Raw genomic sequence first — 461,373 nt, forward strand, 5'->3', positions numbered from 1 at the left:
GTCCAACGCCTCGAAAAACCGCACCTTCAACCCAGCACATGCCACGATCCCCGCAACTCCCTCAAATCGAGGGTGTTGCGGGGATCGTTAGAACCCGCCAATCCGGTGAGCGGCCCTTCGTCATGCATGAGCCGGCCCCGACTCAGTGAGCTGCGGCATCCCAACTGCGGCCGGTACCGACCGACACCTCGAGGGGCACCGACAATTCGATGGCCGATGACATCTTGTTGCGCACCAACGCCTCGACTTCCTCGCGCTCGGAGTCGACGACCTCGAGTACCAGTTCGTCGTGCACCTGCAACAGCATGCGCGATTTCAAGGTCGACTCCGCCAGAGACTTGTGCACGTCGATCATCGCTACCTTGATGATGTCTGCGGCAGTGCCCTGGATCGGAGCGTTGAGTGCCGCACGCTCGGCGACCTCGCGACGCTGACGATTGTCGCTGTTGAGATCTGGCAGGTAACGACGACGGCCGTACAGCGTCGAGGTGTAGCCCACCTTTCGGGCTTCCTCGACCGCATTGCGCAGGTAGTCGCGCACGCCGCCGAAGCGAGCAAAGTACGCCTCCATCTGCTGCTTGGCTTCGTCGGTGGAGATCTTCAACTGCGCGGCGAGGCCGAACGCGCTGAGTCCGTAGGCGAGGCCGTACGACATGGCCTTGACTCGACGGCGTAGTTCCGGGGTGACCTCGTCGATCGGTACGCCGAACGCGCGCGAACCGACGAAGCTGTGCAGGTCCTCACCGGTGTTGAACGCTTCGATCAGCCCCTCGTCACCGGATACGTGCGCCATGATGCGCATCTCGATCTGGCTGTAATCGGCGGTGAGCAGAGTGTCGTAGCCGGCACCGACCACAAAGCCGTCGCGGATGTGGCGACCCGCCTCGTTCCGCACCGGGATGTTCTGCAGGTTCGGTTCCGTCGACGACAGTCGTCCGGTGGCCGCGACGGTCTGATTGAACGTGGTGTGAATGCGGCCGTCGTCGGCGACGGACTTGAGCAGGCCGTCCACCGTCACCTTCATTCGTGTGGCATCACGGTGGTCGAGCAGGAATTTGAGGAACGGATGCTCGGTCTTCTCGAACAGCCCCTGAAGTGCGTCGGCGTCGGTGGTGTACCCGGTCTTGGTTTTCTTGGTCTTGGGCATGTCGAGTTCCTCGAACAGCACCACCTGCAGCTGTTTGGGCGATCCGAGATTTATCTGCTTGTCGATCACGCCGTACGCAGAATTCGCGGCCTCGTCGACCTGCGCAGCAAAACCCGATTGCAGCGAGCGCAGGTGATCGCCGTCCACTGCGATGCCCGTGGCTTCGATATCGGCAAGCACTGTCAGCAGCGGCAGTTCCATCTCCGAGAGCAGAGTGGTCGACTCGATTGCTGCGAGTTCCGCGTCGAGAGCGTCGGCGAGATCGATGACCGCCCGCGCCTTGAGAATTTCGCCCTCGGCGAATGCCGCGTCAGCGGTGTCCTCGGCGTCGAGAAGTGACATCTGCCCCTCGCCCGCGTCTTCGACGCGTAGTTCGCGCTTGAGGTAGCGCAGCGACAAGTCGTCGAGGTTGAAAGACCGCTGACCGGGCCGGACGAGATACGCCGCGAGCGCGGTATCGGTCGTCAACCCACCGAGCGTCCATCCCCGACCACGAACCGCGTGCAGTGCCCACTTCGCCTCGTGTAGAGCTTTGGGTCGATCCGCATCGGCGAACCACGCGGCCAATGCGCGTTCGTCGGATTCGTCGAGAGCCGTCGTGGTGACGAAGGCGCCCTCGCCGTCTGCTGCCGCGATGGCCACCGATGTCGCATCGCTGTCGTACGGCCTGCGCGGTCCGAGGATGGATACCCCGCTACGCCGACCGTCGGACGCGTGCTCGTCCAGCCACGCCGCCAACTCCCCTGGCGCGACGATGCCGCCCCGAACGTCGAACCCTTCTTCTGCCTCGGGCTCGACCGAGGCGAGTGTCTCGAACAGTCGATCCCGCAGGATGCGAAACTCCAGATCGTCGAACAGGGCGTGGATCTTCTCGCGATCCCACGGGGCCAGCTCGAGTTGATCGGGCGTGAAGGGCAACGGCACGTCGCGCACCATCTCGGTGAGCTCGCGGTTGAGCACCACACTCGACAGGTTGGCCCGCAATGCGTCGCCCACCTTGCCCTTCACCTTGTCGACATTGTCGACGAGGGCGGTGAGCGACCCGTATTCGATGATCCACTTGGTCGCCGTCTTCTCCCCGACGCCGGGAATGCCGGGAAGGTTGTCGCTCGGATCTCCGCGCAGAGCTGCGAAGTCCGGGTACTGCGACGGCGTCAGACCGTATTTGGTGGCGACCTCGTCCGGGGTGAATCGCGTCAGGTCCGAGACACCCTTGCGGGGATAGAGCACCGTGACGTTGTCGGTGACCAGCTGCAGTGCGTCACGATCGCCGGTGACCACGAGGACGCGATAGCCCAGCGCCTCGGCTTGCGTGACCAGAGTGGCGATGATGTCGTCGGCTTCGAACCCTGCCTCGGCCATCACGGGAATGCCCATGGCACCGAGCACATCCTTGGTGATGTCCACCTGGCCCGCGAACTCGTCCGGCGTCTTGCTGCGGTTCGCCTTGTATTCGGGGAAGCGCTCGGCCCGGAACGTTTGCCGTGACACGTCGAAGGCGGCGGCGATGTGCGTCGGCTTCTCGTCCCGCAACAGGTTGATCAGCATCGAGGTGAACCCGTACACGGCATTGGTGGACTGACCGCTCGTGGTCTTGAAATTTTCCGCCGGCAACGCGAAGAAGGCACGGAAGGCCATCGAGTGACCGTCGATGAGGAGCAGCGTCGGACGCTCTTCGGCTGACTTCGCATCGGTCCGGGCTGCGGGTGCTGCACTTTTGTCGGTTACTGGGCTCACGGTTGACCAGTCTAGGTAGCGGGTCCGACATCACGTAGCCGGATGCGGGCACCGCGCCGCAATCGCCGCGGCACCGATCTCCCGCAGCGCGAAACACAACCGATACTTTCCGGAAATCTCAGTTGCCGATTTTGCGTCGTTTCAACGGATAGAGTCCGACAATTGCAGTAAATCCCCATCCCGTGACTCAACGACAACCGTCCGGAGGACGTGCGTGGCTCCAAATGTTCGATGGACCAGAAAGGTGCAACCACCGAGGTTGCGCGCAAGATCTGCAGTTCGCGTATTCCAGCGAACACTCCTACTCGCCATCCTGAGTTCCATTGCGGCGCTGCTGTTCAGTGCGCCTGCGTTGGCGCAGGAACCTACCCCCACTCCCCCGGCGGCGCCGGGAACCAGTGCCGAACAGGCACCGCCCGCAGACGCCGTCAGCGTCGCGGGATCGCTCAACAACGGTGGAGAACGCCTCGAAGGGGTCGATGTTGCGGCGCTCGACGCGTCGGGCAGCGAAGTGGCCCGCACCACCAGCGAGACCGGCGGACGCTGGGCTCTCGAATTGTCGCCTGGCACATACACATTCCAGGTGGTCCAGGAAACGCTCCCCGACGGGGTGAGCGTGCAGGGCGAGGTCGAGCGCGACGTGCAGGCCGGTCGCTCGAACACCGTCATCTTCTCCTTCGGTGAGGCCAGGACCGCGACCAGCACCCCGTTCTACGAGAAGTTCGTGCGCACCACGGTCGACGGCTTCCGCTTCGGTCTGGTCATCGCGCTCGCGGCGGTCGGTCTGAGCTTGATCTTCGGAACGACGGGCTTGACCAACTTCGCACACGGCGAACTCGTGACGCTCGGAGCCGTCGCGGCGTGGTTCTTCAATGTGAGCCTCGGGATACAACTGATCCCAGCCACCGTGCTGGCGATCATCGTCGGAGTCGCGATCGGCTGGCTCAACAACGCCCTGATCTGGCGGCCGTTGCGTAAACGTCGAACCGGCCTGATCGCTCAGCTGGTGGTCACGATCGGACTCGCCATTGCGCTGCGCTACCTCATCCTGATCTTCTTCTCCGACCGCTCGGAGCCATTCGACGACTACCAGGCTCAGACCGAGAACGACTGGGGCCCACTGTCGATCACCAACGTCAACCTCGCCTGCATCGTCATCAGCGTCGTCGTCCTCATCGGCGTCGCACTGATGCTGCAGCGCACCAAGATCGGTAAAGCCATGCGTGCGGTGGCCGACAACCGTGATCTGGCTGCCTCGTCGGGTATCAACGTCGAGCGCGTCGTGACGTTCGTCTGGTGCCTCGGTGGCGGCCTGGCTGCCCTCGGCGGCGTGCTGTTCGGGCTCTCCGAACTCGGCGGCCGCGTGCAATGGGAGATGGGCTTCAAACTCCTACTGCTCATGTTCGCCGGAATCACGCTCGGAGGACTCGGCACGGCCTACGGCGCATTCCTCGGTTGCGTCATCGTGGGTCTGCTCGTGCAGTGGTCGACGTTGGTCATCAATCCCGACCTCAAATACATCGGAGGGTTGCTCGTCTTGATTCTCATCCTCGTCGTCCGTCCTCAGGGCATCCTCGGCTCGCGACAAAGGATCGGGTGACCTGCACATGGATATCATCGGCGCACTTCAGATCTCTCTTGCTCAGCTGGTCGGCCCGTCGGCCATCTTCTACGCACTGCTCGCCATCGGCCTGAACCTGCACTTCGGCTACGCCGGCCTGCTCAACTTCGGCCAGATCGGCTTCGCCCTACTCGGCGGCTACGGCGTCGGCATCACCACGATCACCTATGAGCAGCCACTGTGGCTCGGCATTCTGGTCGGTCTCGCTGCGGCCGGCCTGCTGGCTCTGGTGCTCGGCATTCCGACCCTGCGATTGCGAGCGGATTATCTCGCCATCGTGACGATTGCCGCATCGGAAATCCTGCGACTGGTATTCCGCTCCACGGCAACCGATTCGGTGACCAAGTCCACCAACGGCATCACCGGATTCGCAGCTCCGTTCACCAACCTCAGCCCGTTCGAGGGTGGAAAGACGTACAGCTTCATCGGCGTTCGATTCCTGGGTAACGACCTGTGGGCCATGCTCGTCGGCTGGACGTTGGTACTGCTGCTGTGCGGGGTCGTCTACCTGCTGACACACAGCCCGTGGGGTCGCGTTCTCAAGGCGGTTCGTGAAGACGAGGACGCTGCCCGGTCGCTGGGTAAGAACGTGTTCGTCTACAAGATGCAGGCACTCGTTCTCGGCGGCGTGATCGGCGGTATGGGCGGGGTGTTCAACGCACTGCAGACGCAGTCGATCAACCCCGACTTCTATTCGACCGCGCAGACGTTCTTCGCGTTCGGCGCTCTCATTCTCGGCGGTGCCGCAACGGTGTTCGGCCCCGTGATCGGCGCAATGCTGTTCTGGTTCCTGCTGTCCATTCCCGACGCGATTCTGCGGCAACTGATCTCGGGCGACGATCCGGTGCTCAACCTCACCGGTGCCCAGGTCGGTGCCACCCGATTCGTACTCCTGGGAATTCTGATCGCCGTGCTGATGGTGTTCAGACCCCAGGGCATTCTCGGCAACAAGCGAGAGGTTCAACTCAATGCCTGACCCGAGCACCGGTGCCGCCGCAGATGCGACACCGAGCAAGAAAGCCAGCACACTCGAAGCACGTGCGGCCAAAGCACTGTCGAGCGATCAGCGTGCCAGTCTGTTCGCCGGCGTCGCCAACGAGCCCGGGGCAGCCAAGCCCGACGCGACATTGGTGGTCGACGGGGTCTCGCGTACCTTCGGCGGCCTCAAGGCCGTCGACGTGGCGCACCTCGAGATCCAGCGCGGATGCATCACCGGTCTGATCGGACCGAACGGCGCGGGTAAGACCACACTGTTCAACCTGCTCACCGGATTCGACCGACCCGACACCGGCACGTGGTCGATGGACGGTCAGGAACTCGGCCGGATGCACCCACATCAGGTGGCACGCAAAGGCGTCGTGCGCACCTTCCAGTTGACGAAGGCACTGTCGAAACTGACTGTGCTGGACAACGTTCGACTGGGGGCGACGGGCCAACGCGGCGAGCGCATGATCAACACGTTCATGCCGTGGACGTGGAAAGCACAGGAGCGTCAGATCACCGAACGCGCCTATGAACTGCTGGGGCGCTTCAAACTCGACGCCAAGGCCGACGATCTGGCCGGCTCGTTGTCGGGTGGCCAGCGCAAACTCCTGGAGATGGCGCGAGCGTTGATGACCGATCCGTCGGTCGTCATGCTCGACGAGCCGATGGCCGGAGTCAATCCCGCTCTCACGCAATCGCTTCTGGGCCACATCAAATCGCTGCGCGACGACGGCATGACAGTGGTGTTCGTCGAACACGACATGGATGTCATCCGCGACATCAGCGACTGGGTGGTGGTAATGGCTCAGGGCAGCATCATCGCCGAGTCCACCCCGGAAGAGCTCTCCAACAACGGTGCCGTCGTCGATGCCTATCTCGGTAGCCATCACGATCAAGCACTCGAATTCGACGCCGACGGCAATCCCGTCGGAGCCACCGCCGAACTGGCCGAGGCATTGAAGCAAGCCGAGGTGGAGGAACTGCAAGCAGGAGGCGATCTTTCGGAACCGGAGTTCGTCAGCCCCGCAGCCACCGACACTGCTGCGGGCGGCTCGCACCGAGCCAAGGAGGACAACTGATGAGCGAACAAACTCTGACGCCGGCCGAGTTCGCGGCCACGCCGGGCGAGCATGCGCGTCTGGCCGAAGGAGCGTTGCTGCGCGCCGACGGTCTGGTTGCCGGGTACATCCCCGGTGTGAACATCCTCAGTGAGTGCAACTTCTTTCTGAACGACGGTGAGATCGTCGGCATCATCGGACCCAACGGTGCCGGTAAGTCGACTCTGCTCAAGACGTTGTTCGGCCTCGTGGCGGTCCGCGAGGGCAGCGTGAAGCTGCGCGGTGACAACATCACCTCCGCCGAGGCGCACGTTCTGGTGACCAAGGGCGTCGGATACGTGCCCCAGACGCAGAACGTGTTCCCATCGCTCACGATCGAGGAAAACCTCGAGATGGGAATCTATCTGCGGCCCAAGAAGTTCGGTGAGCGGTTCGACTTCGTCAGCGAGTTGTTCCCACTGCTCGGCGAACGCAAGAAGGTCAAGGCAGGTGCACTGTCCGGCGGTGAGCGCCAGATGGTGGCGATGGGGCGGGCCCTGATGATGGAACCGTCGGTGCTGCTGCTCGACGAACCGTCGGCAGGCTTGTCGCCGATGTTCCAGGACGAGGTCTTCATCCGCTGCAAGAAGATCAACGCGGCGGGCGTCTCGATCATCATGGTCGAGCAGAATGCCCGCCGCTGCCTGCAGATCTGCGACCGCGGCTATGTTCTCGATCAAGGTCGCAACGCCTACACCGATACCGGGCCGGCGTTGATGAACGATCCCAAGGTGATCGAGCTCTACCTCGGCACTCTCGCGGGAAGCAAAGAAAAGAAGGCCTGACCTTCTCGGCAGGAAGCCCCGACTCGACATAGTTCGAGTCGGGGCTTTCTCGTACCTGCGCCATAGGTACCCAACGTGGTGTATTCGAACGACTCCGGGCCCGAGTCCTGATGTCAGGACTCGGGCCCGGAGGCTGTGCAGCAGCTACAGATCACTCACCGACGACGATGTATCCGTCCGTCGTCAGCTTGTTGTCCGGTCCGAAGACCAGGTTGCCGTAGGAACCGGTGGCGGGCTCGCCTGCGTCACTGAAGTTCAGCGCGCCGGTGACTCCGTCGTAGTCGATATCGGTGCCGGCCTTGACGAGTGGGAGGCACTCGGCGAAGGTCGTGCACTTCGTGCCGTCCTTGGTGATGCTGTTGATGTTGGCAGCGATGTCGGTGCCTGCCGTCGACTTCGCCTGCTCGGCTGCCAGCGCCGAGATGACGACCGCGTCGTAGGACTCACCGGCGTAGTTGAAGTCGACCAATGCCGGATCCACGCCCTTGAGTCGGTCCTGGAACGCGGTGCCGACGTCGGTCAGCGGGGTGGTGCCGCGCATCTTGTCGAGCAGGCCGGCAGCGACCGACTCACCGAGTGCGTTGCCCATGTTGCCGTCGACGCCGTAGACCAACGTGCCGTCGGACGGTCCGATGCCGATCTCGTGCATACGGGTGATGATCTTCGCGGACTCCTCGAAGCCGATGATGGCGACGGCATCCGGGTTGAAGTTCTTCACGCCGTCGACCTCGGCGTTGAACGACTGTGCGTTCGGGTCGTAGATCGTGGTCTGGATCTGGTCTGCCGCGATGCCGGCCTCTTCGAGGTTGTCGGCGGTGTTCTTGGCCAGGCCCGTTCCGTAGGGGTCGTTGAGAGCCAGGATGGCCACGCGCTGCGCGCCGTCCTCGGCGATCAGCTGCGAGAGTGCCTGTGCCTGCAGCACATCGGTGGGCGCGGTACGGAAGTACTGGCCCTTGTCCGGGTAGCAGACGAACTGGTCGGAGGTGTTGGCAGGCGAGAACTGCACGACACCCGCGCTGGCGATCTTGTCGATGACCTTGAGCGACACCGAGGACGACGCCGCACCGACGATGACGTTCGAGCCGCCGGCGAGCAGACGGTCGACCGTGGTGTTGGCGGTGTCGGTGGTGGTGTCGCCCGAGTCACCGGGGATGAGCGTGACGGGCTGGTCGAGGACGCCGCCCGCACCGTTGACATCGTTGACGGCCAGCTGGACACCGGCGACCTCGGGTGGTCCGAGGAAGGCCAGGGTGCCGGTCTCGGGAAGGAGGGTTCCTACCACCAGCGGCGACGTGTCGGGAGTGGATCCGGCGGTGGCCTGCTCAGGAGTGCAGTCGGTGGAGACGGTCGTTTCCGCGGCCGACGTGCCGCCGCTGGCACTGGTGGAGTCGGTCGAGCCCGAGTCGTCGCTCGACGAACAGCCGAACAGTGCGAGCGAGGTGACGCTCAGCACTGCAGCCGTGCGGACATAGGTCCGAATTGCCATCTAGGTTCTCCTTGAAATTGCTCGTCGTTGAAGCTCACCTGAGTTACATGTGGCTCACGTGTGAACCAGACGCTAATGCTCGAAACCGGTTCGCAAGGCCTAGAACGACGCTCGTGACCTGACTGTGACCTAAGAGGTCGAAGTTTTACGTGGCCGTAGCTTTCCGCGGGCCGATCAGCTCTCTGCCACAGGGTTGTTCGCCGGAGTACCGAGTGTTTCGATCACGACCTCGGCTACCGCCTTCATCGTCGTGCGTCGGTCCATCGCGGCACGCTGAATCCACTTGAACGCCTGCGGTTCCGTCAGCGATTGCGACTCCATCAGGACGCCCTTGGCCTTCTCGATCAACTTGCGGGTCTCGAGTCGATCCTGAAGATCGGCGATCTCCGATTCGAGCGCAGAGATCTCGCCGAACCGGCTCGCGGCCAACTCGACTGCAGGCATCAGATCGGCCTTGGTGAACGGTTTGACCAGATAAGCCATCGCACCCGCATCGCGCGCCTTCTCCACGAGCTCTCGCTGACTGAACGCTGTGAGAATCACCACCGGCGCGATCCGCTTCTCCGCGATCTCGGAGGCGGCGTCGATGCCGTCACGACGCGGCATCTTCACGTCCATGATCACCAGATCCGGTCGAAGTTCGACAGCCAGTTCCACAGCCTGCTGACCGTCCGCGGCCTCACCGACCACGTCGTACCCCTCTTCGCGGAGCATCTCCACCAGGTCGAGACGAATCAGGGATTCGTCTTCCGCGACCACCACCCGCAGCGCAGGCTTGCCAGTACCGTGCGTATCAGGAGCATTCATCTGTACCGGTCTCCTTCGACAGTCGTCGCCCCTCAGGGGCATCGAGCAACTGAAGGGTACCGGTGCACGGGGCCGAAAGCGCATCTTCTACACTCGTCAATCGTTGCTTGAAAGACGCCAGCCCTCGTATCCCAATTGGCAGAGGAAACGGATTCAAAACCCGTCCAGTGTGAGTTCGAGTCTCACCGAGGGCACCACAGCACGATCGACCGGCCGCGACAGCTGTCTGGTCCACTCCCGATCACGCCTACAGTGGGGTGATGTACATACCCAGCAGTCTTCGTTGCCATGACACCAGCGCGGGCAAATTGTGCGCGCAGAAGGTCGACCACCGTTTCGGAGATTCCGCGGACCAGTCCGCTCAGTGGGTCTACTACACCTGCAGCGCCGACTCCGCCCACGAAACCGGTTACGTCGACCGCCTGGTCACCGCCTGAATCATGTTCGTAGAGCGCGCCTTTGTCCACGCCGACGATGTGGGATCGGAGTGGCCCTTCACCGTTCCCGCTGTCGCCGACCTCGCGCGAGAGGGACTCGAGTTTCTCGCACCGGTCACAATTCTGGTGGGCGACAACGGTTCCGGTAAGTCGACTCTCGTAGAGGCAATCGCAGAGCGTTTCGGCATCGACGCCCGCGGGGGTCGGGCAGCGCAGAAGTCTCGTCGACTGGACGAGGTGACGAGCGTCCTCGGCGAGGTGCTCGAACTCGAGACCACGCCACGAGGCGCGCGTATGCTGCGGGGTCCGCGCGAGCAGAAGCGGGGATTCTTCCTGCGCGCCGAGACTGCATTCGAGATGGCCGAGAACCTCGGCGGCATGCCGGGCTTCTGGGACGAGAACACCGCCGAAATGAGCCACGGTGAGGGCTTTCTCACCATGTTCGGTGCGATGTTGGCCGAACCGGGCTTTTATGTGCTGGACGAACCGGAGTCGGCCCTGTCGTTCACCGCGTGCCTGAACCTGGTCGCGCTGATGTCCCACTTGGGCGAGGAGGGGGCGCAGCTCGTCTGTGCCACGCATTCACCGATCCTGGCTTCGACACCCGGTGCGGACATCGTCGAAGTGGGTGAACACGGTCTGCGCCGAAGCACCTGGGACGAACTCGAATTGGTCCAGCACTGGCGGCGATATCTCGACGATCCGAACGTGTATCTCCGTCATCTACTCGACTGAACCGGCACCAACGCCACGTCCCGACGACGACGCACACTCCCCGGAGAGACTCCCATCGCCCGTTTGAACGCTTTGCCGAATGCTGCCTCCGACAAATAGCCACTGCGCCTGGCCAATTCGGCCAGCACCACGTCCTCGGACCGCAATGTGTCGTACGCGACCTGCATCCGCCACGTCGCCAGGTAACTCATCACCGAATCGCCGACCAATGCGGTGAATCGAGCCGAGAACGCCGAACGTGACATGTGTGCACTCGACGCCAGTGCCGCAACGGTCCACCGCTCGTCGGGATTTCGATGAATGCGAGCCAGCGCGCCTCCGATCCGCTCGTCCTGCAACGCTCCCAGCCAACCGGACTGCGCGCTCGGAGTGTCCACAATCCATGACCGCAACGCCTGAATCACCAGAACGTCGGAAAGCCTGGTGATCACTGCCTCTCCCCCGGGCTCGAGCGATCGTGCCTCGTCGGCCACCATGGCGAGGATGTTCTGCATACGTGCGCGCCGTGGTTCGCTGTCTGCGTCGATCACGATCACCGCCGGTAGCAGCCGAAGAAGCTGCTGCGCCGCAGGATGATCCATCCGGACGGCCCCGCAGACCAACACGGTGTCGGGTCCGCTCGCATCGCACTGGTCGATCACCGCGTACCGGTCGCTGACGTAATCGTGTGGCACCTCGTACACGCTGGTCGCGTCGCCGACAGACTCGATGTCGGCCGCCAATACGTGCCCACGCCCGTGGGGAACCAACGCGAAGTCGCCGGGAACGAGCTCACGCGTCGACTCCCCGGGGACCGACAGCACACACGACCCGTCGACCACGGTGTGGAACCACACAGCGTCGTCCATCGCGGGCAGGGCCAGCCCCCACGAGCCACTCATCTCGGAACGCACGTAGAAGGACCCGGTCATTCGGAGGAAATGCAAAGCCTCACCGAGCGGATCGGGTGACTTCCAGGGGTCGGCTCCACGCACCGGACAATTGTCCCCCATGGCCGGGACGATCGGACATGAATTCGAGCCCTGCGCGCATTGTCCATCCACCCGTGACGCGGAAAGGTCGGAAGCGCACGACGAATCCCCGGGAAGGAAAACCGATGATCGACAAGATCTCCTCGATCGCCACCCTGGTCGCAGCAGTCGGATGCGGCCTCGTCGCGGGCGTCATGCTCGCGTTCTCGGTCAGTGTTCTTCCTGGCCTGGCGTCGTTACCGGTGCCCGACGCGATCGCCGCGATGCAGAGATCGAACGCCGCGATCCTCAACCCACTGTTTCTGACGCTGTTCGTCGGTACGGCGTTGACCTGTTCTCTCGCAACCGTTCTCGCGATCACCACGGAGGGTGGGCGATCGACCTGGGTCGGCGCGGGAGCAGGGCTCTACGTGGTGGGCTGCTTCGTGGTCACGGTGGCGTTCAACGTCCCACTCAACGATGCATTGGCAGCGGTGGATCCGGCGAGTCCGTCGGGAGCCGACATGTGGCAGTCGTTCACGTCGAACTGGACACGGTGGAACACCGTCCGGATCATCTCGTCGACGGCGGCGTGCGCCGTGCTGATCCTCGGTCAGGGCAGATCCGCGCTGGGCTGATCGGACTCACCGTCCTGGTGACGCCTGCGAATCTCGTCCTCGAAGCGGGCGATGAGATGATCGGTATCGGCAGTGGACACATCTCGCGCGCCTTCGTCCATCGCGGCGTCGCGTCCTCTGCGCAAGGCGGCGAGTTCGGCTTCGAGTTCGTTGTTGTCGAGTACGCGTGGATCCAACATCTCTCCATTGTGGTCCCACCCGAGTACCTGCGCGCGCTGTTTGCTGTAATCGCGACATGAACGTCGTGCACAGCTTCGAACCGATAGTCGACGAGCACGCTCACACGCTGATACTCGGTTCGATGCCCGGTGTCGCATCGCTTGCTGCTCAGCAGTATTACGCTCATCCCCGAAATGCGTTCTGGCCGATCATGGGCGCGCTGTTCGGTGCCGGTCCCGAACTTCCGTACGAGGCGCGAACAGAGCGACTGGCGCGCAGCGGGATTGCTGTGTGGGACGTACTGAAGCTGTGCACTAGGACCGGAAGCCTGGACTCGGCCATAGTCGAATCATCCATCGTGGCAAACGATGTCGCGAACCTCATCGCAGGTCATCCCGGCATCGACACCGTGCTGTTCAACGGAGCAAAAGCTGCCGACAGCTATCGCAGATACGTCGCGAACGCGGTGCAGCAGGACGTCGAGTGCATCCGTCTGCCGTCCACCAGTCCAGCGCACGCCTCACTCACCCTCGAAGCCAAGACTCGACTGTGGTCGGCAGCACTCAGGCGCGAACGCGTTTCGGGAAGTGGCGAATGAGGCCCTCCTGCACGACGGTTGCGAGCAACTGACCGTCCATCGAGAAGAATCGGCCGGTGGCGAGTCCCCGCGATCCGGCCGCGACCGGCGATTCGGTCGCATACAGAGCCCACTCGTCGAATCGGAACGGTCGGTGAAACCAGATGGAGTGGTTGACCGTCGCCGCCACGATGCGGTCGAGTCCCCAGGACAGTCCATGGGTGGTGATGATCGAATCGAGCACCGTGGTGTCCGACGCGTAGCCCATGGTCGCGGCGTGAAAGATCGACTCGTCCGGCAGATCGCCGTCCGCTTTCATCCACACCCGATTGTGGTTGAGTTTCTCACCGGTGCCGTGCATGATCCACGCCGGATCGTTCGCGTACCGCATGTCGATCGGTTTGAGTGCATCGACGAACATCTGCAGTCGGTCCTCGAACCCCACGAAGTGGTCGCCGAGAGGCGGCAGAGCATCGGGATACGGAACCTCGGGCACCTCGACGCTGTGCTCGAGGCCCTTACCGAAATCCTGGAAAGCAGCGAGCATGACGAACAGCTCGTTACCGTCCTGCAGCGCAGTGACCTGCCGGTTGGCGAACGCCCGGCCGTCGCGCTGACGACTCACCCGGTATTCGATGGGCTTCTTGACGTCACCACCGCGGATGAAGTGCGCATTGATCGCATGAACGTCCCGGGACGTTCCGGATACGGTCCGGCCGGCGGCGATGAGCGCCTGAGCGACGAGCTGCCCACCGAACGTCCGGCTCCCCACCTGCTCCGGATGCTGTCCGATGAACACATCCTCCTCGGTCTCCTCGAGGGCGAGGAGACCGAGAAGGGTTTCGAGATCGGTTCCGCGTACTGCTGTACTGCTCGGCGCGCTCTCGCTGACGCCGGTTCCCCCCGCTTCGACCACTTACCGGTCCTCTTCTCCGATTCGGTGCACATGGATCAAGTTGGTCGAGCCTACTGTGCCGGGAGGGGCACCGGCGACGATCACGACCTGATCGCCTCGGTTGTAACGACCGAGTTCAAGCAACGCCTTGTCGACCTCTTTGACCATCGCGTCCGTCGAGCCCACATCGGGAACCAGGAACGTCTCGGTGCCCCAGCTCAGGGACAGCTGACTGCGGACCTCGGAGATCGAGGTGAATGCGAGCAACGGCAGTTTGGTGTGGAGGCGAGCCAACCGTCGCACGGTGTCGCCCGACTGGGTGAAGGCCACGAGGGCCTTCGCGTCCAGACGCTCGCCGATATCGCGGGCGGCGTAGGAAATGACACCGCGCTTGGTGCGAGGAACGTGAGTCAGAGGAGGAACGCTGTCGCCTTCGGTTTCCACGGTCTCGACGATCCGAGCCATCGTCCGCACCGTCTCCATGACGTACTTGCCGACCGAGGTCTCGCCGGACAGCATGACCGCGTCGGTACCGTCGAGCACTGCGTTGGCGACGTCGGACGCCTCGGCGCGGGTGGGACGGGAGTTCTCGATCATCGATTCGAGCATCTGGGTCGCAACGATGACGGGCTTGGCGTTGGCGCGGGCGATCTGGATGGCGCGCTTCTGCACCAGGGGTACCTGCTCGAGCGGCAACTCGACACCGAGGTCACCGCGGGCGACCATGATCGCATCGAACGCGAGCACGATGGCTTCGAGGTTGTCGACGGCCTCGGGCTTCTCGAGCTTGGCAATGACCGGAACTCGGCGGCCGACGCGGTCCATGACGGCGTGGACGAGTTCGACATCGGCAGGAGAGCGCACGAACGAGAGCGCGATGAAATCGCATCCGAGCGCGAGGGCGAACTCGAGGTCCGCAATGTCCTTCTCGCTCATGGCAGGAACAGAGACGTCCATGCCGGGCAGGGAGACGCCCTTGTTGTTACTGACCGGACCACCCTCGGTGACCCGACACAGCACGTCGTTGCCTTCGACGCCGGTGACGACGAGGCCGACCTTGCCGTCGTCGACGAGCAGGCGGTCGCCTTCCTTGGCGTCCTGAGCCAGCTCCTTGTACGTGGTCGACACACGATCGTGGGTGCCCTCGCACTCCTCGACGGTGATGCGGATGAGTTCACCGGCGGCCCAGGTGGTGGAGCCCTCGGCGAATCGGCCGAGTCGAATCTTCGGTCCCTGCAGGTCGGCCAGGATGCCCACGGCTTTGCCGGTGGCGTCCGATGCGGCGCGAACTCTCTCGTAGTTGGCCTGGTGATCGGGGTGATCGCCATGGCTGAAGTTCAGTCGTGCGACATCCATTCCACTCTCGACGAGTTCGCGGATGCGCTCTGTGGTTGCGGTTGCGGGTCCAAGGGTGCAGACAATCTTCGTACGTCGGCTCACGGTTGCGAGCGTAGCCGCTGGACGCCTTGTTCTCTATCGCAGAGGAACCCGGCCGAATACTACCGACGGGTAGCCTCGCCGGGCCGCTGCTGAAAGCACCTGTACCGGTACAGAGACGAGTGTCACACCACCGCCAGAGGCAGTGCCGTGGGGTGTACCGGGGACGGCAATTCCGAGTGTCCGGTGAGGTAAGCGTCGACCCCGTTGGCAGCCGAACGCCCCTCGGCGATCGCCCACACGACCAACGACGCACCGCGGTGGGCATCCCCACAGACGAACACACCCGGGGCCGTCGTCTGCCAATCGGGACCACACGACAACGCGCCGCGCTTCGTCAGCGCCAGGCCGTAGTCGTCGAGCAGCGGTCCATGCTCGACACCCTCGAATCCGATGGCGAACAATGCCAGATCACAGGGCAATTCGACCTCTTCACCGATGGGCGTCACGATGCGTCGCCCGTCCGCGTCGCGCTGCACCTCGACCTCGGCGAGCACCATGGCGCGCACATGTCCGCGCTCGTCGCCGAGGAATCGCTGCACCGCGACCTGATGACGCACGACGCCACCCTCCGCATGAGCAGGCGACGTCCGGAGCACCAACGGCCACGACGGCCACGGCGAGAGGCCGTCGTCGCGGGCACCGGGAAGAGCAGGGTTGTAGTCGAGCTGAGTGACCGACGCGGCACCCTGACGGTGAGCCGTGCCCAGACAATCGGCCCCGGTGTCTCCGCCGCCGATGATCACCACATGCTTGCCCGCAGCGGATATCGACGTCGGCCCGTCGCCCTCGCATTCCTTGTTCGACGGCACCAGATGCTCCATCGCCAGGTGAATGCCGTCGAGTTCACGGCCGATCACCTCGGTGTTGTCGCGAGCCCGCAAAGCGCCGACGGCGAGCACGACCGCATCGAAGCTCTCGCGCAGTTGCTCGACCGTGAAGTCGATGCCGACCTCGCACTCCGTGACGAAATGCGTGCCCTCGGCCCGCATCTGCATCAGCCGCTGATCGAGCACCGACTTCTCCAACTTGAATTCGGGGATTCCGTATCGAAGCAATCCACCGAGCCGATCGTCGCGCTCGTACACGGTGACATCGTGCCCGGCCCTGGTGAGCTGTTGCGCCGCAGCCAGTCCCGCCGGACCCGAACCCACGACGGCCACTCGTTTACCGGTGGTGATCGTCGGCGGCTGGGGAACGACGCTGCCCTGTTCCCAGGCCAGGTCTGCGATGGTCTGCTCGACCCGCTTGATCGTCACACTTCCGCCGGTGGCGGCCTCGGAAATGGACAGCACACAAGCGGATTCACACGGGGCCGGACACACTCGGCCGGTGAACTCCGGGAAGTTGTTGGTGGCGTGCAACCGATCACTGGCCGCGTCCCACCGATCGCGGCGCACGAGATCGTTCCATTCCGGGATCAGGTTGCCCAACGGGCATCCGGCAGTTCCGGAGTGGCAGAACGGAATTCCGCAATCCATGCAGCGGCGCGCTTGTTCCGAGACCTCGGCTGCGCGTTCGCTGCTGGGCTGATCCGAGTACACCTCGTTCCAGTCCCTGACCCGTTCGTCGATAGGACGCTTGGCCGCCTCACGCTTGACGACCTTCAGAAATCCCTGTGGATCAGCCACGTGCAGCCTCCATGATCGCAGCGTCGACGTCGCGCCCCTCGGCGCGCGCCATTCGTGTCGCCTCCAGCACCCGCTGGTAGTCGACGGGCATGACTTTGGTGAACAGAGCGGACCGGCGGGGCCAGTCGGCGAGCAGCGATGCCGCGACGGTGGAGCCGGTCCAGCGCTCGTGGTTCTCGACCGTCTCGCGCAGCCACACCAGATCGTCCGGATCGGGAACCTGCAACTCGACCATTGCCGTGTTCACGTCCGCGGGGTCGAGACCCAGAACGAAGGCGATACCGCCCGACATGCCGGCCGCCATGTTGCGTCCGGTCGGCCCGAGCACGACAACCCGTCCGCCCGTCATGTACTCGAAGGCGTGATCTCCCACGCCCTCGTTGACCGCAACGGCTCCGGAGTTGCGCACGGCGAACCGCTCCCCCGCCTTACCGCGCAGGTACACCTCCCCCGACGTGGCTCCGTAGAGAATCGTGTTTCCGGCAATGACGTTGTCCTCGGCAACGAAGGGTGCGTCCTCGGCCGGTCGGACGACGATGCGTCCTCCCGACAGGCCCTTGCCCACGTAGTCGTTCGCGTCGCCGACGAGATCGATCGTGATTCCGGGCGGCAGGAATGCACCGAGCGATTGCCCGGCAGAGCCGGTGAACGACACGCGAATCGTGTCGTCGGGTAGCCCGGCCGCGCCGTAGCGTCGCGTGACCTCGGACCCCAGAAGTGTTCCGACCGTGCGGTTGACGTTGCGCACGGGCAGCTCCAGCGTGACCGGATGCGCGTCCTCCAGTGCGCCCTCAGCCAGCTGGATCAGCGTGCGATCCAGCGCGAAATCGAGGCCGTGGTCCTGATCGCGTAGGCGTCGACGCTGTGTCATGGGCGCGCCGTGTCGATCCACCGGCATCGCGAAGATGGGTGTGAGGTCGAGTCCCTTGCTCTTCCAATGTGCGACGCCGGCCGCGGTCTCGAGCACGTCGGCATGGCCGACGGCCTCGTCGATGCTGCGGAACCCGAGCTGCGCGAGGTACTTTCGCACATCCTCGGCGACGAACCTGAAGAAGTCCTCGAGGAACTCGGGCTTGCCGGTGAATCGCTTGCGCAGTTCGGGGTTCTGAGTCGCGACACCCACTGGGCAGGTGTCGAGATGGCAGACCCGCATCATGATGCATCCCGCGACGATCAGAGGTGCCGTCGAGAACCCGAATTCCTCGGCACCGAGCAGCGCCGCGACGATCACATCACGGCCGGTGCGCATGCCACCGTCGCACTGGACGGTGATGCGATCGCGAAGTCCGTTGAGCACCAACGTCTGTTGGGCGTCGGCCAGCCCGATTTCCCAGGGCGCACCGGCATGCTTGAGAGACGTCAACGGAGCCGCGCCCGTGCCACCGTCGTATCCCGAGATCAGTACGACGTCGGCGTGCGCCTTGCTCACTCCCGTCGCCACCGTGCCCACTCCTACCGAGCTGACGAGTTTGACGTGGACGCGCGCGTTCTCGTTGGCGTTCTTGAGATCGTGGATCAACTGCGCGAGATCCTCGATGGAATAGATGTCGTGGTGCGGAGGCGGGGAGATCAGGCCGACCCCGGGCGTCGAGTGCCGAGTCTTGGCCACCCACGGGTACACCTTGTAACCGGGCAGCTGCCCGCCCTCACCGGGTTTGGCACCCTGCGCCATCTTGATCTGAATGTCGGTGGCGTTGACCAGATAATCGCTGGTCACCCCGAACCGTCCACTCGCGACCTGCTTGACGGCACTGCGCCGGCTCGGATCGTAGAGGCGATCGACGTCCTCTCCGCCCTCACCGGAGTTGGAGCGCCCACCCAGATTGTTCATCGCAACGGCCATGGTCTCGTGCGCCTCGGCAGAGATGGATCCGTAGCTCATCGCGCCGGTGTTGAACCGAGTGACGATGGACTCGACCGGCTCCACCTCGTCGAGCGGAACAGGCGTGCGCACATGGTCTTTGAACTCGAACAGGCCCCGGAGTGCGCCCCCCTCACGGGCGAGCCGGTTCACTTCGTCGCTGTATTTCTGGAACACGTCGTAGCGACCGGTGCGTGTTGCGTGCTGCAACAGGAACACCGTCTCGGGAGTGAACAGGTGGAGTTCGCCCTCACGCCGGAACTGGTACTCGCCGCCGATCTCGAGGCGGCGGTGAACACGGTCGGTAGGATTCTCCGGGTATGCCTTCCGGTGACGGAGTTTGACCTCTTCGGCGAGGACGTCGAGACCGACTCCGCCGAGCTTGCTGACGGTGCCCTTGAAGTACTCGCGCACGACCTCGCGATCGAGACCGACCGCCTCGAAAACCTGTGCGCCGGTGTAGGACCCGACGGTCGAGATTCCCATCTTGGACATGACCTTGAGCACGCCCTTGCCGAGCCCGTACAGGTAGTTGCGCACCGCGACAGTGGGTTCGACCCCGGTGAGCTCACCTTCGCCGACCAGGTCCTCGATCGACTCCATGGCCAGGTACGGGTTGACCGCCGCCGCACCGAATCCGATCAGCAAGGCCAGGTGGTGCACTTCTCGTGCATCGCCGGACTCGACGACGAGAGCGACCTTGGTGCGTTCCTTGGTGCGCACCAAGTGGTGGTGCACAGCAGAGGTGGCCAGCAGGGACGGAATCGGTGCCCGAGTGTGGTCCGAATCGCGATCGGAGATGATCAGCGTGCGGTAGCCGGCAGCGATGGCTTCCGATGCCCGCATGCGCAGTTCTTCGATGGCCTCGGCCAGACCTTCCCCACCACGCTCGACCTCGTACAGTGCGCGCAGCACGATCGCCGACAGACCGGGATGATCACCGTCGTCGTCGATGTGGATGATCTTGTTGAGTTCGTCGTTGTCGAGCACCGGCCACGGCAACACGATCTGCCTGCACGACGCGGCGGTGGGCTCGAGCAGATTCTGCTCCGGTCCCATCACTCGCGACAACGACGTCACGATCTCTTCTCGGATGGAGTCGAGTGGCGGGTTCGTGACCTGCGCGAACAGTTCGATGAAGTAGTCGTACAGCTGACGAGATCGCTGGGACATCACCGCGGACGGGGTGTCGGTCCCCATCGATCCCAGTGGCTCGCCCCCGGAGGCGGCCATCGGGGTGAGCACGACGCGGAGATCTTCCTCGGTGTAGCCGAAGGCGATCTGTCTGCGAATCACGGACTCGTGGTTGTACTGAATGTGGGCGCGCTCGGGCAGGCTCTTGATTTCCAGCAATCCGGCGTGCAGCCATTCCTGGTACGGATGTTCCTGCGCCAGTTGCAGTTTGATCTCCTCGTCGGGAACGAGACGCCCGGCGACGGTGTCGACCAGAAACATCTTGCCCGGCTCGAGGCGACCCTTGGCGACGACCTGAGATTGCGGCACGTCCAGGACACCTGCCTCGCTGGCGAGGATCACCCGACCGTCGGCCGTCTGCCACCACCGACCGGGGCGCAGACCGTTGCGATCGAGAACGGCCCCGACGTAGCTACCGTCGGTGAACGTGACGCAGGCCGGACCGTCCCACGCTTCCATCATCGACGAGTGGAATTGATAGAACGCCCGTACCCGCGGATCCATCGTGCGATGGTTCTCCCACGGCTCCGGCACCATCATCATCACGACGTGGGGAACGCTCCGGCCGCCCAGATGCAGCAGTTCGAGCACCTCGTCGAGCGACACCGAATCGGAGGCGTCGGGATTGCAGATGGGGAAGAGCCGCGCCAGATCACCGGGGATGAGATCGCTGGACAGCATTGCTTCCCGAGCGCGCATCCGGTTCCTGTTGCCCTTCACCGTGTTGATCTCTCCGTTGTGCGCGACGTAGCGGTGCGGGTGCGCCAACGGCCACGACGGGAAGGTATTGGTGGAAAAGCGACTGTGCACGATGGCAATTGCACTCGTACACAACGGGTTACGCAGCTCCGGGAAGAACAGGGGCAGCTGCATGGTGGTGAGCATGCCCTTGTAGACGATGGTGCGTGAGGACAGCGAAGGGAAGAACAGGCCCGAGCCCTCTGCCTCGATCTCCGGGGTGACGCGCTCCGATCGCTTACGCAGCCCGTACACCAATCGGTCGAGTTCGAGACCGGCCGGACGTGAACCGTCGACCTCGGGGGCCGCGACGAAGAGATAGCTCATGTACGGCATGCATCCGAGCGCCGTCAGTCCGACGTCGGCGCGATCCGGATCGACCTCGACCGGAACCCAACCCAGCACCTCGAGACCCTCTTCGGCTGCAATGGATTCGACACGCTGCACGGCCGACCCGCGCTCACGGATGCCCTGCGGCAGAAAGCAGACACCCGCCGCGAAGGTGTTCTCGCCGTCGCCGTTGGCCGACGGTAACTCGAACGACGACAACGAATCGAGAAGTTCGACGGGCAGCTGGATCAGAATGCCCGCGCCGTCACCACTGTTGGGCTCGGCACCGGCAGCACCACGATGTTCCAGATTCTCCAGTGCCAGAACACCGTCGGACACGATCGAGTGCGAACGGCGTCCGGCGATGTCCGCGATCATCGCGACGCCGCAGGAGTCCTTCTCCGCGCTCGGGTCGTACAGTCCTTGCTCGGCAGGCATCCGAGAAAACAACACCACGATCACCTCCACGTAGACCGGTGGGTGCTTCGGATGGCGCAGTGTCGACACGCTGCACTGTGAGCCTCGGCTACCCCGCCGGCTGGTCGCCCGAACCGACATCGAGTGCCGGATCGATCGAATTCGATGCCTATCGGGAATTCACCGGGACAGCTCTGGCCCGCGAAAGAATCCGAGATCGCTCTCGGATGGCGGAATCGTATCAGTTGCCGATCGCAACGATGCAATCGCGAACGGCACTGGGCTCAGTCGCGCAGGGGGCGCCCGTGTTCATCGCGCACGCTGCCCGTGAGCATCATGATCCCGTCGATCAGCGGCCAGATACCGCCGATGCCGCACGTGAGCCACGTGACCGCGATCTGCGCCACCGCAATTCCCGGTTGATTCAAATAGAAGCGTCCTGCCCCGAAAACACCCAGCAGGATGTTCAGCAGCCCGGCAGTGAGCTTCTGCTTGTCCGAGAACGGTTCACCGGTGACGGGATGCCGTCCGTAAGGAGCGCTCGGATCCACCCAACCGGGAGCACCGGCGTACTGGGGGCCTGGGTAGTGGGGTCCTCCGTACTGGGGTCCTCCGTACTGGGGTCCTCCGTACTGGGGACCTCCGTACTGGGGACCGCCCGGAAACGGGGGCGGCGGGTAACCCGCACCGGGCGGTGGACCGTCCGGTGCACCGGAGCTACGGTCGTCACCTCCGGACGCGCCGTACGGATCACTGCCCCAATTCGGCGGACCGTAGCTGGGGTCGGGTGCGCCGTACACCGGACCCGGTGCCGCGTTCTTCTCGAACGAGATGGTGGGCTCCGAACCCGAGCCGTCTCCCGCCGATCCGCCCGGTGTCGATCCGTCCGATGACGATGTACCTGAATCACTCACAACGAACTCCCTCGACGACGCGCTACGGGTAGATCGATCAGTCTCGCAGCTTGAGCCCGCGACTGTCGGGAACATTGCCGACGAGAATCAGCACGGCGTCCACGACATGCCACACGAACAGTCCGAACAACAGAATCAAGCCGAGACCGAACACCACGGTCAGCAGCACGCCGAAGAAGAACAGCAGCAACTGCGCGACGCCGATTCCGGTGCTACCGATGTAGAAACGACCCACGCCGAGCCAGCCGAGGAACAGCTGAAGTAGTCCACCGACGATCTTCGATTTGTCCGACAACGGTTCACCGGTGACCGGATCCCGCCCGTACGGCGCGTCGGGTCCGACACCGAAACCGGGCCCGGCCGAAAAGCCCTGTGCTTGGCCATAGGCCTGCTGGCCATACCCCTGCTGGCCATACCCCTGCTGGCCGTAACCCTGCTGGCCGTACCCTTGCTGGCCGTAGCCCGACTGCTGGCCGTAGCCCGAGTGCTGGCCGTACCCCTGCTGGCCATACCCCTGTTGGCCGTATCCCCCGGTCTGGCCGTACCCCTGTGGTGGACCGTAGGGCGACTGTTGGCCGTATCCCGGCTGACCGTATCCCTGGTACTCGGATCCCGGTGTCGGGTAACCGGCGGACGGCGGAAGGCCACCGATCGAATTGTCGATACTTCCGTCCGGGCTGGGGGCCGGATAGCTAGGAGTACTGGACCAGCCGGGCCCGTTGCCGATACCCGAATAGGTGTCCCAGCCCGGTCCGGTAGAACCGGCGGGACCGTGCGAGGGTGCAGACTCGGATGTCGCGGGCGGCTCGGAGAGCGACGCCTCGGCCGTTGCGTCGTAGTCGAACGGTGTACCGAAAGAGCCGGCCGACTTGTCGGTGCCGCCGCCCGAATCAGCAGGGTCGGGGTGTGCCCTCTTCTCGAAATCAACCACGGGTACTGCCTTCTTCCTCGGCTTTCTTCTCGGACGATGTCTCGCCCGTGCCTTCCTGCGTATCGCCGTCGGCGGACTCGCCACCCGTCTTGTCTTCGCTGTCGCGACCGTCGTCGTCGTTCGACTTCAATGCCGCCGGGTCTTCGCGACCCTTGGTGGCGAGAACGAAATACGCGACCGCGAGCACGAAGATGATCGCCGAGGTGAACGAGTTCACGCGAATGCCGGCGATCTTCGTCGCGAAGTCGTCTCGCATGAGTTCCACCCAGAACCGACCGACGCAGTATCCGGCCACGTAGAGCGCGAACAGTCGACCGTGGCCGATCGTGTACTTCCGGTCGACGAGTACCAGGAGGACGACGATCAGGACGCTCCACAGCAGTTCGTAGAGAAACGTCGGGTGGACGACCTTCTCGACCATTCCGGTGGACACGCCGTTCAGCGGATCGAGCCGGCCGTTCGCATCGAGTCGCTCGTAGATCTCGAGACCCCACGGTTGCGTGGTTTCGCGACCGTAGAGCTCCTGGTTGAAGTAGTTGCCGATGCGGCCGATTGCCTGGGCCAGCAGGATCGGCGGGCCTACCGCGTCACCGAATGCCGGGAGTGGGATGCCGCGTCGACGACACGCGATCCAGGCGCCGACTCCGCCGAGGAACACCGCGCCCCAGATTCCGAGGCCGCCATTCCACACGTAGAGCGCCTCGATCGGCCGACCGCCGGCACCGAAGTACGTCTTCCAGTCGGTGGCCACGTGGTACAGCCGGCCACCGAGAAGCCCGAAAGGTACGGCCCACACGGCGACGTCGAGGACCGTGCCCTTGGTTCCGCCGCGAGCGACCCACCGGCGATCTCCCCACACCACGGCCACCACGATGCCGATGATGATGAACAGGGCGTAGGCACGGAGCGCGAGCGGTCCGACGTGCCACACCCCCTGCGCGGGACTGGGAATGTAGGCCAGGAAGGCGGTCGAAGTCACGACGCTACGTTAGCGGAGCGGACACCCTCGGCGAGTTCGGTCGTCAGGTCACGAACCGCGTCGAGACCGTTGTCGACAGCGGTCACCAAAGCCGAGCCGACGATGACCGCATCGGCATACTTCGCGATCTCGGCAGCCTGTGCGCCCGACCGAACGCCGAGACCGACGCCGATCGGAATGTCGGAATGCTCGCGGATACGCGCCGCCAACGCCGGTGCCATCGAGGACACCGCGTCGCGGGCACCGGTCACGCCCATCGTCGAGGCGGCGTAGACGAAGCCGCTGCTGGCTTCGACGGTGCTGACGAGTCGCTCCTCCGTCGTCGACGGTGCGACGAGGAAGATTCGGTCGAGTCCGTACCGATCCGAGACCTCGATCCATTCCTGAGCCTCGTCGGGGATCAGGTCGGGAGTGATGATTCCGAGTCCACCCGCATCGGCGAGGCTCCGGGCGAAATTCTCGATGCCGTATTTGAGCACCAGATTCCAGTAGGTCATGACGACCGCTTTGCCACCCGCGGCTGCGACCTGCTCGGTGACGGCGAAGACGTCCTTGACCCGGGCTCCGGCTCGCAGCGCCACGTCTGCAGCAGCTTGGATCGTGGGGCCGTCCATCACCGGATCGGAGTACGGGATGCCGACCTCGACGATGTCGCACCCGGCATCGACCATGGTCTTGAAGACCTCGATCGACCGGGGGACGGTCGGAAAGCCGGCGGGCAGGTATCCGACGAGTGCAGCGCGCCCTTCGGCACGGCACTGGGCGAACGTCCCGGAGAGGCGAGAGTCGTTGTTGCTCATGGCTTGATACCTGCTTCGTCGTCCACGTTCGCTTCGCCGTCTCCGTCGATCAGGCCGAACCACTCGGCTGCGGTGTCGACGTCCTTGTCGCCGCGACCGGACAGGTTGACCAGGATGATGGCACCTTCACCCAGTTCCTTGCCGAGGGTGAGTGCGCCGGCGATGGCGTGCGACGATTCGATGGCCGGGATGATGCCCTCGGTGCGGCACAGCAGCTTGAAGGCGTTCATCGCCTCGGTGTCCGTCACGCCGCGGTACTCGGCGCGCCCGATGTCGTGCAGGTACGAATGCTCGGGTCCGACCCCGGGATAGTCCAATCCTGCTGAGATGGAATGGGATTCGACGGTCTGGCCGTCCTCGTTCTGCAGCAGGTACGAGTAGGCACCGTGCAGGGCTCCAGGCGTACCACCGCTGATGGTCGCCGCGTGACGACCGGTCTCGACTCCGTCGCCGGCAGCCTCGAACCCGACGAGACGGACATCGGCGTCGTCGATGAACGCGTGGAAGATTCCGATGGCGTTGGACCCGCCGCCGACGCAGGCCGCGATGGCATCGGGCAGGCGGCCGGTGGACGCGAGGACCTGCTGCCGCGCTTCGAGGCCGATGATGCGCTGGAAATCGCGGACCATCACCGGGAACGGATGCGGCCCCGCGACGGTTCCGAAGCAGTAATAAGTGTTGTCGGCGTGGGTGACCCAGTCTCGCAGTGCCTCGTTGATCGCATCCTTGAGAGTGCGCGAACCGGACTTCACTGCGACGACTTCCGACCCGAGCAAACGCATCCGGGCGACGTTGAGGGCCTGGCGCTCGGTGTCGACCTCACCCATGTAGACGACGCAGTCGAGACCCATCAGGGCACAGGCTGTGGCGGTCGCGACGCCGTGCTGACCGGCACCGGTCTCTGCGATGACACGAGTCTTGCCCATTCGCTTCGCGAGCAGAACTTGCCCGAGCACGTTGTTGATCTTGTGAGAACCGGTGTGATTCAGGTCTTCTCGCTTGAGCAGGATCCGAGCGCCACCGGCGTGCTCGGACAACCGGGTCGCCTCGAACACCGGAGATGGGCGACCGGTGTAATCGCGCTGCAGCCGATCCAGCTCACCGAGGAACTCGTTGTCGCTGCGCACTTTCTCGTACTCGGCGGTGACTTCCTCGATCACACCCATCAACGCCTCGGGCACGAACCTGCCCCCGTACACGCCGAAGTGACCGCCCACATCGGGCTCGTGCGCGCTGCGATCGGTGAGGCCGATGCTGCTCTGCGGCAGATCAGCGCCCTTGAAGCGGACTACCTGAGGGGCGTCCGCGGCGGAAGAAGTTTGGCTGGTGCTCACCGCTCCAGTGTGCCCCAACGGCGGACCGTCGCCGCGTTCGGGTGGGGTGCCGGTTCAGCGTGCGGGTTTCGGGCACGACGGGTGCGTGCCCGCCGTCACCAGGTCCGAGACCGCAGTGCGCGGATCGCCCGCGGTGACCAGACCTTCTCCGACCAACACTGCGTCGGCGCCGGCTCCGGCGTACGCGAGAAGGTCGGCGGTGCCCCGCACTCCCGACTCGGCAACGCGAATGATCTCACTGGGCAGACCGGGCGCGATACGGCCGAAACTGTCGCGATCGATCTCGAGGGTCTTGAGGTTGCGGGCGTTGATACCGATGACGCTGGCACCCGCCTCGAGTGCGCGATCGGCCTCGGCCTCGGTGTGGACCTCGACGAGTGCCGTCATGCCGAGTGACTCCGTGCGATCGAGAAGAGACGTGAGTGCGTCCTGCTCCAGGGCCGCGACGATCAGCAGGATGACGTCCGCGCCGTGGGCTCGGGCCTCGTGGATCTGGTACGGACCGACGATGAAATCCTTGCGCAGCACAGGGATCGAGACTGCGGCTCGCACCGCGTCGAGATCGGCGAGCGATCCCCGGAATCGACGCTCTTCGGTCAACACGCTGATGACGCGGGCGCCACCCTGCTCGTAGGCACGCGCGAGCACCGCAGGATCACCGATGTCGGCCAACGCGCCCTTGGACGGGCTCGCACGCTTGACCTCGGCAATGACGCCGATGCCGTCCTCGCGGAGGGCAGCCGCCGCGTCGAGAGGTGCCGGGGCCAGCTTCGCTGCTGCCTTCACCGCAGCGAAATCGATCACCGATTCGCGCGCGGCGACGTCGGCTCGTACACCGTCGAGAATCGAGTCGAGAACAGTCATGGTGCCCCAGTCCTTTCTGAGCGTCGACATTCGATGTGAGGAATCTCATCGAGGTCGGAACCTAGCGTAGAGGGCCGAATCAATCCGACGAACGCCGGGTACCGGACTCGTCGGTAGGGTCTTCACCGGCATCGAGCGCGTCCCACATCATGCGCTCGGTCAGGTCTTCACCCTCGTCCTGTGCACCCACGGCGGACGTGGTTCCAGCGGCCCGGCGAGCCACTTCGTCGCGCCGCACAGCCGGAGCTGCGTACTTGGACGAGAGTACCTGTGGGCCAAAAGATTTCCGAATCGACAGGGCAGCCGCCGCGAACGCACACAGGGCCCCTGCGAGCGTGATCAGCGCGGGCAGTGTCGATGCCGTCGTCATCGTCACCTCGGCACGAGCCGGGAGCTCGGCGAGCGCAGCCGCCTCCGAGTCCGAAGCCCCCGCGGCGAGTAGCCGAACGGCCGGAATCGCCGCAGCGATCGCAACCACCGCGATGAGCAATGCCAGAACCCGAGATGCCCACCCGCGCACCGCGAACGAGGCCGCCACAGCAGCGACAAGCACCAAGGCGAGAGGAGTCGTCGCGGCGGCCCAGGTACTGCCGACGAGATCGTCGGTCCGGCTCTCGCCGAGACCGTCGGAGGACGTCACGCTCACCCACGTCATTCTGGACGCACCCCACAGGCATGCGGCCGCAACCACGAGCAGCACGACAGGTAGAACGGCCGATCCGCGGCCGCCGGAGCGTTCGGTCATCGGCCACCGACCTCACGCAGCGTTTCGGCTGCTGCGACGGCACTCAGCACGGCCATGGCCTTGTTCCTCGCTTCGTCGTCCTCGTACTCCGCTACCGAGTCGGCCACGACTCCGGCACCGGCCTGCACGTACGCCGTGCCGTCCTTGATGAGCGCGGTGCGAATCGAGATTGCGGTATCGGCGTCCCCGGCGAAGTCGAGATAGCCGACGATGCCGCCGTAGATGCCACGCCGCGTCGGCTCGAGCTCGTCGATCAGTTCCATCGCCCGCACCTTGGGTGCACCCGACAGCGTGCCCGCGGGGAAGCACGCCTTGACTGCGTCCAGAGCCCGCTTTCCCTCGGCGAGACGTCCCGTCACCGTCGACACCAGGTGCATGACGTGGCTGTAGCGCTCGATATGGCGGTAGTCGCCCACGCGCACCGTCCCGGGAGCACACACTCGGCCGAGATCGTTGCGACCGAGATCGACGAGCATCAGATGCTCCGCGTTCTCCTTCTCGTCGGCCAGCAGATCCTTCTCGAGCAGCACGTCGTCCTCCTCGGAGGCACCGCGCCAGCGCGTACCGGCGATCGGGTGCGTGGTCGCGAGACCGTCCTTCACCGTCACGAGAGCTTCGGGGCTGGATCCGACGATCGAGAACGCCGTCTCGTCGTTCTCCCCCGGCACGTGCATCAGATACATGTACGGGCTGGGATTCGAGGCCCGCAGCATGCGATAGACGTCGAGAGGAGACGCCTCGGTGTCCATCTCGAAGCGCTGCGAGAGCACCACCTGAAACGCTTCACCGGCCTCGATCTCCTCGACCAGCCGCTCGACATCGGCACCGAATCCCTCCGATGTCCGCTGCCTGCGGAAACGGGGCGCGGACTTGGAGAAGACCGACACCGTCGACGCAGCAGGCTCGGACAGATCCGCGCACATCCGGTCCAGGCGACTCACCGCGTCGTCGTAGGCCCGGTCGACGTGCTCGTCGGTGCCGTTCCAGTTGACCGCGTTCGCGATCAGGGTGATCGATCCTTCGTGATGGTCCACGGCCGCCAGATCGGTGGCCAGCAACATGACCATCTCGGGGATGCCGAGGTCGTCCTGCGCATGTTCGGGCAGCTTCTCGATGCGCCGCACCGAGTCGTATCCGAGATATCCGACCATTCCGCCGGTCAACGGCGGCAGGCCCGGCACGCGCTCGGAATGGAGTAGCTCCAAGGTTCGAGCCAACACGTCGAGGGGGTCACCGCCGCTCGGGACACCTGCGGGCACGTTGCCGCGCCACGCCGCCTCGCCGTCGACCACCGTCAGCGCCGCAGGCGCACCCGCACCGATGAACGACCATCTCGACCACGACCGCCCGTTCTCCGCGGATTCGAGCAAGAACGTTCCGGGTCGGTCGGCGGCAAGCTTGCGGTACGCCGACAACGGAGTTTCGGAGTCGGCGAGCACCTTTCGCGTCACCGGCACCACTCGATGCTCGGCGGCGAGCTGGCGGAACACCTCCCGGGACGTGGTCGAGTCCGCGGCATCGGTGGGTTGGGCGTCGATGGGTGCGGCGTCCATGGATGCGGTCTCGGTGGGGCTCGTGTGGGGAGTCGTCTCGCCGTGCATGACCCCATCCTCCCAGGTTCGGCGGCGACACCCTCGCGCGCGGTAACCTGCCGACCATGAAACCAGGCGAGCTCGTTCCCGATTTTTCCCTGCCGGACCAGACCGGAAAGCTGCGAACGCTGACCGAATTGCTTACCGACGGTCCGATAGTGCTGTTCTTCTACCCGGCTGCATTCACCCCCGGATGCACCGCCGAAGCCTGCCATTTCCGCGATCTCGCAGGCGAATTCGCCGAGGTGGGTGCCACCCGGGTCGGCATCAGCGCCGACGCGGTCGCCAAGCAGGCCGAGTTCGCCGCCGCCAAATCGTTCGACTATCCGTTGCTCTCCGACGAGGACGGTGCCGTCGCGACCGCATTCGGGGTCAAGCGCGGCCTGCTCGCCAAGCTCTCCCCGGTCAAGCGCGCGACGTTCGTCATCGGTACCGACCGCAAGGTCCTCGAGAGTTTCTCCAGTGAGCTGCGATTCGAGGCCCACGCGGACAAGGCGCTGGAATACCTGCGCGCGCACCGCAGCTAGGCCGATTGTTCGACGCGATGCCTCGGGCCCGGGGATGCTCGAGGCATCATGTGCAGAACACAACTGTCTCGATCGAGAGGTACCCGCGATGGACACGTCGGCGACACCGAATGATGCGGTGGATCCCCGCTGGCTCACCGAGAGCCAGCAAGAGGCGTGGCGCGCGCTCGTCGCCCTGGTCACCCGACTGCCCGCAGCATTGGACGCCCAGCTGCAACGCGATTCGCAGTTGACCCACTTCGATTACTTCGTCCTCGCGGTCGTCAGCGAGAACCCACAGCGACGAATTCAACTGCGCGATCTCGCGGAGTACGCCAACGCGTCGCTTTCACGTCTGTCGCACGTGGTCACCAAGCTCGAGAAGGCGGGATGGGTTCGCCGCGAAAGTATCCCGGGGAGCCGCGGTTCCTATGCGGTGCTGACCGACGCCGGCATGGAGAAGGTCGTGGCATCGGCGCCAGGACACGTCGAAACAGTGCAGGCTCTGATATTCGACGGACTGTCCGACGCGGAGGTGGGTCGACTGTCGACTCTGAGCACGACGCTACTCACTCAGCTGGACAAGGGAATTGCCGCAGGAACCGGTCACGCCTGAGCCGCGGGCCCCAACAGCACGTCGGAGTCGAAGCAGGTGTGGGTGCCGGTGTGGCATGCCGCGCCGATCTGGTCGACGACCAACAGCACTGTGTCCCCGTCACAATCGAGCCGGACCTCGTGCACGTACTGCGTGTGCCCCGAGGTCTCGCCTTTGACCCAGTACTGCTGCCTGGACCTGGAGTAGTAGGTGCCCTTGCGCGTCGCGAGCGTGCGCGACAACGCTTCGTCGTCCATCCAGGCAACCATCAGTACCTGGCCGGTCGAGCGCTCCTGCACCACAGCACTGAACAGTCCGGCTTCGTTTCGCTTGAGCCGGGCGGACAGCGTCGGGTCGAGAGTCATCGAAAACCTCTTCGCTAGCGGACGACGATGCGCTCGGCGCGCATCGATTCTTTGACCTGGCCGATGGTGAGGTCCCCGAAGTGGAACACGCTTGCGGCGAGGACGGCGTCGGCTCCGGCGTGGACGGCGGGCGCGAAATGTTCGACGCGCCCTGCTCCTCCGCTGGCGATGACGGGAACGTGCACGGCGGACCGGACCGCCGCGATCATCGGCAGGTCGAATCCGGCCTTCGTGCCGTCGGCATCCATCGAATTGAGAAGGATCTCACCGACTCCCAGTTCGGCACCGCGTACTGCCCATTCGACGGCGTCGATACCGGTTCCACGCTTGCCGCCGTGGGTGGTGACTTCCCAGCCCGACGGGGTGTCCTGCTGTCCCTGCGGGACGGTGCGTGCATCCACCGACAGGACGATGCACTGGGACCCGAATCGCTCACTGAGCTCGCGCAGCAACTCCGGCCGAGCGATGGCTGCGGTGTTGACGCTGACCTTGTCGGCACCGGCCCGCAGCAGTAGGTCGACGTCGGCGACAGTGCGTACTCCCCCACCGACGGTCAGGGGAATGAACACCTGCTCGGCGGTGCGGCTGACGACGTCGAGCATGGTTCCTCGATCGGATGTGGACGCCGTGACGTCGAGGAACGTCAGTTCGTCGGCTCCCTGTGCGTCGTACGCTGCCGCGAGCTCGACGGGATCACCTGCGTCGCGGAGGTTTTCGAAGTTGACGCCCTTGACGACACGTCCGGCATCGACGTCGAGGCACGGGATCACTCTGACCGCAACGCTCATCGCACCGGTCCTTCCAAATAGTCGCCGGGTGCACCGAGTTCGGTGATCACCTTCAGCAGTTCGCCGTGTACTCCGGGGCCGGCCGCGAGCACCGACTTCGAATCGATGGTCCACGGTCGGCCTGCGAGATCGGTGACGATTCCGCCCGCAGCACGAACCAGCAGGGCCCCGGCAGCGTTGTCCCAGGCGCGGTATCCGAAGACCACCGCGCCGCCCAGTACGCCGCTGGCGGTGTACGCCAGATCGACTCCGGTGGCACCGTGCATGCGCAGCCGCGAGGAGTGCATCGACAACTCTTCGAGAATGCGAAACCGGAAGCGGCCGGGGATGGATCCACGGCTGGCAACGTTGAACGCACCGAACCCGATCATCGACTCGCGCAACGACTTCGGTTGCAGTGCGGGTAGCGGGGCCCCGTTCAGAAGCAACGGGCCGTCCGCCACGGCAGAGAATCGCTGATTCACCAGTGGTAGCCACGTGAGCCCGAGGACCGGCACCCCGTCATCGAGCAACGCCAACAACGTTCCGGCAGAGGGCAATCCGGACGAGTAGTTGAATGTGCCGTCGATCGGGTCGAGTACCCATACGAGACCGGAGTTCAGATCGGGACCGCCGAACTCTTCACCGTGAACGGCGATTCCGGTGGCGTCGTACAGTTCCGCGCCCAGACGACGCTCGAGTTCGAGATCCACCGCGGTGGCGAAGTCGTCGGGGCCCTTCTGCACGGCACTCGGTGCGCCGACGCCCGCGAGGAACCGATCATGGATGCCGTCGAGCAACCCACCGGCGATCTCGAGCAGACGACTCGGTTCCTCGGGAAGGGTCATTCGTCGTTACCGAGACACTGCCGAGAGGGCATCGGGCAGTGTGAAACGCCCGGCGTACAAGGCTTTTCCGACGATGGATCCCTCCACGCCACGGTCGACCAGTCCGGCGATCGCTTCGAGGTCGGCGATCGTCGACACGCCGCCGGACGCGATGACCGGCTTGTCGGTCCTGTCGCACACGTCGGCGAGAAGTTCGAGGTTCGGGCCGGTCAGGGTGCCGTCCTTGGTGACGTCGGTGACGACGTACCGCGAGCAGCCGTCGCGTTCGAGCCGCTCGAGTACCTCCCACAGGCCACCGCCGTCGCTGACCCAACCGCGGCCACGCAGACGAGGCGCGCCGTCCACCATCAGCACGTCGAGGCCGACCGCGACACGATCGCCGAATTCGCCGATCGCGCGAGCGCACCACTCGGGGTCTTCCAGAGCCGCCGTACCCAGGTTGACGCGTGCGCATCCGGTTGCGAGGGCGGCGCGCAGGGAATCGTCGTCGCGAATTCCGCCCGAGAGCTCGACCTTCACATCGAGCTCACCGACCACCGAGGCCAACAGTTCACGGTTGGACCCGCGCCCGAACGCGGCATCGAGATCCACCAGATGGACCCACTCGGCACCGTCGTTCTGCCACGCCAGGGCGGCATCACGGGGCGAACCGTACTTCGTTTCGCTACCGGCTTCCCCTTGAACGAGACGGACAGCTTCGCCGCCTGCGACATCGACAGCAGGCAATAAGACCAGGCTCACGTGCGGTTATGCTACGGGCCGACTCGCGTCGAATTCAAAACGGGTCAGCACTGCCCGGATCCGCAGGCCGCCGGGACGGACCGTCAGCTGTCGGGACCGAGTTCCTTGCGCGTCATGCGCGTGGACACGACCCCCATGGCCGTGATCGCCCCGACAACTCCGGCCAACGCGATGAGCAGAGCAACGCCGGCGGTGGGCTGCCACACAGCAATCGACACGGTCGCGAGGGCAAGTACCGCAACTGCCGCCCCGAGCGCTCGAAACGCCAACCGGCCGAGCGAGAACTCGCGTTCGCTCACACCGATCGAACCCAGTTCTCGAGCAACGCGGCACCGGCGTCGCCGGACTTCTCCGGGTGGAACTGTGTGGCCGAGAGCGCGCCGTTCTCCACGGCAGCGAGGAAGCGGCCACCGTGATCGGCCCACGTGAGCAACGGCGCGGCGATGGTCTCGCTCGGTTCGAGCTCCCACTGCTGCGCGGCGTAGGAATGGACGAAATAGAACCGTGTCTCGCGGTCGATGCCGTCGAACAACACGCTGTTCTCCGGAGCCTCGACGGTGTTCCAACCCATGTGCGGGAGCACGTCCGCCTGCAGGCGTTCGACAGTGCCCGGCCATTCGCCGCACCCGTCCGCCTCGACGCCGAACTCGACACCGCGATCGAAGAGGATCTGCATGCCGACGCAGATTCCCAGTACCGGGCGGCCACCCGCGAGACGACGCCCGATGATGCGCTCACCTCGAACGGCCGTCAGACCCTCCATACAGGCGGCGAATGCACCGACCCCGGGAACCACCAGCGCTTCTGCATTCAGGGCTTCGTCGAAGTCGGAGGTCACCGTCACGTCGGCACCGACGCGGGCCAACGCCCTTTTCGCCGAGTGCAGATTGCCCGAGCCGTAGTCGAGCAACACCACAGAAGTCATGGAACGAGTCTATCGGGGACGTGGACGCGCGATCAGTGCCACCGCCGCGACAACGGCAACGGTGGTTGCACCTGCAGTGAACCCGGCGGTGTAGCCCACACTCGTCGCGACCACACCGAGGGCGAGCGCCCCTGCGCCGGTACCGGCATCGAAGCTGATGTTCCACACGGCGCTGGCGCTGCTGTAGCGAGCGGGCCCCGCCGCATCGAAGGCCATCACCAGACTGTCGTTCTGGCATGCGCCGTAACCGATTCCGAACAACACCGCGGCAACGAAGAACAGTGCGGCAGGCATGGCACCCGCGGCGGCAACGGCGAACAGGCCGACGCCCAGGGCCGCGGAGATGAGCGCAGGCACCACCGACCGGCCGATTCCGATGCGATCGGCAACCGAGCCGGCGGCATATCGACCGACCAACATCGCGGCACTGACCACGGCGAGGGCCACACCGATCATCGCGGCTCGCTCGGATTCGGCGATCGGCAGCAGACTGGTGATGCCGCCGTACGACGCCGACACCGACGCAACGACGAGGCACGGCACCAGGAATCGCCTGGCGTCGAGGCGGACCCGGTCGACCCGAGCCGGTTGCGGTGCAGGCCGGGTCGGCGGCAACAGAGCCACCCCGATCAAGCCCGCAGCGGGAACCAGAGCCCCCAGGACGAACACCGCCGTCGGACTGGCCGCGAAGATCACCAGGCCCAGCGGCAACGTCACCATCTGCGACAACGCGACCGCGATTCCCTGTGCTCCCGTCGCGCGGCCGAGCAAGTGGGTCGGTGCCAACTCGGCGACGATGGCGGCCCCGGCGACCGTCAACATTCCGAAACCCGTACCCCGTAGCGCCGACACGGCGAGTGCCGGTACGGCCTGCACCGACACGATGAACAGCAACGCGGGAACACCCAGAAGCAGGCAACCGGCCGCGAGCACGGGCCGATGGCCGACGCGAACCAGCATCGAGGGAACGAACAGTTGGGTGATGACCGTGGTGGCCATGAAGATCGCGGTGCTGGCTGCCGCCACCGCGTCGGACGAACCCGATTGCGACACCGCCAGCGGAACCACCGGGAGCAGCAGGCCCCAGCCGCCGAACGCGGCCGCACCCATGGCCATCGCGGCCGGGAGGCCACGAATCGAACTCAGACCACTCAACGCACGAGCACCGCTCGACCGATCACAGACTGCCCTTGGTGGAGAGAATTCCGGTGACCCGAGGGTCGTATTCGGTGGCCTGACGCAGCGCCCGAGCGACGGCCTTGAACTCCGCCTCGGTGATGTGGTGCTGGTCGCGGCCGTAGATGACGCGGACATGCAACGCGATCCGAGCGTTGGACGCCAAGGTCTCGAACACATGCTTGTTGATCACGGTGGAGTACGGAACACCCGGGTAGCCGCCGATCACCGAGTGCACCATGTAGTCCGGCTCGCCGGTGTGCACGCAGTAGGGACGGCCGGACACGTCGACCGCCGCATGCACGAGTGTCTCGTCCATCGGAATGAACGAGTCGCCGAAGCGGGTGATGCCGGACTTGTCGCCGAGGGCTTGTCCCAGCGCTTGCCCGAGCACGATCGCAGTGTCCTCGACCGTGTGATGCGCCTCGATCTCGATGTCGCCCTTGGCCCGCACGGTGAGATCGAAGCGGGCATGGGTGCCGAGGGCAGTGAGCATGTGGTCGTAGAACGGCACGCCGGTGGAGATGTCGACGATGCCGGTGCCGTCGAGGTTCAGCTCGACGGAGATGTCGGATTCCTTGGTGGTGCGCTCGATCTTGGCGATGCGGGGAGCGGGTGTGGTCACTGCAGTGCCTCTGCTCTTTCGGTCGATGCGAGTTCCGAGCTGACGGTAAGGAATCGGTCGTTCTCGTGAGCGAGTCCGATGGTGACACGCAGATACCCGGGAATTCCGACGTCCCGGATGAGCACGCCGTCGTCCAGGTACCGCTGCCAGGTGGCGGCCGCATCGGAGAACCGGCCGAAGAGCAGGAAGTTGGCGTCGGACGGCACCACGTCGTACCCCTGTGCGACGAGCGTTTCGGCAACGCGATCGCGTTCGGCCGACAATGCGGCCACGCTCGCCAGGGTGTCGTCGGCGTGCCGCAACGCGGCCCGAGCGGCAGCTTGCGTGACCACCGAGAGGTGATAGGGCAAGCGCACCAACAGCATTGCGTCGATCACGGCCGGGGCCGCAACGAGGTATCCCAGCCGTCCGCCGGCGAACGCGAACGCCTTGCTCATGGTCCGACTGACGACGATCTTGCTGGGGTAGCTCTCGATCAATCCGATTGCGCTTGCCGCCGAGGAGAATTCGGCGTACGCCTCGTCGACCACGACGATTCCCGGTGCGGCGTCGAGGATTCGACGTAGGTCTGCCTCGTCGATGCTGTGCCCGGTCGGATTGTTGGGGCTGGTCACGAACACGACGTCCGGCTTACGCTCCTCGATCGCCTGCACTGCGTAGTCGACGTCGAGAGAGAAATCCGCCCGACGCTGCGCCGGAATCCACTCGGTCTGAGTCCCCGACGAAATGATCGGGTGCATCGAGTACGACGGCACGAAACCCAGCGCGGTACGGTCCGGCCCACCGAAGGCCTGCAGGAGTTGCTGCAGAATCTCGTTGGAGCCGTTGGCCGCCCACACGTTGGCAGTGTCGACCGCAAAGCCGGTCTGCCCGGTGAGATACCGCGCCAGGTCAGCTCGCAAGTCGTCCGCGTCGCGATCCGGATACCGGTGCAACTGCGCCGCGGCGATACGCACCGATTCGGCGACGTCGTCGATCAGTGCCTGCGTCGGCGGGTGTGGATTCTCGTTGGTGTTCAACTGAACCGGCACGGTGAGCTGCGGCGCGCCGTACGGCGACTTGCCGATCAGCGCCTCGCGCAACGGCAGGTCGTCGAGCGAAATCGCTTGCCCCAGAGCATCACTCATGATTCACCACCGGTACGCAACCCCTCGAAACGCAGCCGAACGGCCTCACCGTGAGCCGGGAGATCTTCTGCGTTGGCCAGCGCGATGACGTGCGCAGCAACGTCTTTCAGCGCGGCCTCACTGTAGTCCACCACGTGGATCCCCCGCAGGAACGTTTGCACACTCAGGCCGGACGAATGCCGAGCGCACCCGGCCGTCGGCAGTACGTGATTCGACCCGGCGCAGTAATCACCCAAGCTGACCGGTGACCACGCCCCCACGAATACAGCGCCGGCGCTGCGCACGCGAGCGGCGACGTCGGACGCGTCCTTCGTCTGAATCTCCAGGTGTTCGGCCGCATAGGCGTTGACCACGGCCAGGCCCTGTGTGACGTCGTCGACCAGAACGATTCCGGACTGGCTACCGCTCAGCGCCGTGGTGACGCGTTCCGCGTGCCGGGTGGACGCCATCTGCGCATTGACAGCCTCGTCGACGGCATCGGCGAGTTCGAGGCTGTCGGTCACCAGCACACTGGCGGCCATCACGTCGTGCTCGGCTTGACTGATCAGGTCTGCTGCCACGTGGATCGGGTCTGCGGTGGCGTCGGCGAGAATCGCGATCTCGGTAGGGCCTGCCTCGGAGTCGATTCCGATAAGCGAACGACACAGTCGCTTGGCCGCCGTGACGTAGATGTTGCCCGGGCCGGTAATCAGATCGACCGGTGCCAGTTCTTCGCCGTCGGTGTCGACACCGCCGTACGTGAGCAGAGCGATGCCCTGACCGCCGCCGACGGCCCAGACCTCGTCGACTCCGAGGAGCTGCGCGGCCGCCAGGATCGTCGGGTGGGGTAATCCACCGAAGTTCTTCTGCGGCGGCGACGCCACCACCAGCGAACCGACGCCAGCGATCTGCGCAGGCACCACGTTCATCACGACCGACGACGGGTACACAGCGTTGCCACCGGGCACGTAGAGACCCACGCGATCGACCGGAATCCAGCGCTCGGTCACCGTGCCGCCGGGCACCACCTGGGTGGTGTGGTCGGTGCGGCGTTGATCCGAGTGCACCAGTCGGGTTCGCTCGATCGCGACCTCGAGGGCGGCCCGGACGGCCGGGTCCAGCTCGTCGAGAGCTCGAACCAATTCCTGCTGCGGAACCCGAACGCGGTCCGGTCGGACTCCGTCGAACTTCTCGCTGAACTCGAGGGCCGCGTCGGCCCCACGTTCCTTGACGGCGTCGACGACGGGCCGAACCTGGTGCAGCACCGAATCGACATCCACTCCGCCTCGGGGAAGAGCGCCGCGTAGTTCGGCAGTGGATGGAGTTCGTCCGCGTAGATCGACGCGGGCGAGCTCGATGCGGGCAGGCATAGTGGGCCCCTTCGTGGAGTCGGTTCGGTGCCGGGGTTCGGTCGAATCAGTGTTGTCCGAACCACCAGGATAGTTCCACCGAATTCGGCTCAGCCCCGCACGTCCCACAGATGGTGGATGGGATCGTGAATGTAGTAGGCCGCCAGAGTTTCGACGGTGAAGTGGGAACCGTCGCTGCGTCGCCCTCTGCGATCACGGTCTTCCGGCGGCACAGCCGAGAAGGCGTCGGCCAACGCATGTGCCGCTTCCCCGAGTTCCGACGCCACCGTCGCCGGATTCTGCGCGTTGTAGTTCTCGGCCACGGCCGTGGCGTCCTGGTCCCAGTTGTCGAACTCGGGATCGTCCTCGGTCAGCACCAGCGCCAACCGAGTGCGGAATATGCGGTGTGCATCCCGAACATGTGCGCTGTATTCGAGCGCCGACCATGTCGAATCGTCGGGACGCACTGCCGCGTCCTCGCGACGGAGCACTGCGATCCACCGATCCACGTCAGCGCGGATCAACGCGGGTACGGCGTCGTATTCGACGGAGCTCGAGTCGAACCCGCAGTCGGGGCAGGCACTGTCGAGGACCCACGTCCAGTTCTTGGTATCGGGTTCGATCGGCATGCGGGTCACTGTAGAGCAGGGCCCGTACCGCCACGGGCTGTCCGAGAGGTCAGGCGTAACGAGCAGCCAGATTGTGCAGTGTGCTCGTGATGCCCTGCGCATTCTTCTGCGGCATCTTGAACAACTCGAGCATTTTCGGAACCTTGGCGGTGCCGTAGACGAAGCTCTCGGTGACAGTGGTCAGGCCCGGCTGCTTCTCCTCGAATTCCCAGCGCCAGCTGTGGCCCATCGGGTGCTGCCACTCGATGATCTTGTGTCGATCCGCATCCACGAATTCGGTCACGGTGCTGGTGATCTTGTACGGCACGCCGTACTGCTTCATGCCGACGGAGAATTTCGCGCCGCTGCTCAGCCTCTCGGGTCCACGGACGGTGTCCTTGACTGTGCCGGATCCGTCCAGCTCGCCGTGCCGGGTGGGATCGGCCACGATGTCGAACAGTTCGGCTGCCGGTGCCCGAACCTCGGTCTGTCTCGTGACCTGCTGGGGACCGCTGTCGATGGTTCTGATGTCTGCCATCTGCAGCGTCTACCCCGCAATGACCGTATCGACACCCGGCCACCGCGCAGAATGCGAATTGACGGGCGTAGTTCAATGAACACATGTCCTGGTCAGTGTGGCTCGCCTTCCTCGGCGCGAGCATCGTCATCAGTCTGTCTCCCGGAGCCGGAGCCATCGCGTCGATGTCCACAGGTCTGCGCTACGGCCTGCGCCGCGGCTACTGGAACATCTTCGGGCTGCAGATCGGCCTGCTGGTCCAGATCGGCATCGTCGCAGTCGGACTCGGTGCTGTCCTGGCCAATTCGGCCCTGGCCTTCACCGCGATCAAGTGGTTCGGTGTCGCCTATCTGGTCTACCTCGGCATTCGCCAGTGGCGGTCGGCTCCGTCCGAAGTAGCGGACGCCCCCGCGGTGGCGGATCGAGGCACGACGATGCTCGCGCGAGGATTTCTCGTCAACGCGAGCAACCCGAAAGCCGTCGTGTTCATGGTCGCTGTGCTGCCCCAGTTTCTCGACCCAGCGCGGCCGCTGACCACCCAGTATCTCGCCATCGCGGCGACCATGGTCGTCGTCGACATGCTGGTGATGACCGGTTACACCTCTCTGGCATCGCGAGTCCTCCGCATGATGCGGTCCCACCGTCAGCAGAAGACCATGAACCGCACGTTCGCCGGCCTGTTCTTTGCCGCCGCAACATTTCTGGCCACGGTACGAAGGGTGACCCCATGAGGAAATACCGCGTGATCATGAAGAATGCGCTCGGCGGAGATCCGATTCCGTTGGGGCTGTTCGACACTCTGCTCGAAGCCAACACCTGGATTCAGGACGTGGGTAAGCGGGACGAGCACGAACTCGGCACGTACACAGTCGAAGTGGAGGTCGACGAGTGAGTACACGGTGTCCGTGTTCGAGCGGCGACACGTTCGATGCGTGTTGCGAGCCGTACCTGACGGGCCCCGTCGATGCACCGACGGCGGAGAAGCTGATGCGCTCGCGCTTCACCGCGTTTGCCGTCGGCGACGTCGCCTACCTGCGGACGTCCTGGCATCCCGACACCGCTCCGGCTGAGCTGGAGTTGGACCCCGACCAACGGTGGTATCGGCTCGACGTCCTCGCTGCCGACGCAGGCGGACTTTTCGACGAGACCGGCACCGTGCAGTTCGAGGCACGGTACAAGCATCCCGACGGTGCCGGCACGATGTCGGAGATCAGCCGTTTCGTCCGGGTCGACGGCCGGTGGCGCTACCTCGACGGAGTCGTCGCTCCCTAGAGGTTGCGTAGTTTCGTGGGCCGATTGCCCGCGGTGCGACGCGCTTCCTGCTTCTCCTTGATGCGCTCGGCATCCTTGCGAACCTGGATCTGAGTCCGACGCTCGCGTACCAGCCACTGCGGTGGGCTGGCGATCAGTTCCTCGATCTCCACACTGGTCAACGCTTCGGTGACTCCGCCGCGTGCCAATCCGGCGATGGACACGTCGAGCTTCTTCGCGATCACGTCGCGGGGGAAGGGTCCGTCGGTCTGCAAGTCGGTCAGCCACTGCGGCGGATCGCTGCGCAGGGCGTCCAGGTCGGATCTGCTGATCATCGAGTTCTGGAACTCTTCCGGCGCTGCGGGTAGATAGATGCCGAGCTTGTTCGCCGCGGTCAATGGCTTCATGGTCTGCTGTTTGTTCTCCGGGCTCACCGGACCAGCTTATCCGGCAATCGGCGGTCCCGACGCCACCGTCCCGCGCTTCGTGCACCGTCCCATAGGCTCGACTCCGTGAACATCGATGTGCAGACACTGCGCTGGTATGCGGCAGTGGCGCAACAACTGCATTTCGCCCGCGCTGCTCAGTCGCTCGGAATCTCCCGAATCCGCCTCAGCAAGACCGTGGTGGAACTCGAAGAGTTGCTCGGCGTCGACCTGTTCGTGCCGGGTGCCTCCCCCACCGAACTCACCGCCGACGGACGCGATCTGCTCGAACGCGCGTTGGTCGAGATCGCCGAGGACGATCGGCGTTCGGAGGTTGCACAGGTTGCTGCCGGCGAGCCGCGCAGTTTCACCATCGGATACGCCGAGGGCGTAACACTGACCAAGTGGACGCGAATCTGGGCCGATCGGTTTCCCGATGTCGCCTTGTCCGTCGTGGCCACGACTCCGGACACGCAGGTGTCTCATCTGCGTGATGGAACGGTCGACGTCGGCTTCGTCAGGCCGCCGATCGATCGTGAAGGTCTGAACGCCATCGGGCTGTACCAGGAAGTCCAGGTCGTGGTGGTGCCCAAAGACCATGCGGTCGCAGCATTCGACTCGGTCACAGCTCTCGACCTCGCCGACGAACACTTGCTCGCCGATCCGACCACGGTGCCCGAATGGGCTGCTGTTGCAACAGAACTGAGCACCGGCGATCGTCCCGCACTGCCACCGATGACCAGCACAGCGGAGACTTTCGAGTACGTGGCCGCTGGGCTGGGCGTGGCGATCGTCCCGCACTCGGTTGCGCGATTCAACGCTCGCAAAGATCTCGTGTACCGCCCGGTCACCGACGTCGAGCACACACAGATCGCACTGGCCTGGGTGGCGGAGCGGGAAGACGACCGCATCGAAGAATTCATCGGCATCGTGCGGGGCCGGTCCACGCGAAGTTCACGCGGATCGTCCGACGACGCGCCCGTCAAGAAGAAGAAGGCGCAGCCCTCCAAACCGGCTCGACCGGTCGTCAAGACCAAAACGAACGCACGCCGCAGCGGGAAGAGACGCTAGCCGGGCTTCGCCCTCGAGCGCGTTGTGCGCCCCCGGAGGTACGCACAACACTCACGAGGGGCGCAGCCGCAGCCGATCGATGTCACGTCGATCACGCTTGGTCGGACGGCCCGTTCCGCGGTCGCGTCGGGGAACCGACGCCAGAACCTCTTTCGGTGGCGGCGGCGGACTGCGATCGATCATGCACTCGGCTACCACCGACGCGCCGACGCGTTTGGTGATGGCACGTACGACGACGACGATCTTCTCCACGCCCTCCACGCGCAGCCGGATCTCGTCGTCCGGCCCGACCCGTTGGCCGGGCTTTGCGGGGGTGCCGTTGACGCGGACATGCCCACCGCGACAGGCTGCGGCAGCGGCAGACCGCGTCTTGAACAGTCGCACCGCCCAGATCCAGCTGTCCAGACGGGCACTCTGCAATTCCATCTTCGAACGTCTTTCTCGAATCGTGAGGCTCGGCTACATGTCCAGGCCGAGGTCGAGCACTGTCACCGAGTGTGTCAGACCGCCCACCGCCAGGAAGTCGACCCCCGTACGCGCGTAATCCCGAGCCACGTCGACGGTCAGTCCACCCGAGGATTCCAACTTGGTGTCCGGCGCGAACTTGTCGCGGCGCTGCACCGCCATCTGCGTCTGCCACAGCGCGAAGTTGTCCAGCAGAACGAGTTCGACGTTCTCGGCGAGCACCTCGTCGAGTTGTTCGAGACTGTCGACCTCTACCTCGCAGGCGATGTTCGGCGCAGCGGCCCGCACGGCTCGCAGGGCAGCGACGACGGAGCCGGCCGCCGCGACGTGGTTGTCCTTGATCAGCGCGGCGTCACCGAGACCCATCCGATGGTTGACCCCGCCGCCCGCCCGTACCGCGTACTTCTGTAGCGATCGCAGTCCGGGCAACGTCTTTCGACTGTCTCGAATGCGACACTCGGTCTCTGCGACCTCGGCGACCCAGCCGGCCGTGGCGGTTGCGATACCCGACAGGTGACAGACGATATTGAGCATGGTGCGCTCGGCGGTGAGCAATCCACGGGTGGGAGCTTCGACCGTCAGAACAGCCTGTCCGGGTTCGACATTCGATCCGTCGGCGGTCCTGTGGCGGATCGAGTACGCGCCCGAACCGATCACCTCGTCGAGAACCAGCAGTCCGACATCGAGGCCCGCGAGGGTGCCGAACTGTCGAGACACCACCGACGCCGTGGCCACGGCGTCCTCGGGAACCGTTGCCATGGTGGTGATATCCGGCCCGTACCGGAGATCCTCGTCGAGCGCGGTGCGGATGAGTGCGAGAACCTCGTCGCGGTCGACTCCCGGGTTCACTTCGTCGGCAGTACCGGTCATGTCAGCTTGCTCCCGTCATCACGTCATCGTTCACGATCGTCAGTCGTCCGTCGTCGTCGCGTTCGACATACAGGCTCCGTCGGTACTCGGGCATGCTGTCCGGGAAATCCCGTCGGGTGTGACACCCTCGGCTCTCTCGGCGGTGCGCCGCAGCCAGCACGATCACGTCTGCCGCTGCCGTCAGGGCGGCATCCTCGACCGCTACGCCGTCGACCGGCGGTTCCGACACCACGCCGTGTGCCAGCACGTCCTGTGCCGCCGCAAGACCGGACGCATCGCGGACGACACCGACGTCCGTGGTCATGGTTCGCTGCAGTACCGCGCGATCGATCCGCCGGTACACAGGCAGCGCGGTATCGGACACGGCGACCGTGGTTCCGACCCGCTCCGCGGCGACGAGCGCAGCGCGTTCGCCGACCACCAGACCCTCGAGCAGACTGTTCGACGCCAACCGGTTGGCACCGTGCAGCCCGGTGCGCGCCACCTCACCCGCAGCGAGCAATCCCGAGACGGACGTCCGTCCGAACGTGTCGGTCACGACTCCCCCGCACGAGTAGTGCGCGGCGGGTGCCACGGGGATGAGATCCGTTGCGGGATCGATTCCGGCGTCCAGGCACGATGCCGTCACGGTCGGGAAACGCTCACGCACGTGCTCCACGCGACGGGCGTCCAGCAACACGTGGTCGTCGCCGCTGCGGTACAGCAACTCGGCGATGGCACGCGAGACCACGTCGCGTGGTGCGAGGTCGCCCATGGGGTGAACACCGTCCATGAATGCGCGGCCGGTGGCATCGACCAAGCGGGCACCCTCTCCGCGCACCGCTTCGCTGATCAGCGGGCGACGGCCCGTCGACCCTGCGGCGAACAGCACGGTCGGGTGGAACTGAACGAACTCCAGATCCGCGATCCGTGCGCCCGCATCGAGTGCCAGTGCAATGCCGTCGGCCGTGGCACCGGCCGGGTTGGTACTGCACGAGAACAGTTGTCCCAGGCCGCCTGTCGCGAGCAACACCGTCGGAGTGCGAACGACGCCGACACCGCGAGGCCCGCGCACGAGGAGTCCGGCCACCGCGCCGTCGGTGGTCAGTACACGCAGCGCCGTGGTGTCGAATTCCACCGATGGCACTGCGGAGTCCAGTGTGCGTTGTACCTCCGCTCCGGTGGCATCGCCGCCGGAATGGATGATTCGGCGCACACTGTGGCCACCCTCTCGGGTGCGGGAAACCGAACCGTCGGGCGCACGATCGAAATGTGCGCCGGCGACTTCGAGCGACGCGATCGCCGCGCGGCCGCCGGAGACGATGGAACGCACCGCATCCTCGTCGCACAGGCCCGCGCCTGCTGCGCAGGTATCCGACACGTGCGCATCGATCGAGTCGCCGAGATCGGTGCCGACGACTGCGATTCCGCCCTGCGCATACTTGGTCGCGGTATCGACCGAACTGCCCTTGCTGACCGTCAGCACGCGCAGGCCGCGAGCGGCGGCCGTGCGAGCCGCGGTCAGTCCGGCGATTCCGCCGCCGACGACGACGAGGTCGGCCGCGGTTTCCCAGGCGACCGACGGGTTCACTCGCCGCCGCCGGGTGTGCCGATCTCGATCATGCGTTGCACCGACTTGCTGGCGATGTTCGCCGTTTCGAGGTCGACGTGGACCTCGTCGCGCCCTTCGACGAGGCAGCGCAACAGCGCGGCGGGCGTGATCATCTTCATGTATCCGCACGACGCGCGGTCGTTGACGGCCAAGAAGTCGACATCGGGTGCAGCCCTGCGGAGTTGATGCAGCATCCCGATCTCGGTGGCGACCAGAACCTGCTTGGATTCGGTGGCGCGGGCCGCGTCGAGCATGCCGCCGGTGGAAAGGATCTTGACCTTGTCGGCGGGCACGAATCCTTCGCCGGCGAGGTAGAGAGCCGAGGTGGCGCAACCGCATTCGGGATGCACGTACAGCTCCGCATCGGGGTGGGTCCGAGACTTCTCGGCGAGCTCGTCGCCGTTGATGCCTGCGTGGACGTGGCATTCACCGGCCCAGATGTGCAGATTCTCGCGCCCGGTCACGCGCTTGACATGAGCCCCGAGGAACTGGTCGGGCAGGAAGAGGATGTCGCGGCTCGGATCGATCGATTGCACGACCTCGACCGCGTTGGACGAGGTGCAGCAGATATCGGTGAGCGCCTTGATCTCAGCGGTCGTGTTGACGTAGGAGACGACGACGGCATCCGGGAAGTCTGCTTTCCACTCGCGCAACTGCTCGGCAGTGATCGAGTCGGCGAGCGAGCAACCCGCACGCTGGTCCGGGATCAGGATCGTCTTCTGCGGGCTCAGGATCTTGGCAGTCTCGGCCATGAAGTGCACGCCGCAGAACACGATGGTGTCCTCGGATACCTCGGCGGCCATACGCGAGAGCGCGAGCGAATCACCCACGTGATCGGCAACGTCCTGAATCGCAGGCAGCTGGTAGTTGTGCGCCAGCAGGGTCGCGCCTCGCAGATCGGCGAGCCGTCGCACTTCCGCGGCCCATTCAGCCGACGCGTCGACTCCCCCGTAACCACCGGCTCCATCGACGATGTCGCGGACTCCGGCGAAAGCCGAGTCCAGGAAGTTCACCTGGGTAGCGCTGCTGGTCATGACGGTTCTCCTTCACCGATCATCCGGTCGTCGGTGACCGAATTTCCTCCGAGGGAGTTTTCGACTTATGATCGAAAACATGATTCATCGTAGCACCGTCCACGAAGTACTCATTGCGGTGTTCCAAGTTCGGGTCTTTTCCGACCCCGACACCCCTGAACTGGCGGTCCTGTTGTGGCAGCGTGCACTCGACCCCGAGGCGGGCACCTGGTCACTCCCCGGGGGCACCCTGCGCGACGACGAGAACCTGGCCACGTCCGCGCGGAGACAGCTCGCCGAGAAGGTCGACGTACGCAAGGTGGCACACCTCGAGCAGCTGTCCATCTTCAGCGAGCCCGACAGAGTGCCGGGAGATCGCCGAATCGCGTCGACGTTTCTGGGCCTCGTACCGATCGCGGCCGAGCCGACCCTGCCCGCGGATACGACCTGGTACCCGGTGTCGGAGCTGCCCGCCATGTCGTTCGATCACGGAACGGTCGTCGAGCACGCACGGCATCGACTGGTCGCCAAACTGTCGTACACCAACATCGGATTCGCCCTCGCTCCTGCAGAATTCGCGATTTCGACGCTTCGCGAAATCTACGGCGCAGCCCTCGGCTATCAGGTCGACGCCACCAATCTGCAACGGGTACTGAGCCGCCGCGGCGTCATCGAACCCACCGGACGGCGTGCACCGTCGGGTCGAGCGGGTGGACGGCCTCCAGCATTGTTCCGGTTCGCCGACAACAGCATTCGCGTCACCGACGAGTTCGCGGCATTGCGGCCACCACAGGCATGAACGAGATCCGCCGTCAGTCGGGCACCCGCGAGTCGAACGACGGCGGCGGCGGAGCGACGTCGAATTCGATCTCGTCGAGCTCGGGATCGGAATCGGGGGGCTGCAGATCGTCGTTGGGATTCATCGCCGCGAGCAGCAGTATCACCAACGACGCCGTCAGCGCCTGCACGATCAGTGCCGTTGGCGTGTCGATACTCGGTGCAACCCGGACGATCGATCCGACGGCCGGCTCGTCCGCCCTCGGGAATCGCAGCGCCGCAACGCCGTTGCCCACCAGCACTGCTGCGATCGAGCCGACGAACGACCCGACGAACACGGCCACGAACAGCCGTGGACCCCGCTGGGAAATCCACAGCCACCACCCGATCGGCACGAGAATGCCGAGAGCGAACGAGACGAGGACGAACAGGGCGAGAGCGTCGAATCGATGCAGACTCTCCCCGGTCAGTGTTGCTCCTCTGTCCTGCGCGACGACGAGCAACTGCTGGCTCGGTGCCAGGAATCCCCACAGCAGACCGCCGACGGCGGACAGCGCGATCGTCACACCGCCGACCAGAGCCACAAAGCGAAGCGTTCGACGCCGCTCCGGAGTCTCGACGGCAGACGAGGTCGTCACCTAACGCCTGCCCGTCGCGGCGGAATCGATCAGGCCGTGCCGCGAGCACACCGACGTCCATCCGTCGGGCACGATCTGCACCACCATCCTGCGACCGCACCGGTCGCAGTACCTCGGCGGCTCCAGCCCGAGACCGACGGCAACCGAGAACGACGGTGCCCCCGCATCCGTACCGACCTCGACAGGCCGACCGGTGTGCGGGTCGTACCGGCTCTCGCTCGTCATTCGACCCACCTTAATACGCGCATCAGATCGTCGAGTTCAACGCTTTGATCGGCATCTGCAGTTCCCCGAGAAGATCGAGATCCTCCTCGGCGGGACGACCGAGCGTCGTCAAGTAGTTTCCGACGATGATCGCGTTGATGCCGCCCAGAATTCCCTGCTGAGCTCCGAGATCACCGAGAGTGATCTCGCGGCCGCCCGCGAATCGAAGAATCGTCCGCGGCAGGGCCAGCCGGAAGGCGGCAACGGCTCGCAACGCATCCGATGCAGGCAGCACGTCCAGATCTCCGAACGGCGTTCCGGGACGTGGGTTCAAGAAATTCAGGGGAACCTCGTCGGGTTCGAGAGCGCCGAGATCGGCTGCGAACTCAGCTCGCTGCTCCAGCGTCTCGCCCATACCGAGGATGCCTCCGCAACAGACCTCCATGCCGGCCTCGCGGACCATCCGCAGTGTGTTCCAGCGTTCCTCCCAGGTATGGGTGGTGACCACGTTCGGAAAGTAGGACCGCGAGGTCTCGAGGTTGTGGTTGTAGCGGTGCACACCCATTGCGGCGAGTTGGTCGACCTGATCCTGGTCGAGCATGCCCAGCGAACAAGCGATGTCGATGTCGACCTCGCCGCGAATGGCCTCGATTCCCGCGGCGACCTGCGCGAGCAGTCGAGCGTCCGGACCCCGCACTGCGGCCACGATGCAGAACTCCGTGGCTCCGGTCTTCGCGGTCTGTTTCGCCGCCTCGACCAACGACGGAATATCGAGCCAGGCCGCCCGCACCGGAGAGGCGAACAGGCCCGACTGCGAGCAGAAGTGGCAGTCCTCGGGGCAGCCTCCGGTCTTGAGGCTGACGATCCCCTCGACCTCCACTTCCGGTCCGCACCATCGCATCCGAACCTCGTGCGCCAGTTGCATCGTCTCTTCGAGACGATCCTCTCCGAGCTCGAGTACCTCGAGCACCTGGGATCGATCGAGCGCGATGCCGTTGTCGAGCACCTGCAGGCGCGCCGTACGCAATATGTCCATACCGGTCCCCTCGTCGTCGAACGGTCTCGGAATTGAACACCGTTCAAGTTGAACGGCGTTCACGTTAGGCACCGCACTCGGCTACTGTCAAAGCGAAACACCGCGTCGAACGGCAGGGGTAGGAAGTGCAGCTACGCAGGCAGGACGTCCTGGACGGTGCAATAGCCATTCTCGACGAGTACGGCCTCGCGGATCTGACCATGCGCCGCCTGGCGACCTCACTGCACGTCCAACCCGGAGCGCTGTACTGGCACTTCCCCAACAAGCAGACGCTGCTGGGAGCGATCGCAGATCACATACTGTCCGGTGCCGACGCACCGTCGACGGAAGAACTGTGGGACGCGCAGATCTCGCAGATCGCACATCGACTTCGCGACGCGCTGCTCTCCCGGCGCGACGGAGCCGAACTGGTCGCCTCGACCTACGCCTCGCGGCTCACCACCAACCGCATCCGTGAACGCATCGCCGCGGTCTGCATTCGTGCCGGGTTGCCCAGAGTCGACGCCGAACTGACCGCCGATACGCTGCTGTACTACGTGCTCGGCCATACCGTGGACGAACAGGCTCGGCTCCAGATGGACTCGGCCGGGGCGCTGACCGCCGACGCGTCCCCGATGTTCGAGCGCCCCGATCCCACCAGCAAATTCGACTTCGGTCTCCGACTCTTTCTGGACGGCGTGCGCCACGCCGCGTCCGAACCACGCTCCGTCACGATTCGGTGAACACGACTCGGTCGCGTCCGTTGTCCAGAGTCATCGTGTCGTCTTCTCTGGACCACTTCGGCTTCGAGGACAGAAACTCCGACAGCCACCGATCCTGCTCCATGAGCTCGGCCGGGCACCCCATACGCGTGGCACCCAGGGAATCGACGGTGAGCGTCCCCAGCGAAGTGTCGACGGTGCCGAACAACCTGTTGCATCCGGCTTCGGCCGAGATGCGGTCGTCGGCGAACTCGAGCCGGATCGTCGTACCCGAGACCGGGGTGTAGGAACCGTCGGCATCGACGGAGGTGTAATTCTTGTCTGCCGGGAATTCCCCGTACGAATCGGTGCAGCCCGAGGCCAACACGCTCACGCCACAGGCGAGAGCGAGCAGTGCCCGGCGCGCGTCAGCCACCGAAGATCGGCCCCAGACCGGCCGCACCGGCATTTCCGCGGGAGGCAAACGGGTTGTCGTGCACCATGTACGTCCACGTCGACGTCGGTCGGCGCATACCGGCATTGTCGAGATCGATTCCGTCGGAGGTGATCTCGGCCGACTCGAATGTCGCGTGGGACAGATCCATGGCCTTGGCGGAGACAGTCTTGAAGGCCTCGACCGCAATTCGGTGGTACTCGTCGAGTGGATTCTCGCGACCCAGCGCACGGAGGTGGATGCTCTCGCGCACGTCGGCCAGGTGCGCTAGGTAGTCCGACCACGCGCGGTCGAGGTGGTGAAGAACGATTCGGCGCGCGACCACCACGAGGGTCTCCTCCGACACGTTCTCGCGAAGTTCCTTCGATCGCGTCGGCGACTGCTCCTCGAGCAGAGCCAACGCCTCTCCGGTGTCCAGCAACGCTGCCCTACGACGGTCCAGAATCTCCCGATGCTGCGCCGTCAGTTGGTTGTAGCGCCAGGTACGCGAGTGTATTTCGAGCATCTGTCCTTCGGCGATGCGCTGGGCATGATCGACTCGATCGGCTGCGGCGGCAGAGGTGAACAGGCCGCTGTCGTCGATGCCTTTCGGTGCGTCCTTGTCACCGATGTTGTTCTTGACGACGTCGTCCTCCCAACTGCCGAAGAACACCGAACGGCCCGGGTCGCCCTGCCTGCCCGCACGTCCTCGCAATTGATTGTCGAGCCGCTCGGTGGTGTGGCGGCCGGTGCCGACGACGAACAGCCCACCCAACTCGGCGATGCGGTCGCGGTCGGTCCCCTCCGGTCCCCCGAGCTTGATGTCGGTTCCGCGCCCGGCGATCTGCGTCGAGACGGTGACCGCGCCGTGCACTCCGGCGGCAGCAATGACCGCGGCCTCCTCGGCGTCGTTCTTGGCGTTGAGTACGACGGCGTCCACACCGGATTCCGCGAGGATCGCCGCCAGCGTCTCCGACTCCGCGACATCGTGCGTGCCGACGAGTATCGGTTGCCCGGTCTCGTGAATTTCCTTGACCTGCTGCGCAATTGCGGCATTCTTGTGCTCGACCGTGTCGTACACCCGGTCGACCTCGTCGACCCGCACCGTCGGCACGTTCGGCTCGATGACCGAGACGCCGAGCCCGTAGAACGTACGCAGCTGCTCCCCCGCCGCCATTGCCGTGCCGGTCATTCCACATACGGTGGCATACCGGTTGATCAGCGCCTGCACCGTGATCGTGTCGAGAATTTCACCGGTCTCGGTGGGCTCGAGCCCCTCCTTGATCTCTACGGCCGCCTGTAACCCGTCCGGCCAACGCTGCAAGTCCGCCACTCGGCCACGGGAAGCGTTGATCAGCTGAACACGTCCGTCACGCACGATGTAGTCGACATCGCGTTGCACCAGCACCTGAGCGTGCAGCGCTACATTGACCGCAACGAGGGTCGATCCGACGTGCTGTTCGGAGTAGAGATCGATTCCGCCGAGTTCTTTCTCGAGCCGAAGCGCGCCCTCGTCCGTGAGGAACACATTGCGTCCTTCGGCATCGGTGTCGAAGTCGATCCCCTTGTCCAACAGGCGGACTGCGTCCATCACCGTCGAGGTCGACACGTCACCCGAGACCGAGCCGGCCAACACCAACGGCACCAACGCTTCGTCGACCAACACCGAGTCGGCCTCGTCGATCAGTGCGACATCCGGGATGGGCGACACCAGATCGGCACGATCGTCGACCAAATGGTCACGGAGAACATCGAATCCGACCTCGTTGACCGACGCGTAGGTGATATCGCACGCGTAGGCGTCACGACGTTCCTGCGCCGAGGACGACTCGGCGATGGAACCGACGGTGATACCCAGAGCCTCGAACAGTGGGGCCATCCACCGCGCATCACGTTGTGCGAGAAAGTCGTTGACCGAGATGACGTGAACCCTGCGACCGGACAGAACGTATCCCACCGCAGCCACGGCCCCGGACAACGTCTTTCCTTCGCCGGTCGCCATTTCCACCACGTCACCGGCGAGAAGTCGCTCGGCTCCCAGAAGTTGTACGTCGAACGGTCGCATGCCGAGCGTGCGGTCGCTCGCCTCACGCGTCAACGCCAGGTACCGCGGAACGTCGAGTTTCGATGCGCTCGGGGCCCGCAACGCAGCGGCCTCGGTGACCAATTCGGCGTCCGACAAGCCCGAAGCCCAGCTCGCATGGTCTCCGGCCTGCTCGACGCGCCGACGCGACGCGCTCTGCGCCTTCTGCGCAGAGCGGCCGAGTACACGCCAGAATCGGTCGGAGCCCACAGCCATCTGTCATCCCTACTCGAGAAAGTACGTGATCTTCTTTCCCACAGTACCGAGTGCCGATTGCCCACTACCCCGCGTCGAGCGGCGTTGTCACTGCGATGTCGAGCGGCACAGCCACTGCGATTCTGCGCGAGCGGTAGTAGGACTGGCCCCGGGCGAAGAAGTCTCGGGTCTGCTGCGGGTCGGAGATGGCGGCGCATCCCCCAGCCGTCACGGCCAACGCGGTGATCGCCACTCCGAATATCGAGATCCGAACAGAGCATGGACAAACCGAGGGGTACGTATTAACGTCTTCCACTAATCAACTAGTGAAAGGCTTCTGGTGATCGCCTACCGTATCGATCGTCAGTCCGGCATTCCCACCTATGTCCAACTGATACTGCAGACCAAACAGGCCCTGCGACTGGGAACACTCGCCGTCGGTGACCGACTGCCGACAGCAAAAGAAGTGGTCACGGCGCTGGCCATCAATCCCAACACCGTCCTCAAGGCGTACCGAGAACTCGAACGCGACGGGCTGGTCCAACCACGAACCGGTTCCGGGACGTTCGTCGTCGCCTCGCTCGCAAAACCTGGCATGGCCGAACGATCGGCGCTCGAGACCGAACTCGACCGCTGGATCCGACACTGCACGGCCGCAGGACTGGACAGACCTGACCTCGAAGCCATCGTCACCGCCGCACTCGACAAGCAATTCGACCGAACCGAAAGAGACGAAACATGACCGACGCGGTGCTCACCATGGACGAGGTGGCCAAATCGTTTCGCAGGAAGACCGTCCTCGACGGATGCTCGTTCGCAGTCGAAAGAGGAAGCGTCACAGCGTTGGTCGGCTCCAACGGTGCCGGAAAGTCGACGCTGCTGTCGCTGGCCGTCGGCCTGCTGACACCGGACGGCGGAACCATTCGGGTTCTGGGCGAAAGCGTGACCCAACGCGGAATCTCGCCTGGCCTGTCCTATCTGGCGCAGCACAAGCCCCTCTACCCACACTTCACCGTCGCCGAACTGCTGCGATTCGGCCGAAACACGAACTCGCACTGGGACGATGCGTACGCGAAGGAAATCGTCGACGCCGCCGGAATCGCCACCTCCGCTCGGGTCAAGTCCCTCTCCCCCGGCCACCGCACGCGGATTGCCCTCGCACTGGCACTCGGGCGTCGACCCGAAGTACTGCTGCTCGACGAGCCGCTTGCCGATCTCGATCCGGTCGCTCGCAGGGCGGTGGCACGCACCCTGATGCGCGATGCAGCCGAGAACGGTACGACGATCGTGCTGTCCTCACACGTGCTGTCCGAGCTCGTCGACGTCGCCGACCGGCTGTTGCTGCTACGCGGTGGGCGAATGCGACTCGACGGGGACCTCGACGCCATCACCGCCGACCACTACCTTCTCGCCGGCAGCTCCGACGCCGACCCGTCGGTCGAGGACGGCACCATCGTGTCCGTGGTGTTCGGTTCCGGGGCAACAACATTCGTCGTACAGGGCAAACAACCGACAACGACACCACCGGGGTGGACAGTCGAGAACGCCACCCTCGACGACGTCGTACTCGCCCACCTCGGAACGGAGACCACCTGATGATCTGGGTGACTTGGAGACAATTTCGCGCGACCATCCTGTTCGGGGTGTTGACGCCACTTCTGTTGGCTGCGATCACCATTGCCGTCACGGTGATCGGCGGTGGTGTGATTCCGTCACCGTATCTGCAGAGTTGCCGATCCTTCGATTCGTCCGACTGTGCCGTCGGAAACATGCAGACGATAGCAATACTTTCGGCGATCGTCTTGCCCGTCGTCCTGGGGGCATTCGTCGGGGTGACCGTCTTCTCCCGCGATCTCGAACGTCGCACCCATGTACTCGGTCTGACTCAATCCGTGAGCCGACGACGGTGGTACAGCGTGCGCATTCTCGTCGTGTTCGCACCGATCGTCGGGGCGATGACGGTGCTCGGATGCGTGCTGTTCGCAGCCAAGTACAACACTGCACCCGATACCTTCGCCATGTCCTTCGCGGGGTCGAGCGCATCGCGGTTGGACTTTCCCATCTTCGGAGCCACGGGATTCGTCGCAGGCGCGTACACGGCCGTCGGATTGATGGTCGGTTCGGCATGCGCACTCGCGATGCGGAACACGATCGCTGCGATGATCACGACCGTCATCGTGTCGACTGCATTCCTGGCGCTGCTGCCGACGCAGTTACGCGAGCACTATGCGACTCCACAGGTCGAACGAGTATCGGTGGAACAGAAGGTCGACGACATGTACGGCGGTACTCCGGACTACAGGCCAGGCGACTCGATCAGCTTGTTCCCGCGATGGGAATTCTCTGCGGACTACGTCGACAGCAACGGCAGCCCGGTGTCCGTCGACTTGATGGACTGCAATTGGACCCAGAACTACAGGGATCTGAGCGAATTCGAGACTGTCGCCGAGTACGAGGAGTACTCCGACCGCCAGAGCGTGGAACGTCGCAACATCGAGATCCAGTGCATTCGGGATCAGGGTGCCGAGGCCTACGAGACGCGCTATCACGAGGACAGATCGTTCTGGCGGTTCCAGGCGATCGAGTCGGCGTTGTCGTTGGTGGTTGCCGGGCTTCTCGGCGGCGTGTCACTCCTGCTGCTGCGCAGGCTGCGTCCCTAGGGCAGGTCTGCCGCAGCTACCTCTGCGCTGGAATCCCGAGCGGTTTCCGATTTTCTGATCACAGTGGCCACGAGGGCGGGGAGGCCGAGGACCAGAACCATGATTCCGACTACGAGTGCAGCAGTGGACCACGGCCTGGACACCCCCAGCTGATCGGCCAGGGTGACCGCGCCGACGATGCCGAAGATCCAGGCGAGAAATTCGATTCGGCGAACGCGTCGGGATGTCGGATCCGAGGTTGCCCACCACGCACCGACGGACGAACACGCGAGGGCGCACACGAGCAACCAGTACTCCGCCATCTCGGCCTCCTCGAAGTCGATGGTGTGATCAGGGTAGTTCGCGTGCCGCCCGTCCGTTCACAATTGTGCGACCAGCAGTGGCAGACCCACCGCGGCCGTTGTGCGCCATCGGTGGTCGGCCATGTCGGATACCTCGGTCTCGACCGGGTTGATCTCGACCACGGTTGCGCCCGCACTGCGTGCGACGGCGGGCAGTCCGGCGAACGGGTACACCACGCCCGACGTACCGACCACGAGCACCAGATCTGCAGCGCGCACAGAATTCTCGGCTGCTTCCCACGCCTGTTCGGGCAGCGATTCGCCGAACCACACGGCCCCAGGACGGATGAGTCCGCCGCACCGGGGACAGTCCGGCGGCGGAACACGCTGATCTGCGTCGATCGGAATGTCGTCGTCCAGAATGTCGTTACCCAGAACGTCGGGGTCGTCGAGTTCCGCGCGCACTCCACACTCGCTGCAGTACGGCTCGAAGAGGCTTCCGTGTACGTGTGCGAGCACTGTGGATCCGGCTCGTTCGTGCAGATCGTCGACGTTCTGCGTGGCGATGTCCACCTGCGCTTGCTGCTGCCATTGCGCGACGGCGCGGTGACCGGCGTTGGGTTCGGAACGACGAACCAATGCTGCACGCCACCGGTACCAACCCCACACGAGGTCGCTGTCGGCGAGCCAGCCCTCGGGACTGGCGAGGTCCTTCGGATCGAAGTCCTGCCACAGACCGGTCCGGGCGTCGCGAAACGTTGCAATTCCGGATTCGGCCGACATGCCGGCCCCGGTCAGAACGACGATGCGCGACGCCGATCGTGCGGCGTCCACGATGGGTTGTGGAACGGCGTCGACCGTCTGCTCGTGCGAATGGGTCACACAGCTATTGTGCCAACCGGTGTTCGCTCACGCGCTACCGTGTGGGCATGAGCATCGACACCGATACCCGCACGCGGCGACGCTGGCCCCTGTGGACCGCAGCGGTCACCGCTGTGGTCGTGGTGGTGGCCATCGGTGTTCTGTGGCTCGCCCCGAGTCGCTATCTACCGTGGGACACCGAATCGTTCCCCGAGGTGACCAGCGCCGAGTTGACCGTCGACCAGGCACGTGTGGTGGACCTGCTGCGAGTCGAGCACGAGAAGCAGCGTCCGGGAACCTTCTATGCAGAGGGCGTGGACGAGGCCTGGTGCGCCGACTTCGTCAGCTGGATCATGAAGGAAGCGGGCATGCCGTTGTCGAATCCCAACTCGGGTTCGTGGCGCATTCCCGGCGTCTACACGCTGCAGGAGTATTACCAGCAACAGGGACGGTTCGAGACCGTCGGCAACTACACGCCGTCGGTGGGTGATGTGGTGTTGTACGACAACTCCAGTTGGGTCGGCCAACACACCAACGTCATCGTGGCTGTCGACGGCAGCGAGGCCGTCACCGTGGGCGGGAACGAAGCCGGCAAGATCAGGATTCACACTCTGAATTACGAATCCGACTCGGGTGTAGTCGGATTCGGCCGATTGGCATCCTGAGGGCCGTCATTGCAACGGGGTGCTGGAACGGTCGCCGAGTGATCGCGCCCCTCCGTCTCTCTTCGCTCTGTACAGCAACAGGTCTGCTCGGTCGAAACAGTCGTAGAGGGATTCCCCCGGACGCAATGTCGTGTAACCGGCAGAGAATGTCTGCTCGTCCGGAACGACGGCTGCGAGTTCGGTCAGCACGGTTGCCATCGTCGTCGACCCGGTATCGGGCATCGCGATGGCGAATTCCTCCCCGCCCCACCTGGCGACATACGCTCGTCCTGCAAGCAACTGCATTGCGGCAGTGGAGAACTGGACCAACAGGCGATCGCCGCGGCCGTGTCCGTACTTGTCGTTGAACGACTTGAAGCGATCGAAATCGATCATCGCCATGGCCAGCGACACCTCGACTCCGCGCGGAGTCGTCAACTGAGACAACCGGTCTCGCCAACCGCGCCGATTGAGCAGCCCGGTCAAGGGATCGGTCAGCGCAGCCTCCCGTAGGTCGTCCTCCAACCGCCGCCGGTCGGTGACGTCGTGGACCACCGCCATGGTCCATCGTCGGCCGTCCGGGCCGGGGACCTCACTGGCCGACACCCAACCCCACCGCACTGTGCCGTCGGGATGCAGGTATCGCTTCTCGACGTGTACGGATTCACCACGGGCCTCGGCGTCGTCCATCATCTGTTCCATCGACGCGTGTTGGTCCAGATCGTCGGGGTGGGTGAATTCACGGGAGGATCGGCCCCACAGTAGGTCCCTGGGGCACCCCACGATGGCCGCATACGCCTCGTTCGCGAGTAGCAGCAGTCCGTGTTCGTCGGCAAGTGCCATTCCGACCGTGCTGGCCTCGAACATCTCCCGATACCAGCCATCGGCGTCGACCATGATTGTCCGGTTCACTTCCTCGAACGGTGCGAGCCACATCGATTCACACGACACACCGACGATACGCCGCCGTGGGGGCCCGAACGGTATCCAGCGATCGGTCTTGACCTTGACGCTACGTCAATGTTCACACTGGACGCATGAGAATCGGATCCCTCGCCGATGCCGCCGGAACGACCCCGCGGACGGTGCGCCACTACCACCGACTCGGCTTGCTCTCCGAGCCTCGGCGGCTGTCCAACGGCTACCGCGAGTACACGATCGACGACGTCATTCGGCTGATGCGAATCCGATGGTTGGCCGAGTGCGGAATGCCGCTGGGCGCGATAGCGGCAGTGCTCGACGGAAAAGCGACGGACGAGCCCGACGTGGTCGCGGACCTGCGAGCCTTGCTGGCCGGCATCGAGACCGAGCAGACGGCATTGGCACACAAGCACAGTCGCTTGTCGGCGTTGCTCGACGACGCTGTCGAACGGCGTCCTCTGACCGCGCTCCCACGAGATGTTGCCGCGACGTTCGGGTCCTTGCTCGATGCAGCGGACGAACGGGACCGGCCCGCGCTGATCCGCGAACGCGATCTACTCGAAGTGATGGCAATTTCGGGCCGCGTCCCGGCGGCATTCTTCGAGACGATGTCCGCCGCGCTCGGCGATCACGACCTACGTCGGAGATACCTGGTGTTGCTACGACGCTTCGGTGCCCTCGAGGGCCGAAGCGTCGCCGAATCCGAGGACGACATCGACGCGTTGGCCGACGAGTTGGTGTCCGTACTCGATGTCGAGTCCTTCGCTCAGGCGCCCGAGTCCGCTGCGCTCGGTAGCGACTCGACCGGGCTGCTCGACATCGAGGACATCGTTCCCGACGCGGCCCAACGCGCCGTCGTCCTCCGCACCACAGCTCGTCTGCTCGACGGTGAGCATCCGGCAGGAACATCACAGTGACCCCGGATCGGGGTGCCCGGGTCGGCAGATGGCACGCACTGCTGTTGTGGGCACGCGGCCGCCACGCACCGATCGCGGCCGACTCTGCCGAGTTCACCGCGGTGCGCGGAACGGGTTCGATGCCGTTGATGTTCGATGTTGCCTCTGTCGTCGAGATCGTCGTCGTGCATCTCCTCGTGCCGTGGCTGTGGCTCGATATCGTGCTCGGTGCGCTCTCGGTCGTATCGATCGTTCTGCTGGCGTCGGCCACAGCCGTCGGCCGGGTGCACCCCCATGTCCTCACACCCGAAGCACTCGTCCTGCGCACCTCCGGCGAGGTCGTCACCACGGTGGAGAGATCGACGATCGTTTCGGCCCGACTCCATCGCCGGTTCGGCGTGGTGGCTCCCACTGTCCGCGACGACCGAGCCGTGTTACCGAACCAGGACGGCACGAACGTCGACATCACGTTGTCGACCCGCACCACAGTCGTCGTACCCGCACCCCTACGTCGGTGGCGGGTCGAGGGCACCGCGACGTCCATCGGCGTGTACGTGGACGATCCCGTGGCCCTGGTCGCCGCGTTGTCCTCGGTTCCGGCCGACGGTGGGATGTGAACCCGAACTGCTGCGGGACCGGTGAGACCACGCTGTGAGAAACCGGCGACGAGCTGGGACCGGCACCGCAGTACGGACTCCGAGGAGTGCGTCACCGCGCGTACACGTATTGTTTGCTCAGAACGTCTTCTTGTTTGCGACGAACCTCGGCGTCTGCCGAGCAGCTTCCGAGACGAACACCACCGACCGTGACCGCCCGACCAGTGGTCGATCGACAGCCGGAGCCATTCCCCTTTCATGCAGGTACACCCGAGCGGCACCGATCACGAATCGGCAACCGATTCCGCGGCCCCGAGTTCGGTGTCGGCTCCCGTCGTGCCGCGACCGCCACAGCGCCAGGATCTGAACGGCCTGCGTGGTGTCGCCATCGCTCTGGTGGTCGTGTTCCACATCTGGATGGGTCGGGTGTCGGGCGGAGTCGATGTCTTCCTCACGCTGTCCGGCTTCTTCTTCACTGCGTCGTTGCTTCGATCGGCCGAGGCCGGTGCGAGCCTGAACCCGATCACCCGCATCGTTCGCGTGCTCCGCAGACTCGGACCGCCGCTCGCGCTCACCCTGTTGGCGGTAGCGGCCGCGTCGGTGTTCCTGCTACCGAGGACCCGCTGGGCCGACGTGGGCGACCAACTCGTCTCCGGTGTCTTCTTCTTCGTGAACTGGCAGTTGGCGACGACGGCCAACGACTACCTGGCGGCCGACCCCTCGGTGAGCCCGGTCCAGCACCTGTGGTCCGTCGCGGTGCAATTCCAGTTCTATCTGCTCGCGATTGCCGTCGTGTTCGGTCTGGCGTGGATTCTGCGCACGATGCGACCGGAGGGACCGCGAAGTCTGCGACCACAGACCTTCGCCGTGATCTTCGCCGTCATCGCGGTGTTGTCGTTCGTGTATGCAGCGGACGGTGCTCGACGCCATCAGGCGTGGAACTACTACGACACGGGCGCGCGACTCTGGGAGATCATGCTCGGTGCGGCGGTCGCGGCCACGTTCGCGGCATTCGCCGGCAGAAACACCGGGGCCGATGCCCGCGTGAGTCGGCTGGGATCGACCGCCCGGGGCGCGCTCGCCGCCGGTGCGATGTTCGTCATCGTTGTCTGTGGATTCGTGGTGGACGGCGTGACCGCGTTCCCCGGTCCCCTGGCGCTGATTCCGGTACTGGCCACTGTGGCGCTGATCATCGGAGGCTCGAACACCGTGGTCGCCGCGACGTTGTCCAACCGGTTCTTCGCCTGGGTCGGCTCGATCGCGTTTCCGTTGTACCTGTGGCACTGGCCGCTGTTGATCTTCTACCTGTCGGCCACCGGCAGGACCCACGCGGACATACCCGGCGGACTCGGCATCGTCGGTGCATCGGTCGCACTCGCGTGGCTCACCGTCCGCTTCGTGGAGCGTCCCACGCAGGCCACCACATTCACTCCCGGCCGCATCGCAGTCACGGCCGTCGCCCTCGTTGCTGCCGTGGCGGTGACAGCCGGTTCGGTCGGCTGGAACGCCTACATCGAACGATCGATCTCGGCCGTGCAGGCCGACGAATCGGTCGACGAAGCCACGCACCCGGGGGCGCTGGAATTGACCGACGGCATTCGCGTCGAACCGGCCGAGATGACGCCTCCCCTGTACTCCGCTCCCGAGGATCTTCCCGTCACCACCCTCGAGGGCTGCATCGCGGATTTCGAGACTCGCGACGCGCTGTCCTGTACCTACGGCGACGTCGATGCGGCCCGAACGATCGTGCTGGCGGGGAGCTCACACGCCGAGCACTGGGTGACCGCTCTCGACACTTTGGGGCGGCGGCACGGCTTCAAGGTGGTCACGTTCGTGAAGATGGGGTGCCCGCTCAGCCTGGACACGATGCCGATGCTCGGGCAGAACGAGTACCCGGATTGTCTGGATTGGACCCGGACCGTGCTCGACGACGTCGCATCGATGCAACCGGAATACGTGTTCACCACGGCCACCCGGCCCCGCGACGACTTCCCCGGCGACTTCACCCCGCCCTGGTACGTCTCGGTCTGGCAGCAGTTGATCGCCGACGGTGTCGGCGTCCTCGGTATCAGGGACACCCCGTGGCTCGCGTATCGAGCCATCGACTGCCTGGCCGACGGCGGCTCGGCCACCTCGTGCGGCATCCCGCGAGACGAGGCGCTCGACTCGGTCAACCCCGCTCTGGCGTCCTCGTTCCAGCTGAGCGGATTCTCCGCCCTCGACCTCTCGGACGCGGTGTGCGACGACACCGTCTGTCGCGTCGAGCAGGGGAACGTACTGATCTATCGCGACGAGCATCATCTGACCGCCACCTACGTGCGAACCCTGACCACCGAGCTCGGCCGGCAGCTCGGATCTGCGACCGGCTGGTGGGCCGGACCGTGAGCGGAACGGCTCGCGCTCGGTAAGCCTGGTCCCACCGGTCACAGTAGGGTTGATCCATGCTGCACGACGCCTCCGACGACACGCCCGCCATCGCCGTATGGCCGGGATCCCCTTATCCACTGGGAGCGACCTACGACGGAGCAGGAACCAACTTCGCCTTGTTCTCCGAGGTCGCCGAGGCCGTGGACCTGTGCCTGATCGCCGAGGACGGTACCGAAACTCGTATTCGTTTCGAGGAGTCCGACGGCTACGTGTGGCACGCGTACCTGCCCACGGTCGTGCCGGGACAACGCTACGGCTACCGCGTCCACGGGCCGTGGGATCCGGCTGCCGGACATCGTTGTGATCCCAGCAAGTTGCTGGTCGATCCTTACGGAAAAGCATTCGAGGGGTCGTTCGACGGAGACCGATCGCTCTTCTCCTACAACATCGACATCCCGGCCGCCGAACCCGAGCCCGTGGAGTCCACGGACTCCGCAGCCGCGGATCCACTCGACGCCGACGGCCGGTTCGAGGACGCGGCGGATCTTGCCGATCCGGACGGCGAAATCGTCGACGAGGCCCCGATCGCCCACGACGACGAGCCGAACAACGATTTCCCCCAGCACGATTCGCTGGGGCACACGATGACCACCGTGGTCATCAACCCCTTCTTCGACTGGCAGGCCGACCGCGCGCCGAAGAGGCCGTATCACGAGACGGTGATCTACGAGGCCCACGTCAAGGGCATGACGATCACCCATCCGGACATCCCCGAGGCCGAGCGCGGCACCTATGCCGGTCTGGCACATCCGGTGATCATCGAGCATCTGCAGCACCTGGGCGTCACCGCGATCGAGCTGATGCCGGTGCACCAGTTCATGCAGGACCAGGTACTTCTGGACAAGGGACTGCGAAACTACTGGGGCTACAACACCTTCGGATTCCTCGCGCCTCATGCGGAGTATTCCTCGCATCAGTCGCCCGGTGCCGCGGTGACCGAATTCAAGGCGATGGTCCGTTCGTTCCACGCCGCCGGCATCGAGGTGATCCTCGACGTGGTCTACAACCACACCGCCGAGGGAAACCACATGGGCCCCACCATCAGCTTCCGCGGCATCGACAACGCGGCCTACTACCGACTGGTCGACGGCGATCTCGAGCACTACATGGACTACACCGGGACGGGCAACAGTCTCAATGCTCGACACCCGCACACGCTGCAGCTCATCATGGACTCGCTGCGCTACTGGGTCACCGAGATGCACGTCGACGGATTCAGATTCGACCTCGCATCCACCCTGGCCCGTGAACTGCACGACGTGGATCGGTTGAGCGCGTTCTTCGATCTGGTGCAACAGGACCCGGTCGTGAGCCAGGTGAAGCTGATCGCCGAGCCGTGGGATGTCGGCGAGGGCGGATACCAGGTGGGCAACTTCCCCGGTCTGTGGACCGAGTGGAACGGCAAGTACCGCGACACCGTTCGCGACTACTGGCGCGGTGAGCCCGCGACGCTGGGCGAGTTCGCGTCGCGTCTGACCGGATCGTCGGATCTCTACGAGGCGACGGGCCGTCGCCCCGGTGCCAGCATCAACTTCGTCATCGCACACGACGGCTTCACCCTCAACGACCTGGTCTCGTACAACGACAAGCACAACGAGGCCAACGGCGAGGACAACAACGACGGCGAGAGCCACAACCGGTCGTGGAACTGCGGCGTCGAAGGTCCGACCGACGATCCCGAGATCCTCGATCTGCGTGCCCGCCAGATTCGCAACATCATGGCCACGCTGCTGCTCAGCCAAGGCACGCCGATGATCGCGCACGGCGACGAACTCGGCCGAACTCAGCAGGGCAACAACAACGTCTACTGCCAGGATTCGGAACTGGCGTGGATGGATTGGTCCCTGGCCGAGACCAACGCCGACCTGATCGAGTTCACCCGCAACGCAATTGCGCTGCGCAACGAGCACCCGGTGTTTCGCCGTCGCCGATTCTTCGAGGGCAGGCCCATCCGATCGGGCGAACAGGCACGTGACATCGCCTGGCTCACCCCCGCAGGCGAGGAGATGACTCCCGAGGACTGGGACAGCGGTTTCGGCAAATCGCTCACCGTGTTCCTCAACGGTGAGGGCATTCCCGAGCCGAATCAGCGCGGGGAGCGGGTGGTCGACGACTCGTTCCTGTTGTGCTTCAACGCACATCACGAGACGATCGAATTCGTCACTCCGGACGGAAACTACGCCAAGGAATGGACGGTCGCCCTCGATACGGCAGCGCGCACGGGAGCGGGTGAGAAATCGATCGAAGCGGGTACACCGGTGGAGGTCACCGCTCGATCCCTACTCGTTCTACGAAAGACTGCCTGACTCATGCCGCTGCCCACCAGCACATACCGGTTACAACTGCGGGGCGATGCCTTCACCCTGGCCGACGCCTCGGACGTGGTCGACTACCTGCACGACCTCGGAGTGAGCCATCTCTATCTCTCGCCGATACTGACCGCAACCGACGGTTCGACGCACGGGTACGACGTCACCGACACCTCGACCGTCTCCGCCGCCCTCGGCGGGCGAGATGCATTGACCCGCTTGCACTCTCGGGCTGCCGAGGTGGGCATGGGGATCATCGTCGACATCGTCCCCAACCACGTCGGGGTGGAGGATCCACGACAGAACGCGTGGTGGTGGGACGTTCTGCGGCGCGGTCGTGACTCGGAGTTCGCCACCTACTTCGACATCGACTTCGCAGCCGACAACGGAGTGGACGGCAAGATCGCCATCCCCGTGCTCGGCAGCGCGAGCGATGTCGCCGAGCTCACCGTCGACCGCTCCGAGGACGAGCCTCTACTGGCGTTCTACGAGCACCGCTTCCCCATCGCCGACGGTACCGACGGCGACGACGCCCAGGCCGTGCACGACCGTCAGGCCTACCGCCTCGTCAGTTGGTCCGCCGGGCTGATCGGCTACCGGCGCTTCTTCTCGGTGAACGGCCTGGCCGGTGTCCGGCAGGAAGACCTCGACGTCTTCACCGACTCGCATCGCCAGGTGGCGAGCTGGATCGAGGACGGGCTGATCGACGGTTTGCGCGTCGATCACCCCGACGGCTTGGCCGATCCTGCCGGATATCTGACCGAACTGCGCGGGCTGCTCGGTCCCGACCGCTGGCTGGTGATCGAGAAGATCTTGGCCGACGGCGAACCGTTGGACGAGTCGCTGCCCGTCGACGGCACGACAGGGTACGACGCGTTGGCGGCCGTGGGCGGGATATTCGTCGACCCGGAAGGGGCGCCGGCACTGACCGCGCTGTCCCAGGTGCGCTCCGGCATCGCCTACGACGACGAGACGTTGCACGAGACAGAGCTCGATCTCAAGACCGCTGTCGCGCGCGGCGACCTGTCCCCCGAGGTGCGACGCCTCGCCCGCGCCGTGGTTCGTGAATCGGGTACCTCCATCGAGCTCGAATCGGTGATCGACGCCATCGTCGCCGTTGTTGCCGCAGTTCCGGTGTACCGCACCGACTACGCGCCGCTGGCCGGTGTGCTTCCGGGTGTCGTCGCCGCCATCGGTGAAGAGCAGCCGGAACTGGCCGGCGGTCTCGACGCTCTGACAACCGCCCTGATCGCCGGTACCGAATCCCCCGTGCGTTTCGATCAGGTGTGCGGTGCCGTCACGGCCAAGGGCGTCGAGGACTGCCTGTTCTACCGCGCCAACCGGTTGATCTCGCTGCAGGAGGTCGGCGGCGATCCCGCTCGGTTCGGTTGCAGCCCAGCGTACTTCCATCTGAAGAACGCCGACCGCGCGAAGCGCTGGCCCGCCGCGATGACGACACTGTCCACACACGACACCAAACGCGGTGAGGACGTGCGGGCGCGTATCGGCGTGCTCTCGCAGACGCCGGAGCTGTGGGCCCGGTCGATCGCCGATTGGGAGGAGCTGGCCCCGAGCCCCGACGGCACCATGGGGATGTTCTTGTGGCAGAACGTCTTCGGTGTCTGGCCGGTCGACGGGGTGATCACCTCGACCCTGCGGGAACGGCTACACGCCTACGCCGAGAAGGCCATTCGCGAGGCCGCTCTCCGTACCACGTGGACCGATCCGGACGAGGAGTTCGAGACTGCCGTTCACAACTGGCTCGACGCAATTCTCGACGGTCCGGTGGCGCGTTCGATGACGATGCTCGTCGAAAAGCTTTCGCCCCATGGACACTCCGATGCACTCGGGCAGAAGTTGCTCACACTCGTCGGTCCCGGAATCCCGGATGTGTATCAGGGCACCGAGTTGTGGGAGGACTCGCTCGTCGACCCCGACAACCGCAGACCCGTCGACTACTCGGTACGCCGGTCCGTTCTGGCCGGACTGAACGGATCCGCGCCGTCGGTCGATACCGGTGCTGCGAAATTGGCCGTGGTTCGTTCCGCGCTGACGGTACGACGCGAACGGCCTGCGAGCTTCGTCGGCGGTAGTTACACGCCGATCGTCGCGGACGGGGCCGCGGCCGAGCATGTCGTCGGATTTGCCCGAGGTCCGTTGCCCGGCAACTCCGATGTGGTTGCGCTGGCCACGAGGCTGTCCCTCGGTGTGGCCGAGACAGGGTGGGGCGAGACGACCGTGACGCTGCCCAACGGTCGGTGGCGCGACCGCATCACCGACGTCGAACACAGCGGGACCGTTGCGGTCGCCGAGCTGTTCGCCTCCCTGCCGGTTGCACTTCTGGTGCGCAACAACGAAGGAGAGTCAGCACGATGACATCCTCGACCACTACATCCCCGGCCACGACATCTTCGGCCACCACCCGTGAATTCGCAGTATGGGCACCGACCCCGGAACGAGTACGGCTGCAACTGGACGACGCGGTCCACGACATGGAGCAATCCTCGGACGGCTGGTGGCGAGCAGAGGTGGCCGCCGCCGCGGACAGTCGCTACGGATTCCTCCTCGACGACGCCGAGAAGGCGCTGCCGGATCCACGCTCGCCTCGGCAACCCGACGGTGTGCACGAATTGTCCCAGGTGTTCGAGGTCGATCCGTCGTTGTGGACCGATTCCGCATGGACCGGTCGTCAACTCCCCGGATCGTCGATCTACGAACTCCACATCGGCACCTTCACTCGCGAGGGAACGTTCGACGCGGCGATCGACAAGCTCGATCACCTCGTCGACCTCGGCGTATCTTTCGTCGAGATCATGCCGGTCAACGGATTCAACGGCGTGCACAACTGGGGCTACGACGGCGTCCTCTGGTACACCGTGCACGAGGCCTACGGTGGCCCGGAAGGGTTGCAGCGCTTGGTCGATGCATGCCACGGCCGCGGGATCGGTGTCGTTCTCGACGTCGTCTACAACCATCTCGGCCCGTCCGGCAACTACCTGGAACGCTTCGGTCCCTACATGACCGAAGGGGCCAACAGCTGGGGCCAGGCGATCAACTATGCCGATGCAGACTCGGGCGAGGTGCGGCGCTACGCCCTGGACAACGCGTTGCGCTGGTTCTCCGAGTTCCACATCGACGCGTTGCGTCTCGACGCGGTGCACGCCATCGTCGACCACACCGCTGTGCATCTCCTCGAGCAGCTCTCGATCGAAACGCGCACCCTGTCAGCGCATCTCGGCCGTCCACTCACTCTGATCGCCGAGAGCGACCTGAACGATCCGTCGCTGATCACGGCGCGGTCGGGTGGCGGCTACGGACTCGACGCACAGTGGGACGACGACATTCACCACGCGATCCATGCTGCGGTCTCCGGCGAACGGCAGGGCTACTACGGCGACTTCGGGTCGTTGCAGGGCCTGGCGAACACGGTGCGGCAGGGCTTCTTTCATGCCGGAACGTACTCCAGCTTCCGCGGCCGAATCCACGGGCGACCATTGGACACCCGCCGCATTCCCGCCAGCTCTCTGGTGGCCTACACGACCACCCATGATCAAGTCGGTAACCGTGCGATCGGAGATCGCCCCGGCTTCTACCTCTCCCCCGGACAGCTCGCGATCAAGGCAGCTCTGGTACTCACCTCGCCCTACACTCCGATGCTGTTCATGGGCGAGGAATGGGGAGCGTCGACTCCGTTCCAGTTCTTCACCTCGCACCCCGAACCCGAGCTCGGCAAGGCCACGGCGGAAGGACGCAAAGCCGAGTTCGCCGAACACGGGTGGGACAAGAGCGACATCCCCGACCCACAGGATCCCGAGACGTTCACACGATCGAAATTGAATTGGTCGGAACTGGGCGACGGCGACCATGCCCGACTGTTGGCCGTCTATCGAGACCTACTGGCCCTGCGCCGCGAGCGGACCGAACTGACCGACCCGTGGCTCGACCACGTCAAGGTCGAGTACGACGAGGACGCCCAGTGGATCGCGATTCGCCGCGGCCGCGTCAGCGTGGTGTGCAATCTGTCCGAGTCCGCGGTGACGGTGCCGGTCGGCGGCTCCACACTGCTCGAGTGGGAGCCGACGACCTCGAACGACACCGGGTCTGCCACCACGGTTCCCGGTCACTCCTTCGCGGTACTCGAATCCTGACGAACCCGTAGGTTCACCAGCACGAACACGGCGGTGACCGCAAGGACCACCGCGGTGGCGACGGCCGCAACGTGCATGCCCGAGACGAACGCGGTGTGCGCGGAGTCCAGGAGGACCGTCGCCACCGAGTCCGGTAGTTCACGGGCCACCGCGTCGGCGCCGCCGAGCGTTTCGGCTGCTCTGGCACCGAGCTCGGGTGTGAGCTGCGAGGTATCGATGCCGCGTCGGAAGATGGCCATGACGACCGTGCCGAGGATCGCCACTCCCAGCGCGATGCCCAACTCGTACGCGGTTTCCGACACCGCGGACGCAGCCCCGGCTCGTTCGGGTTCGACGGCGCTGACCACCAGGTCGGACGTCAGAGTGAGCGCGAAGCCGACGCCGGCACCCACCAGGACGAATCCGGCGATGAACAACGCCGGGCTGGTGTCGGTACCGAGACCGACCAGGATGCCCGCGCCCGCAGCGGCAGCGATCATGCCTGCGCCGAGGACCGTGCCTGCGGTGAAGTACCGAACCAGAACCGCCGCGAGCAATGAGGTCACGATGCTGGCGGCCGTGCCCGGCAGCAACAGCAGTCCGGCTTCGAGCGGGCTGTTGCCCAGGACGAGCTGCAGGTACTGCGAACCGAAGAACAGCACGCCGGCGAGTGCGAACACGGACAGGAAGTTCGTCGCCACACCCGTCGAGAAGGCACGGTTGGCGAACAGCCGGATGTCGATCATCGGGGCGTCCAGAATTCGCTGCCGCCGCACGAACACCACACCGGCGATCATGCCGACGACGGCGGAGACCACGTAGGCCGGGTGAAGGCCGTGCGCTGCGATCTCCTTGACCGCGAACACGATCGGAACGATAGCGAGCATCGACAACGCCGAGCTGGGGAGGTCGAAACGGCCCGGGTTCGGATCCTTGGACTCGGGAATCACCAACGGCCCCAGCGCGATCAGCGCGATCATGACGGGAATGTTGATGAGAAACACCGAGCCCCACCAGAAATGCTCGAGCAACCACCCGCCCACGAGCGGACCGGCGGCCGCGCCGCCGCCCGCCATGGCGCCCCAGACGCCGATAGCCGTCACCCGTTGGCGCGGATCGAGGAAGATCGTGCGAATCAAGCCGAGAGTGGCGGGCATCAAGGTCGCGCCGGAGATACCCTGCAGAACTCGCGCCGCGATGAGCATCTCCGGGCTGGTCGAGACAGCCGCAACGAGAGAGGCGATTCCGAAGCCCGCGGCTCCGATCAGCAGTAGGCGACGCCGACCGATCCGGTCACCGAGCGTGCCCATCGTGATGAGCAAGCCGGCCAGTACGAACGAGTACACGTCGATGATCCACAGCAGCTGATTGCTCGACGGTGCCAGATCGGCGCTGATGAACGGCAGGGCGAGATCGAGCACGGTTCCATCGACCGCGATGAGAAGTACGGCAAACGCGAGCACCACCAACCCGAGCCAGTCGCGCGCGGTGGCCCTGGAGGCCGATCCGCCGTTGATCTCGTGCACCGCACCGGTCCGCACGTCGCTCACCATGACTCCATTTCGCCCGCCCGGTCCGCGACCGGGCACATTCTCGACACCAACCGTCCAGCCGGTACAGCTCTGAAGACTACCTCGAACCGTCCAGCCGGTAAAGTGAGTTCCATGTCATCTGACACACGCGACCGAATTCTGGATTCGCTCGAGACGTTGCTCCTCGAACACGGCATGACCAAAGTGACCCTGGACAGCGTCGCTGCCGCCGCCGGGGTATCGAAGGGCGGCTTGCTGTACCACTTCAAGACCAAGGACGCGCTGGTCGCTGCCATGGTCCGACGACTCGCCGTTCAGGCCGATCAGCAGAGAGCCGACGCCGGCGCAGGTGGCACCTCCGTAGCGGAGTGGTATCTGCAACCACCCGATTGCATCTCGGAGAAGGAAATCGCGCTCTACCGCTCCACGCTGGCGGCACTGCGCAGCGTCGACGGCAACTCCGGTGAGGTGCAAGACGCCGTCACGGACATGATGCAGCAGTGGGACGAGGGCTTACGTACCGAGATCGACGATCCGGTGCAGGCCGAGATCATCCGACTCGTCGGCGACGGGATATACCTCGGAGCCGTCCTCGACCTGCCCGCCGTCGACCCCGAACTGCACAAGCGGGTGGTCGACCGCCTGCTGGGTCGGTGACTCAGGTCAAGTAGCGGTAGACGGGCGAACCCGGCTCCAGCTGCTCCACCTGAAGGTGCGAGGACCGCATACGTTCGAGGAGGGCCGAAAGGCCGTGCGCCGCACCGAGTTGGATGCCGACGAGCGCGGCACCGGTCTCCCGGTTGTTTCGCTTGACGTACTCGAACAGGGTGATGTCGTCCTCGGGCCCGAGTACCTCGTCGAGAAACCGACGCAGTGCGCCGGGCTCCTGCGGAAAGTCCACGAGGAAGTAGTGCTTGAGGCCGAGGTGGACGAGCGATCGTTCGAGAATCTCGCCGTACCGTGAGACGTCGTTGTTTCCCCCGGACACCAGGCACACGACGGTACTTCCCGGTGCGATGTCGAGGTGCTCGAGCGCGGCGACCGCCAATGCGCCCGCGGGCTCGGCGATGACCCCTTCGTTCTGGTACAGCTCGAGCATTGCGGTACAGACCGCGCCCTCGTCGATCTGGGTGATCAGGAACGCACCGGGGCCGGAGCTTTCGAACACCGGAGCGGTGATCAGGGGCAACGATGCATGGGACACCACCGTCGCGCCCAACGACTGCAGCGCCGAGTACGGAACATCGCCGATACGCCGGACCGCCGCCCCGTCGACGAACGGATCGATATCCGACAGCGTCACCGGCCCACCGTCAATCAACGCAGCGGTCATCGACGCAGCACCGGATGGTTCGACGCCGACCAACGATGTCTGCGGAGCGCGCTCACGCAGATAACTGGAGATACCCGCGATGCAGCCGCCCCCGCCGACGGGCATCACCACCACATCGGGTGCGCCGCCGAGCTGATCGACGATTTCCTTGGCGATCGTCCCTTGGCCCGCCACCGTTCGTGGATCGTCGAACGGCGGGACCATGGTGGCACCGGTACGGGCCACGTCCGCGGCAGCCGCGGCAGCCGCGGCGTCGAACGTGTCGCCGATGACGATGAGCTCCACGAAGTCGCCTCCGTGCACCCTGATTCGGTCACGCTTCTGCTTGGGGGTGTTGGCCGGCACGTAGATCCGACCTCGCACCTGCATGGACCGACAGGCGAATGCCACCCCCTGCGCGTGGTTACCGGCACTCGCCGTGACCACGCCGACGCTGCGCTCGGCCTCGGTCAGCTGATCCATCAGGTTGTAGGCACCGCGGATCTTGTACGAGCGGACGATCTGCAGGTCTTCCCGTTTGAGGTAGACCGTCGCTCCGGTCTCTGCCGACAGGCGCTCGCACAACTGCAGGGGTGTCGCGGCGACCACCGAGGAAATTCGCATCGCAGCTGCATCGATGTCGGCCGCGGTGACGGCTACCGACGAGGGGTGCTGGGAGGCGAGCTCAGGTGATGAAGACACCAGCACATGCTGCCACCAGCGTGGAACGGTCACCCACTCGGGACCGTTCCACGGGCAGGCCGATCGCGCTCAGGCGCGAGCGAGGACGAACACCGGGATCTCCCGGTCTGTCTTCTTCTGGTAATCCGCGTAATCGGGGTAGACCGCGACCGAACGCTCCCACCACACGGCTTTCTCGTCGCCGGTTACCTCCCGAGCGACGTAATCATGCTTTTCGGGTCCGTCCTGCAGCTCCACCAGCGGCTCGGCTTTGACGTTGAAGTACCAGACGGGATGCTTCGGCGCACCGCCGAGGGAGGCCACGATGGCGTACTCCCCATCGTGTTCCACCCGCATCAACGGCGACTTGCGCAGCTTCCCGCTCTTGTTTCCCTTGGTGGTCAGCAGCACGACCGGCATCCCGTTCATCGTCGTGCCTTCGGTTCCGCCGGAGTTCTCGTACAGCTCGGCCTGCTTGCGGGCCCAGTCGGATGAACTCGGTTCGTATTCTCCTGTCAATGGCATGGTTTCAGTCAACACCCACGGCCGCCGGGACGCCACCGAATCTCGGTCGTCGCAGGTCGGAACCGTGAGTTCGGTGGACCGAATCTTTGCGTGGGTATAGTCTGAACTTCACCCGCCGGACACCCGAATCATCGAACCGGACGGGCGTACCCGAGGAGGACGCGATGACCTACACGAGCAACCAGGTGAGCCGTCGAACTGTCCCCGTCCTGCGCACGGTCGATGTCGCCGGCGTCGATTGGCCTCTGTACAAGCTCGAGTCATTGGCGATCGGGCTCGTCGTATTCGTCGCCACCCTCGCGCTGGTCGGATCACTGCAGGCAGCCGTCCTCGGCGGCGCGGCAGTCGCAGTCGCCGCGTGGTGGACTCTCCGATTGACCGAGGTCCACCCCGCCCGGACCGGCTCACCCCGTCAGGCAGCCGGGCCCCAGTAGCGCCTTCAGGTCTCCCATCAGCGCCGACGTCGGCGTCACCCGCAGACTGTCGTCGAGCTTCATCGTGGTGATCTTGTCGCCACTGACCAAACGTAGATGGACGTCCGAGGTCCCCGGGTGGCTGATCAACACCCGCTTGAGTGCGCCGACCTTGTCGGCCGTGCACAGTCGCGTCGGCAAACTCACCGCGAGCGGCTTGTCGATACCGATCGCCGAAAGATCCGGCACCGCAAGATCGTTCGCAATCAACGACACCCGGTCGTCACGCACCGACACGCGCCCCTTGACGAGCACCACCGAGTCCTCGGTGACGTCGGCACCGAACACCGAGTAGGCCTGTGGGAAGAACAGCACCTCGATGCCGCCGGCAAGGTCCTCGAGCTGAGCCGACGCCCACGTCAGACCGTTCTTGTTGATCCGCCGGTTCACCGAGGCCAGAATTCCGCCGACGGTGACCTGAGTGCCGTCCTTGATGTCCCCTTCGAGGATCGTCGGGATGTTGCAGTCGGACTTCGCGGCCAACATGTGCTCGACACCGAGCAGCGGGTGGCCGGACACGTAGAGACCGAGCATCTCGCGCTCGAGGGCCAGACGGTGCTTGGACTCCCACTCCTCGTCCGGCACGCGGACGTTGAACACCGAGGAAATGGACTCGTCGGCGTCCTCACCGCCGAACAGATCGAACTGTCCGATCGCCTCGGCCTTCTTGGTGCCCATCACCGCATCGATCGCGTCGGCATGGATCAACATCAGACCCTTGCGCGGATGATCGAGAGAGTCGAAAGCGCCTGCCTTGATGAGAGATTCGGTGACCTTCTTGCTGCACGCGATCGCGTCGATCTTGCCCAGGTAGTCCGAGAAATCCGTGTATTTGGACTTCTCCGACCGCGCTCTGATGATCGATGCGACCACGTTCGTGCCGACGTTGCGCACCGCGCCGAGACCGAACCGGATGTCCTTGCCCACCGATGCGAAGTTGAGCTCGGATTCGTTGACGTCCGGTGGCAGCACCGTGATGCCGAGCTTGCGGCAGTCGGCCAGGTAGATCGCGGCCTTGTCCTTGTCGTCACCGACACTGGTGAGCAGGCCGGCCATGTATTCGGCCGGGTAGTTGGCCTTGAGGTACGCCGTCCAGTACGAGACCAGGCCGTAGCCGGCCGAGTGCGATTTGTTGAACGCGTAGCCGGCGAACGGGAGCACGGTGTCCCACAGCGCCTTGATGGCGGCCTCGGAGAAGCCGTTGTCCAACATGCCCTGCCGGAATCCGGCGTAGGCCTTCTCGAGCTCGGAGAGCTTCTTCTTTCCCATGGCACGACGCAGCAGGTCGGCCTGACCCAGGGTGTACCCGGCGACCTTCTGCGCGAGCTGCATGATCTGCTCCTGGTAGACCACCAGGCCGTACGTCTCGCCGAGAATCACCTTGAGCGGCTCTTCGAGCTCGGGGTGAATCGGCTTGACCTCCTGCCGCCCGTTCTTGCGGTCGGCGTAGTCGTTGTGCGAGTTCATGCCCATCGGACCCGGGCGGTACAGCGCGAGCACGGCGACGATGTCCTCGAAACCGGTGGGCTGCATGCGGCGCAGCAGGTCTCGCATCGCGCTGCCGTCGAGCTGGAAAACACCGAGAGTGTCTCCGCGAGAAAGCAATTCGAAGGTCGCCGGATCGTCGAGCGGCAACGCGTCGAGATCGATGTCGATGCCGCGATTGGCCTTGATGTTGTCGATCGCGTCGCCGATGACCGTGAGGTTTCGCAGACCGAGGAAGTCCATCTTCAGCAGGCCGATGGCCTCGCACGACGGGTAGTCCCAGCCGGTGATGATCGCGCCGTCCTGGGCGCGCTTCCACACCGGGATGGCGTCGGTGAGCGGCTCCGAGGACATGATGACCGCGCAGGCGTGTACGCCCGCGTTGCGGATCAGGCCTTCGAGGCCCTTGGCCGTCTTGTAGATCGTGGCCACGTCGGGGTTGGAGTCGATGAGCGCTCGGACCTCGACGGCCTCCTTGTAGCGCTCGTGCGACGGATCGGTGATGCCGGCCACCGAGATGTCCTTGGCCATGATGGGCGGCGGCAGGGCCTTGGTGATCTGATCGGCGATGCCGAAACCGGGCTGGCCGAACTGCACACGTGCGGAGTCCTTGATGGCAGCCTTGGTCTTGATGGTGCCGAAGGTGATGACCTGCGCAACCCGGTCGCTACCCCACTTCTCCGTGGCGTAGCGCACCATCTCACCGCGACGACGATCGTCGAAGTCGATATCGATATCGGGCATCGACACACGCTCGGGGTTGAGGAATCGCTCGAAGAGCAATCCGTGCGGGAGCGGATCGATGTTGGTGATGCCCATGGCGTAGGCAACCAGGGATCCGGCGGCGGAACCACGGCCCGGTCCGACGCGGATGCCGACCGCTTTCGCGTGGTTGATGAGGTCGCCGACCACGAGGAAGTAGGCCGGGAAGCCCATCTCCAGGATCACCTTGATCTCGTACTCCGCTCGCGCGAGGTAATCCTCGGCCGGACCGTCGGGGAACCGACGTTCGAGTCCGGTCATGACCTCGTGCCGCAGCCACGTTCCCTGCGTGTATCCCTCGGGAACCGGGAAGATGGGCATCCGGTCGCGGTGCGCCCACACCTCGTCGTAGGGCTGGACTCGCTCGGCGATGAGGAGCGTGCTGTCGCAGGCACCGGGTACCTCGTCGTCCCAGAGGGCACGCATCTCGGCAGCGGACTTGAGGTAGTAGCCGTCGCCGTCGAACTTGAAGCGCGTGGGATCGCTGAGCGTCTTACCGGTCTGGATGCACAGCAGAGCCTCGTGGTTCTCGGCGGCGTCCTTCGTGACGTAATGGCAGTCGTTGGTGGCCAACGGCGGAATGGACAGCTTCTTGCCGATGTCGAGCAGGCCTTCGCGGACTCGTCGCTCGATGGACAGACCGTGGTCCATCAACTCGAGGAAGAAGTTGTCCGGTCCCCAGATCTCCTGCCACTTGGCCGCGGCCTCGAGTGCTTCGCGGTCCTGGCCCAGACGTAGGCGCGTCTGAACCTCACCGGACGGGCATCCGGTGGTGGCGATGATGCCCTCGGCGTGCTGAGCGATGATCTCCTCGTCCATGCGGGCCCACTTGCCGAGCTGACCCTCGATGGACGCCAGCGAAGACAGCTTGAACAGATTGCGCACGCCGGTCGCGTTCTCCGCCACCATCGTCATGTGCGTGTACGCACCGCTACCGGAGACGTCGTCGGACTTCTGGCTTCGGTCGCCCCACAGCACGCGCTTCTTGTTGAACCGGGATTCGGGAGCGATGTAGGCCTCGATGCCGATGATCGGCTTGATGCCGGCCTTCTTGGCCTCGTTGTAGAACTCGCTGGCTCCGTACATGTTGCCGTGGTCGGTCATGCCGACCGCCGTCATCTCCAACCGCGCCGCCTCGGCGAACATGGCCCCGATCTTGGCGGCACCGTCGAGCATCGAATATTCGGTGTGGTTGTGCAGATGAACGAACGAATCGGCCACGAAGGTTCTCTCCTGAAGGTCGTGCGTTTTCGAAAATACGAGCCGCGAATGCACCCACTCTAGGCGGTGGAACCGACAGATTTTTCAGGCCGACGGTGTGTCCTGGGAGGACGTGACGGGTGTGACGAACGAGACTGAAGTTGCCTCATTCGGCGGGAACCGGCCCGTCGTCCGGCAGCGGCCCGACGACGTCGATGTGCTCCGGAAGCAACGGCTCGACGGCGAACTTCCCGGACACCGCGTCGGGCGGAAGTGCCTCCACCGCCCGCACCCCGTCGCGGCCTGCCACCTCGCTCAACTCGGCCGCGGTGCCCCGCACGACCACCGTCACCACGCATGCGCATCCGCTCAGCAACCGGCGCTGCGACACAGCGTCTATCTGAGCCTGCCGGTCCTCCACGCCGAACGATTCCTGGATCTGGCCGGCAGCGCGCGCGGTCGCATTCAGTATCGACCGTTCACTGCCGGGAACACCGACCGTGAGGATCGGAGTTTGCACGCGATCGAGCGGTACTCGAAAGAGCACCATCGAGATGCGCACGCCGTTCGCGGCGGCGTAGGCCTGTTCGGCGGTGAGTTCGCGATCGAACGACACCGATCCCCAGCGAGGTTCGGCATCGTTGCCGAGCAGACTTGCCTCGGCGCGAGCCAGGTAGTCGGTCACCTGCTCGCCGCTCTCCGGGCCGAGCCGGTCGGTGCCCACGCGCAGCTGCCGTTGCGGGTTCAGATGGCCGACGACGGCCAGGCCACCGACCACCAGAGCGATCGTGACGACGACTCCGACCACACCCGAGACTCCGCGCATCACGCCTTCCGGAGCACCTCGAGAGCGTGTTCGAGGTCTGCCGGGTACTTGCTCTCGATCTCGACCCAGCGGCCGTCGGACGGGTGCGCGAAGCCGAGCGAACGCGCGTGCAGCCACTGACGTTCCAGGCCCAACCGTTCGGCCAACCGCGGGTCGGCCCCGTAGGTCAGGTCGCCGCAACACGGGTGCCGCAGCGCCGAGAAGTGCACGCGGATCTGGTGCGTGCGACCGGTTTCCAGGTGGACGTCCAGCAGGCTCGCGGCCTGGAAGGCCTCGACCGTGTCGTAGTGGGTGACGCTGGGCTTGCCGTCCGCGCGGACGGCGAACTTCCAGTCGTTGCTGCCGTGCCGTCCGATCGGAGCATCGATGGTTCCACTGCTCGGATCCGGATGTCCCTGCACCAGGGCGTGATAACGCTTGTCGATCGTACGAGCCTTGAACGCCCGCTTCAGCACGGTGTATGCCCGTTCGGACGTCGCGACCACCATCACCCCGGACGTTCCCACATCGAGTCGGTGCACGATGCCCTGACGCTCGTGCGCGCCGGACGTGGAGATTCGGAAACCGGCGGCCGCGAGGCCGCCGATGACGGTCGGCCCGGTCCAGCCCACACTGGCGTGCGCGGCGACGCCCACGGGCTTGTCCACGGCCACGACGTCGTCGTCGGCGTAGAGAATCTCCATCCCTTCCACCGGCTCGGCCTCGATCGTCAGCTCACGTGCAGGTTCGGGCAGAGTCACTTCGAGCCACGACCCACCCGAGAGGCGATCGGACTTCCCGACGGCACTGTGATCGACCAGCACCGAGCCCTCCTCGGCCAAGGCTGCGGCGACCGTGCGCGAGAGCCCGAGAAGTCGCGCCAGGCCGGCGTCGACGCGCATGCCGTCCAGGCCGTCGGGCACCGGCATGGAACGCGATTCCCTCACGAGTCGGCCTTCTGCGGGGCATCGGACGTGGACTTGGTCACCCGTTCGCCGTTGGGCTCGAAACCGAACAGGCTGAGCGCGACGAGCAGGATGGCCCCGCACACGATGGACGAGTCGGCGACGTTGAACACCGGCCACCAGCCCACCGATACGAAATCGACCACATGACCCTGGAACGGGCCCGGTGCGCGGAAGAACCGGTCTATCAGGTTGCCCAGAGCGCCGCCGAGAACCAGACCCAGCCCCAGCGCCCACCACGGCGAACGCAGCGTTCGACCGATCTTCACGACCCCGATCACCACGGCCACGGCGACCAGCGTCAGCAACCACGTCATTCCGGTGGCCATGGAGAACGCCGCACCGGGATTGCGCACCAGCCGCAGAGTCACGACGTCGCCGATGATCTCGATCGGGTTTCCAGGCTTCACGTAGTGCACCACCACGATCTTCGTGATCAGGTCGAACAGCAGAATCACTGCCGCGATCGCCACCAGGAGTCGGGTACGCAGAGGTGCGGCGGGCCGAACCGCAGCACTGTCGGCACCGGACACCTGCTCGTCTGCACCCTCGTGGGGGTCGGGGGTTGCACTGGTCTCGGTGGTCGGATCGTCGGGTCGGTCGTCACTCACCCGTCCATCATGGCGCATCGACAACCGTCGGTCCGCATCCGAGCCGCGTGGTAGCGGTCTGCGCACCCGGTGACATCAGTAGCCTGGTGCCCGTGAAGTCGACCGATCGCACCCGCACCGTCCGCTCCGGCTTCGTGGCCGCCTCCTGCGCAGTGGCTCTACTGGCCGGATGCTCGAGCGGTGATTCGGATCCCGCACCCGAACAGACCCCGGCTTCGAACGAGGTCACGATCGCGGTGACGCCCACGACCACCACCGTCGTCGATCCCGGTAGCGAGCCACGGCGCGCGCTCACCTTCGACAGCTCCGACGCGGACGCGGAGAACCAGAGCGTCGACCTCACCACCACCTCGACCGTGCAGCAACAGATCAATGCTGCTGCGCCGCAAGACTTCTCCAGTCCGGAACTGACCGTGCCGCTGACTGCCTCGGCGTCCGACACCGTCCCGGACGAGGACGCGTCGAGCGGGGCCACGACCTCCGTCGAGCTGACCATCGGGGCCGCGACATCACCGGACGCTGGACTGACCGACGCACTCTCCGCATCCGATGGATCGACTGCACGATTGGCCAGGACCGATTCCGGAGCGATCACCGCTCTGCACATCACGCCGGCCGACGATGCCCTAGATACCGCCCGCGCCGCGATCGAACGCTCCTTGAACGCGGCGGTGTACCGATCCATCGACTTTCCCGACGCGGAAGTGGGGGTCGGCGCGGTCTGGACCGTCGATCAGCAAGTGCTGAGCGGCATCACACTGAACCAGCGCACCACGGTCACCTTGCGTGCACTCGACGGCGAACGCGCGACCCTCGACGTGGCCATCACCCAGACGCCCGAATCGTCGGTGTGGAATCTGCCCGACAATGCGGGCACGCTCAACATCGCGTCCTACACCTTCACGGGCGCGGGAACACTCGACGTCGATCTCTCCCGACCACTTCCGGTCGGAGGTTCGATCACCGCAGGCGGCGAGCAGATGTACACCGACCCCGACAGCACCACGGTGCTCCGGCAAACCGTCGGCGATTCGATCACCTGGACCGCCCGATGACGCGCGCTGCCACCCGAGTACTGGCGACGTTGTCGATTCTCGGGATCGCTGCTGCCACCGGATGCAGCACGAACGAGCCTGCCGAAACGGCCACGCCTGCCGTCACCACCGTCGCGGCTCCCGACCCGCTGCGCGGTCCGCCCATCACCGACCCGGCGGCGCTGACTGCCGCGATGCTGGGGCTCGCAGACCTGCCGGACGGCTTCTCCTCGATTCCCGATCCGGTTCGAGATCTGGGATTGGATCCGGCGCCGGAGTACGACTCGCCTGATCGCTCGAGCACCGACCCGGCCGAGTGCGCCGCCGTCCTCGCAGCGGTATCGCAACAGCAGGCCGGAGCCGCGTCGAGCGCGGTGGTCCGCTTCTCCGGTCCGAATTTCTCGTCGATCGACGAGGACGCGGCGAGCTATCCCGTGCCGGGAGCCGCCGAGGCTTTCGCGAACATTCAGCGAGCGTGGGCCGAGTGCTCGACGTTCACCGGAACCGACGCGGACGGTATCGGCGTCGACTACTCGGTGGCGGGGCGTGACCAAGCGACCGTCGGCGACGCGTCCGCATCGATTCGACTGACCACCACGAGCGAGGGCTTCACGCTGGTCTCCGACGTCGTGGTGGCGGTGGTCGACTCGACCGTGGTTCAGATCGTCGTCTCCGACCAGAGCGGACTGGAACCGGAGACCGTCACCGCCGTCGCGGGGTCTGCAGCGGATCGCATTCGATCGGCCGTGCCCAGCGCCTGACCGCCGTCCCTACACAAGACGAACTGCCGGTGACGCCCTCTCGAAAAAGGGTGTCACCGGCAGTTCGCGGTTGGTCAGAGACGATCGGCAGGACTCAGGGTGCGGGGCACGCCGGGCTGGTCAGCTGCGCGAGAGAAACGATGCCGCAGGCGTTCTCCTTGGAGAGCTTCCACACACCGTCCTCGGGGACGAACTTGAACGTGCCGGGGTTGGCCTGGCCGTTGAGGGTGATGGTGATACCGGCGTTGAGCTCACCGGTGCCCAGATCGTCGATGCTGGTGATCTCGATCTGTGCGTTGTTGGCCACAGCAGCGGCGGCAACCTGGTTGATCAGACCCGGATCCTCGGACGCACCCTGGATCAGAGCAGCCTTCTCCTCGACCGGAACGTTGGGATCGAGTCCGCGGTTGAGCTCGGTGTTGAGCTGCTCGACGGTGGGCACCGGCGGGTAGTCCCCGCCCGCGGGTGCAGCACTCGCGGTGGTGGTGGCAACCGTCGTGGTCGTGGCCGTCGTGCCGCCCTCTTCCGAGCTGCAGGCAGACATGGTCAGTGCACCGGCGATGGCGATACCGGCAACCATGGCCCGTCGGGTGTTGCGAAGCTTCAAGTGCTTGTCCTTTTCACTCTGAGTCACGTATCGATCGTTCTGTGACTCGTCGGTCGTCTGTATGGGGGTCGTCTCGGACCGAGTCCACTATGTCAGCTCGACTCGCCCGAGTCACAACGCGAAGGGCATACCTGTGAAACCTCACAGAGTTTCCTCAGCCGCGCCACAACTCACGCCAAGCTGTCCAGAACATCGGCCACGACCAGGTCGGTGTCCGATTCTGCAAAGGTGCGGGCCGTTCCCGGGCCGGTGGTCCGTGTCTCGAAACGGACCGTCACCACCGAGTGTCCCGCGCCCTGCACCCACCCGTGACCGTACCGAACATGCCGAACGTCCATACCCGGTTGCCACCGCGGACCGTCCTCGACCACGGCGAGATTCGCGGCCTCCTCAGTCGCGGGTAACGGCTCGTCCGGGACCGGAGCAACCGGTTCGTACTCGAGTTCGGGGAACAACGATCCTTGCCGAACCGCGGACAGACCGGCGAGGCCTACACCGACGAGCCGGATCGGTCCGACATCCAGCGGATCGACCGCCAACCGCTGAGCAGTGGCCACGATCGTCTGCTTGTCCACCGTCGCGTAGGGCAATGTCGCCGATCTGGTGATGATGCTCATGTCGGACTTACGCAACTTGAGCACGACCGTGCGGGCCCCCCGGCCGTCCTTCAGCAACCGGCGATGAGTCGACTCGACGATGGACTCGATCGCCGGGCGTAGTTGAGCGAGAGTCGTCAGGTCGTTCGCGAACGTCGTCTCGGCACTGACCTGCTTGGCCTCGGCCCGCTCGGCCACCACCCGGTTGTCTATGCCGCGCGCCAGCTGATGCAGGCTCGGGCCCATGGTCGCACCGAGAATCGACGCCACTTCCGACTCGGGCGTAGCCACGAACTTGCCGATGGTGTCGATCCCCAACCGGTGCAACCGTTCTCCGGCAACAGGGCCAATCCCCCACAACTTGCGCACCGGCAGATCGGCCATCAACTCGGCCTGGATGCCGGGCGCTACCACCGTGATTCCATCGGGTTTGGCCAGACCCGACGCGATCTTGGCGATCTGTTTCCCGGACCCGGCACCGATGGAGGCGACGAGCCCGGTCTCTGCCAGTACCAGCGCCCGCAGATCGGCACAGAAGCGCTCGACCTCGGCCACCGTCGCGCCCGCCAGCTCGAGCGGCTCGCCGAAGGCCTCGTCGATCGAGAGCTGTTCCAGCACGGGCATGCGCACCCGAAGTGCCTCGAAGGCACGTCTGCTCAGCTCCGAGTACAGCGGGAACCGCGGCGGCAGGACCACTGCGCTCGCACCGACGAGTCGACGGGCCTGGTGCATCGGCATCGCCGAACGAGCCCCGAACGCCCGGGCCTGATAGCTGCACCCGGCCACCACGCCTCTGCCGCCTGCACCGCCGACCAGCACCGGCCGACCCCGCAGCGTCGGCCGCGTCAGCTGCTCGGCGGACGCAAAGAACGCGTCCATGTCCAGATGCAACACCCAACGCCGGCTCCGCAGAGTCCGATCGACACTGTCGGGCATGGTCAACGACGGCCGTCGGGCGGCTCGAACGGGGCGTCGGCACCGAAGCCGAGCACACGTGCGGCCCGCTCCGGTCCGGGATCGGACCACCGTGCGGAGTACTGCTCGGTCGTGGTCAGCGACCGTGTGTGTGCACGATCGATGTACAGCGTGCCGGCGAGGTGATCGCTCTCGTGGGCCACGATCCGTGCGGGCCAGCCACGCACCACCTCGTCGATCTCTCGGCCGGTCTCGTCGGTGCACAGAAGCCGGACTTCCGCGGCGCGGGTGACGACGGCCTGATACCCCGGCACACTGAGGCAGCCCTCGTAGAACGAGGCCGTGCGTCGTCCTACCGGGGTGTACCGAGGATTGATCAACGCTCGGAACGACAACGGGGTGCGCTCCCGGACGAGGGCGACGCCCTCCGCAACATCGAAGAGATCCTCGATCACCGCGATCTGCAACGGAATTCCGATCTGCGGTGCAGCAAGGCCGACACCGGGCGCGTCGTGCATCGTCGCGCGCATCACCTCGATCAACTCCGTCAACACATCACGCTCGAGCTGACCGGTGTAGCGCAGCGCCGGGGCACGCAGCACCGGATGGCCGGCGGCGACGATGGGAACGACGCCGGCGCGAGCCTCGGAGAGACGCTCGTGCACGGCATCGACCACCTCCTCCTCGGTCACGACGACCCGGTGCCCCTCGCTCATATGCCCTCGGTCACGACGACTTCGTGATCGCTGCCCGAACTCCCTCACCGAGATCGCTGCCGTCATCGCCGACCGAGCCGTCGACCAGCGACAACGCGAGTACTTCGCGCGCGATCAGATCCCGATGAGCGTCCAGCCACGCCCGTCGATGTTCGGGTACCTCGATGACGATGTCGATACGGTCGGACACATCGAGTCCGTGGCTACGACGCGCATCCTGCAGCTCACGGATGCGGTCCTTGGCCCAACCCTCGGCCTCCAGCTCTTCGGTGACCGCCGAATCGAGCACCACGAGTCCTGCGTTCCCGGGCAGCGGTGCCGTCGATTCCGGCTCCGCGGCAACGAGTCTGCGGGTGTACTCCTCGGGCAGCAACGCGATGCCTGCGGCGCTCACGACACCGTCGGCATCTTCCGACCAGTCACCGGCCTTGACTGCCTTGATGACCTTCTGGACATCCTTACCGATCCGCGGACCGGCAGCGCGTGCGTTCACGACGAGCTCGAATTTGCCGTGCACGGCAACGTCTTCGGTCAGATCCACCTTCTTGACGTTGACCTCGTCGGCGATGATGTCGAGGAACGGACGCAGCCGCTCGGCGTCGGCGGCCGCGACGGTCACCTCGGGCAGCGGCAGCCGCACGCGCAGATTCTGTGCCTTACGCAGACCGAGCACCGTGGAGCACACGGTACGAACCTCGTCCATGCTGTCGACCAGCTCCGGGTCGGACGGCAACTCGTCGGCCGTCGGCCAATCCGTCAGGTGCACCGATCGGCCACCGGTCAATCCGCGCCAGACCACCTCGCTGATCAACGGCAACAACGGAGCGGCGATGCGGGTGAGCACTTCGAGCACGGTGTGCAGGGTGTCGATCGCGTCGGCGTCCTCGCCCCAGAAGCGTGAACGCGACCGTCGCACATACCAATTGGTCAATGCGTCACAGAACGTACGCAGTTCGTCGCACGCCCCGGCGATGTCGTTCCCTTCGAGCGCATCGGTGATCGCATCCCGCGTGGCGGACAGTTTGGCAAGCACGTACCGATCGAGAACGTGCGGAGAATCGGTCCGCCACTGCCCCGGCGTCGACGCGTAGAGCTGCAGAAAACTCCACGCGTTCCAGATCGGCAACAGCGCCTGCCGGACTCCCTCGCGGATGCCCTGCTCGGTGACGATCAGGTTGCCACCGCGCAGGATCGGCGACGACATCAGGAACCACCGCATGGCATCCGAGCCGTCGCGGTCGAAGACCTCCTTGACGTCCGGGTAGTTCCCCTTCGACTTACTCATCTTCAGACCGTCGTCACCGAGCACGATGCCATGGGCAGCAACAGTTTTGAAGGCAGGCCGGTCGAACAAAGCAGTCGCGAGCACGTGCAGGGTGTAGAACCAGCCGCGCGTCTGACCGTTGTATTCGACGATAAAGTCGCCCGGGTTGTGCGTCTGGAACCACTCCTCGTTCTCGAACGGGAAGTGCACCTGTGCATACGGCATCGAGCCCGATTCGAACCAGCAGTCCAGCACCTCGGGAACGCGACGCATGGTCGACTTACCGGTCGGGTCGTCCGGGTTGGGACGCGTCAGGTCGTCGATGTACGGCCGATGCAGATCGGTCGGACGCACACCGAAGTCACGCTCGAGTTCGTCCAGGCTGCCGTACACGTCGAGACGAGGGTAGGCGGGGTCGTCGGACGTCCAGGCCGGGATCGGGCTGCCCCAGTACCGGTTTCGGCTGATGTTCCAGTCGCGGGCACCTTCGAGCCACTTGCCGAACTGACCGTCCTTGATGTGCTCGGGCACCCAGGTGATCTCCTGGTTGAGCTCGACCATCCGATCGCGGAACTTGGTGACCGCGACGAACCACGACGGAACCGCCATGTAGATCAGCGGCTGACCACTACGCCAACTGTGCGGGTACGAGTGCTCGATGGTCTCGTGCCGCAGCAAGCGGCCCGAGGCCTTGAGATCCTTGATGATCACCGGATTGGCGTCGAACACCATCAGGCCCTCGTAGGGCGGCACCAACGACGTGAATTTGCCGCCCGCATCGAGCGGTTGCACGACCTCGATACCGTTCGCGGTGGCGACGTCCATGTCCTCCTCACCGAATGCCGGTGCGAGATGGACGATTCCGGTGCCTGAGTCGGTGGTGACGTAATCGGCCTCCAGAACGCGATGCGCATTCTCGTGGCCGAGGAAGAAGTCGTAGGGCGGTGCGTAGGCGAGGCCGACCAACTCCGCGCCGGTGTGCTCCGAGAGCACCTCCGGCTCCTCCCCCAGTTCCTTCGCATAGTGCGCGAGTCGGGCAGAGGCGAGCACGTAACGCTCACCGTCGGCACCGCGGACCTGAACGTAGTGCACCTCCGGATGCACCGCGATCGCGAGGTTCGACGGCAGAGTCCACGGAGTGGTGGTCCAGATCAGTGCGTTCGCGCCGTCCAGGGGTGTGCCCGGTGCCGTCAGGGGCATGGTGACGGTGACCGCGGGGTCCTGACGCATCTTGTAGGCGTCGTCGAGCCGGGTCTCCTGGTTGGACAGCGGCGTCTGCTCGTACCAGCTGTACGGCAGCACTCGGTAGCCCTGGTAGATCAGGCCCTTGTCGTGGAGCGTCTTGAACGCCCACATGACGGACTCCATGAAGTCGACGTCGAGGGTCTTGTAGTCGTTGTCGAAGTCGACCCACCGCGCCTGCCGAGTGACGTAATCCCGCCACTCGTCGGTGTACTGCAACACCGATTGCTTGCAGTAGGCGTTGAACTTCGCCAGGCCCATCTCGTCGATCTCGGACTTGTCCTTGATGCCGAGTTGCTTCTCCGCTTCCAATTCGGCGGGAAGGCCGTGGCAGTCCCACCCGAAACGACGCTCGACCTTCTTGCCGCGCATGGTCTGGAACCGGGGCACGAGATCCTTGACGTACCCGGTGAGCAGATGGCCGTAGTGCGGCAAGCCGTTGGCGAACGGAGGTCCGTCGTAGAAAACGAATTCCTCGGCATCGGCGCGGTTGTCGATGCTGGCGCGGAACGTGCCGTCCTCGGCCCATTCGTGCAGCACGATGCGCTCGAGATCGGGAAACGGAACGCTTCCCGATCGACCTTCGGCCAGATCCACCAGCGGGTACGACGCGTTCTCGGTGCGTGCGCTCGAATCTGTCATATCTGTCTCCTCCGTGCCGGACGCGTACAGGACGCGACATCGATTGGCACGGGGACGACATTCGGCGATGGGGACGCCGAGTACCGCGGTACCACCCCGCTTGCTCGGACCGATGGAACCCGTCGGACCGAGCCTCTCCACACGAGCTGTGACGGGCTCACCCGTTCGGTTCTACTGAACAGCCCATTTCGGTCGTTGCAGACCGAATCGTCACTGTCGTTCTTCCGAAGGCTCCCCGGTGATGGCCGGATCGACGCCTGATTGTTCTTTCGTCTGACAACCGTCGAACTGATGTACTGCCCGCCTGATGCACTACCGCGTAGATGCTACTTGTCGATCTCGGGCGGTGGCCGTCGCCCGAGCAGGGCCCCGACCAGGAGCAGCACCGCCCCGACTATGCAGATCACGATGCAGGCCCAGGCCCAGACGACCGATCCGGTCATCAGGGCCAACACCAGGAACCCGAACCCGACAGCCGCCGCGCCGAGGGTCAGAATCAGCACAGGATTCCTCGCTCACCACTCGACGCTACAACCGAGCCCGACGCTGCCCCGAGAGGCAGCGTCGGAGAACGATCGCGTCAGTTGTTGCCCTTGGCGTACGACTGGCTGTAGCCGGACGTCTGGTTGTCCTGGTTGAAGTTGTCCTGGCCGTTGTCCACCGGCAGCGCCGAGGAACGGTTCTCGAGCTCTTCGAGCTGCGATTCGAGGTACGACTTGAGGCGCACCCGGTATTCGCGCTCGAACGTCTTGAGCTGCTCGATGCGACCTTCCAGCACGGACCGCTGCTGGTTGATCGTCGCCATGATCTCGGTGTGCTTGCGCTCGGCGTCGGCCTGCAATGCGTCGGCCTTCTCCTTGGCCTGGCGAAGCTGGGTCTCGGAGCGAGTCTGTGCATCGGTGAGCAGCGACTCGGACTTCTGCCGCGCTTCGGACATCATCGACTCCGAACGAGCCCGGGCATCCGACACCAGACGTTCGGCGTTGGTGCGCGCATTACCGAGCAGCTGCTCGGACTCCGTCTTCGCATCGCCGGTGAGGCGGTCCGCCATCTCCTGCGCGAGACCGAGAATCTTCGCGGCCTGCATGTTGGAGTCGCCGCTCTGCTGCGGTGCTGCGGCCACGGGAGCGACCGGCGCGGGCTGCTGAACCACCGGTGGCGGCTTGGGGGGATCGACCGGCCGCTGCGGCTCGGCTTTCGGTGCGGCGACCGGAGCCGACTGTGGGCTCTGGCGCGCAGAGTTCTTGGCGTCCGTAAGCTCCTGGTCGAGCTCACCGACGCGCTGGCGCAGGTCGGCGTTCTCTTCGATCAGTCGGGACAACTCTTGCTCGACGAGGTCGAGAAATGCGTCGACCTCGTCTTCGTTGTAACCGCGCTTACCGATGGGCGGCTTGCTGAACGCAACGTTGTGCACATCAGCTGGAGTCAGCGGCATGGAAGGATCCCTTCACGCGTCTTGGGGCGGTAGAGCAAGCATTCAGTTATATGCCATTCCGCGCGAGTGCAGAACAATCAAACTGTAACTGGCGTCCATTCTGTCACACGGGACACGCAGCTTGCGCTGGGTCCCGAGTTCTAACATTCCATCTTCGGCCTCAGGCCGCGAGGCTGCTGGTCACATTCCACAGAATGAACACGACGAACAGCAAGACCATGATCGACAGGTCCAGTCGCACACCACCGAGGTTGAGCGGCGGAATTATCCTGCGCAGGAACTTCACGGGCGGGTCGGTGACCGTGAAGATCGCCTCCAGAAGGATGACGACCAGCCCGGTCGGTTGCCAATCTCTCGCGAAAGTCCTGATGAACTCGACGATGATTCGACCGATGAGAAGGAGCCAAAAAAGAAACAATACGATGTTGATCACCGTGAACACGATCACGGCTATACTCTGCCTGACTTCGCCGGGCTGAGCAAAGTGCGCTGGTCACAGCTCCGACTTGCCGCCCCAAGGGGAGAAACGATCACTGCTGGCTGTAGAAGCCGGTTTCCGCGATTCGCCTGCGCTCCTGCGGGGATACATCGACATCGGCGGGCGAAAGCAGGAACACCTTCGTGGCCACCTTGTCGAACGATCCTCGGAGTGCGAAGGCCAATCCGGCAGCGAAGTCCACGAGTCGCTTGGCGTCGGCGTTGCTCATTTCGACGAGATCCATGATGACCGGAGTACCGTCACGGAAACGCTCACCGATGGTGCGCGCCTCGCTGTAGTCCCTCGGGCGCAGGGTGGTGATCTTCGAGAGTGGGCCCCCGTCGTCGACGATCGGGCTGCGTCGCGTCTCGGCCCGCACGTCCATGCGGGTGTCCATCGCCAGCGCGCCACGGGTGGCAGCGCCTCGGGTCGACGGTCCTGCTGTGCCGCGTGCGCGTCCACCGATCGGAGCGAGCGTCGCAGCGGGGCGAGGAGCCTCGTAATCGTCGTAATCGTCCTCGGCCTGCGCGTGCCGCGAGCCACCGAACGACGGCTTGACGAAGTCACGATCGTCGATGTCGTCGTAACCGTCACGGCCACCACGGGGACTGCGGCGGGTGTCCGGATCGTCGAGGTAGTCGTCCTCGTAGTCCGCGAGCGGAACCATGCCGAAGTACGCCTTGAACTTGTGCAGGGTGCTCATCGTTCTGCCTTCCGTGGCCGTGTCTACTGTCCATCTCCAGGTTCGCAAGTGTCTGTTGTGACTGATGTGATCCGTGGACTGTTATTGGGAGGCTATCGGCCGCGCACCGAGTATTGCGGTACCGACACGCACGCACGTCGATCCGTGTCGCACAGCAGCTTCCAGGTCCCCCGTCATGCCGGCCGACAACTCGCGGGCATCTTGATGATCACGCAGAAGTCGCTGATGCAGCACTTCGAGATCACCGAACGCAGCGTCCGCATCGGCGTCCAACGGAGGTACGGCCATGAGTCCGGCCAGACGCAAGCCGGGTGCGGTCGACACCGCGTCGGCCAACTCGTACAGGTCCCCGCGTTCGACGCCGCCGCGGTGGACATCGCCGTCGAGACTGACCTGAACGAGGACGTCGAGCGGCGTCGTCCGAGCGCCGTCGTCGAGTGCTGTCTCGGTGGCCTTGGACAACGCGGTGACCAACCGAGCGCTGTCCACCGAGTGAATGGAGTGCGCCCACGCAGCGATGGACTTCGCCTTGTTTCGCTGGAGATGCCCGATCATGTGCCATCGGGGCGGATCAACGCGGAACTCCTCTGCGGTCTCGGCCACTTTGGGCGACGCATCCTGCTCTCTGGACTCGCCGAACTCACGGCAGCCCAGCTCGTACAGGATCCGAACGTCGGACGCGGGGAAGAACTTCGTCACCGGCAGCAGAGTCACGGTCGAGTCTTCTCGACCTGCGTCCGCACATGCTCGCGCCAATCGTTCGCGTACCGACGCCAACGCGGCGGCGATCTCGGCAGCTCGGTCGGTGGGCTCGCTCACGACATCCTCTCCTGGCCGGAGTCGGGAACCTCGTCTGCGGATGCGGAATCCATCCATACGACGCTCGCGATACGGCCGGTCGAACCCTCCCGGCGATGGCTGAACAGGGTGCGATCCTCGATGGTGCACCGGGGATCCTGAGCCACTCCGTGCAGGCCGGCGGCAATCAGCTGCGCGCGCACACCGGCCGGGATATCGAGACCGGGGGTGTTCCGAACCGTCGTCGTCGCGCTTCCGGGAAGATGCTTGTCGACGTCGGCGCGCATGTGGGCGGGTACCTCGTACTGACGCCCACTGGCCGCCGGGCCGAGGAAGGCCCCGATCCTCTCCGGGACCGCGCCCAGCTCGACCATCGACGCGAGTACTCGAGGAATGATGCCGATGCGGGCACCGACACGGCCGGCGTGCACCGCGGCGATCACGCCCGCCTCTTCGTCGGACAGCAACACCGGAACACAGTCGGCCGTCAACACCACGAGCGCGAGATCGCGTTGCGTCGTCACCAACGCATCGGTCATGGGAACGGGCTCGGACACCGGCCCGTCCACCACCGTGACGGTGCGGCCGTGGACCTGCTCCATGAACACCATGCGTTCGATGCCCATACCCAAACGGTCACCGAGGCGTCGACGGTTGGCCTCGACAGCAGCCGGGTCGTCGCCTACGTGGTCACCGAGATTGAAGGTGTCGAACGGCGGGGCCGACACGCCGCCTGCTCGCGTCGTCGACACCCGCCTGACCCGAAAGGAGTCACTCACCGCCGCATGAAGGACGGTACGTCGACCTCGTCTTCGCCGTCGTCCTCGGCGACGGGAACGCGGCGTCCGGATCCGACCGACTCGCGGCCTTGACCGCCGGAATCCCGGCCGTGACCGGCTGCGGACTCGCGGCTGGACGATTCGCGGTTCGACGAACTGGACGAGTTCAGCGGGGGCAGGCTCGATCCGCTGGGTGCGCCGACCGGGTCGCGGAACACAGCGCCCTCGGAGCTGTCGTTCGAGCGTGAGGAGACCTCCCCCGAGCGCGCCGATCCGATCGGGCCGCGGGTGGATGCCGCTGCCTCGACCGGACGACGCGTGGGCGTTCCTCCGTCGAACCCGGCGGCGATGACGGTGACACGAACCTCGTCGCCGAGAGAGTCGTCGATGACGGTTCCGAAGATGATGTTGGCGTCGATGTGCGCAGCTTCCTGGACCAGCGAGGCGGCCTCGTTGATCTCGAACAGGCCGAGATCCGAGCCACCCGCGATGGAGAGCAGCACTCCGCGGGCACCTTCCATGGACGCTTCCAGCAGCGGCGAGTTGATCGCGGATTCCGCGGCCTTGATCGCGCGGCCTTCACCGCGGGAGGAACCGATGCCCATCAGCGCACTGCCTGCGCCGGACATGACGCCCTTGACGTCGGCGAAGTCGACGTTGATCAGTCCTGGCGTGGTGATCAGATCGGTGATGCCCTGAACGCCGTTGAGCAGGACCTCGTCGGCACTGCGGAACGCATCCATGAGGCTGACGGCTGCGTCGCCGAGCTGAAGCAGACGATCGTTGGGGATGACGATGAGCGTGTCGCAGGATTCACGCAGCTGCTGGATACCGGTGTCGGCCTGGCCACCACGGCGCTTGCCCTCGAAGGAGAACGGACGCGTCACGACGCCGACGGTCAGCGCGCCGAGCTTGCGCGCGATGTTGGCGACGACGGGAGCACCGCCGGTACCGGTTCCGCCACCCTCACCTGCGGTGACGAAGACCATGTCGGCACCCTTGAGGACCTCTTCGATCTCGTCCTTGTGGTCGTCCGCTGCGCGGCGACCCACCTCGGGGTCGGCACCGGCACCGAGTCCGCGAGTCAGCTCACGGCCGACGTCGAGCTTGACGTCGGCGTCACTCATCAGCAAGGCCTGAGCGTCGGTGTTGACGGCGATGAACTCGACTCCCTTGAGTCCCTGTTCGATCATCCGGTTGACCGCGTTCACGCCGCCGCCGCCGATGCCGACGACCTTGATTACGGCGAGGTAGTTGTGCGGGGGCGTCATGGGCTCTCGCCTTCCGTGGATTGTTGCTCGAAAAATGTGGAAAACCCTCAACCTAAACCACAGGCTTAGAGTTATGTCAAGTACTCGACTGATCGGAACGCTATTCACCGACGGCCACGATCGCCATTAGGCGCGCCGATGCCGCGCCGAAAATATGAGCCTCTCGGACCCGTTGCTATTTCGTGGTCGGAAGATCGGGACTGGACACGTCGAAAATCTGACCCGGTTGCGACAGCAGCGCGATGGCCACCGCCCCCTTGCGCTCGGAGTTGTCCTTGTTCCCCCACACGACGGTACGCCCGTCCAACAGCAGGATCGAGATGTCGGACAGCGTGCTCGCGCGCACTTCGCCGACCTGACCTCGAATCAGCGGCGGCAGCGAATCGAGCACAGCCAGTGCATCTTTCGTCACCGGATCGCCGAAGACAGGATTGTCGGTCACCAGTCGGACCACCCCGGGCGGAGGCGGTGCGACGGCGAAGTCCACGCCGGTCGCATCGAGCAAGTGAGTGCCGTCGGGAGAATCGACGAACGCCACCGGGACACGTTCTTCGACGGTGACCTGCACGGTGGACGGGTATTTCCGTTGCACCCGAACCGATGCCAGCTCCGGTATCGACGCAACACGCTGGGCCGCGGCCGCGGCGTCGACACGGACCAGCGGCAGGCCGGTCGGCACCTCGAGTCGGTCGAGGATCTCCTGTTCGGACACCGACGAGGCTCCCACGACCGAGATCGTCCGAACCGACAGCAGCGGCGTGAAGTAGACCAGTACTGCCGACCCGACGATCACTGCGACAACCGCCACGACGGCAAGCACCGCGCGACGGCGTGACCGTTTCACGCGAGCGCGCTCTTCTTCCCTGGCCTGCGCGCGAGCTTGCCTGTCTGTGACCGACGACGTCGAATCACCCTGCCCGGCAACGGGTTCCGATCTGGAAGCGCGGTCTCGATCGGACCGACGAGTCACGTCGACGGCCGATCCTTCGGTACCGCGCGGCCGGTCGTGGCACCGAAATCGGTTTTGGAACGAAGGGCGTCGAGAATGGGACCGCCGAGCATGGTCACGTCGCCCGCACCCATCGTGATCACCACGTCGCCGGGACGGCTGAGATTGGCCACCTGCTTGGCGACCAACGACAGATCCGGTTGGTAGTTCACCGGTTTGGTCACCGACGCTGCGACCAAGGCCCCGGTCACACCGGGCAGGGGTTCCTCGCGAGCGCCGTAGACGTCGAGCACCACGATCTCGTCGGCCAACGACAGTGCGGTACCGAATTCCTCGGCGAACGTCGCAGTACGTGAGTACAGATGCGGTTGGAACACCACCACGACCCGCCCCCGCTCGCCCGGAAGTGCTTGACCCGCGACCAACGCCTGCGCAGCGGTCAGCACGGCCCGCACCTCGGTGGGGTGATGGGCGTAGTCGTCGAACACTCGTACTCCGTGCTCGCGTCCGGTGAACTGGAACCGCCGGTGCACTCCCCCGAATCCGGTCAGCCCGGCCAGCAACTCCTCGACCCCCGCGCCCACCTGGCGGGCAGCCACGAACGCCGCCAGGGCGTTGAGGGCGGTGTGCCGTCCCGGTACTCCCAGCCGAACCGTGCGGGCAGAGTCCTCACCGGCGATCTGCAACTGCGCGACGCCGCCGATGTCCTCGGGCTCCCAGGCCAACAGGCGAACGGCCATCTCGACCGGTCCGGCGTCGACGTCGGACGACCCGTAGCCGAGCACCGTCACTCCGGGGAGATTCTTCTCGACCACGCGGCGGGCCAGAGCTGCCGAACCCGGATCGTCCATGCATGCCACCAGCACACCGCCCGGGTGCAGCAGCGCGGCGAAATCGTCGAACACCTTCACGTAGGCCTCGGTCGTACCGAAGAAATCGAGATGATCGGCCTCGATGTTCGTCACGATGATCACGTTCGCGGAGTACTGCAACAGCGAACCGTCACTCTCGTCCGCCTCGGCGACGAAGACGTCGCCACTGCCGTGATGCGCGTTGGTTCCGGCCTCGTTGAGCTCACCGCCGACGGCGAACGACGGGTCGAACCCACAGTGCTGCAGTGCGACGACCAACATCGATGTGGTCGACGTCTTGCCGTGCGTGCCCGACACCAGCAGGGTGCGGTACCCCTCCATCAACGACGCGAGGACGGCGGGCCGCAACACCACCGGAATCCCGCGATCGCGAGCCTCGACGAGTTCGGGGTTGGTCTTGGGTATGGCCGCGTGGGTCGTCACGACCACGGTGGGGCCGCCGTCGATCATGTCCAGCGCGCTTGCATCGTGCCCGATTCGCACCAGCGCACCGCGGGCTCGCAGCGCCAACACCCCGCGCGATTCCTTGGCATCCGATCCGGACACCTGACCACCGCGCGCCAGCAGAATGCGTGCGATCCCGGACATCCCGGCACCGCCGATTCCCACCATGTGCACCCGTTCGAGCTCTGCCGGCAACTCCGACATCGCCGCACCCTCAGTTGTCACGCGGACGTCTCCCTCGTTCTGTGGCATTCTCGCCGCCGCCCGGTTCAGCGCCGCGCCGCGTGCGCGGTATCGAGCACGATCTGCGCAACGGCAGCCGCAGCACCCTTGTGACCGGCTCCTGCCGCAGCACGGGACATCGCGGCGATGCGCTCGGTGTCGGCCACCAAAGCGACGACCGTGTCGGTCACGTACTGCGCGCTCAGCGTCGCGTCGGCTACCAGGATGCCACCTCCGGCGTCGACGACGGGACGGGCATTGAGCTCCTGCTCACCGTTGCCGTGCGGTAGAGGCACGTACACGGCAGGAAGCCCGGTCGCGGAGACTTCGGCGACCGTCATGGCACCGGACCGGCAGATCGCGAGATCGGCCGCCGCGTAGGCCAGGTCCATCCGGTCGATGTAGGGCACTGCGACGTACGGAGCATCCGGATTGCTCTGCTCCGCGTCCAGTGTGTTCTTGGGACCGTGTGCGTGCAGAACCGAGATGCCGGCGGCGGCAAGGGCGGCCGAGGCACCGGACACTGCGTCGTTGAGTGAACGCGCGCCCTGTGAACCGCCGAACACCAGCAGCACCGGCCCGTGTTCGGGCAGACCGAAATGAGCGCGAGCCTGCGACCGCATCGCTGCGCGATCGAGACCGGTGATGGTGGGCCGCACCGGAATTCCGATCACTTCTGCATCCTCGGACCCCGGTGCAGAGATACCAGATCCGGCGACGGCGGCAAGGACTCGTTCGGCGCTGCGTGCACCGACCTTGTTCGCGATGCCGGCGCGGGCATTGGCCTCGTGAATGATCACCGGAATACGGCCGCCGCGACCGAGAAGTCGACCGCGGGCAGCGAGATACGCAGGAAGCGCGACGTAACCGCCGAAGCCGACCAGTACATCGGCCTCGACCGCAGCGAAGATCTCCCGGGTTCGACGCACCGACCGTGCGACCCGAACCGGTAACTTCACCAGGTCGAGAGTGGGCTTGCGAGGCAGCGGCACGGGCGGTATCAGTTCCAGCGCGTAGCCGCGGGCGGGTACCAGTGTCGTTTCGAGCCCCCGGCTGCTGCCGAGGGCGGTGACGGTGACGGTGGGGTCGAGCTCGCGCAGGGCGTCGGCCACGGCGAGCGCGGGCTCGATGTGTCCGGCGGTTCCGCCTCCGGCCACCACCACGGATATCGGCCTCGATGTCTGCTTCACCGTCGATATCCTCGCTCACCCGAGCGGACCGGCGGACGACCGGGTTGCGGTTCCGGACGCGGCCGATACGGCGACCGTGGTCCGGCGGCGTACCCGCTGCCGGTGTCTCGGCGTTGGGGCTCGGCACGGCGGGCGTGGCCACGGGGTGCGTTCCTGGCCGACCCGTTGGGGCCGGCCGTGTCCACCCGTGAACTCGACACCCGGGTACGTCCGGGCTCGGGTGACCGTGCCCCGCGGCCGTCCTTGTTCTTGCGGGACTCGAGACGTGTGCGATCCTGCGCCGCCAACGTGGGACGGGTGGATTTGGAGCGTGCCATCGCGGCCCGCTTCGGTGAGAAGACAGCAGGCAGCGGCAATCTCAGAGCTCGGGCGATACGACCCTCTTGCCCGGCGTGCAGCGCGGCGATGGCTTCCGGTTCGTGTCGGGCCGCACTGGCGATGATCCCGAACATCAACAGCGTGATGGCCGTGGACGTACCGCCGTAGGACACCAGCGGCAGCTGCAGACCGGTCACCGGCAGCAGCCCGACCACATAGCCGATGTTGATCATGGCCTGACCGAACACCCAGCACGTTGCGCCTGCAGTCAACAGACGCAGGAACGGATCGACCGACCGCATTGCGATGCGTAGGCCGGTGTAGACGAAGAGACCGAACAATCCGATGACGGCGAGGCAGCCGATCATGCCGAGCTCCTCGCCGATGATCGCGAAGATGAAGTCGTTGTGCGCGTTGGGGAGGTAGCTCCATTTCGCGCGACTCTGTCCCAATCCGCGACCGAAGAGTCCGCCGTCGGCCAAGGAGTACTTGGCCTGGGTGGACTGATACGACAGACCCTGGGTGTCCTCCCCCGGGTTGAGCCAGGCCTTGACGCGGTTCGAGCGGTAGCCGGCGGTGAACGCGAGCACGGTCGCCAGAGCCAAACCGGTCACCAGGACTGCTCCGAACAGCCGGGCGTTGAGGCCGGCGAACCACAGTAGTGCGACGAGAATGATGCCCAGGGCGATCGCGGTACTGAGGTTGGGCTGGAGCACGACGAGCAGACACATGAGCAGGCCCGCAGGCAGCAACGGCACCAGCAGCGACTTGATGTTGCCGTGCTCGCTGCGACGGGAGGCCAGCAGGTGCGCTCCCCACAGAACCAACGCGACCTTCGCCAGCTCGGACGGCTGGAACGAGACGACACCGAAGTCGAACCAACGCCGTGCGCCCTGACGCTCGGCACCGATACCGGGGATCAACACCAGCATCAACATCGTGATCGAGACCAGGAAGAGCGGGAACGACAATTTGCGCAGGTATCGCACCGGCAGCCGAAGCGCCGCATAGAACGCGACCACACCCAGTGCGACACCGATCAGCTGTTGCGTGAACAGCGCGTAGCCGGACTCGTCGGCTGCGAACGATTCGGCCGACGACGCGGACAGCACCATGACCAGTCCCAGCACGGTGAGCAGCACCGCGATCGTGACGATGAGGTGGAACGACGCCAGCGGCCGACCGAACCACAGTCCGATTCGGGTGCGCGGCGTGGTGGTGCGACGAGGTGGACGCGCCGGTCGAGCTGCGGTGGTCACGATCGCGGCGATCCGAGGGCGGCGATGTCGAGGCGCTCGACGGACTCGGCGAAGCTTCGGCCGCGGTGGCCGTAATCGACGAACATGTCCAACGACGCAGCCGCGGGGGCCAGCAGGACGGTATCGCCGGAGGCGGCGAACCCCGCAGCGTGGTCGACGGCCGCTCGCATCACCGCATCTGCATCTTCAGCCTCATGAGTCACACCAGCATCGTCTCCCGAAGGGAGCCTGACGACCGGAACATCGGGGGCGTGTCGCGCCAAAGCCTCTGCGATCTGCATCCCATCGCGGCCCAACACCACAGCAGCCACGAGCCGATCGGCGATCTCGACGACCAGATCGTCGATCACCGCACCCTTCAACAACCCGCCCGCGATCCACACGACCCGATCGTGCGCGAGGATCGACGAGCGCGCGGCATGCGGATTCGTCGCCTTGGAATCGTCGACGAACGTCACCCCACCGAGCTCACGCACCACTGCGGCCCGATGCGGTCCCACCCGGTACGTCCGCAATCCGTTTCGGACGGCCTCGGCGTCGACACCGATCGATCGCGCCAACGCAGCCGCGGCCAACGCGTCGAGCACACCGGACGGGCCACTCGGTTCCACCTCGTCGGCCCGGAGCAACTCGACGTTGTCCCCGAACGCACGGTCGACGAGCATTCCCGCCCGCACTCCCAGCTCGCCCGCGGCGGGTTCGTTCAGGCGGAAACCGACGACCGTCGCTGCCGGTGCCCCCGCCCGCAGACCGGCCGCCACCGCGTCGTCGAGTCCGACGACCCCGACGTCCCCGCTCAACGCGCGCGCCTTGGCCTGGACGTACCCGTCCATGCCCCCGTGCCAGTCCAGATGGTCCTCGGCGATGTTGAGCACCACCCCCGCCGCGGGACGAACCGACGGTGCCCAGAACAACTGGAAGGACGACAGCTCGACCGCGAGTACGCGCGGATGCGGGGTACCGCGCAACGCGTCGGCGATGGGGAGGCCGATGTTTCCGCAGGCGACGGAGTCGATTCCGGCAGCGTCGAGGATCGACGCGAGCATCGAGGTGGTGGTCGTCTTACCGTTCGTACCGGTGACAACCAGCCAACGAGCGCGCGGGCCGTACACCTCGGCGCGGTCGAGATGCCACGAGAACTCCACGTCGCCCCACACCGGGACGGCGTGGTCGGCGGCCGCAGCCAGCACCGGAGAGTCCGGCCGGAACCCGGGACTGGTGACGACGAGCGCAAAGGCCGCGATCGCGTCCGGATCGGCGAGCAGATCGTCCTGAACCACCACGGCAGCACCGAGCGCCGACGCCTCGTCGAGCGCAGCTCGGTTCGAGTCGGTGACGGTCACGAGTGCGCCGAGGTCCAGCAGTGGGCGTACGACGGCCAGCCCGGAGATGCGCGCACCGGTGACCAGCACCGAACTATCGCGCAACCAGGACAGATGGGTCGAGGCTTCGGTCATTGCCTAACCGCCCACAGCCGCGAGGTATTCGCTGTAGAACAGTGCCAAGCCGACGGCCGACGCGATCGCGGCGAGCAACCAGAACCTGATGATGACCGTCGTCTCGGCCCAACCGGCCAACTCGAAGTGGTGATGGAACGGGGCCATTCGGAACACGCGTCGCCGACTCGACCGGAACACTGCGACCTGGATGACGACCGACGCTGCTTCGGCGACGAACAACGCGCCGATGACCACCATGATCAGTTCGGTCTTGGTGACCACGGACAGTCCTGCGATCAGGCCGCCCAGAGCGAGGGATCCGGTATCGCCCATGAAGATCTTGGCGGGCGCGGCGTTCCACCACAGGAAACCGATGCAGGCACCGGCCGCCGACGCGCACACCAGGGCCAGGTCGAGAGGGTCGCGTACGTCGTAGCAACCCGGTGCAGGACCGGCCGGTCCTGCACACGCCTGCCGGTACTGCCAGAAGGTGATGACGGTGTACGCCCCGAGGACCAATGTCATGGACCCGGCCGCCAGGCCGTCGAGGCCGTCGGTGAGATTGACCGAGTTGGACCACGCGATCACCAGCAGACAGACGAAGAACACGAAGACAGCAGCCGACATCGACCACGTTGCGATGTCGCGCACATACGACAGTTGAGTGCTGCCCGGAGTCAATCCGTCGTCACTGCGAAACTGCAGGACCAGGATGGCGAACAGCACCGCCGCGGTGATCTGGCCGACGTATTTGCCGGTGGCGTTCAGACCGAGGTTGCGCTGTTTACGAATCTTGATGAAGTCGTCGAGAAAGCCGACGAGGCCGAGCACGGTGGTCAGGCCGAGTACGAGTAGAGCCGAGGCCGACGGCCCCTCGGCGTCGTATCCGATGCCGATCAGGTGCGAGCCCAAGTAGCCGGCCCAGATCCCGACCAGGATCGCCACGCCGCCCATGGTGGGAGTACCGCGCTTGGACTGATGGCTCGCCGGGCCCTCGACCCGGATCTCCTGGCCGAAGCCCTGTTTCGAGAAGGTCTTGATGAGCACGGGAGTCAGCAGAATTGCGACTGCAAGTGCGATCCCTCCGGCGAACAGGATCTGTCTCACTGCTCGCCCTCCGACGGTTCGGCCAACAGGGCGTCGGCCGACGGTTCGGCCAACAGGGCGTCGGCAACGGTCCACATCGCGCCCGACTGCGAGGCCTTGACCAGAACGATGTCGCCGGCGCGAACCTCGTCCTCGAGCACGGCGATGGCGGTCTCGCGGTCGGGTACGAGCATCGATTCCTCGCCCCAGGACCCTTCCATGACGGCGCCCTGATGCAGCGCACGCGTGGGCCGACCCGAATCGACGATGATCAACCGATCGACGTCCAGGCGGACGGCGAGCCGACCGATCGCATCGTGCTCCACCACCGATTCGCCGCCGAGCTCGCCCATCTCCCCCAGCACCGCCCAACTGCGCCGCTTCGGCCCGTCATCACGCCGCGACATCGACACCAGCGCCTTGAGGGCGGCCCGCATCGAATCGGGATTCGCGTTGTACGAGTCGTTGATGACGGTGACGCCGTCCGCGCGGGTGCGTACATCCATCCGGCGGATCGAGGTGGGTACCGCGGTCGAGAGCGCTTCGGCAACCTGGGCCACGCCGGCCCCGCACTCGAGCGCGACGGCCGCGGCAGCCAGGGCGTTGCCCACCTGATGTTCACCGTGCACCGCCAGGGTGATGTGCGCCGAGCCTGCCGCACACACGAGCGTGAACGACGCCCGCGCATCGGTGTCGACCACGACGTCGACAGCCCGGACGTCGGCGTCCGCGTTGAGTCCGACGGTGACGACGGCCGCCTTCGTGCGTGTCGCCATCTCGGCGACCAGACGATCGTCGATGTTGAGGATCGCCACGCCGCCGTCCGCAGCAGCGGGCAATGCCTCGACCAGTTCGCCCTTGGCCAGCGCGATGGCGGCACGTGAACCGAACTCGCCGAGGTGCGCGGTTCCGACATTGAGAACCACCCCGATCCGGGGCGGCGCGAGCCTGGCGAGTTCGGCGATGTGGCCGATTCCCCGGGCGGACAGCTCGAGGGCGAGGAAGTCGGTATCGGAGTCGGCCCGCAGAGCAGTCCATGGATGCCCGAGTTCGTTGTTGAACGATCCGGGTGGGGCCACCACGGATCCGAGCGGACGCAGCACAGCCGAGATCAGATCTTTCGTCGACGTCTTGCCCGACGACCCCGTCACGCCCACCACGGTCAGATCGTGGCGCGCAGTCAGTTCGAGCACCGATTCCCGGGCCAACGCACCGAGCGCGGTCAGCACTGCAGCACCGGTCCCCTCCGGGTCGTGTTCGAGTGCCATCGCACGGCTCGAGTGCGGTGCCGGCCGAACGACGACTGCCGGGACACCCACCGGACGCGCCGCGAGAACGACAGCAGCGCCTGCGGCCACGGCGTCGGCCGCGTGCTCGTGGCCGTCCACCTTGGCACCGGGCAGGGCGAGAAAGACACTGCCGGGTGTGACCTTGCGTGAGTCGAACTCCACCGGCCCGGCGACCAGCACCGTCGGGTCCGCCACGTCGTGCAGTTCGCCGCCGACGATCTCGGCGATGCGAGCGATCGAGAGCGGTATCACCGTGCGCCTGCGCTCGTGGTGACCAGTCGTGCATCGATGGCCGATGCGAGTACCACTCGGTCGTCGAACGGATACTTCACCCCCGCCACCTCCTGGCCCGTCTCGTGTCCTTTACCTGCGATCAACACAACGTCCCCCTCACGTGCCCACGCCACGGCTTGTTCTATCGCCGCTGCGCGGCCTTCGACATTTCGTACTTCGCCACGAGCGTCGTCGGGCACCGACAGTGCACCGTCTTCGACGGCATGCCGTATCGCTGCCGGATCCTCACTGCGCGGATTGTCGTCGGTCACCACGAGCAGATCGGCACCGCGCGCTCCGGCCGCACCCATCAGAGGGCGCTTGGCGGTGTCTCGATCCCCGCCGGCACCCAACACGACGGCGATACGTCCACGGGACGACTCTCGCAGAGTCGCCAGCACCGCTTCGACCGCAGCGGGCTTGTGGGCGTAGTCGACCACCGCGAGGAAGTCCTGGCCACGATCGATTCGTTGCACTCGACCGGGCACGTCGACGGTCGCGATTCCGGGCGCCGCCGTCGCGGCATCCACGCCTGCCGCTTCGCAGGTCGCGAGCGCGAGCACGGCGTTGGCGACGTTGTAGCGACCCGGCAGACGTACCGACACCGGCAACGACGTTCCGTTCGGATCGGCAACGGTGAACGACTGCGTTCCGTCGTCGTGCTTGGCCCACTCGGAGACGGTCCACTGCGAGTCGGCACCGGTGGACACCGTGACGACCGTGGATCCTGCCGACCGGGCGATATCGGCCATCCGCACGCCCCAGGCATCGTCGACGCACACGACCGCTGTGTCTGCCCGTACCGGCGAATCGACCCCGAACAGCCGGCTCTTGGCCAGAAAGTAGTCCTCGAGCGAGTCGTGGAAGTCGAGATGATCCTGGGACAGATTGGTGAACGCGCCGACCGCGAAGTCGGTGCCGTCGACTCGGCCGAGGGACAACGCATGGGAAGACACTTCCATCACCACGGTGTCGACTCCGGCCTCGACCATGACGGCGAAGAGCGCATGCAACTGCGGAGCCTCGGGGGTGGTGAGAGCGCTCGGTACGTGCTGGCCCACTACGCGGGTCTCGATCGTGCCGATCAGTCCGCAGCGGCGGCCGGCGGTTGTCAGGCCGGCCTCCACGAGGTACGCGGTCGTCGTCTTGCCCGACGTGCCGGTGATTCCGACGACCGTCATCTTCGACGACGGATTGCCGTACACGAGGGCGGACACGGTTCCGAGCACCTGGCGTGGTCGGTCGTGCACGAGGACAGGAACATGGCGATCGGCGGTGGCGAGGACGCCGCGGACGATGTCGGCACCGGATGGGTCGGTGAAGACCGCCGCTGCACCCCGCTCGATCGCGTCGGCGGTGAACTCGGCTCCGTGCCGAGCGGATCCGGGTAGCGCGGCGAAGAGATCGCCGGGACGAACGGACTGCGCTCGCAGATCGATTCCGGTGACCTGCACTCCGTCGAGGTGTCCCCACTCGATCGTTGCACCGACAGCGGACGCCACGTCGGATACGTCGGTGTGCGGCGGATTCGCCGGCCGAGACCCCGGAGCGGGTTGTGAATCCGATGACACAGTCACTCCTGCTCCCTTCCTCTGTACTTCCACCGCACACTGCGTCAGCTCGAACACGCTGCGGTGGCTGATCGACGAACACGCCTCGAGCCGATGTGTCAGATTACCGGCGACCGTGATCGGCATGCTGCCGCCCCGATTCCCAGACTGGAAGATTCGGGCCTCAGTCGGCCTGAAGAACCAACTTGGGGCCCGGGTCTGCGGACATCGGAACACTGTCGCGCTGCAACAGCCAGCTGGCGATGTTGTGGAACAGCGGTGCGGCCGACTGCCCTCCCGAGCCGTCGGCGCTGCGGGACGGCGCGTCCAGCATGATCCCGATCACGTAGCGAGGATCGTCTGCCGGAGCGATACCCGCGAACGTGATCCAGTACTTCGAGTTCGAGTAGCACTTGCACTCGGGATCGACCTGCTGGGCCGTGCCGGTCTTACCACTGATCTGGTAGCCCTCGACACCTGCGGCGACTCCGGTACCGCGCTGATTTCCAGTGTCGTCCTGGGTGACCGACCGGAACATGTTGCGGACCGTCTTCGCCGTATCGGGACTGACCACGTACACCCCGTCGGGTCGCGGCGTCTCGGTTCGTTCGCCGTTGGCGTCCACCGTTGCCGCGACGATCCGCGGCGGGATGCGCACACCGTCGTTGGCGATCGCCTGGTACATCCCGGTCATCTGCAGGAGCGTCATCGACAGACCCTGCCCGATCGGCAGGTTGGCGAAGGTACCGCCCGACCACTGATCGCGGCTGGGCACGCTGCCTGCGCTCTCGTTGGGGAGGCCGACGTCGCTGCGCTGGCCCAGGCCGAACTTGTTCAGCATGTCGGCATACCGATCCTCGCCGACACGTTGAGCCAGCATCAGAGTCCCCACGTTGGAGGACTTACCGAACACTCCGGTGGAGGTGTACGGCGCAACTCCGTGTTCCCAGGCGTCCCGGACCGAGACACCGGACATGAAGATGTTGCCCGGTACCTGCAGCACCTCGTCGGGTGTGGTGAGCCCGTACTCGATAGCGGCTGCAGCAGTGATGATCTTGTTGACCGAACCGGGCTCGAACGGCGTCGTGACGGGCAGATTGCCCATCTCCTTGGTCCGTTCGTTGTTTCCGACGCCGATTCCGGGGTTGAAGGTGTTGTCGTTCGACATGGCCAGCACTTCGCCGGTGTGCGAATCCTGAACGTAGGCAGACGCATTCTTGGCCCCGGACAGATCTTTCGCCAGCTGCACCTGCTGCTGTACGTAGTACTGCAGGTCCGCGTCGATGGTCAGTTCCACGTTCGAGCCGTTGACCGCGGGCTGCTTGTCGCGCCAGCTGCCGGGAATGACGGCCCCGTCGGAACCGCGATCGTAGGTCTGCGATCCGTCGGTACCGGCGAGCGTGGCGTCGAGCGAATCCTCGAGCCCGAGCAGGCCGTGTCCGTCCCACCCGGTGGCCCCGACGATGTTCGCGGCGAGCGAGCCACCCGGGTACTCGCGGATGTCCTGACGTTCGAGCCCGACCTGCTTGAATTCCTTGCTGATGTTCGACGCCACGGTGGCGTCCACACCCCGTGCCAGATAGGTGAATTCGTCGTTGCTCTTCAGTTTCGCGAGCAGATCCTTCTTGCTGACGACGTCACCGAGATCGCTGTGGATCCGCTCGGCGATGTCGTCGAGGTACTTGTCGGTTTCCGGCTTCGTCGGATCCTTCGCGCGTGCCTCGTCGAGTTCTCTACGAACCCGGACCGGCTGGAACGTCAGCGCTTTCGCTTCCATGGTGAAAGCGATCGGGTTTCCGTTGCGATCGAGGATCGAGCCGCGCATCGCCGGATCGACGAGGGTGGTGGTGCGCTGCGAGGCGGACTCGGCCGACAGTGTCGGCGCATCGAATCCTTGAATCCAGAGCAACTGTGCCGCGACGACCGCCAAAGCCACGTACATCAAGATGCGGCCCGTACCGTGCCGAAAACGAAATGTGGACGAGTCCAAACGCTTTCGTCCCGGCCGCGCTCGATCTGCGGGCCGGGGACGTGACGCAGGCGACGGCCTGGTCACTGCTCGTCACCGGAGGATTCGCCGGGGGCGGGAGCCGAGGGGGTGCTCATGGGAACCAATTGTTCAGCAAGCGCGGCAGTTCCGGCACCATTGGGCGCACTCGGCGTGGCGGCACGGGTGTCACCTGCGCCCGTCGGCCTGGTGGGCTGCGACGCACTCCTCGGAGTCTGCGACTGCGCCGACTGTCGTGCGGGATTCTGTGTCGACGCACTCGGAACCGAGCCCTCCCCCGAGCCGGTGGCGGGAGGCGGATCGAGGGGTGCAACCGGCGCACCGTCGGCGGGAGCGGGCGTGCCGACGACCTGCACACCGCCCTCGGGGGCTACGACGAGGCGGGCGGGGTTCTTGGCGGGGACCATTCCGATCGCGGCGGCTTTGCGCGCGAGCTCGGGCGCAGATTCCGCGAGCTCGACGTCACGCTGCAAGGAGGCACGCTGTTGTGCGAGCTCGGCGTTGACGGCCTTGGCGGCACTGAGGTCGTAGGAGTCGCCCGCCGAGCGCGTCGTCAACAACAACGTCAAGCCGAGCCCGAGGGCAAGCAGACCGATGACCAAGGCTACGAACGGGATTCGAGCCGCAATGGCACTGCCGTTGAGCGTCGGACGAAGTGAGGCCGCTGAACCGCGAGCAGAATCCGACGTATGTATCGAGGCACGCTGCTGCCTGCGCTCGTAGGCGCGCAATGCGGCTCCGGACCGACCACCGCGGCCGGCCCGCTCGGGTCGAGTAGCCGGAACCCGATTGCGTTGTGTTCCAACAGTTGTGCCTGGAACCGTCATTCCGCTCTCCTTGCAATCCGTTCGGCGGCGCGCAACCTCACCGGGGCCGAGCGTGGGTTGACTTCGATTTCCTCGTCCGAGGCGCGTTCCGCACCTCTGGTCAACAGCCGAAATTCCGGACCCATCCCGGGAAGTTCGACCGGCAACCCCTCGGGACTTCGAGACTTGATCCGAGGGGCCAACTCCTGCTTGACAACTCGATCTTCGAGCGACTGATACGACATGAAGACGACGCGGCCGCCGACGGCCAAGGCGTCGAGTCCGGCCGGCACCGCGGCTTTGAGCGAATCGAGCTCCCCGTTGACCTCGATACGCAGCGCCTGGAAAGTTCGCTTTGCCGGATGCCCACCGGTGCGGCGAGTCGCGGCCGGTATTGCGGCATACAGCAATTCGACCAACGGGCCGCTCGTCGTGAACGGCGTGTGCTCACGTCGCCGCAGAATTGCGGACGCGATCTTGCCTGCGAACCGCTCTTCTCCGTAGGTGCTGAGCACGCGAGCGATATCGCCGTGCGAGTACGTATTGAGCACGTCGGCTGCCGTGATGCCCTGCGTCGGATTCATCCGCATGTCCAGCGGTGCATCGACGGAATACGCGAAGCCGCGGTCCGACTCGTCCAGCTGCATCGACGACACTCCGAGGTCGAACAGGATGGCGTGAACGGAATAGGTCGCGGGAAGTCCGGCCTCGTCGAGGGCGGCGGCAATGCCCTCGTATGTGGTGTGCACCAGAGTCGTTCGATCCGAGAACGGGGCCAGTCTGGCACCCGCCTTGTCGAGCGCGTCAGGATCGCGATCGAGTCCGATGAGGTGCAGACCGGGATACTTCCGTAGAAAGTGTTCGGCGTGACCGCCGAGTCCGAGCGTGGCGTCGATCATGACCCGAGTCGTGTCGGGGTCGTCCGCCGATTCCACTGCGGGCCCGAGAAGCTCGTCGGCACGCTCGAGTCGAACGGGGACGTGGATCGGGCCGCCGGAGCGACGGTGAGTGCGGTCGGCGGACGCGTCGTTCTCGTCCGGCCCGGCTCCCTCCGTCATGGTCCCTCCCGGTTGCGTATACGTACTTCTCGCCCGGGTCCGGGCCCTGCGGGTCGTCCATTGCGGCCGGTGCGAATGCTTCGAGGTCCCTGTCCGATAGGGAACCTGGCGTTGGGGAAGAACGTCAGGGTCCTGATCTGCGAAACCTGGCGTTGGGGAAGAACGTCAGGGTTCTGATCGGGCAGAGGCCTCGCTGCACTCGCAGCCGGCCTCGGTGGTCTACAAGATCCCTCCGAGGGATTCGTCGAACGCGTCGGAGAAATCCTGCTCGTTCTCGGCGGAGTAGCGGGCCCAGGCTTCGTCGTTCCAGATCTCGATGAAGTCCATCGATCCGATCACCACGCAGTTGCGTTCGAGTCCCGCATACCGACGGTGCTCGGGACTGATGGTGATACGGCCCTGTCCGTCCGGCCGCTGTTCGTCGGTTCCCGAAAAGAACTGGCGCACATAAGCACGGGCTTTGGGGTTGGCACGAGAGGCCGCCGTCAACTTTCGAGAACGCTCTGCGAAGTCTGCCGCGGTGTAGACAGCAAGGCTGAAATCCTGCCCCTTGCTCACCATGACACCTCCCGCAAGCGCGTCCCGAAACTTGGCCGGCAACGTGAGTCGACCCTTGTCGTCGAGCTTCGGCGTGTAGGTACCGAGAAACACTCGCCACCTCCAGCCTCGACTCTCCGCTGCGGACCACTTTACCCCACTCTCCCCCACTTCGAACCATTGACAGCCCGAAAGCTTTGTGGACAACCACATATCCGCAGCTCAGACGCAAGAAGATTGCCCGTTCAGGTTGCCGCGTTCGACGTCGGCCCTGATCTGGCCGACGCAATCCCCCGGGGCTCGCGGCGTCGCGAGCAGGCACTTTGTGCGACAACCCGCCTGACAAGCGCAGCTGGACCCTGAAAGTGGGGACTGGGTGGGGTGAAGTGGGGACAATGGCGGCTGTGGGGGGAAGTGGGGAGTTCGCCCCGGAACCACCACCCGGGAACCACCACCCCGGAACCACCGCACGGGAACGATCGCCCCGCGTCGTCGCTGGGGCGCACTTGATCGAGCACGCCGCGCGACAGGGGCTACGGAATGCTCGCCGTATCGAAGAGCCGTGGAACGACAGCAGCACCTCACCCGAGGGTGAGGTGCTGCTGTCGAATCGGTGAAGTTGTGGTGGGTGACCGTCAGGCCCAGGGAGATCCGGACGGCGGAGTCATATCACTCCTGATCGAACCGCTTACGAAAACGGTCTTCCATTCGAGAGGTGAAGCTGCCGCCCTTGCGGCCACCACTCGATTTCGGCTGAGCACTACGACCTTGCGTGCCGGCTCGGTCGCTTGCGCTACCTTCTTCGCCGGTCGCGGCAGCTCCCTTCTTGGAGCCGCCGAACAAGAACAGTGCCCCGGCACCGAACATGAAGAGAAAGCCGATGAGGCTGACGACGAGAAAACCCAGACTGTTCGTCGACAGTGCTACACCGGCGACGAGCAACACGAGTCCCACGACGAACAACGCGGCAGCCTGAAAACGCCTCTTGCTCGACGCCGCGCGAACGCGACCGCCCCTCACATGGGACGCGAATTTGGGATCCTCGGCGTAGAGAGCGCTCTCGATTTGATCGAGCATGCGCTGCTCGTGCTCGGAGAGTGGCACGGTACCTCCCCCTGCACAGATAATGAGAGTCGTTTCGGTTCAGAAGCGACGGGAAGCTGACCTTGGCGGCTACCTACTGACGATGATACGAGCTGAATCGGCCGCTTACCACCTACTCGCACTATGTGTTCCTGAGAAACGACCAAGTTTTCGAGACGGACGTCTCGGAAACACTTGTCGAACACCGTGTGACGTGGCCGTTCACGTCCGTTCGAACTCGAGGAATCGACGCGGCGGGCTATGCGGACAGCGGTGCCGCCATCGGATCGACGGGCTGGAACCTCGACTGACCGCCCAACCGGTCCTCGACCGCGTTCAGAAAACGACTGACGTGTCGATAGAAGTCGTCGGCGTCGACGTCTCCGACAGCGGACGAGGCACCCGCCTCGACTGCCGCGCGGGTTGCGGAGAAGGACGAGAAGTACTCGGACCAGATCGCCAGATCCGGCGCAGCCTTCGCCATCAGAACCCAGGCGTTGCGTGAACGTGGCCGCGAGCCGATCGAATTGGGCAGCGATGCCAGGACTGCGGCAGCACCCTTGAGTGCGGCGATGTAGCTTCCGAGGAAGCGGTCCCCCGCATCGCGCTCACCGATGGATTCGGACAGCAACGCATCGGCTCGACCGAGCAGGACCTGCGCCTGACGCGACACCGGCGACCGCACGCCGACATCGAATGTCTTCGTCATCGTCATACTCGAACACCTCCAGTTCGAATCTCCGGGCGCGCTACCGACACGCCTGGAACCGTGATGAAGCCTTACAGTCGAACTCCGGGAGAATCCGCCTCGTTCGTCGAGGTGATCCACCGGCGCGCTCGGCCCCGATCATCGAACACCCGTTCGACACATTCAATATAGCTGTGCCCACCGACAAGTTGCCGAAGAAAGGGTGAGAACCGTCGTCACCGATGCGCAGACAACCCCCTACGTGGTCGATCTGACGCCCCAGGAATTCCGTCGGCGCTTGTTCGAAGCTCTGGCGATCTACGTCGAGGCCATGGGATATCCCCGCGGAACCGAGCACAGCCGCGCACCGATGTGGACGGAGCATCTGCACCGGCCGGGCTGGCGAGCGGTGGGAGCCATGGTGCCCAATCCCGACAAGACGCAGCCGGACACGCTGGTCGCCGTTGCGTACGGGTATCACGGCGCGCACCATCAGTGGTGGCATCAGCAGGTCCGCGACGGATTGCGCCGCGCCGGACACTCGACACAGCACGTCGACGCCACCCTCGGCGACTACTTCGAACTGACCGAATTGCACGTACTACCGAGCGCGCAAGGACACGGACTCGGAGGGCGTCTCTGTCGCAGGCTGCTCGACGGTGTTCGAGCGCACTCTGTGATGTTGTCCACACCCGAGGTCGCGCAGGAGGACAACCGCGCCTGGCGGTTGTATCGACGGCTCGGCTTCGAGGACGTACTGCGGCACTTCACGTTCGCCGGCGACCGGCGCCCCTTCGCGGTGCTGGGCCGCCGGTTGCCGCTCGACGGGCCCGTAGCCTGAAGGTGTGATCGATGCTGTGGTGGTGGGCTCCGGCCACAATGCCCTGACTTCTGCCTGCTACCTGACCGATGCCGGAATGTCGGTGGAGATCGTCGAACGCGACACCGTCGCGGGCGGTGCGGTGTCGACGGTGGAGCGCTTCCCCGGCCATCGAGTCGACCGCGGCTCGTCCGCGCACATCATGATCAGGCACACCGGGATCGTCGAAGAGCTCGGACTCGAGGAGTTCGGGCTGCGCTACATCGACTGCGATCCGTGGGCATTCGCCCCGGGCGACGTCGACACCGCCGAACGCGCCATCGTCTTCCATCGCAGCCTCGATCGAACGTGCGAGTCCATCGCTGCCGCCTGCGGGCCCGCCGATGCGCGCGCCTACCGTTCCTTCGTCTCGGTGTGGGGTCCGCGCAGCGAACGCACCATGCGCGCATTCGGTGGGCCGCCCACCGGGTCCAAACTGCTCCGATCCTTCTGGGGACTCGGTGCGCCCGACGGCGGCAGCGCGCTCTCACGCGAGTTTCTTGCCACCGGCGATTCCCTGCTGGACGAAATGTTCACGAGCGAGCGACTCAAGGCTGCGCTGGCATGGTTCGGAGCGCAGTCCGGCCCGCCGATGTCCGAGCCCGGCACCGCCCCGATGGTCGGGTTCGCGGCTCTGATGCACACGCTCCCACCGGGCCGCGCCGTCGGCGGTAGCGGCGCACTGACCGAGGCGATGATCGCCCGGCTGCACCGGGACGGGGCAGCGCTGACGCTCGGCGATGCCGCCGTATCGCTGACGCGTCGCGCGCATGGCTGGACGACGAGGACCGCGTCGGGACGGGAGATCGACAGCACGATCGTCGTGGCCGGGTGTCACATCCTGACCACGCTCGACCTGCTGGCGGAGGGCGGACACGACGCGGCGCAGCTGGCCCGGTGGCGCTCCACCATTCGGGTGGGTCCGGGGATCGGTACCGCGGTTCGGTTGGCCACCGACGCGCTGCCGCAGTACCCGAGCGCCGACTGCATCGAGGACGGTACCCACGGTCTCGCGCTGCTCGTCCGCGACCGCGCGCAATTGCGGTTGGCTCACGGGCACGCTCTCGCCGGGGAGCTGCCGCCGAAACCCGCTGTTCTCGGCATGTCGTTCAGCGCCCTCGATCCGACGATCGCGCCGCCGGGTCAGCATCAGATCTCCCTGTGGTCGCAGTGGCATCCGCACACTCTCGCCGATGGCCGCCGGTGGCGCTCGAACGTACCGGGGCAACGTTCTTTGGCCGAGGTCGAGGGTGATCGAATCGTCGCCGAGCTCGATCGCTACGCCCCTGGATTCGCCGCGTCGGTCCTCGATCGGTACGTACAGTCGCCGCCGGACATCGAGCAGGAACTCGGACTGATCGGAGGCAACATCATGCACCTGGACATGTCACTGGACCAGATGATGATGTGGCGTCCTCATCCCCAACTGGCCGGCCACCGCGTTCCCGGAGCAGACGGTCTCTATCTCACCGGCGCGTCGACTCACCCGGGAGGCGGCGTCACAGCGGCCAGCGGCCGTTCGGCGGCGAGAATCGCACTCGCGGACGCACGCGCGGGGCGTCGTCGCGCATTCTTCAGCAGGAGACGAGCATGAAGATTGCCCCGACGGTCTTCGCGATCGGTGCCGTCGCAGCCCAGATCTGCTACCCGCTCGTATCGGGTTCGACGCGGGACGCGGTGACCATCGCGGTGGTCGCGCTACTCGCGCTGGCGTCGATCGCGCACGCCGTGCTGTACCGCGGAAAGCTGTGGGCGGCGGCTCTCGTGATCCTGACTGCAGGAACGGGATTCGTGTCCGAACTCGTCGGCACGGCCACCGGGTTTCCCTTCGGCGAGTACTTCTACGCGCAGAATCGACTCGGACCCAGCCTGTTCGAGGTCCCCGTGGTGGTTCCACTCGCCTGGACGGCGGGGTTCTATCCGATCTGGTGCGCGGTCACGTTCATCGTCGGCCATCTCGGTGCGACACGGCTCCGAGCGTCTGCATTCCGAATCGCCGCAGTCGCCGTCGGAATGGTGGGCTGGGACCTGTATCTCGATCCTCAGATGGTCACCGACGGCCAGTGGACCTGGACGTCCGGTGCCGTCGGACTGCCGGGTGTGTCGTCGATCCCGTTGACCAACTACGCGGGTTGGCTGTTGGTGGCGACATTGATGGCCGCAGTCATGGAAGCGGTGAACCGCGTGGTGGCCCCGCGCGCGTCCGACAACGTCGTTCCCATCGGGCTGTTCCTGTGGACGTGGCTGGGTTCGGCGCTCGCGCACGCGGTGTTCCTCGACGGCCCCGAACTACGATTCTCGGCCGTCTACGGATTCGTCGTCATGGGTAGTGTCGGAATCCCGTTGCTGTGGATCGCACGTCGTCGCGGATCTCTACGTAGCCGACACGCACCGATGGCAACCCCTGCCGACTGACACCGACGCGACGCCCTGGCACGATGTCGCTGTGCAGTCGACATCACGAACATCCGCTCGAACCCGCCGACGCCGAGTTCTCTCGGTGCTCGCCCTGACGCTGCTGGTCGCGCCGATGCTGGCCGGCTGCTTGCGGGTCCAGGTCACGATGGGTGTGTCGGCCAACGACCGGGTGGCGGGTCAGATCGTCGCGGCGACGGTCCCCACCTCCGACACCGACACCGGCCCCGAACTCGTGGTGCCCTCCTCGATCGAGGACAAGGTCCGCGTCGAGCCGTACAACCAGGACGGGTACGTCGGGTCGCAGGCCATCTTCGACGACCTCTCGTTCGGTGATGTTCAGACACTCGGTTCGATCTTCCAGAACGCGGCCGGATCGTTTCAGCTGACCCTGCAGCGTTCGGGCGACACCGTGACGCTCGCCGGTAATGCCGACCTGTCGTCGGTACCGGTCCAGGGGTCCGACGTGCAGTTCACTATTGCATTTCCCGCCCGTATCGGGACCACCAACGGCACTCGCGAGAGCGACAACTCGATCTCGTGGAAGCTGCCGGCAGGCGAAGTCACCTCGGTGCGTGCCGAGGTCAACTACCCGGACCCCAACACTCGTAGCTTCGCCGGCTGGGCGGGCATCGTGGGCGGCGTGACCGTCGGAGTGGCCGCCATCGTCGGTGCCATGGCCTGGGTGTCGCGGAACCCACCGTTGGGCAACCGTCGTAAGCGCGCTGCCGAGACGGGCGAGTCGAACGACCGAACGTCGGTGTGATCACCCCCATCTCGTCCCGCACGACAGATCTCGCCGAATGACGGTCCTGACCCGGGCGACTCGGGCGACTGCCGTTCTCGCCTCCACTTCCGCTGCCGTCGCGGTGTTCAATGCGCTGTTCGTGCCGGGTTTGCGTCGACCGAGCCGTGACGTCACCGAACGGGTCGCAGTGTGCATCCCGGCGCGCAACGAAGTCGACACGCTACCTGCGTTGATCGGCGATCTCACGCGTCAACGATTCTGCACCGACCTGCAGGTCGTCGTCCTCGACGACGATTCGACCGACGGAACGGCAGCCGCTGCCGTCACCGCGGCGAACGGCGATCCGCGATTCCGCGTCGTGACCTCCCACGCGTCGCCGCCGCCCGGGTGGACGGGTAAAGCCGCCGCGTGCGCCGAACTGGCCGACTCGGTCGACGTGGACACGACGATCGTCATGTTCGTCGACGCGGATGTCCGGCTCGAACCCGAGGCCGTCGCCGCCGCGGCGAGGAGGTTGCGCCGCCGCGGCGACGCTCTGATGTGCCCCTGGCCCGAGCAGGTGGCGGGTGGTCTCGCCGAACGCCTCGTCCAACCGCTGCTCGCGTGGTCGTGGATGTCGACGCTGCCCGTGCTGGTCGGCAATGCAACGCTGCTGCCGTCGATGGCCGTAGCCTGTGGGCAGTTCATGGCGTTCGATGCCGCCGCGTATCGCGTCGTCGGCGGCCACAGCTGCGTCGCGTCGAGTGCCACCGAGGATCTGGACATCGCGCGTGTCCTGCGTCGACGCGGGTTCTCGACGTCGGTTGCCTCCGGTGCCGGGTTCGTACGGTGCCGGATGTACCGCTCGGCCGCCGATGTTCGGGCGGGTTACAGCCGGTGGCTGTGGAACGAGTTCGGTGGGCCCGTCGGTTCGGCCACGGCTGCCCTTGCGCTGGGTACGGTCTACCTGTTGCCGCCGGTCGCGGCGGTCTTCGGTTCCGGTTCGACGCGGCGACTGGGTCTCGTCGGTTACCTCGCCGGGACCGTATCGCGCGTGGCATCTCGTCGGCGCGAGTCGGGACCCCGATTCGGCGCTCGCGACGTCGTCGACGCCGCGGTGCACCCGCTGTCGATTCTCGCCTTCGTGGGGCTCGTTGCGGCATCCCACGTGCGACGACGCCGCGGCGCGCTGAGTTGGAAGTCGCGTCCGATGCCGACGTCGTAACGCCGATCGCAAGTCAGACGCGCGCGGCTGCCAGCCCCAGGTTGCTCAGGACCTCACGTGTCGCGCGCGCGAAATTCAACGTGATGAAGTGCAGCCCGGGCGCACCTTCCGCGATGAGCCGCTCGCCGATGTTCGTGGCGAGCTCGATACCCACCTCTCGAACCGCGGCCTTGTCTTCCTCGGCTCCGGATCCTGCTGCGCGAGTGAACTTCTCGTCCAGATGCGACGGCAATGTCGTGCCCGAGAGCTCGAGCATCCGGCGCACCGAACGCAGCGAGGTGATGGGCATGATCTCGGGGATGATCGGCTTGGCACCCTGCTCGGGGTCGTATGCGCTGACGCGATCACGCAGCCGCAGGTAGTCGTCCACGTCGAAGAACATCTGCGTGATCGAATACTCCGCTCCCGCACGCAGCTTCCCGACGAGGCACCTGGTGTCCTGCTCGAGATCGTCGGCGCGGTGATGGCCTTCCGGGAACGACGCCACTCCGACGTGAAAGTCGCCCAGTTCGCGGACCATGCGAACCAGCTCTTCCGCGTACTCGACTCCCTCGGGATGCTTCTCCCACTCGCCGAGTGGATCGCCCGGGGGGTCACCGCGAAGAACGAGGATGTTGGTGATGCCGCGGTCGGCGTACGACCCGACCATCGAGCGCAACTCGGCGACACTGTGCGACACGGCAGTGAGATGCGCCACTGGCAGCAGAGTCGTCTCCTCGGCGATCTGACCGGTGACTCGCACCGTTCGATCGCGGGTGGAACCACCTGCGCCGTACGTCATCGACACGAACGCGGGCTGGAGTTGCTCGAACTCTCGCACTGCTCGCCACAACCTGGCCTCGGCAGCCTCGTCGCGCGGGGGCGAGAACTCCACCGAGAACGGGATCCTCGCTTCGGGTTCGGTCCGCAATCGGTCGACGATCGACGGCGTCCTCGTCACGAATCCTCGGCTCGACCGCCCCCTGACGGAATCTTCGCTCACCCGAAGATCATAGGTTGCGCTGCGCCGCCGGCCCGCTGGGCATCCCCCGACGGCGTAGTTCGCTGCTCGTCGGTGCCGGGTTCGGGTGCCTATTACTGTGGGACTGTAACGCGTCTTTCCCACGAAGACCTTGGAGGATCGTCCTGTCCGGAGACCTGTCCGCGCCCACCAACTCTGTGTCCGTGAATGCGACGTCGCTACGGGATTCCGTCGATGCGAAGCTCGCGGAGTTCTTCGCCTCGCGTCGTGCGGTCGTCGACAGCGTCGGCGGTGGCTACCCGGCCGCAGTGGCCGACCTCGAGGCGTTCGTACTACGCGGCGGCAAGCGCATGCGCCCAGCCTTCGCGTGGACCGCGTGGCTCGGCGCGGGCGGTGAGCCCACCGGGGACCGCGCCGACGCAGTACTGCGTGCGTGCTCGGCACTCGAGTTGATCCAGGCCTGCGCATTGATCCACGACGACATCATCGACTCGTCCCGCACCCGCCGAGGCTTTCCGACCGTGCATGTCGGCTTCGCTCAGCGACATCGCGATGCGGGGTGGTCGGGCTCGGCAGATCACTTCGGTGTCTCCGCTGCCGTTCTCGTCGGCGACCTGGCGCTGTGCTGGGCCGACGACATGCTGCGCGAGTCGGGTATCGACACGGACGCGGCGCGGCGGGCGCAGCCCGTGTGGTCCGCGATGCGTACCGAGGTGCTCGGCGGTCAACTCCTCGACATCGAGGCCGAAGCCGGGACCGACGAGAGCGTCGCGGCAGCCATGCGCGTCAACCGGTACAAGACCGCCGCCTACACAGTCGAACGCCCGCTGCACCTCGGGGCCGTTCTTGCCGGGGCCGGCGAACCGCTGACTGCGGCGTACCGCAGCTTCGGTGCCGACATCGGCATTGCCTTCCAGCTGCGCGACGACCTGCTCGGCGTGTTCGGCGACCCGGAGATCACCGGCAAACCGTCGGGTGACGACATCACCGAGGGCAAGCGCACGGTGCTCATCGCCGTCGCCTTGCAGCAAGCGGATGCGAGCCGTCCCGATCACGCGGCGAGGATTCGAGCCAGTCTCGGTACCGAGCTCAGCGAGAGCGAGGTCGCCGACATCCGATCGATACTCACCGAACTGGGCGCCGTCGACGCCGTCGAACGGCAGATCGACGAACTGGGCACCCGGGCCGTTGCCGCGCTGGACGACAGTTCCATCGATCCGATCGCCGCCGAACACCTTCGTGCCATGGCCACCGCCGCCATCCAACGGCAGTACTGAAAGAGAGCGTCATGTCTACGATCCGAACCGTTCCCGGCCGCACCGACTCGGTCGTCGTCGTGGGAGCTGGATTGGCCGGCCTGGCCGCGGGGCTCCACCTGCTGGGCGCAGGCAAGAAGGTCACGATCGTCGAGCGCGACGACACCGTGGGCGGCCGCGTGGGGGTGTATCCGGTGACCGACTCCGACGGAACGCATCTCTACGACATCGACAACGGTGCGAGCGTACTCACGATGCCGAACCTGGTGCTCGAAGCGTTGGCCGCCGTGGGTGCCGACTTCGAGTCCACGACGCCGCCGATTCGGCTGACGTCCCTGTCGCCGTCGTACCACACGCGGTACGCCGACGGCACGTCCATCGACGTCTACTCGGACCCGGAGGCAATGGCCGCCGAGGTCGAGCGGACCTGCGGTACGGCCGAGGCGCAGGGCTACCGCGATCTTCGGCGCTGGCTCGCCGACATCTTCGACGCCGAATTCGACCGCTTCATCGACTCGAACTTCGATTCGCCGCTGGACCTCGTGGGATCCAAGGCCGCGATCACCGATACCGCAACGCTGACGAAGCTGGGCGGCTTCGGTCGCCTCGGGCCACGGGTCGATCGTTTCCTGAAGGACACCCGTCTGCGCCGAGTGTTCACGTTCCAGGCCCTCTACGCCGGCATGGCACCGCAGAAGGCGCTGGCCGTCTACGGTGCGATCGCACACATGGACACCTCCCTCGGGGTGTTCTTCCCCGAGGGAGGCATGGCGGCTATCGGCCGGGCCATGGCCGACGCGTTCGTGACGGCGGGCGGCACGCTCGAACTGGGCACCGACATCGTCGACATCACCGTCGACCGCGGCCGTGCCGATGCCGTCCTCACTGCCGATGGACGTCGAATCGCTTGCGACGCATTGATTCTCACCGCCGACTTGCCCGTCGTCGATCGCCTGCTCGATCGCGCCGCGGTGTCGAAGAAAGGCAGGCGCAACGGGTACGGCGTCGTGTCGCCGTCCGCCGTCGTGGCCCACGGAACGGTTCCGGTCGAACTCACGGCGTCGTGGCCTGCGCGGGCGCACCACACCATCGACTTCGGCGACGAATGGGCCGAGACCTTCCGCCGGATCACCGCCCGCTCCGGCAAAGGATCTCTGATGGCCGATCCGTCTCTGCTGATCACGCGGCCGTCGGTGAGCGATTCGGGCCTCGAGGTCGTGCGCGACGGGGTCCGCAGCGAGCCGGTCTCGATCCTTGCCCCGTGCCCCAACCTCGACAGCGCTCCCCTCGCCTGGGCCGAACTGGCTCAGCCGTACCTCCGAGAGATTCTGGCGACGCTGGAGGGCCGCGGATACACCGGACTCGCCGACGCCTTCGTGCTCGATCACATCGACACACCGCAGACGTGGGCGGACAAAGGCATGTTGTCGGGCTCGCCGTTCTCGTCCGCGCACGTCTTCCGGCAGACCGGGCCGTTCCGGAGAAAGAACATGGTCGCCGGCCTCGACAACGTGGTTCTCGCCGGCTCCGGAACCACTCCGGGTGTGGGCGTGCCGACCGTCTTGGTCTCGGGCAAGCTGGCGGCAGAACGGGTGACAGGGCCGCGAGGGCGGTAGGTTCGTCCGATCGACTGCGTCGACCAACTAAGCTGAGCGCGATCGTTTGCCGGTCGCGATCTTTGCTGCGACCATGATCCTTCGGCCGACAGCGAGAACGCGTCGGCGCGGAGCCACATCTCGACACACACGACTCGCAGCAGAGGAGGAGCAGGCGGCAATGTCTTCGGTTTCGTCGCACTCCACCTCCGAAGGGCGCTCGTCGGACGGGTCTGCACCGGTGCCTGCGCGGCATCCGTCGAGACTGACGACCACCGGAAACTTCCTGCGAAGTCCCGAGGGCAAAGCAGCGATCCTCGGGGTTCTCGGTGCGGTCTGCATCATGTTCGGTGGATTCGGCGCGGGCAGCGTGCGCCGTCGTGACCCTCTACTCGAAGAGATGCATCTGTCGTGGCTGCGATTCGGCCACGGCTTCGTGCTGTCGACCGTCATCGTCTGGGCCGGTGTGCTGTTGATGATCACCGCCTGGGTCAGGCTCGGCCGAGCCACGCTGCACGGCCGCACCACGGTGGGCGAGCTCCGGTGGATCGTGCCCGCATGGACGGCACCGTTGCTGCTGTCGGTGCCGATGTTCAGCCGCGACGCTTACTCGTACCTCGCTCAAGGTGCGTTGCTACGGGACGGCTTCGACCCGTATGCCGTTGGGCCCGTTGCCAATCCGGGAATCCTGCTCGACAACGTCAGCAACGTGTGGACCACGACCACTGCCCCGTACGGGCCGCTGTTCCTGCTCCTCGGTCGCGGCATCACCAGCCTGACCGGCGACAATGTGATCGCCGGAACCATGCTGCTCCGCCTGACCATGCTTCCCGGGCTCGCTCTGATGATGTGGGCCGTCCCGCGACTGGCCACCCATCTGGGCGGGCGCGCCACGACGGCGGTGTGGCTCGCCGTGCTCAATCCCCTGGTGCTGATCCACCTCATCGGCGGAGTGCACAACGAGTTGCTCATGGTCGGCCTGATGACCGCGGGCATCGTGCTCGCGCTCGAGCGTCGCCACGTGGCCGGCATCGCGCTGGTGGCGATCGCCGTGGCCATCAAGGCAACTGCCGGTCTCGCTCTGCCGTTCCTGGTGTGGATCTGGATGCTGCACCTCCGAGACAAGGCGCGCGAAGAAGGCCGCACACCGCCTGCACCGATTCTGGCGTTCACGAAGACCGCGGGCATCGGAGCGTCCGTCTTCGTCGCGGTGTTCGCCGTCGCGTCTGTGATCGCCGGAGTCGGCATCGGCTGGCTCACGGCGTTGTCCGGCTCGGCGAAGATCATCAACTGGCTGTCACTGCCGACGATCCTCGCGCATCTGGTGACCGTCAGCACCTCGTGGTTCCTCGATCTGCGTCTCGGACCGGTTCTCGACGTCACCAGGTTGCTGTGCGCGATCGCCTTGGTGGTCATCCTGGCCGGGGCGTGGTGGTTGGGCCGCCGATCCGAGCGGGACGCGGTCAAGGGCATCCTGATCGCTCTCGTCGCCACTGTCGTTCTCTCCCCCGCCGCGCTGCCCTGGTACTACTCGTGGCCGTTGGCGATCGCGGCCGGCTTTGCGTTGTCCCGCCGAACGCTGATGGTTCTCACCGGCCTGTCGACCTGGCTGATGCTGGTGTTCCAACCCGACGGATCCATCGGCCTGTACACGTTCGTGCACGTGGCCCTCGCAGTTTTCGCTGCAGTCGTTGCCGCGCTGGCGCTGACCCGAGTCGACCCGTTGCGTTTGCGATCGGACCGCTCCCGGGAACACCGTGCCGTACCCAACGCCCCCAAGACCGCGCCCGTCTCCACCGAAGACGACGCCACACCGTGAGGTCCCGCGCCATGAGTGCCCGCGTATCGAGAGAACTGACCGACATCGATCCTGCTCTGCACGAGGCGTATCGCATCTGCCGCGAACTGAACGCCCAGCACGGCAAGACCTATTTTCTGGCAACCAGACTGTTGCCTGTCGACAAGCGCGCAGCCGTGCACGCTCTGTACGGTTTCGCTCGGATGGTCGACGACATCGTCGACCTCGAAGGCACCGACATCGCGGTCGGTTCGGACGAACTGAACGCCCGCAGAATCGTCGAACTCGACATCATCGAATCCCGGGTGCGCGACGCCTTGGCCGGAAAACCGCTGTCCGACAGCACATCCGATCGGGTGTTGAGCGCATTGTGCGACACGGTCGCTCGGTACGACATTCCCCACGATTACTTTTTCGCGTTCATGCATTCGATGCGCATGGACATCCCGGGCAGCGCGATGTTCGTCTCGCGGTACCGAACGATGGAGCAGTTGAACGAGTACATGTACGGATCGGCCGCAGTCATCGGACTGCAGATGTTGCCGATCCTTGGAACGGTGGTTCCGCGAGCCGAGGCGGAGCCGTCGGCTGCGGCGTTGGGCGAGGCGTTCCAGCTGACCAACTTCATCCGCGACATGGGTGAGGACCTCGACCGCGACCGCATCTATCTCCCGACCGACGAACTGGCGGCCTTCGGGGTCGACGAGGATCTGTTGCGGTGGTGCCGGACCACCGGCTCGGTCGATGCCAGAGTCACCCGCGCCCTCGCCCACTCGATCGCCGTCACCCGGTCGATCTACCGGACGTCGGACGCCGGGATCGACATGTTGGATCCGCGAGTGCGTCCGTCCATGCGAACGGCGTCCATTCTGTACGGCCGCATTCTCGACGAGGTCGAGGCGCAGGGCTACCGGGTGCTCTCCCAGCGCGCGACCGTGCCGCAGTGGACTCGCGCACGCGTCGCGCTGCCGCAGTTCGCCGTCACCGGCTGGAAGCGCGCCACGGTCCGCTGACGACCGCTGTTTCAGCTGCTAGAAGGCCATTGCCTGAGCGCGTCTGATCACTTCGCGCATCAGGTCACCGTGCAACGCTGCGACCGGGGTACCGGGCAGACTGTCGTCCTCGGCGAACAACCACCGCAGAATTTCTTCGTCCTCGTAGCCGCCGTCGTGCAGCACCGCCAGCAGGCCGGGCAGGCCCTTGACGATTTCGCCCTTGGTCGTGTCGAAGAACTGCTCGGGCACGCCGGGGACGCGGGAACGCTTGAGAGCCAACAGCTGACGATCCCGCACGAGCTGCTCGACGCGCGTCTTGGGGACGTCGAGGATCTTGGCGACATCGGCGAACTGCAGCAGAGAAACCGACGGATCGAGCACGTCGTCGGCGTAGGGAATGGCACTCACGCGGGTAACGTTAACGGGTCCGGCGTCCAGACTTCAAAAGTGACGCGGCCCGCCACGGAGACCGAAGACACGAACCACGATCGTCGGTGAGCACCCACGGCGCCGATACCATCGTCGTCAGGCGTCCGGATTTCGAGCGGACACATCGAGGACGACGAGGGGAGGTTCGGTGATACCGGGTTCGATGCTCGATCGTCGATATCGAATAGACGCACCGATCGCACGGGGCGGAATGTCGACGGTCTACCGCGGACTCGACACCAGACTCGACCGACCTGTCGCGGTGAAGATCATGGATCCGAAGTTCGCCGAGGACCCGCAGTTCGTTCAGCGATTCGAGTTCGAGGCACGCGCGGTGGCCAGGCTGAGCCATCCCGGCCTGGTGGCCGTGTACGACCACGGGCGGGACGGCGATCACGCATTCCTGGTCATGGAGCTCGTCGAGGGCGGAACGCTGCGCGAGCTGCTGCGGGAGCGCGGGCCCATGCCGCCGCACGCCGCAGTCGCCGTGGTTCGCCCCGTGCTCGAAGCTCTCGCCGTCGCACACCGCGCCGGTCTGGTGCACCGAGACATCAAACCGGAGAACATCCTGATCAGCGACGACGGAGACGTCAAGATCGCCGACTTCGGGCTGGTCCGAGCCGTCGCCGCATCCACCGTCACCTCGAGCAGTGTGATTCTGGGCACGGCCGCGTATCTGTCCCCCGAACAGGTCACCACCGGCTCCGCATCCGCGAGCAGCGACGTCTACGGCGTCGGAGTCGTACTGTTCGAGCTGCTCACCGGACGCACCCCGTTCACCGGCGACACATCCCTGTCCATCGCCTACCAGCGCATCGACAACGACGTTCCGCTCCCCTCGACCCTCATCGCAGGCGTGCCACCACAGTTCGACGACGTGGTTCAACACGCCACCGTCCGCGACCCCGAACACCGATACCGCAACGCCGACGACATGGCCCGCGCGCTGCGCACTGCCGCGTCGGCGCTGGCACTTCCCGCGTACCGGGTGCCCGCTCCCCAGCGTTCGGCACAGCACCTGAGCTCGGCGGCTGCGGGCGCACCGACGACAGTCGCCGGCGATCGACAGCCGCCCACCCGCACCCAGGTGGTGCAGAGCGCTCCCCCGGTACCGCCGCCCGACGGCGTGCACCACACCCGAGTGGTCACGTCACCGACATCCCGCGAAATCGAGTACGAACCGCAATCGGACGACCCGCAGCCGGCGGCACCCCTGGGCCGGCGACACTACGAATTTCCCGATTTCGCCGCCGATCGCCAACGGTCCCGGCGGGCCATCGTCGTCTGGTTGGTGGTCGTTGCACTGTTGGCCGTGTTGGTCGGTCTCGGCGGCTGGTGGATGGGCTCGGGCCGATACACCGCAGTTCCGATGGTCGACGGTCTCGACACCACCGGTGCCACGAGCGCAATCGAAGCGTCGGGCTTGGAAGCAACGGTTCGGGGAACGTACTCCGACACCGTCTCGACCGATCTGCTCATCGGCACCGACCCCGTCGGTGGTTCCCGAATCGCCAAGGGCGACACCGTGTTTCTGCTCGTCTCACTGGGCAGCCCAACCGTCCCCTCCATCGACTCCGACGCCTCCGTCGAACACATGCAGCAGCAATTGCGCGAGAGAACCTTCACCCCGGTCGACGGCGGCGAGGCATTCAGCAGCACTGCACCGATCGGCGGCGTCGCTGCGCTCGATCCCCCGCCGGGAACGGTGTTGAACACCGGTGCCGCGGTCACCGTGCTGCGCAGCAAAGGTGCACCGCCGGTGCAGGTTCCCGACGTCCGCGGACAGAGCGTCGATCAGGCACGGACGACTCTCGAATCGGTCGGCATCACCGTCGACGAGGTCCGCGAGACGTTCGACGAGGACACCGACGGCGGAAAAGCGATCGGCACGAACCCGAAGGCCGGCCAGACCGTCAAGTCCGGCACCACCGCCGTCCTCGACGTGTCGACGGCAGTCACCGTGCCGTCGCTCCTCGGCCGTTCGGTGGGATCCGCACGCACGACTCTGGACTCGCTCGGACTGACGATCGATGTTCGTCAGGTGGTCGACACGGACGGCTCGTTGGTCATCTCCCAGAGCCCCGGAGCCGGTTCACGGGTGGAACCGGACTCCGAGGTCATGGTCGTCTCACTGCCCTGACCCCCGGCGGCCCTGACCACCGGCTGCCCTGAGCCACCAGGGCGGTGCCGGCGATCAGCCGCGAAGCATCTCGGCGACGAGGAATGCCAGCTCGATGCTCTGCTGAGTGTTCAGTCTCGGGTCGCAGGCAGTTTCGTAGCGCCCGGCCAGGTCGAGATCAGAGATGTCCTGGGCTCCGCCGAGGCATTCGGTGACGTCGTCACCGGTCAGCTCGACGTGGATTCCGCCCGGGTGGGTGCCGAGGCCGTTGTGCACCTCGAAGAAGCCCTGCACCTCGTCGACGATGCGGTCGAAATGCCGGGTCTTGTATCCGGTGGACGCCTCGTGCGTGTTGCCGTGCATCGGGTCGCACTGCCAGATCACCTGGTGTCCGGTGGCCTGCACCTTCTCGATGATGGCAGGCAGGATGTCGCGAACCTTGCCGTTGCCCATGCGCGAAATCAGCGTCAGGCGGCCCGGCTTGTTGGTCGGGTCGAGGCGCTCGACGTATTCGACGGCCATCTCGGGGGTCGTGGTGGGTCCGATCTTGAGCCCGATCGGGTTCGAGATCAGTTCGGCGAGCGCGATGTGCGCGCCGTCGAGCTGGCGAGTGCGGTCGCCGATCCACAGGAAGTGAGCCGACAGATCGTAGAGCTTGGGGTGATCGTCGGTGTTGTCGAGCCGCAGCATCGCGCGCTCGTAGTCGAGTACGAGTGCTTCGTGGCTCGCGAAGATCTGGGCGGTGTGCAGATTGGGGTCGGAGACACCACAGGCATCCATGAACCGCAGGCCCCGGTCGATCTCCCCGGCCAGCGCCTCGTAGCGGGCTCCGGCGGGTGACTGCGCGACGAATTCACGGTTCCAGTCGTGCACCTTGTGCAGGTCGGCCATCCCGGCTCCGGTCAGTGCCCGAACCAGGTTCATGGCCGCACTCGCGTTGGCGTAAGCGCGCACCAGTCGTGACGGATCGTGGCCGCGCACGCTCTCGTCGGCCACCAGCGAGTTGATCATGTCGCCGCGGTAGGACTGCAGGCCGAGCGCATCGATGTTCGACGAGCGAGGCTTGGCGTACTGGCCGGCGATGCGCGCGACCTTGACCACCGGCATGCTCGCCCCGTACGTGAGTACGACGGCCATCTGCAGCAGCGTGCGAATGTTGCCCTTGATGTGCGGTTCGGTGTTGTCGACGAACGTCTCGGCGCAGTCGCCACCCTGAAGCAGGAACGCCTCGCCGCGGGCGACGGCAGCGAGCTTGTCCGACAGCGCCTCGACCTCACCTGCGACGGTGATCGGCGGAACGCTCTCGAGCACCTTGCGCATCTCGCCGGCCTGCTCGGGATCCCACTGCGGCTGCTGCGCAGCCGGCTTGGCCAACGCGTCGTCCAATCGAGTGCGCAGCGTCGGAGACAGCGGCGGCAGGTCGGGCAAGCGATCGATGGGTACGTCGACAGTCCAGTTCACCGCTACAGGATATTCGTACCGCCGTCACCGCAGGACAACGGGTGTTCAACCGCGGTACGAGTACTCCTCGATCGCCTGGAACTTGGCCAGATTGTGGCGCGCGTCGGCCAGGGCATCGTGGGCATCGTCGGGCACCGCGGGAAGCTCGGGACTGCCGCGATCCTCCCAGTGCTGACGGAGCTCACGGGTGAATCGAGGCAGGGAACGCGGCAACTCGGTCATCGATCCCCACAGCTGGCAGAGCGCCACGTGGTCGTACGCCGCCACCCATGCCCATAATTCGACCTCGGCACCGTAGTGCGGAACGAGAAATTCGAGCAGTTCGTCGCGAATTCGGGATCGGCTCATCCACAACGGCGACGAGTACGGTGGCAGCTTGGGTAAGACGTTGCGCCGGACCCACCGGCCCGCCCGCTCGGGGTCGAACTCGGAGGACACCGCATAGAACTCGCGGCCGTCCTCCGACACCACACCGATCGAGACCAACTCGATTGTGCGACCATCCTCGATGAACTCTGTGTCGTAGAAGTAGCGCACGCGGCTCACCCTAGCGCGTGCCCCGGCACGTCCCCCACACACCGCAGAACCGAGCCGAACAAGCCCTGAAAGGGAACGTTGTGACTTCGTCCGACACCAACCGTCCGGTCGCCGAAGCGTCGGAGCCTGCCGGCCCGACGCGACGCCGGTGGCCGCGTTGGGCGGTGGCGTCGAGCAGGGTCGTCGTTGTCGTCGCGGCGGCGGTCGGTGTGCTCTTCCATCTCAACGGGTTTCCCGGGCTGCGAACGTTGGGTGAGCATTATCGACTGGATCTCGACGTCTACCGGCTCGGCGGAGAGGTGTTCGCTCGGGGCGGGGATCTGTACGGCCAGCTTCCTCCCATCGCGACCGGTACCACGTTGCCGTTCACGTATCCCCCGATTGCTGCCGCTCTGTTCAGCCCGCTCTCGAAGGTCTCGCTCTACGCCGCGTCGATGACGGTGACGTCGTTGTCCATGCTCGCGTTGCTGGCGACCGTTGTGCTCACGCTGATCTCGTTGGGGGTTCGCCCTCGCACGCTCGTGTGGTGGAGTGCAGGCGCGGTGTTCGCGGTGTCCGTCCTCGTACTGGAGCCGGTCACGTCCACGTTGAACTACGGGCAGATCAACATCGTTCTGATGATGTTCGTCGCGCTCGACTGCTTGCCGAAGAAGACTCCGTGGCCTCGGGGTGTGCTGATCGGTCTGGTCGCCGCCGTCAAACTCACTCCCGCAGTTTTCGTCTTGTTCTTCTTGCTGCGCAAGGACTTTCGCGCTGCAGTGGTATCGGCATTGAGCTTCGCGGTGTTCACGGCGATCGGGTTCGCGCTCACGTGGTCGGACTCCGTGAAGTACTGGACCGAGACGATCATCGATTCCGATCGGATCGGCGGCCCGGCGTACCCGGCGAATCAGTCCATCACAGGTGTACTGGCCCGCCTCGGAATGGACGAGCTCCCCCGTTCCATTCTGTGGATCGCACTGTCGGTAGGGGTACTGCTCGTTGCGGGAATCGCGATGCGCAAAGCATTCGCCGCCGGTGAGATCGCCCTGGCGCTGACCGTGAACGCGATGTTCGGCCTGTTGGTCTCGCCGGTCTCCTGGTCACACCACTGGGTGTGGGCAATACCGTTCGCGATGGTGCTGGCCGCCGTCGGATACCGCCGTCGAAGCGCACTGCTACTCGCTCTGGTTGCCGTCGGACTGGCGATCATGGTGTACGCACCGCACTGGAAACTCGGTGAAGGTCGATGGAGTGGACTCGACTGGCCGTTGGTCGATCAGTTCGCCGCATCCGCCTACGTGTGGTGGGCGCTGGCCTCTGTGGTCGCCGTCGCGGCCGTGAAACTCTCGCCTCGGGTCACCCCGAAGGAAAGCGACACCGCGGTTCACTGACCGCCGTCGTCAGCTGGCCTTCGAGTCGGGGATACGGCGCGCGGACGGAGCCGAATCTTCGGATGTCGCAACCTTCTTCAGCGAGGCCGCGTACACGTCGACGTACTCCTGACCCGAGAGCAGCATCAGGTCGTACATCACCTCGTCGGTGACGGCGCGCTCGACGAATCGGTTGCCTGCCATTCCCTCGAACCGGGAGAAGTCGATGGGCTTGCCGACGCGAATGGTGACCTTTGCCGGACGCCAGACGCGCGAACCGATCGGGTTCATCTTCTCGGTGCCGATCATGGCGACCGGCACCACCTGAACGCCGGTCTGCAATGCCAGGCGCGCCATTCCGGTCTTGCCCTTGTAGAGCCGGCCGTCGGGCGACCGGGTGCCTTCGGGGTAGATACCGAGCACCTTGCCGGCTTCGATCACGCGGGCACCGGCGTTCAGTGCGTCCTGCGCCGCGTCGGCTCCGGTGCGGTCGATGGGCACCTGACCCACCGCGGTGAAGAACCACTTCTGGAACGCACCCTTGAGACCCGAGCCGGTGAAGTACTCACTCTTGGCGAGGAAGGTGATGCGCCGCGGGGTCTTGAGCGGAAGATAGAACGAATCGAGAACCGCTTTGTGGTTGCTGGCCAGGATCACCGGGCCGTGCGTCGGAATGTTCTCCGCACCCTCGATCGTGGGCCGACCCAGGGCAATGAGCAGGGGCCCCACGATGACGAATTTGAACAGCCAGTACCACATTGACGTGCTCCCTGATCATGGTCGGCAATCGATGGTGTGCCGGCTCGCGCGGAGCGAACCGACTGCGGCCGTGCGTTCTCGAACCGTGCCGCGTAGTGAACTGTACCCAGGGTTTATGACACCAGCCACATCGACGAGGAGTCGTCGTGCGACATCACACGGCGTCGGTCCGGACCGTCATCGTGCGGTGGTGACGAACTGTGCTCGCGCGAGCTCGGCCGCACCGATCATCCCCGCGGCCTCGCCCAGTTCGGTGCTGCGAATCCGTGCCAGCGGGCGATGCCCCGCGCCGGTGACGAGCTCGGCGTACTTGTCCGTGGCACGAGCGAGGAATTGGCTCGACGAAGTGGCCACACCGCCGGCCAACACGATCAGGTCGGGGTCGTACACATCGCTGACCATCGAGAGTCCGACGCCGAGCCAGTGTGCGAAATCCTCCATGGTGCGTCGGCCGATCGAGTCGCCGTCGTGCGCGGCGCTCGCGATCCGACGCCCGGTCAACGAGCCGGGATCGAGGAAGACCTCGCGCGCCAACCTCGTCGAGGACGACGGGTCTGCGGCCAACAACTCCACCGCCGTATCCACCAGTGCGGTACCGCTGCAATACCGTTCCCAGCACCCGCGTTTGCCGCAGGGACACGCTCGTCCGTCGGGCACCACCTGAATGTGACCGAGTTCGGGAGCCACCCCGTGACTCCCTCGATAGATTCGGCCGTCGATCAGCAGCGCCGCACCGATTCCCGTACCGATCGCCACCATCACCACGTTGCGGCCACCCGAAGCCGCTCCGAAACGGTATTCCGCCCACGCCGCGGAGTTGGCGTCGTGTTCGAGCAACACCGGTAGTCCGATGCGTTCGCTCATCTCGGTTGCGACCGGCGTGTCGACCCACGGCAGGTGCGGGGCGAACCGGACCGTCGTGCGGTCGGAATCGATGAAACCCGCCACGGCCAGACCGACGGCAGCGATGTCGTGTCGGCCGGCCAGCTCCTGCACGGCGCGGTCGAGACCACGCTCGAGTGCACGAGCAGTGTGGGGCGTGGGTGCTGCGGTCGAGTCGAGCACCTGACCGTCCGCGTCGACAACCGAGGCGCGCAGGCTCGTGCCGCCCACGTCGATCCCGACCGTCAATCGCTGATGATGACGCTTCATTCGTTCATGCCTTCCTCGGCCGTCCCCCCACGGCGATGGTCACTCCTTGACCCGAACGGTAATCGGTACGAACGCCGGTCGACGAACGGACGGCGCAGAGGTGTCCTCCGACACGTCCGCGGCGGCGTCGACCCGGTCGGCAGCGGACGCTGTCGACTCGGTGCTGGACTCGCTACTACCCCCAGCGGCGTGTTCGGTGCCCGGCGCGGTGTGGTCGATCAACAACTGACGCAGCAGTGCGACGACGACGGCCCCTTCCGAGGCAACGAGTTCGACGAGATCGTGCCGTTCACCGCGCACCAACGCCGCGAGCGCACACACCGGGCACCAGCTGCAGCCCTGCTGATCGCGGTCCTGCTGTGTCTCGGCAACTCGGCGCAGGATGGGCTCGAGACGTGTCAGGACGGTGTCGGCCAACGCCAGCAGGTCCGCGCCCAACTCCGAATGCCCGGCCGTCACAGCGTCTCTCCGCTCACAGCTCTTCCGGTCATTGCTCTTCCGGTCATTGCTCTTCCGGTCATGGCTCGGCCGCTCACAGCGGCCACACATCGGGGTCGGGTCGGAAACGCACCACCAGGAACGGGCCGTCGAGTTCAGCAGAATCGGCGATACACCGACGCAACACCGACGCCAACGTGACGCGTCGCCGCCTACCGTCGGCACTCACTATCAAGTCGTCCTCCACTCGCCCCAGACCCAAGGTGGTCGAATCGACTACCGGCAGAAGCATTCTCATCGCGTACACGGATTCGAGTCCGCTCCCCGACTCGAGTTCGACCGACGGTCGACCGGCCGGGCTCGACGCACGTCGTTCGAGGGAGTGCGGTGCCAGGTGCTCGGCCACATCCTGCAAGGGGCCCAACCCTACCGGTTCCACTTCACAGTGCTCCACCTCCACGATCGGAACCGAGCCTACGCGTCGTCGGAGTTCGGCCACGGCGTCGAGCTGCGCGGCCCGCCATCGCTCGAACCAGAACACCGCAGGATGAGCTCCGACCAGACCGATCGACGAGGAATTGAGGGCCGGGAGCATCCGGTTCACCAGCAGTCGGTCGACGCGAACGCCGAACAGAGCCGCTGCGGAGAGCGTGCGTTCGGCGTCGACGATGGACAGGTGCTCGGGGGTCAGGACCACGGTTGCCCCGGTCCGGTCGGGATCGGTGATCAGCGCCCGGACCGATTCGATCTGTCCGAGGATCCGCTCGATCATGGCCACCACGAGCGTGAGCCGCACGTCGGTTCCGGTGCCGGCGACCATGCGATCGTGGCGCGGCCACACGCGCTCGAAATAGGACGAGACGGTGCCGGGCAGCTGCAGTGTTCGCAGCGCATCCCCCGATGCCGGAAGATCGACTATCACTGTGTCCCAACGACCTTCGTCGACGAGCCGGGACACCTCGTGCAATCCCAACAGCTCCTCGATACCCGGGAACCCCATCAGCTCCTCCGGCTCGATCGCGCCGAAACTCACGCCGTGTTCGTGGCCTGCCGAGGCCACCGACAGCATCGATCCCAGACCGCGGTACCGCTCTTCGAGCAGCCGCGAGGTATCGATCTCGACGACGTCCAGGTTCGGAGCGACCGCTCCGATGCCCGAGTCCTCGTCGGTGTCACCGTCTGCGCCGAGGGCGTCGCGGATCGAGTGCGCCTGGTCGAGGGAGGCGATCAGCACCTCTTGGCCCGTGGCCGCGAGCGCAAGACCCGATGCAGACGCCAGGGTGGTCTTCCCCGCGCCACCTTTGCCGATGAACAGCGATACCGTGGTGCGGAGTTCGGGGCGAGCGTCGGTCAGCCTTCGACCCGCTTCTTCAATTCCTTGAGCGCAGTGTCGGTGATGACCTTCTCTGCTTTGCGCTTGAACAGGCCGATCATCGGAATGTTCAGATCGACAGTGAGCTCGTACGTCACGTCGGTGCCGTTACCGGTCTCACGCAGCGAGTACGACCCGTTCTGAGATTTCTGCATTTCGCCCGAGACGAGATTCCACGACACCGAATTGCCGTCCGCGGCCCAGTCGTACTCGAGTTCGTACGTGTCTTTCACCATTCCGGCGTCGAGCACGAACTTGACCCGCTTTCCCCGTCCGTCCGCACCGACTTCGAGGACCTCGACGGACTTCGCGGCGGACACCCACGTGGGATACGCGTCGAAATCGGCGATGACGTCCATGACCCGACTCGGTGGGGCTTCGACGACGATCGACCTCTGGGTTTTCTCCGCCATGACTACTGGTCCGCTTCCTCTCGGGTACTTCGATCCGCTTCGTTCGCTGCCTGCTGTGTAACCCGCGGCAGGCCTATCTCACACGATCGAACCGCCGACGCACAACGCGAACCGGCCGACCGTACCGCGCGGTTCATTCGGGAGCTGAACTCGACGCTACGTGGTGGGGTGCCTCGCCCGCTGACCTCCCGGCCTCGAGCTCCCGCTTCAGCTCGAAGGTCATGGCGCGGCCGGCCACCCGACGCGCATGCTGCTCGGTGGCCGACTCACTTGGTGAGGCCGGCTCGGCGTGCAGGAAGTAGTGGACGATCACGCCGTCGAGTACGGGCTCGAGCCACAGCTCCATCGTTCCGACGACGCCGCCGCGGACCGACCACCGAATGCCCTTCTCGCCGCGATCCTCGGTCACGGTCAGCGACAGGTCCGGCCACCACCGCCGCCACCGCTCCGGCGAGACGAACGCCTGCGCCACCGCCGCACCGGGCGCTGCCACGAATGTCTGATCCGCAACTTGAATACTGCTCATCGTCAGAGCTTCACATATCGGGTCCGAGACCAGGACCGCCGAGGCACATTCGGGACCGCGCGCCCCGGGTCTAGAGTATCTGTGAAGCCGAGCTATCGACTTTCTCCAACCCGTTCGATCCGGAGGTAATCCCGTGCGCGAGTTCACTGTTTCCGCCGAGTACGACATCGCGGACACCGACTCGGCTGTCGACAGCGTCTTCGCCCGCGCTCGGACGTCGCCGGATGCCGTGGTGTTCCGTCGGCTCGACGACGGCCGATGGACCGATGTCGGTGCCGCAGAATTCGAGCGACTGGTCGTCGACGTGGCCAGGGGCCTCGTCGCGGCAGGTATCGAGCAGTGCGATCGCGTCGCGCTCATGTCGTCCACGCGATTCGAGTGGTCGGTCATCGACTACGCGATCTGGGCCGCGGGCGGAGTGACCGTGCCGATCTACGAGACGTCGTCGGCGGGCCAGGTCGAGTGGATTCTCGAAGACGCCGAGCCGGTTCTGTTGGTCCTCGAGAACGACGCGCAAGTACGGGAGACAGAAGCCGTCGTAGCTGCGGCGCCGTCGGTACGTCGAACGTTCGTGATCGACAACGCTTCCGGCACGGGCGCAGTGCAGGCTCTGATCGACAACGGCGCGGACGTCTCCGAAGACGTTGTGCACGAACGAGTCTCGACACTTCGCTCGTCCGATCCGGCCACGTTGATCTACACCTCGGGCACTACCGGCCGCCCCAAAGGTGTGCAATTGACGCATGCGAACCTCCTTGCGGAATCTCGCGGCATTCGCCAGACGTCGTTGAAAGCTCTTCTGACACAGGGCCGCAGTACGTTGATGTTCCTTCCGATGGCGCACGTCCTCGCTCGCGCGGTGAGTATCGCGTCGTTCGATGCCGGAGTCACCCTCGGCCACACCAACGACATTCCCAACCTGGTCGCGACCTTCGGGACATTTCGACCGGACTTCATTCTGTCCGTGCCGCGCGTGTTCGAGAAGGTCTTCAACACTGCGAAGCAGAAGGCACACAGCGACGGCAAGGGCAAGATCTTCGATCTCGCGACCGAGTGCGCAGTGGCGTGGAGCCAGGCGCAGGATTCCGGTGGCCCGTCGATCGTGTTGCGCGCCAAGCATTTCGTGTTCGACAAGCTGGTCTACTCGAAGCTGCGGACCGCTCTCGGCGGCAAGTGCGAACTCGCCATCTCGGGCGGCGCACCACTGGGCGCGAGACTCGGCCACTTCTACCGCGGCATCGGCGTGACCATCTACGAGGGCTACGGCCTGACCGAAACCACTGCGGCGTTCGCGGTGAACACCATCGGATTCCAACGTGTGGGCAGCGTCGGACGCCCGCTACCCGGGAACACCGTCCGCATCGCCGGCGACGGTGAGATCCAACTACGCGGACCCGTTGTGTTCGACGGATATTGGCGAAACGAGAAGGCGACCGCGGAATCCCTCGACGACGGGTGGTTCCGCACCGGCGATCTCGGATCCGTCGACGAGGAGGGATACATCACGATCTCCGGCCGCAAGAAGGAACTGATCGTCACCGCCGGCGGCAAGAACGTCTCCCCCGCGGGCCTCGAAGATCACCTTCGTGCCGGAGCACTGATCAGTCAGGCCGTGGTGGTCGGTGACCAGAAGCCCTTCATCGGTGCCCTCATCACCCTCGATCCGGATGCGTTCGACAAGTGGAAGTCCGCACACGGCAAGGACTCCGACGCCACCGCAGCGGATCTGCAGGCCGACCCCGATCTCGTCGCCGAGATCGACGCCGCCGTCGCCGACGCCAACAAGTCGGTCTCGCACGCGGAATCCATCAAGAAGTACCGCCTGCTCCCCCACGACTTCTCGGAGGAGAGCGGCGAACTGACGCCGACGATGAAGCTCAAGCGCAATGTCATCACCAAGGCGTACGCCGATGAGATCGAGGCGATCTACGCGAGATGACACGCGTGGCTTGAGCCGTGGCGCGAGCGGACCGCCCGGTCAGATCAGCGACCGCAGTTTCTCCGTCAGCACGTCCCAGCGCCATTCCGCGTCGACCCATGCCCGACCGGCGTTGCCCATCTGCGTCGCCAGTGTTCGATCGGACAGGATCGTCACGATAGCGTCGGCGATGGAAGACACCGAAGTCCCGTCGACGACGAGCCCGGTCTTGTTGTGCTGCACAGCTTCCGGAGCGCCTCCCGACATCCCGGCAACCACCGGAACGCCACAGGCCGACGCCTCGAGGTAGACGATTCCGAGCCCCTCGACGTCGAGGCCCGCGCCTCGGGTGCGGCTCGGCATCGCGAACACGTCGGCAATCGTGTGATGGGCAGCCAGTTCCGCCGACGGTACTGTCCCGGTGAACACCACGTGCTGCTCCATCCCGGTGGAGCGAACCAGTTCGCGCAACGTGTTCTCGTACGGACCGCCGCCGACGATCACCAGAACCGCCCCGTCCACCGCGCGCCGGATCTCCGGTAGCGCCCGGATCAGGAAGTCCTGGCCCTTGCGCGGCACCAGTCGCGACAGACACAGAACCGTCGGTCGGTCACCGAGGCCGTACCGAGCACGTAACTCCGTCCTCGCGGCATCGTCGGGCACGAAACGATCGGTGTCGACCCCCGGCGGCAGATGCTCGAGTGCCGCCGACGCCCCGAACGCCGAGCTGAATCGGCTCCGCGTGTACTTGCTCACGTAGGTCACCACATCGGTGTTCTCCCCGATAGTGCGCAGCGTCGCGCGACCACCGGGCACCATCGACCACCCCACCTCGTGGCCGTGCGTGCTCGCCACGATGCGATCCGCCCCGGCTTTGCGCAGGTGTGACGACATCACCGCCAGCGGGGCCGCGGCACCGAACCACACCGAGTCGCACCCTCGGGTCTTCACGATGCGTGCTGCGCGGCGAGCCACCAACGGAGTAGGCAGCATCAACGTGGTCGGATGCCTGATGACCTCGAAGGGTTGTTTCGCATCGAACTTCACGTGCGAATCCCCACGCCACCGCGGCGCGTAGACCACGAGCTCGTCGGCGGGCAACTGCGAGGCGAAGCTGTGCAAATAGGACTGGATTCCGCCCGGCCGGGGCGGAAAGTCGTTCGTCACCAGAAGAGTCCGACGCATGACGACAACCGTAGCGCTCCCGATCGGACAGCTCGTGTCGACGACGCGCACGTCCGGGTCAGCGTGACCGAGCGGCCACCCAGTTGCCCCACTCCGCGACGAACCGGGTTCGGCTCGAACTAAGGACCGAGGTGATCGCTGCGTCGACGACTCCGTCCGACCCGGGTCCGGCCGCCAGCGCCTCGTAGAACCTGCGCAACGTGGACTCGCCGTACCGGTCGGCCACGAACGCGAAGACCGACCAGGCGGACTCGTAGGCCACGTTGGAGCGGGTGCCGCCTGCACCGAAATCCTCGTCTTTCGGCAACACGGTCGGCGGGCCACCGGCAGCCACGATCGATGCCAGAGTAGGTGCCAGCTGCCGGAAGTCGGCACCGGAACTGCGATACCCGGAGTAGTCGGCGAAACCCTCCGCCACCCACAACGCGGTGCCTTCCGCCGTCTTCGCCCGCGCCGCCACATGCGTCAACTCGTGCCGAAGCACCGAACGAAGAGTGAACGGAGTCAGCCGCGACGCGGCATCGGGACCGAACACCACGCGCTGACCCGTCGGACGCGACCCGCCGGCCACGGCGTCGGACACGGTCACTGCGGCCACGTCCGTCGAGGGCGAGGACCCCGTCGATTCGTCGAACTCCTCGGCCGTCGAACTGACGAACACCAGTCCGTCGCGGGCCCAGTCGGCTCCCCAGAAGTCGGTGACCACAGCGGTCGCCGCGGGCAGCTCGGCGGCCACATCTGCCACGAACTGCTCACGGTCGGGATGTCCCAACACCACCGACGTGCCGGATGCAGTGGCGACCGAGCGCACCGTCACGGGCCCGAAATCCCACGGCCCGCGCCAGGTGTGGCGACGGTAGGTCAGCAAGTCGGCGTCGTCGACCAGTCGCCACTGGCCGTCGCGTTCGGCGACCACCAGCGAAACCGGCCGGCGGGTCGGCGAGGCATCCGGGCCCTGCACGGCATACCGCAGGTACACCGGTGGAGCCCACACATCGGTGGCATCCAGCTGCTCGGCAATCGACGACGGCACGGGGGTCTCGGGTTCGTCACCGATCTCGTAGTCGAAGGCCGAGAAAGGAACCGTCGGAACGACAGTCGCCCGGCGAACCTGCGCATCCACGAACGTCGGATCCGCGAGGGGGTCGAGCAACCCACGCAGCGCCGATTCGTCGCCGGAACGGAGGGCAGCCGCCCAGCGCTCGAGCAGCTCGGTCACTTCGGCGCGGCGCTGCTCGTCGTACGTCGGCGGATTCTGCGAGGCCGACGGATCGGACGAAGTCGATGCGCTCGATGTCGCCGCTCCCGATTCAGGACCGTCGTGACGATGAACCAACAGCAGCGTCGACGCCACTGCCAGAACGACCAGGACTGCCGCCCATCGCGCCCGCCCCGAGGCGGTGAGAGCGTGGACAACGGACGGCCGTTCCGTACCGCTCATTCAGGCGTCAGTCGTCGTTCGCGGCACAGTCAGTATCGACGGGCCCCGTAGAACGGGAACGACGCCATCGACTGCACCTTCACCGGTACCCCGAAGGTGGAGGCATGCAGAACGTTGCCGTTACCGGCGTAGATACCGACGTGTGATGCGTCCGGGTAGAACAGAACGACGTCTCCCGGCTGCAGATCCTTCTGATCGACGGGAGTTCCGCCGGCAGCCTGAGCCTGACTCGACCGCGGCAACGTCTTTCCGACCTGCTTGTAGGCCCAGACGACCAACCCGGAGCAGTCGAAACCGTCGGGGCCGGTCGCTCCCCAGACGTACGGCTTGCCGATCTGTGTGAGACCGGCTTGCAACGCGCTGGAACCGGATCCCGGCGTCAAGTTCTTCAGAATCGTGGAGGGGTCGAAACCTTCCGGAAGCGCCGATCCCGCGAGGGCCAGCTGCTCGGACGAGGAAAGCGCGCTGTACGCGGCCATGACTTCGGCGATCTGGCCCTGAAGTTCACTCTGCTTCGCCTGCAGATCGTCGCTGACCGCTTTGGCCTGCTCGGCGGCGACTCTGGCCTGTTCTGCGGCGGTCGCGGCGGCCTGCTCTGCCGCGGATGCATCCGCGCTGGCCTGCTGGAACTGAGCTACCTGACCGGCTGTCTCGGCGGAGATGACATCGAGGGCCGACATTTGGTCGAGCAACTGTTGCGGGGAGTCGCTGACCATGACCGCGAACAACCGGTTGGTGCGAGCGCCCTGGTAGTTGACATTGGCCACCTTGTCCATGGCGGGTTTGAGCTGCGCCAGCTGCGACTGGGCGGCGTCGAGGGCCGCCCGACTGGCATCGACGGCAGTCTGCGCATCGAGCTGCTCGCGAGCCCGAGCGTCGAGATCGATCTGCGCGTTGTGCAGCGACTCGTTGGTCTGTTCCGACTCCCTGGACAGCTCCGCCAGCTTCGCCTGCGCGTCGGAAGCCGAGCCGAAGCCCGGATCGGCGGTCGCCGTCGTGATCGGCACCACCATGATGCACGCGGCCGCAACGGCTGTGGTCACCGAGCTACCTACTAGCCGTAGAACTCGGGTGGTTCTCGATATCGCCACGGAAAGCGACTCTCCGTCCTGACATATGCCACTCCAGCTGGAGTGGCGGTTGGAAAAAGTGACCGGAACCGAACGATACCCATGCTCAGCTGGGCGCGGACGTGAACACGGTCCGAAATCGACGCAGTCTGCACGTGACAGATCACAAACCAAACGTCGGAGAGGTCTCGATCAGATTACGAACTGGACGCTCTGCTGTCCACCGTACCGGCGTGTCGCCCGGAAACCGTCCCTGGAAACGACAACAGGGCCGAACCGTCGAAACGGATCGGCCCTGTCGGTCGGTACACAACTCCGGTCGGAGCGCTCGGCTCAGTAGCGTCGAGCGCCGTCGAACGGCATGGAGTCCACGGGAGCAACCTTGACCGGCACGCCGGACGTGGATGCGTGCACGACGTTGCCGTCGCCGATGTACATACCCGAGTGCGAGCCGCCGTAGAACGAGACGACGTCGCCGGGCATCAGGCTGTCACGCGAGACCGGGGTGCCCGCGGCTGCCTGGTCGTAGCTCGTACGGGGCAGGCTGACGCCGGCCTGCTTGTAGGCCCACTGGATCAGGCCCGAGCAGTCGAACGAATCCGGACCCGATGCGCCGTACACGTACGGAGCGCCGATCTTGGACTCCGCCGCCTGGACGGCCTTGGCAGCCGGGGTGACCTGCGGGGCAAGGGGCGCACCCGGAGCGGGCATGCCCGGAATGTTGAGGGGAGGGAGACCCGGGATGTCAGGAATCTCGAAGGTTCCGACGCCGGGGATGGTGACTGGGGCCGCCATTGCCGGTGCAGCGGGGAGAATCACCACGCCTGCCGTGAGCGCTCCGGCTACGAGAGCTCGCCGCAATGTTCGGTTGGAAAGTTGTGACGCCACGAAAGATGGTGCTCCGTTTCTTCCACTCGTCCGCCGACCGAGTTAGCTGACGGGTTCGGGCTGGGAAGAGCAGCCCTACCCACCGGCCACCATCGGTGACTCGGCGGGATTCACCCCAGTAAATATCGGGTTCCCGGTACGAACACTCTCGCGAGTGATCGATTAGGCGGTGACTTGCGACGCCACTCCGGTTTGGACTGGCAAGACTCCGCAAGGTCTCAGGAAGGTTACGAAATGGCATACCCCTGTGTCGACCCCAACGCGCCGAACGGACCGAATTCGCCCGTGTTCTCGCTACCCGGCGCGTTGATCGCCCGGTGTGTCACGAGTCGATAACAGGGGAACATCCGCGGTGCCGTCGTCGTTCACGACGAGCTTGAGCGCGGGCACCATACCGACCTCGGCGAGCACTCCCATGGCACCGAGTTCTTCCTGCTCGAGGGTGATACGAGACGGTGAACCGACCCATTGCCCATCCGATCTCGCGGGCATCCCGGGAGCCCCCAGAAGCACCGTCACAACGCAGTCGGCGCAGGCGATGTCACGAACCAGGCAGTCACTGCAGTCGATGATCATTGTGATCCTTGTCTCTTTGTCGCGTCGGACGGTGTAATCGGCCGATCGAACGAAAGGTAGCGCCAGCCACCGACAGGTTCCGCGACTCGACAATCGGCACCGACCGACACGATGCCCTCCGACGCCGTGTTCGGCGTTCTTGTCGGAGGTCGGCCCTAACGTCGTCGCAGTGAGCCTGCCGATCCAGCTGACGTTCGACGAACTCGACACCCCGCTTCACGCCACCACGTTCGTCGTCGTCGACCTCGAAACCACTGGTGGCAGCGCTGACACGGAGGCGATCACCGAAATCGGGGCAGTCAAGGTCAGAGGCGGCGAGATCATCGGCGAATTCGCTACCCTCGTCGACCCGGGCAGATCGATCCCGCCCTACATCGTCGAGTTGACCGGCATCACGACGGCGATGCTTATCGGGGCTCCCCGCATCGAACGCGTTCTCCCCGGCTTTCTCGAGTTCGCTCGCGGATCGGTACTGGTGGCACACAACGCCGGGTTCGACACGGGATTTCTCAAGGCCGCAGCGAGTCGACTCGACATCGCCTGGCCCCGCTTCCAGGTGCTCTGCACGGTCAAACTCGCCCGGCGAGTGCTCACGCGCGACGAGGCACCCTCGGTGAAACTGTCCGCCCTGTCGACGTTGTTCAGATCCAGCACTCGGCCGACTCACCGAGCATTGGACGACGCGCGTGCCACGGTGGACGTGTTGCACGGCCTGATCGAACGAGTGGGCAACCAGGGCGTACACAGTTACGCGGAACTGGTCGACTACCTCCCTGCGGTGTCGGCGGGGCAACGAGCCAAACGCGGCCTGGCCGCACACCTGCCCGATACACCCGGCGTCTACCTCTTCCGAGGACCGTCGGACGAGGTCCTGTACGTAGGCACCTCGAACAACCTCAAGCGTCGGGTGCGCAACTACTTCACCGGTTCCGAGACACGTGGGCGAATGAAGGAGATGGTCTCGCTCGCCACTCGCGTGGACCACGTCGAATGTGCGCACGCACTCGAGGCAGGAGTCCGCGAATTACGGCTGCTCTCGGCTCACGTCCCGCCTTACAACCGCCGATCGAAGTTTCCCCGCAAAGGGTGGTGGGTCACCCTCACCGACGAAGCGTTTCCGCGTCTGTCGATCGTGCGCACTCCCGCACCCAACAGCCTCGGACCGTTCGCTGTTCGGGCGGACGCGGCGGAGGCCTCCGCCCTCGCCGCAGAATTCTGTCGACTTCGTACATGCACCCGCAGGTTGGGCCGCGCGGTTCGACACGGTGACGAGTGCACCGCGACGGACGTCGGTGGCTGCCCAGCGGCGTTCTCCGGGCCCCTGACGGCCGAGGAATACTCGGGTGCCCCGGCGAAATTTCTGGCGTTCGTGTGTGGACACGACGACGAGCTGCTGTTCGCGATGCGACGCCGCGTCGCCGAACTCGCGGACCGTGAACTGTTCGAGACAGCCGCGCGTCTCCGCGATCGAATCGCGGTGACGGTGAACGTGCTTCGCAGGATGCACCGGGCGGCCGCCGTTGCGGCCATCGCCGAGCTCGTGGCGGCCAGGCGAACAGCCGACGGTGGTTGGGAGCTGATGGTGGTGCGCTTCGGCCGCTTGGCCGGGGCGGCCGTCGCGCCGCGAGGAGTGCACCCGATGCCCGTCGTCGATGCGATCACGGCGTCGGCCGAGACGGTGATGCCCGATGCGACGCCACTTCGCGGTGCGCCGCCGGAAGAGGTGAGCCTGATCGCGTCGTGGCTCCACACGGACGGAGTGCGCATCGTTCGCACCAGCAGTGGCTACTGCAGCCCTGCTCGGTCTGCGGGTTCGTGGGAGGAGTGGTGTCGAACGGCCCGAGAAGCAACGCGGCAGGAGTGGAGCCCGCGGAACGACAGATGAGGCAGGAGTGGAGTCCGCGGAACGACCGATGAAGCGAGAGTGGAGTCGGCCGAGCAACTAGTGTTGTCTCGGTTGGGTCGAGCTCGCGTCATGTGTGAGCCCGGAGATGCGTGAGGAGCACAGATGATCAATGCCATCGTCTTGATCGACGCCGAGGCCGATCTGATTCCGGAGGCGGCGCAGGCCGTTGCCGATGTGGACGGTGTGTCGGAGGTGTATTCGTGCGCCGGCGACGTCGATCTGATTGCCATCGTCAAGGTGCGTGATCATGCGTCGATAGCCGAGGTCATCACGAAGCACATCAATCGTGTTCGTGGTGTTCGCAGTACGACGACTCACATTGCGTTTCAGTCGTATTCGAGTGCCGACGTCGATGCGGGATTCTCGATCGGCGAGTAGTTCGGTGTGATTCAGTCGGCCAGCGCGGTGGTGCAGCGTGCCCAGTCGGCAAGCAGGCGGGCCGCGGAACCGTTGTCGACAACCGTTGCCGCAGTTGCCAATCCGGCTTCGATTTGCTCGTGCAGGTTTCCCGAGACTCCTCGATGCGCGGCCATGGCCGCGGCGGCGTTGAGTAGCACGGCGTCACGGACGGGTCCGTGTTCGCCTGCGAACACGCGATGTGCCACTGCTGCATTGAATTTCGCGTCCCCGCCTCGGAGGGCCTCGATGGGTGCCCGAGCGATTCCGTAATCGGCCGGGTCGATCGAGTCGACGGTGACGGTCCCGTCGGACACCACGTGCACGGTGGTCGTGGTGGACAGGGTGATTTCGTCGAGCCCGTCGTCACCACGGACGACGAGAACCGAACTACCGCGTCGAGCGAACACGCCGGCGACGACGGGCACCAGATTCTCGAATGCGCAGCCGATCAGTCCGGCGCGTGGGCGGCCCGGGTTGGTCAAGGGGCCCAGCACATTGAAGATCGTCGGAATGCCGATCTCCTTGCGCGCCGGACCGGAGAACCGAAGTGCGGGGTGGTGGATCGGCGCGAAGCAGAACCCGATCCCAACCTGCTCGACGCTCGACGCCACCCCGGCGGGACCCAGGGTGACCCGCACGCCCAGCGCCTCGAGCACATCGGTCGTACCACTCTTGGACGACGCTGCACGGTTACCGTGTTTGACGACGCGTATTCCGCTGGCAGCGACGACGATCGCGGCCATCGTGGAGATGTTCACCGTGTCCGCACCGTCGCCGCCGGTTCCGACGACGTCCACCGCGTCACGGTCGGTCTCGACCAGAAATGCGTGCGAGAGCATGGAGTCGGCGAGGCCCTCCAGTTCTGCGGGTGTGGGGCCCTTCATCTTCAGTGCCACCCCGAAGGCAGCGATCTGAGCGGCTGTGGCGTTGTCGGACATGATCTCGTCCATCACCCAGCCGGTATCGGCGCTCGACAGGTCGGCGTGCGTGGTCAACGCTCCGAGGATTCGACGCCACGTTCGCGGCTGCTCGTCACTGGTCCCTGCGGTCATGGTGGATGTGCCGTGCCCTTCTGCTGTCGATGCGCGCGGTGCGGTGGAAGCTTAGTCAGACGTGTCGGCGGGTGAGGCGGGCTGCAGCGCATCCCACCCCAGTACCGCTCCCCCACGCCGTTGCGCGAGACCCGCCATGCGAGACCTCTCCTGCGAACAGTGCAACGCGTCGAGCACCTGTACCCGCTGCAGGACCAGAGCGACACCGTCATCGACTTGCGGCCGATACCCGGTGTCGTCCGGTAGTTCGACCTGCGGACCGACCTCGTACGCATCCTGCGCCGCGACGGCTGCCGCATCGTCGACTTCGTGCGCGGGCAGCACGAGGTGATGCCGCAACAGCACCTCGGAGGACTCGATCCACGTGGGTTCTGTGTTCGCCGCCTCGTCGAGAACGGCGGAGCACGCCCGCGCGTCGTCGAAGCAGCTCGCCACTACCACCAGATCTTCGCGCGTGGGGTCCAGACGTTCCGCGGTCGACCGCGAGAACAACCGCCGAAACCACCCACCTGCACTGCTCTTTGCCATGAGGCCAGCCTTGCACGACTGGACCCTACCGGCCCGTACAGGACCCTCCACCAGCGCGGGAACAACGGCGCGCTCGGAATCGTTCCTCCGCGACGCGCCAAGACCGGACCCGGATATGCCTTCCGTACTACGACGGGTCATACTTCTTTCTGTGACGAGCGCTGTAGGGACTCAAGGATCGGCAATCACCCAACGCGTGCACTCGCTGAACCGTCCCAATATGGTCAGCGTCGGCACGATCGTGTGGCTGTCGAGTGAACTCATGTTCTTCGCCGGGCTGTTTGCGATGTACTTCGTCGCACGCGCGCAGGCGAATGGAAACTGGCCGCCGGAGCCGACCGAGCTGAACCTCGGGCTGGCTGTTCCGGTGACGGCCGTGCTGATCGCTTCTTCGTTCACCTGCCAGCTGGGCGTGTTCGCTGCCGAGCGTGGCGACGTGTTCGGGCTTCGTCGGTGGTACATCGTCACCCTGGCAATGGGCGCGTTCTTCGTCGCCGGTCAGGGATACGAGTACTACCACCTGGTCCACGAGGGCACGACGCTCTCGAGCAGCGTGTACGGCTCGGTCTTCTACATCACGACCGGCTTCCACGGTTTGCACGTGATCGGCGGACTCATCGCCTTCGTCTTCCTGATCACCAGAACCCTGGTCAGCAAGTTCACGCCCGCGCAGGCCACCGCCGCCATCGTCGTTTCGTATTACTGGCACTTCGTCGACATCGTCTGGATTGCCCTCTTCGCGACGATCTACTTCATCCGCTAGTGACAGTCAGCAAGCCACAGATATCGAGCGAACGGATTCAGCCCCCGACGTTCGGCCCGTCCCGACACGACAAGGGATAGAAGATGAGTACATCTCCCCCAGCAGCAACCGACGACACTTCGGCCTCGAAGGCGCGACGCAAGCGTAAGACGCGTCGACGCGTCACCGGTGCACTCGTTCTGATGATGGGCCTTCTGAGCGCGGGTTTCCTCGCGTCGGCCCTGACGCCTACACCCCAGGTTGCAACAGCCGATACCGATTCGGCGGCGCTGATCCGCGAAGGCAAGCAGCTCTACGACACGTCGTGCGTGACGTGCCACGGTGCCAATTTGCAGGGTGTTCAGGATCGCGGACCGAGTCTCATCGGTGTCGGTGAAGCTGCCGTCTACTTCCAGGTGTCGAGTGGCCGTATGCCGGCTGTTCGCAACGAGGCACAGGCACTGCGCAAGCCGCCGAAGTTCGACGACAAGCAGATCGACGCGCTCGGTGCTTACATCCAGGCCAACGGCGGCGGCCCGACGGTCATTCTCGACGAGAACGGTGAGGTGGCGCAGGAGTCGCTTCGCGGCGACGACATCGCCCGAGGCAGCGAGCTGTTCCGCTTGAACTGCGCGTCCTGCCACAACTTCACCGGCCAGGGCGGCGCACTGTCGTCGGGCAAGTTCGCGCCGGACCTCGGGCCTGCCAACGAGCAGGAGATCTACACCGCGATGGTCACCGGTCCGCAGAACATGCCCAAGTTCTCCGACCGTCAGCTGACGATCGAGGAGAAGTCGGACATCATCGCCTACGTCAAGTCGGCCCAGGAAACCAAGGCTGCAGGCGGCTGGGGTCTCGGTGGCTTCGGTCCCGGTACCGAGATGATCGCCCTGTGGGTTGTCGGAATCGCCGCTGTCGTCGGCGCAACATTGTGGATCGGAGCTAGATCATGAGCGACGGCGATTCCGGCCGTAAGGACGCCGACAACACCGACGGCACCAATGCCGAGGGTGTGAATCCCGACAAGAAGTACACCGACGAGGAGTTGGCAGCGCTCAGCCGGGACGAGTTGGTCGAACTCGGCACCAATCTCGACGGTGTGGATGTCGCATTCCGTCGCAATCGCTGGGCTGTGGAAGGTACTCGCGCCGAGAAGCGCGCAGAGCGCAGCGTGGCGATCTGGTTTGCCATCGCCGGCCTGTCGGCAGTCGCGTTCATCGGCGTCTACCTCTTCTGGCCTTGGCAGTACGCAGGCATCGGTGACGACAACTACAACCTGTACTCGCTGTACACGCCGCTGATCGGCGGAACGATGGGTCTTGCGATCCTCGCCGTCGGCGTCGGTGCCGTGCAGTTCACCAAGAAGTTCATCCCCGAAGAGGTCTCCATCCAGGACCGCCACGACGGAAGCTCGTCGGAAACGGACCGCAAAACGCTGGTCGCCGAGCTGGGCGATTCGCTCGACACGTCGACCATCGGACGACGCAAGGTCATCAAGCGTTCGCTTCTGTTCGGCGGCGGCGCTCTCGGCGTCATGGCACTGCTCCCCCTCGGCGGCCTCATCAAGAATCCGTGGGCCAAGGGCGAAGATTCTCCGTTGTGGGTATCCGGCTGGACGCCTCGCTACGATGGAGAGACGATCTACCTCCGACGAGACACCGGGCGACCGGAAGATGTTGTTCTCGTACGGCCCGAGGACTTGGACGCTGGTGCCATGGAAACTGTCTTCCCGTTCCGCGAGGCGGACCGCGAGAGCGAGCACGACCTGCTCATGTCACTCCGCGGTATCCGTAACGCGGTCATGCTCATCCGTTTGCGTCCCGACGACGCAAGCACGGTCATCAAGCGCAAGGGCCAGGAGAGCTACAACTACGGCGATTACTACGCCTACTCCAAGATCTGCACGCACCTGGGTTGCCCGACATCGTTGTTCGAGCAGCAGACCAACCGCATTCTCTGCCCTTGCCATCAGTCGCAGTTCAACGCGCTCGAGTACGGCAAGCCGATCTTCGGACCGGCTGCGCGCGCGCTGCCTCAGCTTCCCATCACAGTCAACGAGGAGGGTTACCTAGTGGCACAGCACGACTTCCACGAAGCACTGGGTCCCGCCTTCTGGGAACGTCGACCGGAGCGTGATTCATGAGTCCTTCACTGCAAACCCTCGCCGCCAAGCAGGCGGACGACGTAGACAGTCGTTACCACTTGGCACCAGGTTTGCGCCGCCAGATCAACAAGGTGTTCCCCACCCACTGGTCGTTCCTGCTCGGTGAGATCGCGCTGTACAGCTTCGTGATCCTGCTGATCTCCGGCGTCTTCCTCACCCTGTTCTTCGATCCTTCGCTCAGCGAGGTCGTCTACCAGGGCGCGTACACCCCGCTGAACGGCGTGACCATGTCACGTGCCTACGCGACAGCACTCGACATCTCGTTCGAGGTGCGCGGCGGTCTGTTCATGCGCCAGATCCACCACTGGGCAGCACTGATGTTCGCCGCGTCGATCATCGTGCACATGATGCGCATCTTCTTCACCGGTGCGTTCCGTCGTCCCCGTGAGGCCAACTGGGTCATCGGCTGCCTGCTGCTGATCCTGGCGATGTTCGAGGGCTTCTTCGGATACTCGCTCCCCGACGATCTGCTCTCGGGCACCGGCCTCCGCGCCGCGTTCTCCGGAATCACGATGAGCATCCCGATCGTCGGCACCTGGATGCACTGGTTGATCTTCGACGGGGACTTCCCCGGCACGATCATCATTCCTCGCCTGTACGTGGCGCACGTGCTGCTGCTACCGGCCATCATCCTGGCGCTGATCGCAGCTCACCTGGCTTTGGTCTGGTACCAGAAGCACACGCAGTTCCCCGGACCCGGTCGTACGGAAACCAACGTCGTCGGCGTTCGTATCCTCCCGGTCTTCGCCGTCAAGTCCGGCGCGTTCTTCGCCGTGACGTTCGGCGTGATCGCCGCCATGGGCGGACTGCTGCAGATCAACCCGATCTGGGCGCTCGGTCCGTACAACCCGTCTCAGGTGTCCGCAGGTTCGCAGCCCGACTTCTACATGATGTGGACCGACGGCCTGGCGCGTCTGTGGCCGGCATGGGACATCTACATCGCTGGTCGCTACACGATTCCTGCAGTCTTCTGGGTGGCCGTGATCATGGGCCTCGTCTTCACCGTGATGATTGCCTACCCGTGGATCGAGAAGCGTCTCACCGGAGACAACGCACACCACAACCTGCTGCAGCGTCCCCGCGACGTGCCGGTCCGTACTGCAATCGGCGCAATGTCCATCGCCTTCTACGTCGTTCTGACGCTCTCGTGCGTCAACGACCTGATCGCGTACAAGTTCGACATCTCGCTCAATGCGATGACGTGGATCGGTCGAATCGGAGTGCTCATTGCTCCGCCGATCGCATACTTCGTCGCGTACCGGTTCTGCATCGGCCTACAGCGCAGCGACCGGGCAGTTCTCGAGCACGGCATCGAAACCGGAATCATCAAGCGACTCCCGCACGGCCAGTACGTGGAAATCCACCAGCCGCTCGGACCGGTCGACGATCACGGTCACCCGATCCCGCTCGATTACCAGGGTGCAGCGGTCCCCAAGAAGATGAACAAGCTCGGTTCTGCCGGCAAGCCCGGCTCGGGTTCACTGTTCACCCCGGACCCCGTTGCGCAGAGCAAGGCCCTCGAGGATGCACTCCACAAGGGCGAGCACGAGCAGCTGGCAATGCTTCGCAACTACCAGGCGGGCATTCTGGGCAATGGCCACTCGAACGGCAACGGTCACGCCAACGGCAACGGTCATTCCAATGGCCACGCCAACGGCAACGGCCATGCCAACGGGCACGAAGACACCTCGATTTCTTCGGGTCGTCAGGACAGCGATCGCGATCACTGAGTCCTGACAACGCATTCCGCTGAAGGGCGGCACCGGCAACGGTGCCGCCCTTCTTCGTGTGGTGGCGGTGCTACCCGCTCGACACATGTCCGGAGACGATCCGGCTGGATCTCCATCGGTCCGCGGGAGTCCTGTGAACGGAGGCCGCAACTCTCACAGGCTCCACTCCCCTCCCCCGCCCGAGGACTGCCGATTCAGAGCGCGGTAATGCTCGAGTCGGAGTCGGCACTCACCTGCCGGTAGCCTGCAGACCCATCGGTGACGAGCATCGGCCCGGTCGGCCTCGACCGGTATTAGTATCGGTGTATGGTCCGTATCCCACTCAGTCCCGGTGAACTCGCGCGTGGTGCTCGCTTGGGCACAGCTTTGCGCCGTTTCCGGGGTAGCCGGACCATGACCGAGGTTTCCGACGCCGCCGGCATCTCCGTCGAAACGCTCAGAAAAATCGAGACCGGGCGTATCGCAACCCCGGCATTCTTTACCGTCGCCGCACTGTGCACTGCGTTGGAGATCTCACTCGATGCACTGCTCGAATCCACGGCGGATGCGTCGTCGACCCTGCGGGAGGCAGACGCGTCCTGACTGGTTCGGATCCGCGCCGTGGTCTTCCGGGACGTTCATGCGTTCCAGTCCATGACGAAAGACCGGGGTGCGGCCGGTCTCTCACCGACCCGCAGTAGGTAGGCGTGGTGCTTCTCAGTCGATCGGCGAGACCCTGATGAGGTTGCCGTCGGGGTCCGCGATCACGAAAGTGCGGCCGAAGACGGCGTCGTGTGGCTTCTGCACTACGGCAACTCCTTTCGCGACCCAATCGGTGAATATGTCGTCGACTGCTTCCGAGGGGCCGGGCACCATGAGTCCGATCTCGCTCATGCGGGGTGTGCTCGGTACAGAGTGCTCGGCGTAGCCCGTCCACAACGCGAGCAGTACACCGGGGGCAACGTCGAAAGCAACATAGTGGGGACTGGTGAAAGTCGGTTCGATCTCGAACAGGTCGCTGTAGAAGGCGGTGGCGGCCTGGGTCTCCCGGACGCCGATCAAGAACAGGTTCGGTGCAGGCATGGAGGGCTCCTCGAGTGGATGTCGTATCGATACCGAACCATCCAATCGCCTCATCGCGACAGAACCTGTCACCTTTGTCTGCCAACATCGGTCCGCATGAAGGCTTCGAGGCTGCTGCATATCTTGCTGCTCCTACAGACCCGTCAGCGCATGACAACTACCGAGCTCTCCGACCGTCTGGAAGTGTCTCGGCGCACTGTGCTGCGAGACGTCGAGGCGCTCTCGGCGGCTGGTGTGCCCGTCTATGCCGAACGCGGACGGAACGGCGGGATTGTCTTGCTCCCCAATGCACGACTCAACGCATCCCATCTGGATCCACCAGAACTCGAGGCCCTCTCCATAGCCGGTTTGGACAGCGCGCAGCTCGAACGTTCGGGGCTGTCTGCGGTATGGGAGTCGGCCGCGCGCAAGATCGCCGCCCGGCAGGCTGCGGCACCGGATATACCGGGCATGCTGGGTCTGGCGGACCTGGTACTGGTCGACAGCACCGCATGGTTCGCCGACTCGGAAACAGCGATCGACGTATCGGACCTGGCCTCGACACTTCGACGCCGACGACGACTGCAAATCCAGTACCGGCGTAGCGCCGAGAATCAGGCCTCGACGCGGGTGGTCGACCCGTACGGGATCGTAGCGAAATCAGGTCGCTGGTATCTCGTCGCCGACGACCAGGGAGACGGTCGACTGTTCGCGCTGGAACGGCTCTCGACCTACGAACAACTCGCCGCACCAGCTGCTGTTCAACCCGGGGAAACCCTCCGCACGAAATGGGCAGCGTTGAAAGGTCGCACCGAGAGACGAGGTCACGTGAGCGTCACCGTCCGCCTGCCGGAGAAAGGCCTCGACCTGGCTCGACGGGTACTCGCCGGTCGCATCCACGAGGTCTCCGCCGCGAAAGACGGCTGGTGCACCGTCGTCGTCCGCTATCCCGATATCGAGTCGGTACGTCAACTACTTCAATTCGGCGATCACATCGAAGTACTCACACCAGCCGCAGCTCGCGAACGCATCGGTCAGCTCGCCACAGTTCTGGCCGAAAAGCACTCGACCCCCGCCGGCTGACCCGGTCGGAATGCCCCTGCACTCGAGCGATGTCCCCGGTGTGCACGTTCCAGCACAGAAAAGGGCCCCGATCGCTCTCGTGAACGATCGGGGCCCTTTTCGGGTGTCTACAGGTCAGTGGCGTTCGGCACCGATGTGGTACTCGAAGACCAATCCAGCGGCCGAGGCGATGACGCACACGACGCCCAGAGCAATCAACCAGGGCTGGAAGAAGGCAAAGCCCAGAGCGGTGATCGACGCCGCTACGGCCAGCACGAACGGCCAGAAGCTGCCGGGGCTGAAGAAGCCCAGGTCGCCTGCGCCGTCACTTACCTCGGCGTCGTCGAAGTCTTCGGGCCGAGTGTCGAGCCGTCGAGCGACGAATCGGAAGTACGTTCCGACGATCAGCGTCAGGCCGACCGACAGGAAGATCGCCGTGACGCCTGCCCACTCGACGCCGGTTCGGCTCAATCCTGTGAACAGCGCATACACGATGCCGACCAGGAGGAAGAAGACCGTGAGGATCTCGAAGATCTTCGCTTCGATTTTCATATCAGCATGCTTCCTTGGTCAGTTGCCTTCGGCGACGGTGGCGGTACGGACGGTGCGATCGGTCTCGAACGGCGAGGTGCTGGTTGCGAGCGGGCTCTCGCCGATGGCTTCGAGTGCCTGCGCGTTGGTCAGCGCTTCGCCACCCTCGGACAACGGCTTGCGCAGCTCGATGTACTGCTCGAACTTGTCCGGGGACACGGCGCGAACCTCGAAGTTCATCATCGAGTGGAACGTGCCGCACATCTCCGTGCATCGACCGACGAACGAACCTTCGCGCTCGATTTCGCTGATCTGGAACACGTTGTCGGAATGGTTCTCCTCAGGGTTGGGGAGAACGTCGCGCTTGAACAAGAACTCCGGAACCCAGAAGCCGTGGATGACGTCCGAGGATGCCAGCACGAATTCGATGCGCTTTCCGGTGGGAAGGACGAGCACCGGAATCTCGGCGCTGGAACCGACCGTTTCGATCTTGTTGTAGTGCAGGTAGGACAGATCCTGGGGAATGGCACCGTGGATCGCGCCGGGCACGAACTCGCCGTCCTCGCTACCCTCGGCACCTTCACCGGGAGTTGCGGCGGCTTCTGCGGCGGCCTGCTCCTCTTCGTCGGTGCCCTCGTACTTGGCAGCACCGTCCTTGAGGTCGATGGTCCGGTATCCGAACTTCCAGTTCCACTGGTATGCGGTCACGTCGACCTGGACGTCGGGATCTGCCTGCTTCTCGTCGACGTAGTTCTGCACCACGACGGTGAAGTAGAAGAGCACGGCGATGATCACGAACGGAACCGCCGTGTAGAACAGCTCGAGCGGAACGTTGTACGCGGTCTGACGCGGGAACTCCGGGGAGCTCTTCTTCTTACGGTGGAAGAGCACCACCCAGAAGATCAAGACCCACACGACGATGCCCATGACCAGGGCGGCGATGACCGACCAGGTCCACAGGTCGCCGATGCGTCGTCCCTGCGGAGTGACGCCCGAGGCGAAACCGAAATTGAGTACGTTGTCACTGCTGATGGAACAGCCCGACAGCATCAACGCGGCTACACCGAGAAATGCTGTCAGCCCCGCTCGCCGAAGGATCCGACTATGCGCCACGTTCACGCCTTCCTGATTGCCCACCACTGAAGAATAAGGGCTTCCACATGGAGATGCCCGAGTACTACGCAGCGTAGACCAAAGCTGACGCGGAGCCACCCTTGGGTCGTTACCTAGGTTCGAGCGTGTCTGCGGCATACTCGGTTGCTGATCGACCGTCCCGCTGACGACACGCGGAGATCCGGCCCCCGGCATTGTCCCCAACTGCGAGAAGAGGTAGCAGACGCTGTGTGTGGACTGCTCGGAGTACTGACATCTCACGGAACGACCGCCGCCGGCGTCGAGCTGGTGAGCTCGGCGACTCACTGCATGCGCCATCGAGGCCCGGACGAGCCCGGTGGCACCTGGCACGACGACGACGTCGTATACGGCTTCAATCGACTCTCGTTCATCGACATCGAACACTCGCATCAGCCGATGCGGTGGGGACCTCCGGGTTCACCCGACCGGTACGCGTTGGTGTTCAACGGCGAGATCTACAACTACCTCGAGTTGCGTGCGGAGCTCGCGCGCGATCACGGTGCAGAATTCGCCACCGAAGGTGACAGCGAGTCGATCGTCGCGGCATTTCACTACTGGGGCGCTTCCGCCGTGCAACGTCTGCGAGGAATGTTCGCCTTCGCCATCTGGGACACCGAGACTCGCGAGATGTTCATCGCGCGCGATCCCTTCGGCATCAAGCCGTTGTTCTACGCCACGGGCCCGGGTGGAACCGCGTTCGGCAGTGAGAAGAAGAGCGTTCTCGAACTGATGGAGCTGCTGGGCGTCGATCTCGACCTCGACCCGCGGGCCATCGAGCACTACACCGTGCTTCAGTACGTCCCGGAACCGGAGACGCTGCACGCGGGGATCAGGCGGCTCGAGTCGGGTTGCTACGCCACCCTCTCCCCCGGTACGCCGCCGAAGATCACCCGATACTTCACACCGACGTTCCCGGTGAAGCCTTTCGCTCCCGGCAGCGAGAAGGCTCGCTACCAGGAGATTGCCGAGGCGCTCGAAGATTCGGTCGCCAAGCACATGCGAGCCGACGTGACCGTCGGTTCCTTCCTCTCGGGCGGCATCGATTCCACGGCCATCGCGGCACTGGCGATTCGACACAATCCGAACTTGATCACCTTCACGACCGGCTTCGAGCGCGAGGGTTACTCCGAGGTCGACGTTGCAGCGGAGTCGGCAGCCGCGATAGGTGCTCGGCACATCGTGAAAGTGGTCGGACCGGAAGAGTTCGCGGCGTCCATTCCCGAGATCGTCTGGTACCTGGACGACCCGGTGGCCGATCCGGCGCTCGTACCGCTCTACTTCGTCGCCAAAGAAGCTCGCAAACACGTCAAGGTCGTGCTGTCCGGAGAGGGTGCGGACGAACTGTTCGGCGGCTACACCATCTACCGCGAGCCGCTGTCGTTGAAGCCGTTCGAGTCTCTACCCGCATTTCTACGCCGCGCAGCCGGATCGTTGAGCGAGCGCATTCCCGAAGGCACGCGCGGCAAGAGCTTGCTGCACCGAGGATCGATGACCCTCGAGGAGCGCTACTACGGCAACGCACGCAGCTTCAACGACGCGCAGTTGCGATCGGTGCTGCGTGAGTTCCGTTCGGAGTGGACGCATCAGGACGTCACCGCGCCCATCTACGCGCAGTCGCAGGGGTGGGATCCCGTGGCTCGTATGCAGCATCTGGATCTGTTCACCTGGCTTCGCGGCGACATTCTGGTCAAGGCCGACAAGATCACCATGGCGAACTCGCTCGAGCTGCGCGTCCCGTTCCTCGATTCCGAGGTCTATCGCGTGGCAGAGAAGTTGCCGTTGGAGCAGAAGATCACCAAGAGCACTACCAAATACGCGCTGCGCCAGGCGCTGGAAGGCATCGTTCCCGGTCATGTGCTGCACCGCGCCAAGCTCGGTTTTCCGGTGCCACTGCGCCACTGGCTGCGCGGTACCGAACTCTTCGACTGGGCTCACCAGCAGATCGCCGAGTCACAGACCGATCACCTTCTGAACAAGGCAGCCATCGTCGCCATGCTCGACGACCATCGGGCAGGCAAATCGGATCACAGCCGTCGCCTGTGGACGCTGCTCATCTTCATGGTGTGGCACGGGATCTTCGTGGAGAAGCGCATCGTGCCGCAGATCGCCGAGCCGGAGTACCCGGTCAACATCTGACTGGTACACCCGTCTCCCCCGGGATCAATGTGGATTTCAGTCGCTCAGATTGCAACAAAGCCGCATTGATCCCGCTGAGAGAAGGCGAGCTCAGGCGGGCAGCAGCGCGCCGATCTCCTCGCCGGCTTCGGCACCGTACGCCGCGCTCAGGCGCTTGATCGCGTCGTCGCGGTTCAGGCTCCACTCCTGCGTTCCGGTGGTCTCGAGGACCAGCACGGCAACCAGAGAACCGAGTTGAGCAGCTCGTTCGATGCTCGCTCCGGCGAGGTGGCCGGTGAGGAACCCGGCACGGAACCCGTCGCCCACTCCGGTGGGATCGACCTTGCTCGTCTCGGGCACGACACCGATGTGGGTGTGCTTCCCACCCTTTTCGACGATGTCCACGCCCCGCTTGCCCAGCGTGGTGACCCGCAGGTCCACCTTGTCCGCGATATCGGCGTCGGACATCCCGGTCTTCTGCTTGAGCAGTGCCCATTCGTATTCGTTGGTGAACAGGTAGGCCGCCCCGTCGATCAGGTCGGTGGCCTGTGCGGCGTCGAGTCGCGCGAGTTGCTGGGACGGGTCGGCGGCAAAGGGAACACCTGCCGCGCGGCACTGGTCCGTGTGGGCGGTCATCGCATCCGGATCGTTGGCCCCGATCAGCACGAGATCGAGCTTGTGGTGCGCGGCCAGCGCATCGATGGAGATGTCGCGGGCTTCGCTCATGGCACCGGGATAGAACGACGCGATCTGCGCCATGTCCTCGTCGGTGGTGCAGACGAAGCGTGCTGTGTGCGCGGTGGCAGACACACTGACGCCACTGCAATCGACTCCGTGCTCTTCCAGCCAGGTCCGATACTCGGCGAAGTCCGGCCCCACGGCTCCGACGAGGAGCGGAGAGCCGCCGAGGACCCCGAGTGCGTAGGCGATGTTTCCGCCCACTCCCCCCTTACGGATGACCAGGTCGTCCACCAGGAAGCTCAGCGAAATGTTCGCGAGCTGATCGGCGACGATCTGCTCGGCGAACCGACCGGGGAATCGCATCAGATGGTCGGTTGCAATCGAGCCGGATACCGCGAGAGTCACGAAGAAGAGCCTTTCGGAGTGAAGTTCTGGATGACCGACGAGCAGACACGACTGTGACCGATACACGAATACGTGTATCGGTCACAGTCGAGAGCGAGTCAGCTCAGTTGAACGAGTCGCCGCACGCGCACGATCCGGTCGCGTTCGGGTTGTCGATCGTGAAGCCCTGCTTCTCGATCGTGTCCACGAAGTCGATGGATGCACCCTCCACGTAGGGAGCGCTCATCCGGTCGACTGCGAGGGTGACGCCGCCGAAGTCGACCGCGAGGTCGCCGTCGAGGCTTCGGTCGTCGAAGAAGAGCTGATAACGCAGTCCTGCACACCCACCGGGCTGTACAGCAATGCGCAGCGCGAGGTCGTCGCGGCCCTCTTGATCCAGCAACGCTTTGGCCTTGGCCGAAGCGGTCTCCGTCATGGTGACCTTGTGCGCCGTGGTTTCGGTCGTTGTGGTCTCATTCGAAACGGTCATGGGCTCTCCCTATCAGTCGTACCAAACCCGTGAACAAACCCAACCGTACTCCGGGTTGCTCTATTCCTTGCGCGCGCCGCCCCTGTTCGAGGGCCCGGCAACAGCACTGCTCGCCACGTGCGCGGCCAGCTTCTCGAGCTGATTGGCCGCATCGGTCATGGCCACCTCCACAGACCCGGCGAACTCGCTGATCGAGTGAGCGGCCGAGATACCGGCCGACGCCAAGTCGTCCTTGCTCAACGTCACCTGGCCGGCGAGCACCACGGTCTCGATTCCGGTGGCACCGCCTGCAGCGGCGATTCTGGTCACCAACTTGCCTCGCAGCGACTGCGAATCGAACTTTCCCTCGCCGGTCAGCACAAGGTCGACGGAGTCCAGGAGTTCCCGCTGACCGGTTCGTTCCGCCACGACGGCAGCACCCGGCACCTGCCTGCCACCGAGCGCGAACAGGGCCGCCCCCATCCCGCCCGCGGCACCCGCACCGTGACGGTCTGCCACATCGTGGCCCGCAGCCGACAGAACGGCAGCCCAGTCGGCGTTCAGTTCTTCGAGTCGCTCGACCGTCTCGGTGTCGGCGCCCTTCTGCGGCCCGAACACCCGAGCAGCACCGGCATCGCCGAGCAGGGGGTTCTCCACGTCCGACGCGGCGACGAGGTCGATTCCCGAGAACCGTTCGATTGCCGACCCCAGCCCGCCGAGTGCGCGGATCATCGCTCGTCCGCCGTCGGTGCAACTGCTCCCGCCGAGTCCGACGACGATCGACGTGGCGCCACTGTTCAACGCCTCGCTCAGCAGCTGTCCGACGCCGTAGCTGTTCGCCTTCAATGCCGACTGCGGAGTCAGTGGACCGTCGACGAGGTGCAGCCCGCAGGCCTGAGCAGATTCGATGTACGCCACCGTGCCGTCGAGCAGCCAGCGGGCCTGCACCGGCGTCCCGAGCGGTCCGTCCACGTCAGCGACGTGGATTGTGCCGATGCGCGAGGCCAGTACCTCGACGAACCCCGGTCCACCGTCGGATTGGGGTGCCAGTTCCAGCTCGTCACCGCTCCGGACGCCCGCCCATCCTCTGGCAATGGCGGCGGCTGCATCTGCGGCAGTCAGGGTGTCCCCGAAGGAGTCCGGCGCAATCATCACTCGCATTCTCGGAAGTGTAGGACCGCAGTGCCCGAACAGCATCCGGTGCTGCGCCGCTGACCTGGCCGGTGTTCGAGTGCCTCCGCTCATCCCATACTCTGGTTGCGTGAAGCTGCTACGCCGTGGAAACTCTGACAATTCGGACGGACAGGACTCGAACGAGCCCGAGTCGACTGTGTCCGCCGGCGAGGCGACCTCGCCGGTGTCTCTCGGCAAAGGCCGACCGACCCCCAAGCGCCGTGACGCCGAGGCCCGCCGCCGCGGACCGGTCGCTCCGGCTCCCCTGACGAGCAAAGAGGCACGAGAGCGCCGCAAGGCGAACAAGGGCAGCAAGGAAGACCGTAAGGCTGCCTCGAACGAACGGCGTGCGGCAGCTGCGGAGCGTCGGGCGCGCATGCTTGCGGGCGACGACAAGTATCTGCTGCCTCGCGACAAGGGCCCGGTGCGTGCCTACGTTCGCGACATCGTCGATGCGCGGCGCAATCTTGTCGGCTTGTTCATGCCGCTCGCTCTCATTCTCATCTTTGCGCTGTTTCTGCAGCCGCAGGTACAGCAGTACGTCACTCTCGGCATGTTCGTGATGATGCTGTTCATGGTCGGCGAGGGCATCTACCTCGGCAAGATGATCAACAACCGCATTCGCGTCCGGTTCCCCGACACTCCCGACGGCGGCTTCAAGATCGGCTGGTACGCCTTCGTACGGGCGTCGCAGATTCGGAAGATGCGTGCCCCCAAGCCGCGAGTGAGCGCCGGCGAGGCTGTCTGACGTCGGTGGCCGTGCCGTCTCGAACGCTCGTCCTCGGCGGAGCCAGATCCGGTAAGTCCGCGCACGCAGAATCGTTGGTCACGACCCGCCCGGTCCGTTACGTCGCGACCGGACAGCGCGATGCGTCCGACGAAGACTGGCAGCAGCGCATCGAACTCCATCGTGCGTCGCGTCCGCCCGAGTGGACCACGGTCGAAACCGTCACCGGGCTGGCGACGGTGATGGCTCAGCCCTGGGGCGGCACCACGATGGTCGACGATCTGGGCACCTGGCTGACGGGAATGCTCGACGACGCAGCGGCCTGGGACCTGCCTCGCGGGACGATTGCTCCGGCCGTGGACGACTTGGTCGCGGCGGTCTCGGACTGCAGGTCGACTCTCGTGATCGTCAGCCCCGAGGTCGGCATGTCCGTGGTTCCCGAGTCGCGTTCGGGTCGACTGTTCCGTGACGAGCTCGGTGTCCTCAATGCGCGTCTCGCGCACGTGTGTGACAGGGTTCTGCTGGTCGTCGCGGGCCTCGCGCTGACCCTCAAAGAACCACCGGCGGATTCCCTGACCGCGAAAGGCCCAGTGTGACAACTCCTGTGGACGAGAATCCGGCACCATCACCGTTTCGACCGGTGCCCTCGCCGTCCGATTCCGCGCGGTACCAAGCTGCCGAGCGGCAAGGTCGGTTGACCAAGCCGGCCGGGAGCCTCGGCCGTCTCGAGACGCTCGGCGAGTGGATCGCCGCCTGCCAAGATGTCAGTCCGCCGAAGTCCTTCGAGCGCGTCCGTGTCGTCGTCTTCGCCGGCGACCACGGCGTCGCCGCTCATGGAGTGTCCGCGTACCCGCCCGAGGTCACGGCGCAGATGGTCGAGAACATCCGCGCGGGCGGTGCTGCGGTCAACGTCCTCGCGACCATCGCCGGGGCCACTGTTCGAGTGGTCGACATCGCTGTCGACGCCGACACCGATTCGTCGGTGTCCGCCTTCAAGATTCGGCGCTCGAGTGGTTCGATCGACCGCGAGGACGCACTGAGCGAGGACGAGGTGCGCGCCGCCGTCGCCGCCGGCGCTGCCATCGCGGACGAGGAGGTCGACGCTGGTGCGGACCTTCTCGTCGCAGGCGACATGGGCATCGGAAACACCACGCCCGCAACCGTATTGATCGCCACCCTCACCGATACCGAACCGGTCGCTGCCGTCGGCCGCGGCACCGGAATCGACGACGCCGGGTGGATCAGGAAGACCGCTGCGATCCGGGACGCGATGCGGCGGGCTCGGCCGGTCGCCAAGAATCCCACCGACCTGCTGCGGGTGGCCGGTGGCGCCGACATCGCCGCCCTCGCCGGCTTCCTCGCGCAGGCGGCGCATCGGCGTACCCCGGTGATCCTGGACGGTCTCGTCGTCACAGCAGCAGCACTGGTGGCGGAGGACGGTGCGGCCGGTGCCAGCGCGTGGTGGGTCGCCGGGCATCGTTCGGCCGAGCCCGCCCATTCACTTGCTTTGCGGCACTTGCGACTCGAGCCGTTGGTGGAGCTGTCGATGCGACTCGGTGAAGGCTCCGGCGCGTTGGCGGCGTTGCCGCTCGTTCGTGCGGGAGTCGACACGTTGAATTCGATGGCGACGTTCGCCGACGCCGGCGTCAGCACCGGCGACCCCGAAGTCCGCTGACCGTGAGGCTGCGGGCCGAGGGTCTGGTGCTCGCGTTCTCGTGGTTGACGGTGCTGCCCGTGCGTGGCCCGTCGCAGGTCGACAGGGTCCGCGCCGGTCGCGCGATAGCGCACGCTCCCCTGGTCGGTCTCGTCCTCGGGTGCGTGTGTGCGGCACTGCTGTGGGCGACGACGGTTGCCGGGCTGTCGGCAATCCTGTGCGGCCTCATCGCCGTTGCCGCCGCCGCGCTGCTGACGCGCGGTATGCACATCGACGGGTTGGCCGACACCGCCGATGGGCTCGGCTGTTACGGCCCGCCCGAACGTGCGCGGGAGGTCATGAAGTCCGGTAGTGCCGGACCGTTCGGGGTGGCGGCCATCGCTCTGACGTCGGCGATTCAGGCCGCGAGCCTGGGTCAACTCGCGCAGGAGCGACTGTGGTGGGCTGTCGTCGTGGTCGCGGTGACTGCCCGGGTGGCGGCAGTCCTGGCCTGCCGCAAGGGAATCGACGCATCGACGTCAGGCGGCTTCGGTGCGCTCGTGGCCGGAACGCAGTCCAACGCCGTCCTGACGCTGTGGGTCATTGCGGCAGCAGCAGCGTCGGTCTTCGCGCAACCCGATCGACCCTGGCAAGGGCCGCTGGTCGTCGTCGCGGTCCTGACACTGTCGGTGTTTGCCGTTCGACACTGCGTCCGACGCTTCGGTGGCCTCTCGGGCGATGTTCTCGGTGCCGCAATCGAGACCACTACGGCGTCGGCCGCGGTGGGCCTGTTGATCGGCAGCTGATCAGCGGAGCTTGGTCATCCAGCCGTGGGTATCGGCGAAGGTGCCGCGCTGGATGCCGGTGAGGGTGTCTCGCAGTGCGAGCGTGATCTCACCGGGTTCTCCGCCTGCGATCTCGAAAGAACCGTCGGTGGATTTGACGCTGCCCACCGGGGTGATGACAGCTGCTGTGCCGCAAGCGAACACCTCGGTGATTTCGCCCGCTTCGGCACCCTTGCGCCACTCGTCGGTGGAGATCCGTCGTTCCTCGACGGGGATGCCGGAGTCCGTCGCCAAGGCCAACAGCGAGTCGCGCGTGATTCCGGGAAGCAGCGACCCGGACAGCGAGGGCGTCACCAACCGAGCGTCGGAACCCGAGCCGAAGACGAAGAACAGGTTCATGCCGCCCATCTCCTCGACGTAGCGGCGCTCGGTGGCGTCGAGCCACACCACCTGATCGCAGCCCTCGTCGCTGGCCTGCGCCTGCGCGAGGAGGGAGGCGGCGTAGTTGCCTGCGAACTTCGCGGCACCGGTGCCGCCCGGTGCTGCGCGGACGTATTCGGTGGACAACCACACGCTCACCGGTTTGACGCCACGTGGGAAGTACGCGCCTGCGGGTGAGGCGATCAGCATGTAGCGATATGCGTCGGCGGGGCGCACACCCAGACCGGCTTCGGTGGAGAACATGTAGGGACGCAGGTACAGCGCGTCCTCGCCGCCCGCTGCGGGGACCCACTCGTGATCGAGCTCGAGCAGCTTCTCGATCGAGCCGATGAACAATTCGTCCGGCATCTCGGGCATGGCGAGCCGCTTGGCCGAGGTACGGAATCGTTCGGCGTTGGACTGCACCCGGAAGGTGGACAGATCGCCGTTGGGCTGGCGGTAGACCTTCAGGCCCTCGAAGATCGCTTGGCCGTAGTGCAGGACCATCGCCGCGGGGTCGAGCTCGATCGGACCGTACGGGGTGATCCTCGCGTCGTGCCATCCGCCGTCGCGGGTGTAGTCGATGCTGACCATGTGGTCGGTGAAGTGCTTTCCGAATCCGGGCGCAGCAAGTACCGCGTCACGCGCCGCGGAGGTTGCGGGCGAAGGATGCTGCACGTACGTGAATTCGGAAACACCTGTCATGCCGGGAATCCTATCGTGGGGTTCGTGGCGGTCTCACGCGGTCACCTGGTCTTGGCGACGACGAACGGCGGTGCGACCACTTCGCAGCGCAGGGCGCGGCCTCGAACGTCGACCTCGACCTCCGAACCCACCGCGGGAGCGGCCTGCGCGTCGAGGAGTGCAAGGGCGATACCGACCTTGAGAGTGGGCGAGAAAGTGCCGGAAGTCGTCGTTCCGAGATCGCGTCCCGACGCGCGCACCGTGAGACCGGGGCGTAGAACGCCGCGATCGAGAGCTTTGAGCCCGCGCAGAATCCGTGCCGGACCGTCTGCCTTCTGGGCGGTCAATGCGTCCTTGCCCCAGAACGAGTCCTTGTTCCACCCGATCGCCCAGCCGCATCGTGCTTCGAGGGGCGAGATGTCCTGCGCCAGTTCGTGTCCGTGCAGCGGGTACCCCATTTCGGTGCGCAGCGTGTCGCGCGCTCCGAGTCCGCACACCTGACCGTCCCGAGACCGCACCGCAGCCAGCAGCGCCAGGAACAACGGTTTCACGTCGTCGGCAGACGGGATCAGCTCGTAGCCCTGTTCGCCGGTGTAACCCGTGCGGCAGACCCGGACAGGCAGCGAGTTCCAGGTGGCGTCCTCGAATGCCATGTAGTCCATATCGGTCGGTAGACCCAGTTCCTGCAGAACCTCGGACGCCTTGGGCCCCTGCACGGCCAGCACTCCGAACTCGCGGTGCCGGTTCACCACCGAGACCCCGGCGGGGGCAGCGGCAGCCATCGCGTCGACCACAGCTGCCGTGTTCGCAGCATTGGGTACCAGAAACACGTCCTCGTCGGAGACGAAGTAGGCGATCAGGTCGTCGACGACGCCACCGGACTCGGTGCAGCACAGCGTGTATTGCGCTTTGCCCGGTTCGATCCTGGCCAGGTCGTTGGTGAGGACGGAGTTCACGAATGCGGCGGCCCCGGGGCCGGTCACCGACGCCTTGCCGAGGTGGCCGACGTCGAACAGACCCACCGTTTCACGCACTGCCGTGTGCTCGACGACGACGCCGGCGTACGAGACCGGCATGGTCCATCCACCGAACGGTGCGAACGTCGCGCCGAGTTCGGTGTGCACGGCGTGGAGTGGTCCTTCGATCAACTCGGTGTCGGTCATGGCGGCCACGCTAGCTCACCTTGCGGAGCGTCTCAGGTCGGTCGCCCCGGTACGTCCCTCGATCGTCGACGCCGCCGACCGTCATTAGGATCGAGGGACATACACGTCAACCCCTACAGGAGCAGCCACGTGCCTTCCCCCTCGACGCTCACCCGCACTCTCGGACCCGACCTGGTTCTCGCGGGCAAGCTCGGTAAGAAAGTCGACGTACTCGTCGTCGCATTGAGCACGAGTGACGACGGCCTCGAACTCTCCATCACCGACGACATTTCCGACGATGCGATCGCCACCGAATTGCTCGACGCGTTCGAAGCCGTCGGTGCCACCGGCAAGGCCGACGAAGTAGTGCGTATTCCGGCTCCGGCCGGTCTGGCCGTGGCGAGTGTGTTGGCCGTGGGCCTCGGCAACGCCGCCGACATCGACAGTGAACGCATTCGTCACTCGGCCGGCACCGCGGCTCGCGCGCTGTCCGGTGTCGAGACGGCGGCCACGACGCTCTCGGCGCTCGATCTGGGTGCGGCTGCCGAGGGCTTCTTCCTCGGCGCGTACCAGTTCGCCGAGTTCAAGTCGGCTCTCTCGGCACCGAAGCCGTCTGCGCTTCCGGTGACTCGCATCGAGTTGTTGGTGCCCGACACTCGCTCCAAGGATGCCAAGCGCGAATTGGAGAGGTCGATCGCGATAGCCGAATCAGTGGCTGTCGCAAGGGATTTCGTCAACACTCCGCCCAGCCATCTCTACCCGGAGGAGTTCGCGGCTCAGGCCAAGGCGCTGGGCAAGGCGGCCGGCCTCGAGGTCGAGATTCTCGACGACAAAGCCCTCGAGAAGGGTGGCTACGGCGGCATTCACGGAGTGGGCAAGGGATCGTCCCGACTGCCTCGGCTCGTGCGCCTGACGCACTCGGGAGGCAAGCGCGGCGCGAAGAAGGTTGCCCTCGTCGGTAAGGGAATCACGTTCGACACCGGCGGCATCTCCATCAAGCCTGCTGCCGGCATGGAGAACATGACCTCGGACATGGGCGGTGCGGCAGCGGTCATCGCCACGGTGGTGCTCGCCGCCAAGGTCGGTCTGCCGCTCGACGTCATCGCCACCGTCCCGATGGCGGAGAACATGCCGTCGGGCACCGCCCAGCGCCCCGGCGATGTGCTCACCCAGTACGGCGGCATCACCGTCGAGGTGATCAACACCGACGCCGAGGGCCGCTTGGTACTCGCCGACGCGATCGTGCGGGCCTGCGAGGACGATCCGGACTACCTGATCGACACCGCGACGCTGACGGGCGCTCAGGTCGTCGCACTCGGCAACAGGACTCCCGGCGTGATGGGTACCGACGACTTCCGCGACCGCGTCGCAGCAATCTCGCAGGCGATCGGCGAGAACGGATGGGCCATGCCGTTGCCGAAGGAGATTCGCCGCGAACTCGACTCCAAGATCGCAGATCTCGCGAACGTCACCAACGGTCGAGCAGGTGGCATGCTCGCCGCTGCTCTGTTCTTGAAGGAATTCGTCGCCGACGGCGTGGAATGGGCTCACATCGACGTTGCCGGCCCGGCATACAACACCGGTGGTCCGTTCGGCTACACCGGCAAGGGCGGCACCGGGGTTCCGGTCCGAACCATGTTCGCGGTTCTCGAGGACATCGCCGACAACGGTTGATCGTCTCCCGTCCGTGCGCGAGGCCCACGCCCTCGCGCACGGACGGCGTCAGCTGTCGCGCTGCTGTTGTTCGCGCTGCCGAACGATCTTCTGCCGAGCGTCGTGATCACGCATCCGCTGCGGATAGCCCGTCTTGCGGACGTCGTACACCGGAATCTTCAGGTCCGATCCGATCTTTCGTACATATTTTTCATCGAGCGGTCGACGCGTCCACTCACCGTCGTTCGCGACCAGAACCACCGTCAGCGGCGTGACCGTCGTTTTCGGTTCCACGTAGGCCTCGACGCCGATTCGCGCCGAGGTCCAATCGGCCAGGTACTGGGCAACCGAGCCTTCGGGTGCCCGTTTCGCGCCCCCGCCGCTCGACTTGAATCGATCGAACAATCCCACGCGAACTCCTCTTTCGTACGGCCGGCGAAGTCCGAGTTTCGGTGCCGGATCTTTGTTACCCACCAGTTCGACAGGCGTGTTGCACGCCCTAGGGGAACGGCGAGGCGACATCAATGGAAGGATGACATTAGAGGGTTCAGCTCTCTTGATTGTGAACCAAGGCTCGTGAAGTGAGTAAGTGAGTTGCCGAGAGGGAGTGTCGACGTGGGCGCTGGATCGAGCCGAACGTGCTCGGTGAGTGTCGATCGCACCGGTGCCTCCGTCGAACCGAATCACCCAACTCTCGTCCATGAACCCTGTTCCGCCAGCACAATGGTCTGCGACCACAAGTCGTAAGAACTACATCACCCGCATACAACTGTCGAGGAGTCAACAGACATGGCCTTCTCCGTCCAGATGCCAGCTCTCGGTGAGAGTGTCACCGAGGGAACTGTCACGAGGTGGCTCAAACAAGAAGGCGACACCGTCGAAGTCGACGAGCCATTGCTCGAAGTCTCCACGGACAAGGTCGATACCGAGATCCCGTCGCCTGCTGCCGGTGTTCTCACCAAGATCGTCGCTCAGGAAGACGACACCGTCGAGATCGGTGGCGAGCTCGCTCAGATCGGTGACGCGGACGAGTCTTCCTCGTCCGACGCCCCGGCCGAGGACGCCGCTCCCGCCGAGGAGTCGGCACCGGAGGAGCCTGCCGAGGAGCCCACTCCCGCAGCCGAGCCCGAGCCGCAGGCCGAGCAGGAAGCTCCCGCAGCAAGTGCCTCTTCCAGCTCCTCCGACTCGTCCGGATCCGGCACCCCGGTGACGATGCCCGAGTTGGGTGAGTCCGTCACCGAGGGCACCGTGACCCGCTGGCTCAAGGCCGTCGGCGACGAGGTTGCAGTGGACGAGCCGCTTCTCGAGGTGTCCACGGACAAGGTCGACACCGAGATTCCGTCTCCGGTCGCAGGCACCCTGCTCGAGATCTCCGCCGAGGAAGACGACACCGTGGCCGTCGGCGGCCAGCTCGCAGTCATCGGCTCCGGCTCGCCCGCCGAGAAGGCCCCCGAGCCCGAGGCAACTCCGGAGCCCGAGGCCCCGAAGGCCGAAGAGCCCAAGGAAGAGCCGAAGCCCGAGCCGAAGCAGGAAGCCCCCAAGAAGGAAGCTCCCAAGGCCGAGCCGAAGCCCGAACCGAAGCAGGAGGCTCCCAAGGCCGCTCCCGCCAAGGAATCGGCACCGTCGGGCGATTCGAGCCCGTACGTCACTCCTCTGGTCCGCAAGTTGGCGTCGGACAACGACGTCGATCTGTCGTCCGTCAAGGGCACCGGCGTGGGTGGACGCATCCGCAAGCAGGACGTTCTCGCTGCAGCCGAGGCCAAGAAGGCTCCCGCTGCTCCGGCCGAGGCCGCGGCACCCGCCGCAGCGTCGAAGCCCGCAGCACCGGCGACAGCGGGAGTTCGTCCCGAGCTCGCACACCTGCGCGGCACCACGCAGAAGATCAACCGAATTCGTCAGATCACCGCGAAGAAGACGCGTGAGTCGCTGCAGACTTCTGCTCAGCTGACGCAGACCTTCGAGGTCGACGTGACGAAGATCGCCGGCCTGCGTACCAAGGCGAAGGCGAAGTTCGCCGAGAACGAGGGCGTCAACCTGACGTACCTGCCGTTCTTCGCGAAGGCGGTCGTAGAAGCACTCAAGGCTCACCCGAACGTCAACGCCAGCATCAACGAGGACGCCAAGGAGATCACGTACCACGCCGATGTCCACCTCGGCATCGCCGTGGACACCGAGCAGGGCCTGCTCTCCCCCGTCATCCACAACGCCGGCGACCTGTCGCTGGCCGGACTCGCGCGGGCGATCAACGACATCGCCACCCGCGCACGTTCGGGTGGACTCAAGCCCGACGAGCTGTCCGGTGGCACGTTCACGATCACCAACATCGGCAGCCAGGGCGCGCTGTTCGACACCCCGATCCTGGTTCCGCCGCAGGCGGCCATGCTGGGTACGGGTGCGATCGTCAAGCGTCCCGTCGTCGTCAAGGACGACTCGGGCAACGAGTCGATCGGTGTTCGCTCGATGTGCTACCTGCCGCTCACCTACGACCACCGGTTGGTGGACGGAGCCGACGCAGGACGCTTCCTGACGACCATCAAGCAGCGTCTCGAAGTGGCATCGTTCGAGGCCGATCTGGGTCTGTAGACAACCGGCGAGTGTCGCGCCACGTATTCTCGTAGTAGCGCGAAACATTCGCATCGGGGTCTCGTTCACCAGGGGCACGGACAGAGCATCCGGGGCATCATTCGTTCGCGAATGGTGCCCCGGAGTGCGTCAAGGAGGCTTTCGTTCACATGCGCGTAGTCATTGCAGGTTCATCAGGCTTGATCGGCACAGCTCTCGTTGCAGCTCTGCGCGGCCGCAGCCACGACGTCACCAGACTGGTCAGACGCTCACCGGCGGGACCGGACGAGTCGCAGTGGGACCCGTCGCACGGCAGTATCGACCCCGCTGTGCTGGCCGGTGCCGATGCGGTCGTCAATCTGTGTGGTGTCGGTATCGGCGACAAGAGATGGTCCGGTGCGTACAAGCAGCTGGTGCGCGACAGTCGCATAGCGCCCACCGAGGTGATCGCGTCGGCTGCGGCGGACGCGGGTGTCCCCACCCTGATCAATGCCAGCGGCGTCAATTTCTACGGTGACACCGGCGACCGCGTGGTCGACGAGACCGCTCCGGTCGGTGACGGATTCCTCGCCGAGGTGTGCCGCGATTGGGAGAACGCCACGTCTGCGGCGTCGGAGGCAGGTGTTCGCACGATTCTGTTGCGCAGCGGTGTGGTGCTGTCGCAGCGCGGCGGCATGCTGGGCAAGCTGCGCCCGCTGTACCTGTTCGCGCTCGGTGGTCGATTGGGCAGTGGCCGACAGTACTTCCCCTGGATTTCGTTGGAAGACGAAATCGGTGCCATCGTGCACGGTATCGAGAACGACTCGCTGCGCGGACCGGTCAACATGGTGGGTCCGACTCCGGTGACCAACGCCCAGTTCAACAGCGCGATGTCGCGAGCGGTGCATCGTCCGGCCCCGTGGGTGGTGCCCGGATTCGCCCTGAAAGCGGTCATCGGTGAATTTGCCGAGGAGGCGATCCTGACCGGGCCGCGAGCCATTCCCAAGGCACTCGAGGATGCCGGCTACACCTTCGAGCACAACACCGTGGGCGAGGCACTGCGGGTGGCTGTCGGCTCATGACCCGGCGTAGCGTCTCGGTTCATGAGTGACGTGAACGCCCCGTCGATTCCGGCCACCGGCACCGACTCGGCTCGGGCAAGCAGCGAACCGGTCGTCGTGCGAGAGCTGGGCACCGTCGAGTACACCCAGGCGTGGGCTCTCCAGCGGGAACTGGCCGACGCCCGCGCCGACAATCGGGGCCCGGATACGTTGCTGTTGCTCGAGCACCCTTCCGTGTACACCGCGGGGCGGCGCACCTCGAAAGAAGACATGCCGCGCGACGGTACTCCTGTGGTCGAAGTGGACCGCGGCGGCAAGATCACCTGGCACGGGCCGGGCCAACTGGTCGGCTACCCCATCGTCGCGCTGGCGCAGCCGATCGATGTCGTCAAGTACGTCCGCCGGATCGAGGAAGCGCTGATTTCCGTGGTGTCCGATCACGGCATCGCGTGCGGGCGGGTGGACGGCAGGTCCGGGGTGTGGCTCGCGTCCGAGGTTCGCGACGGCGTGCTTCTACCCGAACGCAAGATCGCGGCCATCGGCGTGCGAGTTCAGCGCGGCGTGACCCTGCACGGCTTCTCCCTCAACTGCAATTCGGCGATGACGGGTTTCGACGCGATCGTGCCGTGCGGAATCGCCGACGCCGGTGTGACGTCGCTGTCGCTCGAGCTGGGGCGAGACGTCCCGGTCGACGAGGTACTCGAGTCGGTCACGACGGCAGTTCTGGCCGCGTTGGACGGATCGATGCCGGTCAGAGAGCACGACCTCGAGCACCCGGAGATCACCACCGCGACGGTGAACCCGCAATTCACGACGGTTCGGTTCGGCGCGTAGCATTGCTGACGTGACTGTGGCCCCAGAAGGACGCAAGCTGCTCCGCCTCGAGATCCGAAACGCGGAGACCCCCATCGAACGCAAACCCAGCTGGATCAAGACCAAAGCCAAGATGGGCCCGGAATACACCGAGCTCAAGGGTCTTGTGAAGCGTGAGGGTCTGCACACGGTGTGCGAGGAAGCCGGCTGCCCGAATATCTACGAATGCTGGGAAGATCGCGAGGCGACCTTCCTCATCGGCGGCGAACAATGCACCCGTCGATGCGATTTCTGCCAGATCGATACCGGCAAACCCGAGGATCTCGATCGCGACGAGCCTCGCCGCGTGGCGGAGAGTGTGCAGGCCATGGGTCTTCGCTACTCCACGATCACCGGAGTCGCCCGCGACGACCTCGAAGACGGTGGTGCGTGGCTCTACGCAGAGACCGTCCGGTACATCAAGAAGCTCAACCCCAACACCGGCGTCGAGCTGCTGATCCCCGACTTCAACGCCAAGCCCGATCAGCTGGCCGAGGTGTTCTCCTCCCGCCCGGAGGTGTTGGCCCACAACGTCGAGACCGTGCCGCGCATCTTCAAGCGCATCCGTCCCGCATTCCGGTACCAGCGGTCGATGGACGTCATCACCGCCGCGCGTGACGACGGTCTGGTCACCAAGTCGAATCTCATTCTCGGCATGGGCGAGACTCCCGAGGAAGTCCAGGAAGCGATTCGCGACCTGCACGAGGCGGGCTGCGACATCCTGACGATCACCCAGTACCTGCGACCGTCACCGCGGCACCACCCCGTCGAGCGGTGGGTCAAGCCGGAGGAGTTCGTCGAGCACTCCGACTACGCCACCGAGGTCGGGTTCGCCGGCGTGCTGGCCGGCCCGTTGGTCCGCTCCTCGTACCGCGCCGGACGCCTCTACGCGCAGGCCATGGCACACCACGGTCGCGAACTGCCCGAGAGCATGAGCCACCTCACCGACGGCGGCGAAGCTTCTCAGGAGGCCAGCTCGTTGATGGCTCGGCTGGCTCCTCGCTGATCGCTCCACTCGACGTGGCGCGATGCACGTGAGCGTCGGCACAGGCCGTATCCTGTGAGGTATGGCGAACGGCAGTAAAGCTGGCAAAGCGGCAAAGCCCAGCAAGGAAGCAAAGGCGGCTGCCAAGGCAGCCCGCAAGCAGGCATCGAAGGAACGGCGCAGCCAGTTGTGGCAGGCGTTCCAGATGCAGCGTAAGGACGACAAGGCTCTCCTTCCGCTGATGATCGGAGCGGTGGTCGGTCTCGGGCTGATCGGCTTCCTGATCGGTCTGGCCTTCGGCTTCCAGTGGTTCCTTCTCCCCATCGGTCTCCTGTTGGGCGTGCTGGTCGCGTTCATCATCTTCGGCCGGCGGGTTCAGAAGTCCGTGTACAAGAAGGCCGACGGTCAGGCCGGTGCTGCGGCGTGGGCCCTGGACAATCTTCAGGGATCGTGGCGTGTCACCAATGCCATCGCAGGCACCACGCATCTCGACGCAGTGCACCGGGTGATCGGGAAGCCCGGAGTGATTCTCGTTGCCGAGGGTGCCCCGCAGCGTGTGAAGACCCTCCTGGCCCAGGAGAAGAAGAAGACCGCCCGGCTGGTGGGCGATACTCCGATCTACGACATCATCGTCGGCAACGGGGAGAACCAGATTCCACTGTCGGGTCTGCAGAAGTATCTGTCGAAGCTGCCGAAGAACATCGACGGCAAGCGGATGGACACCATCGAGTCCCGGCTGGCCGCGTTGGGCACCAAGGGTGGCCCGGCAATGCCCAAGGGACCGATTCCCGGTGGGGCCAAGATGAAGGGCGTTCAGCGGACCATGAAGCGTCGCTGACCCGTATTTCGACCGACAGCCCTGGTGCGTCGACCCCTCAGCGGGTCCGCAGCAGGGCTGTTCCCGTTGCGCGGTCGTGCATTCCCCGGCCGTCCATGTCGGTGATCACGGCCGGGACGACGAACAGCAGAATGAGCTGCCGCACCAATGCCCGGACGAAACCGACTCGCGCATGGGCGTCGATGCGTCCCACCTGCACTCCCACGATGAACTGCCCCGGGGTGAACGAGAACAGCGAGACGCTCGCGATTCCTACGACGAACCACACGGCCAGCACGATCGTCGAGATCAGTCCGCTGGTGGTGTAACCGCCGAGAATCAGCGACGCCACACCGGTGGCCATCGTCCAGTCCAGCAGCAACGCCAGGACTCTACGACCGGTTCCGGCGAGTGCGCCGACGCCCCGCGCGGGCAGACCGAGTTGTTCCCCACGGAAGTTCTGCGGCGGTCGTGGGTTCGCGGCCGCCGGTCCGGACAACCAGGACCCTGTCATTCGTGCCATGATTCCCAGGATAGGCGCGGTCGGGCGCGCGGAAAAACGGGTGGACGTACTGTTGTTCGTGCCAACCGTGAACCACGACGTGTAACACGGGCGAAACACGAGCTTGACGGGCGGGCAACACCGAGTCCATACCGTCAGTTCGACGGACTCTCAACTAAGGAGCAAAAGCGTGGCGTTTTCCACGGCCCAAGAGGTCATCAAGTTCATCGCAGATGAAGGAATCGAATACGTCGACATCCGATTCACGGATCTGCCGGGTGCACAGCAGCACTTCTCCATCGCTGCCAAGGCGTTCACGGCCGACACCCTGGAAGACGGCCTCGCGTTCGACGGCTCGTCCGTCCGCGGCTTCCAGTCGATCCACGAGTCCGACATGATCCTGCTGCCGGACTACGCCACCGCTCAGGTCGACCCGTTCCGCAACGCCAAGACGCTGAACATCGACTTCTTCGTCCACGACCCGTTCACGCGTGAGGCCTACAGCCGCGATCCGCGCAACGTTGCTCGTAAGGCCGAGGAGTACTTGGCCAGCACCGGCATTGCCGACACCGCGTACTTCGGTGCCGAGGCCGAGTTCTACATCTTCGATTCGGTTCGCTTCGATTCGCAGGCCAACGGCGCGTTCTACGAGGTCGACTCGTCCTCGGGTTGGTGGAACACCGGAGCCGAGACCGAAGCCGACGGCAGCCCCAACCTCGGCTACAAGGTTCGCTTCAAGGGCGGCTACTTCCCCGTCGCGCCGTACGACCACTACGTCGACCTGCGCGACCAGATCTCGACCAACCTGCAGAACGCAGGCTTCGAGCTCGAGCGTGCCCACCACGAGGTCGGCACCGGCGGTCAGCAGGAGATCAACTACAAGTTCAACACGCTGCTCCGCGCGGCGGACGATCTGCAGCTGTTCAAGTACATCGTCAAGAACACCGCCTGGCAGAACGGCAAGTCGGCAACCTTCATGCCGAAGCCACTGTTCGGCGACAACGGCTCGGGCATGCACGTGCACCAGTCGCTGTGGAAGGACGGTAAGCCCCTCTTCCACGACGAGGCCGGATACGCCGGACTGTCCGATCTGGCACGTCACTACATCGGCGGCATTCTGCACCACGCTCCGTCGCTGTTGGCCTTCACGAACCCGACGATCAACTCGTACCACCGCCTGGTGCCGGGCTACGAAGCCCCCATCAACCTGGTCTACAGCCAGCGCAACCGCTCTGCGGCAGTGCGTATCCCGATCACCGGTAACAACCCGAAGGCCAAGCGCCTCGAGTTCCGTGCGCCGGACTCCTCGGGCAACCCGTACCTGAACTTCGCCGCTCAGATGATGGCGGGCCTGGACGGAATCAAGAACAAGATCGAGCCGATGGCTCCGGTCGACAAGGACCTCTACGAGTTGCCGCCCGAGGAAGCCAAGAACATTCCTCAGGCACCCACCTCGCTCAACGCGGTCATCGACCGTCTCGAGGCCGACCACGACTACCTCACCGAGGGTGGCGTCTTCACCACCGACCTCATCGAGACGTGGATTTCGCTCAAGCGTGAGCAGGAGATCGCTCCGGTCAACCTGCGTCCGCACCCGTACGAGTTCTCGCTCTACTACGACGTGTGAGTTCTCGGGTCATTTTTCGCCGGTGACCCGTCGATAGTCCACGAACGCCCGACCGGGCTGACCCGGTCGGGCGTTCGCGGTTCGAATGGGCTTGTCGCCGAAGCCGTTTCGTCGTTTCGCTGCAAAAGGGTTCACCTGACGTTTGAATGGGTAACGACGGGGTACAGAAAAGCATCCGCGCTCAGCCGAACAGAGGACTACAACTGCATGGACGCTCTGTGGGACTTCATTGTCGGGCGGCGAAGGCAGTTGGCGATCGATTCGTATCTCCACGTGTCGGCCGTCATTCAATGTGTCGTCATTGCAACCGTCATCGGGGTGGCGATCGGTGTGCTCGTGTACCGAAGCCCTGCGGGCTCCGCAGTCGCGACGGCCCTGGCGAGTACGGTTCTCACCATCCCGTCGTTCGCACTGCTCGGAGTTCTCATTCCGGTGCTGGGTCTGGGCGTCAAACCCACTGTGACAGCACTTGTTCTGTACTCGCTTCTCCCCATCATCCGCAACACCGTGGTGGGCTTGGCAGCCGTCGATCCGGCCGTTGCCGACGCGGCTCGCGGAATTGGAATGAGCCGCGCTCTGGTGTTGCGCCGCATCGAGATCCCACTCGCGTGGCCGTCGATCCTCACCGGCATGCGCGTCAGTACGCAGATGGCCATGGGCATTCTCGCCATCGCCGCGTACGCCAAGGGTCCCGGACTCGGCAACCTCCTCTTCTCGGGCCTCGCGCGCGTGGGTAGCCCCACAGCTCTACCGCAGGCTCTGACCGGCACTGTCCTGATCGTCCTGCTGGCGTTGATCCTCGATGGGATCTACGTGTTGATCGGCAAACTGACCACCTCGAGGGGTATCCGTGAGTGACTCGACCCGTACATCGAATGTCTCCGGCGCGGAAATCGTGCTCGAGAACGTGACCAAGAGCTACCCGGGGCAGAAGCTCGCTGCCGTCGACAACGTGTCGATGACCATCCCCGCGGGCGAGGTCGTCGTACTCGTCGGGCCGTCCGGTTGCGGCAAGACGACGACGATGCGCATGATCAACCGTCTGATCGAGCCGACATCGGGCCGCATCACGATCGGTGGCAAGGACGCACTGTCGATCGATCCGAACGAATTGCGCCGCACCATCGGTTATTCCATTCAGCAGGCAGGCCTGTTCCCGCACATGACGATTGCGCAGAACGTCGGGATGGTGCCGGGTCTCATCGGGTGGAACAAGAAGCGAATCGACGACCGCACGGACGAGATGCTGGACCTCGTCGGCCTCGATCCGGCGGTCTATCGCCAGCGTTATCCGCGGCAGCTCTCCGGCGGTCAGCAGCAACGCGTCGGAGTCGCACGCGCTCTTGCCGCCGATCCCCCGGTGCTGTTGATGGACGAACCGTTCGGTGCCGTCGACCCCATCACCCGCGGGTTGCTGCAGGACGAATTGATGCGTCTGCAAGCAGAATTGGGCAAGACCATCGTTTTCGTCACGCACGATTTCGACGAGGCGGTCAAGCTCGGTGACCGCATCGCCGTGCTCGGTAACCAGTCCACGATCCTCCAGTACGACACCCCCGAGGCGGTGCTCGCCAACCCGGCCGACGACACCGTGGCCGGGTTCGTCGGAGCCGGAGCCGCGTTGAAGCAGCTGACGTTGATGCGAGTACGCGACATCGAGCTGTCCGACGTGCCGGTGTTCGGCGAGGACGACTCGGTGGAGTCGATGAACTCCGCGCTGGGATCGGATCCCGAAGCCTGGGGAATCATCGTCGATTCCCGTAGACGCCCGATTCGGTGGACGGATCGACGCCACCTCGCGGGTGTGGGGAGCCTCCGTGACGTCGGGGTGCCGATGGGAGAACTGGTGTCGACCCAGTCGACCCTGCAGGATGCTCTGGAAGCTCTACTGTCCGAGGGCAATGCGACGGCGACCGTCACCGGCAATCGCGGCGAGTACGTCGGCACCGTGACCATCGACGTGCTGATCGACACCATCAAGTCGTTGCGGTCGCAACACGCGAACGATCACGACGAGCCGCGCGAAGCTGCTGGGACTCCGTCGTGACGACACTCGCCGATACCGGCGACGAGACCAAGGACGCCGCGCGTACTGCCAAGCGCGCCGAGCGAATTCGTCTTCTCATCCAGCCGGCCCTGGTGCTGGTGATCGTGGCGATTCTGTTGGTCTACGCGTTGACCAGAGACCTCACCGCGACGCAGGCCGAGACGATCAACATCAGCACGATCTCCACCAGGGTTCTCGAGCATGTGCTGATCACGTTCGTCGTCACCGCGTTGGTGCTCGTCATCGCCGTGCCTCTGGGAATTCTGTTGACTCGCAACGGGTATCGCAAAGCTGCACCACTGTTCATCGGTATCGCAAACATCGGGCAGGCCGCACCGGCCGTCGGCTTGCTGGTGTTGTTGTTCCTGTGGACGGGCGCAACGGGTTTCTGGACCGGCGTTCTCCCGATCGCGTTCTATTCGTTGCTCCCCGTTCTGCGCAACACCATGTTGGGCTTTCAGACAGTCGAGCCGAACTACATCGATGCCGCTCGCGGACAGGGCATGTCGAACATGGGCATTCTGCGCCGCATCGAATTTCCGCTCGCGGTTCCGTTCATCCTGGCGGGTCTGCGCACCTCGCTCGTGCTCGCCGTCGGCACCGCAACTCTGAGCTTTCTGGTCGGGGCAGGCGGGCTCGGCGTGCTGATCGACACCGGCTACAAGCTCAACCAACCACTCATTCTCGTCGTGGGTGCCGTTCTCGCGGTAGCACTGGCGCTGCTGGTGGATTGGCTGGGCGCACTCGCCGAGGCCTACCTCGGACCGAAAGGACTCCGCTGATGCGGCGCACCACCCGACGACTCGCAGCGCTCTGCGCCACCACCGCTCTCGCGCTGACGGGGTGCGGATTGCAGTCCGGCGGCGCGATGCCGTTGTCGGTCGAGGCCGGCAGCATCACTCCGCTCGAGGGGCTCGAAGGTGCCGAGTTCACCGTCGGATCGAAGGACTTCACCGAGCAGATCATCCTCGGCTACATCCTCGAATTCGCGCTCAGCGCAGCCGGTGCCGACGTTCGAGACCTCACCAACATCGTGGGCTCGCAGAGCGTTCGACTCGCGATGCAGAACGGCCAGGTTGACCTCGCCTACGAGTACACCGGAACCGGGTGGATCAACTACCTGGGCAACGAGAAGCCCATTCCCGATGCCACGGAACAGTTCGAGGCAGTGCGCGACGCCGACAAGGCCAACGGCATCGACTGGGTCAATCCCGCGCCGATGGACAACACCTACGCGCTGGCCATGAATCAGCAGGTCGCGCAGGAAACCGGCGTGCGCACGCTGTCGGACTACGCCGCTCTGGTGAACCGAGATCCCGCCGCCGCGTCGCTGTGCGTCGAGACCGAGTTCAACAGTCGCCAGGACGGACTCCCCGGCCTCGCCGCCACGTACGGTTTCGACGCCAACGCGATCTCGGTGCAGATTCTGCAGACCGGCGTCATCTATCAGGCAACTGCGGACGGTTCGCAGTGCCGCTTCGGTGAGGTGTTCACCACCGACGGCCGAATCAAGGGCCTTAACCTGACCGTGGTCGAGGACGACAAGGCGTTCTTCCCGCGGTACAACGCGACTGTCGTCGTGCGGCAGGAGATCGCCGATCGCTATCCGGAGATAGCCGAGGTCACCGCGCCCATCTCCGCTGCGCTCACCAACGAAGCGATCTCGGAGTTGAACAAGCAGGTCGACATCGACGGCCGGGAACCCGCGGACGTCGCACGTGACTGGATGGTCGAGCAGGGCTTCGTCACCGCGGGCAGCGACTAGAGCCCTCCGAACGTCCTCTCCACGACCGCTTTGGCCCGACGCGTGACGCGCAGATAGTTGTCGAGGAATGCCCCGGCGTCGCCGTTCTCCCACCCCGCCACCTGTGCGACGGCGGACAGGACGGCACCCGGTCTCGGCAGTTGGTCGGTCGGCTTACCGCGAACCAGGACGAGCGCGTTGCGCGCTTTGGTCGCCAGGATCCACGCTTCGCGCAGCAACTCGATGTCGGTCTCACTCATCAGCTCGGCTGCGCCGATCGCGTCGAGAGTTTGCAGCGTCGAGGTGTTGTGCAGTGACTCGACCTTGTGTGCGTAGCGGAGCTGGATGAGCTGTACGGTCCACTCGATGTCCGCCAGTCCCCCGCGTCCGAGCTTGGTGTGGGTGGCCGGGTCGGCTCCCTTGGGGAGACGTTCGGAGTCGATCCGCGCCTTGATACGCCGAATTTCACGGACGGCGTCGGCGGACACTCCCCCCTCGGGGTAGCGAACCTTGTCGGCCATCAGCAGGAAGCGGATGCCCAGGTCCTGATCTCCCGCCACCTGATGCGCACGCAGCAGAGCCTGTACCTCCCAGGCCTGAGCCCACTGGGCGTAGTACGCGGCGTAGGACGACAGCGTGCGCACCACCGGGCCGTTGCGACCTTCCGGGCGGAGGCCGGTGTCGACTTCGAGAGGCGGGTCGGTGCTCGGCGCTCCGAGCAGTTTCCGGATGCGATCGGCAATGGTGTTGGCCCACTTGACCGCAACGGTCTCGTCGACGCCGTCCACCGGTTCACAGACGAACAGCACGTCGGCGTCGCTTCCGTAGCCGAGTTCGCCGCCGCCGAGGCGTCCCATGCCGATGACGGCCAGGGTCGCCGGTGCCGGCTCGCCGCGCTCCTTCTCACTCGCCCGCACGGCGGCCGCCAATGCCGCGTTGATCACTGCGGCCCACACCGAGGACAACGCCCGGCAGACCTGAGGGACGTCGAGCATGCCGAGTATGTCGGCCGAGGCCACCCGGGCCAGTTCGTGGCGGCGCAGAGCCCTGGCGGCATTGATCGCCCGAACCGGGTCCTCGTAGCGAGCCGAGGACGACAGGATCGCGCGGTAGGTCTCTTCGGGTTCGGCGTCCAGCAGGCGCGGGCCGGTCGGCCCGTCGGCGAACAACCTGATGACCTCGGGGGCCTTGATCAGCAGATCCGGCACGTACGCCGAGGATCCAAGGACGATCATCAGCCGCTGGGCCACCGCACCCTCGTCGCGCAGCACTCGCAGGAACCACGTCTGCTCGCCGGCCGATTCCGAGAGCCGTCGGTAGTTCAGCAGCCCGGCGTCGGGATCCGGTGTGTCGGCGAGCCATTCGAGCAACGTCGGCAGCAGCACGGCCTGAATCTGACCGCGGCGGGTACCGGAACCGACCAGCGCTCGCAGGTGGCCCAACGCATTCTGCGGCGTCGCGTACCCGAGCGCGGCAAGCTGACGCGTCGCCGCGTCGGGGGTCAAACGCACTGTCTCCGAGTCGAACTTGACCACCGAGTCGAGCAACGGTCGGTAGAAGAGCTTGGCGTGCAGCCGACGGATGCGCTGCGCGTTGCGCTTGATCTCGGCGTTCAGCACACCGAGCGCATCGCGGTTACCGTCGGGGCGCATGTGCGCGGAACGCGCGAGCCACCGCAGACCTTCCTCGTCGTCCGGTGGAGGCAGGGTGTGTGTGCGGCGCATCCGCTGCAATTGCAGTCGGTGCTCGATCAATCGCAAGAATTCGTAGGACGCGGTCAGATTCGCGGCGTCGTCACGGCCGACGTACCCGCCCTCGGTCAGAGCCGTCAGGGCATCGGTCGTGCCCAGTACGCGCAACGACTCGTCTGTTCGGCCGTGCACCAATTGCAGGAGCTGGACGGCAAATTCGACGTCGCGCAGACTGCCGCGTCCGAGTTTGATCTCCCGTTCGCGCAGCTCGGTCGGCACCATCTCCTCGACCCGTCGCCGCATCGCGCGGACCTCGGGCACGAAGTCCTCACGCTGACTGGCCAGCCACACCATCGGATTGACGGCATCGACGTAATCGTTGCCGAGGGCGATATCGCCGGTCATCGGCCGAGCCTTGAGCAGGGCCTGGAACTCCCAGGTCTTGGCCCAGCGCTTGTAGTAGGCCACGTGCGAGTCGAGCGTGCGAACCAGCTCGCCGCGCTTACCTTCGGGGCGAAGCGCAGCGTCGACCTCGAAGAACGCCGAGGACCCGATGCGCATCATCTCGCCGGCGATCCGACTCGCCTGTGAGTCCGCCGGCTCGGCGACGAACACGACATCGACGTCCGAGACGTAATTGAGTTCGCGCGCACCGCATTTGCCCATGGCGATGACGGCCAGCCGCGTCGGACACGGGGCATCGGGGCACACGGTCGCCACCGCCACCGACAGAGCCGCAGTGAGCGCCGCGTCTGCCATGTCGGACAGTTGAGCTCCCACCACCGTGTACGGCAGGACCGGTTCGTTCTCGACGGTCGCGGCGAGGTCGTAGGCGGCCAACACCATGATCTGGTCGCGGTACTTCTTGCGCAGGGCGATCACGGCGGGCGGGCCGGTGACGGACGCCCGGTACAGATCGGGTGCGGCATTGGGCCCGGTCTCCGGCTCGGCCCCGACGGCCTCGAGCAGTTCCGCGACCAGCGTTGCCTTGCTGGGCAACTGGATCTTCGCCGACACACCGCTGCTCTGACCTTCCGCGGTCAGTAACAACCGCCAGGTGGTGTCGTCGGCAACGAGGTGGTCGGCGAGTGCACTGGACGCGCCGACGAGTCCCAGGAGGCGGCCGCGGAATCCCTTGTCGTTACGCAGTGCGGTGTCGAATTCGGCCCAGCCACTGCCGAGCATCTCGTACATGCGCACCAGCGTGCGCAGTGCGAGATCGGCGTTGGGGGCACGCGAGAGCGACCACAGCAGCTCGAGACTCTCTTCGCCCGTCCAGCCCAGGGTGCGCAGATCGGACGGCGCAGTCTCCTCGACGAGACCGAGGCGGCCAGGTCCGGGTACGACCGACCTGGAAGTGGGAGGACGCACCATCAGAATCCACCTCGGGGTGCCACAGATATACCTCGTCGTCAGTAATGCGACGCGAGGGTGCCCACGCCGGCATCGAACCTACATTCGGGATCGACTAGAACGTAGCCCATGGCAGCGGTGGGTCGTTACAGACCCCGCTGCTCTACAAACCGAGGTATGCCCTCAGCTCGTACGGCGTGACGTGGCTGCGGTATTCCTCCCACTCGCGACGCTTGTTGCGCAAGAAGAAGTCGAACACGTGCTCGCCCAGTGCTTCTGCGACCAGCTCGGAACCCTCCATCGCGTTGAGCGCTTGGTCGAGGTTGCCCGGCAGTTCCTTGTAGCCCATGGCGCGACGCTCCGCGGAGGTCAATGCCCACACGTCTTCTTCGGCCTCGGGAGGAAGGGTGTATCCCTTCTCGATTCCGCGCAGGCCTGCCGCGAGCAGCACCGCGAACGCGAGATACGGGTTGCAGGCCGAATCGGGGCTACGAATCTCGACGCGTCGCGACGACGCCTTGTTCGGGGTGTACATGGGCACACGAATCAATGCCGACCGGTTGGCCGGTCCCCAGGATGCAGCGGTCGGGGCTTCGCCACCACGCACGAGACGCTTGTACGAGTTGACCCACTGGTTGGTCACGGCACTGATCTCGTTGGCGTGCTCGAGGATGCCGGCGATGAAGGACTTGCCGGTTTCGGACAGCTGCATCGGATCGTCCGGGTTGTGGAAGGCGTTGGCGTCGCCCTCGAACAAACTCATGTGTGTGTGCATCGCCGAGCCGGCCTGGTCGCTGAACGGTTTGGGCATGAACGTCGCGCGCACGCCCTCTTCGATGGCGACTTCCTTGACCACGTAGCGGAAGGTCATGATGTTGTCGGCCATGGACAGTGCGTCCGCGTACCGCAGATCGATCTCCTGCTGGCCCGGCGCTGCCTCGTGGTGGCTGAACTCGACCGAGATGCCCATCGACTCGAGCGCGTCGATGGCATGCCTGCGGAAGTTCGGAGCCGAGTCGTGCACGGCCTGGTCGAAGTAGCCGCCGTTGTCTGCCGGGGTCGGCGGTGAGCCGTCCTGGGGAGCGTCTTTGAGCAAGAAGAATTCGATCTCGGGGTGCACGTAGCAGCTGAATCCGAGGTCGGCAGCCTTGCTCAGCTGGCGACGCAGCACGTGGCGCGAATCGGCCCAGGACGGCGAGCCGTCGGGCATGGCGATGTCGCAGAACATGCGGGCAGAGTGCTGGTGACCCTTGCTGGTCGACCACGGCAGAATCTGGAACGTCGACGGATCCGGCTTGGCGACGGTGTCGGCCTCGGAGACGCGGGCGAATCCTTCGATGGCGCTGCCGTCGAAGCCGATTCCCTCGTCGAATGCACCTTCGAGTTCAGCGGGCGCGATGGCCACCGATTTGAGGTACCCGAGGACGTCGGTGAACCAGAGGCGGACGAAACGAATGTCGCGCTCTTCGAGAGTCCGGAGCACGAATTCCTTTTGACGATCCATGAACGCGAGAGTAAGCAAACGGAGTTAAATCTGTGTTACATCGTGAATTCAGTCTCACTTCGTGGAACTCTCCGCTCACCGCGCGCCCGGTGAGGTACGTGTCAGCAGACCAGCCCTTCGCCTGGTGGGACGAGGTCCACGAGGTAGTTCGTCAGCGGATCGTCGATGCACTCCACTCCCGAGAACGCCACCGTGTGTTGGGTGCCGTTGTAGGTGACCAGGTCGCCGCGCAGCTGGTCGGCCAGTTCCACGCCCGCTTGGTAGGGCGTCGCCGGATCGTTCGTCGTCGAGACCACCACCAGCGTGGGCAGCCCCTCCGCCTCCACGATGTGGGGCTCGCTTGTGTTCGGCACCGGCCAGAACGCACACAGATCCAGCGGCGCGTTCCCGGTGGAGCGGCCGTCGTCGAGGTACGGCGCTGCCGCTCGGAACCTGGCGTCGGCCTCGTCGGCCTCCCCCCGGTCGGTGGTCGGCGGGCCGTCGACGCATCGGACGGCGTTGAACGCGTCGTCGATGTTGGTGTAGCTACCGTCCTCGAGACGTCCGGAGTAGGTGTCGGCGAGGCGCAGCAGTGTGTCTCCCCTGCCCTCTCGCAGTTCGCTCAGTCCGGCTCGCAGCAAGCGCCAGAGCTGCGGTGAATACAGCGCCTGTTGCGCTCCGGTGATCGCGTCGTCGTAGCTCAGTCCGCGCGGATCGGTGGTGTCGGCGGGCGTGCCGACCAGCGGGTCGACCAATGTCCGGAACTGCGCCACGGCCTGGGACGGATCGGTGCCGAGCGGACAGGTATCCGTCTGCGTGCAGTCCGCAGCGAACTGGTCGAACGCGGTCTGGAACGCCGCACCCTGGGCGACGGCCTCGTCGACGGGCGACTGGTCGGGATCGAGTGCTCCGTCGAGCACCATGGCCCGGACGTTCGACGGGAACGCCTCGGCGTAGGCGGTACCGATGCGTGTCCCGTACGAATACCCGACGTAGGTGAGCTTCTCGTCGCCGAGCACTCCGCGGATGACATCCATGTCGCGGACGACTTCGCGGGTGCCGACGTGTTCGAGCACGTCGGCCCCGGTGCGTTCGACACATTGCGCCGCGTAGTCACGATGATCGGCTTCGGTGGCGGCGATCCCCTCTGGGCTGACGTCGACGTCCGGTTCCCGACGCTCTTCGTCGACTCCCTCGGACGTCAGGCAGCGCACTTCGGGTTCGGAGGCCCCGATCCCACGTGGGTCGAATCCGATTCGGTCGAACCTGTCGGCGATCGGGGTGCCGTCGGCTTGCTCGGCGAGGTAGAGCCCCGAAGACCCCGGACCGCCCGGGTTCATCAGGATCGACCCGATCTTCTCCCCCGTCGCCTGAGTGCGAGAGATCGCGATGTCGATGGTCTTGCCGCCCGGATCGGCGTAGTCGAGTGGCACGGTCACTCGGGCGCATTGGACTGCATCGCCGAGTTCGGACCCATCCGTGTTGTAGGACTCGCACGATTCCCACTGCAGATTCTGGGTGTAGAACGCCTCGAGCCCCGCAGGAACAGGACCGGCCGGAGCCGAGAACGTGGAGTCGGACGCGGTGGACGGATCGGGGTCGGCACCGGGCCCGGGCGCGGAGCAGCCGGCGAGGACGAGGGCGACTGCGGACAGTGCCACGACCGACGTCGTGGTGCGCGTTCTCATGAGTCGATCGTGCCAGGTCTTTCCGGCCACACTCCATTCTCGCTGCCCGGCAGGGACGGCCGTCGAGCACTAGCGTCTACACGGTGCAGGCCCTCAGACTCGCCCTCGCCCAGATCAATCCCGTCGTCGGCGATCTCGAAGCGAATGCGGCGGCGATCGTCGAATGGACCGTCCGTGCCGCCCATGACGGTGCCAACGTGGTCGTGTTTCCGGAGATGGCCCTGACCGGGTATCCGGTCGAGGATCTGGCGTTGAATCCGTCGTTCGCCGCGGCATCGGCGCGGGCACTGACGGGGCTGGCGGAGTCCCTGGACCGAGCGGGGTGCGGCGATCGCATCGTCGTGGTCGGGTATCTCGACCGCGATGTCGAGGGCTCGAGAAACAGCGCGGCGGTGATCGTCGACGGCCGGGTCGCAGCTCGGTACGACAAGCATTCATTGCCCACCTACCGGGTGTTCGACGAGGCACGTTATTTCGCGCCCGGCTCCCGTTTGAGCATCGTGACGGTCAACGGCGTGCGACTCGGACTCGTTGTGTGCGAGGACATCTGGCAACCCGGTGGATCCGTTGCCGCCTACGCCTCGGCCGGAGTCGATCTACTGCTGTGCCTCAACGCGAGCCCCTTCGAGCAGGGGAAGGACACGATTCGTCACTCTGTCGTCCAGCGCCGAGCCACCGAGATCGGGACCCCCATCGCGTACGTGAACGCGGTCGGCGGTCAGGACGAGCTGGTGTTCGACGGGGGAAGTCTCGTGCTCGGTCCCGACGGCTCGACGTGGGGCCGGGCTCCGCAATTCGTCGAGCACTTGCTGATCGTCGACGTGGATGCCCCCACGGATCCGGTCGCGGACTCCCCCGCGGTGGCGGGCTGGATTATTGATCGCGTCGCTCTGACCGACGTGGCGATCAGCGGCTGGCAGCGTACCGAGCCGTACCTGGCTCAGCCCCTCGGCGCCGAGGAACAGGTGTGGGGCGCGTTGGTGACCGGGCTACGAGATTACGTGCACAAGAACGGCTTTCGTGCGGTCACCCTCGGTCTGTCCGGTGGAATCGATTCGGCGGTCGTCGCCGCCATCGCCGTCGATGCCCTCGGCGCTGACGCGGTGTACGCAGTGTCGATGCCCTCGGAGTTCTCCTCGGAGCATTCACGCATCGATGCCGAGGATCTCGCCGCGCGCACCGGCATTCACTTCCGAACCGAACCGATTTCCCAGCTGGTCGCCGGCTTCGTGGACCAGCTGCACCTGACCGGCGTGGCCGAGGAGAACGTCCAGTCGAGATGCCGGGGAATCGTGTTGATGGCGCTGTCCAACACCTTCGGTCATCTGGTCCTTGCCACCGGGAACAAGTCCGAACTGGCGGTGGGTTATTCGACGATCTACGGCGACGCGGTCGGCGGCTTCGCACCGATCAAGGACGTGCCCAAGACGCTGGTCTGGGGATTGGCGCGATGGCGCAACGAGTCCGCGATAGACCGCGGAGACGTCCCGCCGATCCCCGAATCGAGCATCGACAAGCCGCCCTCGGCCGAGCTTCGGCCGGGTCAGCTCGATACCGATTCACTGCCCGACTACGACACCCTCGACGCCATCCTGTTTCGGTACGTCGACCACGATCAGGGCGTCGCAGACATCGTCGCGGCGGGTTTCGACGCGACCGTCGTGGCGGACATCGTGCGCAAGGTGGACACAGCGGAATACAAGCGGCGGCAGTATCCGATCGGCACCAAGGTCACCTCGCGGGCGTTCGGGCGCGATCGTCGGATGCCGATCACGGTCGGGACGGGCGCGTCCGAGCCCCCGATGTGACGATCGGCTGTTGCTTCGACTGTGACAAATTGCACTCCCTACCAGCATTCCTGCGACGGAAGGGCGGTGGCAGACTGGTCACGTCATCACACCCCATCCCGGGGACCCGCCGCGCGGGCCTCGAGGACCAGAAAGGGACAAAGATGTCCGAAAATGCTGTGTACGGCGGTTCGTCCACCGAATCCCAGGCGACCGCGCTGACCCGCAAGACCCGTACCCACCATCTGCTGCAGATGAAGGCAGAGGGTGAGCGCTGGGGAATGCTGACGGCGTACGACTACTCCAGCGCCCGCATCTTCGAGGAAGCCGGCGTGCCTGTGCTTCTCGTCGGTGACTCCGCGGCCAACGTCGTGTACGGCTACGACACCACCGTGCCGATCACCATGGACGAGTTGCTTCCTCTCGTACGTGGAGTGGTACGCGGCGCACCGCACGCGCTCGTCGTCGCAGATCTGCCCTTCGGTACCTACGAAGCCTCACCGCAGCAGGCCCTCGAAACCGCTGTTCGTTTCATGAAGGAAGGCCTCGCGGGCGCGGTGAAGCTCGAGGGCGGCGAGCGGGTCGCACCGCAGATCGCGGCCATCACCGCTGCCGGCATCCCCGTCATGGCCCATGTGGGATTCACCCCGCAGAGCGTCAACACCCTCGGCGGATTCCGCGTTCAGGGTCGCGGTGACGCGTCCGAACAACTCGTCGCCGACGCCATCGCCGTGCAGGAGGCAGGTGCGTTCGCCGTCGTCATGGAGATGGTCCCCGCCGACATCGCCGGCCAGGTCACCCGCAAGCTCACGATCCCGACGGTCGGCATCGGAGCGGGCAACGAATGCGACGCTCAGGTTCTCGTGTGGCAGGACATGGCCGGATACACCAACGGCAAGACCGCCAAGTTCGTCAAGAAGTTCGCCGACGTGGGTGATTCGCTGCGCACCGCAGCCACCACGTACATGTCCGAGGTGCGCTCGGGAGTCTTCCCCGGACCCGAACACAGCTACTGACCGTCGTCGTCTGATCCCGGTTCGGATGGCACACTCGGGCCATGACAATCAGACGGGGTACGACGTCCATTGCAGGACGAAGCGCAGTCGCACTGGTCGGTGCGGCTGCGCTTCTCGCCGTAGTGGGGGCATGCAGCACCGACACGACCAATACCGGTTCGTCGTCGACCACGACGACCGCTCCGAGCACGACGGTGGCGACGACGACTCCTGCGGGAGCGGCTGTCACCGATGCCCAGAAGCAGCAGCTGTGCACCGATCTCGAGGCGCAGCTGTCGAATTGGCGCGTGCAGGGCCCCACTCTCGGTCGCGGCGGTCTGAACATTCTGGTGCAGACCTGGGCTGCGCAGAGCGGCGTCATCAACCTCCAGGTGGTGCAGAATCGCGCGCTCGTCGACGACATCACGAAGGAAACGTGCTCGGACGTGCGGGACGAGGCCATCCGCTCCCTCGACATCCCGGATCTGGCCTCCGGTCTGGTCGGTTTCTAGGATGCGCACCTTGTACCCGGAGATCGAGCCCGTGGAGACCGGTCACCTCGACGTCGGCGAAGGGCAGCAGATCTACTGGGAGATCTCCGGCAACCCCGATGGCGAACCAGTGGTGTTCGTGCACGGCGGTCCCGGCGGTGCCACCAATCCGCTGCAGCGTCGCTACTTCGATCCGCAGGTCTACCGCATCGTGTTGTTCGATCAGCGAGGCTGCGGGCTGTCGACCCCACATATTGCCGACGGGGCAGATCTGTCGGTCAACACCACCGATCGCTTGATCTCCGACATGGAAAAACTCCGCGAGCACCTGAACATCGACACCTGGTTGGTGTTCGGCGGATCCTGGGGCTCCACGTTGTCGCTGGCCTACGCACAGACGCATCGCGAGAGGGTGCGAGGACTCGTGCTCCGAGGAATCTTCCTCGTCCGGCCGTCGGAGATCGACTGGTACTACCGCGGCGGTGCCGGACACATCTTCCCGGACCTGTGGGAGGAGTTTCTCGCCCCCATTCCGGAAGGCGAACGAGACGGGGATCTGGTCGAGGCATATCACCGACAGTTGATGTCCGAGGACGACGCTGCCGCGACCCGGGCCGCGGTGGCGTGGTCGTCGTGGGAGGCAGCGACGAGTTACCTGCTCCCGAAACCCGATGCTGTACAGCATAATTCGGATGCGCGTTTCGCTCGCGCCTTCGCCGGAATCGAGAATCACTACTTCCGCAACGGGTGCTTCCTCGAAGAGAACCAGTTGCTACGCGACGCGCACCTGCTCGACGGTATTCCTGGTGTGATCGTGCAGGGCCGCTACGACGTGGTGTGCCCGGCCACGAGCGCGTGGGCACTGCACAAGGCCTGGCCGAGTGCAGATCTGGTGATCGTCGACGATGCCGGCCATTCTGCGGCCGAGCCGGGCATCGTCCACCACCTGGTCGAGGCGACCGACCGCTTCAGGCCGTGACAGACGGATAGTCGAATCGGACTGTGCGCGAGTCGGTGTCGGCCCGAGTCAATCGGACCTTCACCGACTCCCCCGCAGGCGGCTCGCCGTCGCACTTGCCCATGACGATCGGTTCGGACACGAGCACCTCGGCGTCACGCTTGCCCTCGGCACCGCGCAGCACCACTGCGTCGAACGTATGACCTACGCGATCTTCGAGCACGTGCGCTTCGGTCAGATCGATGCAGGCTCGGTCCACTTTCGATGCTGCAGAATCCGATCCACGCATGATCGCCGGTAGCTCCGGCAGCGCCTGCGCCGCCCACTCGGGGACGGGCACACCGGCGACCACGGCCAGACACACCTCGGTGGCGAACCGATCCGACAGCCGTCGCAACGGGGCCGTCACATGGGCGTACGGCGCTCCGATACCCGAGTGTTCGACGGAATCGTCGGTGCCGGGTGCATCGATGGTCGAGTTCGGGGTCCGACTGTCGAACGCCGAATAGTCCGCTCCCCGAAGCAATCCCGTGGCCTGAGTCATCATCGCCAGGGTCGACGGTTCGTCGGTGGGCAGGCCGGCGAGTACCGCGCCGGCGGATGCTCCGGCGGGCCACTCGATTCCGAGTGCGTTCGCGGTCTTCTTCAGGGTCTCGACGGCCTCGGGCGGTGCGGGCGGAAGCGTGCGTACGATGCCGATTCCGGCGTCGAGCATGATTCTGGCTGCGCACATGCCCGTCAGCAAGGACACCTCGGCGTTCCAGCCGTCGACTGCTGTTCGCGGTTGCAGAACGATTCGCCAACCGCGGCCGTCCGGAACCACTTCCTGCTCGGGGAGCGTGATGTCGATGGCTCCTCGACGCCTCGCTGCCTCCGCCCGTAGGTGTCCGAATTCGGCAAGGGCAGCGATCGACGGGTGCGGTGTGCCGGCGTCGAAGTCGGCTTGCACTCCCGTGTAATCGAGACGCGCGGTCGATCGCACGAGCGCCCGGGTGACGGTCCACGCCGCGGCTTCACCGACGTCGTCGAGTTCGATGGTCCACAGCGCAGCGCAGCGAGTCTGTCCCTCCAACAGGCTTCCCGAGCCCTCCGACAACTCACGCGGGTGCAACGGAACAGATCCGTCGGGGAGATAGTACGTCTGGCCGCGTCGGCGGGTTTCCACGTCGAGCGCTCCCCCCGGCATCACCAGCGCACCCACGTCGGCGATCGCGTAGTGCACCACCAAGCCGTTGGCCGTCTTCTCGATGTGCACCGCTTGATCGAGATCCTTCGAGCCGAGTGGGTCGATGGTGACGAAAGGAATGTCGGTGCGGTCGATTCTGCTGTCGGCGTGCAGGTCTCGGGCTTCGATCGCTTCGCGCATCACGTCTGCGTCGAAGACATCGGACAGACCGAACTCGGATCTGATGGACTCGAAATCGAAGTTCGGAGCCCTCAGCCGGGTGAGCAGCACCGTCAGTTGTTCCAGTCGTCGTCGGAGTCGGCGGCCTTGTTGCGGGCGGCTGCGATCTTCAGCGCCTGCTCTGCGGTGGCCTTGTCCGGATACGGACCCATGCGGTCGAGGGCATTGGTCTCCTTGCCCTGCACAACCTGCTTGGTGCTGATGTCGTAGTACCAGGAGCTGTCGTCGTCGGTCATGACTTCCAGTGTGCCCCATACAGCCACGCCGCAGGTGTACCGCGCGAAAAATTGGAGTGCGAACGAGTCGGCCTGTAAGCCGGATCCTGTGCATCGACCCGCTCTCGCGAGATCGAATAGACGACCATCCATCTGGGCACACCGTTGCCGGGTACCTCGAGCAGTCCACCCGCAGGCTCGGGCGAGCAGCCCTCGAGCACCTGCGCAGCTGCACCCCTTGCGCGGTGCAGCCTTCGACCTTGCTCCGGGCGGGGTTTACCTAGCCATCCCAGTCACCTGGGATGCTGGTGCGCTCTTACCGCACCGTTTCACCCTGACCTGCGCTTCGATCCCGAAGAACCGAACCGCAGGCGGTCTGTTTTCTGTGGCACTGTCCCGCGAGTCACCTCGGGTTGCCGTTAACAACCGCCCTGCTCTGTGGAGTCCGGACTTTCCTCGGCCCGAAGCGGAACGGAACCTGTCCGTCGGTACTTCGAGCCGCAGCCGTCCAGCCAACTCGTTCGCGATTGCGTACTCTACCCGCCTCACGTCGGATGCCCGGCGATTGCCCGGCCATGAAGAACAGAGGCACTCACGATGGCCGCGGCAGCGGTGACGACCACCCCCACCCAGGCGGCGGCCGTGTAAGCATCCTCTCCGGGGAAGGTGGAGCCCGGACGCGTTCCGGCGGCGAGTACCAGACCACCGATCGCGCTTCCGAAAGAGAATCCGACACTGCGCACCACCTGGTTGATACTCATGACGCTCGAGGTCTCCGAGGAGGGCACCACCGGCAGCACGACGGCCGGCAGCACGGCCGAAAAGCTTCCGACTCCGAAACCCAGAATCGCCATCACCGCACAGAGTTCAACGACGCCGGCGCGGGTACCGGCGAACAAGGCGAGAGCCACCACAACGATCAGTGCGCTGACCGTCAGCGCGCTGCCTGCCCCCACCCGACGCAGCACTCTGGGCACCAGCTTGCCGGCGAGAAATCCGAACACCGAGAACGGAACCAGGACGAGGCCCGCCGCGAACACGTCGAGGCCGAAACCGTATCCGGCACCGGAAGGCGTCTGCGCGTAGCGCGTAACGAGGGTCAGCAGCAGATACATTCCGATGCCGCCGAGAAACATTGCGCCGTTCGCTCCGACCACGGCCCTGTGACGAAACAACCGAAGATCGACGAGCGGTGCCGAGCTTCTCAGTTCGACGAGCACCCACATGCCCGCAGCGACGACCGCGATTGCAGCCAGCACCCCCGCCGTCCAAGGGCGGCTCCTCCACAGCGCGGTCTCACTGATGAGAACGAGCGCCAAGGCGATAGGGAGCGCTAACAGCACCGCACCCGGAACGTCGATGCGGGTCGCGCGCTTGCGCGTCGAGGCAGGAACAACTCGCAGAGCAACGGCAAACGCCATGACCGTCATCGCAGCACCGAATCCGTATGCGAGCCGGAGACCGCCGTGCTCGGCCAGAAACCCCGACAAGGGATAGCCCACACCGACACCCGCAGTAGACGCGACCGACAACAAAGCGATGGTCGATCCGGACCGCTTGTCGGACAGATGATCTCGCACCACACCCATCAGCATCGAAGTCAGGGCCAGTCCCACTCCCTGGGCTGCGCGGCCGAGGAGCAGCCAGGAGAAGGACAGCGGCAGTGCGGTCAGAATGCCTCCGGCCGAGACGACGCCCAGCGTCCCGAGGATTGCTGCCCGTCGATGCGGACCCGATCCGAGGCGGCCCAGCACCGGTGTCGTGACGGCACCGGTCAACAAAGCAAACGTCAACGTCCATTGTGCACTGGAGAGGGAGACGTCGAAAGTGGTTGCGACGCTGGTGATCAGCGGGGCACCGAGGCTACCGACAGCGGCGACGACGACTCCGAGGAACAACAGAGAAGGCACGAGCATTCGTGATTCGTCGTGCTCGGAGCCGGAGATCAACGGTTCGTCTCGCTCGTGATGTGGTCGAACAATCCGGCGTGGATACGAGTGCCCACTCCGTTCGCCCAGGGTTGGTCGACGTCATGAATCTGCAGGGCCGCGCCACTGTTGAGCAGCATGCCGAACGCCAGAAACGCTTTGACGGTCACCGCATCGAGACCGGTGACCTCTACGACGGTGTTCCACATCCGGCCGAACGCCTCTCGAACGGCGTCGCGCACCTCTTCGTCGCCACACGCGGCGATCCCCTGCAGCTGCAGCAAGAGTGAGGTTCGATCCTCGAGCATGGCGTAATAGCACTCCCCCATCGAGGCCAACGCTTGCTGACCGGTGGCAGTACCTGCGGCCTCGCGCATCCCATCCGCCACACGGTCGAACGAGGCGACCACCAGCTCGGAGAAGAGTGCCTTCTTGGTTCCGAATATTCGAAAGATGTAGGCCTGGGTGATCCCTGCTTCGCGGGCGATCCTGTCGGTCGAACCGCCGTGCAGTCCGGACGATGCAAATTCGTCTGCCGCTATCCGCAGTATTTGCTGCCGTCGTTCCGGGCCTGTCATCCGTCCTCTCTGCGCCATACCGCCAAGTTACTGGTTACTAACTGCTGACTTCAATGGTTGTTCTCGTGCGCTTCACTACAGTTCCTTCCATGAGTGAATGGGTTGTGCTGCTGCGCGGCATCAACGTCGGCGGCATCAACATCAAGATGGTCGACCTCCGCGCAGCTCTGGCCTCGGCCGGCTTCACGAATGTCCGCACGATTCTGGCGACCGGCAACGTACTGCTGCAGTCGCCGCTGGCGGCCGCCGCCCTCAAAGCACAGGTGGAGAGAACGCTCGCCGAGGCGTTCGGCTACCGAGCCTGGGTTGTCGTACTCGACGTCCCGACACTGAGGGCGATAGTGGAGTCCTACCCGTTCGACGCCGAAAGGGAGGGCTGGCATCCTTATGTGGTGTTCGGTAACGACGATAGCCATTTGACTGAATTGTCCGCTCTTGCAGTGGAACTCGACCCCGATCTCGAGAGGATTGCCGAGGGGAACAGCGTGCTCTACTGGGAGGTGCGCAAGGGCAACACCACCGACAGTAGGTTCGGAAAAGCCACGGCGAAGGCGAAGTACAAGGCCACGACCACCACGCGGAACGTCCGCACTCTCGTGAAGATTCTCGCGTGACCGTTCTCGCTGCGGCATTGGTCGCCGCCGTTCTCGTCTTCGCCATCGTTCGCCCGCGCGGTCTTCCCGAGATCGTTGCTGCACTTCCAGCGGCCGCAGTTGTTCTTCTCGTCGGCCTCGTCAGCCTCGACGCCGCCCGTGAGCAGGTACTCGAACTCGCACCCACCGTCGTCTTTCTGGCGTTCATTCTGATCCTGGCGCATCTGTCGGATGCCCTCGGTGTGTTCACCTGGATCGCTGCGAAGCTACGCCGCGGATCCAAGGGCAGCCCCCGCAGACTGCTGACCCTCGTGTTCGCCGCTGCCGCGGCCACCACAGCCGTACTGAGCCTCGACGCGACCGTGGTTCTGCTGACACCGGCCATCATCGGTGCCGCTCGGATCCTGGGGATGTCGCCGCGTCCACACAGTTACGCCACTGCGCACCTGTCCAATTCGGCGTCGACCTTGCTGCCGGTGTCGAATCTGACCAACCTGCTGGCCTTCGCCGCGACGGGCCTGACCTTCCTGCACTTCACCGCGCTGATGGCACTGCCGTGGATTTTCGCGGTCGCCATCGAACTGGCGGTGTTCCTGATCTTCTTCCGCAAGGATCTGACCCGCACGGCGACCCCACCGAGCGGTCCCACCGAGCAGAACACCGACGACGTGCCAGCACCTCGCACCACGCTGGCGATTCTCGGCGCGACACTCATCGGTTTCGCCGTCGCGGGATTGTTCGATATCGAACCGTTCTGGGTCGCTGCGGTGGGATCGATCGCGCTCGCGATCCCGGCACTTCGAGCTCGTCACACCACATCTCGCGCCATTCTGCGCGGTGCCGACCTGCCGTTCTGTGGCTTCGTCTTTCTTCTCGGCATCGTCGTTCTCAGCGTGACAACCGGCCCGATCGGCGACTGGCTGGCACGAATTCTGCCGTCCGACACCACCTTCGCGTCTTTGCTCGCCGCGGCTGCCATTGCGGCGGTGGCGTCGAACATCGTCAACAACCTGCCCGCGACCCTGCTGCTACTGGCCGCGTTCGGTGCCGACGCCCCCCCGGCTTTGTTGTTGGCCATGGTGATCGGGGTGAACCTCGGGCCCAACCTCACCTACGTCGGATCGCTGGCGATCATGCTGTGGCGACGCGTCGCATCGGCCAATGACGAGCCGGCAGATCTGCGCACGTTCACCGTCTTGGGCGTGATCACGACACCGCTTACCATCGTCGGCGCAGTGGCCGGCCTGTGGCTTGCGCTGCAGATCTGAGCCTTCGGCGCGGCTGTGGAGGACGACGGGATGTCCACGGCGGAGTACTCGATTGCCTAGTTTTACATCCCGGCAACGGCTGGGGTGTCACGGCACTCGCTCAGATCAACAAGTTGGTCGTGAAGCCGTGAGATCATGGACACAACAGTCAATGAGCGCAACCGTAGGGGTGAACATGGGTAAAGCGATTGGTGAACTCGTCCTGGTGTTGGTCGGCATCGGCCTCACTACCGTTTCCTTAGTCGGGTCCGTCCCCTCCTGGTGGTTAATTGTGGGCATTGTTGTCACCCTGGTGGCGGTTGTTCTCATTGTGCGTGGCGTGATTCAGCGACGTCACGCTGATCGCGCTCCCTTGCCAACTTCAGATACTCCACCAAAGCAGTCGGTTACCAAAAGTAAGAATGTAATACAATCCGGCGGCGACGTGAACTTTCATGGGAAATTCGGAGACAATCGTAAGTGAGAAAACGCAACGAAGAGCTTAGCGGTGGACAGCAGTCTGTTTCCGGCAGTGAATCAGTAAATCAAGCAGCGCGTGATATCAACTATATAGTCAACAATAATACGATTGTTCAGTATGTAAGCAAAACAAGCGATGCAGAGATTGAAACAATTTCTCGCAGGGTTTTTGGTGAAAACTATCTGCAACTCACAGAACGAGCACACGCAGAGGCGGCTCGGCTGGCCGAGGAATTTATTCAGATTTTTCTAGACTTACTAAACGAAGAAGCGCCTGAAACGATATATGCATTCGACACACCGAGAATGCTGTCAGCAATGTACAGCTCTCAGAAGGCTTACGCGGAGTCGGGTGACAAGGAGATGGCAACCGCTTTAGCACGGATGCTGATGCGGTTGGCCGTAGAGGAGCCGCGCACGGCGACCGATGTTCTCTACCGCCAGGCTGTGGAATGTATTCCCAAGCTTGCTCAAGAGCATGTACACGCCTTGAGCGTTATTGTGGTTCTGACTCAACTCTGGGAATCCGATGTGGAAACGGTCGATCAAGTGATCGATTCCCTTGACACGGCTCTAGGTCCATTTTACGGAAAAGTGCCGAAATCGAACTTCGACTACCAGTATATGAGCGGTTGCGGAGCGGGCCAAACTTTGATCGGTCCCACACCGTACAGCCGAATTTCGGAAACATACATGTGGTTGCTACATCATACTACCGAGGATTCATCGCTACCAGAAGCGCTCGCTTCCGGTGACTACAAAGACGCAATGGAGTGTGTTCACGGTACTAACAATTTATACCGCGTCTCGAAGGCTGGCTATCGAAAGCACGGTTTCGAGGGCGGACACTTTCCTGCTTTCGGTCTCGGCAACCCTATTCAGGTTCATTTGCAGAATAAACGATTCTCGGATGAAGAGCTCCGAGCTGCTATTGCACCAAAGAACCCAGAATTAGTCGAACTGTTTGACACGCTCAGAGCAACGTCCGCTCTTGCATTCGAGCTATCGGCCATAGGCCATACGATTGGTCTTGAGAATTTCAAGTCCGTTGGTGGTGATACGACCGTGTCGGCAGAGGACAACTGGAAGAATCTTTAGCATTTGCCCTCTGTCGACGTGGTCACTCAGCCCCTGTTACTCGGTCTCGGTGCTGATCTTTCGCAGAGACAACCCTGTCCATCCCGAGCCGCCCTTGATCCCTCGGATCAGCCCGACCCAACCCCACATCTCGCACCGGTAGCCCGCAGAGGGCACGACGAACAGCATCTGAACCGTTCGAGTGTGTGCCGAGCTTTCCGTGGACTCGGAGATCCGCTGAGCGAACAACGTCCCGTCCGGTGCGTAGACGCGGATCTGGACGTTGACGTAATTGTTCTGGACGCCCTACGGAGGGACCGACCGGTTGATCGCACGGAATGAACAGGTCTTGGTTTCCGGTGTGCAGCCCACCGGATGAGTAGGAGTAGGCGTATCCGATGACACTTTCGAGACGTTGGGTGCGATCCTGGAGGTTCGCTAGATCCGCTGCGGTGTTGTACGTCCCGAGCTTGAAGTCGTCGAAGCCCTCTACGGCTGTTCCGAGATCCTGCCGGGTCTGCCCGGTGATCTCTTCGTAGACGGTGTCTTCGTCGTAGTCCTGGCCGAAGTTGGAGCTGATCGTGAATGCGCCCTGTGGGCGGCTGCTTCCTGGTGTGGTCATGCGGTTCTCCTGACGTTGCAATCTCTCTTCAGCAGCGCGCTTTGCGCTGTCGAGCCGGATGGGCTCGGGTCGTGCAGGACGATCGAGAACAATTCGGCTACAGGTATTCCGAGCTCGTTCATCACCTCGAAAGTCGGTGGTGCGCCAGCACCCCTCGACCTGGGCGCGCCGGCATCGGGCAGCGACAGCTCGTGTCGAACCCAGCTGTCGAGGTCTGCGAGGTAGCGCTGGAGCCCGGTCATCTGCCCGTCCTCGACCTTGGGTTCGGATGCGAGAACCTCTCGGGCACTCGAGTCAACAGCGACTCGATCGAGCCTGAGACGACGTGAGAGCCGCGTCTGCGGGTCATCGGACCACCTGGAACTTCGCCGCCTTCGAGGCGTCTCTGCGGACGGCTGAGACGGCTTCTCGCTTCGCTTCGATCTGCTCGTCGGTGTCGGGCAGGCCGAGCTTGCCGAGCAGCTGAGCGAGCAGGCCGCGTTGAAAGCGGACCTCCGCTATCAACGGGTGGATCGTCAACTGCCGAGCCGATGCGAGCACCGTCAGCGGTTCGCTCCGCTGCGACCGCTCGAGTTCTGCGATCTTGTCGGTGACTCGGCACGCATGGGTCAGGATCTCGACCTTCTGCGGTTCGGCCTCGAGCTCGAACTCGTCGAGCGTCGTCGTCCACAATCGCTTGCCCGCAGATCCGAGGCTTTGCGGCATCCTTGGGCGTCTCGAAGTAGGCACAAAAGCCCCAATCTTTCTGGGTGAGATCGCCCCTGACATAGGGCTCGCTTGAAAATTGAACTTTCCGTTTGCTCACGGAGGACGGCACCCGCATTACGTGGCGATCCTTAGTGCGTGGGCAGGGGTGCATCCCCCTGGGTGGCCGGCACGAGACCCGCGTTCCTGCTGCTCAGGCTAGGCAGAGGCCGGCGACAACCCAGACCCCGGAAGCGCACTCACCCGAGCAGGCACGCTGCACCCAGGGCAGCAGCGGCGTACTCGAGCGAGCAGTGCAGGTCGGTGGGTGTTGTACCGAATGTCCGAGTCTGAGACGTTGGAGTAGTGATCGAACAGAAAATTCCTGTCTGTTCATCGAGCATCGTTGTCGTGCAACACCTTCACTCGGTGTAGTTGGCGACCAAAGCGTCGGCGAGTTCTTCGACACCGACCGGCCTCGATCCGTCTACGAAGCGAACTCCTCGCGCTTCGAGGGCGCGGACGAAATCCATCGCCGCGCGTTGCTTTAGTCGATGCCGCTGATTGGCAGCTCGTCGGCAGAGTCGGCACCATCCATCGGAGTGCCGATCTTCTGACGATCAGATCGGATGCCCTTGCGGACAGCGTTCCTGTACCTCCAAATCTTTCTCCCTCCTTCCTGTTTGAACAGGGTTTACGGCGCACGAATAAGCCCCAGCGCGGCGCTGGAGCGTTTGAGTAATGCGGGGTGTGGTCGAGAGACCGACGACGAAGGGCACCGAAACCCTTCCGTACTACCTATGGGATTCAATTACTGCGAGCGGTTACGCGTACGGCTGCCTCGGCTTTTTTCTTGGCCCGGTATCGGCGTTGGTTCTCGTTCCTCTGCTCCCGCTTGCACGCGGGCGCTTTGCAGATCCTGGGCTACCCACCGCGCTTGCGATACAAGCCGTGGGCCTTCGAGTAGCAGACGTTGCACCTGCACTTCTCCCACGGTTTGTCCTCGAACTCGCACGGAGCGTCGAGGACGGGAAGCTTGAGCGGACCTTGGCAGTAACGGCAGGTGGTCGGCAGTTCAGCTGCCCGAGAATAAGACTCGACAACGAACTTATGACCGCCTTCGATCATGTCCCCGAGGTCTACCGCCGCCTCGGCTAATCGCAGTTCGTCCCTTCGAGGAGTCCGTCTCCGTCCGTAGTCCTTCTTCGAGACGGCAAGCTTCTCCTCTCTCTCGTTCTCGGTGAACGCGATCTGGGACAGCTCGTAGTTTACGGGTGGGATCTTCGAGCCAGTCGCTGGCGTCGGGTGAAGACATACTCCTCCTTACTGTTGCTCGAGCGACCCTTTGTCGCTCATGTCCTGAATGCCGTGTTCGCACTGTCAGCTACGGCAGGATGCTCGGCATGATTGATCCGATATGGGCAGGTGTCGTCGGCGGTGCTGTCGGTGGTGGGTTCACCACGTTGGCAACCATCTTGGGAGCACGGAACGAGCGCAAAGGCAGGCTTGACGAGCTGGACAAGACGCGAGACATTGCCGAGGACAAAGCTCGGCGTGAGTACAAACAGAAGCTTGTGACCGACTGGCGAATCGGTCTTGCACAGGCCGCACAAGAGGAGGCCGAGTGGGAGCGACTCATGGACCTGGACGCGGCAGCACCAATTCGGCCCAAAATCACCGGACAAGTGTGGTTCGAGAGCCTCCGCCCCCACCTCCCGGCATCGGAAGCCGGGTTACAGGCGCTCGTGTTCGGCGCGGAGGTGTCGTACGACCCGGTTCGGGGCTTGCGACTCGCCGATGAGATTGCACGTATCGAACGTGAGTGGGGTCTGATCTAGTTCGGCAAACGCAGCTCCAGCAAGCAAGCGGTCTCGCCTGCGGTCGGTAGCTCCACCACCGACTCAAGGTAGCCCAGCGCTTGTAGTTCCTCGATGCTGTCTGCGACTCGTTCCGGGTCGAGCCCCGGTACATCGTCGGCTTGCCCTGCGCCTCCCATCGCTATCGCCGTCGCGACGATCAGGTCGCTGTCGAGTGTTTCGGGGTCTTCGCTGACGGCTGCCAGCCAGTCGGCAACTCTCAATCGTTTGTCCTTTCGTTAGTGGGTAGGTGTCTCCTGCCCACCATCAGAGAACCACGAGCAATACGGTATGTCAAACCGTTTGGACACACCGAGTGGTACGGTGCTGGTCATGGCACGAAAGACCGAACCCGACTGGAGCGTCACGATCGACGTCGGCACCGATTGGGTAGTCGAGATGCAGTGGCCCGAGGGTGAGACCCAAGGTGGCCCCGCAGCTCTCGTGATCCGACCGTCGGACCCCGACTCGTACCCCGCAGGTGGTCTGTCGAGCACCGTCCTGCGAGAGATCGACTTCCGCTACGCAGCCGAGCGCCTACGCAAGCAGCTCGCGTTCCACGATCGCTGGAACAAGGCCGACAAGAACTACGAAGCCAAGCGGATGGACCGAGTCCGAGCCGCTTTTGCAGAGGGCATCACCGAGCAGTACCTCGCGCTGCTCGCCAGCGTGTACGTCCACCGAGTCAACATCGGCCAGGACAAGCCCGTACAGCAGCTCGCAGACGAGCTGGGTAAGTCCCTGACGACCGTGAAGGGGCATCTGTGGCAGGCGCGCAAGCGCGGCCTGCTCACCGGGTCCAGCGGACGCAAAGGCGGTCAGCTGACCCCCGAGGCGACAACGATCCTCGAACGAATCGTTCCGCATGACTGACCCCCCTTGCGCGAAGGCGATGACGCTGATAGTGGCTCAATACAAAGCCACGACGGCTTGCCACGACTAGTATCGGCGCATGGCAAATCTTGAAAACTTCCTACTTAAGCATGATTGGGAACTTTACGACCCTTCGGATTCAGAGCCGAACGTTATTTTGTCGATACACCTTCAGATAAAAGATCGAATGCAGCAGATTGTAGACCACCTTGCCGCTGCCCAATCGAACGAGTCCGACGCCGACGCGGAAATGGAATACGAGTGGATAGTCTTCTATCTATTCGTTCTGTACGGAGTCAATAATCTAATATTTCGCCCTAGCTATTCCGGTGAACCCGAAGAATACGTCTTTACGCGGAGAATGGAAGGCCGTCACCTGGAGGCATTCCCTTATTCCGTGCTAAACCTTCGAGATCCACTAACTTCCGATGCTGTTCGCAAGGAGTATATGGTTCTGATTATCGGATGGCTCGGAGGCGTCCAGACTGCAATCTCCAACCATCTTGCGGTTGAACAAAACGAGAAGCTGATCAGAGCGCTTCGCGATTGGGATAGGCAGGTTGATACTATTCGCCGAGCCTACGAAGATCAACAGCAGCGACACATTGATAGGTTAATCGCTGAGGCAGAATCTGCGGCAGCTTCTGCTACGTCGGCAGCCGCTGCCACACAGCTGGCTGCTGGAACGGTTGGTGCAGATTCCTTATCAATGCACTTCGACAGCCTATCGACATCCGAACAGAAGTCGTCTTTTCAGTGGACAATCACCGCAATGGTCGCGCTTGTTGCATCCGGGGTGGCGGCCGTAATTTTAGCTGTTAGCTACAAAGACGCGTCCCTAGGCACGCAAGCGCTGCATCTCGCTTGGTCGTTGCCTCTTTTTGCAGTAGCGGCATACAGTGCGAGACTCGCCAATCATCATAGGCTCGCCGCGCGATGGGCCCATACCTCGGCGGTGCAGGTAAAATCTGTTCCCGCGTTTCTTCAGCTACTCAACAATGCGGAGAGCCGTGAGAGCGTACTCCTTGTGTTAAGCACCCGGTTGTTTTCGACGCCCGAGGCCTCGGACGACGCGCACACCGGTCATATGTCTATCGTGCCAGCAGAGACGTTGGAAGCAATTCAAAAGATTGCCAGCAGTCTTCCGAGGGGAAGTGCGTAGAGCTGCCACCCGCAATGGCTAGCGGGTGGACGACCGACCGGAAGGTCTAGGCACCGATACTGCGCCGTTCTCGATCACCTCACCGGAGCCCGGTTCCATCTCCGAGAACAGTTTCTGCCACTGCTGGACGCTGCCTTCCGGTCGGAGCGGCTCGGTCAGCGTCTCGAGATCGCCGAGGTTCAGGTGCACGTTCGGGTCCTTCTCGTCGCCGTCGAACGTCCATGTCAGCTCGACACCCATCGTCCGCAGCCAGATGTTCCTCTGCTCCGTGGTCTGACGCTCCCACCACTGCGAGAACAGCTCACCGGTCGGTTGCCACGTCCACCCCGCCGCCTTCGTCTCGGCTTTTGCCAGCTCCTCCTGTCGAGCAGCAAGCTCGGCTATCCGCTGGTCCAGCTTCACTCGCTGCGGAGTGCCGGCCTTGAATGGCCCGGTGCCGAGCTGCCCGACGAGATCGGTCAGGGTCGAGTCCAGCTCGGCCAGCTCTGCCGAGTGATCCGATCCCGAGTCCCAGACTCGTTCTTTTCGCTCGGACTCACCGAGCATCGTCAGCAGCAGCGACTCCGCAACGTTGTCCGCGTAGTCCTCACGAACACTCCGGTTGCCACACGTCGTCTTGTACTGAGCCGACGCGCACCGGTACCGCACAGCCCGCCCGGTGCCGCCTATGAGTCGGTACGCTGGCCTTCCGCAGACCCCGCACTTGATGACTTGGAGTAGCAGCGACTGGGACCGCTTCGTCGGTTCCTTGCGGTTCTCTCGGTTGCCGAGTTTGGCTTGCACACGCTCGAACACGGGCACCGTCAGGATTGGTTCTGCACGGACAATCGGTGAACCGTCGTCGGCCCGCACGATGGTGTCGGGACCGAACTTCTTCTTTCCGTTCGAGTCGCGCTGAACGCACCCCTGAGCGTCTGTCAGCGGTTCTCGGGTTACCGCGTAACCGAGGAGAGTCGGAGACGACAGCGAGCGTTTCAGCGGTCCAAGGTGCCACTGGTAGCCGCTCACCTTGCGGCCTTGGTGTTCTGCGAACCCATCCTTCGCGGTCGGTACACCCCGCTCGGTCAGGTCGTGAGCGATCGCTCGGAGCGGTTCACCACCGAGCACCCGATCGACCACGGAGCGAATCACCACGGCGGCCTTCGTGTCCTGGACGTACCGTCACGGCCCGTCGTCCTGCTGCTCGGGCAGGTACCCCCACGGAGGTACACCGCCCCGCCACTATCCGGCTTTCACATTGTGCCGGAACGCATTCGAGTTTCGCTCGGAGATCGCTTCGAGTTCCATCTCACCGAACGATGCGACGAGCTGGGCCATGACCTTGCCGACCGGAGTCGACAGATCGAAGTGCGACTCGGTAGCCGAGACGAGGTTGACTCCGTAGTCCTCGGACCACCGGATCATGTCGGTGAGGTGGTGCATACGCCTGACGAGTCGGTCGACTCGGTAGAACACGATCACGTCGTACTCCTCGGGCGTTGCGAGCCAGCCTCGGAGTGACGGACGGTCGAACGGTGACGTCGACCCTGCCGAGACGTCCAGATCCTCGGCTACCCCGATCACGTTGTACCCTCGATCGGAGCGGAGTTCCTCGCACTTCCTTCGCTGACGCTCGGGGCTCGTGGACTCGTCTGTCATTCGGGATAACCGAACGACCACAAGGGCTTTCGGTGCAGTGGCAGTCGGATTCGGCAGTGTAATTCTACACAGTCCAGTAGGCGATCGGCACCATCGCCGCCGCGGCATTCGGGGCGTTGCAATGCACGGTGGATCTTGCGCGGATCCTCCGCGCTAAGGACACGTCCGGCCAATTAGTCGCCTATTTCGCTGGTCAGTACGCGGGCCAGAGCATCCAGTTCGATGGTCACATTGCTGCGATAAACAACCACAAAGGTTACGAAACTCGCTTCGACATTTTCATCGGTGCCAGGGATTGCGACGAAAGTGACGGCGGTGGGCCGAATTTGCAGTTTCGGGACGTCAACGTGGTGTCTGCCCTAGGGCTCACCGGCCCTGGCATCCCGGACACGGTTAGTGTCCCCGACTCTCGACGAGTCACCGCGGTCGTGGAGGAATTCGAGGAGAGGACTTGTCTTCTACTGCTCGATCCCGTCTCTACTGAGATCCGATAGTCAATCGCGAGGTCTCGGACTGTGAGACCGTGGCAGATCGCGGCTGCAACAAACAAACGTCTGTAGAACATTGTGCCTTCGCGTGACGCACTAGCGGAACGGGTCGAAGTTACACAAGCTCCACGTAGTCGTTGAACGTCGAGTCCCGTATACCAGCGGAGCGATCAGGCCAGTCCAGCCAAGTGCGAGGTGTCGTTCACCAATCGCACCGATGCCCCGCCGTCGGGGTAGAACTCGGCGATGCTCAGCGACGCCAGATCGAGGTGCAGTCGATACAGCAGCGACGGGCCTACGTCGAGAGCGAGTTGCAGCAGCATCTTGATCGGGGTGACGTGGGTGACCACGAGAAGGGTCTTTCCCGCGTATTCGGTGAGCAACTGGTCCCGGGTCGCTTCGATGCGTACGCGCACCGCGTCGAAACTTTCCCCGTTCGGCGGGGCCACCGAGGTGTCGCCCATCCACGCCTGATGCTGCTCTGGAAATCGCTCTTTCGCCTCACCGAACGTCAGAGCCTCCCAATCACCGAAATCGGTCTCGATGAGACCGTCCACGGTGGTCACGGGCAATCCCAGCTTGCCCGCAGTCGCTGCAGCGGTCTGCTGAGCCCGCGCCAATGGCGAGGCCACGATCGCATCGATATCGGTACGCGAACCGAGAACCGTTGCGGCAGAATCAGCTTGGCGTCGACCCAGTTCGGTCAAGTCCGGATTGCCGCGGCCGGAGTAACGTCGGTCGACCGACATGGGGGTCTGCCCGTGCCGCAGCAACAGCAGGCGAGTCGGCTCCCCCATCGCACCGGTCCACCCCGGAGACTCGGCCTTCTTCGCAACCGGCTCGGCGTCGGGCAATTCCGACAGGTCCACACCCTCGGCCGCTGCGTCCATCGCCTCGTTCGCCAGTGCGTCGGCGTGCGAGTTCTGCGAACGCGGAATCCACTCGTAGGTGACGAAATCGAAGCCGCCAGCCAGTTCGGCCGCTTTCCGCTGAAGCGGAATCATGTCCGGATGCTTCACTTTCCAGCGTCCGGACATCTGTTCGACGACGAGTTTGGAGTCCATGCGGATGGCAACCTCACGTGCCCCGACGACACGAGCCGCAGTGAGTGCGGCGATCAGGCCGTTGTATTCGGCGACATTGTTGGTCGCCACGCCCAGCGACGCTCGACGCTCGGCGAGCACCTGCGAGCGATCGGCGCTGAACACCACCGCACCGTATCCAGCCGGCCCGGGGTTCCCCCGCGATCCACCGTCCGCCTCGGCGACAACTCGCGATACTTGGCTCAAATTCCGGATTCCTTCGTGCGCACCAGGATTGCATTGCACTCGGAGCAGCGAATCAATGCATCGGCCGGCTTGTTGGCGATGCCGGCGATCTCGTTGCGATCGAGCTCGATTCGGCAGGCCCCGCAGCGGCGAGCCTGGAGCAACGCAGCACCGCGTCCGGTGAGAGCTCGTTGCTTCTCGTAGAGAGCAAGCAGATCCGCCGGCAACCCCGAAGCCAAGGACTCGCGTCGCTCGGCGCTGCGCTTCTCGGCGGTGTCGAGGTCTGCAACCGCGTCGTCACGGCGTCGACCGGCGTCGACGAGTTCGTCCTCGATCTGGGTCAGCTGCGCACCGGCGTGCTCGTAGTCCCGCTCACTGGCCTCACGCTGCTCCATGACCTCGAGCAGTTCCTCCTCCAGGATGCCCTGGCGACGCTCGAGGCTGCCCAGTTCGTGCTGCAACTCGGTCATCTGCTTCGGCGCGATGGTGCCGCTCTCGAGCATCTTCTTGTCGCGCGCCTCGCGCTGACGAACCGCGTCGACCTCACCCTCGAGTTTGCGAATGTCCCGATCGAGGTCGTCCATAGAGATCTGTACCGTCACGGCCGCATCCTTGCGAGTGGTGCGCTCGGTCTCGAGCTTGTCCACCTCCTGCTGCTCGGGGAGGCTTTTGCGGCGATGGGCGATCTGCGAGAGTTCGGTATCCACACCGGCCAATTCGAGCAGCGAGGCCTGGACTTTGGGATCGACGTTCACGCTTGATGACTCCTGCGACTATGGAAGTTGGTAAGAGATCACCCTACCGGCTGCTCGAAACCGAGAAAGCCGGATCGGCTCCGACCGCCTGTCGCGGGTCACCGATCACAGCGTCCAGGGGTCGGTGCGCACACCGGTGACACTGCTGCCCCAGCCGTCCGTGTCACCGAACGCGGCATCGACGATGCTGCGCGCCTGTTCGCACCACGGGAATTCCGACGCCCAGTGCGCGGTGTCGATCACCGCGGGGCCTCCCGCGCGCAGATGTTCGTCGACGGGGTGGTGCCGCAGATCCGAGGTGACGTACACGTCGGCGTCGGTGCGCGCGACTGCCGAGAGGAACGAGTCGCCTGCTCCCCCGCACATCGCGACCACGGAGATCGTGGCGGTGGGGTCACCGGCAGCTCGGACGCCCCAGCTGGTGGCCGGCAATGCGTCCCGAACAACGTCGGTGAACTCGGCGAGGGTCATCGGATTCGGCAGTCGACCGATGCGCCCCAAGCCGGTGCACGACGGTAGGGCCGCGGACTCGAATACATCGAACGCGGGCTCCTCGTACGGGTGCGCACGCCTGAGCGCGGACTGCATCCGCGCGCGGTCGGCCCGGGATGCAACCACCTCGATTCGGTCCTCGGTCTCGGTGTGGACTTCGCCGACGACGCCGAGCGTCGGATGAGCACCGGGCTGCGGCCGAAATTGGCCCAGCCCCTCGGTGTGCCAGCTCGCTTCGCTGTAGTCGCCGATCTCACCGGCTCCGGCGTCGAACAGCGCTTGGCGCACCGCCGCAGTGTCGGCGGACGGCACGAATACGACCCATTTGTCGTGCGCCGGAGCAGGAATGGGATCGAGTGGCCTGGTGTCGATCACACCGAGGGCCGACGCGAGCGCGTCGGAGACACCGGGATCGGCCGAGTCGGCGTTGGTATGGGCGGTGAACAGCGCGCAATCGGCCTTGATCAGGCGGTGGATCACCGAGCCTTTGGCGGTGTCGGCCGCAACCGAATCGACTCCTTTGAGCAGCAGAGGGTGATGGGCGACGATGAGGTCGGCGCCCCAGGAAATGGCCTCGTCCACGACGGCCGGGGTGACGTCGACGGCGTAGAGCACTTGTTGCACTTCGGATTTCGGATCTCCACACACCAATCCCACCGAGTCCCAGCTCTCGGCCAATCGAGGCGGGTATGCCTTGTCGAGAACCTCGATGACGTTCGCCAGAGTCACTGCCATGTCGATTGCTCTCCTCACAGAACGGTGTTCAACGCATGCACCAGTATGTCGACGTGTGCCGAGTCCCGTACGGCGACGCGTAGGTAGTTGCGATCCAGTCCGGGAAACGTGTCGCCGCGTCGAATCGCAATTCCCTTCGTGCGCAAGCGTTCTCGGATCCCGTCGGCGCCGTCGACCCGCGCCAGAAGAAACGGCGCTCGCGCCGGGCCGGCAACGTCGAGACCGAGTGCGGTCAGTCTCGTGATCATCTCGGCACGTTCGACGTCGATCCGCAGGGCTTCGGCTCGGGCCTGCTCGACCGCGAACGGCTCGGTACAGGCACGGATTGCTTCGAGTTGCAGTGTGCCGAGCGGCCAGTGCGCACGGCCCCGCTGCATTCGTTCGAGTACGTCGCGATGGGCCAGAGCGTAGCCGCACCGCAACCCCGCCAATGCCCACGTCTTCGTCAGGCTTCGGAGTACCAACACGTCCGCGACGCTGTCCGAGGAGACCGATTCTCCTGCTCCCGTCACTGCGTCGGCGAATGCTTCGTCGACCACGACCGTGCGGCCGGGCCTACGCAGACCGAGTACTTCTTGTCGGGGATGCAGCACCGACGTCGGATTGGTGGGATTGCCGACGATCACCATGTCGGCGGCCTCGGGCACCAGGCCCGGATCGAGCAGAAACGGCGGCGGGAGTAACACCCGATGCACGGGAATGCCGGCCTGCTCGAGCACCCAGTCGGGCTCGGTGAACGACGGGTGCACGGTTGCCACGAGGGCCGGCTCGAGCCGTGGCAGCATCGCGAATCCTTCTGCTCCGCCACCGAGCAGCAGTACCTCGTCCGGCGAGCGTCCGTGGTGTGCGGCGACCTGCTCCCGAGCCGCCCGCTCGGCTGCCCCCGATGGATACGAACCGAGCGAGTCCAGTGCTGCAGCGAGCCGATCACGAAGCCACGGGGGCGGGCCGTCACCGCGCACGTTGACGGCGAAGTCGACGAGGCCCGAGCCGACCTCGAGATCTCCGTGATGACGGAGAAGTGCATCGGGGCCGGACGCTGTATCGGACATCGCGACGAGCCTAGCCGTCACGTGCACCGATAGGCTCAAGCCATGTCTGCCGCTCTGCCCGCATCCGTTGTCCTGTTCGATCTCGACGGAACGTTGACCGATTCCGCACCGGGAATTCACGCAGGATTTCGCCACGCGCTGGCCTCGGTCGGCGCTCCCGAACCGACCGAACAGCAACTTTCTCTCGTCGTCGGTCCACCGCTGATCGACACGCTGCGCTCGATGGGACTGGACGAGGAGGCAGCTCAGCGCGCGCTCGCCGCCTATTTCGACCGCTACGACGAGCGAGGTTGGGCCGAGAACACCGCCTTCGACGGCATCGAGACAGTGCTGACGCGATTGCAGGATCGCGGTGTTCGGCTGGGCGTGGCGACGTCCAAGTCGGAGCGCTTCGCCGTCCGGATTCTCGACCACTTCGGCTTGTCCCGGTACTTCGACTTCATCGGCGGTGCCAGCAACGACGGGTCGCGGCGAGCGAAGTCCGACGTCATCGCGCACTCGCTGACCAATCTCGGCATCGATCCCGTGGAATCCTCGGACGGCGGCACCGCAGGGGTGATCATGATCGGCGACCGCGACCACGATGTGCACGGCGCGGCTCGGTTCGGAATTCCGGCGGTCTACGTGGAATGGGGCTACGGCATCGACGGTGAGAGCGACGACGCCGCGTTTACCGCGTCGGACATGGACGAACTGGCCGCCGTGCTCGAGCAGAACACGCAGGCGTCACGATGAGCGAGCCACTGCACGTGACGTTCGTGTGCACCGGAAACATCTGTCGATCACCGATGGCCGAGAAGGTGTTCGCCGCGCACCTGAGCGAGGCGGGTCTGGGTGACGCTGTCCGCGTATCGAGCGCGGGAATCGACGGGTGGCATGTCGGCGACGGCGCAGACCCGCGGACGGTCGCAGAACTCGATGCGCACGGCTACGAGAGCGAGCACGAAGCGAACCAGGTGGGACCGGACCACCTCGCTGCCGATCTGATCGTTGCTCTCGACACCGGCCACGCTCGATCTCTACTGCAGTTGGGTGCACCGGCCGATCGGGTGCAGCTGCTGCGTTCGTTCGATCCCGACGCCGACGATGCGTCGGTCGCAGATCCCTACTACTCGTCGGATTCTGCGTTCACCGAGGTGCGAGAACAGATCGAGGATGCCGTGCCCGGCTTGATCGATTGGGCGCGGTCTCGGCTGGCCGCCTGACCCGGCTACCGTGGTGGGGTGGAGAAGTTACGGTTCTTGCTACGTCCGAAGTGGTTGGTGCTGGCCGCCGTCGCGCTGGCGTTCGCCTTCTTGTGCTTCAGCGTGCTCGCTCCGTGGCAGCTGGGCAAGAACACCTCGACTTCTGCGCGCAACGACTTGATCACCCGATCGGTCGGGGCAGATCCGGTGCCGATCACCGACGTTCTCACCGGGAACGGATTCGCGGCCGACGACGAATGGCGGCGGGTGATCGCGCAGGGCAGTTACGTGGAGAATTCCGACGCCCTGGTGCGGCTGCGCAGCATTCGTGAGCAGCCCGCGTACGAGGTCATCACTCCGTTCGTCATCGACGGTGGCCCTACTGTTCTCGTCAACCGCGGATACGTGCTCCCGGTGGAGGGAACGCGACCGCCCGAGTTCGCAGCAGCCCCAACCGGCCCGGTCGCTCTCGATGCCCGCGTTCGTCAGGCCGAAGGAACATCACGTGAGCCGATCCAGGAGGACGGCCGCCTGCAGGTGTACAACATCAACCCAGAGCAGATCGGCGCAGCGGTCGGCGTCGACGCGATCGACGGGTACCTGCAGCTCGACGACGGTCAACCCGGTGGCCTCGGCCTCATCGAGCTCCCGCAGACCGACGCGGGCCCCTATCTGTCCTACGGGCTGCAGTGGCTGGCGTTCGGCATCATGGCACCGTTGGGTCTTGCGTATTTCGTCCGCGCCGAGCTGCGGGAGCGACGCATGTCTCGAACCGAGATGGCCGACGCGATGTCCGATCAGTCCGACCCCACGTCCGACGACGATTCCGCGCCGGACGACGAAGAAGAATTCACTCTTCCCACCCGACGCGAGAAGCGGGCCAGAGCCCGCGCTGCATCACAGGCGAGAACGCCGACGGACCCTCGCTTGGCCGATCGATACGGCAAGAACCGCTGACGCGGCCGTCGCGAACTCTTGCACCCGTGTCGACAGCACGACTGCTCGCCGAAGGTCCCGGGCCGTGGGCGCTCGCCCGTCGCCGAGTGTCGGCCTGATCTCCACGCCGTGCCGGTATTGAGTGCGCCCACCGAGCTGGAGTCCGAGCGCACCCGCCGACGCGGCTTCCGGCACCCCCGCATTGGGGCTGGGATGGCGGGATGCGTCGCGTCGCCACACCTGTAGCGCGTGGGCAGCAGAACCCTGCACCAGCGGTGCAGCGAGAACGGTCGCCGCACCCGTGACTCGTGCCGGCAACAGGTTCAGCGCGTCGTCGAGGCGTGCGGCGGCCCATCCGAACCGTAGGTATTTCGGAGACCGGTATCCCACCATTGCATCGAGTGTGTTGCTGGCTCGGTATGCCAGGATTCCCGGTACGCCGGCCAGGGCTCCCCACACCACGACACCGACTGTTGCGTCGGATGTGTTCTCGGCGATGGATTCGAGTGCCGCGCGTGCCAGCCCGTCGGAGTCGAGGAATGCCGGGTCACGTCCGCACAGTGACGGGAGCAATGCGCGTGCGCCGGGCAGGTCGTCTCGGTCGAGGTGATCGGCCATCGAGCGACCTACTACCGACAGCGATGATCCGCCCAGCGCGGCCCACGTCGCGGTAGCCACCAGAGCGGCCTCGGCCGGTGGGCCGAGACGCGACACTGCTCGCGTGGACGCGATTCCGAGTGCGGTGACGCCCCCGACCAGTGCGGCGGTATGGATGACACCCGCAATCCTGTTGTCGCGGTAGAGCCGAGCCTCGACGCGAAGGGCAGCCGTTCCGAATCCTGCTACCGGATGCCAGCGCTGTGGGTCTGTGAACACTCGATCCAGGCCGTATCCGACCAGCAAACCGATCGCTCGGGGGTGTGTCCACATCGCACGAATCTATCCACCGGCCATCCGGTGTGCGGAATCGGTACGGGTCAGGCCCAGCGCCGGTTGTACGCGCCGGAGAGCTGACGGCTCCTGAAGTCGATGTCGCTTCCGTCGTTGAGCAAGGCGATGGCCATACCGACGAAACCGATTGCTGCTACCACGAACATGGTCATGATTCCCCCAAGAATCGTTGTGGGCCTGCCGCGGCGGTGCCGTGGCCGACGTGTTCCGTAACAGATTGTTACCCGCCGGTAGGGCGATTCCCACTGCTTTGAGGTCGGCGTCACGTGTGTCTGTCGTCACGAGACGCCGGACACATAGAACGTCCAAAATTCAACGGCCACCGCCGATCTCGTGCATTTAGTGACCGCGACTATCGACCGACGGGCACCGCATGCATGTGCGGCTCCTCGGCCACGACCGAGCCGATGAAATCGTCCACCACCTTCACCCGCGCCAACCCCGTCAGCTCCCGCGGAATCACCGTCCAGTAGGTGCGTTCGACCGAGACGAGGCCCGGCAACACCGGAATCAACGTGTCGTCCGGTTCGCCGATATAGCTGGGCAACGGCGCAATTCCCACGCCGGACCGCGCCGCGATCCACTGGCCGGTGATGTTGTTGGTCTGAATCTGCGCCCGACCGTCGGGCAGAATCGAATCCAGGATGCGCAACGGCGCAACGTCGAGCAGCGCATCCACGTAGGAGATCAGGGCGTGCCCACGCAAACCGTCGACCGAGTCGATCGTCGGCTGCGCAGCCAAATATCGCTCGGCGGCATAGAGCGCCAGGGTGTAGGTCGCCAGTTGCCGGGCCACCACCAACCTGGGCGACGGCCGTTCCAACGTGATGGCAATGTCGAATTCCCTGGTGGCCAACGAGTTGTGCTCGGTGGCGGTGACGAGTTCGATATCCAGATCGGGGTGCTTGTCACGAAGCGCACCCAGCTTCGGCGTCAGAACGAAGGCACCGAATCCGTCCGGGGCAGCGATGCGTACCGTCCCTCGCAGCGATCCGGTATCGGATGTCTGATCTTCGAAGGCGGCGATCAGCGTGGACTCGACGGTTTCGGCGTACCCGACCAGCCTTCGCCCCGCCTCGGTCAATCGCCATCCCGTCGGGGTTCGGTCGAAAAGACGTTGCCCTGCGGACTTTTCGAGTGCCGTGATGCGTCGACCGACCGTGGTGTGGTCCACGCCGAGCGTTCGAGACGCATCGGTCAGACGTCCCGTTCTCGACACTTCGAGGAAATAGCGGAGGTGGTCTGGGTTGAACACTCGCCCAGCCTATCCCCCTGTGCATTTATGCACGGCAATCTGCGATTTTGGCCTTTGACATGTGCATCGATCCCAATGAGACTCGAGACACACCGATGGAAGGAACGAACGTTGACCGACGTCATCTCACACTGGCTCGATGGTAAGACTTTTTCCGGATCTTCCGATCGGACGTCGCCGGTCACCAACCCCGCCACCGGGGAGGTCACCGGCACGCTCACGCTCGCCGACCGGAGCGATGCCCGGGCCGTCATCGACGCCGCCGCAGCTGCCTTTCCCGCGTGGCGCGACACCTCCCTGGCCAAGCGCACCTCGATCCTCTTCTCCTTCCGAGAACTGCTCAACGCCAAGAAGAACGAGCTGGCCGAGATCATCACGGCCGAGCACGGCAAGGTGCTCTCGGACGCCCTCGGCGAGATTTCTCGCGGCCAGGAAGTGGTCGAATTCGCTTGTGGCATAGCCCATCTACTGAAGGGCAGCTACACCGAGAATGCGTCCACCGGAGTGGACGTCTATTCCATTCGTCAGCCGCTCGGGCCGGTGGCCATCATCTCCCCCTTCAATTTCCCTGCCATGGTGCCGATGTGGTTCTTCCCCATCGCCATCGCCGCCGGTAACACCGTCGTGCTCAAGCCGTCGGAGAAGGACCCGAGTGCCAGCATCTGGCTCGCGCGGCTCTGGGCCGAGGCAGGCCTGCCCGACGGCGTGTTCAACGTGCTGCAGGGAGACAAGGAGGCCGTCGACGAAGTGCTCGAGAACAAGAAGATCAAGTCGATCTCCTTCGTCGGATCGACGCCCATCGCTCAGTACGTCTACTCGACAGGCACCGCCAACGGCAAGCGCGTCCAGGCCCTCGGCGGTGCCAAGAACCATGCCGTCGTCCTCCCCGATGCAGATCTCGACCTGGCCGCGGACGCCATGGTCAACGCCGGCTTCGGCTCGGCGGGTGAGCGATGCATGGCCATCTCCGCTCTCGTGGCCGTCGGGAAGATCGCCGACGAGCTCGTCGCCAAGATCGCCGAACGCACCACACCACTGGTCACCGGCGACGGCACCCGCGGTGCCGACATGGGCCCGCTCGTCACCCGGGTACACCGCGACAAGGTTGCGTCCTATGTCGACGCAGGCGAGGCGTCCGGCGCCACGATCGTCGTCGACGGCCGCACCGTCCAACCCGACGGGGCTGCGGACGGATTCTGGCTGGGCCCCACGCTCATCGACCATGTGACACCGGACATGAATATCTACACCGACGAGATCTTCGGTCCTGTGCTCTCGGTCGTGCGTGTCGAGACCTACGACGAAGCCCTCACCCTGATCAACGACAATCCGTACGGCAACGGCACGGCGATCTTCACCAACGACGGCGGGGCGGCGCGGCGTTTCCAGAACGAGGTCGAGGTCGGCATGGTCGGTGTCAATGTGCCGATCCCCGTTCCCATGGCGTACTACAGTTTCGGTGGCTGGAAGAGCAGTTTGTTCGGCGACAGCCACGCTCATGGCACCGAAGGAGTGCACTTCTTCACGCGAGGCAAAGCCGTCACCAGTCGCTGGCTCGATCCCAGCCACGGCGGTATCGATCTCGGCTTTCCTGCAAACAACTGAGTTCTACAAAGCCCATGTGCGTGGAAACTCGTAGCCCACTACGAAGTTCCACGCACATGGAGATACCGCGAAGGAGCACTCCATGGTTGCCAATATCTCTTTCCCACGTTTTCTGAAACTCGGCGGCGGTGCTGTCGAGGAGCTGGGTACGGTACTGACCGACCTGGCCGTATCTCGTCCCCTACTCGTCACCGATGCGTTCATGGCAGGCAACGGTTCGGCCGATCGACTGATGACGATCATGACCGAGGCCGGTAAGTCGCCTGCTCTGTTCTCGGGCACCGTGCCCGATCCAACGACGGATTCTCTGGTCGCCGGTCTCGAAGCGGTGCAGCAGCATTCGGCCGATTCGATCATCGGGTTCGGCGGCGGCAGTCCGATGGACACGGCCAAGGCGTTGGCCATTCTCGCTGTTCAGGGCGGGACCATGCGGGACTTCAAGGCCCCGGTGCTCTCCACCGGTCCGGCGCTTCCGATCATCGCCATTCCGACGACCGCGGGAAGTGGTTCGGAGGCAACGCAGTTCACCATCATCACCGACGTGGCCTCGGACGAGAAGATGCTGTGCCCCGGCCTGTCCTTTCTGCCGATCGCGTCGATCATCGACTTCGAGCTGACGATGTCGATGCCGGCGCGTCTGACCGCCGATACCGGCGTCGACGCTCTGACACACGCCATCGAGGCATACGTCAGCAAGAAGGCCAACCCCATCTCCGACGGTTTGGCGCTCAGCGCTATTCGCACCATCGGAAGGTCGCTGCTGCGGGCGTATCGAGACGGAGAAGACCGGCAGGCACGCGAGGCCATGATGCATGCGTCCACCCAGGCGGGAATGGCGTTCTCCAACGCCAGCGTCTGTCTGGTCCACGGGATGAGTCGACCGATCGGCGCGCATTTCCATGTCGCACACGGATTGTCCAATGCGATGCTGTTGCCTGCCGTCACAGCCTTCTCCATCGGCGGAGCCCAGTCCCGCTACGCCGACTGCGCCCGCGCCCTCGGTGCGGCATCGGAAGCCGATTCGGACGCGGTTGCAGGTGGCAAATTGCAGGACGCCATCGTCACGCTGTGCCGTGAGGTCGAAGTTCCCACTCCTGAGACGTTCGGCATCGACAAGTCGACGTGGGACGACCTGTTGCCGTTGATGGCCGAGCAGGCCCTTGCCTCGGGCAGCCCCGGTAACAATCCGGTCGTCCCGACGGCAGAGCAGATCGTCGATCTGTACCGCCAGGTGTACGCCGGGATCTAGACCGAATCACCGGACACGCGGGCGGCAACACTGTCGCGCCGCGTGTTTCGGCGTTGAACGATGATTCCGCCGATCACCGTCACCGCTGCCAGTACGGCCGAGAGCAGAATGGACGATCGTTGCTCGGGCCGCACGACCATCATGACGAGGACGAACACGATGAACCCGATAGCCAGATAGGTCAGCCACGGGTAGAGCCACATCAGAACGGCCGGGCGTTCACCGTCGCGATCGAGTTGGCGACGCAGCACGAGTTGACTGCTGGCGATGGCCAGGTAGACGAACAGAGCTACGGCACCGGTGGTCGCGAGCAGGTAGGTGAAGAGCTTCTCGGGAAGAATGTAGTTTCCGACGACGGCAAGGAAGCCGAGAACCATCGAGGCGATGACGGCAACCCACGGCACCCCGTTGGCGGTGATCTTCTTGACTGCGCGCGGCGCATCGCCACGATCACCGAGCGAGTAGAGCATGCGGGAGGCGGTGTAGAGCGCCGAATTCAGGCACGACGCGACAGCAGTCAGAATGACGATGTCCATGATGGTCTCCGCGTGGGGAATTCCCATCTTGGACAACACATACTGGTAGGAGCCGGTGGCCGGGTCCAATTCGTTCCAGGGGACGAGCGCGACGATGACGAAGATCGATCCGAAGTAGAAGATCGAGATACGCCAGATCACCGAATTGGTCGCGCGGGTGATGCCCTTTGCAGGATCCTTGGATTCGGCTGCAGCGATGGTGACGATCTCGGATCCCATGAAGGAGAACATCGTCGTCAGCATGGCTGCGATCACCGCGCCGAAGCCGAGCGGCATGAAGCCGCCCGAGGCCCACAGTTGGTCCACGCCACTGACTTCGGAGTTCGGCAGCCAGCCCAGGATGGCGGCTATGCCGAGGCCGATGAACGCGACGATGGCCACTACCTTGACCAACGCGAACCAGAACTCGAACTCGCCGTAGTTGCCGACGCTGATCAAGTTGGTGGCGGTGAGCGCGACGACGATGATCAGAGCCCACATCCATTGGGCACCGCCCAGCCAGTTGGTGAGGATGGCGGCAGCGGCGGTCGCCTCGACGGGGATCACCAATACCCAGAACCACCAGTACAACCAACCGACGGAGAAGCCGGCCCAATGTCCCAGTGCCCGGGTCGCATACGTCGAGAACGAACCTGTGTCGGGGTTGGCGGTGGCCATTTCCCCGAGCATGCGCATCACCAAGATGACGAGGAGTCCGGCGAAGAAGTAGGCCAACAACACCGCAGGTCCCGCGGTGGCGATGGCGTTGGCAGAGCCGACGAACAGTCCGGCACCGATCACTCCGGCTATCGAGATCATCGTCACGTGTCGCGGTTTGAGACTGGTTCCCAGTCCGTGCTCTCCGGTATCTGGCTTATCCGTAATTGCCATTTCAACAGTTCAGCACAAGGTCGGGCCCTTCGCAGCAGGTGACCGAATTGTCCAGACAATCAGTAGTACAAATGGCGGGCTTACGCACGGCCCCTGCCGGGCATACTGACGACATGACTGTCGATGCTGGGCGCACCACGGACTCGATCACCATCGTCGGCGCGGGTATCGCGGGTGCCGCCTGTGCCCGAGTACTGCGCGCGGCGGGCGTCCCGTTCCGCATCGTCGATCGAGGACGTGCCCCGGGCGGACGGATGTCCTCCCCCCAGCTTCACGGGCGTCGTGTCGATCTGGGTGCCGGTTACTTCACCGTCCGCGATCAGGATTTCGCGACGGTTGTGTCGGACTGGGAGTCGAGGGGCCTTGCGCGCCAGTGGGCCAACACCTTCGGCATCCTCAAGCCCGAGACCGAACCGTGCACCACCACCGGGCCGGTCCGTTGGGCAACGCCACACGGGCTTCGTTCTCTGGTGCGAGACTTGCTGGGAGACTTCGATATCGAAGGATCCTCCGAGTTGAGCGGCCTACCCGACGGCCACGTCGTGGTTGCGATGCCCGATCCTCAAGCGACTCGACTGACCACAGTCCCCGACGCCGTCGATTACGAACCGGTCATCGCGGTGGCATGTGGATTCGACGGGTTGGATGTGCCGTTCCGCGACGCGGCCTTCGTCAACGATCATCCCGATATCGCGTTCGTCGTCGACGACGGTGCCCGGCGGGGTGACGGTGCGCCGGTGCTGGTGGTTCACACGACCCCCGAGCGGGCACAGCAGCACCTCGCCGATCCCGACGCAGTGATCGCCCCGGTCCTCGACGCGCTACGCGAACTGTCGGTAATCTCCACGGCACCCAACTGGACGCATGCCCATCGCTGGACGTTCGCGAAGCCTGCGGCGCAACATGATTCCACCTTTGCGCTCGAGCTGCGGGACGGACGGCTCGTCGGATTTGCAGGCGATCAATGGTGTGAATCCGGCGCGCCCAGGGTGGAAAGCGCTTGGCGATCGGGCACGGATCTGGGTACGGAACTGGTTGGTCGGCTCCAGAGCTGACGCCGTCACACCTCAGCAGAAAAATGTCACCGTCTCGCTCAACGGTGCACGGCTGGTGCGGAATCCGTTGATCGGGTGGCTCTCGTCGGGGTAGCCGAACGAGATGCCGGCTACCACCCGGCGGGTATCCGGGATATCGAACCATTCGTGGACGAACGGCGAGTACGCGGCGAGCGCGGCCTGAGCTATCGCGCCGAGCCCGAGACTCTGCGCCCCCAGCAGGAACGTCTGCAGATACAGCCCACAGTCGACGGCACCGTACACACCCAGGTCCGCATCGGTGGTGATGATTGCCGCGTGTGGGGCGTCGAACAGCTCGAAATTGCGAATGAACTGACGCGTCGTCGCCTCGGTGTCGGACTTGACCACGCCGATGCTCTCGTAGAGCGCACCGCCACACTCACGACGACGTGCCCGGTGCAAGGCGTTGTAGTTGGCCGGAAACGGAAAATCCGGTTGCGGCACACCGGACGCCACATGTTCCACCAGGGCCTCGGAGAACTTTCGCGTGGCGTCGCCCTCGGTCACGATTATTTGCCACGACTGGGTGTTCGACCACGATGGAGTGCGCTGGGCGGCCGCCAACAACTTTTCGAGCACGTCCCGTGATACCTGCTTCGGCAGGAACTGCCGGCATGAGTACCGCTCGTCGAGGAGTTCGGTCAATGCTTCGTACCGGGTCACGTCGTCCGCCTCGTGTCATCGCTGTCGGGTGCGGATCGAACGTAGCACCACCGCTGCGCCCGACGGTCCGCTGTCGGACCGTCGGGCGCGAGGCCGTTACTGAAGTGGCAGGAGGATGTCCTTCACCCGCGGGTCGGTGGCGAGGAACTCCTGGACCGCAGGGTCCTTGAACGCGGCGACGAGGTTCTTGATGTTGTCGCTGCCCGCCCACCGGCTACCGATCGTGAGCTGGCCGGCGAACTCGTCCGGTGCCGGTGGTGCGAAGATCTGCTTCTCGACGGGAATTCCGGCCGCAAGGTAGTACTCCGTATAGCCCACTGCTGCATCGAGATCCGGCAATGCGCGCGATTGCGCGGCGAAGTCCAGCAACGTGAACTTCAGGTTTTTCGGGTTACCGACGATGTCCTTCTGGGTGGCTGTCGACTTGTCCACCGCCGGGTCGAGGGTGATCAGACCGGCTCGCTCGAGTACCCACAGACCCTGCGCTTCGTTGGCGGGATCCGAGTAGAGCGAGACCGTTGCGCCGTCCGGCAGTTGAGCTGGGTCGGAGTACTTGTCGGACCACAATCCGAAGCCCCAACGGAACACCGGGGTTGCGGCCTCTTCCTGGAAGTCGGGGTTGGATTCGAGTACCTGTCCGAGCCACAGCTTGTGCTGGTACACCGTGGCGGCCACCTCGCCCTCACTCACCGCGCGGTTGATGGTGTTGCTGTCGGCGAGTCCGCGGAATGCAACCGTGATGCCATACTTGGGAGCTACCTGATCGGCGACGAATTCAACGAGTGCCTGCTCGGATGCGTTGCCTTCGGCAGTGGCGACGACGAGTGTTGCGCCCTCGGTTTCGTTGGCCGAGGCCGTGTCGCCGAAGAACGCGATGCGGACAACCACGGCGAGTGCGATCAGCAGCACGACGGCCCCAATGATCCAGGGCGCTTTCCGACGGTTCTTCAGCTCGAAGCCGTGCGCTTCGGTGGACGTTGTCATGATGGATGAGACCTTTCGAATGTGGTTCAAGCAGTGCGCAATGCGCGCTGATGAGGTGTGGTGAAGCGAACGAGCGCATCGCCGACGAGCTGCACGACGGCGACAGTGAGAATCAGGATGACGATCGTGGCGATCATGACGGTGTGATCGAATCTTTGGTACCCGTATGTGACTGCGACATAACCGATTCCGCCCGCTCCGATGGTGCCGGCGATGGCCGAGTATTCGATCATGGCGATGACGTTGATGGTCAGGCCCCCGATGATCGACGGCACGGCCTCGGACAATTGTGTGGTGGTCACCTGCAGCGTGGAACCGCCGGACGCCCGGGCGACGTCGACCACCGACGTCGGGACCGAGCGGAGAGAGTTCTCGACGATGCGGGTGAAGAATGCGATGCCCGCCAACGACATCGGTACCACCGCGGCTGCAATACCGATGTTGGTTCCGGTGATCCAACGAGTGACCGGAACCAACGCAGCCATCAAGATCAGGAACGGCAACGACCGCCCGATGCTGACGATCCAGCTGATCGGCGCATGGAACACCGGGTTTTCGAACAGTCCGCCGGGGCCGAGGTTGAACAGCACCGCTCCGAGCGGCACACCGACGAGCACCACGATGAACATCACGATGCCGACCATGGTCAGTGTGTCGCCGAGCGCAGGCAGGAGCAGAGCAGGCAGCTCGTCGACCGGAACCTTGTTGCTTGCGGCCACGATTGCGATCACGACGCAGCCTCGAGGATCGGCTGCGCGGTCTGTGCAGATCCGGACAACCCCAGGGCTTTCAGTGCACCGGGGACGCGTCCACTCAGGTGGGCACCGATGCCGAGCGACGCACTGCCGACAGCCACTCCGGCCACTACCTGAACGGAGGCTCCCAACAGCGCAACCGGTGCGCCCAGGTCCTGGCCCAGCCGCGAGATCCAGTCCTGCGGAACGTCGGGCGAGTCGTAGGTGACGTACCAGCGCACGTCGCCGGCTGCAGCCTGTGCGTCGTCACGCCTGGGGCGCAGCTCGTTGCCGAGCGCCGACGTGTGGTCGGTCAGTAGGTCGACCAGCCGACCCGATTCGACGATGCGTCCGTGATCGAGTCTGGCCACCGAATCAGCGGCTCGCAGAACGGTATCCATTTCGTGGGTGATGAACACGATGGCTAGGTCGAGGTCCTGGCGCAGTTCTCGCAGCAACTCGACCACCGATTCGGTGGTCTGCGGATCCAAGCCGGAGGTGGCCTCGTCGGAGAGCAGCACCGACGGTCGAAGCGCCAACGCACGCGCAATTCCCACTCGTTGCCGCTGTCCGCCCGAGAGTTGAAAGGGATAGCGAGCGGCTTTGTCGGACAAACCCACTCGGTCGAGAAGCTCACCCACCCTCCTGTCCGTCTCGGCTTTCGTGGCCCCGAGGAAGTCCAATGGCAAGGCGACGTTCTCCGCCACGGTTCGACGCGAGAGAAGACTCGAAGACTGAAACACCGTGCCGATGCGCCGCCGCGCAACCCGAAGTTGTTTGGTATTCAACGCCGTCAGGTCGTCCCCGTTGACGATCACCGAGCCCGAGGTGGGCCGGGTGAGCAGGTTGATGCACTGGGCCAGCGTGCTCTTGCCCGCACCGCTGGGGCCGACCACGGCGAGAATCTCGCCGGACCGAACCGAGAAATCCAGCCGGTCGAGTACGACGGTTGTGCTCTCCCCTGTCCCGTAGGTCTTGGTCAACTGCGCTATTTCGATCATGCTCCGACGCTCTTTTCAGTGATGTGACGGCGCAACACTGAGGTGTCGGCGGCTCGATGACCAGCTATCGACTCATCACGATCCGAACTGTTCCCACCGGCCTGGGTCGTCGGTAGCGTCGCATCGCTGTCGATATCCAAGACAGGTCGTCCTGCCGAAGGAGTTCCCCCGTGTCACGCGAGATTCGTTTCAATGCCTTCGACATGAATTGCGTCGCGCATCAGTCCCCCGGTCTGTGGCGTCATCCGCTCGATCAGTCGTGGCGGTACAAGGAACTTGGTTACTGGACCGATCTTGCGAAGCTGCTGGAGCGCGGGCTGTTCGATGGACTGTTCGTGGCCGACGTCCTCGGCACCTACGACGTGTACGGCGGCAATCACGACGCAGCCATCCGGCATGGAGCGCAGATTCCGGTGTCGGATCCACTCCTGCTCGTCAGCGCGCAGGCCGCCGTTACCGAGCATCTGGGCTTCGGCATCACCGCGGGAACCGGTTTCGAGCATCCGTATCCGTTCGCACGCAGACTCTCCACGCTCGATCATCTGACCAACGGCCGCATCGGGTGGAACGTCGTCACCGGGTATCTGCCGTCGGCGGCGCAGAACATGGGACACGACGATCAGCTGAAACACGACGATCGTTACGACCACGCCGACGAATACCTCGAGGTGCTCTACAAGCTGTGGGAGGCATCGTGGGACGACGACGCGGTGGTCCGTGATCGCGAAACGGGCGTGTTCACCGACCCCACCAAGGTGCATCGAATCGGCCACCGCGGCAAGCACTTCACAGTGCCGGGTATCCATCTGGCCGAGCCGTCGCCGCAGCGGACGCCGGTGATCTTCCAGGCCGGCGCGTCACCACGCGGCGTGCGGTTCGCGGCGCAGAATGCCGAGGCGATCTTCGTCGGCGCACCCACCAAGGAGATTCTGGCGCAAACGGTTTCGAATATTCGTCGAGCCTTGCGCGATGCCGGCCGCGATCCGTACTCGGCACGGATCTACCAGTTGCTTACCATCGTCACCGACGAGACATCAGAGCTCGCCCACGCCAAGCACGACGAGTATCGGTCGTATGCCAGTGCCGAGGGTGCGTTGGTGTTCATGTCGGGTTGGATGGGAGTCGACCTGTCGCGGTATGCGCTCGACGAGCCGCTCGGCAATGTCGAGAGCAATGCGATTCAGTCGTTCGTCGCGTCGTTCCAGTCGATCGGGGCCGACGGCAAGGAATGGACGGTCCGCGATATCGCCGAGTGGGGCGGAATCGGCGGTGCCGGTCCGCGCATCGTCGGCTCCCCCGGCGAAGTCGCAGACCAATTGCAGGAGTGGGTGGACGAGACCGACGTCGACGGATTCAACCTTGCGTACGCCATCACCCCGGGAACGTTCGAGGATGTCGTTCGGTTCGTCGTTCCAGAATTGCAGCGGCGGGGTGTCTATCGCACCCAATACACACCGGGCACATTGCGTCACAAGCTCTTCGGTAAGGGTCATCGACTGCCCGAAGAACACCGGGCGCAGCAGATCGTGCGGGAGGTTCGGGAAGCCGCGAGAATTTCGTGATGGTGGGCGCAGAGGGGTTCGAACCCCCGACCGCTGGTGTGTAAAACCAGAGCTCTACCGCTGAGCTATACGCCCGAGTACCGGCGGCCTGGGGATATCCCCGGGCCACCGGAACGCTTGGAGAAATTTATCGTGTCTGCTGTCTAACTACAATTCCGCAGGTCAGCTCACCTGTGCGAGTGCCTCAGCCCACGATGAACTGTCTCGGGCTTCCCCGGGACCGTTCATTTCGGCGAATCTGATGATTCCGGACTTGTCGACCACGAAGGTTCCACGATTGGCGAATCCTGCGCTGTCGTTGAACACGCCGTACGCCTGAGCCACTTCACCGTGTGGCCAGAAGTCGGACAGCAGCGGAAAGGTATAACCCTGCTCTGCTGCCCAAATCTTGTGGGTCGGAGGCGGACCTACCGAGATCGCCAGGATCGCGGTGTCGTCGTTCTCGAATGTCGGTAGCTCGTCGCGCACTCGGCACAGCTCGCCCTGACACGTGCCGGTGAAGGCCAGTGGATAGAACACGAGCAGAACGTTCTTCACGTCCCGGTACGACGACAAGGTGACCAATTGGTTGTTCTGGTCTTTGAGGGTGAAGTCGGGCGCAACAGCGCCAACCTCGATCGGCATCTAGAACCGTCTTCCTGTGTCGAGCATGGGCCTACCGCTTGCTGGCAGGGGTCTTGGGCTGAACCAATCGACTTCCGATCCAGTCACCGAGATTGGCCGCAGAGGTCTGCGTCAACCCGGCTGTCGGAGCGGACTCGGCAATCTCGCTGGGCTCCACATGACCGGACATGCCGGTCTTGGGGCTGAGGACCCACACGATGCCATCGTCCGAGAGCGGACCGATGGCATCCATGAGTGCATCGACCAGGTCACCGTCTCCGTCGCGCCACCACAGCAGTACGACATCGATCACCTCGTCGGAATCCTCGTCGAGGGTCTCGCCACCGATCGCATCTTCTACGTCGGCGCGCAGATCATCGTCGGTGTCCTCGTCCCAGCCCAGCTCTTGAACGACCATGTCGCGAGTGATGCCAAGTTTCTGAGCGTAGTTCTGAGCGTCCGCCGCGGCGACCACGGTGGTGACCTCCTTGAATTGTGGGTGCAGTAGACAAAGCGAACAGGGTCGAAGCCGTTCGCGCAAGCTGACCGCGCCGAAATTGCGTACATAAATTTCTACTGGTGGGTATCGGACCTCTGTACTACCAGAACCGACGAGATGCGGCAGGATTGGGGAGGAATCACGAGAACGAGGAATGTAGATCGCCGTCACAGGGGCGAGCTACCGGACCGGGCGCCACACCGAGCGTCCGCCACATTGAGGAGTGCACACGTTGTCCGAAGTGAACAGCGGCGAACGGCAGAACACATCGTCTGCAGGCAAGAAGGGCTCGGACGGCCGGGTCCGCGTCATCCGTGAGGGTGTCGCGTCGTACCTGCCCGATATCGACAACGACGAGACCAACGAATGGATCGAATCGTTCGACGGCTTGCTGGAGAGGTCCGGACCCAACCGCGCTCGCTACCTGATGCTCAGGTTGCTCGAGCGCGCCGGCGAGCGCCGCGTCGCGCTCCCGTCGCTGACATCGACGGATTACGTCAACACGATTCCCACCGAGAACGAGCCGTGGTTCCCCGGCGACGAGTCGATGGAACGCCGCTATCGCGCCTGGATCCGCTGGAATGCCGCGATCATGGTGCACCGCGCACAGCGTCCGGGCGTCGGCGTCGGTGGCCACATCTCGACCTACGCGTCGTCGGCTGCGTTGTACGAGGTCGGCTTCAACCACTTCTTCCGCGGCAAGGATCACCCGGGCGGCGGCGACCACATTTTCATTCAGGGCCACGCCTCCCCCGGCATCTACGCCCGCGCGTTCCTCGAAGGCCGCATCCCGGCCGAGCGCATGGACGGCTTCCGCCAGGAAGCGAGCCACGTGAACGAGGGCGGCGGACTGCCGTCGTACCCGCACCCACGGCTGATGCAGGACTTCTGGGAGTTCCCGACGGTGTCGATGGGCCTCGGTCCGATGAACGCCATCTACCAGGCGCGCTTCAACCACTACCTGAACGACCGCGGCATCAAGGACACCTCCGATCAGCACGTGTGGGCGTACCTCGGCGACGGCGAGATGGACGAGCCGGAATCGCGTGGACTCGCGCACGTGGCCGCCACCGAGGGCCTCGACAACCTCACCTTCGTCGTCAACTGCAACCTGCAGCGTCTCGACGGCCCGGTGCGCGGCAACGGCAAGATCATCCAGGAACTGGAGTCGTTCTTCCGCGGAGCCGGCTGGAACGTCATCAAGGTCGTCTGGGGCCGCGAGTGGGACTCGCTGCTGCACAAGGACCGCGACGGCGCACTGGTGAACCTCATGAACACCACGCCCGACGGCGACTTCCAGACCTACAAGGCCAACGACGGCAGCTACGTCCGCGATCACTTCTTCGGCCGCGACCCACGAACGAAGGAGCTCGTCAAGGATCTCTCGGACGACGAGATCTGGAACCTCAAGCGCGGCGGCCACGACTACCGCAAGGTGCACGCTGCCTACGCGGCTGCGATGTCGCACAAGGGCCAGCCGACGGTCATCCTGGCGCACACCATCAAGGGCTACACCCTGGGCAAGCACTTCGAGGGCCGTAATGCCACGCACCAGATGAAGAAGCTGACGCTCGACGATCTCAAGACGTTCCGCGATCTCCAGCACATCCCGATCTCCGACGAGGAGCTCGAGAAGGATCCGTACATGCCGCCGTACTACCACCCCGGTGCGGACGCTCCCGAGATCCAGTACATGCTCGATCGTCGCAGCAAGCTCGGCGGATTCGTCCCCGAGCGCCGCGTGGACGTCAAGCCACTGCCGCAGCCCGGCGACGACACCTACAAGACGCTCCGCAAGGGCTCGGGCAAGCAGGAAGTCGCCACCACGATGGCACTCGTGCGCGTCATGAAGGAGCTGTTGCGAGACAAGGAGATCGGCCACCGAATCGTGCCGATCATTCCCGACGAGGCTCGCACGTTCGGTATGGACTCGTGGTTCCCGTCGCTGAAGATCTACAACCGCAACGGCCAGCTCTACACCTCGGTCGACTCGGAACTGATGCTCGCCTACAAGGAGAGCTCGGTCGGTCAGATCCTGCACGAGGGCATCAACGAGGCAGGCTCCACGTCGTCGTTCACCGCGGTCGGTACCTCGTACGCGACGCACGGCGAGGTCATGATCCCGCTGTACATCTTCTACTCGATGTTCGGCTTCCAGCGCACCGGCGACGGTCTCTGGGCTGCAGCAGACCAGATGGCCCGCGGGTTCGTGCTCGGTGCCACGGCAGGTCGCACCACCCTGACCGGTGAGGGTCTCCAGCACGCCGACGGTCACTCACTGCTGCTGGCGTCGACCAACCCCGCGGCGGTGGCGTACGACCCGGCGTTCTCCTACGAGATCGCGCACATCGTCAAGGACGGTCTGCGTCGCATGTACGGCGGCACCAAGGGCCCAGACGGAGAGTTGCTGCCTGGTTTCGGCGGCGAGAACATCTTCTACTACATCACCCTGTACAACGAGCCGTACGTACAGCCGGCCGAGCCCGAGAACCTCGACGTCGAGGGGCTGCTCAAGGGCATCTACCGGTTCGCAGAACCCCAGGAGGGCGACGGACCCGAGGCACAGCTGCTCGCGTCCGGCGTCGGCATCGTCTCGGCCCGCAAGGCACGTGAATTGCTGTTCGAGGAGTGGGGCGTTCGTTCGGCCGTGTGGTCCGTCACCTCGTGGGGCGAACTGCGCCGCGACGGCGTCGAAGCCGAGAAGGAGTCGCTGCGCAACCCGGGTGCCGACAAGCGCGTTCCGTTCGTCACCTCGGCCCTGGCCGATGCCAACGGCCCGGTCATCGCGTCCTCCGACTGGATGCGCGCCGTGCCGGATCAGATCCGCCAGTGGGTTCCGGGCGATTACGTCACCCTCGGAACCGACGGCTTCGGCTTCTCCGACACCCGCCCGGCTGCACGACGGGTGTTCAACGTCGATGCCGAGTCCATCGTCGTCGCCACACTGTCCGCTCTCGCGGCATCGGGCGAGATCGACAAGTCCAAGGCCGTCGAGGCTGCCGAGAAGTACAAGATCGACGACGTCACCGCAGCTCCGACGTCGTACGCCGATACCGGCTCGGCGTAGGTCTTCGCCGTGATCGGCCGACCCCCGTTCCACCTCGCGACGAGAGTCCAGCGCGAGGTGGGCGGGGGTCGGGCGTAGGTTCTCCTTATGTCCGATGCGAAACCCGATTCACCGGACAGTTCGTCCGCGCGTGATGTCTCCCGGCGCGACGCTTACCGTGAAGCGTTGCGTGAGTCGTTGGCTCGTGACTCCCCGGCCCGTGACTCCCCCACCCGTGATTCGCTCACGACCGACAACGAGGTCCACCTTCCGGTCAACTCGTTGGCCCCTTCGCGCCAGAAGCGCGACCCTCTGCCCGACGCCCTGTTGCGACGCGTCAAACAGTTCTCCGGCCGCCTCTCGACCGAGGCAGTGACCACGATGCAGGGCCAGTTGCCGTTCTTCGGCGATCTCGACGCCGCCCAGCGGGCCAGCGTCCAGCTGCTGATCCAGACGGCCGTCGACAACTTTCTCGAATGGCTCAAGAACCCGAACAGCGACATTCGATTCAGCCTCGACGCCTTTCAGGTGATCCCGCAAGACCTTGCCCGACGCCTCACATTGCGTCAGACCGTCGACATGGTTCGGGTGGCGATGGAGTTCTTCGAGCAGTGGCTCCCTGCGCTCGCCCGCAACGACCAGCAGTTGGTCGCGCTGACCGAGGCCGTGCTGCGGTACGGCCGCGAGCTGGGGTTCGCAGCGGCGTCCGTGTACGCGAGTGCAGCCGAGTCACGAGGGGCGTGGGACACCCGCCTCGAAGCGCTCGTCGTCGACGCCGTCGTCCGCGGCGACACGGGATCGGACATGCTTTCCCGTGCTGCCACGTTGAACTGGGACGCCACTGCGCCCGCGACGGTATTGGTGGGCACTCCCCCGGAAGACCGCGGCGTATCCGTCGTGGGCACCGTGCACTCCGTCGCTCAGAAGCACGGTCGAGCTGCGTTGGCGGTTGTTCAGGGGACCCGATTGGTGATGGTGGTCAGTGGCCAGCTCGACGACACCGCGGCGCATCACGCGTTCATCGACGACATGTTGCAGAACTTCTCCGACGGCCCTGTCGTCATCGGTCCCACCACCCGCACCTTGGGCGCAGCGCACTCGAGCGCGGTGGAGGCCTTTGCCGGCATGCAGGCCGTGGCGGGCTGGCGGGGCGCACCGCGGCCGGTTCACGCCGGCGAGTTGCTGCCCGAACGAGCATTGCTGAACGACGGGGCAGCTATCTCGGCTCTCAACGATCATGTCGTCGTTCCGTTGGCCGCGGCAGGTTCGGGTTTGGCCGACACGCTCGATGCGTATCTCGACTGCGGCGGTGCCGTGGAAACCTGCGCTCGGCAGCTGTTTGTTCATCCAAATACCGTCCGGTATCGGCTCAAGCGCATTGCTGAGGTGACCGGTCGTGATCCCACTCACCCGCGCGACGCGTACGTCCTTCGGGTCGCGGCAACGGTAGGTAGGTTGGCTCGAACGCATCACGAACCGACATATCCAGCCCCATATGTCACACAGGTCACATTTGGTGAAGTGGTCACGTAACGCCGAACCGCCTTCCGGCGATAGCGGGTCTCCACGAGGCAATTTGTAGGGTTCCCACAAATTGCTTGTCGAGAGTTCATCGAGCGCGACATCACTGATCGAGGGCCCGACAGTGTTCTCTTAACCCTGTGATTGCGTTGCTTGCGCCCGGTCAGGGCTCCCAGACTCCCGGCATGCTGCTGCCTTGGCTCGAAATCCCGGGCGCGGCCGATCGACTGGCCTTGTGGTCCAAGGCCTCCGGCCTGGATCTCGTGCGACTCGGCACCACCGCCACCGCCGAGGAAATCACCGACACTGCGGTGACTCAGCCACTGGTCGTGGCGTCGGCCCTACTGGCCTTCGAGGAAATCGCCTCGCGTGGACTGTTCCCCGACGACGCCATCGTGGCCGGCCACTCGGTCGGCGAGCTGGCGGCTGCTGCCATTGCCGGCGTGATCTCCTCCGACGACGCGGTATCTCTGGCGGCGGTGCGCGGTGCTGCGATGGCCAAGGCCTGCGCCCTCGAACCGACCGGCATGTCCGCCGTACTCGGCGGCGACGAAGCCGCAGTTCTGGCCCGGCTCGAAGAACTCGATCTCGCCCCGGCCAACGTCAACGCTGCCGGTCAGATCGTTGCTGCAGGTCTGCTGACCAAGTTGGCGGAACTGGCCGAGAGCGCACCCGAGAAGGCGCGGGTCCGAGCACTCCCGGTCGCGGGTGCCTTCCACACCAAGTACATGGCATCAGCAGGCGACACCGTCGCCGCGGCCGCAGCCGCCATCACCCCGTCCGAGCCGACGCACACCCTGCTGTCCAACTCGGACGGTCAGCCGGTCGCATCGGGCACCGATGCGCTCACCAAACTTGCTGCCCAGGTCACCCGCCCCGTGCGGTGGGACCTGTGCAGCGCATACCTGCGTACCGCGCAGGTCACCGGACTTGCGGAGCTGCCCCCGGCAGGCGCACTGGTCGGCATCGCCAAGCGTGAACTGCGCGGCGTGCCCAACCTCGGCCTGAAGACACCGGCGGACATCTCCGCATTGGCCGAGCTCGGATAGCTCGGTCACCTTCACACCGCAGTCTCGGTACTGCGGATCGACTTCCACTCCCCGAGTGGCAGAAATGCACAACCGCGTCTCGAAGCACATGACTTCGGCGTTCGACACAGAAGAGAAGGGAGCCACAACAGTGGCCAGCCAGGAAGACCTCATCGCCGGACTTGCAGAGATCATCGAGGAGGTCACGGGCATCGAACCGTCCGAGGTGACCATCGAGAAGTCCTTCGTGGACGACCTCGATATCGACTCGCTCTCCATGGTCGAGATCGCAGTGCAGACCGAGGACAAGTACGGCGTGAAGATCCCCGACGAAGACCTCGCAGGTCTGCGCACCGTCGGCGACGCCGTCAACTACATCCAGAAGCTCGAAGCGGAGAACCCCGAAGCCGCAGAAGCTATCAAGGCCAAGCTCGACGACTCCGCGAGCGAGTGACACGACCCATGACCAACCCATCCACCGCCAACGGACGCTTCCCCAGTGTCGTCGTCACCAGCCTTGCTGCGACCACGTCACTCGCGGGTGACGTCGATGCCACGTGGAAGGGTCTGCTGAACGGCGAAAGCGGAATCGGCACTCTGGAAGACGATTTCGTCACCGAGTACGATCTGCCCGTGCGGATCGGCGGACACCTCGCGGTGAACCCGCAGAGTCTGCTCTCGCGGGTCGAGATCCGTCGCCTGAGCTACGTGGAGCAGTTGTCCACGGTGCTCGGTCGTGAGGTCTGGAAGAACGCCGGCTCGCCCGACGTCGATCCCCTCCGCCTCGGCGTGTCGATCGGTACCGGACTCGGTGGCGGCGATTCTCTCATCGACGCCAACGACAAGATGAAGGCCGGCGGCTACCGCAAGGTGTCCCCGCTCGCCGTTCAGATGGTCATGCCGAACGGCCCAGCAGCGGTCGTCGGGCTCGAGCTCAAAGCACAAGCCGGCGTCATCACGCCCGTCTCCGCCTGCTCCTCGGGATCGGAAGCCATTGCGCATGCATGGCGGATGATCGTGATGGGCGACGCGGACATGGTCGTCACCGGCGGCGTCGAGGGATACATCGACGCGGTTCCGATCGCCAGCTTCTCCATGATGCGGGCGATGAGCACCAACAACGACAACCCGAAGGGTGCGTCACGTCCGTTCGACAAGGATCGTGACGGCTTCGTCTTCGGTGAAGCGGGTGCGCTCATGGTCATCGAGACCGAGGAGCACGCCAAGGCACGCGGCGCAACGATCCACGCCCGCCTGCTCGGTGCCGGAATCACCTCGGACGGGTTCCACCTCGTGGCCCCCGACCCCGAGGGCAAGGGTGCCGCGCGTGCGATGCAGCGCGCCATCGAGACCGCAGGCCTGCAGAAGTCCGACATCACCCACGTGAACGCCCACGCAACGGCAACTCCCATCGGAGACACTGCCGAAGCGCTGGCGATCAACAAGGCAGTCGGAAATCACGCAGCGGTGTACGCACCGAAATCCGCTCTGGGCCACTCGATCGGCGCTGTCGGCGCCCTCGAGTCGGTACTGACGGTGCTGGCAGTGCGAGAGGGAATCATCCCTCCCACACTGAATTTGGAGAACCAGGATCCCGAAATCGATCTCGATGTCGTCAAGGGCGAGCCCCGCGTCGGACAGATCGACTACGCGATCAACAACTCGTTCGGATTCGGTGGGCACAACGTAGCGCTCGCCTTCGGTAAGGCGTGATCCACTGAGTCGACTTCTCGACTCAGCGAATCCCGCTCTCGCAGTGCATGATCCGAGCTGGGGCCGTTCTTTCGACGGACGGCCCCGGCTCGGGCCTCGCCCCCGCCAGGGGCCCTGAAGAAGGACAACGCGATGACCATTCTGGCCCCTGTCACACGATCCGGCACCTCCACCGATCCGCGCGACCCCCTCACCCGCCTCGAAAAGCTCTTCGACGCCGGAACCACTGTCCCCCTGCATGATCGGGACAAGTCGGGAATTCTGGCCGCATCGGGCGAAATCGACGGCGTCCACACCATCGCCTACTGCTCCGACGCCACCGTCATGGGCGGTGCCATGGGGGTGGACGGCTGCAAGCACATCGTTGCCGCGATCGACACCGCCATCGAACAGCGCGCCCCGATCGTCGGCGTCTGGCACTCGGGTGGTGCTCGCCTCGCCGAGGGCGTCGAGGCTCTCCATGCCGTCGGACTCGTCTTCGAGGCCATGGTGCGAGCGTCCGGCCTCGTCCCACAGATTTCCGTCGTCCTCGGTTTCGCAGCCGGTGGTGCAGCGTACGGTCCCGCTTTGACCGACGTCGTCATCATGGCTCCCGAGGGACGCGTATTCGTCACCGGACCCGACGTCGTTCGCAGCGTCACCGGCGAACAGGTCGATATGGAGTCGCTCGGGGGCCCCGACACGCACCACAAGAAGTCCGGGGTCTGCCACATCGTCGCCGACAGCGAGATGGACGCGTTCACCCGCGCCCGCCGTCTGGTGTCGATGTTCTGCGAGCAGGGCGTGTTCGACATCGCCGCCGCAGAACACGGCGACACCGATCTACGCGCACTGATGCCCGAATCCAACCGTCGTGCCTACGACGTGCACCCGATCATTCACGAACTGCTCGACAACGTCGAAGGCGAATCGACGTTCGAGGAGTTCCAGGGAGGCTGGGCTCGCAGCATCGTCATCGGTCTCGGCCGCATCAGTGGCCGCACCGTCGGCGTGATCGCCAACAACCCCATCCGACTCGGAGGTTGCCTGAACTCCGAAAGTGCCGAGAAGGCAGCGCGTTTCGTTCGCCTGTGCGACGCCTTCGGTATACCGCTCATTGTGGTCGTCGATGTGCCGGGCTACCTGCCGGGCGTCAGCATGGAATGGGAAGGCGTCGTTCGCCGCGGAGCGAAGTTGCTGCACGCGTTCGCCGAGGCCACCGTCCCCCGCGTCACGCTGGTCACACGCAAAATCTACGGCGGTGCCTACATCGCGATGAATGCCCGCGCACTCGGTGCCACCGCGGTCTACGCCTGGCCCGGCTCCGAGGTCGCCGTAATGGGCGCGAAGGCGGCCGTCGGCATCCTGCACAAGAAGGCGCTCGCCGCCGCACCGGAGGAAGAGCGAGAGGCACTGCACGACCGCCTCACCGTCGAGCACGAGAGCATCGCAGGCGGTGTCGATCGCGCAGTGGCCATCGGCGTGGTCGACGAGGTCATCGAGCCCAGCAAGACCCGAAGCACGGTTGCGAAGGCTCTCGCCGCAGCACCTGCGGCTCGCGGAAATCACAAGAACATCCCGCTCTGATCGACTCCGACCGCTACCTACTGCGGTCTGTCAGCCCTGCCCCTAAGACCCACCCCGGTTGGGAAACCCACCCCGGTTGGGATCAATGCGCCTTTCAGGCACTCCATGTGCAAGAAAGCCACATTGATTCACACCGGGGACGGGCGAACGAGGTCAAAGGACGGGCAAACGAGGTCGGTCAGCCCTGGATCCATCGGTGATCGTGTGCCAGTCGGACGACGGCCGATCGCACGTCGAGTATCTGCGCCGCCGTCAGCGTGCCGTTCGACGTCAGTAGTTGCTCGGTCAGCTCGGTGGTGAAGTCCGCCTCGGACAAGACATCCGCGCCTGCGTCGTCGTGGCGCTGGTGACCACTGACGGGTGCGGTGTTGTGGAATGGGACGTCGGGTTTGTGCCGGGTCACCAGAGCGGTCGACGTCGGCCCGTCGATGATCTGAACCTCGGTGGCCTTGAGACCCCGGTCACCGTCTACGGCAACGTATTCGACGCGTACTCCCGGTGCCAACAGTCGTTTGTCGAAGTCCAGATCGTTGACGTGGATGAACACGTCCTCGCCGCCCTCGTCCGGCGCTACGAATCCGTACCCCTTGAACTCGTCGAATCGAATCACTTTTCCGGTCGACAACATCGAACTCACCACTCCACGGTCGTTCCCACATGCCTACCCCAGGCACGAACGCGAAACTACCGCCGCGACGAATCCCCGGCAACCGCTGCTAGCCGACGTTGCGGCTGAGCCAGGTCACTTCTGCTCCTGCGCCTCCGGTGCGGAACGGCTCGAGTGCGGCATCCCAATCCGAGCCGAGCGCGTGCTCCACTGCGGCGGCGAGGTTGCCTTGGTTGTTCTCCATCAGGGCGCGCAGTCGCATCTCGCCGAGCACCACGTCCCCGTTGGCACTCGTCGATCCGCGCCAGAGACCCAATCCGGGTACGTGCGAGAACCGTTCGCCGTCGACGCCTTCGCTGGCGTCTTCGGTCACCTCGTAGCGCAGCATCTGCCAGGAGCGCAGGATGCCGGCGAGCTTCGCTCCGGTGCCTACGGGCCCGATCCAGTCCGTGGTGGCGCGCAGCTGACCGTCGGATGCCGGCTGCGCGGACCACTTCAAATTGGCACGGCAATCGAGGGCGTCGGACAACGCCCATTCGACATGCGGGCACAGCGCAGCGGGCGACGAGTGGATGTACACAACACCCGACGTCGCATCTGCGAATTGGTTCGATCCACGCATTGCACTACCTCCAGCTTCGACGAGGGACGTCTTCCCCAACGACCTCGACATGCTCGAACTGGTTGCAGCGATTCAACGCGTGTGTGTACTAGTGTGCCCCGAGTTGCCCCTGTTGCGCCAGTGCAATCTGTGAACGGTGGTGTTTCACCCGGCCAGGACGGCGTCGGAGAGCTCGGGCCAGAGCGGTTTGGCCCAATCTCCGAAGTTCCGATCGGTCAGCACCACACACGCGATCCTCACCGACGGGTCCACCCACAGGAACGTCCCGGCCTGTCCGAAGTGGCCGAACGTAGCCCTCGAGTTGTTACTCCCAGTCCAGTGCGGGGTCTTGTCGTCGCGCAGCTCGAACCCCAGACCCCAGTCGCAGGGCTTGTGCGATCCGTACCCGGGCACGATTCCGTTCAGGCCGGGAAACTGCACGTCGACGGCCGAAGACAGTGTCTGCGACGCGAGGAGAGTCGGTTCCAACAGCTCCGCGGCGAACTTGGTCAGGTCTGCAACGGACGAACGGGCACCGTGACCGGCCGACCCGGGCAGCGACGTGTCGACCATCCCGAGCGGACCGCAGACGGCCTCATCCAGGTAGTCGGGAAAGGTAATTCCCGACTCTGCTTCGATGAGCTCGGCCAAGACCTCGAATCCCGCGCTCGAGTAGATCCTCTTTGTGCCGGCAGGAGCCTGCACCTTCCGCTCGCCGAACGCCAGTCCCGAGGCATGCGCCAGCAGATGCCGCACAGTCGACCCCTCCGGCCCTGCGGGCTGATCGAGCTCGACGGCACCTTCCTCGACCGCAACGAGCACCGCGTAGGCGGCGAGCAATTTGGTGACCGACGCCAGCTCGAAGACGCGCGCGGTGTCCCCCACCTCCTCCCGCACTCCGGCGTCGGTGACGACGGCAGCACTGACATGGTCGACGGGCCACGAGGCAGTGAGATCGAGGGTAGTCACGACCCCAAAGCCTAATTGTCCGTCGATGCCGGTGGATCGGTCCCCCGCCGGGCTAGTCTCGGACGACAGGAATGGGAGAAATGCGATGTCGGTTGTGTATGGATCGTGCAATCTGTGCGAGGCGATCTGTGGTCTCGAATTCACGGTGGAGAACAACGCGGTGGTCTCGATCCGCGGCGACGAGAAGGACCCACTCTCCCGGGGCCACATCTGCCCGAAGGCTCTGTCGTTGATCGACCTTCATGCCGACACCGATCGGCTCACCACACCGGTCAAGCGGGTGGGTGAGAAGTGGGAGAAGATCGGCTGGGATGAGGCGTACGACCTCGTCGTCGACGGCCTCGTCTCGACGCGGAAGAAGTACGGATCCAACGCTGTCGGGCTCTATCAGGGCAATCCCAACGTGCACTCGATGGGTGCGATGACCCACGGCATTCCGTTCACGTCGCTGCTGCGCACCCGCAATCGGTACTCGGCGACGTCCTTGGATCAGTTGCCGCACCAGCTCGTCGACCATTTGCTGTACGGCCACCAGCTCCTGCTGCCCATTCCGGATATCGATCGAACCGATTTCTTCCTCGTCCTCGGCGGCAATCCGATGGCCTCCAACGGCAGCATGATGACGGTGCCCGACTTCGCCAAAAGAGCACGCGCACTCCGTAAGCGGGGTGGCCGACTGGTAGTGGTCGATCCACGTAAGACCGAAACGGCGGATATTGCCGACACCCACTTCTTCGTTCGTCCCGGCAGCGACGCGCTGCTGTTGCTGGCGATGATTCACACGATCGTCGCCGACGGCTCCGTCCGTGTCGCCGACTACGTCGATGGTGCCGATCGACTTGCCGATCTCGTCGCCGAATTCACGCCGACGGCGGTGGCACCGATCGTCGGCATGTCGGCAGACGACATCTCCTCTCTCGCAACGGAATTCGCTGCGGCGAAGTCTGCAGTGGCGTACGGCAGGATGGGGGTGTCGACGCAGCAGTTCGGCACGGTGTGCCAGTGGGCGATCCAGGTACTTAACATCATCACGGGCAATCTCGACCGACCGGGCGGTGCGATGGTGACCGATCCGGCGATCGATCTGATCTCGCAGGGCATCGTCGGTCGTGGCCATTTCGACAAGTGGCGCAGCCGCGTTCGCGATCTCCCCGAGTTCGCCGGCGAGTATCCCTGTTCGACGCTTGTCGACGAGATCACCACCGAGGGCAAGGACCAGATTCGTGCCATGGCCGTCCTGTCCGGCAATCCGGTGCTGTCGATGCCCGGCGGTACTACCCTGAACGACGCGTTCGCGGGACTCGATTTCATGGTGTCGTTCGACTTCTACATCAACGAGACCTCGCGGCACGCACACGTAATTCTGCCGCCGACGATGTCCCTCGAACGCGATCACTACGATCTGATCTTCAATTCTTTCGCGGTACACAACACTGCCAAGTACATGCCCGCAGTTCTACCCAAACAGACTGATGCCAAGCACGATTGGGAGATCTTCCGCGACTTGTCACTGCGCTACAAGAACCGCATGGCAGGCTCCACCGTCGATCGCCTGAAGGCACGATTGACGCCGAAGAGCGTCATCGGCGAGGCCCGTCTGCGCCTGTCCCCTGCTCGCACTCTCGACATCCTGCTCCGTAGCCGACGAAAAGGGTTGTCGCTGAAAAAGCTTCGAGCCAACCCACACGGCATCGATCTCGGTCCGCTGCGGCCGGGCTTTCCCCAGAAACTGAAGACCAAGGACAAGCGCGTTCAACTGATTCAGGACGTGGTGGTCGGCGAACTGCCTGCTCTGGTGGATCTGATGAACTCGAGCGTTGTCCCCAAGGACGACGAGCTCCTGCTGATCGGTCGACGGCATCTGCGCAGCAACAACTCGTGGATGCACAACACCGCTCGGCTCACCAAAGGCAAAGCGCGACATCAGCTTCTGGCCCACCCGAACGATCTCCTCCAGCGCGGGATCGAGGACGGTTCGATGGTGTCGGTCACCTCCGCGGCCGGTACCGTCGACATCGAGGTCGCGGCGTCCGAAAAGATGATGCCCGGGGTGGTGAGCATGCCGCACGGATTCGGACATCAGCGCCCCGGCGTGCAGCTCTCGGTCGCCACCACTGTCACCGGACCGAGCGTCAATGACATCACCGACCCCGCCCGAGTCGACGCGGTCTCGGCGAACGCGATTCTCAACGGCGTTCCGGTGCAGGTGAGGGCCAAGTAGCGCCCCCGATGGAACCACGAGACGGCGTGATTCTGTACGATTCTGCTGGCTCGTACCTGGTACGGGATTGGGGCGGTAGCTCAGTCGGTTAGAGCCGTGGACTCATAATCCATTGGTCGCGGGTTCGAGCCCCGCCCGCCCCACCACGAGCCGGCCGTCGAAATGTGCGAGCCATCGCGGACAGCGGATGTCCTCGATTGTGGGGACACTGAAGCCATGTGGAACCAGAGCGAGGCATTACCGGGTCGAGTCGATCGCGCGAGCGAATGACTGCGTCGGAATCGTCGCCGCCCGCGTCAGCCCATCCCCCGACGTGGAAGTTCGACTACCCGATCATCCATGCCGAGACACGGGCGCAGTGGCGATACTGGTTGTCGCACAATCACAGCTCGACCCGAGGCGTCTGGCTCTGTTCATGGCGGACCGGCACCGACCGACCCCGTTGCCCATATCCCGCGGCTGTCGAGGAAGCCATCTGTTTCGGTTGGATCGACTCCACCAGCAGCATTCTCGACGAGGACCGTGGCCTGCAGCTGTTCACACCGCGCAGACCCAAGAGCCCGTGGACCAGACTCAACCGAGAACGCGCAGCCGATATGGAAGAACGCGGCCTCATGACCGACGCAGGTCGCCACGCCATTGCTGCCGCGCAGTCGAACGGGTGGTGGACAATTTCCGATCCGGTCGAGAACCTCGAAGAACCGCTCGAGTTGAAGACGGCACTCGACCGTGACCCAGACGCTCGTAACAACTGGGACGACTTCCCTCCCAGCGCCCGTAAGCAGATGCTGTGGTGGATTGTCAGCGCCGTTCGAGACGACTCTCGTTCAGGTCGAATCGATCAGATCGTGGCCGAGGCCGCGATCGGTCGACGTGCCCGCGGCTGAGTAGAGCGATTTCGCGAGCGCCGATCAAGTCCCTACCACCTTGCGATACAGAGCCGACCAATACACCAGCAGTGCAGCAGCATTGGCCCCGAACCACAGCCACGTCAGGAATGCCGCTACCACGCCGGTGACGAAGAATCCCAGCACGAGGGCCACCACCCAGCCGAGTAGGTAGGCGAGGATCGTGATGACAGCCGCTGCGGTACAGCGCCACGGGGATTGCTTCACGGTGTGTAGTGCAGCGCGCAGAGGGTTTCGGCGACAGTCCACTGCCGCTGGAAGTATCAGCAGCGCAATGACTATGACGATAACAGGGAGCGGGGGGAAGAGAATTGCGAGCGCAACGGCCGCCCCGGTCAGCACCACGCACCACGCCAGTACCCGCGGTCGTCGCCACGTCCGGCTCAGTGCACCCGACACGTTGCCGTCCACCACATCGAGTGCCGTCGAGGCGGTGAACCATAGGGCGCACACCACCGTTGCGGCGGAAACGACGACCAACGCAGCGAATCCGAGGGACGACGCCGGAGCCGGATCCCCCACCACGGTCAGCGCCTGAATCAGAGCCGAGACGATAACCACCGATGCGAGCGGTGGCACCTCTCTCATGGCGCACCGACCGTCGAATTGCGGTCGAGTACGTCCTGCACCGAACCCGAGTAGAGAACGGTTGCGCCGACCTTCACTTCGACGGTACTGGCATCGTCGGACGTGGCCGTACCGTTAATCGTCTCGTTACCGGTTGTCGTCCCGGCACATTCGATGTCCGCCCCGGTGCCCGAGCACACGGGCGCAACGAGGATCTCGATTCCTTGATCGAACAGCACGTCGTTCACCGCGTAGCGGAGGTTACCGAGTTCCGCTCCCCCGACCGGGGCGAGCGCAGCGGTCTGCGAGCACCCCGCGCAGGCCAGCACCGCCGCCACCGAGATGAGATGTCTACGAACACCGTTCATCGTCCCTGCCTCGTCTCGTACGCAATCAGTCTGGCGTGCTCGTCGAGGTGTTGCTGTTCCAGAGCGGCGTCGGTGATGGCGCTCAGGTCGAACGGCGCGGGCAGGAGGAGTTCGGTGTTGCGGTCGAGGCTCGAACCTCGTCGCATCAGCGGATTCTCGGCCCAGTCGTTCGCAGCCAACTCACGACTACGCGAGGCGAGGTCCAGGTAGCTGCCGCTGTTCCCGGGCGTGATCGGCGACGCGTGATCGAGCACGGTCGTGAACAGCGACAATGTCCCGTCTCTGTTGTCGACGATCTCCACCACCTGCTGTTGCTGCGGAAAGTCGATGCACGACGCGGTGGTGATCTCCCAGAACCCTCGTCCGTCTCGCGAATGCGCCAGGATCTGATTCTGGTGGGTGTGACCGTTGAGCCAACCGATCACCACAGGATATTTCAGAAGCAGATCGATGAATTCGTCTGCGCCGTACAGCTTCACCGACTGTCCCGGCCGCTGTGCACGGTTCTCCAGGGTCAGGCTGTTGTGGTGGGTGTAGATCAGGACGAGCTTGCGTTCGGCCTGCGCCTTCTCCAATTGCTGGGTGAGCCAGTCGAACTGGTCCTCGGGCACCGCACCGTCGGGCCCGGCGACGGCGTTGCAGGTGTCGAGTCCGAACGTGCGAACGTTCGGAGTCGGGTCCGCCGCCCACCAGGTTTCACCCGAGTCGAGGTTGTGCTGGGTGAAACCGTGCCCGATCGGCCCTGGGGTGGGAGTCGTCTCGAAGTGCTCTTGCATGAACTCACGCTGCTCGAAGAGATACCGAGCCGGATCCGCCGACACTGCCCGAAACCCGGGCCGGGCGCCGGATCCGACCCCGAGCGCATCGACCATCCTCTGCAGCGGACTACCCGTCGACGCGTACCCGGCCAATGCCGAGGTGGCCGTCGCTTCGAGTGTGTACGCCTTGCGTCCGCCGACCGCGAGGGCATGCAGCTGAGAGGAGAGATCGAACGTGCCGAGCAACAACGTGTCGTGATTGCCGTAGACGGAATACCACGGGACGGGTAGCCCCACCGATTCGACGGTCCCCGACATCGCCTGCGTCAACAGATCGGGAAGCGTCGGAAATCCGTAGTCCCCGAACGACCCTCCCGACGGATCGCCCGGCCGATACGCCCACTGCGCCTCGGGCCACGCTTGCACGCCCTCGAAGACGTCGGATGCGCCACTCGTAGGCCGGACCGCGACGCCGTCGAGAACGTCTATGTACCAACGAAGTTCGAGATGAGAATGCATGTCGGCGCTGTCACCGGTGACAACCGCGGCCCCCATGGGAGCGCCGGTGACCGAACTGATTCGTGCATCCGCAAATGCCTTCACCATCGCTGCCGTGACGTGCACGGTCAGCGGGTCCTGCGGGTGGAAGGCCGAGCCCCACGCCGCATGGTCGGAGACGATCATGGGCTCGATCCGACCGGGCGATTGCGCATCGATGACATGCATGTCCGACAGGTGCCCCAGGTAGAGCAACGACCGCCTGGCCTGCACCCGAGACGCGCTGGGTGCCCGCCCGAGGATGTCGAGGCGAGGGACGTAGGGCTCACCCGGCCCCGCAGCAAGCACCCGGTACCGACCGGGGCCGGTCGACGATCTCAGGATGGTCTGCGCCAGCGTTCCGCCGACATCTGTCTCTCCTGAAGCCGGCTGCGCCCGAGCGACAAGGGCGTGGCCCAGAACCTGCGGTGCGACTCCCCATGCCGCGGCGAGGGTGCCCACCCGGGTGACGAATTAACGACGCGACAGACCAGCCATGGAACTCCCCGAATCCGAGAACCGCACCACATACGCCTCGCATTCGACGAGGTGACTGCCTATTTTTACAGGGAAAACCGCGGACTGGTTGGAATTCGAGCCTTCATGGCACCACTGTGACCGGCCAGCGGCCCGCCTTGACCAGTCGCACTGCCACAGATCCCGCCAATCGGTGCCCGGCGCGTTCGGAGGCCCCCACCACGACGGCGTCGGTGCGGAGTCCATCGGCAACCGCGACGAGTCCGTTGTAAGGATCACCCTGCGCAGTGCGGAATTCCCAGCGAACCTGCTCTCGCTCCCCGAAGCGGGCCACCGAGGTTCTGATGTAGTCGAGGAGTTCGTCGGCGATCTGTCGGCCCGTTTCCACCATCGAGATCCCCGCCTGGCCCCACGACGCGGTGGCGATGGGCTGCACGTAGACCAGCACCAGAAGCGATTGTTGCCTACGGGCCAGTCCTCCGGCGTATGCGGCGGCCCGCCAGGACGAATCCGAGCCGTCGACGCCCACCACGATGGACTTCGGGCCGTCGTGGCCGTACTCGAATCCCGTAGATTCCTGCGCATTGCTCACGACATGAGGCTACTGCCAGCCCGTTGGTGCAGGGACCCCGGCGCAGGGCGGTACGGTTGATGTGCTGCGCAACCGGTTTGCCCGGCATGCGCCACACGACGGGAGAAGCAATGACCGACGACGAACAGTTCGACGCTCCGTCGACCGACCCGGCAACTGTATTCGCCGCTCTGGCCGACATCGTGTATCGCGGCAGTAGCGCAGAAGAGGTCTACACCGCTATCTGCAACGCCGCGACGATGGTTGTCCCTCACTGCGATCACGCGAGTCTCATGTTGTTGCGCCACGGAAAGGCCGTCACCGTCGCGGCCTCGGATGACGTGGCACGCGTCGTCGACGACATCGAACGCGCCACAGGTCAGGGACCGTGCCTGGATGCGCTGACCACCGAGGCCGTCCAACTCGAGCCGGATTTCAGCAGCCCCACCCAGTGGCCCGCAATGGCTCGGGGTGTCCTGAACCGCACGCCGGTCCGGGGAGCGATGGGGTTCCGCCTCAAGGTCGACGAGCAGAAGGTGGGTGCTCTCAACCTGTTCACCGACACCGCAGGTGCCTTCGATGCCGACACCGCCGACAAAGCCGTCATCCTGACTGCATTCACTTCTGTGACGGTAGGGGCGATGCTGAACGGCCAAGAGGCATCGACCTTGCGCGACGGCCTCGAGAGTAACCGTGAGATCGGCAAGGCGATCGGCCTCATCATGGCGCTGCACAAAGTATCCGACGAAGAAGCGTTCGCACTGCTCCGCAAATCGTCGCAGGATCTGAACGTCAAGATCGCCGATCTCGCATCGACGGTCGTCCAGCGGCACGGCAAGGGCCTGTCGAGCTGAACGAGCCGAGATCAGTGACCGCTCTGCACCTTCTTCGGTAGAGCGAACACCAACGCCAACGCAACGACGCTGAACGCGGCACTGACGGCCATGGCCATTGCGGCACCGTGCAGGAAGCCGGATCCCACGGTATCGGGGCCGGTGATGGTGAGTGAGCCGAACAGCACACTACCGATGACTGCGATACCGATTGCGGAGCCGACGCGCTGCATCGTCGAGATGACGCCGCTCGCGGCCCCTGCGTCGTCGCGGTCGACGGTTGCGACGATGAACTGCGCGTTGGGAGCGATGAACGCGCCGTTGCCCAAGCCCGCGATGAACAGCGGGACCAGCAGAGTCCAATGGGAGATGGTGTCGGCGGAACTGGTCGCCAAGATGATCCACAGCCAGATCAAACCGATCGACACCAGCGATGCGCCGAGGATCAGTACGGTGCGGCCGAGTCGGATCGTGAGCTTGTTGCTCTGCGAGGACGCGATGATGCTGCCGATCGCGAACGGTATCGAGACCAACCCGGACGAGAGGGCCGTATTGCCGAGCCCGGTCTGCCACAACAACGAGATGGTGAAGAAGATGCTGGTGAACGCTGCGAAGTACACCAGCGCGAGAATCACACCGCCGGTGAATGCCGGTCGGGTGAACAGTCGCGGCGGCACGAGCGGATTGTGTCCGCGACCGCTGTGGATCACCTCCCACCAGCCGAACACTGCAATCAGGCCCACGCCTGCAGCAATGGTCACGTAGGTCCAGAACGGCCACCCGAGCTCCTGGCCTTCGATCAGCGGTACGAGTAGCGCGATGAGGCCGGCGGAGATCAGCACCAACCCGAGCCAGTCGATGCCAGGCCTTGCAGTCGGCTCGGATTCATCCTTTTTCGGCAGCAGAACCGCCGCCGCGATCAGACCGACGATGCCGATCGGCAGGTTGACCCAGAAGACCAACCGCCAGCCGTTCTCCTCACCGAAGGCCTGGATGATCAACCCGCCGACGATCGGCCCCAACGCAGTCGACACACCGATGACCGCACCCATGATCGCAAATGCCTTGCCGCGCACAGGACCTGGAAACAGCAGTTGAATGAACGCTGTGACAGCGGGCACGAACATCCCGCCTGCCAGACCCTGAACCACTCGGGCAACCACCAACTGCAGATCGTCCTGAGCGAGTCCGCAGGCGAAGCTGGCCACCGTGAACAGAGCGAGGCCGGTGAAGAACACCCACTTGTGCCCGATCCGATCCCCGACCTTGCCCGCCGGAATCAAAGCGAGACCGAACGCGAGCGCGTAGCCCGAGATGATCCACGACAGAACGGATTCCGATGCCTCCAGCGTCGTGCTGATCGTCGGCAATGCGACGTTGACGATGGTGGTGTCGAGCAGGGCCATGAACATGCCGAGCAACAGAACCACCAGGGCTTGCCAGGCGCGCTTGGGTACCTCGATCGCCGGTGGGGTCGCTGACGCAATACCGTCGGTCACTGCACTGCCCTTCCTAGTAGTCGCTGAGCAGTATCGACCGAACGGTCTGGTATTGCTAGCCGATCATTGCGGACGCGGCGAACATCCAGGACAGGCCGGTGGCCAGAGCCACGAACCCCGAGGCCACGATTCGACCTGCCCACTGACCTTCCAGCAGAGCCGTTTCCACGCGAGCCGTGTCGGCGTCGGTCGTCTCCATCGGTGTCATGTTCCACTTCCCACCCTGCATCCGCGGCCGTCGTTTCCGGCCGCCGGATACCCCCGGATTCGACGCCGAAACTAGCGCAACTCCACAAAGGCCTCCACCGCGTCGAGAAATGGGTGCTGCGCGGCCAGTAGCTTTGTCCTCGCCAGCGGCACCGAAAACCATTCGATGCGGTCTACCTCGGGAAACGATTGCATCTTTCCGGATTTCGGCGGCCATTCGATCTCGAATGTGTTGCTCATCGCAGTGGAGACATCGAGGTCGGACTCGATCCCGAACGCGGTGACGATCTTCCCGCCGCGCTGTGTGGCGGTGCCGAGCTCGATGGGGTTGCCCGCAGGCACCTCGATGCCGACTTCCTCTCGGAACTCGCGCTGAGCCGCGGTCCACGGGTCTTCGGCCTCGGTGAACTCCCCCTTCACTATCGACCACGCACCGTCGTCCTTCCGCGCCCAGAACGGGCCGCCGGGATGGGCGATCAGAACCTCCACCACGTCGGCGTTCACCCGAAACAGCAGAATGCCCGCGCTCTTGTTGACCATGTGATGAGCGTGCCATCAATTTGCACGCTCACCGTCATCCCCCATCACCATTCGAGCAGGCGCGCACGGTTCGCCCCTTGGGCATCGACACCGATTTTCGTTGAATTGCCGTCTTTTGACTCGGAGAGTGCCGCGAAAGCGGGTACCAGCTATTGTCTACCGATGCAAGAGCGCGCAGAATCGACCAGGCAGGCCGTACTCGTGGGAGCCGCATCGAGCTTCGACAAGTTCGGCTACGGCACAGCCAGTCTGAGCACCATCATCGCCAACGCCGGCGTCAGCAAGGGTGCGATGTACTTCCACTTCTCGTCGAAGGAAGATCTGGCGCAGGCCGTGATCGAGGCACAGATGGCTCTTGCCACCGCTGCCACCGTCACCATCATCGAAAGCACACCGAAGGCCATCGATGCCCTGATCCTGATCACCAAGGAGTTGGCGCGTCAGCTGCAGACCGACCCCATCGCACGTGGCGGCATGCGGTTGACGTTGGAATCGACGACGGCTCAGAATCCGAATGCGCAATCGTTCGACGACTGGATCGGAATGATCGCGAAGTTGACCGAGCGCGCCCGGACCGAAGGCGACATCGTCGACGACGTGGACACGGCCGCACTCGCCAGGATGATCGTTGCATCGTTCACGGGAGTTCAGACCGTCTCGGAGATGCTCACCGGACGCGCCGACCTCCAGCTTCGGATGACCGAGATGTGGCACCTGTTGCTACCGTCGATCGCCCCTCGCCGGCGACTGGCCCGGATACGAGCGGTAGCCGATGCACCGCTCATCGACTGGAACGATCGCTGAGCGGTAGCCACGGTTCGGGTGTCGCCGTGACGGACATCGCCGAGAGCACGACCCCGTCGTGCTCGAACTGAATGCGGTGAATGCCGTCGGTCGTGTCGCTGTCGACGATGACCGTGCACGGGTTGGCCCATTCGGCGAACCCCAAGAACCTGACCTCGAGGGACGTGAAGTCCAGTCCCACGCAACCGGTGGCCAAACGCAACGCCTGACGGGCGGCTTCGAGCATGGTGACGCCCGGTAGGTATTCCACCGAATGATCGAACATCGCCAGGTTCCGCGGATCCGGAGCCACCACGAGCGTCCCGTCCGAGGTATGACGAGCCAGTACGACATCTGAGGGGTCGAGACGGCCGACTCCGGCCGGTTCTACCACCTCGGTTCCGGCGGGAAGGTACCGAAAGTGTGGGTCGGCCATGGTCGGCTTGCGGACCTTGGAGTAGACGTCCGGTCCGATGGGACGCACGGACGCCGTTCCGGAGGCGACGACCTGACCGCGGTTGAGCAGTCGAGCCGACAGCTTCAGGTTGTCCAGCGACTCGTCCTCGAATGTGCGGTCGGTCGTGATCGACTCGGCGACAAGCGAATCGTCGATGTTGTCGACCGACAGCAGGTCGAGAATGTCGAACCGGAAGTGCTCGATGTAGACCACGTGGTCGAGCGGGACGTCGTGTTCGACGTGACAGAACAGGCTCACTGCCTGCCGCAGCGCCTCGGCGATCATCAACGAATCGTGGGTGCGACGTACCGGCACGAACATGCGATGCGACGTCGGCAGCTGTACCGCCGCACGATGCATACCGTCGACCGTCTCGTAGTCGGTCAACAGCACGTCCGCCGGAGAGCGCCGATGCACGAGCTGGCGTGGAACGGTGGATGCGTAACTCAAACTCACTTCAAAGCCCCTTAGAACCCGACCGATCCGTCTTTTTCCAGCACTTCCGAGCGTCCCGGATCGCACGAACAGTATGTCGCGAGACACCGACAAAACTGGCATCCGTCGACCTGATTCATTCGATCGATATACAGAAGATTCGGTCACGATCTGATAGCTGTCCGGGACTCTCGGTACCACATGTGCGGTACGTTCTCGCCGACCGACCCGGTCACGGGCGAGCGACCCCGGACAGCAAAAATCCCCGCCCGGACAAGCCGGACGGGGACTGCGCTCCCCCACCTGGACTCGAACCAGGAACCCTTCGATTAACAGTCGAATGCTCTGCCAATTGAGCTATGGGGGATTACCTTGCGGCGTCACACTCTCGTGCGAGCCGTTGGAAACAATAGCGCACACCCCCTTGTGAGTACCAAATCGGGCCCACGAGAGCGCCGGAACAGCTTCCGCTGTGTACCGAATCGCCCTGCTCGAGGTTCGTCGGGCAAGATGGAAGAACGGCCGCACGCTCTACGGAAGGACCCACTGATGATTCGTTTGGTACTGGCGGCTGGAGCTGCATATGTACTGGGAGCCAAGGCCGGACGGGGCCGCTACGAGCAGATTCGCAAGACGGCCAGCGCCGTCGCGTCGAGCCCGGCCACCAAGAAGGCCATCGAGGTCGGCCGTCAGAAGTTGTCCGACTCTCTGAACACGCAGCCGAGACTCGAGCCGATGAAGCCGGTCGACGACGAAGACCAGGTTTTCGTCCCGCGCGATCAGCTGCGGCGCTAACCGACCTCGGCGACGCTTCCCACGGCGAGTTCGAGCAGGCTGCGGCGGTACTGCTCGAGGGCGATGAGATCACCGAACAGGGCGTTGTAGTCGTCCGGCTTCTCCGCAGGCGACATGCGCTGCAGCTTGGACTTCAGTTCGGCGACCTGTTGGCCCACCCACACCTCTTGAAGCCGGGCGAGCACACCGGAGATGTAGCGCGTGAGAGCGTCGTCGGCCACGCGCATCGGATCGACGGCCAACTCCGTCACCAACGACACCACCACGGCGTCCTTGGCCTGCTTGGCCACTGCGTCGACCCACTCCCCACCGCCCAGGCCCGCGGCAGTGCCGCCGGCCGCGGCCACGGCATCACGCACCGCGGCGTACGCCGGATGATGAAAGCTTTCGGGTGGCAGCGAATCGAAGACGGTGCCGGCGACCGCGGGCATCTGCAGCACCGCTTTAAGGGCCTCTCGTTGCGGCCACAGCGTCGGATCGGTGGGGTTCGGACGCGGCGGCCCGGTGGGGGCTTCCGTCGGCGCTGCCTGACGCTTCTCGAAGGGCACGCGTTTACCGCTCGTGTCGCCTCGGGCACCCTTCTTCGCCTCGTCGCGCACGCGGGCGAGCACCATCGCAGTGTCGTCCCAGCCGGTCCACCCGGCGAGCTGCCTGGCGTACTCGTCCCGCAGTGAGGCGTCCTTGATTCGCGCGACCACCGGAACAGTGCGCTTGAGCGCTTCGACGCGCCCCTCGGGCGTGTCCAGATCATGCTCTCGGAGCAGCGATTTGACGACGAAGGCAAACATCGGGGTCCGCCGGGCCACGAGATCGCGAACAGCGTTGTCACCGGATTTCAGGCGCAGGTCGCACGGGTCCATTCCGTCGGGTGCGACGGCGACGAAGGTCTGCCCGGCGATCTTCTGATCCCCCTCGAACGCCTTCATGGCCGCGGCCTGGCCGGCGTCGTCACCGTCGAAGGTGTAGATCACCTCACCGCGAAAGTAGCTGTCGTCCATCATCAGTCGGCGCAGCATCGCGAGGTGGTCTTCGCCGAACGCGGTGCCACAGGACGCCACCGCGGTCTTGACGCCGGCGAGGTGCATCGCCATGACGTCGGTGTAGCCCTCGACGATGACGGCCTGATGCGACTTCGCGATCTCCTTGCGCGCGAGATCCAGCCCGAACAACACCTGAGACTTCTTGTACAGCATCGTTTCCGGAGTGTTGATGTACTTTCCGGGCATCGTGTCGTCGTCGAACAGTTTGCGTGCGCCGAATCCGATAACGTCGCCGCTCTGACTGCGAATGGGCCACACCAATCGGCGCCGGAATCGGTCGATGGGTGTGCCGCGCTTGCCCGGGGTTGCCAGGCCGGCGTCGACTATCTCCTTGGCTTCGAAGCCCTTGCCCAGCAGATGTTTGGTGAGGGTGTCCCAGCCGTCGGGTGCGTATCCACAGCCGTAGGCCAGCGCGGCGTGGCCGTCGAAGTTGCGTTCGGTCAGGTAGTCCCGGGCGGCCTGGGCATCGGGCCCGCTGAGCCGACCGGCGTAGAACTCCTGAGCCGCCGCGTTCGCGGCGATCAAGCGCGCTCGGGTCCCGCGGTCACGTTGGACCGATGGCCCTCCGCCCTCGTAGGAGATCGAGTAGTTCAGCCGATCGGCGAGTTGCTCGACGGCCTCGACGAACGAGATGTGCTCGATCTTCTGGAGGAAGGAGTAGGCATCACCACCTTCGCCGCAGCCGAAGCAGTGATAGTGGCCGTGATTGGGCCGAACATGGAACGACGGGGACTTCTCGTCGTGGAAGGGGCACAACCCCTTCATGGAGTCGCCGCCCGCGCGCTTGAGCGAGACGTAGTCGCCGACTATGTCTTCGATCCGTGTGCGTTCGCGAATGGCGGCAATGTCACGTTCAGGAATTCGGCCGGCCACGACTGGAGTCTAGCGTCGAACAAGACGCCCGACACCCGTCGATCAACCCCAGCTGGCCTGAGCCCCGAGCGACCGCTTGTCCACCAGTTCGAGTCGACTCTCGGTGTACGACGCGATCTGATCCACGACGACGCGAGTCCGTTCGGCGTCGCTGTTCGCGCGTTGCCACGCGGGCACCAGGATGGGATCGAGTTCGCCCGGCGCCGAGCGCATCAACCACTCGGCGACGCGATGGATCCGGTCACGTTGACGTTCCTGCCGAATCTTGTGCCCGGCGTCGGACATGACGTACCGCAGTGCCATCGTCTTGAGCAGAGCCACTTCGGACGCGACGATCGACGGCACCACGAGGTCGGCGTCGTATCGCGTCAACGCTGCCGTGCCGTACTTCTGGCGGGTTCCGTCGATGGCAGCCGTGGCGAATCGCCCGACCAGCTCGCTCGTCATGTGCTTGAGCGCCACGGATGCGGTGAGGGTGCCGTCGTATCTGCCGACCGCGACGACGACGTCCATCTTGGACAGCCGGCTCGCCGCCTCGATCAACTCGTCGACGTCGAGTCCGCGGAACTCCGAGACACCGAGTTCGGCCAGTGCCCGCTGCTCGATCGGATCGGATAGTGCACGCAGGTCGATTCTGGCGTCGATGACGCCGTCCTCGACGTCGTGCACCGAGTAGGCGACGTCGTCGGACCAATCCATGGTCTGCGCTTCGAGGCACTTGTGCTTGTCCGGTGCACCGTCGCGTACCCAGCCGAGAATGGCCGAGTCGTCGTCGTAGGCACCGAATTTCGCGCCCGGCGCGGGCCTGGTCCACGGATACTTCATCGCGGCGTCGAGGGCGGCGCGGGTGAGGTTGAGCCCCGCGCTGTTGCCGTCGGAGTCGAGGATCTTGGGCTCGAGGCCGGTCAGGATGCGCAGGTTCTGCGCGTTGCCCTCGAATCCGCCGCAGTCCTGGGCCACCTCGTCGAGGGCTCGCTCGCCGTTGTGTCCGTAGGGAGGATGACCGATGTCGTGTGCCAAGCCCGCCAAATCGACCAGATCGGGGTCGCTGCCGAGCCCCTCCGCGATGCTGCGCCCGATCTGCGCGACCTCGAGCGAATGCGTCAACCGGGTGCGCGGGGTGTCACCGTCGCGGGGCCCGGTCACCTGGGTCTTGTCCGCCAGACGACGCAGGGCAGCACAGTGCAAGACCCGCGCTCGATCTCGCGCGAACGCACTCCGATGCGAGGCGTTGTCCGCCCCGGATCGAAGCCCAGCGGTCTTGGGCGGTTCGGGAACGAATCGTTCGACGTCGTGCTCGGAGTATGTGCCGGTCATCTACTGGCCTGCCGTGTAGGAGAAATCAGCGGTGAAGTGCGTCAACTGGTACCACAGCAGCGCGCCTGTCTCCCTGGCTATTCCGTGCGCCTGCGACTCGCGGGTGTAGACGGCAGGCCCGGTGCGGGTGGGCGACGTCCACGCATCGAGATCGGCGTCGCGCGCCATGGTTCGGGTGCGCAGCGAGTGCCACGGATCGCTGACCAGCACCACCGATGTCTTGCCCTGATCTCGTAGCGTGGCACTGACGGCTTCGATGCTTTCGAGGGTGTCCGATCCGGTTTCGACGGCCACGATCGCGTCGGCAGGCACGCCCTGATCTATCAGGTAATTGCGACCCGACGCCGCCTCGGTGAACAGGTCACCTTCTTGCTTGCCGCCGACGGTGACGATCTCGGGAGCGATGCCCTGCTCGTACAACGACGCGGCCTGCGCCAAGCGTGCCTCGAACACCGTCGAGGGCGTACCGCTGTACTGCGCAGCACCGAGTACGACGATGGCGTCCGCCGCAGTATGGTCGTCGATTCGAGCCACCTGCCACACGCGCACAGCGGTGCCTGCCACCAGAACGAGGGCCATCAGTATCACTCCCGCGACCAACCGACCCGTCCAGCGTCCGAGCGTTCCGAAGAAGCCCAGCCGCTCGGGACCGGGGTCCGGGGCATACCGGTCGTCGTACGGGTCGCCGTACGAATCTCGGTCGAGAGTTGGATTCACCCCTCGAGTTTGCCAGGCCCGCGCATCTTCGGCGGTCACGGCGCGCCTCGGAAGGTCAGAGCCACCCGCGGTCCTCGGCGACTCGGACCGCTTCGGCCCGGGTGCTGGTGCCGGTTTTTCCGATCGCCGAAGAGAGATGGTTGCGCACTGTACCTTCCGACAGGTGCACCTGCGCCGCGATGGCACCGGCCGTTCCACCCTTCGACGCTGCGCGAAGAACTTCCTGCTCACGGGCGGTCAGCGGCGAGACGCCCTCGGTGAGCGTCTCGGTGGCGAGCGCGGGATCGACGACGCGCAGACCCATGTGGACCCGTCGCACGGCATCGGCCAACTGTTTGGCTGGAGTGTCCTTGACGACGAATCCGGAGGCTCCGGCATCGATCGCACGGCGTAGATATCCGGGCCGGCCGAACGTCGTGACGATCAGCACTCTCGACTCCGGTACCACCTGAGCCAGCTCGGCGGTGACGTCGATGCCGTTCTTGCCCGGCATTTCCACGTCGAGCAGCACGACGTCGGGTCGGTGTTCGAGAACCGCCGCCACCACTTCGTCGCCTCGTCCCACCTCGGCGACGATGTCGAGGTCGTGTTCGAGCCCCAACAATGCCGCGAGAGCACCACGCACCAGCGCTTGGTCGTCGGCCAGCAACAGCCTGATACTCATGGTGCCGAGACCTCCACCTTGAATCCGCCGGTCGGAACCCGGGCGACCGTCAGTGAACCACCGGCAGCGCTCACGCGTTCACCCAACCCGCGGAGCCCGTTTCCTCCACAGTGTTCCTCGGCCGGCCCGCATCCGTCGTCGACGATGGAAATGCTCGAGGGCGTCAGCATCACTCGGCAGTGGCGTGCGTGGGAGTGTCGCACCACGTTGGTCACCGCTTCGCGCAGGACCCAGCCGAACAATTCGCGGTGTCGCAGTGGAACGACATCGGCATCCGCGGGCAGCTCGACGTCGATGGCGGCGGCCACCAGAGCTGTTCGTGCGCTTGCCAGTTCGGTGCCGATGTCGATTTGACGCATGCCGCCGACAGTGCTGCGCACATCGGCGAGTGCTTGCCTTGCAAGGGTTTCCACCTCGGCGATCTCGACAGCTGCTCGGGCAGCATCGATCTCGAGCAATCTGCCGGCCAGTTCACTCTTGACAGTGATGACAGTCAAGGAATGCCCGAGAATGTCGTGCACGTCTCGGCTCATCCGCTCACGTTCGGCGACGATGGCCAGATCCGCCAATTGCTGCCGCGCCACGGCCAATTCGTGGTTGCGCTGGAAGACCTGGGTGATACCCCACGCGGCGGCCGAGCTGATCAGCAACTGAAACGCGAAAAAGTTGTCGGGCTCCCAGGACGGGATGACCCGCGGTGCCACTTCGATGGCCACCACCATCACCGCGACCAACGTCCACGCCTGCCGAACCGGCAGCGTCATCATCGCCAGCACCGCGATGTAGATCGTTGCGCCGAATCCGGTGGTTCCGATCAGCGCGCTCATCGCCGCGGTCAGGGCCAGCATTGCCGCGAGCGCAATCCAGGCCTGCCGTACCGGCAGCGGGTGTCCGCGGCGGTCACCGTTGCGAAAGCGCCAGAAGGTGGCCGTGAACACGACTCCGAACCCGACGATCGCGGCAATACCGAGGACCCGTGCCGCCACAAATTCCAACGACAGAATCTCGTTCAACGGATAGATCAGGTATATCAGCCAGATGGCTCCGAACATCCAGCCGTACCGCCAAACCCTGCCCTCGGGGAGGTCGGCGGTGAACGTGGTCATGTCGCCCACGGTATCTCCGTGGGCGACAGGATCGGTGGTTTCCGCGTCAGGCACGCTTGGTGTCTTTCCGGAACAGCAGCGCCGCTCCTGCGATGAACACCACCGCCCACACCACCAGGTTGACCACTGCGACGGCGAGGATGCCTGCGTCGGCCGAGGTGAACGGAGCCCGGGCCACAGTCGCCAGACCGTACAGCGGGGTGAACTTCGCCAGCATCGGGAACCAGCCGCTGTCACCGAGCGGGACGAACAATCCGCCGGCCAGAGCGAGGAAGGCCAGTACCGGTCCGAGGATCTGCATGACGTTCTCCGAGGGCAGCAGGTACCCCATGAACAACCCGAATGCGGCGAACACCGCAGATCCGAGCCACGCGATCACTCCGCACGCGAGCCACACCCAGATCGGCATGTCGGCTCCGAAGAATGCCGCGACGACGAACACCACGACGATCGCTGCAGCACCCATCGTCATGGCGACGAGCATCTTGGTGACGATGTAAGCGACAGGTTTGAGCGGAGTCAGTCGCAGCTGCCTGCTCCAGCCCTGAGCGCGTTCGACGGAGACCATCGCTCCCCCACTGGTGGTGGCCAGCATCGCTCCGTAGACGGCCATGCTGATGGCGATGTAGCCCGTGACGTTGCCGTGCGCGAAAGGGTAGTTGGTCCGGTAGTCCGACTGCGTCCCGAAAATGACGAAGAACACCGGGGGCATGACCAACGTGAAGACCAACGTGCGCTTGTTCCGGAACAGGCGACGGATTTCGAGTCCGAGGAACGTGGGCGAAAATCCGCCGTACGCAACGGCTCTGGCAGCGGTGGGGCGGGGCGAGGTCGTGGTCATCGGATACTCCCGGCGAGTTCGGTGTCGGCATCGGTGGTCAGGGCGAGGAAGGCGTCCTCGAGGTTGCGCGAGACGATTTCGAGATCGGTCGCGTGCGCGTCGTTGAGCAGGTAGCGGGCAACGCAGTCGGAGTCGCGTCCGTGCACGATCACCCGGTCGCCGCGCGTCTCGACCCGGTCGACTCCGGGAAGAGCGAGCAACATTGACCGGTCGACACCGGGCAGAGTGGCGGTGACCGTGCGTCCCGCCGCGAGGTTCTTGACCTCGGCGGCGCTGCCGTCGGCGACGATCTTGCCGTGCCGCACCAGGACAATTCTGTCGGCGTAGGCATCGGCCTCGTCGAGGTAGTGCGTTGCGAACAGCACTGTTCGGCCGGTACTCGCGTCCTGGCGAATGGCGTTCCAGAAGTCACGTCGACCCTCGACGTCCATGCCGGTGGTCGGCTCGTCCAACACCAGCAGATCCGGGTCGGGCAACAGTGCAAGTGCGAATCGCAGTCGCTGTTGCTGGCCGCCGGAGCACTTGGCCACTCGCCGGTCGCCAATGTCGGCGATGCCGGCCCGAGTCAGGACTTCCTTCACCGACCGAGTTCGGGCGAACAGCGCCGCGGTCAGTTCGACGGTTTCGCGGACGGTCAGGTCGCGAAGAAGTCCGCCGGTCTGCATCACCGCCGAGATGCGCCCCTGAGCGATGGCGTCGGCCGGAGTTCCGCCGAACACCGATACCGTCCCGGTGGTGGGTATGGCCAGGCCGAGCATCATGTCGATGGTCGTGGTCTTGCCGGCACCGTTCGGTCCGAGAAAAGCGACTACCTCGCCCGGCTCGATGGACAGGTCGATTCCGTCCACCGCACGGACCGATCCGTATGTCTTCGTGACGCCTCGCAGTTCGACTGCCTTCGTTGTGGTCATGACAGCTACTCTGCTGCGATCCGAGCCCGACCACCTCGACCGAGCGTCACGATTGCACGATGACAACTGTCATGGATCGACCTGCTCGATTCGGACACGACCCAGCCGGTAGATTTCAGCGCATGGCAGTCCAGCACCGGCGGCACTCCAGCGCCACAGTCCGTAGGTCGGTCCATCGATTCCGTCGCCTCACCGCAACAGGTGCTCTGACCTTGTTCGCTGCGGTTCTCCTCGCCCCCGGCGTCGCCTCCGCCGAGGCACCGTCGCGCCTCGCCACCCAGATCACCGACAACGTGCAGGCACTCGATCCGGACTCGCTGGCCGAGGTGCAGACGTCCATCGACGACCTGTACGGCGGCAGCCAGCTCAGGCTGTGGGTCACCTACGTTGCGGATTTCGACAACATGTCGGCGGCCGACTGGGCACGGCAGACGTACGAACGGAGCGATCTCGGTCAGCGAGACGTCCTGCTCGCAGTGGCGACCGTCGATCGGTCGTACTACCTCGGCGTCAACACCGGGCTCTCACAGATCACCACGGCGGAGCAGGACGACATTCGTGTCAACGACGTCGAACCTGCGCTGGGCGAAGAGGATTGGTCGGGAGCGGCCATAGCTGCGGCCGGCGCTCTCGGCGAGGCCTATGCGTCGAGCGGCGGAGGTGGGTCGTCGGCACCGCTGCTGATCGGTGTCGGGGTGTTGGCCGTCGCAGGCGGCGGAGCTGTTGTCTACTCCTCACGGCGCAAGAAGGCTCGAGTGGCCGCCGAGGTGGAAGCGGTGGCGAAGATCGACCCGAGTGACCCGGCAGCATTGGCCCAATTCCCGATCGACGTTCTCGACACCCGCGCCAAGGAAATTCTGATCGAGACCGACAACGCCGTGCGAGCCAGCGAGGAGGAATTGACCCTCGCCCGAGGCGAATTCGGCGATTCGGCAGCCGCTCCCTTCATCACGGCGTACGACAACGCAAAGAAAGCTCTGGCCTCTGCCTTCGAGATCCGTCAGCGGCTCGACGACGCCATTCCTGAAACCCCCGATCAGCGACGGGCGATGCTCGTCGAGATCATCTCCTCGTGCGGCCAGGCAGATCGCGAACTCGACTCTCGGGTCGAGGAATTCGACGGATTCCGCGACCTCGTCATGAACGCCGGTTCGCATCTCGACGAGCTCACCCAAGCCATCATCGGCTTGACGGTGCGCATTCCGCAGTCCGAAGCCGTACTCGCTCAACTGCATTCGGAATTCTCCGAGACCGCATTGAAATCGATTGCCGACAACGTCACGATGGCCAAAGATCGAGTTGCGCTGGCCGAGGAGAACATCGAAGCCGGCCGCAAGGCCGCAGCACTGCCGCCCGGTAAGCAGGGCCCGGCCGTCACAGCGATTCGGACCGCGGAACGAGCCGTCGATCAGGCGAAGTCATTGCTCGACGGAGTCGACCACGCCCGCGACGACATACGGCACGCAATAGCCACCCTGCCCGACGCCATCGCGGACGTCCGCCGGGACATCGAGCAGGCTCGCGGACTGGCCGAACACGGCGGTACCGAACTGCAGGCGGCGATGGCCGCGGCACAGACGGCATTGAAGAATGCGGAGACGGCACAGTCGAGCGATCCGCTCGGTAGTTACACCGCCCTTGCCGCAGCAGATTCCGAACTCGAGAAGATCGTCGACGAAGCGTCGGCGGAGAAGGCCGCCGAGGATCAGCTGCGTGCGCGTCTGGAACGCGATATTGCGGCTGCTCAGGCGCAGATCACTGCTGCTGCGGACTACATTTCGACGCGCCGCGGCGGCGTGGGTGCCGATGCTCGAACGCGTTTGTCCGAAGCCGAACGGCATCTCGGTGCAGCTCGTCAGCTCGAGCCGGACAATCCCGACGAGGCTCTCAAGCACGCGCATGCCGCCAGCCAATTGGCTTCGCGCGCGTCGCAGATCGCCCAGTCCGATGTGCAGAACTGGGAAGATCGGCACGGTCCACGCGGCGGCAGTAGCGGCGGCAACGTAGCAGGCGCCGTGCTCGGCGGAATCCTGATCAACAGCGTGCTGCGCGGAGGCGGAGGCGGATTCGGTGGTGGATTCGGCGGCGGGGGCTTCGGCGGCGGTGGAGGCGGCGGCTTCGGTGGCGGCGGCGGCCGCTTCTGATTCGACCCAGACATGCGACAGGGCCCGATCTCTCACCGAGAGATCGGGCCCTGTGTATTGCCTACAGCCCTACGCGCCGATCAGACGGGCGGCGATGTAGCCCTCGACCTGATCGAGAGCCACGCGCTCCTGTGCCATCGTGTCGCGCTCACGAATGGTGACGGCGTGGTCGTCGAGGGTGTCGAAGTCGACGGTGATGCAGAACGGGGTACCGATCTCGTCCTGGCGACGGTAGCGACGGCCGATGGCTCCGGCGTCGTCGAATTCGACATTCCAGTACTGACGCAATTGCTGCGCAAGATCTTTCGCCTTCGGCGTCAGGTCGGCGTTACGCGAGAGCGGGAGCACCGCGACCTTCACCGGGGCAAGACGACGATCGAGCTTGAGCACGACACGCTTGTCGACGCCGCCCTTGGCGTTGGGGGCCTCGTCCTCTGTGTACGCGTCGACGAGGAACGCCATCAGCGACCGAGTCAAGCCGGCGGCCGGCTCGATGACGTACGGGGTGTACCGGGTGTCGGTGGCCTGCTCGTAGTAGCTCAGGTCCTGGCCCGACGCCTTCGAGTGCACCGTCAGGTCGTAATCGGTGCGGTTCGCGACGCCCTCGAGCTCACCCCAGGCGCTGCCCTGGAAGCCGAAGCGGTACTCGATGTCGACGGTGCGCTTGGAGTAGTGCGACAGCTTTTCCTTGGCGTGCTCGTACAGCCGCAGGTTCTCCGGATCGATGCCGAGATCGGTGTACCACTTCATGCGGTAGTCGATCCAGTACTGATGCCACTCGTCGTCCTCGCCGGGCTTGACGAAGAACTCCATCTCCATTTGCTCGAACTCGCGAGTGCGGAAAATGAAGTTTCCCGGTGTGATCTCGTTGCGGAAGCTCTTGCCGATCTGGCCGATGCCGAACGGCGGCTTCTTGCGTGAGGTCGTCAGCACGTTGGCGAAGTTGACGAAGATGCCCTGGGCGGTCTCGGGGCGCAGGTAGTGCAGCCCCTCTTCGTTGTCGACCGGGCCGAGGAAGGTCTTGAGCAGGCCGGAGAATGCGCGCGGCTCGGTCCACGAACCGGGCTCACCGGTCTCCGGGTCGCGGATATCGGCGAGGCCGTTCTCGGGCGGGTGGCCGTGCTTCTCCTCGTAGGCCTCGATGAGGTGATCGGCACGGTAGCGCTTGTGGGTGTGCAGCGACTCGACGAGCGGATCGGAGAACGTCTCGACGTGTCCGGAGGCCTCCCAGACCTGGCGCGGCAGAATCACCGACGAGTCGAGCCCGACGGTGTCGTCGCGGCTGGTGACCATGTTGCGCCACCACTGCTTCTTGATGTTCTCCTTGAGCTCGACGCCGAGCGGACCGTAGTCCCAGGCCGACTTCGTACCGCCGTAGATTTCGCCGCACGGGTAGACGAGACCTCTGCGCTTGGCGAGGTTGGCGACGGTTTCGACCTTGGACTTGGGTGCCACTGGCGGAGCTCTCCATCTTCGGTTACATCGTGTAAGAGGTGACGTGGGCGGTTTTCGCCCTGATCAGACTATCTGGCTCGGTCATCGATTCCGAACAGCGGTCGGGCACCGAAATTGACATGCGCACCTGTGCATATCACAATGAATATGATTTGCAATAACGATGACTGCACTAGCCTGAGTTCATGACGTCGACCGTGCAGGGAGATTTCGACAACCGACCGGTGACCGAAGGAGCCGCAGCCATGTCCACGGTGCACACCCACAGAACCGACTCGTCCATGGAGACGGCGGCGCATCTGCAGGATCCGGAACGCCCGGTGCACGACGACCCGTTCGCCGCCGCTCCCCCGGCGTTGCTTCCGCCGAAGGAGACTTTGGCCGCGGCCGGCGACATCCTGCGTGCACTGGCCGCACCGGTTCGGATTGCGATCGTCCTGCAGCTCCGAGAATCCGAGCGCTGCGTTCACGAACTCGTCGTCGCCCTCGGTGTGACACAGCCGTTGATCAGCCAGCATCTGCGGGTTCTCAAGGCGGCCGGCGTGGTTCGCGGAGAACGTAACGGCCGCGAGGTCCTGTACCGACTGGTCGACGACCATCTCTCCCACATCGTCGTCGACGCCGTGGCTCACGCCGAGGAAGGCCGAAACCTGTGACCGAGAAGACGACCGATACCGCCACTCCGAGACGACCCGTCGTAGTCGGAGTACGAGCCACGAAGCAACGCAGTGCGATCTCGGATCTGCTCGACACCATCGAGGAGTTCAAGTCCGCGCAGGATCTGCACGACGAGCTTCGCAAGCGCGGCGAGGGTATCGGCCTGACGACCGTGTACCGCACACTGCAGACGCTTGCCGACGCAGGAACGGTCGACGTCCTGCGTACCGACAACGGCGAGTCGGTGTATCGGCGCTGTTCGTCCGGCCATCACCATCACCTGGTGTGCCGCTCGTGCGGCTTCACCGTCGAGGTCGAGGGTCCCACCGTCGAGAAGTGGTCGCAGAGTGTCGCCGAGTCCAACGGCTTCAGCGACGTGAGCCACACCATCGAGATATTCGGCACCTGCAGTCAGTGCAGCACGGCCGGTCACTGAACAGCTCTCACCCCACCGCACCCGCCAGGCGAGGCACCACCGAATCGATGGCGAACGGAATGGACAGCACCGAGTTGTACGTGATCGCCCCGCGCTGATCGGTGGACAACGGAACGATCGCGTCGTTGCGAGCAGCTGTCAGCGTTCCGAAGATCGGGTTCTCGGCCACGACGTCGATGTCGTCGCCGGTGCCGAGATAGAGCACCACATCGGCGTCGAGCTTCGAGATGTTCTCGGCCGAGACCGGAACGAAGAAGTTGGTTCCGTTGTCCTCGGCCAGGATCGGGTCCGGAATCCCGAAGCCCAATGACGTGACGAACGTCCCCCGCGCGTCCCCCGGCAGATATGCGCCGAACTGACCGTCGTACGGAAGTACCACGGCGGCAGTCTTACCCGCGAACTCCGGATGTGCGGCTCGAACCTGTTCGAGTGCAGCCGTGGTCTGGGCGTTCAGCTCCTTGCCACGATCGGATTCGCCCATCGCGCGGGCGATGGTGTCGGTTGCCACCTCGCGATCGACGGCGTATGCCGCCGATCCGGCCGGTCGAGCGACGGTCGGGGCGATGTCACTGAGTTGCGCGTAGGTGGCCTCGTCGAAGCCGGCGTTCAGCCCGGTGATCAGATCCGGTTGCAGAGAAGCGATCAGCTCGAAGTTCGGTTCGGACTCCGAACCCAGCAGCGTCAGTGGTGCGTCGCCCACCAACTCGTCGGTCCACGGACCGAGTCCGGTCTCGTAGAAGGTGTATCCGGTGTTTCCGACCGGGACGGTTCCGAGCGCGATGACGGCGTCGGCGTCGGACACTCCGAGTGTGACTATGCGGGTGGGCTTCTCCGGAACGGTCGTGCTGCCGTAGATGTGGTCGATGACCACCGGGAATACACCGTCCGCAGACTGGGCCGCGCTGTTGTCGGGTTCTGCTGTGGAGCAGGCAGTTGCGGACGCGCCGATGGCCATCACCGCCACCACTGCCGTCAGCATTCTGGACACTCGAACCGCCATTGCAACCGCCTTCACGTGAGTAAGTAAAGGCTTACCTTAGACGACCGTTCAGGGGAGCAAACCCTCACGGGCCTTCTCGACCCCGGCGAGCACCAGAATCAACATCGTCAACATCGCTTCGTCGTCCAACCCGTTGGCCGGAAAGGTGTAGCGCAACAACACATCTGCGAGCTTGTCGTGGGTGTTGACCGAAATCGCGCCGAACTGCGAATCGGCGTTGCGGTCGGCTACCTTCTTGTGCAGTGCGGGCTTGAGCGGTCGATCCCAGGCCAGTACCGCGGTGAGCGAAAGCACCTCGAGCTCCGGCGAGAGCTGCACCGCGCGTAGCGAGCACAGCGCACCTGCATAGTCGAACCCCAGAGAGCCTTCCTCCCCCACAGTGACAGTGGCGAACTGCGTCAGCGCCAACTGAGCCCGCGTCTGCAAGGTGAGGCCAGTTACATCGTCACTCATATTTCACTCCACCGAATCGTCGGTCCCGCGACGCGAATTCGATGCAGGCCTCCCACAGATCTCGACGATCGAAATCGGGGAACAGTTTCTTCTGGAACACGAACTCCGCGTAGGCCGACTGCCACAGCAGGAAATTGGAGGTTCTCTGCTCCCCCGAGGGACGCAGGAACAGGTCGACGTCGGGCATGTCCGCCTCGTCGAGGTACTTCGCAACGGTCGCCTCGGTGATCTTTTCCGGGTTGATCTTTCCGGCGGCAACCTGACGCGCGATTTCTCTTGTGGCATCGGCAATTTCGGCTCGCCCGCCGTAGTTGACACACATGGTCAGCGTCATCACCGTGTTGTGCTTCGTCAGCTCCTCGGCCACTTCGAGTTCTTTGATGACGCTGCCCCACAGTCGCGGTCGCCGACCTGCCCAGCGCACCCGCACACCCATCTCGTTCATCTCGTCTCGTCGACGCCGGATCACGTCGCGATTGAAGCCCATCAAGAACTTGACCTCGTCGGGACTGCGCTTCCAGTTCTCCGTCGAGAAAGCGTACGCAGACAACCACTGCACACCGATTTCGATGCAGCCACAGACGGCATCCATCAGTACTGCTTCGCCCTGCTCGTGCCCTGCGGTTCGCGGCAATCCACGATCCTGAGCCCACCGGCCGTTACCGTCCATGACCAGAGCGACGTGACGAGGAATCAGCTCCGGCTGCAAGATCGGCGGCCGCGCACCCGAGGGGTGCGGGTCCGGCGGGCGAACCGCCGGCCGTTCGTCAGGCCGGTGTTGCGGCTCGCGTCGTCGAATCACGGTCCCCATCCTGCCCGACGGTGTCGGCGAACACGGAGTCAGGTTGGGCCAGCGGCACCTGGTGTGGATGCGAGCGCTCGATGAGCGGAAGTGTGCGGAGCTGGCGTTCGAGATGCCACTGCAAATGAGCCGCCACCAGGCCACTGGCCTGCTTTCGGACCGCATCGGAGGTGGTGACGGTGTAGTCCCACTCCCCTCGTTCGAGGGCCACCATCAAATCCAGTACACCGGTCGATGGCGTCGCAGATCCCGGCGGTCGGCAATGCACGCACACAGCGCCACCTGCGGCAACGTGGAACGCACGGTGCGGCCCCACCGCAGCGCATCGAGCGCAGTCCGTCAGTGCGGGAGCCCATCCGGCGAAACCCATCGCACGCAGCAGATACGCGTCGAGTACCAACTCGGGCGGCCGCACGTGCTGCGCAAGGGCACGCAGCGCGCCGACGGTCAGCTGATGCAGGCGCTGCGCGGGGGCGTGTTCTTCGCCTGCCAGACGCTCGGCGGTTTCGAGGACAGCGCAGCCGGTCGTGTACCGGCCGTAATCGGCAACGATGTCCCCGCCGAACGCGTCCACCGTGTGCACCTGAGTGACGATGTCGAGGTTGCGTCCCGGATAGAGCAGCACGTCGATGTGCGCAAACGGCTCCAGCCGTGCGCCGAACTTGGACTTGGTGCGGCGCACCCCCTTGGCCACCGCACGAACGATACCGTTCTCCCTGGTCAGCAACGTGACGATGCGATCGGCCTCACCCAGCTTGTGCTGGCGCAGGACGACTGCGTTGTCACGGTATGGCCTCACGCTCTCCAGTGTCCCACGTGGGCGTCGACGAAGATCGTTCCCGCGCTGACGGTGAGTCGATACTGTGCACACGTGGATTTCCATCGGTCGACACTCGTTGCTCAGGCTGCCGAACTCGCGTCGAGACGCGTCACCTCGGTCGAGGTGGTCACCGCTGCGCTGGATCGCATAGAACGCAGTCAACCCACCCTCAACGCGTTCCGGATCGTGCGACGAGATGCCGCCCTCGCCGAAGCCGCCAAGGCCGATCGGCTGATCGCTGCGGGCTCGTCCGCTCCCCTGCTCGGCGTTCCTATCGCAGTCAAGGACGACGTCGACATCGTCGGCGAACCGACCGCCTTCGGCTGCGCGGGCCGGTTTCCTCCTGCCACCGAGGACTCCGAGGTGGTCCGCCGACTGCGTGCGGCAGGGGCGATCATCGTGGGAAAGACCAACAGTCCCGAACTCGGGCAATGGCCGTTCACGGGCGGCTCGTTCGGCCACACGAGAAATCCGTGGCATCGAGACCGGACTCCGGGGGGCTCCTCCGGTGGTAGTTCTGCCGCGGTAGCAGCCGAATTGGTTTCCGCCGCTTTGGGTTCCGACGGTGCCGGTTCGGTGCGCATCCCGGCGTCGTGGACCAACCTCGTCGGCATCAAGCCGCAGCGCGGCCGAATTTCCACCTGGCCCGATGCCGAGGCGTTCAACGGCATCACCGTCATCGGACCACTCGCCCGAACGGTGGCCGACGCAGCCCTGCTTCTCGACGTGGTCTCCGGTGGGCACGACGGCGATCTGCACCGGCCGACTCCGCTGACCGTCTCTGACGCCGTCGGCCGCGACCCCGGTTCGCTGCGCATCGCGTTGAGTCTGCGCAAGCCGTTCATTCCGACACCCGCGGCACTGGATCCCGAGATCACGGCTGCGGCGTACGAGATGGCTGCCGTGCTGCGGTTGCTCGGTCACCGCGTGGTCGTCGACGATCCTGCGTACGGAATGTTGTTGGGGCTCAACTTCTTACCGCGGTCGTTGGCCGGAGTCGCGGCCTGGCTCGACCGCCTGCCCGACCCGTCTCTGGCCGACCCCCGCACCCGAGCCAACGCCCGGAGCGGACGAGCCCTCGCCGGCGCACCGCTGCGGGCAGCCCGCGCGGCGGAGCCACGGATAGCCCGCCGCATCGGCCAGTTCTTCGACGACTACGACATCGTGCTCGCCCCGACGACGGCCACGCCGCCTCCGCGGGTCGACGCCATCGACGGCATCTCCAACGCCGACACCGACCGTGTGATCACCGAACACTGCCCGTACACGTGGCCGTGGAACGTCCTCGGTTGGCCCAGCGTCAACGTCCCCGCGGGACTGACGAAAGCCGGTCTACCGATCGGTCTGCAGCTGATGGGCCACGAATCCACAGAGCCTCTGCTGGTCTCGGTGGCCGCTCAACTCGAGAACGTACTGCAGTGGCATCGCCGACGCCCCGAGCCGTGGTGGAACCGGGTGAGCGACACCTCGTAGCCTGCTCGTCAGGGCACGTCAGAAGCCGAGCTTGCCCATCTGCTTGGGGTCGGTCTGCCAGTCCTTGGCGATCTTGACGTGCAGATCCAGGTAGATGCGGGTACCGAGCAATTTCTCGATCTGCAGTCGCGACGCGGTGCCGACCTCTTTGAGTCGCGAACCGCCCTTGCCGATGATGATGGCCTTCTGGCTGGACCGTTCGACGTACAGGATCGCGTGCACATCGAGCATGTTGTCGTGGCCCTCGCGCGGCACGACCTCCTCGATGACCACTGCCAGCGAGTGCGGGAGCTCGTCGCGGACACCTTCGAGCGCTGCCTCGCGGATCAGCTCGGCCATGAGGATTTCCTCCGGCTCGTCCGTCAGCTCCCCGTCGGGATAGAAGGCGGGCCCCGGCGGCAATTCGGAGGCCAGGAGGTCGACGAGCTTCTCGATCTGCTCACCGGACTCGGCCGATACCGGGATGACGTGCGAATTCTCGCCCAGCAACTTCGACAACGACATCAACTGCTGTACGACGCGTTCCTTCTTGACCTTGTCGATCTTGGTCACGATGCCGATCAGGGTGGTCTTCGGCGCGATGTGCCGCACCTGTTCGAGGATCCACCGGTCGCCCGGTCCGATCTTCTCGTCGGCGGGGATGCACAGTCCGATGACGTCGACCTCGGAGTAGGTGTCCTGCACGAGGTCGTTGAGGCGTTGTCCCAGCAGCGTTCTCGGTCGGTGCAGCCCCGGGGTGTCGACGAGGATCAGTTGCGCGTGGTCGCGGTGCACGATGCCGCGGATCGTGTGGCGCGTGGTTTGGGGCCGCGAGGACGTGATGGCGATCTTCGATCCCACCAGCGCATTGGTCAGGGTCGACTTGCCGGTGTTGGGCCGGCCTACGAAACAGACGAATCCGGATCGGAACTCTTCGGTGTGTTGCTCGGACATCGAGCACCTCCAGATTTCAGTGTTGGTGAGTGACGTCCGACGAGTCGTCGTCCTCGGTGGATTCTTCGTCGGGTTCGAGCTTTTCGACCAGCACGGTGGTGATGCGGACGCGGCCCTTGGGGTCGGCTCCACCCTCCCCGCGCAGCAACAGTCCGTGAGTGGTTACTTCGGAACCGGGCAGCGGCACTCGGCCGAGCTCGTAGCCGAGGAGTCCGCCGACGGTATCGACCTCCTCGGATTCGATGTCGATACCGAAGATTTCGCCCAGATCCTCCAGCGGTACCCGCGAGGACACCCGGAACCGTCCGTCTTCGAGTTGCTCGATGGGTGCTACCTCGTCCGAGTCGTATTCGTCGGCGATCTCCCCGACGATCTCCTCGATGACGTCCTCGATGGTCACCAGGCCCGCGATGCCGCCGTACTCGTCGACCAACAACGCCATGTGGTTTCGGTCTCGCTGCATCTCGGCGAGAAGACTGTCGAGCGGCTTGGAGTCCGGCACGAACACCGCCGGACGCATCAGTTCGGAGACCTGTACGCCTCGCCCACCGTCGGTGGAGTAATACGTCTGCTGCACAAGGTCTTTGAGGTACACCACGCCGACGATATCGTCCACGTTCTCGCCGATCACCGGGATGCGAGAGTGCCCACTGCGCACGGCCAGCGACGTCGCCTGCCCCGCCGACTTGTCGGATTCGATCCACACCATTTCGGGCCGCGGCACCATGACCTCGCGGGCCGAGGTATCGCCCAGCTCGAACACCGATTGAATCATTCGGCGTTCGTCGTCGGCCACGACTCCGCGCTCGCGCGCCATGTCGACCAGCTCACGAAGCTCGATCTCGGATGCGAACGGGCCGTTGCGAAATCCCTTACCCGGGGTGATCGCGTTACCGATGAGAATGAGCAGCCTGCTGATCGGCCCGAGGAGCCAGCCGAGGGCGCGCAACGGCAACGCTGCGGCGAGCGCGATCGAGTACGCGTTCTGCCTACCCAGCGTTCTCGGACCGACGCCGATCACGACGTAACTGACCAAAACCATTGCCACAGCGGTTATCACGAGCGCGGTGGTCGAGTCGATCAATTGGGTCAGGCCGCCTGCGAGCAGCACCGTGCCGCCGATTTCGCACAGAATACGAAGCAGCACCATGAGATTGACGTACCGCGGGCGGTCGGCAACCACGACGACGAGGCCAGTGGCACCCGGTCGCTCGTCCTTGACCATGTCTTCGATTCGCGCCCGCGAGACGGTGTTCAGGGCCGAATCGACTGCGGCGAACAAGCCGCCGAGAGGAACCAGCAGAACGGCGAAGACGATGAGTGCGGCAGCACTGCTCACGCGCTAGGACCCCGCACTCCCGCTGGTCCGAACACGCACATCATCGGTCGAGACCGTCGACGAAGCCGGCCTTGCCGAGCAGCCGAGCGTCTCGAACGGCCTGTTCGGCTGCCTGCTCCGCACGCCTGGCGTCCTCGTACCATTCGGCCAGCAGACGGTTCTGCAGCTCGAACATTTCCTTCTCTTCGTCCGGCTCGGCGTGGTCGTAGCCGAGCAGGTGCAGCACGCCGTGCACGGTGAGCAGCGCGAGCTCGTGTTCGAGCGAATGTCCTGCTGCCGCGGCCTGATCCGCCGCGAAGGACGGGCACAGCACGATGTCTCCGAGCATCGCCGGTCCGGGCTCGGGAGCATCGGGGCGACCGCCCGGTTCGAGCTCGTCCATCGGAAACGACATCACGTCGGTGGGTCCGGGCAGATCCATCCAGCGCATGTGCAGATCTGCCATGGTTGCCGAATCCACCAGCACCATGGACAGTTCCGCAGCGGGGTGCACGTCCATGCCGGCGATCGCGAACCGTGCGACCGAGACCAGTTCGGGCTCGGAGATGTCCATCCCCGACTCGTTGGACACTTCGATACTCATCTAGCCACTACCCACGCTCTCGTTGCCTGCATTACCGTTTCCGTACGCCTGAATCATCTTCTCGCCGAACGCGGCCCACCGGCACGGCGTTGCGCGCGGTTCGCGATGACGCCCTCCGATGCGGCCTCGAAGCGCTCGTAGGCGTCGACGATTTCCGAGACGAGCCGGTGACGCACCACGTCACTACTGGTCAGTTGCGCGAAATGGATGTCGTCCACATCGGTGAGAATCTCCGACGCCGCACGAAGGCCCGAGCGGGCACCTCCGGGTAGGTCGACCTGCGTCACGTCTCCGGTGACGACGATCTTCGATCCGAATCCGAGACGCGTGAGGAACATCTTCATCTGTTCGGCCGTGGTGTTCTGCGCCTCGTCGAGAATGATGAACGCGTCGTTGAGCGTACGGCCACGCATGTAGGCGAGCGGCGCGACCTCGATGACTCCGGCCTGCATCAGCTTGGGGATGGCCTCGTCGTCCATCATGTCGTGCAAGGCGTCGTGCAGTGGACGCAGATACGGGTCGATCTTCTCGTGCAAGGTTCCGGGCAGAAAGCCCAGACGCTCACCTGCCTCCACCGCAGGCCGCGTCAGGATGATGCGGCTGACCTGCTTGGTCTGCAATGCCTGCACTGCCTTGGCCATGGCCAGGTAGGTCTTGCCCGTTCCGGCAGGACCGATTCCGAACACGATCGTGTTGGCATCGATCGCGTCGACGTAGCGCTTCTGGTTCAACGTCTTGGGCCGAATGGTCTTGCCTCGACGCGACAGAATGTCCAGGCTCAGCACCTCGGCGGGAGAATCCGACACCCCCTCGGTGAGCATGGCGATCGACCGGCGCACTGCATCGGGAGTCAGTGGCTGAGCACGTTTGGCCAATGCCGCCAATTCGGTGATCACCCGCTCGGCCAACGCCACATCGGGCACCTTCCCGGTGAGCGTCACGGCGTTTCCTCGTACGTGGATGTCGGCCGTCAGCATCTGCTCGAGCGCCCGGAGGTTCTCGTCGGACTGTCCCAGCAGCGGCATCACTGCTTCGGGGGCGAGCTCCAAGGTGGACCGAACGTCGCGCTCGGCGGGAAATTCGCTGTGTTCACTCACGTGGTGGCTATGGCCTGCTCTCTTGTTTCGACCGGTGACGCTGATGTTTTCGAACGCGTCCGTCAGGTCGCGCTCGGACCAAGTTTAACGCCGCAGGATCGATGCGCATTCCTATTACCCACGGCGCTCGCCCAGGACGGCCTCGAGCGAGAGCGCCCAGCACCGCGAATCCGGGTTCAGGAAGGCGAAGTGGTCCTCGCCCGGCACGATCGCCGGCTCCGCGTCGTCGCCCGCGGCTCGTGCGGCCTCGACGTACCTCGAGCTCTGCGAAGCCGGGACCTGAAGGTCATCGGATCCGTGCAGACAGATCGTCGGGATGCCGATGGGTAGTCGGGCCAGAGGTGAGGCCGACCGGTACAGCTCGGGCTCGTCGTCGTAGCGGGCCTGCAGCAGGGCCTCGACCGCCGGATTGGTACGTCCCGACGCCCCGCGCGGCTCCAGATCGAGGACACCCGCCTGCGAGACGATGCGCGACGGCCGGACCGTCGTGTCGGTTTCGCCGCCGAGCCACACTGCCAGGTGGCCGCCCGCCGAGTGCCCGATGACGCGGACATCGTCGACACCGACCGGGGCGTGGTGCTGTACCACCCCGGCCACGGCGTCGAGTGCGGCGCGCACGTCGGCCTGCATCTCCGGCCAGTGCCCGCCCGCACCGACGCGTCTGTACTCGATGTTCCAGGCCACCGCACCGGCTCCGGCGACAGCTCGGGCGAACTGGGTGCCCAGATTCGACGCGTACTGCCCACTCCAGAATCCACCGTGCACGATCACGACCACCGGTGTCGCGGGCGTGACCGGCGCGGACGGCAGATAGAGGTGACCGAACTGTTCCGGATGCTCGCCGTACGCGATCTTGATGCGAACGCTCATGCGTTCGGGAAATCGGGCGGAAGTTGCGCCCACCGCGTCGTCAGAACGCCGAGAGCTCCCAACGCAACAGCTCCGGCCGTCGAGGTTCGCAGCACCGTCGGCCCCAGCACCACCGGGGTCGCGCCTGCCTCGGTCAGAGCCGCGATCTCTCTGTCGTCGAGGCCACCCTCGGGTCCGACGACGATCGCGACCTCGGGCACCGAATCGAACGGCAGGTCGCGAAATGCCGAGGTGGCCGCTTCGTGCAACACGGCGACGATGCCGCCGCCCGCCACGATCCGGTTCACGAGTGCGTACACCGAGCGTGAATCGTGCAACTCGGAGACCTCGGGGATGTATGCGCGACGCGATTGCTTGGCCGCCTCGGCGGCGGTGCTGCGCCAGCGCGCGACCCCCTTGGTCGCCTTGGGCCCTTCCCAGCGAGCGACGCATCGCGCCGACTGCCACGGCACCACGGCGTCGATCCCGGCCTCGGTGGCCAGCTCGATCGCCAGTTCGGAACGGTCCGCCTTCGGCAGCGCCTGAACCAGCGTCACCGTGGGAGTGGCTCGCGGCATATCCGTGCGCGACTGCACCGTCAGTTCGAGTCGGTTCTTCTCGGCACCGACGACGACCGTGTCGGCCAGACCGCCGGCACCGTCACTGAGCAGCAGCCGCTCGCCGACTCGGATCCGCCGCACGGTCGCGGCGTGATGACCTTCTTTGCCGTCGAGCACGGCGAGCTCTCCCACGGCCGGCAGCGGCGTGAGGTAGAAGACCGTGGGGGCCATGAATCAGCGCCCGCTGAAGGCTTCCCGCAACCGCGAGAACAGGCCACCGCTGTGTGCCGAACCGGTGGTGACGACCTCCGCCGAATCGCGGTCGCGCATGGTCTTGAGCTGTTCGAGCAGGTGGGTCTGCTTGCTGTCCAGCTTGGTCGGCACGATGACCTCGAGGTGGGCGTGCAGGTCACCGCGGATACCGGAACGAAGCTTGGGCATCCCGTGCCCGCGCAGCACCGTCGTCGAGTTCGGTTGTGTCCCTTGCTCGATCGAAATTTCGGTCGGGCCGTCGATGATGGCGTCGACCGTCACCGACGTCCCGAGTGCCGCGTCGACCATCGGGACGCGAACGGTGCAGTGCAGATCGTCGCCGTCACGGACGAACACCTCGTGCTGCTGCTCGACGATCTCCACGTAGAGATCGCCTGCGGGGCCGCCACCCGGCCCGACCTCGCCCTGCGAGGCCAACCTGATGCGCATGCCGTTGCTGACGCCGACCGGGACCTTCACCGAGATGTCCCGACGCGAACGCACCCGGCCGTCGCCGCCGCACTTTCGGCAGGGGTCCGGGATGGTCTCGCCTGCACCGCGGCAGGTGGGGCACGGACGGCTGGTCATGACCTGGCCGAGGAACGAGCGCTGCACCGACTGCACTTCGCCGGCACCGCCACAGGTCTCGCACCGAACGGGCTTGGAATCGCCGTTGGTGCCCGAGCCGGTGCACAGGTCGCACAGGATCGCCGTGTCGACGGTGATGTGCTTGGTGACGCCGGTGGCGCATTCGTCGAGGGTGAGTTTGGTTCGCAGCAGCGAATCGGCTCCGGGTTGTACGCGTCCCTTGGGTCCGCGCTGTCCACCGCCTGCGCCGCCGCCGAAGAACGCTTCGAAGACGTCGCCGAGGCCGCCGCCGAATCCGGCACCGCCGAATCCGCCGCCACCACCGCCGCCGCCCTGCTGCAGAGGATCGCCGCCGAGGTCGACGATTCGACGCTTCTCCGGATCGGAGAGCACCTCGTATGCGGTGGAAATGTCCTTGAACCGGGCCTGTGCGGCCTCGTCCGGGTTCACGTCCGGGTGCAACTCTCGCGCCAATTTGCGGTAAGCGCGTTTGATCTCCTGGTCCGTCGCCTGCTGGCCGACGCCCAAAGTCCCGTAATAATCCCGTGCCACGTCGTCTCTTTCGTCCTAGAAGATGAATCTCGTTCGTTGATGCTGTGTCGCGGCCGCTGTGCCCCCGCGGCCGACGATGGATCGTCGGCTCGCGTCAGCGCTCGGCCAGGACCTCGCCGATGTACCTGGCAACCGCCGCGACCGACGCGATTGTTCCTGGATAGTCCATTCGGGTGGGGCCGAGAACGCCCATCCCTCCCAGGACCATGCCAGCAGAGCCGTATCCGGTGGAAATCACCGATGTTCCGCGCATCTCCTCGACCTGCGTCTCCTCGCCGATACGCACGGTGACGGTGCGGGTGTCCTGCGTCACGGCGAGCAGCTTGAGTACCACCACTTGCTCTTCCAGCGCTTCGAGTACCGCTCGGAGCGATCCCGGAAACCCTGCGTCGCCCGCGAAGTCCGCCGCGTTGCGCGTCAGATTGGCCGTTCCGCCGAGAACCAGCCGCTCCTCGGGATGTTCGACGAGCGATTCCACCAGCACCGTGGCCGAACGAATCATCGCGTCACGCAGGGCGGGAGGTGCATTTTCGGCCAGCTCGGCCACGGCGGCGGACGCCGCTGCCAGCCGCTTGCCTTCCAGTGCGCCGCCGAGCAACCGCCGCAACTGGGCCAAGTTCTCGTCGTCGATGACGTCACCTAGTTCGACGATGCGCTGATCGACCCGGCCGGAGTCGGTGATGAGCACCAACAGCAGCCGAGCCGGTGTGAGAGCGACGACCTCCAGATGTCGAACCGAGGACGCCGACAGCGTCGGGTACTGAACCACGGCTACCTGCCGGGTCAGCTGAGCGAGCAGTCGAACCCCGCGGCGCAGCACATCGTCCAGGTCGACGCCGTTCTCGAGAAACTCCAGAATGGCGCGACGCTCGGCCGCTGACAACGGTTTGACGTCGGCGATCCGGTCCACGAACTGGCGGTAGCCCTTGTCGGTCGGCACCCGCCCGGAGCTGGTGTGCGGTTGGGCGATGTAGCCCTCTGCCTCGAGGACAGCCATGTCGTTGCGCACGGTCGCACTCGACACACCCAAGTTGTGACGCTCGACAAGAGCACGCGATCCGACGGGCTCCTGAGTGGACACGTAGTCCGCCACGATCGCTCGCAGAACCTCGAACCGCCTGTCGTCGGTGCTCGACATCGGTGCCCACCTCCGTTCTCGTTGCCAATCGTCGCTCGAGTCTAGTAGCCGAGGAACGCATGCTCGTGCAAGGCCTTACTGTGGTCCGAGTGGAAACTGTCTTTCGATTCGGTCCAGCGGTTCGAGGCTCGCGATGATCTTCAAGGGTGTACGAGACGGAAAGCCCTACCCGGAGCACGGCCTGTCCATCAGGGACTGGTCAAGAATTCCTCCACGCCAACTGCGTTTGGACGAGATCGTCACCACCACCAAGGTGCTCGAACTCGACCGGTTGTTGTCCGAGGACTCCACCTTCTACGGCGACCTGTTCCCCCATGCTGTGCAGTTCCGAGGCGTCATCTACCTCGAGGACGGTCTGCACCGCGCTGTCCGGGCGGCGCTGCGCAGTCGAACGGTGTTGCACGCCAGAGTGTTCGACTACGACGCCCTGGGAGCCTGAGGGTTCGAAAGCCTGAGAACACTGCAGCCTGAAACAGATCGTTCAGGCCGCGGCGATGGTGCGCACCACGGCGTCGGCGAGCAACCGGCCGCGGTCGGTCAGCACGAGGTGATCGCCTCGCTGCACCATCAACCCGTCCGCCACGGTCTGCTCGGCGGCTGCGAGCTCGGTCGGCCCCAGCAGGCTCATCGGCACTCCTGAGCGCAGACGCACGGTCAGCATCAGTTCTTCGAGATGACGATCCTGCGCGGTGAGCAGCTCACTGCCCTGCACCGGCAACTCGCCCGCGGCGAGTCGATCGGCGTAGGTGGCCGGGTGTTTGACGTTCCAGAATCGCGTGCCGCCGATGTGGCTGTGCGCTCCCGGCCCGGCACCCCACCAATCGCCGCCGTCCCAGTAGCCGATGTTGTGCCGGCAACGCGCATCGGCATCGGCGGCCCAGTTCGATACCTCGTACCAGGACAGGCCTGCCGCGTTCATGGCCGTGTCGATGCGCTCGTATCGGCTCGCCAACACGTCGTCGTCGGGTGCGGGCAACTCACCTCGACGCACCTTTCGCGCCATGGCGGTGCCGTCCTCGACGATCAGTGCGTACGCGGAGACATGGTCGACGCCCGCGTCGAGCACCGCCGCGAGTGATTGGTCGAGGTCACTGTCTCGCTCGCCCGGCGTTCCGTAGATGAGGTCGAGGTTCACGTGCTCGAAGCCGGCTGCGGACGCTTCCTTCGCCGCGGCCACCGCTCGTCCCGGAGTGTGGGTGCGATCCAGAACCGCCAGAACGTGCGGTGCCGCGGACTGCATGCCCAACGACACCCGCGTGAACCCGGCGTCGCGCAGCCGCTCGAAGAATGCAGGCGACGTCGATTCCGGGTTCGATTCCGTGGTCACTTCCGCACCGTCGGACAGCCCGAAGCTCGACCGGACCGCGCCCAATACGTCCGCGAGGCCGTCGCCTCCGAGCAACGACGGCGTCCCACCTCCGACGAAGACGGTGTCGGCTGTCGGTACTCGACCCGCGCCCGTTCCGATCAGGTTCGCCGCAGCGTCGAGTTCTCTGCGCAGACCCTCCAACCAAGACTGCGGCGACGCCGATGTGCCCAGCTCCCCGGCCGTATACGTATTGAAGTCGCAGTACCCGCATCGCGTGGCGCAGAAGGGCACATGCACGTAGATCCCGAACGCACGTTCCCCCACTCCGTCGAATGCGCCGGACGGCAGCTCGAAGACTGAGGAGGTATCGACGACGGTATTCACGGACTCCAGTGTCCCAGAGTTCACCGCCGGCCCGATCCACGCGCCGCCCAGGGCGTTGTGCACGCACGACTCGCACCCTGCCAGCCTATTTACCGGAATTTCGGGGTAAATAGGCCGCCGCGGTCGGCACCCGGTCGATGACGTGGCACAATGGCACCCGTGACCGACTCAGGAATTCGACTCGTGGCGCGCCGCCATGTCGATCTCGGCCGCGTCTGCAGCGCGTCGTGTCGACACACGACCGGCTGCTGACCCAGCCCTCCTTGGAGCACGTCCATTCGATCCACCGGTTCCGCACCATTTCGTGAGCGCTCTTCTGCGCAACGATCGGAGCCGGCCCGCACCGAAGATGCAGGAGCATTGCATGTCGTCGACCAGCGACGCGACCACCGACGCTGCCTCCGCCACACCGCGAGAGCGAGCGCCGCGGCCGACCAAGCGTCGCGCCGAAGGCCAGTGGGCTCTGGGCTATCGAGAGCCGCTCAACGCCAACGAGCAGTCCAAGAAGGACGACAACCCGCTCAACGTGCGCGCCCGCATCGAGAACATCTACTCGAAACAGGGTTTCGACAGCATCGACAAGGGCGATCTGCGCGGCCGGTTCCGCTGGTGGGGTCTCTACACCCAGCGTGAACAGGGCTACGACGGCACCTTCACCGGTGACGACAACATCGACCTGCTCGAGGCGAAGTACTTCATGATGCGCATCCGGTGCGATGCCGGTGCATTGAATCTGGAGCAGCTGCGCACTCTGGCTCAGATCTCGAAGGAGTTCGGGCGCGACACCGCAGACCTCTCCGATCGCGAGAACGTCCAGTTCCACTGGATCGAGGTCGAGAACGTCCCCGAGATCTGGCGTCGAATCGAGGCAGTCGGCCTGAAGACGACCGAGGCGTGCGGAGACTGCCCCCGTGTCGTGCTCGGCTCCCCACTGGCAGGTGAAGCGGTCGACGAGATTCTCGACCCGACGCCGGCCATCGACGAGATCGTCGAGCGCTACATCGGCAAGCCCGAGTACTCGAACCTGCCACGCAAGTTCAAGACCGCGATCTCGGGTCTGCAGGACGTGGTGCACGAGATCAACGACGTCGCCTTCATCGGTGTGAACCACCCCGAGCACGGACCAGGACTCGACCTGTGGGTCGGCGGCGGCCTGTCCACCAACCCGATGCTCGCGCAGCGCGTCGGTGTCTGGGTTCCGCTCGCGGACGTTCCCGATGTGTGGGAAGGCGTCGTCTCGATCTTCCGTGACTACGGCTACCGCCGGCTTCGCACCAAGGCGCGCCTGAAGTTTCTCATCAAGGACTGGGGCATCGAGAAGTTCCGCCAGGTCCTCGAGGACGAGTACCTGCACCGCAAGCTCATCGACGGCCCGGCTCCCGAGAAGCCCGCTCGGCCCCGTGATCATGTCGGGATCCAGAAGCTCAAGAACGGGCTCAACGCCGTCGGTGTCGCGCCCATCGCGGGTCGCGTGTCCGGCACCATCCTCGCGGCCGTCGCCGACGCCGCCGAGAAGGCCGGGTCGGATCGCGTCCGATTCACGCCGTATCAGAAGCTGATCGTGCTGGATGTTCCGGACGAGACGCTCGAGCAGCTGATCTCGGACCTCGATGCGCTGGGCCTGCCTGCCCGCCCCTCGCATTGGCGCAAGAATCTGATGGCGTGCAGTGGCATCGAGTTCTGCAAGCTCTCGTTCGCCGAAACCCGCAAGCGCTCACAGGTTCTCGTCCCCGAGCTCGAAGAGCGCTTGTCCGACATCAACAGTCGACTCGACGTTCCGATCACGATCAACATCAACGGTTGCCCCAACTCGTGCGCGCGGTCGCAGATCGCCGACATCGGCTTCAAGGGTCAGTTGGTCGACGACGGGGACGGGAATCAGATCGAGGGTTTCCAGGTTCACCTCGGAGGCAGCCTCGGCCTGGACAGTGCGTTCGGCCGAAAGTTGCGTCAGCACAAGGTCAACAGCTCCGAGCTGGGAGATTACATCGACAGAGTGGTGCGCAATTTCGACAAGCACCGCGAAGACGGCGAACGGTTCGCTCAATGGGCCGTGCGAGCAGACGAGGCGGATTTGCGATGAGTACCAGACTGAATTTGACGGTCGACCAACTGAAGGACATCGCAGAGCGCGGTGCCCGCGAACTCGACGGCGCAAGCCCGCTCGAGTTGTTGCAATGGACCGAGGACACCTTCGGTAGCGACTTCATCGTCGCCTCCAACATGCAGGACGGGGTTCTCGTTCACCTCGCTGCACAGGTTCATCCCGGAGTGGACGTGTTGTTCCTCGACACCGGTTACCACTTTGCCGAGACCATCGGAACGCGCGATGCCGTCGAGGCCGTCTACGGCGTGCACGTCGTCAACGCCCGCGCCGAGAAGACTGTGGCAGAACAGGATGCGATCGACGGCAAGGACCTGTTCGCCCGCGAACCGAACCGCTGCTGCGCGATGCGCAAAGTGGCGCCGCTGAAGAAGGAACTGGCGAACTACAGCGCGTGGGTCACCGGCATCCGGCGAGTCGAGGCCCCGACGCGCGCCAACGCTCCGTTGATCTCGTTCGACGACGCCTTCGGCCTGGTGAAGATCAACCCGATCGCACCGTGGTCGGACGAGGAGATGCAGGCCTACATCGACGAACATTCGATCCTGGTCAACCCTCTCGTCGACGAGGGATATCCGTCCATCGGGTGCGCACCGTGCACCGTCAAACCTGCCCCCGGAGCCGACCCGCGCAGCGGTCGTTGGGCCGGCAAGGCCAAGACCGAATGTGGGTTGCACGCCTCATGACACTCGACCTCACGACGGCGACCGTCGGACGCACCCATCTCGATGCAGATCGGTTCGACACCCTCGACGCACTCGAATCCGAAGCCATCCACATCTTCCGAGAGGTGGCCGGCGAATTCGAGCGCCCCGTCATCCTGTTCTCGGGCGGCAAGGACTCCACCGTTCTGCTGCACCTGGCCATCAAGGCGTTCTGGCCCGCTCCCCTGCCGTTCGCGCTGCTGCACGTCGACACCGGGCACAACCTGCAGGAGGTGCTGGATTTCCGCGACCACGTGGTTGCGAAGTACAACCTGCGCCTGCACGTGGCCAGCGTCGAGGAGTACCTCGCCGACGGACGTCTCACCGAGCGCCCCGACGGCATCCGCAACCCTCTGCAGACCGTTCCTCTCCTCGACGCGATCTCCGAGAACCGGTTCGACGCCGTGTTCGGCGGTGCCCGACGCGACGAGGAACGCGCCCGCGCCAAGGAGCGAATCTTCTCGCTGCGCAATGCATTCGGGCAGTGGGAGCCCAAGAAGCAGCGCCCGGAACTGTGGAACCTGTACAACGGCAAGCACTCCCCCGGCGAGCAGGTGCGCGTGTTCCCGCTCAGCAATTTCACCGAACTCGACATCTGGCGCTACATCGCTCGCGACGACGTGGAGTTGGCCAGCATCTACTACGCCCACAAGCGCCCGGTGTATCAGCGCGACGGCATGTGGATGACGCCGGGCGTCTGGGGCGGACCGGCCGAAGGTGAAGAGTTGCAGACACTGTCGGTGCGCTACCGCACCGTCGGCGACGGATCCACCACCGGCGCCGTCCTGTCCGAGGCTGCCGACAATCAGGCAATCCTGGCCGAGGTCGCCGCGTCCAGGCTGACCGAACGCGGAGCCACTCGCGGCGACGACCGCGTGTCCGAGGCTGCCATGGAAGATCGCAAACGAGAAGGATACTTCTGATGAGCAGCACGGGCATATCCAATGGTCATTCCGCAGGCTCCACTCGCGGCACTCAGCTTCTTCGCCTCGCCACCGCGGGCAGCGTCGACGACGGCAAGTCCACTCTCGTCGGACGGCTGTTGTACGACACCAAATCCGTTCTGGCAGACCAGATCGACGCCGTCACTCGGGCCTCGGTGGACAAAGGATTGTCCACTCCCGATCTGTCGCTGCTCGTCGACGGTCTACGGGCCGAGCGTGAACAGGGCATCACGATCGACGTTGCCTACCGGTACTTCGCGACGCCCAATCGCTCCTTCGTTTTGGCCGACACCCCCGGCCACGTGCAGTACACCCGCAACACCGTCTCGGGCGCGTCGACGGCGCAGTTGGTCATCCTGCTCGTCGACGCCCGCAAAGGCGTGATCACTCAGACCCGAAGGCATGCAGCGGTCCTGGCCCTCCTCGGCGTTCCGCGTCTGGTGCTCGCCGTCAACAAGATCGATCTGGTCGAGGACCCTGCGACCGTCTTCGCCGAGATCTCGGCAGAGTTCAATTCGCTGACTTCCTCGCTCGGCTGGTCCACCGAGGACGTCATCGAAATTCCGGTGTCCGCGCTGCACGGCGACAACGTCGCGGTCAAGTCCGACAAGACCCCGTACTACGACGGGCCCACCCTCATCGAGCACCTCGAGTCGGTCCCGGTGGACGCCGAACCGCACCGGGTCGGTCTGCGCTTCCCCGTGCAGTACGTGATCCGGCCGCGCACAGCGGAATTCCCGGACTATCGCGGATATGCCGGCCAGGTCGCAGCAGGCTCCGTCGACGTCGGCGACGAGGTCGTCATCCTGCCGTCGGGCACCCGAACGACAGTCGAGCGCATCGACACCGCGGACGGCGAGCTGCGTACCGCGCATGCCGGCCGTAGCGTCACCCTCGTTCTGGCCGACGATGTCGACGTCTCGCGCGGCGACACCATCGCCTCCCCGCAGGACGCACCGGAACCGATCGGCGACTTCGAGGCCACGGTGTGCTGGCTCGCCGAGAAGCCGCTTCGCCCGGGCGCTCGTCTGCTACTCAAGCACGGCACTCGTACCACCCAGGCCATCGTCGGGGCTCTCGTCGAGCGTTTCGACGAACAGGACCTCACTGCACACGAGGGCCCGGAATCGTTGGAGCTCAACGAAATCGGACGCATTTCTGTTCGCGTTGCCGAGCCGATCGTGGCCGACGACTACGCCGTCAACAGGCACACCGGCAGCTTCTTGCTGATCGATCCGGCCGGTGGCAACACACTGGCAGCCGGCCTGGTGGGCAACGCACTGGCTGCCGTCGAGCTGGGGTCGGCAGTTCCGGCGTGACGGCTCTGCTCGCGGTAGCGCACGGCAGCCGCGATCCCCGCTCGAGCGAGACGATCCACCGCGCCGTCGACGTCCTGCGTCGACGGCGTCCGGATCTCGATGTGCGCGTCGCGTTTCTCGACCTGAGTGAGCCCAGCGTCGAGCAGGTACTCGACAACTTGGCCGATGCAGGACATGCCCGCATCGTCGCGGTTCCACTGTTGTTGGGCAAAGCTTTTCACGCGAAGGTGGACCTGCCCGCGCTGTTGGCTGCAGCACGGGTCCGGCATCCGCGCGTATCGATCGGTCAGTCCGAGGTGCTGGGCGACGACCCACTTCTCGTCGACGCCGTTCGCGATCGTGTTGTCGACGCCGGCGCGGTGCTCGGCGATTCGACGGTAGGAGTCGCCTTGGCTGCCGTCGGATCGAGCGACTCCTCGGCGAACGACCGTAGCCGTCGAGTTGCGAACGAAGTGGTGTCCGGCACCGGCTGGGCGGGAGTTGTCACCTGTTTCGCCACGTCCGTCGATCCGTCTCCACTGGACGCGGTCGCGCAGTTGCACGCGCTGGGAGCCACCCGGATCGTGGTGGCTCCCTGGTTCCTGGCACCCGGGAGGCTCACCGACCGCATCTCACAGGTGCTGGACGGCGTCCCGAACGTGACGTACGCCGATGTTCTGGGCCCTCATCCGGCAGTCGCCGAGCTCGCCTCCAGGCGGTACGACGCAGCTCTCGCGCACGATCGCTCGATCGCATAGCACGAAAGGTACTGCTCGTCCGATCAGTGCACCGGAGCCGATTCGGTATCCGTGATCGTCGGAACCCGAGTCGCGCGGACGTAGACGGTTTCGCCCTCGTGCAGCCCCAGCGCCTCGCTGTCGCCGCGCGTGATCTGCGCCGCGAACAACTCGCCGGTGGCCGCGTTCTTGAGCTCGACCTTCACCTCGAAGCCGAGGCGTACGACCCGTTCGACGACGGCCCGCGTCACCCCGGCGGATTCTGCCGTGCCGCTTGCCTGCGCCTGCGCCAACGACGGGTCCCGTCCGACACGAATGTCGTGCGGGCGCACCAGAAGTCCGTTCAGCCTGGCCACCTGACCGAGGAACGACATCACGAAGTTGTTGGCAGGGCGATCGTAAAGATCCTCCGGGGTGCCGACCTGTTCGATTCTGCCCTTGTTCAGCACCGCGATTCGATCGGCGACGTCGAGCGCTTCTTCTTGGTCATGGGTCACCAACACGGTGGTGACGTGCACCTCGTCGTGCAATCGGCGCAGCCACGTCCGTAGATCTGCGCGCACCTTGGCATCGAGGGCCCCGAAGGGCTCGTCGAGGAGGAGAACCTGCGGGTCGACCGCGAGTGCACGTGCCAGCGCCATGCGTTGACGCTGTCCTCCGGAGAGCTGCGCCGGGTAGCGGCCTTGGAAACCGGCCAGACCGACGATCTCGAGCAGTTCGTCGACCTTCTTGGCAATTTCGGCCTTGGGACGTTTGCGGATCTGCAAGCCGAACGCCACGTTGTCGCGCACCGTCAGGTGTTTGAACGCGGCGTAGTGCTGAAACACGAACCCGATCTCGCGACGCTGCGGGCTCACCCAGGTGACATCCTGGCCGGCCAGCACCACTCGGCCCGTATCGAGCTGCTCGAGGCCTGCGATGGATCGAAGCAGCGTGGACTTGCCCGAGCCACTGGGTCCGAGCAGCGCCGTCAACGAGCCCTTCGGGATGTCGATGCTGACGTCGTCGAGGGCGGCGAAATCGCCGTAGCGCTTGTTCGCGCCGACCACGGAGATCTCGATCTCGGAAGATGTCTCGGTCATTACTTCGTCCTCTTCTTGTCGAGAACCGTCATCAGCAGCAGCACGATGACGGCGATCGCCATGAGCAACGTGGACGCCGCATATGCGCCCTGCTGATTGAAGTCCTCGTACCGTGAATTGACCAGCAGTGTGAGCGTCTGGGATATGCCGGGCAGGTTGGTGGAGACCATGATGACCGCGCCGAATTCTCCGAGCGAACGTGCGACAGTGAGCACCACGCCGTACGTCAGTCCCCATCGGATGGCAGGCAACGTGATTCGCCAGAACGTCTGCCAGGTACTCGCACCCAGAGTCGAGGCAGCCTCTTCCTGCTCTTCACCGATCTCGTACAGGACCGGTTCCACTTCGCGAACGACGAACGGCAAAGTGACGAATATCGTCGCGATGACCATGCCGGGTAGCGCGAAGATGACCTTGAAACCGAGGCTTTCGATGCCACCGAACCATCCGTTGGCACCCCACAGCAGGATGAGCGCGACGCCGGTGATGATCGGCGACACTGCGAACGGCAGGTCCACGATCGCTTCTAGTATCCCCTTGCCGCGGAACCGTCCGCGTACCAATGCCAACGCTGTGACGATTCCGAACACGACGTTGATGGGAACGACGATCGCCACGATCAACAGGGAGAGTTGGAGAGCGGATTGCGCGGCGGGAGTGGTGATCTGCTCCCAGAACGCCACCACCCCGTCCTCGAACGTGCGAAACAGGATGGCACCGAGGGGGAACAGCACGAGCACAGCGAGATAGATCAGTGCGACGGCACGCAGGGACAGTTTGATCGGGAGACCGATTTTCACGAGATCTGCTCTTCCCGTCTGGCCAACCTGTTGCCGATGATGCGGAGCACGAACAGCACAGCGAAGGCGATTGCCAACAGCACCACGGAGATTGCGGCTGCGTCGATCGGCCGGTCGTACTCGATGAGTTCACGGATGTACTGCGAAGCAACCTGCGTGTCGTTGGGGATGTTGCCGCCGATCAACACCACCGACCCGAATTCGCCGATGGCACGGGCGAACGCGAGCCCACCGCCCGAGAGCACAGCCGGAAGCAGTACCGGCAACACGATGCGCCGAAAGATGGTCCAGTTGTTCGCACCCAGCGATGCGGCCGCCTCTTCGACGTCCTTGTCGAGTTCTATCAGCACCGGCTGCACCGCACGCACCACGAACGGGAGCGTGACGAACAGCAGCGCCACGATGACCGCAGGCTTGGTGGCGTTGAAGACTATGCCGATCGGACTCGACGGTCCGTACAGCGACAGCAACACCAAGCTCGCCACGATGGTCGGTAGTGCGAACGGCAGGTCGATCAGGGCATTGACGAAACGCTTGCCGGGAAACTCGTCGCGTACCAGAACCCACGCGATCAGAGTGCCGAGAAAGAGGTTGATCACGGCGGCGGCCACCGACACCAGCAGAGTCACCTTGAACGTGGCGATGGCACGTGTCTCGGTGACCGCATCCCAGAAACCACCGAGGCCGCCGTCGAACGACTGAACCGTCAACGCCGCCAACGGCAGCAGCACGATGACACTGAGCCACAGAACGGCGACACCGAGGCCCAGCGGACCCACCGAACCGGGGCCCCGGAACTTGCGACCTTCCCGCCCAGCACGAAACCGAGGTGTCGCACTGGGCGGGACGATCGAACCAGGGGCGGCGGGTTCACCGGTCGACGACGACATCTACCGAGTACTTTCCTGGTAGATCGTCGCAATTGCGCCGCTGTCTCCGAACAGGTCGGCGTCGACCTGAGTCCAGCCGCCGAGATCATCGATGGTGTACAGCTTTTCGGGCGTGAAGAACTTGTCCGAGTATTCGGAGGCGATCTCCGGGTTGGTCGGCCGGAAACCCGCCTCGGCCCAGATCTTCTGGCCTTCGTCGGAGTAGACGAAATCGTTCAGAGCATTCGCACGCTCGAGGTTCGCACTGCTGTTGATCACTGCCACCGGGTTGTCGATGCGGAAGGTGACGGGAACGTCCACGTGCTCCACCTTCTGTCCCTGCTCTTCGATGAGCAGTGCCTCGTTCTCGTAGCTCAGTAGCGCGTCGCCCTGTCCCTGCAGGAACGCTTCGGTTGCGGCGCGACCGGATTCGGGCTGCACAGGGAAGTGATCGGCGACGAGCGTACGAACGAAGTCGAGACCGGCCTGCTTGTCCTGGCCACCGTTGCTCTTGGCGGCGTACGGCGCGAGCAGGTTCCACTTCGCCGATCCGGAGCTGAGGGGGCTCGGGCTGATGACCTGAACGTCGGGCTTGATCAGGTCGTCCCACGTCTGGATGTTCTTCGGATTGCCCTCGCGGACGACGATGGTCACCACCGAGCCGAACGGCACCCCGCCGTACGCGTTCTGGTTCCAGTCCTCGTCGACCTTGCCCGCCTTGACAAGTCGAGTGACATCCGGCTCGACGGAGAAGTTGACGATGTCCGCAGGCGCGCCGTCGGCGACCTTGCGCGACTGGTTTCCCGATGCGCCGTAATCGGCGTTGATCGCCGTACCCTCTCCATCCTCGGTGGCTGCGAACGCCGGACCGATTGCGTCCCAGCCGTTCTTCGGCACTGCGTAGCCGACGAGTGTCAGAGCCGGGCCACTGGCAGTGTCCGACCCGCCCCCGACGACATCGCTGGAACCGCCGCCGCAGGCGGTGACCAGAAGAGTTCCCACAGCTGCGAACGTGGTGAGCAGATAACGAGAACGATGCCTCATTGCGAAAGGCCTTTCATGGTGGTGTGACGATGAGGAAAGAACACAAGACACGCAAGGAGATTCGCGCTGAGCGCCGTAGCAGTCAGGACCCGGCCGGCGAAGCAGCGAACTGGCGACACGGACTCCGGTCCGTCGTGCGGACACACTGCGCTACGCGGCAACAGTGGATCGACGAAACCGATTCGCGAAGGAAAGAATCAACAACAGTCGATATCGGCGACTGCCAGCATGCCGACAGCAATCAACGCCAACTGGTGGCGGACGCGGTACTCGGCGGCAGAAGACACGGTCAGGAATCTAGCAGAGGTTCCGGACCGACTCTAATCAGAGGAGTCGTGCACGTGCACGACGGGCGCGTGTCAGCGAGTGATCAACCACGCGATGACGACCAACGCCAGCAGCGCGATCAGAGCCCATGTCACCCGAGACCGCGGCATTACAGTCCATCCTTCGTCGTAGACGTCGAGGCCGAGAGCTCGGCCTCGCGTGCTGCGCTGGCGTCACGGCCCAACACGCGCAGGATCACTGCCAGCACGCGATCGAACACCCGAGCCGAGACGAACGCAACCGGAACGAGCACTGCGAGGACGACCACCGACTGCGGAACGAACGGAAGGCCCGTCACCCACAGCTCGACGCCGTCCCACCACCGCGCGAACGATTCCATCCTCGCAGCTTAAACCAGGGCTCCACCTGAGCCGCGCCACGCCGAGTACGGCCTCTCAGTGGACGGCTGCCACGGATCGGTCGATGATTACGCCATGACGGCATTCGATGAGGTTTCGCCCGTGCCCCCGGTCGCCGAGGAGCCGGCCATGGGCTCAGGACATCCAGGCCTGGGCGGAACGGAAGTCCAAGGTGCGTTGGGCAGCACCGATGCGCCGGTGTCCACGTTGGTCTCCTACCGCAGCGCGTTTCCGCCCATCGACGACTACGCATTTCTCTCGGACTGCGAGACGACGTGCCTCATCGCCCGAAACGGCTCCGTCGAATGGATGTGTGTACCGCGGCCGGACTCCCCCAGCATCTTCGGAGCGATTCTCGATCGAAGTGCCGGCCACTTTCGAGTCGGCCCCTACGGTCAGTCGGTCCCTGCGGCGCGGCGCTATTTGCCCGGCGGCCTCATCGTGGAGACGACCTGGCAGACCGAGACCGGGTGGCTCATCGTGCGTGACGCGTTGGTGATGGGCCCCTGGCACAACACCGATCAGCGTTCTCGAACTCACAAGCGCGCACCGAGCGACTGGGATGCCGAGCACATCTTGCTTCGAACCATCAAATGTGTCAGCGGCACAGTCGAATTGGAGATGAGCTGCGAGCCCGCCTTCGACTACCATCGGGCACCCGCGACATGGGAGTACACCGGCAAGGTGTACGAGGAGACCACCGCGACCTGCGAGGCGAGCGCCGACGGCGACCAGCCCACCCTCAAATTGACCACCAATCTTCGGATCGGCATCGAGGGCCGCGAAGCACGCGCGCGAACCCGAATGACGGAAGGCGACAACATCTTCGTCGCGCTGTCGTGGTCCGATCTTCCCGCACCGCAAACGTTCGAGGAAGCGGCCAGTAAGATGTGGCAGACCTCCGAATGCTGGCGGCAGTGGATCACGATCGGCCGATTCCCCGATCATCCGTGGCGCGGCTACCTCCAGCGCAGCGCTCTGACCCTCAAAGGACTGACCTACGCACCCACGGGAGCACTGCTCGCCGCGTCGACCACGTCGCTACCCGAAACACCTGGTGGGGAACGCAATTGGGACTATCGCTACACCTGGGTCCGCGACTCCACATTCGCTCTGTGGGGTCTGTACACGCTCGGGCTCGACCGTGAGGCCAACGACTTCTTCGCCTTCATGTCCGATGTAGCCACCAGTGCAGACGGGGAGGTCAACCCGCTTCAGGTGATGTACGGCATCGGCGGTGAGAAGACCCTCGACGAGGCCGAGCTGCCGCACTTGTCCGGGTACGACGGTGCCCGACCGGTACGTATCGGCAACGGCGCCTACGACCAAGAGCAGCACGACATCTGGGGCACCATGCTCGACTCGGTGTACCTGCACGTCAAGTCGCGTGAACACGTCCCGGAGTTCCTGTGGCCTCTGCTCAAGCGGCAGGTCGAGGAAGCGATCGCGAACTGGCGCAAACCCGACCGTGGCATCTGGGAGGTACGCGGTGAGCCCCAGCACTTCACGTCCTCGAAGCTGATGTGTTGGGTTGCGCTCGATCGCGGTGCGAAGCTCGCCGATATCCACGGCGAGAAGGACTACTCGACCAAGTGGAACGAAATCGCCGACGAGATCAAGGCCGACATCCTCGACAACGGCGTGGACTCGCGCGGCGTGCTGACGCAGCGGTACGGAGATCCCTCTCTGGACGCGTCGTTGCTACTCGCACCGCTCCTGCGATTTCTGCCGGCCGACGACGAGCGCATTCGTGCAACGGTGCTCGCCATCGCCGACGAGTTGACCGAGGACGGCTTGGTTCTGCGCTATCGAACCGACACCACCGACGACGGTTTGTCCGGCGAGGAAGGCACGTTCACGATCTGCTCGTTCTGGCTCGTGTCCGCTCTGGTGGAGATCGACGAACTCCCGCGCGCCAAGCACCTGTGCGAACGACTGCTTGCCTACGCGAGCCCGCTCAAGCTCTACGCCGAAGAGATCGACCATCGCACCGGCCGTCACCTCGGCAACTTTCCGCAAGCATTCACGCACTTGGCGTTGATCAACGCCGTGGTGCACGTCATCCGAGCAGAGGAAGCGCAGGCATCGGGACACTTCCAGCCCGCCCACGCCAACCCCTGAGCTGTCTGGTTCAGCGGCCGAGTTGTCCCGCCCATTCGGCGACCAGCTCGGCCGCCGGTTTCGCCTGAGTGCGGCGATAGCCGGTCCCGGCCCACATCGACAGTCCCGACGGGTCACCCGCAGCTGCGGCCTTCGCGCGCATCGGCGCGGTCAGATAGTGCAGGTCGGGATACGCCAGCGGGGCGGCGTCGGAGTTCTCGCGCATGAACTCGTTCACCAAGCCCCGCGCAGGACGGCCCGAAAACGCCTTCGTCACGGCGGTACCCGACGCACTGGCCAGCTGCTCGCGGTGCACGGGCTTCGTTCCTGCCTCGGGAGTGTTCAGAAACGCGGTACCCAGCTGGGCTGCATGCGCAGCACCCGAATCCAGCAGCGGCGCAATGTCGTTGCCGTCCATGAGCCCGCCGGCCGCGATTCGGGGCAGATCCGATATCTCGCGCACTGCGACCAGCAACTCCGTCAACGGCCCTTCCGGAGCCGACCCGTCGAACGTGCCTCGGTGTCCGCCCGCCTCGGGACCCTGCACCACCAGCGCGTCCACACCGTTCGCGGTGGCGATGGACGCGTCGGAGGCGGTTGCCACCGTTGCCCACACTTCGGTTCCCACCGAATGCAGCTGGGCAACCTCGTCGGCATCGAAGGTGGCGAAAGTACTCGACACCACCGGCACCGGATGGGCAAGCAGCCAGGCGAATTTCTCCGGGTAGTAATCATCGCGGCGTTTGAGCACGCCGGGTTCGGCGTCGAATCGCTCGAACCACGATGCCAGATGCTGGGCGTAGGAGTCGACATCCGCGCCCGACGGCTCCTCGGGTAGGAAAAGATTGACCCCGAACACCAGACCCCGCATCGAATCCACCTGCGCGGCAAAGGCATCCGGCGTCAACAACGCGCCGGCGATCATTCCGAGTCCGCCGGCCTCGGACACAGCCCGGGCGAGCTCGGGAGTACTCGGACCGCCCGCCATGGGCGCACCGACAACGGGAACACGCAATTTCTTCAAGATCGGCGTCGTCACAGATTCGAAATGTACTCGCCCGACATTCGCGAGAGGGTTGGGCGGGGGCCGCGCGCCCCTGTTGCCGACTGCGCGCCCCTGTTCTGAAGCGAGCGGGGGCGCGCAGTCGGCAAAAAGGGTGTGAGGTTACGTCCGGCTACTTCTTCGGCTTGTCCGACGAGGACTCCGAGGACAGTGCCGCCACGAAGGCTTCCTGCGGAACTTCGACCCGTCCGATGGTCTTCATTCGCTTCTTGCCTTCCTTCTGCTTCTCGAGCAGCTTGCGCTTACGGCTGATGTCGCCGCCGTAGCACTTGGCAAGCACGTCCTTACGGATGGCGCGGATGTTCTCGCGGGCGATGATGCGAGATCCGATAGCAGCCTGAATCGGCACCTCGAACTGCTGCCGCGGAATCAGTTCCTTCAGCTTGGTCGTCATCTTGTTGCCGTAGGCCGCAGCGGCGTCCTTGTGGACGATCGCGCTGAAGGCGTCGACGGCCTCGCCCTGCAGCAGGATGTCGACCTTCACCAGCGCTCCGCTCTGCTCGCCGATCTCCTCGTAGTCGAGGCTGGCGTATCCACGAGTACGTGACTTCAGGATGTCGAAGAAGTCGAAGATGATCTCGGCCATCGGAATCGTGTAGCGCAGTTCGACACGAGTCTCCGACAGGTAGTCCATACCGCCGAGCTCGCCTCGTCGCCCCTGACACAGCTCCATGATCGAGCCGATGAACTCGCTCGGCGAAATGATGGTGCACTTGACCATGGGCTCGAACACTTCCCGCGCCTTGCCCTCGGGCCAGTACGACGGGTTGGTGACGATGTGCTCGGCACCGTCTTCCATCTCGACGCGGTAAACGACGTTCGGCGAGGTCGAGATCAAGTCGAGGTTGAATTCACGCTCGAGCCGCTCGCGGGTGATCTCCATGTGCAGCAACCCCAGGAAGCCGCAGCGGAAGCCGAATCCGAGAGCCACGGAGGTCTCCGGCTCGTAGGTCAGGGCCGCGTCGTTGAGCTGAAGCTTTTCGAGGGCGTCGCGCAGATCCGGGTAGTCGGAGCCGTCGAGTGGGTAAAGGCCCGAGTAGACCATCGGCCGTGGCTCGCGGTAACCGGTCAGCGGCTCGGTAGCACCCTTGCGGAACGTGGTGACGGTATCGCCGACCTTGGACTGACGGACGTCCTTGACGCCGGTGATCAGGTACCCCACCTCGCCGACGCCCAGGCCCTTCGTGGCCTTCGGATCCGGCGACACGATGCCGACTTCGAGCAACTCGTGCGTCGAGCCGGTCGACATCATCGTGACCTTCTCACGAGGGTTGAGTGCGCCGTCGACCACTCGGACGTAGGTGACGACACCTCGGTAGGTGTCGTAGACCGAGTCGAAGATCATCGCGCGGGCAGGCCCGTCCGGGTTGCCGACCGGAGCCGGCACCAGCTTGACGACCTCGTTGAGCAGTTCTTCGACGCCTACTCCGGTCTTGCCGGACACCCGCAGCACGTCGTCGGCCTCGCATCCGATGATGTGCGCGATCTCGGCGGCGTAGCGATCCGGGTCGGCAGCAGGCAGGTCGATCTTGTTGAGCACAGGGATGATGGTGAGCTCTTTGTCGAGAGCTAGGTAGAGGTTCGCCAGTGTCTGCGCCTCGATGCCCTGAGCAGCGTCGACGAGCAAGACAGCACCTTCGCACGCTTCGAGCGCGCGGGACACCTCGTACGTGAAGTCGACGTGGCCGGGGGTGTCGATGAGGTGCAGAACGAATTCTTCGCCGTCGACGACCCAGGGCAGACGCACGTTCTGCGCCTTGATGGTGATGCCGCGTTCGCGCTCGATGTCCATCCGGTCCAGATACTGCGCACGCATCGACCGGTCGTCGACGACGCCGGTGAGCTGCAACATCCGGTCTGCCAGCGTCGACTTTCCGTGGTCGATGTGGGCGATGATGCAGAAGTTCCTGATCCTGGACGGATCGGTGAACGTCGTGTCGGCGAAGCTGGGCACTCGTATCCTTCGGCTGGCGTGTTCGAAATGAGCGAACGGGTTTCCCTATCGTCCCACGAGCGGAACGGTGCGCCGTCCCCGGCTGTCCGTCGTGGCTGGTCGCCCGGTGAGTCAGGGCGGTTTGTAGCGCTGCCGCCGTGGCTACACTCGCCGCATGGCTGGCAACTGGAGCAGATTCGGCAAGGAACTGGGCAAGATCGCACTGCGCGAGGGCCCGAGGCTACTGCGTCAACTACAGAACTCCGGTGCGCTGCAGAAAGGCAAGGACGCGATCTCCGGAAGCGCGTCGCGCACACCGGCTCCGGCACCTCGCCCCGGCCGTCCGGTGGCATCGCAGACCAGGCCGACCGCCCAACGGGCGCGGACCATCGAGTACTCCCCCGATCTGGACGGCAAGGCCGATCCGGGTGAGATCGTCTGGACCTGGGTTACCTACGAGGAAGACGCCACTCAGGGCAAGGACCGCCCGGTGCTGGTCATCGGGCGTGAGGGCAACGATCTGCTCGGCCTGATGCTGTCGAGCCAGAGCAGCCGCGACGGCGACCGCGACTGGCAGTCGATCGGATCCGGTGCGTGGGACGCCGAGGGGCGACCGAGCTGGATTCGTCTGGACCGAGTTCTCGACGTGCCCGAGGACGGTATTCGTCGCGAAGGCGCAATCCTCGGTAGAGCTCAGTTCGAGTCCGTGGCAGATCGGTTGCGTCGGGACTACGGCTGGAACTGACCTCGTGCGCGTTTTGCGTATCCCTGGGTACGCAAAACGCGCACGACGCTAGGCCAGCCGCGTGATCTCCACGACCACGTCGAGAGCCGTCGAACCGCCGCCGGAGAAGATGCCCTTGAGCGGCGGGACGTCGGCGTAATCACGGCCGAGTCCGACCGACACGTGCTGCTCGTTGACGGCGATGGCGTTGGTCGGGTCGTAGCCCCACCACGCCCCGGTCCAGGCCTCGATCCAGGCGTGGCTCTGGCCTTCCACCGTCGCACCGATCGCGGCCTGTTTCTTCGGGTGCAGGTAGCCCGAGACGTACCGGCTGGGGATGCCGACGCTGCGCAGCATCAGCAGCGTCAGGTGGGCGTAGTCCTGACACACACCCTTCTTCTCCGACCAGGCCTCCACCGCCGAGGTGTGCACACCGGTGGTACCGGGAACGTACGACATCTCCTGGTTGACCCAGTTGGAGATCTCGACGACCGATTCCTGCGGCGGCAGACCCTTCGACAGCTTTTTCGCGACCGACGCGAGTTGCCTGTTCTTCGGCACGTACTCGGTGTTGTCGAGCACCTCGTTGAAGCGGTCGGTGATCGGGTCGCTGGCCAGCTCCTCCCATGAGGCGTTCTCGTCGGGGTAGACGAAGGGGTCGGTCTCGACCACCGACGAACCGGTCACCTCGAGCTCGGTGTGCGGCGCGTGCAGGTCGAATGCCGTCACCGCCGTTCCCCAGTAGTCGGTGTACCGGTAGGAGCGGGTCACCGGGTTGGTCTCGACTCGGTTCAGAATGACGTTCTGCCGGTTGTCACTTCGCGGCGTCAGTCGAGCCTCGTTGTACGACGACGTCACCGGTGCGTCGTACTGATAGCCCGTGGTGTGCACGACACGCATACGCCAGCTCACAGTTCACCTTCCAATTGATCTTCGTATGTGCCGGACCCGGCATCGGTCCACGCCACCCACGGCGCGGCATGGAAGTACTGCTTCGAGATCGCCTCGCCGAGTTCGCGGCAGGTTTCCTGCAATGCCAGCAGCCGATCCTGCAGGTCCTCGAGAATTGCACCGGGACGCAGGAATTCGAGCTCACTTCGAGCGCGACCGAGTAGGCGCTGCGCCTCGGCGCGGGCACCGACGCGACTGTTCGGCTGATGATCGAGCTGGTCGAGAGACCGTTCCGCCTCGGTCAGTGCGTAGAACACCGAACGCGGAAAGAGTCTGTCCAACAACATGAATTCCAGTACTCGCTGGGCATCGAGCGCGCCGCGGTAGGTGCGCAGGTAGGTGTCGTGGGCACCGGCCGAGCGAAGCACAGTGACCCAAGCCGGCGACGACGGCCGGTCACCGGCTCGCGAGAGCAACAACCGAACGATCATGTCGATGCGCTCGACCGAGCGACCGAGCAGGAGAAAGCGGTAGCCGTCGTCGTGGCTGAGGGTGGAGTCCGCGAGACCGGCGAACATCGCGGCGCGCTCCTCGATGTAGCTGAAGAACTCGGCCGGGCCGGTGCGCTTGGACGCCCTGATGCGCTCGTTCAATCCGTTGTACGTGGTGTTCAAGCACTCCCACATCTCACTGGACGTGACTTCACGCGCACCTCGGGCGTTCTCGCGCGCACTCGACAGTGAGTCCACGATCGAACCCAATCCGTCGCGGCTGAAGGCGACGACCTCGGTAAGCGACCACACGTCGAGCGAGACGTCCGGCTCGTGCTGGAAACCGAGCACTCGCAACAACACTCGCGAAGTGTGGTCGGGATCGACTGTGGCGTCTTCGAGAAGTTGGTGGACGGTGACATCGAGAATGCGGGCCGTGTCATCCGCTCTCTCCACATACCGCCCGATCCAGTAGAGCGACTCTGCGTTGCGCGCGAGCATTTACTGTCCACCGCCGTTCGAGTCCGAGTTCGTTGCCTGCTGCTGTTGCTGCTGCTGCTGCTGATTCATTTGTTGGTCCATCGTCAGCTCCGGGCCTTGTTCGGCCATCGGTGACTCCGGCGGAACGCTGACGATCTCGTCGCCAGCAAGTTCCTGCTCCTCCTGAGAGGTCCGAGTGGCGAGCACCCAGGTGTCCTTGCTGCCACCGCCCTGGCTGGAGTTCACCACCAGGGACCCCTCCGGCAACGCCACTCGGGTCAGTCCGCCGGGCAACACCCAGACGTCGTCGCCGTCGTTGACCGCGAACGGCCGCAGGTCGACGTGGCGGGGTACCAAGCGATCGCCGATCTTCGTCGGCACCGTCGAGAGCTGTACGACGGGCTGGGCGATCCAGCCGCGCGGATCCGCGCGGACCTTCTTGCTGATGGTGGCGAGTTCCTTCGGCGAGGCGTCGGGTCCGAAGACGATGCCGTAGCCGCCAGAACCTTCCACCGGCTTGATCACCAGTTCGTCGATGCGGTCGAGGACTTCCTCGCACTCGTCGTCGAGCCAGCACCGGAACGTGTCGACGTTGGCCAGCAGCGGCTTCTCGCCCATGTAGTAGTCGATGATGGTGGGAACGTAGGTGTAGACGAGCTTGTCGTCGCCGACGCCGTTTCCGACGGCACTCGAGATGACGACGTTGCCTGCGCGGGCGGCGTTGACCAGACCTGCTACTCCCAGCACCGAGTCGGGACGGAACTGCATGGGGTCGAGATAGTCGTCGTCGATTCGTCGGTAGATGACATCGACCTGACGCTCACCCTCGGTGGTGCGCATGTAGACGATGTTGTCTCGGCAGAACAGGTCTCGACCTTCGACGAGCTCGACGCCCATCAGCCGAGCGAGCAGCGAGTGCTCGAAGTACGCCGAGTTCGCCACGCCCGGAGTGAGAACCACCACGGTCGGGTCGGCCTCGTTGAGGGCGGCCGATGCGCGCAGTGCCCGCAGCAGATGCGAGGCGTAGTCGCCGACGGCACGCACGCGGTGACTGGCGAACAGGTCCGGGAACACCCGGGCCATGGTCCGGCGGTTCTCCATGACGTAGGAGACGCCCGAGGGTGAGCGCAGGTTGTCTTCGAGGACACGGAACGTGCCCTGCGCGTCGCGCACGAGGTCGATTCCGGCAACGTGGATACGTACGCCGTTGGGCGGGGTGATGCCGACGGCCTCACGGTGGAAGTGCTCGCACGACGTGATCAGGCGTTTCGGAACGACGCCGTCCCGCAGGATTTCCTGGTCTCCGTAGATGTCGGCGAGAAACATCTCGAGAGCCTTGACGCGCTGCTTGATGCCGCGTTCGAGACGCGACCACTCCCCTGCTGCGATGACGCGGGGCACCTGATCGAGCGGGAACGGGCGTTCTTGGCCGGACAGCGAGAACGTGATGCCCTGGTCGACGAACGCGCGTCCGAGCGCATCCGATCTGGCGTCCAGGTCCACGGCGTTCGCCGGGGCGAGCGCCGTGTGGATTCCTTTGTACGGCGTTCGAGTACGACCGTCCGAGTCGAACATCTCGTCGAAGGCGAGGCTGTACTTTCCGACGTCGGAGTACCCCCCGAACACCCCGTCTGCATCGGGTTCGACACGATCCGCTGACTTCGTTCTGGTCGCTTTGGCCTTGGAGGCGGCATGCGTTGCCGATCGCGGACTCATCCTGGCAATGTTGCTACAGAGACAGGAGTTAGGCGCGGTAGAAGCGTTAAATTCTTGAAACGGCTGTGGAGGGCGACGCCGGATTGGGTTCTGCCGTCCTGTGCTGGTATTCTCGATCTTCGGCGCAGGGCTCAACGCTCAGCAGCAGACTTCGGGCATTCCAGCATGGATCGCCCTGACCGGAATACCGACGAAGACGACAAGGATTTTACGCGTGGCCAATATCAAGTCCCAGAAGAAGCGGATTCTCACCAACGAGCGTGCACGCCTGCGCAACCAGTCGGTGAAGTCCTCCCTTCGCACCGTCATCCGCTCGTTCCGCGAGGCACAGGCTGCGGGCGACAAGGACAAGGCTTCCGAGATTCTTCTCGATGCCGGCCGCAAGCTCGACAAGGCCGCCAGCAAGGGCGTCATCCACAAGAACCAGGCCGCCAACAAGAAGTCGGCACTGGCTCTCGCAGTCAACAAGCTCTGATCTCGTACTGAGCTCGATCGAGCCCGCTGCATCCGATGAGGACGCAGCGGGCTTTGTCGTGCGCCGGGCACCCCGCTAGCGGTCACCCAACGAGGCGACCTCGGCGACAGCTCGCTCCACCGCGTAGTCCGCGTCCGCTGCTTGGCCTTTGACGTCGGCGTTCAGCTGCGCCACCACGCGCAGGGCCTGCGCTATCGAGCGGCCGTTCCAGCCGCGCGCTTGGCCCTGCGCCTTCTTGATCTTCCAGGGCGGCATTCCCAGTTCGCCTGCCATCCGGAACGGGTCACCGCGACCGGCCGAGCCGACGAGCGCGATTGTGCGCACGGCATCGGCGAGCGCATCCGCGAGAAGAACGTGGGCCACTCCCCGGTGCATCGCCCACCGCAAGGCTTCGAGAGCGCCGGCTCGATCACCGATGACGGCCTTGTCCGCGACGTCGAATCCCGATACCTCCGCCTTGCCCGAGTAGTACCGACGCACGGCGGCCAGATCGACTTTGCCTCCGGTGTCGGAGACCAACTGTGAACACGCCGAGGCCAATTCGCGGAGTTCGTTACCGACGGACTCGACGACAGCCTCGATCACCTCGCCGCTGACGCGGACGTCCGCCGCGCGAAACTCGCCCCGGACAAAATCGATCCGCTCGGCCGGTTTGGTGAGCTTGACGCATTCGTGGACCTGAGCCCCGCATTTCTGGAGGGCACCGACCATCGCTTTGGCGCGGCCGCCGCCGGAATGCATGACCACCACGACGGCACCCTCGGGTGGATCGGTAGCCGCGTCGAGCACCAGAGCGACTGCATCCTTACCGGCCTCGGCCGCCGCCTCGAGTACGACGACACGGTCTTCAGCGAACAGAGACGGACTCAGCAGTTCGGCGAGCTCGGGAGCACTTGCGTCACCGGTCCGCAGCCGGGTCACCGGGAGGTCCTCCCCCGGGATCGCCGCATTCGCACGCACCTGCGTCACGATCGCGGCCACCGCACGATCCATCAGTAGTTCCTCGTCGCCGAGTACCAGATGCAGAGGAGCCACACTCGAAGTCACGACCATGATCGTGCCATGCGCCGCCGACACCACGGACATCCGCTTCGGACCGTCACTCACCACACGACATGGGCCGTCCACAGCGCCAGAAGTGCAATCGCGAACGTGGCCGACACCCAGCGGAACAACGCCCATCGCAGCGCGCCCAGGAGCACGACAGTGCCGACGATCGCCGCCGCGATTCCACGGACACCCTCCGGAACGACGACCGATGCTGCCGGCACCGACGCGGCACGCTCGGCCACCGTGATCAACCACCACAACGGTGCCGACGCCAGCTGCGCCGTCACGTCGGCCAACGAGGTGCTGACCACAGCCAACACCGCAGTCACGATGCCCACCACGGTGATGGGAGCGACCACCGGCGAGACCAGTACGTTCGCAACCACACCCACCACGCTGAACGTTCCCGCCATTGCCGCGACGACGGGTGCCGTCACCACGTGGGCCGCCGCGGCGACCGCCACCACCTCCGCAGCTGCCCGGGGCCATCCTCGGGCCCGCAGCCAGTCCACCCAGATCGGTGCCACCAGCACCAGCCCCGCGGTGGCGAACACAGACAACACGAATCCGACGTCCACGGCGAGCCGCGGCCACCACCCGAGTAGTGCCAACACCGCGCCGCACAAGGCCGGGACCGCTTGCTTCCGTCTGCCGGTCACCAAGGCCAGCAAACCGATCGACCCCATCACCGCGGCGCGCAACACGCTGGGGGACGGTCGGGCCACGACGACGAAGGCGATCAGAACGACGAAGGCAATCGTGACGGTGGCGCGAGGCCCTATCCCTATGCCGCGCAACACCAACAGCACGGCACCGATCAGGATCGAGAAGTTCGCACCCGACACCGCCGTCAGATGCGTCAAGCCCGCGGCTCGGAAGTTCTCGACTACCTGCTCGTCCAATCGTGAGACATCGCCCACGACGAGGCCCGGCAGTAGACCTGCCCGGTCCGACGGGAGCGAATTCTGCGCCACGTCTGCCAGATTCGAGCGAAACGAGCCCGCCGCCGACGAGACCGGTCCGGGCTCACCTACTGCCACCGGCGGACCGGTCGTTCGGATGACGGCCACGGTCATATCGGACCTGGTGGGCACCCCGAGCCGGCCTCGGACCGTGATCTGCTGGCCCGGAAGTAGTGCCGACCATGTCGACTCCGGCGCCACGATCGATACCCGGCCGCCGACGTAGAGCGCCTCGCCGCCGACATCGACGCGGGTCATCTCCGCCTGCAACATCACCATCCGCGGCCCGGGCGCGGGTAGGCGTCGCGGGTCTTCTTCGAGATCGACCACTGCCGTGATCCATGCCCGATTCTGCGCGGCCGCAGCCACTGGATGCTCCGCCACTGAGCGCATCTGAAGCCAGATCGCACCGCCGAAACACAACGCCACGACGATCACCGCGGCCGCCCCGGACCACACGTGTCTCGCAGTGTCCGCTCGACCCGTCGAGATCCTTTGCAGCACAACGGCTCCCAGCACCACGATCGCGCACGTCACCACCGTGGCCGTCACCGCCGCGCTCGGACCGGCGAGAATACCGGTCGCAGTGATAGACCAGGATGCCGCCGCCGCCGGAATCAGGCGGATGTCGAAAGGAACTGGTTCCTCGGAGTCCGTCGACGACGGCACCCCGGTCACGAGACTCGGACCAGGTCGCGAATCTTGGTGAGCCGGCCCGGGCCGATACCGTCGACCTCGGCGAGCTGATCGACCGATACGAAGCGGCCGTTCGTGTCTCGCCAGCTCACGATCGACGTTGCCGTCACCGGTCCCACACCGGGCAGCGCATCCAATTCTGCGACCGTGGCCGTATTGAGGTCCACTGCTCCGCCGGCGGCAGGGCCCGCCTGGTCCGTCGTCGAACCGGCAACTCCGCCCGGCCCTGCATCCTGACCCGACGTGGTGCCGCTGACCGGAGGGGCCGCCGGAGCCGGCACCAGCCCCACGACGATCTGATCGCCGTCCGACACCCGAGCTGCCATGTTCAGCGCCAACAGATCGGCACCCTCCACAGCCCCTCCCGCTGCGGCCAAAGCGTCGGCGATGCGCGAGCCCGGTTGCAGCCGAACGAGACCGGGATGCGCGACGAGTCCGACGACACTGACGACAAGTTCTGTTTCCGCGACCGGTGCCGTGCCGGCCGTCTTGTCCGGCGACCGGCCCACCGACCCGGATTCGGACATCGCCGAGTCCGGCGCGCGGGTATCGGCGGCGTCGGTGGAGACCACCGCCAGTGGTGGTGCGGGCGCAGGCGTCGGCGCATCTCGAAACACCGCGAAGCCGGCGACGAGGACCACGAACACACCCGCCGCCGCCAACGCCTTCACACCGGGTCGGCCGGGATCCACCCGCGCGAATCGCCACCGCTGCGGTAGCAACGACGACCATGGTGATTCGGGACGCTGCGCGGCAGGAAGCAGCCACTCCGGATCGGGACGCACGACGCCGTCCTGTGGTTGCCCGATCGGCGGCTCGCCCTGGGGGTCATCGAATTCGTCGACTCGGCGCGGCTCGGCGCGCGCGGAATCATTCTGCCTCCGCACGGAATTCAATCGTGCCACCGTGTGTGCCCGATCGTCGTCGCCGCCCATGTCTCAGGACGCTAGCGCCTTCCGGACGAACCCGACCGGGGCGAACGGTGGTCGCGAACTGCCCTGTGCACAATCGAGAGTCTGTGGATGACGCGGCTCGATACGCCCTACCGATGACCAGGAGCGACGACTACGCCGACGGCACCGGGACCGACGTGTGCACCGAGCACCGCACCGAACGGCAGCACGTCGACGCTGGTCAGGTCCGGGATACGCGCCATCAGCATGGCTGAGACGTCCTCGGCTCGCTCGGCGCACTGCATATGATGCACAGCCACGACAACCCCGGATTGCGTACCGATGTCGGCCGCCGCGGCAGCTGCCGCGTCCACCAGCTTGCTCAGTGCTTTCGAGGAGGTTCGCGTCTTCTCGCGCAACACCAGCGCACCATCGCTGATGTACAGCACCGGCTTCATCGCCAGGGCCGTACCGAGCAGGGCTGCGGCAGTGCCGATACGGCCGCCGCGGCGCAGGTGATCCAATCGATCGACGACGATGAAACATCTCGACGACGCAGACCTGCGAACAGCATTGTCGTAGACCTCGTCGAGTCCGGCTCCACCCGCTGCGGCATACGCTGCTGCCAGCGCCGGGTAGCCCAATCCCATTCCGGCAGAACCGGAATCGACAACCTTCACCAACGATCCGATCTGCTCGGCGGCCTGCCGCGCAGCCTCCCAGGTGCTCGACAGGCCCCGGGAGATGTGCAGTGCGACGACGCCCGCCCCGCGACTGCGTTCGAGAGCTGCGGCATAGACCTCGGTCAGCTCGCCCGGAGACGCCCCCGCGGTCGTCACCGGCTTTCCGTCGGTCGATTGTTCGGGAATCTCGTCGATACCCTCACGATGGTCGACGCCGTCCACCAACACATGCAGCGGTGCCACCGTGATACCGCACTCGGCGGCTATGGACGCGGGCAGGCAGGACGACGAATCGGTGACGACGGCGACGGTCATGGGTGCCGGATCGCTGCCGCCGCTGCCACCGGTCGCAACACCGTCAGCATTGCGTCGGCCACGGCCACGTGTGCATCCCAACCCCAGTGGATTCCGTCGGGGTTGGCGTTCTCGGACTCGATGTTCGGACGAACTGCCTCCGCGAGATCGACCATCGGAACACCGTTTTCGTCGCTCCAGGCACGCAGCGCTCGTACCGCGGGCTCGCGCCCCGAATGCACCCGCCCGTAGGCGTCGCACCGATGCACCGACGGATAGGTACCGACGACGGGCAATTCCGGCCGCACGTAGGCCAATGCGGCGCGGGTCTGCTCGAGGTAGTCGACACTCAGTCGCGGCGGAAGCGCCACCGGCCAACCCAGATGCGACAGGACCGGCTGCACCGCTTGATAACCCGCGCGAACGACCCGCCGAAGTGCGGGCGGACGGATGTAGCGGATCTGCTCACGCAACGCGGTCGGTAGCGGCGACGGCAACGAGTCCATGCCGCCGATTCCGAGTACGACGGCACCGGCCCGCGGTATCACCGCCCACACTCGCGGATCCTGGGTCAGAGCCCACCACGCATCGCGGCTCGTCCAGCCGATGCGGGCTACCAGCTCGACATCCCAATCCAGCTCTGCAGCAACGATATTGGGCCACAGCCGAGGATCGTCGACCGGCAGCCCGCCCTCGGGTCCGTAATAGCTCAGCGAGTCCGCCAGCACGAGCAGCACGGGGCGCGCGGCGGCCTCCTCAGAGGACGTCACTGGCCACCCGCGCCGAGGCGTTCCAGACGTCGAGCCGCCAGGACGGGTTGTCACCGGGTCCGTGCGCACCGAGCTGTACCCAGCTGGTGTTGGCGAGGCCGCCGAGCACCGGCCAGCGATCGGTCGGCAGTGCGAGCAACGCTGCGGTCAGGGCAGCGATCAACCCTCCGTGCGCCACGAGCACCAGTGGTCGCTGGTCGCCGTCGGCACCCCACTCGGGGACGCCGCCGAGGAGCTCACGCACCAGCGGCACGCTGCGGTTCGCAACGTCGATGCGACTTTCCCCACCGGGCGGGGCGACGGTTGCGTCGGCACGCCAGGCCGGACGCGCCCCGGGGGCGATGTCGTCCACCTCGGTGTGGGTGAGTCCCTGCCAGTCGCCGAGATGTGTCTCCCGCAGCCGCTCGTCCGTGGACACCGGGACTCCAGCCGCGTCCCCGAGAGCTTCCGCAGTGTCGAGAGCGCGCTTGAGATCGGACGAGACGATGCGGATGGGCGCGCGGACAGCCAATTCGGCCGCAGCCGTCTTCGCCTGACTGCGGCCCAGCTCGGACAGATCGGTATCGAGCTGGCCCTGCATACGGTCGGTGGCGTTGTAGTCAGTCTGACCGTGGCGAAGCAGGATGAGCCGCCGGATCATTGCTCCGGTTCCGGTGCCGGATGCTGACCGAGGCCCGGAACCTCGATCGTCGGGCAGTCCTTCCACAGTCGCTCGAGCGCATAGAAGTTGCGCTCTTCGTTGTGCTGGACGTGCACCACGATGTCGGAGTAGTCCAGCAGCGCCCAGCGGCCCTCTCGGGTACCCTCGCGACGCACCGGCTTGTGTCCGGCCTCACGAAGCTGGTCCTCGATGTTCTCCACGATCGAGTTGACCTGACGCTCGTTGGGCGCGGAGGCGATCACGAAGCAATCGGTGATGTAGAGCTGGTCGGAGACGTCGAGGATCACCACGTCGCTGGCCAGTTTGTCGTCGGCTGCGAGCGCGGCGATACGCGCCATCTCGGCGGCTTCGGCTGTTGCAGTCACTTCGGTGTACTCCCACTCGTATGGCTCGGGTTCGCGGTCACTGCGCTGGTGACCGACCCGGCCGGTTGCTTCTTCTGTGGCGCCGGTTCCGACATGGTGACGGATCCGTCGAGGCGCTGCGCGCCCCGTGGTCGATAGAGGTTCCTCTTCGAGATGTATTGCACGACGCCGTCCGGGACGAGGTACCAGACCGGCCGATTTTCACCGGCACGACGTCGGCAGTCCGTCGACGATATCGCGAGTGCCGGGATTTCCATCAATGTGAGAGTGTCGGCGGGCAACGATCGTAGATGGTTGGCCAGATGATCGACGCCGAGCTCGAACCCCGGCCGCGTCACTCCGACGAACTTCGCGAGCTCGAAGAGCTCCTCCCAGTTCTGCCACGTCAGGATGGACTCGAGCGCATCGGCACCGGTGATGAAGTACAACTCGGCATCGGGGTGCTGCGCTCGAAGATCCCTCAGGGTGTCGACGGTGTACGTCGACTTCTCCCGGTCGACGTCGACCCGGCTCACCGAGAACCGAGGATTCGACGCGGTGGCGATGACCGTCATCAAGTAGCGATCCTCGGCCGGGCTGACCGACCGCCCCTCCTTCTGCCACGGGGTCCCGGTGGGAACGAAGATGACCTCGTCCAGACCGAACGTGGCCGCCACCTCGCTCGCAGCCACGAGGTGACCGTGGTGAATGGGGTCGAAAGTGCCGCCCATGACCCCCAACCGGAGAGTCGGCGTGGTGTTCGTGTCCTCACCGGGGCCGGATTCGTGCTGCACAACCGACGATTCTACGTCCGTGGCAGCGACGCCGGTTACACGCCTCATACCGGCAACAGTCGTGAGACCACCGTCGCGAGCTGTTGGGCCGACCGACACTCGTGCATCGCAATCACGTCTGCATACACCTTGGCCGCCGAATCACCGGATCCCCACTGAGATTTGGGTTCGGGGTTGAGCCAGTAGGCGTGCTTGGCCACCGAGACGATTCGGGCCAACGCCGGCAGCTTCGGTTCTCGATAGTTCGTCCGGGCATCGCCCAGAACGAGAACCGAACTGCGGCTGGTGATGACCTGCGCGTACTTCTCGTCGAATGTCGTCAGGGCATGCCCGTAATCCGAATGACCGTCGTAGGTCACCAGGTCCGCTTCCCGCACGATCCGGCTCATGGCGGCCCCGAGGTCTGCCCCGGAATCGAAGAACCGCGTCACCTCGTCGGTGGAGTCGACGAACGCAAAGATTCGCACCCGGGAGAACTGTTCACGAAGAGCGTGCACCAGCAGCAGGGTGAAGTTGCTGAATCCGGCCACCGACCCCGAGACATCGCACAGCACAACCAGTTCCGGCCGGGCACGACGCGGCTTACGCTCCACCAGATCGATGGGAATACCGCCGGTCGACATGGATTTGCGCAGCGTGCGTCGCAGATCGATGGAGCCGTGCCTGCTTCGACTGCGGCGCACCGCAAGTCGCGAGGCCAGCAACCGCGCCAGCGGTGCGACGTTACGCCGCAATGCAACCATCTCCGCGTCCGAGGCACGCAGGAAATCGACTTCCTCCGCCAGTTTCGGCACGCCGTAGCTCGCTACCCGGTCGCGGCCCAGTTTCTCGGCCGACCGTCGCCTCGTCTCACTTTCGACCATCTTACGTAGGTCGGCAATGCGTTGCGCTGCAGTACGTTTGGCCACCTCCGACTCGTAGTCGTCGGTGGGCCGATCCGGCGCGTCGTCACTCCGGCCCAGCAGGCCGTCGAGGATCTTACGAAGCAGCGTGTCGGGAGCAACATCACGCAACGCCTGATAGGCCGAGAACGACGGCCCGTTCGAGGACTTGTACTGACCGAGTTCCTCGACCATCTGGGCCGCCAGCATCTGGGTCAATTCGGCGGCCTCCGCCGAGTCGTCCGAGAGCAGTTCGACGATCAGTTCACGCAACGCATCGATATCGACCTCGCCTGTCTCGGTGCGAGGCAGCGCGGTGTCGATCTGCCCCGAATCCCTGGTCCCCGATGCCACCGGAAACCACAGGTCGAACAACGCGTCGAACACCCCGCGGTGCGTCGGCCGTCTCAGCAGCGCGCAGGCCAGCCCCTCGCGGACCGCTTCTCTGTCCAACAGATCCAACACCGACAGGACGCGTCCGGCATCGACGGTCTCCGACGGCCCCACCGAGATCCCACGCTTGCGTAACGCCTCGACGAAGCCGACGAGATGCCCGGGAATTCCGTGTGGGGCGAGCATGTCAGTTCAGCCGCAGTTCGGCGGCGGCGCGCACCTGATCGGACTGATGCTTGAGCACGACTCCGAGCGTCGACCGGACCGCGTCGTCGTCAAGAGTGTCCATGCCGAGGGCCAGGAGTGTGCGACCCCAGTCGATCGTCTCGGCCACCGACGGCAACTTCTTGAGCTGCATCCCTCGGAGCACGCGGACGGTCTTGATCATCTGCTCCGCGATCGCCTCGGGCAGTTCGGGAACGCGGCTGGCCAGGATTCGACGCTCGAGGTCCGCGTCGGGAAAGTCGAGGTGCAGGAACAGGCAGCGGCGCTTGAGGGCTTCCGACAGTTCGCGCGTGGCATTGGAGGTCAACACGACGAACGGGGTGCGCTCCGCCGTGATCGTGCCCAGCTCGGGAATGGTGATCGCGAAGTCGCTGAGCACCTCGAGCAGCAAGCCCTCGATCTCGACATCTGCCTTGTCGGTCTCGTCGATCAGGAGCACGGTCGGCTCGGTTCGGCGAATGGCCTGCAGCAGTGGCCGAGCCAGCAGAAACTCCTCGGAGAACACGCCGAGCTTCGTCGAGTCCCAGTCGGCACTCGAGCCGGATTGGATACGCAGGATCTGTTTGGCGTGGTTCCACTCGTACAGAGCCCTCGCCTCGTCGACGCCCTCGTAGCACTGCAGTCGCACCAGTTCGGCTCCGGTCGACTGCGCGACCGCGCGCGCCAATTCGGTCTTGCCGACTCCGGCGGGACCCTCGATCAACAGCGGCTTGCCGAGGCGATCGGCGAGAAAAACCGATGTTGCCGTGGCCTTGTCGGCCAGATACCCCGTCTCGGCCAGACGGGCCTGAACATCGTTCACGCTCGCGAACAACGGTGGTGTCGTCGGTAGGGCACGGTCCACGTCACAACTCCTGGAAGATCGGGTCTGGCGGGTCGAGTGGCTGCAGGCCGGTCAGACGGGTCTGACGTGCCCGTCGCCCCACACCGTCCACTTGGTCGAGGTCAGCTCGGGTAGGCCCATTGGGCCGCGGGCGTGCAGCTTCTGGGTGGAGATGCCGATCTCGGCACCGAAGCCGAACTGCTCGCCGTCGGTGAACGCGGTGGAGGCGTTGACCATCACGGCAGCCGCGTCGACTCGTCGGGTGAATTCGCGCGCAGCACCAATGTCCGACGCGACGATCGCCTCGGTATGGCCGGTGCCGTATCGGTCGATGTGGTCGATTGCCTCGTCGATGCCGTCGACCACCTTCAGCGCGATGTCGAGCGAGAGGTATTCCTGCGACCAATCGTCGTCGCCTGCGGGAACCAACCCCGGCAGATCACCGTGCACCGTGACGCTGTGCATCTGGAACGCCTGCAACAACCTCGGCACTATAGTCTCGGCGATCGCGGCATCGACCAGCACCGTTTCGGCGGCATTGCACACGCTCACCCGGCGGGTCTTGGCGTTGAGCACGATCTTCTCGGCCGTCTCCGCGTCGGCGGAGGAATGCAGATAGACGTGGCAGTTACCCACCCCGGTCTCGATGGTGGGAACCGTGGCATCACGCACGACCGCGGCGATCAGACCCGCTCCCCCACGCGGGATCACGACATCCACCAGCCCGCGGGCCTGAATGAGGTGGGTGACCGTCGACCGATCAGCACTACCGAGCAGTTGTACTGCCGATTCCGGCAGCCCGTGGCTCGTGAGCGCACCCTGCAGCGCCTCGACCAGGGCTGCGTTCGACTGCGCCGCGGACGAGGATCCCCGCAGCAGCACTGCGTTCCCGGATTTGAACGCCAGACCGAACGCGTCGACGGTCACGTTGGGGCGCGCCTCGTAGACCATGCCCACGACGCCCAGCGGAACCCGCATCTGCCTGATCTCGAGCCCGTTGGGGAGCGTCGATCCGCGGATGACCTCGCCGATCGGATCGGGTAGGCCCGCCACCTGCCGCAGCCCTGCGGCAATACCGTCGATGCGAGGTGCCGTCAGCCGCAGCCGATCGAGCAGACCCTCGTCCGTTCCCGCAGCGCGGGCGATCTCGATGTCGGCGGCGTTGGCTGCGAGCACCGGCTCCGCTGCGGCCAGCACGGCGTCGGCCGCGGCATGCAGCAGCGAATCCTTCTCCGCAGTGGTCAGCAACGCCAGTGCACGTGAAGCGACGCGGGCTCGGCGAGCAGCCGAGTGCACGTTCTCGCGCTCGTCGGCAGAGGACGGCACCGAAGCGGCCGAGACGGAAGCAGTCATGCACTACACACTAATAGGGCCGGGGAATGAAGCTGCATCTCCACGTCGTTGCAGCACAGCGTGGACATCGCCGACGTCACCGACGTCGAGACCGACAGACCGGAGGAACCACCTGTGAGTGCCCTGTTCGAGCCCCTGACATTGCGCGAGCTCACCTTTCCCAACCGGGTATGGATGGCACCGATGTGCCAGTACTCGGCCGACGAGACGGGCGAGAACGTCGGCGTCGCGGGCGACTGGCATCGCACCCACCTGGTGAGCCGCGCGATCGGCGGAGCCGGCCTGATCATCACCGAGGCCACGGCGGTCAGCCCCGAGGGGCGAATCAGCCCGTCGGACCTGGGCATCTGGAACGACACACAGGCCGACGCACTGGCCGAGATCGTCACCGAGATCTCGTCCTTCGGTACCGTCCCGGGCATCCAGCTGGCGCATGCGGGCCGGAAGGGCTCGACGGCGGCTCCCTGGCTCGGTGGCACATCACTGCCCGCCGAGGATCCCCGGAGCTGGGAGACCGTGGGCCCGAGCGCCGTACCGTTCGGTCGTTACGCGACACCACGGGAGGCGACAGCCGACGACATCGCAAAGATCGTCGACGATTTTCGTAACGCTGCGCAGCGCGCACTGAAGGCCGGGTTCCAGGTAGCCGAGATACACGGCGCGCACGGATACCTCCTGCACCAATTCCTCTCGCCAGCCAGCAACACCCGCACCGACGCCTACGGCGGCGACTTCGCGGGACGGACTCGCCTGCTGATCGAGGTGGTCGACGCGGTCCGTGAGGTGTGGCCGGCCGAGCTTCCGGTGTTCGTCCGTCTGTCGGCAACGGACTGGCTCGACGAACCCGAGAAGTCCGATGCTGCAGCCGACTTGGAAGCTCCGAGTTGGACCTCTGATCAGACTGTCGCGCTGGCGCAGATACTCACCGAGCACGGCGTGGATCTCGTCGATACGTCCACCGGAGGGAACGTACGCGCCGAGATTCCGGTCGAACCCGGCTACCAGGTGCCGTTCGCACGGCGTATCCAGAACGAGACCACGATGCCGGCCGCAGCGGTGGGGATGATCACCGAACCGAAACAGGCCGAGGACATCGTTTCGCTCGGCGAGGCGACTGCGGTGCTCCTCGCCCGCGAGCTGCTGCGCGATCCGTACTGGCCACGGCGCGCAGCCCGCGAACTCGGAGTGGAGATGGCACCGGCAGTGGCACCGCAGTACGAGCGGGCCTACTGACAGTCACATCACGAGACCGGTCACACCACGAAACCGAGCTTCTTGTCGACGACGTTGCGCAGCTGTTCGCCGCGGAAGTATCGCTGCGCGTTGTCGGCGAAGACGTCGGCGAGACGACTCTTCCACCCCGACGCGTCCCCGCTCATGTGCGGTGTGACGACCACGTTCTCGGCCGCCCACAGCGGGTGGTCGGCCGGGAGCGGCTCGGTCTCGAAGACGTCGAGCGCAGCCCCGGCGAGGTGTCCGGAAGCGAGATGCGTGAGCAGTGCATCGGCGTCGAGTAGCTCGCCGCGACCGACGTTGATCACCCTCGATCCGGGCTTCATCGCGGCCAACACGGAATCGTCGACCAGGCCCCTCGTCTGTTCGGTCAGCGGGGCAACCAGAACCAGGTAGTCGGCCCGCCCTACTTCGTCCACCAGATCATCACTGGCGTACACGGTGCCGAAGTCTCCGTCGCCGCCTCGCGCTGTTCGACCCACGCCGGAGACCGACATTCCCACGGCACTCAGCAGAGTCGCGATGGCACGACCGATTGCTCCGGTGCCCACGATCATCACGTGTGCACCGTCGATGCGTTCGGTCTCGCGGTGCTGCCAGGTCTTCGAATGCTGCAGTGTGCGCGAACGTTCGGAGTCCTTGGCGAACGCGAGGATCTGGGCCAGCACGAACTCCGCGATAGGTCGGTCGAACACTCCACGCGAATTGGTCACGACCACATCGGATTCCACCAGTTCGTCGAACAACAACGAGTCCACTCCGGCAGCGGCGATATGGATCCACTTCAGCGAACCGCAATGCGGCCACGCGGATTCGACTGCGGGCGAGAAGAAATCCCACAGCAGCAGGGCTTCGGCACCGTCGACGGCCTCGGCGAGCGTGTCGGCGGTGGCATATCTGATGTCTGCGACCTTCGCGACGGACTCGAGTCCGTCGGGAAGGTCGCCGGCATGCAGAACGGCCAGAACCGGAGGCACTACTTCGACTTGTATCCGACGAGCTCGACGCCGGACGCAGCGACCTCGTCGTCGTTGTCACCGGGGCACTGGGTGCCGCGCAACGACCGGCCGGCGGTTTCGGGCATCAACAGGATCGGAACGAACGCGATGGCAGCTGCGATCATCATGTACCAACCCGGGATCAGGTTGGAACCCGTTCGGTCGATCAGGAACGTCAGAATCAGTGGTGCCGTGCCGCCGAAGAGCGCCGTCGAGACGTTGTATCCGATGGCGAACGCTCCGTAGCGCACCTGGGTGGGAAACAGTGCGGGCAGCGTCGACGACACGCAGGAGCACATGATGACCAGCAACACTCCGAGACCGAGCAGGCCGATGCTCTGGCCGATCAGGCCGGTGTTGATGATCAGCAGAAACAGCGGGACGCTGAACACGAAGTACCCCACACAGGCGACCAGCAGCAACGGCTTTCGGCCCACCCGGTCGGACAGAGCGCCGATGGGGTTGATGATCAACATCATGATGATCATGATGGCCACGAGAGTGAAGTTCGACTGAGTCGTGCTGTGCCCCAACGTGTCGCTGAGGTACGAGGGCAAGAACGTGAGCACCGTGTAGTACGCGATGTTGAGCAGCAACACGAATCCCATCAGAATCAGGATTCGCTGCCAATACGTCAGGGTGGCCTTGAGGGAGGTGACTGCTCCACCTGCACCTTCTTCGACCGTGCCGCCGTCTTCCTTGGCCTCGGCGAACACAGGAGAATCCTCGAGCCGGGTCCGCAACCACAACGCGACGATGCCCAGCGGGAGCGTCACCAGGAACGGGATTCGCCAGCCCCAGGCCTCCATGGTCTCGTCTCCGAGCCCGACGTTGAGCAGGGTGCACAGGGTGGCACCGCCCACCGTGCCTGCGAGGGTGCCGAATTCGAGGAACGACCCGAAGAATCCGCGGCGCTTGTCGGGCGCGTACTCGGCCATGAACACTGCTGCGCCGCCGTACTCACCGCCGGTGGAGAAGCCCTGCACCAGTCGGCAGACGAGCAACAGCAACGGTGCTGCGATACCGATGGTGTCGAACGTCGGCAGCACACCGATCGCCGCCGTGGCCAACGTCATCATCGAGACGGTCAGGACGAGGACCTTCTGACGACCGATTCGGTCGCCGAGCGGGCCGAGCACGATGCCGCCGATGGGGCGAATGATGAACGACGCGGCCAGCACGGCGAACGTGGAGAGCAGACTCGCTCCCCCGTCGTCCGACGGAAAGAAGTTGGCGGCGATGTAGACGGCGAGGTAGCCGTACACCGCGTAGTCGAACCACTCCACGGCGTTGCCCAGTGCGGACCCGCCGATCGCGCGATGCAGAATTTTCGTTTCGTTCGCGCTGAGTGTGTCGGTACTCGGCGGATATCCGGTCGGCGAAGCTGCCGACCCTGAAGTTTCGGTCACGGTCCAATACCTCTCGCTTTATGACAACGTGGAGCGTCGGTTTGGTACTTCGCAGCGTCCGACTTTACGTCGACGCCGGACGCACGTCTCGAACAACCCCCTCTTGGAAAACTAAAGACCAGGTGGCGCAGCGATTCTGGTGGCGATCAACGCGTACGCCTTTGCGCTGTCGGTCAATTGCTGCACGGCGACGGACTCATCCGGCCGGTGCGCCTGGTTTTCGATCTCCCCGGGACCGAGCACGACGGTGCGGATACCCATCTGCTGTGCCACGAAACCACCATCGCACGAAGCCGTCCAGATGTCAGTGAAACCGGCAGATCCGATGTCGCGAACCGATTGCATTGCAGTGGTGACCAATCCATCGTCCGCAGCGGTCAGAAAGCCCGGCATTTCCATCGACACCTCGAGATGTACCTCGATTCCCGAACCGGTGATACCTGCCGCGTCGATCCGCGAACGCAGCTCGTCCACCACCTCCGCAGCGCTCTCATCGGGTAGCAGCCGACGGTCGACCGTGAGCACGCACCGGTCGGCAACCATCGACGTACCGGTGCCTCCTGTCACGGTGCCCACGTTCCAGGTAGCGGGACCGAGTTCGGCGTGTGGATCCTCGTCCAATTCGATCTGCCAGTCCTCGATGACGGCGACGATGCGGGCGGCAGCGGATATCGCATTGGCACCGTTACGCGGACGACCTGCATGAGCCGAATGCCCGCGCACGTCGATCTCGATATTCGCGGCTCCTCGGCAACCGACGATGGTCACCAAGTCCGTCGGCTCGGCCACCACGCAACACTGGAAACGACGGGGTCCCGGGTCGGCGACGAATGCTCGAATACCCAAGCCCGTGTCTTCCTCGTCCACCAGACACGCCAACGTCATCGGGAAGCGATCTGCAAGACCAGCACGGTTCACCGCATCCATAGCGGCCACCACTGCGGCCACTCCCCCTTTCATGTCGCATGCTCCCCGTCCGACCATGCGCCCCTCTCGCACGACCGCGGTGAACGGATCCGTCGTCCAACCGGTGCCCGCCGGAACGACGTCGGAGTGGCCGACGAACAGGACCCCGGGGGTGTCATCGGGTCCGATCGAGGCGATCACGTTCGGTCTGCCGGGAGCGACCTCGATCGTGCGAACGTCGAATCCCAGTGCGCGACATTGCTCCGCGAGTATTTTCGCGCACTTTTCTTCGGTGTCGCCCGGATTTTCACCGCCCGCCTCGATCAACGCGGCTGTGAGAGAAACGATCTCGCTTTCATCCACGGCGTCGAGCAGAGACTGCTGGGCACTCGGAACGGTCATCGCGTGGGGTCGGAGGCGAGCAGATGCTTCGATTTTTCCACCGCGACGGCCAACCGCCTGATGCCTTCCTCGATGCGCTCGGGTGTCGACGAGGCGAAGCACAGCCGTAGCGAATCGTGAAACTTGCCGCCCACCGACAACGCCGGTCCGGGAATGTAGGCAACCCCCTCGGCCAGTGCGGTTTCGAACAGGTCCTGCGTCGAGAAATCGTGGTCGTTTCCACGTAACGTCGCCCACAGAAAGAAGCCCCCGTCGGGATCCGTGGTGGACATCGCGTCACCGAAGTGTGTCGCAATGCTGCTCTGCATCGCCATCTTTCGCGGTAGGTACACCGCAGCCAGCGACCGCAGGTGCTCCTCGAGCAGCCCGCGCCGGATGTACTCGGCCACCATCCTCTGTGCCGGAAGATTCGTACAGGTGTCCATTGCCTGCTTGGCGTTGACGATCAACCGACGCGCTTCGGGGGCCGCGTCGACCCACCCCACGCGCAGACCGGGAGCGATCATCTTCGAGAAGGTCCGCACCGAGAAGATCAGCGGATCGTTCGGACTCAGCGCCCCGAAACTCGGGATCGGGTCCCCCGAGAAACGCAGCAGGCCATAAGGATCGTCGTCGAGAATCACCGAACCCCATCGGTGTGCCAACTCGATCAACAACAGTCGACGCTCGAGTGACAGCGTGACCCCGGACGGATTCTGAAAGTTGGGAATCACGTAGATCATCTTCGGTAGACGCCCGGCTCGCTCGACGAGTTCGGGTAACGCCTCGACGATGAGACCGTCACTGTCCATCGGTGCCTCGAGAATGTCGCCGCCGTAGCTCAACACGGTGGCAGTTCCGTTGGTGTACGTGGGACTTTCGACGATGACCAGATCACCGGGATCGACGAACAGCTTGCAGGCGATGTCGAGACCCTGCATGCCGCCCGAGGTGATGACGACCCGATCCTCGGACGTGGGTTCGCCGACGGACTCGAGATACGCCAACAACGCGTCGAGCAGACCCGGATCACCCTCGGTGGCACCGTAATCGAAGGCGTCCGCTGTGAGCACACTGCCGGCGATCTCGGTGAACGCCGCAGCCGGAACCGTCTCGGCCGCAGGAGATCCCATCGCGAACCTGACGATGTCGTGTTTCTGGGCGGCGAGAAGCGATGTCGACGAGTCGATCACCGATCCCACCAGTTGGTCGGTGCGCAGGGCCCAGGGAATGGCAGGAGTGGAGCCTGCGGAACGACCCGCAGCTGCAGGAGTGGAGCCTGCGGTGGAGGTGGTCATGTCTCACTCCTTCGTCAGTAGTTCTCGGGGGTATGCGGTGAATGTTTCGACGCCGGTGTCGGTGACTCGGACTGCTTCGGACACCTCGTATCCGTAGTCGTCCATCCACATTCCGCCGATGATGTGAAAGGTCATGTTCTCGGCCAGAACGGTCTCGTCGTCGGTGCGGAGGCTCACCGTGCGCTCGCCCCAGTCGGGGGCGTACGCGACGCCGATCGAGTAGCCGATGCGCGAGGGTTTGTGGAGGCCGTGCTTGGCCAGGCTGGTGTTCCATACCTGAGCCAGCTCGGTTGCGGTGGCCCCGGGGCGGACCGTTGCCAGTACCTCGTTCAGCGCTTCACCGGTGGATTCCGCGAGGTATTTCAGACGCGGACTCGGCTTGCCGAGCACGATCGTCCGAGCCATCGGAACGTGGTACCGCCGGAACACGCCGGCCAGTTCGACGACGGTGGTCTCGCCGCGTACGAACCGTTGATCCGACCACGTCAGGTGCGGAGTGTCCGCTCCGGCCCCGGTCGGCAGCATCGGCACGATGGCAGGGTGATCGCCGCCGAAGTCGGCAGTGCCGCGTACCTGTGCGTTCATGATGGCGGCAGCGGCATCGCACTGCCGTTCCCCTACCGAAATTGCTTGGTGCGCAACAGACATCGCGGCCTCGCACACCGTCGCCGCACCGCGCATCAACGCGATCTCGGCCGGCGACTTGACCACGCGGATCCAATTGACCAACTCGTACGAGTCGGTGAATCGGTACTCGGGTAGCGATTTGACGAGCGCTTCGAAGGCCTTGGGGCTGAAGTAGTACGAGTCCATCTCCAGTCCCACTTGACCGTGCTCGAAGTTGTTGACCAACCCCAACTCTCGTAGCTTGGCGGCTACCCAGACGAACGGGTGGGTGTCTCTGCGCTGAACGAACGTCTCCGGGTATCCGAAGGTGTGGTCCTGCGGCAACCACGACGTACGGAACGCACCGTTGGCATCCATCTCGCGAGCGAAGAAGTACAGCTCGCCGTCCAGCGGCACGTACAGCATTTGCGGGGTATAGAACGAGAGTGCGTTGTAGCCCAGCAGATAGTAGAGATTCGCGGGGTCGGTGACGATCAGCGCAGTCAGGTTCTGCGACGCCATGCGCTGACGGACGGCTGCGAGCCGGTCGGCGTATTCCTCCTCGGTGAACGTGATGGGCGTGCTGTTCGGTACGTCCGGGTAGCGAGCCAGGCCGGGAGCAGCCCGTCCTGGAGTCTGCGCGGGTCCGATTGCGGTGACGTAGGCATCGTCGGATGAGGCGTTCACGGGCACCCCCTTCGGGAGGTCTTTTAGTAGATTGTTGACAATCAGGCTATCCGCAGGTGCCGGTGGGGAGCAAGGGCTGCCGTGTTAAAGCTGTGTTGCGCCCGAAGGCTCTACCCGGGTGTGGCGAGTACGGATTGCTCGGCCTGCTCGTCGACCATGGCTCGCGTCAGATCGTGCACGGCGGTGTCCATGTGTTCGTGGACGCCCTTCTCGAGCGCATCCCAATCCGATCCCAGCAGCAGATCGACGATCAGCTGATGTTCCTCGACCAGGGCTTCGGGACGGTAGTAAGCAGTTTCGAGATTTGCCATGCAAATGCGTGCCTCGGCCGCCAGCGTGGCGTACATACGAGACATCCGACTGTTCCTCGTGGCCGCTACCAGGGCAGTGTGAAAGGCAAGGTCGCGTTCGGCGAGGCCACGCCAATCCGCCCGATCGATGAACGGCTGCATCTGCATCACGATGGCCGAGAGTTCGTCCGCGGTCTTGATCAGCTGGGCACGATCGCCATGTACCAGAGTCCATGCCGCACCGACCTCGATCGCTGCACGCGACTGGTAGATCTCGGCGACGTCGCCGCTGCTGAGCTCGACGACGAACACACCGCGGTTGCGGTAGCTGACGAGCAGTCCCTCCTGATTCAGACGCTGCAACGCCTCTCGCACGGGGCCACGTGAAATCTCCAGCTCCGCCGCGACATTCGCCTCGTTGATCTGTTCTCCGGGCGCGTAGGACCCGTCGATGATGCGATCGCGAATCTGATCCGCGATCACCATCGACGTGTTGCGTGCGTCGATCGGTGTCAGGCGTCTCGAACCGGGCATGATCAGAACCTTCCTCAGCTGCGGGGAATCGCGAAGTATTTGTACTCCAGAAACTCGTCTATTCCGACTTTCCCGCCCTCGCGGCCGAGTCCCGATTGTTTGACACCACCGAACGGGGCTGCCGGATTCGACACCAGCCCGGTGTTGAGCCCCACCATGCCCACCTCGAGGCGCTCCCCCATTCGCAGAGCCCGATCGATGTCCTGGGTGAACACGTATCCGACCAGTCCCCATTCGGTGTCGTTGGCCAGCGTGACGACCTCGTCCTCGGTGTCGAAGGGAACGATGGCGGCCACCGGTCCGAATATTTCCTGGGACATCAGATCCGATTCGGTATCGACATCGGTCAGGACGGTCGGAGGGTAGAAGTAGCCCGGCCCGTCCGGGGCCGCACCTCCGACGACGGCGCGGGCACCGCGCGCGAGAGCATCGTCGACCAGAGCCTGGACCTTGCCTCGGCCTGCGTCGTCGATCAGCGGCCCCACCTCGGTCCCGTGAGAAGCGCCCGCGCCCACCCTCAGCGAGCCCATTCGGTCGGCCAAAATATCCGAAAAGCGTTGTGCCACACTGCGGTGAACGAAGAACCGGTTCGCTGCGGTACATGCTTCGCCCATGTTGCGCATCTTGGCAACCATGGCTCCGTCGACGGCGCGGTCGAGGTCTGCATCGTCCATGACGACGAAGGGCGCATTCCCGCCCAGCTCCATCGACGTCCGCATCACCGTCGCCGCCGCTTGTTCGAGCAGAATCTTGCCCACCGCCGTGGATCCGGTGAAGCTGATCTTGCGGGCAGCGCCGCTGCTCATCCACGACCCCACGACACCCGACGCATCGGTGGTCGGCACGATGTTGACGACGCCCGCAGGCACCCCCGCCTCGTGCAGAATCTGTACCAGCGCAAGTGCGGTCAGCGGCGTCTGCTCGGCGGGCTTGAACACGACGGTGCAGCCTGCCGCAAGGGCAGGCCCGATCTTGCGAGTTCCCATGGCCAGCGGGAAGTTCCACGGCGTGACGAGAATGCAGGGCCCGACCGGCGCGCGGGTGACCACGATGCGGTTCTTCCCGTCTCCGGTCAGGGTGTGATCACCCGAGATGCGTACCGCTTCCTCGGAGAACCAGCGAAAGAACTCGGCTCCGTACGCCACCTCGCCGCGCGCGTCGGCGAGCGGTTTACCCATCTCGGCGGTGATGATCGCAGCGAGCTCCTCCGAGCGGGCCATGATCATCTCGTATGCCGTCCGCAGTATGTCGCTTCGCACTCGCGGTGCGGTGGCCGCCCACTCCGCCGCGGAGTCGACGGCTGCAGCGAGCGCTTTCTCTGCGTCCGCGATACCGCCGTCCGCAACCGTGGCGATGACCTCGCCCGTGGCCGGGTCCACGACGTCGAATCGGGCGTCCGATACCGACGGAGACCACGCCCCACCGATGAAACAGTCTGTGGGAGAGGTGATGCGCGGACGCGTGAGGCTGGTGGTCGAGCTGGCGGTCATGGCCGCGGTCCTTTCGTCGAACGTGGATCGAGTATCTGTGCCAGGTGTACGGATGCATCGTCGCCCGAATCACCGGTGAGTTGGCGCACCTGCATGTGACAGCTGAATCCGTCGGTCAGAACAGGAGTGTCGGGTTCGGTGGCCCGCAACGCGGGCGCGAGAGCCTGCTCGGCGACATCCATGCTGAGCTCGTAGTGTCGACTCTCGAAACCGAAATTACCTGCTACACCGCAACATCCGGTGGCCTCACGTACCGACTCGATGCCCACCGCCGCGAGGGCTCGGCGCTGCGTTGCATCGCCGAAGACGGCGTACTCGTGGCAGTGAGTCTGCACCGTGACCGCAGCCGGCATGCCGCCCGAGGGCTGCCAGCCCGCGCTTGCTTGATCTATCACCGCTCCGGCGAAGCTCTGGACGCGCGCCGCGACCCTCCTCGCCGCGTCTGTGGGGACCAGTTCGGGCATGTCCTTGCGGAACGCGGCCGCGCAGCTCGGTTCGGTCACGACGATCGGTCTGTCGGTACCGTCGTCCAGCGCCGCAACGGCTTTCGTCAGCTGCTTGCGAGCGGACTTCAGCTGACCGGTCGAAATCCACGTCAAACCGCAGCACACATCCGTTCGGCATTCGGTGGTGCGTCCGGAATCTTCGAGAACGCGTTGCGCCGCACCCGCGACCTCGGGGCGAAAACCTTGTGTGAACGTGTCGACGACGAGCACGACATCGGCGTCGCGGCCACCGCCGATTCGGACGGCATCGGCCAGTTCCCTCGACGACGCGAACCGGGGCAATGCGCGTTCGGTGGTCAGCCCACCCAGACGTGCCGCCACTGCCGACACCCGGGGTGTCAGCAGACGATTGAGCAGCGGTGCCGTTCGCTTCGTCACCGCGAGCCATCGAGGCAACCACCCGAGCGAGTAGTGCGAGAGCGGCCGCAGCCGCCTCGCGTAGTGATGGTCGAGGAACTCCGATTTGTACGTGGCCATGTCGACGCCGACGGGACAGTCCGAGGAGCAGGCCTTGCACGACAGGCAGAGATCGAGCGACTCCGCAACGTCCTTCGAGGCCCATCCGTCGGCCACCGTCGGAGAACTGCGCACCATCTCCTGCAGCACCCGCGCCCGGCCTCGCGTCGAATCCTTCTCGTCACCCGTCGCACGGTAGCTCGGACACATGACGCCACCGGTGGTCGTTCGACATTTACCCACGCCCACGCAGGATTGGGTGGCATGGACGAACGGGTCCAGATCGGGTCGCGACCCTATCTGGTGCAGATCGAAGCTGGTCTTCCACTCCCGGGCCGGGATGCCTTGAAGCATCAGGTTGTCCATCAGGGGTTCGGGGTCGGTGATCGATCCTGGGTTCAGGATTCCCGCGGGGTCCCAGATGCGCTTGAACCGGGAGAAGGCGTCGAGCATGCGAGGGGAATACATGACCGGCAACAACTCCGAGCGCGCGCGGCCGTCACCGTGCTCGCCCGAAAGACTGCCGCCGTGCTTGACGACGACGCGCGCGGCAGCGCGCAGGAAGTCGTACATCACTCGTCGTCCGGCGTCGGTGCGTTGGTCGAAGGTGATCCGTACGTGCATGCAGCCGGCACCGAAGTGTCCGTACATCACTCCGGTCAAGTCGTGTTCGGCCAGTAGCGAATTCAGGTCCGCGAGATACGCCGACAGGTTTTCCGGTGCCACGGCGGCGTCTTCCCAACCGCCCCAGGACTCGACTCCACTCGCCAGGCGCGTCGCCAAACCGGCACCGTCCTCGCGCACCCGCCACAACGCTGCGCGATCGGCCGCATCGGTCACGATACGACCCTCTTTGACGCGCCCGAGCCGACCGAGCGCCTCGAGCAACCGAGATGCCTTGTCCTGCACTTCTGTCGCATCGGCCCCGTCGAGGTCGACGTACAACCAGGCATTGCCTGCAGGGAGCCCTCGTACCGAGTCCGGTCCGCGGCGATACTCCATCGTGCCGGCGATGTTGTCGTCGATTCCTTCGACGGCGGCGGGTGAGAACTCGAGAATGGTCGTCACGTCCGCCGCGGCGGCCACCACGTCGTCGTATCCGAGACACAGCAGCAGTGCGGCTGGGGGTACGGGCACGACGGCGACGGTCACCGACACGATCACCGCGCAGGCACCTTCGCTTCCGACGAGTGCGCGGGTAACGTCGAAACCGTTCTCCGGCAACAGATGCGAGAGGTGGAATCCCGATACCTGACGCGGGATGCGACCCAACTCGACCCGCAGGAGGGCCAGGTTGTCGGACACCAGCGAGCGCAGCTCGTTCGAGATACGTTCGGCTGCAGCGACAGCCGCCGAGTCCTGGGTTCGCAGCGCCTGCACACCGGTGCGCGTGACTCGGAGCAGGTATCCATCGGCGGTCACCACATCCATGGCCACCGTGTGGTCGGCGGTGCGTCCGTACCGCACGGAGTGGTTACCGCACGCGTCGTTGCCGACGGCTCCGCCCACCGTCGCGCGGGTCTTGCTGGACGGATCGGGCGCGAAGGTGAATGCACCGTCGGTCCGCGTCACCAACTGACGTTGCAACTCCGAGATGACGATTCCGGGCTCGACGACGGCAGTCCTGGACTCGGTGTCGACCGAGAGCACCCGGTTCATGTGTCGCGAGAAGTCGAGAACGATTCCGCGGCCGATTGCATTGCCCGCCATCGACGTTCCACCGCCACGCCCGATGACGACAACCCCGGCGGCGGCACACAGCGACACGACCGTAGCCACTTCGTCGGCGCTGCGCGGAAAGACGACAGCGGCCGGCGGGACTCGGTAGTTCGATGCGTCGTAGGAGTATTCGGCCAACCGTCGGGACGAATCGTCGACGTCGATGCCCAGTCTTCGCACTCGCTGTACGAGTGCGGGCACCTCGGAGCGAACAGGGGCTGCTGTCACAGCACGTTCTTCAATGTCCGCGACAACGCGTCGAGTCCGTACGTCATCTCGTCGTCGCTCACGATCAGTGCGGGAATGATGCGAACCACGTTGCCGAGCGCACCGCAGGTGAGCAACAGCAGCCCTTCGTCGATGGCACCCTGTTGCACCCGCAGAGCAGCGGCGGCGTCGGGATTGCCCGAGCTGTCTACGAATTCGAGCGCCTGCATCAATCCGAGCCCCCGAGCATCACCGATGGCCGGGTGCTGTTCCTTCAGCGCGAGAAGGCCGTCGAGGAGAACTCGGCCCTGCGCTGCCGCGTTGTCGACCAGCCCTTCCTCGCGCACGACGTCGAGGGTTGCGACTCCCGCCGCAGCAGCGACGGCATTGCCGCCGTAGGTTCCGCCTTGAGACCCCGGCCATGCCTTACCCATCAGCTCTGCCGAGGCGGCGATCGCCGAGATCGGGAACCCGCTGGCGAGTCCTTTTGCGGTGATGAGGATGTCGGGAGTGATCGACGAGTGCTGATGGCCCCAGAACGTTCCGGTGCGTCCGACTCCGGCCTGCACCTCGTCGACGATCAGGACGATGCCGTGGGTGTCGGCGCGTTCGCGCAAGCCCTCGAGGAATGCAGGGGGCGTGGGGAGGTATCCGCCGTCGCCCAGCACGGGCTCGATGATGAACGCAGCCGTATCGGCGGGGCTGGACATCGTCATCAACAGGTAGTCGAGTTCCTTCAGCGCGAAGGCGACTGCGGTGTCGATGTCCCATCCGTACCGAAATGCATACGGAAACGGTGCGATGTGCACCCCACCCATGATCGGCGAGAATCCCGATCGGAACTTGGTTCCCGCCGTGGTGAGCGATGCAGCCGCCACCGTTCGCCCGTGAAAGCCACCGTGGAATGCAACGATGTTCGGTCGACCGGTTGCCATGCGCGCCAATCGGATCGACGCCTCGACTGCCTCGGATCCCGAGTTCGCGTAGAACACACTGTCCAACCCGGCAGGCAACACTTCTCCGAGCTTGTCGGTCAGCGCGAGCAGAGGCTGATGCATGACGGTCGTGTACTGGGCGTGGATGATCTTGCCCACCTGTTCGCGAGCTGCCTCGACCACGCGGGGATGGCAGTGACCGGTGCTGGTGACGCCGATCCCGGTCGTGAAGTCGAGGTACTTGCGCCCGTCGGTCCCGATGATCCAGCTGCCCTTTCCGTGGTCGACGACAATCGGGGTCGCCTGCTTGAGTGCGGGGCTGAGGTGGGTGCGAGTCGACGCTGTCATGGACGCCATCGTCACCCACCGATTCCGGATTGTCAACAATCTGCAATTGTGAATTCCGGGCGGGATCGACCCGTTCGGTCGAGCCGAGAGCGATAGGGTTCGGTCGTGTCCGCATCGAACCCCCGCTCGAGCAGCCCGCGCATCGTCGTACTGGGCAGCATCAACATGGACCTGATCACTCGGACCCCCGCCCTGCCCGAACCGGGCGAAACCGTGTTGGGGACCTCGTTCGACACCGCACCCGGCGGCAAAGGTGCCAACCAGGCGATCGCGGCGTCGAAGTCGGGAGCTCGCGTGAGCTTCGTCGGGGCGGTCGGGGACGACGAATTCGGGCCGACACTGCGGCACACCCTCACCAGCGCAGGCGTCGACGACCATGCTCTGCGAACCGCAGCAGGAGCGTCCGGTATCGCCGCCATCACCGTCGACGACCGAGCCGAGAACAGCATCGTGGTCGTTGCCGGAGCCAACGGCGGTGTGCACGAACTCACCGACGACGACCTGGCGGTCATCGGCGGTGCCGATATCCTGCTGTGCCAGTTGGAGATTCCCCTCGAGACCGTGCTCGCCGCGTTCGAGTACGCGCACTCCCACAACATCGTGACGATGCTCAACCCGTCCCCCGTCCGGGATCTGCCCGACGCTCTGGTTGCCGCCACCGACGTCCTGGTGGTCAACGAGGCCGAGGAAGCGCGCATCGGGAGTCGAGTGAAGAACATAGAACATGTGGTCACCACGCTGGGCGCACGAGGCGCGAGATATCGCGGCTCGGAATCGTTCGAGGTACCCGCGCCGAAGGTCGAGGCGGTCGACACCACCGGAGCGGGTGACGCATTCGCCGGAGCACTCGCGGCATCCTGGTCGAGCGGACCCCGCGCTGCCATCCAATGGGCCGTCGCCGCAGGTGCTTTCGCTGCGACGGGAGCCGGCGCGAGCGCGTCCTCGGGAACGAGGGCCCAGATCGAATCCCTCCGCGGTGCGGACGCGCGATGAGTGCGTACGACCCGACCGAGCTCCGCCTGCTGCGCCGCGCACGCGATCGAATGGATCGCGATTTCGCGAAACCGCTCGACGTCCCGTCACTCGCCAGAACCGCGCTGATGTCCACTGCACATTTCAGTCGCCGGTTTCGGGAGGCCTACGGCGAGACGCCGTACGCGCATCTGATGACACGACGGATCGAGCGCGCCAAAGCGCTGCTGCGACGCGGAGACGTCACGGTCACCGAGGCGTGCTTCGCCGTCGGCTGTACCAGTCTCGGGTCGTTCAGCTCGAGATTCACCGAGATCGTGGGCGAGACACCGAGCGCCTACCGCGCCCGCGATCATCGTGGCAGCCACGCCGTACCCAGCTGCACCGCGATGGTTCTCGGACGCCCGATGCGAGGGCCCACATCCCCGACGGCGGCGGTGACCGAGCCGAGCAGAATCGAAGAAGCATCTGCGGCCGGGGCGTCCTAGCCTTCATCCATGACACTTTCACTGAGCCACGTTCACGTCTACACCGACGACCCCGATGCCTCGGTAGCGTTCTACCGGGACGCTCTCGGACTCGAGGTCAAGAGCGAGGTGGCCAACGACGGCTACCGCTGGATCACGCTGTCCACCAGCGAACAACCCGAGATCGAGGTCGTGTTGTCGCAGCCGCACGCGGGCCGTTCTCGGGAACTGGGCGATCAGCTCGCCGCGCTGCTGGCCAAGGGCGAGTTGCCGGGACTACTGTTCCGCGCCGACGACCTCGACGCCGCGTTCGAGCGGATCCGCGCGGCGGGTACGGGCGAGATACTGCAGGAGCCGACGAGTCAGCCCTGGGGTGCCCGCGATGCCGCGTTCCGTGACCCGGCCGGAAACATGGTGCGCGTCAGCCAAGCCTGAAGTGTGGCGCCCGCCTCGACTACAGAGCCGAGGCGAGCGCCAGACCGCCACCGCACGCGAGTACGGACGCCACCAGTGTGCCGATCGCGTTGACGGCGGCGTCGACCCGACGGCCCTGCTGCAGTAACCGCACGGTGTCCACGGTCGAGGTACTGAAGGTGGTGTAGCCCCCACAGAACCCGGTTCCGAGAACTGCCTGCGCATCGGTGGAGCCGGCGCGCAGCATCACCCAGCCGGCCAGCAACCCGAGCAAGAACGAGCCCGAGATGTTGATACCGACGGTTGCCCACGGGAAGCTCGTGCGCGAGCTCAGCCGTGACTTCACCTCCGCATCGACGAAGAATCGCGCGACCGACCCGAGCGCGCCGGCCAGGATCACCAGGGCCGCGATCATCGGATCACTCTGTTGGCGAACATGATTCCGGCTCCCGCCGCCACAACTCCCAACACCACACTGACGACGGCGTATGCCGACGCCAGTCCGGTGAATCCGCCCCGGACACCCTCGACCGTTTCGAGGGCGAAGGTGCTGTACGTGGTCAACGCGCCACAGAACCCCGAACCGCCGAGCAACCGGAGCCGACGCCGTCCACCCGTATCGGGACCACTGCGCAGCAGCGACTCGAGCAGCAACCCCAGCACGAACGCACCGACGATGTTGATTCCGAAGGTGGCGAGAGGCCACTGCGACGTCGTGTGCGGGAGACGTTCCTCGATCGCATAGCGAGCAGCAGTGCCTGCCGCGCCGCCGACGAATACCGTTGCCAAGGCCGCGAGGTTGCGATGCGATGCCGGGTCGCTCACCGCCGGCTCTGCTCTCTGTCGTACCGATGCTGCACGATGAACAGTATGACGACAGCGACGCACGCGACCGTAGGCAACTTGCGCGAAGACGCCGAAAGGCTGCTGCGTGAGCTCGCCGGCCCCGATGCGGTGTTGCGCGAGGACCAGTGGACGGCAATAGAGGCGCTGGTCGTGCACCGTCGGCGGGCGTTGGTGGTCCAGCGGACCGGTTGGGGTAAGTCGGCTGTCTACTTCATCGCCGCGAAACTACTGCGCGCCCAGGGTCTGGGACCGACGGTCATCGTGTCGCCGCTGCTGGCGTTGATGCGAAACCAGGTCGCCTCTGCGCAGCGCGCCGGGGTGCGGGCGGCGACCATCAACTCGGGCAACATGACCGAGTGGGACGAGATCCATGAACAGGTGAACTCGGGTGAGCTCGACGTGCTGTTGGTCAGCCCGGAGCGCCTGAACAATCCCGACTTCCGCGACCAGGTGCTGCCGTCGTTGGCCGGTGACGCCGGCCTGGTCGTGGTCGACGAGGCCCACTGTGTCTCCGATTGGGGACATGATTTCCGGCCCGACTACCGGCGGATCCGAACCCTCATCGCCGAACTGCGCGACGGCATACCCGTGCTGGCCACCACGGCGACCGCGAACGACCGGGTGGTCGACGACGTCGCCGCCCAACTCGGGGTCGGCGGCGGAGACACCCTGGTCCTACGCGGCGGACTCGCACGAGACTCACTACGGATGTCGGTGGTGCGGATCGAGAACGCCACCGAGCGCGCAGCGTGGCTCGGCGATCACCTGAAGACCCTGCCGGGCTCCGGAATCATCTACACGCTGACGGTCTCGGCCGCCAAGGATCTCGCCGCGCTGCTCACCGACCAGGGCCACGTCGTGGCGTCGTACACCGGTCAGACCGACCCCACCGAACGCGAATCACTCGAAGCCGACCTACTCGCAAACCGGGTCAAGGCGCTCGTCGCGACCTCCGCACTCGGCATGGGGTTCGACAAACCCGACCTCGGCTTCGTCGTGCACATGGGGGCACCGTCCTCGCCGATCTCCTACTACCAGCAGGTCGGTCGCGCCGGCCGCGCCACCGAACGCGCCGACGTCGTACTACTCCCCGGCCACGAGGACCGGCAGATCTGGAGCTATTTCGCCTCCGTCGCATTCCCGCGGGAACATCTCGTGCGACAGGTCATCGAGGCACTCGATACCGACAAGGCTCAGTCGACCCAAGCTCTCGAGCCACTGGTCGAGCTCAATCGCAGCAGGCTCGAGATGGTGCTCAAGGTCCTGGACGTCGACGGGGCCGTCAGACGCGTCCGTGGCGGTTGGATGGCCACCGGTGAGTCGTGGACGTACGACGCGAGCCGCTACGAACGCCTCGAGCAAGCCAGGGACCGTGAGCAGCAGGCGATGCTCGACTACCAGAGCACCGATGGGTGCCGGATGGAATTTCTTCGTCGGCAGCTCGACGACCCCGATCTCGGCGCACCCGGCACCGAGTCCGACCGTTGCGGCCGATGCGACAACTGCACGGGCGAGCATCTCTCGTCCGCGGTCGATGCCACGTCGGTCGACTCTGCGAGGGCCCGGCTCGATCGCCCCGGACTCGATCTCCAGCCCCGAAAGCAGTGGCCCAGTGGGATGAAAAAGCTCGGTGTATCGCTCTCGGGCAAGATCGGCAACCCGCACCGACCGGGTCGCGTTCTCGGCCGCCTCACCGACCTCGGGTGGGGTGGACGCTTGCGAGCCCTGCTGGATGCACCCGACGCTCCCGTCACCGAGGCGCTGGAGAAGGCCTGCATCTCGGTGCTGGCCAACTGGGACTGGGCCGACCGCCCGACCGCCGTGCTGGCCCTCGACTCCCCCACCCACCCGCTGCTGGTGCGCTCGGTAGCCGAGCGCCTGGCAACCGTCGGGAAGCTGGAGAACCTGGGAGTGATGCAGGTCAGACCGGGACATCCCCCGGTATCGGCCGCGAATTCGGCCTTCCGAGTTGCCGGCCTGGTGGACTCGTGGGAGGTTCCGGACGTATCGTCCGTAGACGGGCCGATTCTGCTCGTCGATCTGCTCACCGACACCGGCTGGACGTTCACGTGTGCAACCGCAGCACTGCAGGCTGCGGGAGCGGATGCGATCCTCCCCTTCGCATTGGCAACGCCCAAATAGGGCATAGCGGCAACGCCGAACCAGGGCCTTCTCGGAATGCGGGTTTGAAAACGCGCCAGGTGGGTACCGCCAGCCGATCCTGAAATATGTGAGCACCATCACAATCGGCGGTTAACCAGGCAAAGCATGTCCGATTCGGGCGTCGATTCTCCGACGCACTCGATATGCTCCCGCCTCCTTGTTACGGTCGTATTTCCTATGAAGCCTGCATTGCTGAGAGGTACCCCGCTCACTGCGCCGGACGCAGTGAAGTTTCGTAAGCCACAGATCTCCGACGGAGTCCGGCTCTGGGAGATCGCAAGAGATTCACGAGTTCTGGATCTGAACTCCAGCTACTCGTACGTGTTGTGGTGCCGAGATTTCGCGGCCACCACTGTCGTATCCGACATCGACGGCCGCGCAGTCGGTTTCGTCACCGGATACATCCGCCAGGACGCCCCTCGAACGCTGTTCGTGTGGCAGGTCGCCGTGGATGCGGACCAGCGCGGCAAGGGACTTGCCGGTCGCATGCTCATGGAGCTGCTCGACCGCCTCGAGCCACAGGGCATCACGCACCTCGAAACCACGATCAGCCCGGACAACGAAGCGTCCATCGCAACCTTCACCAGCCTCGCACGCAAGCAAGGTACCGACATCGTCAAGTCGGATTTGTTCGCGCCCAACGATTTCCCTGATAGCCACGAAGCAGAAGAGCTCTACACCGTAGGCCCGGACGCATCGCGGAATTACGAAAGGAACAAGCAGAACATGACCGAAAAGAACACAGTGACAACAGAGAAGCCCGACGTATTCGAGACCGTCGAGTCCGGCGTGCGTAGCTACAGTCGCCAGTGGCCCGCCGTATTCACCACAGCGAAGAACTCGGTCATCACCGACGAGAACGGCAACGACTACCTCGATTTCTTCGGTGGCGCAGGCGCACTCAATTACGGCCACAACAACGACATGATCAAGAGCGCGTTGGTGGACTACATCACCAGCGATGGCATCACGCACGGACTCGACATGTCCACCGTCGCCAAGCGTGAGTTCCTCGAGTCGTTCAAGAAGAACATCCTCGACCCCCGCGGCTTGGACTACAAGGTTCAGTTCCCCGGTCCGACGGGCACCAACACCGTCGAGGCAGGGCTCAAGCTCGCTCGCAAGGTCACCGGGCGCGAGGCAATCATCAACTTCACCAACGCATTCCACGGCATGACACTCGGCGCGTTGTCGGTCACCGGCAACTCGATGAAGCGAGCTGGCGCCGGAATTCCATTGGTGCACACCACTCCGATGCCGTACGACAACTACTTCGGCGGCGTCACCGAGGACTTCCAGTGGTTCGAGCGCGTTCTCGACGACTCGGGCAGTGGATTCAACCGACCGGCCGCGGTGATCGTAGAGACCATTCAGGGCGAGGGCGGAATCAACGTCGCACGACCGGAGTGGTTGCGCGCGTTGGCCGAACTGTGCTCGCGACGCGAAATTCTGCTGATCGTCGACGACGTGCAGATGGGCTGCGGCCGCACCGGCCAGTTCTTCTCGTTCGAGGAAGCCGGCATCACCCCGGACATCGTCACCCTGTCGAAGTCCATCGGCGGCTACGGCATGCCGCTGGCGCTGACACTGTTCAAGCCCGAGCTGGACGTCTGGGCACCGGGTGAGCACAACGGCACCTTCCGCGGCTTCAACCCGTCGTTCGTCACGGCAAAGGCAGCCATCGACCACTACTGGTCCGACGACAAGTTCGAGAAGGAAACCCTCGCCAAGGGCGAGCACATCCAGGATCGGTTCATGAAGTTGTGCGCCAAGTTCGACGGCATCTCGACTCGCGGTCGCGGCATGGTCCAGGCTCTGGTGTTCGACGACGCGGAGTTGGCCGGCAAGGTGTCTCAGCTGTGCTACGACGAGCGTCTGCTCGTCGAGACCGCGGGCCCCAAGGACGAGGTCGTCAAGCTTCTTCCCCCGTTGACCACGACGATCGACGAGCTCGACCGCGGCCTGGACATCATCGAAAGTGCAGTGGCGAAAGTTCTGTCCTAGCAGCGTCCAGCACACACCGACATCGAAGGAGACATCGCATGATCGTTCGCACCACCGAAGAAATCACCGGAACCGACCGCGACATCTCGAGCGAGGACGGCAACTGGCGCAGCAAGAGAATCATTCTGGGCGGTGACAAGGTCGGCTTCTCGTTCCACGAGACCACCATCCAGCCCGGAACGGTGAACAACTTCCACTACGCGAACCACGTCGAAGCGGTGTGGCTCATCGAGGGTGAAGGAACGCTGACCGATCGCGAGACCGGACAGACGTACGAGCTCGGACCGGGGTCGATGTACCTGCTCAACGGGCACGAGCGTCACACCGTGGAGCCGCGCACGACAATGCGCATGCTGTGTGTGTTCAACCCGCCGGTCGTCGGCAACGAGACGCACGACGAAAACGGCGTGTACCCCCTCGTCGAGGTACCTGCGTAACGCATTTCGTCACAACACCGGGCCCGCACCGACGCATCGTCGGTGCGGGCCCGGTGTCGTCGTTGTCGGTCGATGCGTGACACGACTCTTCGCTATCCTGGACGAGGTGAATGCTCCGACCGCGCCCGCGGAAACGTATCGGCAATTGCTCTCGATGCTGGACGGAAGAACTGTTGCAGTGCTCACCGGTGCCGGCATGTCGACCGACTCCGGAATTCCGGACTATCGGGGTCCGAAGTCACCACCGCGCAATCCGATGACTTTTCAGCAGTTCATCGGTGATGCCGAGTTCAGAAGGCACTACTGGGCGCGTAATCACGTGGGTTGGCGACACATGGACGCGGCAGTGCCCAACGACGGCCACCGAGCCCTGACCCGTCTCGAACGCGCAGGAGTCGTCACCGGCATTATCACCCAGAACGTCGATATGCTGCACACCAAGGCCGGCAGCCGCAACGTCATCGATCTCCACGGTGTCTACGCCCGCGTGCGCTGCCTGAACTGCGAGCGGTTGGTGTCGAGGTTCGAGTTGGCCAGACGCTTGGATCGAGCCAACCCCGGCTTCGTCGAATCCGTTGCTCCGGCCGAGGGCGTCGAGATCGCACCCGACGCCGACGCGATCATCTCGTCCACCGCGCATTTTCGGATGGTCGATTGCGAATCCTGTTCCGGCATACTCAAACCCGACATCGTCTATTTCGGCGAGAGTGTCCCCAAACCGCGCGTCGCCGAGGCCTTCGACCTCGTCGATCGCAGCGACGCGCTGCTGGTGCTGGGGTCCTCGCTGACCGTGATGTCGGGCCTGCGATTCGTCAGACACGCGTTCAAGACCGGCACGCCCGTTGTCATCGTCAATCGGGGTTCTACCCGTGGCGACGAATTCGCCTCTCTCACACTGCATACCGGCTGTTCGGAAACAGCGACAGCGCTGGCCGACGCGTCCGATCAGGCGCGGACGAGATCGTCCGCGTGAACCACCGGACGCTGTAGCTCCGCGGCCAACTCCCCCGTGGACCGCCCGAGCATTCCGGACAACTCCCCGGAGTCGTAGGCGACGACCCCACGGGCCACCAGTACACCGTCGGTATCGACGAGAGAGACGACGTCTCCGCCGTGAAAAGAACCGGACACGGCCGTGATCCCCGCAGACAACAACGACCTGCGCCGCTCGACGACTGCTCGCACGGCACCGGCATCGAGGTGTAGCTCACCTGCCGCGTCGGCCGCATGCCGCACCCAGAACTTTCGTGCCGACAACCGCGTCGGGCGCGCCGCGAAGGCGGTGCCCACTGCGGATGTCGTCAGAGCGTGAGCAGCATCGGATGCCGCGGCCAGCAGCACCGGAACCCCGGCGTCGGCCGCCAGGCGCGCAGCAGAGAGTTTGGAGGCCATACCGCCGGTACCGAGCGCTCCCCCGGACCCGGCGACGACGCCGTCCAGATCCTCCGGGCTGGTCACCTCGGGGATCAACGTGGCCGAGCCCTTACGCGGGTCACCGTCGTACAGCCCGTCCACATCCGAGAGCAGGAACAGCGCGTCGGCACCGACGAGGTGTGCCACGAGTGCCGCCAACCGATCGTTGTCACCGAACCGAATCTCGGCGGTGGCCACGGTGTCGTTCTCGTTGACGATCGCTACTGCGCCGAGCGACCGTAGCCGATCCAAGGTGCGCTGCGCATTACGGTGATTGGTTCGCCGCGCGATGTCCTCGGCGGTCAGCAACACCTGCCCGACCGTGCGGCCGTACCGGTGGAACGACGAACTCCAGGCGTGGACCAGAGCAAGCTGCCCCACGCTCGCCGCAGCCTGCTTCGTTGCGAGGTCACGCGGGCGTCTGGTGAGGCCGAGTGGTGCCATGCCTGCACCGATCGCGCCCGACGAGACGACGACCACGTCGGTGCCGCTACGCATCCGCGACTCGATGGCGTCGGCCAACAGGTCCAGTCGAGCCAGATCGAGACCGGCATCGAGGCTGGTGAGCGCCGAGGATCCGATCTTGACCACGATGCGCTTGGCGTCGGCGATCGTACGACGGGTATCGGTGAGAGCCTCTGCGGGCGAATCGGATTCACGCACCGACACCTCGTCTACTCCTGTTCGGTATCGAGCCCGCGGCGAACCTGACGGGCGTGCTTGCGCTCGGAAGCACCGATGCGCTCGACCTGATCGAGTCGAGCATCGGTGCCGCGACCGGTCATCGTGATCTCGACACCGGCCGGGGTCTGCGGTTCCCAATCGAAGGACACGTCGCCGATGGTGACCGACGCGCCCGGCTGAGCGCCCGCCTTGATCAGTGCATCCTCGACGCCGAGCCGCGCGAGGCGGTCCGCGAGGTAGCCGACAGCCTCGTCATTGGTGAACTGCGTCTGGCGCACCCACCGTTCCGGACGGGTACCGCGCACGATGAAGCCGTCCGGGATGTCCGGATCCTTGACGACCTTGAAGCTGTCGTCGTTTCGTGCGACGGGACGCAGCACCTGACGCCGCGGCTCCGGTGCCGGGTGCGCTGTGCGGTAATCCTCGACGAGCTTCGCCAACGCGAACGTCAGAGGCTTGAGACCGGCGCGCGTCACTGCGGAGATGGTGAACACCGGCCAGCCGCGAGACTCGAATTCCGCGGTGACCATTTCGGCGAGCTCGGCACCCTCGGGAATGTCTGCCTTGTTCAGTACGACGATGCGGGGCCGGTCGGCGAGATCACCGAGGCTGGCATCACCGGACAGGGCCGGCTTGTAGGCCGCCAGCTCCGCTTCGAGAGCGTCGACGTCGGAGATCGGGTCACGGCCCGGATCCAGTGTCGCGCAATCGACTACGTGTGCGAGCACAGCGCATCGCTCGAGGTGACGCAGAAAGTCCAGTCCGAGACCGCGGCCCTGACTCGCGCCGGGGATCAGTCCGGGGACGTCGGCGACGGTGAACGTGGTGTCTCCACTGGAGACGACACCGAGGTTGGGCACCAGTGTGGTGAACGGGTAGTCGGCGATCTTCGGCTTCGCTGCGGAAAGAACCGAAACCAACGAGGACTTACCGGCCGACGGGAATCCGACGAGGCCGACGTCGGCGACGGACTTGAGTTCGAGGACGAGTTCGCGTTCGATGCCCTCTTCGCCGAGCAGAGCGAAACCGGGCGCTCGACGAGCCTTGGACGCCAGTGCTGCGTTGCCGAGCCCGCCGCGCCCGCCGGGAGCGGCGTCGAAACGCGTTCCCTCACCGATCATGTCGGCGAGGACGTTGCCCTTCTTGTCGAGCACGACGGTGCCGTCGGGGACCTTGAGAATCAGGTCCTCTCCGTTGGCCCCTTCTCGGTTTCCGCCCATGCCCTGAGTTCCGTTGCCGGCCTTCGCATGACTGGAGAAGTGGAAGTCGAGCAATGTGTGGACGTTGCTGTCGACGACGAAGATGACTCCGCCACCCTGACCGCCGTTGCCGCCGTCCGGACCGCCGAGAGGCTTGAACTTCTCGCGGTGAACCGAAGAGCAGCCGTTGCCACCTTTGCCGGCGCTGACGTGCAGCACCACGCGGTCGATGAATCGTGACATAGCTGTCTTCGATCCTTTCTGGAAGAAAAACGGGGTGAAAAAAGCGATAGGGGCGGACCGGTCTCGTGACCCTGGTCCGCCCCTATCGGGAGCTGTGAACGTGCGCGGTGGACGTCCGACCCGGGCAGTTGCCTGCCGTGCCGGTCATCGTGAGCGCGAGCTGCAGAAGGACTAGGCCTCTACAGTGACCGGAACGATGTTCACGGTCTTGCGTCCGCGCTTGGCACCGAATTCGACTGCGCCGGGAGCGAGTGCGAACAAGGTGTCGTCGCCGCCACGGCCGACGTTGACGCCGGGGTGGAAGTGCGTGCCGCGCTGGCGGACCAGGATCTCGCCTGCGCCGACGGTCTGGCCGCCGAAACGCTTGACGCCGAGGCGCTGTGCGTTCGAGTCGCGACCGTTACGGGAGCTTGATGCACCCTTCTTATGTGCCATGTTGCATACCCTCCTCGGGGTGAATCAGCTGAAAAGAACTCGGGTCCGGTAAGACCTGGTTACTTGATGCCGGTGACCTTGAGGACAGTCAGCTTCTGCCTGTGTCCCTGACGCTTGTGGTATCCGGTCTTGTTCTTGAACTTGTGGATGCGGATCTTCGGGCCCTTGGTGTGCTCGACGATCTCACTGGCGACCGAGATCTTTGCCAGCTTGTCTGCATCTGTGGTCAGGTCGGATCCGTCTACGACGAGGACCGGAGCAAGCGAGACAGCAGTGCCGGGCGCTCCCTCGATCTTCTCGACCTTGACGAGGTCACCAACAGCGACCTTGTACTGCTTTCCGCCGGTCTTGACGATCGCGTACGTTGCCATCGGAGGGCTACCCCTTGCTTCTTCGAACTTGCTCGCGTTGCGCATGGCACCGCGACTGGTCTGGTAAAACGTGTTTGCTTGCTCCCATTCGGCCGATCCGGACCGAACTGCATCCGAACCACTCGAGAACTGTTTCCACTTGCAGGACCGCTAGGCACAACAAGACAGTGTCACCGGGAGCGACTTATCAAGGTTACGGCAGAGAGACGGCCAGGGTCAAACCGTCTCGACCCCTACACATCGATGTCCACCGGCGGGCCTGCCGGACGTGCCGCTGCCCGTCTCCTGCGCGGACGTGCGGTCGGCACGTCCACCTGCTCGACAGGCTGCTCCGCCGCCGCTGTCAGCGGCGCTGAATCGGCCACCGTGTCACCGCTACCCGAACCTGCGTCGGCACCATCGTCGGCGTCTGCCGTGGCCGAAACCACCATCAGCACACCGGCATCCGGCGCAGCACTGGTCGGCGCGGCGGCCTTCCGAGCCACCCGTCGGCCCCGTCGTGGGGTGGCCACCACCGGCTCCGGCTGGGCGGGGGTGTCGTCGGAGGACTGCGTCGCCCCGGTATCCGCGGAACCGCCGTCGCCGACGGATTCTGCAGCCGGCACCGGCTCGTGAGCCTGCGCGCTGTCCACGGTTGCCTGCGCGGCGTCCGCGTCCTCGTTCGCCGCTGCGGCGACAGCCACGTCCTCGGCCGAGACCACGGTGACCGACTCGTCCTTGTCACCGGCGGAGCCGGACGATGCCTGCGAGACCTCCGCGGGGCTGACATCGGCCACCACGTCGTCATGATGCGCTGCCATCGCCAGAGCCACGGGGTGTGCCCGCTTGATCGACGGGTCGACCACCGGGTGGTCGGTCCCGTCCGTCGTGCCCGACTGTCCGTTCGGCGTCGACCGCTCGGTGTTGTCGGACCGATCGTTTCCGTCGGACTTGGCGTCCTTGCCGCGTCGACGCCTGCTGCCGTTGCCCGAACCGTTCGAGTCCGAACGTGACGAGCTCGGGCGTCCACCGTCGGAGTCCGGCTTGGCGTCGATGGGGAACGGATGCACGATGATTCCGCGACCCTGGCAGTGCTCGCACGTGGTGGAGAAGGCCTCGACCAATCCCGTGCCGAGCTTCTTGCGCGTCATCTGCACCAGACCGAGCGAGGTCACCTCCGACACCTGATGACGGGTCCGGTCACGGCCCAACGCCTCGGTCAGGCGGCGGAGCACCAGATCACGGTTCGATTCCAACACCATGTCGATGAAGTCGACGACGATCATGCCGCCGATGTCGCGCAGACGCATCTGGCGGACGACTTCCTCGGCCGCCTCGATGTTGTTGCGGGTGACGGTCTCTTCCAGGTTGCCGCCGGAGCCGGTGAACTTTCCGGTGTTGACGTCGACGACCGTCATCGCCTCGGTGCGATCGATCACCAGCGTGCCACCCGAGGGCAACCACACCTTGCGATCGAGGGCCTTGGCCAGCTGTTCGTCGATGCGGTGAGCTGCGAACACGTCCACGGAGCTGCCGTTGGCCTCGTAACGCTGCAGGCGCTCCATCATGTCCGGAGCCACGGTCTCCACGTAGTTCGACGTGGTCGTCCACGCCTTGTCACCCTCGATGACGAGCTTCGAGAAGTCCTCGTTGAAGAGGTCGCGGATGACCTTCACCAGCATGTCGGGCTCTTCGTACAGCGTCTGCGGCTGCACGCCCTTGCCTGTTTCTGCGTTCGCGGACCGCTCTTCGATGCTGGCCCACTGGGCCTGCAGCCGCGTCACGTCGCGTGCGAGTTCTTCCTCGCTGACGCCCTCGGCTGCGGTCCTGATGATGACGCCGGCCTCGGGGGGAACGATGTCGCGCAGAATTTCCTTGAGTCGCTTGCGCTCGGTGTCGGGCAGCTTGCGGCTGATTCCGGTGGAACTGCCACCGGGAACGTAGACGAGGAAGCGTCCGGCCAACGACAGCTGAGTCGTCAAGCGGGCGCCCTTGTGGCCCACCGGGTCCTTGCTGACCTGCACCAGAACCTGATCGCCCGGCTTGAGGGCCTGCTCGATCTTGCGCGCGCTTCCGCCGAGACCGGCGGCGTCCCAGTTGACCTCGCCTGCGTACAGCACACCGTTACGACCACGACCGATGTCGATGAACGCTGCTTCCATGCTGGGCAGGACGTTCTGCACGCGGCCGAGATAGACGTTGCCGACCATCGAGGCGGTGGCGCTACTGGTCACGAAGTGCTCCACCAGAACGCCGTCTTCGAGCACGGCGACCTGCGTGGTCAACGGATGGTCCGGGGTGGCCTTCTCGCGAACGACCATCACGCGGTCCACCGACTCACGACGAGCGAGGAATTCCGATTCGGTCAGAATCGGCGGACGACGTCGCCCGGCATCACGGCCGTCACGGCGACGCTGCCGCTTGGCCTCGAGCCGAGTCGAACCGGAGATGCCCTGCACCTCGTCGCGCGGTGCGCGGCTCTTGTTGCGCGGCTCGCGTTCGTGCACGACGGTGTTGGGCGGGTCGTCCTCGGACGAGGCAGCTGCTTCTGCCGCGGCCTCGGCTCCGGTCTTACGACGGCGGCGGCGCCGACGACGACGGCTCGAGCCGTCTCCGTCCGAATCGCCGTTGTCGGAATCACCGTTGTCGGAGTCGCCGAAGTTGTCCTGAGCGCCGGACTCGGACTCGTCGTCACTGTCCTCGCCCTGCTTGTCCGACCCGTCGGTGGTGGCGTCGGTCGTGGCGTTCTGCCGATCGGACCCGCGGCCGCGTGACCGCGAGCGACGCGAACGCCGTCCCGAACTCGAGGACTGGTCGTCGCCGGAGGTCTCGTCGGCATCGGAATCGTCGGACTCGTCCGCTCCGGTGGACTCGCCGTCTACCGAAGAGGCGGACGTGCTGCTGTCCGTCTCGGAGTCGGTGTCGTCCGAATCCTCGTCGGTCGAGTTGTCGTCGGACGACTGCTCTCCGCGTCCACGCCCACGACCGCGGCGACCGCGACGACGGCGACGGGGCTGAGACTGGTCGTCGTCGTCTCCCGAGCCGTCCGCTGCCGAGGACGCCCCGGACTCGTCGGACGACGCATCCGATGCACCGGACTCGGACACGGGAGCACCGGACACAGCGGTGTCCTGCGCGGCGGTGTCGGCGGCGACCGTCGAGACGTTCTCGGCGACGGGCGACTCGCCGGTCGCGGGCTCGTCCGTGGCCTTGTCGGACGCAGCGTTGTTATCGGACGGTGCTTCGTCCTTGGGTGCGGCATTGCGGCTACGTCGACGCCGTGCGGGGGCCTCGGACGGAGCATCCGCCGATTCTGCTGCGGGCTCTGCCGCTGCCGGCTGCAGGAACACCGGCGTCGCGAAGGTCGTGGCCGTGGGTTGGGCGGCCTCGGGCTCGGCCGTGGGCGCGCTGGTGAACAGCGTTGCCTCGGCAGCGGGGACCTCTACCGAGGGAGCCGTCTCGGCCGGCACCTCTACCGATGCGGGCTCGGGCTGCTGGCCTGTCGACGCATCCGGTGCCGGCGACTCCGCTGCGGAGGCATCGGGGGCGGGTGCGGTCGGCCCGTTCACCGAATCGCGCACCGACTCGGCAACGTCTCGGCTCAGACTCGACTGCGCGCTGCGGGCTTCGATGCCGAGCTCACCGAGAGTGACGAGCAACTGCTTGCTGGTCACACCCAGAATCTTCGCCAGTGCATGCACGCGCAGCCTGGTCGGCAATTCGATGGTGTCGGGTTGCACGGAAACCGCGTCGGATTTCGCGGACGACACCGCGTCGGTGTCCTCCGGATTTCCTGCGTTCGTGCTCTGTACATCTTCGGGCGGGCTTTGATCGGCCACGTAGTCTCCTCGGGCCCCCGGGCGCGTTCATCCGAAATCGGGTGTGACGCGGCCACGCGAGGGCAATCCTTGTGTACTCACGTCGGGTTGGACGTCAGCTGTTCGGTCTCGCTCTCCACAAATCGTGTGAGCCACCTCGTGAATCTCGGTGGCCGACGACGGCGTGTGCAGTGCCTGGCTGGATGGTGGTGTCTCGGCGATCCGAGCGCCTGATCATCAAGCATGAACGCGAACGAGCCTGTCTCTCGTTCGCGACTCTGCGATGACGGGCAGCGGGTCGACGACAGTCATCCGATCGATCCCACGAGCACTTTTTCTCTAGCGAACTTCGGTAAAGCTGAACAGAGGTGGAGCGTGTGAACGTACAAGTGCTGTGGGGTCGATCTCCGTCGAGTATCCCACACGCGATGATCCATACGAGCCACGCCGCACCGATCGGACTTCGAGCGGGTGCGGCGTGACTGCGGAAGTGCTCTGCGACGGGCTTCTAGGAGGCGGTCAGGTCGGGGAACCACAGGGCGATCTCGCGCTCTGCGGATTCCACCGAATCGGATCCGTGTACCAGGTTCTGCTGACCGTCGAGGGCCAGGTCACCTCGGATGGTGCCGGGAACTGCTTTGGCAACCGGATCCGTGCCGCCGGCGATCTGACGGAAGGCTTCGATGGCACGGGGGCCTTCGAGAACCGCGGCCACCACGGGCCCGGAGGTGATGAACTCGAGAAGGTCGGGGAAGAACGGCTTGCTCTCGTGCTCCGCGTAGTGAGCCGAGGCCACGTCGCGAGAGACGGTCTTGAGCTCGAGGGCGACGATGCTCAGACCCTTCTTCTCCACGCGGCCGAGGATCTCTCCTACGTAACGCCGGGCAACTCCGTCTGGCTTGATCAGTACTAGGGTGCGATCGGTCACGTCGACGACAGTAATGGACACCGGCACCCGGTCGCGCGGCGCATGGCCCCAACCGACCGGTCCGGTGTCAGTCGCGTTGCCCGGGCAGCATGCCGCGTCGAATGCGTTCGGTGATGTCCCGGCGCAGATAGAGCAGATACAGCCACACGGCAAGGAAGATCAGACCCACGGCGCCGATGGACAGATGGAACACGGCCCCGGCCATCACGAAGAACTGCAACGCGAGGTTGAGCTTCATCGCCCAGGGTTCGCCCTGTTTCCCCGCGGCCAGAATCATCACCACGGCGAGCGCCACGATATAGGTGGTCGAGAACCACGTTGCGCCGCCGCCGAGAGTCGCCACGACCGGAAGAGCGAGCAGAGTCACGATCGCTTCCAGTACCAGTGTGCCCGCCGACACACCGCGAAATCCCTTCCACGGGTCGGTTGTCGGTGGTCGAAACTCTGCTTCGCTCACGCGGGATCCTTTCCGAACAACGTGCGCGCTGCGCCCACGGTCACCACCGAGCCGGTGACGACGACCCCGGCACCGGACACGGCTTCGCCGGGCTCGGCCACTTCTTCGGCCAACCCGATCGCCGTTTCGAGCGCATCGGGCAGCGTCGACGCCACCACGACCCGCTCGTCGCCGAACTTGGCCACGGCTATGTCGGCCAACGCGTCGACATCCATCGCTCGACCGGACCCGTTGTGGGTGACGACGATGTCGTCGAACACCGGTTCCAATGCTTCGAGGATCGCGCCGACGTCCTTGTCCGCCATGACACTGACGACTCCGACGAGTTTGCGGAAGTCGAATTCGTCGGTCAGGGCGGCCGCCAGTGCAGCGGCCCCGTGCGGGTTGTGCGCGGCATCGAGAAACACCGTGGGCGCGTTGCGTACTCGCTCGAGACGACCGGGATTGACCACGGTCGCAAAGGCTTCGCGCACGGTGTCCTGGTCGAGTTGACGGTCCGGGCCCGCCCCGAAGAATGCCTCGACTGCTGCGAGAGCGAGAGAGGCGTTGTGCGCCTGGTGCTCTCCGTGCAACGGCAGGAAGATGTCGGTGTAGACACCGCCCAGCCCCTGCAACTCCAGCTGTTGTCCGCCCACGGCTATCTGCCGACCGAGAACGGTGAACTCCGATCCGGCCCGTGCCACGGCAGCGTCTGCCTGCACCGCCGCACGAAGCAGGACCTCGGACACCTCGGGCTCCTGCTTGGCGAGGATGGCCACCGTGTCCCGTGGCACGAGTAGTTCCGGTGCCTTCTTGATGATGCCGGCCTTCTCCCCCGCGATCGTGGACAGATCGTCCCCGAGGAATTCGACGTGGTCGAGACCGATCGGGGTGATGACGGCGATCTCACCGTCGACCACGTTGGTGGCGTCCCAGCGGCCGCCCAGCCCGGTTTCGATGACGGCGACCTCGACCGGTGCCTCGGCGAAGGCCGCGAACGCCATGGCGGTGACGACCTCGAACTTGCTCATCCGCGGTCCACCGGCGGCCTCGGACTGTGCATCGATCATCTCGACGAACGGTGCGATCTCGTTGTAGGTGTCCACGTAGGTGCGCGGGGACACCGGACGGCCGTCGATACTGATCCGCTCGGTGGCCATCTGCAGATGCGGGCTGGTGGTGCGGCCGGTACGCCGATGGAAAGCGGTCAGCAACGCATCGATCATGCGGGTGACGGACGTCTTGCCGTTGGTTCCGGCCACGTGGATCGACGGATACGCCTTCTGCGGAGAACCGAGCAGGTCCATCAGCGCCGAGATTCGGGCGGTAGACGGCTCGATCTTCGTTTCGGGCCAACGCTTGTCGAGCTCGGCCTCGACGAGTGCGAGCTCGGCCAGGTCGACCGGGGTCGGTGGTGGTGACGGCAGGGCGTCGTCCGGCTCGGTCACTTAGCTTCCCATCGATTCGAGGCGCGCGCCGATGCGCGCGATCTCTTCGCGAGCGATCGTCTGACGAGTTCTGATCTTGTCCACCACCGCATCCGGGGCCTTGGCCAGAAATGCCTCGTTGCCCAGTTTGCCGGTCGTCTGTGCCAACTCCTTCTCCGCAGCGGCGAGATCCTTCACCAGTCGCGCGCGTTCGGCGACCAGATCGACTGTGCCCGAGGTGTCGAGCTCGACGACGACGGTGGCCTTGCTCGTACGCACCTCCACCGATGCCGTCGCCGCGAAGTCCGCACCCGGCTCGGTCAACCGGGCCAGCGAGGTCACTGCCGAGATCTGGCCTTCCAGGTCGGCGTCACCCACTCCGACGATGCGAGCGGCGACCTTCTGCGAGGGCTTGAGCCCCTGATCGCTACGGAACCGACGAATTTCGGTGATGAGGCGCTGCATGTCCTCGATGCGTTGCGCAGCAACAGGATCGACCGGATCGGCGGCAGGGGTCGGCCACGTGGCGACCACCAGGGACTCGCCCCCGGTCAGCACCTTCCACAGGGTCTCGGTCACGAACGGGACGACCGGGTGCAGCAGGCGCAGCACCGCGTCGAGCACGTTGCCCAGGACTCCACGGGTGGATTCGGCGATGCTCTCGTCGGCGAACTGTACCTTCGCGATTTCGAGGTACCAGTCGCAGACCTCGTCCCACGTGAAGTGGTACAGCGCCTCGCACGCCTTGCTGAACTCGTAGCGATCGAACGCCGAATCCACCTCTGCTCGAACCTGATCGAGTCGGTCGAGGATCCAACGGTCGGCGTCGGTGAGTGCGGCGCGCGACGGCAGCTCGGCCGGCGCTGCGCCGTTCATCAGGGCGAACTTGGTGGCGTTGAACAGTTTGTTGGCGAAGTTGCGCGAGGATTGCGCATGATCCTCGCCGACGGACATGTCGGCACCCGGGTTGGCACCGCGGGCCAGCGTGAACCGCAGTGCATCCGCACCGAAGCGGTCGACCCAGTCGAGCGGATCGATGCCGTTGCCCCGAGACTTGGACATCTTCTTACCGAACTGATCGCGAATCAGTCCGTGCAGGAAGACATCTCGGAACGGAACCTGTGGGCCCTGCTTTCCTGCGGTGATGGCGTCGTCGGCTCCGACGTAGGTGCCGAACATCATCATCCGGGCGACCCAGAAGAACAGAATGTCGTAGCCGGTGACGAGTACGCCGGTCGGGTAGAACTTCTCCAGTTCGGGAGTGGCCTCCGGCCAGCCCATCGTCGAGAAGGGCCACAGGCCGGAAGAGAACCAGGTGTCGAGGACGTCGGGGTCCTGCTCCCACCCCTCGGGTGGGGTCTCCCCCGGTCCCAGGCACACAGTCTCGCCGTCGGGGCCGTACCAGATCGGAATTCGGTGGCCCCACCACAGCTGACGCGAGATGCACCAATCGTGCATGTTGTCGACCCAGGCGAACCAGCGCGGCTCTTGACTCTTGGGATGAATGACGGTGTCGCCGTTGCGAACTGCGTCACCGGCCGCCTTGGCCAGGGTGTCGACCTTGACCCACCACTGCAGCGACAGACGCGGCTCGATCGGCTCACCGCTGCGCTCGGAGTGTCCGACGCTGTGCAGGTACGGGCGCTTCTCGGCGACCACTCGACCTTGCTCGGCCAGGGCCTCACGGACCTTGACACGCGCCTCGAATCGGTCCATACCGTCGAACTGCGTTCCGGTATCGGCGATGCGGCCGGCCTTGTCCATGATCGACGGCATCGGCAGTGAGTGCCGAACGCCCATCTCGAAGTCGTTGGGGTCGTGCGCCGGAGTGATTTTCACTGCGCCGGTACCGAATTCGGGATCGACGTAGTCGTCGGCGATGATCGGTATTCGTCGTCCGGTGAACGGATGTTCGAGGGTGGTGCCCACCAGAGCCCGGTAGCGCTCGTCGTCGGGGTGCACCGCCACAGCAGTGTCGCCGAGCATCGTCTCCACGCGAGTGGTGGCCACGATGACGTGCGGTTCGGAGTCGTCCAGCGACCCGTATCGCAGCGAGACGAGTTCACCCTCGACGTCCTCGAACTTCACCTCGATGTCGGAGATTGCCGTCTGCAACACCGGCGACCAGTTGACCAGCCGCTCGGCGCGGTAGATCAGACCGTCGTCGAACATGCGCTTGAACATGGTCTGCACGGCCTCGGACAGGCCGTCGTCCATGGTGAATCGCTCACGGCTCCAGTCGACACCGTCGCCGATACGACGCATCTGGCCGCCGATGGTGCCGCCCGACTCGCGCTTCCAGTCCCACACCTTGTCGATGAACAGTTCGCGACCGAACTCTTCCTTGGTCTTTCCGTCGGCGGCGAGCTGCTTCTCCACCACCGACTGCGTGGCGATGCCCGCGTGGTCCATTCCCGGGAGCCACAGCACCTCGTACCCGAGCATGCGCTTGCGCCGACTCAGCGCGTCCATCAACGTGTGGTCGAGGGCGTGGCCCATGTGCAGGCTGCCCGTGACGTTGGGCGGCGGCAGCACGATGGAGTACGGCGGCTTGTCGCTGGTGGCATCGGCCTCGAAATAACCGGCATCCACCCAACCCCGGTACAGCTCGGCCTCTACCTCGCTGGGGTCCCAGCTCTTGGGCAAACGGTCGGCTGGGTTGTCTGGGGTCTCTGGCGCTGAACTGGTCACCGGTCGATTCTAGTGGCCCAGTATTCGCGGCATCGACGCGCTCTCGCCCAGGACATGCCCCGCCAGAAATGCCAGTACCACCTCGTACCAGACCTTGGTGTGTTGAGGCGTCAGAATCCAGTGGTTCTCGCCGGGGAAGTACAGGAATCGGTGCTCGGTCTCACCGTCGTCGTCGGCGGGAAGTCCCGATTCGCTGAGCAGTTCGTACCACAACCGCAGGCCCTCGCCGATCGGCACGCGATAGTCCTTGTCACCGTGGATGACCAGCATCGGCGTCGAGATGTCCGCGACGAACAGGTGCGGAGAGTTCTCCACCGCCATCTCGGGGGACATCTCCCGCGCCCAGTACCACGGTGCGTCGGTCGTCGGTCCGAACTGATCGAGTGCCCACAGACTGGCGTGGGTGACGATGGCGTCGAATCGGTCGGTGTGCCCGGCGATCCAGTTGGCCATGTACCCGCCGAACGAGCCACCCATTGCGGCGGTGCGTGTGTCGTCGATATCGGTTCGGGCAACAGCGACGTCGGTCAACGCCATCAGATCGGTGAACGGGGCACTGCCCCACGCGCCCCAACCACGCTGCACGAAGTTCTGGCCGTAGCCTGTGGACAACGCCGGATCCGGGAGCAGCACCGCGTACCCCCGCGCCACCATCAGCCATGGGTTCCACCGCCAGGACCACGTGTTCCACGAACCCAGCGGGCCGCCGTGCACCCACAGCAGCAGCGGCGCGGGCGAATCGTCCGATACAACGTGCGGCAGCGCCAGCCATCCTCGGACTCGACTGCCGTCCTCGACGACGGTCTCGATCTCGGTCAACGTGCCGGGCAGCGGGCCGTTGTCGATTCCGGCGTCGAGGTCGACCACGGTGCCGTCGGACAGGTCGATCGAGACCGGGTGCGGGGCGGCCAGATACGAGGCGGCCACAGCGACTACGCGCTTGCCGTCCGACGACACGTGAACGTGCGTGTACGCGTCGTCGGTATGCGTCAGACGACGCGGCTCCGCACCCGGCTCGATCACGAAGATCGGCGACCTGCCGTCGTCGTCCGCGGTGACCAACACGCCGGACCCGTCCGGCAGCCAGACCGGACCGATCGGCCATCGATCCCAGCCCGGAGCGAGATCGGTGACGGAGTCCGTACCGAACTCGTACTGCTGCAACGTCATTCGTGGCGCTTGTTCGGGAGTCGAGATCGATTCACGGACGAACGCGACGGCACGGCCGTCGGGCGAGATGGCCGGTGCACCCAGATCGGCATCCGCGTCGTCGACGATCGTGGTCCGTTCTCCGGTCCCGGTGCCGATGCGCACCAGTATCGTGCGGACGGTTGCCAGCGGGCCGGGCACCGACCACGTGGAGACGACGAAAGTGCCGTCGGCGCTGATGTCGAAGGCCGCTTCCTGCAGAGCGCCTGCCGCGTCACGCGTCAGATCACGCAGTGGTGCCGACTCGAGGTCGGTTTCCGTCTCGCCTGCGAACAGATGCGGGGTTGCGGGACCGAGATCGTGATCCCAGAAACGCACCGGCACACCGGTGTGCAGAATCGCATCCACCTTGTTCGTCTTGCGCTCGGTACGCAGGCCGTCGTCGTCCTCGTCTGTCGTGGACGAGCCGAACACCGGCGAGAAGCCGGCGAACCGATCGACGGACCGAGCCGCTCGCACGTCACCGATTCCCGCCGACCGGGTCTCGACCACGTGGGCCTCCCCGCCGGCGGCGGGCAGTACCCACAACCGTGCCGGATCATCCTCGCTGGAGCGGCGCGAGAACATCAGATCCCCGGACGCGGTGAACACCGGCGCGCTCTCGCCCAGCTCGCCGTGGGTGATTCGCCGCGCCGGAGAACGTCCGTCCACGTCGATCTCCCACAGCGACGTTCGGTACTCGGTGCGCGAATCACTCAGAGCAGCAACGACAACGACCGCACGAGAACCACTGCGATCCACCGCCAACCCCGTGACACGTCGGGCCGCGATGTACTCGTCGATGTTGTCGTAGACACTCATGCGAACGACAGTAGTGGCAACAGATCGTTCCGCGTCGGCTGTGCCCGGTTCAGTCCTCGCCGAGATCCTCTCGCAACTGAGCGAGCGTGCGCGCCAGGATTCGCGACACGTGCATCTGCGAAATTCCGACCTTCTCGGCGATCTGCGTCTGCGTCATCGACCCGAAGAACCGGAGCACCACGATGCGACGCTCGCGCTCGGGCAGCTTCTCCAGTGCGGGCCGCACAGCGAGGTAGCTTTCCATCTTCTCGAGTTCCGGGTCGTCGGCACCGAGCGTGTCCATCAGCGGGAGGCGATCCTCGCTTACCACCGAATCGACCGACACGGTCTGATACGCGCTGCGGGCAAGCAGTGCCTGCGATGCTTCCTTGACGTCGATCCCGAGTTCGGCGGCAATTTCGCTCGCGGTCGGGGCGCGACCGAGCTTCTGCGACAACGATCCCACCGCCTGCGAGATCATCGAGTTCAGCTCTTTCATGCGTCGCGGTACCCGTACCGACCAGCCGGCGTCGCGGAAGTAGCGACGTGCTTCGCCCATGATGGTGGGGACGGCGAACGAGACGAAATCCGACCCACGCTCGATGTCGAACCGGTCGACTGCATTGACCAGACCCAGCCTGGACACCTGCAAGAGGTCCTCGTGCGCTTCACCGCGCCCACCGAATCGGCGCGCGATGTGTTCGGCGAGAGGAAGGCAGCGCGTGATGATGCGGTCACGCAGCACGGAACGCTGCGGTGAATTCTCGTCCAGCGCCTGCATCTGCTGGATCAGTGCGACCACGTCGCTGTAATCGTCGGACTCTCGCCGTGTGCTTCGTTCCTGCGGCACCGGCACTAGACCTTGCTCCTCCGCTTGACCACGTCGATCGCGACGGTGCGGCCGGCAACGTCGTCGATCGCGTCGTCGGCGCGGAGTTCGATGGAGTCTGCGAGAGTTTGCAATACGTGCCAACCGAAGCTGTCCTGCTTCGGGACCGACGTCGGAGTCAGCGTGGACGTCACGACGATTCGGATCCCGGCATCGTTGACGGAGAACCTGCACGAGAGTTCCGCGTCGGCGACCGAACCTTTGATGAGCTGGGAGCACACCTCGTCTACGACTAGTTTCACGTCGGCGATGTCGTCGAGAGTGAAGTCACTGAGCACCACGAGAGTCTCCGCGACGGCCCGCACCACCGGCAATTGGTCGGCTTCGGCGCGCACCCTCAGCTCGACCGGTGCACCGGAATCTCGCTCCAGTTCTTCGATCTTGCTGACCCCAGCCATCCGCACTTCCCATCGTCGCCAAGCAGTTCGTTTCTCGTGTGCCGAGCAAGACTACCCAGCGGGGAAGCTTTCAACCCTCGCAGTACACGAGTGTCGCCCCCCGAACACACCGCGGAACGAACCTGCGGTGAACGGCCGACCGGTGCGGGTGACGTGCGCCCGTCGAACTGGCACGATCGACACCGTGGCACATTCGGATGAGGATTACTCGCAGGCCCTACGAACTCTCGCCCAGCGACTCGGTACGTCGACGTCGTACCGAGGCTGGGACGACACCGAGCACGACGTGAGCGACGCGACCCTGCGGCAGGTATTGGCTGCACGCGGTTACGCGACCGAAACCACCGAGGATGTCGATCGGGCACTGGAGGACATCGAGAACGCACCGTGGCGTCGCCTGCTTCCGCCCGTGGTCGTCACGACCCAGGGCACCGACGCGACGGTGTGGGTGCATGTGCCACACGGCAATCCGGTGGAAGTGTCGATGGTGTCCGAGGACGGCGACGCCATCGAGGTACCGCAGGCCGACGTCTGGGTCGATCCGCGCGAGGTGGACGGACGGCTGATCGGACGTGCCACGTTCGTGGTGCCCGGCGATGCCCCGCTGGGATGGCACAGCCTCACAGCGACGACGATCGGTGAGGACAACACCGTCCGAACCTCGGACACGGTCGTCGTGGTCACACCGAAGTCGTTGTCGCCCAATGCCGAACTTGCCGACAGGCAACGTACCGGTCTGCTGGCACAGCTGTACTCGGTGCGCTCGACGCGTTCGTGGGGCATCGGTGATCTCGCCGACCTCGAGGACATGGTCGACATCGCCGGCCGCGTGCATGGATTCGACTATCTGCTGGTCAATCCGCTGCACGCCGACCGGCCGACGACGCCCGTGGAGGCCTCTCCGTATCTACCGACCACGCGACGCTTCTTCAATCCGCTGTACATCCGAGTCGAGAACATTCGAGAGACGGCGCTGCTCTCGCCCAAGCAGTTCGGCAAGATCCAGGATGCCGCGGCTCGATTCGACAAGGCGAACGTTCGCACCAAGAAGCTGAACCGGGACGCGACGTTCAAGGCCAAGCTCCGCGCCCTCGAACGCGTCCACAAGGTCGAGCGCAGTCCGGCCCGCGAGTCCGCGTTCCGGGCGTTCGTCGAACGCGAGGGCACCGGGCTCCGGGATTTTGCGGTGTGGAGCGCGCTGGCGGAGAAGTTCGGCCCGAACGATCCCGCATGGACCGATCGCGCAGCGCACCCACGCACCGATTTCGTCCTCGAACAACGCGCAAAGCTGGCCGGGCGCATCGACTTTCACATGTGGCTGCAGTGGATCTGTGACGAGCAACTGGCCGCTGCCCAGCGAGCCGCGCTCGACGCCGGGATGGATATCGGCGTCATGCACGACCTCGCGGTGGGAGTCGCCCGCGGCGGCGCCGATGCGTGGACGCTCGGCGACGTATTGGTGTCCGGAGTCACCGTGGGAGCGCCGCCGGACAACTTCAACCAACAGGGCCAGAACTGGAATCAACCGCCCTGGGATCCGGATCGACTGCGCGAGATGGCCTACGTCCCGTACCGAGACATGCTGCGCACGATTCTGCGTCACGCCGGGGGCATCCGCGTCGACCACATCCTGGGCCTGTTCCGGTTGTGGTGGATTCCGCAGGAGGCCGAGAACGCCGGCGGCGGAACGTATGTCGAATACGACCACGAGGCGCTGATCGGCATCCTCGCCCTCGAAGCCGAGCGCGCGGGCGCGGTAGTGGTCGGCGAGGACCTCGGGGTGTTCGAGCCGATGGTGCAGGAATACCTCACCGAGCGCGGAATCTTCGGCACCTCCATCCTCTGGTTCGAGGCCGATGATTCCGGACCCATCCCGCCCGAGGACTACCGGACTCTGTGCCTGACGTCGGTGACGACGCACGACCTGCCTCCCACCGCTGGATACCTCGAAGGCGAGCACATCGAACTGCGGTCCCGACTCGGCCTGCTCGAGCGCGACATCGATGCGGAAAAGGAAGTGGATTCCCGTGCGCGAGAGGCGGTCCTGGACCTGGCCCGCACCCGCGGATTGCTCGCCGCCGATGCCGACAACCACGAGACCGTCGAGGCGCTGCACCGGCTGGTCCAGCGCAGCCCGTCGCTGCTGATCGGCGTCGCTCTCGTCGACGCGGTCGGTGAGCATCGCATTCAGAACCAACCGGGTACGGACGAGACCCAGTACGGCAACTGGAAGGTCCCGCTCGCCGACTCCGACGGCTCGGCAGTGCTGGTCGACGAACTCGCCGAACACCCGCGATTGGTGTCGCTCGTGCAGGCAATGGCAACCGAGTCGTCGGACCGATGACACGAGGGTCCACAATCGAGGTATGAGCTTTCGACGTCGCCGCGTATCGAGTCGGCACTGATGGGCCGGATCACCGCTCGCAGACCCGTCGTCCGAATACGCGGCGAACACCGAGTCGACCGTCCAGACACCTTGGTGGTGGAGGAACCGATGGAACTGCGCGTCGACGGCAGAGCCCTTGCCGTCACGATGCGTACGCCGGGCCACGACGTCGAACTGGCCCACGGTTTCCTGCTGACCGAGGGCGTCATTGCATCGCGTGCCGATATCGCTGCGGCGCGGTACTGCGACGGCGTCGACGACGAGGGCGCGAACACCTACAACGTCCTGGACGTCACGCTGGCACCGGGTGTGGCAGCCCCCGAGACCGGGGTGGAACGCAATTTCTACACGACCTCGTCGTGCGGGGTCTGCGGCAAGGGATCACTCGACGCAATTCGGTTGCGCACCAAGCATTCTCCTGCTGAAGACGACGTCGTGGTGACGTCCGATACCCTCGCCGGGCTACCGGACACCCTGCGCGCAGCGCAGAAGGTCTTCGACACCACCGGCGGCTTGCACGCTGCGGCGCTGTTCACTGCGGATGGCGACATGCTCGTCCTCCGCGAGGACGTCGGACGCCACAACGCGGTGGACAAGGTCGTCGGCTGGGCCACCGAGCACGATCGAGTTCCGCTGCGCGGCACGATATTGATGGTCAGTGGCCGCGCCTCGTTCGAGCTGGCGCAGAAGGCGGTGATGGCCGGGATCCCCATACTTGCAGCGGTGTCCGCACCGTCGTCTCTCGCGGTCGATCTCGCGACCGAATCAGGACTGACGGTGATCGGCTTTCTCCGCGGCCGGTCGATGAACATCTACTCCCGCGCCGACCGCGTCCTTGTGTCAGACGGTATCTCCTGAGTCGTTCCGCAGGCTCCACTCCCCAGCGACATCGACGAGTAGCTCGGCTGCGGTGGCGTTCCGGACCTCGTCCACCGAGATCCCCGGCGCGGTCTCGACGAGGCGCAGCCCGTCGTCGGTGACGTCCAGAACCGCCATGTCCGAGATGATCCTGTGCACGCAGCCCTTCCCGGTCAGCGGCAGAGTGCAGGACTGCAGAATCTTCGGTTCACCCTTCCGGGAGACGTGCTCCATCATGACGATCACGCGACGGGCACCGTGCACCAGATCCATGGCACCACCCATCCCCTTGACCATGTGCCCGGGGATCATCCAGTTCGCGAGGTCGCCGGTGGCGCTGACCTGCATAGCACCCAGCACGGCGACGTCGACCTGGCCGCCGCGGATCATTCCGAACGACTGCGACGAGTCGAAGTAGGACGAGCCGGGAAGCACCGTGATGGTTTCCTTGCCCGCGTTGATGATCTCGGGATCGAGTTCGTCCTCGGTGGGATAGGGGCCGACGCCGAGCACTCCGTTCTCGGAATGCAGAATCACCGAGACGTCGGTCGGAATGTAGTTGGGCACGAGGGTCGGCATGCCGATTCCGAGGTTGACGTACTGCCCGTCGCCGAGCTCCTGCGCCACCCGGGCGGCCATCTGTTCGCGGGACATCTTCTCGCTCATGCTCGTACCGTCCTCTGCTCGATGCCGACCTCGACCGGGCCGACATGCACGACCCGCTGCACATGGATGCCCGGGGTGTGCACCTCGTCCGGACCGATCTCCCCCGGCTCGACCAGGTGCTCGACCTGCGCCACGGTGATCCGACCCGACGCGGCGGCGGGTGGATTGAAGTTCCGTGCGCTGGCATGGAACACCAGGTTTCCGTGCCTGTCGCCCTTCCAGGCGTGGACCAAGGCGTAGTCCGCGACGATGCCGCGCTCCATCACATAGGTGACCCCATCGAACTCCCGGGTCTCCTTCGGCGGACTCGCCACGGCGATGCCGCCGCTGCCGTCGTAGCGCAGCGGCAAACCGCCGTCGGCCACCTGCGTCCCGACACCCGCGGGGGTGAAGAACGCCGGAATACCGGCACCACCGGCTCGCAGCCGCTCGGCGAGGGTGCCCTGCGGGGTCAGCTCCACCTCCAGTTCGCCGCCGAGGTACTGCCGTGCGAATTCCTTGTTGGATCCCACGTACGAGCTGATCGTGCGCCGAATGCGGTGCTGCGCCAGCAGCACTCCCAGACCGAAGCCGTCGGTCCCGCAGTTGTTGCTGATGGTTTCGAGGTCGGTAGCTCCCTGCTCGAGCACCGCGGCGATCAGGATCTCCGGCACTCCCACCAACCCGAACCCGCCCACGGCGATCGACGACCCGTCGGGGATGTCCGCTACCGCTTCTGTGGCACTGGCCACGACTTTGTCCAACATGGCAGCGACGGTACCCGACAATGTGCGTTATGTGAACAGGTTGCCACCATGCGAACATCTGTATACGGTGGCGAGTGCGCTTGATCACCACGATCGTCAGGAGCTGTCGATGCTTCATCTCCCGCCCGAGTACCGGGACCAGACGGGTGTCCATGCACCACGCGACTTCGCCGAGTACCGGACCACTGCCCTGCGGCATCCGGCGCAGCCGTTGACGCTTCTCCCCCAACGATTGACCGAGATCACCGGTCCGGTTCTGGGCGAGGGACGGGTCACCGACTCCGACGCCGACCTGACGCTCGCGCGGGGTGGTGAAGCTCAGGGTCAACGCATCATCGTGCACGGTCGAGTGCTCGACAGCGACGGCAGAGCGATCCCGAACACCCTCGTAGAGGTATGGCAGGCCAACGCGGGCGGGCGTTACCGACACTCGGGTGATCGCTGGCCAGCACCTCTCGACCCGCATTTCGACGGCGTGGGCCGAGTACTCACCGATGCCGACGGCCGATACCGGTTCACCACGATCAAACCGGGCGCGTACCCCTGGGGCAACCACCACAACGCATGGCGGCCTGCCCACATTCACTTCTCCCTGTTCGGTCACGCATTCACCCAGCGGTTGGTGACGCAGATGTACTTCCCCGACGACCCCATGTTCTTCCAGGATCCCATCTACAACGCAGCCCCCGAAGACGCGCGTGCTCGGATGATCAGCACCTTCGATTACGAAGCAACACAACCGAACTGGGCTCTCGGGTTCAAGTTCGACATCGTTCTGCGCGGACGCAACGCCACCCCGTTCGAGGAGGACGACCACGATGACTGACCCCGAGTTCGCTCCCCGGTACCCGGTGGTGACCGGTGCCGATTTCACCACCGCACCGTTCGGTCAGACGCCCTCTCAGACGGTCGGGCCCTACGTCCACATCGGTCTGCTGTGGCCGGACGGACAGGACGTGGTACCTCCCGGCACCGCCGAGGCGATCACCCTGACGTTCACCCTCGTGGACGGGGCTCGTCAACCGGTGTCCGACGCCATGATCGAGACCTGGCAGGCCGACTCCGACGGACGCTTCGACCATCCGGACGATCCACGGGGTGCCGTGGCACCACGTGTCGCGGGTTTCCGCGGCTTCGGTCGAGCATTTGCCGATACACGGGGAACGATGACGATCACGACCATCAAACCGGGGCCGTTGCCCGCCGAGAACGACCTCGTCGAAGCGCCCCACATCGACGTCGGAATCTTCGCCCGCGGAATGCTCGAGCGGGTCGTCACGCGGATGTACTTCCCGGACGAGGCCGAGGCCAACGAAATCGATCCGGTGCTGTCCGCCTTGCCCGCCGACAAGCGGGCCCGACTCGTCGCCACCACAGTGGACGGCGGTTACCACCTCGATATCGTGTTACAGAACACCGATCCGGACGGAGACGAGACCCCGTTCTTCGCGCTGTGATGCACGCTCCCGAACTGATCGACGATGCGGCGAAAGAGGACCATGGCTTCCGATAGAGGGGCACTGTTCGATCCGACATTCGGCAGCGAGATCATCGCACCGATCGTCGGCGACCGAGGCTGGGTTCGGGCGATGTTCGACGTCGAGGCAGCCCTCTCCCGGGCGGCTGCCTCGGTCGGCGTGGTCGACGCGAAGCATGCGGACATCATCACCGCGGTCGCGGCCGAGCTGGGTGAATCTCTGGACATCACAGCACTCGGAGCGGCTGCAGCGGCCGGTGGGAATCCGGTGATACCACTGGTGAAAGTACTGCGAAACGCGGTGTCCGAGCGCGGAGTTCCTGCTGCTGCAGTGCACCCCGGGGCGACCAGCCAGGACAGCATGGACACCGCGTCCATGCTCGTCGCACGTGACGCACTCACGGTCGTCGAGGCGTCGCTCGGTGATGCACATACCGCGGCGCGAGGCCTGGCGCTGGCGCACCGAACCACTCCTATGGTCGCGCGCACCCTCGGCCAGCAGGCGTTACCCACTACTTTCGGGCTGGTGGCCGCCAATTGGGCTGGGGCGCTGCATCGTTCGAGTCACCGGCTCGCTGCGGTTCGGCGGTCGTGCTGTGTGCAGTACGGAGGTGCCGCCGGAACGATGGCCGCCGTACATCCGCACGGTCCGGCCATTGCCGCCGCGCTCGCGGACGCCCTCGGTCTGGCACCACAGACTGCGCCCTGGCACACCGACCGCGTCACCGTCGCAGATCTGGCGTGCGCGTTGGGTATTGCCGCGGGCTCCATTGCGAAGATCGCCGGGGACATCGTGTCGATGTCCGCCACCGAACTGGCCGAGGTGTCCGAGAACGCGCCGGGAGGTTCGTCGGCAATGCCACACAAGCGCAACCCGATCGCCGCCGTCACCGCGCGGGCTGCGGCCCGCCGGGTGCCAGGAGCCGTTGCGACAGTGCTGGCGAACATGGACCACGAGCAGCAGCGCGCCGCTGGCCCGTGGCACGCCGAATGGGAGACCGTCACCGATCTGCTACGCCTCACCGGCGGCGGTGCGCATCGTATAGCGACGAGCCTGACCGGACTGCATGTGCATCCAGATGCCATGGCGCGCAACCTCGAAGCGACGGGTGGTGCACTTCTCGCCGAACGGGTCACGGCGGCGCTGGCACCGCACACCGAGCGCGCCCGCGACATCGTCACCGACCGATGCGCAGCAGGTGCGCCACTGGACACGGATCCCGCCATCACCGCCTTCTTGGCGCCGGCGGCGGTGCGCGAGATGTTGGATCCAGCAGGCTATGTGGGTCACGCACCCGACTTGGTCGACGACATCCTCGCTGCGTGTGCACTGGAGACCGAACGCCCCACGGATTCGAAGGACATCTGATGACAGTCACTCTGGCTCACCACCGCACCGAGGGGCCGCACCCCGATGCGGATACCGTCGTGCTGATCGGCTCGCTCGGCTCGGACCGATCGATGTGGGACCCGCAGGTGGGCGCACTCTCGGCTTCCGTCCACGTGTTGACGGTCGATCTACGGGGACACGGTCGATCACCGGTACCCCCCGGCCCCTATTCCGTGGCCGATCTCGCCGATGACGTTCTTGCACTGCTGGATTCACCCGCTCTGGAACGCGTCCACGTCGTCGGACTCTCCCTCGGCGGTGCCGTCGCTCAATGGATTGCGATTCATCGCCCCGAGCGGGTGCGCACTCTGACTCTGCTGTGCACGTCCGCCAAGTTCGGTGAACCCGCTCAGTGGATCGACCGAGCCGCGACCGTCCGCGCCTCGGGGACAGCAGCACTCGCAGACGCCGTACTCGCACGGTGGTTCACGCCCGAACTCGCCGCCCGCGACACCGATCTCGTCGCACGGTGTCGACGCATGATCGCCGAGACCTCCGACGAGGGGTACGCGGCATGCTGCGAGGCATTGTCCGAGTGGGATTCTCGCGCGGACCTCGCCAGGGTCGCCGCTCCCACCCTCGTGATCGCGGGCCGACAGGATCCGTCGACCACTCCGGACGATCTGCGCATCATCGCCGATGGCATTGCAGGATCGACGTTCCTGACACTCGACCCGGCCGCACATCTGGCGAACGTCGAACAGGCAGGCCGCGTCACGGCGGCCATTGCCGCTCACGTCGGAGCGAATGCGTACTCCGCCGGACGGTCCGCGGCGCACGACACCGGAATGGCCGTACGGCGCAGTGTGCTCGGTGACGCCCACGTCGACCGCAGCATCGCATCGAGAACCGAATTCACGTCCCCGTTCCAGGATTTCATCACCCGAACCGCATGGGGCGACGTCTGGGCTCGTCCCGGACTCGACCACCACACCCGCCGACTGCTGACTCTGGCCGTTCTGACGGCCTTGGGTAACCACCACGAACTCGACATGCACATCCGAGCGGCGTTGCGTGCCGGTATCGCACCCGACGAGCTCGCCGAGGTGTTCTTGCACACCGCCGTCTACGCGGGAGTACCGAACAGCAACAACGCTTTCGCATTGGCTCAGGCCGCCATAACCGAGAGCGAAACCTCGTGAGTGCCGCGGACACACCGCCGTCCTCGGATTACGTCCAGTCTCTCGGACGCGGCTTGGCAGTGATCAGAGCCTTCGACGGCGAGCATCCGCGTCGAACGCTGGCCGACGTGGCCCGAGCGACCGACCTGACCCGCGCCACCGCCCGGCGGTTTCTGCTCACGCTCGTCGAACTCGGATACGTGCGTACCGACGGCTCGATGTTCTGGCTCACCCCGCGAGTACTCGAATTGGGGTACAGCTACTTGTCGAGTCTTTCGCTCCCCGAGGTCTCGGGCCCACATCTCGAGGCGCTCGCCGAACGAGTGCGTGAATCGTCCTCGGTGTCGATACTCGACGGTGACGATGTGGTGTACGTCGCCCGGGTTCCGGTCAGCCGCATCATGACCGTCGGCATCAACATCGGCACCAGGTTTCCGGCGTTCGCAACCTCGATGGGACGGGTGCTGTTGGCCGGTCTTCCCGCGGACGAACTGGATGCGTACCTGGAGCGAGTGCGGTTGACGCCGTTGACGGGCAAGACCATCACGACCGCGGCCTCACTCGCGCGGGAACTCGAACGAGTGCGGGTCGACGGCTTCTGCCTGGTGGACCAAGAACTCGAAGAGGGCCTTCGTTCGATCGCCGCACCCATCCGCGACAGCGCCGGCGTGGTTGTCGCGGCAGCCAACGTCTCGACCCAAGCTGCACGTCATTCTGCGGACGCCGTGCGCGCCGAACTACTCCCGGCCTTGCTCGACGCCACCCACGCCATCGAGACCGATCTGCTCCGGGTGAGTACCGGAGCCAACGACAAGCGAGGAAACACCCATGCCTGAAGCCGTGATCTGCGAACCCCTGCGTACCCCCGTCGGCCGTTTCGGTGGCCAGTTCCGCGACATTTCCGCCCAGGCCCTCGCTGCCACGGTCATCACCGAACTCGTTGCGCGAACGGGTATCTCCGGAGCGGACATCGACGACGTGATCCTGGGCCAGGCGTCACCGAACGGTGATGCACCGGCCATCGGTCGAATCGCCGCCCTCGACGCCGATCTCGGCATCGATGTGCCCGGCATGCAGATCGACCGACGCTGCGGCTCCGGCCTACAAGCAGTACTGCAGGCGTGCATGCAGGTGCAGTCCGGCGGCAACGACCTGGTTCTGGCAGGCGGCGTCGAAAGTATGAGCCAGACCGAGTTCTACGCGACCGGCATGCGGTGGGGCGTCAAGGCCGAGGCGGTCGCCCTCGCCGACCGACTTGCGCGGGCCCGGGTGACGGCGGGTGGCAAGAACTTTCCGGTACCCGGAGGCATGATCGAGACCGCCGAGAACCTTCGCCAGGAGTTCTCCATCAGCCGCGCCGATCAGGACGCGCTGGCCGTGCAGTCGCATCGGCGGGCGGTCGCCGCGCAGAACAGCGGCGTGTTCGCCGAGGAGATCGTGGGTGTGTCTGTCCCCCAGCGTAAGTCGGAACCGGTTCTGGTCTCGACCGACGAGCATCCACGGGCCGACACGACCGTGGAGTCGTTGGCGAAGCTGAAGGCAATCCGTGCATCGATCGATCCCGAGTCGACGGTCACCGCGGGTAATGCCAGCGGGCAGAACGACGGTGCCGCGATCGCCATCGTCACCACCCCCGAAAAGGCTGCGGCGCTGGGACTTCGACCACTGGCGCGGCTCGCGAGCTGGGGCGTCGCCGGAGTCGCTCCGCGCACCATGGGAATCGGCCCGGTGCCCGCCAGCGAGAAAGCGCTCGGACGCCTCGGGCTCACTCTCGACGACATGGGCGTCATCGAACTCAACGAAGCCTTCGCCGCCCAGGCGCTGGCCGTGACTCGGTCCTGGGGTATCGAGTCGGACGACCCGCGGTTGAATCCGCACGGTTCCGGCATCTCGCTCGGCCACCCGGTCGGGGCCACCGGCGCCCGAATCCTTGCCACCCTGCTCCGTGAAATGGACCGCCGAGAAGTCCGCTACGGACTCGAGACGATGTGCATCGGCGGCGGACAGGGCCTGGCCGCGGTGTTCGAGCGACTGTCCTGATCGCTACTCACTGCTGTAGTTGCGCAGCCAGGCGCACAGCCGAGTTGGTCTCCCCGTAGCCTTCGTACCCGCCTACCCGCTGCACCACCTCGAAGAAGAGGTCGTCGCCCACGGTGCCGGTGAAGAAGTGGAAGAACTCGCCGCCTGCGGAGTCGGCGTCGTACAGGATGCCGAGCCGCTGCATCGCGTCGAGGGTGTCCTGACCGAGGCCGAACCGTGCGTTCAGGTCGCGATAGTAGTTGGGCGAGATGCGCAACGGCGTGAGACCGCGTTCGGTCATTGCCTCGGCCGCGGCGTAGATGTCCTCGCATCCGAACGCCACATGTCCGACGCCTCCGCGGCGGGCGGCGGGCAGGGGGTCGGCATCGGACGGGCGACCGGGAACCATGTTGAGCGACAGGCGAATGGTGCCGTTCGTGGTCGTCAGGGTGAGGGCCTGGCTTCGCACCAGTCCGATCGCGTCCACGACGTCCTGACCGTCCCGGGGCACCATGCCGAACACCGAGCGGAGCAACAGCATCACGCCGTCCCAGCTTTCCGCCGGGACCGCGAGGGCGATGTGGTCCACGTGCGAGACCAGGGGCTTGTCCTGCGGCACAGGCACTCTGGGAGCGAGGTCGAATGCGGACTGCCAGGCACCGGCGCTGTCTCGGGTGCGTAGGTCGAGCGAGGTTGCACCGGTGACGGCGAGCCGCACCACCGCGTCGGTCGCGTCGGCCACGCCCGGCATGGTGACCGTCGCGGCGGGGACCCCCAGAGCGCGGGCTCTGGTCAACCACAGATCGGGCCGCTCGCTGCGGACCCCGATCTGGGCCAGTGCGGGCAGGTGGGCGGGGACGCCCGGTGCCGTCCACAGGGTGTCGACGGTCGTGTCGACCGCGACGGCGAGTGGGCCCTGGGTGAACAGCGACAGTCCGTGTTCGCTGTGCGCGGCGGTGAGGTCGAAGCCGAGGTGACGCAAGGTGGTACCCAACTGGGCGGCCTTGGCAGGGCCCGCGGCGATACGTAGGGACACGATGTTCTCGATCGGGCCGGGCGGAGGCGGGGAGAACAGATCGGGATTCGGCACGACGGTGTCGACGCCGCGGACCTGCTCCTGCAGGTGGAGCAGCGAACGGTGTGCGTCCGACGCCGTTCGGCCGGTGTCCGAATGCCGGAAGACGTCGTTGAAGATCTCGAGCGACCACGGGCCCGTGTAGCCCGAGGCCACGACGTCGGCTCCGAAGGTTGCCAGATCGAAGTTCCCCTGACCGGGGAAGCATCGGTGATGGCGACTCCACTGCAGGACGTCCATCACCAGGTGCGGGGCGTCGGCCAGCTGCAAGAAGAAGATCTTCTCGCCGGTTATCTCGCGGATGCCGGATGGGTCGTCGCCGCGGGAGAGGATGTGAAAGCTGTCGAGACAGGTCCCGAGCGCTGGATGGTCGACCTGCCGGACGATGTCCCAGGCATGACGGTAGGTGTCGACGTGGCTACCCCAGGCGAGCGCTTCGTAGGCCAGCCGCAGTCCGCGGCGATGTGCACGCTCGGCGAGAGTTGCCATCTGTTCGATCAACTTGTCGTCCTCGCGCACTGCACCGGCCAACGGTGACGAGCAGACCAGCAGCAGGTCGCATCCCAGCTGTTCCATCACGTCGAATTTGCGTTCGGCGCGAACGAGGTTGCGCGCGAACTGGTCCGGGTCGTCGGAGTCGGCGTCACGGAAGGGTTGGTAGAGATCGACGGTCAGACCCAGGTCTGCAGCCTTCTTCGCAATGTCTGCAGGCAGGTCCGGTGAGCTGATCAGATCCGGCTCGAACACCTCGAAGCCGTCGAACCCGGCTTCGGCGATGGCGCGCATCTTCTCGTCGAGAGACCCACTGAGCGAGACAGTGGCCACCGACGTGGCAATGGCCGTCATGCGGAGGCCCCGGCGGCAGCGACGCGATCTTCGCTGTCGATGAGGGTGCCCATGTGCGCGATCATCCGATCTGCGTTCGCAATTCGGCCGGTGAATATCTCGAAGGCGTCCGCTGCCTGGAACACGGCCATGCCGGTGCCACTCAGGGTTCGGCACCCCGCTCGCGCTGCCTGCATGAGCAATTCGGTCTCGGCCGGCCTGTACACGACTTCCGAAACCCACATCTGCGGACGCAGAAATTCCTGCGGCACAGCAGATCCCGGGTGCTCGAGCATTCCGACCGGCGTTGCGTGCACCAGCCCCGACGCTGCGCTCAGCACGTCGCCGAGCCGATCGAGTCCGGTCGAGAAGATCTCGGACTCGGGGAACATCGAGGCCAGCGAGTCTCGGAGTTGCTGCGCCCGAGAACGATCGGCATCGACGAGTGTCAGCTTGGCGGCTCCCCGGCGTGCCATCGCGTATGCCACGGCCGCACCTGCTCCCCCGGCTCCGAGTTGCACCACATCACTCAGATCGGCTCCCGGTAAGCCACGTCCGAAATTTCGGTCGAACCCGGACCAGTCGGTGTTGTGACCGATCGCGCGCCCGTCGGAGAACACAACGGTGTTGACGGCACCCAGACGCGCGGCATCCTCCGAGAGATCGTCGAGGCAGTGAAGAACCCGTTGCTTGCACGGGTGGGTGATGTTGAGGCCGCGAAATCCGAGGTCGGCTGCCGTGGCCACCAGCCGCGGTAGGTCGTCCACGGACAGCCCGCGCCGATCGAGATCGATGATCCGATAGAGGTAGGTCAGACCGTGCTCAGCACCCTCTCGCTCGTGCATCGCGGGCGTGAGCGATTTGCCGATACCCGTCCCGATCAGCCCGCAGAGCAGGGATTCCGGCATGTCGATCTCCTCGAGCTTTAATGTACTAATTGGTGAGTTAGCTCGACGGTACTACGGTGACGGCACGCACACACCCTTTCTCCGCAATTCGCGGCGATAGAGTCGACCCATGGCTCCGCGTACAACCGACACCTCCGACGACAGCGGACCGGCCGTCAAACGTCGGCGCAACAGCGATCTGACCCGACACAACATCCTCGAGGTAGCCACGGAGGAGTTTGCGGACAAGGGCTTCGCGGGCGCACGCATCGACGAGATCGCCGAACGAACACACACGACCAAGCGGATGCTGTACTACTACTTCACCGACAAGGAAGGCCTGTACAAGGCCGTTCTGGAGCGGTCCTACCTCCGCATCCGCGAGCGCGAACGAGCCGTGGACGTCGAAGGATTCGGTCCGGTCGAGGCGATCCGCGCCATCGCATCGGTCACGTTCGACCATCACGAGCAGAACCCGGACTTCATCCGGCTGGTATCGACCGAGAACATTCTGCGCGGCGAACATATCGGCACTTCCGAGGCGCTGAGCAATCTCGGCAATCCGGCCGCCGAGCTGTTGGCCGACATTCTTGCGCGCGGGCAGGCCGACGGGCTCTTTCGAACCGATGTCGACGCGTTGGACATCCATATGGCGATCAGCAGCTTCTGCGTGTTCCGGCTGTCCAACCGATACACGTTCGAGGCACTGTTCGGGCGCGACCTCACCGACCCGGCGCACCGCACACGACTGCGGGCCATGCTCGGCGACATGATCATCGCGTTCCTCACCTCCACCGACGCCTGACACCGAGATCGAGCGACCCGCATCGCATCGGGGGTTGACACGTGGCATGGATCACGTTCAATATCTAAGAGCGCCCGGAGTTAACTATTTCGTACATTAGCGGCCGATCGGGTCGTGGATGTCGAACTGTGCGCCCGGCTTCCCGTCACACGAAAAGAGACGACACCGATGGATCCCCTCACGTCCGGTCACCCGCCCCTGCGCCCCGGAGCCAACCCGCGTAAAGCCGCAACCGCGGCCTGGGTGGGCAGCGCCCTCGAGTACTACGACTTCTTCATCTACGGCACCGCCGCTGCGCTGGTCTTCGGCCGCGTGTTCTTTCCCGGTTCCAACCCCGCCACCGGAACGTTGTTGGCCCTGGCGACTTTCGGGGTCGGATACCTGGCCCGCCCACTGGGCGCATTGGTGCTCGGTCACATCGGTGACCGTTACGGCCGCAAGAAGGTCATGGTTGCCACCGTCCTGCTGATGGGAGTCGCCACCCTCGGAGTCGGCGTCCTTCCCTCGTACGAATCCATCGGCCTCGCGGCCCCGATAATCCTGGTCCTGCTGCGCCTGGCCCAGGGCTTCTCTGCGGGCGGTGAGCAGGCGGGTGCCAACTCCATGACCCTCGAGCACGCACCCGACCACCGACGGGCATTCTTCACCAGCTTCACCCTCAGCGGCACCCAGGGCGGTCAGATCCTTGCCACCGCAGTCTTTCTCCCGGTCGCCATGCTCCCCGAGGACCAGTTGCTCAGCTGGGGCTGGCGAATCCCGTTCTTCCTCAGCGCATTCGTCGTTGTCGCCGCATTCCTGATCCGGCGCTCGCTCGACGAGACCCCAGTCTTCGAGGAAGAGGTGGCGTCCGCCGAGCCGCAGCGTCTCCCGCTGACCGAACTGCTGTCCGAGCACTGGCCCGCCGTTCTTCGAGTCATGTTTGCCGCCGTGATCGCCTCGGTCAGTACGATATTCACCGTCTATGCGCTGTCGTACGCAGTCAACACAGTCGGCCTGGAACGAACTCCGATGCTGTGGGTCGGCGTACTCGCCAACGTCGTCGCGCTGTTTGCACTCCCGTTCTTCGGGTCGCTGTCCGATCGTGTCGGTCGCAAGCCGGTGTTCCTGTTCGGATCGATCGGTTGCGCAATCCTCATGTTCGGATACCTCTGGTCCATCTCGGTCGGAAACTACGCGCTCATCTTCGTCTTCGGCATCGTCATGTTCGGTTTCGTCCACAGCGCGACGGGCGGTGTGTGGCCCTCGTTCTACGGCGAGATGTTCCCGGCTCGGGTCCGTCTGACCGGAACTGCGCTGGGTACCCAGATCGGTTTCGCCATAGCAGGATTCGCGCCCACCATTGCCGGTGCCATCGCCGGGGCCGAGATCGGTGCGTGGTTGCCGGTCGCCATCGTCACCGCCGTGTTCTGCGCCGTCAACGTTGCGATCGTGTCCACGTCCAAGGAGACCTATCGCACGCCCACCGACGAGCTCGGGCGATCCACTCGAACGACTCGGCGCGAGTCGGTCGCTCGTACGACGTCGAACTGACCCGCGATGATCGACGGACTGCGACCGGACCGTAGCGGTGAATGGCGTGTGTACGCCGTGCGCTATGCGAGCCGAACATCCCTGCGCAGCACGCACTTCCACTATGCGGACGAGCGCGGCCACGAGCCGCACCCCACCGCGTACTACGTGTGGCTCGCGCTGTCGGACACCGAGACCGTCCTCGTCGACGCCGGTCTCGCACCGGCGACGGCGTCACGGATGAAGGGACTGGACTACGTCGGCTCCCCCGTGGACCTCATCGGAGAGCTGGGAATCTCCCCCGGTGACATCGACGTATGTGTGCTGACCCATCTGCACTACGACCACACCGGAGTCGTCGCAGATCTGCCGTCGGCCCGCTACGTCGTCCAGCAGAAAGAGCTCGACTACTGGAACGGTCCGTGGGCGACCCGCGTCGGGCAGGAACGCTGGTTGCACTCGCGGTCCGACATCGACCACGTCACGGGAAGTCCGCGTCTCGACATCGTCGACGGCGACCGCGAACTGGCACCGGGACTCTCGGTGCATGCGGTGGGCGGACATACCGCGGGCATGCAGGTAGTCAGCGTGCACACCGAGCGCGGGACCCTGGTGCTGGCGTCGGATGCGAGTCACTTCTACGAGAACATCGAATCCGACAGTCCCTTCGCGATTCTGCACTGCCTGCCGGACATGTTCGGCGCGTTCGACCGGATCAAGGAACTCGCCGACAGCCCCGAGCATGTCGTGCCGGGCCACGACCCGTTGGTGGCGCAGCGGTGTGCCGCGGTCGACCCGGACCTGCACCCGCACATCTCGGTCCTCGGCTGACACCCTCGATCGAGAACCTCCACAACACAGAACGAGCCCCGATCATCGCGTTCGATGATCGGGGCTCGTTTCGGTGTCGTGCCGGAGCTGGTCAGGCCGACTTGTCGCGACGCTCCGGGCGTTCGGGCTTGCGCGGAACGATGGTCGGCAGGACGTTGTCGTTGACCGTCTCTGCCGTGACCACGACCTTCTCCACGTCGTCCCGGCTCGGGATGTCGTACATCACCGGGAGCAGTACTTCCTCCATGATCGCGCGCAACCCACGAGCACCGGTGCCGCGCAGGATCGCCTGATCGGCGATCGCCTCGAGTGCCTCGGACGTGAATTCGAGCTCGACGCCGTCCATGTCGAAGAGTCGGCGGTACTGCTTGACCAACGCGTTCTTGGGCTCGGACAGGATGGTGACCAGTGATTCCTTGTCCAGGTTGGTCACAGACGCGATCATCGGCAGACGGCCGATGAACTCGGGGATCAAACCGAACTTGATCAGATCCTCGGGCATCACCTCGGCGAAGTGATCCTGCGTGTCGATCTCCGCCTTGGAACGCACCTCGGCTCCGAAGCCGAGACCGCGCTTGCCGACGCGATCGGACACGATCTTCTCGAGACCGGCGAAAGCACCGGCGACGATGAAGAGCACGTTGGTGGTGTCGATCTGGATGAACTCCTGATGCGGATGCTTACGTCCGCCCTGCGGCGGGACGCTGGCCTGGGTACCTTCCAGGATCTTCAGCAGTGCCTGCTGTACGCCTTCACCGGAGACATCGCGGGTGATCGACGGGTTCTCGCTCTTACGAGCGATCTTGTCGACCTCGTCGATGTAGATGATGCCGGTCTCGGCCCGCTTGACGTCGTAGTCCGCGGCCTGGATGAGCTTGAGCAGGATGTTCTCGACATCCTCACCCACGTACCCGGCTTCGGTCAGTGCGGTGGCGTCGGCGATCGCGAACGGCACGTTGAGCATCTTGGCGAGGGTCTGGGCCAGATACGTCTTGCCGCACCCGGTGGGACCGAGCATCAAGATGTTCGATTTGGCCAGCTCGACGGATTCGCCGCGCACATCGCGCGCCTTGTCGCCGGCCTGAATGCGCTTGTAGTGGTTGTAGACAGCGACGGCCAACGTGCGCTTCGCAGCGTCCTGGCCGATCACGTAGTTCTCGAGAAAGTCCTTGATCTCGGAAGGCTTGGGCAGGTCGTCGAGCTTGACTTCGCTCGATTCGGCCAACTCCTCCTCGATGATCTCGTTGCACAGGTCGATGCACTCGTCGCAGATGTACACCCCTGGTCCTGCAATGAGCTTCTTGACCTGCTTTTGGCTCTTGCCGCAGAACGAGCACTTCAGCAGATCGCCACCGTCACCGATGCGTGCCATTCGGAGGTTCCTACTTCCTTGTCCGCGTACGACCCGGCCGACCGCATACGCGGAAGGACGGGCTACTTCTCGATCGATGGCATGCCGAGTTCGAGATGCTCCGACCGAGTTCTTGGATGCGACGCTACCCGTGTTCGCCGAACATGGGCGGGTTGTTTCCGGTGATTCGCCGCCCGTTTTCACCAATCACGGCATTCGGGGCGTGAATCGAGACAGCCGGGCCGAGTTGTCCACTCGTGCCCGGCGTCCGATCGTCTGCCGGACCGCGAGGCGATCCGACCGGTGGTACTTGCGTGCTACTTCTGAGCCGAGAGCTTGCGGTACTCGAACACGGTGTCGATGATGCCGTAGTCCTTGGCCTGCTCGGCGGTGAGGATCTTGTCGCGATCGGTGTCCTTGCGGATCACGTCGGGATCCTTGCCGGTGTGGCGACCGAGGGTGGTCTCCATGAGTCGACGCATACGTTCGATCTCGGCGGCCTGGATCTCGAGGTCCGAGACCTGGCCCTGGATTCCGCCGCTCGAGGGCTGGTGGATCAGCACTCGTGCGTTCGGCAGAGCCGCGCGCTTGCCGGGGGTGCCGGCTGCGAGCAGTACCGCGGCAGCCGAAGCCGCCTGGCCGAGGCACACTGTCGCCACGTCGGCGCGGACGTACTGCATCGTGTCGTAGATGGCCATCAACGAGGTGAACGAGCCACCGGGCGAGTTGATGTACATCGTGATGTCACGGTCGGGGTCGAGGCCCTCGAGCACCAGCAGCTGTGCCATGACGTCGTTGGCAGACGCATCGTCGACCTGGACGCCGAGGAAGATGATGCGCTCCTCGAACAGCTTGTTGTACGGGTTCGACTCCTTGACGCCGTAGCTCGAGTGCTCGACGAAGGACGGAAGGATGTACCGCGAGGACGGCAACTGGTTGGGATCGAACAGGTTTGTCATCGTTTCTCCAAGATGTGAGTGATCGAGGGTCGCCGGTAGCGGCCGAATTACTCGCCGACTCCGCCGGCCTGCCGCGCGCGGCTGACGACGTGATCCACGAACCCGTATTCCTTGGCCGCCTGTGCCGTGAACCACCGGTCACGGTCGGAATCCTCGGTGATCTGCTCGACGGTCTGGCCGGTGTGCTGAGCGATGAGCTCGGCCATCTCACGCTTGGTGTGCGCGAACTGCTCGGCCATGATCGCGATGTCCGAAGCGCTGCCGCCGATACCGGCCGAAGGCTGATGCATCATGATGCGCGCGTGCGGCAGGGCGTACCGCTTGCCCTTCGCACCGGCCGAGAGCAGGAACTGGCCCATCGAGGCAGCCAGGCCCATCCCGTAGGTGGCGATATCGCACTCGGCGAATTCCATGGTGTCGAAGATCGCCATACCTGCGGTGACCGAGCCACCGGGCGAGTTGATGTACAGCGAGATGTCGCGGGTGGGGTCCTCGGCCGACAGGAGCAGGATCTGCGCGCACAACTTGTTGGCGATGTCGTCGTCGACCTGGGTACCGAGGAAAATGATGCGGTTTTGAAGCAGACGCTCGTACACGGAGTCGCTGAGATTCAGGCCTGCTGCGGCCGAAGTCATGACGGGACTCTGCTCGTGCGAAGCCGCCGGATTCTGAACAGTCACGGTACCTGCCTTTTCCATAACAAATCGTTGGTTCCTGACACAGACACTAACGAAAGACGGCGGCTCCGGAGTCCCGGAACCGCCGTCGTTCGCTGTGAGCGTTACTTCTCTTGTTCGCCCTCGGAAGAATCAGCTGCTTCGACCTCGTCGGGAGCATCGGCGGGGCTGCCGAACAGCTCGGCGGTGTCGACGCTGGCTCCGTTGGTGTCGGTCACGGTGACGCGCTCGACGACCGAGGCAAGCGCCTTGCCGCGCTTGACATCGGCGAACACGGCACCGAGCTGGTTGGCCTGCTGCACCTGCTGGATGAACTGCTCGGGCGGCATGCCGTAGCGCTGGGCCTGGAAGATGATCCGCTCGGTCAGCTCGTCCTGGCCGACCTGAGTGTTCTCGGCCTCGGCGATGGCGTCGAGGAGAAGCTGGGTGCGCACCGACTTCTCGGCACCTTCCTTGACGTCCTTGTCGAACTCCTCGCGGCTCGAACCCTGCGACTCGAGCAACTCGGCGAGCGCTTCCTCGTTGTGATCGAGGCCGTGGATGGCCTCGTGCACCTGGGAATCGACCTCGGCCTTGACGACGGCCTCGGGAGCCGGAATCTTGAGGGTCTCGAGCAACGTCTCGAGCACCTTGTCGCGGATCTGACCGGCCTGCTCGACCTTCGCGACTCGCTCGACGCGCGTCTTCAGGTCGGCGAGTAGCTCATCGAACGTGTCGAACTCACTGGCCAGCTGGGCGAACTCGTCGTCGGCCTCGGGCAGCTCGCGCTCCTTGACGGAGACGACCTTGACCGTGACGACGGCTTCCTTGCCCGCATACTCACCGGCAACGAGCGTGGAGGTGAACTCCTTCGACTCGCCGGCCGAGACGCCGATGATCGCGTCGTCGAGGCCCTCGATGAGCTGACCGGAACCGACCTCGTGGGACAGCCCGCTGGCGGTGGCCTCTTCGACGTTCTCGCCGTCGACCGTGGCCGAGAGATCGATGGACACGAAGTCGCCGGACTGAACCGGGCGATCGACACCGGTGAGGGTTCCGAAACGCTGACGGAGCGACTGCAGCTGCTCGTCGACGGCTTCGTCCTTGATCTCGAGCGGATCGACGACGACGCTGATGGTCGAGTAATCCGGCAGCTCGATCTCGGGACGCACGTCGACCTCGGCGGTGAACGTGAGCTCGGTGCCGTCTTCGATCTTGGTGATCTCGATCTCGGGCTGGCCGATGACCTTGACCTTCTCGTTGGTCACGGCCTCGGAGTAGCGAGAGGGAAGAGCGTCGTTGACGACCTGCTCGAGTACTGCACCACGGCCGACTCGCGCCTCGAGCAACTTGGCCGGAGCCTTGCCGGGACGGAATCCGGGGAGGCGGATCTGCTGAGCCAAAGCCTTGTACGCGCGGTCGAAATCAGGCTTGAGCTCCTCGAAGGGCACCTCAACGTTGATACGGACTCGCGTCGGGCTCAGCTGCTCGACGGTGCTCTTCACGGGACATGCTCCTTTGTGGTGATTCTTGCTTGCTGGCAGTTCTGGCTTGCTGTCTTCCGCTCGCCACGAGCACGGTGAGCCGTGCCCGCGGCTCTCATTTGTCGGGGTGACAGGAATTGAACCTGCGACCCTCCGCTCCCAAAGCGGATGCGCTACCAAGCTGCGCCACACCCCGTCGTACGGACACCATTGAACAGCAACCGATAGTAGCCCCTCATGGGCGCCCCACCCATGACGTTCCGTGAGACCGGGCTCGACGGGCCGGTTTGGAATCCGGCAACCGCTTTGGGTACAGTCTTGAAACGCAGGCGACGGAACTGGCGATCCCACGACTGTTGTTTGCATGCCGATGTAGCTCAATGGTAGAGCCCCTGTCTTCCAAACAGGCTACGCGAGTTCGATTCTCGTCATCGGCTCCATCGAAAGCCCCGCACTTCGCGAGTGCGGGGCTTTTTCGTGTCCGCGTATCGTCGACAGTGTTCGAGTGAATCGGACGAACTGGACATGTATCGCCGATGGAAGGCTCAGAAGTGGAAATCGTCCTGATCGTCATCGTCGTGGCCGTCGTGGCACTGCTGGTGCTTCGCAGCAAGAAGAACTCCGCCGCAGCCGCGGCCACCGCACTGGCCGATGCGAAGGCCGACGCCCGCCAGTCGATCGAACGGCTCGGCGGCCAGGTCTACAACCTCGTCGGCTCCGACACCGCATCCAAGCAGGCCCTCGCCGACGCATCCGAGCGCAATATCGCAGCGGGCTCGCAGATCGACCAGGCGACAACCGTCGAACAGGCGAGGCTGGCCAAGCAGACCGCGTTGGAAGGGCTCTATTACATTCGCGCAGCGCGCCTGGCGATGGGCATGGACCCGGGCCCCGAGGTGCAGGGCATCGACGGCCAACAGCAGGCAGGCCGTGTCACCGAGGAACGCAAGGTCGACTTCGAGGGACGAGAGATCGCGGCCTCACCGGACCCGTCGGACCGGACCCCGAACTACTACCCCGGCGGACGAGTGGCGGGCCGACCCGTCCCCGCAGGCTGGTACTCCGAACCGTGGTGGCGTCCGGCCCTGGTCGCCGGCGCATGGGGAATGGGCTCGATGTTCCTGTTCTCGGCGATGTTCTCCGGCATGGCCGGAGTTCCGGACGAGACCGCAGCGGGTGGCGACCTGGGTGCCGACGGTTCCGACGGGGGTGCTGGTGACGACTACAGCGGCGGCGACACGGAATACGGTGCCATCGACGACGGGGGCGGCGACATGTTCGGCGGCGACGGCGGCGGAATGGACTTCGGCGGCCTCTAGGTCGCCTGACAGACGGGGCACCAGAACAGGTTTCGCGCCTGCATCGTCGAGTGCAGGATCTCGGCTCCGCACACGCGGCACGGGAGGCCTTCCCTGCGGTAGACGTACGAACGCGGTCGGCGGGCACCGTAGGTGTCGCCGTGATCGTCCTCGGGCCTGATGGTGATGATGCGACCGCGTCGGACACCGATGGCCATGAGGTCCACGAGATCGAGCCAGATGGCGTCCCACTCGGCTCGGTCGAGGTCCTTTCCGGGGCGCATCGGGTTGATCTCGTGCCGGAAGAGGATCTCGGCGCGGTAGACGTTGCCGACGCCGGCGAGCACCTTCTGATCCATCAGCAACGTGCCGATGGCCGTGCGTGACTTGGATATTCGTGCCCAGGCCGCATCCGGGTCGGCGTCCTTGCGGAGCGGGTCCGGCCCCAGACGCGCCAGGAGGGCGTCGACCTGCTGCTCGGTGTAGATCTCGCAGGCCGTGGGGCCGCGGAGGTCGGCACCGTACTTCTCCCCCACGATGCGCAGACGCACCGCACCCACCGGATCGTCCAGTGGCACAGCGTGTTCGGTGAACTTTCCGTACAGGCCGAGGTGAATGTGCACGATCAGGTCGGATTCGTAGCGGTGCAGCAGATGCTTGCCCCACGCCTCGGCCTTCTCGAGGACGAGGCCGTCGATCAGCGCGGCACCGGAAACGAACCGTCCCTGGGGACTGCTCGCCTCCACCGGTGCCCCGCCGAACCGACGTTGATGCAACCGAGCGAGTCGGTGCAGGGTATGCCCTTCGGGCACTTACTCGGGCTTTCCCGGAACCTCGGGTGCTTCGCCGCTGCGCTCGTACTCGGACAGGATGTCGATGCGACGCTGGTGGCGCTCCTCGCCCGAGAACGGGGTGCCGAGGAACGCGTCGACGATGGCAAGTGCTTCGGGCAACGTGTGCATGCGGCCGCCGATGCCGATGAGCTGCGCATCGTTGTGTTCGCGAGCCAACTTTGCCGTCTCGACGCTCCACGCGAGGGCACAGCGTGCGCCCGGCACCTTGTTCGCGGCGATCTGCTCGCCGTTTCCGGATCCGCCGAGCACGAGGCCGCGACTGCCCGGATCGGCGACGACGCGACGTGCTGCGTCGATGCAGAAGGCCGGGTAGTCGTCGACCGGGTCGTAGTCGAACGCACCGCAGTCGACGGGCTCGTGCCCGGTTGCCGTCAGGTGTTCGATGATCTGATTCTTGAACTCGAGGCCGGCGTGGTCGGCACCCAGGTATACGCGCATGCCTAGAGTCTGACAGGTGATGTCACGAGCCGAGAAATTCGCCGGTGTCGACGGCGCGAAGGGTGCGTGGGTGGTCGCATTGTTCGACGGCACGAGAGTGACGTGGACGGCCTGCTCCTCCGTCTCCGACGTGTTGGAGCACACCCGAGACTGCGCGCGAGTGGGCGTCGACATGCCGCTGTCGCTACCCGTGGACGGTTATCGCGTCAGCGAACTGGAGGCGAAGAAGTTCCTGGGGACGGCGCGCAGTTCGATCTTTCACACCCCGGTCGCGGATGTTCTGGGCGCGGTGTCGTACGAACAGGCGTGCTCGATCTCGCGGTCGAAGACCGGCAAGGCAATCAGTAAACAAACGTGGCACATCTTGCCCGCGGTCCGGGCGTGGCGAGATTCGGACTTCGATCCGGAACGGTACGTCGAAGTGCATCCCGAATGCTCGTTCAGGGCGATGTCACCGACCACGGTCTACGCATCGAAGAAGACCGGCCGCGGCGTCGGGCAACGGTTGGCCGCACTGACACGATGGACCGGGGCTCTCGACCTGGACGACCTGCCGAACGGGCCGCTCGTCGACGACTTTCTCGATGCCGCCGCAGCGGCGTGGTCGGCCAGGCGCTTCCATCTGGGCGAGCATCTGACGTTCGGCACCGACAGCGGCTCGGATCGAATCGTCGCCTGATCCCCCGTGCGCGAACTGGCCCCTCGTGCGTGAAAGTTCGGCTCCTGCTACGAGTTTCCACGCACGAGGGTCACGCGATCAGTCGAACTGCGGGTCCTCGTTGCGGGTGCGCTTGAGCTCGAAGAAGTGCGGGTACGCCGCGAAGATCACCGACGCGTCCCACAACTTGCCTGCCTCTTCACCGCGTGGAATCCGCGAGAGCACAGGGCCGAAGAACGCCACGCCGTTGACGTGAATGGTGGGAGTGCCCACATCGGGGCCGACCTTGTCCATTCCTGCGTGGTGGCTGGTGCGCAGGTCCTCGTCGTAATCGGTGCTCTCGGCTGCCGAGGCGAGATCGGCGGGCAAGTCGAGTTCGGCCAAGGACTCCCGGATGACCACGTCGAAATCCTTGTTGCCCTCGTTGTGAATTCGCGTGCCCATGGCCGCGTACAGCGGCGCGAGGATCTCGTCGCCGTTGCTCTTCGCCGCGGCGATCGCCACCCGCACCGGACCCCACGCCTTCTTCATCATCGCGGCGTACTCCTCGGGCAGGTCGCGGCCCTCGTTGAGGACGGCCAAGCTCATGACGTGGAAGTTGACGTCGATGTCGCGCACCTGCTGGACCTCGAGAATCCAACGTGAAGTGATCCAGCACCATGGGCACAGCGGGTCGAACCAAAAATCAGCGGTGTCTTTCTGTCCTGAACCGGTCACTGTCTGCTCCTCGAAAGTCGATGTCGCTGTCTCTTCATGTCGTAACACCCGGCCACCGCGCGGACATTCCACGCGACCCGTCAGCCAGCGCGCGACACGGCGGACGTGATGGGATGGACGGCACTACCCATAACTACACGAAGAGGTGTCGACTGAAGTGGTTGCTCCCAACCTGACGCGTGACCAAGCCTCCGAGCGCTCGGCGATCATCGGGGAAACGAAGTACGCGATCGTTCTCGATCTCACCGACGGCGAGGGCAATCCCGGCCAGAAGACGTTCCGCTCGCTCACCACCATCACGTTCGCCGCGACCGCCGGAGCGTCGACTTTCGTGGACATCGTCGCAGGCACCATCCGGTCGGCGACGCTCAACGGCACAGCGCTCGACACGACGAACTACGACGAGTCGACGGGGCTGGCTCTGGTCGATCTCGCCGAACACAACGAGCTCGTGGTCGATGCCGACTGCGTCTACTCGCACACCGGCGAAGGCCTGCACCGTTTCGTCGATCCGTCGGACGGTTCGGTGTACCTGTACTCGCAGTTCGAGACTGCGGACGCCAAGCGCATGTTCGCGTGCTTCGATCAACCCGATCTCAAGGCCACGTTCGACCTGAAGGTCACCGCTCCCGAGAGCTGGACCGTCATCTCCAACGCAGCGCACGGTGCCGAGCCGGCCGCAGGTGAGCACGTGTTCGACACGACGCCGCTGATGAGCACATACCTGGTTGCTCTGATCGCCGGTCCCTACGCCGAGTGGACCGATTCGTACACCGACGATCACGGCACCATCCCTCTCGGAATCTACTGCCGCGCATCCCTTGCCGAACACATGGATGCCGAGAGACTGTTCACCGAGACGAAGCAGGGTTTCGGTTTCTACCACGAGAACTTCGGCACCCCGTATGCGTTCGGCAAGTACGACCAGCTGTTCGTGCCCGAATTCAACGCCGGAGCCATGGAGAACGCCGGGGCCGTCACGTTCCTCGAGGATTACGTCTTCCGGTCCAAGGTGACGCGGTACTCCTACGAGCGACGCGCCGAGACCGTGCTGCACGAGATGGCGCACATGTGGTTCGGCGATCTGGTGACGATGACATGGTGGGACGACCTGTGGCTCAACGAGTCGTTCGCGACGTTCGCCTCCGTGTTGTGCCAGTCCGAGGCGACCGAATACACCAACGCGTGGACGACGTTCGCCAACGTCGAGAAGGCCTGGGCATACCGACAGGACCAGCTGCCCTCGACGCACCCCATCGCCGCGGACATCCCCGATCTGGCCGCCGTGGAGGTCAACTTCGACGGCATCACGTACGCCAAGGGTGCCAGCGTGCTCAAGCAGCTGGTTGCGTACGTCGGTAAGGAAGACTTCCTGGCCGGGTTGCGGGCCTACTTCGTCGATCACGCGTTCGCCAACGCAACGTTCTCGGATCTGCTTGCGGCACTGGAGAAGTCATCGGGCCGCGATCTCTCCGATTGGGGTGCGCAGTGGCTGCGGACCACCGGCCTGAACACTCTGAGCCCCGATTTCGACGTCGACTCGGAGGGCAAGTTCACCCGGTTCGCAGTGTCGCAGACCGGCGCAGCACCGGGCGCGGGCGAGCATCGCGTACACCGCATCGCGATCGGCATCTACGACGACGTCGACGGCAAGTTGGTGCGTACCGACCGCGTCGAGCTGGACCTCGAGGCTGCCGAATCGACGAATGTCGAAGCGCTCGTAGGTGTATCGCGCGGCAAGCTCGTGCTGGTCAACGACGACGACCTGACGTATTGCGCAGTGCGGCTCGATCCGGATTCGCTCGGTGTTCTCGTCGATCGGATCGGCGACATCGCCGAGTCGCTCCCCCGCACTCTCGCCTGGTCGGCCGCATGGGAAATGACTCGGTCCGCCGAGATGAAGGCACGCGACTTCGTGGCTCTGGTCCAGCGCGGAATCGGTAGCGAGACCGAAGTGGGTGTGGTGCAACGTCTTCTGCTCCAGGCGCAGACGGCTGTCACCAGCTACGCCGATCCGGCGTGGGCGGCCGAACACGGAGTCCCCGAGTTCGCCGACGCAGTGCTCGAGCTGGCCCGCGGTGCCGAGTCGGGCTCGGATCACCAGTTGGCGTTCGTCAATGCTCTGACCGGTACCGAACTCAGCGAGCGCCATGTCGAGGTATTGCGCGCTCTCCTGGACGGTGACGCCCAGGGGCAGTCCCTGGCCGGACTCGACATCGATACGGATCTGCGGTGGCGCATCGTCACCGCCCTTGCGGCGGCCGGAGCCATCGATGCCGACGGGCTCGATTCGCCGGTCATCGACGCCGAAGCCGAGAAGGACAACACCGCCGCCGGAGCGCGGTCGGCTGCCGCTGCACGAGCTGCGCGTCCCAGTGCCGAGGTGAAGGAGCGGGCATGGACGACCGTCGTCGACGACGACGCGGTTCCGAACATCACGGCGCGGTCGATCATCGGTGGTTTCGCGGGCCCCGGCCAGGGCGAACTGCTCGAGCCGTACGTCGACCGCTATTTCGAGGCGATCGACGGCGTGTGGGCTCGTCGATCGAGTGAAGTCGCACAGACCGTCGTGGTGGGCCTCTACCCATCGTGGTCGATCAGCGAGCAGTCGTTGGCCGCAGCCGACAGGTTCCTCGATGGCGACCTTCCACCTGCTCTGCGCCGACTTGTGATCGAAGGCCGCGCCGGAGTCGTTCGGGCACTCGCCGCCCGGGCATACGACGCCGGCTGATCGCAGGTACACATACGACGAGGGCCGGTTGCGTCTCACCCGCGAAGGTGAGATGCAGCCGGCCCTCGTCGTCGCCGGGACCGCCGGCCGAGAACTACGGGGATGGAGCGCGACGAGCTACGGCGCGAGGATGGATGCTGCCATCACGCGGACCGAGGTCACGAGACCGTCGATGAGGTTGCCGTCGCGGAACGGGCCGAGCGCAGCGGTGACGCCGAGCTGAGCAACCCGATCGGTAGCACGGTTCGAGACCCGCTTTCCGGTGCGGATCTCGAGCGCGTGCCGGTTGGGGTCGACAGCGATCAGAACCGAACGAATCGCATCGGGGGTGCCGGGGAAGACCGAATCCGCTCCCGCAGCCGGATCGACTCCCAGGTCACCGACGTAGATGTTGAACCGAATCTTCGTCTTCCGGGTCGCCTCGCTCAGTGCGTCGTCGAGCGCGACCAGATCCTGCGTCGCGAAAGGCAGGTGCTCCGGGCTCGGCGTGCCGAACTCGTGTGCCACCGATACGCGACCACTCGCCGTCAGCGCAGCCCCGAACGGCAGGTCCTCTTCTCGGATGTCACCGCCACGTACCAGTTCACCACTTGCCACTTGCAGCACCTCCGATCGAATCGGCTGTGTCCGCGTCGTGCGATCCGTGGCCCCCGAACGGAGTCACCTCGTCCGTAGCGCTCCACAGCAATGGCTCGCGCGTCCACTCGTCCGTCAGCCGGTACGGAGCGACGTCCATCCCCGGCTGCTTGTCGGTCAAGTAGGACAGCGCGCCGACGATTCCGATCACCGCAACCGGAATCACCCCGAATATCAGCGTGGTCTCCAAAATGCTCACGGGGTGTGACGTTAGTCGACAATTGCCCGTCGGACCACGTCGGGGCCGGTGTTGTGACCGAAAAGAGCCAACGGCCGACAGTCAGGCAGCACCTTCGCCGAGGTACGCCAACCAGCTCGGGTCCAACTCCTTGGTGGTCGCCAGCAGACGCCAGTGCGGGCCCTTCGGCGGCACGAGCTGGGCTCGCAACGTCCACCCGATCTCACTGAGCAGCTTGTCCGCCTTGCGGTGATTGCAGGAGGCGCAGCACGCCACGCAGTTCTCCCACGAGTGGCCACCGCCGCGGCTGCGAGGCACGACGTGATCGACGGTCTCGGCCTTGCTGCCGCAATAGGCGCAGCGGAATCTGTCGCGATGCATCAGTGCCGCGCGCGTCATCGGCACCCGCGCTCGATAGGGAACTCGGACGAACGTCCGCAATCGAATCACCGACGGCACCTGGACGGAGTAATCGGCCGACCGGATGAACGGCCCCTCCGGATCGTCGTGGATCACGTCGGCCTTGCCGCAAACGAGAAGAACCACCGCCCGGCGCATCGGAAGCGCGGTCAGTGGTTCGAAAGTTGCGTTGAGGAGCAGCACACGGCGCTTGACCCACGCCGGGACGGCGTCGTCGCCCGTGGCGTTGTGGGCCGTCGGCACCACGCGCAGCGGAGAAGCCCCCGAGGCCGTCTCACGCTGGTCGTGCGTGGTGCGGCCCTCAGTGGGCGGGAGTTGTCGGTGGCGGTGTTGAGAGTTCTTCATGCATTACTCCAGGGAGTGTCGGCGCCCGCGCATGGCTTGCGTGGAACACGGTTCACAGTGGAACACGAATACACCGCCCGCGCACAGCCTTTTTCTGCGCATTTTCTGTTGCCGATCGGTGAACATTCCGGTTTCCGATCGGCGAGTTCGAGGATCGATACCGCTATGCGCTGCGCGACTGGCAAGATTTCTGTGTCTCCGTAGACTTTTCGGGTGGCTGTATCAACCCTTCTGTCCGTATCGCCGTTACCCGAACCTTCGCTGCTGCGAGAGCTCGACACCCGAGCATTCGAACTGACCGACACCGGACGCGACTGGCTGGTCGACCGTCCGTTGCAGATCCTCGGCTATCTGGTTCTGGCGATCGTGCTCAGGCTCGTGTTGCACCGAATGATCGACCGCTTCACTCGACACGACGCCGGCCGATCACCTGCACTTCTCCGGCCGTTACGCGACCGGTCCTCGGGAACGGTGAAGGGCGAGATACTCAACGAACGGCGCAGACAGCGGGCCAACACGATCGGTTCGGTACTCCGATCTGCGGTGTCGGTCATGATCCTGACCTGGTTCGTGCTGTCGGTGCTCGACGTCGTGGGTGTGAACGTCGCCCCGTTCATCGCGTCGGCGGGGATCGTCGGTGTCGCCCTCGGTTTCGGTGCGCAGAACCTCGTCCGCGACTTCCTGTCCGGAATCTTCATGCTTCTCGAGGATCAGTACGGGGTCGGCGACGTCGTCGATCTCGGTGAGGCGATCGGCACGGTCGAAAGCGTGGGATTGCGCGTCACCACGATCAGAGATGTCAACGGCACCGTGTGGTACTGCCGAAACGGTGAAGTTCTGCGGGTGGGCAACATGAGCCAAGGGTTCGCGGTAGCTGTCCTCGACCTCCCCGTCTCCCACACGGCCAACATCGACGAGGCCTGCGCGGTGGCCGAGAGAACCACCAACGAGGTCGTGGACTCCGGCGACTTCGACAGTGACATCCTCGAACCCCCGGAGATGCTCGGCGTCAATGCCGTCAGCGCCGATACCGTGACCATCCGGATCACGATCAAGACCCGACCCGGCCGCCAATGGGCGGTGCAGCGTCGCCTCCACCGCGACATCCTGCAGTCGTTCGACGATGCCGGTATCAAAGCCCCGTATGCGCTGGGCCGTCCGGGTGGGGTTGCAGTCGAGAGCAGCAGCTGAGGGACAATGAGCGTGACCGACGCCGACGAGGAACGAACAGAGAGAGTGTGATGACCGAACCGCAGCAGACGTTCTACGACGCGGTCGGCGGTGCGGAGACGTTCCGGTTGCTCACGGCGAAGTTCTACGAGGAAGTGGCCAAGGACGAGATCGTGCGGCCCCTGTATCCAGAGGAGGACCTGGCACCGGCCGAACGGCGGATGCGAATGTTCCTCGAGCAGTACTGGGGCGGGCCTCGTACGTACTCCGACGAACGTGGTCATCCACGATTGCGGATGCGTCACAACCCGTTTCGGATCGGGCCGCTCGAACGTGACGCCTGGCTTCGATGCATGCACATCGCGATCGCCTCGATCGACCCGGCCGTCCTGGATTCTGCGCACCGAACGCAACTCGTCGACTACATGGAGATGGCCGCCAATTCGATGATGAACTCGGCAATCTGAGAGCTACGGCGTCACGTACTACAGCGTCACGAACTACAGCGTCACGAACTACAGCGATGCGCCTCGCCGAGGGCCCGCTGCGCCACCTCTGAGGCGGCCGAGCCGTCGGCGGAGCGAGCCGGCTACCCCGAGCACGAAGCTCAGCGGCGCGGGCAGGTGCTGCCGCAAGATGGCGTGCTTACGCACGTAGTTGTCGACGCGCCATTCTGACCAGGTGCCGGCGCGGAACAACGCCGCGTCGCCGGGGACCAGAGTCCGGGGCGCGTGATCTTCGCTGGACACCACGACCGACCCGTCCATGATGTGGACGATCTCGTCGACCGCGAAGTACCACCGAAAGCGTCCGGCCGTGCAATCCCACACATTGGTAGTCGTGGTGCCGTCGGTACTCCTGGACCACTCCGCGACGCGAGCTCGCGGGTTTCCCTCGAGGATCCACGTGGGTTCGATGGGACTGTCGGAGAGCGAAACATCTTCCAGCCGCACGGCTTCTATGGTCGAGGTTCTCATGGTGTCGTCGCGTCCTCACCGTCGGGCGCGGCGCCGGCCGCGACACGTTTTACGTTGCAGAACATACAACACTTTCCAAACGTGCGGATACGTGTCGGTCATGTGAATGAGCACAATCCTTTACCTTCGGGTCGACCGCCAGTGCAGGGTGCCGGGTGCACCCCAGCGCCCTCGAATCGTTCGCAGCCCATTCGTTTGGCACTATTGCCAGTTGTGACCGATCCGATCGAAAGCACCGAGTTGTCGTGGTGGCAGGACGCCGTCTTCTACCAGATCTATCCCCGGTCGTTCGCAGATGCGAACGGTGACGGAATCGGTGATCTCGACGGCATCAGAGACAAGCTCGGCTACCTCGAATTGCTCGGTATCGACGCCATCTGGATCGGACCGATCACGCGGTCGCCCATGGCCGATCACGGCTACGACGTTTCCGACCCCCGAGACATCGACCCCATGTTCGGCAGTCTCGAGATCTTCGACGCGTTGCTCGACGAGGCGCACGCCCGCGACATCAAGGTCACGATGGATCTGGTGCCCAATCACACCAGTGACGAACACCGGTGGTTCCAGGCGGCTCTGAACGCCCCTCGTGGCAGCGCCGAGCGAGCGCGCTACATCTTTCGAGACGGGCTCGGCGACGACGGTTCGCAGCCGCCGAACAACTGGCCGAGCATCTTCGGGGGTCCCGCCTGGACGCGAGTCGACGAGAAGGACGGCTCCCCCGGTCAGTGGTACCTGCACATCTTCGCGCCCGAACAACCGGATCTGAACTGGGACAACCCCGAGGTCTTCGACGACTTCGCGCGCACACTTCGGTTCTGGCTGGACCGAGGCGTCGACGGATTTCGACTCGACGTCGCCCACGGCATGGCAAAACCTGCCGAGCTGGCCGACATGAGCCTCGAGTTCAACGCACTGATGAAGAACGACGACGACGATCCCCGGTTCAACAACCCCCGAGTCCACGAACTGCACCGCCGCATCAGAGCCGTCATGAACGAATACCCCCACGCGGTGACGGTCGGCGAGATCTGGGTCCAGGACAACGTCCGGTTCTCCGAATACATCCGCCCCGACGAGCTGCACCTGGGCTTCAACTTCCGCTTGGCCAGTGTCGATTTCGACGCCGAGACCATCCGCGATGCGATCTCCAACTCGCTCGCGGCCGTCGAACTGGTCGGCGGCACCCCGACGTGGACACTGTCGAACCACGACGTCGAACGCGAGGTCACCAGATACGGCGACGGAGACCTGGGCTATCACCGGGCCCGGGCCATGATTCTCGTCGAATTGGCCCTTCCTGGAACAATTTTCGTATACAACGGTGCCGAGCTCGGGCTACCGAACGTGCAGCTGCCCGACAGCGCCCTGCAGGACCCGGTGTGGGAGCGGTCCGGGCACACCGAGCGCGGACGCGACGGCTGCCGAGTCCCCATGCCGTGGGAGGGTGATGCCCCTCCGTTCGGGTTCTCCACCACCGATCGCACCTGGTTGCCGATGCCGCCGGAGTGGAAGGGGCTGACCGCCGAGGCGCAGCTCGAAGAGGTCGATTCGATGCTCAGCCTGTACCGCACGGCGTTCGAATTGCGCACCCTGCGGCCGGAGTTCACCGGCGGCGGAATCGATTGGTACGGTGCCCCTCCCGGGTGCCTGGCCTTCCGGCGCCGCGGGGGCTTGATCTGCGCCCTCAACTCCTCCGACGAGTCGATCCCACTCCCACCCGGCGAAGTGTTGCTGACCAGCACTCCGCTGGTCGACGGGATGCTTCCCGCGAACGCGGCCGCCTGGCTCGTCTGAGCCGGCCGGCCGGCTCGTCCGAACCGGCCGACCGGCCACGCTCAGCGTTCGACGGTGAGCGACAACTGTTGGCCCGGGCGGCGAACGAACACCGACCCGAACCTGGCATCGAGGCGCAACCACACCTTGGTGGCGCGTACTCGTACCACCTCTGCGGCGGCGATCCTCTCCGGGTCGACGTCGATCGTCAACGGATCGTTACCGTCGTGCGGCACGAAACCCATTGCGGTCAAGGCGAATACGGTGCGCATGGTGACCGAGACGTCGTCGCCGTCACCGGTCACGTGCAACACCTGCTGTTCGAGCAACGAGCTCGGCGGCCCGTGACTGCTGCCGTGTTCCTTCGCCAGTGCCGCACCGCGCTGTGCGAGTCCGATGAGCACCCGCGCGGGGACGTCGTCGAGATGCTCGAATCCGCTGTCGGGAGGAAGGGTGCCACGCCAGGCGGAGTCCATCGAGAAACCCGGGTCGATCACGCCGTCGTCCGCGTTCTGCAGAGCGGACACCAACACATCGGCACCCGCACTGGTGTCGTCGGGCACGATGGTTCCCGCAATCACCCGCGCGGCGAGCGCATCGAAACCGGTTGCCGCCCAACACGACACGCCCCCGCCGGCCCGAGTGCGCAACCGAACGACAGCAGCCTCGTCCAAGCGCAATGCCCTGCTGCAGAACGTCTGGAGGTTCTCCCGCTCGACCGCATCGGGAACGGTCAGAACGCGCTCATACACGCTGCCAACTCACCAGGAACTCGCGCTCGGCGGGAGTGAGCCGACGCAGTCGCTGCGCATCGATGTCGAACGCCGCGATCTGCGTCGACGCCACCACCGCTGCCGGCGTATCCAGCGACGCCCCGCGTGCCCGCACCTCGTACCCCACGACGAAGTCCACCGCGCGGACCGCATCAATCCACATGAAGACGTCGAGGGGTCCGTCCTCGTGTCGCAGCTGCCCGCGATACTTCACGTGCAGATCGGCAATGACGGCACCGTGACGAAGATTCGCAGTCGGCCTGCCGTCCACCAGCAGCCACGGGATCCGCGCCTCTTCGAGCAACGTCACCATTCGCGCGTGGTTGATGTGTTGATACACATCCATATCCGACCACCGCACATCCACAGCGGCATGAAAGCCCACCCGCTCGGTGGCGGGTCGCTTGTCGGACAGATGGTCGTCGGGCACACTCACGCGGTCACTACCTCTTCTCGATCGAAAGTTCCATGGTGTCAGGGAACCATGTTTCTCACCTGTCGGGCGGCAACCGAGAGTGTGGCCAGGTCCAGCGTCCCCGTCTCGGCGATCTCGGTGAGCGCTGCACGCGAGCGGGCCAACCGCGACGAATTGGTCGATTCCCATTCGGCGATCTTCTCCGTGACCGACTCGTCCGGTTCGCCCGCGGCCAACACGGCCTTGGTGATTCCGCGAAGGGAGGCGTACAGATCGTCACGAAGAGCCAAGCGCGCCAACGAATGCCATCGATCGCCGCGGGCAAGCTTCGAGACCGCGGTGAGCAACCAGTCGATGCCGATGTGCGCGTCGAGCGCGAAGTAGAGCTCGGCCACCTCCGCCCCGTCCCGGTCGACGATGTCGGCGATATCGATGATGTCGAGCAGGCAGTACACGTCGAGCAAGCCGTAGATCCGACGTGCCAGCTCGGCCGGAGCACCTCGTTCCATCGCGGCCCCCGAACGCCGGTCCAGATCGACCGCCTGGTGACCGGAGATCCACGACGCGACCCGCGGCTGCAGAGCGCGAACCTGCCCGGCATAGCGACTGATCTCGGCCCCGACCGCCAACGGCTGCGGCCGATTGGCCAACAGCCACCGGGATACTCGATCGAGCATGCGACGTGATTCGAGCAGCAGCTCGGCCGACACTGCGGTGGGTACGTCGGCCGCGCGAATCGAATCCCACACCTCGTCGAGGCCGAAGATTTCGGTGGCCGCGGCGAATGCCCGGATGGCGTCGGTGCCTGCGGCACCGGAGTCCTCGGTCAACCGATACGGGTAGGTGATTCCGCCACAGTCGATGGCCTCGTTGGCGAGCGTCGTCGCCACCAGTTGACGCCGTAGCGGATGCGCCTTGATGGCATCTGCGTACGGATCCCGCAGTGGCTCGGGGAAATACTTGGGTAGCCGGGGGGCGAAGACGTCGCTGTCGGGAAGCTCGCTGTCGAGCAGTTCCGCTTCCAGTGCCAATTTCACGTGCGCCATCAACGTCGCGAGTTCCGGCGACGTCAGTCCACGCCCGTCTTGCTTGCGACGACGGAGATCGGCCTCGGTGGGCAGAGCCTCGAGCTCCCGGTCGAGCCCTCGACGCGTCTCCAGATCCTCGATCACTCGGCTGTGCACCGTCACCAGATGTGGTGCGTCGAATCTGGACGTACCGAGCAACTCGTTCTGCATGATGTTGTCCCACAACACCAATCGCCCGACCTCGTCGGTCATGGACGCAAGCAGCTCATCGCGGTCTTCGCGCGCCAGGTTTCCGTTGGTGATGGCAGTCTCGAGCAGGATCTTGATGTTGACTTCGTGATCGGAACAGTCGACGCCCGCCGAGTTGTCGACGGCGTCGGTGTTGATCTTGCCGCCGGCTGCGGCGTACTCGATTCTGCCCAGTGCGGTGGCACCGAGGTTTCCGCCCTCCCCCACCACGGCCGCTCGCACATCCACGCCGTCGACCCGCACTGCATCGTTGGCCTTGTCGCCGACTTCGGCGTTGCTCTCACTGGATGCCTTGATGTAGGTGCCGATTCCGCCGTTCCACAGCAGATCGGCGGGGGCCTTGAGGATCGCGTTCACCAACTCGGGTGGTGACAGTGCAGCAACCGATTCGTCCAACCCGAGGGCCGAACGTGCTGCGGCGCTGATGGGTACGGATTTGCGGGTCCGCTCCCACACCCCTCCGCCGGCACTGATGAGCGAGGTGTCGTAGTCCGCCCACGACGACCGCGGCAGGGCGAACAAGCGCTCCCGCTCGACGAACGACGACTCCCGATCGGGATCGGGGTCGAGAAAGATGTGCCGGTGGTCGAACGCCGCGAGCAAGCGAATGTGTCGGCTCAGCAGCATGCCGTTACCGAATACGTCTCCGCTCATGTCGCCGACGCCGACGACCGTGAAATCCTGACTCTGCGTGTCGATTCCGAGCTCACGGAAGTGCCGCTTGACGCTCTCCCACGCACCCTTCGCGGTGATTCCCATGGCTTTGTGGTCGTATCCGGCAGATCCACCGGATGCGAAGGCGTCACCGAGCCAGAATCCGTACTCGGCAGCGATGCCGTTGGCCATGTCGGAGAAGGTCGCGGTGCCCTTGTCCGCCGCGACGACGAGGTAGGTGTCGTCTCCGTCGCGGCGCACCACCCCGGTAGGTACCGATACCGACCCGGTAGCGCGGTCGAGATTGTCGGTGATGTCGAGCAACCCGGCGATGAACAGTCGGTAGCAGGCTTTGCCTTCCTCGGCGTATGCCTGTCGATCTCGGTCGGCTTCACCGGTGGTCACCGGAGGACGCTTGACGACGAATCCACCCTTGGCCCCGACGGGCACGATGACTGCGTTCTTGACCATCTGAGCCTTGGCGAGCCCGAGAATCTCCGTCCGGAAGTCCTCCCGTCGATCGGACCAGCGCAACCCGCCTCGGGCCACCGCACCGAACCTCAGATGCACCCCCTCGACGCGCGGGGAGTACACGAAGATCTCGAACGTGGGCTTCGGTTTGGGCAGCTCTGCGATGGATTGCGGGTCGAACTTGAGCGAGAGGTACGGGCGATGTGCACCGTCGGATCCCACCACGAAGTGGTTGGTGCGCAACGTCGCTCGAATGAGCTCGAACATGCTGCGCAGAATGCGGTCGGCATCGAGGCTGACGACCTCGTCGATCAGCTCGCCGAGCTGGGTTCCGATGGCCTGCGCGTCCGCCTCGGCACTGGTCTCGGGGTCGAACTGCGCCTCGAACAGTCCGACGAGCAGCCGCGCGGTACGCGGATGCGCCAGGAGGACGCCCTCGATGTTGAACTGACTGTAGGGAAAACCCGCCTGCCGCAGGTACTTGGCGTAGGCACGCAACACCACGGCCTGCCGCCAGTGCAGACCTGCACGCATCACCAGTTCGTTGAAACGATCCGCTTCTGCCGCGCCGCTCCACACGGCCGCGAATGCGTCGGTGAATCGATGCTGGACCCGGCTCTCGCGATCGGCCGTGCCTGCCTCGGACAGCTCGGCGTCGATGTCCCCGTCGATGGCCGAGCGCAACATCTCACGCGAGGCGGAGAGGCCGAAATCGTATATCCAGCAGGACATTCCGTCCGGACGCACCACCGGGTACGGCCGCTCGTCGTCGACCTCCACACCGAGACTCTGCAGAATGGGCAACACCTGGGACAGTGATACGCCCGCACCGCCGATGTACAGCGAGAAGCGCCAACTCCCCACGGCCGAACGCTCGTTTCGGTAGAGCTGCATGTCGATCGCTTCGTCGCCGAGTGCTTCGAGGCGGGCAATGTCCGTGACGGCCCTGGCCGGACTGAAGTCCTGCTTGTACGCCTCGGGAAAAGCCTCGGTGTAGCGCTGAATGCGCGCCGGGTCGACGGCTCGGTCGAGGGACACGGCGTCACCCAACGAGTCCTCCCACGTCCGGGTGGTCTCGGTCAGCGCCGCTTCGATCCGGGTGATGTCGTCGGCGGACAGGTGGGGAGAGACGGTGCCCGGTGCGCGGCGCACCGTCACGTGCAGCAGCGCGAGATCCGATTCGGTGACGCGTGCGGTGTAGTCGAGCGAGGTGCCACCGAGCTCTCGGAGCAGTCGGTCCTGGATCGCGAGTCGGACGCGAGTGGTGTAGCGATCTCGCGGCAGGTACACCAGAGCACTGACGAAGGACCCACTCGCATCGGGTCGCACGAACAGCTTGACCTTGCGCCGGCGACCCAGCGCCAGAACAGCACTCGCCGTTTCGAACAGCCACGAAGCAGAGGTCGCGAACAGTTCCGACCGCGGCATCGACTGCAGCACCTCGAGCATGGCCTGGCCGGAGAAGGACCCGAGATCATGGCCGGCCTTGGCGATCACCGACCGCACTCGACGCTCGATCACCGGAATGTCGAGGACGTTCTCGTGCAGCGCGGTGACGGTGAAGACTCCGACGAATCGATGCTCGGCGGAGTCGTCGGCGTCGATCACACTGACGAAATAGGGGTAGACAGCACGATGAACCGTGGCGGGGTTCGGACCCTGCGTCAGAGCAACCAGGTCGCGCTCACCGACCGGTTCGGGTCCGTCTCCATGTTGACCGGCATCGCGCAGCACACCCAGGCTGCTCGATTCCACACCCGTTGCGGTTCGGTTACCGTCGCTACCGTCGATCGTGTATCTGCGGTAACCCAGCAAGGTGTAATGGCCGTCGCCCAGCCAACGCAGCAAGGCAGCCGCATCCCGGTGTGCGACGGCTGGTTCGGAGTCGGTGTCGCCGGACGTCGCGGCGACACCGTCCAACCGATCGGCCACGGCAGCCTGCACGCGACGCATCTCGTCGGTGTCGCCGACGACCTGACGCACATCGGCGAGTACTCGACTCGTCTCCTCTTCCAACTGCGCGACGGCATCGTCGGAGGTGGACGGGTGCAGCTGCACGTGTATCCAGGACTCGGCGATGCCGGCCGAGCTCAGCCCGACGAGCACTCCTTCTGCGTTCCGATCGACGGTGAGGATGGGATGAACCACGTCGGTGTATTCGATGCCGAGACGCGAGAGCAGCGACATGATCGATTCGACCAGCAACGGCATGTCGTCGGTGACGATTTGTAGGTAGCTTCCCGCTACCTGCTGTGCTGCAGACTCGTTCGGTCGGTGGACCGCCACATTCGCCGTCCCCGGCAGCCGCTCTGCGGCGAGCCGAACGTGCCGCCGAAAAGAGGTGATGTCGGGGGTATGCGCGGACACTGCGACCGCAGTGGCGTCGGTGTGCTCGAAATACTCCGTACGCAATGTCGCCAACTCGGCCACAAGCCTGTCGTCGAGCCCGTCGGCCCAGTCGTCGTCGGTCAGGTCAAGCGAGCGTGACATTGTTTTCGAGTACTCCCTCGTGAGGATTTCCCGACGCCCGCCGATCGCCGGTCGTCGATGACCCCTCGACCCTAGTGCGGGTGACCCCGCAACCGCAGAGATCTCGGGAACCAGCGCGTCAGGCCGATCCGGCAGTCACGACGAATCGCTGTGGAGATACTCGCTCAGTGCAGTTCGTTCGTGTTCGCGCAGCGGCCTGGACGAGGAGGTGTCGAGATCGAAGGCCACCATCAGTGCCTCCGCGTCTGCACACACCGTTCCGTTTCGATCGGTGACGACGTGCCGAACGCCGTACGAGGTGGTTCCGATACGAGTGATCCACAGCTCGATCACCAGCGGGCCGGAGTCGTCGAGGATCGGGTGCAAGAAGTTGGTGGTCAACGTACGAACCACCACCGCGCCGCGACCTTTCGAGCCCCCCAGGACCGCGTTCAGAAACTGAACGCGGCCTTCCTGGAGGTACTCGACGAACCGGGTGTTGTTGACGTGCCCGAGGCGGTCGGAATCACCCCACCGCACCTGAAGTGTGCAGGTGAAGGTCTGTGCCGACATGTCAGTCTCGGGTCAGCTTCCGGTGCGTGACGCGGTGGGGACGCGCCGCGTCGGGACCGAGCCGCTCGACCTTGTTGGCCTCGTAGCCCTCGAAGTTGCCCTCGTACCAGTACCAGGCAGCCTCGTTGTCTCCGAAGCCGCCTTCCCACGCCAGGATGTGGGTGCAGGTGCGGTCCAGGAACCACCGGTCGTGCGAGATGACCACGGCGCAACCGGGGAATTCCTCGAGCGCGTTCTCGAGCGATCCGAGTGTCTCGACGTCGAGGTCGTTGGTCGGCTCGTCGAGCAGGATCAGGTTGCCGCCCTGCTTGAGCGTCATTGCCAGGTTCAGACGGTTGCGCTCACCGCCGGAGAGAACTCCGGCGGGCTTCTGCTGATCGTGGCCCTTGAATCCGAACGAGCTGATGTACGCGCGCGACGGGAATTCCGAGTTGCCCACGGTGATGAAGTCCAGGCCGTCGGAGACCGTTTCCCAGACCGTCTTCTTCGAGTCGATGCCCGAGCGGTTCTGGTCGACGTAGCTGAGCTTGACGGTCTGCCCGATCTTCACCTCGCCGCCGTCCGGCTCCTCGAGCCCGACGATGGTCTTGAACAGCGTCGTCTTGCCGACACCGTTGGGTCCGATGACGCCGACGATTCCGTTGCGCGGCAACGTGAACGACAGATCCTTGATCAGCACGCGGCCGTCGAAGCCCTTGTCCAGGCTCTTGACCTCGACCACGACGTCGCCGAGGCGCGGCGGGTTGGGGATCTGGATCTCGTCGAAGTCGAGCTTCCTGGTCTTCTCGGCCTCGGCCACCATCTCGTCGTAGCGAGCCAGACGAGACTTGCTCTTGGCCTGGCGAGCCTTGGCACCGGAGCGAACCCAGGCGAGTTCGTCCTTGAGCCGCTTCTGCAGCTTCTGGTCCTTCTTGCCCGAGACCTCCAGGCGCTCGGCCTTCTTCTCCAGGTACGTCGAGTAGTTGCCCTCGTACGGGTACAGATGTCCGCGGTCGACCTCGGCGATCCACTGCGCGACGTGGTCGAGGAAGTACCGGTCGTGAGTCACGGCGAGAATGGCACCGGCGTAGGCGGCCAAGTGCTGCTCGAGCCACAGCACACTCTCGGCGTCGAGGTGGTTGGTCGGCTCGTCGAGCAGCAACAGGTCGGGCTTGCTGAGCAGCAGCTTGCACAGGGCGACGCGACGCTTCTCACCACCGGAGAGGTTGGTGACCGGGGACTCGGGCGGCGGGCAGCGCAGCGCGTCCATCGCCTGTTCGAGCTGCGAGTCGATCTCCCAGGCGTCGGCGTGGTCGAGCTTTTCCTGCAACTCGCCCATCTCTTCCATGAGCTCGTCGGAGTAATCGGTTGCCATCAGCTCGGCGATCTCGTTGTAGCGCTTGAGCTGGACCATCGTCTCGCCGAGGCCGTCCTCGACGTTCTCGCGAACGGTCTTGGTGTCGTCGAGAATCGGCTCCTGCATGAGAATGCCGACCGAGGCACCGGGAGCGAGGAACGCCTCACCGTTTCCGGGCTGATCGATTCCCGCCATGATCTTGAGGATGCTCGACTTACCGGCGCCGTTCGGGCCGACGACGCCGATCTTCGCTCCCGGGTAGAAGCTCATCGTCACGTCGTCGAGGATGACTTTGTCGCCGTGCGCCTTGCGCACCTTCTTCATGGTGTAAATGAATTCAGCCATGCCGCCCAGCTTATCGGTGCGGCCGCGTCGGAACACCATCGACCGAGTCCGCGCCGAGCCCACATCCGTCGTCCGCGGTCGTGCGCGGGTTGCATCCACCGGGGACGACGGATGTCGGCGGGCCGTCAGGCGGGTACCGCCTCGCGGACGTCGTCACCGATTCGATCGTGATCCGGCTCGTCCTCCGGTGGTTCGGCGGCACCCCGATCGTCGTCGGTGAGTGCCTCGTCTGCAGGTACTTCGGGCGCGACCGTCCTGGTCCGCTGGATTGCCACGTTGCAGCGCGCAAGGTCCGGCCCGACGGCGCTGGCCCGCATCTCGAGGTCGGATCGTTCGACGCCGTCGCGATTGGTGTATTCGTTGGTGCGCAGCTGTCCGTAGGCGATGATCGGATCGCCCTTCATCAACGATGCGCCGACGCCGCGCACGAGTCGACGCCAGCACGTGACCGTGAGATAGAGGGTGCCGCCGTCGGTCCATTCACCGGTGTTGCGGTCCTGCCGTCGGGCATTGCTCGCCATCCGAAAGCTGAGGACCTCGTCGCCGGTGGGCGTGGAGCGCTTGACGGGATTGGTGATGACGGTGCCCACAACAGCGCACTGAGCTTCGTACATGGTGTCTTCCTCTCGATGGATGTCGCGTGATTGCGATCGAGATCGACACTGCTACGCCGGAGCCACCCGTGACGGACGTGTTCGCGAAATGTGGACAACCGCTGAGCCTGTGGATGAACGTCCAGGATCGGCTGGTCATGACGCCACTCGTGTCGGACCGGTGTGCTACTCGGCTGTCTCTACGTAGACATGCCCACCGAGAGCCGGCACCACCCGTCCGGCGGTGAGCGACGCCACCAGCGCTGCAGTCGAATCGGCGTCTGCGACGGCGACGGTGAGCACGGCTCGAGTGTCGTAGGCGGTATCGAGCACCAAGGCCCCGTGTCCGCGTAGCTCCGATTCGACCCGTCCCACCTCGGCATGGTCGAGTTCGAGGGTCAGCACGTCGCGTCGCTCTCGGGTGAGAAACCGAGCCCGGGCAAGTGCCTCGGTGACCGCACCGCCGTAGGCGCGGGCCAATCCGCCGGTACCGAGCTTGGTGCCACCGAAATATCTGCCGACCACCGCGACCACGTTGGTCAGCCCATGACCGCGCAACACCTCGAGCATCGGCGTTCCTGCCGTGCCGCTGGGTTCGCCGTCGTCGTTGGATCGCTCGATGCGGTGGGTCAAGTCTTCGTGGACGACAACGATGCCTGCAGCCGAGGATTCGACGATGAATGCCGAACAGTGATGTCCGGCAGTCGGATCCGCTTTCCGCGCCGCTGCGATGACCGCGCGAGCGTCGGCCTCGGTGCTCGCCCTGTCCACCACGGTGACGAACCGCGATCTCTTGACCTCGGTCTCGCACACAACCCGGCCGGCGATCGTTCGAAGCTCCATCACGCGGCAGCCCAGCTCATGCAACAACCCTGCTCATGCAGCAACCCCGCTCATGCAGCAACGCTGTCCACGACATCGTCTGCGGCACGGACCAATTGGGCGTACATACCGTCTTCGGCGAGCAGCGCCTCGTGGCTTCCGACCTCGCGCACGATGCCGTGATCGAGTACCGCGATGGCGTCTGCTGCTCGCACGGTGGACAGGCGATGGGCGATCAGAATGGTGGTACGCCCGTGCATCAAACCGTCGAGCGCTGTCTGCACTGCGCGTTCGGTGCGATTGTCCAGGGCGCTCGTCGCTTCGTCGAGCACCAGAATCGGCGGGTTGCGCAGGACAGTTCGGGCGATTGCGATGCGCTGCTTCTCACCGCCGGAGAATCGGTAGCCGCGCTCGCCGACCATCGTGTCGTAACCGTCGTCGAGGCCGTCGATGAAGTCGTGAATCTGGGCCGTCCGAGCGGCAGCCACGATCTCGTCGTCGGTGGCGTCGGGTTTGGCGAACCGCAGGTTCTCCCTGATGGTGGCGTGGAACAGGTAGGTCTCCTGAGAGACGACGCCCACCAGGTCGGCAATGTTCTCCGACGCCAGGTGCCGCAAGTCGACACCGTCGATGGTCACCGAGCCGGCTGTCGGATCATGCAGGCGGGCAACGAGGTATCCCAGCGTGGTCTTGCCCGATCCGGTTGCGCCGACGAGCGCGAGCGTGCTCCCGGCCGGTACGTCGAGATCGATGTTGCACAACGTCGGGACAGTCGCGGCGGCATAGGTGAAGTCGACGCCGCGGAAAGCGACATCGCCGCGCACGCTCTCTCGCGAGAGTGTGACCGGGTGCTCGGGTTCGGCGACATCGATGGGCAGATCGAGATACTCGAAGACTCTGCCGAACAACGCCAAGGATGCCTGTACTTCGACGCCGGTGTTGAGCAATTGCATGGTGGGCCGGAACAATTGCGTCTGCAATGCGGTGAACGCGACCAGGGTGCCGATCGTCAACGCACTCCCCTGACCGATGGTGATGCCGGCGAACCAGTACACCAGAGCGGGCATCACGGCGAAGCTGATCTGAATTGTCGCCATCCGCCACTTGCCCGCCATCATTGCGGCCAGTTCGACACCGGCCACCTCGTGCGATCGGTCGGCGAATTTGTCGGTCAACGCCTGGGCGGAACCGGTGGTCTTGCCCAGAAGAATTCCACTGACGGACAGTGATTCCTCGATCTGGACGGACAGATCGCTGAGCAATTTCTGCCGCTTGGTCGAGATCTTGCGACGCTCGTCGCCGATACGGCGAGCCACTCGCACGAAGATCGGCAGGATGATCAGTGAGAACGTGGCGAGCTTCCAATCGAGCAGGAAGAGCGCGACCACGGTCGCAGCGACCGTCGTGGCGTTCTGCGCGATGGACGTCGCGGTGTTGGTGACGACGGATTGCATGCCGCCGATGTCGTTCGCGATACGCGATTGCACCTCACCGGTGCGCGTTCGCGCGAAGAATCCGAGGGACTGTCTCTGAAGATGCGAATAGACCTGCACGCGCAGATCGTGCATGAGCTGCTGACCGACGCCGTTGGACATCCAGGTCTGCACCACGCCGAGGGTGTTGGTGGCGACTGCAACAGCGATCATGCCGACCGCGATGAGGCTGACGAGCGTGACGTCGCGGTCGGGAATTGCATGATCGAGGAGTTCGCGAAGAAGTAGAGGAGAGGCGAGCGCAATGATGGCGCTGGCCACGATGATCGCGCTGACGACAGCGATCTTGCGCCGGTACGGCGTGAACAGAGCCAGGACTCGTCGGACGGGCGCTGGATCGGAAGCGAGTGGTACGCGTTCGGGACGGCTTTCCAAGTAGACCTCCGTGGTAGCTGAAGTAATATGCAGAGGTTACCTCACTATGAGGTTGCGGGCAAGCCTCGCTATGATCCGTCGTATGGACACCGGACACTCGCCCAACCTGAGCGATTCGTTCATGGCCGTTGCCCGAAGGATTCGGCGAAGCCACATGACTGCGCTGGAGCCGTTCGGACTCAACCCGTCGCAGAGCAGGGCCTTGCACGTCTTGGCCCGCGAACGAGAATCGGTCCGCTTGCGTGATCTGGCCGAGCACCTCCGCATCGTCGCTCGATCGGCCACCGACATCGTCGACTCACTCGAAGCGGCAGAACTGGTGACGCGAGCGCCGGACCCGAGTGATCGCCGCGCTGTCCTGGTCGAGCTGACCGACGCCGGCCGCGCCCTGCTCGACCGCGTCGACGAGGCACGACGTCAGGTGTCCGCGGACATGTTCGACGGCCTCGAGCCGGCCGAACGCACCGAACTCGACCGGCTTCTGCACAAGATCGCCGGCAGCGACTGAAACGACGCTACTGCCCGCCGTCGCGATCGCGACGGGCCAGCTCGGCGAACATCGCGTTGTGCGCGGCCAGGTCGGCGTCGTGGTCACGCTCGGCGGCTCTGTCACCGCGCCTGGCGTCGCGATCGTCGCTGCGGGACCACTGGATCAGCAGTGCGAGCATGACCAGCACCAGAGGCACCTCGCCGGTTGCCCACGCGATGCCGCCACCGAGCTTCTGGTCCCCCAGTAGGTCGGAGTTCCAGTCGAGGCCGAGCGTGCGGTAGAACCAGGCACCCATGACGGTGTTCATGCTCATCAGCGCCACACCGAAGAACGCATGGAACGGCAGTGAGCCGAACACCACGGCGAGTTTGGTGACCGGAGCAATCTTGCGCGGAGACGGATCGACGCCGATGACCGTCCAGTAGAATAGGTATCCGCTGAGCACGAAGTGCAGGTTCATCAACAGATGAGCTCCGTGACTGTCCAGAACGGCCCCGAAGATTCCGCCGAGATAGAGCACGTAGAAGCCGCCCACGAAGATCAGCGCCGCGACGAGCGGGTGGGTGACGAACTGCGACAGTCGACTGTGCAGGCCCATCAGCAACCACTCGCGCATCCCCGGGACGCCGTCCTTGCCTGCCGCGGGCAGGACACGCAACGCCAACGTCAGTGCACCACCGAGCGCGAGCAGAACCGGCGCGAGCATCGACAGCATCATGTGTCCGGTCATGTGCACGCTGAACACTGCCGTGGAATACCGTCCTATGCCCGAAGACGTACTGATCAGCAGTGTGAGGCAGCCCAGGACCCAGGCGACGGTGCGACCGACGGGCCACGCGTCGCCGCGCAGTCGCAGCCGACGGACCCCGATCAGGTACACCACGGCCATCACGATCGCGGCGGTGCCGAAGATCAGGTCGAAGCGCCAATCAAAAGCCATACGGGCGAACGTCGGCGGTCCGCTGAGGTCGTATCCGAGCGCGGCCTCGGTCGGCGTCAGGTTGGGGTCGATCTCGGCGGGCGGAGGTGTTCGCCCGAGGCCGACGGCCAGGCCGACCGTCGCGGCGAGAACGAGCACCTCGGCCCCGGCGAACCGGAGCAGCGGTCCACGGGCGGTGGGATCGGCGATCAGTGCGGGCAGAGCACGACGCCGCTGCATCCAGCCGAACCCGCCGAGCACGATCAACGCGAGAATCTTGCCCACGATCAGCAGGCCGTACGTCGTGGTGAACAGGTCGGCGAGGGACACCCGAACCAGGGCGTTGATGACTCCACTGATGCCCATGACGACGAAGCAGACGCCGGCGATCGTGGAGAACCGCCGAGCAGCGACGTCGGTGTGCGCGCCGCGTCTGCGAACATGTGCAAGCAGTGCGAACAGCCCGCCCGCCCACAACGACGCGGCACCGAGGTGCAGGATCAGCGAGTTGGTCGCGATGTCGTGCGATCCGCCCGCCGAGGAGTGACCACTGAGCGCAATGGGCAGCAGGGTGGCCAGCGAGAATCCGAGCAGCGCAGGCGTCCAGGACCACCGCAGTACCGTCCGCGAGGCAATGGCGACGACGACGGCCATGATGGCCGTCCAACGCCACGCACTGGCGATCTCCACCTGATCCAGCGCGATCCACAGATTCGCCGGCTTCACGGCCTCGGCGAACGGCTGGCCGGAGGTGTCGGACAGCGTCAGCGGCACGAGGAGAAGCGCACATACGGCCCAGACGATGGATGCGACCGAGCCGGTGCGAACCGCCCGGTAGCCGTCCACGTCGAGCACGCCGTTCTTCTGCGGCGGAACCAGGAACGCCGCCAGCAGGAACGAGCCGACCGCGATGACCGCTGCGATCTCACCGATCGCACGCAGGGCGGGCAGTCCGTAGGTGGTGGCCGGGCCGGGATCAGGGATACCGAGCAGGACCAACGCGTCCGACGCGGACAGCATGACGATCAGGGCAGCGACGACACCGGCGATGACGCCGGCAGTGACGAGCACCGACGTGGTTGTCGAGCGGGGATCTGCACTGCCCGCACCCTCGTCCGACCGCACATCGCCGGTGGAGTCCCCGGCGTGCGACGGGTCGGTCTTGTCGAGATCCGGTGTGGCCATACCACCAGAGTAAGAGGTGTTCGGCAGTACTCGAAACGCGAGTCCTACACAGCGTCGTACTTTGCCCCGTCCTCGGCGTCCAGCGAGTCGTGGTGGATGCGTCCGTGCTGCTGCCGGAGAGGCGTCCCGCTCCCGCCCCATCTCTGGGCGATGATCTCCGCCGCAATGGACACCGCGGTCTCCTGCGGCGTGCGTGCACCCAGGTCGAGTCCGATCGGGCTCGACAATCGCGCGAGTTCGGTCTCGGTCACTCCTGCCGCCCGTAACCGGGCGATGCGGTCGTCATGGGTTCGCCGCGAGCCCATCGCTCCGACGAACGCCAGGGCCGGAATCCGCAACGCCACTTCGAGCAGTGGCACATCGAACTTCGGGTCGTGAGTCAACACACAGACCACGGTCCTCTCGTCCAACTCCCCCGCCGCCCACTGTTGGTTCAGGTAGTCGTGCGGCCACGCGACCACCACCTGCTCGGCAGCGGGAAAGCGCTGCGGGGTCGCAAACACGGATCGGGCGTCGCAGACGGTGACGCGGTAGCCCAGAAAGGCACCCTGCTGCGCAACCGCCGCAGCGAAGTCGATGGCACCGAACACGAGCATTCTCGGCGACGGCGCATGACTGGACACGAACACCTGCATTCCCCGACCGCGGCGCTGGCCGTCGGTTCCATACGTCAGAACAGTCGAACGTCCCGCTGCAAGTAGCCCTTTCGCGTCGTCGGCAATGGCGGCGTCCGCCCGCGAGCTGCCGAGGGAACCGCGAATACCCGACTCCGTCAGAACTGCTCTCCGACCGACCCGTGTTGCGTCGGCATGAGCGATCACGGTGGCCACTGCAACCGGGACGTTGCGGCGCACGTTCGCCACGACGTCACCGAACTCGGGAAAGGTGTGCTTCGACACCGCCTGCACGAACACATCCAGCGTTCCCCCACACGTGAGCCCGACTGCGAATGCGTCGTCGTCCGACACCCCGTATCGAGTGAGTATCGGGGTACCGGACTGCATCACGTCCTGCGCCGACTCGTACACGGCACCCTCGACGCAGCCGCCGGACACCGAACCGGCGACCGCACCGTCCTGGCCGACCATCATCGACGCACCCACAGGACGCGGCGCGGAGTCGAATGTCTGCACGACCGTTGCCACCGCGGCCGCGTCGCCGGTCTGCCAGGCGTGCAGCAGCTCGTCCAGAATGTCGTGCATCGAACCTCCTTCGGGTGCCGGCCGGAACGTCTACGACATCACAGGCTTCCCCCTGCACTGCTCCCTCAACCCATGCCGGTGTGATCGCCGTAGGCGGAAAGGTACACTCGTCAACCGTGCTCGAGCGGGCCTGTCCGCGCGTGCCAGCCTCCGTAGCTCAGGGGATAGAGCAAGGGCCTTCTAATCCCTTGGTCGCAGGTTCGAATCCTGCCGGGGGCACCCTCTGACCAGCGCGAACGCTGGCCGACTCGCGTTACTGTGGTTGACTTCGCGTAACGAAGGGTTAAACGTGCATCAGCTCACTCTCGGAGTCCTCTCACGTTCGCGCAAGCCCGATGAGCGTCGACTACCGATTCATCCTCTTCATTTCGATCGCATCGACGCCGACATTCGAGGCCGAATGTTCCTCGAATCCGGCTACGGCGAACCGTTCGGAATCTCCGACGAGCACCTGGCCACGCAGGTCGCGGGTATCGGCACCCGCGCCGAGCTCATTGCTCTATGCGACGTGATTCTGCTGCCGAAGCCTCAGGCCGAAGATCTCGAGTCTCTTCGACCCGGCCAGACGCTCTGGGGTTGGCCGCACTGTGTGCAGGACGAAAGGCTCACCCAGATCGCTGTCGATCGCAAACTCACGCTGATCGCCTTCGAGGCCATGAACCACTGGACGCAGGACGGCTGGTTCAATCTTCATGTGTTCCACAAGAACAACGAATTGGCCGGGTACTGCTCGGTGCTGCAAGCATTGCAGCTGATCGGTTCCACCGGGGACTACGGCCGCAGGTTGCGGGCCGCTGTCATCGGTTTCGGAGCCACGGCTCGCGGCGCGGTCACCGCGCTCAGTGCACACGGGATTCACGACGTCGATGTCCTCACTCAGCGTGGGGTCACGGCGGTGGGTTCGCCGATCCACTCGGCCAACATCGTCAATTTCGATCTCGACGACGCCGATCCCCGCCAGAGCCGAGCTCTGACTCCCGACGGTCGAATCCCACTCTCGCAGTTTCTGTCCGACCACGATGTGATCGTCAATTGCGTACTGCAGGATACGAACTCACCACTGACGTTCCTGACGAACGAGGACCTGCCCACATTGACTCCGGGCACCCTGGTCGTGGACGTCTCGTGTGACGAGGGAATGGGATTCGAATGGGCTCGGCCCACGTCGTTCGCCGACCCGATGTTCACCGTCGGTGACAACGTGCACTACTACGCCGTCGACCACAGCCCGTCCTATCTGTGGAATTCGGCGACGTGGGAGATCAGCGAATCGTTGCTGCCTTACCTTCGCGTGGTTCTCGACGGGCCCGCAGCGTGGAGCGAGGACGTCACCATCGAGCGTTCCATCGAAATCAGGGAGGGTGTCATCGTCAACCCCAATATCCTTGCCTTCCAACATCGCAGTGCGGAGTACCCGCACACTGCAGCATGAGCGTCACGTGGGTCGAGGACGGCATCGAACGGTCCGCGCGATGGCAGTCGGAGAACGGTGCGCCGCCACCACGGGTGGTGCGGATCGTCGACGACGCGACGACGGCGGACGTGGCCTACAAGCTGGCGACGATCGGCGAGTCTCTGCTGTGGCGTGGCGATTACAACAACGCTCGCCAGCTCCTGTCGGCCATGACGCGGCGGGTACCACCGGCCACACAGCCCGAGAACGCGTCGCCCGCCGAGCGGTTCCACCTGCATCGTCAGTACCAGGCGCGGCGCGCACGGGTATTGGGAATGCTTCTGGTGCAACTCGATTCGGACCTACGGCTCGATCTCGGCCGAGCGCCGGAGGTGCGATCGGCCGTAGCGGAAGCACTGGGTCCCGATGCCTCGGCCTGCGTCCTGTCACTACGGGAACTGCTCGGGATCATCGGCGCACACGAGTGGCGCCGCAAGGGAGTGTTCGTGCCGGCGCTGGACGCGTCCGTTCATCCCCACTACGGAGTGTTCTCGCCTGTCCGCGGTGAGTACATCCAGCTCGTCGCCGACGCACCGCTACCTGCCACGGACCGGGCTTTCGACATCGGGACGGGCTCGGGTGTGCTGGCTGCGGTACTCGCGCGCCGGGGCGTACCTGCGGTGGTGGCGACCGACAAGGACCCCCGATCGGTCGCGTGCGCCCGCGCCAATCTCGACGCACTCGGGTACAGCGATCGGGTCGAGGTGGTGCAGACCGACATCTTCCCGAGCGGCCGCGCGGGATTGATCGTCTGCAACCCGCCGTGGATCCCCACCAAGCCGACGTCGGGGATCGAGCATGCCGTCTACGATCCCGGTTCTCGCATGCTCAAATCGTTCCTCAGCCGCCTCGGCGGGCATCTGACGCCCGACGGCGAGGCCTGGTTGGTGTTGTCCGACCTCGCCGAGTTGCTCGGATTGGTCACGCGCACAGACCTTCTCGCGTCGATCGACAAGGCCGGCCTGACCGTCGTCGACCGGATGGACACCGTGCCATCGCATTCTCGAGCGACCGACGCCTCCGATGTTCTGCACGAAGCTCGGTCGCGCGAGACCACGTCACTGTGGAGACTGCGCCGCCGCTAGCCATCCACGCCCGACACGAGAAAGCCGCCCGAGCAATGCTCGGGCGGCTTCGTCGATCGTGCGGTGAGTCAGTGCCGGTCGCGGGTCTCGAACTCCCCGTTGATCACGGTGCCCAGCGGCGCATCACGCTCGGCCTTCTTCGCGGCCTCACGCATTTCGATTCCATCGGTGATCAGATCACCGATCTCGCGAGTGACGTCACGGACCGCTCCGGCGATGATCACCACGATTCTGCCGACGTGTGTCGCCGCAGACTCGGTGAAATCCTGCACGGTGTCCTTGTTGCGCTCGAACCTTCCCACCACCAGGACCGCCCCCTTCGAAGTCGTCACGCTGCGTCGGTCTTCTTACGCTCGACGATAACACTGGCCGGGGCAGCCGATCCGGTGAGCGAGTTGGGCAGAGCGAGCTTGAAGATCTTGCCCCACACGGTGCCGATCTGGTGGAAGAAGCCGCCGGTGTTGTACGGCAGGTCGTACTTCTGGCACAGAGCCTTGACCTCGGGTGCGATCTGCGGGTAGCGGTGCGCGGGAAGATCCGGGAAGAGGTGGTGCTCGATCTGGTGCGAGAGGTTGCCGGACATGATGTGGAACAGCGGCGAACCCTCGATGTTGGCCGATCCGAGCATCTGACGGACGTACCATTCGCCCCGGCTCTCGTCGGCGGTCTCTTCCTGACTGAAGGTCTGCACCCCCGTCGGGAAGTGGCCGCAGAAGATTATCGAGTACGTCCACACGTTGCGGATCAGGTTCGCAGCAACGTTGCCGACCACGGTCGAGGCGAAGAACGGCCCGGTCAGAGCGGGAAAGATGACGTAATCCTTGAGAGCCTGCTTGCCCGCCTTGCGCCACATTCCCTGCAGCAACGGCTTGACGTCGTGCCACTTCCTCTTGCCGGCGACGATGTTCTCGGTCTCGAGGTCGTGCAGCATGACGCCCCACTCGAAGAACGTCATGAGCAGGAATGCGTAGACGGGGTTGCCCAGGTAGTACGGGTTCCACTTCTGGTCCTGATCCATGCGCAGGATTCCGTACCCGATGTCGCGGTCCATGCCGACGATGTTGGTGAACGTGTGGTGCATGTAGTTGTGCGAGTGCTTCCACTGGTCTGCCGGGCAGACGGTGTCCCACTCGAACACCTCGGAGTTCAGACCCGGCTCACGCATCCAGTCGTACTGGCCGTGCATGACGTTGTGGCCGATCTCCATGTTGTCGAGGATCTTCGCGACGCCGAGTGCGCCGACACCGGCGAGCCATGCCGGCGGGACGAAAGGCAGGTACATCAGTGCGCGTCCGGTGATCTCGAGCCCGCGCTGCGCCTTGATGATCTTGTAGATGTATTCGCGGTCCTCGTCGCCCAGTTTGGCGACGGTGCGGGCCCGCAGGTCGTCGAGTTCGCGGCCGAGCTCTTCGACCTGTTCGTACGTCAGTACGGTCGGCTCGTCGGGCAGCGTTTCGTTGCGTCGGAAGGGAATGACGGCGGTGGGCAGGATCGAGAGAATCGTTCCGAGCATCTGCTGATCTCCAATTCGATCGGGTGGTGGGCGGGAGCTCCGGGACTAGATGTCGATGTCGACGTCGCCGACGGCAACGGACACACAGAGCTGGATCTTCTTGTCGGATTCGGTGTCGGTCTCACCGGTCTTGATGTTCTTGGTGCAGCCGGACTTCTTCACCGAGGTGCAGGTGAAGCAGATGCCCATTCGGCACCCGTTGGCCGGCGACAGACCGGCTCCCTCGGCTTGTTCGAGCAACGTTGCACCGTCGTTCTCGGCGGCGACGTCACTTCCGGAGAACGTGGTGGTTCCCGTGACGTCGTCGCTCACGGTGGCGAAGGACGGTGTGAATTCCTCGAGGTGCAGTCGGTCGCCGAGCCCTGCGTCGTCGAAGAACGACGTCACGCCCTTCATCAGCCCGGGTGGACCGCACAGGAAGGTGTCCGCGTCTGCGAACCACGGCGCCACGGCGTCGAGATGCTCTTTGCCGAAGAACCCGTGCAGGTCCCCGCCGGTCGTCTGCTCGGTGTATGCGAAGACGAGGTTCACATTGTCGTGCTCGGCGGCGATCTTCTCGAGCTCCTGCTTGTACGCGACGTCGTTCTCGGTGTACGCGTAGTGCAGGAAGGTCAGGTCGCTGCTGTACCCCTCGTCCAGCAGCGACCTGAGCATGGACAGCACGGGCGTGATGCCGCTGCCGCCGCTGATCAGCAGCGTGCGCGCCGGGCGTGGCTGGGGAAGCTTGAACGTGCCGTCCGCCTGCGACAGGCTGACGACGAGGCCGACGTGCGCGTTCTTGTGCAGATACTGCGAGACCAGCCCCTCGGGGTGCGCCTTGATCGTCAGCTCGATTCGGCCGTCCTTGCGGTACTGCGAACAGGCCGGCGAGTAGCAGCGAGTCTGACGTACGCCGTCGATGACCACCCCGACCTGAACGAACTGGCCGGCCTGAAAGCCTTTCCACTGTCGGGTGGGGCGGATGGTCAGCGTCAGCGAATCTTCGGTGGACCGGTGTATCTCGGTCACTTCACCGCGCAGATCACGAACGGTCGTCATGGGGTCGACCAGCTCCAGGTACCGATCGAGCGCGTGGGGCGTGGCCATGGCCTCGAACAGGGAAAGAAGCGAGAACTTGCGCGAACCCGTGGGTCGCGTCGGACGTTCTTGAAGCGTCATTCCATCCTCCCTAACCGGATCGAACCCTACGACCCATTCAGTGAACGATTGTGCACTAACATGAGTGTGACAGAGCGACACCGGTACCTGTCAACGTTTATGTGACCGCCATTACAGACCTCATGTGAAGTTCACGGGGACCGCGGAAGCAACCGGAGGGGAGATCACAGAGTGCCCGCCCATAAACTGGACGCCGTGACAGAACCGGGTACCCGCGCGGAGCGCAAGGAGCGCACGCGGCAGGCCTTGATCGACGGCACACTCGATCTGCTTCGCGAACGGTCGTTCGCGAGCGTGAGCCTGCGTGAGGTCGCGCGGTCCGCCGGCATCGTCCCCACCGCGTTCTATCGACACTTCGCGTCCATGGAAGACCTCGGGGTCGCGTTGGTCGAGGACAGCATGCGCATGCTGCGCCAGATGCTGCGCGACGCCAGACGCAACCCGAGTACCAAGACGGCCACCGAATCCTTCGGCATCCTGGTTCGTCAGGTCCGCAGCCACGAGGATCAGTTCCGCTTCCTCAGTCGCGAGCGCTACGGCGGAGTCACCGAGGTACGTCGCGCGTTCGCCACCGAGCTCCGGCTGTTCGTCAGCGAGCTGACCATCGACCTCTCTCGCATGCCCGGTCTCGAACGATGGGACGTCTCCGATCTCGAGATGACGGCCGACCTCCTGGTCTCGACGATGCTGACGGCGGTGGTCGGTCTGTTGGAGATCGACCGGCCGGGTAGTCAGAACGAGAAAGACCTCATCGAACGCACCGAGAAGCAGATCCGGATGATCATGCTGGGGATGAGCAAATGGGAACCGCGACGGGCCTGACCCTCGGGCACGAGCGCGAGCCGCGAAGGAGCATCATGACCACCGAGGTACACATCGGCGAGTACACGTTCGAGCTGGCGCAGGCAGGCCCTGTCAACGGCGTACCCGTCGTTGCGCTGCACGGCTTTCCACAGACCAACGCGTCGTGGTCGCGGGTGACCCCCGAATTGACGGCCGCGGGCTGCCGCGTCCTGGCCCCCAACCAGCGGGGCTACTCCCCCGGTGCCCGCCCGATCGGCGTCGAGCACTACCGCATCGAGCGTCTCACCGAGGACGTCCTCGGTCTGCTCGACGCCTTCGACCTGAACTCGGCGCACCTGGTGGGGCACGACTGGGGCGCTGTGGTTGCCTGGCATGTCGCTGCCGAACATCCCGACCGCGTCCGAAGCCTCACTGCCGCATCCGTTCCGCATTCCGCGGCGTTCAACTGGGCCATTCGCGAGGACCCGGACCAGCAACAGCGGTCGCAGTACTTCGGATTGCTTCGCGAACCCGAGAAGGCCGAACGAGTACTGACCGAGAACGACGCGCAACGGCTCCGCGCGATGTTCGGAGCCGAGAGCCTCGACGACGAATACGTTCGCCATCTGACGGTGCCGGGAGCACTGACGGCTGCGTCGAGTTGGTATGCCGCGATGACGAGGGAGTTCGCGAACCTACCTGCGGTGACGGTGCCGACCACCTACGTGTGGAGCAACGGCGACACCGCCATCGGTCGAGCCGGCGCGGAGCGCTGTGGCGAGTTCGTCGATGCGCCGTACCGATTCGTCGAACTCGACGGCATCTCCCATTGGATCCCCGAGGAAGCCCCCGACAGACTCGCAGCCGAGATCTTGGATCGTATCGGGTCGGCCTAAACCTGTTCCGGGGCGCGAACTTTGAGCAGTGCCAGCAGCCCGGCGGCGAGAACGATGATCAGCCCGGCGATACCCGCGCGGTCGGCGTCGAACATCCACACGAACAGCCCGAACAGCGAGGGCGCGAGGAACGACGCGGCCCGACCCGTCGTCGCGAACAGTCCGAAGAACTGACCCTCGCGCCCGGGCGGTGCCAGTCGGGCCAGGAAGGTACGCGCAGACGATTGCGCGGGCCCCACGAACAGGCACAGGATCAGCCCGAAGATCCAGAACATCGTCGGTCCCGACACGAACAGCAGAATAGTTCCGGCCGCGATCATGGACGTGAGCGAGAAGACGATGACCTTCTTGGGTCCGATTCTGTCGTCGAACCGCCCGGCGACGATGGCACCGAGGCCCGCGATGACATTGGCGGCGACGCCGAACAGAAGTACGTCCGCCGCGCCGATGCCGTAGACGCTGACGGCGAGAACGGCTCCGAAAGTGAACACGCCCGCCAGCCCGTCCCGGAACAGTGCGCTGGCGATCAGGTAGTAGACGGCACGCCGGTCTGCGCTCCACAACTCGCGCACATCGCGAAAGAGAACGCGATAGGACTCCGCGAAGCCGGCCTGTGCCGCCTCGGGATCGGCGATGGCCCTGGGTACTTCGGGAACTGCGAACATCACCGGGATGGCCGAGACCGCGAACCAGACGGCCGCCAGCACGGCGACGAGCCTGATGTTGAGCCCTCCGTCGGTGCTCAGCCCCAGCAGGCCCCGAGTGTCGCCGTCCCCGACGATGAAACCGAGGTAGCACAGAAGCAGTAGGACGATTCCACCGAAATAGCCCATCGCCCAACCGAATCCGGACACGCGTCCGATATTGGCCGGGGTGGAGACCTGCCGCAGCATCGAGTTGTACGGAATACTGGCCAGCTCGAACATGATGGATCCGAGACCGAGCAGCAGCAGCCCGAGCCACAGATAGCGGTAGTCGTCCTGTACGAAGAACAAGCCGGCCATGGCCACGACCGTCAATGCGGTCAATAGCCCCAGCAGCCATTTTCTCTTGCCTCGGGCGTCGAAGCACTGCCCGCACACCGGTGCCAGCAGTGCGATGACGACGCTCGACAGCGCGATGGACCAGCTGAACCACGTGGTCGCCGAGATGGATCCGGGTAGGTCGTCACCGACGGCATCGGTGAGATACACCGAGAACACGAACGTGAGAACGACGGCATTGAACGCGGCCGATCCCCAGTCCCAGAACCCCCAGGCGGTGACCTGCTTACGCGTTGTGGCGACTCCGACGACAGCGGCCTCCGGCTGGGTTCCCATGGTTGCCAACACTAGCCCGCGACGGGCCCATGTTTGGGTGCACCTAGTTGCATAGTCACCACGTTGCATACATACTCTCGGGTGTGGCTTTGGAACACGCGATTCTGGTCTCCCTCACCGAGCTGAGCGGCTCGGGGTACGAGCTCGCCCGACGGTTCGACAAGTCCATCGGCTTCTTCTGGAGTGCAACTCACCAGCAGATCTACCGCACTCTGACGCGGATGGATGGAGCGGGCTGGATCACCGGTGAGGCAGTCGCGCAGGACGGCCGACCCGACAAGAAGGTCTATTCGGTCAGCGCTGCGGGCCGAGCCGAGCTCGATCGGTGGATCGCCGCACCGACCGATCCTTCGCAGCTTCGCGACGAACTCGCCGTGAAGATTCGCGGAGCGGCCAACGGTGACATCGAAGCGTTGAAAGTCGAAGTCGCCCGCCACCGCGACGTACATGCCACCCGTCTCGACGTGTATCGACTGATCGAGAAGCAGGACTTTCCGGCCCCCGCTGCCCTGACCGGTACCGCGCTGCATCAATACCTGGTGCTCCGCGGCGGGATTCGTGTCGAAGAAGGATTCACCGAATGGTGCACCGAGGTATTGGAGAAACTGTGAAGACCGAGCAGACCACTGGTCCGTACCCGATTCTGTTGTCGCCGTTGGACGTCGGCGCAACCACGCTGAAGAACCGCGTGATCATGGGATCGATTCACACCGGCCTCGAAGATCGCGCCCGCGACACCGGCCGCCTGGCGGCCTACTTCGCCGAGCGTGCCCGCGGCGGAGTCGCACTCATCATCACCGGGGGTTACGCCCCCAATCGCACCGGGTGGCTGTTGCCGTTCGGGGCCAAGCTGACCAACCGCATCGAGGCCCGTCGGCACCGCAGGATCACCACTGCCGTGCACCGCGAAGGCGGCAAGATCGCGCTCCAGATCCTCCATGCCGGACGCTATTCCTACCAGCCGCTGAGTGTGTCGGCATCGTCGATCAAGGCTCCCATCAATCCTTTTCGGCCCAGGCGATTGACCTCGAGGGGCGTTCGCTGGCAGATCAGAAACTTCGTGCGGTGCGCCCGACTCGCACAGAGCGCCGGCTACGACGGCGTCGAAATCATGGGCGGCGAAGGCTACTTCATCAACCAGTTCCTCTCCGAGCGCACCAACAAGCGACGCGACGAATGGGGTGGTTCCGCGGAGAACCGTCGCAGAATGGCAGTCGGGATCGTGCGGCAGATCCGTGGCGCCGTCGGATCCGACTTTCTCATCGTGTTCCGGCTGTCGATGGCCGACCTCGTCGAGGAGGGCCAGAGCTGGAACGACATCGTCGCCCTCGCCGAGGACGTGGAGGCCGCAGGCGCGAACATCATCAACACCGACATCGGCTGGCACGAATCGCGGGTGCCGACCATCGTCACCTCGGTTCCGCGAGCAGCATTCGCCGACATCACCGGCAAGCTCGAAAAATACGTGAGCATCCCCGTCGCCGCGTCCAACCGCATCAACATGCCCGAGATCGCCGAGAACATCCTCGCCCGCGGCGACGCGCAGCTGATCGCCATGGCCAGGCCGATGCTCGCCGATCCGTTCTGGGTCGAGAAGGCTGCTTCCGATTCCGCGGATCGAATCAACACCTGCATCGCCTGCAATCAGGCCTGCCTCGACCACGCCTTCGTACACAAGAAGGTCTCGTGCCTGGTCAACCCTCGCGCCGGTCGCGAGATCGACCTGCAGTTGTTGCCGACGAAGAAGACCAAGAAGGTGGCGGTCGTCGGGGCCGGGCCCGCCGGACTGTCTGCGGCGCTCACCCTTGCGCAACGCGGACACGCCGTCAGCCTGTTCGAGGCCAGGGGCGAGATCGGCGGCCAATTCGGTATCGCCCGTCTGATTCCCGGCAAGGAAGAGTTCGCCGAGACCATTCGCTACTTCTCCACCGCTCTGCGCGACGCGGATGTTGCGGTACACCTCGATACTCGGGTTACCGCCGCAGAACTCGCCGCGGGCGAATTCGACGAGGTGGTCCTGGCCACCGGTGTCACTCCCCGGATGCCGCAGATCCCAGGTATCGATCACCCGTCCGTGCTCTCGTACGCGGAACTGGTGCGCGACGGTAGGGCCGTCGGCGATCGGGTCGCGGTCATCGGTGCCGGCGGTATCGGCATCGACATCTCCGAGTTCCTCACCACCGACGCCTCCCCCACGCTGGACCTGAAGGAATGGAAGCAGGAGTGGGGAGTCACCGAGCCCGAGGCCGCGCCGGGCGCGTTGACCACCCCGGTGCCGGCCGCATCTCCTCGGGAGGTCTACCTTCTGCAACGCAAGCCGGGACGTATCGGGGCCGGTCTCGCGAAGACCACCGGGTGGGTCCACCGCGCAGCATTGAAAGCCAAAGGCGTGCATCAGCTTTCGGGGGTGAACTACGAGAAGATCGACGATGCGGGCCTGCACATCTCGTTCGGCGAGAAGCACGAACGCCCACGCTTGCTCGAGGTCGACACCATCGTGATCTGCGCGGGCCAGGAGTCGGTCCGGGATCTGGTCGACGAGCTGAAGGCAGCGGGTACCACCACGCACATCATCGGCGGTGCGGACGTGGCGGCAGAGTTGGACGCCAAACGGGCGATAGAGCAGGGCACCCGGCTCGCGGCCACGATCTGATCTGTCCGCTAGCCTGTCTCACCGTGAGCCTGCCCAAGCCCAGCCCCGATGCCCGCGCCGTCGTCACCGGAGCCTCCTCCGGTATCGGTGAAGCCCTGGCCACCGAACTCGCCACCCGTGGTCACTCGCTGATCGTCGTGGCCCGACGCGGCGAACTGCTCGAGGCGCTGGCCGCGAAGCTCACCGCCGAGCACGGCGTCACCGTCGAGGTGCGGGCGTCGGATCTGTCCAACCGCGAGCAGCGCCAGGAGCTGGTCACCGAGCTCTCCGAGCGTGAGATCTCGATCCTGTGCAACAACGCAGGCATCGCGACGTTCGGACCGGTGGCCGGGCTCGATCCCGCGTACGAGCGTGATCAGGTGGAGCTCAACGCCGTTGCCGTACACGACCTCACGTTGGCGGTCATGCCCGGCATGATCGGTCGCGGAGCAGGCGGCATCCTCATCACCGGTTCTGCGGCGGGCAACATGGCCATCCCCAACAACGCGACCTACGCCGCGACGAAGGCCTTCGTCAACACGTTCTCGGAGTCGCTGCGCGGTGAGCTCGCGGGCACCGGCGTCAACGTCACCCTGCTCGCTCCAGGCCCGGTCCGCACCGAGACACCCGACCCGGCCGATGCGTCGATCGTCGACAAGATGGTCCCGGACTTCCTGTGGATCGACAGCGCCTACACCGCGAAGCTGTCACTGGACGGCCTGGCGAAGAACAAGATGCGCGTTGTGCCGGGTCTGCTGAGCAAGGGCATGTCGGTCGCCGGGCAGTACAGCCCGCGCAGCATTTCGGCACCGATCATCGGCAGCTTCTACAAGAAGCTGGGCAACTAGTACCCGAATCCTGGTCGTTCTGCGGGCTCCACTCCCGACTGAGCAGGCTCAGCGCCGCCGACGCCGTCCGGTTCCGAAGATGCTGCGCGAGATTTCCCGCCCGGCGGCCGAGGCAGCCGATCGAAGGAAGCTCTTGACCGCTGGGTTGCCCATGATGCGCTCCGCGGCCGACGGCCCGTCCGGCTCGCTCGGGGGTAGATCCGGCAGATCGGCGGGCAGCGGTGGGATATCGAACTTCTCTGCCGGAGCGGGCACGTCGGCCACGCGAGCGTTCATCCGCTCGTAGGCGGACTCGCGATCGATTGTCTCGCGGTACTTGGCGGAGAGGGTGCTCGACGACGCGGCGGCCGCGATGGCGTCGTTGCCGATGGTGTCCATCAGGGACCGGGGCGGACGAATCTTCGTCCACGCCACGGGCGTCGGAGCCCCCTTCTCAGAGAGCACCGTCACGATCGCCTCGCCGGTTCCCAACGACGTCAGTGCCTTCTCGAGGTCGTACGCGTCGGTCTTGGGGTAGGTGCGCACCGTCTTGTTCAGTGCTTTCTGGTCGTCGGGAGTGAAGGCGCGCAGAGCATGCTGGATTCGCGCACCCAGTTGGGAGAGAACGTCGTTGGGGACGTCGGTGGGCAGCTGCGTGCAGAAGAAGACGCCGACGCCCTTCGAGCGAATGAGCTTGACGGTCTGTTCCACCTGCTGCAGAAAGGCTTTCGACGCGTCGGCGAAGAGCAGATGCGCCTCGTCGAAGATGAACACGAGCTTGGGCTTGTCGACGTCACCGACCTCGGGCAACGTCTGGAACAAATCGGCCAGTACCCACATCAGGAAGGTGGAGAACATCACCGGGCGTGACGCCTGAGCACCGAGCTCGAACAGAGTGATGACGCCTCGTCCGTCGGGTCCGACGCGGAGCAGGTCCTCGGTCTCGAGTTCCGGTTCGCCGAAGAAGGTGTCGCCGCCGTCGGCCTCGAGATTGGCCAAGGCGCGCAGGATGACTCCGGCGGTCGCCGACGACACACCGCCGATGCCTTTCAGGTCGGCCTTGCCTTCGTCACTCGTCAGATGCATGATCACCGACCGCAGGTCCTTGAGATCGAGCAAGGCAAGTCCCTGGGAATCGGCCCAGTGGAAGATCAGCCCCAGGGTCGACTCTTGAGTGTTGTTGAGCCCCAACACTTTGCTGAGCAAAATCGGTCCGAACGCGGTGATCGTGGCCCGCACCGGCACCCCGATCCCCTCGGTGCCGAGCGAGAGAAATTCCACCGGGTGTCCGGCGGGAGCCCAGTCCGTCAGGCCGGTGTCCGCAGCGCGGCTGCGGATCTTGTCGTTGTCTTCGCCCGGCGCGGACAAGCCCGAGAGATCTCCTTTGACGTCGGCCATGACGACGGGAACCCCTGCGGCAGAAAGCTGTTCGGCTATCCCCTGAAGCGTCTTGGTCTTGCCGGTTCCGGTGGCCCCGGCAACGAGACCGTGCCTGTTCAACGTGGCCAACGGAATACGAATGCGGGCAGCGGGGTCGGTGACACCGTCCAGAACGACGGTTCCCAGTTCCAATGCCGCACCTGCCGATGTGTATCCGGCGGCAATCTCGCTTGCTTTACCCTGCACCGCCGGTGCCGACCCTTGCTCTGCGGCACGCGCCTCCGCCTCGGCGGCGTCGGCCGCTGCCAAAGCTTCGGCAGCCACCCGTGCGGCTTCCACGGCCGCCGCTTTGGCCGCCTTCGCCTTCTCGGCAGGGCTGAGCGTGGGTGCCGGCTGCGTCGGGTCGCCTGTCATGTCCGCATCCTTTCGTGAACGTGCGCTGAAGTGAACGGGGTCGATCGCCACCGCAAACCCTAGTGGCTGTGGTGCGCGCACTACTGTGGAGCGAGTGCAGGACAAACTCGTGTGGATCGACTGTGAAATGACCGGCTTGGACCTGAGCAAGGACAAGCTGATCGAAATCGCGGCGTTGGTGACCGACAGTGAGCTCAACATCCTCGGGGAGGGTGTCGACATCGTCATCCACGCCGACGACGATGCGTTGGCGAACATGCCGGCCGTCGTCACCGACATGCATGCCAAGTCGGGCTTGACCGACGAGGTGCGCGCGTCGACGGTGAGCCTGGAGGAAGCCGAGCAGCGCGTGCTCGCGTACATCAAGGAGCACGTCCCGGTGGCCGGAACGGTTCCGCTCGCGGGAAACTCGATCGGGACCGATCGTGGATTCATCTCTCGCGACATGACCGCGCTCGACACCTACCTCCACTACCGAATGATCGACGTCAGCTCGATCAAGGAACTTTCTCGACGGTGGTACCCACGGATCTACTACGGGCAGCCGGCCAAGGGCCTTGCGCACCGCGCCCTCGCGGACATCAAGGAGTCGATCAAAGAGTTGCAGTACTACCGCCGGACGGCCTTCGTGGCTGCGCCGGGGCCCTCTACCAGCGACATCGCAGCAGTTGTTGCCGAACTCGACACGCAATCGGGGGCGGATTAGCAACCTCGGATTCAACCCGCTAGTATTGTCGACGCTGCTGATGCAGAGCCCGAAAAGGTTCTGCGGACGCGTGCAATGGTGGGCGTAGTTCAGCTGGTAGAGCACCAGGTTGTGATCCTGGATGTCGCGGGTTCGAGTCCCGTCGCTCACCCCACACGAAGAAGGCCGGTCTCCTCGCGAGACCGGCCTTTTTCGTGCATTCACTCCACCCTTCGCCAGGGTGTTCGAGCGGACGGTGCGTACCCACCCTGACCTCGAATTACGTTGTTGTAATTCACTTTTCGAGTTTCTTATGGGGTTTCTGTGACGTACGGTTACCAATGGCACTTTTGGGGAAGAAAAGTACCAACGTGATTCATGTGTTTTCTGCTACGTGAGTTCAGCGTGCCCCGAAGCGTCACCGAACATGCTCGACGCCCAGCTCGCACCCATCCGACGGGTGCCCGGCGGGCAGAGACGAGGAGGCTTTTTCGTGGGTCGCAGAATGCACAGAGTCATAGCGGGTTCGATCTTGTCGGCAGCACTGTGCATCGGCACAACCGGCTTGCTCAGCCCAGCGGTGGCCACCGCTCAACCCACGATCGAATTGCCTCAGATCCCGATCCCCCAGCCCGATGCGCAGCAGCGGGCCGCAATACTCGCCGCGGTGCTCGACGCCACCGGTGTGCTCATCAACCAGGTCGCGGCGATCGTTCTCGACGGCGACGTGCTGTCGGTGCCGGATACCGCAACTCCCGCGGATGTACCCGAGATCGAACTTCCGAGTGCGCCGCCCACGGTGGGGCTCGGCGGTGCCGTGCTCCCGATCGACGCAGGCAAATATCGCATCACTTCGGGTTACGGCGGACGCAACAACCCGACCGGCAACGGCGCGCAGTACCACCAGGGTGTGGACCTGGCTGCCGACAGCGGAACCCCGATCCATGCGGTGACCGGCGGAACCGTCGTTCAGGCCGGAGACGCGGGCGACGGCTACGGCAAGCTCGTTCGGGTCAAGAGCGGAAACACCGAGACCTACTACGGCCATCAGTCCAGCCTCGCTGTGTCCGTCGGTGACGAGGTGGCACCGGGAGATGTCCTCGGGGCGGTCGGCAGCACCGGCAATTCGACGGGACCGCATCTGCACTTCGAGGTCCGCAACAACGGCTCGAGCATCGAACCGGTCGCGTACCTGAAGACACTCGGGATAGATCCTTCGCTCTACCAAACCCGCGATCGAAGCTGATCGACACCGATCAGACAGTGGTGGCGTTGCCCGCTTTCCACTCGTCCCAGGGAATGTTCCAGTCGCCGAGACCATCGGTGCCCGACAACGTTCCACCGACGGTGTTCTCGACCACGACGATGTCACCGCGCTTGGTGTTGTCGTAGACCCACTTGGCGTTGGTCGGACTGAGGTTCAGACACCCGTGCGAGGCGTTGGAGTAGCCCTGCTGCCCCACCGACCACGGTGCGGAATGGAAGAAGATGCCGCTGTACGACATACGCGTCGCCCAGTCGACCGGAGTGCGGTACCCGGTGGACGAGTTGACCGGCACACCGTAGGTCGACGAATCCATGACGAGATGCTCGAATCGATCACCGATGATGTAGACGCCGTTGTCCGTCGGGGTGGAGTCCTTGCCCATCGACGTCGGCATCGTGATGACGTCCTGGCCGTTGACGTTGAACGTCACCTGCTTGGTGTTGTCGTCCGCAGTGGCAATGACCGCGTCGCCGATCGTGAACGACGTCGTCGCATTCTCCTGGCCGTAGATGTCGTCACCGAGATCACGCCCGTACACGTTGACGGCCACGTCGACCTTGGTGCCCGGTGCCCAGTAGTTCTGCGGTCGCCAGCGAACCTCTTTGTTGTTCACCCAGTAGAACGCACCTTCCGTGGCCGGCGTCGTGGTGACCGTGATCGCATTCTGGGCAGCAAGCTTGTCGGTGATCGCCTCGTCGAACTGGACCGCGACAGGCTGCCCGATACCCACCACGTCGCCCGGGTTCGGCAGAACGTAGGGCTTGGTGAAATTGCCCGGCTGGCTGGTGGTGAAGCTCGACACCGTGCTCGACGATCCTCCGAGTCCGTACGCATCGGCCTGCACTCGATACTCGCGGTTGTAGCCGAGGGGTTCGGTGTTGGTCCACGACAGCCCGTCCGGAGCAATGGCTCCCGATACCGGCTCGCCGTCGGGGTTGAGCATGGTGACCGAGGACAACTTGCCGTCCGCAACCGAGACGGTCACCGGGTCCGCCGGTGAGAATCCGACTGCTCCGTCGAGCACGCTCGCGGTCAGCTTCGGTTTCATCAGTTCGGTCATCGGGTTGGAATCGATCGGAACGGAGGGTTCGGAGATGTCCGTCTGCGAGCTGCACCCGGACAGCACTGCCACCGAGGCGACAACTCCCACCGCGGCGAGAACGAATCCTCGAGACACCCTCATGAACACACCACTTCCCACTTCGAGCCCGACCCGGACGATTCTGCCAGCGCAGAATCCACACATTCCACTCGACAGCCCGTTCGACGAATAACGTTCGAGTACCAATCGCACTGCAGAAAGTTGGTGTTACCTCCCTGCCACACAGGGCGGTGCCGCGAACGCACATCACCGCCTCGTTCGACGCCCGGTGAGGACAACGTCATATCCGGCTAACCGATGTGTAATGGCCGTGCACACTGCACCGGGCACTGTGGAAGCCATGGTCACCACGGTGAAGACACTCTGCGCATACTGCGGTGTGGGATGCGGCATGGTGCTCGAGGTCGGTGGGCCGTCGGCGGCGAAGTCCCAGTCGAGCTCCCGGTCGACGCTGCCGATCGGGCCCACGGTCACCAAGTCGGTCGGCGACAAGACCCACCCGGCGAACTTCGGCCGACTGTGCACCAAGGGAAGCACCACCGCAGACATGCTTGCCGCGCCGGGCCGCCTCGACAAGGCTCGGATTCGCCACCGGCGCGGTGACCGGCCGGAGAGTACGGACACCTCGGTGGCCATCACCGATACTGCCCGCAGGCTCCGCACGATCCTCGACGAACACGGACCCGATTCCGTTGCGCTGTACGTATCGGGGCAGATGTCGATCGAGGCTCAGTACCTGTCGAACAAACTGGCCAAAGGGTTCATCGGTACCAATCAGATCGAATCCAACTCACGATTGTGCATGGCCAGCGCGGGGACCGGCTACAAGCAGTCACTCGGAGCCGACGGTCCGCCGGGGTCGTACGAAGACTTCGACAACGCCGACGTGTTCCTCGTCATCGGCTCCAACATGGCCGACTGCCACCCCATCCTGTTTCTGCGAATGATGGACCGGGTCAAGGCCGGTGCGAAACTGATCGTGGTCGATCCGCGGCGCACCGCCACCGCCGACAAGGCGCACCTGCACCTCATGCTCGAACCGGGATCCGATCTGGCGCTGCTCAACGGCCTGCTGGCTCTGATCGTCGACAGCGGAAACACAGACCCTGACTTCATCGCCCAGTTCACCGACGGCTGGGACGCGATGCCGGAGTTTCTTCGCGACTACACCCCCGAGAAGGTCTGCGCTGCAACCGGTCTCGCCGTGGAAGATCTGCGTGCCGCAGCGGAGATGATCGGGACTGCAGAGAACTGGATGAGCTGTTGGACGATGGGACTCAATCAGTCCACCCACGGCACCTGGAACACCAACGCACTGTGCAATCTCCACCTGGCAACGGGTGCTATCTGCCGGACCGGCAGCGGCCCCTTCTCGTTGACCGGTCAGCCGAACGCGATGGGTGGCCGGGAAATGGGATACATGGGCCCCGGACTGCCGGGCCAACGGGCGGTCACCAACGACACCGACCGCGCGTTCGTCGAGCAGGCCTGGAAAATCCCGCCCGGAACACTGCGCACCGACGTCGGTGGTGGAACCATCGAGATGTTCTCGAAGTTGGCTGCGGGCGACATCAAAGCTTGCTGGATAATCTGCACCAATCCTGTTGCGTCCGTCGCCAATCGAACAACCGTGATCGACGGTCTCGAACGTGCCGAACTGGTGATCACTCAAGACGCCTTCGCCGACACCGAGACCAACCGATACGCCGATGTCATGCTGCCCGCTGCGCTGTGGACCGAGGCCCATGGTGTCATGGTCAACTCCGAGCGGAACCTCACGCTGTTCCAGCCGGCTGTCGAAGCACCCGGCGGAGCACTCCCCGACTGGAAGATCATCGCCGACATGGCCTGCGCCCTCGGCTACTCCGAGTCGTTCACGTACTCCAGTGCCGAAGAGATCTTCGAGGAGATCAAGCGATTCTCGAACCCCGCCACCGGTTACGACATTCGCGGCGTCACCTACGACGGGCTCCGCGAGGGTTCGATTCAGTGGCCGTGCCCGCCCGAGTCGACTACCACCAGACACCCCATCCGGTACCTCAACGACGGAGTCAGCCAAACCCTGCGGGTGTCGGAGGACGGCTCGATTCCTGCCCTGTCGTTCCCCACCGCAAGCGGTCGAGCGCAGTTTCTCGCCCGACCCGCCATGGCACCGGCCGAAATGCCGGACGACGACTATCCGTTCCTGCTCAACACGGGGCGACTCCCCCATCAGTGGCACACCATGACCAAGACCGGCAAAGTCGCGAAGCTGAACAAACTGAACCCCGGCCCGTTCGTGGAAATACACCCGACCGATGCGGGCCGGCTCGATCTGTCCGACGGCGATACCGTCGAACTGTCGTCGCGTCGAGGCCGTGCAGCACTGCCCGTTGTCGTTACCGACCGAGTGTTACCCGGAGGCTGCTTCGCGCCGTTCCACTGGAGCGACGAGTTCGGCGAATCCCTGGCGATCAACGCGGTGACCAATGACGCCGTCGATCCCTACTCGCAGCAACCCGAATTCAAGGCCTGCGCCGTGTCGCTGACGAAAGTATCTGCTGCTCAATCGGATTCGCCCGATACGTCCGAGGACGTGCACGATCCGGTCGACGCTCTCGCCGTGTTGGTCGGCCGCCCGAGCCGACCCGCAGAACCGTTCACCATCATCGAACAAAGTTACATGGCAGGCCTGCTGGAGGGACTTCGGACCGACGCCGCCCGTTCTGCGCCGGGAACCCCCACGCTGCCCGAACGGACCCCGCTGACTCCCGAGACGCACGCGTGGCTCGACGGTGTTCTCGCAGGCCTGTTCTCGCGCACTCCCTCGCCGGGCACCGATGCACCCGCCGCGGACACCTCGTCGGCAGCGGGCAGACCACTGCTCCTGCTGTGGGCCTCGCAGACGGGAACTGCCGAGGAGTTCGCCCAGTCCAGTGTTTCTCATCTGCGAGCTGCTGGGTCTGCCGTCACCGAACACTCCATGGACTCGTTCACCGCAGACCGACTACCGGCCGAGGCCGACGTGTTGATCGTCAGCAGTACCACCGGGGACGGCGAAGCACCCGACAACGGCGCAACCTTCTGGGAGAGCCTGACAACCGATTCGGTACCCGCACTGGACGGAATCCGTTACGCCGTGCTGGCGTTCGGCGACTCGAGTTACGCAGACTTCTGCGGGCACGGCCGCAAGATCGACGAACGCCTCGAGCAACTCGGTGCGCGGCGACTACTCGGCAGGGTCGACCTCGAGCCCGACTACGAGAACGAGGCCGCCGAGTGGCTCGACTCGGTGAGCGCGCTGCTGGCAGGTGACTCGCCAACGTCCGATCCCGCCACCGCGCCGGCCGAGCCTGGGGCACCCGCACGTCGGCCTGCGGCCGCTGACGTAGGACCGCGCTACAGCAAGAAGTCGCCCCTCGTGACCACTCTCGTTCGGAATCGAGTGCTCACCGCACGCGGATCGCTCAAGGATGTCCGTCAACTCGGATTCCACCTTCCTGCGGGCACCCTCGAATACGAGGTGGGTGACGCACTCGGGGTCTGGCCTCGCAACAGTGACCAGTACGTGCAAGAGTGGCTCGGTGCCACCGGACTCGACGGTGACGCCGTCGTCGACTTGGCCGAGCACGGTGAAATGCCGCTCCGTACGGCGTTGGGTCGGCACCTCGAGATCGCCCGTGCCACACCGGATCTGTTGAAGTTCGTGCACCGGCGTACCGCGGACGACGACCTCGAGGCCATGTTGCATCCGGACAACAGACACACGCTCACCGACTGGATGTGGGGACGGCAATCGATCGATGTACTTGCCGCACATCCGGTTCGCGCGTCGGTGGACGATTGGCTCGGCGTTCTCAAGCCGTTGCAGCCGCGTCTGTATTCCATCTCCTCGAGCCCGAAGGAGAATCCCGAGGAGGTGCAGGTGACCGTCTCGGCTGTGCGATACAACGTGCACGGTGTCGCTCGACGCGGGGTGTGCTCGACGTATCTGGCCGACCATGCCGCCAATCATGACATCGGGATATTCGTACAGAAATCGACCCATTTCAAACCGCCCGAGGATCCCGCCACGCCGATGATCATGGTCGGTCCCGGCACCGGCATTGCACCGTTCCGGGCGTTCCTGCACGAGCGGCGCGCGCTCGGGCACACCGGCCCGAACTGGCTCTTCTTCGGCGAACAGCACGCGGACACCGACTTCTACTACCGCGACGAACTCACCGCGATGCTGAGCGACGGGTCGCTCGACCGCCTCGACGTTGCCTTTTCCCGGGATCAGAAGGACAAGGTCTACGTGCAGGATCGCATGCGCGAACACGGCAGCGAGCTCTGGAACTGGATTCACCGAGGTGCCCACTTCTATGTCTGTGGCGACGCGTCGAGAATGGCCAAAGACGTGGATGCGGCCCTGAAAGGCGTAGTCGCACAGCACGGGAAACTGGCCCCGAGCAGTGCCGAGGCGTACGTCAAGGCTCTCGCTGCGGAGAAGCGGTACGTGCGCGACGTCTACTGATCCGCAGCCACCAGCGGCGGGACAGTGCGCAGGAGGAAGGCGATTTGGTCTGCGACCACCTGCTCGAAGTCAGCACCGAGATAGATGTCGAAATGGCCTGCGTCGTAGGTTTTTATCTCCCCGAGCGGGGCTGTCCGGGCGTATCGCAGGGTGGCCTTCGCCGGTGCCACCGAATCGGTGTTGCAGACGACGAAGAGTATCGGGCAGCCGACGTCCTTCGCTCGACGTCCGGGCCGATGGCGCACGATCTGCAGCGCGAAGCGGGCGGCAACCCGATTGTGGAACGACTCGTCGGAGTCCGGAGCGAGCGCGAGGTACCCGTCGTAACTGTCGGGTGACGTCATCAATGCGGTAGTCCCCGGTCGTCCGGCGGTCGCCACCATCACCGGCGGCCGCCCGATCACCGATCCCAGCAGATCGCGCACGGCCCGCACGGACAGTTTGACCGAGGTCCATGTGTTCGAAGCGAGCCCGGAGGCGATGCCGTCGGTGAACGGACACTGCGCGACCACCGCGGCGACACGCTGATCCCGTGCTGCCGCGACGATGACGTGGCCACCGCCGAACGACGAGCCCCACAACACGATTCGCGAACCGTCCACGTCCTGCCGACCCCGGGCGCACGCGATCGCTGCGGCCCAGTCCTGCAACTGGGACTCGATATCGAGCAATTGTCGCGGTCGCCCGCCACTGTCTCCGAAGTACCGATAGTCGAACACCAGGCACGCGTAGCCCTCGGCGCGAAATCGTTCTGCGTAGGCGTCGAGTCGCATTCCCCGGGTTCCGCCGAGACCGTGCGCCATGACGATCACCGGGGCCGGCTCGGTGCTGTCGGGCAGGTACAGCCACGCCGCACAGTCGACGCCGTTCGAGTCGAACGTGATGTCCTTACGATCAGGGACCGCGCCCCCCGGCTGCGAATTCATGGGCGAACCATAGCCCACGAACACCGGCAGCGGAATCGGTCGATCTACGGTGCCGAATGCTCCGCGGCGTAGGCATCGACGCGACCGTAGGCGATCTTGGGGGTCCAGTCTCTACGAACCAAGCCGAAGTTCTGTTCGGTGTCGGCGGTGTCGGACCCGGCGTCTCGGAGACTGTAGACGTAAGCCGGTCCGAGCCAATCGTTGCCGAGGACGGCGTCGAGAACGATCCCGATGCTGTCCGATTGCACCTGCTCGCTGACGCTGTTGGGGTTGGTCCCGGTCGGTGCGCCGAATTCGGTGATCCAGATCTGTTTGCCACTGTCACCGCCGGCAACCATGGTGTCTCGCATCGACCACATCTTCATGGCGGTGTTCCATGACGCTGTGCTGGGGTCGTTGGGTAGGTACGGCCACGTGTAGGGATGCACGTTGAAGGCGTCGAAGTACTTGTTGGATCCTTGCGCGTACATCTTCGACAGGAACGACGTGCCCGCGATGTTGCCGTTCGTGTCCTCGGACGGTGCCATCCCACCGACGAGCACGGTCGAACCGGGCTGCACCTGTTTGATCGCCGTGTAGGCCGCTCGAAGCAGCGCCGAGTACGCCGTGACGTCGGGAACGGGCTTGAAGAACGTCACGATGTTCGGCTCGTTCCATACTTCCCAGATCTTGATGCGGTTCTGGTACCGCTGAACCACCGTCTTGGCGAAAGCCGCGTAAGTGGACGGGTTTGCAGGACGGGAGTGAGAATCGTTGACCGCGGCAGCTACTCGCGCCCATCTGGGGGTGTAGGCGATGATCCCGTGCGGGCACATCCCGTGGGCCACGACGGCATCGATCACTCGGTCCGTTCGACTCCAATCGAAAGCGCCCCGTGTCGATTCGATTGCGGACCAATCGATGTCGAGACGAACCGCGAAGGCTCCCGCGGCTTTGGCAAGCGTCAGTTCGCGATCCAGATCTGCTGGGGAGAGGCTACCTATCGACGCGCCCGGCGAGACTCCGATCCGGATGGCGTCGGACTGCCCGCCACAGTTCACCGGACCGGCCTGAGCCCGCACGACGGGAGATGCACCCACTGCCGGCGTCGCAGCGAACGGCAACACCAGAGCCGCAAGAACGGCCATCACCCGCAGAGGAGCATTTGCTTTCATCTGCGGGATGATAGCAACACCGGTAGGCGATCTTCGCCGAAACGGATTGTCATACGCTTTGTGGCAATTACGGCAACGATTCGGATTGACGCAGAATTCGACCCCGCAGTCATCGGTAGGACGACATTGCCTGTACTACCATATGCCCAATGACAACAGGATTTCCCGGTTTCGACGAGCGTCTCAACGAGTTACTCGCCCGGCAGGCGGAGAAATCCGGCCTCGGGACCGATGAATTCATTCGGCGGGCCGTGGTCGATCGACTCGTTCGTGAACTGTCCGACGATCAGGATTCCGAGGTCGGTGCTCTGCTCCGGGCTTTGCAGGCCGCTTCGGAGAAGGGCGTCGAACCGGCCGAGGTGACGCGGGCATTCGGTACGCCGATCGACGACCCCGAGAGGCTGGCAGCAGTGACTCGGACAGGGTTGATGGACACCGGATCCGACTCCGGCTACGACCGGATCGTCGCGATGGTCGCCGATGCATTGAGCGCTCCGTCTGCCGCATTCTCGCTTCTCGACGACAAGCGTCAGTACTTCAAGAGTGCACTCGGACTGCCGTCGGAACTCGGTGGCGCGCAAGAGGTTCCTCTCGAAGCGTCCATCTGCCGTTATGCGATCGATCTAGGCCAGCCGCTGGTGGTGGAAGACGCGAGACTCAACGACGCCCTCAAGGATCATCCGTCGGTCCAGAGCAACCTGTTTGTTTCCTACCTCGGAGTTCCGCTCACCGACGATGACGGCCATTCCGTCGGAACCCTGTGCGTGTGGGATCGACAGCCGCGGCAGTGGACCACCGGCCACGTTCAGATACTGCAGGACTTGGCCTGGATTATTCGCGAGCGAGTTTTCGAATAAGGGGCGCTTTCCCCGACAAGTATTAGCATTTTCGACCTACAACCGACTTCGAGTTTTTTTCGTGAAGTCGACCGGGTGTCCACTTTCGTGGCGGTATACATTAATTGGGATATTCAGGACCGACCTCATTCGAAACTAACCACCGGAAGAAGCCGTGCCCGAAACACTGGAATCACCCCACACTCGCCCGCGGGCTGCCGAGCCCGACGTCGTCGTAGCCCGTCGCACACTCGCGGACCGACTACGGGTCGATCCGCTGAACACCGCCGTCAATGTTGCGGTCGACGTGTTCGGTGCCGCGGTCGCAGTTACCGGAGCGCTGCTGTGGTATTCGGGCAGTCTCGTCGACACCGGCTGGCTGCCATGGCTCTTCCTCCCGCTGCTCATCGGAATCATGGCGGGCAAGTCGATGTACAGGCGCAGCCTTCGTCGCAACTTTCTCGACGAGATCGGGCCTGCCGAAACGGCTGTTGCATTCGCTGCGCTCGCGTTGATGGTCGTGATGTTCCTGGCCGACACCGAGTACCGGCCCAGCGCGGTCGTGTTGCGACTGTGGCTGCTCAGCGCATTCACGATTGCGATCGTCCGGCTCGTACGCATCGTCGTCCAGCGCGTGATTCGCACCAAATTCGGATCGGCAGCACCGACCATCGTGCTCGGCAACGACCCGATCGCGCATCAACTCGTCTCTCGCACAAGACAATTTCCTGAGTACGGTCTTGTTCCGGTCGGTTACGTAGGAGAAATCCCCGTCGCCGACGTCTCATCGGGAGGCGAGCTGCCCGATCTGCCGCACCTGGGACTGCCCAGCGATTTGGAGGCAGTTGCGCGCAGGACCGGTGCGGAGGAGCTGATAGTGGCATTCGCTCCGACCGAAGACCGAGTGTTGGTCGGCGCGATCAGGACTGCGCACCGGCTCGGAATGCGAGTGTGGGTGGTACCCAGGCTGTACGACGCCGTCGGCGTCAACACTCGTGTCGAGCACATCGGCGGCCTGCCGCTGATGGTGCTGCCGCACGTGAACCCCAAGGGTTGGCAGTTCGCCCTGAAGGGTGTACTCGATCGAGTTCTGACGGCAATCGGACTCCTGCTGCTCTCCCCCGTCTTCCTGACGCTGATGCTGCTCGTGCGCCTGAGCTCCCCCGGCCCGATCTTTTTCGCGCAGGAACGAATCGGCCGCGATGGGCTGCCGTTCGACTGCCTGAAGTTTCGGTCCATGCGGCCTCCACGGGCATCCGACGCGGCGTTCGAGCGGAAGGCCGGGGACGCACCAGGTGGCGTCGAGGGTGTCGACCGGAGAACGCGTATCGGCAAAATCATGCGACAGACCTCGTTGGACGAGCTGCCACAGCTGCTCAATGTCCTTCGTGGCGACATGAGCTTGGTCGGCCCCCGGCCGGAGCGGCCCGAGTACGTGGACCTGTTCGAGATGCAGATCCGTCGGTACGGTGAACGGCACCGGGTCAAGGCCGGTGTGACGGGATGGGCTCAGGTGCACGGCCTTCGGGGCCAGACGTCCATTGCCGACCGCGCGGAGTGGGACAACTACTACATCGAGAACTGGTCCATCTGGCTCGATGTCAAGATCCTGTTTCTCACCGTGCTCGCCGTTCTGAAACGCGCCGAGGACTGATCGTGGTCTACGCCGAACACCGCCACGTTCGGGTGACCCCGTGATCACGTACGTTGCGCTTGCTTTCGGCGCAGCGCTGGTCCTCGCGCTCGGCTGCGCGGTGGCATCGGCGATCTACCGCCGCCCACAACGTGGAGTGTTGCTGTTGGCGGGATTGGTTCCACTGCACGGACTTCTGGTTCTCGTTCCCCTTCCCGGGGTCGTGTCGGGCTGGAAGGAAGGCCTTGTCGTCTTCACCGTTCTGTGTGCGTGGCTACGCCGACCACGACAAGTTCCCGGCTCGCCTGCTCGGGTGTTCGTGCCGTGGTGGCCGGCCGCTGCGGTGTTCGTCGTGTTCGGCAGCGTGTCTGCATTCGCCACGTTCGGAATAGTCGGTCTGTTCGGTATCAAGGTCACCTTCTTCTACGTTCTGCTGGTTGTGGTCATGTGGCTCGCGCCGTTCGACGCCAGGGACCGTGACCACCTCGTCTCGGTTCTGATGGGCATGGGTGTGTTCACGTCTGTCGTTGGCATCGCTCAACTGGTGGCCGGGCCCGCCGCACTGGTATCGCTGGGTTACGAATACGGCACGCAGGTCCGAACATCGGGCGGGCTACTGCGCACGTTCAGCACGTTCAACCTGCCGTTCCCATTCGGGCTGTACGTGATGTTGGCGCTGCTCGTCGGTGGTGCGGTCGCTTTGGCCGATCCGCGCCGTCGGCGAAACCTGTTGTTTCTGTGCGCGTCTCCGATGATGGTGGTCGCGATGTCCAGTTCGATCGTGCGTGGAGCGATTCTCGGACTCGCGGTCGGGGTCATCTACTTGATCGCCGTGCGTTTTCGATACCTTGCCGCGCCGTTTGCTCTGGCAGCACTGGCCGTCGCCGTCACGGTCCCCTTCGTACCCAAGATCACGTCGGTCTTCTTCTCGTCCAGCAGTCTGGGTCAACGCGGTGACGGTTGGGCCAACATCATCGCCAGCATCCTGATTCATCCGTTCGGCACGGGTCTGGGATCGAGTGGGTCTGCAGCAGACCGCATTTCCACCGCCGAGGGTGCCGCGTTCACGCGATCGGGGCTCTCGACGAATTACCAACCCGACAACTACTACGTGAAGGCCCTGCTCGAGCTCGGGCCGATCGGCCTCTGGGCGGTGGTGGCGCTGTTGGTGACGTCGTTGCTGTGGTGCACACGCCTGTCCCGGGCACTACCGGGCAACGACGGTGCGCTGGCCCTCGGCGTCGGAGCTTCGATCGTGGCCGCCATGTTCGCCAGCCTCGTGTCCACATATTTCGAGATCTTTCCGATCGATGTTTATTTCTGGCTCTTGTTAGGAGTGGTGGGATGCGCAGCAGCGCAACACGAATCGTCTTCGGGGCGCTCGCCCTCAGGCCGGGCGGAAGTGGAGTACAGACCTACATTCGCGAGCTCCTGAACGAGCTACCGGATCGTCTACCCGACGCGGATCTCGCCGCGGTGGTGCAGCGCGACGCCGTCGGCGAGCTCCCGCCCTCGGTTCGGGCGATGGAACGGCCTGTCACCAGCGGTGCGGCTCGGGCGGTGCTCGGAGCACTCCCCATCGGCCGGTGCGATGTCGTACACGGCCTGGACGTCGACCTTCCGTTTCTCACCAAGGCCTTCACAGTCGCCACGGTGCACGATCTCTCGGTCATCGACATGCCGTCGGCCTCCAGTAGATTCCGCGCGCTCGGTGAGCAGAGACTGGTGCGGCGAGCTCTGCGCCGTGCCGATCTGCTCATCGCGGTCTCGCAGTTCACCGCCGACCGCATCAAGGCCGTCAGCGGCCGAGACGCCACCGTCGTCGGCCTGGCACCCGCAGCGTGGGCCGAAGTCCCCACCGACAGCCGCGTGGACGCTGTTCGGTCCAAATACGACCTGCCGGACCGTTTCGTGATGCAGGTCGGAACGGTGGAGCCTCGCAAGAACGTTCAGCTGGTGGCCGACGCAGCGGAGCGTCTGGGTATCCCGTGCCTGCTGGCCGGGGCCGGCTCGACCGGTCCCCACGCTCCCCGCAATTCCCGCGGGCTCGGGTACGTCGATGTCGAAGACCTGCCTGCCCTCTATGCTGCGGCGACCGTCACCGCGTATGCCTCTCGCTACGAGGGCTACGGGCTCCCGCCCGTCGAGGCCATGGCCTCGGGCGGCGCGGTCGTCGCCAGTGCAGTCGGAGCCCTCCCCGACGTCGTCGGTGACGGTGCCGTACTCGTCGGATCGGAGAACGTGGACGACTGGGTGCACGCGATGAAACCCATCGCTTTCGACGCGGACGCACGCGCAGCCCTTGTCGGCGCAGCAGCCGACGCCTCCCGCGAGATCAGTTGGCGTCGAACGGCTGAGCTCACTGCCGACGCGTATCGAGCCGCGGGCGTGGTCTGATGTCGGACGAGCTCGCGCTCGACGGCACCGAACAGCCCCCGGACTACCGCGCGATCGCAGCGGATCCCAAGGCCGCAGCCAAGGCGACGATTGCCGTTCTGATCAGCAGAGTGATCATCGCAGCACTGGGCTGGGTCGGCAGTGTCGTGGTCGCGAGGTCCCTCGGAGCGGACGACTGGGGCCAGTTCAGTTTCGTCTTCGCACTGCTGGGCCTCATGTCCGTCGTGACCGACCTGGGAGTCGGACGCGTCGTGCTGGCGAAATTGATGGACGACGATCCCGAGGAAATCGGACGAACCGCGTCGTCGTTTCTGGCCCTGCGTACTGCCCTCGGACTGTTGGGTTACGTGCTGGCCGTTGCATACGTTCTCCTGCTGCAGTATCCGAGCGAGGTGGTCCTCGCGACGGTCCTGGGTGGACTGGTGGTCGTGTTCGCCACACCGGGTCACGCTCTGAGCGTCCTCTTCCAGAGTCGTCACCGGCTGATTCTGGTGGCCGTCGCCGAAAGTGCCGGTCAGGCAATCCAGTTGGCCTTGACCGTGTTGGCGGCCGTGCTTGCCCCCACCCTGTTGATCTTCGTACTGCCGGCTGTGGTCAACGAAGTGTTCAAACTGATCACCAAGGGGTTCGGCATAGGCAACCGTTCCATGGGGTTGCGACCGTCGAGGCACATCGAGGTGCGCCGCTGGGGCCCGTACCTGCGGGAGGCCGTTCCCCTTGCCATCGGCTTCGCCCTCACCATTGCCATGCTCAAGATCGACATGTTGATGCTCAGCCTCCTCGACACGTTCGAGGCCGTCGGTCTGTACTCGATCGGCTACAAATTCTCCGACATGATCGACACCTTCGTGTTGGCGGCAGTGGCACCGATCAGCACCCTGCTCGTGGCGTCGTGGCCCCACGACACCACTGCATTTCGAGCGCGCACCCGTTCGGCCGCACTGCTGTTCGCAGTCTTCGGTGCAATGGCCGTGGCGGCATTCGTACCGTCGGCCGAGCCGTTGATCGCCCTGCTGTACGGCGACAGATTCGTGGACGGAGCGCACGCGGCCCGGCTGCTCGTCATCGGCGCGGCACTGATGTCGTTGGTGATGCTGGGAATCTTCCTGCTGGCCTCGGCCGGGATGCAGCGCCACTACCCCGTAGTTGCGTTGGTCGGCCTGGCCCTGAACATCGGGTTGAACCTCGTGCTGATCCCACGGATGTCGTACGACGGCGCTGCCATCTCCACGGTCGCGACGATCGGAACCACCCTCGTCCTGCTGTGGATCGTGATAGCGCGAAGCATGCCCATCTCCAGACTACTTCCGGTGCAGTCCCTTTCAGTTGTCGTCGTGATCACCGCGGCCGCCACCGTCGGCGGCTGGTTCCTGGTACAGCACTACCCCGGCCTGTGGCTGCTCGTGTCCGTCGGCGCGGCATTACTGGTCGCGACCTCGCTCGCAGCGTTCGTTGCCATCGGAGTCGTCGAGTCACCGATGCCGGGATCAGCCGAGAAAGGACGACACCGTGCGCACGTGCAGTGAGAAGCGGACACACAACAGACGAATCTCCCGATTCCGGCGGCAGCATCCGGAGTCGAAGTTCGGTTTCGCAATCTTTTCCGACCACCACCCCCGCTATTCCAATGTTGTTGAGATGCAGTTTCATTCGCAGTCGGCACGGCTACGCGGACTGTGTCCACACCCAGCTATCATCGAGTCTGTCGGCTCCACGAACCACCGAAGCGGTCCATCCGCTCGCATCGACGACGGAAGGGTACGCGGTTGATGTCCGTCCACGATGCCGTACACCGGGGCGACGTGCCCCCACCGATCGACCTCGCAGGACACATGCGTGAGCTAGGCCGGGCATTGCTGCCCGCCGTGATCATTGCAGTGTTGGTCGGCGCAGGCATGTTCTACCTCAGGAGCGAACTCACCGACAAGCAGTACGCCGCGTCGATCGTCGCGGAGATCGAACCTGCCCAAACGCTCGTTCCCGGTGACGCGTTCATCGAGCAGATGCGCGCACCGTTCATCGAATTGGCCACCGATCGCAGCGTTCTCGATCAGGTCCTGGAACAGGTCGACGCCGATATGGACGCGTCGCAACTGGCCTCGAGCGTCGAACTGTCTCCTGGCACCTCACCCGCGCTGCTCACAGTGACCGTGACGACCCGATCTCCCGAACTCGCCGCGGAACTGGCCGAGGCGATGGTGTCGACGATGGCAAGTACGTCCTCCGCCAACGCGATCCGCGACTCGCAGGAACGAACGGCCGAGGGACAGTCCACCGTCGACGCGCAACAGGCTCGGGTGGACGCCCTGCCTGCCGACGATCCGAGTCGACCTGCGGCACTGTCCGAACTGGCCCAACTACGCACCCAGCAGAGCGAACTCGAAGCAGCTGCCAGCGGAGATCGACTGGTCGTGTTGTCGAAACCAGAGCAGAGCACAACTCCGGTCTCACCGAAACCGGTCTCGGAGGCACTTGTCGCAGCTCTGGCTGCACTCATCGTCGCGGCCGAACTGATCGTGTTGCTTCGAGGAAGACTCGGCCGCAAGCCCTCTCGCTCCTGGGCTCGTCGGGTGTCCCGAAAATACGGTGCACACTTCGACCCGGCAACCGGCGACACGGTACCGCCCGTCGTGGCTTCCCGGATCGCTGCTCTCGAGCGTGGCGACCGACCGGCATCGAGAAGTGCGCGACACGCAGCTCCGAAGGGCGACAGCGTGATTCTCGTCCTGGTCGGCGACGGTGCAGTCTTCGAGTCGACGCACGGCGACGGACCGACCACCGGCCACCATCGGGCCACCGCCGAATTCGGCCTGTCGGAGCAGTGGTGGCAGTACACCGACGTGGGTGATGTCGAGACCGTCGTCGTGCTGGTGTCGAAGCGTGGACGGGACAAGAAGGCAGCAACTGCGGCGCTGCGACGGCTCGACGACTTCGACATTCCCGTACACCTGGTATTGCAGAACAAGAACTCGACCCGACGAGCAGAACAGACCGCGCAGACGATCGCGCCGGAAGGCCAACGCCATGCCAGCTGACAGAATTGCCGTCGTACACGAAAGATTCACGGAGATCGCAGGATCCGAGCACGTCATCGAACAGCTGGCCTTGCACTGGCCCGCTGCCGAAGTGTTCGCACCGATCTCCCGCCCGTCCGGGGTTCCGTCCGGAATCAGCCGCGCGCCACACACGTCCGCCCTCAATCGGGTGTACAACGCATTGGGCCAACGGTCGTACGCACCCGTTCTTCCGATGATGCCGTTGGCCTTTCGTCGGATGCCACTGCGCGGTTACGACGCCGTCGTGGTGAGCCATCATGCCTTTGCGACTCAGGCCGTGTTCGCCACCGACTCCCCCGTGATCGCCTACGTGCACAGTCCCGCACGATGGGCCTGGGATCCCGAACTTCGCGCAGGTGAAGGCGGCGGCAGAGCCGGAGCAGCGATACTGACGGCACTGTCGGCCGTTGCCCGTCGATGCGAGATCGCCGCCGCACCGAAACTGACGACCGTGGTGGCCAATTCGACAGCGGTCGCTCGGCGCATCGAAGACTGGTGGGGCCGAGACGACGCCGTGGTGGTCCATCCTCCGGTCGACACCGAGGGTTTCGCGCCGGATCCGTCGATCGAGCGTGAGAACTTCTTCCTGCTTGCCGGCCGCCTGGTCCCCTACAAGCGTCCGGACATCGCGGTGCGCGCCGCCGCCGAGGCCGACGTTCCCCTCGTGGTGGCGGGAGACGGCCGTGCAATGAACGCCTGCCGGGAACTGGCCGGACCCAAAACGACCTTCCTGGGGCGGGTTTCGCACGAGAAGCTTCTCGAACTGCACCGCACGACGCGCGCCCTGCTGATGCCCGGAGTGGAGGATTTCGGCATAGTCCCGGTCGAGTCCATGGCCACCGGAACACCGGTCATCGCACTGGGAGACGGCGGGGCCGTGGACTCGGTGATTCCCGGTGAGACCGGCTTGCATGTACAGCCGGGCTCCGACGAGGCCGTCATCGCCGGGTTCGCCGAGGCCATGCGCTCGTTCGACCCGGCCGACTACGATCGCGCCGCCATTCGTAGATGGGCGGAAGGCTTCTCACGGGCCAACTTCCGCAGTCGAATGCAGGAGGTCGTCGATGCCGTCCGCTGAGCGTAGTTATCGCTCGACTGCACTGGATCGCGTCTTTGCCGACACCCGGATAGTCACCGCGGTCGGGCCCGTCCGCGGTCTCGACATCGAGCGGACGCGTCGAACGCTCACCGCCGCCGAACACGTCGACGCGGAGCCGCACATCGCGCTGGAACCACGCTCCGATGCTCGACGGTGGCGCTACCGCAGCAACATCGCCGGCGACAATGTCACCACGAGCAGTGGCGGCACCGAAGACCTGGGGCAGATGCTCACCGACATTCGGTCGCGACAAGGTGCTCGCGGTCCACTCGAGGTGGTCGTGTTCGACGATCACCTCGCCATCGACTATTCGCACGGAATCGGGGACGGCCAGATCGGCGTCCTGATGTTGGCGGCATTCTGCGACGATGCCGACGGATCACTGGTTCCCGGCCTCGCCGCAGGCTTGCCACCGAGCACGACCTGGAAAGCTCTGTGGCGACACTACTCTCGGCATCCGAAGACGCTGGCGGACTTCTGGTCCCTGCGTGCTCGACACCGGCGCGCAGCGGACGGCGGGTCCGGTCCCCGTCGTCGGATCGAGAACTGGGAAGCCGGAAAGGTCAGCCGGGCCGGGTACATGAGCAAAGCCCACGTGGACGAGCTGAAGAACTGGACTGCGGAGAACCTGCCCGGAGCGACCGCTGCGTCGATCTCGATTGCCCTGTGGAGCGCGGCGCTACGAGCAGAATCCGTCGACGTCGACGATCACATCATGGTGTTGTTCAACAGCCGCCGCTATCTCGATCCGGCCCAGCAGGGCGCGCACGGGAATTTTGCCGTCGGTATCCCCCTGCATCTTCCTGCCGACACGACGCCCGTCCGAATCACCGCATCGATGCGCGAGGTGATCGAATCCGGCTGGCCCATCGCGGTACTGGGCATGTCGCATCTCCGCGATGTGGCGTCACGCATTCGGCCGTCTGCACCGTCGCAGGACAAGAATTCGGTCGTCGAGGTACCCGAGACCTTGCGGTTGGCCGTGAGCGACCTCGGGAAAGTGCGGGTGTTCGACCACCTCGACTGGGCCGACGACGGCAGGCCCCCGCAGATGGCCGCGTCGCTCGAACCGGACGGTCCGGACGGCTGCACGATGCTCATCGCCGAAATCGCCGGTGGCCGAACCTATACGGCCTCGTTCTGCAGCAAGATGGTCGATGTGGCCGTCATGGATGCAGCGCTACGCAGAATGTGTGAAGACCCAGTGGCACTGCTCCGCGATGCGTACTGATCCGCCAGAACCACCTTCGCCGCACAGACGGGCCGATACATGACCGACGAATCGACAGTTCTCTTCCTCGCGCACACCGGCCAGGTGTCCGGTGCCGAGAAGGTGCTGCTGGATTTGATCGACGAGGCCACGCGCCGCGGCCATGCCACCGTGATCGCCTGCCCCGCAGGCCCATTGGCAGACCGTCTACCCGACACGACGCGGCACATCCGCATCGACGAGCTCGGACTGGGTGGGCAACGAGGTGCCGCGCGCGGTATCGCGGCGATCAGGATGGTCGCACGATGGGGCGGGGCGGCGCGCGCCGTGCGCACGATCGCCCGCGCACCGGGCACCGCCACGGTCGTCAACTCGCTGTTCGCGCTTCCGGTGGCGCGGTTTGCGCGGCCCGCTCGCGGGGCGTCGTGGCTCGTCCACGACACGATGACCTCTCTCAAGCAGCGTGTGGTGGTCCGGTTCGCCCGGCCGGCCGTTCGCGTTGCGGTATCGGTGTCCGAGGCCACCGCAGAACCGCTCCGAAAGGCCGGCCTCCCCGTGGTGGTGTCACACAACGGCGTGCCGTGGCCGGTTCCGCGGTTCGGCGGTGCGCTGCACTCTCCGCCGGTCGTCGGGATGCTGGCGTTGTTGACGCCGTGGAAGGGGCACCGCGTGCTGCTCGACGCCGTCGCCATGCTCCCCGACGTCCGAGTCGAATTGGCCGGGGGAAGCTTCCCCGGTGATCGCGAATACGTCGACGAACTCCGCGCGCGCGCCGCGGAACCGGATCTTGCCGGACGTGTCGAGTTCCTCGGGCACACCGATGCCGAGTCCGCTCTTCGCAGGTGGGATGTCGTCGTGTCGGCCAGTACTTCTCCCGAGGCAGGTCCGTTGTCGGTCTTGGAAGCGATGTCGCACGGATTGCCGGTGATCGGAAGCGATCACGGTGGCACGCACGAATTTCTCGCCGACGGTGCTGGAATTCTGGTCGAGCCCGGCAACTCGGATGCTCTCGCTGCCGCCGTCTCGGCGGTGGTCGACGACGCCGATCGACGGCGGCTGCTCGGTGAAGCCGCCCGCTATCGGGTGGCCAGCCGGCACGACATCAGCGAGACACTGCCGGAGCTGTTACACCAATTGACCAGCTGATCGTGCCGCGCCGTCGGCCGGAACTCGGTGAAAGCCGAACGTCGAGCCGTGCGACTGTGTTTCAATCGACTCCCGATTGGAACGAGGGGGCACTGTGACTCGCGCACTGACGAGGTCCAACGAGCACTACCAATGGGGCATGGGCGTGATGACGTCGCTCGCTGTCACGACCCTCGTCAAGCGGATCGTGTCCGCCGCCGCCCTGGCCATGGCCGTCGTGGTCACCCTCGAGCTGGCGTTCGGGTACGGCGCGACCACCCCTATCCCCGCGATCGTGCAATGGACGTGCATGATCGCCGCGTACGTCATGGGCGCGTTCTGGTGGTTCGGACCGTGGCCGACGCTCGGGCAAGCCTTCGCCTTCGTCGTCATCGCCGATCTTTCGATCTTCGGAGCCACCATCACCGCGAATTTCGCGCCCGAAGTCACCCTCGGCAAATGCACCTTCCTCATCCCGATGGGAATGTTGGCCGGGTTCTTCTTCGACAAATGGCGACTCGCTGCGCACATCGCCCTGTGCTTGTTGGGAACGTCGATCGTCGCGGTGTACATAGTGCTGGAACGGGATGTGGACACCTTCGTGGCGGTGGTGCTGTGGGCCCCGATCGTGGTGACGCTGACCGGCTTCGTGCTGATGCTCCAGCTCACGACACAGTCGATACGAACCGAATTCGAGTAGTAGCCCGTCAGAACGTCAACAGGACTTTGCTCGACCGGGATGCATCGGCTGCGAGTGCGAACGCGTCGAGGGCGTCCCTCACCGGATACTCCGCAGTGACGACCGGTGCCACATCGAGTGAACCGTCGGCCAGAGCTTGGATCACGTCGTCCATCTCGGTGTTGAACCGGAACGAGCCGATCAGGTCGATCTCCCGGGTGATCGCCACAGACAGTGGCACCGGCTGGGGCCCCGCCGCCGGTATCCCGACCATGACGACACGGCCGCCACGAGCCGTGCCGTCGATTGCCGACGCCAGACCGCGGTGATTGCCCGAGCACTCGAACGTCACATCGGCCTCGACCGCGGCGACTGCCGCCTCGTCGCGGGCGTCGATCGTTCGATGCGCTCCGAGTCGACGCGTCACTTCCAGGGCGTAGTCCTCGAGGTCGACCGCGACGATCCGCGCTGCACCGGCTCGACGAGCGACCGCCACGATGAGGGCACCGATCGGACCTGTCCCGACCACGAGAACCGTCTTGCCGGACACCGTCCCGGCGCGCTCGACAGCATGCCACGCGACGCTCGCCGGCTCGGCCAACGCAGCAATTCTCAGATCCAGACCGTCGGGCAACACTCTGAGCATTCGGGTCGGGACGGCAACATGACCGATGAACAGTCCGTCGTCGTGCGGTACCTGCGCGGCGCTTCCCATGTAGCGGCATCCGGGAGACAGGTTCGGACGATCGACCGGATACTTCGCTCCGGTGGCGGCGGGAGTCGCCGGATGGACGGTGACCGGGGTGCCTTCACCGGGGCCACTGCCGTCTCCTGCGCGCCGAACCACGGTGCCCGACGCCTCGTGTCCCAACCGCATAGGTGCCTTCAGTACCGATTGTCCTGCCGCCCCGTGCTTCCAGTAGTGCAGATCGGATCCGCAGATTCCGCCGTAGGCAATTGCGACGATCGCCTCGTCCGGCGAGGGGTCGGCCACCGCCACTGTTTCGACGCGGATGTCATCGGTGCCGTAAGCGATCAAGGCAATCGTTTTGTCGGGCACCGGATTCGGTTCGGTGGTCATCGTGTCGTCCGTTCCGTTCGAGGTGGGCAGGTCAGACCCGGTCGAGCACCGGATCGGTTGCGTTGGCCGGATCGGTCAGATCGCGATCCCGAGTTTCCGGTGCGAAGGTTGCGGCGACGAGCACCGAGACGGCCATGATCATCATGTAGACCGCGACCGGCACCCAGGATCCGGAGAACGCGGTAATCAGTGCCGCACACAGCAACGGAGCGATTCCGCCGCCGAAGACGGACGCGAACTCGCGGCCGAGAGTGACTCCGGCGTACCGGTATCGAGCCCCGAAGATCTCGGGGAAGTAGCTCATCGTGACACCGACGGCCCCCTGGCACGCCAGGATGAATCCGATGATCATCACCAGGGTGATCAGTACGTGCGAACCGGTGCTGAGAGCCATGAACGTGGGAACCGGAAGAACGACGAGCAGGCTGACGATACCGATGTACACGGGCTTACGACCCACCTTGTCCGACAACCATCCGAAGCCCCAGGCCGCGATGCCGCCGCAGATTGCGCCGATGAGCAGAACCTTGGGTATGAACGTGGGATCGACGCCGATGTCGTTCTTCATGTAGGAGGCCATGAACACCTGGTACGTGTAGGACTGAGCGCTGATGCCGACGGTCATGAACATGACGATGAACAGCGGTCGCTTGCCGTTGGTGAACACCTCCTTCACCGGCGCCTTGGGACGCTCCTGTGCCGCCTTCAGTTCCTGGAACACCGGTGACTCGTTGAGCTTGCGTCTGATGATGAACGCGGCCACTGTGACCAGGATGCTGCTCAGAAACACCATCCGCCAGCCCCAGGACATGAGCTGGTCGTCGGGAAGCAACTGGGCGAGGATCCAGGCGATTGCTCCGAGAGCGGTGCCGAGCGCCGCGCCGGTCATGACAAGAGCGGCCAATCTGCCACGCTTTCCGATCGCGGCCGTTTCCGTCAGAAGCGTTGCGCCACCTGATTGTTCGGCACCAGCGCCGAAGCCCTGGAAGAATCGGCACAGGACCAGCAACACCGGGGCCAGTAGTCCCACCTGCTCGAACGTCGGCAGCAGACCGATGGCCATGGTCGCGCCGCCCATCAGCATCAGCGTGGCGACCAGAACCCACTTGCGACCGAGCCGGTCACCGTAGCGTGAGAAGAACAGTCCACCCAGTGGCCGGGCGAGGAATCCGACGGCGTACGCGCTGAAGCTGGCGATGATGCCGGCCGCCGGAGAGATGTTGGGAAAGAACAACTTGTTGAAGATCAGCGCGGACGCCGTGCCGTAGATGACGAAATCGTACTGTTCGAGTGTGGTTCCGATGAGGCCGGCCCACGCTGCGCGTCGTACGGCGGAAGGATCATGTTGGGCCGGAGCGATTCTGGGAGAATCTGACGGTTCTGTGGTCGTGTCCATGGTTGTCCTCGGGTGAGTTTCGGCCTCGGCCGAACGAAGGAAGGAGAATGAGTCAGTCGAGTGTGGTCCGGGATGCCGTGACGACGGGGCGGAGCGAAGAACTCGCCGCTTCGACGGCTGCGGCCATCGGACCGTGACGAACAACAGTATCCATCAATTCTGCTGTGCGTGTGATGAATTCGGGAAACTGCGCCAACTCGATGGGGAGTATGTCGCCGCGTTGGAGAACCGAGCGGACGAAATCCTCACTGGACGCTGCCGAAGCGGCAAGTCCTGCCAAACGCGCGCGTGCAGGGTCGGCCATCGCATGCGCATGCGGGCCCGGGTCGAAACCGTCGGGCGGGCACACGCAGCAGAGATAGGCGGCGATGGTCAAGGAAAGGTGTTGCGGCACAACCTTGTTTCGCAGGTGATGGAGCGCTGGGTCCGGGATCCTCTGCGCGAGCTTCGCCGAGCCGTCCGAGCCGACCTGCGCGGTCTTGTGCCCCAGAGCGGAGTTGGACCACCGCACGAACAGCTGGGCGATGTAGCCGTCGATATCCACCCCGTCCGGAACGGGCACGGTGGGGAGGTATTCGTCGACCAACACCGCTCGAGCTGCGGCCACCACGAACGGGCGACCGATCGAGTCCGGAATTGTCGCGCGACCATCGAGTGCGCCGAGATAGGCAATGAGAGAGTGGGTTCCGTTGAGCAGTCGAACCTTCATCAGTTCGTACGGTTCGACGTCCTCGGTGAACACGGCACCACCGGCTTCCCAGCGGGGACGTCCTGCGGCGAACTCGTCCTCCATCACCCACATCGTGAACGGCTCCGCAGGCACTGCAATGGTGTCCACAGCGCCCAGTTCGGCGGTGGACTCGGCGTCGTACAAGGCACTGCTGGACGGAACGATGCGATCGACCATGGAGTTGGGGAACGTCACTGCCGCGGCCAGCCACTCGAGCACATCGTCCGCACCGCAACGGTCCAAGAACCGACGCACGAGTGCAGCGGTGCGATCACCGTTCCCCAGCAGGTTGTCACAGCTGGCCACGGTGATGGGAGCCCCGTGCGTTCGTGCCCGCATCGCCAGAGCCCTCGCGAGCTGCCCCACCGTGGTCGTCGGCGTTTCCGGCCGCTGCAGGTCCTGTTGCACTGCAGTCGATTCGAGGTCGAGGGAGCCCGTCCGGGACGACAGCGTGTAGCCCAACTCGGTGACGGTGATCGTCACGATTCGGACGTCCTCGTCCGCAATGGCCCGTACGACGGCGGCGGGGTCGTCGGCGGCGACCATGACTCCCGTGTGCGCTCCGGGCACGCTCACCCTCGAACCCGACGGCGAGATCTCGACGACGCCGTAGAGCAGTTCCTGAGCGAGCATGGCATCGACAATCGTGCGAGATCTGTTCGCTACACCCAGAATTCCCCACGAGCCGCCGTCCTGTGCCAGTGCCGCAGCGGTGTACACGGCCTGATGCGCGCGATGGAAGTTGCCCAGCCCCAGATGGACGATTCCGGTGCCGTCCGGTCGTGCTGGGACGGCCCCCGAGCGAGCGAGTGCCGAACGAGACAGTCTGGATTCGCTCATCTCGTCACCAGTCCGTCATCGAGCCGTCGAGGCGACGAGCGACGGGGAGATACGCGGGCTCGTACGGGTACCGCGCGGCCAACGACTCGTCCATGTCGACGCCCAGGCCGGGGACATCACCGGGGGTCAGGTAGCCGTCGGCGAACGACCATGCGTGTGGGAACACCTCGTCGACCAGTGGGTCGTAGCCCATGAATTCCTGAATGCCGAAGTTCGGAGTGGCCATTCCGAGGTGCACGCTCGCGGCGAGGGTGATCGGCGAGACGTCGGAGGGCCCGTGCGGTCCGCAACGAACCTGGTGTACCTCGGCCAGCGAGAAGATCTTTCGGACATGACTGATACCGCCGGCATGCGCGATGGCCACCCGAATGAAATCGATCAGCTTCTCGGAGATCAATTGCTGGCAGTCCCAGATGGTGTTGAACACTTCACCGATCGCGAGCGGGGTCGTGGTGTGGTGACGCACCAGCCGCAGGGCGGTCTGATCCTCGGCGGTGGTGACGTCCTCGAGCCAGAACAGATCGACGTCCTCGAGCGACTTGCCCAGTCGCGCTGCCTGTTGCGGTGTCAGTCGGTGGTGCGCATCGTGCAACAGCTTGAGCTCGGATCCCACGTGGTCACGCACCGCTGCGAGCACCCCGGGAACGTGATTGAGATACGCATCGGTATCCCAGACCTCTTCGACCGGAAAGGCACCACGGCCTGCGGGTTCGTATCCCTGCGCGCCTCGGTGCACTCCGTACACGGACTCCAGGCCGGGAACACCCGATTGGGCCCGCACGGCGCGAAAACCCTGTGCTCGACGACGATCGACGGAATCGATCAATTCCGACGTGTCCCAGCCGGTGGCGTGGGTGTACGAGAGAATGCGGTCGCGGACGGCTCCACCGAGCAGCTGGTAGACCGGTTGCCCGAGGGATTTGCCCTTGATGTCCCACAAGGCGAGGTCGACGGCACCGATCGCGGCCATCGTCACCGGCCCACGGCGCCAGTAGACACCGCGGTAGAGGTATTGCCAGGTGTCCTCGATGCGTGCGGGATCTCGGCCGATGAGAAGCGGCGCGACATGATCTTGCAGGTACGACGCCACCGCGAGTTCCCTGCCGTTCAAGGTCGCGTCGCCGTAGCCGACGACGCCGTCTGCGGTGGTCACTTTGAGTGTGACGTAATTACGCGTGGGGCTGCAGACGATGACGTCCGCGGCGACGATCTTGTCGGTCACGAGCGCTCTGCTTTCTCCGTGAAGTTCTCTCCGGCAACGACATCGGTCAACGGTTCGCGCGCGGCGAGTCGACCGATGTTGGCGGTGATGTCGTCGACCCGGCCCTCGAAGGTTTCGCGTGTGATGCCGGAAGAATGAGGTGTCATCAGGACGTTGTGCAGCGTGTGGAACGGATGACGCGAGGGGGCACCGATGCCGTCGGCCGACGGGTAGTCGTACCAGACGTCGATGGCGGCGCTCCCGAGCGATCCGGCGGACAGCGCGTCGAACAGTGCATCCTGCTGCACCAGGGGGCCACGCCCCACGTTGATCAGCACGCCGTCCGGTCCGAGAGCTGCGAGTTCGGTGTCGCCGATCATGCCGGTGGTGCGCTCGTTCAGTGGTGCGGACACCACGACGACGTCTGCTTCGGTCATCAGGTCGGACAGACGATCGGTCGCTGCGGCCCAGGCCAATCCGTTCTCGGCTGCGTTCACCGATCCGCTTCCTGTGACCGCGATGCCCCGGCAACCGAAGGCCCGCAGCAACTGCCACGACTGCGCACCGATATGACCGAAGCCCACGAATCCCACCGTTGCCGAACCCAGCGAAGTCGACTGCCGAAGCGTGCGGTCGTACACCTGTGACGCCCACCGATCCTCCCGCATGAGGCGGTCCTGGCCGAGAAACCCGCGCCGGAGCACGACGGCGGTGGCTACGACGTATTCGGCGATCGAGCGTTCGTGGTGAAAAGTGTTGGCCACCAATGTCCGAGCGCTCAGGTCGTCGAAGGAAACGCCGTCCGTGCCTGCCCCCGCAACGTGCACCAGCTGCAGATCGGGTGCCGCCTCCGCCAGAACGGCCGGGAACTTTCCGCCGACATACACGGTCGCATCGGCGATGTCCGCGACGAGTGCATCGACGTCGAACTTCTCGTGCCACGACAGCTCGATATCGGAGGCGACTCGGCTCTCGAAGCGGCCACGATGCGGTAGGAGGTTGGAATCTGCGATGACGACCTTCATTTCGAGTCGTCCTTTCCTGGTGCGAGAGTGCGAATCCGAGCGGGCCCCGATGAGCCGCGGACCACGAGTTGGGTAGGGAGGTGGATGGTTCTGGCCGACGACTCCGGTTCGGCTGCCCGCTGGAACACCAGATCGGAGGACACCAGACCTGCACGGCCCATCGGAACGTTGATACTCGTCAGAGCGGGATGCGCGAGTTCGGCCAGGGGCGAATCGTCGATGCCGATGACGCTGAGGTCTTCCGGTACTGCCAGGCCCATCGACCGGACCCCGTTCATGACGCCGATGGCCATGGGGTCGTTGTGGGTCATGACGGCGGTCGCACCCGTGGCAACGACGCTGGCAGCCGCAGCATGTCCGCCGGCCAAGGTTTCCTGCTGCCACCCCAGTACATCGAGCACGATTCCTCGTGCCGCACAGAACTGCTCGACGGCGTCGACGCGTCGCTCGTTGGACCACGATTGCGGTGATCCCTGGACGTACGCGAGATGCGTGTGACCGAGAGCTGCCAGGTAATCGACGGCCTGCCGGATACCGTCCTCGGAATCGGCCACGACACAATCGCATTCGCTGGAGGATCGGTTGACCAGCACCAGCGGTGTGTCGCCCGCCAGCTGCACGATGTCCTCGGCCGGTAGTCGTGGAGCACAGACGATCAGAGCGTCGACTCGGCCCTGCAGGTCACCGATCACTTCACGCTCACGGTCTGCGCTTCCGTCGGTGTCGGTGAGGACGATGGTCTGTCTGCGATGCCAGCCCTGCGCTTGCGCGGACTTGACGAAGCTGGCGAAGACGGTGTGGCCGATGTCGGGTACCACGACTGCGACCGTCGTCGCCGAGACGCGGGTGTCGGAGGAGCGCCCCGAGGCCGCGACATAGCCGATCTGGTCGGCGACGGCGATGATCCGAGCCAACGTGTCCGCCCCGATTCGATCCGGGTTGCTGAAGGCGCGCGATGCCGTCGACAGCGACACACCTGCTCGTTGTGCGACCTGCGTGAGCGTGGGTGCCACGGTTCACCTCCTGGGTTCTGTGTGATGCCGAGCACAACGATGGCAGAAGTTGCGCAATATTGTCAACGCCTTGCGCAACAGAGGCCCGGGCGTACTGGGTCCGCGGTTTGACACACTCGACTGCGACCACGTCCGCACAGAGGGAGACTCACCTTGCGCACCTTTACACACCCCCAGACCGGCACAACCGTGTCGAGCATCGTCCTCGGGTTCATGCGCATCCTCGACCTGGACGACGACAGGATTCGCAGGTTGGTCGACACTGCCCTGGACGTGGGTGTGACCGTCTTCGATCACGCCGACATCTACGGCGGCAGACCCCACGGATGCGAGGAGCGCTTCGGACAAGCGGTGACGCTCACTCCGTCGCAGCGTGAGCGCGTCAGCATTCAGAGCAAGGTCGGCATTCGCGACGGCTATTTCGACTTCTCGGAAGACCACATCGTGTCGACCGTCGAGGGTTCGCTCTCGGCACTCGGCGTCGATCATCTCGACACCCTGCTGCTGCATCGACCGGACAGCCTGGTCGAGCCCGACGAGGTCGCGGCGGCATTCGACACACTGCACACGTCGGGCAAAGTGCTCGGTTTCGGCGTCTCCAATCACACTCCCGGTCAGATCGAATTGCTGAAAACAGCGGTCACCCAACCACTTCTGTTCGACCAAGTGCAGTTGAGCGTCGTCCATTCACCGCTGATCGCTGCGGGCCTGACCGCCAACATCGGCGCGCTGGACCAGTCGGTGGATCGCGACAACGGGTTGCTCGACTTCGCGAGGGCACGCGGCATCACCGTGCAAGCGTGGTCGCCACTCCAGAGCGGGACCTCGTCGGGTGTGTTCGTCGGAGATCGCAAGAACTACTCGGCCCTCAACGATGCGCTCGACGACATTGCCGGCCGATACGACACGACACCGGCCGCGATAGCGGTCGCGTGGATAACACGCCACCCGGCCGACATTCAGGTGGTCCTGGGGACCACCACGCCGGATCGGATAGTAGAGGCCGCTACGGGGTCGGACATCCGCCTGACCAGGGCGGAATGGTACGGCCTGTTCCGCGCAGCAGGTCACACACTGCCCTGATGCCGGGCATCGGGCTGCGTTACCTCGCCGTTACCAAGTAGCGACGAATCCGTGATGTTGCAGGCTCGGTTCGGTGACGTTGCGCTGTCAGGATTACGGGACAGCGTGCACCGGAACCTGCAGCCCTCGGGTTCCACACCGAGCACGCCGGTTCGATAGGCCACCCGAACTGAGAGGTTCGCACCGTGACTGTTTCCGATTTCACCGATGTTCGCTCCACCGCCCCCGCTCGACGCCACTCGATCGGGATCGAGTCCTACTCCCCCGATCTGACCGTTGTTCGCGCCGTCGGCGAGCTGGACATGAGTGCCCGAGCAGATTTGGTGAACGCCCTCGACGGTGCCCTGCGGGGCAATGCAGTTGTGCTTCTGGACTTGTCGGCGGTGGACTTCATGTACTCGGGTGCCGCGAGCGTGATCGTCGATGCTGTCGAACGTTCCGACGGACGCGTCGAGGTCTTCGCTCCTACCCGGCCGGCGCGCCGGGTGCTCGATGCGGTGGGTGCGAGCTTCATCGGGGAAGATCCCTCCGCGCGCTGATTCGCGAGGTTTGCGTGCCGGTACAACCGGCAAACCTCGTGTGGACAGCGACTCCAGTCGGTAACGACCGTGAATCGTCTCGAGAACTGGGGCGGCTTTGGTTTTGCCGCAATGGGTCCTCTTCACACGAGGCAAGGATCGACAATGTCCGACCAGTTCACCAAGAGCGACCCCACCACTGCTTTCTCCATGCCCGATCGGGACGACCAGCCCGAGCTCGAGCATCCGGGATTGACTCGCGACATGGTCACCGCACCGGATCACGGCGAGAAGTCGTACCGGGGTTCGGATCGGTTGCACGGCCGAAAAGCGTTGATCACCGGTGGTGATTCCGGGATCGGACGAGCGGTGGCGCTGGCATTCGCGCGAGAAGGTGCCGATGTCGTCATTGCTCATCTCGAATCCGAGGGCCCAGATGCCCAAGCGACCGTCGACCTGATCGAAGCCGCTGGGCGGTCGGGCCGAGCGATCGCCTGCGACCTCACCGACGAAACGCAGTGCACCAAGTTGGTCGACACTGCCGTGGAGGTTCTCGGAGGCCTCGACATCGTCGTCAACAACGCCGCGTTCCAGATGGCCCAGATGGGCGGCATCGCCGATATCACCACCGACCAGTTCGACCGTGTGCTCAAGACCAACTTGTATGCCTTGTTCTGGATTTCGAAGCACGCCGCTGCCGTCATGGGTGCGGGCTCCACCATCATCAACACCACCTCGATTCAGGCATCGAATCCGTCACCGGAGTTGATGGACTACGCCACGACCAAGGCAGGCATCGTCGCTTTCACCAAGGGCCTGGCCGGCGACCTCGCCGGCCAGGGCATTCGAGTCAATGCCGTTGCGCCCGGACCTATTTGGACTCCCCTGATTCCTGCGACCATGCCTGCCGAGAAGTACGGCGAGTTCGGCGAGACGGTTCCGTTGGGCCGCCCGGGCCAGCCCGCGGAATTGGCTCCGGCCTACGTTTTCCTGGCCTCGAACGAGTCCAGCTACATCACAGGCGAGACCATTGCGGTCACCGGGGGCACCCCGTTCAACTGATCTCGGGGTCTTCGGACTTCGGTGCCCGCCACGCCAACAGCACCCCGTCTCCTTCGGGTCGCCGCCATGGCAGGAAGAGCGCCACAGCGATCGCGCAGGCCATGGCGGCCCCGACGGTGACGAACGACGCGAGCTGAAATCCCTCCAGTGACGCGGCCTTCATCGCATACACGAGCTCCGCCTTCTGTGTCGCGAAGATCGGGTTGGTCGGTGCTTTGACAATTTCGATGACGCTGACGACGGTCTCCCGGGCGAAGGCTTTCTGGTAGGGCTCCATGATTGCGTCGGGAATGGCGTCGACTCGGGGGCCCACTTTCGTGGTGTAGATCGACGCGACGATCGAGCCCAGCACCGCGACGCCGAGTGTTCCACCCACCTCACGGGTGGTGTCGTTCACCGCCGAGCCTGCACCTGCTTCGTCGAGCGTCACCGACGACATGATGGATTCGGTGGCCGGGCCTTGCACGATCGCCAACCCGAGGCCCATCAAGATCATCGAGACGACGACCGGTCCCAGGTACGGGGTTTCGACCTCGACCTGGCCCGCAATGAACATGCCGATGCTCATCACGACGAGTCCGAAGACGATGACGGCTGTCGTTCCTATTCGCTGCGCGATCAGTGTAGCCAGTGGTGCCCCGACCGCGATGGATACCGCGAACGGCAGTGAATGAACGCCGAACTGCAACGGCGTCAACTCCATGACACCCTGAAAATACTGGGTGATCATGAACAGGAAGCCGAACATACTGAAGTACCCCACAGCAATGGCCAAGGCGGGCAGCGAGAATCGTCTGATTCGGAACAGATTCAGGTCCAGTACCGGAGACGGTGTTCGCAACTCCCACCACACGAACGCGGCAAGCGCGACGCATCCCGCGGTGTAGGCTCCGATGCTCGCCGGTGACAACCAACCGTTGTGCGGCGCTTCGATGATCGCCCACACCACGACCGTGATGCCCGTCAAGGACAGCACGATTCCGACAGGGTCGTACTTGCCCACATGTTCGGCCCTCGACTCCGGAACGCAGGCCAGTGCGGCCACCAGAACGAGCAGGGCAACCGGAACATTGATCCAGAACACCGAATGCCACGAGAAGTGCTCGAGCAGAAAGCCGCCCGCTGTCGGACCGATGGCGATGGCGAAACCTGCCATCGCCGTCCACGCTGCGATGGCCAGCGCTCGCTCTTTGGCGTCGGTGAAGATATTGATGATGAGAGCCAACGTGGCCGGAAAGACTGCCGCCGCACAGACTCCCATCGCGGCGCGGGCGGCGACGACCTGCCCGAGGTCGGCGGCGACCGCGCCGCCCACCGACATCAGCGCAATGCCCGCCAGGCCGATGATCATCACCTTCTTGCGCCCGTATCGGTCTCCGAGGTGGCCGAAAGCGAGAAGCAATCCCGCGAACGTCAGCGTGTAGGCGTCGACCACCCACTGCAAGCCGCTGATGTCGGCGCGTAGCTGTAGCCCCATCGACGGCAGGGCGACGTTGACGACGGTGTTGTCCAGTACGACGAGCAGCTCCGCTGCGCAGATCACGAGTAGAGCCAGATATCGGCCGCGAAGCTTCGTACCCTCTACGCGGTGTCGAGAAGTGGTGAGTGACGGCATGAGATTCCCTCCGGCTATGACGGATGACATAGTTCCTGAAGGGAAAGTAACTGTAACTCGGCGTTATAGCAATAGTCGCTATCGGTAACTCTGCCCGCCCGCTGCGTCCAGGACCGCGTCGAGCAGAGCCAACAACTCCCCCTCGGTCCGATCCAGCGCGGTGGTCGATCGCTGCGCTTTCGCCACGATCAGCGCACCCTCGATCGCCGATATGGAGAACGTCGCGAGCGCCTGGGCCCGCTCTCTCGTCAACCCGTGCTGCCAGAGCGATGCGGCGATCGTGTCTTCCCACGACGAGAACGACTCCCCGGCCGCGGTGACGGCACCGGGGGCGTTCGCCCCCTCGAGTGCGGCAGGAGCAATGGGGCAACCGGACACGAAATCGGTGCTCGACAGTTCACTGCGAAAGCCCTCGATGATCGCGCGCACCGTCGCCGCCGGCCCGACCTGGGCCAACCCCTCGGAGATCATTGCCCCCATCGCCGCGCCGGCCGTTCGCGTGGCCTCCTCGACCAGTTGAGGCTTGCCCCGTGGAAAGTGGTGATAGATCGAGCCTCTCGGCGCACCTGCGTGCTCGATGACGTCGGCCAACGAAGTCGCTTCGACTCCGCGCTGCCGAAACAACTGCGCCGCGCTGCGCAGCATGTCCTCACGAGCACTGCTTCGATTCGCCATCTATCACCTTTCCGAACACGATCATTGACGTGACACCGAGTTACATCTACAGTCGCGTTTGACTATGACGGTAATCATATCCCGTCACGCTATCGCTGAACCGGAGTCACGCCATGCCCACCGAGACCGACGTCGTCGAACTGAGCACCCCGCTCCCACTCCCCTGCGGGCAGACCCTTCCGAACCGCGTGATGAAAGCGGCCTTGAGTGAGGGCTTGGGGACTGCCGAGCACGCACCCGATACCCGGCTCGAAACGCTGTACCGCCGTTGGGGCGCGGGTGGCTACGGACTGGTGGTGACCGGCAACGTGATGGTCGACCGATCTCACCTGGGCGAACCCGGCAACGTCGTCATCGAAGACGACCGCGACCACGATGCGCTGGCGCGCTGGGCGAAATCGACCTCCGACGGTGGCGTCCCCATCTGGGTACAACTCAATCACCCAGGCAGGCAGGCCAATCCGATCGTCACCCGTGCCACGCCCGTCGCCCCGTCTGCCATCGCGTCCGGCGTACCCGGCCTACCGACACCGCGTGCGTTGAGCGAGAACGAGATTCGAGACATCATCGACAGGTTCGCCCTGGCCGCGTCGGTAGCGGAGGCGGCCGGCTTCGATGGAGTGCAACTCCACGGTGCCCACGGATACCTGGTGTCCCAGTTTCTCTCACCCCTGTCGAACCGACGCGAGGACGCGTGGGGCGGAGACCTCGACGGCAGAATGCGATTCGTTCTTCACGTCGTGCGCGCCATCAGAGCGGCCGTGTCCCCCGGCTTTGCAGTGGGAATCAAACTGAACTCCGCAGACTTCCAGCGCGGCGGATTCAGCGAAGAGGAATCTCGCATCACCGTCGAGCATCTCGTCGAGGAAGCGATCGATCTGATCGAAATCAGTGGCGGCAGCTACGAATCACCCGCGATGATGGGCACCTCCAGCACTCGCGATCGCGAAGCCTACTTCCTGGAATACGCCCACACGGTGCGCGACGCAGCCGGGAGCGTTCCACTTGCAGTGACCGGTGGCTTCCGCACCCGCTCGGTGATGAGTGCGGCCGTACGATCGGGAGAGTGCGACGTCGTCGGTCTCGGTCGCCCGACTGCTCTCGCCCCGGCAGTAGCCCGTTCACTGGTCGACGGCTCACTGGATCGGGTCGAGACTCCGCTCGTCGCGTTGCGAGTTCCGTCGAAAGCTGGTGCTTTCAAACAGATCAACGGCGCTCTGGACTTGCAGTGGCACACCGACCAACTGCAGCTCATCGGCGATGGAAAGCAACCCGATTCGGGACGCCCCGCCTGGCGAACAGCGATAGCAATGGTGCAGCGCAACGGCTGGGACGCGTTTCGTAGTCGGCGCGCCGGGGGCACCACGACGGCGTCCGCCGCAGCTGCGAAGTTCCGCCGGGAGCGGTGGATCGGAAAGCACGTCGCCAACCCGCTCGTGAACGGGCTGGCGTCCGTCGGAGTCAGAACATCGCTGGTCACCGATATCGAGACCGTGGGCCGTCGATCCGGTCTGCGCCGACAGGTACCGGTCTCTGCGTCGTTCGACCGGGCAGGAGCGTGGGTGATCTCCCAGCACGGAACCAGGTCCGGTTGGGGAGCCAACATCGGCGACGAGCCGCGTATCAGGATTCGCGTCGGCGATCGGTGGCGAGCGGGCACAGCTACGTTCGTACCCGAGGATGACGTCAGTGCGCGAGCGCGTTCCTTTTCCGCGAACCCACTGTTCGGGCGGCTTATCGGCGCAGGTTTTCGCGCCCTCCAGACCGACCCGATATCTGTGCGGATCGATTTCACCGATTGACAGGATGAGTGCTCGACGGTGGATCGTCGCACGACGCATAATGACCCGATGGCACCGATACCCACGGGCACGCTGCGCGAGACCGAGACCGGCTACGCCCTCGAGCTGACCAGAACCGTCGCCGCGTCACGAGAGGATGTGTGGTCCAGCCTCACGGAATCCTCTCGGACCGCGTTGTGGTTCGGACCCTGGGAACGGGTGACCGACGACAGCATCCGCGTCACCATGGTCTTCGAGGACGGCGAACCCGTCGCCGACATGGCGATCGACGCCTGCGAGCCGCCCCAACGACTGGCCGTCCGTATGTCGGACGAGGGCGGCTGGCCGCTCGAGGTCAGGCTTACCGAGAAGGGCCGCGACACACTCGTCGCGCTGACCCACGGCCTCGACAGCACGGACGGCGTCGGCGACATAGGTCCGGGCTGGGAGTACTACCTGGACATGCTGATCGCATCCAGGGACGCCGCACCGCTGCCGAGCTTCGACGACTACTACCCCGCACAGCAGGAGTACTACTCGTCTCTGCGGCCGGAATGACGTCAGTGATTGCGTAGCGCCTCGATCAGCTCTTTCTTGTTCAGCTTGGAGTAGCCCTCCAGGCCGATCTCCTTCGCTCGATCGGTCAGTTCGTCGACGGTCCAGTCCTCGTACGATCCGGACTCGCCGCCCTTCTTGCCTACGTTCTTCCTGCCCTCGTTGGCCGCGGCATTCGAGATGCGCGCCGACTTCTCCTTCGAGTTTCCTTCGTCACGGAGCTTCTCGTACAGATCCTGGTCCTTGAGCTGGGGCTGGTCATCGTTGGTGGGCATGCTGGTCCTCCGTTCGATCGTTTGTACTGATACAACTACCCGGTGCTCCCGCCGGCAAACACACTTGCCTTCTGTCGCTGTGGGGTAGAACAACGAAAGCTGGGTACCTTCGGGACATGCCATACCTGGATCGTGTCGCGGACGTGTTCGTATTGAATCTCGGCACTCGCGACGTCGAGGACACCGAGAACCGGATGGGGCCGGATTGGGTGGCCGAGGTCAACGCTCTGCTCGACGAGGTAGAAGCCAGTAGTGGCCCGACTGCACTGGTCACGACGGCCACCGGCAAGTACTTCTCCACCGGAGTCGACTTGTCCTGGGGTGCCGAGAACCTGGACCAGATCAACCGGTTCATCGGAACGGTCCAGGAACTGCTGGTGCGGTTCTTGACCCTCCCGATGCAGACGGTGGCGGCCATGCAAGGGCACACCTACGGGGGTGCCGCATTTTTCGTCATGGCACACGACTACCGCGTCATGCGCTCCGATCGCGGCTTCCTGTGCTTTCCTGGTGTCAACATCGGTGCCACCTACAGCCCGGGAACAGTCGATATGGTCCGAGCCAAGCTCGCCCCGCACACGTTCCACGAAGCACTGACCACAGGCCGACGCTACGGCGGAGTGGACGCAGCCGCCCTCGGCTTGGTGGACGCAGTGTCCACCGAGGATCGGCTGCGTGACGACGCACTCTCGCGGGCAACGGATTTGATCGGAACCCGCGGCCCCGTACTCGGCGAAATCAAGCGCACGATGTACGCGAGCGAGATACGTTCGCTGTCCACTCCGGTCGCCGGTGTGGACGAAATGGAATGGGCCGCGAACTGATTCTCGCTCGCTGCCGCTTACGCGTCGGCGACCAGCGGAGCGACCTCGGTACCGAGTAGCTCGATGCCGCGCAACAGATCACCGTGGGCGAGACGCGGATTGGTCATCTGCAGCGACAGTCGATCCACACCGCCGAGTTGCTCGCTTACCCGAACGATCTTGTCGGCGACGGTTTTCGGGTCTCCCATGAAGAACGCACCGTTGGGTCCCGACGTGGCGTCGAACTGCTGTCGGCTCGGTCGAGCGAAGCCGCGCTCGCGAGAGATCTTGGTGAACATCTCGTTCCAGCCCGGGTAGATGGTGTCGGCTGCCGCCTCGGTGGTGTCGGCGACGAATCCGAACACGTGCAATCCGACTTTCAGCTTCTCCGGCGGGTGACCCGCTTGCGCGCCCGCGCGTCGATACAGGTCGACGAGCGGCGCGAACTGGCGCGGTTCTCCACCGATGATGGCGATCATCAGGGGTAGGCCCAGAAGCCCTGCACGAGCGAACGATTCGGGGGTTCCGCCGACACCGACCCAGATGGGTAGCGGATCCTGCAGCGGACGAGGATAGATCCCCTGACGGTTCAGCGCCGGCCGGTGCTTGCCGGACCACGTGATCTCCTCGTTGTCGCGAATCTGCAGCAGGAGATCCAGCTTCTCGGCGAACAAGGAGTCGTAATCGGCCAAGTCGAGTCCGAACAGTGGGAAAGACTCGGTGAACGAGCCTCGGCCGACCACCAAATCGATCCGGCCCTTCGAGATCAGGTCGAGAGTGGCGAACTCCTGGAACACTCGCACCGGATCGTCGGCACTGAGTACCTTGACCGCGCTGCCGAGCCGGATGTTCTCGGTGCGCGCGGCTGCTGCGGCCAGAATGATCGACGGAGCGGAGTCGTAGTACTCGCTGCGATGATGCTCACCGATGCCGAACGAATAAAGACCGACCTGATCCGCGAGGGCGATCTCCTCGAGTAGGTGTCCCATCCTCTCCTCCGGCGCGATGACGCGGCCGTCGGTCGGATCGGTCACGGAAGAGACGAAGCTGTCTACGCCCAGGTGCATTGGGTACCTCTCGATTCGGGATGGACGGACCCATCAGCGTCGATGAAGGTTCAATTATTCCAGTGGACGGTGGGCAGAAAACTACTACTCTCCCCAACGCTTCGCCTCATCCGCCGCGAAGTACATCCGCTGACTTGCACCGAAGCCGACCGACACAACGCGTCACGCCTGAGCTGTTATCGTGCGTGGGCGTTGGTTTTCGATGGCCGTGCTGGTCATCGGATCGTAAGAGGGAATCCGGTGAGAATCCGGAACTGCCCCGCAGCGGTGAGTGGAAACGACCGCGGTCATCGAGCACTGGGATTCGTCCCGGGAAGCGACCGCCAATAGGAGTCGTCCGAGAACGTCGTCGGATGGCGTGTCCGCGAGTCCGAAGACCTGCCACCGCGGCTGCGCCGCCGGCGTGGTCGCCTGTCGATCCCGAGGGACACGGTCGACGAGGTCGTCGTTCGCGCTGCGCGGATTCGCCTCGGATACCGTGCTTTTCGCAGGTCGCCGGGTCAGGGATCAGCGGAGAAAGTTGCGCATGCAGTCCAGATCGGTCCTGCCCCTCACTGTGCTCGCCGCCGCGATCTGGGCGGTGTCTGCACTCTCGGCACTGATGTTCGGGGCCGCGCACATCCCGGCAACCGACGCGATGGGCTATCTGTGGGCCCAGCTGTCCGGCGGCACGATCGCCGTCGGTGACGTTCCGGACTACCGCATCGTCATCGATTCTCGGCTGCCTCGGGTGTTGCTGGCGACGGTCATCGGAGCAGGTCTGGCTGTGGTCGGACTGGTGGTGCAGGCGATGGTGCGCAACGCACTCGCAGATCCCTACGTACTCGGAATCTCGTCGGGTGCATCGGTTGGCGCAACATCAGTGGTCCTGTTCGGCACCTTCGGTGCCCTGGGCATCTACGCGCTCTCGAGTGCAGCGTTCCTCGGCGCACTCGCCGCTACCGCCCTCGTGTATCTGATGGCACGCTCCCCGGTAGGGCTGGTGCCACTGCGCCTGGTCCTGACGGGTACCGCGTTGGGTTACGGATTCTCTGCAATGACCACCGTGCTGATCTTCCTGGCACCTCAGGGCGACGGCGCTCGGAGTGTGATGTTCTGGTTGCTCGGCAGCCTCGCCGGTGCCACCTGGGCCAGCGTCCCGCTGGCCGCCGCAGTCACCGTGGCCGGAGTCGCCGCGACCGCTCTGACGGCACGCAGACTCAACGCGCTGTCGATGGGAGACGAAGTCAGCGCGGCACTGGGCCTGAACGCGGCACGTCTACGGTTGTCTCTCTTCGTGACATCCGCGGCGATGACGGGGTGCTACGTGTCGATCTGTGGCGCAGTGGGATTCGTGGGTCTGGTCGTCCCTCACGTGGCACGCTTACTGGTCGGTGCCGACCACAGCAGGCTTGTCGTCATCACCCCGGTCCTGGGTGCGGCTTTCCTCGTCACCGCAGATCTGGTGTCCCGAACGGTTCTACCGCCGCAAGAGCTGCCTTTGGGGGCGATCACCGCGGCAGTCGGAGTTCCGGCGTTCGTGCTGCTGATGCGTCGCCACGGCGCGATGATCGGCGACCATTGATGCGCGTCGACTACGACGACGTCGCAGTCGATATCGGCGGCACCCGCATCATCGACGACATCACCATGAGCCTGGACGCCGGCAGCATCGTCGGCATCGTCGGCGCGAACGGGAGCGGCAAGTCGACACTGCTGCGGTGTCTGTATCGAGCGACCGAGCCCTCGACCGGACGCATCGAGGTAGGTGGCCGCGACATCACCGCAATCACCATGCGAGAGAACGCACGTCAGGTCGCAGCACTCACCCAGGACTCCTCGATGCACTTCGACTTCACCGCACGCGAGGTCGTCGCCACCGGACGTCTTCCACACAACTCCACGTTCGGACGCAACCGCACCCGCGACGACGACGCGTGCGCTCGTGCCTCGACCGTCGCCGACGTGGAACATCTGTTGGACCGATCGTTCCTGTCCCTGTCCGGAGGCGAACGCCAACGCGTTCTGATCGCACGGGCTTTCGCCCAGCAACCGAACGTGCTCGTGCTCGACGAACCCACCAATCACCTCGATATACGACACCAATACGCAGTGCTGAGCGCCGCTGCGAGCCTGCAGATCACCGTGATCGCCGCGGTTCACGATCTGAACATCGCCGCCCAATTCTGCGACCGCTTGGTCGTACTTCACGCCGGCCGCATCGTCTGTGCGGGTTCACCCGACGAAGTCGTGACCGAGAAGGTGCTCTCGACCTGGTTCGGGATCGGCGGACACATCGTCACCCACCCACGCCTGGGAGTTCCCCAGGTTCTCTTCGACGACAAGGACACTCGATGACCCACCTCATTCGCCGGCCTCGCACGATCGCCATTGCCGCGACCGCCGTTGCGGCACTGGTCAGTTCGTGCGGAGCCCAGGTCGACACAGCCACCGAGCAGGGTGGTGAGCAGGTGACGGTCACCAACTGCGGCGAGCCGCTGACCGTGACCGGTACCCCACAGCGGGTACTGACCAACGACACCGGCATCACCGAGATGATGTTCGCCCTCGGCCTCGCCGACCGCCTCGTCGGATACACCAGCTACCCGGGCAAGGAGCGAGACATCGACTCCTCGCCGTGGAAAAGCGACTTCGACGCGGCACCGGAACTGGCCGACGCCTTCACCCGTGAGGTGATTCAGTCGGCGAACCCGGACTTCGTTTTCGCCGGCTGGAATTACGGCTACAAGGAGTCGACCGGCGTGACTCCCGATTGGATCCGCAGCATAGGCGCAGTTCCCTACCAACTCACCGAAGCATGCCGGCAACCCGGCAGTACTGCACGCGGAGTCATGGAACCCCTCGACGCGCTCTACACCGACCTTCGAAACCTCGGCGACCTCTTCGGAGTTCGGGACCGGGCCGACCGACTCGTCACCGACTACGAGCACCAGATCGGTGCCGCGAACGCCGGGGCTCCGGACGGCCGAGACCCGGCGCGGGTGTTCCTGTTCGACAGCGCCGATCCCGAGCCCTTCACCTCCGGCCGCACCGCAGCTCCGTCGCAGATCATCCGAGAAGCCGGTGGCAGCAACATCTTCGACGACCTCGACGATTCCTGGACCACCGCGTCCTGGGAAGCCGCAGCCCAACGCGACCCCGAGTTCATCGTCATCGTCGATTACGGTGCCGGACCGTCGAATTCGGTGGACGCCAAGATCGCGCAACTCCGCGCACAACCCCTGATGTCCGGCACCACCGCTGTACGCGAGAACAACATCATTGCCCTCCCCTACGCAGCGCTCGTCGAAGGTCCACGCAACCCGGCCGCCGTCACCACCGTGGCGGACTTCCTCCGATCCAAGGGCCACTGACCGCCCACAGAAACCGACGGCAGCGATACCTCGGCAAGTTGCGGCTACCGAGGCCCAAATCCAGTGCAGGCGCTCAGTCTTCGATCGTCACAATCGGAGAAGCCTGCTGCACGGTAAACGAGTTCCACGGCAAAGTCGCGAGGACGTCGGGCAGCCCGGGGTAATCGGAGACCCACGCTGTTGTCGGATCGACACCTTCGGTTACGCACGATGCGAGCGCGACATAGGTGCCGGCCGGGATATCGGTGACGTGTTGGGTGCTGATTCCGATCTGGCCCCCGTCGTCGGTCGAATACAGCGACTGTCCGTTGCCGACGACCTCCCACACCGGCGGCAGCACTCCGCCCGGTGCGGGAGCCAACGATGTGCCGCAGGCCAGGTCGCTACCGGAGTTGTTGGTGATCGTGTTGGTCACCGTCGATCCGTCGACCTCGAACGCATACGTCACGTCTGTCGATTGCGCCGCTGATGCCGTCGCTGGGAACGCCGCTAGTGCTGGCGCACAGAGCAGCGCTCCGATCAGAATCCGACTGGTCGATCGCATGGCAATCCTCCTGGTTCGCGTGAACTATGTCCGGGTTGTCAGTCTGCATCAAAAAATACCGATCAGCATCTTTCGAACCGAATGCAGCCGAACGGGGCGAGAAACAGGGTCGAGAACCGTTGTGTCGGTGTAAGTTTGCAGACCCCTACCAGCCGTCGCTTCAACGCTTCGCTTCGGCGCACTTCTTGATGTACGCATTCCGAACGCACAGGACGCGCCGGAGATACAGCTTGCCTGGAATATCCAGGATCGCAGCGCCGAGTCGTCCGCCGCGGAATTCGACCGACATGATGTCGACCATCTGCGTGTGACCCCGGCGTGCGAGAAAGAAATGCTCGTGGCGCATCGAGGCAAAGGGTCCGGTGACCTGCTCGTCCACGAAATATCTCGCGGGCTCGTATTCGGTGATGCGGCTGGTCAAGGTGAACCACACACCGAGATGCCTCGAGCGGATGTCGATTTCATCGCCGAAACGAAGAGCACTCCGCTTCGAATCGACTCGCACGCTCTCTCCGTACGCTCCCTGAGACTCGGCGTGAACGATTGCATCCGACTTCAGATCGAACACGTCAGCGGGGTTCGCCGCGATCGAAGTCGTGAGCCTGATGGTGAACGCCATGAGCACAGCTTTGCAGGTCGGTGGCAGGGTTGGCCGATGAGCTGATGGCACCGCTGTCGATCGGTGGCGAGGCCCTCACGTTCGCCACTCAGGTCGGCCACAGCAATGTCGCCCAGTGGGTCGACGGTGCTCGAACAGCAATGTTCGATGCGCTCCTGATGGACGGGCCGGGTTTCGATGAACCTGACAGCCCCTGGCGGAGATCGCATGCGTGAAGCTGGCGATGACCCCGACGGCGAGGGTCCGATGCCCGACGGCCTGTTTCACACACTGGAGGTCTACATAGCAATGACCGTCAACCACACTGGAATCGAACATACTCAGGAACTGTTGCGCAGCGGACAGTTTCAGGTCGGCGACTCGCTCGAATAGTGGAGGGCAGAGCCGAGTACAGCCGGCTGTTGCGAGATGCCGAGGGATGGGCGACTCAAAGGGGTGTGGTGGCCGGCCGAGTTGCTGACGGTTTCTCCCTGCCGCTCGACTGGATCCGAGCACTCAGCGGCGGAGACGGTCGAGTGGGTTGACGACGCGGGCTACCGAACAAAAATGCCCGTTCACCAACTTCTGGTGAACGGGCATTTCGTTGTGCGCCATCAGGGATTCGAACCCCGGACCCGCTGTACGAGAGATAACAATTCACGTGGATGCACTCGCGTCCATCATTGGCCCGTTGAGCTGGTTGTTCGGCGATTCGATTGACCATCGGCGTCTGCGTGAATCCACCCGGGTGCGCCCCAAAGTGATGAGTAAAAGATGACCACTGGTGATCTGCTCCCGGTCCACCGGGATCCCCTAGTGTCCGTCAACGTCTGAACGGACCGTCATAGCTATTTGACTCCACTGCTGTTCAAAATGATGAGTTCAGGGCTGGCAATAAGGCTGAGGAGTCAACGGTACTCATGTAGACATAGGACCCGTGATCCCGGCCGCGTCCCGCACACGTGCTCCGAATCAGAGATGCCCGCTTCGAACCCTATCCCTCAATGCGGTCGCAGAGCGGCCCTGTGATGTACCCGGCCTCGCACCCGCTCTCAATTTGAAGATCACCAGTCGTGGGTTCCTGGCCACAGGCAAGCCCGCATTGCTCGTACCGGTTCACGACGCCATCGCCGATGCGATATTGCCTCGGGAATGCACTGACGTCCGCCGCCTGGGTACGCGGCAAATCGCCGACCTCGCCATACCTATTCCGGTCCCCCACCTAGCCGTCCGCGCAACCGAAGACGACCCCGACGTAGTCCAACCAGCCGCTCGTACCGCCACGCGGCCTCCGCCCAGTCCGATCGTGTTGGCGAGCACGTCGTCAGTGATTCCCAGCCCATCGGTGGTTGCGGGTGAGGTTGTTAGTCGCAACCGGTCGTCGGGCTAAACCGCCACGTATCCGGCACATCAACTGCTCTCACACGGGCAAATCAGGTCAAACGCTTACTCGTGCCACAGTCGATTGCCTGATGGGTGGACGCGCTGCCGATTGTTCACATGCCAGGTTCGGGTACCTCGATATCGAAAGGGTCGCCGTCAGGAAGCCGGCCGGTGACGTGCTCGATCAGTTTGCGGTAGCTTCCCCACAGATGGTCGCCAGTGAGCGTTTCGATTCGTTCGGTGTCGCCGTCTACCATGGCCTCGAGGATCTGGCGATGCTGATGGAGCGCGTCCGGTGTCCTGTCGGGTATGACATTCATGATGTCCCAGGGGTAGTTCTGCCAGAGCGCGTCGATTTCTTCCAGAAGTCCTGGCACTCCACAATTTTCGTAGAAAGTGAAATGGAAGTCACGGTTGAGCGAACCGACTAGAGTGTGGTCGCCGTTCTCGAAAGCGCGCTCCATCTTTGTCGCCAGTTCTTCGGCCCGTCGAAAATCCATCGGAGACATTCGGCGGGAGGCTCGTTGCATTGCATAGCTCTCCATGAGACGGCGGACCGTATAAACAGATCTCAGGCGTTCGGGGTTCACCGCAGCGACGCGAACACCTTTGCGTGGCTCGCCGACCAGTAAACCTTCCGCATGAAGCAGATTGATTGCCTCGCGAATAGGAGTGATGCTGACGTCGAAACGCTCGGCGAATTCGTCTTGACGAATTCTTGAACCACGCGGTATCTCGCCAGTAGCGATCAGGTCGCGCAGAGCTTGCGCGACCTGATCCCGTTTGGTGACGGCACCACCGCGAGCCCCCGAGTCACCCGCCTCGACAGCACGCAGAGGTTCGGTCATGTCGGTGTTCCCTCTCAGCCTTCTACGATTGCTTCGGGCAGCATACCGGTATCGGAGGTGACCACCTCGACCGTCAGCGCACCAGCGCACTCTGAACAGAAGTACTCGCGCAGCAGGACGTCGGGTTCTTCTAGCCGTAGACGAACATTCATGTCAAGTTCCCGATACCGCTCGGATACGCGGCTTTCCTTGACCGAGGCGTGATTACGCCAATTGCCAGTTCCGAGCGATGCCGTGCAGTATCCGCAGGTCCACAGTCCGTCCGACGACATAGTCACCCCAGTGCCGACGCCGTTTGATGCCCGCTGCTGCTCGGCCGACGGCCGTGCGTCGATCCGACCGGATCGTATGGCGTTTCGCGCTTGTTCTGTTCCGGCCGAATCGACGGCTCCTTCCTTCAAGATGACACCGTATGCGGCTGCAGCGTGGCGTTCGGTGACGTAGCCTGCTGCGATGTCTTCGCGAACCCGCTCAGGGTCGCGTAAAAGCGGGTCTCCGAGTCCGCCGCCACCACCCGATGTCGCGAGCCATACGTCGTTTTTTTCGAGCGTCAAGTAGGTGATCTTCGAGGCAAGTCGAGGGGCATCACCAATGACCGAGGTGCGCGAGGGTAGACGCCCCTGTTGTAGAAGTTGGGCGACGTTGGTGTTGCGTAGCACCGAGAAGTTGCCGGTGGAGGCAGTGAATCCGCCGCCGAATCCGCGAGGCGGCACCTCTGCGCATGCGTTGAATGCCGGACCCGATGCCTTTCCGTCCCCGGTCAGTGTGTAAGCCTGTTCCAGGCCTTGTCCGCCCCTGTACTCACCCGGGCCGCCGGAGTTCGGAACGATTCGCCGCCACAGAAACAGAACCGGGTCCGAGGCTTCGTGAGTTTCGACGTCGGCCATCGAGCATCCGGTCAAGCATGTGCAGCCGTAGGCGTCTTGGCCGTCACCGATTGTTTGCGCCCCTCCGCCCTCACCGACGGCATTGTCGGTGTAGAACATCACGGAATGACCGCCGTGCTGATTGGGCCCGAACGTGGCGTTAGCGGGGTAGCCGTCCTGGCCCTGGCCGGCGACTCGGCCGCGAAGTTCGTCGTCGTTACTCAACGACAGCGCTTGGGAGAGGCATTCTTTGACCATCTTGGACACGCGTAAGCCGACTTCGGAATGTGCATTGCTGACTGGGGCGGGGGGAACCGAGTTCACGATGGTGCCTCGAGGGCCGAGGTCGAACGATAACGGCCGCCATACCCCTCCGTTGAGCGGTAGGTCGCCGTAGCCCAGCACGGTGAGCAGGCCTGACATGGTCTGGCCCCACATCGCTCCCTGCGTCGAATTGATGTACGCATCGATCTGAGGGACACCCGCGTACTCGAAATGCAGTTCGGACTCCCGCACATGCAGCTTCAAGCTCAATTCGAGTAGCTGGTCCGGCCCGTCATGGCCATCGAATTCGTTCCAGTCCAGTGCCTGATAGACACCATCTGGAATTCGTGAAATTCGGTCACGGAGTAGCCGCTCGGACAGGTCTTTGTTGATTTCGCTGAACTGTCGGTGTCGTTCGAGCCCAAATTCGTCGAGAACGTCCACGAGTTTCGTCGAAGCGGTGTTGTTTGCCGCAATCATGCTACGAATGTCGTTGAGTACTTCGTCGCTCGCGCGCACGTTTGCAGCGATGAACGTTTCCCACTGCGAGTCCATCACCCCATCTCGAATGATTCGGACCGGCGGGAACCTCAACCCCTCTTGGTACACATCGCGTGCTCCGGGGGCAAAGGCAGAAACGCCGACGCCCCCGATGTCGGTCACGTGCATGTCGGCGAAGCTCCAGCCGACGTGCTCGTTCTTGTAGAAAGTCGGCATGATGATCGAGACGTCACCCTGGTGCATGGCACCCGCGGTGTGCGGGTCGTTGACGATCCAGCCATCGCCGGGTCGGATCGTCTCGTTGCGCGTGAACTCGGCGATGGCCTGAGTTCCGATCAGGGACGATGCGAGATGGAAGATCACATGGGTCATGAAGCTGATGTGTTCAGGCTTCGTGTCGAGTAGGCAGGTCGAGAAATCCTTGGCTTCGGTCACGATCGCCGATCCGCAGGTGCGGACCAGGCTGACGGCCATCTCCTTCGTGACGTTCTCCAGGGCTTTTCGGTGAACTTCGGCGGCGACGACGTCATATCCCAGGGTGGTGCTCATTATTTGACCTCCATCACGAAGTTGCCGTACGAGTCGAGTTCCACAGTGCAGCTCGAGGGCACGTAAATCGTCGTGTCCCGTGCGTCGATGATTGTCGGCCCAGCGACGACCATGCCTGGTTTCAGGAGATCTGCGGAGTAGATGGGCACTTCTACCGATTCACCGGTTTCGGGCAGTGAAATTACTCTTCGGCGTGTCTGCGCGGACTCGAGTGGGAGGTATACGTCCGAAGAATCAATTTGTTCCTGCTCGCGCCGGCTCGGGAAAGAGCCTGTCGCCGTTACCGATACATTGACCATCACAACCGGTACGTCCTTCCACGCAGTTCCGCTGCCATAGGTCTGTTCGTAGGTCGTCGTGAATTGCGCGGTAATCGACGCGGCATCGTCCGGTGTGAGCGTCCGACCGGACAGGTCGATCGACAGCTCGAACGACTGCCCGCGAAACCGCAGATCAGCGGTCACCCGCTGGGTGATCGAGTCAGGGCCGAAGCCTTCCTCTGTGAGCGCTGTAAGTGACTCTTGCAGCAGCCTTTCGATGATGTGATTGACCGAACCTGCATCCGAAGGTCGGCTCAAGTCCCACCGGGCCGCCTGGTCACGCCGCACCACGAATTCGGCGGCCAACAGACCCCGGGCGCAAAAGACCGAACTGTTGGCCGGCATCACGACCCGTGCAATACCGAGTCGTTTGGCAATTTGTCCGGCGAACATGGGCAGTGTGCCGCCGTAGGCCAGGAACAGAAAGTCTCGGGGGTCGTATCCACGATTGACGCTCACTTCCCGCACCGCGGTCGCCATATTGACGACGGCAAGATCGTGTACAGCTCGAGCTGCTTCGGGAGCCGTCCATCCAAATCTCTCCGCATAGACCGATTCGAGTGCCTCTACAGACTTCTCAGGATAGAGCCGAACTCGACCGTCCAGGTAGCGCTCCGGATCGATGAATCCGAGCACCACCATGGCATCGGTTACGGTCGGTTCCAGTCCGCCGCGACCAAGTGCAGCGGGACCCGGAGTAGAACTCGCAGAACGCGGTCCGACGATCGGAACACCGCGCTCACCGATCGACGCAATCGAGCCACCGCCCGCTCCCACGGAGATGACGTCGACGATATTGACTCCGGTTTGAAACAGTCCGATGTCGAGGTTCTTCGCGATCTTGACTTCGTTGTCGACGATGATGCCGGTGTCGAAGCTGGTTCCGCCCATGTCTCCCAGCAGTACTCGCGACTCACCCATGCGTCGAGCCAGTTCGTTCGCGCCGATGGCACCGGCTGCAGGCCCCGATCCGAGTAGAGCGAGAGGATTGGTACGAGCTCGTCCGAGACTGATCCCCCCGCCGAGCCCTTGAAAGAACATCAGTCCACCGGCGAGACCGCTATCACGAAGTTGACCGCTCAAAGAATCGAGATAAATTTGCGCATCACGGTGCACGAAACTGTTGAGTACCGTTGTGGTGAAGCGGCGGGTTTCGCCGGCCACCGGGTATACCTCGTGTGATGCGGAGATGAACAGATCGGGATAGAGGTCGCGCGCGAGAGCGAGTACCCGCCGCTCGTGTGCGTCGTTCGCGTAGCTGTGCATGAAACAGATCGCCAGCGCCTCCACCTGTTCGACCTCCACCAGACGGCGCAGTTCAGCGACTACCTGCGCTTCGTCGAGCGGAACCACCTCCAAGCCAGCCCAGTCGATTCTCTCTTCGATCTCGGCGATCGCTGACCGGGACAGCAAATCCGGGACATTTACTTGCAGGTGGTCGTCCAAGACCGACAGGCGTGGTCCACCAGCGAATCTGAGAACATCGCGGAACCCTGAGGTGACCAGAAGGCCGACCGAACAGCCACGTAGCTCCGTGATCGTGTTCGTGACCACGGTCGTGCCGTTGACGAAAAGATCGGTACGCGCGAGCATCTCACCCAGGCTCATTCCGAATCTGTTGGCTGCGACCGTGACAGCCTCGAGCACTCCCCGGCTGAAGTCGTCGTACGTCGTCAGTGCTTTGCCGCGCTCGACCTGGCCGTCCAGCAGGACGGCAACGTCAGTGTGAGTGCCACCCACATCAACGCCTATGAACCCGCCCTGGGCGGTCTTAATCTGCTCCACGCCTACTGCCTCCATGTCGTGGTGGTCGGACCGATATTGCTCCCGACCATTGAGGTTCTCTCTTTCGCTATGTACCTTAAGACTTTGTAAGGCATTCATCAATAGAACTATGCATTTTAGGAGCATAAGATGTTCGACGGTAAGGTTTGTCTCGTCACCGGAGCGGGCAGCGGCCTGGGGCTCGACGTAGCGCGGGAGCTCAAGAGTCGCGGTGCTCGTATCGTCGCCGTCGATGCACGGGAGTCGGCCGCCGACCAGGTAGCCGAGACGGTTGGCGACGATGCCTTGTTCGTGTCATGCGACGTCACAGATCAGTCAGCTGTCAATGCGGCGGTGGACGCCGCCATCGGAACATTCGGACGAATCGACGTATTGGTCAACTCGGCGGGTATCCGAGACGTAAGTCCTGCGGGTGAGCTCACCCTCGAACAGTGGAATCGCGTGTTGGCTGTCAATCTCACCGGAACGTTCTTGTTTTCTCAGGCTGTCGCCCCGCGAATGATCGATGCAGGTTCCGGCAGCATCGTCTTCGTCTCCTCGGTTGCAGGACTCGTGGGTGTGGCAGAAAGGGTCGCGTACACCACCAGCAAGCATGGGCTGCTGGGTTTGATGAAGGCGCTTACCGCAGAGTGGGGCTCCGCCGGGATTCGCGTGAACACAGTGTGCCCGGGAATGACGGTCACGCCCTTGACCGCCGACTACGCGACAGAAGAGGGCATGCTCGAATCAGTCCGCCGCGTAGTACCTGCAGGCCGCGTCGGCACCCCGGAAGACATCACCAACGCCATCCTCTTCCTAGCGGGCGACGACTCGCTCTACATCAACGGCACCGCGCTGCCTGTCGACGGCGGCTTCACAGCAGTCCGTGCCTACGACGTGCTCGGGCGATCCCAGAACTGGGGCAACCGAACCTGATACCGGAGTTCATCCGTCTGTCGCACGTTTCGTAAATAGTCAGTAACACCAAGACCGCTGCGGACCGACATGCCCAACCATCGTCGTCCGCCATAGACGGTCGTCGCCGAGTTCGAGATTCACGCAGCACTACCTACTCGCCCGAAAGGCCATCAATGTCAGAAAACACCGATACCGAGCCCGGATCGGCAAACACCACGGTACCTCCGGGTGTGCCGTTGTCGAAGGTCGCGACCTCGGTTGTTCTCGGAACCACCATCGAGTGGTACGACTTCATGCTCTACGGTGCCGCTGCCGCAACAGTTTTCGGGCCGCTGTTCTTCCCCGACGCAGACGCCTTCTCCGCGGCCCTGCTCTCGTTTTCTACCTTCGCGGTCGGATTTGCTGCTCGACCGCTCGGGGGAATCATATTCGGGCACTTCGGAGATCGGGTCGGGCGTAAGAAGATGCTCGTTCTTTCTCTAACGATGATGGGGGTCGCGACCGTTCTGATGGGGCTAATCCCGAGCTACGAATCGATCGGCATCGCTGCCCCCTTATTGCTGGTAGTGCTACGCGTGGTCCAGGGTTTCGGAGTCGGTGGTGAGTGGGGCGGCGCAGTACTCACCGCAATCGAACACGCGCCGCCGTCCAAGCGGGCATTTTATGGCAGTCTCCCCCAAGTGGGCGTACCCGCAGGTCTGCTGGCCTCCACGTTGGCCTTCCTGGCGGTCTCGCAGTTGCCCGAGGATCAGTTTCTCTCGTGGGGTTGGCGAATACCGTTCCTCGCGAGTGCCATCCTGGTTGCCATCGGAATGTACATCCGGCTCAATGTCGAAGAAACACCAGCGTTCAAACAGGTCAGTCACGATGATTCCCGCGTGCGAATTCCAGCGCTGGTCGCGATCACGCAATACCCGAGGCAGATTGGTCTCACCGTCCTTCTCGTCGCCGGCTCGGGCGTGTACTTCTACACCATCACCACCTATTCGTTGTCGTACGCCACCACCACCGAACACTTGACGCGGACCGAAATGTTATCGGCGCAATTGACTGCAGCAGCGGTAATGGTGGGGGCATTACTGTTCTTCGGCAAACACGCGGAGCGACTAGGGCTCGCCCGCATGATCGGTTGGGGACTTGCACTGCTCGCGGTCTGGGTCTTCCCGGTCTTCTGGGCGATCGAGACCGGAAGCGCGGCCCTCACAACCCTCGCCTTCGCAATCCACGGCGTAATTTTTGCGGTCAGCTACGCACCGCTGTCAACATTCGTTGCCCAGCATTTTGCACCTCACGTCCGGTTCAGCGCATCGTCGATTTCATTCCAGACAGGAGTGTTGCTCGGTGGAGCAATTGCGCCGATGATTGCCACTGCCCTGGTCGATGCCACCGGCACGATCTACGCGGTCTGCTTGTACGCTGCATTGGCGGCCGCTATCGGTGTCGCTGCTACGGCGGTTCTCGCCCGTCGGACCCCGATGGCGATCTCGCACGAAAAGTGACAGAACGACGAGGGTGCACGGTCGACGGCGGAATCCATCGGCCGTGCACCCTCGTCGGCGGGTCATCATGTGGTCGAGCCTACGACCGTTCGGTGTCGATCGGATTCGGTGAGGCCGCCCCACACTCCATAGAGTTCGGGGCGACCGACAGCGAAAAATCGACACTGTTCGATCACCGGGCACTGCGCACAGATCCGTTGGGCTATGCGTTCGCGTCGACTTCTCGCAGCCCTGCTTTCCGACCAGGGTCCGTAAAACAGGTCGATGTCGAAGAGATTGCAATGCGCATGAATCCGCCAGTCCGCCGACTCGAAACCGGACGCGCTCATAAAGGATGGCTCCTACGTCAATGGTGAAGCAGTAACGCGTACTTCATGCCGTCAGTTGGCACCGCGCATCTCCACGGCTTCTCGATACAACGCTCCTGCCCGGTAGGAGGAGCGGACAAGGGGTCCGGACATGACGCCGACGAAGCCGATTTCACGGGCTTCACGCTCTAGATCAACGAATTCCTGGGGTTCTACCCATCTCGTCACCGGATGGTGACGCGGGCTCGGACGCAGGTACTGGGTGATGGTGATCAAGTCACAGCCTGCCTGACGCAGGTCGCGCAGCGCCTCGGACACTTCTTCGCGCGTCTCGCCCATCCCCAAGATCAAGTTACTTTTAGTGACCAAGCCGAAGGTGCGCGCCTGCGTAATGACGTCGAGCGAGCGGCTGTAGCGGAATGCGGGGCGGATTCGCCTGAATAGTCTCGGCACCGTTTCCAGGTTGTGCGCCAACACTTCCGGTCTGGAATCGAATACCTCGGCAAGGAGATCGGGCGTACCGTTGAAGTCCGGTATCAGGTTCTCGACACCCGTGTCGGCATTGAGTGAGTGGATCTGACGAACCGTCTCGGCATACAACCACGCTCCCCCATCGGGCAGGTCGTCGCGTGCGACGCCGGTGATCGTGGCATACTTCAGCGCCATCTTGCGGACCGATTCTGCGACTCGACGTGGCTCATCCCGATCGAGAGCCTTTGGCTTGCCCGTGTCGATCTGACAGAAGTCGCATCTGCGCGTGCACTCTTCTCCGCCGATCAGAAACGTTGCCTCTCGGTCCTCCCAGCACTGAAAGATGTTGGGACAGCCCGCCTCCTGGCAGACGGTGTGCAGATCCTCGGCTTCGACCAGTTGCAACAGCTCCTTGTACTGAGGCCCCGTCCTGGCTCGCGCTCGGATCCACGGCGGCTTGTTCTCGATCGGCGTTTTGCTGTTGCGAACTTCGAGCCGCAACAATTTGCGGCCTCCAGGAGATGCAGAATTGGTCATATCAGTGCATTCCTGCTCGGGCCAGCAGTCGTTGTGCGTGGCGTAGCGTGGCCTCGTCGACCATCTTTCCGTCCACTATCGCGGCCCCCGCTGCAGGGGCGTCGCCTTCAGCGGTATGCAACGCGGCCATGACGGACTTCGCATGAGCCACCTCGGATTTCGTCGGTGTGAATGCAAGTCGTGTTGCGTCGAGCTGGTCCGGATGCAGAATCCATTTGCCGTCCAGGCCCAGCGCCGCACTGTGCTCGCACGATCGTGCGAGCTCGTTCGTGTTCCGGATGTCGATGCACGGGCCGTCCAACGCGAATTTGTCGTGAGCTCGAGCTGCGACGAGCATCCGCATCAGACCGTGATCGTATGCCGCCGAATGTGCTTGAGATTCACTGTGTCCAGTGCCTCCATTGCGGAGCCCGAGGCTGGCCGCATAGTCGACCGGACCGAACGCAAGCGTGGTCACCCGGGGGTGAGCCGCTGTCTGGTCGACCGAGAGAAGTCCTGCAGCGTCCTCCACTTGGATGTGGAAGCCGACTGGACGGCCCTGCCTGCCGAATTCCTCCTCGATGCAGGCTAATCGGCTGCTCAAGCGATCGAGTTGTTCGATAGTGTGCACCTTGGGGACGACGATTTCGGTCAGTCGGCTCATGCACGGTCCCAGCCCGGTCAAGTCGTCGTCGACCCATGGCGAATCAGGAGCATTGATTCGAACAGCTCGAAGTGGGGCTTGCCAATCGTCGTCCGCCAGGGCCGTGGCGGCGGCGGAGCGGGCATGATTCTTCAGAGCAGGCACGACCGAATCTTCGAGGTCGAGGATCACCATATCGACAGGCAGTCTCCGGGCGCGTTCGACGAAGCGGGGTACCGAGGCGGGCACACACAAGGCCGTGCGTCGCGCGTCGGTGTCGGGTTCGACGCCGACGCGCCTCATGCGCTGTCCTCACACAGGTCGATACCGTCGACCTCTTCGGCGACCGAGGCCAGGAAGGCCGCGGCGTCTGCTCCGTACACAATTCGGTGGTCGGCGGTCAGGGTCAGCGACATCGCTGACTGAGCGCTCAGTGTCCCGTTCTCGAAACTGGCCACAGGGCGGGCGCGACCAACGGCCAAAATCGCGGCCTGGGGGACGTTGATCATCGCGGTGAAGTGGTCGACGCCCATCATTCCGAGGTTCGAGATCGTGAAGGTAGCTCCCTTCAGGTCGCTTCCGGTAATCGTGCCGCCGCGCACTGCCTCCGCGAGCCGCGAGGATTCGTTGCCTATTTCGGACGGACTGAGACGATCGGCATGCCGTACGACGGGTACGAGTAGTTTGCCTTCGCTGGCAACTGCAACGCCGACGTGCACTTCGGTGTTGATGACGAAGCCTCTCGGATCGAAACTGCCGTTGACCCGCGGGTGGGCACGCAGCGCGCGCCCCACCGCTGCGACGAGCACATCGTTCAAGGACGGAGCCCGACCGCCAGCTGTCCGGGCGGCGGCACGTTCTCGCAGCAAGCGAGTCACGTCGAGGTCACGTGAAACGGTAAATGACGGGACTGTATGGGATTCGGTCATGCGGCGCGCGATCACGCGTTGCGTGGGGGTCAGTGTCGACGGTGTTGTGCGCTCAGTGGTTTCGGTCATGACAGGCCTTCCAGGACGACACACACGTTCTTGGTCTGGAGGTACGAGTTGAGTCCCTCGACACCCTTTTCTCGTCCGAAGCCACTCTTTCCGTATCCGCCGAAAGGAAGTTCGACGCCTCCCGCAGCTCCATAGCCGTTGATGAACACCTGCCCGGACCTGAGCGCGCCCGAAACACGGACCGCCCGCGATACATCGCGCGTCCAGACGCCGCAGACGAGGCCGTACTCGGTGTTGTTGGCGAGCGCGATTGCTTCCTTTTCGGTGTCGAACGGCAGCACGGTGAGCACAGGCCCGAAAATTTCCTCTCGGGCAACCTTCGAGTCGGGTGATGCGTCGTCGATCAGCGTGGGAGCGTAGAAGAACCCACGTCCAAGCGCTCCTTCCGTCATGACGTGGCCACCGGTGACGATCGACGCTTCCGTACGCACGTCGTCCACGAAGGACGACACGCGCTCGAGTTGCTGGCGCGTGATCAGAGGACCCATGCCCGGATCGTCGATACCGTGTCCTACCGTCACCGCCTCGAGCTCGGTGCGCAACCACTCCACCACCTCACGATGCATACTTCGATGCACTATGAGTCGAGTCGCGGCCGAACACGTTTGGCCTGCGTTCTGAACGATGGCGTTCCGCACGACCGGTAACGCGCGGGTGAGGTCACAATCCTCGAACAGCAGATTCGGACATTTTCCTCCCAGTTCGAGCGTCACGGGAACGATTGTGCGGGCCGCTGCAGCCATGACCTGTGAGCCGGTGGCGACGGATCCGGTGAAAGTGACTTGGTCGATGTTCGGGTGGCCGGCCAACGCAGCTCCCGCCTCGATGCCCAGTCCTGGAACAACATTGAACAGACCGTCGGGAAGTCCCGCTTCGCGTGCAATGTCGGCGAGCCGAATCAAAGACAGTGGAGCCTGTTCAGCCGGCTTGACGACCGTGGCGTTGCCCGCAGCCAGTGCCGCTGCAACTCCACGCGAACCGATCTGGAGCGGGTAGTTCCATGGGACTATCTGGCCACTCACTCCCAACGGTTCGCGGACCGTGTAGTCCAAGTAACCGGGACCGAGTGGGAGCGTCTGGCCGAACAATTTATCCGCGAGGCCTGCGTAGAAAGTGAAGTATCTAGCGGTGGTCGCGACGTCGCCTCTGGCTTGCGTGAGTGGTTTGCCTGTGTCCAGCGATTCGAGGCGAGAGAGTTCGTCGACGTGATCGAGAACGCCAGCTGCTATTGCCTGCAAAGCCTCGGCACGCGCGGCCGGGGTGAGGGCTGCCCATCCGGGCTGTGCGGATCTAGCCGCACTGACAGCCTCGTCGACATCTTCCGCCGTGCCCCGGGCAACCTCAGCCAACACCTCACCCGTCGCCGAATCGATGGTCTCGAACGTCTTGCCGGCGCGGGCGTCGGACAATTGGCCTCCGATGACGATGCGTCCTTCAAACATGTACGGCTCCATTTCCGAGAACGGTGCGGACCGCGCTCAAGACGTCGTTCACCTGCGGAAGAATTTCGCGCTCCAGTGGTCCCGCGTAGGGAATGGGCGTATCGGCGGCCGTCACGCGAACAGGAGCGGCCTTGAGCCGGTCCCATGCCTCGTCGATCACACGGGCCACGACTTCGCTGGCATACCCGCCCGCGCGGGCTCCTTCACTTACCACCACCAGGCGCCGAGTCTTGGTGACAGATTCGACGATGGTGTCGATGTCGAGTGGCTTGAGCGTGCGCGGATCGATAACCTCTACGTCGATGCCTTCCGGTTCGAGTTTGCGCGCCACCTGTAGGGCGAGAGGGACGCCTCCAGCGATCGCCACGACGGTGACATCGGAGCCCGTCCGCTTGATATCGGCCACTCCGATCGGCACAACGTAGTCATCTTCGGGCACCTCGCCCGCACGCGTGTAGAACAGCCGCTTCTCCAGCATCAAGGTGGGATTGTTGTCCCTGATTGCTGCCTTGAGTAGGCCTTTGGCGTCGTATGGGGTCGACGGCATGATCACCACGAGGCCGGGAGTGTGGACGAACCATGACTCCAACGACTGAGAATGTTGGGCGGCCAGCCCGACGCCGTTGGCGATCGGGCCGCGAACCACCAGTGGGACAGTCACGGAACCGCCGGACATGTAGTGCCACTTCGCCGCGTGATTGACAATCTGGTCCATCGCCAGCGTGACGAAGTCGAAGTGCTGCAGTTCGACGACCGGACGTGATCCGACCAACGCCGCGCCGACTCCAGCACCGGAGATTGCCGCCTCCGAAATGGGCGAGTCGATCACTCTGTCACTTCCGAACCGGTCGAGCAGTCCCTTGGTGACTCCGAAGAGTCCACCGTTACGTGCGATATCTTCGCCGATGGTGAAGACCTTCGGGTCCCGGGCCATTTCTTCGTGCATAGCTTCGTTGAGGGCTTCGGACATCGTCAGTTTTCGTGCGCCACGATCGCTCATGCGAGTCGGTTCTCCTTGTTCCATTCGGCCGGTGCATAGACATCCTCGAACGCGCTCGCCGGTTCTGGTTGCTCGTCGTCGACGGCATACTGGCTGGCCACATCGATGGCAGCGGAGGCACGCTTCCTGATCGCTTCGGCCTCGTCGAGGTCGAGCGCACCCTCGTCGACTGCCCTTCGGATGAGACCCGCGATCGGGTCCCGCTTGGACCACGCCTCGAGTTCTTCTCGTGTGCTGGTCTCTCCGGTGGCGAATGCGGAGTGGGGTGACATCCGGTGGGTTTTCGCCTCGATCAGCGTCGGTCCGCGGCCGGCCCGCGCGCGAGCGACGGCGTCGTTTGCGGCCGCGCGCACCGCGTGGACGTCATTGCCGTCCACCGTGAAGCCGGGAAAGCCGTACCCGGCTGCGCGAACGGACAGATCATCGACTCGGACCGTGGAGCTCGCGCGGGTAGAAAGTGCCCATCCGTTGTTCTCACATACGAAAATGACGGGCGCGTCGAGCACAGCGGCCAGGTTGCAGGCCTCGTGGAAACTGCCTTCGTTCGCTGCTCCGTCGCCGAAAAAACATGCCACTACAGTGTCGCGTCCCTGGAGTCGCGAACCGTATGCGGCACCGACCGCTATCGCGTGCGAGCCGCCGACGATGCCATCTGCTCCGAGCATGCCGTGTTCTACCGCGGTTATGTGCATGCTGCCGCCCTTTCCGCGGCAATAACCACTCTTGCGTCCGAGGACTTCGGCGAACATGCGAGCCGGATCCAAACCTCGGGCGAGGCAATGCCCGTGACCCCTGTGCGTGGATGTGATCAGATCGTCGGTTCCCAACGCTGAAATGATCCCGGTGGCAATGGCTTCCATGCCGATATAGGGGTGAGCCGATCCGCGCACGAGTTTGTCGTTGTACAGCTCCACGACCCGCTCGTCGAAACTGCGGATCAGCTGCATCGTGTACAGGACTTCGCGTGCGTCGAGCAGGCCCGGCTCGACCTGCTGGGAGGCGCTCACGAGTCCAACTCGAACTCGGCGAGTACGTCGCCGATCTCAATTTCGTCGCCCACTGCAGCGACGATTCGGGTCAGCACGCCGGTGTGTTCGGATTCCACCTCCGACGCTGTCTTCTCGGCTTCGATTTCGACCAGCAGGTCGCCGGCCTTCACCTGATCTCCTTCTTCGACGAACCAGGTGGTCACTACCGCCTGAGTCGACTCTCCACCTGCGAGGGCTTGCAATTTCTGTTCTGTTGCCATGGTTGACACCGTAAACCGTCAAAAGTATCTTCTGCAAGTGAAATGCATTATTTCAATCCATAAGGTATGAAGTGACAATGAATGTTCCCCGCGACACATCCCGTAAGGGCCCGCTCTCCGGCCGTCTGGTGGTCGCCATCGAGCACTCGGTGGCCGGACCTCTGTGCACCCGCATTCTTCGTGAACTCGGCGCGGACGTGATCAAGATCGAACGCCCGCCCCACGGCGACTTCTCGAGGCGGTGGGATTCCAACGCCAACGGCGAAGGTGCACAGTTCTGGTGGCTCAACCGAGGTAAGCAATCGATCGTCCTCGACCTCAAGTCGGATCACGGCCGAGACGTACTGCATCAGCTGTTGGATCGCGCCGACGCATTCGTGCAGAACCTCAGTCCAGCGTCGGCCGGACGATTGGGCGTTGGAAAGAAAGACCTCGAACGCTGGCCGGATCTGGTGTCCTGTCATATATCCGGATACGGTTTCGACGGTCCGCTCGAAGCCCGCAAGGCATACGACATGCTCATCCAGGCCGAGTCCGGGGTCATGAGCCTGACCGGGACCCCCGACCAACCGACACGCGTGGGGGTGTCGATTGCCGACGTGGCGACTGGTATCTACGGTGCTGTCGCAGTTCTTGGAGGACTTCTCGGCCGGCAGCAGGACGGCACGGGTACGGCAATCGACATCGCAATGTTCGACGTGGCCACCGAATTCCTCGGCCCGATGTTGGTCAGCTACTTGAACACCGGAGTCGAGTACACGCGGTCTCCGGACCAGCACCATGCCATAGCGCCATACGGCGTGTTCCGGTGCGCGAACGGGCAGGTGTTGATCGCTATCGAACACGACGACGAGTGGGTCAGGTTCTGTCACAAGGTGATCGAACAACCGGAACTGGCAGACGATCCTGCCTACGCAACGAATCTGTTGCGCCTGATCGCCAGAGACGAATTGATAGCGCAGATCGAAAAGGTCACGTGCGAGCTCGAACGGGGTGTCGTCATCGAACGCCTCGAAGCTGCTCAGCTCGCCTACGCAATGTTGAACGGGGTAGACGGCGTTGCGAATCATCCGGTTGCTGAGCACCGCGGAGCCTTCGGCATCTCGCGCAACGCTTCCGGTGACGAGGTGCAGCACGTCGTGGGACTGATGCAACGCGCATTCGGCGGTGCCGACGGGGCCCGGACACGACCTCCCAACCTCGGCGAGGACACCCAGGCGGTCCTCGATGCGCTATCCGGTCCCGCTACTGGGGGCCAATTCGTCTGATTTCCTCCTCGACGCGTCCGCGCAGGAGTTCTCCAGGGGCCACCGTCGAAGTAGCCCGCACAGAAGGGAAAGACCATGACCGGAAAGACTTCAGGCGGTACACCGGCACCATTGGGTCGACTCATCGGTCGACAAACGGTATTGCGCGGGCTACTCGGCACGGCGGTGGCTATTCCGCTGGTCACCGCATGTACCCGCGACTCAGCTGCTCAGCAGACATCGAACTCCTCGTCACCCGGCGCGTCGGACGTGACCCCCGCCCTCGGTGACAGCTACAAAAACAAGACCATCGGTGTGGTGTTCTTGTCCCTACTCGACGAGAACCAGGTCAGCATTCAGAAGTGGCTCGACCAAGCCGCGAAGGACGCCGGGCTCGACTGGACCTTTATTGCAGTGGACGCCCAAGGCGCTCAGGCGCAGGCTCAGACAGCGATGTCTTCGTTCATCACCCGCAAAGTAGATGCCATCATCGTCGTGGTGGTGCCAGCGATCTTCATCAACGCGCAGCTCGAGCAGGCAAAAGCAGCAGGCATTCCCGTGGTCGGGAACCTGATGTTCGCGGAATTCGACCCGAACATCGCCGTCGACTACGGTCCACTGCTCGACCACGACGCGCTCTTGCTCGCGCACTACATGATGGCAGATCAAAAGAGGCGTCGAGGAAACGCACCCATCAAGGTCGGAATACTGGACGCGCCGGTGTCCGACGCCCTCGTGCCCGGCCGCACCGTCTTCGAGACTCTCATCGGTTTGGACGATCAGTTCGAGATCGTCGCCCGTGACTTTGCCGTCAGCGGAACGGACACAGTTGCCGACTCGACCCGGCGTGCGAAAGGCATGATCCAGGCTAACTCCGACATCAACGCGATCTTCTGCAACTACCCCCCGACATCGGTTCCCGCCGCCAGCGGAATAGATCAGGCAGGCAAGAAAGACGTGCAGGTGTACGGACGTAT

The 461,373-nt window shown here is 64.6% G+C and carries 429 protein-coding genes, 8 tRNA genes, 1 other RNA gene, 2 pseudogenes and 2 riboswitches (1 of these 442 only partly in view); of the genes and pseudogenes, 175 read left to right on the forward strand and 265 right to left on the reverse strand.

The genetic code is table 11. The features are described 5' to 3' along the window. Positions 1 to 142: 142 nt before the first annotated feature. Positions 143 to 2,884 (reverse strand): DNA polymerase I, encoded by a 2,742-nt coding sequence (gene polA, locus CH281_RS16175; RefSeq protein WP_094694840.1) that lies wholly within the window; start codon positions 2,882 to 2,884, stop codon positions 143 to 145. A gap of 259 nt (positions 2,885 to 3,143) precedes the next feature. Here polA and CH281_RS16180 point away from each other — a divergent pair, with 259 nt between their 5' ends. The 4 genes from CH281_RS16180 to CH281_RS16195 are packed head-to-tail and all read left to right on the forward strand — an operon-like array spanning position 3,144 to position 7,371. Further along, positions 3,144 to 4,484: a branched-chain amino acid ABC transporter permease gene (locus CH281_RS16180; protein WP_045841244.1), complete on the forward strand. Its 1,341-nt coding sequence runs from the start codon at positions 3,144 to 3,146 to the stop codon at positions 4,482 to 4,484. 7 nt (positions 4,485 to 4,491) lie between these two features. After that, positions 4,492 to 5,481, forward strand: coding sequence for a branched-chain amino acid ABC transporter permease (locus tag CH281_RS16185; protein WP_027497263.1), 990 nt, complete (start codon positions 4,492 to 4,494; stop codon positions 5,479 to 5,481). Continuing rightward, on the forward strand, positions 5,474 to 6,568 hold the full coding sequence (locus CH281_RS16190) for an ABC transporter ATP-binding protein (RefSeq protein WP_027497264.1): 1,095 nt from the start codon (positions 5,474 to 5,476) through the stop codon (positions 6,566 to 6,568). The genes CH281_RS16185 and CH281_RS16190 overlap by 8 nt, the downstream gene beginning before the upstream one ends. Further along, positions 6,568 to 7,371: an ABC transporter ATP-binding protein gene (locus CH281_RS16195; protein ID WP_027497265.1), complete on the forward strand. Its 804-nt coding sequence runs from the start codon at positions 6,568 to 6,570 to the stop codon at positions 7,369 to 7,371. The genes CH281_RS16190 and CH281_RS16195 overlap by 1 nt, the downstream gene beginning before the upstream one ends. Before the next feature lie 151 nt (positions 7,372 to 7,522). Here the strand turns inward: CH281_RS16195 and CH281_RS16200 are convergent, their stop codons facing one another. Both CH281_RS16200 and CH281_RS16205 read right to left on the reverse strand, forming a co-directional pair. Continuing rightward, the gene (locus CH281_RS16200) at positions 7,523 to 8,857 is read right to left on the reverse strand and encodes an ABC transporter substrate-binding protein (RefSeq protein WP_032374321.1); all 1,335 of its coding nucleotides are present in this window, start codon (positions 8,855 to 8,857) and stop codon (positions 7,523 to 7,525) included. Positions 8,858 to 9,031: 174 nt separating this feature from the next. Beyond that, a complete protein-coding gene (locus CH281_RS16205; protein WP_027497267.1) occupies positions 9,032 to 9,664 on the reverse strand; it encodes an ANTAR domain-containing response regulator in 633 nt (210 codons plus the stop codon). A gap of 120 nt (positions 9,665 to 9,784) precedes the next feature. On the opposite strand from CH281_RS16205, the gene CH281_RS16210 reads away from it, so the two are divergent. The 3 genes from CH281_RS16210 (at position 9,785) to CH281_RS16215 (ending at position 10,836) form a co-directional block, all read left to right on the forward strand. Then, positions 9,785 to 9,861: transfer RNA gene (locus tag CH281_RS16210), tRNA-Leu, on the forward strand. Positions 9,862 to 9,924: 63 nt separating this feature from the next. After that, on the forward strand, positions 9,925 to 10,101 hold the full coding sequence (locus CH281_RS26925) for a hypothetical protein (RefSeq protein ID WP_165430221.1): 177 nt from the start codon (positions 9,925 to 9,927) through the stop codon (positions 10,099 to 10,101). A gap of 3 nt (positions 10,102 to 10,104) precedes the next feature. Further along, positions 10,105 to 10,836, forward strand: coding sequence for an AAA family ATPase (locus CH281_RS16215; RefSeq protein WP_032400010.1), 732 nt, complete (start codon positions 10,105 to 10,107; stop codon positions 10,834 to 10,836). On the opposite strand, the gene CH281_RS16220 is transcribed toward CH281_RS16215, so the two are convergent. Beyond that, positions 10,821 to 11,810, reverse strand: a complete 990-nt coding sequence (locus CH281_RS16220; protein ID WP_032406683.1) for an AraC family transcriptional regulator — start codon at positions 11,808 to 11,810, stop codon at positions 10,821 to 10,823. The two genes, CH281_RS16215 and CH281_RS16220, sit on opposite strands and share 16 nt — an antisense overlap. Before the next feature lie 122 nt (positions 11,811 to 11,932). Between CH281_RS16220 and CH281_RS16225 the strand changes: the two genes are divergently transcribed. Next, complete coding sequence (locus CH281_RS16225; RefSeq protein ID WP_027497270.1) at positions 11,933 to 12,424, forward strand: anthrone oxygenase family protein; 492 nt, start codon at positions 11,933 to 11,935, stop codon at positions 12,422 to 12,424. Here CH281_RS16225 and CH281_RS16230 read toward each other — a convergent pair. After that, entirely contained in the window at positions 12,400 to 12,603 is a 204-nt protein-coding gene (locus CH281_RS16230; RefSeq protein ID WP_027497271.1) for a hypothetical protein, read from the reverse strand. The genes CH281_RS16225 and CH281_RS16230 overlap by 25 nt on opposite strands. 56 nt (positions 12,604 to 12,659) lie before the next feature. Here CH281_RS16230 and CH281_RS16235 point away from each other — a divergent pair, with 56 nt between their 5' ends. Beyond that, entirely contained in the window at positions 12,660 to 13,181 is a 522-nt protein-coding gene (locus CH281_RS16235) for a DNA-deoxyinosine glycosylase (RefSeq protein ID WP_032368067.1), read from the forward strand. On the opposite strand, the gene CH281_RS16240 is transcribed toward CH281_RS16235, so the two are convergent. From CH281_RS16240 to CH281_RS16295, 12 genes and pseudogenes are all read right to left on the reverse strand, one after another. Continuing rightward, positions 13,147 to 14,076: an acyl-CoA thioesterase gene (locus CH281_RS16240; protein ID WP_032370334.1), complete on the reverse strand. Its 930-nt coding sequence runs from the start codon at positions 14,074 to 14,076 to the stop codon at positions 13,147 to 13,149. The two genes, CH281_RS16235 and CH281_RS16240, sit on opposite strands and share 35 nt — an antisense overlap. Then, complete coding sequence (pyk, locus tag CH281_RS16245) at positions 14,077 to 15,495, reverse strand: pyruvate kinase (RefSeq protein WP_027497274.1); 1,419 nt, start codon at positions 15,493 to 15,495, stop codon at positions 14,077 to 14,079. It lies immediately after the preceding gene. A gap of 122 nt (positions 15,496 to 15,617) precedes the next feature. Beyond that, positions 15,618 to 17,123 carry a glutamate synthase subunit beta gene (locus CH281_RS16250; RefSeq protein WP_032368070.1) on the reverse strand — a complete coding sequence of 502 codons (1,506 nt, stop codon included), beginning with the start codon at positions 17,121 to 17,123 and terminating at the stop codon, positions 15,618 to 15,620. Continuing rightward, entirely contained in the window at positions 17,116 to 21,684 is a 4,569-nt protein-coding gene (gltB, locus tag CH281_RS16255; RefSeq protein WP_373453884.1) for a glutamate synthase large subunit, read from the reverse strand. Before gltB ends, CH281_RS16250 begins: the two co-directional genes overlap by 8 nt. A gap of 263 nt (positions 21,685 to 21,947) precedes the next feature. Continuing rightward, a pseudogene (locus CH281_RS27605) lies at positions 21,948 to 22,310 on the reverse strand (TM2 domain-containing protein); the annotation flags it as partial. A 304-nt stretch (positions 22,311 to 22,614) separates the two neighbouring features. Beyond that, positions 22,615 to 23,508, reverse strand: coding sequence for a TM2 domain-containing protein (locus CH281_RS16265; protein ID WP_052060548.1), 894 nt, complete (start codon positions 23,506 to 23,508; stop codon positions 22,615 to 22,617). Further along, on the reverse strand, positions 23,501 to 24,487 hold the full coding sequence (gene lgt / locus CH281_RS16270) for a prolipoprotein diacylglyceryl transferase (protein WP_032368071.1): 987 nt from the start codon (positions 24,485 to 24,487) through the stop codon (positions 23,501 to 23,503). The genes CH281_RS16265 and lgt overlap by 8 nt, the downstream gene beginning before the upstream one ends. Continuing rightward, complete coding sequence (gene trpA / locus CH281_RS16275; protein WP_027497278.1) at positions 24,484 to 25,287, reverse strand: tryptophan synthase subunit alpha; 804 nt, start codon at positions 25,285 to 25,287, stop codon at positions 24,484 to 24,486. The genes lgt and trpA overlap by 4 nt, the downstream gene beginning before the upstream one ends. Further along, positions 25,284 to 26,555 carry a tryptophan synthase subunit beta gene (gene trpB / locus CH281_RS16280; RefSeq protein WP_045841352.1) on the reverse strand — a complete coding sequence of 424 codons (1,272 nt, stop codon included), beginning with the start codon at positions 26,553 to 26,555 and terminating at the stop codon, positions 25,284 to 25,286. Before trpB ends, trpA begins: the two co-directional genes overlap by 4 nt. Positions 26,556 to 26,675: 120 nt before the next feature. Next, the gene (trpC, locus tag CH281_RS16285) at positions 26,676 to 27,485 is read right to left on the reverse strand and encodes an indole-3-glycerol phosphate synthase TrpC (protein ID WP_027497280.1); all 810 of its coding nucleotides are present in this window, start codon (positions 27,483 to 27,485) and stop codon (positions 26,676 to 26,678) included. Between the two features lie 79 nt (positions 27,486 to 27,564). Next, positions 27,565 to 28,230, reverse strand: coding sequence for a TIGR02234 family membrane protein (locus CH281_RS16290; protein ID WP_027497281.1), 666 nt, complete (start codon positions 28,228 to 28,230; stop codon positions 27,565 to 27,567). Continuing rightward, positions 28,227 to 29,783: an anthranilate synthase component I gene (locus CH281_RS16295; protein WP_228139413.1), complete on the reverse strand. Its 1,557-nt coding sequence runs from the start codon at positions 29,781 to 29,783 to the stop codon at positions 28,227 to 28,229. Before CH281_RS16295 ends, CH281_RS16290 begins: the two co-directional genes overlap by 4 nt. Before the next feature lie 104 nt (positions 29,784 to 29,887). On the opposite strand from CH281_RS16295, the gene CH281_RS16300 reads away from it, so the two are divergent. Together CH281_RS16300 and CH281_RS16305 are read left to right on the forward strand one after the other, a co-directional pair. Further along, a complete protein-coding gene (locus CH281_RS16300; protein ID WP_027497283.1) occupies positions 29,888 to 30,349 on the forward strand; it encodes a peroxiredoxin in 462 nt (153 codons plus the stop codon). Positions 30,350 to 30,437: 88 nt separating this feature from the next. Beyond that, positions 30,438 to 30,944 (forward strand): MarR family winged helix-turn-helix transcriptional regulator, encoded by a 507-nt coding sequence (locus CH281_RS16305; RefSeq protein WP_045841353.1) that lies wholly within the window; start codon positions 30,438 to 30,440, stop codon positions 30,942 to 30,944. Here the strand turns inward: CH281_RS16305 and hisI are convergent. The 12 genes from hisI to CH281_RS16365 all read right to left on the reverse strand — a co-directional run bounded on the left by hisI (position 30,935) and on the right by CH281_RS16365 (position 39,971). Beyond that, on the reverse strand, positions 30,935 to 31,288 hold the full coding sequence (gene hisI, locus CH281_RS16310; RefSeq protein ID WP_027497285.1) for a phosphoribosyl-AMP cyclohydrolase: 354 nt from the start codon (positions 31,286 to 31,288) through the stop codon (positions 30,935 to 30,937). The genes CH281_RS16305 and hisI overlap by 10 nt on opposite strands. A 14-nt stretch (positions 31,289 to 31,302) precedes the next feature. Beyond that, positions 31,303 to 32,076 (reverse strand): imidazole glycerol phosphate synthase subunit HisF, encoded by a 774-nt coding sequence (gene hisF, locus CH281_RS16315; protein WP_027497286.1) that lies wholly within the window; start codon positions 32,074 to 32,076, stop codon positions 31,303 to 31,305. Beyond that, entirely contained in the window at positions 32,073 to 32,903 is an 831-nt protein-coding gene (locus tag CH281_RS16320; protein WP_032370328.1) for an inositol monophosphatase family protein, read from the reverse strand. Before CH281_RS16320 ends, hisF begins: the two co-directional genes overlap by 4 nt. A 6-nt stretch (positions 32,904 to 32,909) precedes the next feature. Beyond that, positions 32,910 to 33,644, reverse strand: a complete 735-nt coding sequence (priA, locus tag CH281_RS16325; protein WP_032370327.1) for a bifunctional 1-(5-phosphoribosyl)-5-((5-phosphoribosylamino)methylideneamino)imidazole-4-carboxamide isomerase/phosphoribosylanthranilate isomerase PriA — start codon at positions 33,642 to 33,644, stop codon at positions 32,910 to 32,912. Positions 33,645 to 33,727: 83 nt separating this feature from the next. Continuing rightward, positions 33,728 to 33,943, reverse strand: a complete 216-nt coding sequence (locus CH281_RS16330; protein WP_027497289.1) for a hypothetical protein — start codon at positions 33,941 to 33,943, stop codon at positions 33,728 to 33,730. Further along, a complete protein-coding gene (hisH, locus tag CH281_RS16335) occupies positions 33,940 to 34,569 on the reverse strand; it encodes an imidazole glycerol phosphate synthase subunit HisH (RefSeq protein ID WP_032386916.1) in 630 nt (209 codons plus the stop codon). The genes CH281_RS16330 and hisH overlap by 4 nt, the downstream gene beginning before the upstream one ends. Before the next feature lie 9 nt (positions 34,570 to 34,578). Further along, entirely contained in the window at positions 34,579 to 35,685 is a 1,107-nt protein-coding gene (locus CH281_RS16340; protein ID WP_032386917.1) for an MFS transporter, read from the reverse strand. 61 nt (positions 35,686 to 35,746) lie between these two features. Beyond that, on the reverse strand, positions 35,747 to 36,370 hold the full coding sequence (gene hisB / locus CH281_RS16345) for an imidazoleglycerol-phosphate dehydratase HisB (RefSeq protein WP_027497292.1): 624 nt from the start codon (positions 36,368 to 36,370) through the stop codon (positions 35,747 to 35,749). Next, positions 36,367 to 37,497, reverse strand: coding sequence for a histidinol-phosphate transaminase (locus CH281_RS16350; RefSeq protein ID WP_027497293.1), 1,131 nt, complete (start codon positions 37,495 to 37,497; stop codon positions 36,367 to 36,369). Before CH281_RS16350 ends, hisB begins: the two co-directional genes overlap by 4 nt. Beyond that, the gene (gene hisD, locus CH281_RS16355) at positions 37,494 to 38,846 is read right to left on the reverse strand and encodes a histidinol dehydrogenase (RefSeq protein ID WP_027497294.1); all 1,353 of its coding nucleotides are present in this window, start codon (positions 38,844 to 38,846) and stop codon (positions 37,494 to 37,496) included. The genes CH281_RS16350 and hisD overlap by 4 nt, the downstream gene beginning before the upstream one ends. 89 nt (positions 38,847 to 38,935) lie before the next feature. After that, positions 38,936 to 39,454, reverse strand: coding sequence for a DinB family protein (locus tag CH281_RS16360; RefSeq protein ID WP_027497295.1), 519 nt, complete (start codon positions 39,452 to 39,454; stop codon positions 38,936 to 38,938). Positions 39,455 to 39,503: 49 nt separating this feature from the next. Beyond that, positions 39,504 to 39,971, reverse strand: coding sequence for an SRPBCC family protein (locus CH281_RS16365; protein WP_027497296.1), 468 nt, complete (start codon positions 39,969 to 39,971; stop codon positions 39,504 to 39,506). Between the two features lie 83 nt (positions 39,972 to 40,054). On the opposite strand from CH281_RS16365, the gene rhtB reads away from it, so the two are divergent. Genes rhtB through CH281_RS16375 form a run of 3 tightly spaced genes read left to right on the forward strand, consistent with a single transcriptional unit; the run spans position 40,055 to position 41,222 of the window. Then, positions 40,055 to 40,681, forward strand: coding sequence for a homoserine/homoserine lactone efflux protein (rhtB, locus tag CH281_RS16370; RefSeq protein WP_094694844.1), 627 nt, complete (start codon positions 40,055 to 40,057; stop codon positions 40,679 to 40,681). Beyond that, on the forward strand, positions 40,678 to 40,842 hold the full coding sequence (locus tag CH281_RS26930) for a hypothetical protein (protein WP_169879459.1): 165 nt from the start codon (positions 40,678 to 40,680) through the stop codon (positions 40,840 to 40,842). Before rhtB ends, CH281_RS26930 begins: the two co-directional genes overlap by 4 nt. Continuing rightward, on the forward strand, positions 40,839 to 41,222 hold the full coding sequence (locus tag CH281_RS16375; protein WP_032370323.1) for a YchJ family protein: 384 nt from the start codon (positions 40,839 to 40,841) through the stop codon (positions 41,220 to 41,222). The genes CH281_RS26930 and CH281_RS16375 overlap by 4 nt, the downstream gene beginning before the upstream one ends. Here CH281_RS16375 and CH281_RS16380 read toward each other — a convergent pair. Beyond that, positions 41,219 to 41,635 carry a DUF5997 family protein gene (locus tag CH281_RS16380; RefSeq protein WP_027497299.1) on the reverse strand — a complete coding sequence of 139 codons (417 nt, stop codon included), beginning with the start codon at positions 41,633 to 41,635 and terminating at the stop codon, positions 41,219 to 41,221. The genes CH281_RS16375 and CH281_RS16380 overlap by 4 nt on opposite strands. Before the next feature lie 78 nt (positions 41,636 to 41,713). Between CH281_RS16380 and CH281_RS16385 the strand changes: the two genes are divergently transcribed. Further along, the gene (locus CH281_RS16385; protein WP_094694846.1) at positions 41,714 to 42,697 is read left to right on the forward strand and encodes a LysR family transcriptional regulator; all 984 of its coding nucleotides are present in this window, start codon (positions 41,714 to 41,716) and stop codon (positions 42,695 to 42,697) included. Between the two features lie 51 nt (positions 42,698 to 42,748). Here CH281_RS16385 and CH281_RS16390 read toward each other — a convergent pair whose 3' ends face one another. The 4 genes from CH281_RS16390 to nadA are packed head-to-tail and all read right to left on the reverse strand — an operon-like array spanning position 42,749 to position 46,657. Further along, complete coding sequence (locus CH281_RS16390; protein WP_032368080.1) at positions 42,749 to 43,123, reverse strand: RNA-binding S4 domain-containing protein; 375 nt, start codon at positions 43,121 to 43,123, stop codon at positions 42,749 to 42,751. Positions 43,124 to 43,156: 33 nt separating this feature from the next. Continuing rightward, on the reverse strand, positions 43,157 to 44,032 hold the full coding sequence (gene nadC / locus CH281_RS16395; protein WP_032368081.1) for a carboxylating nicotinate-nucleotide diphosphorylase: 876 nt from the start codon (positions 44,030 to 44,032) through the stop codon (positions 43,157 to 43,159). Position 44,033: 1 nt separating this feature from the next. Beyond that, positions 44,034 to 45,602 carry an L-aspartate oxidase gene (locus CH281_RS16400; protein ID WP_032387817.1) on the reverse strand — a complete coding sequence of 523 codons (1,569 nt, stop codon included), beginning with the start codon at positions 45,600 to 45,602 and terminating at the stop codon, positions 44,034 to 44,036. Next, positions 45,599 to 46,657, reverse strand: coding sequence for a quinolinate synthase NadA (gene nadA, locus CH281_RS16405; RefSeq protein WP_048318691.1), 1,059 nt, complete (start codon positions 46,655 to 46,657; stop codon positions 45,599 to 45,601). The genes CH281_RS16400 and nadA overlap by 4 nt, the downstream gene beginning before the upstream one ends. Positions 46,658 to 46,736: 79 nt before the next feature. Here nadA and CH281_RS16410 point away from each other — a divergent pair, with 79 nt between their 5' ends. Then, positions 46,737 to 47,435 carry an NUDIX hydrolase gene (locus tag CH281_RS16410; RefSeq protein ID WP_032406822.1) on the forward strand — a complete coding sequence of 233 codons (699 nt, stop codon included), beginning with the start codon at positions 46,737 to 46,739 and terminating at the stop codon, positions 47,433 to 47,435. 13 nt (positions 47,436 to 47,448) lie between these two features. Here CH281_RS16410 and CH281_RS16415 read toward each other — a convergent pair whose 3' ends face one another. Genes CH281_RS16415 through bioB form a run of 3 tightly spaced genes read right to left on the reverse strand, consistent with a single transcriptional unit; the run spans position 47,449 to position 49,291 of the window. Beyond that, positions 47,449 to 48,051, reverse strand: a complete 603-nt coding sequence (locus CH281_RS16415; protein WP_094621171.1) for a DUF2567 domain-containing protein — start codon at positions 48,049 to 48,051, stop codon at positions 47,449 to 47,451. After that, complete coding sequence (gene bsaP, locus CH281_RS16420; RefSeq protein WP_032382834.1) at positions 48,052 to 48,276, reverse strand: biotin synthase auxiliary protein BsaP; 225 nt, start codon at positions 48,274 to 48,276, stop codon at positions 48,052 to 48,054. It lies immediately after the preceding gene. Between the two features lie 22 nt (positions 48,277 to 48,298). After that, positions 48,299 to 49,291, reverse strand: a complete 993-nt coding sequence (gene bioB / locus CH281_RS16425) for a biotin synthase BioB (protein WP_032370319.1) — start codon at positions 49,289 to 49,291, stop codon at positions 48,299 to 48,301. Between the two features lie 125 nt (positions 49,292 to 49,416). Here bioB and CH281_RS16430 point away from each other — a divergent pair, with 125 nt between their 5' ends. Then, the gene (locus CH281_RS16430; protein WP_094694848.1) at positions 49,417 to 50,013 is read left to right on the forward strand and encodes a TetR/AcrR family transcriptional regulator C-terminal domain-containing protein; all 597 of its coding nucleotides are present in this window, start codon (positions 49,417 to 49,419) and stop codon (positions 50,011 to 50,013) included. Here CH281_RS16430 and CH281_RS16435 read toward each other — a convergent pair. The 3 genes from CH281_RS16435 to CH281_RS26935 all read right to left on the reverse strand — a co-directional run bounded on the left by CH281_RS16435 (position 50,000) and on the right by CH281_RS26935 (position 52,935). Beyond that, positions 50,000 to 50,407, reverse strand: coding sequence for an META domain-containing protein (locus tag CH281_RS16435; protein WP_052074051.1), 408 nt, complete (start codon positions 50,405 to 50,407; stop codon positions 50,000 to 50,002). The genes CH281_RS16430 and CH281_RS16435 overlap by 14 nt on opposite strands. Further along, positions 50,400 to 52,703: an accessory Sec system translocase SecA2 gene (gene secA2, locus CH281_RS16440; RefSeq protein ID WP_094694850.1), complete on the reverse strand. Its 2,304-nt coding sequence runs from the start codon at positions 52,701 to 52,703 to the stop codon at positions 50,400 to 50,402. Before secA2 ends, CH281_RS16435 begins: the two co-directional genes overlap by 8 nt. Positions 52,704 to 52,767: 64 nt before the next feature. Beyond that, complete coding sequence (locus CH281_RS26935) at positions 52,768 to 52,935, reverse strand: hypothetical protein (RefSeq protein ID WP_155288449.1); 168 nt, start codon at positions 52,933 to 52,935, stop codon at positions 52,768 to 52,770. An 87-nt stretch (positions 52,936 to 53,022) separates the two neighbouring features. Here CH281_RS26935 and CH281_RS16445 point away from each other — a divergent pair, with 87 nt between their 5' ends. Genes CH281_RS16445 through CH281_RS16455 form a run of 3 tightly spaced genes read left to right on the forward strand, consistent with a single transcriptional unit; the run spans position 53,023 to position 55,342 of the window. After that, complete coding sequence (locus CH281_RS16445) at positions 53,023 to 53,424, forward strand: GntR family transcriptional regulator (protein WP_027497311.1); 402 nt, start codon at positions 53,023 to 53,025, stop codon at positions 53,422 to 53,424. Then, positions 53,421 to 54,278 (forward strand): ABC transporter ATP-binding protein, encoded by an 858-nt coding sequence (locus CH281_RS16450; protein WP_094694852.1) that lies wholly within the window; start codon positions 53,421 to 53,423, stop codon positions 54,276 to 54,278. Before CH281_RS16445 ends, CH281_RS16450 begins: the two co-directional genes overlap by 4 nt. Continuing rightward, entirely contained in the window at positions 54,278 to 55,342 is a 1,065-nt protein-coding gene (locus CH281_RS16455) for an ABC transporter permease (RefSeq protein ID WP_052074052.1), read from the forward strand. The genes CH281_RS16450 and CH281_RS16455 overlap by 1 nt, the downstream gene beginning before the upstream one ends. Here the strand turns inward: CH281_RS16455 and CH281_RS16460 are convergent. Further along, positions 55,339 to 55,644, reverse strand: a complete 306-nt coding sequence (locus tag CH281_RS16460; RefSeq protein WP_094694855.1) for a hypothetical protein — start codon at positions 55,642 to 55,644, stop codon at positions 55,339 to 55,341. The two genes, CH281_RS16455 and CH281_RS16460, sit on opposite strands and share 4 nt — an antisense overlap. Positions 55,645 to 55,701: 57 nt before the next feature. Beyond that, positions 55,702 to 56,406, reverse strand: coding sequence for an SIR2 family NAD-dependent protein deacylase (locus CH281_RS16465; protein ID WP_373453885.1), 705 nt, complete (start codon positions 56,404 to 56,406; stop codon positions 55,702 to 55,704). Positions 56,407 to 56,552: 146 nt separating this feature from the next. Here CH281_RS16465 and CH281_RS16470 point away from each other — a divergent pair, with 146 nt between their 5' ends. Beyond that, on the forward strand, positions 56,553 to 57,149 hold the full coding sequence (locus CH281_RS16470) for a CHAP domain-containing protein (RefSeq protein WP_094694860.1): 597 nt from the start codon (positions 56,553 to 56,555) through the stop codon (positions 57,147 to 57,149). 6 nt (positions 57,150 to 57,155) lie between these two features. Here the strand turns inward: CH281_RS16470 and CH281_RS16475 are convergent, their stop codons facing one another. Continuing rightward, complete coding sequence (locus CH281_RS16475; RefSeq protein WP_032370312.1) at positions 57,156 to 58,064, reverse strand: sensor domain-containing diguanylate cyclase; 909 nt, start codon at positions 58,062 to 58,064, stop codon at positions 57,156 to 57,158. A gap of 101 nt (positions 58,065 to 58,165) precedes the next feature. Here CH281_RS16475 and CH281_RS16480 point away from each other — a divergent pair, with 101 nt between their 5' ends. From CH281_RS16480 to treZ, 6 genes are all read left to right on the forward strand, one after another. Continuing rightward, positions 58,166 to 58,966 carry a MerR family transcriptional regulator gene (locus tag CH281_RS16480; RefSeq protein ID WP_094694863.1) on the forward strand — a complete coding sequence of 267 codons (801 nt, stop codon included), beginning with the start codon at positions 58,166 to 58,168 and terminating at the stop codon, positions 58,964 to 58,966. Beyond that, the gene (locus CH281_RS16485) at positions 58,963 to 59,562 is read left to right on the forward strand and encodes a hypothetical protein (RefSeq protein ID WP_094694865.1); all 600 of its coding nucleotides are present in this window, start codon (positions 58,963 to 58,965) and stop codon (positions 59,560 to 59,562) included. The genes CH281_RS16480 and CH281_RS16485 overlap by 4 nt, the downstream gene beginning before the upstream one ends. A 237-nt stretch (positions 59,563 to 59,799) precedes the next feature. Beyond that, positions 59,800 to 61,926 (forward strand): acyltransferase family protein, encoded by a 2,127-nt coding sequence (locus CH281_RS16490; RefSeq protein WP_032387825.1) that lies wholly within the window; start codon positions 59,800 to 59,802, stop codon positions 61,924 to 61,926. A 56-nt stretch (positions 61,927 to 61,982) separates the two neighbouring features. Continuing rightward, positions 61,983 to 64,274 carry a glycogen debranching protein GlgX gene (gene glgX, locus CH281_RS16495; RefSeq protein WP_032387826.1) on the forward strand — a complete coding sequence of 764 codons (2,292 nt, stop codon included), beginning with the start codon at positions 61,983 to 61,985 and terminating at the stop codon, positions 64,272 to 64,274. Between the two features lie 3 nt (positions 64,275 to 64,277). Next, positions 64,278 to 66,653: a malto-oligosyltrehalose synthase gene (gene treY / locus CH281_RS16500; RefSeq protein WP_094694867.1), complete on the forward strand. Its 2,376-nt coding sequence runs from the start codon at positions 64,278 to 64,280 to the stop codon at positions 66,651 to 66,653. Continuing rightward, entirely contained in the window at positions 66,650 to 68,425 is a 1,776-nt protein-coding gene (gene treZ / locus CH281_RS16505) for a malto-oligosyltrehalose trehalohydrolase (protein ID WP_094694869.1), read from the forward strand. Before treY ends, treZ begins: the two co-directional genes overlap by 4 nt. Here treZ and CH281_RS16510 read toward each other — a convergent pair. Then, a complete protein-coding gene (locus CH281_RS16510; protein ID WP_256983634.1) occupies positions 68,398 to 69,954 on the reverse strand; it encodes an MFS transporter in 1,557 nt (518 codons plus the stop codon). The two genes, treZ and CH281_RS16510, sit on opposite strands and share 28 nt — an antisense overlap. A 114-nt stretch (positions 69,955 to 70,068) precedes the next feature. Between CH281_RS16510 and CH281_RS16515 the strand changes: the two genes are divergently transcribed. Beyond that, positions 70,069 to 70,593, forward strand: coding sequence for a TetR/AcrR family transcriptional regulator (locus CH281_RS16515; protein ID WP_027497323.1), 525 nt, complete (start codon positions 70,069 to 70,071; stop codon positions 70,591 to 70,593). A gap of 1 nt (position 70,594) precedes the next feature. On the opposite strand, the gene ilvA is transcribed toward CH281_RS16515, so the two are convergent. Both ilvA and CH281_RS16525 read right to left on the reverse strand, forming a co-directional pair. Further along, the gene (ilvA, locus tag CH281_RS16520; RefSeq protein ID WP_094695326.1) at positions 70,595 to 71,950 is read right to left on the reverse strand and encodes a threonine ammonia-lyase IlvA; all 1,356 of its coding nucleotides are present in this window, start codon (positions 71,948 to 71,950) and stop codon (positions 70,595 to 70,597) included. Between the two features lie 69 nt (positions 71,951 to 72,019). Beyond that, on the reverse strand, positions 72,020 to 72,454 hold the full coding sequence (locus CH281_RS16525; protein WP_027497325.1) for a nitroreductase family deazaflavin-dependent oxidoreductase: 435 nt from the start codon (positions 72,452 to 72,454) through the stop codon (positions 72,020 to 72,022). Between the two features lie 164 nt (positions 72,455 to 72,618). Here CH281_RS16525 and CH281_RS16530 point away from each other — a divergent pair, with 164 nt between their 5' ends. After that, entirely contained in the window at positions 72,619 to 72,888 is a 270-nt protein-coding gene (locus CH281_RS16530; protein ID WP_057473418.1) for a hypothetical protein, read from the forward strand. Here the strand turns inward: CH281_RS16530 and dnaE are convergent. The 4 genes from dnaE to lspA all read right to left on the reverse strand — a co-directional run bounded on the left by dnaE (position 72,859) and on the right by lspA (position 78,773). Continuing rightward, positions 72,859 to 76,395 (reverse strand): DNA polymerase III subunit alpha, encoded by a 3,537-nt coding sequence (gene dnaE / locus CH281_RS16535; protein ID WP_027497326.1) that lies wholly within the window; start codon positions 76,393 to 76,395, stop codon positions 72,859 to 72,861. The two genes, CH281_RS16530 and dnaE, sit on opposite strands and share 30 nt — an antisense overlap. 145 nt (positions 76,396 to 76,540) lie before the next feature. Beyond that, positions 76,541 to 77,200 (reverse strand): hypothetical protein, encoded by a 660-nt coding sequence (locus CH281_RS16540; protein WP_032399983.1) that lies wholly within the window; start codon positions 77,198 to 77,200, stop codon positions 76,541 to 76,543. Further along, a complete protein-coding gene (locus tag CH281_RS16545) occupies positions 77,200 to 78,126 on the reverse strand; it encodes an RluA family pseudouridine synthase (protein WP_027497328.1) in 927 nt (308 codons plus the stop codon). The genes CH281_RS16540 and CH281_RS16545 overlap by 1 nt, the downstream gene beginning before the upstream one ends. Then, positions 78,123 to 78,773, reverse strand: coding sequence for a signal peptidase II (gene lspA, locus CH281_RS16550; protein ID WP_080731997.1), 651 nt, complete (start codon positions 78,771 to 78,773; stop codon positions 78,123 to 78,125). The genes CH281_RS16545 and lspA overlap by 4 nt, the downstream gene beginning before the upstream one ends. A gap of 74 nt (positions 78,774 to 78,847) precedes the next feature. On the opposite strand from lspA, the gene CH281_RS16555 reads away from it, so the two are divergent. After that, positions 78,848 to 79,810, forward strand: a complete 963-nt coding sequence (locus CH281_RS16555; protein ID WP_256983636.1) for a hypothetical protein — start codon at positions 78,848 to 78,850, stop codon at positions 79,808 to 79,810. Continuing rightward, entirely contained in the window at positions 79,807 to 80,550 is a 744-nt protein-coding gene (locus tag CH281_RS16560; protein ID WP_094694873.1) for a hypothetical protein, read from the forward strand. The genes CH281_RS16555 and CH281_RS16560 overlap by 4 nt, the downstream gene beginning before the upstream one ends. Positions 80,551 to 80,644: 94 nt before the next feature. Here CH281_RS16560 and CH281_RS16565 read toward each other — a convergent pair whose 3' ends face one another. The 25 genes from CH281_RS16565 to CH281_RS16680 all read right to left on the reverse strand — a co-directional run bounded on the left by CH281_RS16565 (position 80,645) and on the right by CH281_RS16680 (position 109,088). Next, positions 80,645 to 81,130 (reverse strand): hypothetical protein, encoded by a 486-nt coding sequence (locus CH281_RS16565; RefSeq protein WP_176456734.1) that lies wholly within the window; start codon positions 81,128 to 81,130, stop codon positions 80,645 to 80,647. 197 nt (positions 81,131 to 81,327) lie between these two features. Next, on the reverse strand, positions 81,328 to 82,689 hold the full coding sequence (locus tag CH281_RS16570; protein WP_094621159.1) for a DNA polymerase IV: 1,362 nt from the start codon (positions 82,687 to 82,689) through the stop codon (positions 81,328 to 81,330). Between the two features lie 2 nt (positions 82,690 to 82,691). After that, positions 82,692 to 83,384: a peptide deformylase gene (locus CH281_RS16575; protein WP_179274213.1), complete on the reverse strand. Its 693-nt coding sequence runs from the start codon at positions 83,382 to 83,384 to the stop codon at positions 82,692 to 82,694. 10 nt (positions 83,385 to 83,394) lie between these two features. Next, complete coding sequence (gene ileS / locus CH281_RS16580; RefSeq protein ID WP_094695332.1) at positions 83,395 to 86,532, reverse strand: isoleucine--tRNA ligase; 3,138 nt, start codon at positions 86,530 to 86,532, stop codon at positions 83,395 to 83,397. A gap of 326 nt (positions 86,533 to 86,858) precedes the next feature. Beyond that, positions 86,859 to 87,035: a hypothetical protein gene (locus tag CH281_RS26940; protein WP_032368099.1), complete on the reverse strand. Its 177-nt coding sequence runs from the start codon at positions 87,033 to 87,035 to the stop codon at positions 86,859 to 86,861. 77 nt (positions 87,036 to 87,112) lie between these two features. After that, entirely contained in the window at positions 87,113 to 87,967 is an 855-nt protein-coding gene (wag31, locus tag CH281_RS16585) for a DivIVA-like cell division protein Wag31 (protein WP_032368100.1), read from the reverse strand. 160 nt (positions 87,968 to 88,127) lie between these two features. Further along, a complete protein-coding gene (locus CH281_RS16590) occupies positions 88,128 to 88,415 on the reverse strand; it encodes a YggT family protein (RefSeq protein ID WP_027497338.1) in 288 nt (95 codons plus the stop codon). Positions 88,416 to 88,497: 82 nt separating this feature from the next. Continuing rightward, on the reverse strand, positions 88,498 to 89,148 hold the full coding sequence (locus CH281_RS16595) for a cell division protein SepF (protein ID WP_032368101.1): 651 nt from the start codon (positions 89,146 to 89,148) through the stop codon (positions 88,498 to 88,500). Positions 89,149 to 89,229: 81 nt separating this feature from the next. Continuing rightward, positions 89,230 to 89,967 carry a YggS family pyridoxal phosphate-dependent enzyme gene (locus tag CH281_RS16600; RefSeq protein ID WP_032368102.1) on the reverse strand — a complete coding sequence of 246 codons (738 nt, stop codon included), beginning with the start codon at positions 89,965 to 89,967 and terminating at the stop codon, positions 89,230 to 89,232. Then, positions 89,964 to 90,725, reverse strand: coding sequence for a peptidoglycan editing factor PgeF (gene pgeF / locus CH281_RS16605; RefSeq protein WP_052074054.1), 762 nt, complete (start codon positions 90,723 to 90,725; stop codon positions 89,964 to 89,966). Before pgeF ends, CH281_RS16600 begins: the two co-directional genes overlap by 4 nt. Further along, positions 90,722 to 91,996 carry a cell division protein FtsZ gene (ftsZ, locus tag CH281_RS16610; protein WP_027497341.1) on the reverse strand — a complete coding sequence of 425 codons (1,275 nt, stop codon included), beginning with the start codon at positions 91,994 to 91,996 and terminating at the stop codon, positions 90,722 to 90,724. The genes pgeF and ftsZ overlap by 4 nt, the downstream gene beginning before the upstream one ends. Before the next feature lie 175 nt (positions 91,997 to 92,171). Then, positions 92,172 to 92,840: a cell division protein FtsQ/DivIB gene (locus CH281_RS16615; RefSeq protein WP_230593424.1), complete on the reverse strand. Its 669-nt coding sequence runs from the start codon at positions 92,838 to 92,840 to the stop codon at positions 92,172 to 92,174. A 122-nt stretch (positions 92,841 to 92,962) separates the two neighbouring features. Beyond that, positions 92,963 to 94,465 carry a UDP-N-acetylmuramate--L-alanine ligase gene (murC, locus tag CH281_RS16620; protein ID WP_045841252.1) on the reverse strand — a complete coding sequence of 501 codons (1,503 nt, stop codon included), beginning with the start codon at positions 94,463 to 94,465 and terminating at the stop codon, positions 92,963 to 92,965. A 65-nt stretch (positions 94,466 to 94,530) separates the two neighbouring features. Beyond that, on the reverse strand, positions 94,531 to 95,673 hold the full coding sequence (gene murG / locus CH281_RS16625; RefSeq protein ID WP_218829783.1) for an undecaprenyldiphospho-muramoylpentapeptide beta-N-acetylglucosaminyltransferase: 1,143 nt from the start codon (positions 95,671 to 95,673) through the stop codon (positions 94,531 to 94,533). Beyond that, the gene (gene ftsW, locus CH281_RS16630) at positions 95,670 to 97,250 is read right to left on the reverse strand and encodes a putative lipid II flippase FtsW (protein WP_027497345.1); all 1,581 of its coding nucleotides are present in this window, start codon (positions 97,248 to 97,250) and stop codon (positions 95,670 to 95,672) included. The genes murG and ftsW overlap by 4 nt, the downstream gene beginning before the upstream one ends. Then, positions 97,247 to 98,707: a UDP-N-acetylmuramoyl-L-alanine--D-glutamate ligase gene (murD, locus tag CH281_RS16635; protein ID WP_032382816.1), complete on the reverse strand. Its 1,461-nt coding sequence runs from the start codon at positions 98,705 to 98,707 to the stop codon at positions 97,247 to 97,249. Before murD ends, ftsW begins: the two co-directional genes overlap by 4 nt. A 3-nt stretch (positions 98,708 to 98,710) precedes the next feature. After that, complete coding sequence (gene mraY / locus CH281_RS16640; protein ID WP_027497347.1) at positions 98,711 to 99,796, reverse strand: phospho-N-acetylmuramoyl-pentapeptide-transferase; 1,086 nt, start codon at positions 99,794 to 99,796, stop codon at positions 98,711 to 98,713. Beyond that, on the reverse strand, positions 99,793 to 101,316 hold the full coding sequence (locus CH281_RS16645) for a UDP-N-acetylmuramoyl-tripeptide--D-alanyl-D-alanine ligase (RefSeq protein ID WP_032399978.1): 1,524 nt from the start codon (positions 101,314 to 101,316) through the stop codon (positions 99,793 to 99,795). Before CH281_RS16645 ends, mraY begins: the two co-directional genes overlap by 4 nt. Next, positions 101,313 to 102,914: a UDP-N-acetylmuramoyl-L-alanyl-D-glutamate--2,6-diaminopimelate ligase gene (locus tag CH281_RS16650; protein WP_094695334.1), complete on the reverse strand. Its 1,602-nt coding sequence runs from the start codon at positions 102,912 to 102,914 to the stop codon at positions 101,313 to 101,315. The genes CH281_RS16645 and CH281_RS16650 overlap by 4 nt, the downstream gene beginning before the upstream one ends. 157 nt (positions 102,915 to 103,071) lie before the next feature. Then, positions 103,072 to 104,943, reverse strand: a complete 1,872-nt coding sequence (locus tag CH281_RS16655) for a peptidoglycan D,D-transpeptidase FtsI family protein (RefSeq protein WP_032368105.1) — start codon at positions 104,941 to 104,943, stop codon at positions 103,072 to 103,074. Further along, positions 104,940 to 105,722: a hypothetical protein gene (locus CH281_RS16660; RefSeq protein ID WP_230074472.1), complete on the reverse strand. Its 783-nt coding sequence runs from the start codon at positions 105,720 to 105,722 to the stop codon at positions 104,940 to 104,942. Before CH281_RS16660 ends, CH281_RS16655 begins: the two co-directional genes overlap by 4 nt. Continuing rightward, positions 105,719 to 106,759 carry a 16S rRNA (cytosine(1402)-N(4))-methyltransferase RsmH gene (gene rsmH, locus CH281_RS16665; protein ID WP_027497351.1) on the reverse strand — a complete coding sequence of 347 codons (1,041 nt, stop codon included), beginning with the start codon at positions 106,757 to 106,759 and terminating at the stop codon, positions 105,719 to 105,721. Before rsmH ends, CH281_RS16660 begins: the two co-directional genes overlap by 4 nt. A gap of 219 nt (positions 106,760 to 106,978) precedes the next feature. Beyond that, positions 106,979 to 107,410: a division/cell wall cluster transcriptional repressor MraZ gene (mraZ, locus tag CH281_RS16670; RefSeq protein ID WP_027497352.1), complete on the reverse strand. Its 432-nt coding sequence runs from the start codon at positions 107,408 to 107,410 to the stop codon at positions 106,979 to 106,981. Positions 107,411 to 107,965: 555 nt separating this feature from the next. Continuing rightward, positions 107,966 to 108,400 (reverse strand): DUF3040 domain-containing protein, encoded by a 435-nt coding sequence (locus tag CH281_RS16675; protein ID WP_027497353.1) that lies wholly within the window; start codon positions 108,398 to 108,400, stop codon positions 107,966 to 107,968. 238 nt (positions 108,401 to 108,638) lie between these two features. Beyond that, a complete protein-coding gene (locus CH281_RS16680) occupies positions 108,639 to 109,088 on the reverse strand; it encodes an SAV_6107 family HEPN domain-containing protein (protein WP_230074380.1) in 450 nt (149 codons plus the stop codon). 202 nt (positions 109,089 to 109,290) lie between these two features. Here CH281_RS16680 and CH281_RS16685 point away from each other — a divergent pair, with 202 nt between their 5' ends. Genes CH281_RS16685 through CH281_RS16705 form a run of 5 tightly spaced genes read left to right on the forward strand, consistent with a single transcriptional unit; the run spans position 109,291 to position 114,293 of the window. Then, entirely contained in the window at positions 109,291 to 109,908 is a 618-nt protein-coding gene (locus tag CH281_RS16685; protein WP_027497355.1) for a GNAT family N-acetyltransferase, read from the forward strand. A gap of 4 nt (positions 109,909 to 109,912) precedes the next feature. Continuing rightward, the gene (locus CH281_RS16690; protein ID WP_027497356.1) at positions 109,913 to 111,520 is read left to right on the forward strand and encodes a phytoene desaturase family protein; all 1,608 of its coding nucleotides are present in this window, start codon (positions 109,913 to 109,915) and stop codon (positions 111,518 to 111,520) included. Beyond that, positions 111,517 to 112,341, forward strand: a complete 825-nt coding sequence (locus CH281_RS16695; RefSeq protein ID WP_094694877.1) for a carotenoid biosynthesis protein — start codon at positions 111,517 to 111,519, stop codon at positions 112,339 to 112,341. Before CH281_RS16690 ends, CH281_RS16695 begins: the two co-directional genes overlap by 4 nt. Positions 112,342 to 112,372: 31 nt before the next feature. Beyond that, the gene (locus CH281_RS16700) at positions 112,373 to 113,107 is read left to right on the forward strand and encodes an LppM family (lipo)protein (protein ID WP_045841254.1); all 735 of its coding nucleotides are present in this window, start codon (positions 112,373 to 112,375) and stop codon (positions 113,105 to 113,107) included. 37 nt (positions 113,108 to 113,144) lie between these two features. Next, positions 113,145 to 114,293: a glycosyltransferase gene (locus CH281_RS16705; protein WP_094694879.1), complete on the forward strand. Its 1,149-nt coding sequence runs from the start codon at positions 113,145 to 113,147 to the stop codon at positions 114,291 to 114,293. Positions 114,294 to 114,306: 13 nt separating this feature from the next. On the opposite strand, the gene metF is transcribed toward CH281_RS16705, so the two are convergent. After that, positions 114,307 to 115,233 (reverse strand): methylenetetrahydrofolate reductase [NAD(P)H], encoded by a 927-nt coding sequence (gene metF / locus CH281_RS16710; protein WP_032368108.1) that lies wholly within the window; start codon positions 115,231 to 115,233, stop codon positions 114,307 to 114,309. A gap of 185 nt (positions 115,234 to 115,418) precedes the next feature. Here metF and CH281_RS16715 point away from each other — a divergent pair, with 185 nt between their 5' ends. The 4 genes from CH281_RS16715 (at position 115,419) to CH281_RS16730 (ending at position 120,916) form a co-directional block, all read left to right on the forward strand. After that, the gene (locus tag CH281_RS16715; protein WP_441344190.1) at positions 115,419 to 116,531 is read left to right on the forward strand and encodes a polyprenyl synthetase family protein; all 1,113 of its coding nucleotides are present in this window, start codon (positions 115,419 to 115,421) and stop codon (positions 116,529 to 116,531) included. A gap of 11 nt (positions 116,532 to 116,542) precedes the next feature. Then, entirely contained in the window at positions 116,543 to 118,126 is a 1,584-nt protein-coding gene (gene crtI / locus CH281_RS16720; RefSeq protein WP_179274215.1) for a phytoene desaturase family protein, read from the forward strand. Between the two features lie 160 nt (positions 118,127 to 118,286). Next, complete coding sequence (locus CH281_RS16725; protein WP_094695336.1) at positions 118,287 to 119,924, forward strand: alpha-(1->6)-mannopyranosyltransferase A; 1,638 nt, start codon at positions 118,287 to 118,289, stop codon at positions 119,922 to 119,924. Positions 119,925 to 119,935: 11 nt separating this feature from the next. Then, positions 119,936 to 120,916 carry a phytoene/squalene synthase family protein gene (locus CH281_RS16730; protein WP_094694881.1) on the forward strand — a complete coding sequence of 327 codons (981 nt, stop codon included), beginning with the start codon at positions 119,936 to 119,938 and terminating at the stop codon, positions 120,914 to 120,916. Positions 120,917 to 120,934: 18 nt separating this feature from the next. On the opposite strand, the gene CH281_RS16735 is transcribed toward CH281_RS16730, so the two are convergent. Then, on the reverse strand, positions 120,935 to 121,306 hold the full coding sequence (locus tag CH281_RS16735; protein WP_027497362.1) for an Rv2175c family DNA-binding protein: 372 nt from the start codon (positions 121,304 to 121,306) through the stop codon (positions 120,935 to 120,937). A 184-nt stretch (positions 121,307 to 121,490) separates the two neighbouring features. On the opposite strand from CH281_RS16735, the gene pknB reads away from it, so the two are divergent. Continuing rightward, complete coding sequence (gene pknB / locus CH281_RS16740; RefSeq protein WP_094694883.1) at positions 121,491 to 123,467, forward strand: Stk1 family PASTA domain-containing Ser/Thr kinase; 1,977 nt, start codon at positions 121,491 to 121,493, stop codon at positions 123,465 to 123,467. A 54-nt stretch (positions 123,468 to 123,521) separates the two neighbouring features. Here pknB and CH281_RS16745 read toward each other — a convergent pair whose 3' ends face one another. Then, on the reverse strand, positions 123,522 to 124,907 hold the full coding sequence (locus CH281_RS16745; RefSeq protein WP_027497364.1) for a class II 3-deoxy-7-phosphoheptulonate synthase: 1,386 nt from the start codon (positions 124,905 to 124,907) through the stop codon (positions 123,522 to 123,524). A 45-nt stretch (positions 124,908 to 124,952) separates the two neighbouring features. Beyond that, positions 124,953 to 125,444: a polyadenylate-specific 3'-exoribonuclease AS gene (locus CH281_RS16750; protein WP_032370301.1), complete on the reverse strand. Its 492-nt coding sequence runs from the start codon at positions 125,442 to 125,444 to the stop codon at positions 124,953 to 124,955. 164 nt (positions 125,445 to 125,608) lie between these two features. Here CH281_RS16750 and CH281_RS16755 point away from each other — a divergent pair, with 164 nt between their 5' ends. Continuing rightward, entirely contained in the window at positions 125,609 to 126,817 is a 1,209-nt protein-coding gene (locus tag CH281_RS16755) for a glycosyltransferase 87 family protein (RefSeq protein WP_094695338.1), read from the forward strand. A 9-nt stretch (positions 126,818 to 126,826) separates the two neighbouring features. On the opposite strand, the gene CH281_RS16760 is transcribed toward CH281_RS16755, so the two are convergent. The 6 genes from CH281_RS16760 to CH281_RS16785 form a co-directional block, all read right to left on the reverse strand. After that, complete coding sequence (locus tag CH281_RS16760; protein WP_027497366.1) at positions 126,827 to 127,555, reverse strand: lysophospholipid acyltransferase family protein; 729 nt, start codon at positions 127,553 to 127,555, stop codon at positions 126,827 to 126,829. 177 nt (positions 127,556 to 127,732) lie between these two features. Further along, on the reverse strand, positions 127,733 to 128,707 hold the full coding sequence (locus tag CH281_RS16765; protein WP_027497367.1) for an ROK family protein: 975 nt from the start codon (positions 128,705 to 128,707) through the stop codon (positions 127,733 to 127,735). 39 nt (positions 128,708 to 128,746) lie between these two features. Further along, the gene (locus CH281_RS16770; RefSeq protein WP_027497368.1) at positions 128,747 to 129,166 is read right to left on the reverse strand and encodes a hypothetical protein; all 420 of its coding nucleotides are present in this window, start codon (positions 129,164 to 129,166) and stop codon (positions 128,747 to 128,749) included. Between the two features lie 73 nt (positions 129,167 to 129,239). After that, a complete protein-coding gene (locus CH281_RS16775; protein ID WP_306427556.1) occupies positions 129,240 to 130,520 on the reverse strand; it encodes an ArsA family ATPase in 1,281 nt (426 codons plus the stop codon). Continuing rightward, on the reverse strand, positions 130,496 to 130,930 hold the full coding sequence (locus tag CH281_RS16780; protein ID WP_027497370.1) for an SRPBCC family protein: 435 nt from the start codon (positions 130,928 to 130,930) through the stop codon (positions 130,496 to 130,498). Before CH281_RS16780 ends, CH281_RS16775 begins: the two co-directional genes overlap by 25 nt. 133 nt (positions 130,931 to 131,063) lie before the next feature. Next, on the reverse strand, positions 131,064 to 131,456 hold the full coding sequence (locus tag CH281_RS16785) for a hypothetical protein (protein WP_027497371.1): 393 nt from the start codon (positions 131,454 to 131,456) through the stop codon (positions 131,064 to 131,066). 133 nt (positions 131,457 to 131,589) lie between these two features. Between CH281_RS16785 and CH281_RS16790 the strand changes: the two genes are divergently transcribed. Next, positions 131,590 to 133,395 carry an AMP-dependent synthetase/ligase gene (locus CH281_RS16790; RefSeq protein WP_094694885.1) on the forward strand — a complete coding sequence of 602 codons (1,806 nt, stop codon included), beginning with the start codon at positions 131,590 to 131,592 and terminating at the stop codon, positions 133,393 to 133,395. 39 nt (positions 133,396 to 133,434) lie between these two features. Here the strand turns inward: CH281_RS16790 and CH281_RS16795 are convergent, their stop codons facing one another. The 5 genes from CH281_RS16795 to CH281_RS16815 all read right to left on the reverse strand — a co-directional run bounded on the left by CH281_RS16795 (position 133,435) and on the right by CH281_RS16815 (position 138,534). Continuing rightward, complete coding sequence (locus CH281_RS16795; protein WP_027497373.1) at positions 133,435 to 134,559, reverse strand: glycosyltransferase family 4 protein; 1,125 nt, start codon at positions 134,557 to 134,559, stop codon at positions 133,435 to 133,437. 58 nt (positions 134,560 to 134,617) lie between these two features. Continuing rightward, complete coding sequence (locus CH281_RS16800) at positions 134,618 to 136,000, reverse strand: hypothetical protein (protein WP_052074057.1); 1,383 nt, start codon at positions 135,998 to 136,000, stop codon at positions 134,618 to 134,620. Positions 136,001 to 136,029: 29 nt separating this feature from the next. Beyond that, complete coding sequence (locus tag CH281_RS16805; protein ID WP_080731736.1) at positions 136,030 to 137,013, reverse strand: C40 family peptidase; 984 nt, start codon at positions 137,011 to 137,013, stop codon at positions 136,030 to 136,032. A 390-nt stretch (positions 137,014 to 137,403) separates the two neighbouring features. Next, a complete protein-coding gene (locus CH281_RS16810) occupies positions 137,404 to 137,958 on the reverse strand; it encodes a C40 family peptidase (RefSeq protein ID WP_027497375.1) in 555 nt (184 codons plus the stop codon). Between the two features lie 16 nt (positions 137,959 to 137,974). Then, positions 137,975 to 138,137, reverse strand: a riboswitch (cyclic di-AMP (ydaO/yuaA leader). Between the two features lie 115 nt (positions 138,138 to 138,252). Further along, positions 138,253 to 138,534, reverse strand: a complete 282-nt coding sequence (locus CH281_RS16815; RefSeq protein WP_027497376.1) for a hypothetical protein — start codon at positions 138,532 to 138,534, stop codon at positions 138,253 to 138,255. 169 nt (positions 138,535 to 138,703) lie between these two features. Here CH281_RS16815 and CH281_RS16820 point away from each other — a divergent pair, with 169 nt between their 5' ends. Further along, a complete protein-coding gene (locus tag CH281_RS16820) occupies positions 138,704 to 140,419 on the forward strand; it encodes a DEDD exonuclease domain-containing protein (protein WP_032374363.1) in 1,716 nt (571 codons plus the stop codon). 123 nt (positions 140,420 to 140,542) lie between these two features. After that, positions 140,543 to 140,818 carry an Lrp/AsnC family transcriptional regulator gene (locus tag CH281_RS16825; protein ID WP_027497377.1) on the forward strand — a complete coding sequence of 92 codons (276 nt, stop codon included), beginning with the start codon at positions 140,543 to 140,545 and terminating at the stop codon, positions 140,816 to 140,818. 11 nt (positions 140,819 to 140,829) lie between these two features. Here CH281_RS16825 and trpD read toward each other — a convergent pair whose 3' ends face one another. Together trpD and CH281_RS16835 are read right to left on the reverse strand one after the other, a co-directional pair. Then, positions 140,830 to 141,891: an anthranilate phosphoribosyltransferase gene (gene trpD / locus CH281_RS16830; RefSeq protein ID WP_032368113.1), complete on the reverse strand. Its 1,062-nt coding sequence runs from the start codon at positions 141,889 to 141,891 to the stop codon at positions 140,830 to 140,832. Between the two features lie 51 nt (positions 141,892 to 141,942). Then, positions 141,943 to 142,419, reverse strand: coding sequence for a hypothetical protein (locus tag CH281_RS16835; protein ID WP_032370292.1), 477 nt, complete (start codon positions 142,417 to 142,419; stop codon positions 141,943 to 141,945). 151 nt (positions 142,420 to 142,570) lie between these two features. Between CH281_RS16835 and ctaE the strand changes: the two genes are divergently transcribed. The 5 genes from ctaE (at position 142,571) to CH281_RS16860 (ending at position 147,637) form a co-directional block, all read left to right on the forward strand. Next, positions 142,571 to 143,182: an aa3-type cytochrome oxidase subunit III gene (gene ctaE / locus CH281_RS16840; RefSeq protein ID WP_027497380.1), complete on the forward strand. Its 612-nt coding sequence runs from the start codon at positions 142,571 to 142,573 to the stop codon at positions 143,180 to 143,182. An 83-nt stretch (positions 143,183 to 143,265) separates the two neighbouring features. Beyond that, positions 143,266 to 144,114, forward strand: coding sequence for a cytochrome bc1 complex diheme cytochrome c subunit (gene qcrC, locus CH281_RS16845; protein WP_027497381.1), 849 nt, complete (start codon positions 143,266 to 143,268; stop codon positions 144,112 to 144,114). Continuing rightward, positions 144,111 to 145,304 (forward strand): cytochrome bc1 complex Rieske iron-sulfur subunit, encoded by a 1,194-nt coding sequence (gene qcrA, locus CH281_RS16850; protein ID WP_230074373.1) that lies wholly within the window; start codon positions 144,111 to 144,113, stop codon positions 145,302 to 145,304. The genes qcrC and qcrA overlap by 4 nt, the downstream gene beginning before the upstream one ends. Further along, entirely contained in the window at positions 145,301 to 147,055 is a 1,755-nt protein-coding gene (qcrB, locus tag CH281_RS16855; protein ID WP_094694887.1) for a cytochrome bc1 complex cytochrome b subunit, read from the forward strand. The genes qcrA and qcrB overlap by 4 nt, the downstream gene beginning before the upstream one ends. A 306-nt stretch (positions 147,056 to 147,361) precedes the next feature. Beyond that, positions 147,362 to 147,637, forward strand: coding sequence for a helix-turn-helix domain-containing protein (locus CH281_RS16860; RefSeq protein ID WP_032368116.1), 276 nt, complete (start codon positions 147,362 to 147,364; stop codon positions 147,635 to 147,637). Between the two features lie 114 nt (positions 147,638 to 147,751). Here CH281_RS16860 and CH281_RS16865 read toward each other — a convergent pair whose 3' ends face one another. Next, on the reverse strand, positions 147,752 to 148,117 hold the full coding sequence (locus CH281_RS16865) for a VOC family protein (protein ID WP_032387838.1): 366 nt from the start codon (positions 148,115 to 148,117) through the stop codon (positions 147,752 to 147,754). Positions 148,118 to 148,213: 96 nt separating this feature from the next. Here CH281_RS16865 and CH281_RS16870 point away from each other — a divergent pair, with 96 nt between their 5' ends. Further along, positions 148,214 to 149,179, forward strand: coding sequence for a helix-turn-helix transcriptional regulator (locus CH281_RS16870; protein WP_094694889.1), 966 nt, complete (start codon positions 148,214 to 148,216; stop codon positions 149,177 to 149,179). A 114-nt stretch (positions 149,180 to 149,293) separates the two neighbouring features. On the opposite strand, the gene CH281_RS16875 is transcribed toward CH281_RS16870, so the two are convergent. Together CH281_RS16875 and ctaC are read right to left on the reverse strand one after the other, a co-directional pair. After that, the gene (locus tag CH281_RS16875) at positions 149,294 to 149,710 is read right to left on the reverse strand and encodes a cytochrome c oxidase subunit 4 (RefSeq protein ID WP_027497386.1); all 417 of its coding nucleotides are present in this window, start codon (positions 149,708 to 149,710) and stop codon (positions 149,294 to 149,296) included. A gap of 18 nt (positions 149,711 to 149,728) precedes the next feature. Beyond that, positions 149,729 to 150,808: an aa3-type cytochrome oxidase subunit II gene (gene ctaC / locus CH281_RS16880; RefSeq protein ID WP_027497387.1), complete on the reverse strand. Its 1,080-nt coding sequence runs from the start codon at positions 150,806 to 150,808 to the stop codon at positions 149,729 to 149,731. 222 nt (positions 150,809 to 151,030) lie between these two features. On the opposite strand from ctaC, the gene asnB reads away from it, so the two are divergent. Continuing rightward, positions 151,031 to 152,959, forward strand: a complete 1,929-nt coding sequence (asnB, locus tag CH281_RS16885) for an asparagine synthase (glutamine-hydrolyzing) (RefSeq protein ID WP_027497388.1) — start codon at positions 151,031 to 151,033, stop codon at positions 152,957 to 152,959. Between the two features lie 90 nt (positions 152,960 to 153,049). Here asnB and CH281_RS16890 read toward each other — a convergent pair whose 3' ends face one another. The 3 genes from CH281_RS16890 to CH281_RS16900 all read right to left on the reverse strand — a co-directional run bounded on the left by CH281_RS16890 (position 153,050) and on the right by CH281_RS16900 (position 155,633). Beyond that, a complete protein-coding gene (locus CH281_RS16890) occupies positions 153,050 to 154,024 on the reverse strand; it encodes a carbohydrate kinase family protein (RefSeq protein ID WP_094695340.1) in 975 nt (324 codons plus the stop codon). Positions 154,025 to 154,127: 103 nt separating this feature from the next. Further along, positions 154,128 to 154,493 (reverse strand): HesB/IscA family protein, encoded by a 366-nt coding sequence (locus CH281_RS16895; RefSeq protein WP_027497390.1) that lies wholly within the window; start codon positions 154,491 to 154,493, stop codon positions 154,128 to 154,130. Between the two features lie 60 nt (positions 154,494 to 154,553). After that, on the reverse strand, positions 154,554 to 155,633 hold the full coding sequence (locus CH281_RS16900; protein WP_094694891.1) for a glycerate kinase family protein: 1,080 nt from the start codon (positions 155,631 to 155,633) through the stop codon (positions 154,554 to 154,556). A 100-nt stretch (positions 155,634 to 155,733) separates the two neighbouring features. Between CH281_RS16900 and CH281_RS16905 the strand changes: the two genes are divergently transcribed. The 4 genes from CH281_RS16905 to CH281_RS16920 are packed head-to-tail and all read left to right on the forward strand — an operon-like array spanning position 155,734 to position 158,811. Continuing rightward, positions 155,734 to 156,393 carry a DUF3043 domain-containing protein gene (locus CH281_RS16905; RefSeq protein ID WP_027497392.1) on the forward strand — a complete coding sequence of 220 codons (660 nt, stop codon included), beginning with the start codon at positions 155,734 to 155,736 and terminating at the stop codon, positions 156,391 to 156,393. Positions 156,394 to 156,398: 5 nt separating this feature from the next. Next, the gene (gene cobU, locus CH281_RS16910; protein ID WP_094694893.1) at positions 156,399 to 156,968 is read left to right on the forward strand and encodes a bifunctional adenosylcobinamide kinase/adenosylcobinamide-phosphate guanylyltransferase; all 570 of its coding nucleotides are present in this window, start codon (positions 156,399 to 156,401) and stop codon (positions 156,966 to 156,968) included. After that, complete coding sequence (cobT, locus tag CH281_RS16915; RefSeq protein ID WP_094694895.1) at positions 156,965 to 158,047, forward strand: nicotinate-nucleotide--dimethylbenzimidazole phosphoribosyltransferase; 1,083 nt, start codon at positions 156,965 to 156,967, stop codon at positions 158,045 to 158,047. Before cobU ends, cobT begins: the two co-directional genes overlap by 4 nt. A 2-nt stretch (positions 158,048 to 158,049) precedes the next feature. Then, positions 158,050 to 158,811 (forward strand): adenosylcobinamide-GDP ribazoletransferase, encoded by a 762-nt coding sequence (locus CH281_RS16920; RefSeq protein WP_094652568.1) that lies wholly within the window; start codon positions 158,050 to 158,052, stop codon positions 158,809 to 158,811. Here CH281_RS16920 and CH281_RS16925 read toward each other — a convergent pair whose 3' ends face one another. After that, on the reverse strand, positions 158,812 to 159,915 hold the full coding sequence (locus CH281_RS16925) for a branched-chain amino acid aminotransferase (RefSeq protein ID WP_027497396.1): 1,104 nt from the start codon (positions 159,913 to 159,915) through the stop codon (positions 158,812 to 158,814). A gap of 41 nt (positions 159,916 to 159,956) precedes the next feature. Beyond that, positions 159,957 to 161,057 carry a glycine cleavage system aminomethyltransferase GcvT gene (gene gcvT, locus CH281_RS16930; protein ID WP_094695341.1) on the reverse strand — a complete coding sequence of 367 codons (1,101 nt, stop codon included), beginning with the start codon at positions 161,055 to 161,057 and terminating at the stop codon, positions 159,957 to 159,959. Between the two features lie 129 nt (positions 161,058 to 161,186). On the opposite strand from gcvT, the gene CH281_RS16935 reads away from it, so the two are divergent. Then, positions 161,187 to 162,710: a leucyl aminopeptidase gene (locus CH281_RS16935; protein WP_032368123.1), complete on the forward strand. Its 1,524-nt coding sequence runs from the start codon at positions 161,187 to 161,189 to the stop codon at positions 162,708 to 162,710. A gap of 48 nt (positions 162,711 to 162,758) precedes the next feature. Here the strand turns inward: CH281_RS16935 and CH281_RS16940 are convergent, their stop codons facing one another. After that, positions 162,759 to 163,100, reverse strand: coding sequence for a hypothetical protein (locus CH281_RS16940; protein ID WP_032368429.1), 342 nt, complete (start codon positions 163,098 to 163,100; stop codon positions 162,759 to 162,761). 378 nt (positions 163,101 to 163,478) lie between these two features. Here CH281_RS16940 and sucB point away from each other — a divergent pair, with 378 nt between their 5' ends. The 5 genes from sucB (at position 163,479) to CH281_RS16965 (ending at position 168,966) form a co-directional block, all read left to right on the forward strand. After that, positions 163,479 to 165,272: a 2-oxoglutarate dehydrogenase, E2 component, dihydrolipoamide succinyltransferase gene (gene sucB / locus CH281_RS16945; protein WP_032387845.1), complete on the forward strand. Its 1,794-nt coding sequence runs from the start codon at positions 163,479 to 163,481 to the stop codon at positions 165,270 to 165,272. A gap of 149 nt (positions 165,273 to 165,421) precedes the next feature. Continuing rightward, positions 165,422 to 166,312 (forward strand): TIGR01777 family oxidoreductase, encoded by an 891-nt coding sequence (locus tag CH281_RS16950; protein WP_048318650.1) that lies wholly within the window; start codon positions 165,422 to 165,424, stop codon positions 166,310 to 166,312. 21 nt (positions 166,313 to 166,333) lie between these two features. Next, a complete protein-coding gene (gene lipB / locus CH281_RS16955) occupies positions 166,334 to 167,125 on the forward strand; it encodes a lipoyl(octanoyl) transferase LipB (RefSeq protein WP_094694897.1) in 792 nt (263 codons plus the stop codon). A gap of 10 nt (positions 167,126 to 167,135) precedes the next feature. After that, positions 167,136 to 168,149 (forward strand): lipoyl synthase, encoded by a 1,014-nt coding sequence (gene lipA, locus CH281_RS16960; RefSeq protein ID WP_176457962.1) that lies wholly within the window; start codon positions 167,136 to 167,138, stop codon positions 168,147 to 168,149. A gap of 61 nt (positions 168,150 to 168,210) precedes the next feature. Beyond that, positions 168,211 to 168,966 carry a DUF4191 domain-containing protein gene (locus tag CH281_RS16965; RefSeq protein ID WP_027497404.1) on the forward strand — a complete coding sequence of 252 codons (756 nt, stop codon included), beginning with the start codon at positions 168,211 to 168,213 and terminating at the stop codon, positions 168,964 to 168,966. A gap of 37 nt (positions 168,967 to 169,003) precedes the next feature. Here CH281_RS16965 and CH281_RS16970 read toward each other — a convergent pair whose 3' ends face one another. Beyond that, positions 169,004 to 169,468, reverse strand: a complete 465-nt coding sequence (locus tag CH281_RS16970; RefSeq protein ID WP_032370280.1) for an RDD family protein — start codon at positions 169,466 to 169,468, stop codon at positions 169,004 to 169,006. A gap of 169 nt (positions 169,469 to 169,637) precedes the next feature. Here CH281_RS16970 and glnA (CH281_RS16975) point away from each other — a divergent pair, with 169 nt between their 5' ends. The 5 genes from glnA (CH281_RS16975) to CH281_RS16995 all read left to right on the forward strand — a co-directional run bounded on the left by glnA (CH281_RS16975) (position 169,638) and on the right by CH281_RS16995 (position 174,886). Further along, complete coding sequence (glnA, locus tag CH281_RS16975) at positions 169,638 to 171,074, forward strand: type I glutamate--ammonia ligase (protein ID WP_032368128.1); 1,437 nt, start codon at positions 169,638 to 169,640, stop codon at positions 171,072 to 171,074. Between the two features lie 207 nt (positions 171,075 to 171,281). Beyond that, the gene (locus CH281_RS16980) at positions 171,282 to 171,932 is read left to right on the forward strand and encodes an ABC transporter permease (RefSeq protein ID WP_027497407.1); all 651 of its coding nucleotides are present in this window, start codon (positions 171,282 to 171,284) and stop codon (positions 171,930 to 171,932) included. Next, a complete protein-coding gene (locus CH281_RS16985) occupies positions 171,925 to 173,121 on the forward strand; it encodes an ABC transporter ATP-binding protein (RefSeq protein ID WP_027497408.1) in 1,197 nt (398 codons plus the stop codon). The genes CH281_RS16980 and CH281_RS16985 overlap by 8 nt, the downstream gene beginning before the upstream one ends. Beyond that, positions 173,118 to 173,903 (forward strand): ABC transporter permease, encoded by a 786-nt coding sequence (locus CH281_RS16990; protein ID WP_027497409.1) that lies wholly within the window; start codon positions 173,118 to 173,120, stop codon positions 173,901 to 173,903. Before CH281_RS16985 ends, CH281_RS16990 begins: the two co-directional genes overlap by 4 nt. After that, positions 173,903 to 174,886 (forward strand): glycine betaine ABC transporter substrate-binding protein, encoded by a 984-nt coding sequence (locus CH281_RS16995; RefSeq protein WP_032390995.1) that lies wholly within the window; start codon positions 173,903 to 173,905, stop codon positions 174,884 to 174,886. Before CH281_RS16990 ends, CH281_RS16995 begins: the two co-directional genes overlap by 1 nt. Here CH281_RS16995 and CH281_RS17000 read toward each other — a convergent pair. The 3 genes from CH281_RS17000 to CH281_RS17010 all read right to left on the reverse strand — a co-directional run bounded on the left by CH281_RS17000 (position 174,883) and on the right by CH281_RS17010 (position 181,080). Next, positions 174,883 to 177,930, reverse strand: a complete 3,048-nt coding sequence (locus CH281_RS17000; protein ID WP_032382797.1) for a bifunctional [glutamine synthetase] adenylyltransferase/[glutamine synthetase]-adenylyl-L-tyrosine phosphorylase — start codon at positions 177,928 to 177,930, stop codon at positions 174,883 to 174,885. The genes CH281_RS16995 and CH281_RS17000 overlap by 4 nt on opposite strands. A 142-nt stretch (positions 177,931 to 178,072) precedes the next feature. Beyond that, positions 178,073 to 179,413 carry a type I glutamate--ammonia ligase gene (glnA, locus tag CH281_RS17005; RefSeq protein ID WP_027497412.1) on the reverse strand — a complete coding sequence of 447 codons (1,341 nt, stop codon included), beginning with the start codon at positions 179,411 to 179,413 and terminating at the stop codon, positions 178,073 to 178,075. Between the two features lie 101 nt (positions 179,414 to 179,514). Beyond that, a complete protein-coding gene (locus tag CH281_RS17010) occupies positions 179,515 to 181,080 on the reverse strand; it encodes an alpha/beta hydrolase (RefSeq protein ID WP_094695342.1) in 1,566 nt (521 codons plus the stop codon). Between the two features lie 83 nt (positions 181,081 to 181,163). Here CH281_RS17010 and CH281_RS17015 point away from each other — a divergent pair, with 83 nt between their 5' ends. The 4 genes from CH281_RS17015 to pip all read left to right on the forward strand — a co-directional run bounded on the left by CH281_RS17015 (position 181,164) and on the right by pip (position 185,332). Further along, entirely contained in the window at positions 181,164 to 182,888 is a 1,725-nt protein-coding gene (locus tag CH281_RS17015) for an NAD+ synthase (protein WP_094694899.1), read from the forward strand. A gap of 143 nt (positions 182,889 to 183,031) precedes the next feature. Beyond that, positions 183,032 to 183,883 carry a 3-methyl-2-oxobutanoate hydroxymethyltransferase gene (panB, locus tag CH281_RS17020; RefSeq protein WP_094694901.1) on the forward strand — a complete coding sequence of 284 codons (852 nt, stop codon included), beginning with the start codon at positions 183,032 to 183,034 and terminating at the stop codon, positions 183,881 to 183,883. 41 nt (positions 183,884 to 183,924) lie between these two features. Further along, positions 183,925 to 184,374 carry a hypothetical protein gene (locus CH281_RS17025; protein ID WP_045841259.1) on the forward strand — a complete coding sequence of 150 codons (450 nt, stop codon included), beginning with the start codon at positions 183,925 to 183,927 and terminating at the stop codon, positions 184,372 to 184,374. 1 nt (position 184,375) lies between these two features. Then, the gene (gene pip / locus CH281_RS17030; RefSeq protein WP_032368132.1) at positions 184,376 to 185,332 is read left to right on the forward strand and encodes a prolyl aminopeptidase; all 957 of its coding nucleotides are present in this window, start codon (positions 184,376 to 184,378) and stop codon (positions 185,330 to 185,332) included. Here the strand turns inward: pip and CH281_RS17035 are convergent. The 5 genes from CH281_RS17035 to CH281_RS17055 all read right to left on the reverse strand — a co-directional run bounded on the left by CH281_RS17035 (position 185,322) and on the right by CH281_RS17055 (position 189,455). Further along, positions 185,322 to 186,767: an RNB domain-containing ribonuclease gene (locus tag CH281_RS17035; protein WP_256983667.1), complete on the reverse strand. Its 1,446-nt coding sequence runs from the start codon at positions 186,765 to 186,767 to the stop codon at positions 185,322 to 185,324. The two genes, pip and CH281_RS17035, sit on opposite strands and share 11 nt — an antisense overlap. Positions 186,768 to 186,769: 2 nt before the next feature. Then, the gene (locus tag CH281_RS17040; RefSeq protein WP_027497419.1) at positions 186,770 to 186,952 is read right to left on the reverse strand and encodes a hypothetical protein; all 183 of its coding nucleotides are present in this window, start codon (positions 186,950 to 186,952) and stop codon (positions 186,770 to 186,772) included. 59 nt (positions 186,953 to 187,011) lie between these two features. Beyond that, positions 187,012 to 187,451: RNase P RNA component class A (gene rnpB, locus CH281_RS17045), an RNA gene on the reverse strand. 25 nt (positions 187,452 to 187,476) lie between these two features. Beyond that, positions 187,477 to 188,847 (reverse strand): MFS transporter, encoded by a 1,371-nt coding sequence (locus CH281_RS17050; protein ID WP_094695344.1) that lies wholly within the window; start codon positions 188,845 to 188,847, stop codon positions 187,477 to 187,479. A gap of 29 nt (positions 188,848 to 188,876) precedes the next feature. Further along, on the reverse strand, positions 188,877 to 189,455 hold the full coding sequence (locus CH281_RS17055) for a TetR/AcrR family transcriptional regulator (protein WP_230591473.1): 579 nt from the start codon (positions 189,453 to 189,455) through the stop codon (positions 188,877 to 188,879). Positions 189,456 to 189,526: 71 nt separating this feature from the next. On the opposite strand from CH281_RS17055, the gene CH281_RS17060 reads away from it, so the two are divergent. From CH281_RS17060 to CH281_RS17070, 4 genes are all read left to right on the forward strand, one after another. After that, entirely contained in the window at positions 189,527 to 190,051 is a 525-nt protein-coding gene (locus CH281_RS17060) for a DUF1697 domain-containing protein (protein ID WP_094694903.1), read from the forward strand. Further along, on the forward strand, positions 190,048 to 191,298 hold the full coding sequence (locus CH281_RS17065) for an SLC13 family permease (protein WP_094694905.1): 1,251 nt from the start codon (positions 190,048 to 190,050) through the stop codon (positions 191,296 to 191,298). The genes CH281_RS17060 and CH281_RS17065 overlap by 4 nt, the downstream gene beginning before the upstream one ends. A 151-nt stretch (positions 191,299 to 191,449) precedes the next feature. Then, positions 191,450 to 191,761: a phage holin family protein gene (locus tag CH281_RS26615; RefSeq protein WP_143544820.1), complete on the forward strand. Its 312-nt coding sequence runs from the start codon at positions 191,450 to 191,452 to the stop codon at positions 191,759 to 191,761. Beyond that, positions 191,758 to 192,855, forward strand: coding sequence for an LPO_1073/Vpar_1526 family protein (locus CH281_RS17070; protein WP_143544821.1), 1,098 nt, complete (start codon positions 191,758 to 191,760; stop codon positions 192,853 to 192,855). The genes CH281_RS26615 and CH281_RS17070 overlap by 4 nt, the downstream gene beginning before the upstream one ends. Positions 192,856 to 192,877: 22 nt before the next feature. On the opposite strand, the gene CH281_RS26620 is transcribed toward CH281_RS17070, so the two are convergent. Beyond that, a complete protein-coding gene (locus CH281_RS26620; protein ID WP_143544822.1) occupies positions 192,878 to 193,456 on the reverse strand; it encodes a hypothetical protein in 579 nt (192 codons plus the stop codon). 345 nt (positions 193,457 to 193,801) lie between these two features. Continuing rightward, a complete protein-coding gene (locus tag CH281_RS17080) occupies positions 193,802 to 194,161 on the reverse strand; it encodes a hypothetical protein (RefSeq protein WP_179274217.1) in 360 nt (119 codons plus the stop codon). Positions 194,162 to 195,543: 1,382 nt separating this feature from the next. Here CH281_RS17080 and CH281_RS17095 point away from each other — a divergent pair. Further along, positions 195,544 to 195,978, forward strand: a complete 435-nt coding sequence (locus tag CH281_RS17095; protein ID WP_143544823.1) for a hypothetical protein — start codon at positions 195,544 to 195,546, stop codon at positions 195,976 to 195,978. Here CH281_RS17095 and CH281_RS17100 read toward each other — a convergent pair. Beyond that, positions 195,975 to 196,220, reverse strand: a complete 246-nt coding sequence (locus tag CH281_RS17100) for a hypothetical protein (RefSeq protein ID WP_094694915.1) — start codon at positions 196,218 to 196,220, stop codon at positions 195,975 to 195,977. The two genes, CH281_RS17095 and CH281_RS17100, sit on opposite strands and share 4 nt — an antisense overlap. A 109-nt stretch (positions 196,221 to 196,329) precedes the next feature. Between CH281_RS17100 and CH281_RS17105 the strand changes: the two genes are divergently transcribed. After that, positions 196,330 to 196,869: a hypothetical protein gene (locus CH281_RS17105; protein WP_094694917.1), complete on the forward strand. Its 540-nt coding sequence runs from the start codon at positions 196,330 to 196,332 to the stop codon at positions 196,867 to 196,869. Positions 196,870 to 196,948: 79 nt separating this feature from the next. Further along, entirely contained in the window at positions 196,949 to 198,031 is a 1,083-nt protein-coding gene (locus tag CH281_RS17110) for a hypothetical protein (RefSeq protein ID WP_143544824.1), read from the forward strand. An 18-nt stretch (positions 198,032 to 198,049) separates the two neighbouring features. Here the strand turns inward: CH281_RS17110 and CH281_RS17115 are convergent, their stop codons facing one another. Beyond that, entirely contained in the window at positions 198,050 to 199,165 is a 1,116-nt protein-coding gene (locus tag CH281_RS17115) for a recombinase zinc beta ribbon domain-containing protein (RefSeq protein WP_094694921.1), read from the reverse strand. 87 nt (positions 199,166 to 199,252) lie between these two features. Continuing rightward, positions 199,253 to 199,777: a recombinase family protein gene (locus CH281_RS17120; RefSeq protein WP_094694923.1), complete on the reverse strand. Its 525-nt coding sequence runs from the start codon at positions 199,775 to 199,777 to the stop codon at positions 199,253 to 199,255. A gap of 20 nt (positions 199,778 to 199,797) precedes the next feature. Here CH281_RS17120 and CH281_RS27540 point away from each other — a divergent pair, with 20 nt between their 5' ends. Then, positions 199,798 to 200,163, forward strand: coding sequence for a DUF4839 domain-containing protein (locus CH281_RS27540; RefSeq protein ID WP_179274219.1), 366 nt, complete (start codon positions 199,798 to 199,800; stop codon positions 200,161 to 200,163). 164 nt (positions 200,164 to 200,327) lie between these two features. Here the strand turns inward: CH281_RS27540 and CH281_RS17130 are convergent, their stop codons facing one another. From CH281_RS17130 to cobC, 4 genes are all read right to left on the reverse strand, one after another. Beyond that, the gene (locus tag CH281_RS17130; protein WP_094694927.1) at positions 200,328 to 201,446 is read right to left on the reverse strand and encodes a bifunctional RNase H/acid phosphatase; all 1,119 of its coding nucleotides are present in this window, start codon (positions 201,444 to 201,446) and stop codon (positions 200,328 to 200,330) included. Continuing rightward, positions 201,443 to 202,180, reverse strand: coding sequence for a zinc ribbon domain-containing protein (locus CH281_RS17135; protein ID WP_094694929.1), 738 nt, complete (start codon positions 202,178 to 202,180; stop codon positions 201,443 to 201,445). The genes CH281_RS17130 and CH281_RS17135 overlap by 4 nt, the downstream gene beginning before the upstream one ends. A gap of 105 nt (positions 202,181 to 202,285) precedes the next feature. Continuing rightward, positions 202,286 to 203,407: a Nif3-like dinuclear metal center hexameric protein gene (locus tag CH281_RS17140; RefSeq protein ID WP_094694931.1), complete on the reverse strand. Its 1,122-nt coding sequence runs from the start codon at positions 203,405 to 203,407 to the stop codon at positions 202,286 to 202,288. 14 nt (positions 203,408 to 203,421) lie between these two features. Continuing rightward, positions 203,422 to 204,459 carry an Rv2231c family pyridoxal phosphate-dependent protein CobC gene (gene cobC / locus CH281_RS17145; RefSeq protein ID WP_094694933.1) on the reverse strand — a complete coding sequence of 346 codons (1,038 nt, stop codon included), beginning with the start codon at positions 204,457 to 204,459 and terminating at the stop codon, positions 203,422 to 203,424. A 42-nt stretch (positions 204,460 to 204,501) separates the two neighbouring features. Between cobC and CH281_RS17150 the strand changes: the two genes are divergently transcribed. The 3 genes from CH281_RS17150 to CH281_RS17160 are packed head-to-tail and all read left to right on the forward strand — an operon-like array spanning position 204,502 to position 206,600. Beyond that, positions 204,502 to 205,194 carry an HAD-IA family hydrolase gene (locus CH281_RS17150; RefSeq protein ID WP_027497428.1) on the forward strand — a complete coding sequence of 231 codons (693 nt, stop codon included), beginning with the start codon at positions 204,502 to 204,504 and terminating at the stop codon, positions 205,192 to 205,194. Continuing rightward, on the forward strand, positions 205,191 to 205,664 hold the full coding sequence (locus CH281_RS17155) for a low molecular weight protein-tyrosine-phosphatase (protein WP_179274220.1): 474 nt from the start codon (positions 205,191 to 205,193) through the stop codon (positions 205,662 to 205,664). The genes CH281_RS17150 and CH281_RS17155 overlap by 4 nt, the downstream gene beginning before the upstream one ends. 18 nt (positions 205,665 to 205,682) lie before the next feature. After that, positions 205,683 to 206,600: an SURF1 family cytochrome oxidase biogenesis protein gene (locus CH281_RS17160; RefSeq protein WP_094694935.1), complete on the forward strand. Its 918-nt coding sequence runs from the start codon at positions 205,683 to 205,685 to the stop codon at positions 206,598 to 206,600. On the opposite strand, the gene CH281_RS17165 is transcribed toward CH281_RS17160, so the two are convergent. The 3 genes from CH281_RS17165 to CH281_RS17170 form a co-directional block, all read right to left on the reverse strand. Continuing rightward, the gene (locus CH281_RS17165) at positions 206,541 to 207,509 is read right to left on the reverse strand and encodes a cobalamin biosynthesis protein (RefSeq protein WP_094694937.1); all 969 of its coding nucleotides are present in this window, start codon (positions 207,507 to 207,509) and stop codon (positions 206,541 to 206,543) included. The genes CH281_RS17160 and CH281_RS17165 overlap by 60 nt on opposite strands. A gap of 47 nt (positions 207,510 to 207,556) precedes the next feature. Beyond that, positions 207,557 to 207,682 (reverse strand): hypothetical protein, encoded by a 126-nt coding sequence (locus tag CH281_RS27375; protein WP_255032530.1) that lies wholly within the window; start codon positions 207,680 to 207,682, stop codon positions 207,557 to 207,559. 200 nt (positions 207,683 to 207,882) lie between these two features. Beyond that, positions 207,883 to 208,785: a LysR family transcriptional regulator gene (locus CH281_RS17170; protein ID WP_094694938.1), complete on the reverse strand. Its 903-nt coding sequence runs from the start codon at positions 208,783 to 208,785 to the stop codon at positions 207,883 to 207,885. A gap of 75 nt (positions 208,786 to 208,860) precedes the next feature. Here CH281_RS17170 and CH281_RS17175 point away from each other — a divergent pair, with 75 nt between their 5' ends. Together CH281_RS17175 and CH281_RS17180 are read left to right on the forward strand one after the other, a co-directional pair. Next, positions 208,861 to 210,390 (forward strand): CoA-acylating methylmalonate-semialdehyde dehydrogenase, encoded by a 1,530-nt coding sequence (locus CH281_RS17175; RefSeq protein ID WP_094694940.1) that lies wholly within the window; start codon positions 208,861 to 208,863, stop codon positions 210,388 to 210,390. Between the two features lie 82 nt (positions 210,391 to 210,472). Next, entirely contained in the window at positions 210,473 to 211,639 is a 1,167-nt protein-coding gene (locus CH281_RS17180; RefSeq protein ID WP_094694942.1) for an iron-containing alcohol dehydrogenase, read from the forward strand. On the opposite strand, the gene CH281_RS17185 is transcribed toward CH281_RS17180, so the two are convergent. Continuing rightward, complete coding sequence (locus CH281_RS17185) at positions 211,636 to 213,045, reverse strand: amino acid permease (RefSeq protein ID WP_094694944.1); 1,410 nt, start codon at positions 213,043 to 213,045, stop codon at positions 211,636 to 211,638. The two genes, CH281_RS17180 and CH281_RS17185, sit on opposite strands and share 4 nt — an antisense overlap. Positions 213,046 to 213,158: 113 nt before the next feature. Between CH281_RS17185 and CH281_RS17190 the strand changes: the two genes are divergently transcribed. Next, on the forward strand, positions 213,159 to 214,100 hold the full coding sequence (locus tag CH281_RS17190) for an NAD(P)/FAD-dependent oxidoreductase (RefSeq protein WP_057473387.1): 942 nt from the start codon (positions 213,159 to 213,161) through the stop codon (positions 214,098 to 214,100). Between the two features lie 12 nt (positions 214,101 to 214,112). Here the strand turns inward: CH281_RS17190 and CH281_RS17195 are convergent, their stop codons facing one another. The 4 genes from CH281_RS17195 to CH281_RS17210 form a co-directional block, all read right to left on the reverse strand. Next, the gene (locus CH281_RS17195; protein WP_094694946.1) at positions 214,113 to 214,784 is read right to left on the reverse strand and encodes a nitroreductase; all 672 of its coding nucleotides are present in this window, start codon (positions 214,782 to 214,784) and stop codon (positions 214,113 to 214,115) included. Positions 214,785 to 214,880: 96 nt separating this feature from the next. Then, complete coding sequence (locus tag CH281_RS17200) at positions 214,881 to 215,768, reverse strand: MetQ/NlpA family ABC transporter substrate-binding protein (RefSeq protein WP_032390981.1); 888 nt, start codon at positions 215,766 to 215,768, stop codon at positions 214,881 to 214,883. A gap of 26 nt (positions 215,769 to 215,794) precedes the next feature. Continuing rightward, the gene (locus CH281_RS17205; RefSeq protein ID WP_057473385.1) at positions 215,795 to 216,499 is read right to left on the reverse strand and encodes a methionine ABC transporter permease; all 705 of its coding nucleotides are present in this window, start codon (positions 216,497 to 216,499) and stop codon (positions 215,795 to 215,797) included. After that, positions 216,496 to 217,503 (reverse strand): methionine ABC transporter ATP-binding protein, encoded by a 1,008-nt coding sequence (locus CH281_RS17210; protein ID WP_057473384.1) that lies wholly within the window; start codon positions 217,501 to 217,503, stop codon positions 216,496 to 216,498. Before CH281_RS17210 ends, CH281_RS17205 begins: the two co-directional genes overlap by 4 nt. Before the next feature lie 170 nt (positions 217,504 to 217,673). Between CH281_RS17210 and CH281_RS17215 the strand changes: the two genes are divergently transcribed. Next, complete coding sequence (locus CH281_RS17215) at positions 217,674 to 219,065, forward strand: LLM class flavin-dependent oxidoreductase (RefSeq protein ID WP_057473383.1); 1,392 nt, start codon at positions 217,674 to 217,676, stop codon at positions 219,063 to 219,065. Here the strand turns inward: CH281_RS17215 and CH281_RS17220 are convergent. The 3 genes from CH281_RS17220 to CH281_RS17230 all read right to left on the reverse strand — a co-directional run bounded on the left by CH281_RS17220 (position 219,066) and on the right by CH281_RS17230 (position 220,143). Then, positions 219,066 to 219,140: transfer RNA gene (locus CH281_RS17220), tRNA-Val, on the reverse strand. An 87-nt stretch (positions 219,141 to 219,227) separates the two neighbouring features. Beyond that, positions 219,228 to 219,689: a peroxiredoxin gene (locus tag CH281_RS17225; protein WP_027497443.1), complete on the reverse strand. Its 462-nt coding sequence runs from the start codon at positions 219,687 to 219,689 to the stop codon at positions 219,228 to 219,230. A 31-nt stretch (positions 219,690 to 219,720) separates the two neighbouring features. Further along, positions 219,721 to 220,143 (reverse strand): DUF3052 domain-containing protein, encoded by a 423-nt coding sequence (locus CH281_RS17230; protein WP_027497444.1) that lies wholly within the window; start codon positions 220,141 to 220,143, stop codon positions 219,721 to 219,723. Positions 220,144 to 220,399: 256 nt separating this feature from the next. Between CH281_RS17230 and aceE the strand changes: the two genes are divergently transcribed. The 6 genes from aceE (at position 220,400) to CH281_RS17260 (ending at position 229,041) form a co-directional block, all read left to right on the forward strand. Further along, positions 220,400 to 223,234, forward strand: a complete 2,835-nt coding sequence (gene aceE, locus CH281_RS17235; RefSeq protein ID WP_032374556.1) for a pyruvate dehydrogenase (acetyl-transferring), homodimeric type — start codon at positions 220,400 to 220,402, stop codon at positions 223,232 to 223,234. Between the two features lie 87 nt (positions 223,235 to 223,321). Continuing rightward, entirely contained in the window at positions 223,322 to 224,746 is a 1,425-nt protein-coding gene (locus tag CH281_RS17240) for a PucR family transcriptional regulator (protein ID WP_228139233.1), read from the forward strand. Between the two features lie 128 nt (positions 224,747 to 224,874). Further along, a complete protein-coding gene (locus CH281_RS17245) occupies positions 224,875 to 225,783 on the forward strand; it encodes an ACP S-malonyltransferase (RefSeq protein WP_032390974.1) in 909 nt (302 codons plus the stop codon). 88 nt (positions 225,784 to 225,871) lie between these two features. Then, complete coding sequence (acpM, locus tag CH281_RS17250; protein WP_045841363.1) at positions 225,872 to 226,216, forward strand: meromycolate extension acyl carrier protein AcpM; 345 nt, start codon at positions 225,872 to 225,874, stop codon at positions 226,214 to 226,216. 8 nt (positions 226,217 to 226,224) lie between these two features. Further along, positions 226,225 to 227,475: a KasA/KasB family beta-ketoacyl-ACP synthase gene (locus CH281_RS17255; RefSeq protein WP_027497449.1), complete on the forward strand. Its 1,251-nt coding sequence runs from the start codon at positions 226,225 to 226,227 to the stop codon at positions 227,473 to 227,475. Between the two features lie 132 nt (positions 227,476 to 227,607). Next, positions 227,608 to 229,041, forward strand: a complete 1,434-nt coding sequence (locus tag CH281_RS17260) for an acyl-CoA carboxylase subunit beta (protein ID WP_032368156.1) — start codon at positions 227,608 to 227,610, stop codon at positions 229,039 to 229,041. Positions 229,042 to 229,219: 178 nt separating this feature from the next. Here the strand turns inward: CH281_RS17260 and CH281_RS17265 are convergent, their stop codons facing one another. The 3 genes from CH281_RS17265 to CH281_RS17275 form a co-directional block, all read right to left on the reverse strand. Further along, entirely contained in the window at positions 229,220 to 229,669 is a 450-nt protein-coding gene (locus CH281_RS17265; RefSeq protein WP_032368157.1) for a cold-shock protein, read from the reverse strand. Positions 229,670 to 229,757: 88 nt separating this feature from the next. Continuing rightward, positions 229,758 to 230,270 carry a DUF3145 domain-containing protein gene (locus tag CH281_RS17270; RefSeq protein WP_032368158.1) on the reverse strand — a complete coding sequence of 171 codons (513 nt, stop codon included), beginning with the start codon at positions 230,268 to 230,270 and terminating at the stop codon, positions 229,758 to 229,760. 144 nt (positions 230,271 to 230,414) lie between these two features. Further along, a complete protein-coding gene (locus CH281_RS17275) occupies positions 230,415 to 231,218 on the reverse strand; it encodes a serine hydrolase domain-containing protein (protein ID WP_027497453.1) in 804 nt (267 codons plus the stop codon). Positions 231,219 to 231,303: 85 nt separating this feature from the next. On the opposite strand from CH281_RS17275, the gene CH281_RS17280 reads away from it, so the two are divergent. From CH281_RS17280 to CH281_RS17290, 3 genes are all read left to right on the forward strand, one after another. Next, on the forward strand, positions 231,304 to 233,439 hold the full coding sequence (locus CH281_RS17280) for a molybdopterin-dependent oxidoreductase (protein ID WP_057473381.1): 2,136 nt from the start codon (positions 231,304 to 231,306) through the stop codon (positions 233,437 to 233,439). A 69-nt stretch (positions 233,440 to 233,508) separates the two neighbouring features. After that, positions 233,509 to 233,585 (forward strand) — tRNA-Ile (locus CH281_RS17285). Between the two features lie 120 nt (positions 233,586 to 233,705). Continuing rightward, entirely contained in the window at positions 233,706 to 234,326 is a 621-nt protein-coding gene (locus CH281_RS17290) for a YdeI/OmpD-associated family protein (RefSeq protein ID WP_094694948.1), read from the forward strand. 24 nt (positions 234,327 to 234,350) lie between these two features. Here CH281_RS17290 and CH281_RS17295 read toward each other — a convergent pair whose 3' ends face one another. From CH281_RS17295 to CH281_RS17310, 4 genes are all read right to left on the reverse strand, one after another. Continuing rightward, entirely contained in the window at positions 234,351 to 234,935 is a 585-nt protein-coding gene (locus CH281_RS17295) for an EI24 domain-containing protein (protein ID WP_057473309.1), read from the reverse strand. Then, entirely contained in the window at positions 234,932 to 235,282 is a 351-nt protein-coding gene (locus CH281_RS17300) for a hypothetical protein (RefSeq protein WP_057473308.1), read from the reverse strand. Before CH281_RS17300 ends, CH281_RS17295 begins: the two co-directional genes overlap by 4 nt. Then, positions 235,279 to 237,039 carry a TIGR03767 family metallophosphoesterase gene (locus CH281_RS17305; protein WP_256983676.1) on the reverse strand — a complete coding sequence of 587 codons (1,761 nt, stop codon included), beginning with the start codon at positions 237,037 to 237,039 and terminating at the stop codon, positions 235,279 to 235,281. The genes CH281_RS17300 and CH281_RS17305 overlap by 4 nt, the downstream gene beginning before the upstream one ends. Positions 237,040 to 237,178: 139 nt before the next feature. Beyond that, a complete protein-coding gene (locus CH281_RS17310; protein WP_027497473.1) occupies positions 237,179 to 237,646 on the reverse strand; it encodes a universal stress protein in 468 nt (155 codons plus the stop codon). A gap of 110 nt (positions 237,647 to 237,756) precedes the next feature. Between CH281_RS17310 and CH281_RS17315 the strand changes: the two genes are divergently transcribed. Further along, positions 237,757 to 238,479, forward strand: a complete 723-nt coding sequence (locus CH281_RS17315) for a GAF and ANTAR domain-containing protein (protein ID WP_027497474.1) — start codon at positions 237,757 to 237,759, stop codon at positions 238,477 to 238,479. An 11-nt stretch (positions 238,480 to 238,490) separates the two neighbouring features. Here CH281_RS17315 and CH281_RS17320 read toward each other — a convergent pair whose 3' ends face one another. The 3 genes from CH281_RS17320 to CH281_RS17325 form a co-directional block, all read right to left on the reverse strand. Beyond that, positions 238,491 to 239,957 carry an MFS transporter gene (locus CH281_RS17320; protein ID WP_057473307.1) on the reverse strand — a complete coding sequence of 489 codons (1,467 nt, stop codon included), beginning with the start codon at positions 239,955 to 239,957 and terminating at the stop codon, positions 238,491 to 238,493. Between the two features lie 55 nt (positions 239,958 to 240,012). Further along, positions 240,013 to 240,165, reverse strand: a complete 153-nt coding sequence (locus tag CH281_RS26945) for a hypothetical protein (RefSeq protein ID WP_155288446.1) — start codon at positions 240,163 to 240,165, stop codon at positions 240,013 to 240,015. A 71-nt stretch (positions 240,166 to 240,236) separates the two neighbouring features. Beyond that, on the reverse strand, positions 240,237 to 240,704 hold the full coding sequence (locus tag CH281_RS17325; RefSeq protein ID WP_032399938.1) for an NUDIX domain-containing protein: 468 nt from the start codon (positions 240,702 to 240,704) through the stop codon (positions 240,237 to 240,239). A gap of 162 nt (positions 240,705 to 240,866) precedes the next feature. Between CH281_RS17325 and CH281_RS17330 the strand changes: the two genes are divergently transcribed. Then, positions 240,867 to 241,508, forward strand: a complete 642-nt coding sequence (locus tag CH281_RS17330; RefSeq protein WP_027497477.1) for a ScbR family autoregulator-binding transcription factor — start codon at positions 240,867 to 240,869, stop codon at positions 241,506 to 241,508. Here the strand turns inward: CH281_RS17330 and CH281_RS17335 are convergent. After that, positions 241,486 to 242,400, reverse strand: coding sequence for an AfsA-related hotdog domain-containing protein (locus CH281_RS17335; protein ID WP_048318625.1), 915 nt, complete (start codon positions 242,398 to 242,400; stop codon positions 241,486 to 241,488). The genes CH281_RS17330 and CH281_RS17335 overlap by 23 nt on opposite strands. Before the next feature lie 273 nt (positions 242,401 to 242,673). Further along, a tRNA-Asn gene (locus tag CH281_RS17340) sits at positions 242,674 to 242,746 on the reverse strand. Between the two features lie 182 nt (positions 242,747 to 242,928). Here CH281_RS17340 and CH281_RS17345 point away from each other — a divergent pair. After that, the gene (locus CH281_RS17345; RefSeq protein WP_027497479.1) at positions 242,929 to 243,174 is read left to right on the forward strand and encodes a hypothetical protein; all 246 of its coding nucleotides are present in this window, start codon (positions 242,929 to 242,931) and stop codon (positions 243,172 to 243,174) included. On the opposite strand, the gene dnaG is transcribed toward CH281_RS17345, so the two are convergent. From dnaG to CH281_RS17380, 7 genes are read right to left on the reverse strand one after another with little or no spacing between them, the layout of a single operon-like run. Beyond that, complete coding sequence (dnaG, locus tag CH281_RS17350; protein ID WP_032384555.1) at positions 243,171 to 245,087, reverse strand: DNA primase; 1,917 nt, start codon at positions 245,085 to 245,087, stop codon at positions 243,171 to 243,173. The two genes, CH281_RS17345 and dnaG, sit on opposite strands and share 4 nt — an antisense overlap. Positions 245,088 to 245,129: 42 nt before the next feature. Beyond that, positions 245,130 to 246,404, reverse strand: coding sequence for a deoxyguanosinetriphosphate triphosphohydrolase (locus CH281_RS17355; protein ID WP_027497481.1), 1,275 nt, complete (start codon positions 246,402 to 246,404; stop codon positions 245,130 to 245,132). Beyond that, positions 246,405 to 247,121: a YdcF family protein gene (locus CH281_RS17360; RefSeq protein WP_027497482.1), complete on the reverse strand. Its 717-nt coding sequence runs from the start codon at positions 247,119 to 247,121 to the stop codon at positions 246,405 to 246,407. A 55-nt stretch (positions 247,122 to 247,176) separates the two neighbouring features. Then, positions 247,177 to 247,785 (reverse strand): response regulator transcription factor, encoded by a 609-nt coding sequence (locus CH281_RS17365; RefSeq protein ID WP_027497483.1) that lies wholly within the window; start codon positions 247,783 to 247,785, stop codon positions 247,177 to 247,179. Continuing rightward, positions 247,782 to 248,891, reverse strand: a complete 1,110-nt coding sequence (locus CH281_RS17370) for a sensor histidine kinase (protein ID WP_094695346.1) — start codon at positions 248,889 to 248,891, stop codon at positions 247,782 to 247,784. Before CH281_RS17370 ends, CH281_RS17365 begins: the two co-directional genes overlap by 4 nt. Before the next feature lie 46 nt (positions 248,892 to 248,937). Then, on the reverse strand, positions 248,938 to 249,732 hold the full coding sequence (locus CH281_RS17375) for an ABC transporter permease (protein WP_027497485.1): 795 nt from the start codon (positions 249,730 to 249,732) through the stop codon (positions 248,938 to 248,940). Then, a complete protein-coding gene (locus CH281_RS17380; protein ID WP_032399937.1) occupies positions 249,729 to 250,643 on the reverse strand; it encodes an ABC transporter ATP-binding protein in 915 nt (304 codons plus the stop codon). The genes CH281_RS17375 and CH281_RS17380 overlap by 4 nt, the downstream gene beginning before the upstream one ends. Positions 250,644 to 250,765: 122 nt before the next feature. Between CH281_RS17380 and CH281_RS17385 the strand changes: the two genes are divergently transcribed. Next, positions 250,766 to 252,787 (forward strand): TPM domain-containing protein, encoded by a 2,022-nt coding sequence (locus tag CH281_RS17385; RefSeq protein ID WP_256983690.1) that lies wholly within the window; start codon positions 250,766 to 250,768, stop codon positions 252,785 to 252,787. A 69-nt stretch (positions 252,788 to 252,856) separates the two neighbouring features. Here the strand turns inward: CH281_RS17385 and CH281_RS17390 are convergent, their stop codons facing one another. Beyond that, positions 252,857 to 254,242, reverse strand: a complete 1,386-nt coding sequence (locus tag CH281_RS17390) for a glycine--tRNA ligase (RefSeq protein ID WP_032368169.1) — start codon at positions 254,240 to 254,242, stop codon at positions 252,857 to 252,859. Between the two features lie 245 nt (positions 254,243 to 254,487). Here CH281_RS17390 and CH281_RS17395 point away from each other — a divergent pair, with 245 nt between their 5' ends. Together CH281_RS17395 and CH281_RS17400 are read left to right on the forward strand one after the other, a co-directional pair. Continuing rightward, positions 254,488 to 254,898: an ArsR/SmtB family transcription factor gene (locus tag CH281_RS17395; RefSeq protein ID WP_032368439.1), complete on the forward strand. Its 411-nt coding sequence runs from the start codon at positions 254,488 to 254,490 to the stop codon at positions 254,896 to 254,898. Next, complete coding sequence (locus CH281_RS17400) at positions 254,895 to 255,335, forward strand: Fur family transcriptional regulator (protein WP_094694950.1); 441 nt, start codon at positions 254,895 to 254,897, stop codon at positions 255,333 to 255,335. Before CH281_RS17395 ends, CH281_RS17400 begins: the two co-directional genes overlap by 4 nt. Positions 255,336 to 255,342: 7 nt before the next feature. On the opposite strand, the gene CH281_RS17405 is transcribed toward CH281_RS17400, so the two are convergent. Genes CH281_RS17405 through recO form a run of 4 tightly spaced genes read right to left on the reverse strand, consistent with a single transcriptional unit; the run spans position 255,343 to position 258,389 of the window. Further along, positions 255,343 to 256,350: an iron-siderophore ABC transporter substrate-binding protein gene (locus CH281_RS17405; protein ID WP_256983691.1), complete on the reverse strand. Its 1,008-nt coding sequence runs from the start codon at positions 256,348 to 256,350 to the stop codon at positions 255,343 to 255,345. Between the two features lie 33 nt (positions 256,351 to 256,383). Beyond that, positions 256,384 to 256,788 carry a hypothetical protein gene (locus CH281_RS17410; RefSeq protein ID WP_094694952.1) on the reverse strand — a complete coding sequence of 135 codons (405 nt, stop codon included), beginning with the start codon at positions 256,786 to 256,788 and terminating at the stop codon, positions 256,384 to 256,386. After that, on the reverse strand, positions 256,781 to 257,590 hold the full coding sequence (locus tag CH281_RS17415) for an isoprenyl transferase (protein WP_027497493.1): 810 nt from the start codon (positions 257,588 to 257,590) through the stop codon (positions 256,781 to 256,783). The genes CH281_RS17410 and CH281_RS17415 overlap by 8 nt, the downstream gene beginning before the upstream one ends. Then, positions 257,556 to 258,389, reverse strand: a complete 834-nt coding sequence (gene recO, locus CH281_RS17420) for a DNA repair protein RecO (protein ID WP_008715506.1) — start codon at positions 258,387 to 258,389, stop codon at positions 257,556 to 257,558. The genes CH281_RS17415 and recO overlap by 35 nt, the downstream gene beginning before the upstream one ends. Positions 258,390 to 258,461: 72 nt before the next feature. On the opposite strand from recO, the gene CH281_RS17425 reads away from it, so the two are divergent. Beyond that, on the forward strand, positions 258,462 to 259,883 hold the full coding sequence (locus tag CH281_RS17425) for an amidase (protein WP_094694954.1): 1,422 nt from the start codon (positions 258,462 to 258,464) through the stop codon (positions 259,881 to 259,883). 18 nt (positions 259,884 to 259,901) lie between these two features. Here the strand turns inward: CH281_RS17425 and era are convergent, their stop codons facing one another. The 8 genes from era to hrcA form a co-directional block, all read right to left on the reverse strand. Further along, positions 259,902 to 260,816: a GTPase Era gene (era, locus tag CH281_RS17430; RefSeq protein ID WP_027497495.1), complete on the reverse strand. Its 915-nt coding sequence runs from the start codon at positions 260,814 to 260,816 to the stop codon at positions 259,902 to 259,904. Between the two features lie 16 nt (positions 260,817 to 260,832). Continuing rightward, positions 260,833 to 262,155, reverse strand: coding sequence for a hemolysin family protein (locus tag CH281_RS17435; RefSeq protein WP_027497496.1), 1,323 nt, complete (start codon positions 262,153 to 262,155; stop codon positions 260,833 to 260,835). 40 nt (positions 262,156 to 262,195) lie between these two features. Next, on the reverse strand, positions 262,196 to 262,738 hold the full coding sequence (gene ybeY / locus CH281_RS17440; RefSeq protein ID WP_032368173.1) for an rRNA maturation RNase YbeY: 543 nt from the start codon (positions 262,736 to 262,738) through the stop codon (positions 262,196 to 262,198). Between the two features lie 53 nt (positions 262,739 to 262,791). Continuing rightward, entirely contained in the window at positions 262,792 to 263,835 is a 1,044-nt protein-coding gene (locus CH281_RS17445; RefSeq protein WP_094694956.1) for a PhoH family protein, read from the reverse strand. Positions 263,836 to 263,949: 114 nt separating this feature from the next. Beyond that, positions 263,950 to 264,705: an alpha/beta hydrolase family protein gene (locus tag CH281_RS17450; RefSeq protein WP_094652532.1), complete on the reverse strand. Its 756-nt coding sequence runs from the start codon at positions 264,703 to 264,705 to the stop codon at positions 263,950 to 263,952. Further along, positions 264,702 to 265,475, reverse strand: coding sequence for a 16S rRNA (uracil(1498)-N(3))-methyltransferase (locus CH281_RS17455; RefSeq protein WP_032390960.1), 774 nt, complete (start codon positions 265,473 to 265,475; stop codon positions 264,702 to 264,704). The genes CH281_RS17450 and CH281_RS17455 overlap by 4 nt, the downstream gene beginning before the upstream one ends. Positions 265,476 to 265,478: 3 nt before the next feature. After that, positions 265,479 to 266,636 carry a molecular chaperone DnaJ gene (dnaJ, locus tag CH281_RS17460; RefSeq protein WP_027497501.1) on the reverse strand — a complete coding sequence of 386 codons (1,158 nt, stop codon included), beginning with the start codon at positions 266,634 to 266,636 and terminating at the stop codon, positions 265,479 to 265,481. Between the two features lie 94 nt (positions 266,637 to 266,730). Beyond that, positions 266,731 to 267,774, reverse strand: coding sequence for a heat-inducible transcriptional repressor HrcA (gene hrcA, locus CH281_RS17465; RefSeq protein WP_027497502.1), 1,044 nt, complete (start codon positions 267,772 to 267,774; stop codon positions 266,731 to 266,733). A gap of 133 nt (positions 267,775 to 267,907) precedes the next feature. On the opposite strand from hrcA, the gene CH281_RS17470 reads away from it, so the two are divergent. Continuing rightward, positions 267,908 to 268,213, forward strand: coding sequence for a type II toxin-antitoxin system VapB family antitoxin (locus CH281_RS17470; RefSeq protein WP_027497503.1), 306 nt, complete (start codon positions 267,908 to 267,910; stop codon positions 268,211 to 268,213). Between the two features lie 42 nt (positions 268,214 to 268,255). Here CH281_RS17470 and hemW read toward each other — a convergent pair whose 3' ends face one another. After that, a complete protein-coding gene (gene hemW, locus CH281_RS17475) occupies positions 268,256 to 269,467 on the reverse strand; it encodes a radical SAM family heme chaperone HemW (RefSeq protein ID WP_048318618.1) in 1,212 nt (403 codons plus the stop codon). Between the two features lie 364 nt (positions 269,468 to 269,831). Here hemW and CH281_RS17480 point away from each other — a divergent pair, with 364 nt between their 5' ends. From CH281_RS17480 to CH281_RS17500, 5 genes are read left to right on the forward strand one after another with little or no spacing between them, the layout of a single operon-like run. Beyond that, the gene (locus tag CH281_RS17480; RefSeq protein ID WP_094695349.1) at positions 269,832 to 271,550 is read left to right on the forward strand and encodes a nitrite/sulfite reductase; all 1,719 of its coding nucleotides are present in this window, start codon (positions 269,832 to 269,834) and stop codon (positions 271,548 to 271,550) included. Further along, complete coding sequence (locus CH281_RS17485; RefSeq protein WP_032368442.1) at positions 271,547 to 272,257, forward strand: phosphoadenylyl-sulfate reductase; 711 nt, start codon at positions 271,547 to 271,549, stop codon at positions 272,255 to 272,257. Before CH281_RS17480 ends, CH281_RS17485 begins: the two co-directional genes overlap by 4 nt. Further along, positions 272,254 to 273,198, forward strand: a complete 945-nt coding sequence (gene cysD, locus CH281_RS17490; protein WP_032390959.1) for a sulfate adenylyltransferase subunit CysD — start codon at positions 272,254 to 272,256, stop codon at positions 273,196 to 273,198. The genes CH281_RS17485 and cysD overlap by 4 nt, the downstream gene beginning before the upstream one ends. After that, the gene (locus CH281_RS17495) at positions 273,198 to 274,538 is read left to right on the forward strand and encodes a sulfate adenylyltransferase subunit 1 (protein WP_045841263.1); all 1,341 of its coding nucleotides are present in this window, start codon (positions 273,198 to 273,200) and stop codon (positions 274,536 to 274,538) included. The genes cysD and CH281_RS17495 overlap by 1 nt, the downstream gene beginning before the upstream one ends. After that, positions 274,535 to 275,275, forward strand: coding sequence for a sirohydrochlorin chelatase (locus CH281_RS17500; protein WP_094694958.1), 741 nt, complete (start codon positions 274,535 to 274,537; stop codon positions 275,273 to 275,275). Before CH281_RS17495 ends, CH281_RS17500 begins: the two co-directional genes overlap by 4 nt. A gap of 23 nt (positions 275,276 to 275,298) precedes the next feature. Here CH281_RS17500 and CH281_RS17505 read toward each other — a convergent pair whose 3' ends face one another. From CH281_RS17505 to CH281_RS17525, 6 genes are all read right to left on the reverse strand, one after another. Continuing rightward, positions 275,299 to 276,336 (reverse strand): sulfate/molybdate ABC transporter ATP-binding protein, encoded by a 1,038-nt coding sequence (locus CH281_RS17505; protein WP_094694960.1) that lies wholly within the window; start codon positions 276,334 to 276,336, stop codon positions 275,299 to 275,301. Beyond that, a complete protein-coding gene (gene cysW, locus CH281_RS17510) occupies positions 276,336 to 277,136 on the reverse strand; it encodes a sulfate ABC transporter permease subunit CysW (RefSeq protein WP_027497511.1) in 801 nt (266 codons plus the stop codon). The genes CH281_RS17505 and cysW overlap by 1 nt, the downstream gene beginning before the upstream one ends. Then, positions 277,133 to 278,026 carry a sulfate ABC transporter permease subunit CysT gene (cysT, locus tag CH281_RS17515; protein WP_027497512.1) on the reverse strand — a complete coding sequence of 298 codons (894 nt, stop codon included), beginning with the start codon at positions 278,024 to 278,026 and terminating at the stop codon, positions 277,133 to 277,135. The genes cysW and cysT overlap by 4 nt, the downstream gene beginning before the upstream one ends. Next, positions 278,027 to 279,049 (reverse strand): sulfate ABC transporter substrate-binding protein, encoded by a 1,023-nt coding sequence (locus tag CH281_RS17520; RefSeq protein WP_094694962.1) that lies wholly within the window; start codon positions 279,047 to 279,049, stop codon positions 278,027 to 278,029. 197 nt (positions 279,050 to 279,246) lie between these two features. After that, complete coding sequence (locus CH281_RS27545) at positions 279,247 to 279,336, reverse strand: Ms4533A family Cys-rich leader peptide (protein ID WP_310180897.1); 90 nt, start codon at positions 279,334 to 279,336, stop codon at positions 279,247 to 279,249. 149 nt (positions 279,337 to 279,485) lie between these two features. Continuing rightward, positions 279,486 to 279,716 carry a hypothetical protein gene (locus CH281_RS17525; protein ID WP_027497514.1) on the reverse strand — a complete coding sequence of 77 codons (231 nt, stop codon included), beginning with the start codon at positions 279,714 to 279,716 and terminating at the stop codon, positions 279,486 to 279,488. A gap of 94 nt (positions 279,717 to 279,810) precedes the next feature. Here CH281_RS17525 and CH281_RS17530 point away from each other — a divergent pair, with 94 nt between their 5' ends. Beyond that, on the forward strand, positions 279,811 to 281,856 hold the full coding sequence (locus tag CH281_RS17530; protein WP_032399934.1) for a glycoside hydrolase family 15 protein: 2,046 nt from the start codon (positions 279,811 to 279,813) through the stop codon (positions 281,854 to 281,856). A gap of 10 nt (positions 281,857 to 281,866) precedes the next feature. Here CH281_RS17530 and CH281_RS17535 read toward each other — a convergent pair whose 3' ends face one another. Together CH281_RS17535 and lepA are read right to left on the reverse strand one after the other, a co-directional pair. Continuing rightward, positions 281,867 to 282,874, reverse strand: coding sequence for a nitronate monooxygenase (locus CH281_RS17535; RefSeq protein WP_094694964.1), 1,008 nt, complete (start codon positions 282,872 to 282,874; stop codon positions 281,867 to 281,869). 136 nt (positions 282,875 to 283,010) lie between these two features. Further along, entirely contained in the window at positions 283,011 to 284,858 is a 1,848-nt protein-coding gene (gene lepA / locus CH281_RS17540; protein ID WP_045194648.1) for a translation elongation factor 4, read from the reverse strand. Between the two features lie 148 nt (positions 284,859 to 285,006). On the opposite strand from lepA, the gene CH281_RS17545 reads away from it, so the two are divergent. Continuing rightward, positions 285,007 to 285,576: a type II toxin-antitoxin system PemK/MazF family toxin gene (locus CH281_RS17545; RefSeq protein ID WP_027497518.1), complete on the forward strand. Its 570-nt coding sequence runs from the start codon at positions 285,007 to 285,009 to the stop codon at positions 285,574 to 285,576. Positions 285,577 to 285,624: 48 nt separating this feature from the next. On the opposite strand, the gene CH281_RS17550 is transcribed toward CH281_RS17545, so the two are convergent. Genes CH281_RS17550 through CH281_RS17560 form a run of 3 tightly spaced genes read right to left on the reverse strand, consistent with a single transcriptional unit; the run spans position 285,625 to position 288,992 of the window. Continuing rightward, positions 285,625 to 286,467, reverse strand: coding sequence for a transglutaminase family protein (locus CH281_RS17550; RefSeq protein WP_196248540.1), 843 nt, complete (start codon positions 286,465 to 286,467; stop codon positions 285,625 to 285,627). Beyond that, on the reverse strand, positions 286,464 to 287,438 hold the full coding sequence (locus tag CH281_RS17555; protein ID WP_032368183.1) for an alpha-E domain-containing protein: 975 nt from the start codon (positions 287,436 to 287,438) through the stop codon (positions 286,464 to 286,466). The genes CH281_RS17550 and CH281_RS17555 overlap by 4 nt, the downstream gene beginning before the upstream one ends. Next, positions 287,439 to 288,992, reverse strand: coding sequence for a circularly permuted type 2 ATP-grasp protein (locus tag CH281_RS17560; protein WP_230073984.1), 1,554 nt, complete (start codon positions 288,990 to 288,992; stop codon positions 287,439 to 287,441). 355 nt (positions 288,993 to 289,347) lie between these two features. Here CH281_RS17560 and rpsT point away from each other — a divergent pair, with 355 nt between their 5' ends. Further along, positions 289,348 to 289,608 (forward strand): 30S ribosomal protein S20, encoded by a 261-nt coding sequence (rpsT, locus tag CH281_RS17565; protein WP_027497522.1) that lies wholly within the window; start codon positions 289,348 to 289,350, stop codon positions 289,606 to 289,608. A gap of 75 nt (positions 289,609 to 289,683) precedes the next feature. Here rpsT and holA read toward each other — a convergent pair whose 3' ends face one another. The 11 genes from holA to CH281_RS17620 form a co-directional block, all read right to left on the reverse strand. After that, a complete protein-coding gene (gene holA, locus CH281_RS17570; RefSeq protein WP_027497523.1) occupies positions 289,684 to 290,655 on the reverse strand; it encodes a DNA polymerase III subunit delta in 972 nt (323 codons plus the stop codon). A gap of 56 nt (positions 290,656 to 290,711) precedes the next feature. After that, positions 290,712 to 292,298 carry a ComEC/Rec2 family competence protein gene (locus CH281_RS17575; RefSeq protein WP_094694966.1) on the reverse strand — a complete coding sequence of 529 codons (1,587 nt, stop codon included), beginning with the start codon at positions 292,296 to 292,298 and terminating at the stop codon, positions 290,712 to 290,714. Continuing rightward, a complete protein-coding gene (locus CH281_RS17580; protein WP_080729208.1) occupies positions 292,295 to 293,251 on the reverse strand; it encodes a ComEA family DNA-binding protein in 957 nt (318 codons plus the stop codon). Before CH281_RS17580 ends, CH281_RS17575 begins: the two co-directional genes overlap by 4 nt. Before the next feature lie 107 nt (positions 293,252 to 293,358). Continuing rightward, positions 293,359 to 294,207, reverse strand: coding sequence for a DegV family protein (locus CH281_RS17585; protein WP_032389259.1), 849 nt, complete (start codon positions 294,205 to 294,207; stop codon positions 293,359 to 293,361). After that, complete coding sequence (gene octT / locus CH281_RS17590) at positions 294,204 to 294,956, reverse strand: diglucosylglycerate octanoyltransferase (RefSeq protein WP_027497527.1); 753 nt, start codon at positions 294,954 to 294,956, stop codon at positions 294,204 to 294,206. The genes CH281_RS17585 and octT overlap by 4 nt, the downstream gene beginning before the upstream one ends. Beyond that, entirely contained in the window at positions 294,943 to 295,596 is a 654-nt protein-coding gene (locus CH281_RS17595; RefSeq protein ID WP_027497528.1) for a histidine phosphatase family protein, read from the reverse strand. The genes octT and CH281_RS17595 overlap by 14 nt, the downstream gene beginning before the upstream one ends. Further along, a complete protein-coding gene (gene rsfS / locus CH281_RS17600; protein WP_027497529.1) occupies positions 295,593 to 295,982 on the reverse strand; it encodes a ribosome silencing factor in 390 nt (129 codons plus the stop codon). The genes CH281_RS17595 and rsfS overlap by 4 nt, the downstream gene beginning before the upstream one ends. Then, positions 295,979 to 296,692: a nicotinate-nucleotide adenylyltransferase gene (nadD, locus tag CH281_RS17605; protein ID WP_027497530.1), complete on the reverse strand. Its 714-nt coding sequence runs from the start codon at positions 296,690 to 296,692 to the stop codon at positions 295,979 to 295,981. The genes rsfS and nadD overlap by 4 nt, the downstream gene beginning before the upstream one ends. Before the next feature lie 107 nt (positions 296,693 to 296,799). Further along, positions 296,800 to 298,215, reverse strand: coding sequence for a vWA domain-containing protein (locus CH281_RS17610; protein WP_094664611.1), 1,416 nt, complete (start codon positions 298,213 to 298,215; stop codon positions 296,800 to 296,802). Position 298,216: 1 nt separating this feature from the next. Next, entirely contained in the window at positions 298,217 to 299,098 is an 882-nt protein-coding gene (locus CH281_RS17615) for an AAA family ATPase (protein ID WP_094694968.1), read from the reverse strand. A gap of 51 nt (positions 299,099 to 299,149) precedes the next feature. Further along, on the reverse strand, positions 299,150 to 300,430 hold the full coding sequence (locus CH281_RS17620; RefSeq protein ID WP_094694970.1) for a glutamate-5-semialdehyde dehydrogenase: 1,281 nt from the start codon (positions 300,428 to 300,430) through the stop codon (positions 299,150 to 299,152). A 114-nt stretch (positions 300,431 to 300,544) separates the two neighbouring features. Here CH281_RS17620 and CH281_RS17625 point away from each other — a divergent pair, with 114 nt between their 5' ends. Next, positions 300,545 to 301,663 carry an NADH:flavin oxidoreductase/NADH oxidase gene (locus tag CH281_RS17625; RefSeq protein ID WP_032406844.1) on the forward strand — a complete coding sequence of 373 codons (1,119 nt, stop codon included), beginning with the start codon at positions 300,545 to 300,547 and terminating at the stop codon, positions 301,661 to 301,663. Positions 301,664 to 301,683: 20 nt separating this feature from the next. Here the strand turns inward: CH281_RS17625 and CH281_RS17630 are convergent, their stop codons facing one another. The 9 genes from CH281_RS17630 to CH281_RS17670 form a co-directional block, all read right to left on the reverse strand. Next, entirely contained in the window at positions 301,684 to 302,640 is a 957-nt protein-coding gene (locus CH281_RS17630; protein ID WP_094694972.1) for a D-2-hydroxyacid dehydrogenase, read from the reverse strand. Beyond that, positions 302,640 to 304,070 carry an MFS transporter gene (locus CH281_RS17635; RefSeq protein WP_051365181.1) on the reverse strand — a complete coding sequence of 477 codons (1,431 nt, stop codon included), beginning with the start codon at positions 304,068 to 304,070 and terminating at the stop codon, positions 302,640 to 302,642. Before CH281_RS17635 ends, CH281_RS17630 begins: the two co-directional genes overlap by 1 nt. A 111-nt stretch (positions 304,071 to 304,181) precedes the next feature. After that, positions 304,182 to 305,378: a M20 family metallopeptidase gene (locus tag CH281_RS17640; protein WP_094694974.1), complete on the reverse strand. Its 1,197-nt coding sequence runs from the start codon at positions 305,376 to 305,378 to the stop codon at positions 304,182 to 304,184. Beyond that, a complete protein-coding gene (locus CH281_RS17645) occupies positions 305,375 to 306,655 on the reverse strand; it encodes an aminotransferase-like domain-containing protein (RefSeq protein WP_094694976.1) in 1,281 nt (426 codons plus the stop codon). Before CH281_RS17645 ends, CH281_RS17640 begins: the two co-directional genes overlap by 4 nt. 3 nt (positions 306,656 to 306,658) lie before the next feature. Then, positions 306,659 to 307,837 carry a M24 family metallopeptidase gene (locus CH281_RS17650; protein ID WP_027497539.1) on the reverse strand — a complete coding sequence of 393 codons (1,179 nt, stop codon included), beginning with the start codon at positions 307,835 to 307,837 and terminating at the stop codon, positions 306,659 to 306,661. A gap of 221 nt (positions 307,838 to 308,058) precedes the next feature. Beyond that, positions 308,059 to 308,772: a GntR family transcriptional regulator gene (locus CH281_RS17655; protein ID WP_027497540.1), complete on the reverse strand. Its 714-nt coding sequence runs from the start codon at positions 308,770 to 308,772 to the stop codon at positions 308,059 to 308,061. Positions 308,773 to 308,786: 14 nt separating this feature from the next. Further along, positions 308,787 to 310,262: an NAD-dependent succinate-semialdehyde dehydrogenase gene (locus CH281_RS17660; RefSeq protein WP_094694978.1), complete on the reverse strand. Its 1,476-nt coding sequence runs from the start codon at positions 310,260 to 310,262 to the stop codon at positions 308,787 to 308,789. Then, positions 310,259 to 313,171, reverse strand: coding sequence for an FAD-binding and (Fe-S)-binding domain-containing protein (locus tag CH281_RS17665; protein WP_094694980.1), 2,913 nt, complete (start codon positions 313,169 to 313,171; stop codon positions 310,259 to 310,261). Before CH281_RS17665 ends, CH281_RS17660 begins: the two co-directional genes overlap by 4 nt. Next, positions 313,168 to 314,433 carry an aspartate aminotransferase family protein gene (locus tag CH281_RS17670; RefSeq protein ID WP_094695350.1) on the reverse strand — a complete coding sequence of 422 codons (1,266 nt, stop codon included), beginning with the start codon at positions 314,431 to 314,433 and terminating at the stop codon, positions 313,168 to 313,170. The genes CH281_RS17665 and CH281_RS17670 overlap by 4 nt, the downstream gene beginning before the upstream one ends. Before the next feature lie 105 nt (positions 314,434 to 314,538). Here CH281_RS17670 and CH281_RS17675 point away from each other — a divergent pair, with 105 nt between their 5' ends. From CH281_RS17675 to CH281_RS17685, 3 genes are read left to right on the forward strand one after another with little or no spacing between them, the layout of a single operon-like run. Then, entirely contained in the window at positions 314,539 to 315,426 is an 888-nt protein-coding gene (locus CH281_RS17675) for a ribokinase (RefSeq protein WP_094694982.1), read from the forward strand. Then, positions 315,423 to 315,893, forward strand: a complete 471-nt coding sequence (locus tag CH281_RS17680) for a helix-turn-helix transcriptional regulator (RefSeq protein WP_032368193.1) — start codon at positions 315,423 to 315,425, stop codon at positions 315,891 to 315,893. Before CH281_RS17675 ends, CH281_RS17680 begins: the two co-directional genes overlap by 4 nt. 9 nt (positions 315,894 to 315,902) lie before the next feature. Next, positions 315,903 to 316,307, forward strand: coding sequence for a VOC family protein (locus tag CH281_RS17685; RefSeq protein ID WP_027497546.1), 405 nt, complete (start codon positions 315,903 to 315,905; stop codon positions 316,305 to 316,307). 19 nt (positions 316,308 to 316,326) lie between these two features. Here CH281_RS17685 and crcB read toward each other — a convergent pair whose 3' ends face one another. Both crcB and CH281_RS17695 read right to left on the reverse strand, forming a co-directional pair. Continuing rightward, positions 316,327 to 316,701, reverse strand: coding sequence for a fluoride efflux transporter CrcB (gene crcB, locus CH281_RS17690; protein WP_027497547.1), 375 nt, complete (start codon positions 316,699 to 316,701; stop codon positions 316,327 to 316,329). Beyond that, positions 316,698 to 317,111: a CrcB family protein gene (locus tag CH281_RS17695; protein ID WP_094694984.1), complete on the reverse strand. Its 414-nt coding sequence runs from the start codon at positions 317,109 to 317,111 to the stop codon at positions 316,698 to 316,700. The genes crcB and CH281_RS17695 overlap by 4 nt, the downstream gene beginning before the upstream one ends. 45 nt (positions 317,112 to 317,156) lie before the next feature. Here CH281_RS17695 and CH281_RS17700 point away from each other — a divergent pair, with 45 nt between their 5' ends. From CH281_RS17700 to CH281_RS17715, 5 genes and pseudogenes are all read left to right on the forward strand, one after another. Further along, the gene (locus CH281_RS17700) at positions 317,157 to 319,274 is read left to right on the forward strand and encodes a RecQ family ATP-dependent DNA helicase (RefSeq protein ID WP_032370223.1); all 2,118 of its coding nucleotides are present in this window, start codon (positions 317,157 to 317,159) and stop codon (positions 319,272 to 319,274) included. A gap of 198 nt (positions 319,275 to 319,472) precedes the next feature. Beyond that, a pseudogene (ectA, locus tag CH281_RS27380) lies at positions 319,473 to 319,973 on the forward strand (diaminobutyrate acetyltransferase); the annotation flags it as partial. A 48-nt stretch (positions 319,974 to 320,021) separates the two neighbouring features. Further along, a complete protein-coding gene (ectB, locus tag CH281_RS17705; RefSeq protein ID WP_256983792.1) occupies positions 320,022 to 321,299 on the forward strand; it encodes a diaminobutyrate--2-oxoglutarate transaminase in 1,278 nt (425 codons plus the stop codon). A 38-nt stretch (positions 321,300 to 321,337) separates the two neighbouring features. Next, positions 321,338 to 321,736 (forward strand): ectoine synthase, encoded by a 399-nt coding sequence (locus CH281_RS17710; RefSeq protein ID WP_027497550.1) that lies wholly within the window; start codon positions 321,338 to 321,340, stop codon positions 321,734 to 321,736. Positions 321,737 to 321,890: 154 nt separating this feature from the next. Further along, positions 321,891 to 322,709 carry a Sir2 family NAD-dependent protein deacetylase gene (locus CH281_RS17715; RefSeq protein ID WP_032368456.1) on the forward strand — a complete coding sequence of 273 codons (819 nt, stop codon included), beginning with the start codon at positions 321,891 to 321,893 and terminating at the stop codon, positions 322,707 to 322,709. Here the strand turns inward: CH281_RS17715 and proB are convergent. The 12 genes from proB to CH281_RS17775 form a co-directional block, all read right to left on the reverse strand. Further along, positions 322,682 to 323,761 carry a glutamate 5-kinase gene (proB, locus tag CH281_RS17720; RefSeq protein ID WP_371831437.1) on the reverse strand — a complete coding sequence of 360 codons (1,080 nt, stop codon included), beginning with the start codon at positions 323,759 to 323,761 and terminating at the stop codon, positions 322,682 to 322,684. The two genes, CH281_RS17715 and proB, sit on opposite strands and share 28 nt — an antisense overlap. 62 nt (positions 323,762 to 323,823) lie before the next feature. After that, positions 323,824 to 325,275 (reverse strand): GTPase ObgE, encoded by a 1,452-nt coding sequence (gene obgE, locus CH281_RS17725; protein ID WP_032368196.1) that lies wholly within the window; start codon positions 325,273 to 325,275, stop codon positions 323,824 to 323,826. A gap of 171 nt (positions 325,276 to 325,446) precedes the next feature. Next, positions 325,447 to 325,710, reverse strand: a complete 264-nt coding sequence (gene rpmA, locus CH281_RS17730) for a 50S ribosomal protein L27 (protein WP_027497554.1) — start codon at positions 325,708 to 325,710, stop codon at positions 325,447 to 325,449. 59 nt (positions 325,711 to 325,769) lie between these two features. Continuing rightward, a complete protein-coding gene (rplU, locus tag CH281_RS17735; protein WP_027497555.1) occupies positions 325,770 to 326,081 on the reverse strand; it encodes a 50S ribosomal protein L21 in 312 nt (103 codons plus the stop codon). 233 nt (positions 326,082 to 326,314) lie between these two features. Further along, on the reverse strand, positions 326,315 to 329,899 hold the full coding sequence (locus tag CH281_RS17740; RefSeq protein ID WP_094694986.1) for a translation initiation factor IF-2 N-terminal domain-containing protein: 3,585 nt from the start codon (positions 329,897 to 329,899) through the stop codon (positions 326,315 to 326,317). A gap of 487 nt (positions 329,900 to 330,386) precedes the next feature. After that, the gene (gene ndk, locus CH281_RS17745; protein ID WP_027497557.1) at positions 330,387 to 330,806 is read right to left on the reverse strand and encodes a nucleoside-diphosphate kinase; all 420 of its coding nucleotides are present in this window, start codon (positions 330,804 to 330,806) and stop codon (positions 330,387 to 330,389) included. 67 nt (positions 330,807 to 330,873) lie between these two features. Beyond that, positions 330,874 to 331,263, reverse strand: coding sequence for a DUF4233 domain-containing protein (locus tag CH281_RS17750; RefSeq protein WP_027497558.1), 390 nt, complete (start codon positions 331,261 to 331,263; stop codon positions 330,874 to 330,876). Continuing rightward, positions 331,260 to 332,690, reverse strand: a complete 1,431-nt coding sequence (gene folC / locus CH281_RS17755; RefSeq protein ID WP_052053192.1) for a bifunctional tetrahydrofolate synthase/dihydrofolate synthase — start codon at positions 332,688 to 332,690, stop codon at positions 331,260 to 331,262. Before folC ends, CH281_RS17750 begins: the two co-directional genes overlap by 4 nt. Further along, a complete protein-coding gene (locus tag CH281_RS17760; RefSeq protein ID WP_032384532.1) occupies positions 332,691 to 335,360 on the reverse strand; it encodes a valine--tRNA ligase in 2,670 nt (889 codons plus the stop codon). A 9-nt stretch (positions 335,361 to 335,369) separates the two neighbouring features. After that, the gene (locus CH281_RS17765) at positions 335,370 to 337,370 is read right to left on the reverse strand and encodes a S9 family peptidase (RefSeq protein WP_094694988.1); all 2,001 of its coding nucleotides are present in this window, start codon (positions 337,368 to 337,370) and stop codon (positions 335,370 to 335,372) included. A 49-nt stretch (positions 337,371 to 337,419) separates the two neighbouring features. Next, positions 337,420 to 338,205: a SigB/SigF/SigG family RNA polymerase sigma factor gene (locus tag CH281_RS17770; RefSeq protein ID WP_032368200.1), complete on the reverse strand. Its 786-nt coding sequence runs from the start codon at positions 338,203 to 338,205 to the stop codon at positions 337,420 to 337,422. Further along, a complete protein-coding gene (locus CH281_RS17775) occupies positions 338,205 to 338,636 on the reverse strand; it encodes an ATP-binding protein (RefSeq protein ID WP_027497563.1) in 432 nt (143 codons plus the stop codon). The genes CH281_RS17770 and CH281_RS17775 overlap by 1 nt, the downstream gene beginning before the upstream one ends. A gap of 184 nt (positions 338,637 to 338,820) precedes the next feature. Between CH281_RS17775 and malQ the strand changes: the two genes are divergently transcribed. Then, on the forward strand, positions 338,821 to 340,980 hold the full coding sequence (gene malQ / locus CH281_RS17780; protein WP_256983713.1) for a 4-alpha-glucanotransferase: 2,160 nt from the start codon (positions 338,821 to 338,823) through the stop codon (positions 340,978 to 340,980). A 60-nt stretch (positions 340,981 to 341,040) separates the two neighbouring features. Then, positions 341,041 to 341,880, forward strand: coding sequence for a formate dehydrogenase accessory sulfurtransferase FdhD (gene fdhD, locus CH281_RS17785; protein WP_094694990.1), 840 nt, complete (start codon positions 341,041 to 341,043; stop codon positions 341,878 to 341,880). Here the strand turns inward: fdhD and CH281_RS17790 are convergent. Beyond that, positions 341,863 to 342,546 carry a CoA transferase subunit B gene (locus CH281_RS17790; protein ID WP_052060565.1) on the reverse strand — a complete coding sequence of 228 codons (684 nt, stop codon included), beginning with the start codon at positions 342,544 to 342,546 and terminating at the stop codon, positions 341,863 to 341,865. The genes fdhD and CH281_RS17790 overlap by 18 nt on opposite strands. After that, positions 342,543 to 343,292, reverse strand: a complete 750-nt coding sequence (locus tag CH281_RS17795; RefSeq protein ID WP_179271310.1) for a CoA transferase subunit A — start codon at positions 343,290 to 343,292, stop codon at positions 342,543 to 342,545. Before CH281_RS17795 ends, CH281_RS17790 begins: the two co-directional genes overlap by 4 nt. Before the next feature lie 109 nt (positions 343,293 to 343,401). Between CH281_RS17795 and pcaH the strand changes: the two genes are divergently transcribed. The 6 genes from pcaH to CH281_RS17825 are packed head-to-tail and all read left to right on the forward strand — an operon-like array spanning position 343,402 to position 349,320. Further along, positions 343,402 to 344,118 carry a protocatechuate 3,4-dioxygenase subunit beta gene (gene pcaH / locus CH281_RS17800; protein ID WP_032368462.1) on the forward strand — a complete coding sequence of 239 codons (717 nt, stop codon included), beginning with the start codon at positions 343,402 to 343,404 and terminating at the stop codon, positions 344,116 to 344,118. After that, positions 344,111 to 344,749, forward strand: coding sequence for a protocatechuate 3,4-dioxygenase subunit alpha (pcaG, locus tag CH281_RS17805; protein ID WP_032368202.1), 639 nt, complete (start codon positions 344,111 to 344,113; stop codon positions 344,747 to 344,749). The genes pcaH and pcaG overlap by 8 nt, the downstream gene beginning before the upstream one ends. 42 nt (positions 344,750 to 344,791) lie before the next feature. Continuing rightward, positions 344,792 to 346,138 carry a 3-carboxy-cis,cis-muconate cycloisomerase gene (gene pcaB, locus CH281_RS17810; protein ID WP_094694992.1) on the forward strand — a complete coding sequence of 449 codons (1,347 nt, stop codon included), beginning with the start codon at positions 344,792 to 344,794 and terminating at the stop codon, positions 346,136 to 346,138. After that, positions 346,138 to 347,301: a bifunctional 3-oxoadipate enol-lactonase/4-carboxymuconolactone decarboxylase PcaDC gene (pcaDC, locus tag CH281_RS17815; protein WP_094694994.1), complete on the forward strand. Its 1,164-nt coding sequence runs from the start codon at positions 346,138 to 346,140 to the stop codon at positions 347,299 to 347,301. The genes pcaB and pcaDC overlap by 1 nt, the downstream gene beginning before the upstream one ends. Beyond that, the gene (locus CH281_RS17820; protein WP_094694996.1) at positions 347,298 to 348,116 is read left to right on the forward strand and encodes an IclR family transcriptional regulator domain-containing protein; all 819 of its coding nucleotides are present in this window, start codon (positions 347,298 to 347,300) and stop codon (positions 348,114 to 348,116) included. The genes pcaDC and CH281_RS17820 overlap by 4 nt, the downstream gene beginning before the upstream one ends. Next, complete coding sequence (locus CH281_RS17825) at positions 348,109 to 349,320, forward strand: acetyl-CoA C-acetyltransferase (protein WP_032390949.1); 1,212 nt, start codon at positions 348,109 to 348,111, stop codon at positions 349,318 to 349,320. Before CH281_RS17820 ends, CH281_RS17825 begins: the two co-directional genes overlap by 8 nt. Before the next feature lie 7 nt (positions 349,321 to 349,327). On the opposite strand, the gene CH281_RS17830 is transcribed toward CH281_RS17825, so the two are convergent. After that, positions 349,328 to 351,220 carry a sugar phosphate isomerase/epimerase and 4-hydroxyphenylpyruvate domain-containing protein gene (locus tag CH281_RS17830; RefSeq protein WP_032368207.1) on the reverse strand — a complete coding sequence of 631 codons (1,893 nt, stop codon included), beginning with the start codon at positions 351,218 to 351,220 and terminating at the stop codon, positions 349,328 to 349,330. Further along, positions 351,217 to 352,107, reverse strand: coding sequence for a shikimate dehydrogenase (locus CH281_RS17835; protein WP_057473286.1), 891 nt, complete (start codon positions 352,105 to 352,107; stop codon positions 351,217 to 351,219). The genes CH281_RS17830 and CH281_RS17835 overlap by 4 nt, the downstream gene beginning before the upstream one ends. A 109-nt stretch (positions 352,108 to 352,216) precedes the next feature. On the opposite strand from CH281_RS17835, the gene CH281_RS17840 reads away from it, so the two are divergent. From CH281_RS17840 to CH281_RS17850, 3 genes are all read left to right on the forward strand, one after another. After that, entirely contained in the window at positions 352,217 to 352,891 is a 675-nt protein-coding gene (locus CH281_RS17840; protein WP_094694998.1) for a TetR/AcrR family transcriptional regulator, read from the forward strand. Between the two features lie 168 nt (positions 352,892 to 353,059). Further along, a complete protein-coding gene (locus CH281_RS17845; RefSeq protein WP_032368463.1) occupies positions 353,060 to 354,421 on the forward strand; it encodes an MFS transporter in 1,362 nt (453 codons plus the stop codon). A 6-nt stretch (positions 354,422 to 354,427) separates the two neighbouring features. Further along, the gene (locus tag CH281_RS17850; protein ID WP_032406767.1) at positions 354,428 to 355,231 is read left to right on the forward strand and encodes an N-acyl homoserine lactonase family protein; all 804 of its coding nucleotides are present in this window, start codon (positions 354,428 to 354,430) and stop codon (positions 355,229 to 355,231) included. A 91-nt stretch (positions 355,232 to 355,322) separates the two neighbouring features. Here CH281_RS17850 and clpX read toward each other — a convergent pair whose 3' ends face one another. From clpX to CH281_RS17875, 5 genes are all read right to left on the reverse strand, one after another. Further along, positions 355,323 to 356,603 carry an ATP-dependent Clp protease ATP-binding subunit ClpX gene (gene clpX, locus CH281_RS17855; protein ID WP_027497577.1) on the reverse strand — a complete coding sequence of 427 codons (1,281 nt, stop codon included), beginning with the start codon at positions 356,601 to 356,603 and terminating at the stop codon, positions 355,323 to 355,325. 296 nt (positions 356,604 to 356,899) lie between these two features. Continuing rightward, the gene (locus CH281_RS17860) at positions 356,900 to 357,541 is read right to left on the reverse strand and encodes an ATP-dependent Clp protease proteolytic subunit (RefSeq protein WP_008715342.1); all 642 of its coding nucleotides are present in this window, start codon (positions 357,539 to 357,541) and stop codon (positions 356,900 to 356,902) included. A gap of 47 nt (positions 357,542 to 357,588) precedes the next feature. Beyond that, positions 357,589 to 358,239: an ATP-dependent Clp protease proteolytic subunit gene (locus CH281_RS17865; RefSeq protein WP_072692168.1), complete on the reverse strand. Its 651-nt coding sequence runs from the start codon at positions 358,237 to 358,239 to the stop codon at positions 357,589 to 357,591. 83 nt (positions 358,240 to 358,322) lie between these two features. Further along, positions 358,323 to 359,702: a trigger factor gene (gene tig / locus CH281_RS17870; RefSeq protein WP_179274222.1), complete on the reverse strand. Its 1,380-nt coding sequence runs from the start codon at positions 359,700 to 359,702 to the stop codon at positions 358,323 to 358,325. 101 nt (positions 359,703 to 359,803) lie between these two features. After that, a tRNA-Pro gene (locus CH281_RS17875) sits at positions 359,804 to 359,877 on the reverse strand. A gap of 170 nt (positions 359,878 to 360,047) precedes the next feature. Between CH281_RS17875 and CH281_RS17880 the strand changes: the two genes are divergently transcribed. Together CH281_RS17880 and CH281_RS17885 are read left to right on the forward strand one after the other, a co-directional pair. Further along, positions 360,048 to 360,121, forward strand: a tRNA-Gly gene (locus CH281_RS17880). A gap of 111 nt (positions 360,122 to 360,232) precedes the next feature. Then, a complete protein-coding gene (locus tag CH281_RS17885) occupies positions 360,233 to 361,000 on the forward strand; it encodes a hypothetical protein (RefSeq protein WP_094621198.1) in 768 nt (255 codons plus the stop codon). On the opposite strand, the gene CH281_RS17890 is transcribed toward CH281_RS17885, so the two are convergent. Together CH281_RS17890 and CH281_RS17895 are read right to left on the reverse strand one after the other, a co-directional pair. Then, the gene (locus tag CH281_RS17890; protein ID WP_032368209.1) at positions 360,997 to 361,791 is read right to left on the reverse strand and encodes an Fpg/Nei family DNA glycosylase; all 795 of its coding nucleotides are present in this window, start codon (positions 361,789 to 361,791) and stop codon (positions 360,997 to 360,999) included. The two genes, CH281_RS17885 and CH281_RS17890, sit on opposite strands and share 4 nt — an antisense overlap. After that, positions 361,792 to 362,271, reverse strand: a complete 480-nt coding sequence (locus tag CH281_RS17895) for a ribose-5-phosphate isomerase (RefSeq protein ID WP_032374451.1) — start codon at positions 362,269 to 362,271, stop codon at positions 361,792 to 361,794. Positions 362,272 to 362,290: 19 nt separating this feature from the next. Here CH281_RS17895 and CH281_RS17900 point away from each other — a divergent pair, with 19 nt between their 5' ends. Next, positions 362,291 to 362,950, forward strand: coding sequence for a DUF429 domain-containing protein (locus CH281_RS17900; protein ID WP_094695353.1), 660 nt, complete (start codon positions 362,291 to 362,293; stop codon positions 362,948 to 362,950). Positions 362,951 to 363,028: 78 nt separating this feature from the next. Here the strand turns inward: CH281_RS17900 and CH281_RS17905 are convergent, their stop codons facing one another. Beyond that, positions 363,029 to 363,646 (reverse strand): mycothiol-dependent nitroreductase Rv2466c family protein, encoded by a 618-nt coding sequence (locus CH281_RS17905; protein ID WP_032406770.1) that lies wholly within the window; start codon positions 363,644 to 363,646, stop codon positions 363,029 to 363,031. Positions 363,647 to 363,803: 157 nt separating this feature from the next. On the opposite strand from CH281_RS17905, the gene pepN reads away from it, so the two are divergent. Further along, complete coding sequence (gene pepN / locus CH281_RS17910; RefSeq protein ID WP_094695002.1) at positions 363,804 to 366,377, forward strand: aminopeptidase N; 2,574 nt, start codon at positions 363,804 to 363,806, stop codon at positions 366,375 to 366,377. 117 nt (positions 366,378 to 366,494) lie between these two features. Here pepN and CH281_RS17915 read toward each other — a convergent pair whose 3' ends face one another. From CH281_RS17915 to CH281_RS17925, 3 genes are all read right to left on the reverse strand, one after another. Continuing rightward, a complete protein-coding gene (locus CH281_RS17915) occupies positions 366,495 to 366,974 on the reverse strand; it encodes a DUF5130 family protein (RefSeq protein ID WP_032368213.1) in 480 nt (159 codons plus the stop codon). Next, entirely contained in the window at positions 366,961 to 367,212 is a 252-nt protein-coding gene (gene ctaJ, locus CH281_RS17920) for an aa3-type cytochrome oxidase subunit CtaJ (RefSeq protein WP_027497587.1), read from the reverse strand. The genes CH281_RS17915 and ctaJ overlap by 14 nt, the downstream gene beginning before the upstream one ends. An 81-nt stretch (positions 367,213 to 367,293) precedes the next feature. Continuing rightward, positions 367,294 to 367,956 carry an HNH endonuclease gene (locus CH281_RS17925; RefSeq protein ID WP_174557300.1) on the reverse strand — a complete coding sequence of 221 codons (663 nt, stop codon included), beginning with the start codon at positions 367,954 to 367,956 and terminating at the stop codon, positions 367,294 to 367,296. 231 nt (positions 367,957 to 368,187) lie between these two features. On the opposite strand from CH281_RS17925, the gene CH281_RS17930 reads away from it, so the two are divergent. Further along, positions 368,188 to 369,147, forward strand: coding sequence for a mechanosensitive ion channel family protein (locus tag CH281_RS17930; protein WP_045841372.1), 960 nt, complete (start codon positions 368,188 to 368,190; stop codon positions 369,145 to 369,147). Between the two features lie 50 nt (positions 369,148 to 369,197). Beyond that, positions 369,198 to 369,593, forward strand: a complete 396-nt coding sequence (locus CH281_RS17935) for a globin (RefSeq protein WP_027497590.1) — start codon at positions 369,198 to 369,200, stop codon at positions 369,591 to 369,593. A gap of 48 nt (positions 369,594 to 369,641) precedes the next feature. Here CH281_RS17935 and CH281_RS17940 read toward each other — a convergent pair whose 3' ends face one another. After that, positions 369,642 to 370,103 carry a cupin domain-containing protein gene (locus CH281_RS17940; protein ID WP_027497591.1) on the reverse strand — a complete coding sequence of 154 codons (462 nt, stop codon included), beginning with the start codon at positions 370,101 to 370,103 and terminating at the stop codon, positions 369,642 to 369,644. 189 nt (positions 370,104 to 370,292) lie between these two features. Here CH281_RS17940 and CH281_RS17945 point away from each other — a divergent pair, with 189 nt between their 5' ends. Beyond that, on the forward strand, positions 370,293 to 371,900 hold the full coding sequence (locus CH281_RS17945) for a glycoside hydrolase family 13 protein (protein WP_373453886.1): 1,608 nt from the start codon (positions 370,293 to 370,295) through the stop codon (positions 371,898 to 371,900). A 41-nt stretch (positions 371,901 to 371,941) separates the two neighbouring features. Here CH281_RS17945 and CH281_RS17950 read toward each other — a convergent pair whose 3' ends face one another. From CH281_RS17950 to CH281_RS17985, 8 genes are all read right to left on the reverse strand, one after another. Then, a complete protein-coding gene (locus CH281_RS17950) occupies positions 371,942 to 372,631 on the reverse strand; it encodes a hypothetical protein (protein WP_027497593.1) in 690 nt (229 codons plus the stop codon). Beyond that, positions 372,624 to 373,088: an acyl-CoA thioesterase gene (locus CH281_RS17955; protein ID WP_045841282.1), complete on the reverse strand. Its 465-nt coding sequence runs from the start codon at positions 373,086 to 373,088 to the stop codon at positions 372,624 to 372,626. Before CH281_RS17955 ends, CH281_RS17950 begins: the two co-directional genes overlap by 8 nt. Positions 373,089 to 373,126: 38 nt before the next feature. Then, positions 373,127 to 377,959, reverse strand: coding sequence for an NAD-glutamate dehydrogenase (locus CH281_RS17960; RefSeq protein WP_094695006.1), 4,833 nt, complete (start codon positions 377,957 to 377,959; stop codon positions 373,127 to 373,129). Positions 377,960 to 378,094: 135 nt separating this feature from the next. Beyond that, on the reverse strand, positions 378,095 to 378,511 hold the full coding sequence (locus tag CH281_RS17965) for an acyl-CoA thioesterase (RefSeq protein WP_027497596.1): 417 nt from the start codon (positions 378,509 to 378,511) through the stop codon (positions 378,095 to 378,097). A 1-nt stretch (position 378,512) separates the two neighbouring features. Further along, positions 378,513 to 380,192: an energy-dependent translational throttle protein EttA gene (gene ettA / locus CH281_RS17970; protein ID WP_027497597.1), complete on the reverse strand. Its 1,680-nt coding sequence runs from the start codon at positions 380,190 to 380,192 to the stop codon at positions 378,513 to 378,515. Positions 380,193 to 380,317: 125 nt separating this feature from the next. Beyond that, a complete protein-coding gene (gene ssb, locus CH281_RS17975) occupies positions 380,318 to 380,806 on the reverse strand; it encodes a single-stranded DNA-binding protein (RefSeq protein ID WP_027497598.1) in 489 nt (162 codons plus the stop codon). Positions 380,807 to 380,971: 165 nt separating this feature from the next. After that, entirely contained in the window at positions 380,972 to 381,628 is a 657-nt protein-coding gene (locus CH281_RS17980; protein ID WP_032370204.1) for an IMPACT family protein, read from the reverse strand. Positions 381,629 to 381,678: 50 nt separating this feature from the next. Then, a complete protein-coding gene (locus CH281_RS17985) occupies positions 381,679 to 383,475 on the reverse strand; it encodes an ABC transporter ATP-binding protein (RefSeq protein WP_048318587.1) in 1,797 nt (598 codons plus the stop codon). A gap of 82 nt (positions 383,476 to 383,557) precedes the next feature. On the opposite strand from CH281_RS17985, the gene CH281_RS17990 reads away from it, so the two are divergent. Continuing rightward, positions 383,558 to 383,983: a MarR family winged helix-turn-helix transcriptional regulator gene (locus tag CH281_RS17990; RefSeq protein ID WP_053068732.1), complete on the forward strand. Its 426-nt coding sequence runs from the start codon at positions 383,558 to 383,560 to the stop codon at positions 383,981 to 383,983. A 7-nt stretch (positions 383,984 to 383,990) separates the two neighbouring features. Here CH281_RS17990 and CH281_RS17995 read toward each other — a convergent pair whose 3' ends face one another. Beyond that, positions 383,991 to 386,069 (reverse strand): cytochrome c oxidase assembly protein, encoded by a 2,079-nt coding sequence (locus CH281_RS17995; RefSeq protein ID WP_179274223.1) that lies wholly within the window; start codon positions 386,067 to 386,069, stop codon positions 383,991 to 383,993. Positions 386,070 to 386,113: 44 nt separating this feature from the next. Next, entirely contained in the window at positions 386,114 to 387,271 is a 1,158-nt protein-coding gene (locus tag CH281_RS18000; protein WP_032368220.1) for an XdhC family protein, read from the reverse strand. Between the two features lie 146 nt (positions 387,272 to 387,417). Between CH281_RS18000 and CH281_RS18005 the strand changes: the two genes are divergently transcribed. The 3 genes from CH281_RS18005 to CH281_RS18015 all read left to right on the forward strand — a co-directional run bounded on the left by CH281_RS18005 (position 387,418) and on the right by CH281_RS18015 (position 389,809). Next, positions 387,418 to 387,490, forward strand: a tRNA-Arg gene (locus CH281_RS18005). 70 nt (positions 387,491 to 387,560) lie between these two features. Then, complete coding sequence (locus tag CH281_RS18010) at positions 387,561 to 388,703, forward strand: N(5)-(carboxyethyl)ornithine synthase (RefSeq protein ID WP_094695010.1); 1,143 nt, start codon at positions 387,561 to 387,563, stop codon at positions 388,701 to 388,703. Further along, a complete protein-coding gene (locus CH281_RS18015; protein WP_027497605.1) occupies positions 388,700 to 389,809 on the forward strand; it encodes a methyltransferase in 1,110 nt (369 codons plus the stop codon). Before CH281_RS18010 ends, CH281_RS18015 begins: the two co-directional genes overlap by 4 nt. A 68-nt stretch (positions 389,810 to 389,877) precedes the next feature. On the opposite strand, the gene CH281_RS18020 is transcribed toward CH281_RS18015, so the two are convergent. The 3 genes from CH281_RS18020 to CH281_RS18030 are packed head-to-tail and all read right to left on the reverse strand — an operon-like array spanning position 389,878 to position 392,480. Further along, positions 389,878 to 390,114 (reverse strand): hypothetical protein, encoded by a 237-nt coding sequence (locus CH281_RS18020; RefSeq protein WP_027497606.1) that lies wholly within the window; start codon positions 390,112 to 390,114, stop codon positions 389,878 to 389,880. A gap of 23 nt (positions 390,115 to 390,137) precedes the next feature. Next, positions 390,138 to 391,322, reverse strand: coding sequence for a fatty acid desaturase family protein (locus CH281_RS18025; protein WP_032368223.1), 1,185 nt, complete (start codon positions 391,320 to 391,322; stop codon positions 390,138 to 390,140). Positions 391,323 to 391,367: 45 nt separating this feature from the next. Beyond that, positions 391,368 to 392,480: a ferredoxin reductase gene (locus CH281_RS18030; RefSeq protein ID WP_032368224.1), complete on the reverse strand. Its 1,113-nt coding sequence runs from the start codon at positions 392,478 to 392,480 to the stop codon at positions 391,368 to 391,370. A gap of 195 nt (positions 392,481 to 392,675) precedes the next feature. On the opposite strand from CH281_RS18030, the gene CH281_RS18035 reads away from it, so the two are divergent. After that, positions 392,676 to 393,302, forward strand: a complete 627-nt coding sequence (locus CH281_RS18035) for a TetR family transcriptional regulator (RefSeq protein WP_027497609.1) — start codon at positions 392,676 to 392,678, stop codon at positions 393,300 to 393,302. 35 nt (positions 393,303 to 393,337) lie between these two features. After that, a complete protein-coding gene (locus CH281_RS18040) occupies positions 393,338 to 394,159 on the forward strand; it encodes an alpha/beta fold hydrolase (protein WP_032406855.1) in 822 nt (273 codons plus the stop codon). Here CH281_RS18040 and CH281_RS18045 read toward each other — a convergent pair. Continuing rightward, positions 394,156 to 395,478, reverse strand: a complete 1,323-nt coding sequence (locus tag CH281_RS18045; RefSeq protein ID WP_094695012.1) for an MFS transporter — start codon at positions 395,476 to 395,478, stop codon at positions 394,156 to 394,158. The two genes, CH281_RS18040 and CH281_RS18045, sit on opposite strands and share 4 nt — an antisense overlap. 83 nt (positions 395,479 to 395,561) lie before the next feature. Here CH281_RS18045 and CH281_RS18050 point away from each other — a divergent pair, with 83 nt between their 5' ends. Genes CH281_RS18050 through cmrA form a run of 3 tightly spaced genes read left to right on the forward strand, consistent with a single transcriptional unit; the run spans position 395,562 to position 398,958 of the window. Then, complete coding sequence (locus CH281_RS18050) at positions 395,562 to 396,089, forward strand: PadR family transcriptional regulator (RefSeq protein ID WP_094695014.1); 528 nt, start codon at positions 395,562 to 395,564, stop codon at positions 396,087 to 396,089. Then, a complete protein-coding gene (locus CH281_RS18055; RefSeq protein WP_094695016.1) occupies positions 396,059 to 398,131 on the forward strand; it encodes an NADPH-dependent 2,4-dienoyl-CoA reductase in 2,073 nt (690 codons plus the stop codon). The genes CH281_RS18050 and CH281_RS18055 overlap by 31 nt, the downstream gene beginning before the upstream one ends. A gap of 23 nt (positions 398,132 to 398,154) precedes the next feature. Then, a complete protein-coding gene (gene cmrA / locus CH281_RS18060; RefSeq protein WP_032382720.1) occupies positions 398,155 to 398,958 on the forward strand; it encodes a mycolate reductase in 804 nt (267 codons plus the stop codon). A gap of 48 nt (positions 398,959 to 399,006) precedes the next feature. On the opposite strand, the gene CH281_RS18065 is transcribed toward cmrA, so the two are convergent. After that, positions 399,007 to 400,731, reverse strand: a complete 1,725-nt coding sequence (locus CH281_RS18065; RefSeq protein ID WP_094695355.1) for a helicase HerA-like domain-containing protein — start codon at positions 400,729 to 400,731, stop codon at positions 399,007 to 399,009. Positions 400,732 to 400,825: 94 nt separating this feature from the next. On the opposite strand from CH281_RS18065, the gene orn reads away from it, so the two are divergent. From orn to CH281_RS18080, 3 genes are all read left to right on the forward strand, one after another. Then, on the forward strand, positions 400,826 to 401,437 hold the full coding sequence (gene orn, locus CH281_RS18070) for an oligoribonuclease (protein ID WP_094695356.1): 612 nt from the start codon (positions 400,826 to 400,828) through the stop codon (positions 401,435 to 401,437). Between the two features lie 78 nt (positions 401,438 to 401,515). Continuing rightward, a tRNA-His gene (locus CH281_RS18075) sits at positions 401,516 to 401,591 on the forward strand. 330 nt (positions 401,592 to 401,921) lie between these two features. Then, positions 401,922 to 402,662, forward strand: a complete 741-nt coding sequence (locus CH281_RS18080; RefSeq protein WP_205912818.1) for a M23 family metallopeptidase — start codon at positions 401,922 to 401,924, stop codon at positions 402,660 to 402,662. Between the two features lie 10 nt (positions 402,663 to 402,672). Here CH281_RS18080 and CH281_RS18085 read toward each other — a convergent pair whose 3' ends face one another. After that, positions 402,673 to 403,866 carry a L,D-transpeptidase gene (locus tag CH281_RS18085; RefSeq protein WP_094695357.1) on the reverse strand — a complete coding sequence of 398 codons (1,194 nt, stop codon included), beginning with the start codon at positions 403,864 to 403,866 and terminating at the stop codon, positions 402,673 to 402,675. 223 nt (positions 403,867 to 404,089) lie between these two features. On the opposite strand from CH281_RS18085, the gene CH281_RS18090 reads away from it, so the two are divergent. Then, positions 404,090 to 408,280, forward strand: coding sequence for a bifunctional nitrate reductase/sulfite reductase flavoprotein subunit alpha (locus tag CH281_RS18090; RefSeq protein ID WP_094695018.1), 4,191 nt, complete (start codon positions 404,090 to 404,092; stop codon positions 408,278 to 408,280). On the opposite strand, the gene CH281_RS18095 is transcribed toward CH281_RS18090, so the two are convergent. Together CH281_RS18095 and CH281_RS18100 are read right to left on the reverse strand one after the other, a co-directional pair. Further along, positions 408,274 to 409,206 (reverse strand): alpha/beta hydrolase, encoded by a 933-nt coding sequence (locus tag CH281_RS18095; protein ID WP_094695358.1) that lies wholly within the window; start codon positions 409,204 to 409,206, stop codon positions 408,274 to 408,276. The two genes, CH281_RS18090 and CH281_RS18095, sit on opposite strands and share 7 nt — an antisense overlap. A 44-nt stretch (positions 409,207 to 409,250) precedes the next feature. Continuing rightward, entirely contained in the window at positions 409,251 to 410,360 is a 1,110-nt protein-coding gene (locus CH281_RS18100; RefSeq protein WP_037219422.1) for a cellulase family glycosylhydrolase, read from the reverse strand. A gap of 149 nt (positions 410,361 to 410,509) precedes the next feature. Between CH281_RS18100 and CH281_RS18105 the strand changes: the two genes are divergently transcribed. The 10 genes from CH281_RS18105 to CH281_RS18150 all read left to right on the forward strand — a co-directional run bounded on the left by CH281_RS18105 (position 410,510) and on the right by CH281_RS18150 (position 422,416). Next, on the forward strand, positions 410,510 to 411,217 hold the full coding sequence (locus CH281_RS18105) for a GAF domain-containing protein (protein ID WP_027497622.1): 708 nt from the start codon (positions 410,510 to 410,512) through the stop codon (positions 411,215 to 411,217). A 154-nt stretch (positions 411,218 to 411,371) separates the two neighbouring features. Further along, entirely contained in the window at positions 411,372 to 412,850 is a 1,479-nt protein-coding gene (locus CH281_RS18110; protein WP_230073923.1) for a sugar transferase, read from the forward strand. A gap of 40 nt (positions 412,851 to 412,890) precedes the next feature. Then, positions 412,891 to 414,264, forward strand: a complete 1,374-nt coding sequence (locus tag CH281_RS18115; protein WP_094695020.1) for an O-antigen ligase family protein — start codon at positions 412,891 to 412,893, stop codon at positions 414,262 to 414,264. Further along, positions 414,174 to 415,226, forward strand: coding sequence for a glycosyltransferase family 4 protein (locus CH281_RS18120; RefSeq protein ID WP_094621012.1), 1,053 nt, complete (start codon positions 414,174 to 414,176; stop codon positions 415,224 to 415,226). Before CH281_RS18115 ends, CH281_RS18120 begins: the two co-directional genes overlap by 91 nt. Continuing rightward, a complete protein-coding gene (locus CH281_RS18125; protein WP_094695022.1) occupies positions 415,226 to 416,752 on the forward strand; it encodes a flippase in 1,527 nt (508 codons plus the stop codon). The genes CH281_RS18120 and CH281_RS18125 overlap by 1 nt, the downstream gene beginning before the upstream one ends. 243 nt (positions 416,753 to 416,995) lie before the next feature. Then, on the forward strand, positions 416,996 to 418,261 hold the full coding sequence (locus tag CH281_RS18130) for a hypothetical protein (protein ID WP_205912819.1): 1,266 nt from the start codon (positions 416,996 to 416,998) through the stop codon (positions 418,259 to 418,261). Further along, positions 418,251 to 419,360 (forward strand): glycosyltransferase, encoded by a 1,110-nt coding sequence (locus CH281_RS18135; RefSeq protein ID WP_094695024.1) that lies wholly within the window; start codon positions 418,251 to 418,253, stop codon positions 419,358 to 419,360. The genes CH281_RS18130 and CH281_RS18135 overlap by 11 nt, the downstream gene beginning before the upstream one ends. Further along, positions 419,347 to 420,612, forward strand: coding sequence for a hypothetical protein (locus CH281_RS18140; protein ID WP_052718653.1), 1,266 nt, complete (start codon positions 419,347 to 419,349; stop codon positions 420,610 to 420,612). Before CH281_RS18135 ends, CH281_RS18140 begins: the two co-directional genes overlap by 14 nt. Positions 420,613 to 420,651: 39 nt before the next feature. Beyond that, positions 420,652 to 421,737: a glycosyltransferase family 4 protein gene (locus CH281_RS18145; protein WP_094695026.1), complete on the forward strand. Its 1,086-nt coding sequence runs from the start codon at positions 420,652 to 420,654 to the stop codon at positions 421,735 to 421,737. 94 nt (positions 421,738 to 421,831) lie between these two features. Next, complete coding sequence (locus CH281_RS18150) at positions 421,832 to 422,416, forward strand: hypothetical protein (protein WP_027497630.1); 585 nt, start codon at positions 421,832 to 421,834, stop codon at positions 422,414 to 422,416. 7 nt (positions 422,417 to 422,423) lie between these two features. Here CH281_RS18150 and CH281_RS18155 read toward each other — a convergent pair whose 3' ends face one another. The 6 genes from CH281_RS18155 to CH281_RS18180 are packed head-to-tail and all read right to left on the reverse strand — an operon-like array spanning position 422,424 to position 429,681. Then, positions 422,424 to 423,476 carry a zinc-binding dehydrogenase gene (locus CH281_RS18155; RefSeq protein ID WP_094695028.1) on the reverse strand — a complete coding sequence of 351 codons (1,053 nt, stop codon included), beginning with the start codon at positions 423,474 to 423,476 and terminating at the stop codon, positions 422,424 to 422,426. Positions 423,477 to 423,507: 31 nt separating this feature from the next. Further along, a complete protein-coding gene (locus CH281_RS18160; RefSeq protein ID WP_057473266.1) occupies positions 423,508 to 424,872 on the reverse strand; it encodes an MFS transporter in 1,365 nt (454 codons plus the stop codon). Between the two features lie 52 nt (positions 424,873 to 424,924). Then, on the reverse strand, positions 424,925 to 426,442 hold the full coding sequence (locus CH281_RS18165) for a mannitol dehydrogenase family protein (protein WP_094695030.1): 1,518 nt from the start codon (positions 426,440 to 426,442) through the stop codon (positions 424,925 to 424,927). A 4-nt stretch (positions 426,443 to 426,446) separates the two neighbouring features. Then, complete coding sequence (manD, locus tag CH281_RS18170; RefSeq protein WP_094695032.1) at positions 426,447 to 427,664, reverse strand: D-mannonate dehydratase ManD; 1,218 nt, start codon at positions 427,662 to 427,664, stop codon at positions 426,447 to 426,449. After that, the gene (locus tag CH281_RS18175) at positions 427,661 to 428,668 is read right to left on the reverse strand and encodes a 2-hydroxyacid dehydrogenase (RefSeq protein ID WP_094695035.1); all 1,008 of its coding nucleotides are present in this window, start codon (positions 428,666 to 428,668) and stop codon (positions 427,661 to 427,663) included. Before CH281_RS18175 ends, manD begins: the two co-directional genes overlap by 4 nt. Beyond that, on the reverse strand, positions 428,665 to 429,681 hold the full coding sequence (locus CH281_RS18180; RefSeq protein ID WP_032406782.1) for a LacI family DNA-binding transcriptional regulator: 1,017 nt from the start codon (positions 429,679 to 429,681) through the stop codon (positions 428,665 to 428,667). The genes CH281_RS18175 and CH281_RS18180 overlap by 4 nt, the downstream gene beginning before the upstream one ends. A gap of 153 nt (positions 429,682 to 429,834) precedes the next feature. Here CH281_RS18180 and CH281_RS18185 point away from each other — a divergent pair, with 153 nt between their 5' ends. The 3 genes from CH281_RS18185 (at position 429,835) to CH281_RS18195 (ending at position 432,344) form a co-directional block, all read left to right on the forward strand. After that, on the forward strand, positions 429,835 to 430,764 hold the full coding sequence (locus CH281_RS18185) for an aldo/keto reductase (protein WP_094695037.1): 930 nt from the start codon (positions 429,835 to 429,837) through the stop codon (positions 430,762 to 430,764). A gap of 185 nt (positions 430,765 to 430,949) precedes the next feature. Then, a complete protein-coding gene (locus tag CH281_RS18190; protein ID WP_027497637.1) occupies positions 430,950 to 431,303 on the forward strand; it encodes an STAS domain-containing protein in 354 nt (117 codons plus the stop codon). A 144-nt stretch (positions 431,304 to 431,447) separates the two neighbouring features. Next, complete coding sequence (locus tag CH281_RS18195; protein WP_032368240.1) at positions 431,448 to 432,344, forward strand: SDR family oxidoreductase; 897 nt, start codon at positions 431,448 to 431,450, stop codon at positions 432,342 to 432,344. Here the strand turns inward: CH281_RS18195 and CH281_RS18200 are convergent. Both CH281_RS18200 and CH281_RS18205 read right to left on the reverse strand, forming a co-directional pair. Next, a complete protein-coding gene (locus CH281_RS18200; RefSeq protein ID WP_094695039.1) occupies positions 432,337 to 433,959 on the reverse strand; it encodes an MFS transporter in 1,623 nt (540 codons plus the stop codon). The genes CH281_RS18195 and CH281_RS18200 overlap by 8 nt on opposite strands. A gap of 78 nt (positions 433,960 to 434,037) precedes the next feature. Further along, positions 434,038 to 434,634: a TetR/AcrR family transcriptional regulator gene (locus CH281_RS18205; RefSeq protein WP_230073914.1), complete on the reverse strand. Its 597-nt coding sequence runs from the start codon at positions 434,632 to 434,634 to the stop codon at positions 434,038 to 434,040. A gap of 113 nt (positions 434,635 to 434,747) precedes the next feature. On the opposite strand from CH281_RS18205, the gene CH281_RS18210 reads away from it, so the two are divergent. Together CH281_RS18210 and CH281_RS18215 are read left to right on the forward strand one after the other, a co-directional pair. Continuing rightward, on the forward strand, positions 434,748 to 436,436 hold the full coding sequence (locus CH281_RS18210) for a nitroreductase family deazaflavin-dependent oxidoreductase (RefSeq protein WP_094695041.1): 1,689 nt from the start codon (positions 434,748 to 434,750) through the stop codon (positions 436,434 to 436,436). 48 nt (positions 436,437 to 436,484) lie between these two features. Next, entirely contained in the window at positions 436,485 to 436,973 is a 489-nt protein-coding gene (locus CH281_RS18215) for an SRPBCC domain-containing protein (protein WP_094695043.1), read from the forward strand. A 2-nt stretch (positions 436,974 to 436,975) separates the two neighbouring features. On the opposite strand, the gene CH281_RS18220 is transcribed toward CH281_RS18215, so the two are convergent. Next, positions 436,976 to 437,245, reverse strand: coding sequence for a DUF7218 family protein (locus tag CH281_RS18220; RefSeq protein ID WP_027497643.1), 270 nt, complete (start codon positions 437,243 to 437,245; stop codon positions 436,976 to 436,978). Between the two features lie 116 nt (positions 437,246 to 437,361). On the opposite strand from CH281_RS18220, the gene CH281_RS18225 reads away from it, so the two are divergent. Next, positions 437,362 to 438,069 carry an enoyl-CoA hydratase-related protein gene (locus tag CH281_RS18225; protein WP_032368246.1) on the forward strand — a complete coding sequence of 236 codons (708 nt, stop codon included), beginning with the start codon at positions 437,362 to 437,364 and terminating at the stop codon, positions 438,067 to 438,069. A 17-nt stretch (positions 438,070 to 438,086) separates the two neighbouring features. Here the strand turns inward: CH281_RS18225 and CH281_RS18230 are convergent, their stop codons facing one another. Further along, positions 438,087 to 439,115 (reverse strand): LLM class flavin-dependent oxidoreductase, encoded by a 1,029-nt coding sequence (locus CH281_RS18230; protein ID WP_032368247.1) that lies wholly within the window; start codon positions 439,113 to 439,115, stop codon positions 438,087 to 438,089. Positions 439,116 to 439,291: 176 nt separating this feature from the next. Then, positions 439,292 to 439,515, forward strand: a riboswitch (cobalamin riboswitch). Positions 439,516 to 439,641: 126 nt separating this feature from the next. On the opposite strand from CH281_RS18230, the gene CH281_RS18235 reads away from it, so the two are divergent. Genes CH281_RS18235 through CH281_RS18245 form a run of 3 tightly spaced genes read left to right on the forward strand, consistent with a single transcriptional unit; the run spans position 439,642 to position 442,468 of the window. Further along, positions 439,642 to 440,679: a FecCD family ABC transporter permease gene (locus tag CH281_RS18235; protein WP_032382878.1), complete on the forward strand. Its 1,038-nt coding sequence runs from the start codon at positions 439,642 to 439,644 to the stop codon at positions 440,677 to 440,679. Next, a complete protein-coding gene (locus tag CH281_RS18240) occupies positions 440,679 to 441,452 on the forward strand; it encodes an ABC transporter ATP-binding protein (protein ID WP_094695045.1) in 774 nt (257 codons plus the stop codon). The genes CH281_RS18235 and CH281_RS18240 overlap by 1 nt, the downstream gene beginning before the upstream one ends. Beyond that, the gene (locus CH281_RS18245; protein WP_094695047.1) at positions 441,449 to 442,468 is read left to right on the forward strand and encodes an ABC transporter substrate-binding protein; all 1,020 of its coding nucleotides are present in this window, start codon (positions 441,449 to 441,451) and stop codon (positions 442,466 to 442,468) included. Before CH281_RS18240 ends, CH281_RS18245 begins: the two co-directional genes overlap by 4 nt. A gap of 73 nt (positions 442,469 to 442,541) precedes the next feature. Here the strand turns inward: CH281_RS18245 and CH281_RS18250 are convergent, their stop codons facing one another. Beyond that, a complete protein-coding gene (locus tag CH281_RS18250; RefSeq protein ID WP_027497649.1) occupies positions 442,542 to 443,012 on the reverse strand; it encodes a hypothetical protein in 471 nt (156 codons plus the stop codon). Positions 443,013 to 443,172: 160 nt separating this feature from the next. Further along, a complete protein-coding gene (locus CH281_RS18255; RefSeq protein WP_143544825.1) occupies positions 443,173 to 443,517 on the reverse strand; it encodes an SRPBCC family protein in 345 nt (114 codons plus the stop codon). A 321-nt stretch (positions 443,518 to 443,838) separates the two neighbouring features. On the opposite strand from CH281_RS18255, the gene CH281_RS26950 reads away from it, so the two are divergent. After that, positions 443,839 to 444,003, forward strand: coding sequence for a hypothetical protein (locus CH281_RS26950; RefSeq protein ID WP_179274224.1), 165 nt, complete (start codon positions 443,839 to 443,841; stop codon positions 444,001 to 444,003). 1,103 nt (positions 444,004 to 445,106) lie between these two features. Here the strand turns inward: CH281_RS26950 and CH281_RS18265 are convergent. From CH281_RS18265 to CH281_RS18275, 3 genes are read right to left on the reverse strand one after another with little or no spacing between them, the layout of a single operon-like run. Continuing rightward, positions 445,107 to 445,841 carry a GntR family transcriptional regulator gene (locus CH281_RS18265; protein WP_094695053.1) on the reverse strand — a complete coding sequence of 245 codons (735 nt, stop codon included), beginning with the start codon at positions 445,839 to 445,841 and terminating at the stop codon, positions 445,107 to 445,109. A 14-nt stretch (positions 445,842 to 445,855) separates the two neighbouring features. Beyond that, the gene (locus CH281_RS18270; protein WP_094695055.1) at positions 445,856 to 448,021 is read right to left on the reverse strand and encodes a hydantoinase B/oxoprolinase family protein; all 2,166 of its coding nucleotides are present in this window, start codon (positions 448,019 to 448,021) and stop codon (positions 445,856 to 445,858) included. Further along, positions 448,021 to 450,126, reverse strand: coding sequence for a hydantoinase/oxoprolinase family protein (locus CH281_RS18275; protein WP_167326164.1), 2,106 nt, complete (start codon positions 450,124 to 450,126; stop codon positions 448,021 to 448,023). The genes CH281_RS18270 and CH281_RS18275 overlap by 1 nt, the downstream gene beginning before the upstream one ends. A gap of 129 nt (positions 450,127 to 450,255) precedes the next feature. On the opposite strand from CH281_RS18275, the gene CH281_RS18280 reads away from it, so the two are divergent. Then, the gene (locus CH281_RS18280) at positions 450,256 to 451,041 is read left to right on the forward strand and encodes an SDR family NAD(P)-dependent oxidoreductase (protein ID WP_094695059.1); all 786 of its coding nucleotides are present in this window, start codon (positions 450,256 to 450,258) and stop codon (positions 451,039 to 451,041) included. Positions 451,042 to 451,196: 155 nt separating this feature from the next. Next, a complete protein-coding gene (locus CH281_RS18285; protein WP_094695061.1) occupies positions 451,197 to 452,522 on the forward strand; it encodes an MFS transporter in 1,326 nt (441 codons plus the stop codon). Between the two features lie 65 nt (positions 452,523 to 452,587). Here CH281_RS18285 and CH281_RS18290 read toward each other — a convergent pair whose 3' ends face one another. The 8 genes from CH281_RS18290 to CH281_RS18325 are packed head-to-tail and all read right to left on the reverse strand — an operon-like array spanning position 452,588 to position 459,149. Continuing rightward, positions 452,588 to 452,851, reverse strand: coding sequence for a WhiB family transcriptional regulator (locus tag CH281_RS18290; protein WP_094695063.1), 264 nt, complete (start codon positions 452,849 to 452,851; stop codon positions 452,588 to 452,590). 51 nt (positions 452,852 to 452,902) lie between these two features. Continuing rightward, positions 452,903 to 453,838, reverse strand: coding sequence for a lipoyl synthase (lipA, locus tag CH281_RS18295; protein WP_094695065.1), 936 nt, complete (start codon positions 453,836 to 453,838; stop codon positions 452,903 to 452,905). A 1-nt stretch (position 453,839) separates the two neighbouring features. After that, entirely contained in the window at positions 453,840 to 454,763 is a 924-nt protein-coding gene (locus tag CH281_RS18300) for an HpcH/HpaI aldolase/citrate lyase family protein (protein WP_094695067.1), read from the reverse strand. Then, entirely contained in the window at positions 454,760 to 455,458 is a 699-nt protein-coding gene (locus CH281_RS18305) for a 2-oxo acid dehydrogenase subunit E2 (protein WP_094695069.1), read from the reverse strand. Before CH281_RS18305 ends, CH281_RS18300 begins: the two co-directional genes overlap by 4 nt. Then, on the reverse strand, positions 455,455 to 456,900 hold the full coding sequence (locus CH281_RS18310) for an aldehyde dehydrogenase family protein (protein ID WP_094695360.1): 1,446 nt from the start codon (positions 456,898 to 456,900) through the stop codon (positions 455,455 to 455,457). The genes CH281_RS18305 and CH281_RS18310 overlap by 4 nt, the downstream gene beginning before the upstream one ends. Next, entirely contained in the window at positions 456,893 to 457,900 is a 1,008-nt protein-coding gene (locus CH281_RS18315; RefSeq protein ID WP_094695071.1) for an alpha-ketoacid dehydrogenase subunit beta, read from the reverse strand. Before CH281_RS18315 ends, CH281_RS18310 begins: the two co-directional genes overlap by 8 nt. Then, a complete protein-coding gene (locus CH281_RS18320) occupies positions 457,897 to 458,907 on the reverse strand; it encodes a thiamine pyrophosphate-dependent dehydrogenase E1 component subunit alpha (RefSeq protein ID WP_094695073.1) in 1,011 nt (336 codons plus the stop codon). Before CH281_RS18320 ends, CH281_RS18315 begins: the two co-directional genes overlap by 4 nt. Then, a complete protein-coding gene (locus CH281_RS18325) occupies positions 458,904 to 459,149 on the reverse strand; it encodes a biotin/lipoyl-containing protein (protein WP_094695075.1) in 246 nt (81 codons plus the stop codon). Before CH281_RS18325 ends, CH281_RS18320 begins: the two co-directional genes overlap by 4 nt. 77 nt (positions 459,150 to 459,226) lie before the next feature. Here CH281_RS18325 and CH281_RS18330 point away from each other — a divergent pair, with 77 nt between their 5' ends. Together CH281_RS18330 and CH281_RS18335 are read left to right on the forward strand one after the other, a co-directional pair. Then, positions 459,227 to 460,417: a CaiB/BaiF CoA transferase family protein gene (locus tag CH281_RS18330; protein ID WP_094695077.1), complete on the forward strand. Its 1,191-nt coding sequence runs from the start codon at positions 459,227 to 459,229 to the stop codon at positions 460,415 to 460,417. 75 nt (positions 460,418 to 460,492) lie between these two features. Continuing rightward, positions 460,493 to 461,373 carry the 5' portion of a sugar ABC transporter substrate-binding protein gene (locus CH281_RS18335; RefSeq protein WP_094695079.1) on the forward strand. The gene runs 298 nt beyond the window's last position, so 881 of the gene's 1,179 nt are visible here — the first part of the coding sequence; it begins with the start codon at positions 460,493 to 460,495; the stop codon falls past the right edge of the window.

The organism is Rhodococcus sp. 06-221-2 (assembly GCF_002258365.1).
Lineage (GTDB): Bacteria > Actinomycetota > Actinomycetes > Mycobacteriales > Mycobacteriaceae > Rhodococcoides > Rhodococcoides fascians.

Bases quoted from the DNA above. Each gene is read 5' to 3' on its own strand.
- CH281_RS16185 (WP_027497263.1), top strand. From the start codon at position 4,492: ATGGATATCATCGGCGCACTTCAGATCTCTCTTGCTCAGCTGGTCGGC.
- CH281_RS16190 (WP_027497264.1), top strand. From the start codon at position 5,474: ATGCCTGACCCGAGCACCGGTGCCGCCGCAGATGCGACACCGAGCAAG.
- CH281_RS16195 (WP_027497265.1), top strand. From the start codon at position 6,568: ATGAGCGAACAAACTCTGACGCCGGCCGAGTTCGCGGCCACGCCGGGC.
- CH281_RS16200 (WP_032374321.1), bottom strand. From the start codon at position 8,857: ATGGCAATTCGGACCTATGTCCGCACGGCTGCAGTGCTGAGCGTCACC.
- CH281_RS16205 (WP_027497267.1), bottom strand. From the start codon at position 9,664: ATGAATGCTCCTGATACGCACGGTACTGGCAAGCCTGCGCTGCGGGTG.
- CH281_RS26925 (WP_165430221.1), top strand. From the start codon at position 9,925: ATGTACATACCCAGCAGTCTTCGTTGCCATGACACCAGCGCGGGCAAA.
- CH281_RS16215 (WP_032400010.1), top strand. From the start codon at position 10,105: ATGTTCGTAGAGCGCGCCTTTGTCCACGCCGACGATGTGGGATCGGAG.
- CH281_RS16225 (WP_027497270.1), top strand. From the start codon at position 11,933: ATGATCGACAAGATCTCCTCGATCGCCACCCTGGTCGCAGCAGTCGGA.
- CH281_RS16230 (WP_027497271.1), bottom strand. From the start codon at position 12,603: ATGTTGGATCCACGCGTACTCGACAACAACGAACTCGAAGCCGAACTC.
- CH281_RS16235 (WP_032368067.1), top strand. From the start codon at position 12,660: ATGAACGTCGTGCACAGCTTCGAACCGATAGTCGACGAGCACGCTCAC.
- gltB (WP_373453884.1), bottom strand. From the start codon at position 21,684: ATGCCTGCCGAGCAAGGACTGTACGACCCGAGCGCGGAGAAGGACTCC.
- trpA (WP_027497278.1), bottom strand. From the start codon at position 25,287: ATGAGCAACAACGACTCTCGCCTCTCCGGGACGTTCGCCCAGTGCCGT.
- trpC (WP_027497280.1), bottom strand. From the start codon at position 27,485: ATGACTGTTCTCGACTCGATTCTCGACGGTGTACGAGCCGACGTCGCC.
- CH281_RS16290 (WP_027497281.1), bottom strand. From the start codon at position 28,230: ATGACCGAACGCTCCGGCGGCCGCGGATCGGCCGTTCTACCTGTCGTG.
- CH281_RS16295 (WP_228139413.1), bottom strand. From the start codon at position 29,783: ATGGACGCCGCACCCATCGACGCCCAACCCACCGATGCCGCGGACTCG.
- CH281_RS16300 (WP_027497283.1), top strand. From the start codon at position 29,888: ATGAAACCAGGCGAGCTCGTTCCCGATTTTTCCCTGCCGGACCAGACC.
- CH281_RS16305 (WP_045841353.1), top strand. From the start codon at position 30,438: ATGGACACGTCGGCGACACCGAATGATGCGGTGGATCCCCGCTGGCTC.
- hisI (WP_027497285.1), bottom strand. From the start codon at position 31,288: ATGACTCTCGACCCGACGCTGTCCGCCCGGCTCAAGCGAAACGAAGCC.
- hisF (WP_027497286.1), bottom strand. From the start codon at position 32,076: ATGAGCGTTGCGGTCAGAGTGATCCCGTGCCTCGACGTCGATGCCGGA.
- CH281_RS16320 (WP_032370328.1), bottom strand. From the start codon at position 32,903: ATGACCCTTCCCGAGGAACCGAGTCGTCTGCTCGAGATCGCCGGTGGG.
- hisH (WP_032386916.1), bottom strand. From the start codon at position 34,569: ATGACTTCTGTGGTGTTGCTCGACTACGGCTCGGGCAATCTGCACTCG.
- CH281_RS16340 (WP_032386917.1), bottom strand. From the start codon at position 35,685: ATGGCCATGGGTGCGGCCGCGTTCGGCGGCTGGGGCCTGCTGCTCCCG.
- CH281_RS16350 (WP_027497293.1), bottom strand. From the start codon at position 37,497: ATGAGTGATGCTCTGGGGCAAGCGATTTCGCTCGACGACCTGCCGTTG.
- hisD (WP_027497294.1), bottom strand. From the start codon at position 38,846: ATGCCTGCCCGCATCGAGCTCGCCCGCGTCGATCTACGCGGACGAACT.
- CH281_RS16360 (WP_027497295.1), bottom strand. From the start codon at position 39,454: ATGCCGATCGAACCCGATACCAAGAACTGGACGTGGGTCCTCGACAGT.
- CH281_RS16365 (WP_027497296.1), bottom strand. From the start codon at position 39,971: ATGGCAGACATCAGAACCATCGACAGCGGTCCCCAGCAGGTCACGAGA.
- rhtB (WP_094694844.1), top strand. From the start codon at position 40,055: ATGTCCTGGTCAGTGTGGCTCGCCTTCCTCGGCGCGAGCATCGTCATC.
- CH281_RS26930 (WP_169879459.1), top strand. From the start codon at position 40,678: ATGAGGAAATACCGCGTGATCATGAAGAATGCGCTCGGCGGAGATCCG.
- CH281_RS16390 (WP_032368080.1), bottom strand. From the start codon at position 43,123: ATGGAATTGCAGAGTGCCCGTCTGGACAGCTGGATCTGGGCGGTGCGA.
- nadC (WP_032368081.1), bottom strand. From the start codon at position 44,032: ATGACCGGTACTGCCGACGAAGTGAACCCGGGAGTCGACCGCGACGAG.
- nadA (WP_048318691.1), bottom strand. From the start codon at position 46,657: ATGACCAGCAGCGCTACCCAGGTGAACTTCCTGGACTCGGCTTTCGCC.
- CH281_RS16410 (WP_032406822.1), top strand. From the start codon at position 46,737: ATGATTCATCGTAGCACCGTCCACGAAGTACTCATTGCGGTGTTCCAA.
- bsaP (WP_032382834.1), bottom strand. From the start codon at position 48,276: ATGACGAGCGAGAGCCGGTACGACCCGCACACCGGTCGGCCTGTCGAG.
- bioB (WP_032370319.1), bottom strand. From the start codon at position 49,291: ATGGACATATTGCGTACGGCGCGCCTGCAGGTGCTCGACAACGGCATC.
- secA2 (WP_094694850.1), bottom strand. From the start codon at position 52,703: ATGGCTGTGGGCTCCGACCGATTCTGGCGTGTACTCGGCCGCTCTGCG.
- CH281_RS16450 (WP_094694852.1), top strand. From the start codon at position 53,421: ATGACCGACGCGGTGCTCACCATGGACGAGGTGGCCAAATCGTTTCGC.
- CH281_RS16455 (WP_052074052.1), top strand. From the start codon at position 54,278: ATGATCTGGGTGACTTGGAGACAATTTCGCGCGACCATCCTGTTCGGG.
- CH281_RS16460 (WP_094694855.1), bottom strand. From the start codon at position 55,644: ATGGCGGAGTACTGGTTGCTCGTGTGCGCCCTCGCGTGTTCGTCCGTC.
- CH281_RS16465 (WP_373453885.1), bottom strand. From the start codon at position 56,406: ATGTCGGCCGAATCCGGAATTGCAACGTTTCGCGACGCCCGGACCGGT.
- CH281_RS16470 (WP_094694860.1), top strand. From the start codon at position 56,553: ATGAGCATCGACACCGATACCCGCACGCGGCGACGCTGGCCCCTGTGG.
- CH281_RS16475 (WP_032370312.1), bottom strand. From the start codon at position 58,064: ATGTGGCTCGCACCGTTCGAGGAAGTGAACCGGACAATCATGGTCGAC.
- CH281_RS16480 (WP_094694863.1), top strand. From the start codon at position 58,166: ATGAGAATCGGATCCCTCGCCGATGCCGCCGGAACGACCCCGCGGACG.
- CH281_RS16490 (WP_032387825.1), top strand. From the start codon at position 59,800: ATGCAGGTACACCCGAGCGGCACCGATCACGAATCGGCAACCGATTCC.
- glgX (WP_032387826.1), top strand. From the start codon at position 61,983: ATGCTGCACGACGCCTCCGACGACACGCCCGCCATCGCCGTATGGCCG.
- treY (WP_094694867.1), top strand. From the start codon at position 64,278: ATGCCGCTGCCCACCAGCACATACCGGTTACAACTGCGGGGCGATGCC.
- treZ (WP_094694869.1), top strand. From the start codon at position 66,650: ATGACATCCTCGACCACTACATCCCCGGCCACGACATCTTCGGCCACC.
- CH281_RS16515 (WP_027497323.1), top strand. From the start codon at position 70,069: ATGTCATCTGACACACGCGACCGAATTCTGGATTCGCTCGAGACGTTG.
- CH281_RS16525 (WP_027497325.1), bottom strand. From the start codon at position 72,454: ATGCCATTGACAGGAGAATACGAACCGAGTTCATCCGACTGGGCCCGC.
- CH281_RS16530 (WP_057473418.1), top strand. From the start codon at position 72,619: ATGACCTACACGAGCAACCAGGTGAGCCGTCGAACTGTCCCCGTCCTG.
- CH281_RS16540 (WP_032399983.1), bottom strand. From the start codon at position 77,200: ATGCGCGGAGTCTCGGGTGTGGTCGGAGTCGTCGTCACGATCGCTCTG.
- lspA (WP_080731997.1), bottom strand. From the start codon at position 78,773: ATGCGCCATGATGGACGGGTGAGTGACGACCGACCCGACGATCCGACC.
- CH281_RS16560 (WP_094694873.1), top strand. From the start codon at position 79,807: ATGACGCGCGCTGCCACCCGAGTACTGGCGACGTTGTCGATTCTCGGG.
- CH281_RS16565 (WP_176456734.1), bottom strand. From the start codon at position 81,130: ATGGTTGCCGGTATCGCCATCGCCGGTGCACTGACCATGTCTGCCTGC.
- CH281_RS16570 (WP_094621159.1), bottom strand. From the start codon at position 82,689: ATGCCCGACAGTGTCGATCGGACTCTGCGGAGCCGGCGTTGGGTGTTG.
- CH281_RS16575 (WP_179274213.1), bottom strand. From the start codon at position 83,384: ATGAGCGAGGGGCACCGGGTCGTCGTGACCGAGGAGGAGGTGGTCGAT.
- ileS (WP_094695332.1), bottom strand. From the start codon at position 86,532: ATGACAGATTCGAGCGCACGCACCGAGAACGCGTCGTACCCGCTGGTG.
- wag31 (WP_032368100.1), bottom strand. From the start codon at position 87,967: ATGCCGCTGACTCCAGCTGATGTGCACAACGTTGCGTTCAGCAAGCCG.
- CH281_RS16595 (WP_032368101.1), bottom strand. From the start codon at position 89,148: ATGAGCACCCTGCACAAGTTCAAGGCGTACTTCGGCATGGTTCCGCTC.
- ftsZ (WP_027497341.1), bottom strand. From the start codon at position 91,996: ATGACGCCCCCGCACAACTACCTCGCCGTAATCAAGGTCGTCGGCATC.
- murC (WP_045841252.1), bottom strand. From the start codon at position 94,465: ATGTCGGAGTTGCCGGCAGAGCTCGAACGGGTGCACATGGTGGGAATC.
- murD (WP_032382816.1), bottom strand. From the start codon at position 98,707: ATGACCGAAGCCTCGACCCATCTGTCCTGGTTGCGCGATAGTTCGGTG.
- CH281_RS16660 (WP_230074472.1), bottom strand. From the start codon at position 105,722: ATGACGGTTCCAGGCACAACTGTTGGAACACAACGCAATCGGGTTCCG.
- rsmH (WP_027497351.1), bottom strand. From the start codon at position 106,759: ATGACGGAGGGAGCCGGGCCGGACGAGAACGACGCGTCCGCCGACCGC.
- CH281_RS16680 (WP_230074380.1), bottom strand. From the start codon at position 109,088: ATGACGAAGACATTCGATGTCGGCGTGCGGTCGCCGGTGTCGCGTCAG.
- CH281_RS16695 (WP_094694877.1), top strand. From the start codon at position 111,517: ATGAAGATTGCCCCGACGGTCTTCGCGATCGGTGCCGTCGCAGCCCAG.
- CH281_RS16705 (WP_094694879.1), top strand. From the start codon at position 113,145: ATGACGGTCCTGACCCGGGCGACTCGGGCGACTGCCGTTCTCGCCTCC.
- crtI (WP_179274215.1), top strand. From the start codon at position 116,543: ATGTCTACGATCCGAACCGTTCCCGGCCGCACCGACTCGGTCGTCGTC.
- CH281_RS16725 (WP_094695336.1), top strand. From the start codon at position 118,287: ATGTCTTCGGTTTCGTCGCACTCCACCTCCGAAGGGCGCTCGTCGGAC.
- CH281_RS16730 (WP_094694881.1), top strand. From the start codon at position 119,936: ATGAGTGCCCGCGTATCGAGAGAACTGACCGACATCGATCCTGCTCTG.
- pknB (WP_094694883.1), top strand. From the start codon at position 121,491: ATGCTCGATCGTCGATATCGAATAGACGCACCGATCGCACGGGGCGGA.
- CH281_RS16760 (WP_027497366.1), bottom strand. From the start codon at position 127,555: ATGTGGTACTGGCTGTTCAAATTCGTCATCGTGGGGCCCCTGCTCATT.
- CH281_RS16765 (WP_027497367.1), bottom strand. From the start codon at position 128,707: ATGAAGCGTCATCATCAGCGATTGACGGTCGGGATCGACGTGGGCGGC.
- CH281_RS16780 (WP_027497370.1), bottom strand. From the start codon at position 130,930: ATGGCGGAGAAAACCCAGAGGTCGATCGTCGTCGAAGCCCCACCGAGT.
- CH281_RS16785 (WP_027497371.1), bottom strand. From the start codon at position 131,456: ATGAGCAGTATTCAAGTTGCGGATCAGACATTCGTGGCAGCGCCCGGT.
- CH281_RS16795 (WP_027497373.1), bottom strand. From the start codon at position 134,559: ATGCGTCGGACTCTTCTGGTGACGAACGACTTTCCGCCCCGGCCGGGC.
- CH281_RS16800 (WP_052074057.1), bottom strand. From the start codon at position 136,000: ATGAGCGGTACGGAACGGCCGTCCGTTGTCCACGCTCTCACCGCCTCG.
- CH281_RS16805 (WP_080731736.1), bottom strand. From the start codon at position 137,013: ATGGTGGTGCCGATCACGACGGCGACCGCCGATCCGGGCTTCGGCTCG.
- CH281_RS16815 (WP_027497376.1), bottom strand. From the start codon at position 138,534: ATGATCATCGACTGCAGTGACTGCCTGGTTCGTGACATCGCCTGCGCC.
- CH281_RS16825 (WP_027497377.1), top strand. From the start codon at position 140,543: ATGATCAATGCCATCGTCTTGATCGACGCCGAGGCCGATCTGATTCCG.
- trpD (WP_032368113.1), bottom strand. From the start codon at position 141,891: ATGACCGCAGGGACCAGTGACGAGCAGCCGCGAACGTGGCGTCGAATC.
- CH281_RS16835 (WP_032370292.1), bottom strand. From the start codon at position 142,419: ATGGCAAAGAGCAGTGCAGGTGGGTGGTTTCGGCGGTTGTTCTCGCGG.
- qcrC (WP_027497381.1), top strand. From the start codon at position 143,266: ATGAGTACATCTCCCCCAGCAGCAACCGACGACACTTCGGCCTCGAAG.
- qcrA (WP_230074373.1), top strand. From the start codon at position 144,111: ATGAGCGACGGCGATTCCGGCCGTAAGGACGCCGACAACACCGACGGC.
- qcrB (WP_094694887.1), top strand. From the start codon at position 145,301: ATGAGTCCTTCACTGCAAACCCTCGCCGCCAAGCAGGCGGACGACGTA.
- CH281_RS16860 (WP_032368116.1), top strand. From the start codon at position 147,362: ATGGTCCGTATCCCACTCAGTCCCGGTGAACTCGCGCGTGGTGCTCGC.
- CH281_RS16865 (WP_032387838.1), bottom strand. From the start codon at position 148,117: ATGCCTGCACCGAACCTGTTCTTGATCGGCGTCCGGGAGACCCAGGCC.
- CH281_RS16870 (WP_094694889.1), top strand. From the start codon at position 148,214: ATGAAGGCTTCGAGGCTGCTGCATATCTTGCTGCTCCTACAGACCCGT.
- CH281_RS16875 (WP_027497386.1), bottom strand. From the start codon at position 149,710: ATGAAAATCGAAGCGAAGATCTTCGAGATCCTCACGGTCTTCTTCCTC.
- CH281_RS16895 (WP_027497390.1), bottom strand. From the start codon at position 154,493: ATGACCGTTTCGAATGAGACCACAACGACCGAAACCACGGCGCACAAG.
- CH281_RS16900 (WP_094694891.1), bottom strand. From the start codon at position 155,633: ATGCGAGTGATGATTGCGCCGGACTCCTTCGGGGACACCCTGACTGCC.
- CH281_RS16925 (WP_027497396.1), bottom strand. From the start codon at position 159,915: ATGACAGGTGTTTCCGAATTCACGTACGTGCAGCATCCTTCGCCCGCA.
- gcvT (WP_094695341.1), bottom strand. From the start codon at position 161,057: ATGACCGACACCGAGTTGATCGAAGGACCACTCCACGCCGTGCACACC.
- sucB (WP_032387845.1), top strand. From the start codon at position 163,479: ATGGCCTTCTCCGTCCAGATGCCAGCTCTCGGTGAGAGTGTCACCGAG.
- CH281_RS16950 (WP_048318650.1), top strand. From the start codon at position 165,422: ATGCGCGTAGTCATTGCAGGTTCATCAGGCTTGATCGGCACAGCTCTC.
- lipB (WP_094694897.1), top strand. From the start codon at position 166,334: ATGAGTGACGTGAACGCCCCGTCGATTCCGGCCACCGGCACCGACTCG.
- CH281_RS16965 (WP_027497404.1), top strand. From the start codon at position 168,211: ATGGCGAACGGCAGTAAAGCTGGCAAAGCGGCAAAGCCCAGCAAGGAA.
- CH281_RS16970 (WP_032370280.1), bottom strand. From the start codon at position 169,468: ATGGCACGAATGACAGGGTCCTGGTTGTCCGGACCGGCGGCCGCGAAC.
- CH281_RS16980 (WP_027497407.1), top strand. From the start codon at position 171,282: ATGGACGCTCTGTGGGACTTCATTGTCGGGCGGCGAAGGCAGTTGGCG.
- CH281_RS16995 (WP_032390995.1), top strand. From the start codon at position 173,903: ATGCGGCGCACCACCCGACGACTCGCAGCGCTCTGCGCCACCACCGCT.
- CH281_RS17000 (WP_032382797.1), bottom strand. From the start codon at position 177,930: ATGGTGCGTCCTCCCACTTCCAGGTCGGTCGTACCCGGACCTGGCCGC.
- glnA (WP_027497412.1), bottom strand. From the start codon at position 179,413: ATGGATCGTCAAAAGGAATTCGTGCTCCGGACTCTCGAAGAGCGCGAC.
- CH281_RS17010 (WP_094695342.1), bottom strand. From the start codon at position 181,080: ATGAGAACGCGCACCACGACGTCGGTCGTGGCACTGTCCGCAGTCGCC.
- panB (WP_094694901.1), top strand. From the start codon at position 183,032: ATGTCCGAAAATGCTGTGTACGGCGGTTCGTCCACCGAATCCCAGGCG.
- CH281_RS17025 (WP_045841259.1), top strand. From the start codon at position 183,925: ATGACAATCAGACGGGGTACGACGTCCATTGCAGGACGAAGCGCAGTC.
- pip (WP_032368132.1), top strand. From the start codon at position 184,376: ATGCGCACCTTGTACCCGGAGATCGAGCCCGTGGAGACCGGTCACCTC.
- CH281_RS17040 (WP_027497419.1), bottom strand. From the start codon at position 186,952: ATGACCGACGACGACAGCTCCTGGTACTACGACATCAGCACCAAGCAG.
- CH281_RS17050 (WP_094695344.1), bottom strand. From the start codon at position 188,847: ATGCTCGTGCCTTCTCTGTTGTTCCTCGGAGTCGTCGTCGCCGCTGTC.
- CH281_RS17055 (WP_230591473.1), bottom strand. From the start codon at position 189,455: ATGGCGCAGAGAGGACGGATGACAGGCCCGGAACGACGGCAGCAAATA.
- CH281_RS17060 (WP_094694903.1), top strand. From the start codon at position 189,527: ATGAGTGAATGGGTTGTGCTGCTGCGCGGCATCAACGTCGGCGGCATC.
- CH281_RS26615 (WP_143544820.1), top strand. From the start codon at position 191,450: ATGAGCGCAACCGTAGGGGTGAACATGGGTAAAGCGATTGGTGAACTC.
- CH281_RS26620 (WP_143544822.1), bottom strand. From the start codon at position 193,456: ATGACCACACCAGGAAGCAGCCGCCCACAGGGCGCATTCACGATCAGC.
- CH281_RS17080 (WP_179274217.1), bottom strand. From the start codon at position 194,161: ATGCCGCAAAGCCTCGGATCTGCGGGCAAGCGATTGTGGACGACGACG.
- CH281_RS17095 (WP_143544823.1), top strand. From the start codon at position 195,544: ATGATTGATCCGATATGGGCAGGTGTCGTCGGCGGTGCTGTCGGTGGT.
- CH281_RS17105 (WP_094694917.1), top strand. From the start codon at position 196,330: ATGGCACGAAAGACCGAACCCGACTGGAGCGTCACGATCGACGTCGGC.
- CH281_RS17110 (WP_143544824.1), top strand. From the start codon at position 196,949: ATGGCAAATCTTGAAAACTTCCTACTTAAGCATGATTGGGAACTTTAC.
- CH281_RS17120 (WP_094694923.1), bottom strand. From the start codon at position 199,777: ATGCCGCGGCGGCGATGGTGCCGATCGCCTACTGGACTGTGTAGAATT.
- CH281_RS17140 (WP_094694931.1), bottom strand. From the start codon at position 203,407: ATGGCAGTGACTCTGGCGAACGTCATCGAGGTTCTCGACAAGGCATAC.
- cobC (WP_094694933.1), bottom strand. From the start codon at position 204,459: ATGTCCGATACAGCGTCCGGCCCCGATGCACTTCTCCGTCATCACGGA.
- CH281_RS17150 (WP_027497428.1), top strand. From the start codon at position 204,502: ATGTCTGCCGCTCTGCCCGCATCCGTTGTCCTGTTCGATCTCGACGGA.
- CH281_RS17155 (WP_179274220.1), top strand. From the start codon at position 205,191: ATGAGCGAGCCACTGCACGTGACGTTCGTGTGCACCGGAAACATCTGT.
- CH281_RS17165 (WP_094694937.1), bottom strand. From the start codon at position 207,509: ATGTGGACACACCCCCGAGCGATCGGTTTGCTGGTCGGATACGGCCTG.
- CH281_RS27375 (WP_255032530.1), bottom strand. From the start codon at position 207,682: ATGACCATGTTCGTGGTAGCAGCAATCGGTTTCGTCGGTATGGCCATC.
- CH281_RS17175 (WP_094694940.1), top strand. From the start codon at position 208,861: ATGAGACTCGAGACACACCGATGGAAGGAACGAACGTTGACCGACGTC.
- CH281_RS17180 (WP_094694942.1), top strand. From the start codon at position 210,473: ATGGTTGCCAATATCTCTTTCCCACGTTTTCTGAAACTCGGCGGCGGT.
- CH281_RS17185 (WP_094694944.1), bottom strand. From the start codon at position 213,045: ATGGCAATTACGGATAAGCCAGATACCGGAGAGCACGGACTGGGAACC.
- CH281_RS17190 (WP_057473387.1), top strand. From the start codon at position 213,159: ATGACTGTCGATGCTGGGCGCACCACGGACTCGATCACCATCGTCGGC.
- CH281_RS17200 (WP_032390981.1), bottom strand. From the start codon at position 215,768: ATGACAACGTCCACCGAAGCGCACGGCTTCGAGCTGAAGAACCGTCGG.
- CH281_RS17210 (WP_057473384.1), bottom strand. From the start codon at position 217,503: ATGATCGAAATAGCGCAGTTGACCAAGACCTACGGGACAGGGGAGAGC.
- CH281_RS17225 (WP_027497443.1), bottom strand. From the start codon at position 219,689: ATGCCGATCGAGGTTGGCGCTGTTGCGCCCGACTTCACCCTCAAAGAC.
- CH281_RS17240 (WP_228139233.1), top strand. From the start codon at position 223,322: ATGTCCGATGCGAAACCCGATTCACCGGACAGTTCGTCCGCGCGTGAT.
- acpM (WP_045841363.1), top strand. From the start codon at position 225,872: ATGACTTCGGCGTTCGACACAGAAGAGAAGGGAGCCACAACAGTGGCC.
- CH281_RS17255 (WP_027497449.1), top strand. From the start codon at position 226,225: ATGACCAACCCATCCACCGCCAACGGACGCTTCCCCAGTGTCGTCGTC.
- CH281_RS17260 (WP_032368156.1), top strand. From the start codon at position 227,608: ATGACCATTCTGGCCCCTGTCACACGATCCGGCACCTCCACCGATCCG.
- CH281_RS17265 (WP_032368157.1), bottom strand. From the start codon at position 229,669: ATGTTGTCGACCGGAAAAGTGATTCGATTCGACGAGTTCAAGGGGTAC.
- CH281_RS17270 (WP_032368158.1), bottom strand. From the start codon at position 230,270: ATGCGTGGATCGAACCAATTCGCAGATGCGACGTCGGGTGTTGTGTAC.
- CH281_RS17280 (WP_057473381.1), top strand. From the start codon at position 231,304: ATGTCGGTTGTGTATGGATCGTGCAATCTGTGCGAGGCGATCTGTGGT.
- CH281_RS17290 (WP_094694948.1), top strand. From the start codon at position 233,706: ATGACTGCGTCGGAATCGTCGCCGCCCGCGTCAGCCCATCCCCCGACG.
- CH281_RS17295 (WP_057473309.1), bottom strand. From the start codon at position 234,935: ATGAGAGAGGTGCCACCGCTCGCATCGGTGGTTATCGTCTCGGCTCTG.
- CH281_RS17300 (WP_057473308.1), bottom strand. From the start codon at position 235,282: ATGAACGGTGTTCGTAGACATCTCATCTCGGTGGCGGCGGTGCTGGCC.
- CH281_RS17315 (WP_027497474.1), top strand. From the start codon at position 237,757: ATGACCGACGACGAACAGTTCGACGCTCCGTCGACCGACCCGGCAACT.
- CH281_RS26945 (WP_155288446.1), bottom strand. From the start codon at position 240,165: ATGACACCGATGGAGACGACCGACGCCGACACGGCTCGCGTGGAAACG.
- CH281_RS17325 (WP_032399938.1), bottom strand. From the start codon at position 240,704: ATGGTCAACAAGAGCGCGGGCATTCTGCTGTTTCGGGTGAACGCCGAC.
- CH281_RS17330 (WP_027497477.1), top strand. From the start codon at position 240,867: ATGCAAGAGCGCGCAGAATCGACCAGGCAGGCCGTACTCGTGGGAGCC.
- CH281_RS17345 (WP_027497479.1), top strand. From the start codon at position 242,929: ATGATTCGTTTGGTACTGGCGGCTGGAGCTGCATATGTACTGGGAGCC.
- CH281_RS17355 (WP_027497481.1), bottom strand. From the start codon at position 246,404: ATGACCGGCACATACTCCGAGCACGACGTCGAACGATTCGTTCCCGAA.
- CH281_RS17365 (WP_027497483.1), bottom strand. From the start codon at position 247,785: ATGAGTATCAGGCTGTTGCTGGCCGACGACCAAGCGCTGGTGCGTGGT.
- CH281_RS17370 (WP_094695346.1), bottom strand. From the start codon at position 248,891: ATGACCACGTTCACCGCCGACCTCCCCGAGGGCAGGGTTTGGCGGTAC.
- CH281_RS17375 (WP_027497485.1), bottom strand. From the start codon at position 249,732: ATGACCACGACCTCGCCCCGCCCCACCGCTGCCAGAGCCGTTGCGTAC.
- CH281_RS17380 (WP_032399937.1), bottom strand. From the start codon at position 250,643: ATGACCACAACGAAGGCAGTCGAACTGCGAGGCGTCACGAAGACATAC.
- CH281_RS17385 (WP_256983690.1), top strand. From the start codon at position 250,766: ATGGCAGTCCAGCACCGGCGGCACTCCAGCGCCACAGTCCGTAGGTCG.
- CH281_RS17395 (WP_032368439.1), top strand. From the start codon at position 254,488: ATGTCCACGGTGCACACCCACAGAACCGACTCGTCCATGGAGACGGCG.
- CH281_RS17410 (WP_094694952.1), bottom strand. From the start codon at position 256,788: ATGAGTGACGATGTAACTGGCCTCACCTTGCAGACGCGGGCTCAGTTG.
- era (WP_027497495.1), bottom strand. From the start codon at position 260,816: ATGTCCGAGCAACACACCGAAGAGTTCCGATCCGGATTCGTCTGTTTC.
- ybeY (WP_032368173.1), bottom strand. From the start codon at position 262,738: ATGAGTATCGAAGTGTCCAACGAGTCGGGGATGGACATCTCCGAGCCC.
- CH281_RS17450 (WP_094652532.1), bottom strand. From the start codon at position 264,705: ATGAGCGTTCGCATCAAGATCGCGTACGGCGAGCATCCGGAACAGTTC.
- CH281_RS17455 (WP_032390960.1), bottom strand. From the start codon at position 265,475: ATGGCCCCCACGGTCTTCTACCTCACGCCGCTGCCGGCCGTGGGAGAG.
- hrcA (WP_027497502.1), bottom strand. From the start codon at position 267,774: ATGTCGAGCACCGACGACAGGCGGTTCGAGGTTCTGCGAGCGATCGTG.
- CH281_RS17470 (WP_027497503.1), top strand. From the start codon at position 267,908: ATGATCTTCAAGGGTGTACGAGACGGAAAGCCCTACCCGGAGCACGGC.
- CH281_RS17480 (WP_094695349.1), top strand. From the start codon at position 269,832: ATGTCGTCGACCAGCGACGCGACCACCGACGCTGCCTCCGCCACACCG.
- CH281_RS17485 (WP_032368442.1), top strand. From the start codon at position 271,547: ATGAGTACCAGACTGAATTTGACGGTCGACCAACTGAAGGACATCGCA.
- cysD (WP_032390959.1), top strand. From the start codon at position 272,254: ATGACACTCGACCTCACGACGGCGACCGTCGGACGCACCCATCTCGAT.
- CH281_RS17495 (WP_045841263.1), top strand. From the start codon at position 273,198: ATGAGCAGCACGGGCATATCCAATGGTCATTCCGCAGGCTCCACTCGC.
- CH281_RS17505 (WP_094694960.1), bottom strand. From the start codon at position 276,336: ATGACCGAGACATCTTCCGAGATCGAGATCTCCGTGGTCGGCGCGAAC.
- cysT (WP_027497512.1), bottom strand. From the start codon at position 278,026: ATGTCGTCGTCGACCGGTGAACCCGCCGCCCCTGGTTCGATCGTCCCG.
- CH281_RS17520 (WP_094694962.1), bottom strand. From the start codon at position 279,049: ATGAGGCATCGTTCTCGTTATCTGCTCACCACGTTCGCAGCTGTGGGA.
- CH281_RS17525 (WP_027497514.1), bottom strand. From the start codon at position 279,716: ATGGAATCGTTCGCGCGGTGGTGGGACGGCGTCGAGCTGTGGGTGACG.
- CH281_RS17530 (WP_032399934.1), top strand. From the start codon at position 279,811: ATGACGGCATTCGATGAGGTTTCGCCCGTGCCCCCGGTCGCCGAGGAG.
- CH281_RS17545 (WP_027497518.1), top strand. From the start codon at position 285,007: ATGGCTGGCAACTGGAGCAGATTCGGCAAGGAACTGGGCAAGATCGCA.
- CH281_RS17555 (WP_032368183.1), bottom strand. From the start codon at position 287,438: ATGCTCGCGCGCAACGCAGAGTCGCTCTACTGGATCGGGCGGTATGTG.
- CH281_RS17560 (WP_230073984.1), bottom strand. From the start codon at position 288,992: ATGTTCGACTCGGACGGTCGTACTCGAACGCCGTACAAAGGAATCCAC.
- CH281_RS17580 (WP_080729208.1), bottom strand. From the start codon at position 293,251: ATGGGCGGCGACGACGATCGGGCACACACGGTGGCACGATTGAATTCC.
- CH281_RS17585 (WP_032389259.1), bottom strand. From the start codon at position 294,207: ATGACCGTCGCCGTCGTCACCGATTCGTCGTCCTGCCTGCCCGCGTCC.
- CH281_RS17595 (WP_027497528.1), bottom strand. From the start codon at position 295,596: ATGATCCGGCGGCTCATCCTGCTTCGCCACGGTCAGACTGACTACAAC.
- nadD (WP_027497530.1), bottom strand. From the start codon at position 296,692: ATGGGCGGCACTTTCGACCCCATTCACCACGGTCACCTCGTGGCTGCG.
- CH281_RS17610 (WP_094664611.1), bottom strand. From the start codon at position 298,215: ATGCTCGCCCCACACGGAATTCCCGGGCATCTCGTCGGCTTCGTCGAG.
- CH281_RS17620 (WP_094694970.1), bottom strand. From the start codon at position 300,430: ATGACTGCTTCCGTCTCGGCCGCTTCGGTGCCGTCCTCTGCCGACGAG.
- CH281_RS17640 (WP_094694974.1), bottom strand. From the start codon at position 305,378: ATGACCGTTCCGAGTGCCCAGCAGTCTCTGCTCGACGCCGTGGATGAA.
- CH281_RS17645 (WP_094694976.1), bottom strand. From the start codon at position 306,655: ATGACCACCTCCACCGCAGGCTCCACTCCTGCAGCTGCGGGTCGTTCC.
- CH281_RS17655 (WP_027497540.1), bottom strand. From the start codon at position 308,772: ATGCCCGGTTCGAGACGCCTGACACCGATCGACGCACGCAACACGTCG.
- CH281_RS17660 (WP_094694978.1), bottom strand. From the start codon at position 310,262: ATGACCGCCAGCTCGACCACCAGCCTCACGCGTCCGCGCATCACCTCT.
- CH281_RS17670 (WP_094695350.1), bottom strand. From the start codon at position 314,433: ATGACAGCGTCGACTCGCACCCACCTCAGCCCCGCACTCAAGCAGGCG.
- CH281_RS17680 (WP_032368193.1), top strand. From the start codon at position 315,423: ATGAGTGCGTACGACCCGACCGAGCTCCGCCTGCTGCGCCGCGCACGC.
- CH281_RS17685 (WP_027497546.1), top strand. From the start codon at position 315,903: ATGACACTTTCACTGAGCCACGTTCACGTCTACACCGACGACCCCGAT.
- crcB (WP_027497547.1), bottom strand. From the start codon at position 316,701: ATGATCGCGGCCCTGGTGATCCTGGCCGGCGCGCTCGGGTCGGTCGCG.
- CH281_RS17700 (WP_032370223.1), top strand. From the start codon at position 317,157: ATGACGACAGCGACGCACGCGACCGTAGGCAACTTGCGCGAAGACGCC.
- ectB (WP_256983792.1), top strand. From the start codon at position 320,022: ATGACCGAAAAGAACACAGTGACAACAGAGAAGCCCGACGTATTCGAG.
- CH281_RS17710 (WP_027497550.1), top strand. From the start codon at position 321,338: ATGATCGTTCGCACCACCGAAGAAATCACCGGAACCGACCGCGACATC.
- CH281_RS17715 (WP_032368456.1), top strand. From the start codon at position 321,891: ATGCTGGACGGAAGAACTGTTGCAGTGCTCACCGGTGCCGGCATGTCG.
- obgE (WP_032368196.1), bottom strand. From the start codon at position 325,275: ATGTCACGATTCATCGACCGCGTGGTGCTGCACGTCAGCGCCGGCAAA.
- rpmA (WP_027497554.1), bottom strand. From the start codon at position 325,710: ATGGCACATAAGAAGGGTGCATCAAGCTCCCGTAACGGTCGCGACTCG.
- rplU (WP_027497555.1), bottom strand. From the start codon at position 326,081: ATGGCAACGTACGCGATCGTCAAGACCGGCGGAAAGCAGTACAAGGTC.
- CH281_RS17765 (WP_094694988.1), bottom strand. From the start codon at position 337,370: ATGAGTGTCTACGACAACATCGACGAGTACATCGCGGCCCGACGTGTC.
- CH281_RS17775 (WP_027497563.1), bottom strand. From the start codon at position 338,636: ATGGCTGGGGTCAGCAAGATCGAAGAACTGGAGCGAGATTCCGGTGCA.
- fdhD (WP_094694990.1), top strand. From the start codon at position 341,041: ATGGGCCGGATCACCGCTCGCAGACCCGTCGTCCGAATACGCGGCGAA.
- CH281_RS17790 (WP_052060565.1), bottom strand. From the start codon at position 342,546: ATGAGCGAGAAGATGTCCCGCGAACAGATGGCCGCCCGGGTGGCGCAG.
- CH281_RS17795 (WP_179271310.1), bottom strand. From the start codon at position 343,292: ATGTTGGACAAAGTCGTGGCCAGTGCCACAGAAGCGGTAGCGGACATC.
- pcaH (WP_032368462.1), top strand. From the start codon at position 343,402: ATGCTTCATCTCCCGCCCGAGTACCGGGACCAGACGGGTGTCCATGCA.
- pcaG (WP_032368202.1), top strand. From the start codon at position 344,111: ATGACTGACCCCGAGTTCGCTCCCCGGTACCCGGTGGTGACCGGTGCC.
- pcaB (WP_094694992.1), top strand. From the start codon at position 344,792: ATGGCTTCCGATAGAGGGGCACTGTTCGATCCGACATTCGGCAGCGAG.
- pcaDC (WP_094694994.1), top strand. From the start codon at position 346,138: ATGACAGTCACTCTGGCTCACCACCGCACCGAGGGGCCGCACCCCGAT.
- CH281_RS17825 (WP_032390949.1), top strand. From the start codon at position 348,109: ATGCCTGAAGCCGTGATCTGCGAACCCCTGCGTACCCCCGTCGGCCGT.
- CH281_RS17830 (WP_032368207.1), bottom strand. From the start codon at position 351,220: ATGACGGCCATTGCCACGTCGGTGGCCACTGTCTCGCTCAGTGGGTCT.
- CH281_RS17835 (WP_057473286.1), bottom strand. From the start codon at position 352,107: ATGCCGGAATCCCTGCTCTGCGGGCTGATCGGGACGGGTATCGGCAAA.
- CH281_RS17840 (WP_094694998.1), top strand. From the start codon at position 352,217: ATGGCTCCGCGTACAACCGACACCTCCGACGACAGCGGACCGGCCGTC.
- CH281_RS17845 (WP_032368463.1), top strand. From the start codon at position 353,060: ATGGATCCCCTCACGTCCGGTCACCCGCCCCTGCGCCCCGGAGCCAAC.
- CH281_RS17850 (WP_032406767.1), top strand. From the start codon at position 354,428: ATGATCGACGGACTGCGACCGGACCGTAGCGGTGAATGGCGTGTGTAC.
- clpX (WP_027497577.1), bottom strand. From the start codon at position 356,603: ATGGCACGCATCGGTGACGGTGGCGATCTGCTGAAGTGCTCGTTCTGC.
- CH281_RS17860 (WP_008715342.1), bottom strand. From the start codon at position 357,541: ATGACAAACCTGTTCGATCCCAACCAGTTGCCGTCCTCGCGGTACATC.
- CH281_RS17865 (WP_072692168.1), bottom strand. From the start codon at position 358,239: ATGGAAAAGGCAGGTACCGTGACTGTTCAGAATCCGGCGGCTTCGCAC.
- CH281_RS17895 (WP_032374451.1), bottom strand. From the start codon at position 362,271: ATGCGCGTATACCTGGGTGCCGACCACGCCGGCCTCGAGTTCAAGAAT.
- CH281_RS17900 (WP_094695353.1), top strand. From the start codon at position 362,291: ATGTCACGAGCCGAGAAATTCGCCGGTGTCGACGGCGCGAAGGGTGCG.
- CH281_RS17925 (WP_174557300.1), bottom strand. From the start codon at position 367,956: ATGAAGAACTCTCAACACCGCCACCGACAACTCCCGCCCACTGAGGGC.
- CH281_RS17935 (WP_027497590.1), top strand. From the start codon at position 369,198: ATGACCGAACCGCAGCAGACGTTCTACGACGCGGTCGGCGGTGCGGAG.
- CH281_RS17940 (WP_027497591.1), bottom strand. From the start codon at position 370,103: ATGAGAACCTCGACCATAGAAGCCGTGCGGCTGGAAGATGTTTCGCTC.
- CH281_RS17960 (WP_094695006.1), bottom strand. From the start codon at position 377,959: ATGTCACGCTCGCTTGACCTGACCGACGACGACTGGGCCGACGGGCTC.
- CH281_RS17965 (WP_027497596.1), bottom strand. From the start codon at position 378,511: ATGTCGGCACAGACCTTCACCTGCACACTTCAGGTGCGGTGGGGTGAT.
- ettA (WP_027497597.1), bottom strand. From the start codon at position 380,192: ATGGCTGAATTCATTTACACCATGAAGAAGGTGCGCAAGGCGCACGGC.
- ssb (WP_027497598.1), bottom strand. From the start codon at position 380,806: ATGTACGAAGCTCAGTGCGCTGTTGTGGGCACCGTCATCACCAATCCC.
- CH281_RS17980 (WP_032370204.1), bottom strand. From the start codon at position 381,628: ATGGAGCTTCGAACGATCGCCGGCCGGGTTGTGTGCGAGACCGAGGTC.
- CH281_RS17990 (WP_053068732.1), top strand. From the start codon at position 383,558: ATGGACACCGGACACTCGCCCAACCTGAGCGATTCGTTCATGGCCGTT.
- CH281_RS17995 (WP_179274223.1), bottom strand. From the start codon at position 386,069: ATGGCCACACCGGATCTCGACAAGACCGACCCGTCGCACGCCGGGGAC.
- CH281_RS18000 (WP_032368220.1), bottom strand. From the start codon at position 387,271: ATGCACGACATTCTGGACGAGCTGCTGCACGCCTGGCAGACCGGCGAC.
- CH281_RS18015 (WP_027497605.1), top strand. From the start codon at position 388,700: ATGAGCGTCACGTGGGTCGAGGACGGCATCGAACGGTCCGCGCGATGG.
- CH281_RS18025 (WP_032368223.1), bottom strand. From the start codon at position 391,322: ATGCTCGGAACGATTCTCTCGATCCTGCCCACCGCCGTCATTCCCTTC.
- CH281_RS18030 (WP_032368224.1), bottom strand. From the start codon at position 392,480: ATGACGCTTCAAGAACGTCCGACGCGACCCACGGGTTCGCGCAAGTTC.
- CH281_RS18040 (WP_032406855.1), top strand. From the start codon at position 393,338: ATGACCACCGAGGTACACATCGGCGAGTACACGTTCGAGCTGGCGCAG.
- CH281_RS18045 (WP_094695012.1), bottom strand. From the start codon at position 395,478: ATGGGAACCCAGCCGGAGGCCGCTGTCGTCGGAGTCGCCACAACGCGT.
- CH281_RS18055 (WP_094695016.1), top strand. From the start codon at position 396,059: ATGGTGCACCGAGGTATTGGAGAAACTGTGAAGACCGAGCAGACCACT.
- CH281_RS18065 (WP_094695355.1), bottom strand. From the start codon at position 400,731: ATGACAGGCGACCCGACGCAGCCGGCACCCACGCTCAGCCCTGCCGAG.
- CH281_RS18080 (WP_205912818.1), top strand. From the start codon at position 401,922: ATGCACAGAGTCATAGCGGGTTCGATCTTGTCGGCAGCACTGTGCATC.
- CH281_RS18085 (WP_094695357.1), bottom strand. From the start codon at position 403,866: ATGAGGGTGTCTCGAGGATTCGTTCTCGCCGCGGTGGGAGTTGTCGCC.
- CH281_RS18090 (WP_094695018.1), top strand. From the start codon at position 404,090: ATGGCCGTGCACACTGCACCGGGCACTGTGGAAGCCATGGTCACCACG.
- CH281_RS18095 (WP_094695358.1), bottom strand. From the start codon at position 409,206: ATGAATTCGCAGCCGGGGGGCGCGGTCCCTGATCGTAAGGACATCACG.
- CH281_RS18100 (WP_037219422.1), bottom strand. From the start codon at position 410,360: ATGAAAGCAAATGCTCCTCTGCGGGTGATGGCCGTTCTTGCGGCTCTG.
- CH281_RS18105 (WP_027497622.1), top strand. From the start codon at position 410,510: ATGACAACAGGATTTCCCGGTTTCGACGAGCGTCTCAACGAGTTACTC.
- CH281_RS18120 (WP_094621012.1), top strand. From the start codon at position 414,174: ATGCGCAGCAGCGCAACACGAATCGTCTTCGGGGCGCTCGCCCTCAGG.
- CH281_RS18125 (WP_094695022.1), top strand. From the start codon at position 415,226: ATGTCGGACGAGCTCGCGCTCGACGGCACCGAACAGCCCCCGGACTAC.
- CH281_RS18130 (WP_205912819.1), top strand. From the start codon at position 416,996: ATGTCCGTCCACGATGCCGTACACCGGGGCGACGTGCCCCCACCGATC.
- CH281_RS18135 (WP_094695024.1), top strand. From the start codon at position 418,251: ATGCCAGCTGACAGAATTGCCGTCGTACACGAAAGATTCACGGAGATC.
- CH281_RS18140 (WP_052718653.1), top strand. From the start codon at position 419,347: ATGCCGTCCGCTGAGCGTAGTTATCGCTCGACTGCACTGGATCGCGTC.
- CH281_RS18145 (WP_094695026.1), top strand. From the start codon at position 420,652: ATGACCGACGAATCGACAGTTCTCTTCCTCGCGCACACCGGCCAGGTG.
- CH281_RS18155 (WP_094695028.1), bottom strand. From the start codon at position 423,476: ATGACCACCGAACCGAATCCGGTGCCCGACAAAACGATTGCCTTGATC.
- CH281_RS18160 (WP_057473266.1), bottom strand. From the start codon at position 424,872: ATGGACACGACCACAGAACCGTCAGATTCTCCCAGAATCGCTCCGGCC.
- CH281_RS18165 (WP_094695030.1), bottom strand. From the start codon at position 426,442: ATGAGCGAATCCAGACTGTCTCGTTCGGCACTCGCTCGCTCGGGGGCC.
- CH281_RS18175 (WP_094695035.1), bottom strand. From the start codon at position 428,668: ATGAAGGTCGTCATCGCAGATTCCAACCTCCTACCGCATCGTGGCCGC.
- CH281_RS18195 (WP_032368240.1), top strand. From the start codon at position 431,448: ATGTCCGACCAGTTCACCAAGAGCGACCCCACCACTGCTTTCTCCATG.
- CH281_RS18200 (WP_094695039.1), bottom strand. From the start codon at position 433,959: ATGCCGTCACTCACCACTTCTCGACACCGCGTAGAGGGTACGAAGCTT.
- CH281_RS18205 (WP_230073914.1), bottom strand. From the start codon at position 434,634: ATGGCGAATCGAAGCAGTGCTCGTGAGGACATGCTGCGCAGCGCGGCG.
- CH281_RS18210 (WP_094695041.1), top strand. From the start codon at position 434,748: ATGCCCACCGAGACCGACGTCGTCGAACTGAGCACCCCGCTCCCACTC.
- CH281_RS18215 (WP_094695043.1), top strand. From the start codon at position 436,485: ATGGCACCGATACCCACGGGCACGCTGCGCGAGACCGAGACCGGCTAC.
- CH281_RS18220 (WP_027497643.1), bottom strand. From the start codon at position 437,245: ATGCCCACCAACGATGACCAGCCCCAGCTCAAGGACCAGGATCTGTAC.
- CH281_RS18225 (WP_032368246.1), top strand. From the start codon at position 437,362: ATGCCATACCTGGATCGTGTCGCGGACGTGTTCGTATTGAATCTCGGC.
- CH281_RS18230 (WP_032368247.1), bottom strand. From the start codon at position 439,115: ATGCACCTGGGCGTAGACAGCTTCGTCTCTTCCGTGACCGATCCGACC.
- CH281_RS18235 (WP_032382878.1), top strand. From the start codon at position 439,642: ATGCAGTCCAGATCGGTCCTGCCCCTCACTGTGCTCGCCGCCGCGATC.
- CH281_RS18240 (WP_094695045.1), top strand. From the start codon at position 440,679: ATGCGCGTCGACTACGACGACGTCGCAGTCGATATCGGCGGCACCCGC.
- CH281_RS18245 (WP_094695047.1), top strand. From the start codon at position 441,449: ATGACCCACCTCATTCGCCGGCCTCGCACGATCGCCATTGCCGCGACC.
- CH281_RS18250 (WP_027497649.1), bottom strand. From the start codon at position 443,012: ATGCGATCGACCAGTCGGATTCTGATCGGAGCGCTGCTCTGTGCGCCA.
- CH281_RS26950 (WP_179274224.1), top strand. From the start codon at position 443,839: ATGCGTGAAGCTGGCGATGACCCCGACGGCGAGGGTCCGATGCCCGAC.
- CH281_RS18265 (WP_094695053.1), bottom strand. From the start codon at position 445,841: ATGACCGAACCTCTGCGTGCTGTCGAGGCGGGTGACTCGGGGGCTCGC.
- CH281_RS18270 (WP_094695055.1), bottom strand. From the start codon at position 448,021: ATGAGCACCACCCTGGGATATGACGTCGTCGCCGCCGAAGTTCACCGA.
- CH281_RS18280 (WP_094695059.1), top strand. From the start codon at position 450,256: ATGTTCGACGGTAAGGTTTGTCTCGTCACCGGAGCGGGCAGCGGCCTG.
- CH281_RS18285 (WP_094695061.1), top strand. From the start codon at position 451,197: ATGTCAGAAAACACCGATACCGAGCCCGGATCGGCAAACACCACGGTA.
- CH281_RS18290 (WP_094695063.1), bottom strand. From the start codon at position 452,851: ATGAGCGCGTCCGGTTTCGAGTCGGCGGACTGGCGGATTCATGCGCAT.
- lipA (WP_094695065.1), bottom strand. From the start codon at position 453,838: ATGACCAATTCTGCATCTCCTGGAGGCCGCAAATTGTTGCGGCTCGAA.
- CH281_RS18300 (WP_094695067.1), bottom strand. From the start codon at position 454,763: ATGAGGCGCGTCGGCGTCGAACCCGACACCGACGCGCGACGCACGGCC.
- CH281_RS18305 (WP_094695069.1), bottom strand. From the start codon at position 455,458: ATGACCGAAACCACTGAGCGCACAACACCGTCGACACTGACCCCCACG.
- CH281_RS18310 (WP_094695360.1), bottom strand. From the start codon at position 456,900: ATGTTTGAAGGACGCATCGTCATCGGAGGCCAATTGTCCGACGCCCGC.
- CH281_RS18315 (WP_094695071.1), bottom strand. From the start codon at position 457,900: ATGAGCGATCGTGGCGCACGAAAACTGACGATGTCCGAAGCCCTCAAC.
- CH281_RS18325 (WP_094695075.1), bottom strand. From the start codon at position 459,149: ATGGCAACAGAACAGAAATTGCAAGCCCTCGCAGGTGGAGAGTCGACT.
- CH281_RS18330 (WP_094695077.1), top strand. From the start codon at position 459,227: ATGAATGTTCCCCGCGACACATCCCGTAAGGGCCCGCTCTCCGGCCGT.